A 461,373-nucleotide genomic window follows, 5' to 3' on the forward strand; every position below is an offset into this window, starting at 1 on the left:
GGGGGGGGGGGGGGGGGGGGGGGGGGGGGGGGGGGGGGGGGGGGGGGGGGGGGGGGGGGGGGGGCGTAAATGCTAAAAACCCCTCAGATGTGACCGTCGGAATCTCGATGCCGGAACAACAGCTGGAACGCTGGCGTCTCGACGGCGATAACCTCAAAAAACAGCTTGAAGGCAAGGGCTACAAGGTCCTCCTGCAATTTGCTGACAATAAGACGGATCTGCAGGCTTCCCAGATTCAGAATATGGCTAATCAGGGAGCTAATTTCGTTGTGATTGCTTCCATTGACGGCACGGCTGTAGGGCCAGCCGCGGAGGCAGCCAAATCAAACGGTGCTACGGTGATCGCCTACGATCGACTGATCATGAACACCGATGCTTGTGACTACTACTCGACGTTCAACATCACCGAGGTGGGCAAACTCCAAGGGCAATACATAGTTAAAAAGCTCGGCCTTGATAGTGGCAAAAAAGGGCCCTTCAACATTGAGCTGATGACCGGCTCGCCAACAGACAACAACGCCAAATATTACTTCCAAGGATCTTGGTCGGTCCTCGAACCATATTTTAAAAACGGGTCATTGGTGTCCCCGTCTGGTCGAGTTCCCAAGAATCTCGAGGATTGGCAGAGCATCGGCATACAGAATTGGGATCGTCAAAACGCACAGAGCGAGATGGAAAACCGCATCAATTCCTATTACAACAGCGGAAGACATCTTGATGCCGTTCTCGCCCCCAATGATGCAATTGCCATGGGGACTGTAAACGCTGTAGACGCGGCGGGCTGGAATTACTATCCGATCATCACCGGTCAGGATGCCGAAAAGGCCAATGTGGCCAACATCGTTGCGGGCAAGCAGACAATGACGGTCTACAAGGATACTCGCAAACTGGCTGATTCCACTGCTGCCCTGATCGAGAAACTGGTCAAGGGACAGAAGCCCAAGACCAACGACACATTCAACAATAACAACAAGGATGTGCCTTCGATCCTGCTGAAGCCGGTCTCCGTTGACAAGGACAACGTCAAGAAGGAACTGGTTGACAGCGGGTATATCTCCGCGGCAAACGCCGGACTGTGACGAAACGTCATCGGGCATTCGCCGAGGTTCATTGAGTGCGGATGCCCTTAAATTCAGAAGGCACCAATGACATCATCTCAAAACACGATTTTGGAAATGCGGGACATTGTAAAGTCCTTCGGTCCAGTCACGGCATTGGACCATGTCAATATCAAGGTCCAACAGGGTCAGATCTTCTCCATCTGCGGCGAGAATGGGGCTGGTAAATCCACTCTCATGAACGTTCTGTCGGGAGTCTACCCGTATGGATCATACTCAGGAAGCATCATCTACCAGGGAAAACCCTGCAGGTTCTCTAGCATACGAGATTCGGAGCGCGAGGGAATCGTCATCATCCACCAGGAGCTGGCACTCGAGCCCTACATGACGATTGCTCAGAATATCTTTCTGGGCAATCCCATCACCAAGGGGATCTTCATTCAGGATGATCAGCAACGCCGAAAGGCTAAGGATGTCATGTCCCTGGTTGGTTTGGATGAGGATCCAGACACCCTGGTCTCCAACCTCGGTGTGGGCAAGCAACAACTGGTGGAAATCGCCAAAGCGCTCAGCAAGAACGTTCAATTGCTTATTTTGGACGAACCCACAGCAGCGCTCAACGATGAGGATTCCTTCCACCTGCTGGATTTGATCGACCGGCTTCGCAGGGAACGTGGCATAACGGCCATCATCATCTCCCATAAGCTCAACGAAATAGCGGCGTCTGCGGATGCCGTCCAGGTGATCAGGGACGGAAAGACCATCAGTGATTGTCGGGTCGATAAGGAGCACCCGCTGGATATGGATGCCTTGATCCGCGATATGGTCGGCAGACCGATGACCAATCGTTATCCGGAGCACGAATCGCACATCGGCAAGGAGATGTTCCGTGTAGAGCATTGGAGCGTCCACCATCCACAGGATTCCAACCGTTTGGTGGCCAAGGATGTCAGCTTCAACCTCCGCGCTGGGGAGATAGTGGGTATGGCTGGGCTGATCGGTGCCGGAAGAACCGAAACCGCTATGAGCATCTTCGGTCACCAGTACGGCGTCGGGGCTAGCGGCGACATATATATGGAAGGCAGGAAAATTACCCTGCCCGACGTGCGTTCGGCCATTGACGCGGGTCTGGCTTACGCCACCGAAGATAGGAAAGAGTACGGCCTTAACCTGATTGCTTCCATTCGAGAGAACACCTCAATGGCTAACCTCGGACACCTGTCTCACCACGGTGTCTTGGATCTCGACCGTGAAAAGCAGATTGCTGAGCAGTATCGGCGGGATTTCAGGACGAAGACCCCGAGCATAGAGATGCCGGCGAGCAGCCTGTCCGGAGGCAACCAGCAGAAGGTGGTGCTTTCCAAGTGGGTATCCACTGAGCCCAAAGTGCTCATACTGGACGAGCCGACCCGTGGCATCGATGTGGGTGCCAAATACGAGATATACGAGATCATCGACCGGCTGGCCGATGCCGGTTCGGCCATTCTGGTCATATCCTCCGAGTTGCCTGAGCTCTTGGGCATCTGTGACCGAATCTACACGATGAGTCAAGGAATCATTACGGCATGTCTGGATGCCCATGCCACCGATCAGGAGGAGCTGATGCGGTACATGACGTCTGAAATCCCTTGCAGTGAGGAAGCGGTGTTCGCATGAGCGTCAAGGAAGGAAAAACAACAATGAAGCAGTCGGTCGCTGAAGCGTCCAATGACAGCGGAAATCCGCAGGTGGCCACTCTTAAGTCCACCTTGCTGGGCAATGCTCGACAATATGGAATCTATCTGGCACTGGTAGTGGTCATTGCCATCTTCGAAGTGCTGACCGGAGGGCGTCTGCTCTTCCCCAACAATTTCGTTGCTCTATTTCAGCAGAACGCCTATGTGCTCGTTCTGGCCATCGGCATGCTTATGGTGATCATCGGTACTCATATCGATCTGTCTGTGGGTTCTGTGGTTGCTTTCATTGGCGGCATGGGCGCTTTCATGATGAAGAACTGGGGTTTGAACTGGTTCCTGGCCATTGTGCTCATGCTGGCGCTCGGGCTGATTGTGGGTATCTGGCAGGGCTTCTGGGTAGCCTATGTTGGCGTACCCGCCTTTGTCACGACCCTTGGCGGAATGCTGGTTTTCCGCGGTCTGGCAACTGTGATCGCCGGTGAATCCATTCCCCTTCGCTCCCGTGAGTTCCGTGCCATCTCCAAGGATTTCCTGCCGAACATCTTCGGTTTCTGGTTTGGTCTGGATGGGCTGACCTTGGTCGTTGGGGCAGTGGTCATACTCCTGGTTATCGTCATGCAGGTCCGTCGTCGGTCTCATACTATCCGGGTCGGGCTGCAGGCTGAGCCGAAGAGCTGGATGATCATCAAGTGCGTGCTGGCCACCTTGGTCATTGGGTTCGTAACCTACCTGCTGGCTTCTTCCGGAAACCAGACTCAGGGTGGTATACCCATCGTCTTGGTCATTATCGCTGTGCTAGTGGGCATCTACTGGTTCGTTCTCAACAGGATGGTGCTAGGGCGCGATATCTATGCTGTCGGTGGCAATAGAAAGGCCGCCGTGCTTTCGGGCATTGATACACGCAAGGTCGATTTCAAGATATTCCTCAACATGGGGCTGCTTGCCGCCATCGCTGCAATCATCACTTTGTCCCGACTGGCTTCCGCTACGGCCCAGACCGGTATGGAGTTTGAAATGGACGCCATCGCCGCCTGCTTCATCGGTGGTGCGGCTGTGGCTGGTGGCGTAGGTACCATCCCCGGCGCCATGGTAGGTGCACTGATCATGGGTGTGCTCAACCAAGGGCTGTCGATCATGGGTGCGGATGCCGCCATAGTGAAGATCATCAAGGGTCTGGTTGTGATTATCGCCGTGGCATATGATTTGATCAGCAAACGTCACAAGAAGTAATTGCTGACCTGTCTGCGCCCCGCCCTCTGTTCGTTTCCTGCTTGGAAGAACAGAGGGCGGGGCCTTGTTTAAAGCTCGTCGTTAATTTTCCTTCCTAGCTTCTACCTACGTATCCGAGGGCGGAAGCTCCAGCTGAATTTGCGGATTTTGGCGGGTTCATGTGTGATACTGAAAGGTGGTTTCTGGCATGTAGGGTGGTTTTGCCGCCCGGATTTGGAGGGATGATTTCCGTGACTGCCCTGCGCTCTATCAATCAGGATGATCTGAGGAACCACAACCTCTCGGTCATCATCGACACCATTCTGCGGTCGCCTACCTCGCTCAGCAGGGCGGATCTGGCCAAGGCTACCGGGCTGACCAAGGCTACCATGTCGCTCCTGGCTGGACTCCTACTCAGGAATAGGGTGGTACGCGAGGAGGAACCTGAGACTTCGCAGAGCAGCCATGGCCGACCGAGCACCCCACTGTCCATCGCACACGGACGCTGGGCTGGCCTGGGCCTGCAGATCAACACTGATGGTTACGGATGTCTGGCCATGGATCTGGATGGAACCCTGATCGATTCGGCCTGGGTCAAAGATGATATGCATGAGGCGGAACCCGATCGGGTCTTCGCTGACCTGGAGAAACTGACCAAGCCCATCGAACGCAAGCTGTCCCGGCGGCACTACCGCACAGTGGGTTCGGGCCTGGCTCTGCCTGGCCTGGTCGGCGGCGACACCACCTTGCTCATGGCCCGCAACCTGGGATGGGAACGTCTGGATCTGCAGGAATTTCCCCTGGTCCGTCGCTTAGCTCCCAGAGTGGGCAACGAGGCGCGTCTGGCAGCCCTTGCACAGATTCCCGGCTACGCGGCACAGCGTCCTGCGGGCGGAGATGAGGGGCCACTTTCGCCCACCGACTCCTTTATTTACATTTCCACTGACATCGGTATCGGCGGAGCTGTGGTGCGTCGCGGGGCCGTCGAGACCGGAGACCATGGGTTCGCCGGTGAATTGGGGCATGCCTCGGTGGATCTGAACGGCCCAACCTGCCGTTGCGGTCGCCGTGGGTGCCTGGAGACCTACGCCGGACGCAGGGCTCTGGTTGAGGCGGCTGACATCGCCACTGGAGCTGAGGCGGTCACGCCCCAGGCCATGGAGGAACTCTACCAGCGCTGGCAGCAGGGCGATGCCAAAGCGGTAGATGCCATCGACCGCGGGCTCGATGCCATGATCTCGGTCATCGCCTCAGCTATCAATATTGTCGACGTGGATACGGTCATTCTGGGGGGATTCTGGTCGCACTTCGGGGGGAACCTGGCCCAGCGTCTGCAGGATCGGCTCAATCAGCTGACCCTGGGCCGGGATGCCGTGGACATTCGCGTCCTCATCCCCACCCAGGCCGACTATCCGGCCCTCAAGGGAGCAGCACTGGTAGGCCTGCGCCGCTTCATCGACGATCCGCTGAATTTCTTCGAGGACTGAGCCGCCAAGGGCTGAACCTTCCAAGGGCCCAATGGTCAACTTGAGACTAGTCGGGATTTGCAGGCAGCTCCCTGCCGCCAACCTTGAAGAGGGCGTGGGCGTCTCCGCCCTGGAGGCGCTTCAGGTAGGTCCGGGCTCGGGCCATGCGTTCCACAGTGGTCTGGGCCAGCGGAGAGGGGAGTTGATCGGGGTCGAACCAGCCGACTGACAGGCTCTCCTCGTCACCCACAAAGGGATCGGTGTTGCCGCTGGGGTCAGGCCGGCAGATGAAGAGATGATCCATGTACATGGTCCGGTCCCCGTTGGCATAGGTGATCACCTCTTGGGAGGATGTGACCGCCGCCAGGTCGGTGACGATCACATCCACCCCGGTCTCCTCCTTGACCTCGCGGATCACGGTGTCGGCCGGGTCCTCGCCCGGTTCGTTGATCCCGTAGACCAGGGCCCACTGTCCTGTGTCGGAGCGCCGGCCCAGCAGGAGGCGGTCCTGGTCATCGCTGACGAAGGCCGTCACACCGTTCAGCCAGAGCAGGTCATGGCCTATGGACCGACGCAGTCTGAGCACGAAGTCAGGGGTGGGCATATCAGTCCTGGTCCGGGTCGGCCAGTGCGGCCCGCTGCGCCATCCAGGCCTCTACCTCTTCGACGGTCTTGGGGATGCCTGCAGACAGCCACTGGGGTCCCTGCTCGGTCATGAGCACGTCGTCCTCCACGCGCACGCCGATGCCGCGGAACTCCGGAGGCACCAGCAGGTCGTTTTCCTTGAAGTAGAGTCCGGGCTCGATGGTGAAGATCATCCCGGGGGTGATGGGCGCGCCTTGGTAGGACTCGTACCTGGCCTCCGCGCAGTCGTGTACGTCCAGACCCAGGTGGTGGGCGCATCCACAGGCGTGCCAGCGCCGGTGCTGCTGGCCCTGGGGGGAGAGGGACTCCTCCACGCTGACCTTGAGGATGCCCCACTCGTGCAAAGTTTCAGCCAGCACACGCATGACGGCATGGTGGATGTCCGAGTAGGTGGCGCCGGGCTTGGCGGCTTCGAAGCCGGCCTGCTGGGCCTTGAGCACGGTCTGGTAGATCCGCTTCTGCAGTGGACTGAAGGTGCCGCCTACGGGGAAGGTACGGGTGATGTCGGCCGTGTAGAGGCTGTTGACCTCCACACCGGCGTCGATCAGGAGCAGGTCGCCCTCCTGGACGGTTCCGTCATTGCGCATCCAGTGCAGGATGGGAGCGTGCTTGCCCGAGGCGATGATGGAACCGTAGCCCACGTCGTTGCCCTTCTCGCGGGCGTTGGCATTGAAAACGCCCTCCAGCATCCGCTCGGAACGGGGCTTGCCTACCACCTGGGGCAGGTGGGTCAGAATCCGGTCGAATCCGTCCTTGGTGGCGGCGATGGCCTTGCGCATCTCGCTGATCTCATAGTCGTCCTTGATCATGCGGGCCTCGGAGGTGAACTCTTCGAGCTTGTCGTCGGCCTCCTCATTGCGGTCCGGACCGCCGATCCCGTTGGCCTTGCGGGCGGCCTCCACCTGGTTCAGGACCTCCTGGTCGGCAGTGCGGATTACCCGCATCTTGACTGCACCCTGGTCCGGCCCCAGATCCTTGGCGATGGCATCAGGGAAGGAGGCGATGTCCTTGGTGGGGATGCCGGTCATGATGGCCAGCTCCCGCAGCCCGGCCCGGGGACCCACCCAGTATTCCCCATACTGGGAGGACCGGTAGTAGTCGCGGGTGGACTGATCGGCCCGGGGATGGACGAAGAGCTCGGGGGTATGGGTCAGGCCCTTGGCGGCCTCCGGGCTGTCGGGATCCACCGGGTCCAGGACCAGGATGGCTCCGGGTTCGTAGTCCTCGCCCAGGCCCGTGTAGTAGGCAAAGGTGGTGTCTGGGCGGAAGGCGTAGTCGTTGTCGTTGTTTCGGGTCTTGTAGGATCCGGCAGGGATGACCAGTCGTTCGCCAGGAAAACGCTGACCCAGTTCACGCAGGCGGCGCTCAGTATATTTGCTGGACTCCAGCGGCTCGATCTGCGGCTCCTGGGCCTGCCACCCAGTGGTCATGAACTTCTGGAAGGCGGGGGAGTTGGGGCGCAGGGTGCGGTTGTTCACCCGGTCTTCCATGTTCTGCTCATCCAGGTCCACGTTCTTGGGATCAGTGTCTCCTTGTAGATGCTCCTGTGCGGATGCGGTCACGTCCAGCCTCCTTGAGATTCCGGTTCTGACTATGTTGGTTCCATGGTAGTGCGTTCGGCCGATGTGACAGTCGGCTGTTCCGGCCCTCAATCGGGGTCGGTGGCGCATAGAATGGGCGGGAAGCATCCACAGCCAGCAGGAGGCGCAGGCAGAATATGTCATTCGAACACCCCAACAGCAAGGGTCAGAATATTCGCGATGTCGAGCGGGCCATCATGGCGCGTCCCGCCGAGCATGACAGCCCCAACCTGGACCTGGACAGGATGGGGATGATGCTGGATCTGTTGGGCCATCCGGAGCACAGCTTCCGGGTCATCCACGTCACCGGTACCAACGGCAAGGGGTCCACGGCGCGGATGGCCGAGGCTCTGGTGCGGGCCTACGGTCTGCGCACCGGGCTCTATACCTCGCCCCACCTGGAGCGGATCAACGAGCGGATCGCCATCGACGGCAAGGAGCTCTCGGACGAGGACTTTGTGGACCTCTACCAGCAGATCGAGGATTTCATCGCCATGGTGGACGACCGCTTCGCCCAGCAGGGCAGGGCTCCCATGAGCTTCTTCGAGGTCCTGACCGCCATGGCTGTATGGGCCTTCGCCGATGCCCCGGTGGACGTGGCCATCGTCGAGGTGGGGATGGGCGGCCGTTGGGATGCCACCAACGTCCTCGATGGCGACGCCGCCATCATCGGTCCGGTGGACATGGACCATATGCAGTGGCTGGGGGATACGGTCGAGCAGATAGCAGGGGAGAAGGCCGGGATCATCAAGCCCAAGTCCACGGTCATCGTCGGCGCACAGCCGCATGAGGAGGCTGTCATGCCCATCATCGAGCAGGCTGTGCGCGAGCAGGGCGCCCCCACCTTGCTGAGGGACGGCAACGAGCTGGAGGTCGTTTCCCGTATGCCTGCGGTGGGCGGCCAGGTGGCTACGCTGCGCACGCCTCAGGGACTCTACAAGGATGTGCCCATCGATAAGTTCGGAGAGCATCAGGCCCACAACGCTCTGGCAGCCCTGGCCGCGGCTGAGACGGTCATCCCCGTCAACGGGGCCCTGGACCAGGATCTGGTGGCCGAAGCCTTGAGTCAGGTGCGCATCCCCGGACGGATCGAGCAGGTGCGCACCTCACCCACCATCATCATCGATGGCGGGCACAACCTGAACGCGGCCCAGTCGCTGCGCTCGGCCATCGAGGAGAACTACGACTTCAAGCAGCTGGTGGGTGTGATTTCCATGATGGCCGACAAGCAGGTGGAGGACTATCTGGGCCTGCTGGAACCCGTGCTGGACAGCGTCGTAGTCACCGAGAACTCCTGGAAGGGTCGGGTCATGCCTGCCGAGGATCTGGAACGGGTCGCCGTGAGGGTCTTCGGGCCCGACAGGGTGGTCCGGCGCGACCGGATGCCCGATGCCATCCAGACGGCCGTCGACATGGTCGACAGCGAGGACCAGACCGGCGTGGGCTATGGCCGGGGAGTGCTGATCTGCGGCAGCTTCGTCACCGCCGGCGACGCCCGTACCCTGCTGGCCGAGCGTCCCAATCCCGATCTGGCCAAACCTAAGGCGGAGCGCGCCTGATGTATCTCAAGGAGCTGACCCTCAAGGGCTTCAAGTCCTTCGCCTCGGCCACCACCCTGCGCTTCGAGCCGGGCATCACCGCCGTGGTGGGCCCCAACGGATCAGGCAAATCCAACATCGTCGACGCCCTGGCCTGGGTCATGGGCGAGCAGGGAGCCAAGAGCCTGCGCGGCGGATCCATGGAGGACGTGATCTTTGCCGGCACCTCCTCCAGGCCGCCACTGGGCCGTGCTCAGGTCACCCTGACCATCGACAACACTGATCGGACCTTGGACATCGACTACACCGAGGTGACCATCAGCCGGACCATCTACCGCAACGGCGGGTCCGAATACGCCATCAACGGGTCCGACTGCCGCCTGCTGGACATCCAGGAGCTGCTCAGCGACACCGGGCTGGGCCAGCAGATGCACGTGATCGTCGGCCAGGGTCGGCTGGATGCCATCCTGCGGGCTGATCCGGCCGGCCATCGGGCCTTCATCGAGGAGGCGGCCGGCATCCTCAAGCACCGCAAGCGCAAGGAGCGGGCCCTGCACAAGCTGGCCAACACCGAGGCCAACCTGTCCCGTCTGGATGACCTGATCGGCGAGATTCATCGGCAGCTGGGGCCTCTGGGCCGCCAGGCCAAGGTCTCCCGCCGAGCCGACATGATTCAGGTCAGCCTGCGGGACGCCCAGGCCCGCATCCATGCCGATGACGCCCTGACCTCGCAGAAAAAACTGGAGGACCTGCGCTCGCAGATGGCAGAGACTCGGGGGCAGCTGGCTCGCGGGCAGGAGGATCTGACCAGGGTCAAGCTGCGCATCGAACAGCTGGAGGGGCTGGACCGACAGTCCAGTCCGGCTCTGGAGGCTGTCAACCAGCAGTGGAACGACCTGACCAAGCTGGGTGAGCGGGCCGGTTCCTTGGCAGCATTGGCCAGGGAGCGCAGCCGTTCGTTGGAGGCCGGCATGGTGGCCGACCAGGGGCAGGACCCCGGGGTGCTCAGGCGGCGGGCCGACGAGCTCAAGGGTCAGGCCGACCAGGAGGAGGCCCAGGTTGGAGCTGACCGGATCGCCTTGGACGGCCGCGTTCAAGCCCGTGCGGATCTGGAGCGGCGGCTGGCCGCCCACCGGCAGACCATGACCGAGCTGCGGCAGGCGGCCAGAAAGCGGCAGGCTCGGTTGGGCGATCTGGCCCAGCTGGTGGCCAAGGAGGAATCGGCCCTGGAACTTTCCAGGCAGCGCGAGCGTGACCTGTCCCGCCAGCAGGATCAGGTCAAGGAGAGCCTGGAGCGTGCCAGGAACCGGGTACGGGACCTGGACAGCCAGGAGGAAAGTCCTGACCAGGATAGCAGACAGGCCCTGGATCAGGCAGCTCAGGTCAGGGACCAGGCCCGAAGCAGGCTCAACGACCTCCAGGAGCGCGAACGCCGTATCCAATCCGATGCCATATCGGCCCAGGCCAAGGCCGATGCCCTGGCGGACACGCTGGATCATCGCGGCGCCGGCGAGGCCCTGTCCCAGGCCGGGGATCCGGCCCTGCTGGGTGTACTGACCGACTTCGTCCGAGTGGAGGATGGCTGGGAGGAGCCCCTGGCCCAGGCCTTGCATGACTATGCCTCGGCTCTGGTGGCCAAGGATGGCCAGGCGGTCGACCAGACCCTGGAGCGGGCCCGCCAAGATCGTCTGGGACGCGCCGCGTTGATCTCGGCATCCGGTCCGCTCAAGGGGGCAGACATACGACCCGGCAATGGCCCCTGGCGGTCTGCCGCCGACCTGGTGGATCTGCGGGAGCATCCTGCCGATCCTGACCAGGCCCAGGGAGTGCTGAGGGCTGTACGCAGTCTGCTGGCCTCGACAGCCGCCGTCGATGACGTCGATAAGGCCCGCCGTGCCCTGGAGGACGGGTGGCAGCAGGCGTTGACCCGCCAAGGCGACCTCTACGACCGGGTAGGTGCTGTAGGCGGATCAGCTCCGGCCACCAGTGACTTGGCGTTGACTGCACGCAGGGATAAGGCCCTGGCGCAGGTGGAGGCCCTCCAGGATGAATCCCGGACGCTGCAACCGCAGATGGATGCGGCCCGTACCGCCCTTGAGCAAGCTGAGCAGCAGCTGCAGGAGGCGCGCAACCGGTGCACCGAGGCCCGGGTCAAGGCCGAGCAGGCAGCCCGAGATCTGGCGGCAGCCCGCAAGGAGTCGGATCGTGCCCAGGCTGGGGTCAAGGATCTGGATGACCGGCTGACCCAGGTGCGTGACCAGGTGCGCACCCACGAACTCAAACTGGAAGACCTGAAAGCCGGCCTGGCCCGCGCCCAGGAGGATGGGGATTCTGACCCGGATGACCCGGAGGGTATGGAAGACCGGCAGCATGAATTGGAGACGGCCCTGGACCAGGCCCGCACTGCCGAGATGGAGGCCAAGCTGACCTGGACGGAGAGCGACCGGCGGCATGCCTCCCTGCTGCGGCAGATTGATCTGCTGCGGGATCAGGCCGACCAGGCCGAACGCCATCGTCAGCGGATAGGCGAGGAAAACCGTCGTCGCAAGGCCGGCATGGCATCCCTGGGGCTGATCGCGCTCAGGGCCGACCTGCTGGCCCAGCTGATCAAGGGGAGAATGGAACATGCGGCCCGCCGCCGGGATCAGCCCAGGGCCAAGGCTTCGGCCCACGACAAGGAGCTGACCGATCTGCGGGCCAGCAGGGACGATCTGGAACCCAAGGTGGCCGGTCTGCGTCAGAATGAGCACGGTCTGGATCTGGAACGGGAGCGCCTGGCCGGTGAAGATGGTCGCCTGCGCCAGCGTATCCAGGATGATCTGGGCATGGAGCCTGAGGAGCTGATCCGCGAGTACGGCCCCGATCGTCCGGTGCCCGTCCTGGATGACGAGGGCAATCCGGTGCCCCTAGACCTGGAGGCGACGGAGGATGAAGATGCAGATTCGTCAGCCTTCAAAACGGTGCCCTACCAGCGCGGGGAACAGGAGAAGCGACTGGCCAAGGCCAAGCGGGACCTGGCTGCTCTAGGCAAGGTCAACCCGCTGGCCACCGAGGAATACGAGGCCCTGGAGTCCCGCAACCGCTACCTGCACGAGCAGCGTCAGGATGTGATCGGGTCCCGGGACGATCTGATGGCCCTGGTCAAGGATCTGGATTCGACCATGGTCACGGTCTTCAAGGAGGCCTTCGACGATACCGCCCAGGCCTTCGAACGCATATTCGCCACCCTCTTCCCCGGCGGGCGCGGGCGGCTGCGGCTGGAGGACCCGGATGACCTGCTGACCACAGGGGTTCTGGTCGAGGCCAGCCCGGCCGGCAAGAAGGTCCGTCGGCTTTCCCTGCTCTCTGGAGGGGAGCGGTCGCTGACAGCCCTGGCCCTGCTCCTGGCCATCTTCACGGCCCGGCCCAGCCCCTTCTATGTCATGGACGAGGTCGAGGCCGCCCTGGACGATGTGAACCTGACCAGGCTGCTCAAGGCCTTCGAGCAGTTGCGGGAGCATGCCCAGCTGATCATCATCACCCACCAGCAGCGGACCATGGGCATCGCCGACGCGCTCTACGGGGTCACCATGCGGGGGGACGGGGTGACGGCCGTCATTTCCCAGCGGCTGAAGGATCCGAATCGTTCCGGCCGCGAAGAGCCCGAGCCCGATCAAGGGTGACCTCTGCCAAAACGGCTTGGGAGTCCACGATGGGCAGCTGTGGCATGGGGTAAACCTCGTTGAGTACTGAAAGTTCGGTGCAGCCCAGCAGGACCGAGTCACAGTGGTAGTCATTCAGGAAGGTATCGAGAACGCCCAGGTAGCGGTCCTTGTCCAGTCGCCCTTCCTTGACGTCGTCGTAGATCAGTGCGCTCACGCGGTCCTGCAGGGCCTGGTCCGGGTCCACCAGCTGGTAACCGGCGCTGTCGGCCGGGCCCTGGTAGATGGCGGCATGGCGGGAACCCTCGGTGCCCATGTACCCCATGCGCGGATGGGTTTTCGCCGGATAGTGCCGATCAGCCCAGTCGATGGTGGCCTGGGGCATGTCCAAAATAGGGACAGGGGTCAGGGCCTGGAGCCTGGGCAGAATCTGATGGGCGGTGTTGCAGGCCATGACCATGAAGGAGGCGCCCATGGCTGTAGCCTGGCGCACATCCTCGGCCAGATAGGGGAAGGGATCATCCTTGCTGCGGCCCAGGATGAACTCGGTGCGGTCGGGCACGGTGGCGTGGTTGAAGACCACATAGTCCAGAAAGTCCTGGTCCTTGCGCGCCCCGGTCATCCGGTCCAGCACCCGCACGAAGCTTTCGGTGGCCAGTGTGCCCATGCCGCCCAGGACGACGAAGAAGTTCCTCATGCCAGTGTCCTCTTGTCACGGAAGTAGCGCCGGTAACGACGCCGATAGATGGAAAACATGTGTCGAATCAGCAGCCAGCGCTTGAAGTTGCGGTCCTTACTGTACTCCAGAGTGGTGCCCCAGTCTCCGCGGCGAATCATGGCCATGGCCTGTCGCTTGTCCTCGGATTCGGCGCAGTATTTGCGGAAGATGTCCTTGGGAATCTCCATCCAGAGGCGATGCCCCCGGCCGAAGACGGTGCGTCCGTTGAAGGGGGTGTCCAGAACCAGGTCGTCCACGAAGTAGCGGGCCAGGTTGAAGCCGTTCAGGGTGACCACGTAACTGCTGCGGCCCTGGCGCAGATTGATTTCGAAGAGCTTGTAGATGCCGTCGCGCGGATCGTACTTCATGTCGAAGTTGGCCACACCGCTGTAGTTGATGTCCTCAAGGAAGGCCTTGATCCGGTCGAAGATGTCCTGGTTGTAGTCGGGCATAATGGCTGCGTAGTTGCCCACGGCCTCGGGGGTGGGGTCCTCCAGCAGCGGGTGTCCCAGAAACATCATGCGCACCCGGTGGTGGCGGTCCACATAGGCGTTGAGCACCCTCATGTTGTCATCGCCCCCAGGCACGAAGTCCTGGATGACCATTTTCGAGGTGTACCCGGCCTGGTAGGACCTGCGGATCATGGTGTCCAGCTCTTCAGGGTTGCTGAAGATGAAGGCCTTCTTCCTGCCGGGGAAGTCGATGCCCAGCCACTCGTCGCTGTCGGCAGGCTTCATGGCCACCGGGTAGTCGAAGGGCAGCTTCCGGTGGCGACCCGCCTTCACATCGTCGGCATCCACCGAGACGGTCTGCGGGTGGGGCAGATCGTAGCGGTCGCAGAGTTCGTAGAAGGAGGACTTGAGTGAGAGGGCGCGGTTGAGCTTGGCGTCGATGGCGTTGAAGACGAACCGTTCGCGCAGGGGATCGCCGAACTCGTCCAGCAGGTTGGCGTAGGTGTCCCCGCAGGGCAATAGGAGCAGGGTGGCTCCTGGGTGGTCCCGGTGATAGGCATCCGCCCAGTCGTTCAGGGCCGGCACAAAGACCTTGGGATTGGCGAAATCCGGCACCAGGTGCACGTCGATGATCCTGCTGTACTTGGTGGGGGAGAGCTGCTGGTGGGCGAAGGCGGTGGAGACCAGTCCATAGACCTCATGAAAAGCGCGCGCCATGCCGTAGGCGTTGATATCGCTGCCCAGTATGACCGGTTGGAATTCTTGCATCTGTATGAAACCACCTACCATGTGCTCGTGCGCCCCGCCCTGCCGCGGGGCATTTGGCTTTCCATCTTAGGGTCCTGTCGGGATCGTCATCCCCGGGCTGCGCCGGTGGCTCCCAGGTTGTAGCTTTCCGTGCCCAGCAGGCGCGCCACCACGTGGTCATCGCCCTCATAGGGCACGTGGCCGCCGTCCGTCTTGAACCAGCGTTCCTCACCCTTGCCGATGACCAGCGTGACGCGCAGACGGTCCTCTGGCTGGCCCGGATCCCCCAGAGCCTGCCTGATGGCCTGGACCCTGTCCGGAACGATGCTGGCATCCAGGCTTGGATTGGTCACGAAGCCCAGCATCTGGCGATCCACCTGATCCGCGCTCTCCCCCTCCTCGTCGTCGGCAGTCAGGATCAGCCGGTCGACGCGGTTCTGGGCGGCGCTGACGATGCCCTCCCTGCGGTCGATGGCCTTGCCGCCAGCGGAACCGGAGACCAGGGTGATCAGGGGCTTGCGCTCGCCGTAGCGCTCGTCCACAAAATCCAGTAGGGCGGTGACTGAGGCCTTGTTGTGGGCGTAATCGACGTAGACCACTCGGTTATCGGCCTTGAAGCGTTCCATCCTGCCGGCGATCCTGACGCTTCCCATGGCCCGGAGTGCGTCGGCATCGGGCTCCAGACCCAGACGGGTCAGCATGGCCAGGGCAGCGGCCGCGTTCAGGGCGTTGAAATCCCCATCCATGGACAGGCTGACCGGCCTCATGGCTCCGCCGGCGGGTCCTATCAGGTAGTCGTCGCCCTGGCCGGGAGCCTTGCGAACCAGGAAATCGGCCTGTCGGGTTCCGTCTCCGAATGTGGTCACCGGAATGCCGGCGGCGCGGGCATCCTGACGAATCAGGTCGGCTCCACGCGCATCGGCTCCCAGGACCAGCTGTCGGCTGTTGTAGGTTATGTGGCGCTTGCAGTAGAAGTAATCTTCGAAGCTGGGGTGTTCGATGGGGCTGATGTGGTCGGGGGAGATGTTCAGGAATGCCCCCAAGTCGAATGTCAGCCCGTAGACACGGTCCACCTTGTAGGCCTGGGAGGAGACCTCCATGACCAGGTAGCGCATGCCGGCGTCTGCCGCCTGGCGCATCATCCGAAAGAGGTCCAGCGATTCGGGTGTGGTCAGCTGGGACTCTTCGTAGTGCCGGCCGTCCAGGCAGTTGTCCACTGAGGAAAGCAGGGCGGCGCGATCTCCGGAGATCTTGCCCAGCATGGCCTGCAGGAAGTAAGCGGTGGTGGTCTTGCCCTTGGTTCCGGTGATTCCCACCAGTGTCAGCTGATCCTGGGGATACCCGTAAAAAGCAGCGGCCAGCAGGCTCATGGACTTGCGCACGTCGTTGACGATGATCCCCGGGGCTTTGGTATGGGCGGACAGATCCTGCCGGGCCACGTAGGCCTGAGGACCCTCGGGATCGCAGGCATCCAGATATTCGGGCAGGAAGTGGCCCTTGCAGAAGAGCAGGCTGCCAGGTCCAGCTTGGCGGGTGTCGTAGGTGATGTCGGTGAAGGGCTTGGATGACTGGGTGTCTTCTGGAGTATTCAAGGTCCACTGGTCGCCCTGGATCACCTCGCGCAGTTGATGATGTTTGCGCAGCAGCTCCAGAGTTGAAGCCATCGTCAGCGCCATGCCGGCTTCCCCCTTGTCTGTAGGTTTGTCACATAACTTGTTCCTGCCCGATTGGTGACCCCGATCGAGACCAGATACAAGTCTAAACCGCCTCCAGGCGAGGGCAGGGCGATTCGACGACCCCTTGACTGAATGGGCAAAAAGCAGGAAGTGGATCGGCCTTGGAGCTGAGCTTCAGAGCCAGGAATCGGTGACCGGACGGCGTCCCTGGGAGATCAGGTGCTGGTTGAACTGATCCCGCCACTTGGCCTGCGCCTGCCGCTGCCAGTCCATAAGGGAGTCCATGGTGATTCGGGCCACCTGGGGGAAGAGGGTGGTCATGGGCTTGATCAGGTCCACGGCAGCCACCGTATCCGCTGTGGCATTGTGGAAGTTGCCATGGGGGATGACGCCGTAGTACTCACTGGTCAGCCCCAGGGTGCGGCGGCCCGACCGGTGGGAGATCTCCCTGTCCAGGACTAGAGGATCAACCACCAGCAGATCCCCCTCGCTTAGTGGCTTGACCGACTCCGCGCACCAGTGGGCGATGTCCCCATCCAGCATCTGCACGTCAAAGGGCGCGTTGTAGGCCAGCAGGGGGATGCGCTTGTCCTGGGCGCGGGCAATGAACCCGGCCATCTGCTCGGTGGCCAGCTCAGGCTCCATGCCCTCGGTGGCCAGCTGCTCATCGGTGAACCCGTTGACCCGACTGGCCCCCTTGCTGATATGTCGGTGCGGATTGACTATCCAGGTGGCTACGACATCCCCTGCGTAGCCCTTGGTCGGGTCGCGCAGAACCAGGCTGGCCGAAACAATGCCGTCCTTGCCCGGTCTGGTACCCGTGGTCTCGGTGTCGAACCCCACAAGCCAAGAATCCCCTAGGCGTGTCGACCCCTCCTGTTGCGGGGCTGACGCAAGCGCCTGCTCCATGCTTGTGTACTCGGTGTTTTCCATAAGCGTGATTTCTCCTTCGTCATTATGGTAACCGAGGACCGACCGGCCCGCGAACGGGCCGAAACCGCCACGGGCGAGGGGGGATGGCACAATAGAAGTGTGGCAGATACCAGCGAACTCGAAAGCAGAAAACGTCAATTCGAGGCCCTGGCCATGCCTGCGGTGGATGTGCTGTACCGCCAGGCCATGCGCCTGACCAACAATCCGGAGGACGCCCAGGATCTGGTTCAGGATACCTTCGAGCGCGGATTCAAGGCTTTCGACCGCTTCCAGCCCGGCAGCAACTTTGAGGCCTGGATGACCACCATCGAACGCAACGCCTACTTCAACCAGTACCACAAGGCCAAGCGGCGCCCCCAAAGGGCCAACGACTCGACGGGCGAGTACAACGACTGGGACATCTATTCGGCTTCGGAGCACGGGTCCGAGGGGCTCAAATCCGCCGAGCAGGAGTACATGGAGACCTTCGCCCCCGAGGAGATCATGGCTGCCCTGAACCGGCTCAGCCCGGAACGCCGACGGGTCTTCATCGATGCCGCCATCGACGGCAAGAGCTATCAGCAGGTGGCCGATGAGGAGGGCATCAAGATCGGCACGGTCATGAGCCGGCTGAACCGTGCGCGCTCGCAGTTGCGCCAGGAGCTGGAGCGCTATGCCCAGGAGCGCGGCTACCAGCAGGGGCGCGGTGCTGCAGGCAAGCCCTCAGCGGAACGACATGGTGCTGGTGCTGCCAGGCCTAGTATAAAAAAAGAGATCAGCACCAAGGGGCACTGAGGGCCCCCGAAGATCGGGTACCAGGAAGTGGGCAGGAGCATGGACGGACGCGTGGAGATGAGTCACTACGCCTACGATGACGGCGGCTCTGTCAGGGTGTCCCACACCAGCCTGCGCATCTATCGGGATGCCTCCTGCGTGGATCCCAGCGACTGCTTCGACCCTGAATCCTGCTGCGACGATCGGGAGCGCATGGTCATCGAGGAGTTGCGCAGGTATCTGCGCCCCGAGTGCGCGCCGGACTGTCTGCTGGATCGGCTCAGGCACATGTTCGACCAGATGGACGAACTGGAGCAGGGAACCCCGGATCGCAATACGGACAAGTAGATAAAGTCAAGTAGGTTCAGTACCTGGCTATTCAGGCTATTGCTGGAATCATGGTCATGCGTATGCGACCATGGTTTTTTTTTTTATGCACATATGCAAAACCCCGGCACCATTGGTGCCGGGGCAGACGATTAGGTGTTCGGCCTCTTGCCGTGGTTGGCGGCCTTCTTGCGGCGATCCCTGCGCTTGCGTCCGCGCATGCCCATGATTGGACTCCTTTGCTACTGATGAACCTATAAGCCTTGCAGATTATCGCACACAGGGGTGACCTTTGTCGACCGGATGGTCCGCTCAGAGCTGTTGTGCCCGGTATCCCACCTGGGTGGTGTAGACGGCGGCAGGCTGCAGAATGACCAGGTTCCGGCCGGTTCTGAAGGCGTTGGCGTAGGCGGTCATGGGCTCCACGGCAACGCCGGCCGGGCGCATGCCGGCGTCGAAGCCGGTCCCGGTGCAGACCTGCCAGGAGGTGATGGTCTCATCGCCCCAGAGCTGAATGCGGATGCCGTCCGGCCTGGTGAACCAGGCCGAGCAGGTGCCGTCGTCGTCCCGCTCCACATCGGTCCATGCGTCGTCGAAGGCCACATCCTCGCCCAGCACAAGGCCCTGACGCAGATCGGTCCGTCCTTGGACAGGTTCGGTACCGGTGGGCAGCAGCCTGTCCGGGTCGACCACTACGTGGGTGCGGCAGGGGATGGACAGGGTGCAGGGGGCGTTGTCCTTCTGGATCTGGTCACCGATGCCCTGCTTGCCGTTGGACAGCCAGGGGTGGATGCCGAAGGCCCAAGGTGCGGCCTCGTCGCCCAGATTCAGGGCCCGGGTGGTCATGGTCAGCCCCTGGTCGTCCAGGGTGTAGGTGACGGTGACCACCACGTCGAAGGGGTATCCGGCCATGTCGGGCACCCGCCAGGAGAGGCTGACGGAGTCCTCGGCCAGGACCTGCAAGTGCCAGTAGGCGCGGTATCCGTAGCCGTGGATGGCGGTGCGCCGGTCATGCTCGTCGATGGGCAGGGTGTAGGTGTGGCCCTGGAAGTCGTAGGTGCCGTCCTCGATCCGGTTGGGGAAGGGGACCAGCACGTTCCCGTTGCTGCAGGGTACGGTTCCATCCGGGTCGAATGAAGCCAGCAGGTCCTTTCCCTGGTATTTCAGGACGCGCAGGATGGCTCCCAGCTCGGTCACCACTGCCTCGTAGTCCCCGTGACGGATGCTGTACTGCTGCCCTGTCCGGGGCACGGCCCCGCCCATCATCTCGTTCGTATGCATGCTCCCACTTCCATAGTGCCGTTGATGCTTGGTACGCCACCATCCTAGCGCCTTGGTGGTCTTGGCTTCTTGGTGAAAGAGTGGCGGATGGACTACCGTGGGCCGCTCTGGCTTTCTACCATGGTCTTGCAATGTCCGGGAGTATCCGGATGGACGTTGATAAGGAGCGGCAGTGGCAGGATTTCGGACCACCGTGTGCGAACAGCCGGCCCCGCAGGGGCATGGACGGGTCATCCTGGCTGATCCGCGCGGGTTCTGCGCGGGGGTGGACCGTGCCATCCAGACCGTGCAGACCATCCTGGATGCGGACAACCCTCATCAGGATCTGCCCCCGGTCTATGTGCGTCGGCAAATAGTTCACAACCGGCATGTGGTCGAGGACCTGTCCCGGCGTGGGGCTGTGTTCGTGGACGAGCTGGACCAGATTCCCGACCAGGCCGTCCGTGCCGGGGTTCCCGTGGTCTTCTCGGCCCATGGAATCGCCCCCTCGGTCGTCAAGGAGGCCCAGCGGCGGGGGATGCGTGTGGTCGATGCCTCATGCCCCCTGGTCAGCAAGGTTCACCGGGAGGTCCAGCGCTTCGTTCGCGACGGCTACCGGATTATTTACATAGGCCATCGGGGGCACGACGAGGCTGTGGGAGTCATGGGGGAGGCCCCGGACCGGGTTCATCTGGTGGAGCATGAGGCCGATATCGAGGCCTTGGACTTCGGACCGGACACACCCTTGGTCATGCTGACCCAAACCACCCTGAGCCTGGACGAGACCGCCGACCTGGCTGCGGCCCTGCGTCGACGCTTCCCTTGGATAGAGGAGCCCCCGGGCTCCGACATCTGCTACGCCACCCAAAACAGGCAGCAGGCGGTCAAGCTGGTGTCTGGCCAGGCGGACTGCATGATTGTGGTGGGGTCGGCCAACTCCTCCAATTCGGTGCGCCTGGTAGAGGTGGCCCGTCAGGCCTTGGATATGCGCTTTCCCGGTCAGGGTGAGCAGAGGGCCCACCGGGTCGACGATGCGGGCGAGTTGGATCCGGCCTGGCTGCAGGGCATGGATTCGGTGGGGCTCACCTCGGGTGCTTCGGTTCCCGAAAACCTGGTTCAAGGGGTGCTGGAGACTCTGGCTTCCCGGGGGTTCACCCAGGTGACCCGGGCTCGGGCGGTCGACGAACATATGCACTTCGTCCTGCCGGCTGCTCTGCGCTCCGCACGGGCGTCCAGGAAGGCTCCACAGCCTCAGCACTAATCTCTCAGTCGGTGGCCAGCGGGGCGGTCTTGGCCTTGAGAACACGGATCAGATCCCGCGGGTCCAGACCCAGGCTGATGCCGCGCTTGCCGCCGGAGACCATGATGGTGTCGAATTCCAGGGCGCCTTGATCCAGTACGGTGATGTGTGCAGTGCGCTGTCCGAAAGGCGATATGCCTCCCAGGACGTATCCGCTCTCTCGTTCTGCCTGGGCCTTGTCGGCCATGCGGGCCTTCTTGGCGCCCACGGCAGCCGCCAGATGTTTGAGGTTCAGGTGGCCGGTCACCGGAACAATGCCGATGACCCGTTCCTTGCCCGTGTCGGCCATCAGGGTCTTGTAGACCGTGCGCGGATCCAGGCCCAGCTTTTTGGCGGCCTCGATGCCGTACCCCTGGTCCATGTGGTCGGCATTGTGTTGATACTCGTGGATGGTGAAGGGAACTCCCAGACGCTCCAGCTGGGCCATGGCCGGGGTCGCGGCATCCGAGTCCGCCCGCTTCTTCTTGCTCATGACTCCATGCTAAGGTACTGACCGTTTTGGTAGGCTGAGGGGTGTCTTTGACGCCATTGCGCGGAAAGGGTGGTCCATGACCGCTGTCAATGCCTGGTTGCTCGATGCGGTGACGGGCGGCTGGGGGCTGGCCGTGCTCTTTCTGGCTGCCTTTTTGGATGCGTTGATCATTCCCATACCCACGGAGCTCATGGTCCTGGCTACGGCTTCGGCCTTTCGTGCCTCGGGGCGACCCCTGCCCGTGCTGGTCTTTCTGGTATGCGCCCTGGCCTTCGCAGGCGGCGACGCCTGCACCTATGGGCTGGGGAGGATGATTCCGCTGAATCGTCTGGCCGTCTTTCGTGGTGCCGCAGGCAAGGCTGTGACCTCATGGGCACATCGGGCCCTGCTGCAGGGGGGCGGATTCTTCACGCTGGCCTCTCGGTTCGTGCCTTCGGGCCGGACCGTGGTCAACCTTACTGCCGGGGCGGCGAGGTATCCGCTCAGCCGTTACCTGCCCCTGGCTGCCCTGGCCGGTCTGCTCTGGTCCATCTACATGTGGACCTTGGGGTACCTGGCCGCTTCCTGGCTGGAAAACAACCCTCTGGCCGTAATGGCCATCGGTTTTCTGGCGGGTATGATCGTCGGGCTGGTCTGCGACCTGGCCATGCGGGCGCTCACCCGGAAGCGCTGATGATAAGCAAGGGGCCCGCCCCCGTAGGGAGGCGGACCCCATAATCGCTATGGCCGGATAAACCGGCCGGATGCTCAGTCGCCCAATTCAGCGAAGTAGAGCAGGGTGCGGATCATGTTGCTGGTGAAGCCGTACTCGTTGTCGTAGAAGGCAACGGTGCGGACCAGCTGGTCGTCACCGTAGGTGTTGACATCGGTCTGCGTGGGATCGAAGATGCCACCGTGGGTGTCGCCGATCACGTCGGAGGAGACGATACCCTCGTCGTTGTAACCGAAGTAGTCCTTGCCCTCGAAGGCCTTCTTGGCGGCATCGTTGATCTCGTCGACGGTGACCTTCTTGTCCAGGACGCAGGTCAGCTCGGTGACAGAGCCGGAGGGAACGGCCACACGCTGTGCATGGCCCTGCAGCTTTCCGTCAACGGAGGGAACAACCTTGCCGATGGCCTTGGCGGCGCCGGTGGAGTGCTCGATGGTGTTGATGGCGGCGGCGCGGGTGTTGCGCGGCTTGTTGCCCTTGGGGCCGTCCAGCAGCATCTGGGAGCCGGTGTAGGCGTGGATGGTGGTCATGTAGCCGATGCGGATGCCGAAGTTGTCATCCAGCATCTTGACCATGGCGGCCAGGGAGCCGGTGGTGCAGGAGCCGGCGGAGATGATCTTGTCGGAGGGCTTCAGGGTCTCCTGGTTGACGCCGTAGACCACGGTGGGTGTGGTGTCGTCCTTGGCGGGGGCCGAGATCAGGACCTTCTTGGCTCCGGCGTTCAGGTGGGCCTGGGCCTTCTCGGAGGAGGTGTAGAAGCCGGTGCACTCCAGCACGTAGTCCACGCCGTCGTTCTTGACCCAGGGGATGTTGTTGGCGTCCTTCTCGGCGTAGACCGGAATCTCCTTGCCGTCCACCACGATGGCGGTGTCGGTAGAGGTGACCGAGACATTGGTGCCGTCGTCGTGACGGAAGGTGCCCTGGGTGCTGTCGTACTTGAGCAGATAGGCCAGAATGGCCGGGGTGGTCAGATCGTTGATGGCGGCAACCTCGATGTTGGAGGCGTCACCGCCACGGGCCTGGAGCTCAAAGATGCGCCGGAAGGCCAGACGACCGATACGTCCGAATCCGTTGATGCCAATCTTTACTGTCATTCAATTCTCCCTTGGAGATTGGCCGTATACAGCACAAAAATTACCGGACCGTATATGGCCGATTACTGATAACATCTCATAGTTTATAGAACCCTGTGTACTTATAGCAAGCGATAACGCGGGTTCTGCCAAGGAAAAAACGAACAAAAAAATTGGTAGGTTTTGTTGTTTGTTTGCGCAACAAAACGATCATGAATTGTGAGAATTTTCGTTCGTATCGACCAGCCAATCCTCCCACTGCTGCTGACGGAATCCGACCAGGACACGCCGACCATCCAGCAGGATGGGACGCTTGACCAGCATGCCGTCGGTGGCCAGCAGCTGCAGAGCCTGCTCTGTGTCCATCTGTGGCAGGCGTTTGCTTAAGCCCTGGCTGCGATAGGCCTGACCAGAGGTATTGAAGAATCGTCGAACGGGCAGTCCGCTCAGCTTCAGCCATTCGGTCAGTTCCTCCTGGGTGGGACGGTCCTCCTTGATGTCGCGCTCGGTGAAGTCCACATTGTGGTCACGTAGCCAGGTGCGCGCCTTGGCGCAGGTGGAGCAGCGGCTGTAGCAGATGAAGAGCGGGTGCTGGGCTGTAGGTGATGCTGTCATAGTTTTTCCTTTCCAAAGTGGAGTTTGAAGTCAAAAGCTAGGCTCAAGCCAGACGCCGGGAGGGACGGGTCTCCAGGGAGCCCAGGTCGGCCCTGGGTTCCAGTCTGGTGCCCCAGACCGGCTGGGGCGCCGAGGTGGGGTAGGTGACGAACACCGTTCCCTGTTTCAGGCCTATGTGGGCCGGTGCGCCGGGCAGGAACTCGTTGCTGACGCCGGTCACCTGCTGGTTGGTCATGGTCATGCCATCCGTCTGGTATTTGAGGCCCTGCTCAACCACGCCCAGAGCCTGGTCATCGGCCGCCAGGACGGAGACCATGGACCTGGGCGGGCAATCCCAGGCGGGAAAGTCCAGGCTTCCGGGGCCGAGGGCCGTGACCAGCATTCCCTGGCCCCAGAGTTCAGCCCGGCCCCCGCTGGCGGCGATCAGATGGATCAGGTTCAGATTGGCCAGCGTGTGGTCCATGCGTCCGCCCAGGCCACCATATATAAGGAATCGTCGACAGCCCCGCCGCCAGCCCACCTTGACTGCAGCCAGCAGGTCCGTGTCGTCCTTTTCGGCAGGCAGGACCCGACGGGGGATGTCTGTACGCAGCTTTCGGCTGCCGGCGGGCAGGGAGTCGAAGTCGCCCACGACCAGTTCGGGTTCGTCCCCATGCTCCAGGGCCGGCTCAAGTCCGCCGTCCGCCGCGATGACCAAGGCCTGTCCGCCGCGCGCCATCTCTTGTCCGAAATACTGTCCGGCGCCCCAGATCCGGCAGAGCGGTGCCTGGACAGCCTCGCCCGACTGACCGTCATCCTGCATAAGAGTCTTCTTTCTGCGCTCGTCCCTTGGAGGCGCCTCCATCATCCCAGACCAGCCAGACTGACCAGGAAGGTCAGCCACCCCTGTACCAAGGCCATGTAGGTCAGGGTCCCGCAGGCGATGCTGACCATCATGTTTCGCCAGCGCAGGTGGACCAGGGTCGTGACCAGCAGAGCCAGGGCCTCGTAGATCCCGTGGTCGCCTCCGACCAGGTTGGTGTGCCGGAGCGAATAGACCACTAGCAGTCCCATGACGGCAGCGGGCAGCAGTCGCCCCAGCCTGGTCACCAGGGCCGGCGGCCGACGCCCCTCCGGCCAGATGATGAAGGGCAGGAATCTGGTGGCCATGGTTCCCAGGACCACAATGCCTATGGTGATCAGTTGTTGCGTGGTGGTCATGAGGCCTCCCTCTGGTTGTGAAAGTCCAAGAGGATGAAGATGGCCAGGATGACCACCATGGACGGGATGATGAACCGGTCGGGCCCGAAGACCAGCAGGCAGGCCAGGGAGGCCAGCAGACCAATTATGGCAGGCAGGCGGGCCTCGGCCTGCCGCCACTGCTCCAGAAAGAGGACCAGGAACATGGCGGTCAGGACGAAATCCAGCCCCTTGGTGTCGAAGTTAGCCAGGTTGCCCAGCACAGCCCCCAGAGTGGCGCCGCCCACCCAGTAGATCTGGTTGAGCAGGGTGACGAAGAAGAGGTACCAGCCCTTGTCTGTCCCGGCCGGGTGAGGATCGGCGGATTCCAAGGCGAAGGTCTCATCGCACATGCCGAAGATCAGATAGGGCTTCTTCCGGCCCGTCCCTCGAAAGACCGGCAGCATGGCCAGGCCGTAGAAGAGGTGGCGCGCATTGACCATCAGGGTCAGCATCAGCGCGCCCCAAGGATTGAAAGTGGACATGAGCAGGTCCACGGTCACGAACTCCATGGACCCGGCGTAGATCAGGGCGCTCATGGCCAGCGGGTAGATCACCGGGAAGCCACGGCTGGTCATCAGAAAACCATAGGAGATCCCGAGCACCAGGAAACCAGCCATGATGGGCAGAGTCCGTGGGAAGGCCGCAGCCAGGGAGTCCAGGATGGTTCCGGAGGACTCCGTGTCTTCGTCGGCCTCTTCCTGCGCTCGCAGCATGACCCGCCTCCTGACTTCTTTTAGGGAATGGTCAGCAATGATAATCCCCTCTCGCGCCGCGGGGATAGGCCAGTCGACAATGTGAGAAGGCTGTCAAGACGGGGCAGGAGCGGAATAGGGGCTCTCCCGCTCCTGTTGAACCTAGCGATAGGCACCGGTATGCGAGGAGGAATCATGGACAAGAACAAGATTTCGACCAACAACCCGGCCACGGTCGTCCTGGCGGGGGGATGCTTCTGGGGCATTGAGCGGTTCTTCCAGGAGGTGGACGGGATTATCGACACCCAGGTGGGATACGCCCAGTCCACAGTGCCCAACCCCAGCTATGAGCAGGTTTGCAGCGGTGTCACCGACGCCGTGGAGAGCGTGCGACTGACCTATGATCCTAAGACGGTCAGTCTGCGGACCCTGACCCTGCTTCTGCTGGATCTGATCGACCCCTTCTCGGTGGATCGGCAGGGCAACGACCGGGGCAGGCAGTATCGCAGCGGCCTCTACTGGGATCCCGAGCATCGCGAGCAGGAGGAGCCCGTCTTCCGCCGCGCCCTGGAGGAGCTGGAGGGCAGGACCGGCCGTCATCCCGCTGTGCAGGTGGAGGCTCTGATCAACTTCTATCCGGCTGAGGAGTCCCACCAGGACTACCTGCTCAAGAACCCCGGCGGATACTGCCACATTCCTCTGGAGGCCATCGCCAACGCCGCCTCCCGCCAGCGCTACATCGAGCGCATCTGGTCCCTGGATCCTGAAAGCTACGAGGTCACCCAGCACTCGGCCACCGAACGGCCCTTCACCAACGCCTACGACGGGGAGTTCCGCCCGGGCATCTATGTGGATGTAGTCAGCGGGCAGCCGCTCTTCTCCTCGGCGGACAAGTACGACTCGGGCTGCGGCTGGCCGGCATTCACCAAGCCCATCGATCCCGACCTGCTGGTCAACCGCAAGGACTACAAGCTGCTGGGCCGGCCCCGGATCGAGGTGCGTACGGCACAGACCGGCATCCATCTGGGACATGTTTTCGACGACGGTCCGGCTGACCGTGGCGGGCAGCGCTACTGCATGAACTCCGCCGCCCTGCGGTTCGTGCCGCGGGACCGGATGGAACAGGAGGGTTACGGAGACTACCTGCCCCTGGTAGACCAAGCCGGTCGTTGACCGTTCTGCCTCCAGTGACACGCCGGAGCTTCTCGCCCATGGGGTTCCGGCGTAGTCCACATATAAGTGAGGCCCGTCTGTTTCCTGTTGTCCTTTTGAGCTATTGTGGACTGCTGGTGGATCGATAAGGAGTCATACCAATGTGCGGAATTGCTGGGTTCGTCAACGACACCTCTGCCGAGGAAAAAACGGCCGTGCTCAAGCGGATGACGGACATCATTGCCCACCGAGGCCCCGACAACGAGGGGCATTTCGTTGATGGGCGGGTGGCTCTGGGTTTTCGGCGCCTGAGCATCATCGACCTGCAGGGCGGCGACCAGCCCATCTTCAACGAGGACTCCTCCATGGCCATCACCATGAACGGGGAGATCTACAACTACCGTGAACTGCGCCGTCAGCTGATCGACCTGGGACATACCTTCTCCACCGAGTCCGACACCGAGGTCATCCTGCACGGCTACGAGCAGTGGGGTCACGAAGTGGTCAACCGCCTGCGCGGCATGTTCGCCTTCGTCATCTGGGACCGGGGACGCGGCGAGCTGTTCGGGGCCCGGGACCACTTCGGCATCAAGCCCTTCTATTACGCCCAGATGGGCGGCACCTTCATGTACGCTTCGGAGATCAAGAGCCTCCTGCAGCATCCGGACTTCCACAAGGAGCTCAACACCCAGGCCCTGCGTCCTTACATGACCTTCCAGTACCCGGCGCTTCCCGAGACCTTCTTCAAGGGCGTATTCAAGCTTCCCGAGGGCCATTGGTTCACCTTCCGGGACGGGAAGATGGACATCCACCAGTATTACGACCCGGCCTTTGGCGAGAGCAAGCAGGATCTGAAGGACCTGGTCGACTCCATCGACCAGACCGTCCAGGATTCGGTCAAGGCCCACCAGGTGGCCGATGTGGAGGTGGGCTCCTTCCTCTCCTCCGGGGTGGACTCCAGCTATGTCGCAGCCCTGGCACGCCCCCGGCACACCTATTCAATCGGCTTCGGTAAGGGGACCTACAACGAGTCCGACCAGGCTGGCGAGCTGGCCTCCATACTCAAGCTCAATAACACCACCGAGTCCCTGGACGGCGACCAGGCCTTCAGCTACTTCCCGCAGATTCAGTGGTATATGGACGAACCTGACTCCAACCCCTCCTGCGTGCCGCTCTTCTTCCTTTCCGAGCTGGCCAGCCGGGACCTGCGCGTGGTCCTGAGCGGGGAGGGCGCTGACGAGCTCTTCGCAGGTTACGTAGACTACGGCGTGCATACGCGCTCGCGCATCATCAAGGATGTCACCCGCCTCCTGGGGCGGCTGCCACGCAAGGCCCGGTATGCCATCGGACGCTGGGCCAAGGGCAAGCACTTCCACGGGGCCTGGCACCTGTACGCCAATCTGGCCCCCGCCGAGGAGAGCTTCATCGGCCAGGCCAAGGTCTTCGACGAGGACGAGGCCGGCAGGCTGCTCAAGCCGGCCTACCGCAAGGCCCCCCGTGTCTCTGAGATCACTGGACGAATCTATGCCCGGCTCAAGGGGCGCAGCCTGTCCGAGCTCAAGAAGAAGCAGTACCTGGACATCCATCAGTGGATGCCCGGGGACATCCTGCTCAAGGCCGACAAGATGACCATGGCCCACTCCTTGGAGCTGCGGGTGCCACTCCTGGACCGCAAGCTGATGGATGTGGCCGAGAAAGTGCCCACCAAATATCTGATCACTGATCAGAACACCAAGTTCGCCTTCCGCAAGGCTGCTGACCGCCATATTCCCCGGGAGTGGTCAGCCAGGGAGAAGCTGGGCTTCCCCGTGCCCATCCGGGACTGGCTGCATCAGGAGCGTTACTACCGGCTGGTCCGTAGCATGTTCGAACAGGACTGGGTGTCCGAGTTCTTCGACCAAGAGGCCCTGCTGCGCATGCTGGACGACAACTACGCCAAGCGCAACGACGCCCGTCGCAAGATCTGGACCGTCTACTCCTTCCTGACCTGGTATGACGTCTATTTCATCCACGACGGGACCAAGCCTGAGCTGCTGGATCTCCAAGCATAAGGGGTCTGTCCCGAGGACTGTGTTATACTGCTACACGGCTTGAGAAATCAAGAAAGCGGATGATCCCACCTGGGAGCCTTCCATGGCTTCGGGTTCGACCTGCGCCGATGACGGTTGGCCGTCATTACATAGGGTGCAGGTATTGGCGGTTTCGTTGCGATACAGCGGCGACGGTCATGTTCGAAACCTATGGGTTCTTCGCCTGGCAGTGGATGTTGTGGTATTTGAGAAGGAGTCATCATTAGCGACGAACCAAGGATTAACGACGATATACGAGTGTCTCAGGTACGCCTGATCGGGCCCAACGGCGAACAGGTGGGAATCATTGCGACCTCCGTCGCCCTCAACCTGGCCAAGGAGGCCAACCTTGACCTGGTCGAGGTTGCACCCAAGGCCAAGCCCCCGGTCGCCAAGCTCATTGATTACGGCAAGTTCAAATACAACGAGAAGATCAAGGCTCGTGAGGCGCGCCGCAATCAGAGCATGTCGGAGATCAAGGAGATCCGCTTCAGATTGAAGATCGACGATCACGACTTCGAGGTCAAGGAGGGGCACGTGCGCCGCTTCCTGTCCGCCGGAGACAAGGTCAAGGTCACCATCATGCTGCGTGGGCGCGAGCAGTCCCGGCCCATCGGCGGCGTGGAGCTCCTGCGCAAGCTGGCTGACGACGTCGCGGATCTGGGCTCCATCGAGTTTGCCCCCAAGCAGGAGGGGCGCAACATCATCATGACCCTGTCGCCCAAGGGCAAGAAGGTCCACACCCAGTCCGAGCAGCGTCGGCGGGGCGGTCAGGCCCGTGCCGAGCGCAAGGCCCGTCAGGCGGCCCATCTGGCTGCCAAGGCCGACAACAATACTTCTCCCAAGCAGATGAAATCCAAGGAGGGCAGCAATGCCGAAGATGAAAAGTAACTCCGCCGCATCCAAGCGCGTCCGGGCCACGGGTTCGGGCAAGCTCATGCACGCCGGGACCGGTATGCGCCACAATCTGGAGCACAAGTCGGCCAAGAAGCGTCGTCACCTGTCCACTGACGAGGTGCTCGCTCCGACCCAGTCCAAGAACATGAAGAGGATGCTGGCCCGCTGAGCGGGTGCTGTCGCGTCGAGTGAGATTTTAGAAAGCTGAGGAATATCTATGGCACGAGTCAAGCGGGCAGTCAACGCGCATAAGAAGCGTCGGGTCGTCCTGGAGCGGGCGTCAGGCTACCGTGGCCAGCGCTCTCGTCTCTACCGCAAGGCCAAGGAGCAGCTGCTTCATTCATATACATATAACTTCCGGGACCGCAAGGCCCGCAAGGGTGACTTCCGCAAGCTGTGGATCCAGCGCATCAACGCCGGATGCCGCGCCCAGGGAATCACTTACAACCGCTTCATCCAGGGGCTGCGCCTGGCCGGCATCGAGCTGGACCGTCGCGCCCTGGCCGACCTGGTTGTCAACGACATCGACACCTTCAACGCCATCGTGGCTGAGGCCAAGAAGGCCCTGCCTGCCGATGTGAACGCTCCGGTCGCTGCCTGATCAGCGGACCCGAACACCGCATTTCAAGAACCTCGCCTTGGCGGGGTTCTTTGCATATTTGACCATTCCTCAGCGGGACGGTAAGTTGATTGACGACAATGATGCCGGGAGCCGCCATGAACGATGATCACAGCCTAGACGCATCGGCTGTCTCGGCAGAATCGACAGAAGCGGCAGGTGAAGCCAGTCCATCACCTGGTAGCGGTAAACCCAAGCCAGCCAGAATCAATAAGCCACGGCCCATCCTTCGCTCGCGGATCTTTCTCTATGTGACGGAGTTCTTCTCGGGAATGGCCGTCATGGCCGCTGAGCTGGGTGCCTCCCGGCTGCTGGCACCTTACTTCTCGTCCTCTCAGATCGTATGGACCATCATCATCGGGACCATCATGATCGCCCTGGCCCTAGGCGCCGTCGTCGGCGGCCGTTGGGCCGACCGGAACCCCGACCCGGACAGGCTCTACCTGTGCATTATGGCCGCGGCCGTCTGGATTGCCCTGATCCCCCTGGTCGGCAAGTATCTGATCATCCTGATCTCGGGGCTGCTGATTGTGGCCGTCTCCACCAACTTCCTGGTCCTGGCGGCTTTCATCTCCTGCTTGATCATCTTTGTTCCGCCCCTCTTCCTCCTGGGCACCATCACCCCAGGTCTGGTCAAGAGCGCCACCGACTCCCTGGATGACAACGCTTCGGTGGTCGGCCGGCTCAGCGCCTGCAACACCGTGGGATCCATCCTGGGCACCTTCCTGCCCACCTTTGTGACCATTCCGGCCGTGGGGACCTTCGTCACCTTCCTGATTTTCTCCGGGATACTGCTCCTGGTGGCCTTGGTCTACTTCCTTTCCTCCCATGCCCACCGCCTGGCCTGCCTGATCGCCACGGTGGCCTTTGTGGTCTCGGCCGCCCTGTCGCCGATGACGGGGTTCGCCTTCTGGGAGAAGGGCCTGACCTACGAGGGCGAGTCCATCTACAACTACCTGCAGGTCAAAACCCTGGCGGACAGAACCATCCTGTCCACCAACGTCCTCTTCGGCGTTCAGTCGGTGACCATGAAGCACCCCGGGATGACCGGCATGTACTACGACACGGCCCTGGCGGCACCGCTCATGGCTGATCAGGCCCGCTCGGCTCTGATCCTGGGCATGGGGACCGGGACCTACGCCCGGCAACTGAGGCGGTACTATCCTCGGATGGCCATCCAGGGGGTGGAGATTGACCGGACCATCAGTGACCTGGCCACCAAGTATTTTGATCAGCCCGCCGATATTCCGGTTTCCACCTACGACGGGCGAGCCTGGCTGGCAGCCAGTGGCCAGCGCTTCGACCTGATTATGGTCGACGCCTATCAGGACATCACCATCCCCTTCCAGATGAGTTCCACCGAGTTCTTCACCCTGGTCAGGAATCACCTGAATCCGGGCGGGGTCATGGTGGTCAACATGAACATGATCGACGACGGTCAGGGGTCCATCAATGCAGCCCTGACCAACACCATCACTAGGGTCTTCGGATCCGACGCCATTCTGACGGCCGACGTGCCTCGGACCACCAACCGCGAGCTCTTTGCGCGCCGCCCCGTTTCCGACGATTTCTTGGGATCAGAAGGAGATAACCAAGGCAAGAAGGCGGCCATGAGAGACTATCCGCATTCCGACCTGCTGGCGGAGGCTGCCGTCAGGGTCAGCCCTGATCCGGACCTATCCCGGATGATGGAGCAGGTCAGCTCCAATCTGAGCACGGTTGAGGATGCAAAGGGGAGGATATTGACCGATGACAATGCACCGGTGGAGCTGCTGGGCATGCATGCCATCGACAGGATCATCAGCAGGGAGGCTGGACCCTACCGACGGATTCTTCAGCAAGAGGGGATCCAAGGGCTGATCCGGGAGGTCTCTTGAGCGGTCGCGGCAATACCGAGCGCGTCGGAAGCATGGAAACAGGGGAGCGGGGCATTAGAATATGGCCTACAGACCAGCACTGATGAAGAGAACCGGAGGTTAAGCGGTAGTGGACGGTGATCATCAGGAGGGGCTGACCGCCCTGCTGGATCAGTTCCTGGCCTATACCGGGCTGGAGCGGGGTCTAGCCCCTGCCACGGTCAAGGCCTATAAGTCCGATCTGACCATGTACATCAATTGGCTATCCGGTCGTGGAATCACCAATCTGGAACAGATCCAGACCGCCGATGTGGAGGGTTTCCTGGCCCATCTGGCCGATGAAAGTCCAGCCAGCCGCTCCCGAAGGATGGCCGCCGTCCATGAGTGGCACCGGTTCGCCCTCAAGCAGGGGGTGACCGACCAGGATGTCTCTCGCACCGTCAAGGCTCCCAAGGGCACCTCGGCCCTTCCCGATGTGTTGGACGTGGACCAGGTGGCCCGGCTGCTGGATGTGGCTGCCATGGGCGGATCCAAGGATCCGGTGGTCCTGCGGGACAAGGCCCTGCTGGAGTTCATGTACGCCACCGGCTGCCGGGTCTCGGAGGCCGTCGGCACCGATCTGGAGGACATGGACCTTAACGAGCGGGTGGTCCGACTGACCGGCAAGGGCGACAAGCAACGTCTGGTGCCCATGGGCTCCTACGCCTGCCAGGCCATGCAGGCCTACCTGAATATGGGACGGTCCAGCCTGTGCGATCGGGCCACCAAGGGCAGGGAGCTGCGGGCCGTCTTCCTCAACAAGCGGGGCAAGAGGCTGACCAGGCAGACCGTCTGGCAGGTGGTCAGGGATGCCGGACGCCGGGCGGGCCTGAACAGACCCCTGCACCCCCACACCCTGCGGCACTCCTTCGCCACTCATCTGCTGGAGGGAGGCGCCGATGTGCGTTCGGTTCAGGAGCTGCTGGGCCACGCCTCGGTGACCACAACCCAGATTTACACACACGTCAGCCCCCAGGCCCTGATGGAGACCTACCAGACGGCCCATCCTCGCGCTCGCTGACCCGCCAACCCGCGAATGCGGTCGGAAACTTGATAGGGTAGAAGCATGCCTACGGATTTGTTAGGGCGCGAGTATGAGACATTCGCCGCCCCGGAGCCTTTGAAACAGCACGGCCCGGCCCGTGTTCTCGCCATGTGCAACCAAAAGGGCGGCGTGGGCAAGACCACCTCATCCATCAACATCGCCGGATCCCTGTGCCAGTACGGGCGACGGGTGCTGATCGTGGACTTCGACCCCCAGGGCGCGGCCACCGTGGGTCTGGGCATAAATGCCAACAGCGTGGATAACACCATTTACACCGCCATGTTCGACACCTCCCTGGATGTTCACGAGGTGGTTCGGCACACCCGTTTCGACGGTCTGGACATCATCCCGGCCAACATCGATCTGTCGGCCGCCGAGATTCAGCTGGTCACCGAGGTCGGCCGTGAGCAGGCCCTGGCGGCCACCATCCGGCCCCTGCGGCAGGAGTATGACGCCATCATCATCGACTGCCAGCCCTCGCTCGGCCTGCTGACCGTCAACGCGCTGACTGCTGCGGATGGGGTCATTATTCCCGTGGCGGCCGAGTTCTTCGCCCTGCGCGGCGTGGCCCTGCTCATGCAATCCATAGAGAAGGTCCGCAGCCGCATCAACCCTGACCTGCAGATCTACGGGGTGCTGGTGACCATGTACACCAAGACCCTGCATTCGGACGAGGTGCTTCAGCGCATCTACGAGGCCTTCAAGGGCAAGGTCCTGCACTCTATCATCAGCCGGTCCATCAAGCTGCCCGATGCCACGGTGGCCGGCGAACCCATCACCATGTTCGCCCCCGAGCACAAGACGGCCAAGGAGTATCGGGAGGTCGCCCGGGAGCTGATCGCCCGCGGCATCGTGGCGTGAGCGGATCAGCGGACGGTTTCGCCGTCGACCTGGATGTCTACCAGGGACCCTTCGATTTGCTGCTGGGCATGCTGGCCAACCGCAAGCTCTCACTGACGGAGGTCTCCCTGGCCTCCATCACCGGGGAGTTTCTTGACTATGTGCGCACCCTGGACTTCAGTCAGGGATTGGACCAGGCCAGTGCCTTTCTGGATGTGGCCTCGGTGCTGGTCGAGGCCAAGAGCGCTGCCCTCCTGCCTGTGGAGGACGAATCCATGCGCGACCAGGCTTCCATGGATGCTCTTCGGGAGCGTGATCTGCTCTTCGCCAGGCTGTTGCAGTACCGGGCCTTCAAGCAGGCGGGGCAGGACTTTCGTGCCAGGCTGGCTGCCAACTCGGGCCGCTACCCGCATCCCGGCCATCTGGAGCCCGAGCTGGCCCATCTGCTGCCTGATCTGGTCTGGACCCTGAAGCCGGAGGATCTGGCCCTGCTCTGCGCCAACGCCTTGGTCAACGCTCCGGCCTCCCAGGTTCGTCTGGACCAGCTGCACGTGCCCTTGGTCGATCTGAACAAGGAGGCTGACCAGGTTCGCCAGGCCCTGCTGGTACAGCCTGGGCAACCGGTGGCCTTCGCCGATCTGGTCGCCTCCTCCAAGGGCCGGGCGCAGGTGGTGGCCCGATTCCTGGCCGTGCTGATTTTCTTTAGGCAGGAGCTGATCCAGTACCGTCAGGATGGCCCCTACCAGCCGCTCTACCTGCGCTGGGTTGGGCCTACCCAGGAGCCGGAAACGGCCTTGATCAGTGAGGGGGACTTCGCATGAGCCAAACCTCGGCTCCCGACACCCGTCCCGAATATGTGGACTTCGACGTACAGGACTTTCCGGGCGGACTGGCCGCCTGTCTGGAGGCCATTCTGGTGGCCACGGATCGGCCGCTGACCGCAGAGGACTTCTCCCGGGTGCTGGCTGTGGATCCGGGCCCGGTCAATGCCGCCCTGGAATCGCTGGCCGAGTCCTATAACGACCGAGGATTCGAACTGCGTAGGACCGCCCGGGGATGGCAATTGACCAGCCGGGCTGCCTACCAGCCCGTGGTGGCGGCCTTCGTCAAGGATGGCCAGACGGCTCGGCTCTCCCAGGCGGCCCTGGAGGCCCTGGCCATCGTGGCCTACCGCCAGCCCATGACCCGTGCCCAGGTGGGCCAGATCCGTGGGGTCAACTCGGATGGGGTCATCCGGGCCCTGCTGGTTCGAGGCCTGGTACGCGAGGAGGGCTTGGACGAGCAGACCCATGCCGCGCTGCTGGTCACCACCGACCTCTTCCTTGAGCGGATGGGCCTGCAATCCTTGGATGATCTGCCCTCCCTGGCTCCCTTCCTGCCCGACGAGGACTCGGCTCTGGCCCAGGCCCGTCAGGAGCTGTCTGAACAGCCCCAATCCCTGGATTCGGCCCAAGGTTCACCCCAGGGCGAGGAGGAGTGAACGCCTGTCACACAAGGCGGTTACACTTGTCTCTGTTTGTCCAATTCCTGGACCAAGCCAGCCGGCAGACAAGCCGGTGGAGGCATGGATAGCATTCACGAGAATGAGGTTTTGATGGCGGTACGCGGCGATATACGAAATGTGGCGATTGTGGCACACGTTGACCACGGCAAGACCACCCTGGTCAACGCCATGCTGCAGCAGTCGCACGTCTTCTCCGAGCGGGAGGAGGTGCCCGACCGGGTCATGGACTCCAACGACCTGGAGAAGGAGAAGGGCATCACCATCCTGGCCAAGAACACCGCCGTCAAGTACACAGGTCCGCTGGCAGCCAAGCTGGGCGAGCCCGACGGCATCACCATCAACGTGGTGGACACCCCCGGCCACGCTGATTTCGGCGGCGAGGTGGAGCGTGGCATCTCCATGGTCGACGGTGTGGTCCTGCTGGTGGACGCCTCCGAGGGGCCCCTGCCTCAGACCCGCTTCGTCCTGCGCAAGGCCCTGGAGGCCAAGCTGCCCGTCATCCTGGTCATCAACAAGACCGACCGCCCCGATGCCCGCATCTCCGAAGTGGTCTCCGAGACCACCGATCTGCTTCTGGGCCTGGCCCAGGATGTGAGCGAGGAGGGAGTGGACCTGGATCTGGATTCCCTCCTGGACCTGCCGGTCATCTACTGCGCAGCCAAGGCCGGCAAGGCCTCAGTCAACCAGCCTGCCGACGGCGCCGTGCCCGACAACGACGATCTGGAACCCCTCTTCGAGGCCATCCTGACCAACATCCCTGCCCCGGAGTACGAGGAGGGTGCCCCCCTGCAGGCCCATGTGACCAACATCGACGCCTCCGACTACCTGGGCCGTCTGGGTCTAGTGCGCATCTACAACGGCACCCTGAACAAGGGCCGCCAGTACGGCCTGTCGCGCGTGGACGGGTCCATCGAGAACTTCAAGCTGACCGAGATTCTGCGCACCAAGGGCCTGCAGCGCTCGCCGGTGGACGAGGCTGGCCCCGGTGACATCGTGGCTGTGGCTGGTGTGGAAGACATCATGATCGGCGAGACCATCGTCGACCAGGACGATCCCCGCCCCCTGCCTCTGATTCACGTTGACGATCCGGCCGTCTCCATGACCTTCGGCACCAACGACTCGCCCCTGGCCGGCACCGAAGGCAAGGATCACAAGCTGACCGCCCGCATGCTCAAGGACCGCCTGGACCGCGAGCTGATCGGCAACGTCTCCATCAAGGTGCTGCCCACTGACCGGCCCGATGCCTGGGAGGTCCAGGGTCGTGGCGAGCTGGCTCTGGCCATCCTGGCCGAGCAGATGCGCCGCGAGGGCTATGAGCTGACTGTGGGCCGTCCCCAGGTGGTCACCAAGACCGTGGACGGCAAGATTCAGGAGCCCATGGAGTCCGACACTATTGACGTGCCCGAAGAGTACATGGGCGCGGTCACCCAGCTCATGGCCGATCGCAAGGGCCGCATGGAGACCATGACCAACCACGGCTCCGGCTGGGTCAGGATGCAGTTCACTGTGCCCTCCCGTGGCCTCCTGGGCTTCCGCACCGCCCTGCTGACCGCCACCCGCGGCACCGGCATCTCCTCGTCAATTTCCGCCGGCTACGCCCCCTGGGCGGGCGACATCAAGACCCGGCAGAACGGATCCATGGTCTCCGACCGCTCGGGCAAGGCCAGCCCCTACGCCATGCAGAAGCTCCAGGCCCGTGGCGAGTTCTTCGTAAAGCCCCAGTCGCCGGTCTACGAGGGACAGATCGTGGGCATCAACAACAAGCCCGGCGACCTGGACATCAACATCACCCTGGAGAAGCACATGACCAACATGCGTTCCTCCACCGCCGATGTGCTGGAGACCCTGACCCCGCCCATCGACATGAGCCTGGAGGAGTCCCTGGACTTCGCCAACGATGACGAGTGCGTGGAGGTGACTCCCGAGTCCATCCGCGTGCGCAAGATCATCCTGGACAGGGATGCCTGGTACAAGTGGAACGCCCGCCAGCGCAGGGCCAACAAGAAGTAAACCCGCTCTCACAAGCAGATCAGACCGACCCGGCCGCCCCACGGTGACCGGGTCGGACTAGTCTTGAACCCATGAAGTCTCAGGTTTCCAAATCCAAGGACCAGGCCCCCACCCATTCGACCGGGGAGTCAGGCATGGCGAGCCCCTTCCGTTGCTTGTTGGGCCTGCCCATCGGCCTGGCGGTGGGCGTGCTGGGAACCCTGGTCCAGCGCTCCGGGGCCGCTCAGGGTCTGCCCTGGGGGATGGTCCTGGCCTATCTGCTGGTGGCCCTGGCCGCCTGGTGGGTCCGTTGCGACAGCGGCACCATGGGTCTGGCACTGCACTTGGTGGCCTCGACGGTCATGGTTTGGCTGCTCTCCATGCGGGGGCCGGGCGGCGATGTGCTCATGCCCTACGCCAACTTCCCTACATTCTTTGCCAAGTATGCGGTCTTCCTCTGGATGGGCGGGCTGGTCCTGATCCAGACCCTGGCCATCTGCCTGCCGGCCTCCTGGTTTGCCGACGGCCCCCTGCGCCGTCAGGGGCGGTCAGCATGAGTCAGGATTCGTCAGAAAGGCCGGCGACTGTGCCCGACCGGGTTCCCCTGTACTTCCTGGGTCCCGAGGGAACCTTCACCCATCAGGCCGCCCTTGAGGCCGCCAACCTCATGGCAACAAGGCTGGACTGCAAGGCTGACTTGTGCCCCTGCCCAGATGCGGCTGGCATCGTGGCTGCCGTGGAGGAGGGTCGAGGCTGGGGAGTGCTGGCCTGGGAGAACAACGTGGAGGGCCATGTGGTGCCCAACATGGACGCCCTGATCGACGCCCAGGCGGTAGCGGGTTTTGGCATGGTCCGTCTGCCCATCGTCTTCGACGCCTTCGTCCGGACCGACCATGGCCCCCTGGACCAGGTCGCTGCCCATCCCCATGGGCTGGCCCAGTGCAAGGGCTTCATCAAAGAGACCGGCCTCAATCCGGTGACAGCCAACTCCAACGCCGCTGCCTGTCGTGATCTGGGCCCCAACCAGGTGGCTCTCGGGCCGCGCATCTGCGGAAGCCTCTACGGACTGGAGACCTACCGGCGCGAGGTGCAGGACTATCAGGGGGCCCGCACCGACTTCCTGCTGCTGGCTCCCCGGGAGCAGGCCGCCCGGCTGGCACGGCGTCTGGCGCCGGGCGGGGATTTCGAGTCCATCGTCACCTTTATTCCCCTGAACACCGGACCGGGCGTGCTGGCCAACCTGCTGGACCGCCTGCGCGATGCGGGCCTGAACATGACCTCATTCATGTCCCGGCCCATCAAGGGGCACGACGGGACCTACAGCTTCGTAGCCAGCATCGACGCCGCACCATGGCAGAAGGGTCTGCATCAGGTGCTGGCCGACCTGCTGGACAAGGGGGACTGGCTCAAGACACTGGCGGTCCATCCGCGCACCCCGCATCCAGCGCCCCCCATCCGTGAATGGATGCTGCCCAGGGCGGGGGCCTTCCGGGGTGAGGACCCCGATTCCGAGACGATCAGCAAGGAGTTGTTATGGTAGATGAATCCGCGCCCTTCCCACACATGGATCTGTCCGGTCCCGAGCACATGCACCCCATGGCAGGCATGGCCGCCTCACCGGTGCTGACCTCGGCCCACAAGATCGCCGTGGCAGGGCTGGGCCTGATCGGCGGATCGCTGGCCCGCCGTCTGGCTGCCCGGGGACGGTTCGTGATCGCCTGGAACCATAATGACCGTCCCTATGAGCAGGCCCGCAGCCAGGGGATCCATTGCGTGGACACCCTGGAAGAGCTGGCCAAGGGCAAAGCAGACGTGCTGGTGCTGGCCACCCCCTTGCGGGCCATGCCCGAGGTGCTCAAGGCCTTGGCTCCGGTGCTGACCCGGGGCACCACCCTGACCGACGTGGGCAGTGTCAAGGGTCCGGTCCGCCAGCAGGTCGAACAGGCCGGTCTGGCCGATCGTTATGTAGGTGCCCATCCCATGGCCGGCAGCGAGGGCTCCGGTTACGAAGACTCGGATCCGGCCCTCCTGGAAGATGCCCTCTGGGCCCTCTGCGTCGATGAGCAGACGGACTACAGCCGCTTCCTGACCGTGGCCGACATGGTCACCCAGGGGCTGGGCAACCGGCTGATCGCCCTGGACGATGCCACCCATGACCGGGCTGCGGCACTGATCTCGCACATGCCTCATGTGGTGGCCACCGCCCTGGCCAACATGCTGACCACATCGCCTGACCGCCGTGTGGCCTCGGCCCTGGCGGCCGGATCCTGGCGTGACATGACCCGGGTGGCCCTGACCGATCCTGAGCGGACCCGGGCCATGGTGGAGGAGAACGCCGACCAGGTGGCCGACCTTCTGGATGACTTGGTCGAGAATCTGCAGGGCATGGCCTCCCTCTTGCGGGACCAGGAGCCGGCGGCCGATAAAAAGCGCCAGGACTTCTTCCTCCAGGCGGACCCCTTCCGGCGTTACAAGGCCGCCCTGGGCGACCAGGAGCAGACGCCCACCACCGACCTTGAGCTGGATCCGCAGGGGGGCAACTGGCGTCAGGAGCTGCTGGATTCAGCCCTGCGCGGCGAGCAGGTCTCGGCCTTCCTGACCACCAGCCGGGCCCGGGTGCTGCACCCCCCGGTCATCGACTGAGATCAGGCGGGTCCGGGCGGGGCGAACGGCGTTCCGGGACCGGCTTCAGTGCCACCATGTCTCCTGCTTGCAGGGTCACACGTTCCCCGGGACGCGACCCATTGGCCACCGGGTCCCTGTCCAGGATCAGCCGATGTCCGTCCCAGTCGACCACATGGCCCACGTAGTCGCGGAACTTGGGCCTTCCGTCTTCCGGGTCCGATCCCAGGGCAATCCTGACCACCAGCCGTGCTCCGGCCGGTATGGTTGCTGGCAAACGCATGGCCATCCACCTCCGGGGTCAGTATCGCCTGCGGCTGCGACGAGGGCGAAAGCGCCTAGACTGTATTGCACATGCTGCACAGCCAAGCGAAGGGAGCGCCCGTAGTGGACCAGGATCTGCAGGACTTCACCGACTATCTTTCCCGGGTGGCAGGCAAGAGTCCCAATACCGTCCGCTCCTACCGGGCCGACCTGGCGGGCTTTCTGCACCTGATGCATCTGCATGGCATCGATGATCCCGCGCAGATCGACCTGGCCACCATCAGGTCCTGGCTGGCTCACGAAGCCGCCACCCACGCCCGCTCGACCATGGCCCGAAAGACAGCCGCACTGAGGTCCTTCTTCGGCTGGCTGAGCCGGCACGGCCGCATCAAGACCGACCCGACCCTGGCCCTGAGCAGCCCCAAGCAGTCCGAGCACCTGCCACGAATCCTGACGCACGACCAGGCCCGCAACCTTATGGATACCGTCGACCAGGATCCGGTCGAGCCCAGGGAGGACCAGGAGGTTCAGGCGGCCCTGCAGGTGCGGGATGCGGCCATGCTGGAGCTGCTCTACGCCACGGGCATGCGTGTGGCCGAGCTCTGCGGACTGGACCTGGATGACGTGAACCGGCACAGCCGAACTGTAAAGGTCCTGGGCAAAGGGTCCAAGGAGCGGGTCCTGCCCTATGGCCTGCCCGCCGATCGTGCTCTGGACCGTTGGCTGGGGGAGGGGCGACCGGTCCTGGCAGGCGCAACGGCCAAATCGGCCCGCAAGGCAGGTCAGGCCCTCTTCCTGGGTCAGCTGGGCGGCAGGGTTGGTCAGCGTCAGGTCCGCAAGGTGGTCCACCAGGCGGCCGGTCAGGCCGGGGTGCCCGACATCGCCCCCCATGCCCTGCGGCACTCGGCCGCCACGCATATGCTGGATGGGGGAGCCGACCTGCGCGAGGTTCAGGAGATGCTGGGTCACTCCTCCCTGAGGACCACCCAGCGCTACACCCACGTCTCCATCGAGCAGCTGCGGGCCCGGTACAGGCAGGCTTTTCCAAGGGCCTGAAATCCGGCAAATGAGACAGGACTTGTCTTGGGAAACATCCTGGTATCAGAATATGGGGTATCTTTCGGGATACAGGCGAGACGTTGATAACCAGCTAAAGGGGAGCGGCAGGAATGAAGAGAAGTTCACAGCTCACGGTGGTGTCAGCGTTCATCTGTGCCTTGGCGCTTCTGGCCAGCGGCTGCGGTAGTGGCGGCAGCAGTACCGATACCGAGGGTGCCGAGCAGTCGTCCGGCGACCAGGCCAGCAACAACGCCGTGGTCTCGGTCCATGGGTGTGAGCCGGCCAACCCGCTCATTCCCAGCAGCGCCGCGGAAAGCTGCGGCGGACAGGTCGTGGACGCCATCAACTCCAAGCTGATCCGCTTCGATGACCAGGGCAAGGCCCACAACGATCTGGCCTCGGAGATCAAGGGCAACGACGACATGTCCCAGTACAAGGTCACCCTGGCCGACGGGCGCAAGTTCTCGGATGGCACCCCGATCACCGCCAAGTCCTTCACCAGGGCCTGGTCCTGGAGCGCCAATGTGTCCAACGGCCAGCTCAACGCCAGCTTTTTCTCCAACATCAAGGGCTTTGATGACCTGCAGAAGCAGGGCGTGCCTACGGATGCCCAGTTCTCCGGATTGAAGGTCATCGATGACAAGACCTTCACCGTGGACCTCATCTCGCCCTCGTCCACCTTCCCCATTCAGGTGGGCTATACCTCTTTTGCGCCCCTGCCTGAATCCTTCTACAAGAATCCCAAGGCCTACGGGGAGAACCCGGTCAGCTCGGGTCCCTACAAGTTCGAGTCCTGGCAGCACAACGTCATGATCAAGCTTCGCAGGAACGACGGCTACGACGGGGAGGTCAAGGTCCGCAACGGCGGCATCGACTACAAGGTCTATACGGACCTGGGTTCCGCCTATTCCGATGTGCAGGCGGGCAACCTGGATGTGATCGACAGGATTCCCACCTCCGCTGTCAAGACTTTCATGACCGACAGCATGGTTCAGAGTTATAACAAGCCCGGCTCCACCCTGCAGATGTTCACCATTCCTACCACGATGGAGCATTTCGGCCAGGATCAGGAGGGCCACCTGCGCCGCCTGGCCATCTCCATGGCGATTGACCGGAAGATGCTGATCGACAAGGTCCTGGGCGGTCTGGGTGTGCAGCCCACCGACTTCACCGCGCCGACCATTCCAGGCTATACCAAGGATCTCAAGGGTTCGGACAACCTCAGGTACAACGCCAAGAAGGCCAAGGAGTACTGGGCCAAGGCCGATGCCATCAGCACGTGGCCGGCCGACAAGAGCTTCCAAATGCTTTACAGTTCGGATGGCGGTGCCAAGGACTTCTACGACGGCATGGCCAACTCCATCAAGAACACGCTTGGCATCAAGGCCGAGGCCACTCCCGTGCCCACTTTCAGCGAGTTCCGTGGCAACATCAAAAAGCGCCTCTATAACAATGCGGCTTTCAGGTCTTCATGGTCGCCCGACTATCCATCGCCTGAGAGCTATCTGATGAGCAACTTCGCCAGCTCGGCGGCCGATGGCAACGGATCCAACGACGGCGACTACAAGAACCCCAAGTTCGACGCCCTGTTGAAGCAGGCTGCCAAGGCCAAGGACACCGATGAAGCCAACAGGCTCTTCCAGCAGGCTGAGGAGATCCTTCTACAGGACATGCCGGCGGTTCCGCTCTATTATGGAAACAACATTGGCGCCTCCGCCAAGAAGGTCCATGGGATGCGTCTGGGCTGGGATGGCTATCCGATCTTCCCGGAGCTGTCCAAGGACCAGTAATGATCGTGCCGGAAACGGCATGAACCGCCGTCGATGACTGGCGGTTCGGGAAACCAACCAAAGGAAAGAGCAAGATATATGAAGAAGCAATCGGCCCTGACCATTGCGGGTGCCGGACTGTGCGTCATGGCACTCACGCTGGGTGCCTGCGGCGGATCCGGTGGATCGGACTCCTCTGCCAAGGGGGCCAACGGTGGCAGCTCGAATGCCGTCATCTCGGTCTTCAACCCTGAGCCGGCCAATCCGCTCATCCCCAGCATGACCAACGAGGTGGGGGGTGGCAACCCCATCGACGTCATGTTCTCCAAGCTGGTCCGTTTTGACGACAAGGGCAAGCCAGTCAACGAGATCGCCAAGCAGATCAAGGCCAACGAGGACAACACCCAGTACACCGTGACCATCAACGACGGCTGGAAGTTCTCGGACGGCACCCCGGTGACCGCACAGTCCTTTACCAAGGCCTGGTCCTGGGCGTCCAGCATCGCCAACAAGCAGCTGGGCTCCAGCTTCTTCGCCAACATCAAGGGTTATGACGACCTGCAGAAGGAGGGCACCCCCAGCGATGCCCAGCTGTCCGGCCTGAAGGTCATCGACAACAAGACCTTCACCGTTGATCTGACCTCGCCTTCCTCCACCTTCCCCATCCAGGTGGGCTACACCGCTTTTGCGCCCCTGCCTGAGTCCTTCTACAAGGACACCAAGGCCTTCGGCGAGAAGCCGGTGACCGTGGGACCCTACAAGTTCCAGTCCTGGGAGCACAACAAGTCCATCAAGGTCGTCAAGGACCCCGCTTACAAGGGCGGCGTCAAGGTCAAGAACGGCGGCGTGGAGTTCCGCTCCTACACCGATGCCACCGCAGCCTACCGCGACGTGCAGGCCGGCAACCTGGATGTGCTGGACACCCTGCCCGCCTCGGCTCGTAAGACCTTCCAGACCGACAACACGGTCCAGGCCATCAACGACCCGGGCTCGGTCATCCAGATGTTCACCATCCCCTCCTACATGAAGCACTTCGGCCAGGATCAGGAGGGCAAGCTCCGCCGCCAGGCCATCTCCATGGCCATCGACCGGCCAACCATCATCAAGAAGGTGCTGTCCGGAACCGCCAAGGAGGTCCACGACTTCACCGCTCCCGTCATTCCCGGCTATTCAACCAGCATCAAGGGATCCGACGTGCTCAAGTACAACCCGTCCAAGGCCAAGGAGCTCTGGGCCGAGGCCAACAAGATCTCCCCATGGGGCGAGGGCGACACCTTCAAGATCGCCTACAACGCCGATGGCGCCCACAAGGAGATCTACGACGCCGTGACCAACTCCATCAAGAACGCCCTGGGCATCCAGGCTGCAGGCAACCCTCTGCCCACCTTCAGCGAGTTCCGCTCCAACGTGCAGAACCGCAAGTTCACCGACTCGGCCTTCCGCTCCGGTTGGCAGCCCGACTACCCCTCGCCTGAGAGCTACCTGTCCAGCAACTTCGCCAGCTCGGCAGCCAACGGCAACGGGTCCAACGACGGCGACTACAAGAACCCCGAGTTCGACGGCCTGATGGACAAGGCAGCCTCCGCCAAGAGCATCGACGAGGCCAACAAGATCTACCAGCAGTCCGAAGAGCTGCTCTTCCGCGATCTGCCCGCAGTTCCGCTCTACTACCAGAACTCCAACGGCGTGGCCGCCAAGAACGTCCAAGGATTCTCCTTCAACTGGAAGGGCGTCCCTGCTTACTACAACATCAGCAAGTGAGGTGACGGGAGCCTGAATCCCGCACCTGACAGCTGACACCGCCCGGGCCGGCGCGGAAGGATCCATTCCGCGCCGGCCTTGGTGTCTTTGCACCCCTGTTGAGGTGTGCTGGTAGACTCAAACAAGAATTTTTGCGGCGGCCCCGATCCCCATGCCGATCCCGGTCGCGGATGACAAAGGAGAATAGCCGATGGGAAAATATCTTCTGCGACGTATTCTGCAGATGATCCCCGTCGTTCTCGGCACGACACTGCTGATATACGCGCTGGTCTTCGCGCTTCCCGGCGACCCTGTGGCCGCCATGTTCGGAGACAAGCCGGTCAACCAGGCCGTTGCCGCACAGATACGTTCGGAATACAATCTCGACAAGCCCTTCATCGTGCAGTACGTGCTCTTCCTGAAGAACGCGCTGACCCTGAACTTCGGCAACACCTTCGCCGGCCAGCCCGTGATCAGCGTGATCGGCAGGGCCTTCCCGGTGACCATCAAGCTGGCCCTGATGGCCTTCGTCTTCGAGGGCGTCTTCGGCGTGATCTTCGGCATCATCGGCGGCCTGACCAAGGGCAAGTGGTCGGACAACATCATCCTGGTCCTCTCCCTGCTGCTGATTTCGGTGCCTACCTTCGTCACCGGCTTCATCCTGCAGTACCTGTTCGGCGTCAAATGGCATCTGCTACCGGCCACAGCCGGGGCCAATCCGGGCTTCATTGATCTGCTCATGCCGGCCGTTGTGCTGGGGTCGGTATCCATGGCCTCCATCATCCGTCTGACCAGAACGGAGATCACCTCCAACATCTCCGAGGACTACGTGCGCACGGCCCGGGCCAAGGGCATGAGCAACCGGTCCGTCATCGTGCGGCATGTGCTGCGCAACTCCCTGATCCCCGTGGTCACCTACCTGGGCGCCGACATCGGCGGACTCATGGGCGGGGCCATGATCACCGAGCGCATCTTCAACATCCAAGGCGTGGGCAACACCCTTTACCAGGCCATCCTGAGGGGCGAAGGCACCCTGGTGGTCTCCATCGTGACCATTCTGGTCCTGATCTTCGTCATCACCAGCCTCCTGGTCGACCTGCTCTACGCAGTGCTCGATCCGCGGATCCGGTATGCGTGAGGGAGAGGGACCGACTATGAGTGAAACGGCAATGAACGAGTCAAGCGAACAGAACGAAAGCCAGGCCCGCGTCTACTTCCCCGACCCCCTGCCGGGGCAGGAGCGGTTCGTGGCCCCCATCGACGAGACGCCCCTGCGCGAGGTGGACTCGGTGGATGAGGACGTGCCGCCCACCAGCATGTGGGCCGACGCCTGGAAGACCCTGAGGCGCAACCCGCTCTTCATCATCTCCTCTATCCTGGCGATCGTGGTCATCCTGGTGGCGCTTTTCCCCAATCTCTTCGCCAGGCAGGACCCCATGGCCTGCAGCCTGTCCGACTCCCTGGAGCCCGGCCGGCCCGGGCACCCCTTCGGTTTTGACCTGCAGGGCTGCGATGTCTACAGCCGCGTCATCCACGGGGCCCGGACCTCGGTGGCCATCGGCATCATGACCACCATCCTGGTCACCGTCTTCGGAGGCCTCATCGGCGCCATCGCCGGATTCTTCGGGGGCTGGGTCGACGCAGTGCTCAGCCGCATCACCGACATCTTCTTCGCCATCCCCATGATCCTGGGCGCCATCGTGCTCCTGCAGATGTTCCGCACCTCCACCTCCCTGTGGAAGATCATCCTGACCCTGACCCTCTTCGGCTGGGTCAACATGGCCCGAATCACCCGAAGCGCCGTGCTGGAGGCCAAGAACCTGGAGTTCAACACCGCTTCCACGGCCCTGGGCTCCACGCCCCTGCGCAACCTCTTCCGACACATCATGCCCAACTCCCTGGCCCCGGTCATCGTCATGGCCACCATGTCGCTGGGCACCTACATCGTCTCTGAGGCCACGCTGAGCTTCCTGGGCATCGGCCTGCCCTCCACCGTGGTCTCCTGGGGCGGGGACATCTCGACGGCCCAGAACCTCCTGACCACCAACCCCTCGGTCCTCTTCTATCCCTCTGCAGCCCTGGCCATCACCGTGCTGGCCTTCATCATGATGGGCGACGCGGTCAAGGATGCGTTGGATCCCAAGAGCAGAACGGCCTGAGTGAGGAAGCATGACTGAAGCAGACAAGAACATGACTACCAATCAGGAGCAGCAGCCCCTGCTCGACGTGCGGGACTTGCAGGTGGACTTCACCGCCGATGGGCGCACCGTCCACGCAGTTCGCGACGCCTCCTTCAACGTCTACCCCGGCCAGTGGGTGGCCATCGTGGGGGAGTCCGGCTCGGGCAAGTCCACCTCGGCCATGGCTGTGCTGGGTCTTCTGCCCGGCACCGGCAAGGTGACCGGCGGCAGCATCAAGCTCAATGGCCGCGAGCTGGTGGGCCTGGATCGCAAGGACTACGAGGCGCTGCGTGGCTCCCAGGTGGGTCTGGTCCCGCAGGATCCCATGAGCAATCTGAACCCGGTCTGGCGCATCGGCTCCCAGGTCAAGGAGGCGCTGACCGCCAACCACATGGATGTCTCCCGGGAGAAGCGCTCCCGGTTGGCCAAGGCCCTGGCCAGCGATGAAGAGGTGACGCTCAAGAAGTCCGACGACGAGCTCTTCATCTCCTCCAAGGACCTGCCCGGCCTGCTGGAAGCCGCCCGTCAGGCCCTGAGCGATGCCGGGGTGGCCGACGTGGACAAGACCATGGAGGCTATGAAGGCCGAGTGGGATGTGGGTTCCGAGACCCGCTGGGGCGTGGCCAAGTCCCTGATCGACGCCGGTGTGGATGACGATGCGGCCTGGAAGCTGGCCAAGGAGCATGTGACCGGTTCGGACATGGATGACCGCATCGCCGGTCTGTTGTCTGAGGCCGGGCTGCCCGAGGCCGCCACCAGAGCCCGACAGTATCCGCATGAGTTCTCCGGCGGCATGCGCCAGCGCGCCCTGATCGCCATCGGCCTGGCCTCCCGGCCCGACCTGCTGATTGCGGACGAGCCCACCAGCGCCCTGGATGTGACCGTCCAGAAGCGGATTCTGGACCACCTGCGCAATCTGACCGAATCCCTGGGCACCGCCGTGCTCTTCATCACCCACGACCTGGGTCTGGCAGCCGAGCGCGCCCAACACATCGTGGTCATGTACCGGGGTCAGGTGGTGGAGTCCGGGCCCAGCCTGGAGGTCCTGCAGCACCCCCAGCACCCCTACACCAAGCGGCTGGTCCAGGCCGCGCCCTCGCTGGCCTCCCAGCGCATCATCTCCGCCAAGCAGCGTGGCCAGGATGCCGAAGACCTGCTGGAGCACCACGTCAAGGGCGAGAGCACCCTGGAGCGCAGCGAGCACGTCATCACCGTGGAGCACCTGACCCGCGAATTCAGGCTGCCCCGGCGCAAGGAGATGTTCAAGGCCGTGGACGACGTCTCCTTCTCGGTCAAGCGGGGAACCACCCTGGCCATCGTGGGGGAGTCCGGCTCCGGCAAGTCCACCGTGGCCAACATGGTCCTGCACCTGCTCAAGCCCACCTCGGGCCGGGTGACCTACGAGGGCCAGGACATCGCCGGCTTCGGCAGCCACGAGCTCATGGAGTTCCGCCGGCACGTGCAGCCGGTCTTCCAGAACCCCTACGGCTCCCTGGACCCCATGTACTCCATCTACCGCTCCATCGAGGAGCCCCTGCGCATCCACAAGATCGGCAACGCCAAGTCCCGGCAGAAGCGGGTCAAGGAGCTGCTGGACATGGTGGAGATGCCCGAGTCGGTCATGGGGCGCTACCCCAACGAGCTCTCCGGTGGACAGCGTCAGCGCATCGCCATCGCCCGGGCCATGGCCCTGAATCCGGATGTGATCATCTGCGACGAGGCCGTCTCCGCCCTGGACGTGCTGGTCCAGGACCAGGTGCTGCGGTTGCTCAACGACCTGCAGGCCGAGCAAGGGCTCAGCTACCTGTTCATCACCCACGATCTGGCCGTGGTCAGGCAGATCGCCGACGAGGTGGTGGTCATGCAGCACGGCCGACTGGTGGAGCATGCCACCACCGACGAGGTCTTTGACCACCCGCAACGCCAGTACACCAAGGATCTGCTGGACGCCATCCCCGGCGGCAAGCTGCGCCTGGGTCTTGACTAGGTATCCTTTGCACAGACTCACAAGGAAATGAGGCATCATGGGATTGTTCGGTTTCGGCAAGAAACGCGCCAAGAAGCAGGCTGAGGAGGCCGTCGAGGAGTCCAAGGAGCTCGACGAGTCCAAGGACGCTGAGGAGTCCACGGAGAAATCCGACCAAACCTCTCAGGCTGACCGCGATGAAGCCGAGCAGAGCGGGAAAGGCCCCTGGGACAGCATGGATTCCGAGGCCCCCGACACCGATGAGTACCTGGACATCGGCGCCCTGATGCTGCCCTTCCTCAAGGGTAGCGAGCTAAGGCTCAAGGCCAACTCGCAGACCGGCGACGTGCTGGGAGCCACCATCACCTACGGGTCCTCAAGTCTGGAGCTGGAACCCTTTGCGGCGCCCAAGTCCCTGGGCCTCTGGGACGAGGTCAGGGCCGACCTGCTCAAGGCCAACCCCTCCTGCAAGGAGGTGGACGGCGTCTTCGGCAAGGAGCTGACCCTGCCCGTCAAGGTCAAGGGCAAGAACCTGCTGACCCGGGTGGTGGGCATCGACGGACCCCGTTGGATGCTGCGAGGCATCTTCTCCGGCCCTGCGGCCAAGGGCGGCAAGGAGAAGGATGTGCTCGACGGCTACCTGGCCGACCTGGTGGTGGTCCGTGGCGATGAGCCCCTGGCCCCTCGCGACCTGGTTCCCATGCATGCGCCCATCACCCCCAACCAGCGTCGAGGAGAAGCCGAAGATTCGGAGTCCAAGGACGATGAGAGTGCGCAGATCCCCGGCAGGCCGGAGGGCCCCTTCGATTCGGACCAGCAGACCGAGGTGAAGACCACACTGTCTCGCGGACCCATGTTCTCGGAGGTCCGCTGAGGCTGTGAAGCAGAAGCATTCCGGGCTGGCAGCGCTGGCCGACGACGATTTCTCTGTCATGGAGGCCATCGGCGGATGGCGGGGGATCGTCGAGTCCCTGCTGCCGGGGCTGGTATTCCTGGTTGTCTTCCTGGTGACCAGCCGTCTGGGGCTGACCGTGGCGGTTTCGGCGGCCCTGGCCGTCGTGCAGCTTCTGATTCGTCTGATCCAGCGGCAGTCCTTTCTGGGGGCGCTGGCTGGTCTGCTTTCGGTGGGCATCTGCCTGGTGGCCGCATGGCTGACCCGGGATGCACGCAACTATTATCTGCCAGGATTCCTGACCAACGGATTCTGGATCATCGTTCTTGGGGCCTCGCTGTTGGCACGGATGCCTGGCATAGGGCTGCTGGTGGAGTACCTGCGCCGACCTGTCGTCTCAGGCTGGAGACAGTGGCTGGCCTCCTGGCGGGGCGAGCCAGAGCTGGTCCGGGCCTATAACCAGGTTACCCTGGTCTGGATCGCCGTCTTCGCGCTGCGCCTGCTGGTCCAGGTGCCGCTCTACCTGACTGGTTCCGTCGGGTTACTTGGCGCCGCACGCCTGATCCTGGGCCTGCCCCTGTTTGCTCTGGGCATCTGGGTCAGCTGGCTGCTGATCGGCGGTCCCTATCATCGTCGTCAGGCCGACCAGGAGGTTCATGCCGATCATGACTGAGACCAGGGTTCGTCTGCGCATCGAACGCTATGCAGACCAGGGCCGTTGCGTGAGCCACCTGGAGGACGGCCGGGTGGTCTTCGTCCGCTTTGCCCTGCCCGGGGAGCTGGTGGAGGTCCTCCTGGACGAGCCTCACGGCCGGGCCGGCAGATTCGCCACGGGCGAGGTCACCCAGGTGTTGGAGGCCAGCCCTGATCGCCGTGAACCTGTCTGGCCTCTGGCTGGACCCTTGGCTTGGGGAGGCGGTCTGGGTGGCGCCGATCTGATTCACGTCAGCCTGCCCGGTCAGCTGGCCTGGAAGGCTGATCTGATTGGTCAGCAGATGTCCCGTATGGGCGGGGTGGACGTCCAGGTGCCTGTGGTCCGTGTTCCGGGCGATGAAGATCTGGGCGGCCTGCACTGGAGAACCCGAATCGAGCTGGTGGCCGACGACCAGGGGCGCCCTTCCATGCGCCGTCGGGGTTCGCATGACCGTCTGCCGATTCAGACCATGCCCCTGGCCACCCAGGAGCTGCTGGACCAGGCCGACGAACTGGGCATCTGGGAGGGCGGCCTGCCGGCGGGTGCCCGCATACGCCTGGCCGTGCCCCAACCGCGCGATGGGGGACCGGTCGGCGACAACTACGCCCTGCTGGTGGATGGCCGCCTGAGCCAGGGGAGCCGCCTGTTGACGGAGCGGCTGGAGGCCGGGGCAGGACCTGTCTACCAGGTTCGGGCCGACGGATTCTGGCAGGTCCACCGCCAGGCACCGATCGTGCTGACCAAGGCGGTCCTGGACCAGGCCAGGCAGGCTCTGGATGGGGTCGCCGAACCGGTCATCTGGGATCTTTACTGCGGATCGGGGCTCTTCACCCTGCCCCTGGCTGCTCTGGCCGAAGGACGGGCCCGGCTCCTGACCGTGGAGGGATCCGCCGGAGCCATTGCCAGCGCGAAACACAACGTGAAGCAGGCCGGACTGGACCGGGTGGCCCTGCGTCGAGGGGACGTGGCCAAGGTCCTGGCTGGCGGTGTACCCAAGGGGCTGGGCCATCCCGACCTGATCCTGCTGGATCCGCCCAGGGCCGGCGCCAAGGCTCAGGTCTGCCGACTGCTGGCCGCCAGCGGGGCGCAGACCATCATCTATGTGGCCTGCGACCCGACCAGCCTGGCCAGGGATACGGCCACCCTGATCTCCCTGGGCTACAGTCCCAAGCATCTTGAGGCCTTTGACATCTACCCGATGACCCACCACGTGGAGACCGTGGCGGTCTTCACCCGCACGACGGGAAGGCAGCACTGACATGAGCCGCGCCGGGCGGATCGTGGCAGCGGTCAGGCGGCTTGCGGGTCTGCTGCTGGCGGTCGCTCTGCTGGCAGGTCTGCCCATGCTGACCGGTTGTGCCCCCAAGGACAGGGCCGTGGGTGACTCCTGGCATGAGGGCACCGTGCCCCATGACGGCGTGGATCGGTCCGACACACTCGTGGCCTTGATTGGCTGCCCGCAGAAGGGTGACAAGGAACCCGACACCGGTCTTGACAGCCGCATCCTGGCATCCTTGAAGGCCGAACGCATGAAGGGCTATTTCTCCTCCGCGCAGTCCACCAGCGATCAACAGGATGGGGTGCAGGATGCCGTCAACCGCGGGGTCAGTCTGATTCTGATTCGTCAACCCGGAGCCGGCGACTGGACCCCGGCCCTGAAGGCAGCCCGGAAGGCAGGCATCCCTGTGGTAGAGTTCGCTCAAAGCGCCAAGGCTTGGACCCCTGACCCAGGTAGGCTCTACTATGCGGCTACGGTTCACCCGGTGGATACTGCCGGGAATCCACACGCGCCCTTGCTGGCTGACGCTCTGCAGACCATTGTGGACGACGGACCGCATGCAAGGATTATGGCCGTGCGCCTGAGCGCCGACTGAGAGGGGGGCCAAGGATGAGCACAGGCAGTGAGCAAGAGCCGACTACGGGCACAGCAGTGGGCACAGGCTTTCCGGACACTGACCGGCCGGGGCTGAGCTCCCAGGAGGTGGAGCAGCTGAAGGCCCAGGGCCTGGTCAACGTCTCCCAGGACCAAACCTCCCGAAGCCTGGGCCAGATCATCCGCGACAACGTCTTCACCCTCTTTAATGGAATCATCCTGACCGCCATGGTGGTGGTCCTACTGACCGGCCAGTGGAAGGATGCGGTCTTCGGCCTGGTCATCATCATCAACACCGGCATCGGCGTGGCCACCGAGCTCAAGGCCAAGCACACCTTGGACGGGCTGTCCATCCTGGTGGCCTCCGACTATACGGTGCGCAGGGATGGCCGCAACCTGACCGTGCCCCACGATGCCATCGTCAAGGGGGACCTGCTCTGGATCCGCTCCGGGGACCAGGTGCCGGCCGACGCGCAGATCATCGACACCTACGGCCTGGAGCTGGACGAGTCCATGCTGACCGGCGAATCGCGCACGGTCAAGCACAAGCCGGGGGACCAGGTCTACTCGGGCTCCACGGCCGTCTCGGGCATGGCCCTGGCCCAGGTGACCGCCGTGGGCGCCGACTCCTACGCCGCCACGCTGACGGCCAAGGCCAAGGTCTACAAGAAGGTCCGCTCCGACCTGAACGAGGGCATCAACACCATCCTCAAGGTCATGACCGTGGTGGTCATTCCCCTCTGCCTGCTGCTCATCTTCACGCAGATGCGGACCGTGGGCGGCCTCCAGACTGCCCTGGCCACCGGAGCCTGGCGGCAGGCCGTGGTGTCTGCCGTGGCCGGGGTCGTGGGCATGATCCCCGAGGGTCTGGTCCTCTTGACCTCCCTGAACTTCGCCCTGGCCGCCATCCGCCTGGCACGGCATCAAACGTTGGTCCAGCAGATGGAGTCCGTGGAGACCCTGGCCCGGGTGGATGCCCTGAATCTGGACAAGACCGGCACCATCACCGACGGGGGCATCGTCTACGACGACCTGCATCCGCTGGCCGAGGACCTGCCGGCCCAGCAGCTGCGGCAGGCCCTGGTGGACGTCTGCGCGGAGGAGAGCCCCAACGCCACCGGCCGTGCCATCCTCAAGGGGATGGACGACCTGCGCCCGGGCAGGGCCGTCAGCCGCCTGCCCTTCTCTTCGGCCCGCAAGTGGAGCGCCGTGGCCGACCAGTCCGGCAGAATCTGGTACTTCGGCGCCCCGGAGGTGCTCCTGGCATCCCAGGCGGGCAGCTGGCCCCAGGTGGACCGGCAGGTGGCCGACCTGGCCGACCGCGGCTACCGGGTGCTGATGCTGGCCGCCCCCGACGGGTACCCGCGCACCGACCGGCCAGACTACTTCACCAGCAGCCCCGACCTGCCCGGGAACCTGAAGCCCCTGGCCCTGATCACCTGCTCGGAGCACATCCGCGACGACGCTGCCGAGACCCTGGCCTGGTTCCGCCAGCAGGGCGTGCGCTGCCGGGTCATCTCGGGCGACAACCCGGCCACGGTGGCGGCCATCGCCACCAAGGTGGGCCTGACCGGAGACCGGGCGCCCCGGGCCATGGATGCCCGCCAGCTGCCCGAGGACACCGCAGCCCTGGCCGATGTCCTGGAGGACGTGGACGTGCTGGGCCGGGTCCTGCCCGACCAGAAGAAGGCCATCGTCCAGGCCCTGCACCTGAAGGGTCACACGGTGGCCATGACCGGCGACGGGGTCAACGACTCCCTGGCCCTGAAGGAGGCGGACCTGGGCATCGCCATGGGCAATGCGGCGGCCGCCACCAAGGCCGTGGCCCAGCTGGTCCTGGTGGATTCGCGCTTCTCCCACCTGCCCGACGTGGTGGCCCGTGGCCGGCAGGTCATGGCCAACATGGAGCGTGTGGCCGGCCTCTTCCTGGTCAAGACCGTCTATTCGGCCCTGATCTCCCTGGGCGTGGTCCTGACCGGCATCCCCTTCCCCTACCTGCCCCGGCACATCACCTACATCGGCGCCCTGACCATCGGCACGCCGGCCTTCTTCCTGGCGCTGGCCCCCAACACCAGGCGCTACCGGCCCGGCTTCCTCAAGCGTGTGGTCGCCTTCGCCCTGCCCTCGGGCATCGCCACGGCTTTGATTGTGCTGGCGGCGGCCTGGAGCCTGCCCGGCCTGCTGGGACTGGACCTGGCCCGACCCGGCGACCTGGGGCGCTGGCGGTCGGTCTGCGCCATCGTCCTCTTCTGCATGGGCGTGCTGGTCCTGACCCAGGTGGCCCGGCCCCTGCGCTCCTGGAGGGGCCTGCTGGTCCTCTGCTTCGCCGCAGCCGGGGTGATTGGGGCCCTGATCCCCGTTGTGGCACGGTTCTTCGCCATCAGCCTGCCCACCGGTCCTGCCCTGGCCGCCACCGTGGCCTTCGCCCTGGCGGGTGCCCTGCTCATGGTCCTGGCCGTCCTGGGCTATCCGGCATGCGCACGTTACATCCGTCAGGTAACACATGGGCGCTAAGAATGAACCTCACAAGCACAGATAAGCGTCACTGACGGCCTGGGGTCCTCCCGCCGCCGGTCCACATGGGCGCCAGGGCAGGGCCCGAGCGTCCAAGGAAGGGGTGGTGCATGTCAGAATCCGCACAAGATGCAGGTCGTTCCAAGCTCAAGGTGGGCTCCGAGGAGTTCGAATACTACCGGATCAGCGACCTGCCGGGCATCGACCACCTGCCCTACAGCCTGCGCATCCTGGCCGAGAATCTGCTGCGGCACCAGAACGGGACCACGGTGACCCGGGACCAGCTGGACCAGCTTCTGGACTGGGACCCCAAGGCCCAGCCCGACAGGGAGATCCAGTACAGTCCCGCCCGGGTGCTCATGCAGGACTTCACCGGCGTGCCCTGCATGGTCGACCTGGCCACCATGCGCGATGCCGTCAAGGCCCTGGGCGACGACCCCTCCCTGGTCAACCCGCTCATCCCCGCGCAGATGGTCATCGACCACTCCGTCCAGGTGGACAGCTCGGGCGTGCCCGGCGCCCTGGAACACAACATGGACATGGAATACCGGCGCAACAGTGAGCGCTACCGCTTCCTGCGCTGGAGCCAGCAGGCCTTCCAAAACTTCCGCGTGGTGCCCCCGGGCACCGGCATCATCCACCAGGTCAACCTGGAGTACCTGGCCCAGGTGGTCATGCGCAGGGACAGGACCAAGGGGGAGGGGCCGGCCCTGGTCTACCCGGACTCCTGCGTGGGCACCGACTCCCACACCACCATGGTCAACGGCCTGGGGGTGCTGGGCTGGGGCGTGGGCGGCATCGAGGCCGAGGCGGCCATGCTGGGCCAGCCCATCTCCATGCTGGTGCCCCAGGTCCTGGGCTTCAAGCTGACCGGATCCATCCCCGAGGGGGTCACCGCCACCGACGTGGTGCTGACCGTGACCCAGATGCTGCGCGAGGTGGGCGTAGTCGGCCGGTTCGTGGAGTTCCACGGCAAGGGCCTGGCCCAGGTCCCCCTGGCCAACCGGGCCACCCTGGGCAACATGAGCCCCGAGTTCGGCTCCACCTGCGCCATCTTCCCCATCGACCGAATCACCCTGGACTACCTGCGTCTGACCGGCCGCAGCGACGAGCATGTGCGCCTGGTGGAGGCCTATGCCAAGGCCAACGGGCTGTGGATGGACCCGGAGGATGCCGACTGCCCCGAACCCGAATATTCGCAGGTGCTGGAGCTGGATCTGTCCACGGTGCGGCCGTCCATTGCCGGCCCCCGCCGGCCCCAGGACCGCATCCTGCTGGACCAGGCCCAGCAGACTTTCCATCGGGACCTGAAGGATTACAGCGACCAGGACAGGGACAGCGAGGCTGTGCCCGTCAAGAAGGCCGACGGCAGCGAGTTCAGCCTGTGGGACGGGGATGTGGTCATCGCGGCCATCACCTCATGCACCAACACCTCCAACCCCTCGGTCATGGTGGCCGCCGGTCTGCTGGCCCGCCAGGCGCGCGCCCGGGGCCTCAAGCCCAAGCCCTGGGTCAAGACCTCGCTGGCGCCGGGCTCCCAGGTGGTGACGGACTATCTGAACCGGACCGGCCTGAGCAAGGACCTGGACGCCCTGGGCTTCGAGCTGGTCGGCTACGGCTGCACCACCTGCATCGGCAACTCCGGACCCCTGGACCCGGCCATCCACCAGGCCATCGCCGACCACGACCTGACGGTGACGGCCGTGCTCTCGGGCAACAGGAACTTCGAGGGGCGCATCAGCCCGGATGTGAAGATGAACTACCTGGCCTCGCCGCCCCTGGTGGTGGCATACGCCCTGGCCGGCACCATGGATTTCGACCCCTGGCACGACCCCCTGGGCCAGGACAGCCAGGGCCAGCCGGTCATGCTGGCGGACATCTGGCCCTCCCAGGAGGCCATCGAGTCCGTGGTGGGCACCGCCCTGGACCGGGACATGTACCTGCGCGACTATGCGGACGTCTTCGGCGGGGACGAGCGCTGGCGGAAGCTGGAGGTGCCGGAGGGCGAGATCTTCCACTGGGATCAGGATTCCACCTACATCCGCCGCCAGACCTTCTTCGACGGCATGAAGGCCCAGCCCGACCCCCTGGAGGACATCCACGGGGCCCGGGTGCTGGCCCTGCTGGGGGATTCGGTCACCACCGACCACATCTCGCCCGCAGGGGCCATCAAGGCCGACGCACCGGCCGGCCGCTACCTGCAGGAGCATGGCATAGCCCCTAGGGACTTCAACTCCTACGGCTCCCGGCGTGGCAACCATGAGGTCATGGTCCGGGGCACCTTCGGCAACATCCGCCTGCGCAACCAGCTGCTGGCCTCGGTGGGGCTGGACGTGCGGCCGGGAGGGTTCACCTACGACTTCCTGAACGGCCAGGAGACGACCATCTTCGAGGCGGCGCAGGACTACGCCAGGCAGGGCACGCCCCTGGTGGTGCTGGCCGGCAGCGAATACGGCACGGGCTCCTCCAGGGACTGGGCGGCCAAGGGCACAAGGATGCTTGGTGTGCGGGCCGTCATCGCCAGGTCCTTCGAGCGCATCCACCGCAGCAACCTGATCGGCATGGGCGTGCTGCCGCTGGAGTTCCCTGCGGGTCAGTCGGCCCAGAGCCTGGGGTTGGACGGTCAGGAGACCTATGACCTGATCGGCGTCGATGCCCTGAACAGCTCCCTGCCCGAGCAGGTTCAGGTGCGGGCTCAGCGGCCCGACGGCAGCAGGGTGGAGTTTGCGGCCAAGGTTCGCATCGACACCCCTGGCGAGGCCGAGTACTACCGCAACGGCGGCATCCTGCAGTACGTGCTGCGTGGGCTGCTGTCCAGGGCCGATCAGGAGGCCTGAAGATACAAAAAATCCCCGCTACCAATGCCAGGGGCGGGGATTTTCTTTTTGTCAGTTGCGGTCGCCGACCAGATCCAGGATGTAGAGGAAGAGGTTGACGAAGTCCAGGTAGAGGTTGAGGGCGCAGAGGATGGAGACCCGCTTGATGGCCTCCGGCCCCTGGCTACGGTAGGTGGCGAAGATGGCCCTGGTCTGCTGGGCGTCATACATGGTCAGCCCGGCGAAGAGGATGATGCCGATGGCCGAGACCACGCGCAGGGCCGTGTTGGAGGGGGCCACGAAGAGCATGACCACCTCGACCAGGATCAGCATGAGCAGGCCGGCCATGAAGATGGAACCCATGCCCAGCATGTTGCGCCGTGTGGTCAGCGCCAGCATGCTGAGGACGAAGAAGAAGCCTGCGGTGATCACCAGGGTCAGCATGATGGAGGGCAGGGAGTAGGTCATGAAGATGGTGCTCAGGGTGAAGCCCATCAGGGCCGCATAGAGGTAGAACATGACCCGGGCGGTGGAGGTGCGCATGCGCATAACCCGGAAGCTCAGAATCATGGCGAAGGCCACCTGGACCACGGCCATGCCGATCCAGCCCAGGGTGCCCGTGGCCTGCATGAAGGCCAGGTGCAGTCCGGTCCGGGCGGTCAGATAGGCCGTCAGGGCGGTGACCAGCAGGCCGACGGCCATCTCCGCATAGGCGCGGGACATGGAGACCCGTTCCGCCTTTTCAAAACTGTATGCTGCGCTGGTGTCGATGGGCGCGCCCATGCCGTAGGGCTCACCGCTCTGCATGGTCGGTATCGGCTGTTGTGTGTACTGACCGTATGGGGCCTGCGGCCGCGGATTCCCGTTGAAAGCCATCTGCTCCTCCTTGTCTTCCCGCCTATGGCGGATGGTCGTCTTGTTCAAGTCTACATGGCCGGTTTGGCCCTATAACAGGTGTTTGCTCTGGTTGGAATCAGGCGGGGGTGGCCGCCATGGCGGGGTGGTTGCATGCCCGTATCCCGCCATGGCGGTTGCCCCCTCTCCTGATGCGCCGTCCAGACTTTGCAGGCTGGGCGGAGTGTGGTGGGGGGAGGGAGGGAAGTGTCGGGCTCTCTTGGGGTTTGAGCCTTCAGTGACACTTTTCCTCCCTGCTCCCCCTATGTAGGGCCGGGGGCGGGGGGATTGATACGCCGCCCGGCCCGTCTTACTCGTGCGAAGCGTTTGACAGTCGGTGCTGTTCTTTCCGGTGGCGGCGTGAGGCCAGGACCCCGCCCATGCCGGTCATGCCGGTGGCCAGGGCGAGCAGGATGCCCTCCCCGCCTGCCTTGGGGAGCACGCCTGCGGGCAGGTACGTGTATCGGAGGGTAGTGTCCGGCGTTTGGGCTGCGCCGCCCAGCGTGTAGTCCACGCTGACGGTGACCGTGCCCGGCTGGTGCGCGGGCGTGATCACGCTCACGCTGCCGCCATCGCCGCGCGTCAGGCCTGATACGGGGGTCTGGTCGAATCTGACGCCGGTGATCACCAGCTGCAGGTTGAACACCACCGGCACAGGAACCCTTGATTGGTTGGTGGTGCCGTTGCCGAGCTGGCCAGCGTTGTTGAATCCCCAGGCGTAGGCGTTGCCGTCGCTTCCCAGGGCCAGCGAATGAGAGCCTCCGGCGCTGACCTGCAGGTAGGTGAAATCCGCAGGCAGGTTCGGGTAGGTCTTGCGGTCGGGCGTCTTCACCCTGACTGGCGTATGCCGGTCGGTGGTCGTCCCGTCGCCGAGCCGGCCATTGCCGTTTGATCCCCAGGCGTAGGCGTTGCCGTCGCTGCCCAGGGCCAGGGAATGAAAGTATCCGGCGCTGACCTGCAGGTAGGTGAAATCCGCAGGCAGGTCCGGGTACGCCTTGCGGTCAGGTGTTTTCACCCTGACTGGCGTATGCCGGTCGGTGGTCGTCCCGTCGCCGAGCTGGCCATCTTCGTTGTTGTCTCCCCAGGTGTAGGCGTTGCCGTCGCTGCCCAGGGCCAGGGAATGCCAGTATCCGCCGCTGACCTGCACGAAGGTGAAATCCGCAGGCAGGTTCGGGTACGTCTTCCGGTCGGGCGTCTTCACCCTGACCGGCGTGTACCGGCTGCTGGTTGTCCCGTCGCCGAGCTGGCCATCGAAGTTGTCTCCCCAGGCGTAGGCGTTGCCGTCGCTGCCCAGGGCCAGGCAATGCCATCCTCCGCCGCTGACCTGCAGGTAGGTGAAATCCTTGGGCAGGTCCGGGTACGTGTTGCGGTCGGGCGTCTTCACCCTGACCGGCGTATATCGGTTGGTGCCTGTCCCGTCGCCGAGCCGGCCATTGCCGTTGAATCCCCAGGCGTAGATGTTCCCGTCGCTGCCCAGGGCCAGGGAATGCCAGTATCCGGCGCTGACCTGCAGGTAGGTGAAATCCTTGGGCAGGTCCGGGTACGTCTTGCGGTCGGGCGTCTTCACCCTGACTGGCGCATATCGGTCGGTGCTCGTCCCGTCGCCGAGCTGGCCATTGCCGTTGTATCCCCAGGTGTAGGCGTTGCCGTCGCTGCCCAGGGCCAGGGAATGCCGCCATCCGACGCTGACCTGCACGTAGGTGAAATCCTCTGGCAGGTTCGGGTACGTGTTCCGGTCGGGCGTCCTCACTATGACCGGTGTAGTCCTTTGAGTGGTTGTCCCGTCGCCGAGCTGGCCATAGGTGTTGTCTCCCCATGCGTAGGCGTTCCCATCACTGCCCACAGCCAAGGAAAAACCATGGTCTGGGTCTTTTCCTCCGCTGACCTGGTTGAACCTGATGCCCCGGCTGGCGCTTTCCGGCGGGGTGATGGTGGTGGATTCCCTGCCAAGCTGGCTGCCCTTATCAGGGCTGATGCTCCAGGTGCTGTTCTGGCTTTCCGGCGTCCACTTGGCGGTCAGGGTCAGGTCCTTGTCGACAGGCCTGCTGAAATCGTAAGCGACCTCGCCTATGAACCACCCGTCGAACAGGAAGCCTTCGCGAGACGGGTCGGGTGAAGGCCGCTTCACCCTGCCGTTCGGGGTGGAGACACTCTGGTCTGCTGGTTCGGGTTTCCCCCCGCCCGTGTCGAATCGGACCGTGAGTGTGGATCGTGGTTCGGTGTCTCTGGTCAGTGGCTGGTCGACTGAGTATTCGAGGCTTCTGGTGAAGGGCTGGCTGTCCTGCCTGCCGGTGATGAGGATGGCGGCTGGCCCGGGCTTGCGGGCGGGCATGTCCACCTGCCATGAGTTGTTGTTCCTGCTGAGCGTCAATGCTTGGCCGTCCATGCTGGCTGATTCCAAAGCGGGTGACTGTGTGGTGTCGAGTCTGGCTGGCCTGCCCGGCTGGCCCTGCCCGTCCAGGCTCCACGTGAACATATTGCCTTGCCCGCTGATGGCAGTGACCCTGCTGCCGATGCTCGCAGCCTGCACGTATGGCTGATTCCCGTCGTCTGCTCGGGTGGGCGCTTCGCCGGGCTTCCAGGCCCAAAGCTGTCCGTTCTTGCTGACGATTATGGCCTGGTTCTCGTTGGCGGCGATATGGCTGGCCTTGGTGCCGTCCGGCAAGCCGACTGGGGTTACGCTTGCCTCGCTGTCGGCCAGGTACCAGGGCTGTCCCTTTGAATCCAAGAGCAGGAATCCTTTACTGAAGGCTTGGACTTGGACGGTGCGCATTTCGGTGTCTTGTTTGATGTGTACAGGCTTAGTTTTTCTGGTGTTGCTCGCCTTCCAGGTCCAGGTCTGCCCGTCCGCGTCCACTATGAGAGCCTGGCTGGCGGAGGCGACGGCGTTGACGGCCTGCGCCTTTCCGGGCAGGCTGAGCGTTGCCTGTTCGGCGGGCTTCGGGTTCAGGTCCTGGTTGCCGGGCTGGCTGGTTTGGAAGGCGTGGACCTGTCCCTGCCGGTCCACCGCCAAGAGCCAGTCATCGTTCAGGCCGATGCTGGTGAACCCGGCATCCTGGCCAGTGCCGAGAATCTTGGGTGCGGCCTCTCGGCTGGTCCAGGTGTAGATGTGCTGGTCGGATCCGAGTGCGGCCTGCCATTGTCTGCCGGCTGCAACCTGCAGGTAGTGGAACCCGTCGGCGGCCTGGGCGGGGAAGGGAACCTGCTTGGGTGTGCTGTCTTGTGCCCAGACGTAGATACGGCCGTCGCCGGTCAGGCTGACAACCTGCTCTCCTGCAGTGTGAATGCTGGCGAATTGAGGTTCCTGCCTGTCGGGTGGGCTGATGGTCAGCTGGGCTCCGGTGGCGGGCCCGTGGTCCGGGCTCAGCGTCCAGTCAGTTATCTTGGTCCATTGTGCTTTCAGTGCCGTGTCTCTAAGGATGGGGGTCTGGAAGTTGAAAGGCTGGCCGTCGTATGTCCACCCGTCGAACCGGAAGCCCTCACGCACTGGATTGTGTTGCGGGGGAGTGGCGAGGGTGCCGGTTTGCACAGTCGCTTCTGTGGGTTTGCTGCCGTCGACCGGGTCGAAGCGCACTGTTTGCACGGCCTGATCACTGGTATCGGATGGCTTAGTTGGAGCGGGTTCTGTGTCGTCCGGACTGCTCGTCTTCAGTGACAGGGTGTCTTGTCTGGGGCTTAATGGTGCGGTGGTTTGTATCGGTGATGGTGTGGGTAGTGGTGTGCTGGTTGTGTTGCTGGGGAAAGTGCCGGGGGTTCTGTCAGCTACGCGAGGGGTCTGACGACCCCCCCCCCCCGGTGAGGATGGGAGCGTCCGCCTGGGCGGATGCGACGCCCAGGCCTGCCAGCAGGCTGATCAGGACGGTCATCATCGCCATGATGCGACGCAGACGGTAAACCAGATGCATGAAACCAAAACCCCTTCACCAAACACCAAGCGGAACAAATGCCGCCTGCCTACGTAAGTTCTGCCTGTCGGAAAGCCGTGCTGTCTGTCAATGCCAGCCCTGCATCGGATTGCAGGAGCCATGGCGTAAGCCAGTCGTCTTTTCGACGTCCCCCGCTTTTCACCCTACCACCCGGTCGGCAGACAACACACATAAGCCAGAGCCAGCCGTCCGAAGACAACGAGTTCGGCAGCTGACGTTACGGAATTATGCCAGGACGGGGAGAACAGGCAGAGGCCAGGCTTGTCCGGGTGGTAAGCCCTGTTGCCTGCCCTGCTGTGTTCATCTCCCCTCCTGGGCGGAAACAAGAGAGGTTTGCCCGTATCCCCGCAGGCGGAAGTGTGGTGGGGGCGCGGGAGGGATGTGTCGGCTCTCTTGGGGTTTGAGCCTTGATTGACACGTTTCCTCCCTGCTCCCCCTTGATGGGCCGGGGGCGGGGGGATTGATACGCCGCCCGGCCGCTCTTACTCGTGCGAAGCGTGCAATAGTTGGCGTGTTTCCTGCCGGTGGCGGCGCGAGGCGAGGACCCCGCCCATGCCGGTCATGCCGGTGGCCAGGGCGAGCAGGATGCCCTCCCCTCCGGCCCTTGGGAGCACGCCTGCGGGCAGGTACGTGTACTTCAAGGATGTGTCGGGCGTTTGGGGTGCGCCGCCCAGCGTGTAGTCCACGCTGACGGTGACCGTGCCCGGCTGGTGTGCGGGCGTGAGCACGGTCACGCTGCTGCCATCGCCGCGCGTCAGGTTCGTGCCGGCATTGCTGTCGAATCTGACGCCGGTGATCACCAGCTGCAGGTTGAACACCACCGGCACAGGAATATTCGAGTCCTTGGTGGTGTCGTTGCCGAGCTGGCCATTGCCGTTGGCACCCCAGGTGTAGGCGTTTCCGTCACTGCCCAGGGCCAGCGAATAATATTCTCCGGCGCTGAGCTGTACGGCCTTTAGCCCCTTGCTCGTATCGGTGGGGTTGGCGGGGTTGCGCACGCGTACAGGAACGGACGAATCTCTGGTGGTGGTGTTGCCGAGCTGGCCATAGTTGTTCCATCCCCATGCGTAGGTGTATCCGTCGCTGCCCAGGGCCAGTGAATGATTGAATCCGGCGATAATCTGTGCGGCTTGCAGTCCTTTGCTCGTATCGTTGGTCTTGGCGGGGTCGCGCACGCGCACAGGAACAGACGAATTCGCATAGCTGCCGCTGCTGTTGTTGCCGAGCTGGCCATAGTTGTTGTATCCCCATGCGTAGGCATACCCGTCGCTGCCCATGGCCAGCGAATGATCGCCTCCGCCGTTGACCTGCACGTAGGTAAAATCCGCAGGTGCGTTTGTAGGTTTCCACACTTTGACTGGCGTAGTCCTGTCGGTTTTCGTCCCGTCGCCGAGCTGGCCATAGTTGTTGTATCCCCAGGCGTAGGCGTTCCCGTCGCTGCTTAGGGCCAGCGAATGCTGCCATCCGGCGCCGACCTGTACGTAGGTGAAGTCGGTCGGCTTGCCTGTAGGCTTCCTTACTTTGACTGGCGTCGTCCTTTGAATGGTCGTCCCGTCGCCGAGCTTGCCATAGGTGTTGCTTCCCCATGCGTAGGCGTTCCCGTCGCTGCCCAGAGCCAGCGAATGATCGTCTCCTGCGCTGATCTGTACGTAGGTGAGGCCTGTAGGTTTCCCTACTTTGACCGGCGTAGTCCTTTGAGTGGTTGTCCCGTCGCCGAGCTGGCCATAGGTGTTGCTTCCCCATGCGTAGGCGTTGCCGTCGCTGCCCACGGCCAGCGAACAATCCCATCCGGCGCTGACCTGCACGTAGGTGAAATCCGCAGGTGCGTTTGTAGGTTTCCTCACTTTGACTGGCGTAGTCCTGTCGGTTTTCGTCCCGTCGCCGAGCTGGCCATAGTAGTTGTTTCCCCATGCGTAGGCGTTCCCGTCGCTGCCCACAGCCAAGGAAAAACTTTTGTTGGAACTTTTTCCTCCGCTGATCTGGTTGAACCTGATGCCCCGGCTTGTGTCGGGCGGGGTGATGGTGGTGGATTCCCTGCCCAGCTGGCTGCCCTTGTCGGGGCTGATGCTCCACGTGCTGTTCGGAGTCCACTTGGCCGTCAGGGTCAGGTCCTTGTCGACGGGCTTGCTGAAATCGTAGGCGACATCGCCGATGAACCATCCGTCGAACAGGAAGTCTTCACGCGCCGGGTCGGGGGAGGGGCGCTTCACCCTGCCGTATGGGGTGGAGAATTGCTGGTCTTCTGGTTCTGGTTTTCCGCCTCCCGTGTCGAAGTGGACCGTGAGCGTAGATCGTGGTTCGGCGGCTCGTGTCGGCGGCTGGTCGACCGTGTAGTTGAGGTTTCTGGTGAAGGGCTGGCCGTCCTGCCTGCCGGTGATGGTGATGGCGGCTGGTCCCGGCTTGCGGGCGGGCATCTGCGCCTGCCAGGAGCCGTTGTTCCTGGTGAGTTTGAGCGGCTGGCTGTCCAGACTGGCTGATTCCAGGATGGGCGCCTGTGTGGTGTCGAGCCGGGCTGGCCCGCCGTGCTGGCCCTGCCCGTCCAGGCTCCACCTGTATAGGCTGCCCTGCCTGCTGATGGCGGTGACCCTGCTGCCGGTTGCGGCGGCCTGTATATATTGATGATTTCTGTTGTCCGCACGAACCGGTGTTTCGCCGGGCTTCCACACCCAAAGGAAGCCGTCCGTGCCGGTGATCATAGCCTGGTCCTTGTTGGCTCTGATCTGGCTAGCCTTGGCGCCGTCCGGCAAACTGACCGGGGTCATGCTGGCAGTGTTGCCAGCCAGGTAGCAGGCCTGCCCGTCCGTGTCCAAGAGGATGAACCCCTGGCTGAGAGCCTGGGCTTGAATGACGCGCATGTCCGGGTCCAGCTTGATACGTTCGGGTTCGGCTTTCCTGGTGTTGCTGGTGTCCCAGGTCCAGGCCTGCCCGTCCGCGTCCACAATGAGAGCCTGGCTGCCGGAAGCGACGGCGAGGACGGCCTGCGCCCGCCCCGGCAGGCTGGTTGCGGCCTGCTTTGTGAATTTCAGGTTCAGACCCTGACTTTCGGTATCGCTGGCCTGATAGGTGTGGATTCGTCCCTGCCGGTCCACGGCCAGCAGCCGGTCGTCGTTCATGCTGATGCTGGTGAACTCGGCGTTCTGACCGGTGTCGAGGATGCTGGGCGCAGGCTGTTGGCTGGTCCATGTGTAGATGTGCTGGTCGGATCCCAAGGCGGCCTGCCGGCGGGTGCCGGCTGCGGCCTGCAGGTAGCGGAACCCGTCAGAAGCCTGGGCGGGGGTGGGAACCTGTATTGGCGTGCTGTCCTGCGTCCATGTGTAGATGCGGCCGTCGCCGGTCAGACCGACAAACCGGTCTCCGAAAGTATGGATGCTGATGTAGTAGGGTTCCTGCAGGCTGGGTGGGCTGATGGTCAGGTGGGCGCCGGAGGCGGGCCCGTGGTCCGGGCTCAGTGTCCAGTCCGCGGTCTTGGTCCATTGTGCTTTCAGGGTGGTGTCCTGGAGGATGGGGGTCTGGAAGTCAAAAGGCTGGCCGTCAAGCGTCCATCCGTCGAACCGGAAGTCGGGTCGCTGAGGATTGTGTTGCGGGGGAGTGGCGAGATTGCCGGTTTTCACGGTTGATTGGGTGGGTTTGCTGCCGTCAGCAGGGTCGAAGCGCACTGTGCGCGAAGCCTGATTGTCTGCCTTTTCGGCTGATTGAGTCGGTGTGGTGTCCGTGTTGCCAGGTGTTGTCGTCGTCGATGACGAGGTGTTCGGACTAGGCGTTGCGGAGCTTAGTGGTGTGGTGGCTTGTATTGGTGAGGGTGAGGGTAGTGGCGTGTCTAGTGCGCTGCTGGGGAGAGTGCCGGGGGTTTCTTTAGCTACGCGAGGGGTCTGACGACCCCCCCCCCCCGGTGAGTATGGGAGCATCCGCCTGGGCGGATGCGACGCCCAGGCCTGCCAGCAGGCTGATCAGGACGGTCATCATCGCCATGATGCGACGCAGACGGGAAACCAGATGCATGAAACCAAAACCCCTTCACCAAACACCAAGCGGAGCAAACACCGCTTGCCTATAGCTTTAACGTTCTCCTGTCGGAAAGTTGCCCAATGCTCAAGGTCAGCCCGTGCAACAGACTGCGCGAATCCTGACGGAAGCCAGTCGTCTTTTCGACATCCCCCTTTTGTCACCCTACCACCCAGCCTACAGATAACACACACGAGCCGGGTCAGTCATCGACGACAATGAATTTTTTGGTTGAGCAAAAGTATTTGTTTGTACCAAGTATCCGGAACTGGGAGCACGGACGAAGACCGAGCGGACTTGGGGTTCTGTGCCGCTTGATCGGTTTGCCCAAGTTTCCTTCTTCCCATTGCAGAGGCGAGATGTGCATGCCTGCTCTCAATTCCTGTCAGCATCAGTCGACGGTAGTGTGGTGGTGGGGGCGCAAGAGGAGTGCCGGCTCCCTTGGGGATGAGCCTTGTATGTGGCATTCCTCCGTGCGCCCCCGTTGTAAGCCGGGGGTGGGGGGATTGATCCGCCTCCGGCCTGTCTTACTCGTGTGAAGTATGCAACAGCCTGTGCCGTTCTCTCCTGTGGCGACGCGAGGCCAGGACCCCGCCCATGCCGGTCATGCCGGTGGCCAGGGCGAGCAGGATGCCTTCCCCACCGGCCCTTGGGAGCACGCCTGCAGGCAGATATGTATATCTGAGGGAAGTATCGGGCTGCTGGGCTGTGCCGCCCAGCGTGTAGTCCACGCTGACGGTGACCGTGCCCGGCACGTGTATTGGCGTGAGCACGGTGACACTGTTGTCTTTGCCATGCGTCAAGCCCGATACGGCAGTCTGATCGAATTTGACGCCGGTGATCACCAGCTGCAGGTTGAACGTCACCGGCACAGGAACAGTCGATAGGCTGGTGTTGCCGTTGCCGAGCTGGCCATAGCCGTTGTATCCGCAGGCGTATGTGTATCCGTTTGGGCTCACGGCCAGCGAATGATGGTCTCCGGCAATGAACTGTGTAGCTTTTAGTCCTTTGCTCGAGTCGGTGGGGCTGGCGGGGTCGCGCACGTGTACAGGGACAGACGAATTGCTGTAGCTGGTGCCGTTGCCGAGCTGGCCATACTTGTTGTATCCCCAGGCGTAGGCGTATCCGTCGCTGCCAACGGCCAGTGAATGATAGTATCCGCCGCTCACTTGTACGGCTTGCAGTCCTTTGCTCGAATCGTAGGGGTTGGCGGGGTCGCGCACGTGCACAGGAACAGACGAGTCGTTGTAGGTGTTGTTGTTGCCGAGCTGGCCATTGCTGTTGTATCCCCAGGCGTAGGCATATCCGTCGCTGCCCACCGCAAGTGAATGATAGGTTCCGGTGCTCACCTGTGTGGCTTTCAGTCCTATGCTCGTGTCAGTGGGGTTGGCGGGGTCGCGCACGCGTACCGGAACAGACGAATCTGCATAGTAACCGTTGCTGTTGTTGCCGAGCTGGCCACGGGAGTTGTCTCCCCAGGCGTAGGCGTATCCGTCGTTGCCTATGGCCAGCGAATGCTCGTATCCGGCGCTTACTTGCACGTAGGCCAAATCTGCAGGCACATCTGTAGAAGTTTTGGGATCAGGCTTGCTCACCATGACCGGCGTAGTCCTGCTGGTGGTTGTCCCGTCGCCGAGCTGACCAGAGCTGTTGTATCCCCATGCGTAGGTGTTCCCGTCGGCGCCCACGGCCAGTGAATGATAGGTTCCGCCGCTCACCTGTACGGCTTTCAGTCCTTTGCTTGTGTCTGTGGGGCTGGCGGGGTCGCGCACACGCACCGGAGCATACGAAGAGCTGTGGCTGTTGTTGCCGAGTTGGCCATAGTTGTTCCATCCCCAGGCGTAGACGTATCCATCGCTGCCCAAGGCCAGCGAATGCAGCCATCCGGCGCTGACCTGCACGTAGGTGAAGTCCGTGGGCGCGCCTTCAGGCTTCTTCACCATGACCGGCGTAGTCTGGCTGGTTCTCGTCCCGTCGCCGAGCTGGCCATACGTGTTGTTGCCCCAGGCGTAGGCGTTCCCGTCGCTGCCAATGGCCAAGGAGAAACCATAGGAAGTGCTACCGTCGTATTTTGATCCGCTGAGTTGGCTGAATCTGATGCCTCGGCTGGTGTTCGGCGGGGTGATGGTGGTGGATTCCCTGCCCAGCTGGCTGCCCTTGTCGGGGCTGATGCTCCACTTGTTGTTCTGGCTTTCGGTCCACTTGGCGGTCAGGGTCAGATCCTTGGTGACGGGCATGCTGAAGTCGTAGGCGACTTCCCCGATGAACCATCCGTCGAACTGGTAGCCTTCGCGCGTCGGGTCGGGTGAGGGCCGCTTCGCTCTGCCGTAGGGGTCTGAGATGTTCTGGTCTGCGGGTTTGGGGCTTCCTCCGTCCGCATTGAAAGTGACGGTGTGGGTGGTGCTCTGCTGGTCGGCTCGTGTCAGTGGCTGGTCGACCGTGTAGTTGAGGCTTATGGTGAAGGGCTGGCCGTCCTGCCTGCCGGCGATGGTGATTGTGGCTAGTCCCGGTTTGTGTGCGGGGATTTCCGCCTGCCAGATGCTGCTGGTCTTGCTGAGTTTGAGCGGTTGGCTGTTCAGGCTGGCTGATTCCAGGGTGGGGTCGGTGCTGGTGTCGAGTCTGGCTGGCTTGCCGGGCTGACCCTGCCCGTCTAGGCTCCACCTGTATATGTGGCCCTGCCTGCTGATAGCAGTGACCCTGCTGCCGGCAGCTGTGGCCTTCACGTAGACCTGTCCCTTGTTCTCCGCGCCCTTGGGCGCTTCGCCGGGCTGCCATGCCCAGAGGCGGCCGCCTTTGCCGACGATCATGGCCTGGTCATTGTTGGTGGCGGCCGAGCTGGCTTTCATGCCTTCTGGCAGCTTGACGGCAGTGGAATCGGCTGCGGTGTTGGCCAGGTACCGGGCTTGCCCGTCCGCGTTCAGAAGGAGAAACCCCTGGTTGAGGGCTTGGGCTTGGACGATGCGCATGCCGGGCTGCTGTTTGATGCGTGCGGGTTCGGCTTTTCCGGTGTTGTTCTTGTCCCAGGTCCAGGCTTGCCCGTCTGCGTCCAGGGCGAGGATCCGGCTGGCTGAGGCTGCGGCGAGGACGGCCTGCGCCTGCCCCGGCAGCCTGGTTGTGGTTTGTTCGACGGGCTTCTGGTGCGGATTCTGGCTGCCGGTCTGGCTGTCTTGGAAGGTGTGGACCTGTCCCTGCCGGTCCACGGCCAGGAGCCGGTCGTCGTTCATGCTGATGCTGGTGAACCTGCTGCTCTGGCTGGTGTCGAGGATCACGGGTGTCGCTTGTTGGCTGTTCCAGGTGTAGAGCTGCTGATCGGATCCTAATGCGGCATGCCAGTGGCTGCCGGCTGCGGCCTGCAGGTAGTGGAACCCGGCAGGAGTCTGCGCGGGGGAGGGGATCTGTTTGGGTGTGCCACCTTGCGTCCATGTGTAGATGCGGCCGTCGCCGGTCAGGCCGACAGTCTGGTCTCCTGCGGTTTGGACGCTGACATAGTAGGGTTCCTGCGGGCTGGGCGGGTTGATGGTCAGTCGGGCGCCGGTGGCGGGCCCGTGGTCCGGGCTCAGTGTCCAGTCCGTGGTCTTCGACCATTGGGCTTTCAGGGTCGTGTCCTGGAGGATGGGGGTCTGGAAGTCGAAGGGCTGGCCGTCAAGCGTCCATCCGTCGAACAGGAAGCCTTCGCGCACTGGGTTCTGTTGCGGGGGAGCGGCGAGCGTGCCGGTTTTCACGGTTGATTGAGTAGGCGCGTTCCCGTCAGCAGGGTCGAAGCGTACTATGTGTGAAGTGTGATCATCGGTATCGGATGGCTTGGTTGAAGCGGATCCTGTGTTGTCCGGACTGCTTGTTGACGATTGCGGGGTATTTGGGCTTGGTGTCGTGGAGCTCAGTGGCGAGGAAGGTGTCAGCGGTGATGGCGAGGGCAGTGGAGTGTTTTTTGCGTTGCTGGGGAGAATGCCGGGGGTTTGCTTAGCTACGCGAGGGGTCTGACGACCCCCCCCCCCCGGTGAGTACAGGAGCGTCCGCCGCATTGGCGGACGCGACGCCCAGGCCTGCCAGCAGGCCCAGCAGGACGGTCATCATCGCCAACACGCGACGCAGACGGGAAACCAGATGCATGACTCGTAAACCCCTTCACCAACACCAAGCGGAGCCAGCGGCTCGCTTAAAAGCGTCTTGTTTGCCGGAAAGCCGTCCTGTCTTTCAACGCCAACCCTGCACCGGATTGCAGGAACTGTGGCGGAAGCCAGCCGTCTTCCCGTTACCCCTGTTTTTCACCATACCACCGGTTTGACAAGCAACACACAAGCCGGATCCAAAGGCCCGACGGCTGTGATTGCAGTAATGGGGCATAGTCGGCTGCTTAGGGCAATTATGAAATTGCATGAAAGGGGCTGGCTAGGATCGGGTGGGGGTGGCCGCCATGGTGGGGTGGTTGCATGCCCGTATCCCGCCATGGCGGTTGCCCCTCTCCTGATGTGCCGTCCAGACTTTGCAGGCTGGACGGAGTGTGGTGGGGGCGCGGGAGGGAAGTGTCGGGCTCTCTTGGGGTTGAGCCTTAAGTGGCACGTTTCCTCCCTGCTCCCCCTTGATGGGCCGGGGGCGGGGGGATTGATACGCCGCCCGGCCGCTCTTACTCGTGCGAAGCGTGAACCAGTTGGCGTGTTTCCTGCCGGTGGCGGCGGGATGCCAGGATCCCGCCCATGCCGGTCATGCCGGTGGCCAGGGCGAGCAGGATGCCCTCCCCGCCTGCCTTGGGGAGCACGCCTGCTGGCAGGTACGTGTAGGTCAGCGACTTGTCGGTCAGGGTGCTTCCTGCGCCGCCCAGCGTGTAGTCGACGCTGACGGTGACCGTGCCCGGCTGGTGTGCGGGCGTGAGCACGCTGACGCTGCTGCCGTCGCCGCGCGTCAGCCCTGATGCGGGGGTCTGGTCGAACCTGACGCCGGTGATCACCAGCTGCAGGTTGAACGACACCGGCACAGGAACCGACTTGCTGTTTGTGCTGTTGTCGCCGAGCTGGCCAGCGCTGTTGTATCCCCATGCCCAGGCGTTGCCGTCGCTGCCCACGGCCAGCGAATAATAGTTCCCGCCGCTGACTTGCACGGCTTGCAGTCCTTGGCTCTTGTCGGTGGGGTTGGAGGGGTCGCGCACGCGCACTGGAACAGACGAAGAGCTGCCGCTGCTGTTGTTGCCGAGCTGGCCATAGTTGTTGAATCCCCAGGCCCAGGCGTACCCGTCGCTGCCCACGGCCAGCGAATCATGGACTCCGCCGCTCACCTGTGTCGCTTTCAGTCCTTTGCTCTTGTCGGTGGGGTTGGAGGGGTCGCGCACGCGCACAGGAACAGGATTCGTGTCACTGCGCCCGCTGGCGGTGTTGTTGCCGAGGTTACCATAGTAGTTGCATCCCCAGGCGTAGGCGTATCCGTCGCTGCCCACGGCCAAGGAATGATCGCCTCCGGCGCTGATCTGCAGGTAGGTGAAATCCGCTGGCAGGTCCGGGTACGTCTTGCGGTCAGGCGTCTTCACCCTGACCGGCGTATTCTGGCTGCTGGTCGTCCCGTCGCCGAGCCGGCCACTGCCGTTGTATCCCCAGGCGTAGGCGTTGCCGTCGCTGCCCAGGGCCAGGGAATGATAGTCTCCGCCGCTGATCTGCAGGTAGGTGAAATCCGCTGGCAGGTCCGGGTACGTCTTGCGGTCAGGCGTCTTCACCCTGACCGGCGTATTCTGGCTGCTGGTCGTCCCGTCGCCGAGCCGGCCACTGCCGTTGTATCCCCAGGCGTAGGCGTTGCCGTCGCTGCCCAGGGCCAGGGAATGATAGTCTCCGCCGCTGATCTGCAGGTAGGTGAAATCCGCTGGCAGGTCCGGGTACGTCTTGCGGTCAGGCGTCTTCACCCTGACCGGCGTATTCTGGCTGCTGGTCGTCCCGTCGCCGAGCCGGCCACTGCCGTTGTATCCCCAGGCGTAGGCGTTGCCGTCGCTGCCCAGGGCCAGGGAATGATAGTCTCCGCCGCTGATCTGCAGGTAGGTGAAATCCGCTGGCAGGTCCGGGTACGTCTTGCGGTCAGGCGTCTTCACCCTGACCGGCGTATTCTGGCTGCTGGTCGTCCCGTCGCCGAGCCGGCCACTGCCGTTGTATCCCCAGGCGTAGGCGTTGCCGTCGCTGCCCAGGGCCAGGGAATGATAGTCTCCGCCGCTGATCTGCAGGTAGGTGAAATCCGCTGGCAGGTCCGGGTACGTCTTGCGGTCAGGCGTCTTCACCCTGACCGGCGTATTCTGGCTGCTGGTCGTCCCGTCGCCGAGCCGGCCACTGCCGTTGTATCCCCAGGCGTAGGCGTTGCCGTCGCTGCCCAGGGCCAGGGAATGATAGTCTCCGCCGCTGATCTGCAGGTAGGTGAAATCCGCTGGCAGGTCCGGGTACGTCTTGCGGTCAGGCGTCTTCACCCTGACCGGCGTATTCTGGCTGCTGGTCGTCCCGTCGCCGAGCCGGCCACTGCCGTTGTATCCCCAGGCGTAGGCGTTGCCGTCGCTGCCCAGGGCCAGGGAATGATAGTCTCCGCCGCTGATCTGCAGGTAGGTGAAATCCGCTGGCAGGTCCGGGTACGTCTTGCGGTCAGGCGTCTTCACCCTGACCGGCGTATTCTGGCTGCTGGTCGTCCCGTCGCCGAGCCGGCCACTGCCGTTGTATCCCCAGGCGTAGGCGTTGCCGTCGCTGCCCAGGGCCAGGGAATGATAGTCTCCGCCGCTGATCTGCAGGTAGGTGAAATCCGCTGGCAGGTCCGGGTACGTCTTGCGGTCAGGCGTCTTCACCCTGACCGGCGTATTCTGGCTGCTGGTCGTCCCGTCGCCGAGCCGGCCACTGCCGTTGTATCCCCAGGCGTAGGCGTTGCCGTCGCTGCCCAGGGCCAGGGAATGATAGTCTCCGCCGCTGATCTGCAGGTAGGTGAAATCCGCTGGCAGGTCCGGGTACGTCTTGCGGTCAGGCGTCTTCACCCTGACCGGCGTATTCTGGCTGCTGGTCGTCCCGTCGCCGAGCCGGCCACTGCCGTTGTATCCCCAGGCGTAGGCGTTGCCGTCGCTGCCCAGGGCCAGGGAATGATAGTCTCCGCCGCTGATCTGCAGGTAGGTGAAATCCGCTGGCAGGTCCGGGTACGTCTTGCGGTCAGGCGTCTTCACCCTGACCGGCGTATTCTGGCTGCTGGTCGTCCCGTCGCCGAGTTGGCCCTTGTCGTTCCTTCCCCAGGCGTAGGCGTTGCCGTCGCTGCCCACGGCCAGGGAATGATATTGTCCGGCGCTGACCTGCACGTAGGTGAAGTCCGCCGGCGCGCCTGCAGGCTTCCCCACTTTGACCGGCGTTTTCTGGCTGCTGCCCGTCCCGTCGCCGAGCTGGCCATATTTGTTGTTTCCCCAGGCGTAGGCGTTGCCGTCGCTGCCCACGGCCAGGGAATGATCTTGTCCGGCGCTGACCTGCAGGTAGGTGAAGTCCGCCGGCGCGCCTGCAGGCTTTGGCACCATGACCGGCGTATGCCGCTCGGTGATCGTCCCGTCGCCGAGCTGGCCACTGCTGTTCCTTCCCCAGGCGTAGGCGTTCCCGTCGCTGCCCACAGCCAAGGAAAAACCATAGTCGTAGTTCCTTCCTCCGCTGATCTGGTTGAATCTGATGCCCCGGCTGGCGCTGTCTGGCGGGGTGATGGTGGTGGTCTCGTTGCCCAGCTGGCTGCCCTTGTTGGGGCTGATACTCCACCTGCTGTTCCTGCTTGTGGGCGTCCAGTGGGCGGTCAGGGTCAGGTCCTTGCCGACGGGCCTGCTGAAATCGTAGGCGACCTCGCCAATGAACCAGCCGTCGAACAGGAAGCCTTCCCGCACAGGGTCGGGTGAGGGCCGCTTCACCCTCCCGTACGGGGCGGGGACAGTCTGGTCTGCTGGTATGGGGTTTCCGCCGCCTGTGTCGAAGCGGGCCGTGAACGCGGATCCTGGTTCCGCAGCTCGTGCCAGCGGCTGGCCGATCGTGTACCTGAGGCTCCTGGTGAAGGGCTTGCCGTCCTGCCTGCCCGTGATGAGGATAGCGGCTTGTCCGGGCTGGCGTGCGGGCATGTCCGCCTGCCAGGAGCCGTTGCTCCTGGTGAGCGTCAATGCCTGGCCGTCCAGGCTGGCCGATTCCAGGATGGGCGCCTGCATGGTGTCGAGCCTGGCGGGCTTGCCGGGCTGGCCCTGCCCGTCCAGGCTCCACCCGTATAGGTCGCCCTGCCTGCTGATGGCGGTGATCTTGCCGCCGGCGCTGACGGCCTGCACGTACGGCCGGCTCCCGTCGTCCGCGCGGATGGGTGTCTTGCCGGGCTTCCAGGCCCAAATGTGGCCGTCCGCATCGGTGATGACGGCCTGGTCATTGCTTGTGGTGATCCGGCTGGCTTGCGCGCCGTCCGGCAGGCCGACGGTTGCAGGAATGGCTGTGCTGCCAGCCAGGTACCGGGGCTGCCCGTCCGCGTCCAGGAGGAGGAACCCCTGGCTGAGGGCCTGGGCTTGGACGATGCGAATTTCAGGATTTTGTTTGACGCTTGCGGGCTTGGCGTTGCCGGTCTTGCTCGTGTCCCAGGTCCAGGCTTGCCCGTCCGCGTCCACGATGAGGGCCCGGCTGCTGGAGGCAACGGCGAGAACGGCTTGCGCCTTTCCGGGCAGGCTGATTGTTTCTTGTCCGTAGGGCTTCGGGTTCCGTCTGCCTTTCTGGCTGGTTTGGAAGACGTGGACCTGTCCCTGCCGGTCCACGGCCAAGAGCCGATCGCCATTCAGGTTGATGCTGGTGAACTGGGTGTTCCGGCTAGTGGCGAGGATGGTTGGCGTGGCCTCTAGGCTGTTCCAGGTGTAGATGTGCTGGTCGGATCCCAGTGCGGCCTGCTCTCGGCTGCCGGCTGTGGCCTGCAGGTAATGGAATCCGTCGGATGCTTGGGCAGGGAAAGGAACCTGCATGGGTGTGCTGTCTTTCGTCCAGGTGTAGATGCGCCCGTCGCCGGTCAGGCCCGCAATCTGGTCGCCTGCACTGTGGATGCTCGTGTAATAGGGTTCCTGCCTGTCGGGTGGGCTGATGGTCAGCCTTGCGCCGGAGGCGGGCCCGTGGTCCGGGCTCAGCACCCAGTCCGTGGTCTTCGGCCATTGCGCTGTCAGTGTCGTGTCCTGGAGGATGGGGGTCCGGAGGTCGAAGGGTTGGCCGTTGTATGTCCACCCGTCGAACCGGAAGCCGGGACGCTGAGGATTCTGTTGCGGGGGAGCGGCGAGGGTGCCGGTTTTCACGGTTGACTGAGCGGGTGTGCTGCCGTCGTCGGGGTCGAAGCACACTACGTGTGTGGCTTGATCGTCCGTTTTCTCTATTGATTTAGCTGGAGTGGAGTCTGCGCTGCCGGTTGTTCCCGTCGTCGATGACGGAGTGCCTGGACTAGGTGTTGCTGGGCTTAATGGTGTGGTGGTTTCTATAGGTGAGGGTGTGGGTAGTGGTGTGCTGGTTGCGTTGCTGGGGAGGGTGCCGGGGGTTTGCTCAGCTACGCGAGGGGTCTGACGACCCCCCCCCCCCGGTGTGGATGGGAGCGTCCGCCTGGGCGGATGCGACGCCCAGGCCCGCAAGCATTCCCAGTAGGACGATCGTCATCGCCAAGGTGCGACGCAGACGGGAAACCAGATGCATGAAACTAAAACCCCTTCACCAAACACCAAACGGTATCAATACCGCCTGTTTATCAAAGTTCTACCTGCCAGCGCCAGTCCTGCATCGGATTACAAGAACCATAGCGGAAGCCAGCCGTCTTCTCGGCATCCCCCGCTTTTCACCCTACCACCCAGCCAGCAAACAACACACGAGATGCAAATGCACGGCGGTGGGCCTTAAGCAACAACTCCTCCCATCTTGCCTGACAGATAGAATGAACAGACAATACGTCACGGCCGCTGATCGGCCGATAAGGAGCATGACTATATGACCGGAAACGTTACCGACACCGTCATCACCCTCAACAATGGGGTCAGCATTCCCCAGCTGGGTCTCGGGGTCTTCCAAACACCTGATGGCGAGGCCACCAGCCAGGCTGTCACCTGGGCCCTGCAGGCGGGCTATCGCCACATCGACACCGCCATGATCTATGGCAACGAGCAGTCCGTGGGGGAGGGGCTGCGCCGCTCCGGGGTTGACCGGCGGGATGTCTTCCTGACCACCAAGCTCTGGAATGACGACATCCGTGCAGGGCGGGCCAAGGAGGCCTTCAAGGAGAGCCTGGACCGGCTGGGCGTGGACTACCTGGACCTCTACCTGATCCACTGGCCCGCCGAGGGCTGGCAGCAGGCCTGGGAGGACATGGAGGAGCTCTACACCCAGCGGCGGGTGCGGGCCATCGGGGTCTGCAACTTCCAGAAGCACCACCTGGACGAGCTGCACACCATCAGCGGCACCAAGCCGGCGGTCGACCAGATCGAGTCCTCGCCCCAGTTCGTCAACGACGACCTGATCGACTACTGCCACGGCACCCTGCGCGTGGATGTGGAGGCCTACAGCCCCCTGGGCGGCACCGGCGGCAACCTGCTGGCCGACCCCAGGCTCAAGGCCATGGCCGAGCGTTACGACCGCTCCCCGGCGCAGATTGTGCTGCGCTGGCACCTGCAGCGCGGGGTCATCGTCATCCCCAAGTCCACCCACAAGGAGCGGATCGAGCAGAACGCGCAGGTCTTCGACTTCGAGCTGAGCGATGAGGACATGAAGGCCATCACCGCCATGAACAGGGACGAGCGCACCGGTGCGGATCCCGACAACTTCGACTTCTAAGGGATGGTGGTACAGGAGGAGACCCGACCTTGCAGGCGGGGCCTCCTCCTGGGACCCGGCGGAAGCCCCAACCCTTCCACCTGGCCTGGTCTCTATGGTAAAGGATTTGTGACGATTCAGCTAATCGGCATTGCCGCTGATGGCTTCGTCGTCGGCCTCCTGCTCCTGGGGCGAACCTGAGATGTCGCGGTGGATGGACTGCATCTGCACCTCGATGTTCTGCAGGGAGCGGGCGCAGTCCAGCAGGGTCTGCGAATGCTCGGCCAGGCGGGCGTCGGGCAGGTCGGACTTGTAGCGCAGCTGGTGCTCCAGGGAGGCCCAGTAGTCCATGGCGATGGTGCGGAACTGCACCTCGACCGGCGTGTAGTGGGGGCCCGAGGTCAGGAAGACCGGCACGGCGTAGATGACGTGCAGGCTGCGGTAGCCGTTCATCTTGGGGTTGCGGATGTAGTCCTTGACCCTGAGCACCTGGATGTCCGACTGGTCGGAGAGGTAGCGGGAGACCGAGTAGACATCGTCCCGGTAGTTGCAGATGACGCGCACGCCGGCCACGTCGAAGATGTGATCGCGCACCGAGGGGATGGTGACGGGCAGGTTCTTGCGGTGCAGCTTGCCGATCAAGGAGTCCACGCTCTTGAGCCGGCGCTCCATGTGGTGGATGGGGTTGTGGCTGAACCGGACCTGGAATTCCGTGTCCAGCACGTCCAGCTTGGTCGAAATCTCGTACATGGCCCCCTCGTAGGTCTGCATGAGATTGACGAATTCCGTTATCTCGTCGATGTCCAGCTTGGGACGGTCCTTTTCGTCCAGGTCGGACAGTCGCTGCTTCATTTCGGATGCGCTCATGGCACTGTTACGGTCGAGAATCACATGAACCTCCCATGCCGCCGTTCGTAACCATGACTCATGGTACGCACAGGCCCCGATGGCCGCGGGACCCGACCTGCGCATACAATCGTGGCTTATGGAAGCAGGCGAGGGCATGAGCGTGACCGCTCAGCGTAAGGACAGCAGGGGCGTCTACTATGTGCGGACCCTGGGCTGCCAGATGAACGAGCACGATTCCGAGCGGATCGCCGGGGTGCTCCGGGCCCAGGGCTACCAGCAGGCCACGCCCGAACAGGTCCGCGCGCGCGAGGTGGACGTGATGGTGCTCAACACCTGCGCCGTGCGCGACAACGCCACCCAGCGCATGTACGGGACCATCGGGCGCTGGCACAGGTTCAAGCAGCACAAGCCCGACACGCGCATCGCCGTGGGCGGCTGCATGGCCCAGAAGGACCGGGAGCGGATCGTGAAGGCGGCGCCCTGGGTGGATGCGGTCTTCGGCACCAGGGACATCGGCTCGCTGCCCGGGCTTTTGGACAAGGCCCGCAAGGACGGGCGGCCCCAGGTGGGGGTGTCGCAGGAGCTGCGGGATCTGCCCGGGCGGCTGCCGGCGGTCAGGGCCTCGCGCTCGCAGGCCTGGGTGTCCATATCGGTCGGCTGCAACAACACCTGCACCTTCTGCATCGTGCCCTCGGTGCGCGGGCGGGAGCGGGACCGGTCCATGGACGACATCCTGCAGGAGGTTGAGGACTGCGTGCGCTCCGGGGCCCGCCAGGTGACCCTGCTGGGGCAGAATGTCAACTCCTACGGCTGGTCGACGGGGGACCGCTATGCCTTCGCCCGGCTCCTGCGCGCCTGCGGACGGGTGCCTGGGCTGGAACGGATCCGGTTCACCTCGCCCCACCCGGCGGCCTTCACCGACGATGTGATTGCGGCCATGGCCGAGACGCCCACGGTCATGCACCAGCTGCACATGCCCCTGCAGTCGGGCTCAGACCGGATTCTGCGGGCCATGCGGCGCTCCTACCGGTCCCAGCGCTTTCTGGACATACTTGACAAGGTGCGGGCCGCCATGCCCGATGCCCTGATCACCACCGACATCATCGTGGGCTTCCCCGGGGAGACCGAAGAGGACTTCCAGGCCACCATGGATGTAGTGCGCCGGGCGCGTTTCTCGTCGGCCTTCATCTTTGAGTATTCGCCCAGGCCCGGCACGCCGGCCGCCCGCATGCCCCAGCTGCCTAAGGCCGTGGTCCAGGACCGGTTCGAGCGGCTGCAGGCCCTGCAGGAGTCCATCACCATGGAGCATATGCAGGACTTTCTGGGCAAAGAGGTGGAGGTGCTGATCGGCGACGGGCACGGCAGGCACGACGGCAGCACCCACCGGGTGACCGGGCATGAGCGCACCGGGGTGCTGGTCCACGTCGGGGTGCCCCAGGGAATGCCTGCGCCTAAGCCCGGGGACTTGGTCACCTGCACCGTCACCCAGGCCGGGCCCCACTATTTGATCGCTGACCCGGATCCCCGGGCGGGGCAGGTCTATGACATCCGCTGACCCCCGCATCATCTCCATCGTGGGTCCCACAGCCTCGGGCAAGACCGCCCTGGGCGTGGCCCTGGCGCAGGCTCTCCGGGCGCGCGGGCAGGAGGCTCATATCGTCAATGCCGATGCTTATCAGATGTACCGGGGGATGGACGTGGGCACGGCCAAGCCTTCGGCAGGGGAGCGGCAGGCGGTGGTCCACCACCTGATCGACATCATCGAGCCGGAGGAGGCCATGAGCGTGGCCCGCTTCCAGACCATGGCCCGGTCCCTGATAGCCGACCTGCGGGCGCAGGGAATCCGGCCTATTCTCGTCGGCGGCTCCGGGCTCTATACCCGGGCGGTCATCGACGATCTGTCCTTCCCCGGCACCGACCCGGCGGTCAGGGCCAGGCTGGAGGAGCGGGCCCAGGAGGAGGGACCCGGGCTGCTCTTCCGCCAGCTGCAGGAGCGGGACCCTGAGGCTGCGGCCAGGATGGATCCCCGGAATGTGCGGCGGACCGTGCGGGCTCTGGAGGTCATGGAGATCACCGGACGGCCCTATTCGGCCAGTCTGCCCCGGTACCGCTACCTGCTGCCCGCCCTGCAGATTGGACTGGACCTGCCCCGGGAGGAGCTGGACCGCAGAATCGACCGACGCACCCAGGCCATGCGGGACCAGGGGCTGGTCGATGAGGTGAGCGGGCTGCGCAATCGCCTGGGGACCACGGCCTCACGCGCCCTGGGCTATCAGCAGATTCTGGACTATTTGGACGGCCGCACCGACCTGGATGCCGCCTTCGAGCTGATAGCGCAGAAGACCAAGCGCCTGGCCCGCAAGCAGATGGGCTGGTTCGGCCGGGATCCGCGCATCCACTGGCTGAATGCCCTGGCCCCGGACCTGGCCCGGCAGGCCCTGGACCTGGTGGACCAGGCCGACCAAGGCTGCTTCGACCAGGCGGACGCCCAGGCCGACCAGTCGGACCGGGGGAGGGTGACCAGACACCATCTGGGCGCGCTTTGACTTCAAGTACTTGAAGTTCCTAGGCTGGACGGGTATGACCACCATCACGCAGCCCCAGGCTGAAACCCAGACCGCCCAAACCCAGCCCGACCAGGAATCAGGGCCCTGGTACACCATCCGCCAGGCCTCGCTCATGTCGGGGATGCCGGAGACCACCCTGCGCTATTACGAGACCATCGGCATCATTCCGCCCATCGCCAGGGATCCCTCGAGCGGCCACCGCTGCTACAGCCAGGAGGATCTGGATCTGCTGGAGACCATCTCCTGCCTGAGCGCCACGGGCATGTCCCTGGAGCACATGCGGGAGTATCTGGGCAACCGTGCCGGGGGAGCCGAGGCCGCCGGACGGCAGATCGAACTCCTGGACGAGCAGGGACGGCGGCTGGACCAGCGGATGGCCGACCTGCAGGCGCGGAAGCGCTATGTGCAGCTCAAAATACAATACTGGGGTCACGTCCGCGACCACGACCAGGCCGGGGCGACAGAACTGATCAACCAGAGTGCCCAGATCATCGAGGCCGCCAAGCGCAGCGGCAACGAGCGGCTGGCGGGCTGAGACTGCCGGGCTGAGGGTGTCGGCTCAGTGGGCTGGGCCCTGGTCCCATCCGGCGATCAGAAATATTCTGGTTGGGTTGACCGGGCGGACCATGCCCGCGATCAGGGTCTGCAGGTCGTCGGTTTTGCCCCGGAGCGCCCGCTGGAGGGCCCGGCGGTGGGCGGTCGGATCAGCCCGTCCCCAGTCCAGGTCCCAGCCGGCATCGTGGGACAGGCGTGAGAGGAAGATGCGCAGGGTCATGCCGTCGCAGTCGGCGAAGGGGTGCAGGCAGGAGAGCTCGTCGTAGTAATGGGCCAGGCGCTCCACGAAGACCGGACGATCCAGGCTGGCCAGGTTGTGTTCGGCTGCCAGCTCCTGGCCGATGGCCGCAGCTCCCTGCTCCAGCATGGCCGCCGGATACAGACTGGCATCGTCCCCCGGTTGAGGTCGGCGCAGCGCTCGCTCTTCCGGCAGGCAGGGAAGCAGTCGGCGGTGGATGGCCCGCAGCTCCGCAAGATCGCCCTCGGTCGCCCAGGGTCGCTGACAGACCAGGATGGTCCTCAGAAAGAGGGCATCCGTCAGGGCAGCCGCCTTGGCCTCCAAGCGCCGGGCCTGGTCGGCCAGAGCCTCGGCCTGCCTTCTGCCCGCCACAAAGTCGCTGGCCGCCTGAAGGGCCGAAGGGCCGGGCTGACGGTCATCCAGAAGCAGGTTGCGCAGGGCGAAGGCCACGGCGCTCTGACGTTCGGCTGGTGTCATGCCAACGATGCTAGCCCTGGCGGCCCACCGTCTGAAAGAGTTGTGCACACTGACCCGTCGGGCCCGGCGCGGACCGGGGTTCTAGGTAGGCTGAAAGGGTTATGACACGTAAGCAGCAAGCAGACGCACGCGGTCGCGGCCGAACCGCAGCCAAGGACAGCCAGGACCCGGAACCCTTCTGGCACAAGGCCTTGCTGGCCCTGCCCCGGGGCCTGGGATCCCTGGTGCGCGCCGTGGCCGGCAAGAACGGCGACAACTCCGCCTACCGCAAGGACGGGCTCTGCTTCGTGCTGGTCATCCTGGCCGTGCTCTTCAGTGCCAGCGAATGGTTCCGCGTGAACGGCTTCCTGGGGCGGGGGCTGCATGCCCTGGCTGCGGGCGTTCTGGGGCTCTGCAGCATCATCCTGCCGGTGGTCCTGCTCTTCGCGGCCTTCCGGCTGGTCTGCTACACCGGGCGCGAGGCGGGCAACCTGCCTGTGGTGGGCGGCCTCATGGTGGTGCTCTGGTCGGTCTGCTCCATTCTGGACGTGCTCATGGCTTCGGACCATCGAGGCTTCGACATGAGGGCCATCAGCGGCTCAGGCGGCCTTCTGGGGTTCTTCCTGGGTTCGCCTCTGGCCTGGGGGCTGTCCAAGGTCTTCGCCGTCATCATCTTCGTCCTCGTGGCTATTTTCGGCCTCTTCATCACCTTCAGATTCCATATGAGCGACCTGGTCGCCTTGCTGCGCGGCAAGAGGACCCATGCCTCCGGCTCGGCTCAGGCGCAGACCGCTCCCAACGAGGTCAGGCTGGGCGATGACACCCTGCCTCTGGCGCCCGGCGTGCCCACCCACCAGGAGTCGGACCAGGAGGATGCCAGGGATTCCGGCCGTGGCGGGGTGGCCGGCTGGTTCAGCCGCCTGCTGCATGGCCGCATCGGCAAAGACACGGACACCCATCTCGAGCGTTACGAGGCTGACGAGCCCTTCTCCCAGGCGGCCTCGCTGGAGGGGGCTGACCAGGGTGACCAGGGTGACCAGGGTGATCAGGTGTCCACGCAGAACATGCCCGCGGTGGAGGCCCCGGCCACGGCCGCCCTTCTGGATGCCAGGGAGCAGGGGCACCCCAAGGTGGATCCGGCCGCGCTGTCCGGCGTGGGGGCCTCGGATCCTTGGGCCGCTGCCGCTGCTGCGGCCGACACCGTGCAGATGGATGCCCAGCCCGCTCCGGCCGCAGGGAACCAGACGGCCGGCGCTCAGGCTGCAGAAGCGTCAGGTTCCTCCGACGACCGCCAGGTGGACGAGAGCCGGCCCTACGTGCTGCCCAGCACGGACCTGCTGGTCAAGGGCAAGCCCCATGCGGTCAGGACCTCGGCCAACGACGCGGTCATCAAGGCCCTGCAATCGACCTTCCAGCAGTTCGACGTGGATGCCAAGGTGGTCGGCTTCCTGCGCGGCCCCTCCGTCACCCAGTACGAGGTGGAGCTGGGCCCTGGCGTCAAGGTGGAGAAGGTCACCAACCTCCAGCGCAACATCGCCTACGCGGTGGCCAGCTCGGACGTGCGCATCCTGTCGCCCATCCCCGGCAAGTCGGCCATCGGCATCGAAATTCCCAACGTGGACCGCGAGATCGTCCACCTGGGCGACGTGCTGCGCTCCGACAAGGCCCAGCAGGACGACAACCCCATGATGACGGCCGTGGGCAAGGACGTGGAAGGCCACTATGTGACCGCCGACCTGACCAAGATGCCCCACCTGCTGGTGGCCGGCGCCACGGGTTCGGGCAAGTCCAGCTTCATCAACTCCATGCTGGTTTCGCTGATCATGCGGGCCACGCCGGAACAGGTCCGCCTGATCATGGTGGACCCCAAGCGTGTGGAGCTGAGCGCCTACGCCGGCATCCCCCACCTGCTCACGCCCATCATCACCGAACCCAAGAAGGCCGCCCAGGCTCTGGAGTGGGTGGTCAAGGAGATGGACGCCCGCTACGACGACCTGCAGTTCTTCGGATTCCGGCACATCAAGGACTTCAACAAGGCCGTGCGTGAGGGCAAGGTCCACGCCCCGGCGGGCTCCAACCGCAAGGTGGCTCCTTATCCCTACCTGGTCGTGGTGGTCGACGAGATGGCCGATCTGATGATGGTGGCCAAGAACGACGTGGAGAGCTCCATTCAGCGCATCACCCAGCTGGCGCGTGCCGCCGGTGTCCACCTGGTCCTGGCCACCCAGCGTCCCTCGGTGGATGTGGTGACCGGCCTGATCAAGGCCAACATCCCCTCCAGGCTGGCCTTCGCCACATCCTCCTCTACGGATTCCCGGGTCATTCTGGATGCCACCGGCGCCGAGACCCTGATCGGCCAGGGCGACGCCCTCTTCCTGCCCATGGGCCAGGCCAAACCCACCCGCGTTCAGGGAGCCTGGGTCTCCGAGTCCGAGATCCGCAAGGCGGTGGATTATGTGCGCACCCAGCGCAAGCCCCACTACCGTGAGGACATCGAGCAGATGGCCGACAAGGCCGACCACAAGAACGAGATCCAGGAGGAGATCGGCGACGACATGGACGAGCTGCTCCAGGCGGCCGAGCTGGTGGTGACCACCCAGTTCGGATCCACCTCCATGCTCCAGCGCAAGCTGCGTGTGGGCTTCGCCAGGGCGGGGAGGCTGATGGACCTGTTGGAGTCGAGGGGAATCGTAGGGCCATCCGAGGGTTCCAAGGCCCGCGAGGTGCTCATTCAGCCGCCACAGCTGCAACAGGCTCTGGCCTTCATCCGAGGCGACGCCACCTCCATGGATCCCGCCCCGGATGGGCAAGCGCAGGGCTGAACATTGGTCCAAAAAGCTGAGCCTGGTCTACCGTTATGATGAAACTGCCGCCCGGCATCTCTTGTCGGACGGCCCGAGCGCACGAGTATCGCGTATAAGGAGTGGCAATGCAGGAGCATGCCGAGTCAGAGACCGGTCGTGAGAGGCACAGGCTTCTCGAAGGATGGAATTCACCCCCAAACCTGGTCACTTACACCCGTATCCTCCTGGTCCTAGTCTTCATCGCCCTGGATCTGATGGCCGGTCCCTGGGGCGAGCGCAGGCCTGGCATGCGGTGGACCGCCGCCGTGCTCTTCGTTCTCGCCGCCTCGACCGATAAGCTGGACGGGTGGATGGCCCGCCGGTACAACCAGGTGACCGAGCTGGGCAAGCTCATGGATCCCATCGCCGACAAGCTGCTGATCTGTTCGGCGCTGATCGTGGCCTCCGTCTTCGGCGAGCTCTGGTGGTGGGTCACCGTGCTCTTCCTGGTGCGGGAACTGGGCATCACCCTGCTGCGGGTCCTGGTCATCAACAAGCAGGGCCGGGTCATCGCCGCCTCCCGGGCCGGCAAGTACAAGACCCTGTTTGAATGCATCGGCCTGGGCATGCTCATGGTGCCCCTGTCACCGGTCTGGCCCTGGTACCTGGTGACCACGCGCGTGGTCATCCTGGTGGCCTTGGCCCTCTGCCTTTACTCGGGTGCGGAATACGTGATAGGGATGCGGCAATGATCGGCAAGAGCGTGCAGGGCCGTTGCGACGACCTGGCTGGACGGATCATCGACACCTGCCGTGATTCGGGCCTGTTGCTGGCTGCAGCGGAATCGCTGACCGGGGGACTGCTGGCCGATGCCTTCGTCAGGATCCCCGGGGCGTCAGACGTCTTCCTTGGGTCGGCCGTCACCTACGACATCGCTGCCAAGGCCGCCATTCTCAAGGTGGACCAGGACCTGCTGGCCACCCAGGGTGCGGTCCATCCACGGGTCGCCCAGGAGATGGCCGAGGGTACGGCCAGGCTCTACACCAGACCGGGTCATGAGGATACGGTCATCGGCATGGCCACTACAGGTGTGGCCGGCCCGGGTCCTGACGGGGATGATCCTGCCGGGCTGGTCTATATCGGTCTGGCCTTGCCCGTCCGGGTGATGGGTCGGCGTATCGAGACCGGCCTGCAGTCCCACGCCTACCGGACCTATGCCTACGAGTTGCATCTGGATGGCGACCGCGAACAGGTGCGCCGCGGGACGGTCATGCGGATTCTGGACCAGCTGGATCGAGCCCTGCACTCGCGTAGCTGACGGCCTGATGCGGTAGGTCGCTTCTCCTAACCGATACCGGACCCTGTGCATACGTGACCTTGGTCACAAAGCGGGCCTTTCGGGTTCCTCCCCTGGAATAATCCAGCGGCTGGTCTGTTGGTCACTGTGTAAGAAGTTGAACACGATAATGGCGAAAGGGGCTGCTATGGCCAGCACCGAGACCGTGATGACTCGAACCAACGATACCTATGATGTCAAGCCGGCCGCACCCGGAGTGGAGCGCAACGCGCGGGTTCGTGATCTGACACCCGCCCAGCGTCGTGCCGTCGTCTTCGCCCAGCAGCAGGTGATCCGTGCCAAGGCCGCCAAGAAGGCCAAGGAGGAGCGCCAGGCCAACCTGAACAAGATGTGGATGGAGGAGGACGGCATGGAAGCCAGCCGTCAGCGGGCGGCCTCCAACAACGACGGCCGGGCCGTCACCCATACCGTCTCCCTGCGCGAGGCCCTGGGCCACGTGCTGCGCGAGCTGAGGACCAACGATCACAAGACCCTGCGTGAGGTCAGTGAGAAGGCCGGCGTATCCCTGGGCTATTTGTCCGAGGTGGAGCGCGGCCAGAAGGAGGCCAGCTCCGAATTGCTGAGCTCCATCGCCGACGCGCTGGGCCTGGGTGTGCCGCAGACGCTGCGGATGGTGGCGGACTACCTGGAGTCCACTCAGGAGTAAGCATGTTAGGTCCTGCCGATTGACTCGGCAGACCGTTCTTGAGGGCGTCCGGTTCTGAGGAACCAGGCGCCCTCTTCTGCTGACTGTCGGTTGCTACCGTAGAAGGGGTGTGACAGGGTGGGTCTTGGACGAAAGGTGATGTCGGGTGCGTGAACGGGAATTCTGGCAGCTGCTGGAGGAGGTCTTCGGCCGGGTCTACGGACGCAGTCTGGCCCGTGACCAAAGGCTGACCGCCCTGGATGCCATGACCGTAATAGAGGCGCTGGATGCGGGCGTGGAGCCGCGCGTGGTCTGGAATGTGCTCTGCGATCAGATGGAGATTCCCGACTCCCGGCGCTGGGGGAAGGACCACAATGCGCCGCCCATGCCGGCAGCCTGATCGGCGGGTTTTATCCTCCGCGAACGTATTTTCCATACCAGGCGATTTTCGAACATTTGTTCGCATAGTCGGGTATACTGATACCCATGGTCCGGTGACTATCGGCACGTTCGACCACATCGGGCGCCGGGACCGCATACGGGTTCCGACGGCGGATAGGCTGTCAATCGTGAGGTCGTCAATCAGGATGTCGTCATCGTGAGGTCGGTTATGAAAAAGGAGAGCCATATGGCACGTCAGAGCAACAGTGGCAAGGCGAAGAAAGAAGAGGAGGGCGGGATCGACCCCCGTCGCCAGGCAGCCTTGAACACGGCCCTCGCGCAGGTGGAGAAGAGCTTCGGCAAGGGTTCGGCCATGCGCCTGGGTGACAAGCCTGCCCAGGATGTGGAGGTCATTCCCACCGGATCCCTGGCCTTGGACATGGCCCTGGGCATTGGCGGACTGCCCCGTGGCCGCATCGTCGAGATCTACGGTCCCGAATCCTCGGGCAAGACCACCCTGGCCCTGCATGCGGTGGCCAATGCACAGGCCGGCGGTGGAGTGGCCGCCTTCATCGACGCCGAGCACGCTCTGGATCCCGAGTACGCCAAGAAGCTGGGCGTGGACACGGACTCCCTGATCGTCTCCCAGCCGGACAACGGCGAGCAAGCATTGGAGATCGCCGACATGCTGATCCGGTCGGGTGCCTTGGATGTCATCGTCATCGACTCGGTGGCTGCCCTGGTGCCCAAGGCCGAGATCGAGGGCGACATGGGTGACAGCCACGTGGGTCTGCAGGCCCGTCTGATGAGCCAGGCCCTGCGCAAGATGACCGGCGCCCTGTCCCAGGCCAACACCACAGCCATCTTCATCAACCAGCTCAGGGAGAAGATCGGCGTCTTCTTCGGCAGCCCGGAGACCACCACCGGCGGCAAGGCCCTGAAGTTCTATGCCTCGGTCCGCCTGGACATCCGCCGCATCCAGACCCTGAAGAACGGCGACGAGGCGGTAGGCAACCGCACCAAGGTCAAGGTGGTCAAGAACAAGATGGCCCCGCCCTTCAAGGTGGCCGAATTCGACATTCTCTACGGAGAGGGCATCTCCAAGGAGGGTTCGGTTCTGGACATGGCCCTGCAGACCAACATCGTCAAGAAGTCGGGCTCCTGGTTCACCTACGAGGGTGATCAGCTGGGTCAAGGCAGGGAGAACGTCCGTCAGTTCCTCAAGGACAACCCCGGCCTGACCAAAGAGATCGAAGATAAGGTCAAGGTTGCCTTCGGCCTTATCCCTGCTCCTTCCGAGGACGACAAGGCCGATCAGGCTGATGCTGACCAAGGCAGCAAGGAAGACGATTCTGCTCCTGTCGACGTCAACACCACTGTGCCCACGGCCCAGGCTGCATGACCCGATGATCTCGGCCGAGGACTTCCTCAAGGAAAATCCTGTCCGACTGGCACAGACCGGGGATCCTGCCGACTCCAGCACGGAGTCGCGGGATTCTCGGTCGGACCAGTTGCAGCCAGCCCCTGCGGGCGCGCCTGCTCCAGCAGAGTCGGTGTCAGTCCTTGATCCTGCCCTTGAGCAGAAGGATGACAGCTTCAAGGAGGACAGCCGCCCAGTGCAGTCTCCTGTCCTGGGTCTCGGGCATGGCGCCCGGTTCGGAGGCAGTCTGGAAGATGCAGACAGTTCTGCCAATGCTGATATGGGTGACGAATCCCTGGCAGGTCACCATTCTCGTGGTCGCCGTCCTGCCCGTGGTTCCGATAGAAGAACTCGCCGCCGTGGCCGTCGCCCACGTGCCGGCGGCTTTGGTGGAGGTTCCGCGCCTGTAGCTCCGCGAGCAGATGCCGATGATGCGGATGCTTGCCGGGAGGCTGCTCTGACCCTGCTGGATGCTGCGGCTCGTTCAAGCGGGGCTCTGGCCCGCCGTCTGGTCGACAAGGGGTTTGATACGAACGTGGTCGATCAGGTGATCGACCGGCTGACCAAGTTGGGTCTGGTGGATGACCAGGCCTATGCCCAGGATCTTCTGCGTTCCTGTCTGCATCGCACCATGGGGGAGTGCGGCGTGCTCTCGGAGATGACCCGCAAGGGTTTGGATCGGGGGCTGGCTGCGCAGGTAGTCGCTCAGGCCTCTCGTGAGGGACTCTTCGTCGACTCCGCCTACGAGCTCGGTCGCAAGGTGGCCCGGAAGACAGCGGGGCTTGATCTTAAAGTGCGCAAACGGCGATTCTGGAGTGCTGGATCCCGCAAGGGCCACTCTCCCGGCCTCCTCAACCAGGTGGCAGCAGACCTTTTCGTCTCTGACGACCCTTTCGATTGAGTCGATCGCTGTCAAGGAACCACGTGATAAAGGGGAAGAAGAGACCTCTCATATACCCCGGGTTCTGTCATCGACCGGATAAAATCCGGACGACGGATGGCCATCCATCTCGACCTGACGTTGCCGCCAGGCTCTAGCGGCCTACCCGAAGGCGGGACGAGCAGCCCCTGAATGCCTTCTGCTTGGCCTTGCTCCCGATGAGGCTTGCCATGCGGTCGGCGTTACCGTCGACCCGGTGGTCTCTTACACCGCCGTTTCACCCTTACCCGCCTTTACCAGGCGAGCGGTCTATTCTCTGTTGCGCTATCTCTCAGGTCGCCCTGGGCGGACGTTATCCGCCATCGTGCTCTGTGGAGCCCGGAAGTTCCTCAGCCCTTCCCAGGAGGAGGGGCCGCGGCCATCCGAGAGGTCTCGGGGATTCAGCATAGCGGAACTGAACGACCGGACCAATGGTGACGATCCCGCTCTGGCCTCAAGCTCAATCAGTGAGTCAGCCCTGCTCTTCGGATACAATCGGAAGCACAGTCGATGGTGACCAAGTCCGCCATCGCACCAGCGGTTCGTCCGCTCACAAGTGCAAGGAGATTCCCATGGAGATCGTCATTACCGGTCGACATACCCAAATCAAGCAGCGGTTCCGCGATGTTGTGGACAGCAAGATGAACAGGGTGACGGCCATCGCCCCCGATGCACAGCGCATCCAGGTCGTTCTGACACATGAAGGCAATCCCCGCCAGGCTGACAGCGCCAAGAGGGTGGAGCTCACGGTCCAGGCCGGCAAGACCGTGATTCGCGCCGAGGCTTCCAGCGCCGACGAGTTCAGCGCGCTGGACATGGCCCTGGACAAGCTGACCCAGCGTCTGCGCCGGGTCCGCGACCGCCGCAAGGACCACCGCCGCGGACTGGAGCATCCGCCTCTGCCCGTCGAACTGCCCGTGGACGACCAGGCAGGCGACCAGGGGGATCAGGGCCAGGAGTCCAATCCCGACAACAGCGCACAGAGCGCCGTGGCCTCGGACCTGGCTCCGGGTCAGTCGGTCGAGGTGCAGGTGGGAGACACCCCCATCGTGATCCGCCGCAAGCTGCACATCGCGGAGCCCATGAGCATCGATGAGGCCCTCTACGAGATGGAGCTGATCGGCCATGACTTCTTCCTCTTCGTCAACAAGGAGACCCAGCGGCCGTCGGTGGTCTACCGTCGGCATGGTTGGAGCTATGGCGTCTTCGAGATCGATACGCCTGAGCATGTAGGCCAGAAGAAGTAACGGTAAAACGGATATTGAACTGTGGGGCGATTCCCCGGCGGCAGATTGGCCTGACCTCGGAGAATCGCCCTTCTTCAATGCCCGGTCCGGCTGCCAGGGCCACAGCCGGTCTGCGGAACCATCGGTTTCGAGAAAATCGGTGCATTCGCGTAAGATAATCAAGGTCTGGGCCTACGTCAGCTGAGGGCGTGCGAAGGCCATAAAAGAACGGTAGGGAGCGCAACGTGGTAGCAGTCTTGGACAAGGTCCTCCGTATGGGCGAGGGTCGTCAGATTCGCAAGCTTCAGGGGGTGGCCAAGGCGACCAACGCCTTCGAGGATCAGATCTCGGCTATGTCCGATGAAGAGCTCAAGGCGCAGACGCCCAAGTTCAAGCAGCGACTGGAGAACGGCGAATCCCTCGATTCCCTGATGCCCGAAGCCTTCGCCACGGTTCGCGAGGTTTCCAAGCGCACCCTGGGCCAGCGGCACTTCGATGTCCAGCTGATGGGCGGCGCGGCCCTGCACTGGGGCAACATCGCCGAGATGAAGACCGGCGAGGGCAAGACCCTGGTGGCCACCCTGCCCAGCTATCTGAACGCCTTGGAGGGCAAGGGCGTGCACGTGGTCACGGTCAACGACTACCTGGCCTCCTACCAGAGCGAGCTCATGGGGCGCATCTTCCGCTTCCTGGGTATGAGCGTGGGGTGCATCATCACCGACCAGCGCCCCAACGAGCGTCGCAAGCAGTACCAGGCGGACATCACCTACGGCACCAACAACGAATTCGGCTTCGACTACCTGCGCGACAACATGGCCTGGGACAAGGACGAGCTGGTTCAGCGCGGCCACCACTTCGCCATCGTGGACGAGGTCGACTCCATCCTGATCGATGAGGCGCGTACTCCTCTGATCATCTCCGGACCCGCCGAGGGCGACGTGACCCGATGGTACCGGCAGTTCGCCAAGCTGGTTCCCAAGCTCACCAGGGATGAGGACTACGAGGTCGACGAGAAGAAGAAGGTCGTCGGCATCCTGGATCCGGGCATCACCAAGGTGGAGGACTACCTGGGCATCGACAACCTCTACGAGCCCGCCAACACCGCCCTGATCGGGTACCTGAACAACGCCATCAAGGCCAAGGAGCTCTTCCTGCGCGATCGCGACTACGTGGTCCAGAACGGCGAGGTCCTGATCGTGGACGAGCACACGGGCCGTCTGCTCAAGGGCCGCCGTTACAACGAGGGCCTCCACCAGGCCATCGAGGCCAAGGAGGGCGTGGAGGTCAAGGCCGAGAACCAGACCTTCGCCACCATCACCCTGCAGAACTACTTCCGCATGTACGACAAGCTGGCGGGCATGACCGGAACGGCCGAGACCGAGGCCGCCGAGTTCATGAACACCTACAAGCTGGGCGTACTGCCCATCCCCACCAACAAGCCCATGATCCGCAAGGATCAGGACGATCTGATCTACCGCTCCAAGAAGGAGAAGCTGGCCGCCATCGTCCGGGATGTAGCCAAGCGGCATGCCAAGGGCCAGCCCATCCTGTTGGGCACCGCATCCGTGGAGTCCTCCGAGGTGGTCTCCTCCCTGCTGGACGTAGCCGGCATCGACCACCAGGTGCTCAACGCCAAGCAGCATGCGCGTGAGGCCGCTGTCGTAGCCGTGGCAGGGCGCAAGGGCGCCGTGACCGTGGCCACCAACATGGCCGGGCGCGGCACCGACATCATGCTGGGCGGGAACGTGGAGTTCCTTGCCGATCAGAAGCTCAAGGAGCAGGGCTACTCGCCCGACGACACCCCCGAGGAGTACGAGAAGCGCTGGCCCAAGATGCTGGATTCCGTCAAGGAGCAGGTCAAGGACGAGCATGAGGAGGTTGTCAAGCTGGGCGGCCTCTACGTGCTGGGCACCGAACGGCACGAGTCCCGCCGCATCGATAACCAGCTGCGCGGCCGTTCCGGTCGTCAGGGCGACCCCGGTGAGTCCAGGTTCTACCTGAGCCTGGAGGATGACCTGATGCGCCTGTTCAACACCCAGCTGGTGGCTCGCATGATGTCCTCCAAGAGTCTGCCCGAAGGTCAACCTATCGGCACCAAGAGTGTCTCCAAGGGTGTGCGCAATGCGCAGAAGTCCGTCGAGTCCCGCAACTACGAGATCCGCAAGAACGTGCTCAAGTACGACGACGTGATGAACAAGCAGCGTCAGGTCATCTACGGCGAGCGTCAGGCCGTGCTCAAGGGCGAGGACATCCACCAGGACATCCTCCGCTTCATCCGTGAGACCGTGACTTCATACATCCGTGGGGCGCAGAACGGCTCGGACAAGCCTCAGGATTGGGATGCTGACGGGCTCTGGAAGGCGCTGGCCTCCGTCTATCCGATCAGTCTCGACCAGGATGAGAGCATGGACTCCCTGGAAGGTCTCAAGGGTGACAAGGCCGTCAAGGCCCTGGCGGACAAGATCGTTGAGGATGCCGAGTCCATCTACCAGAAGCGCGAGGATGAACTGGGCGAGAAGGGCTCCAGGCAGCTGGAGCGCCAAGTGGTCCTCTCCGTCCTGGACAGCAAGTGGCGTGAGCACCTCTATGAGATGGACTACCTCAAGGACGGCATCGGCCTGCGCGGCATGGGTCAGCGCGACCCCCTGGTCGAGTATCAGCGCGAGGGCTACCAGATGTACAACTCCATGATCGATGCCATCAAGGAGCAGACCGTGCAGCTGCTCTTCAACGTGGACCTCAAGCAGATCGCGGCCAGCCAGGAGAACGAGCGGCGGGCCCGCGAAGAGCGTGAAGAAAACGAGGGGAGCCGGTCCGAGGAAGTCAACTACCAGGCGCCTGAAGAGCCTGATGTCGAAGACGAGACCACCGACATCGACGAGACGGCCGAGGAGCGCGATGAGGATGCCCCGGCGGGCAGCGTCCAGGAGGACTCCGACGAGGATGCGTCAGAGGATGCCGCTGACGCGCAGTCGGATCTGAGCACGTCCGCCGAGGACTCGGAGGTTCCCGAGGATTCGTCCCCGGCCCCGGTTGGGCCTGCTCCCATCAGCCATGCCGAAGGGAAGGTTCCTGCCAATAAGCGGCCCAAGGCCGTAGAGGATCACTCGCCTTGGTCCGATGGCCGCACCTTCCCGGGCACACCCCGTAACGCCCCTTGCCCCTGTGGCTCTGGACGCAAGTACAAGATGTGCCACGGTCAGAACGAGAAGAAGTGACAGGTAGGCGCACAGATTAGCGGCTTCTGCATCTAGGGTTGCCGATCTGATTGACGGCCATCGCTCGCAAGGGCGGTGGCCGTTTCCATATATTGGATTGGCTGCTTTCATATATTGGTAGTTAAGTGACCAGAATATGGGATGGCCTTGTGTAGGGGAGGGGCAGGGCAGTAAACCTAGAGCAAACAGCGGGGCATCCGGCCCCGCTTCTTCAAAGGAAAAGAGTCATCATGCGGCCACTTAGCTGGAAATCCGTCCTGAACTCCTTGGTGTCCGGTCGACACCTGAGCGCGGATGAGGCCGAGTGGTGCATGAACGACCTGATGGACGGGAATGCCGACCCGGTACAGGTGGGCGCCGCCCTGTCCATGCAGTCCACCCTGGGATTGACCAGCCCGGAGGTCGAAGGGGCTGCCAAGGCCATGGTGGGCCATGCGGTGCCGCTGAAGGTCAGCGGTGATGTGACTGACATCGTCGGCACCGGCGGCGATGGGGCAGCGACCGTCAACCTGTCGACCATGGGCGCCATCGTGGCTGCTGCAGCAGGGGTCAGGATCGTCAAGCACGGCAACCGGGCCGCCTCCAGCAAGAGCGGCACCGCCGACTGCCTGGAGCAGCTGGGCCTGCCCCTGGATCTGCCGCCGCAGGAGGTGGCTGCCATGGCTGATCGCTACGGCATCACCTTCGTCTTTGCCAAGACCTTCCACCCGGCCATGCGGTTTGCCGGCCCTGTTCGCTCCTCGCTGGGCATCCCGACCGTCTTCAACCTGCTGGGACCCCTGACCAACCCGGTCAACCCGCGTTATGTGGCCATTGGATGCGCCCAGCGTCAGCTGAGTCCCATGATGGCCCAGGTCTATGCCTCACGCGGTCAGGAGGGCATGGTCTACACCTCGGTCGAAGGCCTTGACGAGATGGCCCCGACCGGGCCGGTTTCCATCTGGGAAATCCACCAGGGCAAGGTGGAGGAGCGCTCCTTCGACCCGACTCGTGAACTGGGCCTCGACCCGGTGGATTTGGATGACCTGCGTGGCGGCGATCCCGCCTTCAACGCCAGCGTCGTCAGGGACTTCCTGGCTGGAAAGTCGGTTCCCTCCCGTTCCACGGCCCTGCTCAATGCTGCCTCGGCCATCGTGGCTGACGGTACGCAGATTGACGCCGGTTCCGAGGCTGATCTGAGCGTCCGGTTTGCCCAGGCCTATCAACTGGCTACCGAGGTTGTGGATCAGGGTAGGGCCGCCGACCTGCTGGCAGCCTGGATCCACGGAGCCCAGGAGGCGCAGTCCCATTACCGGCAAGAGGATCGGGCATCCCGTCCGGTCTTGGTCTAGGCTCGTTGCTGCTAGACCTGTTTGGGCCCCGCCGGCTGATATTCCAGCCAGCGGGGCCCGATTATTTTGGCGGCTCACCAATGGGGGGCACACGGCATTATCGCCGATAGTGTTGTTCGTCGTCATCGAAGAGACCGCTTGAATCATCGCGGAAATTCTTCCGGTCGATGATCAGTCCTGCGATGCCTATCAGCAGGAGCAGGCCCGCCAGCAGGCCGGTCAAGCCGGACCAGCGGGGAATGAAGATGGTCAGGAAGAAGCAGACCAGGCCCAGCGCCGTCATGATCATGAAGGCCACCCGCCTTCTGCCCAGATCGCTCAGGTCGGGGTTGGGCGGCACAAAGTTCGACGACTGATCCATGACCTCGTCGGTGTCCAGCCAGCTCCTGCCCTGGAAATCGCGCGGTCCTGAGCCGCCGACGAAGGAGTCTCGCTTCAGGTCCTCGGCCCTCAGCGCCGCCTTCTTCTCGGACTTTCGAGCCTTCTTTTCAAATTCCTTGGCCGTCTTGGACGACTCCAGGGAACCCAGCTCGTCAGCGTGCGAGTTCAGGAAGTCCGCCCACTCTTCGTCCCCCTGTGGGGAGCCGGTTCCCGCCTCGCTGTTATACTGTTTCCCGGCGTCGTTATGCTTGTGCTCGGTCATAGAACCATCGTAACCTCGGCCGCACGCATTCGCTACCAAGGAGTCTCTGTGCTGTACTGGTTCTTCGTCAAACTGCTCGGTCCGTTGGCGCGTACCTGGTTCAAACCGACCGTTGAGGGCACGGAGAACATTCCCAAGCAGGGGGCTGCCATCATCGCCTCCAACCATCTGGCCGTCATCGACGACGCCCTCCTGCCCATCACCTGCCCTCGGATGATCCACTTCATGGGCAAGGCCGAGTATTTCAACGGCAAGGGGATCAAGGGCAAGTTCAAGAAGTGGTGGTTCAGCTCGGTCGGTGTCTTCCCCGTGGACAGATCAGGCGGCTCCAAGTCGCTGGGAGCCATGGAAACGGCGCGTTCCATCCTTGAGCACGGGCACATCTTCGGCATCCATCCGGAGGGGACGCGCAGCCCGGACGGCAGACTCTATAGGGGGCATACCGGGGCGGCGCGGCTGGCCTTTGAGACCGGGACGACGGTGGTGCCAGCAGCCATCATTGGCACCAGACAGCTTCAGGAGCCCGGCCATGTGCTTCCGCATAAGGGCAGAACCAAGGTCATCTACGGCAAGCCCATCACGGTGCCCTATGTTCCGGTCAACAGCCTCACCCATGAGGAGATCCGCAACCTGACCGACCGGATCATGCAGGAGATCCAGGAGATGAGCGGGCAACGCTATGTGGACGTGTATGCCCAGGTCATCAAGGCGCATGAAAACCATGAGAACAGTCAGGAGCTGGACTGACTTCCCAAGGGTTCAGACTACGGTCAAGGTCACGACGGCCGGCGAGCCGTCATCGTTGAGCACCTTGACCTGACTGCCGGGATTGGGGTCCTGGATGCGCACCGTATGGGTCAGGTTGCCCAGCGGAGCGGAAATGTTGACCTTGAGCCCGTATCCCTCCAGAATCCGGGTGGCCTCATCTTGGCTCTTGCCTTTTACGTCGGGCATGGTGATGGACTGCGGGCCCTTGGAGATCACCACGTTGACCGTATCGCCCCAATGCAGCTGTTCCTGGGCCTGGTGGGAGGCGGAGATCACCTGGTTGCGTGGCACCTTGTCGGACCAGTCCTCACTGTAGCTGACCTTGAGCCGAAGGGCTTCCAGGGCCGCCTTGGCCTCATCCCTGGCCTTGCCGACGATATCGGGCATGGCCACAGGCATCCTACCCTTGGACAGGACCAGGCTGACCTTGGCATCGTGACGGGTCTTGGTCCCTGGGGCCGGGTCCACTGAAATGGCCGCTCCTTCGGGGATATCCATGGAGTATTGGTCCTTGGACGTGTCGTGGTCGATCCTGTCGAACCCGGCTGCCTTCAGGGCCTGCACCGGATCCTTGCCGTTGGATGTTTCCGGCATGAGGATGTCCTTGGGCACCGTGGCCTGGCGCACTCCCTTGGAGACGGTCAATTTGAGCCTGCCGCCCCTCTTGCTGATATGGGCTCCGACAGTATCGGGATCCGCTGCCATGACGGCTCCCTTGGTCACCTGGTCGCTGAAGTCGTAGGCGGTATCGACCGCGATGCCGGCGACCTTGAGTGTGCGGGCGTACTTGGCGAAGTCAGCGCCGACGACCTTGCACTCCTGGTTCGCGGAGCAGGAGACGTCATCCGGCTTGGGCAGGGCGACATAACTGCCCGGACCCAGGAAGTACCACCAGGCGCCACCGCCGCCTCCGGCCAGGGCCAGCACCAGCAGGACCACAAGCGTGATGATCAAGCCCCGATGCCTGTGCTTGTGCTGGGGTTGAGCCGCTTCAGCGCCTTGCTGTAGGGTCTTTGCATCTGCTGAAGGTGCTGTCGGATTCTGAGGCTGCAGAACGGTCGTGGTCTCGGCTCGGGAGGGGGTGTCCACGTCGTTGAGCCGGTAGCGTCTGGTCGCTGCGTCCGCATCGGTTTCGGGCGGGGCGGGCACAGACGGAACCGTGTCCGAATTCTCCGGGTCTGTTGCTGCAGCTTCGTCGTCGCTGGGTGCCGTAGTCTCCTGCTCAGAGGTTCCGGCGATGGCGGACGCGGGCTGTCCGCTTGCTGCAGGCAGCACGTAGTCCAAGGCTTGCCGGTCCAGTCCCTTGACCACCTTCCTCAGGCTTTCCAGGGCCTTGCCGGCGTCATCCGGGCGATTTTCGGGGGAGCGGTCGGTCATCGCGGAGACCAGGGCGGCCACGGATGGGTCGATGCCGGGGCAGACCCTGGCCAGGGAGGGGACATCCTCGTGGACGTGCTTGAAGACGATGGTCACCGGATTGTCACTGGCGAAGGGAACCGTGCCGGTCAGCATCTCGTAGGCGATGATGCCCACGGCGTAGAGGTCGCTCTGGGGTGAGGCCTCATTGTTTTCGATGGTCTCGGGGGCCAGGTAGGCGGCCGTGCCCATGAGCATGCCCGTCGAGGACAGGGTGGCCTGGGCTGCGGCGCGGGCCAGACCGAAGTCGGTGATCTCCACGTGGCCGCGGTCGTTGATAAGGATGTTTTCCGGCTTGATGTCGCGGTGGATGACGCCGGCTCGGTGGGCGGAGGCCAGGCCGTCCAGGATCTCGCCCAAGATGCGCAGGGTCTCCTTCAGGGGGTAGACGCCCTGCCGGGCCATGTCCCGCCGCAGACTGATGCCATGGACATACTCCATGACCAGGTAATCCAGCCCCTGATCGACACCCGTGTCGTAGACCTGGACGATGTGGGGGTTGGCGATGGCGGCCGCGGACCTGGCCTCCCGGCGGAAACGCTCCTCGAACTGGGCCCTGTGCGGTCCCTGGGCCAGCATGGTGTGCATGATCTTGACCGCCACATGCCTGGACAGCCGTTGGTCCAGGGCCTCATAGACCGTGGCCATGCCACCCTGTGCGATCTCACGCAGAATGCGGTAGCGCCCGTCGATGATCCGGTCGCTGGTCCTCTCGTCCGCTTCACTCATGCTCGTCTTGTCCGGCCCTCTACACCTCGGAGGCCTGACCGGCCTCGGCATCAATGGAAGATACACGTTCATGATACCCGGCGGTGGTGGCAAGCGGCAGGAAGCGTCGGCAGGCCTCGAGGAATATGGTTCGGCCACTTGCCGGCAGATGCAGATCGTCGGCCAGGGCCTGGGCGCGGGCCTGGGCTCGGACGGACAGGTCGGCCATGCGTTGACGGCTGGCCTCTACGGCCCCACAGGACTGCATCAGATCACGGACCATATTCACCTGGCTATCCTTGCGGCGTTCGGCCGGGGAATCGTAGATTCGACGAACCTCTTTGGCCTGATCAGGATCGGCCATGGCCAGGGTGTCGGCCAGGAGGACGGTCCGCTTGCCTTCGCGGATATCGCCACCCACAGGTTTGCCGGTGCGTCGGTCGTCGCCTGTGACGTCCAACAGATCGTCCGCCAGCTGGTAGGCCAGCCCCAGGTCCAGCCCCAGGGCGCACACCGACTCTTTGTGCTCCTCCATGTCTGCTCCGGCGGCCAGCAGGCCCAGAGCCAGCGGGGTCAGGGTGGTGTAGGAGGCGGTCTTCCAGGCCATGGTGTGCAGGGCCTGGCGGCGCAGGCGTTCCGGATCGTCCAGACAGGCCTCCTCCATGCCCATGTCCAGGACCTGGCCGGTGACCACAGCCGTCTGCATGGCTTGGAAGGTTCTTCCGATGGCCGGTCCCTGAGGCAGGTCGGCAGCCGCCTGGAGGGCCATGTCCGTGCTCAGCGATGCCAGCAGGTCGCCAAGCAGGATGCCCAGGCCGGTGCCGCGGGCATCAGGTCTTGCGGGTGTCCGGCCGCTCGAATCGTTTCCGGCAACAGACCGGCTCAGGGCCAGGTGGGCGGCAGGGCGGCCCCGACGACGGGGGGAGCCGTCGATGATGTCGTCATGGGCCAGCGCGCTGGTCTGATAGACCTCCAGGGCGCAGGCAAGGTCCACCACCGCCTGTTCACGGTCGGGATTCTGCTCGGAATCCAAAGCTCGCCAGATGTCGCAGAGCAGCAGGGCGCGCAGGCGTTTGCCGCCGCGGCCGGCCTCGATTGCCTGGAGGATGACCTCATGCAAAGCCTCCTGGGAGGGGTCCTGGTCCCGGGGGTGGTCCGGTCCGGGTTCTGGAGCAATCAGGTGGTCGCAACGGCGCTGGAGCAGTTCCTCCATGCGCTGTTCGACCCGTGCTGCAGTCACGCTTTTCATGCCTTAGAGCCTATCCGCATATCTGCCCAGCGGCCGGCTGCCGGGACCGTGGTGGATGGATGACATCACTTGACCACATGATCGGTTGCGGCCTTCCTCACGGTGCCAACCGGATCAGGATGGTGCCAAGGCTCCCGGTTCCCATACCGGGAGCGGATGGGAGGCGCTGAAGGCATGGACGATGCACATGAAAAAGGTATGAAGGAACTGGTGGAGGACTACCGAGAGGGCCGACGACGATGGGGTGTGGAAGAGGCCGACAGACGATGGCTCCAGCAACCGCTGACAGACTGGATCGCTGGTTTGAAAGGGCTGCAGGCGCGCCAGCAGTTGGACTCCGACTCGGCCGACTGCCTGGCCGTGGCCATTAAGGAGACTCTGGCCATACGCGACGGGCTTATTTTGTCAATGCTGGCGCCTGAGCCTGGTCTGGACAGCGATCGGTTGATGGACCTGTGTGTTCGTCCCAACGATCCGTCGAATGTGACGGCTCTCTGCAGCATCCTGGATGCGGTCTTCAAGGACACTGCGACACGGCCGGACCAGCCCCGCTGCCGTGCCGGGCTTGCCATGCTTGAAGCCATGGCGGATCAGGTTCCGCCGGGGTTTCGGTCCCAGCCACTGGCGGTCGCGGCCTATGTCGACTGGTGGAGTGGGGGATCCCGAGCGTCGGGGTTTGCGCAGAAAGCCCTGGCAGACGACCGTTCCTGCAGCCTGGCCGCCATCGTCCTGGCCTTGATAGGCCGTGGCATCGATCCGGCTTGGAGGCAATTGAGCTGAATCGGGAATAATCGTCCCCCTGGGGTGGTTCACTGTAATGAGTCTACGATTTGACCTTGCCATAGCTGTGCCCTAAAAGCAGTGTCGGCGGGTGGGATGATCCAGGAGGAGAATTTGGCCACGAAGGACACCAAGTCAGCCAAGACAGCCGCAGTGGATACCGCAAAGGGCCGGAGCAGTTCAACTGCCGGCAGGACCAAGACCACCACCAGGTCCAAGACCAGCAGCAAGGCGTCCCGCAAGACCACGTCCCGCAAGAGCGCCGCTACTAGCACCTCGGCGACCAAGAGGAACCGCCGCCCGGCCTCCAAGACTACCAAGAAGGTCGAAGAGAAGCCCATCCTGCAGCAGGAGGAGCAGGAGCCCGACGAGGATCTGCTCGAGGATCAGGAGGAGGACGACCAGCTGGAGGACGAGCCCGACGAGGACGATCAGGAGGAGGATGAGGCCTCCCAGGTCCATGATGAGGCCGAGGAGGACCGCAAGGCCGCCCATGCCCTCGCCGCCAAGGTCAAGGGCGCTTTCGTCGTCGACGATTCCGATGACGATGAGAATGTCACCCCCTCTGGCAATCCCAAGCGTCGCGTGGTCACCGCCGGCGCCACTGCGGATCCTGTCAAGGACTACCTCAAGCAGATCGGCCGCGTCAGCCTGCTGAACGCCGAGCAGGAGGTGGACCTTTCGGAGCGTATCGAGGCCGGCCTCTATGCCCAGCATCTGCTGGATACCGAGGGCGAGGGCATGGACTTCAAGCGCCGCCGCGAGCTCAAGTGGGCCGCCAACGACGGGAAGAAGGCCAAGGACCATCTGCTGGAGGCCAACCTGCGACTGGTGGTCTCCCTGGCCAAGCGCTACACGGGCAGGGGCATGCTCTTCCTGGACCTGATCCAGGAAGGCAATCTGGGTCTGATCCGTGCCGTGGAGAAGTTCGACTACACCAAGGGCTACAAGTTCTCCACCTATGCCACCTGGTGGATTCGTCAGGCCATCACCCGCGCAATGGCCGACCAGGCCCGCACCATCCGCGTGCCCGTCCACATGGTCGAGGTCATCAACAAGCTTTCCCGCGTCCAGCGTCAGATGCTGCAGGATCTGGGCCGCGAGCCCACCCCCGACGAGCTGGCCAGGGAGCTGGACATGCCCGTCGAGAAGGTCCAGGAGGTCCAGAAGTACGGACGTGAGCCCATCTCCCTGCATACTCCTCTGGGTGAGGATGGCGACTCGGAGTTCGGCGACCTGATCGAGGACACCGACGCCATCGCCCCCTCGGATGCTGTGGCCTTCTCCCTGCTGCAGGAACAGTTCCAGCAGGTTCTTGAGACCCTGAGCCCCCGTGAGGCCGGCGTCATCAAGATGCGCTATGGCCTGGAGGATGGGCAGCCCAAGACCCTGGACGACATCGGCCGAGTCTACGGGGTCACCCGTGAACGCATCCGCCAGATCGAGTCCAAGACCATGTCCAAGCTGCGGCATCCCTCGCGCTCGCAGACCCTGCGTGACTTCCTGGATCAGTGACCTCTGCGCCCGACGGGGAGGCCCTGACACTGTCGAGGCCTCCTTGCTAGAAATGGTCATCGGTGCGTAAGCGACCGCCCATGTGGGGACTCCTGTCCTCCTGGGCGCCATGAGGTGAACGGCGAGGTAAATGGTGGCGAAAAAGCCTGATAAGGAAAAGTCCTATGGTGCCGGCAGTCTGACGGTTCTTGATGGCTTGGACGCAGTGCGCAAGCGTCCGGGTATGTACATCGGGACCACGGACAGCCAGGGGCTCATGCACTGCCTTTGGGAGATCATCGACAACGCCGTGGACGAGGCCCTGGCCGGCCAGTGTGACCACATCAAGGTCATCCTGCACAGGGACGGCTCCATTGAGGTGGACGACAACGGCCGAGGCATCCCCGTCGATATAGAACCTCGGACCGGGTTGACCGGCGTGGAGGTGGTCCTGACCAAGCTTCACGCGGGCGCCAAGTTCGGCAACTCTTCATACACCGCTGTGGGCGGCCTGCACGGCGTGGGATCTTCGGTGGTCAACGCCCTGAGCTCCCGACTGGACGTGGAGGTGGACAGGGACGGCAAGACCCACCGGATGCGCTTCCATCAGGGCCATCCCGGTACCTACCAGGACCCAGATCCGGAGCACCCCTCGCCTGACTCACCCTTCAAACGCACCAGGAAGAACCGGCCTACGCCCCTGGAGGTGGTGGGCAGCGTGCCCAAGTCCCGGACGGGTACCAGGGTGCGCTACTGGGCCGATCCAGAAATCTTCAACCCCACGGCCAGGTTCAGCTACGCCCAGCTGATCGACCGGGTACGTCAGACCAGCTTCCTGGTGCCCGGTCTCAAGATCACGGTAATTGATGACCGCATCCCCGCTACAGGAAGTGCCGAGCAGGACCTGCGCCTGGAGGTTGACGGCGAACCTGCTGCAGAGCCGGCCAATCAGGACGCTCAGGAGAACCTTCGTGAATCGCCTGACAGCGACGATCTTTCTGAAGAAGACGACGGGGACGAACGTGCCGAAGACATGCAGGCCGAGGATGACGGCCTTTCGGCCACCGAGCGGGCCGACCGAGCCATGCTGCAGCCGGAGGACGAGTCAGGCCATCAGCGGGTGGAGGAGTTCCTGCACACCGGCGGGGTGACGGACTTCGTGGACTTCCTGTCCAAGGGCGAGCCGGTCAGCGACATCTGGCGGATCAGCGGCCAGGATACCTACCAGGAGGAGACCCAGCGGGTCGGTCCCGATGGCGAGCTGCACGCCGAGCAGGTGGAACGTGTCTGCGGGGTGGATATTGCCCTGCGCTGGGTCAATGACTACGATTCAGTCGTCCGTAGCTTTGTCAATGTGGTGGAGACGCCCGGCGGGGGGATGCACGTGGACGGGTTCATGAACGCCATGACCCGCCAGGTGCGTAAGGCCGTGGAGGCCAACGCCCGCCGCCTCAAGGTCAACCTCAAGGACTCCCACACCAAGGTGGAGCGCGACGACGTCCTGGCCGGGCTGGTGGCCGTGGTCACCGTGCGCATCGCCGAGCCGCAGTTCCAGGGCCAGACCAAGGACGTGCTGGGTACGGCCCAGGTCAAACCCATCGTCACCCGGATGACCGACGACCAGTTCGGCCAGATGATCAGCGGTTCCAAGCGCGGCTTCAAGGAGCAGTCCGGCCAGGTGCTGGAGAAGATCGTGGGCGAGATGCATGCCCGCGTCCAGGCACGCAAGACCAAGGAGGTCACCAGGCGCAAGAACGCCCTGGAGTCGGCCTCCATGCCCTCCAAGCTCTCGGATTCCATGCCCGGCAACGACGACATCGCCGAGCTGTTCATCGTCGAGGGCGACTCCGCTCTGGGCACGGCCAAGGCGGCCCGAAACTCCATGTTCCAGGCCCTGCTGCCCATCCGTGGCAAGATCCTCAACGTGCAGAAGGCCTCCCTGTCCCAGATGCTGACCAACAAGGAGTGCGCCTCCATCATCCAGGTGGTCGGCGCCGGCTCGGGAGCCAGCTTCGACATCGACCAGGCCCGCTACAACAAGGTCATCATGATGACCGATGCCGACGTGGACGGCGCCCACATTCGCATCCTGTTGCTGACCCTCTTCTACCGCTACATGCGGCCCCTGATCGAGAACGGGCGGGTCTACGCAGCCGTGCCGCCCCTGCATCGAATCGCCCTGGCAGGCAAGAACAAGGGGAAGTTCATCTACACCTATTCGGACGATGAACTGGAGGGCAAGCTGGCCGACCTGCAGGCCAAGCACATCGACTACAATCCCGATGTGCAGCGCGACAAGGGTCTGGGCGAGATGGATGCTGACCAGCTGGCCGACACCACCATGGATCCCAGGACCCGCATGCTGCGCCGCATCCGCATGGAGGATGCCGCTCAGGCGGCCGGCATCTTCCCCCTGCTCATGGGGGACGACGTGCCGCCCCGCAAGCAGTTCATCGTGGACAATGCCGACGACTTCGACCGGAGCAAGATCGACACCTGATCTGTCTTCAGCAGGGCCAAAAGGGCGGGGAGAGGAGCGTAACGCAGATGAGCAGCGATCCCTTGGGTAATTTCTCCCCGCAGACGGCCGGCTGGTTTCGTCAGGCCTTCCCCGAGGGTCCCACGCCGACTCAGGTGCAGGCCTGGCCGGCCATTCGCTCAGGCGGCGATGCGCTGATCATTTCGCCCACCGGCTCAGGCAAGACCCTGGCCGCCTTTCTCTGGGCCATCGACGAGCTTATGACCATGCCCCGGCGCTCCCGGAAGCCTGGGGTCGCCGTGCTCTACATCTCGCCCATGAAGGCCCTGGGGACGGATGTGGCCCGCAACCTGCAGGCTCCGCTGGAGGGCATCGCCGAGCGTTTTGTACAGCAGGGACGCAAAGCGCCCAAGGTCCGGACGGGCATCCGTACCGGAGACACCGACGCCCGCGGCCGCAGAGCCCTGGCCGCCCATCCTCCGGATATTCTGGTCACCACTCCCGAATCCCTCTATCTGATGCTGACCTCCAAGACGGCCAGCACGCTGAAGAACGTGCAGACCGTTATTGTGGACGAAATCCACGTTTTGGCGGGCAATAAGCGCGGGGCTCATCTGGCCCTGAGCCTGGAGCGCCTGGATGACCTGGTCGGAGGGCCTGTGCAGCGGATCGGCCTGTCGGCGACGGTCCGTCCACCCGAGCAGGTGGCCCGTTTTCTGGGCGGCAGCCGTCCGGTCAGTCTGATCCAGCCCAGGTCGTCCACAGCCATGGACCTGCGCCTGATCGAGCCCCTGGAGGACATGGGGGATATGGCAGCGCCGCCTGGCGAGTCCAGCCAGGAAGGGCAGGAGGGGGACCAAAGAAGCGGATCCATCTGGCCTGCCGTCGAGCGGGCCATTCTGGATCAGGTCCTGTCCCACCGCACCACCATGGTCTTCGTCAACTCCCGAGGGCTTGCCGAACGCCTGACCGCCCGGCTGAACGACCTGCACCAGTCGGATATGCAGGCATCCGGCCACGACCGGCCAGGTTTATCCGATGAAACAGCTGAGTCCAGGGAGCCGGCCCACTACGATTCGGCCACCGGGTCCACCTCCGAGAGAACCTCCGGCCAGAGCGTCGACCAGCCCATCGCCATGGCCCACCACGGTTCGGTATCCAAGGAACGCCGCCGCCAGGTGGAGGACGACCTCAAGGCCGGCAGACTGCGGTGCGTGGTCGCCACCTCCAGCCTGGAGCTGGGCATCGATATGGGCTCGGTCGATCTGGTCATCCAGGTCAATGCCCCGCTGTCGACCGCCTCGGGGCTGCAGCGGGTGGGCCGGGCCGACCATCAGGTGGGACGGGTATCGCAGGCCAGGCTTTTCCCCCTGACCCGCGAGCAGATCCTGGAGTGTACGGCCAGCATGGAGAGTATGGTCCAGGGTGACATCGAACCCACCATCATGCCCAGCAGTCCCTTGGATGTTCTGGCCCAGCAGACGGTGGCCGCGGCCGCCATGGGCCCGCTCAAGGAGGAGGACTGGCTGGCCACGGTCAGACGGGCCGCGCCCTTCGCCCACCTGGACCAGCAGGTCTACCGGGCGGTGCTGGGCATGCTCAGCGGTGCCTACACCTCCCAGGATTTCACCGCCTTCCGCCCCATCCTGGTCTGGGACCACCAGACCGGCATGCTGACGGCCCGACCCGGCGCGCAACGACTGGCGGTGACCTCCGGAGGCACCATTCCCGACCGTGGCTCCTACAGTGTGGTCATGCCCTCCGAGGCCGCCGGTGGCAAGCCTCGCCGAGTGGGGGAGCTGGACGAGGAGATGGTCTACGAGTCCCGCAAGGGGGACGTGATCACCCTGGGCACCACCTCCTGGAGGATCCAGCAGATCACCCGCGACCGTGTGGTGGTGGTACCAGCCCCGGGACGCTCCGCCAGACTACCCTTCTGGCACGGGGAGGGCACCGGCCGCGACCCTGCCTTTGGCCGTCGCCTGGGCAGACTCGCCAGGGAACTGTCCCAGGGCCTGATACCGGCGGTCCAGACTGCCTCCGGCCGGCCGGGTTTCACTCAATCAGTAAGCACTCGTCTGCTGAAGGACGGCCTGGACCGTCCTGCTATCAACAATCTGGCCGCCTTTCTGGCCGAGCAGCAGGCCTCCACCGGCCGGGTGCCAGACGACCGGCACCTGGTGGTCGAGCGCTGCCCCAACGAGGAGGGCGACCTGAGGCTGATCCTCCATTCGCCATACGGTCGCAGGGTCAACGAGCCCTGGGCCCTGGCCATCGCCGCCCGACTCTCCCGTGAGCGCGGATACGACGGATCCGTCTGGGCGGGGGAGGACGGCATCGTCGTGCAGATTCCGGGCTCCGACGCCTTCCTGGAAGATCAGCGAATATTCGGATTCACCCCTGATCAGGTGGAGCGCGAGGTCCGACGGCATCTGGTGGGCTCCGCGCTCTTCCAGGCCCGCTTCCGCCAGTGCGCAGCCCGTTCGCTCTACATGCCCAGGATGGAGCCCGGTCGCAGGGTTCCGCTCTGGCAGCAGCGTCTGCGGGCCTCTCGGCTGCTGGACGCGGCTCTGAAGGAGGATGATTTCCCCCTGGTTCTGGAGACCATGCGTGAGTGCCTGCAGGATGTCTACGATATGCCTGCCCTGCGCGAACTCATGGCCGACCTGGAGCAGGGGAGCGTTCGTCTGGTCCCTGCTTCCACCAAGGCCCCTTCGCCCATGGCCTCGGGGCTGCTCTTCGGCTACCTAGGGACCTTCATGTACCAGTACGACATGCCCAAGGCCGAGCGCGACGCCGCCATGCTGGCCATCGACTCCGACCTGCTGGAGCAGATGGTCGGCCAGGTGGACATGGCTGACCTTCTGGATCAGGAGACCGTCGACCAGGTGACTGCTGATCTGCAACGGCTCTCGCCCAGGACCCGGGCCAGGGGAGCCGAAGGACTGGCCGACCTGTTGCGCACCCTGGGCCCCATGGATTCGGCTGGGATTCGTCGGCGCATGCGCGGGCAGGAGGACGAACCGGTTACGGAGGCACAGGTCCGGGCCATGCTGGAGGAGCTGCATGCGCAGGACAGGGTGGTCCAGGTCAGACTGGGTACACGCGACTGCTGGGTATGGGCCGGTCAGGCAGGGCGGCTGACGGCGGTTCTGGGCCCTGGCATCATCCAGCCATCCGCTCAGTCAATACAGGAATCGGAATCAGACAGTGAAGCCTTTGACCAGCTGGTCAGGCAATATGCCGAAGTCCACGGGCCATTCACCACCGAGGACCTGGCCGGTCACTTGGGTCTGGGCAGCGCTCTCTTGGAGGACCGACTGCGCTCCCTGGCCTCACGCGAGCTGCTCATGACCGGGGTCTTTCCCAGGCCTGACCTGAGTGCCTATGACGAGCCGGGATTTGAGGGAGGCGAACCACGCCGAGGGTGGCTGGATCCCGAGGTCTTCCGTCGGCTGCGCTCGCGGTCCCTGGCCAAGGCCAGCAAGGCCGCCAGTCCCGTCCCCGGCCATGTCTACAGCGACTTTCTTCTTCACCGTCAGGGTCTGGCACCCCTCGGCCAGGAGCCCTTGATGGGCACCGAAGGATTGCTGGAGGTGGTCGGGCAGCTGGAGGGGCTGGCTCTGCCGCCCGAACTCTGGGAGTCGGCCATCTTCCCGGCCAGGGTGCGTGATTACGGACCGGCCTTGATGGACGATCTGCTGGCTTCGGGCCAGGTGGTCTGGGTGGGGTCCGACCAGGGGGAGGGCCCGCTGGGCGCCATGACCTTTTATCTGGCCGAGGACCTGGATGATGAGCTTCCAGCACAGTCCGTTGGTTCTTCATCGGTCACGGATGTAGCCGGCAAGTCGAGCAATACGGGCGACGCGGGCGATCTGGAAGAGACCATGCTGGATGTTCTGGCCGACGGGGGAGCCTACCGTTTCGATCGACTTCTGCGCGCCTGCGCCGACCGGGGCGGGAATGACATTGAGTCTCTTGGTTTTGAAGCCCCCGACCAGGAGGCCGTGGCACGGTCGCTCTGGGATTTGGTCAGGCGTGGACTGGTCACCAACACCTCCCTGGCTCCGGTTCGGCGCCTGATCCGAGGATCAGGGTCTCAGTCCTCGGGGAGGACCCGACGCTTGCCTCACGGCCTGCGTGGACACGGCAGGCCCAGGGGTCGTGCAGCCATGATGCGGGCGGCCAGCTCAACAGCGCTGTCAGCAGCGGCGGAGGGGTTCTGGACCCTGGTTGCGGATGAGCGCGGGGCAACCGAAGGTGCAACGGGAACTGGCATGGCCGGTTCACGTGATGAACCTAGAGGCAGCCAGGACGATGATCGACAGCGGACCGTTCGCCTGGTCCACGAGGAGCAGGCCATCCTGGACCGCTATGGGCTCCTGGCTCCGGTGCTGCCTGAGGCGCGGTCCCTGCCCGGCGGATTCTCGGCCCTCTATCAGGTCTGCAGACGGATGGAGGAGGCCGGTCAGCTGACGCGTGGGGTCATCGTCGACGGCTTCGGCGGTGCCCAGTTCGCCCCCCGAGAGGTGATCAACCAGCTCAGGGACTTCCAAGAGGATGAGCGCAGGAGCGATGGTGAAGATGGCTCGGGGCAGCGACTTCCCGAGCCCGTGGTCATGGATGTAACCGATCCTGCCAACCTCTATGGCACGGCTCTTGCTTGGCCGACTACATCAGGGGATGCCGGCGGTCGGCCCATTCGGCGGATGGGGAACCTCTTGGTGCAGCATCGAGGCCGCGCCCTGGTCTATGCGGCGCCCAAGGGGCATCATCTGCTGGTCTTCGGTAAGCCCGAGCGTGGATTGCTGGAGGTGGCCTTCGCCCAGCTGGCTTCATGGCTGAGGCGGGGCGGGCAGGGACGCATCCTCTTTAGTGATGCCAATGGCCGGCCCCTGACCATGCGTGAACCGGTGGGCATGGCCCTGGCCTCCGCCGGATTCACGGCCGGACCAGGCGGCATGGCTCTCTACTGAGCCTTGTGTGAACGTGTCCTCAGGCTACGAAGGCGATGGGCGCTGCCAGCTCCTGACCGGAGGCGTCCCGGCGCATGTCCACGTCGGGCAGGTCGACCGGAGAACCGGCAGCGGTGCTGGCGTGCAGGGGCCAGGCGCCCACCCGGGCCAGCAGCAGGGTGTCCTGTCCCTTGAGGAAGCGCTGGGAGCGCACGCCCCTGGTGCCACGGCCCTTGACCGGATACATCTCCAGCGGGGTCAGCTTGGCCGACCCATTCTCGGTGCCGGGCAGGGCCTCGGAGTCGCCGGCCACGGTCAGGACCACGGCCCCGGCCTGGGTGCTCATGCCATCCTCGCCGGTCTCCTGGTAGGTCCAGCCGATCTCTCCGGCCGGTACAACCGCGAAGGTGGCGACCTGGCAGCCCTGGACCAGACGGATGCCCACCATGCCGGCCGCATTGCGGCCCTGGGGGCGAACCTTGTCGCCGGTGAAGGTCAACAGGCTGGCATCCGAGGAGATGAGCACCATGCGGTCCCCGTCCTGGCAGGGGGCTGCGAAGACCACCTGGTCCTCATCCTTCAGGTCGATGACCGTCCAGGAGTCCATGGTGGTCGGGGACTCGCGGTTCCAACGCTTGACCGTGCCAAGCCGGGTGCCCAGGGCCAGGGGCCGGGTATCGGCCATGTCGATGACGGTGACGGCGTGCTCGTCGGCCTGTGGTTCGGTGCTGGCGGTTCCGCCCAGAAGCTCGTCGGCCACGATGCCCCCGCTCAGGTTGGGGTTGGCGGTGGCGGGGATCAGCGGCAGGTCGGCCACAGGAGCGGTGATCAGCCGTCCAGCCGTGGTGACCAGGCCGTAGGTGGCCAGGGTGGTGGTGGCGAATATGGCGATGATCTGGTCGTCATGCCCCCGGTCCTGGTTGCGCGGCCGGGACCGCCAGGCATCCAAGGCTCCGGGGGTGCTGCGTGCCAGCAGGCCGGTGGCGCTCATCATGACCGTGCAGGGCTTGTCCTCCATGTGTAGGTCGCCGCCGTCCCCGCCGCGGCTGGTTCCTCCGCTGGCCAGCAGTGCGGCCTGTGGGCCGGCACCGGCCTTGCCGGAGGTTTGCTGGTCGCCGGCTGCCGCTGACTGCACAGGGGCCAGATCGCCGGAGGGCTCCTGGTCCAGGATGACCGTGCGCCTGGGCGTACCCCACTGGGCTACCGCCTGGTCCATCTCCTGGATGACCACCCGGTCCAGCTCGGCCGAGGAACCCAGAATCCGCTCCAGTTCCTCCAGCTGTTTGTTGAGGTCGTCGCGTTCGCCCTCCAGCTCGATCCTGCTCATCTTGGTCAACCGCCGCAGCCGCAGGTCAAGAATGTACTGGGCCTGGGTCTGATCCAGGTCGAAGACCGCCATCAGCCTGGTCTTGGCCGCATCCGCATCGTCCGAGCTGCGAATGACCTGGATGACCTCGTCGATGTCGACCAGGGCCAGCAGGAGCCCCTCGACCAGATGCAGACGTTCCAGGGCCTTCTTGCGACGGAACTCGCTGCGCCGATGGATGACCGTGCGCCGGTGCTCCACCCAGACCTCCAGCAGCTCCTTGAGCCCCATGGTTCTGGGCCGTCCGTGGACCAGGGCCACGTTGTTGATGGTGAAGGAGTCCTCCAGGGGCGTGTACTTGAAGAGTTTGCCCAGGACCTTGCCCGGGTCGAATCCCGTCTTGATCTCAATGACCAGGCGGGTCCCGTTGTGCCGGTCGGTCAGGTCGATGGCGCTGGAGATGCCCTCCAGCTTGTGGTTGCGCACCCCGTCGGAGATGCGTTCCAGCACCCGTTCGGGTCCCACCATGAAGGGCAACTCGGTGACCACGATGGCCTTCTTGCGGGCGGTCACGTTCTCCAGGTGGGTGACGGACCTGGTTACGAAGGCACCCCGGCCGTGCTCGTAGGCCTTGCGGATGCCGTCCCGACCCACGATGACCCCGCCGCCGGGCAGATCCGGGCCGGGCACGTAGCGCATGAGTTCGTCCAGGCTTGCGTCCGGGTGAGCCATCAGGTACTTGGCAGCGGCCACCACCTCGCCCAGGTTGTGGGTGATCATATTGGTGGCCATGCCCACGGCGATGCCCGAGGCCCCGTTGACCAGCAGGTTGGGGATGGCCGAGGGCAGGACCTGGGGCTCCTTGAGCTTGTTGTCGTAGTTGGGGGAGAAGTCCACTGTGTCCTGGTCGATGTCGGCGTTCATGCCCAGGGCCGCCGGAGCCAGCCTGGCCTCGGTGTAGCGGGAGGCCGCCGGGCCGTCGTCCAGGGATCCGAAGTTGCCGTGGCCGTCGACCAGGGGCAGGCGCATGGCGAAGGGCTGGGCCAGCCTGACCATGGCCTCGTAGATGGATGAGTCGCCATGGGGGTGCAGCTTGCCCATGACCTCGCCCACGGCCCTGGCGGACTTCATGTAGGGGCGGTCGGGGTTGAGGTTCATCTGCCCCATCTGGTAGATGATCCGCCGCTGGACGGGCTTGAGTCCGTCACGGGCGTCGGGCAGGGCCCTGGCGTAGATGACCGAGTAGGCGTATTCCAGGAAGGACTTGCTCATCTCCTCGTTCAGAGGGGTTTCGACGATGTGCTCCTTGACCTGCCTCGGGTCGTACCCCGCCGCCTTGCTCCTGCGATGAGTTGCCATGCTCCAGCTCCTGCTCCTTCACGTTCCGCCTTATGATAACCGGACGGTCCGCCAAAGCCTTCACCGCAGGGATGCGGTGTCGGCCTGGGGCCTGACCGTGCTTGAATGGAAGGCATGGGTCTGGATACACCTGACATGAAGGAACTGCTGCAGCCGAGTCCGCCTATCCAATACGGGGACCGGGCGGGGGCTAACCATGTTGGCGGGGCCAGGCATCTGTCCGCCGTCCTGCCCGCCCTGAGCGCATGCCTGGGAACGCCTGTGGCCACCGACGTCCATCCGTCTGCCAAGGCTCTCCAGGAGGCCTTGGGACTGCCGGAGGCCCGGTCGGTGGTCGTCGTCCTGGTGGATGGGCTGGGATTCTGGAATCTGGTCAGCCGTCAGGGCCATGTGCCCTACCTGCGCTCGCTGCTGTCCGAGCCCATCAACCAGCATCCCCTCTACACCAGTCTGCCCTCGACGACCGTGGCGGCCATGGGGGTCTTCGGCACCGGAACCAGCCCCGGGCTGACCGGTATGACCGGCTACACCCAGCTGAACCCGGACACCGGCCAGCTGGGTCAGATGATCCAATTCAGGGGGGCTCAGGATCCCGAGCACCTGCAACGCCGTCCCACGGTCTTCGAGACCCTCCAGGCGCAAGGGGTCCGTGTGACCTCCTCGGGCCTGCCGCGTTTTCGTGATTCAGCCCTGACCCGCGCGGCTCTGCGTGGCGGGGAGTACCTGGCCCACAACCACTCACGTCAGCGTCTCCTGGCCGCCTGCGAGGCTGCCCGTCAGCCGGGGCTGACCTACCTCTACATCCGCGATGTGGACAAGGTGGGCCACCACAGCGGCTGGGAGGGCGAGGAGTGGGTGGCCGCTCTTGAAGCCACCGATGCACAGCTGGCCGAGCTTCATCGCCGCCTGCCCGCCGGGACACTGACGGTGATCGTAGCCGATCACGGCATGGTTGAGTCCGATCCGAACCAGCGCATTGACATTGCCCAGGAACCGGAGCTGAACCGGGATGTGCGATTGGTGGGTGGCGAGCCCAGGGCGGTCATGCTCTATCTGGACCAGGGGGCGGACCCCCAGGTCGTGGCTACACGCTGGCGTGAGCGTCTGGGGGAGCGGGCCTGGGTGTTGACCCGGGACCAGGCCATCCAAGGAGGAATCTTCGGCCCTGTGGACGCCCGGATCCGACCCATGATCGGCGACCTTCTGGTGCTGGCCGGTGACCGGATCACCCTGGTGAATTCTGCAGATCAGACGGATGCTGCAACCAGGCTGCCCGGCGTGCATGGTTCATGGACCCGTCTGGAGACGCAGATTCCCTGTCTGATCGACCTGGTCTGACTACTTGCCGAAGAGGATCTCATCCCAGCTTGGTACGGCCGACCGCCCGGAGTGCTTTTTGGCCCGCTTGCTGCGGCGGCCCTCCTTGGGCTGATCCTCCTGCTCGTCCTGCCCGGCATCATCGCCTGGATCCTCTTGCCGGGGCTGCTCCTGGTCCGCCTGGCCCTGCCCATGGTTCTGCACGGGCAGGACCATGGTGGATTCGTTGTCTCTGATGGGAGGATGCTCGGCCGTGTCGGGATCCTCGGTCAGTTCTGCACTGGGGTGGCTGGGCTCCCGCTCGGCTGTCCGCTCCTGGCTCTCCTTGGGCTTGCCATAGAGCCAGGCCGTGAGTGCCGCCTGACGTTCGCCGCTCTCCTGGCCCTCCGATCTGGCATCCTCTTCTTCGATTTGGGTAAAGGTATCCTTCTGGCTTGGAGGCCGCCTGTCGGTCTGATCGTCAATCGCTTCAGCAGGCCGATCCTGGCCATGATCGTCTGCGGAATCATCCAGCAGCATCCTTGCCGCCCCGTTCAGACAGGTCACGGTGTTGTCATGCATGTTCCAGGCCCAGCGGGCGTTGAAAATCCGCTTGTCCAAGGTAAACACGCCGTTGATGTTCCAGGGTTCGTACCCTCGTCTGGTGGCCTGCCAGGAGACCTGTGACAGGCTGACCCCCGCACGGGCCAGCACCTTGCCGATCAGTTCCTGGTAGTTTCGCCCGCCCGACCCCTTGGGCGCCGGCATGGTCAGGAACTGCTCGATGGCGTACTTCTTTTCGGTCTCCACCGGGGCCGCGAAACGCCGTACCAGCGCTTCGTTGACAGCGTATTGCTGAGCCACCTGCTCGGGGCGGGCGCCGGCGCGCACAGCCGCCTGAATGGCCGAGACAGGCAGGGGCTTGGACTTGCCGGTCTGGGGGTCAACGTCCTCTTCCTCCTTGACCTGCTTGGCCTCAAGAATGGCGCGATCAAGCGCATCGTCGACCCTTACGGCGAAGTGCCGGTGGTCACAGACGAAGACCAGATCGCCCCTGTCGTCGACATGGTCAAAGCTGGCCACCCGGGTCCCATTCTCAGACATGCACGCCCCTATCCTCTTACGGTTCCTTTACACGGCCTTAGGTATTTCCATTGTGCCCTACGGTTGGTATTTTACGTGCTTTTGAAATCGTGTATCCTATGCGCAGTACATATCGTGTGAAATGACCGGCATACGAGGTGGCCGGCCGAACAAGGAAAGGGTACACGATGGCACAGGATTACGATACCCCGCGCGACAAGGACGAAGACGAGGAATCCCTGCAGGAGCTGGGCAAAAGCGGCCAGGATGCCGGGGCCGACCTGGACGACGACGAGAACGCCATCGCCGAGGACTACGAGCTGCCTGGTGCCGACCTGAGCAATGAGGACTCTTCGGTGACCGTCATCCCCATGCAGGGCGATGAATTCATCTGCTCCAACTGCTTCCTGGTCAAGCACCGGAGCCAACTGGCCTACACCACCCCCGACGGCAAGCCCGTCTGCAAGGAGTGCGCCGCCTGATGGCCTACGACGAGTCCTACAACGAGCCAGAAACGGTCGAGGTCCTGTTCAAATCCTTGGATGGGGCCAAGGTGCCGGAATACGCCATGCCCGGCGATGCAGGGGCCGATCTGCGAGCCAGGGTGGCCGTGGATCTGGCTCCCTTCCAGCGGGCGCTGATTCCCACCGGTGTCGCTCTGGCTCTGCCCAATGGGTACGTCGGACTGGTTCATCCCCGCTCGGGACTGGCAGTCAAAATGGGCGTGACCGTGCTCAATGCGCCCGGGACCATCGATGCCGGATACCGGGGCGAGATCAAGGTGCCCCTGATCAACCTGGATCCTCATGAGTCGGTCCATTTCGAGCCAGGGGAGCGCATCGCCCAGCTGGTTATCCAGCGCTACGTACAGGCTCGTTTCGTGCCCGCGGAACGTCTGCCTGGCTCGGTACGTTCGGATGCCGGATTCGGCTCGACGGGCCGCTGAGGCATCCTTCGGACACGGACGGCCTGAATGGGTCAGGCGCAAGTGTAGGATTGGTGCATTATATCTGGACATGGGAGGCTTGAATGGTCACTCCGGAGGGCAGCGTCTGCAGCAATGATGTCGGCGAGCAGGCCCCTTCCGGCCTGTCCTCCAGAGCCTTGGGCTGCGAGATCAGCGACGATCCGCTCAACCCCCTGATGCCCATCCGGGAGATCTGCGCCGCCCACCATCCCGGCGAGGATCTGTCCATGCTCCAGCGCGCCTATGACCGGGCTGTTGTTCAGCATGCCGACCAAAGGCGCAAGTCCGGCGAGCCCTACATCATTCACCCACTGGCTGTGGCCCAGATTCTGGCCGACCTGGGCATGGGCCCCACGGTGGTTTCGGCCGGTCTGCTGCACGACACGGTGGAGGACACCGACTACACCCTGGAGCAGTGCCGGAATGAGTTCGGCGACACGGTAGCCGGCCTGGTGGATGGGGTCACCAAAATATCCAAGATGGACTACGGCGATTCGGCCCAGGCCGAGACCATCCGCAAGATGATCGTGGCCATGAGCCGGGATGTCCGCGTCCTGGTGGTCAAGCTGGCCGACCGGGTCCACAACGCCCGCACCTGGCGCTACGTCAAGGCTTCATCGGCCCAGCGCAAGGCCCGCGAGACCCTGGATGTCTATGCCCCCCTTGCAAACCGGCTGGGCATGAACGCCATCAAGACCGAGCTGGAGGAGCTCAGCTTCAAGACCCTCTATCCCAAGATCTACAACGAGATCGTGGTCCTGGTCTCCCGCAGGGCGGGCCAGCGGGAGGTCTACCTGAAGCAGATCCTGGACGAGATCCACGAGGATCTGGATGCCCAGGGCATCAAGGCTCAGGTGACCGGACGGCCCAAGGACTACTTCAGCATCTACCAGAAGATGATTGTGCGCGGACACGATTTCGCCAATATCTACGATCTGGTCGGTGTGCGCATCATCGTGGACACCATCCGCGACTGCTATGCGGCCCTGGGCGCCGTCCATGCCCGCTGGAGCCCGGTGCCTGGGCGGTTCAAGGACTACATCGCCATGCCCAAGACCAACCGCTACCAGTCCCTGCACACCACGGTGGTGGGTCCCGGTGGCAAGCCTGTTGAGATCCAGATCCGCACCTGGCAGATGCACCGTCGTGCCGAGTTCGGCATCGCCGCCCACTGGAAGTACAAGGAGAACGGGTCCGCCGGCCGCGAGCTCTCCCAGCCGGACAAGTCCGACGTCAAGCGTGAGCGCCAGGAGGGGGAGCTGAGCCAGGAGGACAACCTGACCTGGATCCAGCAGCTGGCCGACTGGACCAGCGAGACCCCGGACTCCAATGAGTTCCTGGGCTCGCTCAAGGACGATCTGGGCTCGGCCGAGGTCTATGTGTTCACCCCCAAGGGCAAGATCATCTCCCTGCCGGCCGACTCCACACCCGTGGACTTCGCCTACGCCGTCCACACCGAGGTGGGACACAGAACCATGGGCGCCAGGGTCAACGGTCGTCTGGTCCCCCTGGACACCAAGCTGCGCAACGGGGATACGGTGGAGATTCTGACCAGCAAGTCGGACACTGATGGGCCCTCGCGCGACTGGCTCAGTTTCGCCAAGAGCCCCCGCGCCCGCAGCAAGATCCGTCAGTGGTTCAGCAAGGAGCGCCGTTCGGAGACCATCGAGGAGGGCAAGGACGAGCTCATCCGCGCCATGCGCAAGCGGAACCTGCCCGTGGCCACCCTGCTGACCCCCGAAGCTATGGTGGGGGCCGCCGACGAGCTCAACTATCCCAATGAGAAGGCGGTCTACGCCGCCATTGGCGACGGACAGGTCTCCACCCAGAACGTGATCTCGCGGCTGGTCCATGATGCTGGCCGATCGGCCCTTGAGGACGAGGTCGAGCAGGAGGCCATACCTCTGCAAAGGGTCACCAAATCCAGTCGGCCGGAGACTTCCCAGGGGATCTCGGTCAAGGGTGTGGACGATGTCTGGGTCAAGCTGGCCCGTTGCTGCACCCCGGTGCCGGGAGATCCCATCACCGGGTTCATCACCCGCAACCAGGGCGTTTCGGTTCATCGGTCCGACTGTCAGAACCTTCTGGACCTTCGCAAGAAGCAACCCGAACGGATCATCGAGGTCTCCTGGACAGGCAAGCAGGGCACCTTCATGGTACAGATCCAGGTGGAGGCCCTGGACCGGCCCCACCTGCTCTCTGACATCACCCAGGTGTTGTCCGACCACGGCGTCAACATCCTGTCGGGCAGCCAGTCCACTGGCCGTGACCGGGTGGCGGTCAGCCAGTTCGTCTTCGAGATGGGCGACCCCCAGCATCTGAACACCCTCTTGTCGGCCGTCAGGAAGATCGACGGGGTCTTCGATGCCTACCGTCTGACCGGGGCCAAGGGTTCGGCCAGCCCCCATATGCGGGCCATCTGACCTTCCATCTCAACCACCGCTATGCCCGCTTTTCCTCTACACTCTTGCTACGGCATGGTCACTTGCTTTCGGCCTTGAACTGACAGACGGTTATCAACGGTGGTTACGGAAGGACCCCCGGTGGTCGATGACCAGACCGGAGGCCCTGAAGCAGTCAGATGCGATCAGCGCACGGCGTTCATCCACTGCTCCTTGGTGGCCTTTTCGGCCTCAAGCTCCTGCTTCTTTGCCGGATCCTGCTCGGCGGCGATCCGACGGTCCAGGTCCTCAAGCTGGGCGGCCAGCTGCTGCTCGAAGCTGGAGACGCGGGCATCGGCCTCGGGATCCGACTGGTTCCAGGCCGCATCCTCCACGGCCTTGATCTGCCGATCTACGGCATCCATCCTGCCCTCGATCCGGCGCACGTCGTCACGGGGGACAAAGCCGATGCCGTCCCATTCCTCCTGGATCTTGGCCAGCTCCTGCCGGGCCTGCTTGGCGGCCTTGGCATCCTTGACGGGCAGCAGAGCCTCGGCCTTGGCCACTAGGGCTTCTTTCTTGGTCAGGTTCTCGCGCTCGTTGACCGAGGTCTTGTCCCGGTCTGCCTGACGGGCGTTGAAGAAGACATCCGCGGCCTGACGGAACCGGGCCCAGAGGGCATCGTCATCCTGACGTCCTGCCCGTCCGGCCTGCTTCCAACGGTCCATAAGTTCGTTGAACTGGTGGGAGGTGGGTCCCCAGTCGGTGGAGTCCTTGATCTGGTCGGCCTCGGCGATGATCTCCTCTTTGATCCGCTTGGTCTCTGACCGTTGGGCATCACGCTGCTGGGCCCACTTGCGGCGGGCCTGGTTGAAGGTGGTGCGGGCGGAGGAGAAGCGCTTCCAGAGCGCGTCCGCGTCGGCCTTGTCGATGCGGATGGTGGTGCGCTGGTGGTGCTGCCACTGCTCGAAGAGGGAACGGAACTTGTCCGCTGTGGAACGCCAGTTAGTGGAGTCGCCCAAGGAGGCAGCCAGATCTTCGGCCTTCTCCACGATGGCGGTCCGCTCCTTGATGGCCTTGGCCATGGCGTCCTTGCGTGCCTGCGCCAGCTCGGCCTTGCGTGCCTGCCCCTGTTCGGCCAACTTGTCCAACTGCGTGCGGAGGGCTGCGAGGTCGCCGACGGCCTCGGGCTGGCTGGTCTCCTCCTTGAGCGAGGTTATAGACTCGTCAATCTCGTGGGCCTTGATCTTAGGGCTGCGCAGCCTGGAGGCGAAGAGATTCAGCTTCTCCTTGAGATCCAGGTAGCGACGGGCGTAGAGGTTCAGGGCCTCCTTGGCATCAGCGTTGGGGAACTGGCCCACCTGGCGCTCCTGGTCGCCCTCGCGGACGAAGACGTTGCCCTGCTCGTCCACCCGGCCGAAGGATTCGGCCTTGTCGATCTCCTCCTGGCTGTAGGTGGGAGCGGCCGGAGCGGCCTTGACATGAGGGGCCTTGTGGGCCAAAGCCGCAGGGGAGGGGACTGCCTTGGGCTTTGCCGGCTTAGGCTCAGCCGGTACCGGTGCGCTCTGGGTCTGTTCGGCTTCGGGTGTCGTGGCAGCGGCGACCTGGCCCGCCGCATCCGCGGTGTGCTCCTCCTGCGGTGTCGAGGTGTTCTCGGGTGTGATGGCGGTGTTGTCGGCCATGGCCAGCTCCTTAGGCTTGTGTGTTGGAGAGATCGCAAAATATGGCAGTACCATTTTCCTTGACCTCCTATAGTATAGGTTCTTATGGCAAAAGGCACATCTCTATCCGGTTTCCCTGAATGGCTTCCTTCACAACGAGTGGTGGAGCAGCGCATTATCGACACGCTCCGCAAGGTCTTCGAGTTGAACGGCTACATCGGCATTGAGACCCGGGCCGTCGAAGAGGGTTCCAGCCTGCTCAAGAAGGGGGAGACCAGCAAGGAGATCTACCTGCTCTCCCGGCTGCAGGATCTTGGGCAGGAAAAGGATGTGCCGGTGGAGCGTCGGCTGGGCCTGCATTTTGACCTGACCGTGCCGCTGAGCCGTTACGTGGTGGAACACAGCAACGACTTGACCTTCCCCTTCAAGCGCTGGCAGATTCAAAAGGTCTGGCGGGGGGAGCGCCCCCAGGAGGGACGGTTCAGGGAGTTCGTCCAGGCTGATATTGATGTGATCGGCAACGGGGAGCTGCCTGACCACTACGAGGTCGAGGTGCCCCTGGTCATGCTGAGCGCCCTGGAGGAGCTGCGGGCCTTCGGACTGCCCAAGCCCACCGTGCATGCCAACAACCGCAAGCTTTCCGAGGGATTCTACCGGGGTCTGGGCCTGGAGGATGTCGAGGGCGTGCTGCGCGAGATCGACAAGCTGGACAAGATCGGCCCTGACGAGGTGGCCAGCCTGCTGGTCAGTGAGTGCGGTGCCAACCAGGACCAGGCCAGAGCCTGCCTGGATCTGGCCGAGCTGACTGCCGACGATGGCGGGCAGCTGCGCCAGCGGTTCGACGCCCTGGTCGACAAGGTTGGCATCGACAAGCAGTCTTCTTCATACTCCTTGGCCATTGAGGGGCTGGAGACGCTGGCCATGATCATCGACGAGGCTGCACGCATCCGGCCGGGCTCTGTCATCGCCGATCTGAAGATCGCCCGCGGCTTGGACTACTACACTGGCTCTGTTTATGAGACTTTCCTTGAGGGGGCGCAATCCCTGGGATCCATCTGCTCCGGTGGTCGTTACGACAACCTGGCCAGCCAGGGCAATCGCACCTACCCGGGTGTGGGGCTGTCCATCGGGCTTTCGCGCCTGCTCTCCTACCTACTGGCCCAGGGGGTCCAGGCCTCTCGGGTCTCCCCGGCTGCGGTCATGGTCGCTGTCTGGGACGAGGAGGATCGCACCGTCAGCAACCACATCGCCCAGGATCTGCGTGCCAGGGGGATCGCCGCTGACGTGGCACCCACCGCAGCCAAGATCGGCAAGCAGATCCGCTATGCCGACCACTTGGGCATCCCCTATGTCTGGTTCCCCGCCAAGGAGGGCCAGCAGGAGGGTGACCAGGTCAAGAACATCATTACCGGCGAACAGATTCCGGCTGAACTGGTGTCGTGGACGCCGGATAGCCTGTATGCCCGGCAGAGTGTGGAATACCAGGCCTGACGCAGGGGCAGGCCGAGCATTATGGAGGTACAGGAAAGCATGGGCCAGTCGGCTTACAGAACGAGCTACGCCACGGATGTCACTGAAGATATGGTCGGTCGCCAGGTCACGGTGGCCGGGTGGGTGGATCGCCGCCGGGATCACGGAGGCGTGGCCTTTATTGACCTGCGTGACCGCTCCGGTCTGGTGCAGATCGTCATCTATGACGAGGAAGAGGCCCGGCCCCTGCGCAGCGAGTACGTGATCCAGGTCACCGGCAAGGTTCGCGAACGTCCCGAGGGCAATGACAACGAGCACCTGTCCACCGGGCACATCGAGATCGTGGCCGACAAGATCGAGGTTCTGGCCAAGTCGGCCGCCCTGCCCTTCCAGGTGTCCACAGCCCTGGAGAACGAGGCCGAGAACAAGCTGCCCGGCGAGGATGTGCGGCTGCGCTACCGTTATCTGGATCTGCGCCGCCCCTCCATGCAGCGCAACATCCGTCTGAGGGCCGCCATGAACCGTGCCGCCCGTGCCGCCCTGGACAAGATGGACTTCTGCGAGATCGAGACGCCAACCCTGATCAAGTCCACGCCCGAGGGTGCCCGCGACTTCCTGGTGCCGGCCCGCCTGGTTCCCGGATCCTGGTATGCCCTGCCGCAGTCCCCCCAGCTGCTCAAGCAGCTGCTGATGGTGGGCGGCTTCGAGCGTTACTACCAGATCGCCCGCTGCTACCGCGACGAGGACTTCCGCGCCGACAGGCAGCCCGAGTTCACCCAGCTGGACATCGAGATGAGCTTCGCCTCCCAGGAGGACGTCATGGCCATGGCCGAGCAGGTCATTGCCGAGGTCTGGAAGGCTGCAGGATTCGAGGTCACCCTGCCCATCCCCAGGATCAGCTGGCAGGAGGCCATGGACAAGTACGGCTCCGACAAGCCTGACCTGCGCTTCGGCAACCCCATCGTCGAACTGACCGACTACTTTAAGGACACCCCCTTCAGGGTCTTCCAGGCCCCCTACGTGGGCGCCGTGGTCTATCAGGGTGCGGCCAACCTGCCCCGCAGGCAGTTCGATGCCTGGCAGGAATGGGCCCGCCAGCGGGGTGCCAAGGGTCTGGCTTACGTCCAGTTCACCGGCGAGGGCACCCTCAAGGGCCCCGTGGCCAAGAACCTGTCTGATGCCGAGCGTCAGGGCCTCAAGGAGGCTGTTGGGGCCTCGGATGGCGATGCCGTCTTCTTTGCAGCCGGACCACGCGAGGCCTCGCAGACCCTGCTGGGTGCGGCCCGTGTGGAGATCGCCCGCCGCCAGGGGTTGCTCAAACCCGACGAATTCGCTCTGACCTGGGTGGTGGACTTCCCGCTCTTCAAGCCCACCGACGACCCGGATGACGACGATGTGGCCGTGGGCCATTCCAAGTGGACCTCCATGCATCACCCCTTCACCATGCCCTCGGCCGACTGGATCGACCGCTTCGACAAGGATCCCGAGCACGCCATGAGCGACTCCTACGACATCGTCTGCAACGGCGAGGAAATGGGTGGCGGTTCGGTGCGTATCCACCGCGACGACATCCAGGACCGAATCTTCAAGGTGCTGGGTATCGGCCCCGAGGAGGCCCAGGAGAAGTTCGGCTTCCTGCTGGATGCCTTCAAGTACGGCGCTCCGCCCCACGCGGGCATCGCCTTCGGCTGGGACAGGACCGCCCAGATCCTGACGGGAGCCGACTCCATCCGCGATGTCATCGCCTTCCCCAAGTCCGGTGGCGGCCAGGATCCCATGACCGGTGCTCCTGCGCCCATTTCCGACCAGCAACGCGCCGAGACCGGCGTGGACTGGGAGCCGGATCAGGAGGATGCCGACTGAGCGCACTTGGTCACTGATCGACGAGAGACTATAAGGGCTGGAATCCTGCGGGAGACCGGCCCTTATTGTTTCTGCCCTTCTATGCATTGGTGGATCAATCGGTCGCGCTTGGCCAGGGGCTCCGCTGTTCATGAGAACCGTTTCTATGGCCGTTCTGCAACAAAGGATGAGTAAACTGCCCAATATGAGCGAAACAACCAAACAGCCGTTGGAGCGGATTCTGCCGGAGAAACCGGCCTCGGATCGCCCCGTCAAGGACAAGTCCGGGCCGCTGGTCGAGCTGGCCCACGTCGAGAAACATGTTGGCAGCCTGCACGTCCTCAAGGACATCAACCTGCAGGTCGACACCGGCGAGGTGCTGGTGGTGGTCGGCCCCTCAGGTTCCGGCAAGTCCACCATGTGCCGAACCATCAATCGCCTGGAGTCCATCGACTCCGGTGTCATCAGGATCGAGGGGGAGCCCCTACCCCAGGAGGGACGCGACCTGGCTCGGCTCAGGGCCGAGGTGGGCATGGTCTTCCAGTCCTTCAACCTCTTCGCCAACAAGACCATCCTGGAGAACATGACCCTGGCGCCCATCAAGGTGCGCCACATGCCCAAGAAGGATGCCGAGGACCTGGCCATGGACCTCCTGGCCCGTGTGGGCGTGGAATCCCAGGCCTCCAAGATGCCCTCCCAGCTCTCCGGTGGCCAGCAGCAGCGTGTAGCCATCGCCCGTGCCCTGGCCATGCAGCCCAAGATCATGCTCTTCGACGAGCCCACATCAGCGCTGGACCCGGAGATGGTCAACGAGGTGCTGGATGTCATGATCCAACTGGCCCAGGAGGGCATGACCATGATCTGCGTGACCCATGAGATGGGCTTTGCCCGTCAGGCGGCCGACCATATCGTCTTCATGGCCGACGGGCGGATCCTGGAAAAGGACGACCCCGACGACTTCTTCGACCACCCCAAGACTCAGCGGGCCGCCGACTTCCTGTCCAAGATTCTGACCCACTGAAGCAGGAGGGAAGCGTATCCGCATGAATGCAAGCATGCATGGCATGGGCCGGCCGTTGAAACGGCTGGCCAGGAATCTGACCGCAATCCTGTGCGCACTGGGTTGCCTGGTCTCTCTGGCGGCTTGCGGCTCCGACAAGGAGGCAGGCAAGATCCGGGTGGGCATCAAGTTCGACCAGCCTGGTCTGGGCTTCAAGAAGGCCGGGACCTATGTGGGCTTCGACGTGGACGTGGCCACCTACATCGCCGATAAGCTTGGGTACAGCGCCGACGACATCGTCTGGAAGGAGGCCCCCTCCAAGCAGCGGGAGGCCATGCTCCAGAATGGTGACGTGGACATGATCCTGGCCTCCTACTCCATAACGGATGAACGCAAGCGGGCGGTCTCCTTCGCCGGACCATACATCGTGGCCGGCCAGGACCTGCTGGTGCGCAAGGAGGACCATCAGATCCGCGGCCCCGAGGACCTCAACGGCAAGCGTCTGTGCTCGGTGACCGGATCCACCTCGGCCGTTACTGTCAAGAAAAAGTTTGCCAAGGAGGTCCAGCTGATGGAGCAGCCCGGCTATGCCGAATGCGCCACGGCCCTTTTCTCCGGCATCGTCGATGCGGTCACCACTGACGACATCATCCTGGCAGGGCTGGCCTCCGCCTCCCGTGGAAGACTGCGGTTGGTGGGCAAACCCTTCACCCAGGAGTACTACGGCGTAGGCAGCAAGAAGGGTAATACCAAGCTGGCCCACAAGATCAACGCGGCCCTGGCCGACATGGAGGCCAACGGCTCCTGGCAGCGGGCGCTGGAGAACAACACCCGGGGCACCCACTACAAACCCGATCCGCGATTCAACCCGCCTAAGCCAACGGAAGGAGAGTGAGATGTCAACCATCATCGAACTGTTTTCCGACTACGACATCCCGGCGGCCTTCTGGGTCAACATCCAGCTGACCCTCTGGTCGGCCCTCTTCTCGCTGATTCTGGGCATCATCCTGGTGATCATGCGCATCTCGCCCATCTCCTCCCTGAGGGCCGTCGGTCGAGGGTATGTGGAGTTCTTCCAGAACATGCCTCTGACCATCATCATGGTCTTCATGGTCCTGGGGGCCTTCGCCCAGTTGAAGATCAGCTTCTCGCCGGAATTCTCCGTCAACTTCTTCTGGCTGGCGGTGACGGGCCTGTCCCTGTACACGGCGGCCTTCGTCTGCGAGTCCCTGCGCTCGGGCATCAACACGGTGCCCTTGGGTCAGGCCGAGGCGGCCCGTGCCCTGGGGCTGAGCTTCTTCCAGTCGGCCTCGCAGATCATTCTGCCCCAGGCCTTCCGCGGGTCGGTGGCGCCCCTGGGCAACACCTTCATCGCCCTGCTGAAGAATTCCACCGTGGCTGCAGCCGCTTCCGTGGCTTCCGAGAGCTCCTCCCTGATGAGCGAGATGATCGAGTTCCACGCCAACGCTATTGTGGCCATCTTCCTGATTTTCGCCCTGGGATACGTGATTCTGGTTCTGCCCATCGGAGCCTTGACCACGTACCTGTCCAACAAGCTGGCAGTGAGGAGGTGAGCGGCCATGGCACAGGACAATGAGAGCTCGCTGCTCTTCGATCAACCCGGTCCCAAGGGCCGGCGCACCATACGAATAGCCAACTGGATAGCCGCCGTCATCTTCGCCATCGTGGTCATCCTGGTGCTGATGAGGCTGCACAACCCTCCGGACGGTGAGAACCAGCTGAGCTGGGAGCTCTGGCGCCCGGCCCTGGACTACGAAGCCTGGTCGGACTTCTACCTGCCCGGGCTCTGGCTGACCATCAAGGCCTCGGTTGTTGCCGTGATAGGCTCGGTCATCTTTGGGTTCGTCTTCGGCATCGGCCGTCTGCTGCCCAACGGGCTGGTAAGGGCAGTCTCAGGTGTCATAGTGGAGTTCTGCCGGGCCGTCCCGGTGCTGATGATGATGATCTTCTTCTGGCGCTGGTTCGCCTTTGCCGGAATCAGCCAGGCCTCCTACTGGGCCGTCGTGCTGGGCCTGATCCTCTACAACGGCTCCGTGGTGGCTGAACTGATTCGTTCTGGCGTGGGCAACCTGCCCAATGGTCAGCGCGAGGCCTCTCTGGCCCTGGGGTTGACCAGGACCCAGTCCCTGATGCAGATTGAGGTTCCCCAGGCCGTCTATGCCATGTTGCCGGCGGCCGTGACCCAGCTGGTCGTGGTTCTCAAGGATACGGCTCTGGGCTCCATCATCATGTACACGGATCTGCTGCAGGAGTCCCGTCGCCTGGGCTCCATGTACTTCAACATCCTGCAGACCCTGGTGGTGGCCTCGGTGGTCTACTTCTTCGTCTGCTTCCTGCTGTCCCACTTCGCCCGCTGGCTGCCCAAGAAGATGCAGGAGCGCACCGCCGCCCCCGCCGACTTCGTGGAGCCGGCCGCGCCTGTGGCCATCATGGATCCCTCCAACGTCAACCAGATAGCCGTGGCCAAGGAGGTGGACGAGGACCGGTACGGCGGTGCGCCGCTGCAGTACCACGCCCACCACCGTGGGTCCAACGCCTCCATTCAGCACTGGAGGAAGACCCGCTACATCCAGGGCTATGACAGGACCCAGCCCGACACGCTGGTCGATCCGCATAAGGCGAGCCTGGAGATTCCGGACTTCCTCAAGCCTGGACGCGGCGGCCGCTCCGACGGCGATCAGAAGGACGAGGGCAAGAAGCAAGAGGGCAAAGACCAGGACTGACCGGTCCTCAGCTCCCATGATTCCAAGCCAGTCTCCGGCCGGACTTGTGTGCCTGGCCGGATAGACTGGTGGACATGGTCCAAGAACATGCTGATTCCTCAACCGCCTCAACCGGCCAGCCTCCATCCCTAGGTGACCTGGTTCCCGAGGCGGGAGGCCCTCGCAACCTGACCGAGGATCAGATCTACGACCGCTTCTTCTCCTGGGTGGCTTCCCGGGGCATCACCCCCTGGCCGCATCAGGAGGAGGCCGTCCTCTCCTTGGTTTCAGGCGACCATGTGATTCTGTCGACGCCGACCGGCTCGGGCAAGTCCATGGTGGCCCTGGCTATGCATTTCATCGCCCTATGCACCGGACGGCGCTCCTACTACACGGCCCCCATCAAGGCCCTGGTCTCAGAGAAATTCTTCGACCTGGTTTCGGTTCTGGGCCGCGACCGTGTTGGCATGATCACCGGCGACACCCACATCAACACGGATGCCCCGGTCATCTGCTGCACGGCCGAAATCCTGGCCAACCAGGCCTTGAGGGAGGGTCGCCATGCCGACATCGGGTGTGTGGCCATGGATGAGTTCCACTATTACGGGGACCCGGACCGAGGCTGGGCCTGGCAGGTGCCCCTGCTGACCCTTCCCGATGTGCAGTTCCTACTCATGTCGGCCACCCTTGGCGACGTGGATCAGATCGCCCAGGACCTCGAACGCAAAACCGGGGTGGGTGTGGACATCGTCGCCGATGCCCCCCGACCGGTGCCACTGGATTACCGTTACGTGGATACCCCCCTGCCTAGCACCGTGGAGTCCCTGCTGGCCGATGGGGATTCACCGGTCTATATCGTTCATTTCTCCCAGGATGCCGCCCTGGAGACGGCCCAGGCACTGTCCAGCACGGGGGTCTCCGACCGAGGCCAGCGCGACCGGATCAAGGAGGCCATGGCCGGCACCCGCTTCACCACGGCTTTCGGCAAGATTCTGCAGCGGCTGCTGCGCACCGGGGTCGGGGTCCATCATGCAGGTATGCTGCCACGATACCGGCGCCTGGTGGAGCAGCTGGCTCAGGATGGCCTTCTGCCGGTCATCTGTGGCACAGATACCCTGGGGGTCGGCATCAACGTGCCCATTCACACCGTCCTGCTGACCGGACTGACCAAGTTCGACGGCTACAAGATGCGCCGTCTGCGGGCCCGAGAATTCCACCAGATTGCCGGTAGGGCCGGGCGCATGGGCTTCGACACCAGCGGACTGGTCGTGGCTGAGGCACCTGAATACGAGATAGAGAACGCCAGGGCCGTGGCCAAGGCGGGCAACGACCCCAAGAAGCTCAAGCGGATCAAACGCAAGAAGCCCCAGGAGGGGTTCGTCACCTGGGGCAAGGGAACCTTCGACAAGCTGATTGAGGCCCGTCCCGAGACCCTGACGCCGCACCTGAAGATCACCCACGCCATGGTGCTCAACGAGGTCGACCAGGGCGGGGATGCCAGGAGGCGGGTGGAGGACCTGATCGAGGACTCCCGTCAGACCCCGCAGCAGAAGGAGCATCTGCAGGACCGGGCTGACGAGATCTTCCAGACCCTGACCGATACGGGGGTCATCGAAACCGAACGGAACCCGGACGGCGGCCTGGACTACTTCACGACCGTGGACCTGCCCGAGGATTTCGCCCTGGACCAGCCTCTTTCGCCCTTCCTGCTGGCTGCCCTGGAACTGCTGGATCCCGAGGATCCTGACTATGACATGAATCTGCTCTCCATGGTCGAGGCCACACTGGAGGATCCCCGGCAGATACTCAAGGCCCAGCAGCGGCAGGCCCGAGATGCGGCTATCCAGCAGATGAAGGAGGATGGCCTGGAATATGAGGAACGGATGGAGCGCCTGCAGGAGGTGACCTGGCCCAAGCCCCTGGAAGAGCTGCTAGGGGAGGCCTTCGACCGCTACCGCCGGGACGTTCCCTGGGCCAACGACTATGAGATCCATCCCAAATCCGTGCTGCGGGACATGATCGAGACGGCCTCGGACTTCAACGGCTACATCGCCCGCTACGGAATATCCCGGTCGGAGGGGACCCTGCTGCGATACCTGTCCGATGCCTATCGGGCTTTGAGCAGGACGGTTCCCGAAGAGTTCATGGATGAGCGGCTGGAGGACATCCTGGCCTGGCTGGGACTGATCGTGCGCTCGGTGGACTCCAGCCTGGTGGATGAGTGGGAGGCCGCAGGCAGGGCTGAAAATGGCGAAGTCCCGAGTGGGCTAGATGCCGCCCCGCCCAAGGTGGAAAACCAGGTGGTGGCGGACCGGCGGGGGCTGACCCTGCTGGTGCGCAACGCCATGTTCCAACGGGTGGAGCTGGTGGCCGCCGACCGCCCGGAGGCCCTGGCCGACCTGGATGCAGACTGGGGATACGGTCTGCGGGCCTGGAGCGACGCGCTGGACGACCTCTACGAGGACCATGAGCAGATCCTGACCGATGCCCAGGCCCGGTCCTCGGACTTCTTCAGCCTGGATGACCGGGACGAGCGTCAGGGGCACACCTGGCGGGTCCAGCAGATCTTCGACGATGTCGAGGGCGAACGCGACTGGGGCATCGCCGGCATCGTGGACCTGGATGCCACCCAGGAGAGCGGTCAGGTGGTCTTCAAGGAATACCGGGTGGGTCCCATCGAGGAGTTGATGGAGCTCTAGGCCGGGGTCTTTTACAGGACCTTGGAGAGGAAGGACTGCAGCCGAGGGCTCTGCGGGTGGCCGAAGATCTGCTCGGGCGTGCCCTCCTCCTCAATGATCCCGGCATCGGTGAAGATCACCCTGGAGGAGACCTCCCGGGCGAAGGCCATCTCGTGGGTGACCAGAATCATGGTCATGCCCCCCTCGGCCAGGGAGCGGATGACTTGGAGCACGTCGCCCACCATCTCCGGATCCAGGGCCGAGGTGGCCTCATCGAAGAGCATGATGTCGGGATGCATGGCCAGTGCCCGGGCGATGGCGACACGCTGCTGCTGCCCACCCGACAGATCCGTGGGTCGTGCGTCCGCCTTCTCCTGCAGACCTACGGTCTCCAGCAGGTCCAGGGCCTGCTGCCGGGCGTCCTCCTTGGGTGTCTTGTGCAGCATATGGGGGGCCAGCATGATGTTGTCGGCCACGCTCATGTTGGGGAAGAGGTTGAAGTGCTGGAAGACCATGCCCACGTGCTCGCGCAGCTTGTCAATGTTGGTCTTTGGATCGGAAATATCGATTCCATAGACGCTGATAGTGCCCGAGGTCGGCATCTCCAGGGCGTTGATGCAGCGCAACAGGGTGGACTTGCCCGCGCCCGAGGGGCCGATGATGGAGATGACCTCGCCTGGCTTGACCTCCATGTCGATCCCCTTGAGGACCTCAGTGTCGCCGTAGCGCTTGTGCAGGTCGCGGATGGATACGGCCATCTGGGACTTTCCCTGGCTGAGGTGACTTTGGTTCTGACGGATGCGACGTGTCAGTCGTCCGGTGTCCATGTCCGGGTCCTCGAAGTTCATCGATGCAGCCTCCTATCGAGCATATTGGCCATCCAGGTCAGGGCGCTGATGGCGACGAAGTAGATGACGCCCACCATGAAGAGGGTCTCGGTCACGCGGAAGTTGGCCGCGTAGATCTGCTGGGCCTGGTAGAGCAGTTCGCCGAAGCCGATGGCCAGCAGCAGGGAGGAATCCTTGAGCATGATGACCAGCTGGTTGATGATGGAGGGCGTGGCGATTCTTACGGCCTGGGGCAGGATGACCCGGCGTAGGGCCATGCGACGTGTCAGGCCCAGGCTGCGGGCCCCCTCCATCTGCCCAACGTCCACCGAGTCGATGGCCCCGCGCACGATCTCGACCAGATAGGCTCCGGAGTTCAAAGACAGGGTCAGCGCGCCGGCCAGCCAGATGCTGATGCGGTGGCCGATCAGCTGGGGGACGCCCAGGTAGAAGAAGAAGGCCCAGACCAGGACGGGTGTGCCCCTGAAGACCGCCACGTAGATGCGGGCAATCCAGGACAAAATACGGTTGGGGCTGATTCGCCACAGTCCCAGGATGATGCCGATAGCCAGGGCGATGACGAAGGATATGGCCGTGATGGCCAGGGTGTTGCGCAGGCCCAGCATCAGGGAGGGGAAGGCCTGACGGACCAGCTCGAAGAATCCTGGCCGGGAGGCGGAGTCATTCTTGCTGGAATGGCTGCTGCCCACATAGGATTCGACCAGTTTCTTATAGCTGCCGTCGGCCTTCATCTTGGCCAGACCCTCGTTGAAGGCGGCCACAAACACCTTGTTCTCGCCCTTGCGGACGGCCGCCCCGTAGGAGGCGCCGGGCTCCTTCTTGGTCACGGTCTTCAGCCCGTTGCCCTGGGCGATGCCGTCGGCCAGGACCGGGTAGTCGTCAATGACCGCTTGTGCGTTGCCGGACTTGACCATCTCGTACATGGTGGAGGACTGGTCCACCGCCTTGACGTTAAAGCCGTACTGGGCCGCCCGCTGCTTGGCGAAAGCCTCGCCCTCGCTGCCGGTCTTGACGGCCACCACGCTGCCTCGCAGATCCTTGTAGCTGTGGATCTGCTCGTTATCCTTGGCAATGGCCATTTGTACGCCGGAGTCGAAATAGGGGTCGGTGAAGTCGTAGACCTGCTTGCGCTGGTCGGTGATGGTCATGCCGGCTATGACCACATCGGCTTGCTGGGAGTTCAAGGCCTGCAGGGCGGCGTTGAATCCCAGGGATTGGATCTGCACCGAGAAGCCCTCGATGTCGGCGATCTTGCGGATCAGATCCATGTCGATGCCGACCAGCTTGCCGGAGGAGTCGCGGAACTCGAAGGGGGCAAAGGTTGTGTCGGTGGCGACGCGGAAGGTGCGTCCGTGGACCGCCTGTGCGGCGGGTGAGTCCTGGGCCGCCTGCGCCGGGGTGGCCAAGGGGGCGACGATCAGGGCTGAGAGCCCCAGGATCAGGGCAAGCAGGCCCATGGCCCACCTGCCCGGACCGGATGTCCATCCCTGGCGAACATGCTTGGCGATCACTGGCGATTCTCCTTATTGTTCCGACCTGTGCCGGTCCCGGTTTTCATGGGTCTTCCTGAAGATATTCAGGCGGATGACCAGTAAACTGTACACACACCGGGTTTCCGGAGCCCAACTACGCGCTGGGCGATACGGCTATAGGGCTATATGGGTTCCCAGTCTAGCGCGTTCGTCCTGCTGTTTGTGGTAGACGCAGGCCTATGCTGGTGAGGTCGGGGAGCCATAGGGGCTCCGAGGAATGAGGTAGTGCAGATGGTTGATGATCTCTTCCAGGCGGCGGATCCCCCCGAGGAGCACACCCTGCCTCTGGCGGTCAGGATGCGGCCCAGGAGCCTGGACGAGGTGGTCGGCCAGGACAAGGTCACGGCTCCGGGAACCCCCTTGGAACGGCTGGCCCGGTCGGATCCGAACAACCGTCTGACGGCTCCCAGCTCGGTCATTCTTTTCGGCCCTCCTGGGGTGGGCAAGACCACCCTGGCCTACATCGTGGCCCGACAGTCCGGGCGGCATTTCGAGGAGCTTTCGGCCGTCACCTCGGGTGTCAAGGAGGTGCGGCAGGTCCTCGCCCAGGCCCGGGAGCGACTGGTCAGCCAGGGTCAGGAGACGGTCCTTTTCATCGATGAGGTCCACCGCTTTTCCAAGTCCCAGCAGGATGCCCTGTTGCCCAGCGTAGAGAACCGGGATGTGACCTTTATCGCAGCCACCACGGAGAATCCAAGCTTTTCGGTCATTGCGCCTTTGCTGTCGCGTTCGGTGGTGGTCAAGCTGGAGGCCCTGGACGACCAGGACCTGGCCAAGCTGATCCGCCGGGCCGTCAAGGATCAGCGAGGGCTCAAGGATCAGGTACGGCTGGATCCAGCGGCTTTAGACCAGATCGTGCGTTTTGCCGGGGGCGACGCCCGTCGTGCTCTGACCATTCTGGAGGCTGCGGCCGGGGCCGTCACCGAGGATGGGCCTCGTGCCAAGGGGGCGCGTCGGCCGCTGATCAATGCCAAGGTGGTCTCCTCGGTCATGGACGTGGCCGCTGTCCGCTATGACAAGAAGGGCGACGATCACTACGACGTAGCCTCAGCCTTCATCAAGTCCATGCGGGGATCTGACGTGGACGCAGCCCTGCACTACCTGGCTCGGATGATCCGGGCAGGTGAAGACCCGCGCTTCATCGCTCGACGGATCATGATCGCCTCCGCCGAGGAGGTGGGCATGGCCTCTCCGGAGGTGCTGGAGATCACGGTTGCGGCAGCTCAGGCCGTGGCCATGGTGGGCATGCCAGAGGCCCGGCTGATCCTGGCCGAGGCAGTCATCGCCGTGGCCACTGCACCCAAGTCCAACGCCTCCTACCTGGCCATCAACCAAGCCCTGGAGGATGTGGACGCCGGGCATATCGGCCAGGTGCCCCTCCATTTGCGCAACGCTCCCACCAAACTGATGAAGGCCTGGGGCAACCATGAAGGCTACCAGTATGCGCACGATGCGCCGGGTGCAGTGGCCCCGCAGCAGTACATGCCGGACGAACTGGTCGGACGACGCTACTATCACCCCAACGATCGGGGCTATGAGCGTCAGCTGGGTCCTCGCCTGGAGGCCATCAGGGCCATCCTGGACAGGGCCGCCGGGCCGGAGGGAAACGCCGGGTCTGGGCAATGACCGTCCAGACTCCTATACTGGTCACCCAATAGACGTTGAGCAGCCACACAATGACCGAAACGCCGCAGGGTTCAGGCCTTCCATATTGACGGTCGCCATGCTCCCACAAGGAGCCTGTCGCTGTCGGCAGGTCTGGCATGGACGCATGGGGCATGCCTCATGCACGGGCGCGAGGGTGACGATGTCGACAGCGGTCATTGACAATGCAGACATATCCGAACAATCCAAAGGTCTCGGCGTGGCCGAGGACGACCTGGCGGTCCGCGAGATTACCCGGCGAGTAGACAATGCTCGTGAATCGGCTACTTTTTACAAGATCGTGGCCCTGGTGGCCGCGGGAATGCTCATGGACAGCATTGATGTCTATGTGGGCAGCGCTGTAGCCAGTTCAGCCTTGAGCACCGGATGGTCCACGGTCGCCCAGAACTCCCTCTTCCTGTCGGCTGGCTTCCTGGGGCTCCTGGTGGGCTCGTTGCTGGCCGGATTCATCGGAGACCTGCGGGGGCGCAAGACCGCCTATCAGATCAACCTGCTGCTCTTCGGCGGCTTTACCCTGCTGGGCGCTCTGGCCCCGAACATGGCCATCCTCTCGGTCTGCCGGTTGGGGGCTGGCCTGGGGCTGGGCGCCGAAATCGTCACCGGATTCTCCATGGTCAACGAATTCGCTCCCATCAAGCATCGCGGCCGTTGGAGCGCCATTGTCTCACTGGTGGCCAACACCGGAGTGCCCCTGGCCATGCTTCTGTGCGCCTGGATCATTCCGCGCTGGTCCTGGCGGCCGCTCTTCGTGGGCATTGGTCTGGCAGCGGCGTTGATCTGGTACCTGCGGCGTGACATCCCTGAGTCCCCTCGCTGGCTGGCTCTGCATGGGCGGATGGACGAGGCTGTCCAGGTGGTCGAGCTTCTGGAAGCCGGTAATGGCCGGGGAGGGTCAAGATCCGGTTCTGCCAGCGGTTCCGCACTTGATGGAAGGAACGAGGGTGGCGAGCCATCCGCCAAGGCCTCGGGTAGCGTTGTTCGCGGCCTGATTGTGGCCACCGTGGCGGTCTCGGCCACCAATGTCTGCTCCTATGCCTTCACCTCCTGGGTGCCCACCATCCTGCTCAAGCGGGGCATAAATCTGAGCGGGTCCCTGTGGATCAGCACCCTGATGATGCTGGGCGCCCCCTTGGGCTGCCTGATCGGATCCCTGCTTCTGGACCGGATCGGCCGCAAGCGGATCATTGTCACAGCCTTCCTGCTGACGGCGGTCTTCGGGCTGCTCTACGCTGCGCAGACCAGCCAGGTCACGGCCATTCTGGTAGGCATCATGCTCATGGCCAGCCTCTACGTTCTCATGTCTTCGGTGGTGGCCGTCTATGCGCCCGAGCTCTTCCCGACCACGGTCCGCTTCCGTTGTGTGGGCATTGCCAATGCCGTTGCCAAGCTCTGCAATGTGCTCATGCCCGTGCTGATCGGTGCCATGCTCAGCCAATGGGGGAGCACCTCAATCTTCGTCACCATCAGCCTGGTGGCCCTGGCCTCCATGCTGGTCGTGGGCCTGATGGGTTGGGAGACCTCAGGCCGTTCGGTGGGCTGATTCTCAGTATCCGGGATCAGAGCTGATTGGCCAGCAGCCGGTTGTAGACGCAGCGCAGCTCGGTCTGGAAGGTCTCAGGGTCGATATCGGGATTCTGCTTGAACAGATCCGTCCACCAGTTGTTGACCGACCTGATCCGTTTGCGCGCTATGTCTGCGCCCGACCTGGTCAGGGCGATGATATTGACCCGGTGATCGGCGGGGTTCTGTTCACGGCTGACCAGGCCCTGGGCCTTCAAAGCCTTGAGATCCCTGGCCAGCAAGCTGGGGTCTACGCATAGATCCCGGGCGATCTGACGCTGGCTGAGGCCTGGATGATCATAGAGATATACGATCAAATCACCTTGAGTGCCCCGTAAGGTGGAGTCGCCTGTATACCGGCTGGTGTCGTTGCGTGCATGCCGGTAGATTCCGGCTATGCAGCTGCTCAGGTTGTGGTAGTGGCTCTTCTTCAACATCGCTGCTGCCCCCTAGCTGATAAGGAAGATCACAGAGTTCGGCGGACATGATTGTCCGCATGGACCCCTTCGGCGCCGTTCCCCTTCCAGGCCTATTTTCGACAAGTCCCTAGCCTTGGCCCTATATGAACAACGCATTTTTCATCATATCAATACCGTCGACACCATGGGGATGATCCACGATCAGGACAGGGACTGCCCATTCGCGAGGCTGTTCGGGTCAGCATCTGGCGGAACAGGATCCATGGAAGTCGGGGACTATCACCGTCATTGCTCCACGGTATGCTAAGATGTTCGCTTTTTAGTGCTGAGATCTGGAAAGGACTGGCATGCGGGTACTGGACTTCGACGGCACCATCTACGATGGCGAGAGCCTGCTTGACTTCTACCTGTTCACTGCCCGCAAGGATCCGCGGGTGCTGCACTACCTGCCGATTGCCCTCTTCTACGCCGTCCGCTACCGTCTGGGCCGGGTCACCCTGGAGCAGCTGGACTCGGCCATGCGTCGGGTGGGATCGCGCTACCTGCGCCGGCTGACCTCGCGTCCCGGCTTTGACATGGACCGGTTGGTCAACCAATTCTGGGATGCCAACATGCACAAGATCATGGATTGGTACACGCCCCAGGCTGACGACGTGGTGGTGACTGCCTCCTTCGATTTGGTGGCGGGGGAGGCTTGCCGCCGACTGGGCATCACCCGCTGCATCGGCTCCACCCTGGATTTGGAATCCCTGACCGTGGGCTACCTCAACTTTGGGCCTGACAAACCCCTGCACTTTCAGCAGATTCTGGGTCAGAAGACGGCCATCGACGCCTTTTACACCGATTCGGCCTTCGACCTGCCCATGATCGATCTGGCGCGGCGAGCCTACATGGTGGAGCATGGCCGGGTTCGCCGCATCAAGTAGGTCAACCCCGCCAATTGCCGCCTAGCTCCGTCGGCGGGTTCAGCCCCGACCAACCCTGCTATCGTTCTGCATAGAAGCAAGTGAGCATAATGGCATGCTGAGAACGAGGGAGGGCTTCTTGTGAAAGAGCCGGCCACGATACTGATTGTCGACGATGACAAGGATCTGGGCGAGATGTTGTCGATAGTGTTACAGACAAAGTCCTACAGGCCAGTGACCTGCACGGATGGGTCCAGGGCAGTGGAGATATTCCCTACAGTGGAACCTGATCTGGTGCTGCTGGACATCATGTTGCCCGGCATGGATGGGATTGGCATCGCCCGTTGGATCAGATCCAGATCCAATGTCCCCATCATCATGCTGACGGCCAAGTCCGATACCAAGAACATCGTCGAGGGTCTGGAGGCCGGAGCCGATGATTATGTGGTCAAGCCCTTCAGCACTGACGAGCTCCTGGCCAGGATCCATGCCCGCCTCCGCCCGGTCTCGGTCCGCGCTACACAAAACGGGCAGGGGTTGCCGGCCATCATTCACGGCCTGATAGAAATCAATCGGCAGAAACACACTGCGATCAAGCGGGGCATTCAGCTTTCCCTGACCCCGACCGAGTTCGAGCTGCTCTATGTGCTGGCATCACACCCAGGAGAGGTGCTTAGTCGGGCAGAGCTGTTGCGAAAGGTCTGGGACTATCAGGACATGGGCGACACCCGCCTGGTCAACGTCCACGTGCAGCGTCTCAGGCAGAAAATCGAAGACGATCCCGAAAACCCAAGAATCATCGAGACGGTTCGGGGAATCGGTTACAAGTATGCGGCTGAGCAGCCAGGATCATGAGCACCCGCACCAGGCCCAAGGGCGCGTCCACAGTCGGGAAGTCCCTGCGCAGACTCCGCAGAGCGGTCGGGAGCTCTTTGCAGGTACGTATGGTCCTTCTGGCGACGGTTTCGGCGCTTTTGATCGGCATCGTCTTCATGACAGCATCCCTGTATTCGGTCAGGACCTCCCTCTTGAACCAGGTTCTGCGACAGGCACAGGCCGACTTTGCTGCCGAGCTGAACAGGGCTCAGGGGGGACTTGACTCAGCAGACATCTCCGACGACGAGGGGAGCTATCAAAAGCTGGTGGTCAATATGGCAGCCAATGTTCAGAATGAGGGGGCCCCTAACATGGTTGGGGTCTTCATCTGGCCAGATGACTCCACAGCCCGCAGATTCGTCCCCGTATCGACGGCCCCGGGGGACAGCGACCTGATCACTCCGGAAATCAGGAATGCCGTCGTCTCCAATGGCAGCCACTCCTACTCGCAGATGATCAATACGGCCGACAAGGGCCAGTACCCGGTCCCGGGCATCGTCATGGGGTCCATGTTGAGGCCGGCCACCACCGGAGGGATCGAGTTCTACGCCATCTACTCCTTTGCGGACCAGCAGCGCTCCGTTCTCTCCGTGCAGATGGCCCTTCTCGCGGTCAGCGTGGTGACCAGCGTGGTGATGGGGATCATCGTGTTCCTGGCCCTTCACTCGGTCATCCGTCCGGTGACCAAGGTGGCAGGTGCCGCCAAGGGATTGGCCCAAGGGGAGTCGGATGTCCGGGTCACCGAGGACCGAACCGATGAGCTGGGCACCCTGCAGCGTTCCTTCAACGTGATGGCTGATTCCATCAATGAAAAGATCGGTCAGCTGGAGGAGGCCGAAGCCTACCAACGCAGGTTCGTTTCGGACGTCAGCCATGAGCTGCGAACCCCGGTCACCACCATCCGCATGGCCACGGACCTGCTTTTCCAGAGTCGGGACGACCTGGATCCAAACAAGCGCAGGACCGTGGAATTGCTGGACAAACAGGTGTCGCGCTTCGCCAGCATGCTTGAGGATCTTCTCGAAATATCCAGGTACGAGGCCGGTCAGACATCGCTGAATCCGGACCTGTGCGATGCCTGCGATCTGGTTCGCAAGGTGGTGCAGCAGGTCGCCCAGATAGCCGGGACCAAGGGGGTTGCAGTGAATGCGCTCCTTCCCGACCACAAGGTGATGATCACCGTCGATGCCAACCGCTGTACTTCGATTCTGCGCAACCTGGTCAACAATGCCATCGATTTCGCTGAGGACGGGCCGGTGCAGCTGCGGCTGGCCGTCTCGGAGCAAGCCGTGGTATTCAGTGTGCGCGACTGGGGAACCGGCATTGCGCCCGAAGACCTGACTCATATATTCGAACGGTTCTGGCGGGCCGATCCGTCACGGTCTCGGTTGACGGGCGGTACAGGTCTGGGGCTGTCGATAGCTCTGGACAATACCAATCTCATGCATGGGCTGCTCCAGGTGCGCTCGCAGATCGGGCAGGGGACCTGGTTCCTGCTGACCCTGCCCAGGGATGTCTCCGAGCAACTGGATCAGGGCAGTGCGCCGGTTCGATTTCAGCCTGGCCAGGGTCTGGATGTGGAAGGCTCCTTTGAAGAGGCTGCATCATGAGGTTTTTCAGATCCTTCCGTTGGCCAAGAGCCCTTCGCTCTGTGCGGATGCTGGGCCTGTGTGCCGCCATGGTGGTTGCCCTGGTCGCCGGAGGTTGCTCCATTCCATTCGGACTGCCTACTTCCGGGTCGGTTCGTCAGCTCAGTCCCGTCGAGAATCAGCCCCATCGGGTCTTTTCCTCCCCGGAGGGTCCTGTGGACGGAGCCGGACCTGAGAGCATCGTCAAGGGCTTCCTGGCGGCTCTGCCTACCGGCCTTCAAAGCGATGGCTTTGCTGTCGCCAAGTCCTACATGACCAAGCGGGCCTTTGCGGGATGGGACTTCAATGCATCCGTCTCGATCTACAAGGGTTCCCCTGTCTATGACCGCGTGGATGACGAGGGCAGCGGGAAGAGGACCGCCCTGGACCTGACTACCGAGTGCATCGGCTCCTTGGACGCCCATGGCATATTCTCCGTCACCGAGCAGGACTGCGGCTCAGGGTACAGGACCGAACGGTTTGAGCTTGCTAAGGTTCGCGGTCAATGGCGGATCAGCAAGGCCCCGGCGGGGATAGTAATCTCTTCGGATGATTTCATGCAGGTCTACCGTCAGGTCGTCATCTATCAGTTCCCCTTGGCCAAGGGTGTGCCGGTTCCTGACAACCGGTGGTTCGGCTGGCGCAACTGGAGGACCCTGGCCCTGAAGGAACTGCTGAAGGGCCCTCCGGCTTGGCTACGGGATTCCGTGACGAACTTCAATACCGCCAAGGTCTCCCTGGCGGTCGACGCGGTGCAGCAGGTCAAGGGAAGCATGGAAATCAAAGTCAGCAGCTCCTTCGCCTCCCTGAGCAACGAGAACAGGGCCATGCTGGTCCATCAGATGCGGATGCTCTTGGGCGACGGCAATGGCGAGTTTGATCTGCGCGTGATCGATGCGTCAGGGATTGATTACTCCCATGCGGATGATGATCTGACCCTGGCCTCAGGGCAGACTTCCAATCGCATCTACAGTCTGGGCAGCAGCGGGGTGGTAGGTTTCAACTCCTCGAACCTGATCAGGGTCGGACAACCCCCCGTCTTTCATGAGCCCAAGGGGCTGGTCTTTTCCTCCAATGGCGGAGCGCTGCTGTCCGATCATGGCCCGGTGACCTGTCTGAAGCCTGATGCTTCATCCTGCGGGAAACTGTTTGCCGACACGCCCATTGCCGCCATAACCGGCAGTCTGACCGATGAGATCTGGGCGGTCAGGCAGAGCGATTCCGCCATCCTGGTCGATACAGGCAAGCCGGACGCCCTGGAATTCACCCTGCCCTGGCTGCATGGGCGGCGTGTGGTTGCGCTGGCTCTGGCGCCTGAGGGGCAGCGTCTGTGCCTGGTGCTCGATGACGGCTCGCAGGGTATGAACACCCTGGTCATGCTGGGTATTGTCCGAGGCGAGAATCAGCGGCCCAAGGGCTTGAGCGACCAGATCCAGGTCATCGCCCGACATCGGGACATCAGGGCCTTAACCTTCTACAACGACAACACCCTGGTCTACAAGGATGGCGACATGGATGCGGGCGGCCATTCCCAGATCGCCCCCGGCCCGGAGACTGTCCAGCATCTACCGGCAGGAACCACAGGCTTGGCTGCAGGGCAGGTCAATCAGATGCAGAGCCTGATCGCCCTGGACCGTTCGGGCATTGTCCATTGCTTGTCCGGAGCCTTGGAGGGCATGTGGTACATCATTGATTCCCAGGTGGATACGGTTACCAGCGGCAGGTAACGAACATAAGGATGCGCGGTATCGACTGCGGATCGACTGTGGCCTATTGGTCGATGTGATTGAACTGTTATCGATTTGTTATCGCAGCGCCTTGAGCTCGGTGAGCGGAAAAACCATACTGAAAATCGTGGATGTCATCATCGATGATCATAATGCTGTGGCTTCGATGCTGACTACTCAAGGAGGAGAACAATGAATACAGTACTGAAGAAGGCGCTGACCATCGCCACGGCCTCGGCTGCGGTCTTGGCCATGGGAGCTTGCGGGTCTTCCGGATCCAGCTCCAGCAAGGGCGGCGACAAGCAGAAGACCATCGGGTTTGTGGCTGTAGGTCCCGAGGGCGGCTTCCGTACGGCCAACGAGAACGATCTGAAGAAGGCCTTCAAGAACGCCGGATTCAACATGATCTATTCGCCGACCCAAAACAACGATCAGCAGAAGCAGATCCAGGCCTTCAACAAGTTCGTCAATGACGAGGTGGATGCCATCGTCCTGTCCTCCACTGAGGACAGCGGCTGGGACGAGTCCCTGAAGAAGGCCAAGGAGGCCGAGATCCCGGTCTTCCTGGTTGACCGCAACGTGCAGACCAAGGATGAGAGCCTGGTTGCCTCCCACATTGGGCCTTCCAACGAGTGGGCAGGACAGCAGGCTGCGGAGTTCGTCAACAAGAACTTTCCTGATGGAGCCAATGGCCTGATCCTGGAGGGCCCTGCCGGCCTGTCGGTGGTCAAGGACCGCCAGAAGGGTTGGGATTCCAAGGTCGGTGGCAACATCAAGGTTCTGGAGAGCCAGTCGGCCAACTGGTCCACTGATGAGGCCAAGACCGTGACTGCCGGACTGCTGGATAAGTACAAGAGCCAGAATGTCCAGTTCATCTTCGCGCAGAACGACGAGATGGGTCTGGGCGCTGCACAGGCTGTCGATGCCGCAGGTCTCAAGGGCAAGGTCAAGATCATCACCATCGATGGCACCAAGCCTGCTCTGAAGGCCCTGATCGACGGCGACCTGTCGCTGGTGATCGAGTACAACCCGCTCTTCGGCGAAACGACCGCCAAGACCGTCAAGGATTACCTGGACGGCAAGAAGGTCAAGAAGAACATCGTCATTGATTCGAAGGTCTTCACCGCCGACGAGGCCAAGAAGGTCATCGATTCCAGAGCGTACTGATCTCTCGCTGATCGCATAGGAAACAGGACGGCGCACCCGGGAAGGTTGCGGTACGCCGTTTTTCATGGGCGGGAAAGGGTCTTGGGACCTCGGTACCGCCCCTCGATCAGCATTCAGTTTGATGAGGCAAGACAATGACAAAAGAAGAACCCTTGGTCTCCATGAAGGGAATCAGCATTGAATTCCCTGGTGTCAAGGCGCTCGACAATGTCGATCTGCGTCTGTTCCCCGGTGAGGTCCATGCCCTCATGGGGGAGAACGGCGCAGGCAAATCGACCATGATCAAGGCGCTCACCGGGGTATACAAAATCAACGCGGGAACCATCACCGTCAACGGCCAGAACAGGATTTTCAACGGCACAGCCGATGCGCAGAACGCCGGCATCGCCACGGTCTACCAGGAAGTCAACCTGTGCACCAACCTGAGCGTGGGCGAAAACGTTATGCTCGGGCACGAGGTGAGGGGGCACCTGGGCATTAACTGGCGCAAGACCCATGAGGCAGCCAAAACCTATCTGGCCCAGATGGGACTGACGGATCTGGATCCGCACACCCCGCTCAATGAGATATCCATAGCCATGCAGCAACTGGTGGCCATCGCCAGGGCCATGGTCATCGATGCCAAGGTCCTGATCCTGGATGAGCCGACATCCTCGCTGGATGCCAATGAGGTTCAGGATCTGTTCCAGATCATGCGCAAGGTCAGGGACAGGGGCATCGCCATACTTTTCGTTTCCCACTTCCTGGACCAGGTCTACGAGATCGCCGACAGAATGACCATTCTGCGCAACGGCAAATTCGTCGAGGAAACCATGGTCAAGGACATGCCGCGCGATGTCCTTATTACCAAGATGATCGGCAAGAACGCCGACGAGCTCTCGCTGATCGGTACCAAGTCGAGGAAGGAGACACCCCAGGCTGCAACGGACCGGCCCCTGGCCAGCGTCCGCGGCTTCGGCAGAAAGGGCAGCATCTACCCCTTCGACATGGATCTCTTCAAGGGCAAGATCATGGGACTGGCCGGCCTGCTGGGTTCCGGCAGAACCGAAATCGGCCGCCTGCTCTTCGGCGCAGACAAGCCCGACAAGGGCACCTACACCTTTGATGGGAAGAAGATCTCCATCGACAGCCCGGCCACCGCCCTGAAGAACCGAATCGCCTACTCCACGGAGAACAGAAGGGATGAGGGCATCATCGGCGATCTGACGGTCAGGGAGAACATCATCCTGGCCCTCCAGGCCACCCGGGGCATGTTCAGGCCAATCCCCAAGAAGGAAGCCGATCGGATAGTCGACAAGTACATCAAGGAGCTCAACGTTCGCCCGGCCGATCCCGACAGGTTGATCAAGAACCTGTCAGGTGGAAACCAGCAGAAGGTCCTACTGGCCAGGTGGCTGGCTACGGATCCGGAGCTGCTGATCCTGGATGAACCGACCAGGGGAATCGACATCGGCGCCAAGGCGGAGATTCAGCAGACGGTGCTGGATCTGGCCGCCCAGGGTATGAGCGTGGTCTTTATCTCCTCCGAGCTCGATGAGGTCGTCCGCCTGTCCGATCAGATAACCGTCCTCAAGGACCGTCACAAGATCGACCTGATGGACAACGACGATACGGTTTCCCAGCAGACCATCGTGGAAGACATAGCCAACACCTCGGTCTCTGGACAATCTCAAGGAAAGGAGGAAAGATGAGCAAGCCCGCCAAGCAGCAATCGGAGGATGAAGGTCCATCCTTCCTGCGCCGTATATTCGGCAATCAGCTGATTTGGAGCGTGGTCGCCTTCCTCGCGCTGATTCTGGTCTGCACGCTGGTTGATCACTCCTTCCTCAGCCTGTCATACAATCCGCGTACAGGTGGCCTGGCAGGACCCCTGATCACCATGATCCAGGAGTCTGCACGATACCTGATGATCGCCACCGGCATGACCCTGGTCATCTCGACCTCGGGCATCGACCTCTCGGTCGGCTCGGTCATGGCCGTGGCCGGAGCTGCAGCCATGCAGATGCTGATCAACGGGGTGAATGTCTGGATGGCCATTCTGATCTCCCTGGCCGTAGGTCTGGTTCTGGGCTGCATCAACGGCGCCCTGGTCTCCATCCTGGGACTCCAGCCCTTCATCACCACGCTGATCATGATGCTGGCAGGCAGGGGACTGGCCAAGGTCATCACCAATGGCCAGAATGCCGACGCTTCAGGCGTGGCCGGCAGCGGACCATTGCGCTGGATGGCCAACGGTTTCATTCTGGGAATCCCGGCCAATTTCGTCATAGCAGTGATCATCGTCTGCCTGGTTGGTCTTCTGATGAGGAAGACGGCGGCCGGCATGATGATCGAGTCGGTGGGCATCAACCAGGAGGCCAGCCGAATGACCGGCATCAAGCCTCGGCGGATCCTCTTCTTGGTCTACGCCATCTCCGGCCTGCTGGCCGCTGTGGCAGGGCTCTTCGCCACTGCATCAGTGATGAGGGTGGACGTAGTCAAGACCGGTCAGGACCTGGAGATGTACGCCATTCTGGCTGTGGTCATTGGAGGCACCTCCCTGCTGGGCGGCAAGTTCTCGCTGCTGGGAAGCGCTTTCGGCGCCGTGATTATTGCGATGATCCGCAAGACCATCATCACCCTGGGCATTGATTCAGCCGCCACGCCAGCCTTCTTCGCTGTGGTGGTCATCATCATCTGCGTCATGCAGGCGCCCAAGGTGCACAACGCGGTCGCTGAGTTCAAACGCAGGCGTGCCATGAGGCAGTCTGCAAAGGTGGTGGCATGATGAAGAAGAGTGCAAGCAGACAAACAGGTTTCCGGCTGAGCCCTAGGGCCATTCCGACAGTTGCTGCCGTGGTCATCTTCCTGCTCATGCTGATCATGGGCCAGGCGCTCTTCGGCACCTATATCCGGCTAGGATTCATGTCCTCCCTGTTCATGGACCACGCCTACCTGGTGATCCTGGCAGTAGCCATGACCTTCCCTATCCTCACCGGCGGCATCGATCTGAGCGTGGGGGCCATAGTGGCCATCACCGGCGTGGTCGGTGTCAAGCTCATGATTGCCGGTGTGCCGGCGTCACTGGTCATCGTCATCATGATCGCCATCGGTGCGGTCTTTGGACTCCTGGCCGGTGTGCTCATTGAAGAGTTCAACATGCAGCCCTTCATCGCCACATTGTCCACCATGTTCCTGGCCAGGGGCATAGCCTCCATCATCTCGACCGATTCGCTCAATATGCCGCAGAACAACAACTTCAGCTGGATCGGTGGCGAGGGACTGAAGATCATCGACAACCCGAAGATTTCCAACGACCTTTCGCTAAACTTCGGTGTGATCGTCGCTCTGGTTGTCGTGGCGGTCAGCTACGTCATCCTCCACAAGACCAGGACGGGCCGTACCATCTACGCCATCGGTGGTTCACGGTCTTCAGCTGAGCTGATGGGCCTTCCGGTCAAGCGGACGCAGTATGTCATTTACCTGACCTCGGCCGTCCTGGCCTCCATCGCCTCCATCGTCTATGTGGCTGGCATCGGTTCAGCCAAGAACACCATGGGCGTCGGCTGGGAGCTGGACGCTGTGGCTGCGGTCGTCATCGGCGGCACCCTGATCACCGGCGGTTACGGCTACGTGCTGGGTTCCGTCATAGGTGCGCTGGTCCGCTCGATCATCGATCCTCTGACCTCGGACTTCGGCGTTCCTGCCGAGGCCGTCACCATCGTGGTTGGTCTGATGATCCTGGTCTTCGTCATCCTCCAGCGTCTGGTGACCTTCGTCAGAAAGGAATGAAGCGGAGTTTTCCTGGATGATCTGAATGGGGGCTGATGCCGTGGCGATTGCGGCATCAGCCCCCATTTGCGTTGCTGGTTCATGATTCGAAGGGGAAGACCAATCCCCACTGGCGGCGCAGAGAGTCCATGAGCTCCATGATGCGCAGGGTGTCCTTGTGGGGCATCTGGGCGCACTCGGTCTTGCCGTCCAGGATGGCCTGTGCCGCGCTGGACACCTCATACTCATAACCGGTCAGCTGGTCGGGGATGGGGTAGTGCTTCTTCAATTGGTGATCCGCGTCGTACAGGTCGATGGACTCCACATTGTTGATGTTGATGCACTGCAGGTAACCCTGGTCTCCCCAGATGCCGCCGGTCCTATCGCTGACTGAGACCATGGAGCTGGTCGCCGCGCCCATGGATCCATCCTGGTAGAAAATGGTCGTGGAATTCTGGCTGTCCACGCCCTCCGGGCTGCGTACCCAATCCGTGCAGACCCGTTCGATGGGCTTGGGACCCATGACCATGTCGATGAAGTTGAGAGGGTAGACGCCTACGTCGAGCAGGGCGCCACCGGCCAGGGCCGGGTCGGTCATTCTAGCCTTGCCCACGGTCACATATCCCAGGTTGGCAGTGACCGTTTGGACCGTGCCGATTTCCCCTGAGGAGACGATCTTGTCGATGATGGAGCGCGAGGGCATGTACCTGGTCCAGATGGCCTCGGTGCAGAGCAGGCCGGTGCTCTCGGATGTATCAATGACCTGCCTGGCCTGCTCGGCGTTGGCTGTGAAGGACTTCTCGACCAGAACATTTTTTCTGGCCTTCATGCAGGCGATGGCCTGTTCGGCGTGGAGGCTGTGAGGCGTGGCGATGTAGACCAGATCCACTTGGGGATCATCCAGGAGTTCCCGGTAGGACCCATAGGAATGCTCGAATCCATATTTTTTGGCGAAGGCGGCTGCGCGATCCCCGTCCCTGGCGGCCACGGCGTAGGGGGCGATCAGATGGCTGTACTGCGAGTCCTGAGCCATCATGACCACCGTCTTGGCCAGGGCATTGGCTATCCGTCCGGCGCCGAGAATGGCGAAGTTGACCCGCATGCCCTTCTGCTCAGCCTCTTGTCGTTTGCCGTTCAATCTACTCATCCTTGACTCCTTCGTTTGGATGGTCATTTGCTGTGATGGCCTCATACAATTTCTGCAGGGTTTCCTGGGCATGGTGGGCATCCAGCTGGCACTCCCAGACCGTGAAGACCCGCCAGCCCATGGCTTTCAGTTTTTTGCCCTGCTCCTGATCCCGCAGACGGTTCCTTGTCAGCTTGGTGGTCCAATACTCCACGTTGGATTTGGGAAGCGAGAATTTGGCACAGCCCTCATGCATGTGCCAGAAACAGCCATTGACGAATACCATGGCGCGCCACTTGGGCAGAACTACATCAGGATGGCCCGGGTACCTCTTGTCGTTCTTGCGAAACCGCAGACCGCGCGAGAAGAGGTAGGACCGGACCTGGCGTTCTATTGATGTCTCCGTGCCCCTGATGCGGGACATGGTGTAGCTGCGTGTGCCGGGCTGGAATCTGCTGGGTGTCTTTTTTGAAACCATCCCCGGCCCGGCTCAGAGGATTTCGACGCTGTTGATGAAGACCGGTTCAAGGGGCCGGTCGCCCGAGTCGGTGGCCACGGCGTCCAGCTTGTCGACCACCTTCCGGGAATCATCATCGGCCACCTGTCCGAAGATGGTGTGGTGCCCGTTCAGCCAGGGGGTTGGCACGGTGGTGATGAAGAACTGTGATCCGTTGGTGCCGTGGGTCTTCCCGGTGGCAGGATCCCGGCGCAGCCCTGCATTGGCCATGGCCAGCTTGTAGGGTTCGTCAAAGGTCAGAGAGGGGTCGATCTCGTCATCGAACTCGTAGCCGGGGCCGCCTGTGCCAGTGCCCAGCGGGCAGCCGCCCTGGATCATGAAGTCCTTGATGATCCGGTGGAAGGTCAGCCCGTCGTAGAAAGGATCCTGACGCTTCTGGCCCGTCTCGGGGTCGGTCCAGTCCCTGCGGCCGGCGGCCAAATCGAGGAAGTTAGTTACGGTTTCAGGGGCCTGATCGTCAAAGAGGTCCAGGCGAATATCGCCCTCTGAGGTATGCATAATGACTGTGCTCATGGCACCAATCCTTTCATAAGACGGCGACGCGCACCGAGGATCCGAAGGGCATCAGGGCCAGGCGGGCCATCTTGAAGGCCTGCAGGCCGAAGGGTATGCCCACCACGGTCAGCATGGTGACCAGCCCGGCCGCCAGATAGGCCAGAGCCAGCCACCAGCCGCCCAGGATGATCCAGAGCAGGTTGGCCAGCCAGGATCCCAGTCCGCCGCCGTAGATGACCTGTCGGCCAAACGGGGTCAGGGTCAGTCTGGCCATCTTGAAAGCCTGGATGCCCAGAGGGATGCCCACTACGGTCAGGCAGAGCACGATGCCCACCAGGGCCCATGCCAGGGCGATGGCCAGTCCTCCCAGCACTAGCCAGCAGATGTTGCCGATCAGGCGCATGTCGGTCCTTCCGTCAGGGTGGCGGTGACGGCCTTGGCACAGGCGGTCACTTTTTCGATGATGATAGTCAGTCGTTTCTCCCGCTGCTCGGGCGCAAGCTCCTGGTCCAGGGCATCAATCAGTCGCATGCCGGATTGAACGATCCCACGCGTCACCTCCACGCCCATGGCCGGGTCTGTTGGGCGCAGGGCTGTCCACGCCTGGATCAGCGGCTGGTTGACCTGCCCGTGGAAGTCCAGCAGGGCATGGATCTGACGGTCTGTGGACCGATCGTTCCTTGGTGTGGGCTCATGAGGATTCGAGGGGCTGCCGTAGATCAGAGCCTGGCGTAACTGCTCGTCGTGCTGCTCGGCATAGAGGTTCATCAGCCAGCCGTGTCCGTGCAACCCGGCCTGCTCCAGATTGGTGCGGGTCCAGACCTCGATTGTCCGGCGCGGGTCCTCTGTCGTGCCCAGAGCCTGGTCCAGGGCGCGACCCCAGTCCGGCAGGTGCCGTTCCATGACCATGTCGCAGAGCTGGTCGGCATCGCGGGCGTAGCGGTAGAGGGAGTTGCGGGCCAGATTGGTGCGTCGGGCCACCTCGGCCATGGTCAGCTGGCCGCGTCCGCCGGTGCGCAGGATGGCCTCGGCGGCGGCGATGATATGGTCCAGGTTTTTGGCACGGTGCTCCTGGAGCGTGGATTCGCGAATCCTGGGCATGGTCCTCCTCGGTCCGGCCTGCTGGGTGCAGCGATCGTGAATCGGGCTGGGCCGGTCATGGGGCATATGATATGGCCTATTTGCAGTAGAGCCAAGTTGCCAGGACCGGTTCAGCGTGCGGCTTGTCCGCGCTGAGAGAACTTGCCAGACAGATTTTCGCGACGTATAGTCGCAAAAAATCGCAGAACAGGGTGAGGGGAGATCTGATGACCGGATCGGCCAGTATGGACTTGAAGAAGGGCAGCCAGAAGAATCGTCAAGAGTCTCAGGAGGCGGCACCGCCCTGGCGCGCCCTCTGGGTGTTGGCTCTGGGTCTGGCCATGATCGTGCTGGATTCGTCCATCGTCAACGTCTCCATACCTTCCATCATCGCTGCCATCCACATCAACCTGGCTCAAGCCCAGTGGGTGACCGCCCTCTACAGCATCGTGCTGGCGGCCCTGCTCCTGCCTTCCGGCCGACTGGGGGACATGATTGGACGCAAGCGCATCCTGCAGGTGGGTACGGTCATCTTTGTACTGGGTTCCGTCTTCGCCGCATCGGCCTCCTCCGGCACACTGCTGCTTTTGGCCAGGTTTGTTCAGGGAATCGGCGGCTCCCTGGTTATGCCTTCCACCCTGTCTACCGTGTCCGCCACCTTCCGGGGTCGGCACCGGGCCACTGCATTCGGCATCTGGGGGGCCGTCATGTCATCCGCAGCGGCGGTCGGCCCCTTCCTGGGCGGGGTCTTCACCAGCACCATCGGATGGCGGTGGATCTTCCTGGTCAATCTGCCCCTGGGACTGATCGTCTTCCTGGCCAGCGCAGTCTTTGTGCCCGAGACCAAGTCAGCACCCAGGCAGGCCGGCGACCGGTGGGGGATGCTTGCCGACTGGAAGGGCATACTCCTTTCGGCCCTGGGGTCGGCTCTGGTGGTCTTTGCGCTGATCGAGGGGCAGACCTACGGCTGGTGGCGTCCCCGCGCCGCACTTGAGCTGGGCCCACTGCACTGGTCTGCATCGGCGCCCCTGTCGCCGGTTCCAGTCAGTCTGCTCTTGGGGCTGGCCCTGCTGGCCGCCTTTGCGCTGACCGAGCTGGCAAGGGCGCGCAGGGGCAAGGTGGTCATCCTGGATGTATCCATGTTCGCCATTGGCACCTTCGGCTGGGGCAACCTCACGGCCGCCATCGTCAACGCCGGTCAGTTCGCGGTCATGTTCATCCTGCCCCTCTATCTGATCAACGCCAGAGGCCTGAGTCCACTGGGGGCCGGATCCATCCTGGGTGTCATGGCTTTGGGGTCGGTTGTTTCGGGCGGTCTGGCCCGGGTGGTCTCGGCCCGTCTGGGAGCCGGCGGCACGGTGCAGACGGGCCTGCTGATGGAGATCGTCGGCGTGGCCCTGTCCATTCTGCTCATGCGTGGGTCGGTACCTGTCTGGCCCATGACCCTGACCCTGATTATTTACGGTGCCGGCCTGGGCTTTGCCTCGGCACAGCTGACCAGCCTGGTGCTGTCCGGTGTTCCGGTGGCACAATCCGGCCAGGCTTCGGCCACACAGTCCACCATCCGCCAGTGGGGGACCGCCTTGGGTGCCGCTGTCTCTGGTTCCGCCCTCTCCCTGGCTCTGAGCCTGGTGCTGCCGAGGCATCTGACAGCCCTCAAGGGTATCTCGGCGCAAATGGCTGATGGTCTGGTCAGATCGGTTCAGTCCTCTGCCGGAAACGCCATTGTCGGCATGAGGGCTCAGGGCACCCGGGGCCGACTGGGAGCTTTGAGTCCCCAGGTGACCAATGCCTTGACCGAGGGATTCACCCAAGGCGCCCAGTGGGCCATGGGCTTTGCAGTGCTCTTGCTTCTTCTGGGGCTGGTCGCCTCGGTGCTGGTGCGTCGTGCCGCCCGCAAGGCTGGCGCCGATACGATCTGAGGCATTCGCGACCCTGCCTTCTTGGGGTTCGGCACCGCGTGGGGCTGTCTGCCCGTCGGCCGGCCCCGGCACGGTTTAGAATCATGGATATGGGCATACAAGAGGAACAGCCGCGGCGGGATGGCGATCTGCTGGTGGCTCTGTCTCAGATCGACACCTGTGTGGGCGATCTTGACGGCAACGCTGACATTATTATGGACTACTCCCGAAAGGCGGCTGGGCAGGGGGCGACCCTGGTGGTCTTTCCCGAGATGAGCCTGACCGGTTACCCGATCGAGGACCTGGCATTCCGCGCCAGCTTCCGTCGGGCCGCCTGGTCTCGGGCCGACCGTCTGGCCAGGCAGCTGGAGGAGCAGGGTCTGGGCAATCTGTATGTGATTGTGGGGACCGTGGGCACCGATACGGATCAGGACCGGCCCCGCAACCGGCTGGTGGTCCTGCACCAGGGTCGGGTCGAGGCCGGCTACGACAAGCACTTTCTGCCCAACTACGGGGTCTTTGACGAGTACAGGATTTTCACCCCGGGGGATAGGACCGTGGTCTTGGAGGTGCAGGGGCACCGGATAGGGCTGGCCATCTGCGAGGACATCTGGCAGGAGGGCGACCCCATCAGTGACCTGGCTGGCCGGGACATCGATCTCTTGGTGACCATCAATGGCTCCCCCTTCGAGGAGGGCAAGGGGCATGTCCGCTACGAGCTGGCGACTCGCCGGGCCAAACAGGTCGGCGCGCCTTTGCTCTACCTGAACCAGGTGGGCGGGCAGGACGATCTGGTCTTTGACGGCGGCAGTTTCGTGGTGGATCAGGATGGCACCCTGCTGGAGCGCTCGCCCAGATTCGTTCAGGATCTGTCCACCTGGACCCTGCCTGCATCAGGGGAGCGCCCCCTGCCCAGCAAGTCCTGCATGGCCGAAGAGATGCCTGGGGACGAGGAGGTCTATCGGGCCTGTGTGCTGGGTCTAAAGGACTATATGGCCAAGAACCACTTCACGGGTGTCTGCCTGGGTCTGTCGGGCGGGATCGACTCGGCCCTGGTGGCCACCATGGCCGCCGATGCCTGCGGAGGGGAGCATGTGCGTGGCATCTCTATGCCCAGCCGCTACTCCTCGGAAGGTTCCCGGGATGATGCCGCCGATCTGGCCCAGCGTCTGGGTGTGCGTTACGTGGTTCAAGCCATTGGCCCGGAATTCGACGCCTTCCAAGGGCAGTTGCATCTGGAAGGAGTTGCTGAAGAGAACCTCCAGGCCCGGATACGCGGCGTCATCGTCATGGCCTACGCCAATGCCGAGGGGCTTCTGGCCCTAGCCACGGGCAACAAGTCCGAGCTGGCCTGCGGTTACTCAACTATCTATGGCGATGCAGTAGGCGGCTACGCGCCCATCAAGGATCTGCTCAAGACCCGGGTCTGGCAGCTGGCCCGCTGGCGCAACGCCCAGGCTCAAGCAAGAGGCGAACGTGAGCCCATCCCGGTCAATTCCATCGTCAAGCCGCCCTCGGCCGAGCTGCGACAAGGGCAGAAGGACTCTGATTCCCTGCCTGACTACAGCCTGCTTGATAAAGTCCTCGAGGCATACATCGAGCATGCGCATGGCCGGGCTGATCTTCTGGCCGATGGCTTCGATCCTGACACGGTCGACACGGTCATGCGGCTGGTGGATCGAGCTGAGTGGAAGCGGCGCCAGTATCCGCTGGGACCCAAGGTCACCTCCCTGGCCTTCGGTCGTGATCGTCGGCTGCCCGTCACCAACGCCTTCAGGGAGTGATCGCCATGGGTTCCGAACGGGAGAGGACGGCATGGTACTTCAACACCGTCACCGGCATACCCGAGCAGGGCAAGCTGTCTCCCCAGGACAGGCGGATGGGCCCTTACAGCAGCAGGCAGGAGGCCCTCGATGCCTGGAAGATCGCCAAGCGCCGGAACAAGGAATGGGATGAGGAGGACCGTCGTTGGCGGCAGGCCTGGGAGGGAGAACCTGAGCAGGGACAGTCATCAGCTGACAGATGAAGCTCCAGCCGGATCGGCAACCTGCCTTGGCGACCAGTTGGCCGTGCAATCAGCATGGATGGGGACTCAGGCCGTGTGCCGGGCGAGTTTGCTAGATATGGGCGTGGCGGCCATTGCGAGTCCGCCTTCAGTGTGATATAGCTCACGTCGCGATTCGGTTTCCCGTGGTATTGCGCCCCCTATACTTGAAAGTGACAGTGGTGTGAGGAAGCGCCATTGACCATATCAACAAGGAGTTGACTATGACAGCAGTTGAGACCAACACCGTCTCTCCCGCAGAGCTGCAAGCCAAGGCTTGGAAGGGCTTCAAGGGCGAGGACTGGAAGAAAGACATCGACGTTCGCGACTTCATTCAAAAGAACTACACGCCGTACACCGGTGACGAATCCTTCCTGGCACCGGCCACGGAGAAGACCAAGTTCCTGTGGAATTACCTGGACGATAACTTCCTTGCCGTGGAGCGCAAGCAGCGCGTCTACGACGTGGACACCCACACTCCGGCAGGCATTGACGCCTTCCCGGCCGGATACATCGACGGCAAGCCTGCCGGCGAGACTCAAGACGACGTGATTGTCGGCATGCAGACCGACGTTCCCTGCAAGCGTGCGATGATGCCCTACGGTGGCTGGCGCATGGTTGAGCAGGCCCTCAAGGAGGCCGGCAAGGAGCCCGACCCCGAGGTCAAGAAGATCTTCACCCGGTATCGCAAGACCCACAACGATGGCGTCTTCGACGTCTACACCAAGAGGATCAAGCTGGCCCGCCACAACAAGATTCTGACTGGTCTGCCCGATGCATACGGCCGCGGCCGTATCATTGGCGACTACCGTCGTGTGGCCCTCTACGGCATTGACGAGCTGATTGCCCGTAAGAAGGCCGACAAGGATTCGATTCCTTACCGCAACGACTTCACCGAGGAAGAGATCGAGCACTGGATCCGCTTCCGCGAGGAGCACGCCGAGCAGATCAAGGCTCTGAAGCAGCTGCTGACCCTGGGCAAGGAGTACGGCCTGGATCTGAGCCGTCCTGCCATGAATGCCAAGGAAGCTGTCCAGTGGACCTACATGGCCTACCTGGCCTCGGTCAAGAGCCAGGACGGCGCCGCCATGTCCATCGGCCGTCTGTCCGCCTTCTTCGACGTCTACTTCGAGCGTGACCTGGCCGCTGGTCTGATCGATGAGACCGATGCCCAGGAGATCATCGACAACATCGTGATGAAGCTGCGCATCGTGCGCTTCCTGCGGACCAAGGACTACGACAACATCTTCTCCGGTGACCCCTACTGGGCCACCTGGTCCGACGCTGGCTTCGGCGACGATGGCAGGCCCATGGTCACCAAGACCTCCTTCCGTCTGCTGGCCACCCTGACCCTGGAGCACCTTGGACCCGGCCCTGAGCCCAACATCACCATCTTCTGGGATCCGAAGCTGCCCGAGGGCTACAAGCGCTTCTGCGCCCGTATCTCCATCGACACCTCCGCCATCCAGTACGAGTCCGACAAGGACATTCGCGCCCACTGGGGCGATGACGCTGCCATCGCCTGCTGCGTGTCTCCTATGAGGGTCGGCAAGCAGATGCAGTTCTTCGGCGCCCGCGTCAACTCCGCCAAGGCTCTGCTCTACGCCATGAACGGCGGCCGTGACGAGATGACCGGCATGCAGGTCATCGACAAGGACGTCATCAAGCCTGTCACCCCCAAGGAAGACGGTTCTCTGGACTTCCAGGAGGTCAAGGACAATTACGAGAAGGCCCTGGAGTGGCTGAGCGAGACCTACGTCGAGGCCCTGAACATCATCCACTACATGCACGATAAGTACGACTACGAGTCCATCGAGATGGCCCTGCACGACAAGGAGGTCTACCGCACCCTGGGTTGCGGCATGTCCGGCCTGTCCATCGCCGCTGACTCCCTGTCGGCTATCAAGTACGCCAAGGTCTACCCGATCTACAACAAGGATGCCAAGGGCACTCCTGAGTATGTCGAGGGCGCTGACGACGACCTGATCGTCAACTACAAGACCGTTGGCGAGTTCCCGATCTACGGCAACGATGATGATCGCGCCGACGACCTGGCCAAGTGGACTGTGTCCACCGTTATGGGCCAGATCAAGCGCCTGCCCGTCTACCGTGGCGCTGTGCCGACTCAGTCCATCCTGACCATCACCTCCAACGTGGAGTATGGCAAGAACACCGGGTCCTTCCCCTCCGGCCACAAGAAGGGCACCCCGTATGCTCCCGGCGCCAACCCTGAGAACGGCATGGATTCGCACGGCATGCTGCCCTCCATGTTCTCCGTCGGCAAGATCGACTACGACGACGCCCTGGACGGCATCTCGCTGACCAACACGATCACCCCTGACGGCTTGGGCCGCGACGAGGATGAGCGAATCAACAACCTGGTGGGCATCCTGGACGCCGGCAACGGCCACGGGCTCTACCACGCCAACATCAACGTCCTGCGCAAGGAGCAGCTGGAGGATGCCGTCGAGCACCCCGAGAAGTACCCGCACCTGACTGTGCGCGTCTCGGGCTACGCCGTCAACTTCGTCAAGCTGACCCGCGAGCAGCAGCTCGACGTGATCTCCCGCACCTTCCACCAGGGCGCGGTGACCGACTGATCGCACTTGTGCGATAGTCAACCGTTGATGAGACGGTGAATCATGGGGCGGGGCGCACCAAGGCCCCGCCCCCTTTTCGTCTTTTTCAGGAGGATCCGATGACGGAGACCACCACCTTCCGTACCACACAGCCGCACATGCTGAAGGAATCCAAGGTCTACCAGAGCCAGACCCTAATGGGCGGCCTTTCGGGGTTTGAATCGCCTATAGGACTGGATCGCCACGACCGAATGAATGCCTTGCGCACGGGCGACATTGGTTTTGTTCACTCCTGGGACATCAACACTTCAGTGGACGGGCCGGGCACAAGGATGACCGTCTTCATGAGCGGATGCCCCCTGCGTTGCCAGTACTGCCAGAATCCGGACACTTGGAAGATGCGGGATGGCCAGCCCGTATACCTGCAGGCCATGATCGACAAGGTGGCCCGCTACCAGGATCTTTTCAAGAGCACGGGCGGAGGAATCACCTTCAGCGGCGGCGAATCCATGATGCAGGCTGCCTTCGTCTCCAGGGTCTTCCGAGCCGCCAAGGAAATGGGCGTCCACACCTGCCTGGACACCTCGGGCTTCCTCAACCGCAACTACACCGATGCCATGATTGACGACATCGACCTGTGCCTGCTGGATGTCAAATCCGGCGATGAGGCCACCTACAAGAAGGTGACCGGCGGTACGCTGGCCCCTACGATCGAATTCGGCAAGCGTCTGGCTGCACGCGGCAGCAAGATCTGGGTTCGCTTCGTTTTGGTGCCTGGGCTGACCGACTCAGAGGAGAATGTCGAGAACGTTGCGCGGGTATGCGAACAGTTCAAGGATGCGATTGAGCACATTGATGTGCTTCCCTTCCATCAGCTTGGACGGCCCAAGTGGCACGAGTTGCGCATTCCCTACCCGCTCGAGGATGCCAAAGGTCCCTCTGCGGCTCTGAAGGATCGGGCCAAGAAGCAGCTGGAGGCCCACGGCTTCGTGGTCTACTGAGCCTCAGGACCCAGGAAGAACCAGAATAATTGCTTGTGACTCCCCACGGCAGATGTCGTGGGGAGTTTTGTTTGCCTGGGTGAAGGCCCGCCGGCCAATCAGCGAATGTCAGACTCACTGGATGTCAGATTCACTGGATGTCTGGCACGATGAATGGCTGGCACGAAGAATGGCCGGCTTGGGAAATGGCCGACCCTGCAAATCGATAAATTGTCGACGAGGTCTGCTCAGCAAATGATTATCGGTGGGTTGAGGCCATGGACTATGCTTTCAGGCGTGTGTTTTCCGGGCCGATCGGCCCGGTGGCGTGATGGAAGACAAACTACAAAAGAGGTTGAGCGCAGGTGACCACGGAACCTAAGACGCAGCTGCTTTCAGAGCCCGCCCAGGGTGTGCCGTCGGTCATCGACGATATGGACGGATACCACCGAGCCTGTCGGTTCCTGTCTCAGGGGAGCGGTGCACTGGCCGCGGATGCTGAACGGGCCTCAGGCTTCCGCTATGGCCACGACGACTATCTGGTCCAGTTCAAGCGCCAGGGGGCGGGGATATTCCTGCTGGACCCACCAGCTCTGATGCAGGCGGGCTGCGACTGGTCGGAATTCAACAAGGCCGTTGACGGGGCCCAGTGGATCATTCATGACTCCCCTCAGGATCTGCCTGGCTTTTATGCATTGTGCATGAGGCCCTCATCGCTCTTCGACACCGAACTGGCGGCCAGGATGCTCAACCTGGGTCATTACGGCCTGTCTGCAGTGACTGCGCACTATCTGGGGCTGACGCTGGCCAAGGAGCACTCTGCCGCTGACTGGTCCTACCGCCCTCTGCCCCGTGATTGGCGTAATTACGCCGCCTTGGACGTGGAGCTGTTGGATCAGGTGCGAATGCGAGAGCTGGAGGACCTGCGCCGTCACGGCAAGGACGAGTGGGCCAGGCAGGAATTCGCCTGGCTGCTGGAGCAGGGCAAAATCCCCAAGCCGGAGCCTGAACAGCCCTGGCGGCATATCTCGCATATCAACTCCCTGCACAATGACCGCCGAGGACTGGCTGTGGCCCGTTCCCTGTGGACCGCCCGAGACCAGCTGGCCCGACGCAACGACATAGCACCGACGCTCCTCCTGCCTGACAAGGCCATCATCGAGGCAGGCAGGCTCAAGCCACGCAACAACGCCCAGTTCCGAGCCATCCGATCCTTGAATGAACGAGTCAGAATCCACACCGGCGGCGAGCAGGACCGCATGTTCGAGCGCTATGCGCCCATCCAGCGCCGGGTCAGGCCCTCGGTCTGGAAGCAGGCCATTCTGGATGCGTTGCATCTGCCCACCGAGGAACTGCCGGTGCCTCCCAAGCCGCGGGGGGAGGAGACCAACGCCCCCAAGTCCATGCAGGTCTGGCGGCACCGCCACCCGGACCGGTTTGCCAGGCTGGAGGCGGCGCGCAAGGCGGTGACTGAAGTGGGACGCCAGACCAACACCCCCGACGATATTCTGATCAAGCCCCGCTACCTACGCAACCTCTGCTGGACCGATCAACCGGAGAAGCGTGATGTAGCCGACTTCCTGCGTCAGGAGGGTGCCCGTCCCTGGCAGGTTTCGCTCCTGTCAGAGTCCCTGACTCGCGCTATTATGTAACGGTTGCCTTACTGGCAGATCAAACGGTTTGGATGAATTGGAGCGCAGCGTGAAAATCAGCGTCAGAAACCTCGAGCCTACCAAGGTCAGGCTCACCATCACCGTCGATCCCGATGAGCTGAACCCCTACCTGGATCAGGCCCGTAAGGAGATCGGCAAGCAGGTGACCATCCCTGGCTTCCGTAAGGGCCATGTGCCCGGACCCATCATCGATCAGCGCGTGGGCTTTGCCAGCGTGGCGGGCGAGGCCGTCAACGCCGGCGTGCCCGAGCTCTACTCCAAGGCCCTGGAGGAGAAGCAGCTGCACGCCATGGCCCAGCCGCAGATCGATGTTAAGGACATCCCCTCCTCCGCCAAGGACGACACCAAGCTCAAGTTCACCGCCGAGGTGGAGATTCGTCCCAAGTTCGAGCTGCCCGACATCGAGGGCATGGAGATTGAGGTCCCCAAGCCCGCCGTCACCGACGAGGACGTGGACAAGCGCCTGGACAACCTGCGTCAGCGCTTCGGCACCCTGGTCAGTGTGGATCGTCCCGCCTCCAAGGGCGATTACGCCAACATCGACCTGGATGCCGTCATCGACGGCGAGTCCGTGGACTCCCAGCAGGGGGTCAGCTACGAGCTGGGCTCCAACACCATGCTGGACGGCCTGGATGAGGCCCTTGACGGGCTGTCCGCCGGGGAAGAGACCACCTTCGAGGGTACCCTGGAGGCCGGTGAGCACCAGGGCGAGAAGGCCCAGATCAAGGTCAAGGTCAACTCGGTCAAGGCTGAGGAGCTGCCCGACCTGGACGACGAGTTCGCCAAGGAGGCCTCGGAGTTCGAGACCCTGAAGGAGCTGCGCGAGGATGTGCGCAAGCAGTGCCAGGTGGATGCCGAGGGTCGGCAGGCCACTGATGCCCGCGACGCCTTCATCGCCAAGCTTCAGGACGGCCTGGACATCCCGGTGCCCAAGGGCATCAAGCAGTCCATGGTGACCGATCAGCTCAAGAACACCGGCAAGGATCCCGACAAGGCTAGCAAGGATGAGAAGGCCGAGGCCGAGAAGAGTGTCGAGAAGGAGCTGCGCGACCAGATGACTCTGGACGCTCTGGCTGAGAAGCTGGGCATCACGGTCAGCCAGGCCGACGTAACCAACTTCCTGGCCTCCATCGCCCAGCAGTATGGCATGGATCCCAGCGCCTTCATCAACGGCATCGTCCGCAACGGACAGCTGGGTTCTGCTGTGCAGGAAGTCGGCCGTTCCAAGGGCATGCTGGCCGGCATGCGGGCCGTTACCTTCAAGGATCCCGATGGCCAAGAGGTGGATCTGAGCCGCTTCCTGGGCGAGGATGAGCCCGAGGCTCAGGAGGAGCAGGACGAGAGCGTCCAGGCTGCCTCCGCCGCGGCTGAAGTGGCTGACCAGCTCTCCCAGGATCAGGAGTAGCTTTCAAAGCAGCGAACAGGGCCGCACCCAGTGGCGAAACAGCCTGGGTGCGGCCCTGTCGTAGCGGTTGCGCAAAGAGCGGAAAGACCAAGACCGCGTCGATTGCGGGGGCTACTCTCAATACAGATACGTTTATCGAAGGAGACAGGGTGAACAACTCATTGGCAACCAGTCCCGTGATGGAGGAGGGGGAGGCCCCTGCGCCGACCGATCCCATCTTCAACCGACTGCTCAAGGACAGGATCATCTGGCTGGGGGACGAGGTCAAGGACGCCAACGCCAACGTCATCTGCGCACAGATGCTGATGCTGGCGGCCGAGGATCCCAAGAAGGATATCTGGCTCTATATCAACTCGCCTGGCGGCTCCATTACAGCCGGCATGGCCATCTACGACACCATGCAGCTGATCGAGCCCGACGTGGCCACGGTTGCGGTTGGCATGGCGGCCTCCATGGGCCAGTTCCTGCTTTCCAGCGGGGCCAAGGGCAAGCGCTTCGTCACCTCCCACGCGCGGGTGCTTATGCATCAGCCCTCGGGCGGCGTCGGAGGCACGGCCACTGATGTCAGGATCAACGCCGAGCTGATCATGGACATGAAGCGCACGCTCTCCCAGCTGACGGCCGAGCAGACCGGTCACACCCTGGAGGAGATCTACCGGGACAACGAATACGATCACTGGTTCACGGCCCAGCAGGCCCTGGAGTATGGCTTCGTCGACCGGATCGTGACCACCCACGGCACTATGACCGCAGATCAAGGGAAGTGAGCACTCCACATGGCATCTGAAGAAGCGCAATTCGTAGCACGGGCCCGTCGACTGGCCGGCCCTCGTGGCTTGGCCGCCATGCCGACCGACCGCTATGTGCTGCCGCAGTTCGAGGAGCGCACCCCCTACGGCTACAAGCGTCAGGACCCCTACACCAGGCTCTTCGACGACAGGATCATCTTCATGGGCGTCCAGGTGGATGACACCTCCTCGGACGACATCATGGCCCAGCTCCTGGTTCTGGAGAGCCAGGATCCCAACCGCGACGTGATCATCTACATCAACTCGCCGGGGGGATCCATGACGGCCATGACCGCCATCTATGACACCATGCAGTACATCAAGCCCGATGTGCAGACTGTCTGCCTGGGCCAGGCCGCTTCGGCTGCTGCCGTTCTTTTGGCGGCGGGGACCAAGGGCAAGCGTCTGATCCTGCCCAACGCCCGTGTGCTGATTCACCAGCCGGCCATGGAGCAGGACTTCGGCAAGGCCACCGAGATCGAGATCCAGGCCAAGGAGATGCTGCGCATGCGCACCTGGCTGGAGGAGACCCTGGCCAAGCACACCGGCCAGGATGTCGAAAAGATCCGCAAGGACATCGAGGTGGACACCATTCTGACCGCCCAGCAGGCCAAGGAATACGGGATGGTGGACGAGGTCCTGGAGCACCGCAATTAGCTCCGGTGACTGCACGCATGATTGATCGTCCGGATTGCGGCGGGCCCCTGGGACCCACGGCTTCCGGACGTTTTTGGCATCATGGACGATGCCGGTCACATATGATTTCGCCGATCCTTGCAGATGCTCCAGGAAGGGAGAGCCATGGGCCGTGTGGTCAGCTACAATGACGGACTGAATCGTTGCGAGTTCTGCGGCAAGGACGAGCATCAGGTACGCCGCCTGGTCAAGGGGCCTTCCTGCGCCATCTGCGACGAATGCATACGTCTCTGCGCCCAGATCATTCAGGAGGATATGGCCAAGGATGCTGCCGACCAGCGGGTGACCCTGCCTGCACCCTCGAAGATATTCGCCTATCTGAACAGGTATGTCATAGGCCAGGAGGCCGCCAAGCGCACCCTGTCGGTGGCGGTCTATAACCACTACAAGCGCGTCAATATGGACCTGGGCGACCGTGGCCGTGCTGCTGACATCACATTGGCAGGCAAGGATGCGGTCCCGCGCGTCCAGGTGGACAAGTCCAACATCCTGCTCATGGGGCCCACCGGCGTGGGCAAGACCTACCTGGCGCGAACCTTGGCCACCATCATGAATGTCCCCTTCGTCATTGTGGATGCCACCAGCCTGACCGAGGCGGGGTATGTGGGCGAGGATGTGGAGTCCGTCCTGCAGGGGCTGCTCCAGGCTGCCGACGGCAACATGGACCTGGCCCAGCGGGGCATCATCTACATCGACGAGATCGATAAGATCGCCAGGAAGTCTGGCGAGAACACCTCCATTACCCGGGACGTATCCGGCGAGGGGGTCCAGCAGGCTCTGCTCAAGATCATCGAGGGCACCCAGGCCCGAGTGCCGGTTCAGGGTTCCCGGCGGCACGGGGATGTCCGCACGGTCGTCATGGACACAGCCAACATTCTCTTCATCTGCGGTGGCGCCTTTGTCGGCCTTGAGGAGATCGTCCGTAGGCGGCTGGGCCTGCGGGAGAGCGGATTCTCGGCTACTCAGGGGAATGACAGAGTGCCCGACGACCGGGTCATGAGCCAGGTCAGGGCCGAGGATCTGGAACAGTTTGGCCTGCTTCCTGAGTTCGTGGGGCGTCTGCCGGTCATCTCCACTCTGGAGCCGCTGGGCGCCGATGAGCTGCGGCGGGTGCTGACCGAACCGGACAATGCCCTGGTTAACCAGTACCGGCGCATGTTCCTGGATGACGGGGCCGATCTGGTCTTCACCGATGCCGCTCTGGACCGTGTTGCTGCCATCGCCCTGGAGCGCAAGGTGGGTGCCCGCGGGCTGCGCGGAATCATCGAGCATACCCTTGAGGCGACCATGTTCGAGCTGCCCGACAGGACGGATGTCTCCCGTGTCGTGGTGGATGCCGACGCCGTGGACGGGACGGGATCGCCCCGGTATGAGACCGGGCAGGGGATGGCCGCAGCCGCTGGTCGCCGTTTGGCCTGACCCCGCCACGATGAGCGCCGCTGTTGGCCGCGCCCGATAGGATGATCATTGATGCCGGAAGGAGGGCCCATGGGTGCTCGTAGCGCTGTCGTGGTCACGCACAGCCGGGTCCGGGCAAGCGGCCACCTGGTGGACGAGGTCGAGGAGCAGCTGCGCCGGGACGGATTCCGCGTCTCGATTGTCGACAACATTGCCGCCCCGGAATTCGGCAGTCCCAGCCAGCAGGTGGCTGACGACACCGAGATCGTCATCGTCCTAGGCGGCGACGGAACCATTCTGCGGGCTGCAGAGCTGGTCAAGGGCACCGAGGTCCCCATCCTGGGGGTCAATCTGGGTCATGTGGGGTTCCTGGCGGAATTCGAGAGCTTCCAGATAGGGGAGGCCATTCGTCGGGTGGCTGATCATGACTACTCCATCGACGAGCGCATGGTGGCCCATGTGGACTTGTGGATACCCGGGGCCGATCGACCACTGAGCGACTGGGCCCTCAACGACATGACCCTGGAACGATATGATCGGGGCAAGATGATCGAGGTATCGGTCCGAGTGGACGATGTGGAGATGAGCTCCTTCGGCTGCGACGGCATGATTGTAGCCACCCCGACCGGTTCAACGGCCTATGCCTTTTCAGTAGGCGGGCCCATCGTCTGGCCGGATGCGCAGTCGCTGCAGATGGTGCCTATAGCTGCCCATGCCCTCTTTGCCCGATCCCTGATCATTGGTCCAAAGTCGCAGTTCACCCTGGACATTCTGGGTGATTCCCAGTCGGCCGGCTGGATCTGCAATGACGGGCGCCGTCAACGGCCAGTGCCCAAGCGGTCCCGCATCGTGGTGCGGCAGTCTCATGACATCCTGAGGCTTGCCAGGCTGTCCGGGGTGCCCTTTACCAGACGGCTGGTTTCCAAGTTCGACCTGCCGGTGGTCGGCTGGAGGGAGCAGCATCGCCCCTCGGCGGCTGCGAATGGACAGGACCAGGGGGAATCGCAGGAGTCGAACAAGGAGCACTGATGCTGGAAGAGCTGGAAGTACGAGACCTGGGTCCCATCCATCATGCTCTGCTACGGCCTGCCGCTGGCATGACGGCCATCACCGGGGAGACCGGGGCTGGCAAGTCCATGCTGCTCAACGCCATCAGGCTGATCTCGGGGTCCACTGCCCGCCCCCAACTGGTTTCGCCTGGAGCCCATGAGTCCTGGGTGCAGGGGATTTTTGATGCCGGAACAGCGGGAGCTGAGAATCCAGTGACCGCTGCCATCACCGAGGCTGGCCTGCCCTTGGAGGATGAGGGGCAGATCTTTCTGGCGAGGACCATGCCTGTCAAGGGGCGTTCCCGTGCCGCCCTGAACGGCAGGACGGCACCTCGTGGTCTGCTGGAGGAGGTGGCTGGCATGCTGGTCACCGTCCATGGCCAGGCGGATCAGATGCGTATGGCCAGCCCGGCCCGGCAGCGCGAATTTTTGGATGCCTATGCCGGCGACAGTCCGCAGCTGGAGGCCTTTTCCAAGGCCTTCCGGCAGTACCGACAGGCCCAGAACCATCTGGAGGAGCTGCGCAACCAGCAGTCCGGTGCTATGGCTCAAGCTGATTATCTTCGCGAATCCATCGCCCGGATCGACCGGGTCGACCCCCATTCCGGCGAGGATCGTGAACTCAAGGCACAGCGGGACAGAATCGAGCACGCTGCCCAGATCAGTCATGGCGTCATGGCTGCACTGTCTGCCCTGGACTCCGGCCAGATCGACCCTGACGCCGACGCGCCATCGGCCACGGCTCTGGTTGAACGGGCCATTGCTGCCCTGGAGGGCATCGGTGTAGAAGGGGTCTTTCAGGAGTCGGCCCAGCGTCTGCGCGCGCTCAATGCCGACCTGTCTGACCTGGTCTTCACCCTGAGCAGCCAGCTGGACGACGAAGGCCAGGAGGGCGATCTGGACAAGATCAATGCTCGCATTCACGATCTGGATGAGCTGACCCGACGCTGGGGACCGGACATCGACGATGTTCTGGCCTGGCGCAAGAAGGCTGCATTTGAGCTTGAGGACATGGATGCCTCACCCGAGAAGCTGGATGAACTCCAAGGTCAGGTTGAGCAGCTTCGCGGAACCGCCTTGAAGGCTGCCCGGGCTCTGTCCGCATCCCGGGCCAAGGCTGCACGAAGGCTGAGCGATCTTGTCGACGGCGAATTGCGCTCCCTGGCCATGGCGGGCGCTGGGCTGGAGATCCGCGTCAGACCACGTCAGGATCAGGCTATGGACGCGCATGGTCTGGATCAGATCGACTTTCTCTTCAGACCATATCCAGGTTCGGACCTTCTGCCCATGGGCAAGAGCGCCTCGGGCGGCGAACTCAGCCGACTTATGCTGGCCCTGGAGCTGGTGGCCGCTGAAGGCCGGACATCACCGGGACCTGACGGGCCTGGCGATGGGCGTACTGGCCTTGATACCCAGGTCGTCGAGCCGGCGATGACCTTCATCTTCGACGAGGTGGACGCCGGAGTCGGTGGTCGGGCTGCCGTCGAGCTGGGTCGCCGTCTGTCCCGGTTGGCGGTCGCTGCCCAGGTGATCGTGGTCACCCACCTGCCGCAGGTGGCTTCCTGGGCCGATCGCCAGTTCGTCGTAGCCAAGGGCCGGGAGGGCGGCGATGCCGTAGAGACCCTGGTCCACCAGGTAGAAGGCAAAGACCGAGAGCGGGAAATCGCCCGGATGCTGGCCGGCAGCGAGTCCGCAACCTCTCTAAAGCACGCCCGAGAGCTTCTGTCCTCCAGCAGACTCCAGCACCGATAAGTCTGGTTGCCACCTGCACTTTGTCGTGGCAAAGTTCGTCGCTTTGACGGCTGTGACAAGTTTCAGCGACGTTGTTGTCCGCTGTAACCGTTCTGCTGTGTGCTCCATATCCATCATTCCTTTGCTGTTCATCCTGATGCCATAGCTGTAGGCAATCGGCTGCTGATGGCCGTGCGGCAATGATTGTGCTGGATTTTCGTTGATGACACCGTATCCGCCCTCAGTATGGGCAATGCGGCGTTGACATGTTCTAAATGGATTTTGTTCGAAGTTGTGGTCGGCCGGAATCTCTCTACCACAGCGCTGTTCCACCGAATCTGTGAATCATGGCCTCAGCAGATCATTGGAGGGTTTGTCTTCATGGCTAAACTGTTATAGTGTATACATGAACACCGGCACAGCTCAGCCAGGGTCGTGCTGACAATCAATGAAAGGGGCTTGGATGAAGCTGATCATCTCATCCCTGTCCGGACAGCCGATTTATCGGCAGATCGAGGACCAGATACGTTCGGCCATCCTGACCGGAGACCTGAAAGCGGGGGAGGGGCTGCCTTCTCTGCGACATCTCTCGCAGGAGCTCAGGGTGTCCGTGCTGACCGTGACCCGTGCCTATACCGAACTCGCCCAAGAGGGCTTGGTGGAGAACATCCAAGGCAAGGGGACCTTCGTGGCCGACAGCGGCGATCAGGTCATGCGGCAGCATCTGGAGGACCGCGTGCAGTCCCTGCTGGGGGAGGCAGTCGATACGGCTCGTCGGGCCGGCATGGAGCCGGACCGGATTCGCGGCCTGCTCGACGGCCTGCTCGGCAACAGGGGTTCTGCACCCGCGTCCGAAGAAGGAAAGGAATAGGAGTATGCGTGCATCACCGCCGATGACAACTTCCGGTGAAGAGGTCGGCTATGCCCTGCGCGTCAGTGACCTGGGGAAAAGCTACGTCAAGGCTGACGGCACGGGTTTCCGTCTGCAGCAGGTCACCATGGACCTGCCCATGGGTTACATCATGGGATTGATAGGCCCCAACGGCGCAGGCAAATCCACCCTGATCCGGCTCTTGCTGAACATGACCCGCCGAGACAGCGGAGAAATCAGCATTCTGGGCCGTGATCCCTTGAGCCAGGAGGAGGAGGTCAAAGCAGACCTTGGCGTGGTCTTCGATTCCATCTATTTCCTTGAGGCGTGGAAGGTCAAGGCCATCGAGCCAGTGATGGCACCCATGTATCCCTCTTGGAACAGTGACCGCTATCAAGACTACCTGCGTCGGTTCGGTCTGCAGGAAAACCGCAAAATCGGCAAGCTCTCCCGCGGCATGCAGATGAAACTGATGCTGGCTGTCGCCCTCAGCCACGACGCAAGGCTCTTGATTCTGGATGAGCCCACCAGTGGTCTGGATGTTCTGGCCAGGGACGAGCTCATGGATATTCTGCTGGACTACATCGGCGACGGTCGTCATTCCGTGCTGTTCTCCACGCACATCACCACGGATCTTGAACGGGTGGCTGATTTCGTTACCTACATCAATCGAGGGTCTGTCTTCTACACCGGCCCCAAGGACGAGCTGATGGAGGCTTTCCAGATAGTGAGAGGAGGGCCGGACGATCTGGCTAGAGCACAAATGCCGCATCTGATGGGCTTGCAGCGTTCCGCCACAGGTTTCGAGGCCTTGGTCCCTACTGAACGCTTGAAGGATTTTCTGGCATCGGCTTCTCCTGCCGCGGTGGAGCCTTCGGATGGCCGTTACCTGGTGGAGCGGGCCGACTTCGACAACATCATCAGACTGACCGCGGGCTCACCTGCCGCGACCGACAGGAATAAGGAGGTGGAGTCATGAAGGCGATAGCCAAGCAGATCAGGTTGGACATGCAACGTTTCTCAGGAACAGGGAGACCTTGGGTTGGTGTGCTGATTTACATGTCCGTGCCCTGCATCGGAATCCTGCTGAACCTCGTCATGGCCCTGACAGGCAATGATGGGGAAGATGCAAGGACCGCCTTGACGGGAGCAGTGGCCGGCATGGGAATCGGACTGATTGTAGGCCAAGTATTTGGCTTGTTCGCCGATTTCAACAATACGGCAATTCGGTTGAACGGTCTGCTGCCCATAACACGTGATCACCAGGTATTCGGACGCTATGCTGCTGTAATTCTGCTGGTTCTGGTTCAGTCTTGCGGCTATGCAGTATTCTTCTTCTACACTACTGATTCATTTTTGCATGGTCGGGACCATTGGCGTGACACTGTCTTGTTTGCTCTGGGGTTGTTCCTGTTGGAATCTTTGCTCTTTGCAGTAGCTACGCCCTTGTTTTATTGGCTGGAACCAGTTAAGGCAATGATAGTCTTCCTGGCGCTTCTTGGTTTGGTACCCATCATGGTCCTTATCGGCAGTTTGCTGCCCGTGGACTGGGGGACCTTCTGGAATTCAATCATGCAATTTTTGACATCCGACCTGTGGCGGCCAGTGCTCCTCGGTCTGGCCTTTATTCTGGCGGTTGATATGGTTTCGATAGTCTTATCTCGCAAGGTCTATGTCAGGAAGGAGATCTGAGCCGATTCGTTCAGGCTTCAGGACTGCATGACCGCGTGGCAGACGTAGTCGGACATGTCCCCTGGATCAATGCAGTCCTGGAAGCGCACAGGTGTGTTTTCCAGGGTGCGCAGAGCCCTGGGGGGCCTGGTGTTGGTGGCCTCGGCCAGGATGTCCATGCAGTCGAAATCGCTGTCCGGTGTCTCCAGGCCCAGGGATTGGCAGACCACCCTGGGGAACTTGTAGGGGCTGGCCGTGGACAGCAGTACCCGGGGCACGGCAGAATCCCGGTCGGTCTGCCCGGTCATGACCTGGTAACCACAGGCCGTGTGCGGATCGATCAGGTATCCCCGGTTCTCCCAGCAATTGCCGATGGCTGATGCCACCCGGGCCTCGTCGGCCCAGCCGCAGGAGAAGAGCCCGCGGATTCTGGTCATCAGAGCATCAGGCACCTGGTAGCGTCCCTTGGATTCCAAATCGCTCATAAGCGAGGCAATCAGTTTGGTATCGCCGTCGGCCATGTAGTAGAGCATCCGTTCCAGGTTGGAGGAGATCAGGATGTCCATGCTGGGGGAGGTGGTGGTGTAGAAGGGGCGGTTGCGGTCATAGACGCCTGTGGTCAGGAAGTCGTTGAGGACCCGGTTGCGGTCCGAGGCCACAGTCAGGCGGGCCACTGGAAGGCCCATCATCTTGGCATAGTATCCAGCCAGCACATCGCCGAAGTTGCCAGTGGGCACGCAGAACTCGACCGGATCCCCAGGTCTGATCACTCCCCGTTCCATCAGGGAGCCATAGGCCCGGAAGTAGTAGACGACCTGCGGGGCCAGGCGGCCCACGTTGATGGAGTTGGCCGATGAGAGAACGGTTGAGGCCTTCTCGTCCAGCTCGCGAGCCAGGTCAGCGTCGGCAAAGATGGACTTGACTGTGGACTGGGCATCGTCGAAATTGCCCCGAACCGCGCAGACCCGCAGGTTGCCGCCCTGCTGGGTGACCATCTGCAGACGCTGAATCTGGCTCACCTTGCCCTGCGGGTAGAAGACGGTGATGCCCGTGCCCGGCGCATCTGCGAATCCGGCCAGCGCCGCCTTGCCCGTATCACCGGAGGTGGCGGTGAGCACCATGATCCGCTCGCCATCGTCCCCGGCCAATGCCATCAGTCTTGGCAGAAGCTGCAGGGCCACATCCTTGAAGGCCGATGTGGGTCCGCGGAAGAGCTCCAGTACGAAGTCGTTGCCGCCCAGATCCACCAGAGGGGTGATTGCCGGATCGGACCACTGCTGTCCGTAGGCTGCGTCCAGGCAGGAGTCCAGCTCTGGGGAAGAGTAATCACTCAGCAGCCTCGAAAGGACCAGTTTGGCCGTGCTCTTGTAGTCCAGGCCGGCTACCGAGGCAGGGTCGATGGTTTCAGCGTCCAGCTCATCGCTGACATAGAGTCCGCCGTCAGGAGCCAGGCCTCGTCTGATGGCCTGCTTGGACTGCAGTTGCTCCTTGCCGCCTCGGGTGCTGTGGTATGTGCTCATGGTTGTCTGCCCCTCCGCCATGTCGCCGAACAGATCATTACCAGGGCATTCTACCCCGTGCAGGGGTCCAAACCATGGCCTTGCTCGGCTCGCGGAGGAAACCGTCTATGGACGCCACGGCCTGCCAGGGGTTGGCATGGCGTACAGTATTGCCCACCAGCCCTGTATCCGAGGCTGGACCTTATAGACAAAGGAGTGACCTATGGTCGAAGAGAACCCGGTACAGCAATCCTACGATGTCCTGAACTCTTCGATCTCGCAGGTGGATCCGGAGATCGCTGCACTGCTGGATGGGGAGTTGGAGCGTCAACGCGGTGGTCTGGAGATGATCGCCTCAGAGAACTTCGTGCCCAAGGCCGTCTTGCAGGCTCAAGGATCCGTACTGACCAACAAGTATGCCGAGGGCTATCCTGGCAGACGCTACTACGGGGGTTGCGAGTGGGTGGACCAGGTCGAGAACCTGGCCCAGGACCGCGCCAAGGCCCTGTTCGGCGCCGAGTATGCCAACGTCCAGCCACATTCGGGCGCCCAGGCCAACGCCGCCGTTTACCAGGCACTGATCAAGCCCGGCGACACCGTGCTGGGTCTGGCCCTGGATCATGGCGGCCATCTGACCCACGGCATGAAGATCAACTTCTCCGGACGGTTTTATCATGCCGAATCCTACGGGGTTGATCCGGATACCTTCCGCATTGAGCCCGAGATCATCCGCCAGCGGGCTCTGGAGACCCATCCAGCCCTGATCATCGGCGGGTGGAGCGCCTATCCGCGCATCGAGGACTTCGCAGCCATGAAGGAAATCGCCGATGAGGTGGGAGCCAAGTTCTGGGTGGATATGGCCCACTTCGCGGGTATGGTGGCAGCCGGCCTGCACCCCAGCCCGGTGCCCTATGCCGATGTAGTCTCCTCCACGGCCCACAAGACCTTGGGAGGACCCCGATCCGGGTTCATCCTGGCCCGTAAGGAGTATGCCAAGAAGCTCAACTCCTCGGTCTTCCCCGGCAACCAGGGCGGCCCGCTCATGCATGTGATCGCCGCCAAGGCTGTGGCCTTCAAGCTGGCCGGCACACCTGAATTCAAGGAGCGGATGGAGCGCACACTGGAGGGCGCCAAGATCCTGGCTGAGCGCCTGATGGCCAAGGATGTGGCCGACAACGGCATCACCGTGCTCACTGGAGGGACGGACGTCCACCTGGTCATGGTGGATCTGCGCAACAGCGAGATGGACGGCCGCCAGGGGGAGGATCTGCTGGCCAAGATCGGCATCACTGTCAACCGCAATACGGTGCCCTTCGATCCCCGCCCGGCATCCGTGGCTTCCGGTCTGCGCATCGGAACCTCCGCCCTGGCCACGCGTGGATTCGGACCGGCCCAGTACGAGGAGGTGGCCGACGTGATCGGCACTGCGCTGGCCCAGGGTCCCCAGGCTGATCTGGATGCCCTCAAGGCCCGGGTGGACCGGCTGGTCGAGGCCTTCCCGCTCTATCCTGGGCTGGATCAGACCCACTGATCGGCCCTTGGAGGAGGGAAGTGCAGCAATGCTCTCCCTCCTCCTGTCATCATTGCCTCCGCTGAGGGTTACAATCGGTACAGAATATGGGTCTGGCAGACCCGTGAGGGCGAAAGGATCTGACGAACATGAGTGAAAACGACGACTCCGATCGCCAGGATGTGTTTGATCGGGTCTGCGCCATGGCCGATGCTGCGGCGGCTGCGCAGGCAGGTCTGGCAGGTATGACCGGCCAGGCAAGGAATGCCCTCTTGCTGGCCTTGGCCGATGCGCTGATCGATCAGGCTGAGCAGATTGCCGCAGTCAATGAGCAGGACTGCGCTCAGGCTTTCGAAGAAGGAATGAGCGCCGGTCTGATTGACCGTCTGCGCTTGGATAAGGTTCGTATTGCGGACGCCGCCCGTGGCGTGCGCATGGTGGCGGGACTGACCGATCCGCTTGGCGAGGTGGTTCGCGGCCATGATATGCCCAACGGCATGCGGCTCAATCAGGTGCGGGTTCCTCTCGGCGTGGTGGCCATGATCTACGAGGCCCGGCCTAATGTCACCATCGATGTGGTGGCCCTCTGCCTCAAGTCCGGCAATGCGGCTCTCCTGCGAGGGGGGCACGCGGCCCAGCGCACCAATCGCGCGCTGGTGGAGCTGATAGGCGGGGTGCTTCGTGAACAGGGGTTGGATCCGGCTCTGGTGGCTTCCGTGGACCGATACGGTCGCGAGGGGGCCCAGGCTCTGATGAAGGCGCGCGGTCATATTGATCTGCTGGTGCCCAGGGGTGGCCGGGGGCTGATCCGCAGCGTAATTGAGCAGGCCACCGTGCCCACCATCGAGACCGGGGCTGGCAATGTCCATATTTACGTGGACCGCACGGTGGATATGGATCAGGCCATCCCCATCATCGTCAACGCCAAGACCCAGCGGGTGGGCGTCTGCAACGCAGCTGAGAAGCTGATCGTCCACAGGGATGTGGCCGCTGAATTCCTGCCCCGCGTGGCCCAAGCGCTGACGCAGGCCCAGGTCGAGCTGCACTTGGATGCGGTCTCCATGGACATCCTCGCCGGGCATGGTTTGCCTGAAGAACTGCTGGTACGCGCAGAGGAAGCCGACTGGGATCGTGAGTATCTGGATCTGAAGATGGGGGTGCGTGTGGTCGACTCCCTGGATCAGGCCATCGAACACATCAACCGTCACTCCACCGGCCATACCGAGGCCATCCTGGCCCGGGACTATGAGGCTGTGGAGGAGTTCTCCCGTCGGGTGGATTCGGCCGTGATCATGGTCAATGCCTCAACGAGATTCACCGATGGCGGCATGTTCGGCATGGGCGCCGAGCTGGGCATCTCCACCCAGAAGCTGCATGCCCGAGGACCCATGGGTCTGCAGGAGCTGACCACCACCAAGTGGATCGGCTACGGCAGGGGACAGGTGCGGCCGTGAATGAGAAGATCGAAGAGCTCTTCCAGCGCGAGCATGACAATCCCCGCATCTGGCTAAGGGTGGCTTCCGAACGGCTGAGCCTGCTGCGGTACGTCTTTCTGGTGCAAATCGAGGATGGCATCCCGGATGCCGACCAGCGCTCCTGCCTTGAGTACGCCGACGCTGTCCTGATTGGCTGGCCTGACGAGCATGCCGACGATGTATACGACCTGGACCAGGACCAGCTCAATCAGGTCAGGCACAACATCACCGTCATGGAGGAGCGGGTGCCGGTCTTCCGCAAGCAGGAGCAGGAGGGGCGCATCGCTGACCTGTCCGATTCATTGGTGGCTATCACCGGATGCGTGGCTCAGGTTCGTCGGGCATACCAGCCGGGCTTCCCCCTGCCCACCTATTCCGAGATCCGCCGGGTGGTCCAGGAGGAGTGGAATGCCGACATGGAGCGGATCGATCCTGACCGGGTCAACCCCAGCGCCGAGCAGATGCGCCAGGAGGCCAAGTCGGAGAACGAGGAGAACGCCTCGGAAGCCAGACGGGAGGGCGAGCAGGCGTGAACCGGATGATGTCTGAGCTGTCCAAGGAGGGGGAATCCGGGCAGGAGCCATCAGATATTGATCGGACCGCTGGGTCGGCCCACCATAACCATCGACCCCGTGTGGGGATTATGGGCGGCACATTCGACCCCATTCACAATGGCCACTTGGTGGCTGCCTCGGAGGTTGCCTGGGTCTACGACCTGGATGAGGTCATCTTTGTGCCCACCGGCCGCCCGGCTTTCAAGCTGAACAAGACGGTGACCAATGCTGAGGATCGCTATCTGATGACCGTGATCGCCACGGCCTCCAACCCCAAGTTCACGGTCTCCCGGGTGGATATTGAGCGTCCTGGCATCACCTACACGGTGGACACTCTGCGCGACATCAAGCGAATGCGCCCCGACAGCGACCTCTTCTTCATCACCGGGGCGGACGCCGTGGCCGAGATCATGCGCTGGAAGGATGCCAACCGGATGTGGGATCTGGCCAAGTTCGTGGCTGTCTCCCGGCCCGGCTACTCCTCCAGCCTGGACGACCTTCAGGTGCCTGCCCAGCGGGTGGATACCTTGGAGATTCCGGCCCTGTCCATCTCGTCCACGGACGGGCGCCGTCGTTCGGCCCGGGGCATGCCCGTCTGGTACCTGGTTCCGGACGGGGTGGTGCAGTACATCAACAAGCACGGGCTCTACCGCTCGGCTTCCTGAGCTTTGCATTCCGCCTGACTCGTCAACACGGACTGCTCGGCTGTGTCAGCGCGCGCCATTATTATGGAGGCTGTCCGCTTCAGCGAAAACAACGTTTGGAGATATGGTGAGCGCGATACTCAAAGGCAGACCAGGAAAAAATCTCATACTTGTCACAGGCCGGACCCATCCCAGACTCGCGGCGGACGTGGCCGATCAGCTCGGTATCGACGTCCTGGAGACGACAGCCTACGACTTTGCCAATGGCGAGATGTATGTGCGTTATACGGAGTCGGTGCGTGGTGCGGATGTCTTCGTCCTGCAGACCCATTCCGACCCGGTCAACAAGTCCATCATGGAACAGCTGATCATGATCGATGCCCTCAAGAGGGCCTCGGCGCGATCCATCACCGCAGTCTGCCCGCTCCTGGGGTACTCCCGTCAGGATAAGAAGCACCTGGGGCGCGAGCCCATTTCCTGCCGTCTCATGTTCGACCTGCTCAAGGCGGCCGGTGCGGATCGAATCATGTCGGTTGACCTGCACGCTGCCCAGTCACAGGGCTTCTTCGACGGGCCTGTGGACCACCTGATCGCCATGCCTGTGCTGGTGGACTATGTGCGCGACCGGATGGATCTGTCCAAGGTGGCCGTGGTCTCGCCAGATGCCGGCCGTATCCGTGTGGCTGAGCAGTGGGCCCAACGCCTGGGTGGCGTGCCCCTGGCCTTCATCCACAAGACCCGTGACATCACCCAGCCCAACAAGGCTGTGGCCCATCGGGTGGTGGGCGACGTGCGCGGTCTGGACTGCGTGCTGGTGGACGACCTGATCGACACCGGCGGCACCATCGCCGAGGCCTGCAATGTGCTGGATGAGGCTGGAGCCAATTCCATCACCATCGTGGCCACCCATGGCGTCATGTCCGGACCGGCCGTGGAACGTCTCAAGTCCTGCCAGGCCAAGGAGGTCATTCTGACCGACACGGTTCCCATTCCCCAGGAGAAGCGTTGGGATGGATTGACTGTGCTGTCCATCGCCCCCCTGCTGGCCTCGGCCATCAAGGCGGTCTTTGAGGATGGCTCAGTGGCCCGGCTCTTCGATACGTATCCAGCTCATCACGGCCAGGGCTTCCTCTTCGCTTAAAGCCTTGCCTGTCCGGCATGGCGTGGCGTAATCGTCCGGCTGTGGCATAATAAACCTGGCGGGGCCTCAAGGGTTCCGCCCTTCCCCCATGGTGTAAAGGCAGCACACGGGTCTTTGGAACCCTTAGTCTTGGTTCGAATCCAGGTGGGGGAGCTTACGCTCGCCGATTCCGGTCGGAGACGGCCTCCTTGGGGTCGGTGACCAACCGAAAGGAACTGTCTTGGCAGTCAAGAAGATCGAAACCTGGCTCACCGACATGGACGGCGTGCTGGTGCACGAGAACACGGCCCTGCCCGGAGCTGCCGAATTCATCGACACCCTCAAGCGCAACAACCGCCAGTATCTGGTGCTGACCAACAATCCCATCTACACCCCACGCGACCTTTCGGCCCGCCTTGGTCGTTCGGGCATCGACGTGCCCGAGGACCGGATTTGGACTTCAGCCTTGGCCACCGCCGACTTCGTGTCCCGGACCATGCCGCAGGGATCGGCCTATGTGATTGGCGAGGCTGGGCTGACTACGGCCCTGCACGAGGCCGGGTTCATTCTTTCCGACATCAACCCGGACTATGTAATCCTGGGCGAGACCCGGACATACTCCTTTGAGTCCATCACCACAGCAATTCGCCTGATCCTGGGCGGCGCCCGCTTCATCTGCACCAACCCTGACGCCACCGGCCCCAGTGAGAACGGCGTTCTGCCGGCAGCCGGCGCTGTGGCGGCCTTGGTGACCAAGGCCACCAACCGGGAGCCCTACTTCGTGGGCAAGCCCAATCCCATCATGTTCCGCACGGCCCTGAACAGGGTTGGCGGCCACTCCGAGACCACGGCCATGATCGGCGACCGGATGGACACCGACGTGGTGGCCGGAGTCGAGGCTGGCCTGAACACCTTCCTGGTGCTGACTGGCATCACCACACGATCCGAGGTGGAGACCTTCCCCTACCGCCCTGACCAGGTGGTGGATTCCATTCAGGATCTGATTGACATCGCCGAGAGCGGGGTGGTGGAGTTTTGAGCGGCGGGCAGACGCTGACCGCTGGCATCATCCTGGCCGCAGGCGAGGGCACTCGCATGCACTCGGCCCACCCCAAGGTTCTGCACACCTTGGCTGGCAAGACCTTCCTGCAGAGAGTCATGACATCGGTGACCGCCCTGAATCCCGAGCTGACTGCCGTGGTGGTTCATCATCAGGCCGACCTGGTGGCGCAGGCCGCACGGTCCTACGATTCCCAGGTGCGCATCGTCCGTCAAGACAGCAGACCGGGTACAGGGCGTGCGGTCCAGTGCGCCGTAGACCAGCTGGATGGGGAGCTTCGGCATGACGGTCAGGTGCTGATCGTGGCCTCGGACATGCCCCTGCTGGACGCGGACACGCTGCAAAGTCTGCTCGACTATCATGTCAATTCCGGTGACGGGGCCACCGTGCTGACGGTCAATCTTGATGACCCCACCGGATACGGCCGCATCATTCGTGACCAGGATGGACGGGTCCTGCGCATCGTCGAACAACGGGATGCCACCGGCACCGAGCTGGCCGTCAAGGAGGTCAACACTTCCGTTTACGTCTTCGAGGCTGATCTGCTTCGACAGGCGGTCCGTGGCTTGGACGACAGCAACGCCCAGGGGGAGTTCTATCTGACCGATGCCCTGGAGACAGCCCGTCGCTTGGGTCGGGTGGGGGCCTTCGCCGCTCCTGATCCGCTCAAGGTTGAGGGCGTCAACGACAGGATCCAGTTGGCTGATCTGGCCAAGGCCCATAACCTGCGGGTCTGCCAAGAGTTCATGCGCCAGGGGGTGACCATCCTGGATCCGTCCACCACCTGGATCGAGGACGACGTGGTCGTCCAGCAGGATGCCGTCATTCTGCCCGGATGCTTTCTGCAGGGTCATACCGAGATCGCTTCGGACGCGGTCATCGGGCCCTATACCACACTGATCGATGCCATCGTCGAGCCGCAGGCCAGGGTGGAGCGTTCCCGCGTGCAGGAGACCCGGATCGGAGCCAGGGCCAACATCGGTCCATGGACCTATCTGAGGGCCGGCAACGTCCTTGCCGAAGACACCAAGGCCGGTGCCTTCGTGGAGATGAAGAAGGCCACCATCGACCACGGGACCAAGGTGCCCCACCTTTCCTATGTGGGTGATGCCCACATAGGCCACGACAGCAACGTGGGCGGCGGGTCCATCACGGCCAATTACGACGGCGTGCACAAGAACCGCACCGAGATCGGGTCGGAGGTGCACGTGGGCGCAGGAAACCTCTTCGTGGCCCCCGTTCAGGTGGGCGACGGGGTCACGACCGGGGCCGGATCGGTCATCCGCCATCCGGTCGAGGACGGGGCCATGGTCTACTCCACCAATGACCAGCATCAGGTTCCGGACTGGAAGCCCGCCTGGGAGCGGTAACCATGAGAGCATCGGCTTCACAACAAGGAAAGGCGTGACAAGTGCCAGCATTGCAGGAATCCATCGACGCGGTCCGGGTGGCCGCTCGGGCTGCCAACGATGTCAAGGCCATGGACATCGTGGCCTTCGATGTCTCCCGGCCCATCGCCATCACCGATATCTTCATGGTGGCCACCGGCAGCAACGAACGTCAGGTCCTGGCCATCGCCGAGGAGGTGGAGAAGCAGCTCCATCTGCAGAAGAACCTGGATCCCCGCTCGCGGGAGGGCGTCCAGGAGGCCCAGTGGGTTCTGCTGGACTACGGTGATTTCGTCATCCACATCATGCACAAGCAGGCCCGGGCCTACTACGATCTGGAACGGCTTTGGAAGGACTGCCCACAGGTGGACCTGCAGCTGGAGCACCCCTTCACCCTCGCCGATGATGACCCGGATAGCCAGCTGGCCTCCAAGGCGGACGATCTGAATGGGGATGATCTGCGCAGCCGTTTCGCCGATCCGCAGGAAAGCCATGACTGACTCGGTTGCCACCGTCGAGGATGGACGGCATGTGCGCTCCATGACCGTGGTCCGTCATGGGCAGACTTCATATAATGCGAAGCACCGGATGCAGGGCCAGATCGACATTCCCCTCAACAGTGTTGGCCGCTGGCAGGTGGAGAGGGCTGCCGAGGAGCTCCGGGCTGAGTACGTGGATGGCGCTCCTCAAGACCGTCACCTGCTGGTGGTTTCCTCTGACCTGGGTCGGGCTGCCGCCACCGCCCATGCCTTTGCCGACCCCTTGGGCCAGACGGTCCATCTTGATCCCGGGCTGCGCGAGCGCAGCTTTGGCGAGTGGGAAGGGGCCAGCGCCGAGGAAGTTCGTCAACGTTGGCCTGAGGACTATGAATCCTGGTCCCGGGGTGCCGGGGGAGAGCTGCTGCACGGTGCCGAGACCAAGGCCCAGGTAGGTAAGCGCGGTCTGGAAACCCTGAACCGTTGGATCCACCGGGCTGGTCCAGACACGGATCTCATGGTCTTCTCCCATGGGTCCTTCATAGCCCAGGCCCTCCAGGCTCTGCTGGGCATGGCCAGTGAATATCCCGAATACCTGGGTCTGGTCACCATGCGCAATGCCCACTGGGCGCGATTGATGCCACGAGACCTGCCAGACGGCGGTTTGCGCTGGTCCATGATCGATTACAATCGCGGTCCTGCCATCGCCATGCGTGGGGACTGGGACAATCCACGAGGGCTGGTCCAGACCGATTGAGATGCTTGGGCGGTCGGCCGACCATCACAGGATCGCCATGACCACCAGCTACCATAAGAGCGCAGCAACCAGCCGTTGGATCAAAAGGGGTCGGAGTGAAGCAGTTCTTTCATGACATTTCCTGGGCGCAGATCGTCGCCGGCGCTCTTGCAGCCATGACCTCCTTCTGGCTGGCCGCCAAGATCGGCGTGGCGGGATCCATCATCGGCGTAGCCATCGGTTCCATCGTCTCTGCTGTGGCCTCGCAGATCTACAAGAATGTCTTGGAAGCCTCTGGTCAGAAGCTGCAGGAGTCCGTGGTTGGCGGTGCCGACCAGGATGATGACGATTCAGCAGCGGATGGGCAGACCACGGTCATGCCGGCACAGGGGACAGGCACTTCGGACAATTCCAGCGGTGCTGCAGACGGGTCCACCCAGGTGATGGAGCCGGTTGATGGGTCCACCCAGGTTATGCCTCCTGTCGGTGATGAAAAATCGGCAGCCAAGACCGGAAGGACCGTTTCGTCCAGCAACGGCCCCCGGGCCCATGCGGCTCCCGTTGGGGCAAACAGCAAGAAGAAGCTGGATCAGCGACGCCGTAACGTCATCATTGTCTCTGTTGTCAGCGCTCTGGTGGCCGTGCTGTTGTCTGCTCTGGCCATCAACGCTCTGACCAAAGGCGAGGGCACCGACAAGGTGGTTCGTAACGTGGTCAGCCCCCCGACCAGCCAGGTAACCCCCAGCCAGGAGGAGGAGACCCCTTCCAAGCCTGCGCGGCGCACTGAGGAGCCTGAATATCAGTCGACCCCGAGTGCCCCGCAGAATCAACCATCAGGAACGAATCAGAATCAGGGCAACGAACAAGGATCCGGTCAGGGTCAGCAGCAGGGTGGAAACTCTACGAGCTCGCCTTCGCCCTCTGCCGACGCGACAGGCTCCACGCCCAGCCCCTCAAGTACGGCTCCCACACCCCAGTCGTCGCCGACAAGCACGACCAATTCCTCGCCTCGCAACTAACCTGTTGCTCGGCGCGGCATACCCATCCCACCATGTAATGTGACTAGGGTCACTTTCAGACGGGCCAAAAGGCCCGTCTGAAGGACCTGGTCCCGAAGGCGGGATCAGCGATGAGAAAGGTGTATGTATGCGCAAGGTTCTGTGCTCTCCCGGCTCCTATGTTCAGCAGGAGGGCGCCATGGGAAAGCTGGCTGGAGAATACGCGGCTCTGGGCACCAAGGGCGCCCATCTGATCGTCGACCCGGTCATCGACGGGCTCTACCACGACGACATTGTCGCCTCCTTTGAGCACGATGGGATCCCCTACGAACTGATGAAATTCGGCGGCGAGTGCTCCATGGAGGAAATCGACCGCCATCGTGCCCATTTGGGCGACAGCGACGCGGTGATCGGCATTGGCGGCGGCAAGACCTTGGATACCGCCAAGGCTGTGGCCCACTTCGCCCACCTGCCGGTCATGATTGTGCCCACGGCAGCCTCCTCGGATGCGCCCTGCTCAAGGCTGTCCGTGCTCTACACGCCCGAGGGCGTCTTTGACCGTTACCTGCCCCTGCCTGCCAACCCCAATGTGGTCCTGATGGATACCGACGTGATCGCCAAGGCACCGGTGCGCTTCCTGGTATCAGGACTGGGCGATGCCTTCGCCACCTACTATGAGGCAGCCGCCTGCGTGCAGTCGAACGCGGTGACCATGACCGGAGGCCACGCCACCATGGCTGCCTTCGCCCTGGCCCGTCTCTGCCGTGACACGCTGCTGGAGGACGGGGTCAAGGCCGTGGCCGCCGCCAAGGCCGGTGTGCGCACAGCCGCCCTGGAGAAGATCATCGAGGCCAACACCCTGCTGAGCGGCCTGGGCTTCGAGAGCTCCGGACTGGCTGCAGCCCACGCCATCCATGACGGGATGACCGCCCTGGAGGGCACCCACTCCATGCTGCACGGCGAGAAAGTGGCCTTCGGCACCCTGGCCCAGCTGGTCCTTGAGGACCGTCCTCTGGAGGAGACCCGCCGGGTCTACGACTTCTTCCGCAGCGTGGGTCTGCCCACCTCCCTGGAGCAGATCGGCATCGGCCAGGCCAGCGAGGAGGATCTGCTCAAGGTCGGCGAGCACGCCTGCGGCCCTGACGAGACCATGGGCAACATGCCATTCGAGGTGACCCCGACCGATGTGGCTCACGCCCTGCGCGCAGCCGATCAGCTGGGCAAGCAGCTCTGATACGCCATTCTCTGGTCCCTCGTTGAGAGGCCAAGCGGCCGTCGGCATGAAGTTGGCGGCCGCCTTTGTTTCCTCCGGTTTTGCTCCGGTCATCATTGCAGGGAGCTGGCGGCCTTTCGTATGGCTTCTTCACTTGGGCATGTGGCTGGACCCCGCTGGGTAGTGGAAAGTGCTCCTGCACAGTTGGCCAGCACCAGGGCCTCCTCAATGGGCAGACCTTGGAAGATGCCCGCGCAGAGGACACCCGAGTGTGCATCGCCTGCACCGTTGGTGTCTATGGCATGGACCTGCGGGGTGGGAATGTACTGGCTCTGCATTGCATCCTTGGGCTGGCAGTACCAGGCACCGCGGGCGCCGGCTCTGAGAACCACCGGACTGTCCAGTCTCAACGAAAGCGAGCGGCAGAGGGATTCCAACTCAGTAACGTCGCCAGTTTCGGGTTGGCACCCCAGACGTTTCGCCAGGATTGGTCCCTCGCGTTCGTTGAGGGACCAGATAGGATGCAGACCGTTGACCGCATCAAGAACATCCAATGCAATATCGGCCACCATGGGTCCCAGGTCGAAGAGCACCGGAAATCCTTCGCCCTGGTGTTTCTCGGCAAAACCGAGCAGGCTTCGGGTGTTGTCCTTGTGGCAGAAGGAATACCCGCTCAGGTAGATGACATCGCCGGGAACCAGGTTCATGCTTTCGTAGGTGCCCTCCGGCACCCGGGTCTCTGCGCCCCTCGCCGATACGAAGGTGCGTTCGCCCGAGGGTTCGATCATGGCTACCGAGTATCCGGTGTCACAGTCATCCAGCACAGGCCCTTGTGCGGGAACCTGCAGGGCAGCAAGGGCTCCACGGGCCATGTCCGCCATCGGACCTGTGCCGATCGCTCCCATGTAGGCTATGGGTGCCCCCATCCGCCTGGCTGCCTGGATCACGTTGTATCCGCCGCCGACCTTTATGGCGGTTCGCCTGGCGAAAATGTCCCCTCCGCGTTCCGGGAGGTGGTCGATGTTCATGCTCAGGTCAATCACCATCTGACCAAGATGAAGGATGCTGGGTTCAGTCATTACTGCTGCTCCTCACCGCCACGGAGTCCTTGGAGAGGAGGTGCAAAATGGCATAGAGGATTCCTCCCAGCAGGAGGGATACCAGCCATGCCAGGCCGTTCCTGCCCAGGAAGCTGCCGGCCAGCGGTCCTGAGAACCAGACCTCGTTCTTGGAGACCTGGGCTGTCACGAACAGGAAGCCGACGACTATCCCCACCAGCCAGCTGACGATGGCCGGGAGGTTGATGCCGTGCCAGTACCAGTATGGGGAGTCGGCTCGCAAATTCAGAAGGCCGTCCGAATCGTAGCGCTTGCGGAAGATCATATCTGACAGGAAGATGCCTGCCCAGGTGCTCAGCGGCACTGCCAAGAGGGAGATGAAGGTGACGAAGGGGCCGTAGAATCCGTCGGAGCCCAGCGTGAAGTACAGGGCTCCGCAGGTGGTCACCACCACATCGACGACGACCGCATAGACGCGGGGAATTCTGATGCCCAGGGTGATGGTGGTCAGGCCGGCCGAATATACGGACAGGTTGTTTGACATGAGCAACCCAGCGAAGGCGGCAATCAGATAGGGGATCGAAACCCAGGCGGGCAGGGCGCTTCGAACCGCGGCGACCGGATCAGCGGCGGAGGCAATGGTGGAGTTGCCTGCTGTCAGGACCGATCCCAGGCCGATAACCACGACCAGGGGGATGCCGGCGCCGGCTGCTGCAGTCAGGATCAGAGAGCCGGATTTTACCGAGGTCTTTTGGTAGCGGGCCATGTCTGCGCCGGAGTTGACCCAGCCGATGCCCGTCCCTGCGGCTATGGTGCCGACGCCGATAAGGAAGGCGCTGGCTGATCCGGGTGCATTGCCGATGAAGGAAGACCAGTCGACGGTCGTGGCCAGATAGATAGCCACCAGTAGAGTGAGGGCTCCGAATATCCAGGTGGCCCATTTCTGTACAGTGAGAATGAAGGCGTGGCCGGCGGCCGAGACCACCACGGTCAAGGCCACGAAGATGGCAATGCAGACGAAAGTCAGGAAGGGGGAGCGCTTGGCATCGGCTGAGGTGCCGAAGATGATGGCAATCAGGGAGAGCAGCGCAAAGGCGCCGGTCATCGTGTTCACCGTCTCCCAGCCCAGTCTGGACAGCAGAGCCACCAGTGTGGGGCCTGCATTGCCTCTGACGCCGAAAATAGCCCTGGATAGGGTCAGCGTGGGGGCGCCGCCTCTTCTGCCGGCTATGGAAATGATGCCGACCAGTGCGAAGGAGCCGAAGGCTCCGATGATCGTGGCGAGCACGGCCTGCCAGAGGTTGAGGCCCTGGGCAATCAGGGTAGCTCCCAGAGGGATTCCCAGGATCGAGATGTTGGCGGCGAACCAGACCCAGAAGAGCTGACCGGGCGACCCGTTCCTCTGATCCTCGGGCACGGGTTCGATGCCCCTTTGCTCAACTCTGGAGAGGATGGTGCCCTCTTTTGGTGCAGTTGACATGGATTGTCTCCTTTGACTCACGATGTACTGAATGTAATGATGGTTTGTCTGTTCGGGCCCTCGGCGTGCTTCGAATTCTACTTTTTTGTATCTCCGACAGTTCAGCCGTATTAGTTTTGCGCTTTGCTACCTTAGGGTAATCAGGCCACGGGCAGTTTTCTGCAGGTCAAGGTGAGATACCGAAGCCACCTGGGAGCAGAGTGCAGGGTCAAAGGCCTCGGGGCCGGTGCATGCGCCGGTCATTGCGCCGGTCATGGCAGCGATGGTGTCCGTATCGCCTCCCAGGTTGACTGCGACGAATAGAGCCGATTGGGGATCGTCGGCGAATCTCCAGGCCAGGGCAAAAGCGGCTGCCACAGACTCATTGGCCTCCACCGAAGTGCCGCAGTCTTCGATGAGGTGGCGTTCGAAGTCGTCCTCATCGCTGAATTCTTCGGACACTTGTATTGCCTGGCGGGCCCGAGCGGGAACCGATGCCTTGGGTGTCCAGGCTCCGGCGGTTTCCATGGCGGGTACCAGGCGCAAGGACTCATTCAGTGCCTGGCGAACGGTCATTCCTTCAAGTCCCAGACTGACTGTCGTAGCGATCAGCGCTGCGCCTTGAAAGCCTGCGACCGTGTCGTGGGTGACCTGGCAGGACTCGTAGATGCGATTGGCCAGCCGTCTGGTGTCTTCGGGCCTGTTGGCTATCCCTACCGGGGCGACTCGCATGGCCGCCCCATTGGTGGTGCCGGTCCTTCCTGTTGTCATGATGTCCGCGCCATGGCGAACCTGTTCCAGGGCCAGCTTGGTGGATGGCCCGAGCAGGTCGAGTGATCCGCGTGACTTCATGCCGTCCTCCCAGGCCAGAAGGCGCTTAGCGAACTCTTTGGGATCGATGTGTCCTCTGCCCTCGATGATCAGTTCTGCGACAATCAGTGCCTGCTCGGTGTCATCGGTCACAGATCCCGCAGGCATACCTGGAGCGATCGGCTGATCCGCAATAGCATCACGAAGGGTGTCAACCCTGCCGTAGGCCTCATGGATGGCTGCTGGACTCATGCTCTGCGTGGGCATGCCCAGCGCATCTCCCAAGGACAGCCCAGTAAGTGCGCCCAGTGCGCCCTTTTCAGTTCTGGTCATTGTTGTGCAAGCCTCCAGAGTCGTTGCGATGAGCCCATGAATCTGTTTGCAGATAGACTGCGACATTTTTAATCAGAATAATTGTAAGGCCCTTGGAGGTTTGTCGGCACAAAGGTTGTGGCAGGCATGATTCACAATGAAGAATGGGAGTCTGAGCGAGCTCTATCCTGTTAGGTGGGAGATAAAAACAATGCTGGTTAGTCGAGGTTAAAGATTTGATCGAGGTGTGGGTTCTATAGATTGCCGACAGTGATTGGCGAAGATTATCCCTTGATGCCGTAACGGAGTTTGTCGGGGTGTCCTAATCTTGGCTTCGGCATGGGTGGGCTATAGGAACTAAACGCGTTGTTTATGTTGGGGGTTTGGCCTTGTGGCTGTAAGCGTGTTGGGTGGTTGTTAATAGGTCGGGTTGTTAATAGGGGTCTTGCAGGGGTGCCCGTTCCTGTTCGATTGGGGAATGAGAACCAGATCGAAGAGGGCCAGGCATTGCCCCATATGCCATGGGCGGATGCGCAAGCATGGGCGCAACAGATCAGGCACGCAGCGCTGGATGTGTCCGTCCTGCTCGATCACGTCCACCGCGCGCAGGCAGGACCGGGCCCGCGCCGCGCAGTTGAGGGAGTTCCCGGACTGGCTGCTGACGGGCAGGACCCAGGAACAGATGGGGGCCATGGGCGCCAGGGCCTGGCGTAAACGGGTCGGCTGGTGCCGGAACATCAAGCCGGCAATCACACCGGACGGGGTGGTCCATCACACGCTCATGGCCGACGGCACGTATATGGCACACGGCTGGTGCCTCCTGATAGCGATCGACGGGCAGACGGGCCAGGTCATCGACCGGCAGTGGTGCCATCAGGAGAACACGGCGGCCTGCACGGCCCTGTCCTCCCGCATCCCCGGGCCCGACGTGCTCATCACCGACGGCCTTCGCGGCGTGCAGAAAGCCTGCCATGCCTGCTGGCCGGGCACGCGCATCCAACGCTGCCTGGTGCACGTGCAACGCAACACCAAAACCGACCTGACACTCAAACCACGACTTCAGGCCGGCAAGGAACTCAAGCGACTCTCCGACCAGCTCACCCGGGTCCATGCCATCGAGGAAGCGGTGCGTTGGGGTGAGGCCTTGAACGCCTGGCACGAAAGATGGAAAACCCTCATCGACGAACGCACCATGGCCAAGGACGACCCAGCCAACCCCAAAGCCAGCCACCAATCCTGGTGGTGGACCCACCAGGAACTCCGCCGCTGCTACCGCAGGCCCGAACACCTCTTCCAAGACAGGCAGCTCTTCGCCTTCCCGGAACCCGAACTCACCGCCGGCGGGCCAGTGGAACGCACCACCAACCGGCTGGAAGGAGGAGTCAACCCACCCATCAAACGCACCCTCCTGCAACACCACGGCCTACCCGAGAGCCACATGAGACGCGCCTGCGAATGGCACTGCTACATGAAAACCGACAACCCCCGACCCCGCCAGCCTGATCAGGGACGAACACCAGCAGCCACAACCAGCACCCAAACGGGAAACCAGACAGGAACAGGACGAGCCCGAACACTACGGCACCGCCATCAACTGGAACGAGTTCCACACACCAGTCAGATACCCCAACACCACACTCTGACCAACACACAACCAAACCCACACACAGAACCTAAAACAACGCGTTTAGTTCCTATAGGCCCCGATCTGGCGTTTGCAAGCCCAACGAATATAAAAAGATCCCGAGGTGACCTCGGGATCCTATCTGTGGAGCTAGGGGGATTCGAACCCCCGACCTTCTCCATGCCATGGAGACGCGCTACCAGCTGCGCCATAGCCCCGTGCTTGCCTTGCTTGGTGAAGCCTTGCTTATAGTACACCGGGATTGGCGAATGGAGCAACTCAGTGTGTTGCCCCGGAATTGCAGGGATTGTGAGCTATTTGATGGATTTTATCCTCGAATGGTCTTGAGGCATTCCTGAGCTTGCAAGTGCGCTAGCATGATGAACAAGGGGCGACCAAGGGGGTCGGCAGCAACGGAAAGGCGGCGGACCATGACCGGCAAAAACGATGCGGAAGTGCGGGTTGAAAAGCGGAACGAGAACCATCCTGGGGACCAGCTCATCATCAACTGCCTGCCCTTGGACCAGAGTGAACGACAGGAATTCCTCCAGGCGGCTCCAGGCGTTCGTCAGGAGTTCATTGTCGACACGGACATGCGGCAGAGCATGCATTGGCTCATCGATGTCCCTGAATCCCTCCGATCGGAGGCCACGATCATTTTGGGTAATCCGCCGGCCGAGCAGGTGGTTGCCTGCCGTAACCTGGTCTGGCTGCAGACCAGCAGCGCGGGTGTGGATGCCTACATGAAACCGGGGGTTCTGCCTCCGGGCGCCATGTTGACCAGTGCCTCAGGCGCTTACGGGCAGTCGGTCTCCGAGCACATGTTCGCCATGATGTGGGCTCTGATGAAGGACCTGCCGGCCTACCGGGACAATCAGCGTTTGGGCCGTTGGGAACCTCGCGGGGCCGTCCTTTCGCCGCATGGCTGCCAGGTCCTGGTTTTAGGCACAGGGGATATCGGAGCCTCCTTCGCTCGTCTGGCAAAGGCCGTAGGCGCTCGGACCATCGGCATCAGGCGCCATCCCGACCAGCCGGTGGAGGGGTTCGACCGTCTGGCTGGTTTTGATGATCTGGATGCCCTGCTGCCTGAGATGGGCGTAGTGGCTCTGGCCCTGCCTTCAACGCCGCAGACCCGGCACATCATCGATGACCATCGTCTTGCATTGATGAAGTCCACCGCCGTGCTGATCAACGCGGGCAGGGGAGATGCCGTGGACTGCATGGCTCTGGCCCAAGCCCTGGATAAGGACGGCATTTTCGGTGCAGGGCTGGATGTGACTGAACCGGAGCCCCTGCCTGAAGACCACCCGCTCTGGAGGCAACCACGCTGCCTGCTCACCCCGCATGTGGCCGGGGGAGCCTACCTGCCCTCCAACATGGACAAGGTTCGGGAAATCTGCCTGGATAACCTTCATCGGTTCATGGATGGCAGGCCCCTGCGCAACCGGATGAGGTGACCGCCATGCCGACAGAGCGAAACAACAGAGGCCGCAGCCATCGACGGACAACGGTTCTGCGGTGGGCGGCCGTCCTGTTGGCGCTTGCATTGATTGTGGCGGGCTCCTTGGCCCTGGCTGGCAGGCTGGTGGGCGTCGGGCCTGCTCGCCATTCAGACAATCAAAACTCCTCCGCAAACGGCCCCAGGACCGCTTCTCACGGCCCTCCTGGATATTCTCCAGAGCAGACCGCGGCCCATTCGCCTCTGACCTCGCCTGTAGACTACAACCATGACGGCGTGGATGACTACACGGCCATGGTGCGTGGAGCCCATCAGGAGGCCCGCCGCCATCCTCATTATGACAGCGGCTACTACCAGGGCGGCTATCCTCCCGATGACCGCGGCGCCTGCACCGACGAGATCTGGAGGGCCTTCCGGCAGGCCGGCTACGATCTGAAGACCATGGTCGATGCCGATATCGCCTCGTCTCCTGGGGCCTATGCCGGAGTGATCAACAGCCCGGATCCGAACATCGACTTCAGGCGGACCAACGTCCTCGGCGTATTCCTGTCCCGGCATGCCCAGCGTCTGACCAACGACACTGCGACCACCGACCAGTGGCAGCAGGGCGACATCGTCATCTTCGACACCTCCTGGCACATCGGCATGGCCTCCGATAGAAGGGACAGCCGTGGCATTCCCCTGCTTCTGCACAACATGGGCCAGCGCGACAGGGAGAACGACTACCTGGGCTCGCCGGGCCACCGTCCCATCACCGGGCATTTTCGCTTCGACGCCTCCAAGATCCAACCCGCCGTCCTGCGGCCATGGCGGGGATGACCGGGGACTACCCTGCGGAATTGAACACGGCGGTAACTGGTTGTCTGCTACTATCGGTTCGGCCAGAAACGTCGGCCAGGTTCGAGCACGAGAGGCGGTGATGGCGATGATGAGAGTATTCAGCACCATGAACGGGCAGATCGAGCAGATCGGCAAGGCTTCCAAGGGCTCATGGATATGCTTATCGGCGCCCACCGATGTAGAGCTGGCCAACGTCTCCCAGACCACCGGCATCGACCTTGCTGACCTGCGTGCCCCCTTGGACGATGAGGAGCGCTCGCGTGTGGATGTCGAGGATGAGTACACCATGGTCATCGTCGACATACCCCGGGCCGAGGAACGCGACGGGCGGGACTACTACGAGACCATTCCTCTGTCCATCATCGTCACCGAGGATCTGATCGTCACCGTCTGCATGCAGGACACCGTCCTGCTTCATCCCTTCATGGATGGCACCATCCGGGGGTTCAACACCTTCATGAAGTCCCGCTTCATCCTGCAGATCCTCTACCGGAACGCCACCCTCTACCTGCGCTACCTGCGCATCATCGACCGCGAGTCGGACCGGCTGGAGCTCAAGCTGCGCCACTCCATGCAGAACCGCGAAATTCTTATGCTGTTGGAGCTCAACAAGACCTTGGTCTACTTCGCCACCAGCCTCAAGTCCAACGAGATCGTCTTGGAGAAGCTGACCGGGCTGGAGCGGATCAAGCGCTACCCGGACGACGAGGACCTTCTGGGCGACGTGATCACTGAGAACAAGCAGGCTATCGAGATGGCCAACATCTACTCAAGCGTGCTTTCGAACATGACCGACGCCTTCGCCTCCATCGTCTCCAACAACGTCAACAATGTGATGAGGATCTTCACCATCATCTCCATCAGCCTGTCGGTGCCCACGCTGATCTTCTCCATGTATGGCATGAACTTCAACCAGGGCATGTTCGGCATGCCCTTCACCGACAAGCCCTGGGGCTTCGCGGTCGTGGTGATTCTTTCGGGTCTGGTGACCGCCTTGGTGACCTGGTTCCTGACGCGCTCGAGAATGTTCAAGTAAGGGCCGATCATGTTTGCACGCAGGATTGCGGCGGCTCTGCTGGCACTGGTTCTGGCGGTGCCCCTGAGCGGGTGCGGCCGTCAGGAGGATCGCTACCGGGCGGGTTCCATCGGGCCCAAGATCAGCGTGGGCATCTCCTTCGACCAGCCCGGGCTTGGATTCGCCCAGTCCGGCCAGTACCGGGGTCTGGATGTGGATGTGGCCCAGTACGTGGTCCACGAGCTGGGATACGCCGAGTCGCAGATCGTCTTCCGCCAGGTGAAGCCTGCAGACCGCGAGCGCATGCTCGAACAAGGCCAGGTGGACATGGTCGTGGCCGGCTACTCCATCACCCAGGATCGGCAGAAGCTGGTGGATTTCGCCGGACCCTACCTGGCTGCAGGGCAGGACCTGCTGGTTCGTCGAACCCAGAATGACATCGCCGGGGTGGAGGATCTGGCCCAGAAGCGGGTCTGCGTGGCAGCGGGGTCCACCTCCGGGGCCCTGGTGCGCTCGCTGGCACCCCAGGCCCAGATCCAGGAGCGGGAGGAGTTCCCCGAGTGCATCACGGCCCTGCTCAGCGGGGACACGGATGCCGCCAGCGGCGACGATTTTGCCTTGGCCGGCCTGGCTCATGTTCGCGGCGGCGGCCAGCTGCGTCTGGTCGGCAAGCCCTTCTCCAACGAACATTACGGCATCGGCGTCCCCCACGGGGATCCGGAGCTGGTGGGCGTCATCGACCAGGCCCTGAAGAGGATGATGCGGGACGGATCCTTCAAGGCCGCCCTGAGCCGGGCCTCCAGGTCCATCGGCTATTCCATTGATGCCGCCGCCCGCACGCTGCGGCCCGGCGATCGCTGAGCAAGGCTTCCGCCAGGATGACGGATGCTGGACACTGGCTCGGCCGTGTCCATGTGAATGGCGATAATTCACCATATGAATGCGAATGAAGACAGGGATCATCAGCAGACCCAGGAATCCGATCAGCCCAAGTTCCGCTACGATGCCGCCATGGCTCAGACCATCGAGGAGCACTGGCAGCAGCGCTGGGACAAGGAGGGCACCTTCTGGGCCGCCAACACCAAGGGCGACTTGACCGATGCCCAGGGCGATCATGCTGGGGGCCGCAGTCCCTACTTCGTCATCGACATGTTTCCCTATCCTTCGGGCAAGGGCCTGCATGTGGGCCACCCCCTGGGCTACATCGCCACCGACGTGGTCAGCCGCTACCACCGGATGAAGGGCGAGAACGTCCTGCACGCCATGGGCTACGATGCCTTCGGCCTGCCCGCCGAGCAGTATGCGGTCCAGACCGGCCAGCATCCCCGGGTCACCACCGAGCAGAACATCGCCAACATGCGCTGGCAGCTGCACCGGCTGGGGCTCAGCTTCGACGACCGCCGCTCCTTCGCCACCATCGATACCGACTATGTACGCTGGACCCAGTGGATCTTCTCGCGCATCTACGAGTCCTGGTACGACCCCGACTACCGTCGAGCCGACGGGGGGACGGGCTCGGCCAGGCCTATCAGCGAACTGGTCGAAGCCTTCAAGTCCGGCAGCAAGGCCATCCCCGGTCATCCCGACGCCTCCTGGGATGATTTGGACGATGCCGAGCGCTCCGAGGTGCTCAACGACTTCCGCCTGGCCTACATCTCGCGCTCGCCGGTCAACTGGTGCCCCGGACTGGGCACGGTCCTGGCCAACGAGGAGGTGACCGCTGAGGGCCGCTCCGAGCGCGGCAACTACCCGGTCTACCAGCGTGAACTCAAGCAGTGGTCCATGCGCATCACCGCCTACGGTCACCGGCTTCTGGAGGATCTGGACATTCTGGACTGGCCCGAAAAGGTCAAGCTCATGCAGCGCAACTGGATCGGGGAGTCGCACGGGGCCTCGGTGGACTTCACCGTGCCCAGCCCTGACGGCGATCAGACCATGGAGGTCTACACCACCCGTCCCGATACGCTTTTCGGTGCCACCTTTGCCGTGGTCTCTCCCGAGCACGACCTGCTGCAACACCTGCCTCAGGAGTGGCCTGGGGACGTGCCTGAACAGTGGAAGGGCGGTTATGCCAATCCTGAGGAAGGCGTGCAGGCCTATCGACGGGCCGCCGAGGCCAAGACCGCCAAGGATCGTGTGGACGAAGGCGGGGCCAAGACCGGCCTGTTTACCGGTCTGTATGCTCTCAACCCCATCACCGGGGCCAAGTTGCCTATTTTCACCGCCGACTACGTGCTGATGGACTACGGCACGGGCGCCATCATGGCTGTGCCAGGTGGCGATCAGCGTGATTACGATTTCGCTGTCAAGTATGGCCTGCCTGTCGTCTACACGGTCAGCCCGCTGGATGATTCCGGACAGACCCTGGACGACTATCGGGGCAAGGCACCTTTCGTCTCCCACGACGGTATTGTGGTCAACTCTTCGGTCCAGGCCACCCAGGCCGCTGGCGATCCGCTCAGCCTGGACGGTATGCGGGTTGACCAGGCCATCGAGAAAGTGACCGCATGGCTGGAGTCGGCCGGGGTGGGCCATGGAACGGTCTCCTACCGGCTGCGGGACTGGCTCTTCTCCCGTCAGCGCTACTGGGGCGAACCATTCCCCGTGGTCTATGACGACCAGGGCCTGCCCCACCTGCTGCCCGACGACCAGCTGCCGGTGGCCCTGCCTGACGTGCCCGACTACTCGCCCAAGACCTTCGACCCCGAGGATGCCCAATCCAGCCCCGAGGCACCGCTGAGCCGCAACCAGGACTGGGTGAACGTGACCCTGGATCTGGGCGACGGCCCCAAGGTCTACCACAGGGACACCAACACCATGCCCAACTGGGCCGGCTCCTGCTGGTACTACATGCGCTACATCGATCCCAAGGATGACCAGCACATGGTCGATCCGGAGGAATACGACTACTGGCTGGGGCCCAGGCACAACGCCACGGCCGGTGAGTCGGGCGGCGTCGACCTCTATGTGGGCGGCGTGGAGCACGCCGTGCTGCACCTGCCCTATGCCCGCTTCTGGCACAAGGTGCTCTACGATCTGGGTTATGTCTCGTCCAAGGAGCCCTTCCACAAGCTTTTCAACCAAGGGATGATCCAGGCCTACGCCTACACGGACCAACGCGGACAGTACGTGCCCGCCGGCGAGGTGGAGGAGCATGATGAGGGCGGCAAGGTCAGCTACACCTGGCAGGGGCAGCCGGTCAACCGCGAGTTCGGCAAGATGGGCAAGAGCCTTAAGAACATCATCACCCCTGACGACATGTATCGCACCTACGGGGCCGACACCTTCCGCCTCTACGAGATGAGCATGGGCCCCCTGGATGAGTCCAGGCCCTGGAACACGCGCAACGTGGTGGGCGGCATGCGCTTCCTGCAGCGGCTCTGGCGCAACGTGGTGAACGAGCATACCGGCGAGGTGGTCCTGGACGAGGGAGAGCCCGACCAGAAGACCCTGAAGCTGCTCAACACCACCATCCATGACGTGACGGTGGAGATGGAGGCCATGCGGCCCAACACGGCCATCGCCAGGATGATCGTGCTCAACAACCATCTGACCGGGCTGAATCCGACACCCAGGGCAGCCATCGAGCCCCTGGTGCTCATGCTCTCGCCCATCGCCCCCCACATCTGCGAGGAGCTCTGGAGCCGTCTGGGTCACAAGGAGTCCCTGGCGCATGCCCAGTGGCCGACCTGGGATGATCGCTATCTTGGCGAGGACACGGTCACCGCCGTGGTCCAGGTCAAGGGCAAGGTCCGTGGCAAGCTGCAGGTCAGCCCCGACATCGCGCCTGATCAACTCGAGGCCATGGCCCTGGCACTGCCCGCCGTTCAGGAGCGGCTGGGTGGCAAGGAACCGCGTAAGGTCATCGTCAAGGCACCCAAGATCGTTTCGGTCGTGCCGGCCTGATCCTGCACTGCCCGCAGCCAGGCTGTGGACAGGCGATGACCTTCGACCACATAGCCCCTCGCCCTCATATCGAGGGGCTTTTTCATGCCAGGCTGGGTCCATGAGCATCAACATCACCCAGCCGCCGGCGCCGCCCTTGCAAGCTCTGGCTCTGAATCAATCTGCCCGGTCAGAGGGGTCAGCCGAAGGCATGGCCGAATCCCAGACTCGGCGTAATCGGCCCGTCTGGTCGTTTACCCCGCTTCAGGCCTTGATAGCCATTCTTATGCTGGTGGTTGCCCTTGCTGTCAGCCTGACCCTGCTGGTCCAGCAGGAACGGGCGCTGGCTGCAGGAGTAGCAGTCGACGGATCAGGGGGCATGTCATCGACTCCGGCAAACGGCGATGCCAACAGTGCTGCACACCGAAGCAAGCATGTTTCAGGAAACGATCCCAGTCGGAACACCCATGGTGACGAAGGCAGCGGGCATACCGAATCGGCCTCGGATTCCGCTCACCATGGTGAAAGGGCGGGCAATCCCTCTGCTGCTCCGGCCACCAGCACCTCCGCAGGAACAGTAGATCAGACTGGACGAGTGAATCTCAATAGCGCCAGCCAAGAGGATCTGGAGAACGTCAAGGGAATCGGACCGGTCACGGCAGCAAAAATACTGGAGCATCGGCGTGCTCTCGGCGGTCGCTACGCCTCGGTCGATCAGCTTTTGGATGTTCCCGGCATCGGTGCCAAGACCCTGGCCCGATTACGCCCATATCTGGTGGCGCAATGATGGCCGGCCAGGCAGGAGATCGTCCTGCTGCTGATCGAGAAAACGGCAATCGCAATCTTCGTATGCTCCCCGCTGCCTGTCTGGCCTGGGCGATTGCCCTGCTGGTCCCGTGGCTTCTGGACCGCATCATGGGCGGATGCGTGGCCGGGTCAGCCAAAAGCGGCGGCTGGTCCAAGACGGCAGGGGAGTCCAGAGGTGGCATAGCTGGCGGGGGCACGGGCATGTCGGTCTGGTTGATGCCGCTTGTCTTGGCGCTTCCATTACTCATAGCTATGGTCCTGCTTGCCTTCAAACTCGTTTGCTTGGTCGCTGCAGAGAACTCCGATTCCAAGGGTCAGGTATTGCGTCACCCTTCTCGCTCATGCCCACAAAACCGCCTGCCCCAAGGTTGTGAGTCTCCTTGTATCCCCACCGTGCCGACCTTGGCGTCCACTTGGTTTGGTCCTCGGAAACTGCCGACCTTGGCTGTCTTGGCTGCGGTGGCTCTGACTGCAGCATTGGCCGCCGCAGTCGGTCATGAGTCAGCGCGCAGCGGGCCGGCAGCCCGGCAGATCCGTCAGGGAAAAGCGCTGGCCGAGATTCGTGGCCGGGCTGTGGGCCCTATGAGTGCATCCTCTCGGCGAGGCTGGGACTGTCAGGCGGAGATCAGGCTGCAATGGGTGACTGTGGCCGGGGTGCGCATGCCTTCCGATGAACGGATCATGCTCTTCGCTCGAAGCCGATCATGCCTGCTGCAACAGGGCGGGCAGTATCGTGCGCGGGGCCTGTTGGAGCCCCCTGCTTACGGCCGTCCTATTCCCTGGTTGGCTGTTGAAGACGGCACAAAACAGGTCGAGCCGCCAGACCCCTGTAGACGATTGATCGCCCGTATGCAAAGGGCCTTTCTCGAACAGACCGGCAGACTGGACGATCAGGGACGGATCCTGGTGCCGGGTTTGACCATGGGCATCCTGGGCAACCAGGCCCTGCCCGGATCGGATGGTTCCCTGGGTAGGCCGGCAGTGGAGCCCGCCTATGCGACCCGTCTGACCCAGGACTTCCGGGCATCGGGCATCCTGCACCTGATGGCGGTCTCTGGCGGGCACTTCATGATCCTGGCCTCGCTGTTGGTCAGGATCATGCGAGCCCTGCGCTCGCCGCCCTTGTTGATGGCCTTGGTTTTGTCTGCCGCCTATCTGGGTTTGGGCATGCTGATGGTTCCCGGGGATTCAGTCTTGCGAGCTCAGGCCATGGGGCTTCTTTCGGCATTGGCTCTGGCCGCCTGCCGGCCTGCCCAGTCATTGAATACGCTGTCCTGGTGCGTCCTGCTGGTCCTGATCCTGCGACCTTCCATGGCTGCCAGCTTCGGCTTCGCTCTCTCCTGTGGAGCCGTGCTGGGCATCGGGTTGGGTAACCGGCGGTTGTCGGCCCTCCTTGAGGATCATCTGCCGGCATTTCTGGCACGACCATTGGCCACGACCATGTGCGCCCAGGCCGGTACGCTGCCCGTGCAGGTGCTGATGAGTCCTGGGTTGCCTCTGCTGGCTCCACTGGCCAACCTGCTGGTCACCCCTGTGGTCGACGCTGCCACAGTGACCGGCCTGCTGGCATTGCTCACCTCCTGGCTCTGGCCACCAGTGGGTCTGTTGCTGGCCCGACTGACCTCCCTGGGTACCGGAGTCATGGCTTTTGCCGCCACCTGGCTGGGCGAAGCGGCTGCTCCGGCGGCCTGGCCACCGGGGCCGGTCGGCAGCGCCTGCCTGGTCGGTCTGGGTCTCATGGCCCTGATCGATCATCGGTTGATGCGATGCATCCGTGCTCGGGAGCGGGACCATTCATGGCCGGCTGTGACAGGGGCGAATTCGGGGGTTCCCTTCCGGCCGTCGGCCTGGTTGTCAGCCAAGGGCTGGCTGCGGCAGACCTATGGCCTTCTAGCCCAGCTGGTCTTCAAAAACGACCCAGGTTAATGTCCAGCGATGAAGGGAGATTTGAGTCATGACCAAAGCTCAGCAGGAGAACCCTTCCGTCCATCTGGTGGTCGGCGGCGATCCCTTCCTCAACGCTCAGCGTTTCAAAGAGCTGTGCGCGCAGGCATGCGCCGCCCATCCGGACAGCGAATACATAGAGCTGGACGCGGCGGACTGCGACGCGTACGCCTTTCAGGAGGCGGTCGGTCCCTCCCTGCTCAGTCAGACGTCTGTGGTTTGTCTGGATGATCTGCAGGCGGCTGATGAAGCCCTGAGCCAGGCCTTGATTGATTTCTGCCGTGAGAGCGCAGGGGACGAATCCAGCATCGTCATCGCACGTCATGACGGAGGCAACCGGGGCCGCAGGCTCTTGGACCAAATGGCGCGGGTCGGAGCGGTGACGGAGCGGATGCCGGATCTGAAGAAGTTCGACGACAAGGTCGACTTCGTCTACGGGCGTTTCAAAGCCCATCAGCGCCGCATCCAGCCACGGGCGGCCCAGCGCCTGGTTGATGTCCTGGGCGAGCGCACTCCGGAACTGGCTGCCATGTGCTCCCAGCTCTGCTTCGATTTTGACCAGGATCCCATGACTCTGGAGATCGTCAACCGTTATCTGACCGACAACCCGGCTGTATCCGGATTCGCGGTGGCGGACAGGGCCCTTGCTGGCAGGCCGGCTCAAGCCGTCGTCGCTCTGCGTACGGCTCTGGAGCAGGGCAACGAACCAGTCTCCCTGATTGGCGTACTGGCCCTGAAGTTGCGGACGCTAGCCAAGGAGGCGGCCATCGAGTCGGGATCCATTACCACAGCCGAGGCCAAGGCTGCCTACTGGCAGTTGCGGGAGGCCAAGAGACAGCTGCATGGATGGACCTCCTCCGGCCTGGCGGCCTGCATCGAGGCCTTGGCCCAGGCTGATGAGATCAGCAAGACCAGCAGTGGCGATGCCCGCTATGCTCTGGAACGGGCAGTGGAGCTGATCGCCGCCAAGGGAAGGACATTGGCATGAGCCAGCAGGATGGATTGGAACTGGCGGTGCCTACAGGCGAGGACATGCAACGCCTGGGCAGAAACCTGGCCTCGTGTCTGCAAGGCGGGGACGTGATCCTCCTGTCCGGGCCTCTGGGGGCGGGTAAGACCACACTGGCCCAGGGGCTGGGCGACGGACTTGGAGTGGACGGCCCTGTGGTCTCGCCCACGTTTACCATCGCCAGGGAGCTGCATGGCCACCTGTCCGACGGCTCGCCGGTTACCCTGATCCACGTGGATGCCTACCGGCTGGGCGGACAGGACTATCTGCCTGGCGAGGATGCCGTGGATCGGCTCCTGGACGAGCTGGAATCCCTTGGTCTGGATGAGGAATTGGAAGACCCTGGCCAAAGGACCATCGTTCTGATGGAATGGGGCGAGCAGATGGCCTCCGCCCTGGCCGATCAACGTCTGGAAGTGAGCATCGCCCGACCCGTGGATCCCCGGGAAGATCCTGAGGCGCCACCCAGCTCCCAGGGTCAGCGTATGGTACGTCTGCGTGGAGTGGGTCCGTCTTGGGCCAATAGAATGGATCAGCTGAGAAAGGCGATGACGGCATGAGCGGGACCGATACGCCCCTTTTGGTGATCGATACCTCCTATGGCTCGACTGTTGGGCTGCCGGGGCGGGAGCCGTGCATCGAGATCGACTCGCGCTCGCACGTAGAACGCCTCCAGGTCAATATCGCCAAGGTCATGGATCAGGCTGGGCTGTCTGCAGACGATCTGCGGACCATCGTGGTGGGACTGGGGCCTGCACCCTTCACCGGTCTGCGGGCAGGCATCGTCACCGCCAAAGCCCTGGCGTTTGCCACGGGTGCCCGTCTGCTGGGACAGGACATCCTGGAGCCGCAGGCCCGCTATGCCTACAGCCGGTTCAAGCGGCAGGGTCAGGACCATTCACGGCTTCTGGTCCTGGCTGTCAATGATGCACGACGGCGGCAGCTCTACTACCGTCTGTTTGACGACTTCGATGGCGCGGAGGCCCCGTCCCGGCCGCTGACCGACATGAGCATCGACTATCCAACGGTGATCTGTGAGAAGATCGCGGCCATCGTGGAAGAGCGGGAGTCTGTGGACCAGGGGCCAGTCACTCTGGTCATTAGCGGTCATGGAGCCGGCCGCTATGCCGACCAATGGGAGCGTCTGGATAAGCGTTCCGATATACGGGTGGTGCTGGATGAAGGATCCTTCCTGGCGGATCGGACACGGGGGACAGGCCTGATGGCTGCTTGCGCTAGCAGACGTGCCCAGCATGGGCTGATCGACCCGGTGGAGCCCCTTTATCTTCGTCGGCCGGACGTCTCCGTGCCCAATCCGCTTAAGCACGTGGCAATCCAATCATGATTCGTGGGGCGGTCTTTGAAGACCTGGACCGGCTGGTCGATCTGGAGTCACGCATTTTCGGTGACCAGGCCTGGAGCCGGCAGGAGCTGCGGTTCGAGTTGTCTGCGCCTTCACGCACCTATCTGGTCTGGGAAGACCAGGGTGCCATCCTGGGCTACGGAGGTTATTGGTCGGGTGAAAGGGATGCCGAGCTGATGACCCTCGGGGTCTTGCCGGAAGCCCGGCATCGGGGTATTGCAGGATCTCTGCTGGCCAGGATAATTACGGGAGCTGATCGCGAGGGTCTGCAACGCATGAATCTGAAGGTCCGCGTAGATAACCCTGCGGCCATTGACCTCTACAAGAACTTTGGCTTCTCACAGGCTGGTCTATGCAAGGGTTACTATCAGCCTGAAGACGTGGATGCCTGGGCTATGACCAGACCTTTGAGCTCGATTGGACCGGGACCGGTGGGTTTTGTCAGCAACAAGCCTTCGGAAGGACAGGAAAGGATCATTGACCATGAGTGAGCCACTGGTGCTTGGCATCGAATCCACCTGCGACGAGACCGCTGCCGCCCTGGTTCAGGGCAACCGGCTGCTGTCCAACGTGGTGGCATCCTCCATGAACGAGCACGCCCGCTATGGTGGTGTCATCCCCGAGATCGCCTCGCGGGCACATGCTGAGTCCTTTGTACCGGTCGTCTCCAAGGCCCTGAAGGATGCGGATATGGACCTGTCCCAGGTGGATGCCATAGCAGTCTCGGCTGGTCCTGGACTGGCTGGATGCCTGGCTGTAGGCGTTTCCGGTGCCAAGGCGCTGGCTTGGGCGGCGAAGAAGCCCTTGTATGGCATCAACCATGTCATAGGACATATCGCGGTCACCCAGCTCCAATTCGGATCCTTCCCCAAAAATGCCCTGGCCCTGATAGTCTCCGGCGGCCACACCTCATTGCTGCATGTGGATGATCTGGCGCGATCGGTCCAGGTGGTGGGCACCACCTTGGATGACGCGGCGGGGGAGTGCTTCGACAAGATTGCACGCTTGCTTGGCTTCCCCTATCCGGGCGGCCCCCACATCGACCGCCATGCCCGTCTGGGCGATCCTCACGCCATCGCCGTGCCCCAGGGATTGACCAAGGGCCGGGCCGGGGCCGAGCATCCTTATGACTTCAGCTTTTCGGGGGTCAAGACCGCCGTGGCTCGATGGGTCGAACGCAGACAGCAGGCCGGGCTCGACATTCCCGTGGACGATGTCTGTGCCTCCCTGGCTGATTCCGTGGCCACCGTCCTGTCCCGCAAGGCCATGGCCGCATGCCACAGGTTCGACACGGATACTCTGATTGTCGGCGGCGGGTTCTCGGCCAACTCGCAGCTGCGTGGCAAGCTTCAGGAATTCGGCGAGCAGGAGGGCATCAAGGTCCGCATTCCCAAGATCAACCTGTGCACGGACAATGGCGCCATGGTGGCCATGTTGGGCGTCAATCTGGTCCAGGCCGGACTGTCCCCTTCCGCTCCTGACTTCTCCATCGATTCGGCCATGCCCATGGACAGAATTCTCATGTAATCGACACGCCAAGTTGTCGGATACGAGGGTCCTGACTATAGTATGGTAATTGTGTTCAGCGAGAGTTGAACGGGACATTCCCGCATAGCTCAGTTGGCAGAGCGTTCGACTGTTAATCGAAATGTCGCTGGTTCAAGCCCAGCTGCGGGAGCTCTCAACCGCCGGTTCTCCGGCGGTTTTTTTTTTTTACTTTTATTCTGTGATCAATCCAAGGAATGCAAGCCCCATTGCCCTAGGTGCTCTAGGTTGCTGTATGCACAAATGTCAGAATGATCATTTGATCGAATTGCTTTTCAAGATGAATGATTAGGTAGCCTTTCGTTTAACACCAGGCGGTCCATTTCGAGATTGTGCGAAGCTGTAGCCGAGTGCTTTGCAGAATACACAACGTTGTACCATTCAGATGATCCATGGTTCCAATATGGATGAGAAGCATGGACGACAAAGTCAGAACGAGGGAGTCAGACAGTGACGCAAGGGCAGCAAACTCACAGGAGCAGGGCACAGTTCAGGGTGGATGAGGAGCAGGAGTCCACACCCATCGACGATCGACTCTTCGGATCTTTCGTGGAGCACCTGGGCCGGGGCATCTATTCGGGCATCTATGAGCCGGGTCATCCGACAGCAGACGAGCAGGGTTTTCGCGGTGACGTCATGAATTTGGTCAAGGAATTGGGCGTGACCACCATCCGATATCCGGGCGGCAACTTCGTCTCAGGCTATCGTTGGGAAGATGGCGTGGGTCCGCGCGAAAGCCGTCCTCGTCGCCTCGACCTGGCCTGGCACTCTAGTGAAAGCAACGAGTTCGGCCTGCATGAGATGAGCGACTGGCTGGACAGACTGGGTGGCAACGAGCTCATGGAAGCCGTCAACCTAGGCACCAGGGGCATGCAGGAGGCCTTGGATCTGCTCGAATACTGCAATGTGCCATCGGGTACTGAGCTGTCGGAACGGCGGCGTGCCAATGGCCATGATCGCCCCTTCGGCATCAAAATGTGGTGCCTGGGCAACGAAATGGACGGCGACTGGCAGATCGGCCACAAGAGTGCACCGGAATACGCCGATCTGGCCAACCGGACGGCTGTGGCCATGCGGATGATCGATCCGGAACTGGATTTGGTTGTATGTGGATCTTCTTCGCACACCATGCCCACTTTCGGTCTCTGGGAGCGTACCGTCCTGGAGCGCTGCTTCGAAAATGTGAACTTCCTTTCATGCCATGCCTATTACGCGCCCAAGGATGGAGACATGGCCAGCTTTCTGGCTTCCGGCGTGGACATGGACAGTTTCATTACCGATGTGGCGGCCATCATCGCCGCCTCGCGTGCCCGGCTGGGCAGTGATCATCAGGTTTTCATCTCCTTCGATGAGTGGAATGTCTGGTACCAGGATGCTCAGGCCAGCAAATCGCCGGAAGGCATCGGCAATTGGCCGCTTGGCGCGCCGCTTTTGGAGGATGTCTATTCGGTGGCAGATGCCGTGGTGGTGGGTGACCTGCTGATCACATTGCTCAGGCATGCTGACGTCGTTCATGCGGCCAGCCTGGCGCAGCTGGTCAACGTCATTGCCCCCATCATGACCGAGCCCGGCGGCCCGGCCTGGAGGCAGACCATTTTCTATCCCTTCGCCCTGACTGCCCGTTATGCGCGGGGTGCCCGTGTACTCAAGAGCCTGCAAAGCTGCGACACCTATGAGACCTCCCGCTATGGCCAGGTGCCCATGACTGATTCTGTGGCCGTCAGAGGTGCCGACGGTTCCCTAAGCATATTTGCGGTCAACCGTAGTCTTGAGCGTTCCGTTGATTGTAGAATCGCGCTGCCTGAACAGGATCGACATCGGAAGGCGACGGTCAACACCCTGCACGAGGATGACCCATCGGCTCGCAACACCCTTGAACATCAGGAGCGGGTCGTCATGCACGCCAGGCAAGACTTCAGGATGGATGAGGACGCCATAAGCCTTCAACTGCCTCCCATCTCCTGGACGGTCATTCATCTAGCTTAAGGGTCAATGAAGTCATCTTGGATAAAAACACCTTTCCAGGATTCTCAAGTATGGTTTCTCTGCGGTCAATCTGGGTGTGGACGATTACATATTCGACCACATGCCTCTTTCCGGTTCACATGGCTTTGGTATCCAATCCATCATGATGGTGGGCGCCCAATCGGGTACCCAAGATGACGGAATGAAGGTGCGACTATGGCCTGTGCGCGTGACCATAAGAACAAGGGCATTGGGCGAGTTACCAGCCGGATGCCCATCATGCCTTCCGGCTGTCGGCCCCCTTGGTTTCCCAGGACGCTGCTGGTGTTGACGCTGGCATTGGTCCTGTCGACCGCGGGGCCTACGGCAACCGTCGCGTCTCAGCCTGCGCCGACCCTGCCTTCGGCTGCAGCTCCGGCGCAGAACGGTCGAGTTACCTCATCGACCTCAGCCTGTCGCCGGGGCTGGCTGTGGCCCCTTGAACCTTTGCCTGGTGATAAGGCCGTCCCAGAGATTATGCGTCCCTTTGATCCTTCGGATCATCCATGGCTGAGCGGTCATCGCGGGATCGATCTGGCAGTGCAACAAGGCAGGCACATCCGGGCCCCGGCAGATGGTGTCATCACTTTTGTCGGTTCTGTAGCAGGCAAGGACGTGGTCTCCATTCGTCACGGCAAACTGACCTCCACCTATGAGCCAGCGAAGAGCTCATTGCCGGCAGGAACTCGGCTGCAGGCCGGCACAGTCTGGGGAGAAGTAGAGGGGGTCTCTGACCACTGTGATCAAGATTGTCTGCATTGGGGGCTGAAAGATGGTCACAATCACTATCTGGATCCGGGCGCTAAAGTCGGACGGCACCGCATTCGTCTCAAGCCTCTATAGGAGTGCGCGGTCCGCTTGCGAGACTCGCGCGTCTGCAGACCAGGTATATCGCCGGCCCGGGGGAGCGGTTAGAATCGTAAAGCATAACGCCGTTTCAGCAGGGAGTGGTCATGCAGAACATGCAGGAAGAATTTACGCGTCCGCTTGAGAAGCCCATAGATGCCGATGCCGGTGTCTTCTCCCTGCTTGAGGACAGGGTGGAGCGCCTGGGCGACGATCCTTTGATCGAATACCGGAGCGGACGTGAGTGGAGCACGATAACGGCCCGTGAGTTTCGCGACCGTGTGATCGCGCTGGCCAAGGGGCTTATGGCCCGGGGGGTAGGCCGGGGGGATTCGGTGGCTATCGTCTCGCACACCCGATGGGAATGGACTGCCCTGGACATGGCCATCCTGTCCATCGGAGCCGTGACGGTGCCGGTCTACGAGACTGACTCCCCCGATCAGATTCGACGCATCTTCAACGACTCCCATGTCGGTATGGCCTTTCTAGAGGATGACGACATGAGGGCCCGAGTAGATGCGGTTCGCTCCCAGTGTGCCTATCTGAACGACTTGTATGTGATCACCAGGGGAGCACTGACCACCATGACCGCCTACGGACGGGCGGTGGACCAGGCAGATTTCCAGGCCCGTGCCGACTCGGTGCAGGGTTCCGACTTGGCCACCATCGTCTATACCTCAGGCTCTACGGGTAAGCCCAAGGGTATAGAACTCAGCCATAGCAACATCGTCTTCACTGTCCGTTCAGGTACTCAAGCAGTCCCTGACATCTGCCTGGGTGAGGGCAAGCGGCTTCTGCTCTGCCTGCCCCTGGCCCACGCTTTCGCCCGCTGCCTGCAGTTCTTCGCCATTGCCACGGATCTCACCCTGGGGCTTACCGGGTCCATCCGCAATCTGTTGCAGGACATGCAGACCTTCAAGCCCACTTTCATCCTGGCCGTGCCGCGAATCTTCGAGAAGATTTACAACGCTGCCTCCCAGCGGGCCGGAACAGGCGCCAGGGGCAGGATTTTCCTGGATGCTGCAGGAGTGGCCAGGCAGTGGTCCCGTCATCAGCAGACCGGAAGCCGGGTTCCCATGTCGCTGAAGACCAAGCACCTCATGTACACAGGCACCGTTTACGACCCCATCCTGGAGGCCTTGGGCGGCCGGGTCCGGTCTGCCATTTCGGGCGGTGCCCCCTTGGACAGGGATATTGCGGACTTCTTCAACGGCATAGGTCTGCCCCTGCTGGAGGGCTACGGCATGACCGAGACCATGGGCCCGGTGACGGTCAACCCCACCGAAGGCTACAGGCTGGGCACCATCGGCCTGCCCATGCCCGGCATCACCGTGGGCATCGACCAGGAGGGCCAGCTGTGTGTCAAGGGCCCCGATGTCTGCATGGGCTACCACAACCATCCGGAAATCACCACTAGGCAGATTCGCGACGGTTGGCTGCTGACCGGCGATCTGGGCAGTCTGGACGAAGACGGCTTCGTTCGGTTGACCGGTCGGCGCAAGGAGATCATCATCACAGCAGGGGGTAAAAACATTTCGCCGTCGCTGCTGGAAACAGCCGTTGAACGTTCGCCCATTATCAGCCATTGCATGGTCATCGGAGACCGTAGGCCTTTCATTTCGGCCCTGATCACCCTCAATCTCGAGGAGGTCAACAAGTGGCTGTGGGACCAGGGCGCTGAACCCTTGAACGATGCCGCTTCGGCTGGGGAGAACCCTATCATCCGCACGGAGATCGATCGTGCGGTAGACGCGGCCAATGCGCAGGTCTCACGGGCCGAGGGCATCCGCCGCTATCTGGTTCTGGACCAGGACTTCACTCGTGAAAATGGACTGCTCACCGCGTCATACAAGCCCCGTCGTCAGGAGGTTCTCAAGCGGTATGAAGACCAGATCGAGCAGAAGATCTATGCTCAGAGACCTGCGTCGGCCGGCTTGATGTAGCCTGTATCAATCAGAGCCGCCTTGAGGTTGGAGGCCGAAACCGCAACCAAGGGTCTTGACAGGCGGCGCTGTTGCTTGCCGTCCTGGTTGACGGTGTGGATCGTATCCATGGCTGGCACTTTGCCCTGGCTGTTGAGCCCGACACAGGCCTTGGCCATATCAGTCGCAAGACCCAGTCTGTCCTCCAGACCAGTCATCCACTGCCGTCCGTCTACGATTTGAGGGATGTTGTCCACGTAGGCCCCGTATCCACTGATGACGGGCCAGGCAGCGTGGTCGTCCGAGGGCGTGGAATCCTGAGTCCTGCCCGTGGTCTGTGAAGGATCCGCCTGCGACGCCGTCGGATTCTGGGCTGCAGGGCTCTGAGCGGGTTTGGGCACGCGCTGCCGGTGCAGATCCTGATGACCGACCATGGATCCCACAATGCCTGATATTGAGATCTCCGGGTTGACGTCCGCTGAAGAACCCCGATACCCCAGATCCCCGAGCTCAGAGACCACGCCGGAAACAATGAAGTCGTTCATGGCCAGAATGCCGTCCACCTCGGTGTGGGTCTTGGCATCATCGTTCATGGCCAGGCGGGTCGCCAGCTCTTTGCCGGTAGCCGAAGCGTCCTTGCCTGGATCAAAGGCGATCGCCTGCCAGTCCTTCTCGGTGCTGTCTGCCTTCAGGAGCCCAGAGGGGCTGATAGCCCGTCCATCCTTGAAGTAGGGCCCCAGCACCTGCCAGATTCCAGCGAAAGCTTGGGCGGGGAAGGAATTCTGCTCAGCCTGGACGGTTTCAACACCCTTGTCAGCAGGGGATGCATCAGATGATGCGTCAGCTGTCCGGTTCGGCAGCAGGATTTCGATGCGGCAGGGGTTGTCCTTGCTGGCCTTGTCCAGTTCCAGTTTGCTGGCCAGTTTGTCCGCCTGCATCTGACCGATGGCCCGTGCATCAGATAATTGCACGAACAGATCCGGTTGGATACCCGGCACCTGGTTGGCCAGCAGGACCACATGCATGCCCGCGCCCGCAGCCAGACGCAGAGAAGAGACCAGACGTGCGCGCGCCTTGTCTTTGGCATCGGCATCCAATGACTTGCTGATATAGTCGCCATACTGGCGGGTGATGGAATCTGGCGAGGTCATGGGTGCCACCACCAGTGTGGTCGGCTCTGAAGTCTTCCCGGCCTTGCGCTCCGAAAGGCGGTTGACCAGGTAATCCTGCAGCTCCTTGCTCTGATCCTCCAGGTTCCCGCTGGTGTAGGCATCGATGTGTTTATTGGGAAGATGCTCCTTGGCCAGTGCTGCCTTGAGCTCAGGAACCAGCGCGGCCCACTTGTTGATGGGCGTGTGCTGGGAGAGGGTGATGCCGTCGGAGGGAGTGAAAATAGCCACCCGACCGGGGACCTCAGCGGCCGCAGTAGCCCCTTGGCTCTGTGGGGCGCTCGGAGACTGTTGCCCACTGCCCAAGGCCGGACCACCGCAAGCACCAGCCGATGCCACCATGACCAAACTCGCCAGCAGGGCCAGCAAGCCGGACAAATGCCGTGCAAAGCCGGTCTTCTTCACGTTCGCTCCTTCGTTCCGACAGAGCCCGACTCTGGCCGGGTCCCGAGCAACCATTCTATGGGCTCTCGGGCAGGAGCGTATGAAAGGCCGATGTTTCGCGTAGACGGTCCTCGCCGGTGGAACTGACAGTGAAGGCTGATCTGCGGAGAGTAATCGCCTGCAATAACCGTCTGCAATGGCAAAAAGAGGGTGTTGTTGTCTTATCTGCTAGTCTGCCGCTGCAGCACCTGAAGACATACGCTCGGCAAGAGCATGGTCCAAGGCGTCCATGAACCCTTCGGTGTCCAGCCAAGGCTGATCAGGACCCACCAGGCTGGCAAGATCCTTGGTCATGCGACCGGAGCGTACGGTCTCGATGACCACGGATTCCAGTGTTTGCGCGAACTCGGCCACCTTGGGCGTGTCATCCAGCCGCGCCCGCTGCTTGAGCCCGCCGGTCCAGGCGAAAATGGAGGCGATCGGGTTGGTGGAGGTGGTTTCCCCCTTGAGCCAGCGCCGGTAATGCCTGGTCACGGTCCCATGGGCGGCCTCGGCCTCTACCGTCTGCCCATCGGCCGTCATCAACATGGAGGTCATAAGGCCAAGGGAGCCAAACCCTTGAGCTATTGCATCGGACTGGACGTCGCCGTCGTAGTTCTTGCAGGCCCAGACATAGCCGCCCTGCCACTTGAGCGAGGAGGCCACCATATCGTCAATCAGCCGATGCTGGTAGGTCAGCCCCTCTTGCTCGAACCGATCCTGATACTCCTGCGCGTAGATCTGGGCGAAAATGTCCTTGAACCGGCCGTCGTAGGCCTTGAGAATGGTGTTTTTAGTGCTCAAGTAGACCGGATAGTGTCTCTGCAGGGCATAGTTGAAGCAGGATCGGGCAAAGTCGCGGATGGAATTATCAAGGTTGAACTGCACTTGTGCCACACCCGGACCTGGGTAGACGGTCACCTCTCGGGTCACCGGGTCGCTCCCGTCTTCAGGAGTGAAGACGACGCTGAGCTTTCCCGGCCCGGGAACAGTGAAATCAGTCGCCTGGTATTGGTCGCCGAAGGCATGGCGGGCCACCACGATGGGCTTGGACCATCCGGGAACCAGCCGGGGAATGTTGTCGATGACGATGGGCTCGCGGAAGATGGTTCCGCCAAGAATGTTGCGGATGGTACCGTTGGGCGACTTCCACATGCGCTTGAGACCGAATTCCTTTACCCGGGCCTCGTCCGGGGTAATGGTGGCGCACTTGACGCCCACGTGCTCGCGCTGAATGGCCTGCGCCGCCTGCACGGTGACCTTGTCGTCGGTGGCGTCCCTGTTGCGGATGCCCAGGTCGTAATAGTCTAGGTCCACGTCCAGGTAGGGCAGAATCAGCCGTTCCTTGATCATTTTCCAGATGACCCGGGTCATCTCGTCACCGTCGAGCTCGACGATACGTCCTTTCACGGCGATCTTGTCCATGGCGGCCTCCTATCGATCGGCGGGTCGGGGACCGGATGCTCCCGATGCCTCAGTTGCGCTCGCGAACTGTTTTATCCCAAGTTTGTTACTCTCTGTTCCCATGCTCGTAACCCGTTCGTAGCACGTCGGAGCGTCATTGTGAGGCGCTAGGCTGGCAGACATGACACAGGAAATCGAAATCGGTCTCGGCAAGAAGGCCACGGTGGCCTACACGCTCGATGATGTCTCCATACTCCCCTCAAGAAGGACCCGGGATCCCCAGGATGTCTCCACGGCCTGGCAGGTGGATGCCTACGAGTTCGACCTGCCGCTATTGGCGGCGCCCATGGATTCGGTCACCAGCCCGGAGACGGCCATAGCCCTGGGACGGATGGGCGGACTGGGCGTGCTGGACCTGGAGGGACTGTGGACTCGATATGAGGATCCGCGTCCGCAGCTGGACCGGATAGCACATGCCTCGCCGGAGCAGGCGACCGGGGTTATTCAGGAGGCCTACCGGGAGCCGGTCAAGGCGGAGCTGATCACCCGCCGTCTGCAGGAGATTCGCAAGGCCGGGGTCACGGTGGCCGGAGCCCTGTCCCCTCAGCGCACCCAGGAGTTCTATGCCACGGTGGTCGATGCGGGCGTGGACCTCTTCGTGATCCGAGGAACGGCGGTCTCGGCCGAACACGTTTCCACCAGCCATGAGCCCCTGAATTTGAAGAAGTTCATCTATGACCTGGACGTTCCGGTCATCGTCGGCGGGGCCGCCACCTATCAGGCTGCCCTGCATCTGATGCGCACCGGAGCCGCCGGTGTGCTGGTTGGGTTCGGCGGGGGAGCGTCATCCACTGATTCCGCCACCATCGGAATCCAAGCGCCTATGGCCACGGCCATCTCGGATGTGGCCGAGGCGCGTCGCGACTACCTGGACGAGTCGGGCGGACGTTACGTTCAGGTCATCGCTGATGGGGAGACCGGTACCTCGGGTTCCTTTGTCAAGGCCTTGGCCATGGGGGCCGACGCGGTCATGCTGGGCACGCCCTTAGCCAAGGCTACGGAGGCTCCCGGCCAAGGCATGCACTGGGGGGCCGAAGCTCATCATCCTGAACTGCCGAGGGGCCGCAGGGTCCAGGTCGGTCAGGTGGGCAGCCTGGAGCGCATACTCTTCGGTCCCAGCGATCGCACCGACGGCAGTCTGAATCTGATCGGGGCCCTGCGCCGGGCCATGGCTTCCACCGGTTATGTGGATGTCAAGAACTTCCAGAAGTGCCGTGTGGCAGTGACCCCCGCCCCCCGCTGCTGAGTAGCACAGGGGCATTCACGGTCCATTTATCCACAATCTGTCTAAAGGCCGGTCCAGGTTGACCACATTCCTGAACCGGCCTTTACAATCCCTCAGCGCATTCTTACTCTGGACGTATTCGCTGTCGTTGCGTCGGTTGCCCAGTGCACCTCGCCGGCATGGGAGGGGGAACAAGCACATAGTAGTGCGAGGGGAGAAGTATGACGGAGTATATGGATCTGGCACCGGTCTGGGACCAAGATCAAGCAACCGAGGAGTCGACAGGACAGGAGGTCGGCGGCTGGTGGCCGTCAACCTGTACACAGGTGCCCTTGGGATTTGGCGACATCAATCTGACAGTGCGAACGGTCAACTTCATCCGGCCTGGGGATGCCGCCGGGCATGAGGGTCTGTCTGCGGATCTCAAGCGTATTCTTGTCAATCTGTGCGCCTTGGCATCCAGGGTCTTCGATGTCTTGCGGGGCCGTTTACCTATGAAGAGCCTGGATCGTGTGCTCAACCGCGTCTGCATGGAACGATTGGCCCTGCTGGCCCAGTTGCTACGGGATCGGCATCTGGGCATGGTCCGTACAGCGGACCATGCCGGCATGACTTACCTGCCGCTGATTCCTAAACTGGTTGAGATCTACCGCGTAGACCGTGACCGGTACGAAACCACCATCGGATTTCTGGTCGGCGAGCGCACTGTGCTGACCAACCTGATTGTCGCCAGGAGCGGTTCGCGCTGGGTCTGTGTGCGCTTCGACATGGGCTAGGCGGCGGCTTTGGCGGGTTGACCCATATGATGGTGGGTATGTTGCGTGAATATACGGTCGAGCTTCAACACCCGACGACGGACAAGGACACCATCTATTCACTCCTGGCAAAACGCACCGCCCGTGACCCTGAAGAGCTGGTTGCCCAGTGGCAGGATCCCATGACCAGAAACTGGCACGATGTCAAGGCCGGGCAGATGTCCGCACGGGTTCGTGCCGTGGCCAAGGGCATGATGGCTTTGGGCGTGGAAAAAGGCAGCACTGTGGTCATCTACGCCTCCACCAGTTATGACTGGGGGGTCACGGACTTTGCCTGTGCTGCCATCGGGGCGGTCTCTGTGCCCATCTACGAGACCGACTCGCCCAGCCAGGCCCAGAAGATCGTTCAGGATGTGGACTGCATCCTGGCCTTTGCCGGTGACTCAGAGCATGCACAGATCCTGGAGCAGGTCCGGGGATCCTCGCCCAAGCTCAAGTACGTCTTCAATTTCGAAGCCGGGGGCCTGAACGCAGTCAGCGAATTCGGCCAGGGGATCGAAGATGAGCGCCTGGATCAGGCCATTGCCCAAGTCAAGGCCGACGATCTGGCCACCATCGTCTACACTTCGGGCTCAACTGGGGAGCCCAAGGGCGCCATGCTCTCCAACCGGAACTTCGTCCACATCGTCTTTGTGGGCTGGGATGTGCTCTACCACATGCTGGCAGCGCCCTCCCGCCTGATGCTCTTCCTGCCCCTTGCCCACTGCTTCGCCCGCTACATCCAGTATGTGGCCATCGGCGCCCAGGGCGTGGTCGGATACGTCTCCAACGCCAAGCACCTGCTGACCGATCTGCGCACCTTCCGGCCCACATATCTGCTGGGCGTGCCCCGCGTCTTCGAGAAGGTCTACAACGCCGCCTCGCAAAAGGCCGGCACCGGCATGGCCGGCAAGGTCTTCGCCAAGGCCACCAAGCACTTCATCAAGTGGTCCAAGGACGAGCAGGAGGGGAACGGTCATTCGCTGTTTACCCGCCTGGCCCACGCCTTCTACACCAAGACCGTCGGCAACACAATCGAGTCCGCCCTTGGCTCCAACTTGAGCTATCTTGCCTGCGGCGGCGCGCCCATGAATGCCGACCTGGCCCATTTCTTCAATGGGATCGACGGGATCACCTTCATCCAGGGCTACGGGATGACCGAGACGGCAGCACCCTGCATCGTCAACTTCGAGGATGCCAACGAGGTGGGATCGGTCGGCCGCCCTGGCTCGGGCATCACGGTCAGGCTGAGCGACGACGATGAGCTCCTGGTCAAGGGTCCCAGCGTCTTCATGGGCTACTACCATCAGCCTGAGCTTGATTCCACCGTGCTCGATAAGGACGGTTGGCTCCACACCGGTGATCTGGCCCAGATCGACGACCAGGGCTTCGTCTTCATCACCGGCCGCAAAAAGGATGTCATCATCACCGCCGGCGGCAAGAACGTGAGCCCGGCTCCCCTGGAGGATGTCATCAGCACCTGCCCCGTAGTCTCCCAGGCCGTGGTCGTGGGCGACGGCAGGCCCTTCGTAGGTGCCCTGGTCACCCTGGACGCCGGGATGCTGAAGTCCTGGCTGACCTCCCAGGGTCTGGACGCTGACATGAGCATGGAGCAGGCCAGCCACAACGAGGCCATCCATGCCTTCATCCAGCAGTATGTTGACAAGGCCAACTGCAACGTCTCGCGGGCCGAGTCGGTGCGCAAGTTCCTGGTGCTGGACAAGGACTTCAGTCAGGAGGACGGCACCCTGACCCCCAGCCTGAAGGTGGTGCGCCCCGAGGTGCTCCGCCAGTACGCTGAACTCGTGGATAAGGTCCTCTATGCGCCTAGGACTCCAGCCAAGCCTGCTGCCAAGGAGAACGACATCGTCAGCAGGGCACGGACCACCATGAGCGATTCCCTGGCCAGCATGACCGGACGCAAGCGTGATGGCCGCCAGGAGGAGGAAGCGGCCCCGGAGGACGAAAAGGACGGCCACGACGGCCGGGATGACGAGGAGTAAGCAGTGGCGATTCGTACAATCAGAGTGGTTCCCGATCCGGTTTTGCGAACCCCCTGCGATCCAGTGACCACCATCACCCCGGCTGTGCGCAGTCTGGTCCGTGACCTGGTGGACACCGTGGACGACCCGGGCAGGGCAGGCCTGTCGGCCAATCAGATCGGGGTGGGCCTGCGGGTCTTCTCCTACAACATCGGTGGCAAGGTGGGCTACATCATCAATCCGGTCATCGACAAGACCTCCGGCGAGCAGTATGGCGAGGAGGGATGCCTGTCCCTGCCCAACCTCTGGTATCCGACCAGGCGTGCCGACTACGCCCGAGCCCACGGCATCGACCTGGATGGCAAGACGGTGACTCTTGAGGGCCATGGCATCATGGGGCGGATGATCCAGCACGAGTGCGATCACCTGGACGGCCATGTCTATGTGGATCGGCTGGAGAGCGACGTCCGTCGCAAGGCCATGCAGCAGTTGAGATCAGCCAGGTAGGCAGAGGGCGAACATGATACCCGAGGTCATTGGCCTCGGGTATCATGGTAATTCGGCGTGTCACTGCGCAGGTCTGCTGTCACGGGCGGGCAGGCGCGCCAAGAGTATTCCCGAACACACGCCGCAAATTCGCGCCATGTCCGCGACGTCCTGTGTCGGTCGGCTCCTCGGAGTTGCACGCAGGTGCACATGGCCAGGCAATAACCGACAATGAAAGGTATAGACATGGCACAGATCACCATGAGCGAAATGCTGAAGGCCGGCGTCCACTTCGGACACCAGACCCGTCGTTGGAACCCCAAGATGAAGCAGTACATCCTGATGGAGCGCAACGGCATCCACATCATCAACCTCTTCAAGTCGCTCGGTCTGATCGACCAGGCCTATGACTTCATCAAGCAGACCGTGGCCCACAACGGCACCGTGCTCTTCGTGGGGACCAAGAAGCAGGCCCAGGAGGCCATCAAGGCCCAGGCCACCCGGGTGAACATGCCCTACGTCTCCGAGCGCTGGCTGGGCGGCATGCTGACCAACTTCCAGACCGTGACCAAGCGGGTCGGCCGCTTGAAGGAGCTGGAGGAGATGGACTTCGACGACGTGCATGGCTCGGGGCTGACCAAGAAGGAGCTCCTGCTGCTGCGTCGCGAGAAGGACAAGCTGGAGCGCCAGCTGGGCGGCATCCGCAACATGAACCGCACCCCCTCGGCCCTGTTCGTGGTCGACATCAACAAGGAGGCCCTGGCGGTCTCCGAGGCCAACAAGCTGGGTATCCCGGTCGTGGCCCTGGTGGACACCAACACGGATCCCGAACTTGTCACCTACCCCATTCCCGCCAACGATGATGCCATCCGTGGCGTCGAGCTGCTGACCAGGCTGATGGCCGAGGCCGTGGCCGACGGTCTGTTGGAGCGCTCCGGCAAGGCCGCCAAGACCGAGGAGGCCTCCGACCAGCCCATGGCCGAGTGGGAGAAGAACCTGCTGGAGAACAAGGACGGACAGCCGCAGGAGCAGGCCCAGGAGACTGCCCAGGCTCCCCAGGCCGAGCAGTCTGCGCAAGAGCAGCAGGAAACCCCCGCTGCCGATCAGGCCGCCTGAAATCTGACGTCTAGATAGGAGAGTTTCATGGCAAAAATCACCGCTGCACTGATCAAGGAGCTGCGCGATCAGACCGGCGCCGGCATGATGGACGTCAAGAAGGCCCTGACCGAGGCCGAGGGCGACATGGCCCGCGCCAAGGAGATCATCCGCGCCACCGGTATCCAGGCCGCAGGCGCCCGCGAGGGCCGCAAGGCCCAGGAGGGCCTGATCGCCTCCACCGTCGTCGAGGGTGGACAGGGTCAGATCGGCTACGCCGTCGAGCTCAACTCCGAGACCGACTTCGTGGCCAAGACCCCTCAGTTCGTCGAGTTCGGCCAGGAGGTCATCGACGACGTGGCCAAGGCTGATGCCTCCAACGCCGAGCAGGTCGATGCCGCTCCATCCAAGTCCGGCACCGTCAAGGAGACCGTGGAGGAGGCCGGCGCGCTCTTCCATGAGCACGTCAAGGTCGGCCAGGTGGCCCGGGTCGAGGGCCCCCGTGTGGAGATTTACGCCCACCGCAAGTCCGTGGAAATGCCCCCCTCCATCGTGGCCATGATCGCCACTGATGAGGCCGGCGCCCAGGTGGCCCATGAGGTGGCCCTGCAGATCTCCGCCATGAGCCCCAAGTGGCTCAGCCGCGAGGATGTGCCTGCCGACGTGGTGGAGTCCGAGCGTCGCGTGGCCACTGAGAAGTCCCAGGCCGAAGGCAAGCCCGAGAAGATTATCCCCAAGATCGTCGAGGGGCGTCTGAACGCCTTCTTCAAGGAGACCGTCCTTCTGGAGCAGCAGTATGTCAAGGACACTTCCAAGACCATTGGCGACCTCTTCAAGCAGGCTGGCGGCAAGGCTCTGGCCTTCGCCCGTCTCGAGGTCGGCAAGGGCGACGAAGAGGAGTAGCCCAGCAATGTACTGAGTTGCCTGGCCTGATCCTGAGCTGAGGGATAGGCAGATGACCAGCATTGATGGTAATTGACGATAGGGGAGTGGCTTTCGTGGCTGCTCCCCTTCCTTTGTCCCGAGCCTGATCAAGAAGGGGTTGTCGTCCAGCCCCGATACCCTAGTTACCGGCGTATTCCGCCCGTCATCATGTTTGGAGAAAGGGCTTTTATGACCGGATCCGATTCAGCGCAAAACCCAGCATCGCCTCGTCGTGTGCTGCTCAAGCTCTCCGGAGAGGCCTTCGGGGGAGGCGAGGTCGGCATCGACGTGCAGGTGGTCAAGCGGGTGGCCAAGGAGATCGTCCAGGCAGTACAGAGTGGCGTGCAGGTGGCCATCGTGGTGGGCGGCGGCAACTTCTTCCGTGGAGCCGAGCTCAGCCAGGCCGGAATCGAGCGTTCGCGCGGCGACTACATGGGCATGCTGGGCACGGTCATGAACTGCCTGGCCCTGCAGGATTTCCTGGAGCAGGATGGTCAGGCCACCAGGGTGCAGACAGCCATCACCATGGGCCAGGTGGCCGAGCCCTATATCCCGCTCAAGGCCATCCGTCACCTGGAAAAGGGTCGTGTGGTCATCTTCGGTGCCGGATCAGGCATGCCTTACTTCTCCACCGACACCGTCTCCATCCAGCGGGCTCTGGAGATTCATTGCGTCGAGGTCCTCATGGGCAAGAACGGTGTGGACGGCGTGTACACGGCTGATCCGCACAAGCAGGCTTCTGCGCGCATGTTCACCAATCTGAGCTACCAGCGGGCTCTGGTGGACAATCTGGCCGTCATGGATGCGGCAGCCCTGTCCATGGCCCGGGACAACGATATGCCCATCCGTGTCTTCGGACTGGAGGGTGAAGGCAACGTGACCGGAGCGCTCAAGGGCCAGCGTCTGGGTACCCTGGTCCACGGTGGTCCTGATCGTACCCTGTGACCGGTTGCGGGCACACCCCGCGCCGCTTGGCCCCTGTGGCCCCATGGCCGTAGAGTATAAGAATGACGGACCTCGCGCGCACAGGCGGATGGTCCATACAGCAAGGAGCAGATCATGACCACAGTGGTGGACCAGGCCGGAAGGCAGATGGACAAGAGCATCGAGGCGACCAAGGAGAACTTCTCGGGAATCAGGACCGGGCGTGCCAACCCCTCCTTCCTCAACGACATCATGGTGGAGTACTATGGCACTCCCACGCCCATCAAGTCGCTGGCATCCATCGGCGTCCCGGAGCCTCGCACCCTGGCCGTCACACCCTTCGACCCCTCCCAGGCGGGTGCGGTCGAGAAGGCCATCCGTGATTCGGACCTGGGCGTCAATCCCAGCCGTGACGGCAACGTCATCAGGGTCACCATGCCCGAGCTGACCGAGGAGCGTCGCCGGGATTACGTCAAGCTGGCCAAGACCAAGGCCGAGGAGGGCAAGGTGGCCGTCCGCAACATCCGGCGCAAGGTCAAGGAGGAGCTGGAGGCCAAGGTCAAGGATGGCGACCTGGGCGAGGATGAAGGCAACCGGCTGCAGAAGGAGCTGGAGACCGTCACCAAGCAGAAGAACGACATGATTGATCAGCTCCTGGATGCCAAGGAGAAGGAGATCCTCGAGGTCTGATCCGCCTGGGGAGGGTCCACACTTCATGAGTACTAAGGAAAGCTCGGCCGAGAAGGCCGGTCAGGATGCCGTCGCAACACTGAATAAGCGGACCGGGCGCAACATGCCGCAGGCGGTGGCCACTGGCGCGCTTTTGGTGGTCATCATCCTGGCCTGCATCCTGGTGCGCATCGACGCATTCATCTACCTGATCGTGATCTTCATGACCCTGGGGCTCTGGGAGCTCAGGGTGGACTTTGCCACGGCTGGCCTGCATATACCGGTGGTCGAGCTCTGGGTCTGCTCGGCTGCCACCATGCTGGCCTCCTTCTACGCTCCTGATCACGTGGCGGTCATGACCGCCGGAGTTCTGATCACCGCCCTGGTCGGGGCCCTTGCGGCCACCCGCAACCATCGCCTGGGCGGTCGGCTGGTCAAGGCGGTGAACGCCAAGCTCTCGGGCAAGGATGCGCAGACCATGGCCGATGCCTCCTACGGCGCCGCAGATGGGGAGAGCCGATCAAGCAGCCTGGCCAATGTGGGCGTCACCCTTCTGACCGTTGTCTACATCACCCTCCTGGCCTGTCTGATAACCCTGCCCACCACCTTCGGCGGGCATCCCGCCGCACACGCATTCATGGTGATTTTCCTGCCCGCCCTAAGCGACATCGGTGGTCTTCTCTTTGGTTCGCTCTTCGGCAAGCACAAGATCTCGCCCCGCATCTCTCCCGGCAAATCCGTGGAGGGGTTGGCAGGCTCCATGCTCTGCTGCCTGGTCGGCGCCCTGGTCATCTTCGCGGCCACCTATCCCATGGCGATTTGGGGGCGGATCTGGTGGGTCGCTCTGCTCATGGGCATCATGGTCGGAGCCACAGGCACCCTAGGGGATCTGAGCGCATCCTTGATCAAACGCGACCTGGGGATCAAGGACATGGGCCACCTGCTCAAGGGCCATGGCGGAGTGCTGGACAGGGTGGATTCCATCCTCATGTCCGCACCGTTCATCACACTGGTTCTTTTGATTACCGGTCTGTGACCGGTATCGACGGCTGATACAGGATGAGGTAGAGGTATGACAGATGTCGATTTGACCGGTGCCGAGCCTGAAACCGGCATCACCCCAGGAGGCAAAGATGGGGCTTTCCGCGACGTTTTGGCGGCCGACCACGCCCGTCGAGGCAAGCCGCCGCGCCACTTTACGGATATGGACCAGCAGGAGCGTCAGGAGGTCTGCGCGCAACTGGGCCTGCCGAAATTCCGGGTCTCGCAGCTGGCCAACCATTACTTCAACCATCTGTCCACCAATCCGGACGATTTTACGGACTTTCCCGCAGCCAGCCGTCAGGAGGCCGCACACCGCTTCTTCCCTGAACTGATCACCCCGGTCACTGTCCAGAAGGCGGACCAGGGGACGACCATCAAGACCCTCTGGGAGCTCTTCGACGGATCCAGGATCGAGTCCGTGCTTATGCGCTATCCCTCCAGGGCCACCCTCTGCATCTCCAGCCAGGTCGGCTGCGGCATGGGTTGCCCCTTCTGCGCTACAGGTCAGCTTGGATTGACCCGGAACATGTCGACTGGCGAGATTCTGGAACAGGTCAGGGCCGCCTCCCGGATGATGCGGTCCGGACAGGTTGCCGGAGGACCCGGGCGTCTGAGCAACATTGTCTTCATGGGGATGGGCGAGCCCATGGGCAACTATCGGGCTGTGCTTTCCGCGGTCAGGCAGATCAGCGCCCTGCCGCCCAAAGGATTCGGCATCTCGGCCAGGAACATCACCGTCTCCACGGTGGGTGTGGTCCCCGGCATCCGCAAGCTGACCAAAGAGGGCATTCCGGTCCGTCTGGCCGTCTCCCTCCATGCTCCCAGCGACAAGCTGCGCGACGAGCTGGTGCCCATGAACAGGCGCTTCAACACCACCCAGGTTCTGGACGCGGCCCACGACTACTACCTGGCCAGCGGCAGACGGGTCAGCATCGAGTACGCCCTGATGCGCGGCATCAACGACCAGGCCGAGCACGCCCGTCTTCTGGCCAAGCGCCTCAACCACTACGGGGACGACTGGGCGCATGTTAACCCCATACCCTTGAATCCAATCGAGGGGTCTCGTTGGACGGCCTCCAAGCCCGAGGACGAGCAGCGCTTCCTGGACATCCTCCACAAGGCCGGCATCACTGCAACCATGAGGGACACCCGCGGATCGGACATCGACGGTGCCTGCGGGCAGCTGGCAGCCAAGGCCGTCAAGCTTCAGGCCTGAATCAGCTTTTGCAATGCGTTCATGCCATAGTGTGGACATGCCAGGGTCTTCGGACACCAGAGCAGCTAAGGTCTTGACTCAAACAAATCGGTTCAGGCAGGAAGGCAGGTCGCATGGCGGTAGCGGTTCGTGTCATTCCCTGCCTGGATGTAGACCAGGGCCGTGTGGTCAAAGGCGTCCACTTCAAGAATCTGCGCGATGCGGGCGACCCGGTCGAACTGGCTTCCGCTTACTACCAGCAGGGCGCTGACGAACTGACCTTTCTTGATGTGACAGCCTCTGGAAGCGGGCGAGCCACCATGGTGGACCTGGTCAAGAGCACTGCCGACCAGATCTTCATTCCATTGACCGTCGGCGGAGGCGTGCGGACGCCGCAGGATGTCGACACTCTTTTGCGGTCAGGGGCCGACAAGGTCGGCATCAACACGGCAGCCATTGCCAATCCGCAGGTCATCGGGGATATCGCCCAGCGGTTCGGTCGTCAGGTCCTGGTGCTCTCGGTCGATGCCCGCCGATCCAATGCCCAAGGCATTACCTCAGGATATGAAGTGACCACCATGGGTGGCCATCAGTCCACCGGCATCGATGCCATCGACTGGGTCAAACAGGCTCAAAGGCTTGGAGCCGGCGAGATCCTCCTCAACTCCATGGATGCAGACGGCACCCGTCAGGGATTCGATCTGGAGATGATCGCCGACGTGCGCAAGGCCGTATCCCTTCCGCTCATCGCCAGCGGTGGCGCAGGCAAGGCCGCCGATTTTCCTCCTGCGGTCAAGGCCGGGGCCGATGCGGTCCTGGCGGCTTCCGTCTTCCATTTCGGCCAGGTGTCCATTAAGGATGTCAAGCAGGCGCTCCATACGGCCGGGTATCCGGTTCGATGGCAGGCCTGAACCCAATCCGGCAGATAATTTCGACATCACATGCTGCATGGCACTTGCTGGCCATGTTGGCAGTCATCGGGAAACCATACCCATACCATAAACAATCAACCGACAAGGATGTGTCGGACAAATCAGGAGAATGAGGATCAATGTCACAGTCTTCGAAGGACCAGGAAGTACGTTTGGATCCGAGCATAGCGGCCAGGCTGAAGAAGGATTCCAAGGGACTTGTTGCCGCTGTGGTCCAACAGTATGACAGCCGTCAGGTGCTCATGGTCGGGTACATGGATGAGGAGGCCCTGAGACGGACCCTGACCACGGGGCGGGTCACCTTCTGGTCCCGCTCCAGACAGGAATACTGGCGTAAGGGGGACACCTCCGGGCATGTCCAATACGTCAAGGGTGTCAGCATCGACTGCGACGGGGACGCCTTGCTTATCGAAGTTGACCAGGTGGGGGCGGCCTGCCACACCGGACACAGGTCGTGTTTTGAAGCCGGAGGACCCTTGCCCGCGGTGCAGGGCAATCGTACTCAGGCACAGATGCAGAGCGAGGAAGGGTAATGGATAATCCAGTGGAGAAAGACGCTAAGGTTGTGACAGGGAATACACAGGAAACTGGAGGGAAGGGCTCTATGACCGTCTTGGATGAACTGGTGGCCGGCGCCGTGGAGGATGCAAGGAGCCGGGTGCAACAGATTCCCTTGGAAAGTCTCAAGCAACAGGTCAGGAGCATGAAGCGCAAACCTCTGGATGCCGCGCGACTGCTCAGGGAGAGCGTCGGCATTCCGATCATCGCGGAAATCAAGCGAGCCTCGCCCTCCAAGGGGTACCTTGCCGACATCAAAAATCCAGCCGCTTTAGCCCGGCAGTATGCCAACGGGGGTGCCTCGGCCATATCGGTCCTGACCGAGGGCAGACGCTTCCTGGGATCCTTGGAGGATCTGCGGCAGGTCAGACAGGCCGTGGGCATTCCCGTGCTCAACAAGAACTTCATCGTCTCCGACTACCAGGTCTGGGAGTCCAGGGCCAACGGGGCCGACATGATCCTGCTGATTGTGGCAGCCTTGGATGACACACGTCTCAAGCACCTGCTGGACCTGGCTGGGAGCCTGGGCATGACCGCCCTGGTCGAGACGCATGATCGTCAGGAGATCGAGCGGGCCATCGCGGCTGGCGCCAAGGTGATTGGCATCAACGCCCGGAATCTGAAGGACCTGAGCGTCGACGTCGACCAGTATGCCCGCCTGGCTTCCAACCTGCCCAAGGATGTGGTCAAGGTGGCCGAGTCCGGAGTGTTCGGCACGGTCGAGCTGGAGCGGTACGCGCGGGCCGGGGCCGATGCGGTCCTGATAGGAGAAGGTCTGGTCACCTCCCAGGACCAGGAGGGTACCGTTCGTTTGCTGGTGCAGGCTGGTCACCGCTTCAAGGCAGCCGAGGCCAGACCCCTGTCGACCCATGATGGTCCCTATTTCGGCCCCTATGGCGGACGTTTCGTCCCTGAGGCCCTGGTGGGCGCCCTTGATGAGCTGGAGCGTGTCTACAAGGAGGCCAAGGCTGATCCGGCCTTCCGTGAGGAGCTGAACAGACTCAACCGGGTCTATGTCGGGCGTCCCTCGGCCCTGACGCCGGCGCCTCGGTTCGCCAAGCTGATCGGCGATCGGGTCGGCGGCCAGGTCAGGGTCTTCCTGAAAAGGGAGGACCTGAACCACACGGGCGCCCACAAGATCAACAACGCCCTGGGTCAGGGGCTCCTAGTCAAGCGCATGGGCAAGACCCGGGTCATCGCGGAGACCGGTGCCGGTCAGCACGGTGTGGCCACGGCCACGGTCTGTGCCCTCCTGGGCTTCAAGTGCCGAATTTACATGGGGCAGATCGATGCCCGCAGACAGGCTCTGAACGTGGCCAGGATGCGGATGCTGGGAGCCGAAGTCGTCGAGGTGACCACCGGGACTAGGATCCTCAAGGATGCCATCAATGAGGCCCTGCGCGACTGGGTGACCAACGTGGAGTCCACCCACTACCTGCTGGGCACGGTTGCCGGCCCCCATCCCTTCCCAACCATCGTCAGGGACTTCCAGAAGATCATCGGCGAAGAGGCATCCGCACAGCTTTCCGCATACGGCATCGATCATCCTGACGGAGTTGTGGCCTGCGTCGGCGGAGGTTCCAACGCCATCGGCATCATGAACACCTTCCTGGACGATCCACGGGTCTCCCTTTACGCATATGAGGCCGGCGGGGACGGGCCCAAGTCGGGCAAGCACGCCATCCGCCTGTCGCCAGGCACCGGTCAGATCGGCGTCTTCCAAGGAACCAAGTCCTATCTCTTGGAGGACAACCAGGGTCAGACCATGGACACCTACTCCATCTCCGCCGGTCTGGATTACGCCTCGGTTGGACCCGAGCATGCCTGGCTGCACGACATGGGCCGGGTCAAGTATGACTACGCAACCGATAAGGAGGCCATGCAGGCTTTCAGCGACCTCTGCCGGACCGAGGGCATCATCCCTGCCCTGGAGTCCTCGCACGCCTTGGCCGGAGCCAGCAAGGCAGCCACCGACCTTTTGCGCAAGGGAATCAGGAATCCTGTCATTCTGATCAACATCTCGGGCAGGGGCGACAAGGATGTAGCCACGGCGGGCAGATGGTTCGGCTACCTGTCCGAGCAGGAGGCCAGCGCTTTGGAAGCCCAGGCCGGGCACAGCAGAAGCGATCAAGCAGAAGAGGAGGCCCGATGATGGTCAACCAGCAATGGCAGTGGCAGAAAGCGCCCGTCCAGCCTGTCCAACCCCAGCCTGTGCAATCCCAGCCTGTCCAGCCTAAGGGGTTCAGCCGCACGGCCAGCCCGGTGGCGTCCACGCTGCAGGCCCTCCGCCAAGAGGGCAGGCCGGCATTCATCGGCTACTTCCCCTACGGATTCCCTGATGTGCCCACATCCTTGGAGGCCATGCGGGTCATGGTGAAAAGCGGGGTCGACATCGTCGAGATCGGACTGCCCTACAGCGACCCGGTCATGGATGGCCCGGTCATCCAGGCGGCCAGCAAGTGTGCCATCGACAATGGCGTCAAGGTCGAGGGTGTCTTCGACGCGGTCCGCCAGATCCAGGCGGACGGTGCCAGGGCTCTGGTCATGAGCTACTGGAATCTGATCATGCATCACGGAGTAGCGGATTTCGCCGCCCGGATGGCCGAGGCCGGCGGATCCGGGCTGGTCACCCCGGATCTGATCGTCGACGAATCCGGGGAATGGATAGAGCAGTCGGACCGGTATGGTCTTGACCGGGTCTATCTGGTCTCGCCCGACTCAACTGATGCACGTCTGGAGATCACCTCCCGTGCAGCCAGAGGATTCGTCTACGCGACCTCCCGGATGGGCGTGACCGGCGAACGTACCAGCATGTCCAACTCGGCGCAGAACCTGGTGGCGAGAGTCAGGCAGGCTGGGGCCCCTTATGTCTGCGTGGGCATCGGGGTGTCTACCGCCCAGCAGGCCTCCCAGGTCGGCGCCTACGCGGACGGGGTTATCGTCGGCTCGGCCCTGGTCCACTGCCTTCTGGATGACGAAGGCAGGCCGCGGAAGGACCGTAGAAAGGCACTGGAGTCCCTGGCTGAGGTTTGCTCCGACCTGCGTTGGGGCATCTCACAGGCCAGGAAGTGAATGGGCTGTAAGGTCCAGGGGCTAGATTGGGGCTTTATGACGCTTGCCTACATTCCATCGCCAGGAATCTCCAGCTTCCATCTGGGGCCGGTCACCATCAGGTTCTATGCGCTGACCATGCTTCTGGCCATCATCGTGGCTGCCTGGATCACCGCCAGGCGCTGGAAGAAGGAGGGTGGCCGGACCGACCAGATTCTGGACATCGCCATCTGCGCGGTACCGGCCGGCATCGTCGGCGCCAGGCTCTACCACGTCATCACCACCCCTGAGCGGTATTTCGGAGCTGATGGCAATCCAGCCGATATTCTGCGCATCTGGCGTGGCGGTTTGGGCATCTGGGGTGCGGTCCTCCTGGGAGCACTGGCAGCCTGGGCCTGGTGCCGTCACAAGAGCTATCCGACCGCCCTGCTGGCCGACAGTGTTGCTCCTGCCCTTCTGGTGGCCCAGGCCATCGGGCGGCTGGGCAACTGGTTCAACCAGGAACTCTACGGGGCCCCCACCACGCTGCCCTGGGGACTGAAGATCGATGCGGCAGGTTCCGCCATTGGCAGCAGCGAACAGTGCTATGACGGGGCCACCTGTCCGACAGGCACCCTCTTCCAACCCACATTTTTGTATGAGATGATCTGGAACATGATTGGCGCGGCCCTCCTGGTCTGGATCGGCCACAAGGCCGTGAACGTGCTCAAGGCGGGCTCGCTCTTCGCCCTCTATGTCATGTGGTACACCCTGGGGCGCACCTGGATCGAGGCCCTTCGTATCGACTTCGCCCACGAATTCCTGGGTGTCAGGGTCAACGTCTGGGTGTCCATGACGGTCTTCTTCCTGGCGGCTGCAGCCTTCGTCCTCATAGCACGCAAGGGCAAGCCGACCTCCCTGTTGTCCGAAAAGCTGCGGACCATCACCGAGCTTGAGGTGCGTCAGGAATCCGAGGCCCGGAGCAAGTAGGACAGGGGTCAGCTATCCGGGGGTCGGTAGGTGTGCAATTGAGCCACAAACCGGTGCCGCCGGTCTTCCGTACAACATAGAATAATCTCCATGAGCATTCAGATAGCACCCAGCATTCTTTCCGCCGATTTCGCCAACTTGGAGCGGGATCTCAAGGCTATTGCCAATGCCGATATGGTCCACGTGGATGTGATGGATCACCATTTCGTTCCCAACCTGACGCTTGGCGAGCCCGTGGTGGAGCGCATCTGCCAGGTGACCGGCCTACCGGTGGACGTGCATCTGATGATCGAGGACCCCGACCGTTGGGCCCCGGAATTCGCCAAGCTGGGTGTTGCCTCCGTCACCTTCCATACCGGGGCCGTCCATGCCCCGGTCCGTCTGGCCCGCCAGCTGCACGACATGGGGGTCAAGGCCTGCCTGGCCGTGCGCCCTGCCGAACCTGTGGAGCCGATATTCGACATTCTCGATGAGTTTGACATGATTCTGGTCATGACCGTGGAGCCAGGTTTCGGCGGCCAGAAGTTCCTGGACAATCAGATGCCAAAGACCCGCCGCCTTCGTGACCAGATCACCGCACGCGGTCTGAAGACCCACATCCAGGTGGATGGCGGGGTAAGCCCCACCACGGCTCCTATAGTGGCAGAAGCTGGAGCCGACGTTTTGGTCGCAGGCTCCGCGGTCTACGGCGCTGACGACCCGGCCAAGGCCATTGACCAGATCAGGCAGGCCGCGCAGGTAAGCTACAAGGACTGACAGGTTTTGCAGGAAGAATGGAGATAGCCAGATGAAGACCTTCGATGGGTTGTTTGAGGAGCTTACGACCAAGGCCAAGGAACGTCCGGAAGGATCCCTGACCGTGGGCGAGCTGGATAAGGGCACGCATTTCATCGGCAAGAAAATCAATGAAGAGGCTGGAGAGACCTGGATCGCCGCTGAGTATGAGGGCAAGGAGCGCACGGCCGAGGAGATGAGCCAACTACTGTACCACATTCAGGTGATGATGATCGATCGGGGCATCACCCTGGAGGATGTCTACAGGTATCTGTAACCCCTGATCCTATCCCGCTGTAGATTCGCTTCCGCAATTAGGAGGTTGCCGTGTTGAAGGTCGCGGTGCCCAATAAGGGCATGTTGTCCCAGCCCGCATGGAGGCTGTTGTCAGAGTCTGGCTATCGTCTGCGTTCCAACGATCGGCAACTGGTGGTGGATGACGTCGACAACGACATTCAGCTCTTTTACTTAAGGCCCAACGACATAGCGGTCTATGTCGGCTTGGGTACCATCGATCTGGGCATCACCGGGCGTGACCTTCTGCTCAACTCCGGAACCCGGGCCGTCGAGGTCACGCAGTTGGGATTCGGCGCGTCCACCTTCAGATTCGCCGCTCCGGAAGCCAGTGCCATCAACACCTTGCAGGACGTGGACGGCAAGCGCATTGGCACTACCTTCGACCGGCTTCTTGAGGATTACCTGACCAGCAAGGGACTCAAGGCCGAACTGATCCACTTGGACGGCGCAGTGGAGTCCTCAGTTCAGCTGGGGGTAGCAGACCTGATCGCCGATGTGGTCTCCACCGGCACCACCCTGCGTAACGCCGGGCTACGGGTCTTCGGCGATCCGATTCTGAAATCGGAGGGGATTCTCATCAGATCACCCCGTCTGGATCCGGATGATGAGCGGTTGGCGGTCATGTCCCGCAGGCTGGAGGGTGTGCTGACAGCCCGCCGCTATGTACTGATGGATTATGACATCCCGGTTGAGCGCGTGGCCATGGCCGTGGGCATCACACCAGGCTATGAGTCGCCGACAGTCTCCTCCCTGCACGACAAGCAGTGGGCCGCAGTCAGGGCCATGGTTCCTAGGGACCAGGTGAACAACCTCATGGATCGCCTCTATGAGATCGGTGCGCGTGCCATCCTTGTAACTGCCCTTCAAGCTTCTAGAATGTAGTCGGATGGCACTGATTGATCGAATTTCACGCAGCAGGTACAGCCCTGAGCCAAGGTCGGTAATTCTCACCGTACCCAATGTCATCAGCCTGCTTCGTATCCTCTCCATACCTCTTATCGCCTATCTGGTGGCCAACCGTCATCTGATCATTTCCTTGGTGGTCATGCTGATTTCGGCCCTTTCAGACGGTGTGGATGGGATCATTGCCCGCAGGTTCAACCAGGTCAGCAAGCTGGGGCAGATCCTGGATCCGGTTGCCGATCGGCTGCTGATTCTCTGTTCCGTCCTTGCCCTGAGCATCGCCTCTATACTGCCATGGTGGCTTCTGGCCCTGGTAGGTGTCCGGGATGTGCTCATGGGTCTGTTGGTTTTGGCGCTGGCCCAGCACGATTATGGACCCTTGCCAGTGCACTTCGCCGGCAAGACCGGAACGGCCGTGCTCATGCTGGCCATACCGGCCCTGATTTTTGCGGATGTGGGCACCTCAACCTTCTTCCGTCTCTTCCACCTGGTGGCACTTGCGGCCGTCATCTGGGGGGTTGGCCTTTACTGGCTGGCAGGGCTGATCTACGCACGCCAGGGCATCGGATTGCTTCGTCAGGATAGCCATCATGACTGAGCCGCAGATGACCCCCGAATCCTTCCCCGTGCCGCCTGACCGTGCCTTGATTCACCGTCGGGCGGCTTTTTCGCATTCCAGTGCGGGTCTGGAACGCCACTATGTGGACCAGGAGAGCTCGGAGCCTGCGCAGGAGTCCATGCGTCGGCGCATGGCTGATGAGTCTCTGAGACTGATTGATGACCTGACCAACCGTCCCATGGATCCCATGTTCGAGGATGCCCGTCTGCTGCCTGCCGAGCGTAGATCGCCGCTGAGCGTCTGGGTCAATCGGATACTGGTCTTCGTCATTTGTGTACTGGTCGGCCTGGCAGGCACGGGTATAGTGCAGGTGTTGCACCGGGACCCCCGTCAGAAGGTACGTGAGAAGCTCATCTCCCAGGTGGAGGCGGTCAGCAAGCGTGCCAACGATCTCAACAGTCAGATCTCGGATCTTAATGGCAACATCGATACGCTCTCGGCTCAAGAGGGCGGCCAGGGGCAAAGCAGTACGCAGACCGCTGACGATCTGACCAACGGCACCAGCAAGGTGCAGGGGCAGGGCGTCGTCATCACCTTGGCCAACCCCATTGCCTCCAAAGATTCCCGGGAGAATGCTGATCAGATCAAATTGCTCACCGACCAGGACCTGCAGTGGTTCCTGACCAAGCTTTGGTCTGCGGGGGCCGAAGCCATCGCCATCAACGGCAATAGAATAGGAACACAGACATCAGTGCGTACGGCCGGTCAGACCATTTTGGTGGGGACCACCTCGATCGAGTCACCCTATAAGATCGAAGCCATCGGCGATCAAGGTGCCTTGTCCGATCTGATGGTTCGTAGCGATCTGCAGGGCCGTCTGCGGGACCTGAAGAAGGCGAACATCACTGTCAATGTGGTCAAACAGCGACGCCTGAGTCTGAATGCAGTGAGTTTGCCCAATCTGTCCTATGCCGGAAGGAGTCATTGACATGTCGGCAATTCTCGGCCTGATTCTAGGCGTGGTGGCGGGCATCTTCCTCAAGCCCGACATTCCCATTGTCCTGCAGCCTTATTTGCCCATCATGGTGGTGGCCGCCCTGGATGCCCTGATGGGCGCAGTCCGCTCCTACTTCGAACGCAGCTTCTCGGACCGGGTCTTTGTGGTCTCCTTCATCTCCAATGTGATCACGGCTACACTTCTGGTCTTCCTGGGCAACCAGTTGGGCGTGGGTTCTCAGCTGTCTACGGCCGTCATTGTGGTGCTGGGCATCCGCATCTTCTCCAACGTCTCCGCTATTCGGCGGTTCATTTTCAAGGGGTGAGCATATGAGACACACCCTGAGGAAGAAGCGCGATGAGGGAATGCCCAAGAGCATTCCGCCTAGGAGGCCTGGACGGGTCAGGGCTCCGGCCGACGACACGCAGACCGGTGCTTTTCCGGTGGTTCGCCGTCGGCCTCTGCGCACCCTTAATTCCAACGCCACCAGGGTCAGGCTGGTTACCAGCGTCCTGGTGGCCCTGATGTGCGCCCTGCTGGGCTTTGGGTATGCGGTCCAGGTGCATAATAACCAGTCCTCCTACCAGAGTCTGTCCGAGGAGGAGCTGGTACGGGTGCTGGATGAGACCAGCAACCAGGTCGACAAGCTGGAGGAGCGCAAGAGCCAGCTCAACCAGCAGCTGACCTCCATCAAGTCCGCCGCCGACAAGCAAAAGGAAGCCGCCCGCATAGCCCAGCAGAATGAGCAGAGCAGCGGCATCCTGGCCGGACGGCTGCCTGCCCAAGGCAGGGGAGTGGTGGTGACAGTCACCGAAGACAGTGATCGGGTGGATGCTTCTACCATGTTCAATCTGATCGAAGAGCTGCGCAACGCCGGCGCCGAGGTCATATCCTTCAATGATGTCCGGGTGGTTACCAGTACGTATCTGTTGGACACCCGCACCGGCCTGCAATGTGACCACGCCAAGCTGCGCAGCCCCTACATTGTCAAGGCCATTGGGGATCCGGACAGCCTGCAGAACGCCGTCCAGATCGCCGGGGGAGTGGGTTCGCGGATCAAGGTGCAGTTCCATGCGACCGTATCCGTGGAGCAGTCGAATAGTGTCAGAATCGACCAGGTTCGACGCGTGCAGGACTACCAGTATGCAAAGCCTGTAGAATAGGCAATTATGACAGATCCTATTCCCACTGCGGGCGAGACGACCATCATCGGCATGCCGGCCCTGAACATTCCAGTCACCTCCAACGGTGACCGTCCACTGACCAAGGACGACTTGGAGACCATGGCACGATTGCCTGAGGGTACAGCCCTGCTGATCTCTACCAGGGGAGCGGTGTCAGGATCGCGTTATCTGTTGGACGAGGATCAGGTCAGCGTGGGTCGTGATCCGAAGGCGGACATTCTGTTGGACGATTCCACAGTCTCCCGGGCGCATGCCATATTCGTGCGGACTGACCAAGGTTTTCGGGTCGAGGATACTGGCAGCCTCAACGGCACTTATGTCAACCGCGAACGCGTGGACCAGGCCGACCTGCACAATGGCGACGAGATCATGATCGGCAAGTTCAGGTTGGTCTACTTCGATAATCGGGCAGTCATCGCCAAGAACTGACAGGGGGCATGACATGGCCGGTGAGATGCCGACGCTGGTACAGGGTGAACTCTTTTCGCCTGAGCAGGCTGAGGGCACGACCCGGGGCTACCGGGGAACGGTCGCGGCCAAGGTGGCTGGCATTACCTATCGGCAACTGGATTATTGGGCTCGTAAGCGAATCGTCGAGCCGTCAATCAAGGCCTCACATGGGTCAGGCTCCCGCAGGCTCTACTCCTTCAAAGATGTGGTCATCCTGGCTGTCCTCAAGCGTCTCTTGGATGCCGGTGTCAATTTGGTCAATGCCACGAACACGGTGAACTATCTCGAGCGTCGGACAGTCGGTCAACTCGAGCATGTAACGGTGGTCTGCGATGGTGATCAAGTCACCGAATGCTCAGGACCTGATCAGGTCTTTGCGCTGATGCAGTCCGGGCGTGCCGTTTTTGCTATCTCTGTGGGTGCTATCTGGCATCGCATGGATCTTGAGCTGCAGACCTGCGATCATGTGGATTTGACTACTGGACAGCTGACCCCGGGTCTGCCTGAGCGGCCTATCGACGAGCTGACGGCCATGCGTCTGCGCCAGCGCCTGGAGCAGCAGCACGAGCAGCGCCAGCGGGCTGCATGATTGTCGCGGTGGAAGCCCAAACAGGGGAGAAAAACAATAAGTAATTTGACATAACGTACATTATCGGCTTACTAGGTCACGATTCGATTTTGCGTTTTCAGGTGATTTCATGGTTACGAGGTTGCAATAGCATCACTCACAAAATAAGGGTCACCCAGGTGACCTCGGGTGACCCTAAAAAGAGACGATACAGTTCTGGCCGACTCAGTGCTGAGTTGGATCGTTGTCGAAGTAATCCTCGGCAGCCTGGCACAATTGGTCGACTTGGTTGATGACTCGGTAGCAGCCGTGAGATTCCAGTTCTCCGGGCTCAGCATAGCCCCAGCCGCATCCTAGGCAGTCCAGGCCGGTTTCCAGTGCACCATCGGCATCAGTCCAGCGGTCGCCGACCATAAGGGCACGGTCGCCGAGTTTGGCGTCAAAGCCAAGCTGTTGCAGAGCGTGGGTGATGACCTGGGCCTTGGTGATTCGTGTGGAGTCCTTGCTGGCACCATAGACACCATCTACCAGTGGCGTCAGTCCGAAGTGGTCACATACCGGCTGGGCTTGGTACTCGGGTTTGCAGGTGGCCACGGCCAATGTCAGACCTTGTTCGTGCATACGATTCAGCTGTTCGGGGATGCCGTCAAAGACCGTAGCGAGCAGACGTCCAGGGATGTGTTGTCCAGGATGGTCAGGATCATCAAATGCCGCTATCTCGCTGTAATAGCGCCGGTAAATCTGGACGCCCTTATCAATGTCTTCTTCTCTGATGCCGTTGCGACGCAGGGATACTTCTACGGCAGGGCCTATGAATCGGCGAAGCTCGCTTTCATCGGGCACAGGATGACCAAGCTCTTTGAAAGTCTGTATAACAGAGGCGATGATGCCTGGATGTGAGGCGGTCAGGGTGCCGTCCAGGTCCAGCAGAACCAGACGGCGCGGTGATTTACTCATAGTCGGGGAACCATCCTTCACGGTGCATTTTCAGACGCTTGTCAAGCACTGCTTTGAGCTCATCTTCCGACCGGCGCTCCAGCAGCATGTCCCAGTGGGTCCTGGTCGGTTTGCCGGTCTTGCCGGACTCCTGCTCGTCATGTCCTTCAAGGTGAGCAATCTGCCCGCAGCGGCACTCCCACTCCTGCGGCACCTCAGCCCCTTCAGCCAAGGGCAGGATAGTCCGATGGCCCTTGGGGCAGACATAGGCGACCTCGCTGCGTGCAGCAAAATCCACATTCTGATCGGATTCCAGGGACTTCGCCCCAATACTCATGCCGCGAAGACTGCGCTCTGCCATGATTCCTCCATACTCGTGTCCGTCACTGCCTCCAAGCTACAGAACAGTGTTGACCTGATACTTATTCCCGGATTGGGCCCGTGTTCACTCCACGCCTGTATAAGCCACAATGCCGCGGTTAACCTGGTCTGCGGCGATGCTGGCAGTCCTGGCCAGGTGGTGCCCTCCCCTGCCTAGATAGGGCTCCACTTGGACGATCTGCGTGAGCACATCGGACAGACGCTTGGCGTTGCGCACGAAGTCCCCCGCCGTCAGATCGCTGTCACGCAGGATAGTGGTCAGCGAGTCACCGCAGGCCCAGTCGTAGATGGTCGGCCCCAAGCCAAAGTCGAGTTCTGGCGGCAGCTCCAATCCAGCCTGATCGCAGCGTTCCTGTACCTGGGACCACTGACGTTTCATATCCTCCATGGCGTCAACCAGCCTGGGAGCTCGATACCCGGCCCTCTCCCCCGGCTGCTCCCCTACCCCACGGCGGGATTCGTAGACCAGCCCGGATACGGCCGCTGCAAGTTCAGCGGGTTCCAGATCGTTGAGGATGCCACGATCCAGGATCTCGGCAAGACTCAGATCCTGCTCGCTGTAAATTCGTCGAAGCAATTGCCCCTTCCGGGTCAGTCGGCAGTCGTCAGGATCCACAGGCCGTGTGTAGCGCAGGTCGGCCAGAATCTGGCAAATCCTGTCAAACTGGCGTGAGACTGACCCTGTTTTGGACTCGTACTGTTCCCGGGTGCGCTGCAGTTCCTTGTCCATGCGGATCCACCGGTTCCCCCAGCGCAGGTGCTTGGGCAGATCCGGGCACTGGCGGCAGGGATGGTTGCGCTCCTGCTCGCGCAGCTGGTCGATGTGCCGGTCAAGGTCTCGGAAGGCCCGGTCACGGGCTTTCTCACTGGAGAACCTCTGCCGCTTCAGGCGGCGGCGATCGTTCTTCTGGGCTGATGAGAGGGCTGCGCGGATGCGCATGAACTCGATCAGATCGCCACGGCTGCACTGGGCTGCCTTGCGGTAGTCCTCCAGACCGTTGGTCAGAGTCTCAATGCGTTCCTCCAGCTCCGAGGCTGATCGGTTGGCCTCCCACTGTGCAAAGGAGTGGTCCAGGGTATCCCGAGCACGCGTATAGCTGGAGGAGTTGAGCAGGTTGACGGCCATGTTGAAGGTGGGCCGGAAGCTGGAGTGCAGCGGATAGACCCTCCTGCTGGACAGGGCGGCCATGGTCTTGGGACTGAAGTCCCGGTGGTCGACCACTACTACATGGCCGATGTCGTCGATGCCGCGCCTGCCAGCCCGACCGGTCAGCTGGGTGAACTCGCCGGGGGTCAGAGCTACATGGCCGGTGCCGTCGAACTTCTCCAACTTTTCGACCACCACGCAGCGGGCGGGCATGTTGATGCCCAGGGCCAAAGTCTCGGTGGCGAAGACCACCTTAAGCAGTCCCAATTCGAACAGATGTTCGACTATCTGTCGGAAGAGGGTGACCACGCCAGCGTGATGGGCGGCGAAGCCCTGCTCCAGAGCAAAGCGGAACTGCGAGAATCCCAGCGCCTTGAGATCCTCCTTGCTGAGCTGGCCGGCCGCCATGGAGTCCACGATGTGCCGTATGCGGCGTGCCTCCTCATCGGTGGTCAGCTGCAGACCCGCCCGGATGCACTGCTGGACTGCCTGGTCGCAACCGGTGCGGGAGAAGATGAAGTAGATGCCGGGCAGCATGTCCATGAAGTCCAGCTCATCGACCACGTCGGCCCGGCTTGGACGATACCGCTCCCCCATCCGTCGCTCCGGCCTGCCGCCACGGCCATGGCGATGGTGATGCCCCTTGTCGCGGGCCTGGATGCGCTCCTGTCCGGCCTTGTCCAGCTGGGCCAACCGGGAGACCAGACGCGGGTTGATCTTTGGGGTCTGCCGTCCTGAGCCGTCGTGCCGATACAGATCCAGGATCTCTGGCTCGGTGTGTCTGTCAGCCTGGACCAGGACATGCTGCTCCAGCGGCACGGGCCTGCGCTCGGAGACCACCAGATGGGTGCGTCCGCGCACCGAGGAGATCCAGTCGGAGAATTCCTCCACGTTGGACACGGTGGCCGACAGTCCCACAATGCGGGTGGAGGCCGGAAGATGGATGATGACCTCCTCCCAGACGGGCCCCCGGAAGCGGTCGGCCAGATAGTGGACCTCGTCCAGGATTACGTACTTCAGGGCAGTCAGGGTCGAGGACTGCTCATAGAGCATGTTGCGCAGGACCTCGGTGGTCATGACCACGATGTCCGCCTCGGAGTTGATGGAGGTGTCGCCAGTCAGCAGTCCCACCCGGTCCTCGCCGTAACGGTCGACCAGGTCATGGTATTTCTGGTTGCTCAGGGCCTTGATGGGGGTGGTATAGAAAGTCTTGACGTTCTGTTCCTGGGCCAAAAATACCGCGAAGTCGGCCACAATGGTCTTGCCGGCGCCGGTGGGAGCGGCCACCAGGACGTTATCGCCATCCTCCAGGGCGGTGATGGCCTCCAGCTGGAAGTCATCCAAAGGGAAGGGCAACTTGGACTGAAAGCGTGCGGGCGCACCGGTCATTCGTTTGCGATGACGACTGAAACGGGCGTAACGTTCCGCCGGCCCCGGTTCGGATGCTGATGAATCCTGTCCGTGGTGACGATGACCTGACATGTTCCTCCAAGAACTACTTATTGAACTGCTTCCACCGCCGCCAGATGCGGCCATGGTTCCTCCTGCGCTGCTCCTTGCGTTGCAGGACCAGGGCATGGGCCTGGCTGTATCGCTCGGTTGACTGCGACAGGGGCAGGGCGAAGGCCGGGCCCTCAGTCCTATCCGTTGCCTGGGACTGCCCCGCCTCCGGAGGTTGGGGCATATGGCGGTTCAGATCGTCCGAAACCCGCCCGATCGAGCGGCTGGCTGCCATGGCGTGACGGATGGCGTAGACGGCTCCACCGATCAGCATGGCCAGCATGAAGATCACCAGAAGGATCCAGATCCATCCAGGCATGGAACTCCTCTCCGACCGGGACTAGTGCCGGTCCTGCTCCTTGTCGTGAGCGTCGCTGATGGTGATCTCGCGCTGGGCACGGGCCAGGATCATGGTGCGCAGGGTCTTGGGCGCCACTGCGGTGATGTGCTTGGCGTGGGCGATGCAGAAGGCCACGAACCAGGAGTCCGAGGAGACGGTCAGGTGAACCTTCTGACCGGAACCGCAGGGCTCCACCGAGGCACCCGGCAGGGACTTGATGTAGGGCAGGTCCGGCCGGTCGGTGATGAAGACCGCGGCCGTGCCATTGTCGAAGGACCACTTGCGCAGCTCGCTGACCGGCACGTCGGGGAACTCCACCTTGTGGCTGGGCTTGACGATGGTCGCATGTTCGATTCTGGCGATTCGCAGAACCTGCCACTGCCGGTTGCGCCCGGTGCCCTGCTTGAGGTGGCGGCTGGAATCCGAGGGCGCGTCCGCAGCCTCAGTGCCCTCTGCTGCGTCGCCGATATCGGTCCAGGCGGCGACATAGTAGACACCCTCATCCACGAAGATCTTGGCAGGGGCCACCACCTTACGGCGGGTCCGGCCGGCGGCGTCCGTGTACTCCATGTCCAGCAAGGACTCGGTCTTGATGGCTCGGCGAACCACTGAGAAGCTCTTGGGTTCGGTCTCATACCCGGTAAGGGAGAGCCAGGGTGTCTCACCAGGCCCTACGTGCGTGCGCAGGCGCTGGTAGAGCGACTCGGCCTGGGTCCTGGACTGCTCGGGCAACAGGGGCGAGTGGGCCAGATAGTTGAGCGAGGCGGTCAGCATGCTCAGGTACTGGGGCGAAATGCCAGCCAGCCGTTCCAGCCCCAGTGAATTGGTGGCCGAGACGATACCACTGTCGTCCAGCAGGGACCAGTCGATGTCGAAGAACTGGCTGCCGGCCATCTCCCCGTCGTCCGAGACCGTGGTCAGGGTGTTGATGTCCTTGTGGATGGTGTTGACGTACTTGCGCAGCTCTTCCTTGCTGTTGGGGTGGCCGATGAAGCGCTCGGCCAGCTCGGCCAGGGAGAACTCCTCGCCCAGGTGTGCGGACAGGAAGAGCATGAGCCGCAGTCGACGGTCCACCTCGGACCCGGTCTGGAAGGAGGATGCGCTGGCACGACGGGCATGTCGAAGGTCGGTGTCGTCGTCACTGAGGTCGGTGGCGAAGTGCTCGACGCTGGTGCGAGCGATCTCCGGTGAAATCACCGTTGCCGCTCCGGGGCTTATCGATTCGTCGGCCAGCTTGAAACGGGCGGCAGCGTCCAGGCGCCGCCGGAAGGCGTCTGCGGCCTCCTGCGGGCTGACGATGGAGGCATCGGGGTGTTCCAGGACGAACATGGCCAGATCGTCCGAGTCGGCATAGGCCACGTTCAGATTCTCTCCGTCCACGTCCACGGTGGCGGCGAAGCGGCGGGAGTCGATGACCTTGACCAGATTGTCGGGAATGCGCTGGGTACCCAGTCCAGGAGCTATGGAATCCAGGCCCAGACCAGGGATGGGCACCTGCGGCACCCGAGGAGTGGTGCGCGAGGCCGGGCGGACCGGCTCTTCGCATGCCTCCTGGGACATGGCGATGGATCGGGCCAGATAGTTGGCTGCGGCCAACACCGGCATGTCCTCCTGGTTGAAGTGCATACGGATGCGGGGCTCGTCCCCCAGTTGCAGGCGGTAGGAGGCGAAATCCTGCCCCTCGGACTTGGAGGAGTACTCGGGCTGGCGGGATTCGATGGCAATCCCCATGGCTGCCAGCTTGGCTCGGTCACGCTGGAACTGTTTGGCGAAGGCGGCCTTGGCGGCCTGATCGGCCAGCTCGCCATAGGAGTCGGCATAGGCCTTGACCCGCTGCGCTATCTGCCGAGAAGTCAACCATTGAGGGAAAGCGGACGATAAGACGGCCAGGACATCGAGTTCGTGTTTGCCCCACTTATCTGAGAAACGCCGTCTTCCGTTCGTACCTTCTGCCATCAGTCCTCGCGTATCGTTAAAATTTTGACTATTAGTGCGCCTAGCGAACATCTGTCTATCATAGATTCATTTTTAGGAACGTGGGAGCCAAACACTCAAATACGGTCCCTTTTCTTGACAGGCTGAACCCTCTTGCGCCTGGCTTTAGACCCACTCGTCCGGTTCGATACCCTGGGGTCCCACATACTGGCCATTGGGAACGTATGAGGAACGCCCAAGATCGCTCAAATGGGCATCCGCATACAGGGTCACATCCCTGCCGAAGGTCCAGTCTCCCTCGATGGTGACCGAGTTGGCAGCCGCCAGGCTGGGAACCCCGTAGGGGAATCGCTCATCGAAGTCGGCGATGTACTTGTAGTAGCGTTCATCCAACTGGACATTGGGGAAATCGTAGTTCCCATCCTCCATCTCGTAGGAGTCGGTCAGATGGAAACGGTCGGAGCGCATGATGAACAGGTCGTCGGTGGTCTTGACCGGCAGGAAGCGCATGCGGTCCACTTGCACGCAGATGGCTCCCTCAAAGAGTGTGGCGGCAGAGCCCATGGCGGTCTCCAGTTGCACCACGGGTCTGGTGGAAGGGTCGGTGGGATCGACGGTCTTTCGGTTTTCAATAATGGGTAGGGGCAGCACCCCGTCGTATTCGGCCAGCTTGTCGCGCAGAGCATCGACCCTGACCCAGATGCTGTTGGTATTGAAGTAGGGATGCTTGCGGATGGACATGGCCGAGCTGCGGTCGTGCGGATCCACTTGTGACATCTCTCTCAGGATGAGGTGTCCGGTGGCCTTGTCGATGACGATGTGGCCGCCTTTGCGGTCAGCCTCGGTCCGCTCGGCCACCTCGATCATGAAGGGCGCTCCGGACTGCGCGAAATAACCGGCCAGGGTCCTTGAAGGCCTGGCGCCCAAGTTGTCGGAGTTGGAGATGAACAGGTAGTCGATCCCCTGCTCCTTGAGTGTGTCCAGCAGGCCGGTCTCCCAGATGGTCGAGAAGATGTCGCCGTGGCCGGGAGGGCACCATTCCAGATCGGGCTTGGCTGGGAAGTCGACCGGACGGCCGGTGTCGGCATCAATCTTGGGTTCGATGTGCTGAATGATCTCCATGGGTACGTCGTTCTGGACGAAGCGGCGGTCCTGCTTGACCACGCGCATGGTGTCGCGGGAGGTGCGGAAGGAATTCATGAAGATCAGCGGCAGGGGTACTCCTAGGCGCTTGCGGGCAGTCAGCACCTGGCCCATGATGATGTCCAGAAAGCGCATCCGACGGGCCTTGTGGCGACGAATGGGCAGCAGGGACTTGGCCTTTTCCAGGCCCATGGAGGTGCCCAGACCGCCGTTGAGCTTGATGAAGGCGGTGCGGGAGAACGCATCCAAGGCCATGTCCATGTCCATGGAGTCGTGGATGTCTTTGGTGCGGGGCACGTCCTTGAGCGGGGTGATGTCCTTTTCGCGCACGCAGGCTTTGGCATCTCCCCGTTCCCAGGTTTCGTAAAGGTGCCTAAACTGGTTGATGGAGACTTCGCTCATGCCCTTGTCGCGCATCTTTGCGGCCGAAAGGTCGAAAACGTCTGTGCTCATGGAACCCCTTCCGGGCTGGGACGACTTGCGGCCGACGCGGATTGCGCCGACCGTCAAGAATCATGATAGCAAGTTGATCATGGGGCTCGGTCTGTCTGCACTTGTTTGCCAGGACTCGCCGGACCGTTGTCGGCCCGGTGACGCTGTGCTACTATCTCTACTCGGTGCTGATGCACCGTCGGGCCGTAGCGCAGTTTGGTAGCGCACTTGACTGGGGGTCAAGGGGTCGCGGGTTCAAATCCCGCCGGCCCGACCAAATAGCAACGATTCCAAGGTCTTAGGCCTTGGAATTATTTGTATTTCCAGGCCTTTGATATCTATTTGCATATCTTCGGCGCCTCGCTCGTTCTTCACGTTTCCCTTCATTCGCCAACTGTGAGTTCGTGATCGGTCAGAAGATCTTCGGGGTCGGCGTTGAGCTGAGCGTAAGCCGTCATCAGCTTCTTTCTCAGAGTCAACGGCAACGTGGCCGCGCCTTCCCTTGATGCTGATGGTCTCTGCGGATGCATTCCTGCGCTGATACAGGCGCAAGTCCTCTATGCCATCCTCTTCCGTCCAATCACGTAGGTCGTGGTAGTCAACCCGGACCAGTTGACGTTTGTGCTGGCTTCGGCCTGGCGGACGATCAGGGTTGAGGTTGCCGGTATCCTGTTGTTCTGTGCAGAACCACAAAGGAGCGTACCCAGGGCAACTGCGGGAGTCTGATAGAGGGCCAAAATCAAATCCACCGCCCTGGGTCTGGCCCGAGATGTCATCTCGTTGAGTGCCGTGTACGCTCGGCCTTAGCTCTGAGCGGCAATCGAGTCTTGAAGTTTTGCGTTCGGCGCCCTCACGATGTAAAGTAAGTTCTGTTAGAAGCCGCCACTGCCTCTACTGCCTTTCGGGGTGGAACGCATACTATGGCGGTATTTTTTTACCCGGAGGGCACATGGGATTCACAACTGCAACCAAGTTGCCCCCATACCCCAGCCATCCTTACCGCGACTCTGCAGACCTGGCCCAACTGCTTCTGGATAATGGGTTGACAGGCATCAGCGTGCAGGACCTTGCGGATCGTTTGGAGTTGGTAGGCTATTATCGCCTCAAGGGCTACTGGTATCCTTTCCTTACTCCTATGGTGGGTAGCAGCAAACGAAAGTTGCCCTTTCTTCTGAAGACTGCTTGGGATCCCATTTGGGAACGGTACGTGTTCGACCAGGAACTACGTAACATCGTCTTCGATGGCATTGTCAGCATCGAGGTCTTTCTCAAAAGCTATATGGCTGCTGAACTTGCCAAAGCAACGGGTCCGTTCGGTTACCTTGAGCCTGCCGGTCTGCCTGGACTCAGCACCGAAGAGCATAAGAGCGCGATTGCCGGCATAGCCAAGGACTACAAGCGATCTTCGCTGCCACAGCTTAAGCATTTCAAGAGCACCTACTGCGATCCGCTGCCGCCCATTTGGATGCTAGTGGATTGCCTGTCCTACGGCGATTTCAAGAAGATCTTCTACAAGGGTGCTGACCCTGCCATCAAACGCAGGTTGGCCTTGCAACTGGGAATCATGTCGAACAAGCCCGGTGTCGGCAATGAGAAATTGTTGCGCGGTTGGCTCGAGAATATCCGTGTCGCCCGCAATAAGACCGCCCACCATGACCGCTTCTGGAACTGCATAGACCCGAAGATGACACCCATCAAACCCAAGCTGTATCCCGCAAATGCCGACTGGTGGGGTAACGAATGGGAGCCCTTCCGCCGACAGGAGTCGAAAGGTCCTGCAGGATTCCTGACCATGGAACACTTCCTCCTGAAGCAACTGGGCGTCACTCATTGGCGTACAAACTTCATAGACCTGATGAACCGCTATCCTGGCATTCCACTCAAACCAATGGGCTTCCCGGACGACTGGCAGAAGCTGCCCATATGGCAATAGAGTCTTCTATCTTCTCTATTTAAAATGCACGGTTTTGATTTCTCAATATGTATGTCATATTCATACTAATATCCTCAAACAGATGCCGTCGTCAGGCGCTGAAACAGTACTAAGTGGTAACTCTGTCCGTGGCACTTTTTTGAGAGGCAAGCTATCTACAGTTGCGTAGTGGCCGAGAACACTGCGGCATTGACTGTGGCTATTTGGTGCAGCTGTATCAGCGAACATTGAGAAATCCTCATGATTCTTTTTAAAGAGTCCAATCGGTTTATAAAGATAAGTTTGAGGAATAGCCCAAGAAGCCGCTGTTTACTATGAGTCATGAACACAGCGAACATTCTCGAAAGAAACATTAGTGGGCAGTCCTATGTGCCTGACAGGCGCTCTTCTGGCAACAGACAAATCCTACAGGGTAAGGCTGATTCGCCTATCTACTATGGCAGCCCAGCCGCGGTCGATGCCGATATTGTCATTCCCATATATAATGAGGAGGCCCAGCTGGCAGACTCCGTATCCACCTTATGCAGCTTCCTGGATCGTCACGCCAGAGATCTGACACCCTTCAGCTGGAACGTCGTGATTGCGGACAATGCCAGCACAGATGCCAGTTGGCAGATAGCCAAGTCCTTGTGTGACTGGTGCCCCAACCAGGTTCGTGCCTTGCACCTCGCCAGAAAGGGTCGCGGGTACGCTCTGAAACAGGCCTGGCTCAGCTCCAGGGCGGCAGTTGTGGCATATATGGATGTGGATCTATCCACCGATATCGGCTCTACGGGCAGTCTTATTCTTCCCCTGCTCCAGGGCGGGGCTGACATCGCCTTTGGCTCGCGTCTTATGCCGCAATCTCAGGTCACCCGCTCCCCCAAACGTGAATTCATTTCGCGCACCTACAACCTCATGCTCCGCTCATATCTGGCGGTCTCCTTTCATGATGCCCAGTGCGGTTTCAAGGCCATTACTGCCCAGGCTGCACATGTCCTGCTGCCGCAGGTGAAGGATGACGAGTGGTTCTTCGATACGGAGCTGCTTGTGCGCGCCCAGCAGGCCGGGATGACCATGTTGGAGCTTCCTGTTCGTTGGGTGGAGGATGCCGGCTCGACGGTCGACATTCCAGACACGGTGAAGAAGGATCTGGAAGGCATGCACCGGGTCAGGGAGGGTATGGAGGCCCGAGCGGTCGAGCAGCTTCGCGTCGACCTGGACTCCCCTGCCGTCTGGGATCAGATCCGCCAGCATGAGCTACGTGGGTCCCTCTTGCCTGCCAAAGAGGAGGATCCGCATTCACATATGCAGAATCCAGGCAAAGAAACTGCCGCTTGTTGAGCGGCTGACAGCAAACGAAATCTCATACAGAAAGAGCAAACTTCACCTATCATGAACGCTTCATTGGCTTCTCACAGCATCTATGGCTTCTCCCCGCATTCACAAACTTTCAATCCGCCACGATCAACAAGCGCAGATGCAGATGCTGATGAGCACGCTTCCCGCGCGTATATTCTGCCCCGACGGACTCGTGGGGATTGGATGGCGCTGGGTGTCATGCTGCTTGCAGCCTGTGCAATATTCTTCATCAACCTCACGGCCTCCGGGTATGCCAACGAGTTTTATTCAGCTGCGGCCCAGGCAGGCTCGGTCAGCTGGAAGGCGTTTCTCTGGGGGTCCCTGGACTCAGGGAACGCCATCACCGTGGACAAGCCGCCGGCAGCCCTCTGGCTGATGGCGCTTTCCGTGCGCATCTTTGGTCTGAGTTCCTTTGCCATCCTCCTGCCGGAAGCGCTGATGGGGGTGGCGACCACCTACCTGCTCTATGCCACCGTGCGTCGGTACTGGGGCAACTGGGCGGGCATTGTCACCGGATTCATCTTCATGCTCACTCCGGTAGCCGCGCTCATGTTCCGCTTCAACAACCCTGATGCCTTGCTGGTGCTACTGATGACCGGTGCTACTCATGCGCTCCTCAGATCTCTGGAGTATGCCAACCATCCTTCTGGCAATCGAAAGCGCACCTGGTGGATGGTCCTGGCCGGTGCTCTGGTCGGATTCGGCTTCCTTACCAAGCAACTGCAGGTGCTGCTCGTATTGCCTGGTTTTGCCCTGGCTTTTCTTCTGGCATCGCCAACAGGCATGGTTCGTCGTATCCTGGATTCACTGGCTGCCATTGCTTCCATGATCGTCGCCGCTGGCTGGTGGGTGCTGCTGACGGTCATCGTGCCAGCCAGCGACAGACCTTATATAGGTGGCTCCCAGCGCAACTCCTTCCTTGAGCTCACCTTTGGCTACAACGGTTTCGGACGCCTAACTGGCAGTGAAGAAGGATCGGTCATACCTGGCCATGGCCATGAAGGAGGCGGTATGCCGGCTGGTGGCGGTCGTGGTGGCAGCAAGTGGGGCCATACTGGCCTCAATCGTCTGTTCAGCGGAGAGTTTGGAACGCAGATTTCCTGGTTGGCTCCTTTGGCTTTCGCAGGTATTGTCATCAGCTTGCTGGTTATCGGCAGAGCTGTCCGTACAGATGTACGCAGGGCCAGCGTCATTGCTTTCGGAGGTTGGCTGACCGTCACCTGGCTTGTTTTCAGCTTTATGGCCGGCATTTTCCACCAGTACTACACCGTGGCTCTGGCTCCTGCCCTAGCTGCTCTGGTGGCTATCGGGGCATTCAGTCTGTGGATCGCCCGGGACAAGCTCTGGGCCAGGATCGTCACGCCGATTCTTATCGTCTTCACGGCCTTTTGGGATTTCAGCCTGGCAGGTCGGTCCCAGTGGCTTCCGTGGCTGAAGTGGTCCATTCTCATAATCGGTCTCATGGGCGCTCTCGGCTTTGCCCTGGCTGGGCTGTTGCGAATACGACGACTCGCTCTTGTAGCCCTCATTCTCTCAGTCATAGGGCTTATGGCTGGCCCTGCTGCATGGACGCTGTACACCGTATCCCAAGGACACATGGGATCAATCGTCCTGGCCGGACCCAACCTGACTTCAGGGAGCATGGGTGGCGGCCCCGGTGGTATGCCCGGGGGCGCTCCTGGTGGTAGCCATCATGGTGGTGGTCAGGCAGGCGGCATGGCACCTGGCAATATGCAGCAAGGCATACCTGGTGGTGACGGCGGTCCCATGGGCTCATATCAAATGGGTCAAGACCCAATGGATCAGCTGGGACAGCCGAGCAAGCAGGGCCAGATGCCCGGTGGTAGTTCGGATAGTCAACAGCCTCCCAGCATGGGTTCTCAAGGACCAGGTTCCATGGGCCAGGATTCCTCGGGCTCACATGAGGAATCCAGCACTTCGGGTGTGCCCTCCACGCGTTCACAGCGCAGAAGCCAATCTGGATTCCAGGGTGGACCAGGAGGCAGAAGGATGAAAGGAGGAAGTCTGCTTGGTGGAGGCCGGTCCAGTTCCAAGATCGTCGCCAAGCTGGAAAAGTCATCTGACTCCTACCGCTGGGCTGCTGCCACGACTGGATCCCAGCAGGCGGCGGGCTATCAGCTGGCTTCTCAAAAGCCGGTCATGGCCATTGGTGGGTTCAATGGTTCCGACCCCTACCCCAGCTTGGAACAGTTCAAGCAGTACGTGAAGGATAAGCAGATTCATTACTACATAGCCGGTGAGATGGGCGGCCATCAGATGGGAGGCTCAGACACTGCCACGCAAATCTCACAGTGGGTGGCCAAGCACTATACCGCAACCACGGTTGATGGCGCCACTGTGTATGATCTGACCCAGAAGTCCAGCTGAGCGGTGAAAGCAGCTTTTGCCTAAGAGTTACTCCCAGTTTTGCGGTAACAAGATAAAGACGAGACGAGCTACTGACTTCTAATCTGTAGGTTGTGAGTAGTTGCCTCCTTTGTGTGTAGTAAAAGTGCAAAGTAGCGGGCGGACTGACAATACTTCAGCCCGCTCATTTGCATATTGACAAGTTCGCGCAGGAATTTAGATCTGATTATTGCAAGACCATGTGTTGCGGGCCAGATCACATCAGATCAAACTGAATAAGAACTATTGATTTCGTTGCATTCGTTTGCTTTGCATCGTAATAAGAAATTCTTACAAATGGCGGAACTCTATTGCCAATTATGGATTTAGGCGCACAAAATACAGCCGGATGTAGTTCTCTTCCGTCGACGAATGAGCGAGACTGCATTCAGTGCTATTCAGTGGTTTGCCATATCGGCCTGATACCAAAGGACTGCGATGTTGATCCGGTCCCTGACCTTGAGTTTTGCCAGTATGCGGCTGACGGTCTTTTTGACCGAGTCAGGCTGCAGCTGGAGGCGCTTGGCAATCTCCGCATTCGTCAGGCCTTGGCTAACCAGCGAAGCGACCTGAAGTTCGCGTTTGCCCAGTTGCGCGAATTTATGGCGAGCCTCAGATTCATCATTGGCTTTTGGCCTTGGAACTCCTTTTCTGATCACTTCGGCCGTGATGCGTGGTGTGAGAATGGCATCGCCTGCATGTACAGCATGGATGGCTCTGTTCAGATCGGCTGTCTTGACATCCTTGAGTAGGAACCCGGAGGCGCCCGCCCCTAAAGCTGTGAACGCATAGTCGTCCTCGTCGTAGGTGGTCAGAATGAGAATGCTTATTTCAAGATGGAGCTTTTTGATACGGCTGGTGGCATCCAGCCCGTCCATGACAGGCATGCGCACATCCATCAGAATCACATCGGGCAGAGGCTGCTGATTTTCGGCGGATGTGGCCAGTTTATCCAAAGCTTCTTGGCCGTTGGCCGCCTGCGCAACGACATGTAAGGTTGGATCCTTAGCGACCATGAGTGCCAGTCCCATGCGGGTCGGTCGCTGGTCGTCGACGATCATGACGCGGATCATGCGTTCTCCTTCATGCCTATATTGTTAGCTGCCATTGCGGCTAGCGAGGGTATGTGGGCCTGCAAGGTCCAACCATCAGAACCAGGACCCGAATGGAAGCTGCCACCATGAGCTTGCACCTCGGCTCTTAACCTGGCAAGACCTGTACCACTGCTAGTGGTATTGTCGGCTTCGTTATTCAAGATTCGTCCATCATCGCGAACGGTGATATCTATGCCGCCCTGGCTGTTGTGATCCCAGGAGACCACAATACGGTTGACCTCCTGTCCGTGGCGGAGGGCGTTGGTAATCGCCTCCCTGGTGATGGTGAAAGCAAGGTCGGCCTGTTCAGAATCCCGTGGCCGATGACCCGTTTCCGTCAGGGCAGTGCTGATGCCGGCTTGACGGACGTGACCGAGGATGGGTTTGATGTCTTCCCAGCCATGCCTCTCCCCTGTGGCCGGCTGTGGGTCGTTTTTCGGATCTGTCTCTGATTGCAGGGCTTTGACAGCAGTTCGAGTGTCGTCCAATCCCTGCCGTGCCAGGTCATTAATCACAGATATAGCCTCATCAATTTCCGGCTTTCCGCTGGCATGATCCAGTCCCTCGGATAAGGCGATGATGGCGGTCAAGTCGTGACCCACGCTGTCATGCAGTTGGGCGGCAACCCTAGACTGATGCATGGCCTGGTCCCGCTCATGGGCCAGAGTTAGAGCATGTGAGCGCTCCTCCTCCAATGCCTGCTCCGACATGCGTGACTGCCTTACAGAGCGTGAGAGGAAGGCGACTGACAGGCAGAGGGCGAAAGTCAATCCAGTCGGATACAGAAGGTCAGTGAAGTGGACATCATGATGCAAATTGGCAGAGAATACGATACTGAACAGGCCTAGAATGGCGGAACTACCCAGCCCAGCTGTCAATGATGCCACGCTCTTGGCTTCTACCGCGCAGGCGTAGATGCTGACAATCCAGGGAATGACCAGGTAGGTGCATCCCGAGCCATAGATTGCGGCAGTCAGGGCAAGCAGGCCACTGACCACCAGCAGGGTCGCCATAGGATATAGACGGCGCAGGCATAGGGTGACAAGTGCGAGAAAAATAATGACCACAAACAGGGGCAAGCCCCAGCTGGCAGACTTCATGACCTGGTAGAGGGTCTGGTTGGCGCTGCTTGGGGCAAGGATCAGCCTGGTCAGCATCCCTGTCTCGTAGAGGGCGCAGAAAAAGACTGCCACGAAGGTCATATATGGCCGGTTCCACAACTGAATCCAGCCTTGAGTCTTCTTGCCTGCTCTCATCGGTGAGCCTCTTCCTGATAACTGCCGGTATTCCATTATGCTGTCAGACACTGAGATGTGCGGCCTGGCAAGTGCTGCATCCTCACTTACTTGATGTTGTACTTGAGACTAAATGGCTCTGCGAGCCTGGTGCCGAAATATAAGGAGGCTGATCAGCACCCAGAGGATTGCTGTCATAGACGAAGCCGCCATAGAGGTCGTGGATGCGATATTGCCCATGTCACGGGCTGCGGATGCAGTGGTGATCAAGGCCAGCGGATACGGCAGCGCCAAGGCCGGTGTGGCAACCGACAGCACACAGCCTCCCAGGGTGAGCAGAAACATGATGCTCATAGTCGAGGCGAAGGATTCGGCTCTGGCGGCTATGGCCTGGGTCAGAGTCATAATGGCCCACACTGCCAACGTCATCGGTAAGCCACGCATAAGATAGGGACCGAGTTCCACTGGGCTGAATCCTCCTACCAGAACACCCACGAGTATGAATTCGGATTCGAAGATGGCGACGGTAAGGAGGGAGGCCAGCAGTCCATGCAGCATCTTCCCGGCTAGGGCAGTCCCGACCATGCCTGAGGCATTAAGACGCTGCCAGTTTCGTCCCTTGTGCTCGTTGGCTTCAACCTGGGCTGCAAAGGCCGCGACCAGGACTGGCATGAAGACCATGCTTGGCAGAAGGATCGCCTGCCCCCAGACCGCAGCCCAGGTCACCCCCTGAGCCTGGAAGTCCGGTTTGTAGCTCTGATACTGGTCCCAACCGTTGAAGATTCCTATGGCGTCGAAGAGTATGGTGGCCAGCCAGTACCAGAGATTGCCGGCCTTGCGGATCTCCCATTTGCAGGCGGCGACGATTGATGGCCTGTGGCGATGCATCGGGGTGATGGTTATAGCGTTTGCAGGATATTGCCTGTTCATCGGCCTGACTCCTTGACCTTGATGATGAATGCTGATATTCCCGACCAGATAACGCAGACCAGAAGGCTAGTCAGGACTTTTGGCCAGGGATTGGCGACCAAGATCATTCTGGCAAAACCATCAGAGCTGGCTGAAAACAGGAACGGGCTGGCCGCGGAACTGATCCCGGCTGGGAAGAACCAGCCCAGAGCCGGCATATTCATCGGGCCCAGTCCAGTCCCGATCAGACCGGCTATCACACCCAGACCCAGGCCTATGGCCTGTCTTTCGATAGTCAGGGAGAGGGCGAGTTGTATGGCCGTGACAGCCATGGATGAGAAGCAAGCAATCAGTGCCGGAAGGAGTATGTAATCGGCCAGACTGCCATCGAGATGGAACCCTTGTGCTGAAGCTGACAGCGGTATCCACGCCAGAGGAATCACGAAGCATAGCGAAATCACACACCCCGTAACTACGAGCTTGGCAAGAAACCTCCCAGTCGCACTCTGGCCTAGGGATTGCCATTTGAGATCCATGCGCTCGCTGCTCTCCATGACGGCAAGCCGGCTGGTCATCAGAGCTGCAAGGATGGGTGCCAGCAGGCCGACAGTCTGGAAGATCTCACCTTGTGCAAGGGCTACGGTAAGAGTGGCGGGGTTCGCAGATTCAGCTCGTTTCATGAATGCCAAGCCCGACCATGCCGAAACCAGGGCTATCATGCCCAAGGCCATCCACCAAAATGAGGAGCCTTTCAACTTGCGAAGCTCCATCGAAAGTAGAATAAGTGGCCTTCCAGGATGGGATGAGCGTGGCGGTTTTCCCAATCGAAATTCTTCGGGCCGCATGGAGAATGATTCGACAGAGCTCATCGTATGCTCCTCTGTTTATGACCGGACGGCTCCACAGGGCCCTGCGCAACATGGTTCTGTGGGTTTTCCACCAGTTCGAGGAAGGCCTCTTCCAAGCTCTTGCGTTCGGAAGCGACACGGTATACCTGCAGACCATGCGATATCAGCCGAGTCACCAGCGTCCCAATTTGCGGATCGGGTATCTCGGGAATGCGCAGGGTTGCGCTCTTCCGGATATATTCGTGGTGAATGCTTTGAGTTTCAAGTATCTCTGACGCGAGCTCAGGATCGGACACCCGCAGATCGATATGACCCTTATCGCGCAGATTTTCCAATGTCCCCTGGTAGAGCAAATGACCATCGGCAATGATGCCAACCACCGGAGCCATCTTTTCGATCTCGGACAGGATATGACTGCTGATGATGATGGTGATTCCCTGGGATGCGGCCAAGTCCATGATCATCTGTCGCACTTCGACCACCGCCGCGGCATCCAAGCCATTGGTGGGCTCATCCAGGAGCAGGAGCTCCGGCTGCGAAATCAGCGCCATGGCGATACCCAGCCGCTGCTTCATCCCTAGAGAGTAGGCGCCCGCTTTCTTTTTCTCGTATCCCCGCAATCCAACTTTGGTTAGCACTTCTGAGGCAGCTGAAACTGGCAGACCCAGATAATCGGCAACCATGCGGCAGTTATCGAGACCCGATAGGCCTGGATAGAAGCTGGGTCCTTCAATCATGGAGCCCACACGGCCCGGCTGGATCGTAGTCTTCTTTCCGACTTGCTGTCCTAGCAGCCACATGCTTCCGGCAGTCGGTTTTGTCAATCCCAGAAGGAGCTTCATGGTGGTCGATTTTCCGGCTCCGTTTGGTCCCAGCAGTCCATAGACCTCGCCAGCCGGCACCCGTAGATTCAGCCCATCCACGGCTTTAAATCCGCCATAGGCCTTGACCAAACCCTGAGTGGCCACAGCCAGCTGTGGCTGATTGCTTCCGTCCGTATATGCCATTGCGCCTCCCCTTCCGATAGGAATTCAACTGATTCCTATGCAAGTTCGGCGGGCACAATCCTTCAACGCGGGAAAAGAAACTGTCCCCCACAGGGGACAAGTCGCTGCTGACGAGGCTGATTTACATCCACGGGAAAGGTGCCTCGCTGGATTTAGTCGTCTTCATGTTCAGGGAATACTCCGCAAACAAGCAGGGCCAAAAGCGTCCTCCTCAAGAACCTGTTATTGGGATGCTTGAGGCCGGTGTTTGCATGCACTCCCTCACCCTCATCCTCAGGAAAAAATTGATTTGACCTTGACATGATGGCAGGGTTTAGGGTCAAGGCATGACACGAGAGAGCATATCCACTGGCGAGGGCAGCAAGAGCGGCTTGAGCATCGGTCAGATGTCTGAGCTTACGGGGGTCAGTCGGAGAATGTTGCGCCACTGGGAGGAGGAAGGACTGATCTCCCCCTTTCGCGACCAGTCGAATTACCGGCATTATCTGCAGGATGACGTCGTGCAGCTGGAGCGAATTGTGACATACAGGGAGATGGGCTTCAATGTCCGACAAATCAAGGCATTGCTCAATTGCAAGGCACCGCTGGCCTTGGACGAGTTGCAGGGCCAGCGTTCGCGAATTGAGGAGAAAATCCAGCTTCTTAGGAAAGCTACGGATCGTTTGGACCGGCTCATAACCCTTGCTGAGGGGAAGTCGGGTAATGATTCAGCCGCCACGAAGACCGATCAGGAGGACCAGTACTTTTCGGAAGCATACGAACGCTGGGGTACTAGCAGGCAGTGGCTTGAGTATGCGGAGCGAAAGGCCATGTGCTCCGAGCAAGAGCAGAAAAAGGACACGGCCCGGCTCAAAAATGTAGAAAGTGAGCTTGCACAAGCCAAGCGAAAAGGTCTGCCACCGTCCTCAGATAAGGTTCTAGAACTGATTGACGAGCATCGGCTGGCTCTGTCATGGTTCCACGTAACGCCTTCCATGCACGTCATTCTTGGACGCATGTATGTGGCTGATCCACGTTTCAGATCCCACTATGAACAACTGGAACCTGGATTGGCGCAATGGATGCTGGTCGCAATCGAAACTGTAGCGCGTGCAAACGGGATAGATCCGTCAACCGCCAAATGGGAGTGACGCAGTCAATATCTTCCATCTACGTATCACGTTTTCTGTTTGACAACCCAATTGAAGATCCTTCAAATAAGGAACGAGGTAACCATGCACAACCATCACCAGACCAAAGCTACTGCTTATACAGGTGCAGGCATAAGTCCCGTGCCGGAGCCAGGGAAGGATGCGGAGCCGCCGGAACCTTATAGGGGCATTTACCTCATGCCCATGTTCATGTGCCTGTATAGCCATGATCTGGAAGAATCAGAGGTTTTCTGGATGCAGGGATTGGGTTTCATCAATTTATACACCATGCCAGGCGTGATGATTCACTTGCGGCGCTGGGCCTTTCAGGATGTGCTGATCCGCAAGAGTGGCCCCGATGCTGGCAGCCCTGACACAGAGATGAAGCCCATAGGAAGCCTGAGCGTAGCAGTCACGGAAAAGCAGATAGGCAAGATTGTGGATGCATGCGAGCGCCTCCGACCGGGATCCACCTCAGCTCCAATACGTAAGCCGTGGAACTCGCTTGAAGCCAGGATTCACACTCCAGAAGGCCTGGCCCTTACCCTTACGGCTGCCTTGGCTGTCGATAAAAGGCAGACCGAAGTTTATCTGAACTCGCACGGTCAATGAGCAAAGTTCAAGCCCTTCTCCCCTGTCATGATTTGATTTTAAGAGCAACAATTAAATGTCTCTTAGGCCTAGAGTTTCGATGGCCTCTGCTACAGCAGCCGTGCGATCGCTTACCTTCAGCTTGGCGAAGATCCGGCTGAAATATGTTTTCACTGTTGCCTCGCTGATGTATAAGTGCTCTGCAATTTGCCGATTGGTCATGCCTTTGGCGGCCTCGCGCAGTACGCGCGTCTCTTGTTCGGATAGCGCTGGTCTGGTCGCTGGACGCAGTGCTTTGCTGACTGCTTTCGCTGCGGTCGGATTCAGTACAGTGGACCCTGCAACAGTGTCACGGATGGCTTGGGCCAGGACATGAGGTTCGACGTCTTTCAGCAAATAGCCGTTGGCTCCGGCTTCTATGGCCGGCAGAATATCGTCGTCAGAATCGTAAGTGGTCAGGATCAATACCTTGGTTTTGGGATAAGAAGCCAGCACCTTCCGAGTGACTTCAGGCCCGTTCATGTCAGGCATCCGCAGATCGAGGAGCAACAAATCTGGCCGTGTTTTCGCTACAGCCTCTATGGCCTGGGCGCCGTTGCATGCCTCAGCAACCACTTCAAGATCCGCATGGCGTTTAAGCATGCTGCGTATACCCTCCCGAACCATGGGGTGGTCGTCAGCCATGACAAGCCGGATCATTCTTTCTCCTCATCTGGTCGAGCAGCATTACTTGGTCTTTCGATAGGGATATTTACAGTTATAGAGGTGCCTTGCCCGGGAACTGAGGTTACCGTACAGCGCCCACCCACATCTTGAGCTCGTTTGGCCATATCTCGCAGACCATAACCATGCCCGGCCTTTTCCATCTCCTGGAAATCCAAGTTTTGAATATCAAAGCCACAACCATCATCCTTGATCCGAAGCTGCAACAGTTCCTGCCCTTTCAAAAGCAAGCTCACCTGTACATGCTGGGCATTGGCATGCTTGGAAATATTAGTCAGGGACTCCTGGACTATACGTAGCAGGTTGACTTCGGTCTGCTTAGGTAAGGGCGGCAAGGTGCTTTGAACCAGGCACTGCGATTGACAACCTGTCTTTGCTGCAGTGGCATGCACTGTCCGCTCCAGGGCCGTCTTCAGGTCCCTGCCATCCAGATCAGCAGGTGCCGAATCCGCTATCATCCTTCTGGTGTCATCCAAAGAACTTTTCGACGCGCTGGCGATCATTTCCAGATGCTTTCGCGCTGCAGGCAGGTCGTCATACAGTTCTTCATGAGCTACCCTGGCCAAGGCCAGAATGGAAGTCAAAGACTGGGCGATTGTGTCATGCATTTCATTGGCGACACGTTCCCGCTCAATGGATGCTCCTTCAGCTCTGCTGAGCCTGCGAATCGTCTTTTGTTGAGACTCCATTTTGTCCAGCAGCATTTGATTATGCCCGTTGGTCAAAGCCAGGACATTGAAGGACTTTCCAATCATTGCGGAGAATACCACCACGAGAACCATGAGCATAAGATTGCCGGTTAGATCAGTGCTTAAGAATCTCTTTCCAGCCAAGACCATGCCCAGATAGGCCATATTCAGGACTCCTACCAATCCCAGGGCAGGAAGATAGGCAAAAGCGATGAAGAGTTGTGGCACGATAAAAAGCTGAGCCAGAATAGCGGTACCATCCAACCAGGCGCCCATGGGCAAGCAGACCAGTGACAGCAGGGCAAAAATCCAACCATATGCTCCTGTTTTGCTTACTGGCTGATCTGTCGTTTGCCGGTCAGACCCTTGAGGTTTGTCAAATACCCTAGGCAGAACCAAGATCATGAAAAACAGGCAGGGCAATAGGATGAGAAGAATTGAAACAAGCTTATGGGTCATGGAAGCAGTAGAGAAGAAACAATCGGCTCCTATCACGCAGCCTGCTTCCACAATGAAATACCAGTTCCAGGTGTTATGAAGACGCCGACGCTGGGCATCCGTTCTTGCAGTCGCGTCAAGTCGACCGTCAACGCAATCACCATCCAGATTCATCGAGAGCCGGTCTTGCCGTTGGCCTTCTCGATTGATTTCCTCAGTGATCTTCACTCATGTCTCCCATGACTTCCACACTTATTCACCCTACTGCCAAAATGCTTGTAGAGATCGTCCGGTTTTCGTTTTTCCAAGCTCCGAAACCGGGATCTTCATTGGCTATCGACCGTCTTCTCAGTGAAAATCTGCTTGCTTTTTCGGGGATACAAAAGAGCCAAGGGAATGAAAAGTAAGGACATACAGGCCATAGCTAGGAAGACCTTGCTGCTGCCGCTGGCATAGGAAGCCCTGATCAGAGGCATGATCATATTCCGCATGGATTGGGGCATACTGGCGAATTGTGATTGAGCACCTGCCGAAGTTCCGGATCCAATAGTATCTGCGATGGCTTGCGCTCGGGATGCACTTACTCCGTACTTGCCCAAGGCCTTATGAATATCCAGGGCAAAATAACGGGTACACAAGGGTCCAAGCATTGCCATGCCCAAAGCGCCGCCGAAGTTTTTGAAGGTCTGATTGATGGCAGTCACTTCACCATAAGAAGCATTGATGGCCCGATTGACCGCATCAGTGGATGATGGCGAGAACATGAATCCGATCCCTGCGCCTGCAACCACCATGGAAAGCGACAACCAGACGGTATTGGAGGGTAGTCCTTTATCCAGGGAACCGGCTGTAAGCGACATGAGGGAGAAACCCGTTGCAGCTATCAAGCCGGCAATCAGCAATACCGGTTTCATGCCATGTCTGTTGAAGAGCTGGGCGCCCAACAAGGCGGAAACCAGGAAGCCTAAGAAAAAGTAGAGGATGAACAGGCTGGTCATCAATGTTGACCGGTTGAGTGCAAGGAGTCCATAGACGCTGAGGAAGTACATGATGGGTTGGAAGATCACGGCGGCTACCAACATGGCGAGCTGGGAAATGTCAAATGGGCCATTGCGGAAGATTCTGAGTTTAATGATTGGATTCCCAACGTGCGAATCCCAGAAGCCGAACACCAGAAATAGCACAAGGCTGGCACCAAAACTGGCAATAATGCGCCAATCCGACCAGCCGACGGTGCTGCCCTGCTGAATCGGCACGATCAGAGCTATCATGGCCAGTCCTACGGCTAGGCCGCCAGCCCAGTCAATATGCTGACTACCGTGTTCGGTTGTGGGTGAGTCCTTTGGAATCATCGAGACGATCATGACGATGGCCACCAGAGCAAGAGGCAGATTGATGAAGAAGATGTCGCGCCAGGAGTATTGAATCAGCCAAGATCCCAGAATGGGGCCCAAGCATGTCATAGCTCCTGTGATGGCGAAGAACAGGGCCATGTTTCCGGCCCTCTTGTTTTCTGCTGAGTAGGAGAACAGAATACCGATAGCGGCCGGGAACATCATGGCTGAACCGATGCCTTGCAGAGCTCGGGAGAGAATCATCAGCATCAGCGACAGTGAATTTGCAGGAACAAGTCCGCAACATAAGCTGCCCATTCCAAAAAGGAATGTACCTGAAAGCATGATACGTTTGTAGCCCGCTAGATCCGACAGATGCCCGCAGATGGGGAAAGTGGCGGCTGCAGCCAGCATATAGGCGTTAACAATCCACTGTATGCCGCTTGCGGTCAGACCCAGACCTGATTGGACTGCCTGACTCGACAAGGAGACGATTGTCGAATCTATGTTGGTCATAGAGACAGCCACAATAAGTCCAATCATGATCAGGCTGAGTTTTTTGTGACTGATCGGAGGTTGTGAAGCCTTGATCACTGGCAAGGGGTCTTCTTGTCTCCTGACTTCGCGAGTTTGCATACTGTCTCTCTCTCTTTCGTGTTTGCGCAACTGGTATCGCCGTAATCGGCTTTGGAGGCGCTACACCATGAGAGTAAAAAGATCTTCTCGCTTCTTATGTCATCCCAGTGGCTATATCTATGTCCCCCATTCGGGTGACATGTTGACTGCTGTGTCAGAGCTGGGACTAGAAGATCAGCAATGCAACTGTTCGCAGGAATCAGACTGTGTGAGTTATAAGGCTGTCTGGTGCTGAAAAAGTACTGTCTTGCAGTTTATCGGGCGATTCTATAAACCAATTGATGAGCAAATCGATAGTTATAGGAGGCAGATTACCCAGATGACTCTTGAGCAATTGCCCTCTCAACTGGCCCATATTGAACGGGATTCGCGAATCACAGGGAATGAGTAATATCCGCGACAGACAATGTGAGGATGTTCTCTACGCGGTCAACCTGGGTGACCTGTTGTTATTGTTGCCCACCGTTTAGCCACCTTTTGAGCGCTGTAAAAATGGTTTATTTTGGGACGTCGCAGACCGAGAAGGCGAAACTCATCAGAGTTCCTACTGACTTACTCTTATCTGATTTTAATGTTTCAATGCTTTTGAGATGCTCATTGTCTTGTACCTGGTTCAGTGCGTACTGTTCACCATCTGAGGTGGTAAAGCGGAGGATGGGGTCTCGCTGCTTGCTGAGCTTGCATGACACGGTGCCCTCATCAACTTTAAGAGGCCAGGTGTGACCCAGATCTTCTTTCGAAATTGTTTGCGGGTTGCTGGTAGCTGCAACCTTATTGCTTCCATCAGTGGGATACTCTTCAGGGTGCTTCATACCATCAGTGCAGCCGACAACCCCCACTGTCAGCATAATTGTGGCGCATATAAGGAAAAGGGTTCTGAGGCTCTGCTTGATTCGTTTCATAATTATCGACGTTCTTTCATACTTGGAGGCGGTTTCTAGCGCTCGCTGGCCAAAGCCATATATCCGTCCTCAAGGTTGGGCGCAGTTTCTACAGAGCCTGCCGGCGGTGTATCGGTAACTATGCGGTATCTTGTCCCCTGTGGGGTGGGTTCCGCGTTGATGATTGTGGCATTTTCCGGTGGGGCCACAATGGGGGGCGTGACCCAGGTGTGACCGGCAGCTTCATGGATCAGCCCCTCTGTCGGCCCGTCATACTGGTTGCGTCCGCAACGTAATACGCATACCCAGGGGCAGGTTTGTGCAACATCATCGAGTATGTGGGTGGAAAGGATAACGGTTCGATCCTGTCCCAGCTGGGCAAGGAGCGTGCGGAACCGCATGCGCTCTTCGGGATCCAACCCCGCTGTCGGTTCGTCGACTACCAGCAGCTGGGGGTCGCCCATAAGGGCCTGTGCGATGCCAACCCTACGCCTCATACCCCCGGACAACCCTCCGATAGGTTGGTTCATCACGTCTTCCAATCCCACCTGTTCCAGGAGGGTATGTACCTGCTCCTGCCGTGCACGTTTATTGTCGATCATTTTCAAGATGCCGATATAGTCAAGGAATTCAAGCGGGGACAGGTTCTCGTAGGGGGTTATGTGCTGTGGCAGATAACCCAGGCGTCGTTTTAGATTTCGCCTGTTGGCCGAGGAAGAGAGGTCTTGTCCATCAATAAAAATTTTACCTTTAGTCGGTTTGATTATTCCGGTGACAATACGCATGAGGGTTGTTTTACCGGCACCATTTGGACCTATGAGCCCTATCATGCCTTGTGGAAGATCAACGGTCAGATCGTTCAAAGCAGCCGGTCTCCCCCGAAAATCCTTGGTCAGATGGTCAATAGAGATAAACATGTGAGCAATTCCTTTCAAAGTCAGATGAAAGTCAGACCCGAGCTTTTATGCGGTCGGAGGCTATGTTTGCACCAGTGAAAAGGAGCAAGATAATACACACCTGCCAGAGCAGGGATATGACTCCTGATTGGACGGTAAAGGGGCCGTTCGCTGGTGCGTACATAGGATCGGTATGGAACCATCCCTGTGCAATGGGATCGCCAATGACTGCCAGCGGGCCACCATTGAGTGTTGGAAGTGGTAAGAGGGGGGTATAGAAAGCCAGCCAAGCCCATACCAGGACGGCAAGAATTCGGGCTACGATCGTGGGCAACAGGGCTCCTAGCAGGGCGGATATTCCCATAGCGATCAGTATTGATGGCGCGAGTATGACAAATGCTACTGCCAGGGCCACAAGTATTGCCTTACCGTTGCCGTTAAAGGCTTGGTAGATTGCGATCAATACAAGGAAAAGCAGGGAAGATGATATGCAGATGACCCAGGCTCCCAAGACATGAGCTGAGCGGATGACGGCCATCGGCAAGGGGGAGGTGGATTCAAGTTCGCCCATACCTGTTCGCCTGCCGGCAGTCATAAGGTCGCTAAAAGATGCTGCGTATGCCAACGGGGTGAACATAGCAAGAACCTGTCCGGTAAAAACCAGACCATCTATGTTGCTGAATCCAGGTGACATAGGAGAAGCATAGGCCAAAAAGAGGGCGAAGAGCGCCAGCGGTATGCTGGCTATCCACAAGGCTTTGCGCCGATAAAACATCAGTAGCGTGATGCGTACAAGGCTCAGTATCCTCATAGGGCCGCCACCTTTACAACATTGTGCTCCGCATCACCGCACATGTTCCATCCGAAGACTGCGCCTGCCGCTGCAATAAACAATGGAATGAGTCGTTGCCGGACCGGATCGGTGATGTATGGATCCCATATAAAACATAGAAACAGCCAAATAGCTATGGAAGCCAGCGACGATGTTGACATAGACGTGGTGAGTACGGCTATAAGGAAAACCAGACAGTTGACGATGAATATACTGCCAACCGGGGTAATGATGCTCACCCATCCCAGGTCACGTGGCCAAAGTCGCATCATATGCAAGCCGGTAAAAAGAAGGCCTACGGCAGTAAGAAATGCTCCGGTAATGATAAGCAGCCTGGTCACTTGAACCTTTCGCCATCCAGTTGGGGTTGATTCAGCAAGTTCAACGATTGGGTCACCATTGAGCACAAAAGCTGTAGATAGGCCAGCAGCAATTACTGGCACCTGAGTAAGAGCCATCATAACCGGCCGTATGCGGCCCGGTGACCAAATGCCCTCCAGTAAGAAGCCCGCAAGAAGAATGCCTGCAGTCAGTATGAACGGCAGTAATACCGGCCTATAAAGCCTCTTGAGCTGTATACCTACGAAAGCCAACCTCGTCCACCTTCCTCATATCTGGTTTTGGCCTCGGCTGCTGCCAGACATTGTTCGCTACTCGTTCCGTCTGCTTGGTTAGTAGCGAGAGAGGATGAAAAGGTTCATTAATTTTTATCTCCACCGGCGAGTTGAGTATGCCAGGCAAGAGGGGCTGTAAGGATAGCAGCAGATAGGAGTCCCACTGTCAGTAAGATGGTCCCTGCCCAGGCTGCGGTTGTAGTCGGTACCGAATTGACCCATGCCGGTAGGAAAAATGATGACCTCAAGTTCTGCAAAGTTCTCATTAGTGGTGCAAGTATCCCTAGGAGCAGTGCAATCCAAGAGCATTGCCATATGCATAAGAGGGCCACGATATTCGCCAGGAGTGTTATGGGGGCTATGGTTTGGGCGATAACCTGCAGGGGTCTTATTCCAGGGTTGATTGTAGTGACAATCAATAAGGCTACTCCCCCGACGACAATATTGGAGATAAAGGCCAGCAACAGTCTAATAGCTACTACAACTTGAGGTCCCAGGGGCATACTGAGCATTAATTCACGATCATCTTTAATAGAAAAGACCAGGATCATGGTCAGTGCCATGTTGAGCATGAGCATATTTGAAAAAATATGCAGACCGAGACTGCCGTAACGCGCACCTTGCATAAGGTTGCTAATTAAAACGGAGCACGCTGCTATCGCAATTTCTACCAGTAAGATATATCGCGGCATGAGGCGGAATTGGGCCCGAATAAGTGGGCCACAGGAACGTACTTGACGCATGAATGGTATCGGTTGATCCGTTGCCAGCGACGGCTTCTGGTGGATGGCTTTCATTACGCTAGTAAAAGCCGGAACTGCCGGCTGGGCATTCTGCTCTTTCTCTCTAAGAACCTTCTGAACTTCACCCTGGTATTGTTCGGTAACTGGGTTTGTGCTGTCTGGGCTTGTGCTCTTGTATCGGTCTGTCATAATCACCCCTTCAATTATCTCTGGCTCTGCAGTTTATGGGGTTTGACAGGAGCGAGGTCGGTCAACTGCGGGCGCAGGATCTGCCTTGCCCGGGCAATACGAGACTTCACAGTCCCAACCGGAACGTCGAGCAAGGAGGCTATTTCCGGGTAGGGTAACTCGTGGAGCCAGGCCAGCGTCACCGTGTATGCCATTTCTGCTGGGAGTGCATCAATCCTTTGCCGTATTATTTCCATCGTCAGGTCCTTATTGACCAGTTCTACAGGCTCCAACTGATCATCGGTTATCGAGTCAAGTTCCACCTGATCCATTTGGTCAGGTGGTTTCGGTTTGCGACGTTTCATATAGATTTGCCGGCGGGCAATGCTGAGTATCCAGGTAAGCACCTTGCTGTCTGCGCGAAAGGTTTTTGAGGAACGCCAGCAGCCCAGCCATGTGTCAGCAAAAACTTCACTGGCATCCTCGTCGTCGGATATTCGCAGGGAAATAAAGGCTTGGACGGTATGAGCATACTTATTGTAAAGCGCTTCAAAGGCCGATTCATTTCCGTCAGCCACCATCTTGATCAGCCTTATATCATCAGCATCTGGATCAATGCGAGATCGTTTCACTGATGATGTCCTTCTCTGTTTTGTCTACATCCTAGATATCGTCTTGCTTACGGCTATGCAAGCGGTTATCGCGGTTATGCTCCATTGCTATTACGAATATGTTGGGATGCTGCTTTTGGGATCGTCCATCCTGTGAATCCCGTCGCAAGACAATTCCTTAACGTCTGCGTATCAGGCAACCTCTTATCAGGTGTAGGTGTCCTAGCGTTTATTTGCGCCCCTTCAAGTACTTCCGTATCTTCTTCAGGGCCCAGTCGTAATGGCTGGAGGTCGAAGAGATGAAGGCAGAGCCCAAGGTAGAGTTTCCTGTCCATGGGAGGGCGCCCTTGGTAAATAGCTGCTCGTTGGTGAACGATTGCGCCAGGGCCATGACCTTCTTATGGGATTCGATACACAGGTTCAAGGCCTGATCGTAGGCGGTGTCATCATGCTTGTCCCGCAGCTTGACATTCATCTCGCCGTAATTGCGCCAGTTGTAGCCGTCAGGAAGAAAGTCGTGGATCCTGCCCTGCTGGTTGTCCTCCACCCAGTTCAACAGCAGCTGATGCCACTCGTAGAGATGGACGAGCACATCCTTGATGTTCCTGTCGCGTGCCCAATGGGCCCCCTTCTCCTTGCTCAGGTCGAAGGAAAAGCGGCCATTGCGCTCTTCAGGTGTAAGCGGCTCAAGCAGCGCCATGAGTTTGTCGAAGCCATCATCAGCCGCCTTGATGAGTTCTTCCTTGGTGGTCGGTCGTGCCATGACGGTCCTCCATTTGTCTGTTGTTGACAAGATTTGACTGGTTTATCGTCACCTGTCACGGTTTGTCATTGACTGTACCCTATATGGGCCTTGCAAATGCTCGCGTGTAGGAAATCGTCGCGAATTCAAGTGCTCACAGTTGCACCTACCTAACAATTAAATTCATCAAGCCAAGCTCTGCATATACCCGACTTAATTTATTTAACAAGAGGCATGAGGGAATGGCAGAGGTCGGCAGGTTTGCTGTGGCTCAAATATGTAACCGGGCTTAGGCAGCAGGACTTTATTACTCGCCTATGGCATGAGATATGACACTGACAGAGTTCTCGAATCTGGTGGTCAGAGCTTGGATTCCTGTGGCTGCGGCACCAAGCAGGGAAGCGATGAGCACCACTACGATCCAAGCGCCCCATTGCACGCTCATCTGTGCTTTGCCCATGAAGCGCGAGAGCATGAAGGTCAGGGATGAGGTGCAGAGCAAGGTGATGACCAGGGAGAGCAGTGTGCTGGTAATCATAGTGATGATGCCGTCAAGCGCTCCCAATACTCTAAGCTGTCCGATTCCAGCACCTGATACGTAGGTCAGCGCCAGATCAAGTCCTCTGCCTTTGGAAGTGATCAAGGTGCCTGCAATTGCACCTGTTATCGCGATGATTATTGGCGGTCCAGTGAGCGCCAAGAGACTCGCAAACATGTCTGTGGTCGCCGGAACGCTGCCTGGTGTGTGGGGAAAAGCGACTAGCAAGGTGGTGATCATTGTGCTCAACCCTCCGCCGACGGTCATCAGCAATGATAGACCCGCAGTCATCGGGATGATCGTCGCTCCCTGGCGCTGTATGCTGCCGACAGCCTGCTGGCCTGCCAGCCTCCAGGTTCTGGATGGCAACGCCACAATACGCGTCCATATCGCCGTGAAGCCGGGCAGGAGGTATGGCGCGAAAGCTGCCAGCGAGAATATCAGGAGGAACATGCCGCCCATAGCGAAGGCGAGAAATACCGTCATCCGATCTGGAGCGGCATCGCTGCTCATCTGACTGGCACGAGGGTTAGTTGCAAGTGCAAAAGCTGGAATCAGCAACATGCAGCCCGCGCCAATCAGGCATACTATTCCCAGGAGGAAGCGGAAGACGCCTATCCGCTTTGGTGGGTTCTGGGATTGCCTGAGGGCTTCCATTGGTCGTATTTTCGAGAGCGAACGGATAGTCAACAAGGTGCCTATGAAGATGGGCGCAGCGCTGAAAGCGAGGCCTTTGCCTAGCGAATCGAACAGGTGTCTGCCGGCATAGGTCAAATGCAAATCAAATGGATTTGTCACCATGGCGAAGGTCAAGGGCGTAATCACCGGCAGCAAAAGGCAGGTGGCTGCAACAGACAGGATGAATAATCCCATTACTATCAGCAGATTCCAGGCCAGCAGTTGCCAAGGCAGAGCGCCTTGCAAAACCATGAGCGCCAGTTGATGCCGGCGTTGATTCAGTGCTGAATTCATGACCCATAGCAGCACAGCTATGGTGATGATCACGCTGAATGCCAAGGCGGGACCGGTGTATGTGGATCCAAGTTCCTGCTCCGGGCCCTGATAGTCCTGATCAATGATCGTGGCGATCGCGATGAGGGAGCAGATGACAGTCTGGGATACGACCATGGCCAGCAAGACGGCGCTCCAGACCATGGGCGCTGCTTTGAGTTCGGACAGAGCGCCTCTCATGCCATGGGCGCTTTCGCAGAGAATGACTGGCTGATTCGGCCATCGCGCACGGCAAACAACCGATCGCACTGACCTGCCACTTCATTGCTATGCGTCACCAGTATGATGGTTTTCTTCTCGTGGTTGGCGAGTTCCTTCAGCACCGATATGACCTTTTCTCCGGATTCCTGATCCAGGGCGCCAGTCGGCTCGTCCGCGAATACCACGTCTGCGTCGGATAACAGGACGCGGGCCAGGGCAACACGTTGCTGCTCGCCGCCTGACAGCAGGGTGACGCTTTGCTTTTTCTGATCGATCAAGCCAAAGTACTTCAAGAGTGAATCCGCCGTCTTTCTGGGAAAGCGGGATCCGCGAAGGGTGAATGGCAGAGCCAGATTCTGTTCGACTGTCATGCTGGTGATCAGGTTGTAGGACTGGAATACAAAGCCTAGATGCTGGCGTCTGAACTTGGTCATGGCCGACAGCCCCAGACGGGTTATGTCCTTGCCCAGCAGAAGCACATTGCCGCTAGTGGCCTTCTCCAGCCCAGCCAGGCAGTACAGCAGCGTCGATTTGCCACTGCCTGACGGCCCTATGATGCCGGTCATCTCCCCCGGATAGGCAGTGAATGCTATGTCATTGAGAATGGTCAGTGAATCGCCGCGGCGCGGGGAGACCACCATGGACAGCCCCGTAGCTTCAATCGTTGGTGTCGGGCCTCTGCTCACGCTTACGTTGGGGTTATTCATGGTTGCATCTTTCCCTTGGATGATCATCGACGACCTTCCAGACCGAGGCATCTACGCTCAGTAATGCTGATTCGCCTCGCAGATGTCATGTGCCCTCGTTCGTCGCTTGACCCTGTATGACGGTCATCCTTGTCGTCATCAGTCACTTCCATTGATATCAGCGAAAGAAGGGATGAAATACCCTGATTTACCCTGAATTATCCCTGACTCGGCCCTTATTTTTTCGGAATAAGAGGCATGTTCAGGCAGGCATGCTTACGCGGCGCCACCGGTAATGTCAGCAGCGCCGAGAATCAGCTGATTACTGCTGCAGCCTCATTCGCCAACAAGCAGCAGGGCTTTGATGGCGGTGCGCTGGTCCATGGCCTCATAGCCCTCCTGGATGTGATCCAAGGCAAAGCGCTTGGTGAAGACCTTGCCTGGCTGGATGCTGCCCTTGAGCACTTGGTCAAGCAGCAGATGCCTGTCATATGTGGTGACTGCGGCCGTGCCTCCTCGCAGCCCGACATTGCGCCAGAAGAGCTTAGAGGTGTCCATGGTAGCCTGCTGCGGTACGCCGACCCGTCCGACCACTGCGCCGGGCCGGGCCACCCTGACGGCGGTATCGGTGGACAGTTCGGTGCCCACGCATTCCAGAACCGCATCGACTCCTGCTCCGTCGGTGAGGGCCATGACCTGCTCCACAGCAGCATCTCCACGTTCAGCCACGATGTCAGTGGCCCCGAATTCACGCGCCAACCTCTGGCGGTCCTCATGTCGGCTCATGGCGATGATGCGTTCGGCCCCGCGCAGCTTGGCTGCTATGACTCCGCACAGACCCACCGCTCCATCGCCCATGACCACGACTGTGTCGCCTTCTTTGACCTGGGCTGTAGCGGCTGCATGATAACCGGTGGCCATCACGTCGGAGAGGGTCAGCAGGGAGTCGAGCATGTCGTCGCTGTAGTCCTCAGGTTGGCCTGGAATCCTCACCAAGGCCCAGTCCGCGTTGGTGAATCGCAGATACTCGCTCTGATAGCCGCCGCTCCCCCGCCTGTCCGGATCAAGGCAGTCACCGTCGAAGCCGGCCCTGCAGGCCGCGCAGTGCCCGCAGCCATGAGTGAAGGGTGCTACGACGAAGTCACCAGGTTTGACATGAGTGACATCCGAGCCCACCTTCTCGACCAGGCCGATGGCCTCGTGCCCTACGTGACTGCCTGAGGGCATTGAGGAAATACCCCGGTACCACCACAGGTCGGATCCGCACACGCAGGCTCGAATGACCCGAATCACAGCATCTCCCGGCTTTTCAATGGTCGGCATCGGCGCTTCCTCCAGCTCGATGCGGCCCGGCTTCACAAACTTTGCTGCCTTCATGCTCCTGCTCCCCATTCTTCACTACCTGGCGTATTCGCCTGCCAAGTATGCGGATGAAACATAGTCTACGAAGTTCAATCCGCTTGAAGTCAAGTCGATGCCTTATTGTGTGCGATTCACCGAGGTAGGGACAAGATTGTTACGCGGGAACACGGTCATAAGATGCAGCCATAATATAGGTGCTTTATAGGGGTGCCGTATCGGGATACCGTCATATGCCTTGTGACTCGGCCGAGGTACAAGGGTTCAACTCACTTGGAGGAGCTTTCATGACCGCCAAGTTCCTTAAGGAAGGCGGCATAGGCTTGGGGGTTGCGATGGTTTTTGCCTGCTTGGACAATCAACCCGTGGTATTCGCGCAAGTCGTTGAGCGGCCATTGATCAACCTGAATAAAATCCGCCTCGTACTCTTCGCCCTCCTGGTATGAACGCAAGGAGGCCCATCCCAGACCGTCCAGCATCCGGCGTGCATAGGCATCCCAGATAAAGCAGCGCTGGCCGAAGGCATAGAGCCGTATGACATCCGCCGTCTCGCGTCCAACCCCGACAATGGTGAGCAGGTCGTCACGCAGACCTTCATCTGCGCAGTCCTCGACATCGGCCGTGCGGATGCCGTGACCCAGCAGCCACTGAGCCAGGGCCTTGCAGGTGCGTGCCTTGGCCTTCATGAAGCCGCTTGATCTGATCAAGTTCGTCAGCCTTGCCAGATCGACGTCGGCCATGTTGCAGGGGTTGAGCAGATCGGCCTTGCGCAGCTGCTCGATGGACATGGCCGCGTTTCCCCAGGCCGTATGCTGGACCAGCACCGCTCCGGTCATCATCTCGAAGTCGGTCTCTGCCGGCCACCAATTCTGCAATCCCAGACGAGCGAGCAAACGTGAATACAGCCACTTTGAGCAACCGGCATTTATTCTGCCTGAATTGCCCATAACGCCTCCACCAAACACTTGACGCTTTCATGGTAACAGCTGGCTCCAGCCGGTGCGGAGTGGATCAGAGAATGGCAGGCGCCTGGGCGAAGTCAGTGATAGCGCCATCGGCCTCAGAGAGGATGGCATCCCAATCCTTGGCCGAAGACTGGTCGTACATGGCCCAGACCTTCATCCCAGCGCGTTTGGCCGAATCGACGGCGACCAGAAGATCCTCGAACACTGTGCAGTGGTCGGGCGCAACTCCCAGCATCCGTGAAGCCAACAGGTAGATTTCCGGTTCCTCCTTGCCGATGCTTTTGGCATCATCCACGCTGCAGACCTGGTCGAAGCAATCGGTCATCCCAGCGTGCTTCAGAGCAGCCTGTCGCAGGCGCGGAGGGAGGCTGGTTGCCACAGCCAGAGCGGCACCGCTGGCTTTTAGCGCCTGCAGGTAATCGAGTGCATGGGGCTTGGGCTGCACAGCTGTGGCGTAGAGCAGGAGTGCATCCTCGTTCCACTCCTCCACAAGATCTTCTGGGCGCTCGTCAAGGTGGAAGCGGTCGATGGTATATCTGGCAATGGCACCGGTCTGCATGGAGGCCACTGCAGATGCGTAATCGTCCGGCATGGGGATGTTGCGGCGAGCAAAGAAACGTTGGTCGATTTCCTTCCAAACTCCCATGGAATCCAGAAGTGTGCCGTCCAAGTCGAAGATGGCGGCCTTGCCAATGTTGACTTTTGTTCTATCTTCACCCACGCCGTACGTTCTCCTGTCTGTCGAAGTTCTTCATAGTAGCATGACCTAAGAGCATGACCTGCCCAGCGGCTTAGAGCCAAGGCCCTCCCCGATCAGCCTTGGCTGCAGAAAAGTAGGTATGTTCAACAGTTTAATGTTGCTACACAAGCCATTAATCCGAGCGATTGTCAATTATTTTGCGCTCAGCGAGCGAAAAGCACATAAAAGTTGAAGAATATATACAATATTGGTTGAAACAATGTTAGCATGCAAATACTAGAGAAAATCATCGAAAAAGGAGATTTATGGCTATTCAAGAGACAACAGCGGCTCTGGCTGATCCCCTGCGTCGTCGTGTGCTGGATCTTTTGGAGCAGGGCGGCATGGAGGCGGGACGCCTGGCCGAAAAGCTGGGAATGACCCCGTCCAAGCTGTCCTATCATCTGCGGAAGTTGAAAGAAGCAGACCTGATTGTCGGCCACAAGCAGGGCACCAGGGTCATCTACGAACTCAATCTGAGTGTGCTGGACAGCACTATTCAGTGGCTCTACCGCCTGCGGACCAGCGCCAGCGACAAGAGAAGTCTGCCCGAGCCACGGACTGTGAGCAAGGAAACTGGTTCGACGGCGGTTTCCGAGTCCTAAGGAGACTCTCATGGCGGATGGCGGCAAAGCGGGTCGGTTCGTACCGACCCTTGTCGCGGCTCAGTGGTTGCCGGGGATAATCATGCTGGGCGTAAGCCGCATAGTGGTCAATCGTCTGCCGAATGAAAACGTCCCGCTTCATTGGAATGCACAGAACCAGGTGGATCGCTGGGGTTCTCCCCAGGAGCTGGTTTGGATGCCCTGCTTCTGCCTGGTCATTGCGCTGATTTGGACCATCCTCATGCTCGTCCTGCGTGCATATTTGATTAAACGTGGTGATGAAGCGGGGCATACCTTGACCGTTTTTCTGCTTGGTGGTCTATGCATGCAGATTATTTTCACGGTTTTAGATCTGTTCGAATTAGCTGTTGCTGATCCTCATTGGGGATGGTGGCCGACGGATTTCGGTATCGATAAGGTCGCCATGCTTTTGACCGGTCTGACTCTCATAGTCATCGGCAATCTTGCTCCTAAAACCAGACCCAACGGCATCAGCGGTTTTCGAGTGCCAGGTGCCTACGCCAGCCGCGAGGCTTGGCGCCGTTGTCAGCAGTTTGGCGGGGTGCTCTTCATGATTCTGGGCGTGGTCATGATCCTGGCCGCCCTGGCTTATAGCGGAGTCAGGCTCTACTGGATCTGTGGAACCGCTCTGGCAGTCGTCCTTGTACTCATATTTGCCTATGGTTCATACGCTGGCAGAAAGTATGCCGGGCAGGGCGGACCTGTCTACCACCGTTAGAGCTTATATGCAATGAGTGGTTTGAAGGAGACTGCAAATAACAGATCTGCATATACGTAATGGGGGACTATCTGAATCTTTTGGAAGGATTTGGAGGTCCCCTAAATACAACAAATGTCCAGAAACATAGTTCTTTCTACAAGGATTTGCAGACAAGGCCGTCTAGTCGAGAAGGCAAGGTCCCTGGGCCGACTAAAGAACCGGCCCAGGGACCTTCTTTATTTGCGCTTCTTCTTTTCGCGGATATGCACCGAGATCTGGATGGGAGTGCCCTCGAAGCCGAACTCCTCGCGCAGGCAACGTTCCAGATAGCGGCGGTAGCCATGCTCCAGGAAGCCGGTGGCGAAGATCACGAAACGCGGCGGCCTGGTGGAGGCTTGGGTGGCGAAAAGAATCCTCGGTTGCTTGCCGCCCCGCAGCGGATGCGGGTGTGCAGCCTGAACCTTGCCCAGGAATGAGTTGAGCTTGCCGGTCGGTATGCGCTTGTCCCATGATTCCAGAGCAGTGCGCATGGCCTTGGCCAGCCGGTTGGTGTGCCAGCCGGTCTTGGCAGACAGGTTGACCCGCTCGGCCCAGGTGACCCGGTCGAACTCGGTCTGCCAGAGCCGCTCGAGACGCTGACGGCCGAAGTCGTCCAGCAGATCCCACTTGTTGAAGACCAGGACGATGGCCCGGCCGGCATCCACAGCCTGGCTCATAACCTTCAGGTCCTGGTCGGCGATGGGCTGGGAGGCATCGAAGAGAATCAGCGCCAGTTCTGAGCGTTCGATGGCTGCCTGGGTGCGCAGACTGGAGTAGTACTCGGCACCCGAGATCTTGTGCAGGCGACGCTTGATGCCGGCGGTATCGATGAATAGCCAGTCCTCGCCGTCCACCTGTACCACCTCGTCGACCGGGTCACGGGTGGTGCCGGCCACATCGTGAACCACGGCCCGCTCCTCGTGGGCCAGCTGGTTGAGCAGGGAGGACTTGCCCACGTTGGGCCGCCCGACCAGGGCTACCCGGCGCAGGCCCTCCGGGGTGAGGAATCCCGAGGTTTTCTCAGCCTTGCTGAGCTGTTCCAGCGCTGCATCCAGCAGGTCACCTATCCCCCGGCCGTGCATGGCGGAGATGGCATAGGGTTCGCCCAGGCCCAGCTTCCAGAATTCCGAAGCGGTGTAGTCGGCCATCCGGTCATCCAGCTTGTTGACGGCCAGGACGACCGGCTTACCGGCGGCCCGAAGCATGGTGACGATCCGCTCGTCGCTGGCGGTCAGACCCACCTGGCCATCCACGACCAGAATGACGGCATCTGCTAGGGATACGGCGACCTGCGCCTGGGAGGCGATGGCGGATTCGATGCCCTCCACATCGCTTTCCCAGCCGCCGGTGTCCACCAGCTTGAATTGGGTGCCGGCCCATTCAGCCTCGTAGCTGACACGGTCCCGGGTTACGCCAGGGGTGTCTTCGACCACGGCGGCACGGCGGCCGAGAATCCTGTTGACCAGGGTGGACTTGCCCACGTTGGGCCTTCCCACCACGGCCAGCACGCCCACGGCCTTAGGGCCTTGGTCCTGGTCATCCTGGTTCTCGGAGCCGCCCTCCAGCAGGGCACGGTCCTCTTCATTCAGCTCATAGTCGTCCAGGTTCCGGGCGTACTCGTCGTAGGAGTCTTCCTCCATAGCCGAGGAGACCAGATCGATCAGGACCTGCAGGGTTTGCTCGAAGGTCAGATCGGAGTTGTCCACGGTGGTCACCCCGTCGGCTGCGCTCATGAAAGAGGTGACCTTGGAATCCCGGGCATCCCGGGCAGCCAGATCCTCGGCGCCGGCTGACCCGGCCTGGGCCTGGCCGCTTCGACGGGCTTGGCGGACCTCCTCACGGGCTGTCAGCAGTACACGGACCTGGGCATCCGGGGCCACCACGGTGGTGATGTCCCGTCCTTCGGCCACCACGCCCCGCTCCTGGTCGGCCATAATGGCCCGCTGAGCAGCGATCAGAACCCGGCGCACAGCCGGAATCGAAGAGACCACGGAGACATGCTCGGAGACCCTGGTAGAGCGTATCTCTTCATCCACGTCACGACCGTCCAGGCTGACAGTGGGATGTTCGGGGTCGAGTCCCATGACCAGGTGGCCACCGGTGATGGAATCGGCCACGGCCTCGGTGATCGCCTCCTGGTCGGGCTGGTTTGCGTCCAGGTCCAGCCCGCGGTCCATGCACCAGAGGGTGACTGCCCGGTACATGGCGCCCGTATCCAGGTAGGCCAGGCCGAAATGCTTGGCCAGGGCCCGCGAGGTGGAAGACTTGCCCACTCCCGCAGGGCCATCGATGGCGACGGTGATCACAGTCCGACCTCCTTATCCAAGGCCTTGATCTCGGCGGCGGAGAGCACCCGGTAGGAGCCCGGACGGATCTCGCCCAGCCGAATGGGGCCGATCTGGGTGCGCACCAGCCGGGTCACCGGGTAGCCGATGGCGCCGAAGATGCGCCGGACTATCCGGTTCTTGCCCGAATGCAGGACCACCTTGACGATGGTGTGCTCGCGGTTGTGGTCGATGATGGCGCAATGGTCCAACCGAATCAGGCCGTCATCCAGCTCCACACCCTGGGTGACCAACCTCCGGCAGACGTTGCCGCCAATGTGGCCGCTGAGCGTGGCGATATAGGTCTTCTCCACCTCGTAGCGCGGGTGCATGACGTGCTGGGCCAGCTCCCCGTCGTCGGTCATGAGGATCAGGCCCTCGGAGTCATAGTCCAGCCTGCCCATGTGGAAGACCCGCTCGTAGCGGTCCCCGATGATGTCGCGCAGGGTGAACCGGCCCTTGGGGTCGTCCATGGTCGAAAGGACCTTGCGCGGCTTGTTCAGGGCAAGGGTGACATGCTTGTCGTTCAGATGGATGCGGGATCCATCAACGCGGATCTGCTGGTGGGATGGGTCCACCCGGCTGCCCAAGGTGGTGACCAGCTCGCCGTCGACCTCGACCCTGCCCTGGGTGATGATCTGCTCGCATTTGCGACGAGAGCCGAATCCGGCCTGGGCCAGCACCTTCTGGAGGCGGATGCCTCCCTCCCCCTGTTCGCGCGCTCTGATCGCCTGTGTGTATGGATGTGGCATCGTTCTCCCAACGTGGCCTGATAGATATGTAACGGTTAACGTTCCGGGCGACCGCAGCCGCCAAAAGGTCATATCATACTATATCGGAGCCTAGGGAAGTGTTGTTGGCTTGCCCTAAGCTGGAAGCTGTTGTTGTTCATTGTCGTCGAAGGGATTGCAAGGTGGGGAACATGACTATGGAAGCAAGTGCTGAGCCGGTCCTCGAACAGGCCGACGGGCAGGTTGCCGCAAAGCCCGTCCGCAGGCGGATCAGGCCTCGTGATGTTCGTTGGATTCGTGCCGCCGCCGAGCTGGCGGGCACCTTCCTGATCTGCGCGGTCATCTACCTGTCCTACAGCTTCGGCCAGCTGGTCATGGGCCAGCCCAGTGTGGTGCTGCCGGTCCTGGGAACCGCCCTGACCTACCTGGTCGTGACAGCCATGTTTGGCGGCGTCTCCGGCGGACACTTCAACCCCGCCGTGACCGTAGCCGCCATGTTCACCTCGCAGATCAGCATGGTGGACGGGCTGATCTACATCGTCGCCCAGGTGATCGGCGCTATCGGCGCCGGTGCACTCGCTGTCGCCCTTGTGCCGGTCAGCAAGTCCGTGCCGGACAGGACCTGGCTCATGTTCTCGGTCAACGGTTTTTCCGGCGGTTCGCCCGCTGCGGCCACCCTGGGCCAGCAGCACATCGCCTTCGGGGCGCCCATGGCCATCGTGGTTGAGCTGATCGGCTGCATGATCGTGGTGGCTGCGGCCATCACCACCCTGCGCTCTGACGGACGTGCCCGCCGCAATCATGCTCTCTACACCGGGCTGGCCTATGGCGTCGGCGTGCTGGTCACCTACCCCATCACCTGCTCGGGACTGAACCCGGCTCGCTCCACCGGTATCGCCATCTTCGCCCAGTCCAAGCACATGGCCGTCAGCCCGATCTCCCAGCTCTGGCTCTTCTGGATCTGCCCGCTGCTGGCTGCCTCTCTGGTGGCCCTGGTCATCATCATGACCAGCATCATCACCGACAACATGGCCATGCGTGCCATGGGCGCTGCCACTGATGCGCAGCGTGTTGCACAGGTGGATGCAGATGCTCAGGCACAAGCACAAGCTGATGCTTTTGCCCCCGGTGCCCAGGCTCAGGTGGGCCCGGATGCTCAGGCTGAAGCCTTTGCTCCTGCCGGTGCCCAGGCTCAAGATCAATCGGCCCAGGCATCACCCGCTCCGGTTCAAACCCCTGTTGCTGGTACAACTGACACGGTCGCCCCTGCAGACACCAATGCTCAGACCGTCGATGTATCGTCTCTATCCGATTCCGATGCAGAGCAGGATGCTGATGCTGGAAAGGATGCTGTTGCCCCCGCTAATGCAGGAACCATTCCCGATCTGCAGGTCGAGCCCCTTCATACTGCTTCGGAAACAGAAGACAGTGATGATCAATCCGAAGACAAGCCTACTGAAAGCTGAGAGGGGTCACAGCATCAGCTGAATGCTGGTGTAGGTGACCAGCAGGCCAATGCCTAGGGCGATGCTGATGAAGGCATCGAAGGGCACCGACCGCACCTTCCAGGGGCTGCGTTCCTTGAGGATCAGACGCAGGGCGCCGCAAACCAGGGCCGCGACGGACACCAGTCCAGTCGCGGCCCATGTGTATCCGCAGAAGGCCACGAGCGCGGCGACAAGCACCACGAGAAAGATGATGGCCTCGCAGATAGGACGACCCTCCTGAGCCTCCGAGACGAAGGGGTGGCCTCGACCAGAAGTCTTGGGCGGTTGCGGGGGCTTGAGGTTCGGGTTTTCGGTCTTAGCCGCGTCTGCCATGTTCTCCTGCCTTCTGCACATGCTCTGTCGGTTCGAGCCTACCAGTGCTGCTGACGCAAAGCGACCGTGCCGCCATCGCCCTTGGACGATGATGGCACGGTCGCTGTTTCAACAAGGAGCCGGAGCAGTCCGATCAGTTCTTGTGCTGGAAGATCAGATGCTCGTTGGCGAAGGTGTCGAAGCCCAGGCTGTAGAGCTCGCGGCCGTAGCCGGAGTTCTTGATGCCGCCGAAGGGCAGTTCAGGCATGGTCACCCATCCGCCGTTGATGAAGGTCATGCCGGTCTCGATGCGACGGGCCAGGGCATCCGCATGGTCGGTATCCGAGGAGAAGACCACACCGCCCAGGCCATAGCTGGAGTCGTTGGCCAGTTCAATGGCCTCATCCTCGTTGGCCACCTTGTAAATGGAGGCCACAGGGCCGAACATCTCCTGGTTGTAGACAGGGTTGTTACGGTCAATGTCCGTCAGAACCGTCGGGGTGAAGAAGGCCCCCGGCGAATCGTAGGGCTTGTTGCCGTAGGCGACCTTGGCTCCACCGGCCACAGCGCTTTCGACCTGCTTGGCCAGGTTGTCGCGTGCGGAGACCATGCACATGGGGGCCAGCGTGGTTTCGGGGTTGCTGGGATCGCCCAGAACCGCGTGTGAGAAGGCATCGACGATGAGCGAAACGAAGTCATCGTAGCGATTCTCCGTGACGATGAAACGCTTGGAGGAGGTGCAGACCTGGCCGGCGTTCGTCAGCCTGGCGCCCGGGGCCACCTTCTTGAGCAGATCCCAGTCAGCATCATCCAGGACGATGAAGACGTCGTTGCCGCCCAGCTCCATGGAGGACTTCTTCAGGTTGGCTCCAGCCGACTTGGCCACGGAGGCGCCGCCGCGCTCCGACCCGGTCAGGGCCACGCCAGAGACGCGGGGATCGGCGATGGCATGGTCCACCTGTTCATAGTTGACGAAGAGGTTGGTCAGGCTGCCCTCGGGGGCTCCTGCTTCTTTCACGGTCTGCTCGAAGGCCACAGCCGAGCCGGGCACGTTGGAGGCGTGCTTGAGGATCATGGGGTTGCCCAGAATGAAGTTGGGGGCGAACACGCGCATGATCTGGTAGTAGGGGAAGTTCCAAGGCTCAACCATGAACACGATGCCGGTGGCCTGCTTGACGTAGTAGGCCTTGCCGGCGGGGTTGTCCAGGGGGACGGGAGCCAGCAGCTCCTCGGCGTGGTCGGCGAAGTAGTCGGCGATGTCCGCGCACAGCTCCACCTCGGCTCGGGCCTCACCCACCAGCTTGCCCATGTCCAGGGTCAGGTTGGCTGCCAGGGTATCCTCGTTCTGACGGAAGAGCTTGGCGACCTGACGCAGTTGTGCGGGACGGTCACCGGGACCCTCCTGTTTGCGCCAGGTCTTGTAAAGGTCATGGCCACGGGCCAGGGCGTTCTCCAGGTCTTCATCGGTGGCATCTGGATAGGTCTTGATCAGTTGGTTGTTAAAAGGATTGACAGTCTGATAGGTCACAATATCTCCTTCGAATTATGGGTACCTAGTCAGCATCATCGCTGGTCAGTTCATTCAGCATATCACCGCATTGGACCCTGTGGTCAAAGAATTTGCCGCAGGGCGACATTTGACCGCAGGGTCCGGTTTCATCAGTGGAAGAAGTGGCGTGTCCCGGTCAGATACATGGTCAGATCGGCGTCCTGGGCGGCCTTGATCACCTCTGGATCACGGATGGATCCTCCCGGCTGCACCACGGCCCTGATGCCGGCCTGGATCAGATATTCCAGACCATCTGCGAAGGGGAAGAAGGCATCGGATGCGGCCACTGAGCCCTTGGCGCGGTTACGGCCCTCATCCAGCGTGTTGGCCCGCTCGACTGCCAGGTGGCTGGAGTCCACCCTGTTGACCTGGCCCATACCAATGCCCACGGTGGCTCCCTGGTTGGCCAGGAGCACCGCGTTGGACTTGACCGAGCGGATGGCCCGCCAGGCGAAGGTCAGATCATCCATGGTTGCCTGGTCGGCTGGGTTGCCGGAGACCAGACGCCAGGTGGAGGGATCGTCTCCCGGGGCGTCGATCAGGTCGGGCGTCTGTACCAAAGCTCCCCCGTCGATTTGACGGATGATCGGGCGCTGACGTGGACGGCGTTGCACAGACAGGATGCGCAGGTTCTTCTTGGTCCGCAGTAGGTCCAGTGCCTCGGGCTCATAGCTTGGAGCCACAATCACCTCGGTGAAGACCGGCTTGATCTGCTGGGCCATGGTCAGGGTGACCGTGCGGTTGGCGGCGATGACCCCGCCATAGGCGCTCATGGGATCGCAGGCGTGGGCGCGGCGGTGGGCCTGGGCGATGTCCTCCCCCACGGCCAGACCGCAGGGGTTGGAGTGCTTGACCACGGCCACTGCGGGCAGGTCGGGGAAGTCCCAGACCGAGCGCCAGGCGGAATCCGCATCCACGTAGTTGTTGTAGCTCATTTCCTTGGCCCCACCCAGGTGCTCTGCAGCGGCGAAGCCATCACGATCCAACGGGTCCAGGTAGAGGGCGGCCTTCTGGTGGGGGTTCTCCCCGTAGCGCAGCTGGCTGGCCAGACGCCAGGTGCGCGTCAACGCCTGGGCTGGCTTCTGATCCTCGGCCTTGTCCTTCTTGTCGTCGACCCATGTGCGCGCTGTCCACTCGGCGATGGCCGCATCATAGGAGGCAGTCAGGGCGAAGGCTTTGGCAGCCAGACGTCCGCGTTCGGCCAGGCTGAAACCGGTGCCGGAGGCGATGCGGTCGGCTGCCAGGGCATAGTCGTCCGGGTCGGTGATCACAGCCACGCTGGCATGGTTCTTGGCGGCGGCCCGGATCATGGCAGGGCCGCCGATGTCGATGCGCTCCAAGCACTGGTCAGCATCGGCGCCCTCGAGGACGGTCTGCTCGAAGGGGTAGAGGTTGACCACCACCAGGTCGAAGGGGGCAATGCCCAAGTCTTTGAGTTGCTGGACATGGTCGGGATTGGTCATGTCGGCCAGCAGCCCGGCATGGATATGCGGATCCAGGGTTTTGACCCGGCCGTCGAGACTCTCGGGAAAACCGGTGACCTTTTCCACCGGGGTGACCTGGACGCCCAGATCCTGCAGCTTCTTCGCGGTGCTGCCGGTGGAGACGACCTCGGTGCCTGCCTGGCGGAAGGCTGATGCCAGGGCCTCAAGACCCTGCTTGTGGTAGACCGAGACCAGTGCTCGGTTGATGGTTCGATTCGTGGTGACCATGGAAACTCCTACTCCTATGCTTGAATGCCGAGGCGCCCCGCCACCTTCGGACCTACTTGCCTGGTCTGCGGGTGGACGAGACCTGTCGTGGTGTGTCTGCTCGGTCGGTTGCCTTGGACTCCTTTCTCCCCTGACCGCGTGATTGGTTGTGTTTTTCCTTGTTTTCCGCCTTGGCGGAAGTCTTCTTGGTGTCTGCCTGGCGCAGATAGTCAATCAGGATGTCCTTGATGATGATCAAGGCGGCAATAACGAGTGCCAGCAGCCATACTCCCAGCAGACCTACCCCCAGGGAGGTCCCGATCATGCGCAGGGAGGAGGCTATGGGTACGCCCACTCCGGCAAGTCGATGGCGGCCCAGGGCCCCGTTGGAGAGTTGGAAAAGCAGGGCAAGACCGAGCAGGGTGACCAGCCAGGTCAAGGCCATGGCCAAGGTTGCCATCAGGAAGCAGACTGCGGTATCTCGGGACTTCAGTCCCGCTTGGCGCACAGCGGCGTGAATTCTGACACCCCATGGTCCGGTCAGCAGCAGAATGCCGGCGACCACTCCGGCCAGCAGAGGCAGGTTGAGCAGGAGCAGACGAACCTCCTGCCGGTAGACCGGCTCCGGGAACAGCCCGAAGAGGGGCAGCGAGGGCAGACTTGAGGCGTGCCCTGACCAGAGGGTGAAGGTCGCCAGCCCGCCGATGTTGAAACCGCTTCCGAAAAGCCAGGAGGTAGCCCAGATGATCAGATTGGGTAGCCAGGCCAGGGAGGCCAGACTGGTCGTGACAGCCGAGGCGGTGCCCATACGTGTCAGTTTGAACAGACGACCCACGTCTCCGTGATAGAGGGCGATCCATACAATCAGGGCGATCAGGCCGGCGAGCAGCATGGCGGCCAAGAGTATCGATCCGGCTGTGAGCCCAAGCCGAATGGTCCTGCGAACCTGAACAGGCACGGTCTCTTTAATTCGTTTGGTGAAAGCCTGGCGGAATGGTTCAGAGCGGACCCAGGCCCAGCCGTAACCCAATAGGAAGACCAGGCTGGTCCGCAAAAGAATGACCGGGGTGGTGTCCACCTGGACGGTCTGACTGCCCTGCATGAGGATGAGGCTGCACAGCACCCAGACGACCAGGCCGGCAATGCAACCACCGACGGACATGCCCAGTCGACTGACCAGGGAGCGGATCATCCAGATCAGCAGGCCGGTCAGCAGCAAGGGGATGATGGTCAGGGTCAGGGCCCCGGCCGTGAATCCACAGCCCTGGGTGAGCAGGGTGATGGTTTCCGTCAGGGCCACAGTGGCCATGGACAGTGATGGCCCGCCCTCCTCAATGGAAATGATGAGCAGGAGCAGGGCCATGCAGGCGCCGAGAGCGACAGTGTAGATAAGTATGGCTAGGAAGGCCTCTAGGGCCCCCCGGAGCCACACTTTCACCCTGTCGGTCATATGATGGCATGCTCCCGTAGCAGGTCGCGGGTCAGGCGGGCCGTCTCGCCAGGTGTGGTACCCACCTTGATGCCGACGGACTCAAGCACTTCCTTCTTGTCAGCGGCCGTGCCCTTGCCGCCCGAGATGATGGCTCCGGCGTGGCCCATCTGCTTGCCTTCTGGGGCGGTGAAGCCGGCGATATAGGCCACGATGGGCTTGGTCATGTGGGTGGAGGCCCATTGGGCGGCCTCCTGCTCAGCCGAGCCGCCGATTTCGCCGATCATGACGCAGGCCTTGGTTTCAGGATCGCGGTTGAAGGCCTGCAGAGCCTCCAGCATGGTGGTGCCGACGATGGGGTCGCCGCCGATGCCCAGGCAGGCGGTGAATCCGATGGAGGACAACTCCCCCATGAGCTGATAGGTCAGTGTGCCGGACTTGGAGACCAGTCCCAGCGGACCGCGACCGGCGATACCTTGAGGGATGATGCCCAGGTCTACGCCGACGCCGTTGGGTCGGTCGGACATGGTCATCAGTCCTGGGCAGTTGGGGCCAACGATGCGGCAGCCGTGTTCCCTGGCCAGGGCCACGCAGTATGCGGTATCGGCCACGGGAATGCCCTCGGTGATGACCACGATCAGGGTGATGCCGGCCTCGATGGCTTCGACCATGGCATCCTTGGCGAACCTGGGCGGGACGAAGACCACAGAGGTACGGGCTCCGGTCGCCTGGCGGGCGGCTGTGCAGTCGGCGTATACGGGCACATGACGGGTCTGGCCGTCCGGACCGTCGAAGTCGACCGTCATTCCGGCCTTGCGGGCGTTGACTCCGGCCAGGATGTTGGTGCCGGCCGCCATCATGTGGGCCGTGTGGACCATGCCCTGGTGACCGGTCATGCCCTGGACCATGACGGGGGCGCCGTCTTCAATGAAGAGGGTCATCGTCCCGTCTCCTTTCCTGCTTGGGCGGCCAGGGCCACGGCCTGGTCTGCCGCCTCCTCCATGGTGCGGGCCACCTTGAGCCGAGGCTGTTGGGCCTTGGCCAGCAGGTCCAGCCCCTCGGCAGCCTCATTGCCGTCAAAGCGGACCACGATGGGCCGGTCGTCGTTCTGGTCCTGCTCACCCTCAGCATCCACGGCGGCCAGGATGCCCTGGGCCACCTGCTGGCAGGAGGTGATGCCTCCATAGACGTTGACCATGACCGAACGGACCTTGGGGTCGGAGAGGACCACGTCCAGGCTGGTACGCATGACTTCAGGAGAGGCTCCGCCGCCGATGTCGAGGAAGTTCGCGGGTCCGATAGGAAGGCCCTGGCGCTGTCCTGATCCGGCCACCGCATCCAAGGAACTCATGACCAGTCCTGCGCCGTTGCCGATGACACCCACCTGACCGTCCAGATGGACGTAGTGCAAGCCCGCAGCCTTGGCCTTGGCTTCCAGGGGGTCGACCTGAGCTGGGTCCGTGAACCGCTTCCATCCGTCGTGCCGGAAGGCTGCGTTCCCGTCCAGGGAGATCTTGGCATCGAGGGCATCCAGGTGCTTGGTGGCCTCGTCGTCAGGGTCGCCCACCTTGGCCAGGGGGTTGATCTCGACCAGGGTTGCATCGCTGTCCTGGAAGGTGTGCCACATGCCCAGAAGTATCTGTGCAGCCTGCTCCAGATCGGCATGGTAGAAGCCGATGCGCTCGGCCATGGTGCGGGCGGCCTGCCTGTCGAAATCCTCCAGGGGGCCGATGTGCAGGCGCCGAACCGATTCGGGGTGCTCGCGGGCGATGGTCTCCACCTCGGTGCCGCCGCTGGCCGTGGCCAGGACATCATAGTCCCGGGAGGTGCGGTCCACTGAGATGGACAGGTAGTACTCGTGCAGGATGTTGCGGGCCTCTGTGACCAGGATCCCGCTGACCGGATGGCCATCGATGTTCATGGGCAGGATGGCCTCGGCCAAGGCCACAGCCTGCTCGTGATTCTCGGCCCGCTTGACGGCTCCGGCCTGTCCCCGGTGGCCGATCGTGGCCTGGCCCTTGATCATGCAGGGATAGCCGATGACGTCGGCTGCCTGGCCGGCCTCTTCTGCGGTTGAGGCATAGACGGCCCTTGGCTGGGAGATGCCATGTTCAGCGAGCAGCTGCCTGGCTTGGTATTCGTACAAATCCATGGTGATGGTCCCCCAATCGTGCTCAGGCGGGCATGTTCATCAGGCAGGTGACCGGGTAGGCGCCCAGGGCCTTGCGACCGTCCAGACCGTTGAGCTCCATGACGAAGCTGAAACCGGCCACCTGGCCTCCGGCCTGCTCCACCAGGCGTGCAGCTGCCTGGGCGGAACCGCCGGTGGCGATCAGGTCGTCGACAATCAGGACTCGCTGGCCAGGGCGCAGGGAGCCCTGCTCGATTTCGATGCGGGCGTTGCCGTATTCGAGGGCGTATTCCTGGCTGTAGGTAGGATCGGGGAGCTTGCCAGCCTTACGCATGGGCAGGAAGCCCTTACCCAGGTCGCAGGCCAGCTGGGGGCCGATCAAGAAGCCGCGAGCCTCAAGCCCGGCGACCAGATCGAAGTCCTCCGGCTTGATGGGCAGGGTGCGCTTCATGGCGTCGAGGATGATGGCCAATCCCCTGGGGTCCGACATGGCCGGGATGAAGTCCCTGAAAAGGATCCCCTTCTTGGGAAAGTCCGGAATGGTACGGATCAATGAGATCAGATAAGCGGCGTCGTCATCGCCCACCTGCTTAAGTTCTCCAACCTTGATATCGTCCGATTGAGCCATGATCTTCTTTCTGTTTTGCTCCTTGGAAGTGGTTGCCGGGGCCATCATACGCGCGCCGCGTTTCCGTTCGGAGTCAGCCTGACGGAAGGTGTGGCGCGCGTATGATGTTCAGGACTTGGCGGAAGTCGAATCCGAATCCTTGGAATCCTTGGACGCATCCGATTCGTCAGCGTCATCGGACTTTTCCTCATCCTCAGTCTCGGCCTTGTCTGATTCGTCTTCCGGCTCCGGCTCGGAATCCGACTTGGATTCGGCCTTATCCTTGCCCTCGGAAGCGGCAGAGTTCTCTGTGGCAGTATCGTCGGCGGCGGTGTCTTCACCATCGGCATTGTCGTCGGCGGTGGTGTCTTCAGCGTCGGTGACCTCGGCTGGGGCATCCGCATTTTCGGGCAGGGGGTTGCCGTTTTCGTCAACCTCGTCGTCGTGGATGTAGGCGGGGACGATGGGGGGCTTGGTGATGGCCTGGATGCGCCAGCGGGACTGCGAACCCTCGGAGTCGATGACCACCTGCTCCTTCTCCAGGTCCACGGAGACGACCTTGCCAAGAAGACCAGTCGTGGTGGCTACCTCGTCACCGGGCTGCAGGGACTGGCGGAAGTCCTGGACGGCGGCCTGCTGCTGCTTGCTCTTGCGGGAGCTTCCCCACATCATGGCGATCATCAGGGCAATGATGACGATCATGAAAAGCATGGATCCCATGGTTGTTTCCACTCCTTGTTTTGGCGGGCATCAAACGGCGATGTGCATTGCTGCGAAGACCCCAGTCTAGAACAGCTTCATGACATCCTCGGGCGGTTTGCGGCCCAGGTGCTCCCAGGCCTTGGTGGTGGCCACACGGCCCTTTGGGGTGCGCACCAGGAAGCCTTCGCGCACCAGGTAGGGCTCACAGACCGTCTCGACTGTCTCGGCCTCCTCGCCCACCATGGCGGCCAGGTTGTTCAGGCCCACGGGACCGCCGTCGAAACTGTTGACGATGGCCTTGAGGACGGCCAAATCCAGACGGTCCAGCCCCTCAGAGTCAATCTGGTAGAGGGCCAGGGCCTGCTTGACGTCATCGGGGCCGACTTCGGGAAGATCGTGGACTATGGCCCAATCGCGCACACGGCGCAGGAGGCGGTTGGCGATCCTGGGTGTGCCGCGGGAGCGCAGGGCCAGCTGATGGGCGGCATCATCCTGCAGGACGATGCCCAGCACCTTGGCCGATCGCTCGACCAGCTTCTCCAGCTCCTCCTCCGGGTAGAAGTCCAGATGGGCGGTGAAGCCGAAACGGGCCCGCAGGGGCGAGGGCAGCATGCCTTCACGGGTGGTGGCGCCGATGACCGTGAACCTGGGCAGGGTCAGTGGAATGGAGGAGGCTCCGGGGCCCTTGCCCACCATGACATCCACGCGGAAGTCCTCCATGGCGATGTAGAGCAGCTCCTCGGCGGCCCTGGGCAGGCGGTGGATCTCGTCGATGAAGAGCACTTCGCCGGCCTCCAGGGAGCTCAGGATGGAGGCCAGGTCGCCGGCATGCTGAACAGCCGGCCCCGAGGTGACGCGGATGGGCACCTCCAGCTCGTGGGCGACGATCATGGCCAGGGTGGTTTTGCCCAGGCCTGGAGGGCCTGCCAGCAGGATGTGATCCGGGGCCACGTCCCGCTTTTTGGCGGCCTCCAGGAAGAGCCCCAGCTGGGCCTTGAGCCGGGGCTGGCCGATGAACCCGTCCAGGGTTTCCGGACGCAGCTCCTCGTCGCTGACAGGCTCGCCTTCGATGGGCCGGGCCGAGACCATCCGCAGGGATTCCTCCTGGGCATCGCCATTCTGGGAGTCGATGTATCCCGTAGACATCTGCTTGTCAGCCATGGGTCAGCGCCCCCTGTCCAGCCGTGTCAGGGCCTGCTTGAGCACCTTGGGAATGTCGGCCGACTGCAGGGGAAGGGTGTAGCCACCCTCGTTGCAGGTCTGCTCCACGGCCTGCTCGGCATCGCGTTGCAACCAGCCCAGGGAGATCAGTCCCTCAACCACCTGGTGGGCGCCATCGTCGGTCTGGGCGGGTCCCTGCTTGCCTGTGCCGGCATCCAGATCCAGCTTGCCGGAGAGCTCGAGGATGATCTTTTGAGCGCCCTTCTTGCCCAGGCCCGGCGCACGGGACAGAGCCGCAGCATCACCGTCAGCCACGGCCTGGGCCAGCTGGTCCGAGTTCAGAGTGGCGAGGATGGACAGGGCCACGCGCGGTCCGATGCCGCTGACCTTCTGTAGCTGGGCGAAGAGGGATTTGGAGGTGCGGCTGAGGAACCCGTAGAGGGTCAGCGCGTCCTGGGTCAGGGACAGGGCGGTGTAGACGGTGACCGTGGATTCGGCCCGCATGGAGGCCAGATCCGACTGGGGCATGCGCACCTCGAAACCCACCCCCGAAACATCGATGACGGCAGAGCCTGTTTCGATGGCGGCCACCCGCCCGGTCAGCATTGCCAGCACTTGATCACCCCTCGATGGAATCGAACGTCTGTTCGAATCAGCTTACATGTCTCGCTGGACTCCCCGGTGCCTTCCAAACTTGGCAGAGGCCTGGGCCCACTGACGCTGGGCCTGGGTCAAATGTTCCTCGCGCTCCCCGCCTTGGATGGCCCCGGCAGGCCTTAGGGCGTGGCAGATGGCCTGGGCCAGAGCATCGGCGGCATCGGCGGGCTTGGGCAGCTGGTTGAGCCCGAGAATGCGGGCCACCATTCGTTGCACCTGGATCTTGTCAGCCTGGCCATTGCCGGTCACGGCCATCTTGGCCTCGGTGGGTGTATGCAGGGCGACGGGAATGCCTCGCTGAGCCGCCCCAAGCATGGCCAGCCCGGCTGCCTGGGCGGTTCCCAGCACGGTGTTGTGATTGGACTGGGCGAAGACCCGCTCGATGGATACCACGTCGGGGCTGAAACGGTCCAGGGCGGCCGTAAGCCCCTGGTAGATGGCCAGCAGGCGCAGGTCCTGGCTCTGTTCCGGGTCTGAGCGCACGACGTCCACATGAACAAAGGAAAGCCGGCGCGATGCACCGGCTTCAATAACGCCAACGCCGCATCGGGTGAGCCCCGGGTCGACGCCGAGAACGATCATAAGGTCACTCGTCGTCCAACTGGGCCATGACCTCGTCGGGCGCAGTCCAATTGCTGTAGATCTCCTGCACGTCGTCCAGGTCGTCCAGGTTGTCGATCAGCTTGGAGACCTTGCGGGCGGAGTCCAGGTCCAGGGTGACCTCGCTCTTGGGATTGAGGACCAGGTCGGCGGAGTCGTAGTCCATACCGGCGTCCTGCAGGGCCTTGCGGACGTTGACCATGTCACCAGGGGCGGTCAGCACGGTGTAGCTCTCGCCGTTGTCCTGCACGTCCTCAGCACCGGCCTCGGCGGCCTTCTCGAAGACCGTATCGTAGTCCAGTCCCTCCGAGGGGACGATGATCTGGCCCTTGCGCTCGAAGTTGAAGCTGACCGACCCGTTCTGGGCCAGGGAGCCGCCGCCCTTGGTCAGGGTGGAACGGACCTCAGCGGCCGCGCGGTTGCGGTTGTCGGTCAGGCACTCGATGATGATGCCCACGCCGGCAGGAGCGTAGCCCTCGTAGACGATGGTCTCGTAGTTGGCTGCTCCGGCCTCCTCACCCGAGCCGCGCTTGACGGCCCTGGTGATGTTGTCTGCGGGCACGGAGGACTTCTTGGCCTTGACGATGGCGTCGTAGAGAGTGGGATTGCCGTCGGGGTCACCGCCGCCGGTGCGGGCAGCGATCTCGATGTTCTTGATCAGCTTGGCGAAGAGCTTGCCACGCTTAGCGTCGATGGCTGCTTTCTTGTGCTTGGTGGTCGCCCACTTCGAATGCCCTGACATATGTCTCCTGACGGTACGAATGCGTAAACGAATGGAATTCTAGTTCCGCTCTTCGACAATTTTACGAGTTTTCAGGGCCTTCCGTGGGGGCTTCATCGTAAGGAGAACCAGCCTTCCGGCCCACCAGCCTGCCCAGCAGGCCACGGCGATGATCGGGCCGGGCTGCCAGGGCCCGGGCATAGACATCCAGAACCTGGTCGGTGACCCGCTCCCAGTCGTAGTCGCCGGCCCGACGCATTCCGCACGAGGCCAGGTTTAGGCGGGCAGGTCGGTCGTCCAGCAGTTCAAGGACCGCCCTGGCGCAGTCCTGGGGGTTTCCGGTGGCGAACAGACGTGCGCTTCGGCCGTTCTGGGAGACGTCCTCGAAGGCTGGCAGGTCCGAGGCTACCACCGGGCAACCTGCCGCCATGGCCTCGACCAGCACGATGCCAAAGCTCTCTCCCCCGGTCTGTGGCGCCACATACAGGCCCAGGCTGTGGTAGAAGGAGGCCTTGTCCTCGTCACTGATCCGACCCAGGAAGGTGAAGTGTTGGGCCAGACCGGGATCGACGTCCTCAAGTATTTTCCGGGCTTCCGCCTGCCCGTCGCCTGCACACAGGAAGCGGGCTCCGGGCACGCGCTGCAGAATGGAAGGTGCAGCCTGGGCCAGAATCTTGAACCCCTTGCGCTCCTCCTTCATCCGTCCCAGGAATCCGATGGTGGGTTCCCGCTCGCTCCCCTGCCATTCCGGGCGCGGCCGGGCATTGCGCAGGGCTCTGGTCTCGATACCGTTGGGGATGATCTGGCTGGGTATGCCCGGCTCCAGCAGATTCTTGGCGTTTTGCATGGCCGAGGGGCTGACGAAGATGGCCTGGTTGATGTTGGCCAGGTATCGGCGCAGGTAGCGCCTGGTCAGCCTCAAGGCCAGCGGCGTTGTATCGAAGGCCGCATGGAAGGTGGCTACATAGGGGCAGGGAATGAATCCGGGCCTCAGGGGCTTGTGACTCAGGGAGGGCACCTCGGGCTCGTGCAAATGCAGAATATCGAAGTGGCCTTGCCTGACCCACTGCCGGGTCTTGTGGCCGGCCACACCGAAGTAGCTCAGGTTGGCCACGGATCCGTTGTAGGGAATGGAGAAGGAGGAGCCGGTGGTATGCACCCAGAGGGGCATGTCCTGGGTGCGTCGGCCCGGGGCCAGAACCTGCACCTGGTGGCCACGGTCCATAAGATGCCTGGCGAAGTCGCGGATGTGCAGTTGGACGCCGCCCGGGGTCTCGAAGGAGTAGGGTGAGATGATCCCCACCCGCAGGGGCGCCTTGATGGCGGCCCGCTCTGATTCCTGCTCAGACCTTTGCTCGGGTGCCTTCATGCCCGTCACCTCCCTTGTTCTTGGATGCCTGGGCCAGGATGAAGTCCGGCAGGTCATGCATCCGGGAAAGATCCAGATCCTCAAGGAAAATCGGCTGGAGCATGTGCCAGTCCTCGGGATGCTCGCGAATTCCCCGGGCCCACTGGTCCACCCAGGCCTGGGTCAGGTCGTTGATGGCCTGCTCCCGGGGCATGTCCAGGTAGGGCTCGATGGCGATGGGCCCGTCCACCTGGCAGACATAGCCGTAGGGGGTCTTGGCCTGCCGGCGCCGCTCCCCCGTCAGCTTTTCCCTGTGCATGTTCACGGTATAGAGGGGCAGACGGGAATCCAGGGCGATGACGGCAGGACCTGCGGCCACGCGAATCCAGGAGTCGAAGGCCTTGACGAAGACGCCTCGGCGGCTCAGGTCGCGGTCGGCCAACAGGGGCACTACCTGATTGGGCTTCCGTAGCAGGGTTGTCAGACGGCCGGTGATGTCCGGCTCACCGGTCAGCAGGATGTTCATGCCCAGGCGGCGACGGATGTCCGCGAAGGTGTTGAGCATCCCCTGGTCCCTCAGCCGCTCGGCCACCGTGGTGACCTGACCGACCGTGGAACAGGCCCAGAAACCCGCGTAATCCCAGTTGCCCTGGTGGCCCATGCCGATGGGCAGGGAGCGCAGGCCGATGTCGGTCTTGGCCGGAGCCGGGTAGGCGTTGCCGCCACCGTGTATGCGTGCCAGCAGCTGCTCCTTGGTGCGGGCCCCCACGGTCAGGGCCTCGACGAAGTAGACGAAGTAGGAGCGCATGCCCTGGCGCGAGGTGCGCCGCAGGCTGCGATGGTCGGCCTCTGGCATGACATGGGCCAGGTTGCGCTCCAGCTGTCTGACGCCGCCTATCCGGAAGAGCCAGCAGAGGTCGGCTGCCGCCAGGAAGAGACCGCGCAACAGCCGCTCGGACACCAGACGCGCGTGCTGCGCCAGAAAGATGAGCAGTCGGTCCGGCATAGGCTCACTCGTGGTTGGGGTTGGCAGGCTGCGGGTTGCGGCTCATGTCCTTGGCGACGTGGCTGATCCGTTGCCAGACGGTGACGATGCCCAGCAGGGCCAGCAGGACCAGGAAGCAGCTGAGCACAGCCAGGGGCAGCCCGGCCCCGGTCAGGGCCATGCCCACCAGGATGATGACCAGCCGGTCCGACCTGGTGGCGATGCCGTTCTTGGCCTCGAAGCCCTCGGCCTCGGCCCGGGCCCGGGCGTAGGAGGTGACGAATGAGGTCATGATGGCGAAGAGGGCAGCAGCCATGCCCACCTGGGCCCAGATGTCGGGACCCTGGTGGCTGCCATCAGCCACCCAGGCCAGCTCGTGGCGGCGTAGGTAGATGATGACCCCGGTCAGGACGGCCCAGTCGGCTATCCGGTCAAGGGTGGAGTCCAGGAAGCCCCCGAACTGGGTGCCACCGCCGGTCAGCGCGGCCACGGAACCATCCAGGGAGTCGAAGGCCACCAGGATGGCCAGGACGATGGCCCCGGGCAGGAGCCAGCCGGTGAACCCGGTCACGATGGCAACCAGTGTGGTGCCTACGGCTCCGCTGATGGTGACACCGTTGGCGCTCACGCCCAGACGAACCAGGCCGCGGGCGATGGGGGCGATGATGCGCTTCCAGGGGCGCCGTAGATGCTCGAACATTGGTCAGTCCTGACTGCAGGAGGTGTTCGCTCGGAAGTCGTCTGCCGAGTTGATCTGGGCGCGGACCTTGATGGCCTCGTTGATCCAGGCGCGGGCCTGCTCCACAGGCACCCCGTTGAGCTGGCTGCCGTCGCGGAAGCGGAAGGAGACCGCGTTCTTGGAGACGTCCTCCTCGCCGGCGATCAGGATGAAGGGGGCCTTGGACTTGGCCGCGTTGCGGATCTTCTTGCCGAAGCGGTCATCGGAGCGGTCGATCTCGCAGCGGACCATGTCGTCGCGCAGCTCGTCGAGCAGATGCTCCAGGTGGGGGGCGAACTCGTCGGCCACGGGCACGGCCTGCACCTGGACCGGGGCCAGCCAGGCCGGGAAGGCGCCGGCATAATGCTCCAGCAGAATGGCGAAGAAGCGCTCAATGGAGCCGAAGAGGGCCCGGTGGATCATGACCGGCCGCTGGTGGGAGCCGTCGGCTGCGATGTACTCAAGCTGGAAGCGCTCGGGCAGGTTGAAGTCCAGCTGAATGGTGGAGACCTGCCAGGTGCGCCCGATGGCATCTCGGGCCTGCACGGAGATCTTGGGCCCGTAGAAGGCGGCGCCCTCCGGGTCGTCGACCAGCTCCAGCCCGGAATCCTTGGCCACCTCGGCCAGGGTGTTGGTGGCCTCCTCCCAGACCTCGTCGGAGCCGACGAACTTGTTGGGATCCTTGGTGGACAGCTCCAGGTAGAAGTCGTTGAGGCCGAAGTCCTTCAACACCTTGAGCACGAACTGGAGCAGGTTGGTCAGCTCCCCCTTCATCTGGTCCCGGGTGCAGTAGATGTGGGAGTCGTCCTGGGTCAGGCCGCGCACGCGGGTCAGGCCGTGGACCTCGCCGGACTTCTCGTAGCGGTAGACGGTGCCGAACTCGAACAGCCTCAGGGGCAGCTCCTTGTAGGAGCGCTGCCGGGATTTGAAGATCAGGTTGTGCATGGGGCAGTTCATGGGCTTCAGGTAGTAGTCGAAGCCCTGGCGGGTCACCTTGCCGTTGGCATCCTTCTCCTCGTCCAGGTGCATGGGCGGGTACATGCCGTCCTTGTACCACTGCAGGTGGCCCGAGATCTCGTAAAGGTGGCCCTTGGTGATGTGCGGGGTCTGCACGAAGGAGTAGCCGTTGCGCCGGTGCATCTGCCGGGAGTAGTCCTCCATGGCGTTGATGATGGCCGCGCCCTTGGGGTGGAAGACGGGCAGGCCGGGCCCGATCTCGTCCGGGAAAGAGAAGAGGTCCATCTCGGCGCCCAGCTTGCGGTGGTCGCGGCGGGCGGCCTCCTCCAGACGGGCGGTGTAGGCCTTCATGTCGTCCTTGTTGGCCCAGGCGGTGCCGTAGATGCGCTGGAGCATGGGGTTCTTCTCATCCCCGCGCCAGTAGGCGGCAGCCGTGCGCATGAGCTTGAAGCAGCGAATGTAGCGGGTGTTGGGCAGGTGGGGGCCCCGGCAGAGGTCCTTCCAGACCGTGTTGCCCTCGCGGTCCAGGTTGTCATACATGGTCAGCTCGCCGCCGGTGGCCACCTCGGTGGCCTCCTCGCTGTTGATCTCGGCCTCCTTGGCACCGATCAGCTCCAGCTTGTAGGGCTGGTCGGCCTCCTCCTTGCGGGCCTCCTCCTCGGTGACCACGCGCCGGCGGAAGCTCTGGGAGGACTTGATGATCCGCTTCATCCGCTGCTCGATCTGCTTGAGGTCGTCGGGGGTGAAGGGCTTGTCCACGTCGAAGTCGTAGTAGAAGCCGTCCTTGATGACCGGGCCGATGCCCAGCTTGGCGTCCGGGCGGATCTCCTGGACGGCCTGGGCCATGACGTGGGTGGCCGAGTGCCGCATGATGGCCAGTCCCTGGTCGCTCTCCAGCGTGATGGGCTCGACCTTGTCACCCTCGTGCAGGGGTGTGTAGAGGTCGCGTGGCTGCCCGTTGAGGTCGACGGCGATGATGTCCTTGTCGTCAGCAAAAAGCTGGACGCCAGTCTGATCCGCCGCCACCTCCTTCCGTTCGCCCTTGACGATGATGGAGATGCTCGACTGTGTCATGAATGCCGTCCTTGCTATCGGAGCCCGCGTTACAGGGTGCAGGCTGGACATGGTTATCGTGCCACAGCCTAGGTCGTCACTCAGACAAGGAGGGGCCTTTGTTGCCCATGGAGCGCAGATAATCCTCGGCCTCACGGACCAGCTCTTCGGCGGCCGGCTCGTCCACCTGGGCCTGGTCGACATCCATCTCCAGACGGTGGACGTAGTTGGCCAGGTCGTCGTTGCAGCGCAGCAGCATGCCGGCCTGGGCCTTCCACTCGGCGGCCTTGCGGGGCAGTTCCCCCTCGTCAAGGTGAACGCCCAGCATGGCTGAGAGCCTTTGCAGCAACTGCAGGGTGCCCTGGGCGCACTCGTCGCTGCCCAGGTACTGGGGCACGGAGACCCAGATGGACTCGGTGCTGTAGCCGTCCTGGGTGGCCAGGGCGTCCAGAACGGTGGGGATGCCTATGGGGCCGGAGTGGCCGTCGGTGTCGGTCTTGGGCTGGTCGCCGGCCAGGTCGTCGATGGGCAGGGGCCTGGTGTGCGGGCAGTCGGCGAACATGGCGCCCAGGGTGATGATGGCCTCGGCCTCATCGTCTTCGGCCCAGTGGATGCTGCGCCGGCAGAAATCGCTCCAGTGGTAGTTGGGCTCCGGGCCCATCTCCAGCAGCAGGGTGTGGGTGTCATCAATCTGCACCCGGTAGATCTTGGTGGAGGGCCAGATGATCCGCCGCCTACCCTGCACATGGCAGAGCATGGGCCGTGACATCTGGTAGTCGTAGAACCCATCGCCCGGAATGCTGCCGATCTCGTGGGACTCGTAGACGTTCAACAGGTGGCGGATGACGTTGGTCGAGGCTGAGCACGCATCGTTCCAGCCATCGAAGGCGGCCACCATGGTGCAGTGCTGCCTGGCTTCTTCACTCATACCTCTCACCCTACCGGTAGGAAGCCTTGTATTTGGCGGCTTTGCCATCAGCGGAGGGTGGCTCTATGACGCGGCGACACGCGCTTTTTGCCAAGTGCGGGGGTCTACGCTACAGTAGTGCAACGTGCTTCGGCAGTCACCACCACGGTGAAAGTTGAAAGTGCGGGCATAGCTTAGTTGGTAAAGCGCGACCTTGCCAAGGTCGAGACCGCGGGTCCGAGTCCCGTTGCCCGCTCGAGGTTTCGAGCAGTTTAACCAATACGGTGGGTTAGCCAAGCGGTTAGGCAGCGGCCTGCAAAGCCGTATAGACGAGTTCGACTCTCGTACCCACCTCTCTCTCGAAACGAGAATGACCCGGGCGGTTGGCGCAGAGGTAGCGCACTTCCCTGACACGGAAGGGGTCACTGGTTCGAATCCAGTATCGCCCACGAGGATCACTTCGGTGGTCTTTCCCAATCCGGGCGATTGGCGCAGCGGCTAGCGCACTTCGTTCACACCGAAGGGGTCGCAGGTTCGATTCCTGCATCGCCCACCTGGATCCTCTACCTCTCCCCTATCTTCCATATAGAGACACTTATATCCAGAGACAGTTTTCAGTCAGTAATTGATGACTACAAATCTTCTGAATTGCTGTTAATCGTATTCCTAATGATCCACGATTGATGATTCCTCAAGCAGGAATTCAGGTAATAAATTATTGTTACCAATACAAACGAGGTTTGCTCTTCATGCTCACTTACAGTGCTCGTATCGGCTGAATTGCGTACCAGCTGACGCTTGCCATGCCGGTTGTCATGGCGGATAGCGAACAGGGTGTTGAGCATGTCCGGGACCTTGTGATAATTTGCTCTTAGCAACAGGTCGGGGGACCTGCCAGAAACGGGAGTACCTGATGCATCCTTGAAGAGGTGATAGCATGAAGAAAGGCCTAGGCCAATGAGGGCACGTAACTAGCCTGGCTGAATCTGCAATGCACCGCAGCTTGAGGAAACTGTGGTCTCCCTGTTTTACCTATGTAATACTTGCGTGGTCTGTATGTGTGACCACGTTCCGGTTGTCGCCAGTGGCGGCGGCCGTGCTGTAAAGCTCCTCCGGCGGCACAGAAATATACCCCCCTCTCCTGCCGCCGGAGGTTTTACTTTTTCAGGCCCTATTTGAGGGCCTGCAGGTACCGGTAAAGGGTGGGAATCGAAATCTTGAGCTCGGGGGCTACGATGCCCACCGCGCCCTTGATGAGGAAGATGCCCCGATCCTTGATGTTGCGGATGATGTCCAGCCTGTCCTGCTTGGTCAGCTTGTCCATGGGGATGTTGAACTGGCGGACCTCATCCCTGGTGATTCTGCGGATGTTCTCTGCAGGCTCCTCGCTCATGTGGCTGCGGGATGTCTCCGAGGAGATCTGCACATCGTCGGAGTCGATCGAGGACAGGGTCTGCAGCACATGGGCGGCCTGCTGCAACTCGGTAATGTTGATGCTGATGCAGAGCAGGCCAATGACGGTCTGCTCCTGGTTGCGGATCAGGTAGGAGGAGACACGGAACTCGTGCTTGTTCAGGCGGCGCCCACGGTAGTCGGAAACGAAATCGGCCCCGTCCTGGTCGGCCCGTGTGGCCAGCTGGAGCGTCTGGTCCGTAATCCCGTCACCCAGGGAGCGTCCGGAGAGCTGACCGTTGCGGATGAAGACGATGGAATTCTCCGGGCGGGTAATGTCATGCACAACAATCTCGGCCATAGGACCGAAGGAATCGGCTATGAATTCTGCCAGGGGAAATACCTGTTCAAGGTTGTCTACTGTGAAATGCATGGCTGATCCTCAACATCCTAACAGGGCGGCTTGTAGCCACCGGTTGGTGCTGCGGGAAGCGAAAGGTATTGGATGGCGTGATATGGTCCATCACCTCCATACCAGCCAATCGGCCTCCTCTAATCCCGTATATTAGACCTTCTTTTGCGCACTTCAGTCCTTTGCATACGGCCTATTGAGACCGCAGGAGTGCTGAAGTGCCGAAGGGGTTTTCATGGTAACGCATCAAGGCGGCTGAATCTTGCTTTTCGCAAACCCGGCCAGTCGTAACGGACTCGGTGTCGTAACGGAGCCGTTTCTCACCAATCCTGCAGAACAGGAAGAGGCAAGATGATCGGTAATCATAGGGAACTAAGTAATTCAGAAGCGGGGCATCAGTACCTGTATGGTTCCTAGGGCAAGATGCAAGAACAATGTGAGTCTGGTCACGTGTTTTGGTGTCGGGTGGATCTGAAAGCGACTTTGCCAAAGATATTGAACTGGCTTATGTGGGGTACATAATGGAATGAGTAAACAGCGGCCAGGCTGGCTGTGGGGTTCTGCCCATGGCCGGCCTGGCCGTGTTTCCCTCTCTCCCAGGCTGCGGCGGGGGCGTGCATGCCTGCCCTCGGCTTCCGCCTGCAGAAGTGTGGTGGGGGCGCGGGAGGGAGTGTCGGCTCTCTTGGGGTGTGAGCCGTAAGTGACACGTTCCTCCCTGCTCCCCCTATGTGGGCCGGGGGCGGGGGGATTGATACGCCGCCCGGCCGCTCTTACCCGAGCGAAGCATGTGTCAGCCTGTGCTGTTCCCTACGGTGGCGGCGTGATGCGAGAACCCCGCCCATGCCGGTCATGCCGGTGGCCAGGGCGAGCAGGATGCCTTCCCCGCCTGCTCTTGGGAGCACGCCTGCTGGCAGGTACGTGTACCTGAGGGAGGTGTCCGGTGTTTGGGCTGTGCCGCCCAGCGTGTAGTCGACGCTGACCGTGACGGTGCCCGGCTGGTGTGCGGGCGTGAGCACGCTGACGCTGCTGCCGTCGCCGCGCGTCAATCCTGATACGGCAGTCTGGTCGAATCTGACGCCGGTGATCACCAGCTGCAGATTGAACGACACCGGCACAGGAACAAGACTCTGAGCTTTACTGTTATTCTCACCTGTGGGGATGCTGTCGTTGCCGAGCTGGCCATAGGCGTTCCATCCCCAGGCGTAGGCGTTCCCGTCGCTGCCCACGGCCAAAGTATGTTCACTTCCGGCGCTGACCTGTGCGGCTTGCAGTCCTTGGTTCTTGTCGGTGGGGTTGGCGGGGTTGCGCACGCGCGCAGGAACAGACGAATTCGCATAGCTGCCGCTGCTGTTGTTGCCGAGCTGGCCATTGTAGTTGTCTCCCCATGCCCAGGCGTTGCCGTCGCTGCCCACGGCCAGCGAATGCCAGTATCCGGCGCTGACCTGCAGGTAGGTGAAGTCCTTGGGCAGGTCCGGGTAGGTCTTGCTGTCGGGCGTCTTCACCCTGACCGGCGTATACCGGTTGGTGGTCGTCCCGTCGCCGAGCCGGCCCCGGTTGTTGTCTCCCCAGGCGTAGGCGTTGCCGTCGCTGCCCAGGGCCAGGGAATGAGTGCTTCCGGCGCTGACCTGCAGGTAGGTGAAGTCCTTGGGCAGGTCCGGGTAGGTCTTGCTGTCGGGCGTCTTCACCCTGACCGGCGCAGACCGGATGCTGGTTGTCCCGTCGCCGAGCTGCCCATACTGGTTGTAACCCCAGGTGTAAACGTTGCCGTCGCTGCCCAGGGCCAGGGAATGAGTGCTTCCGGCGCTGACCTGCAGGTAGGTGAAGTCCTTGGGCAGGTCCGGGTAGGTCTTGCTGTCGGGCGTCTTCACCCTGACCGGCGTATACCGGTTGGTGGTCGTCCCGTTGCCGAGCTTGCCATTGCCGTTGTCTCCCCAGGCGTAAACGTTGCCGTCGCTGCCCAGGGCCAGCGAATGCAAGGCTCCGGCGCTGACCTGCAGGTAGGTGAAATCCTCCGGCAGGTCCGGGTACGTGCTGCGGTCGGGCGTCTTCACCCTGACCGGCGCATGCCGCTCGGTGGTTGTCCCGTTGCCAAGCTGGCCATGGTCGTTGTTTCCCCAGGCGTAAACGTTGCCGTCGCTGCCCAGTGCCAGCGAATGATCGCCCCCGGCGCTGACCTGCAGGTAGGTGAAATCCTCCGGCAGGTCCGGGTACGTCTTCCGGTCGGGCTTCCTCACCATGACCGGCGCATGCTTGTCGTCTCTCGTCCCGTCGCCGAGCTGGTCGTAGTAGTTGTTTCCCCAGGCGTAGGCGTTCCCGTCGCTGCCCACAGCCAAGGAAAAATGACTGAAAGCATTATCACCGTTTTTTGATCCGCTGACTTGGTTGAATCTGATGCCCCGGCTGGCGTTGTCGGGCGGGGTGATGGTGGTGGATTCCCTGCCCAGCTGGCTGCCCTTGTCGGGGCTGATGCTCCACGTGTTGTTCCGGCTTGCCGGCGTCCACTTGGCGGTCAGGGTCAGATCCTTGTGGACGGGCTTGCTGAAATCGTAGGCGACCTCGCCTATGAACCATCCGTCGAACAGGAAGCCTTGGCGCGCAGGGTCGGGGGATGGCCGCTTCACCCTGCCGTTTGGGGTGGAGACAGTCTGGTCTGCTGGTTCGGGTTTTCCGCCGCCCGTGTTGAATCGGACCGTGGGCGTGGATCTTGGTTTGGCGTCTCGTGTCAGCGGCTGGTCGACCGTGTACGTAAGGCTCTGGGTGAAGGGCTGGCCGTCCTGCCTGCCGGTGATGAGGATGGCGGCTGGTCCCGGCTTGTGGGCGGGTATATCCGCCTGCCAGGAGCCGTTGTTCTTGCTGAGTTTGAGCGGCTGGCCGTCCATGCTGGCTGATTCCAGGCTGGGCGCCTGGGTGGTGCTGAGCCTGGCTGGCCTGCCAGGCTGGGCCTGCCCGCCCAGGTTCCACATGAATATGCTGCCCTGCCTGCTGATGGCGGTGATCCTGCTGTCTGCCTTGATGGCCTGCAAGTACTGCTGGCTCCCGTCGTCCGCACGTGTGGGTGCTTCGCCGGGCTTCCAGGCCCAGACCCGGCCTTTCGAGTCTATAAGAGTTGCTTGCATAGCGTTACTGCTGATGGCCGTGATGGCAGAATGGTCGGGCAAGACCAGTGGTTCTGGTTGGGTTTGCTCGTTTTCCAGATAGCTGGTCTGGCCTGTTGAGTCCAGAAGCATAGAGCCGTGATCCATGGCTGATATCTGAACAATTCGGCTGGCAAGCTTGACGGGTTGGATCTGATCGGTGTCAATGGCTTCCGGCTTCCAGATCCAGACTTGGCCCTTGCTGTCCAAGGCGAGCAGACAGTCAGCATTGCCAGCAGCCGTGACTGCTAATGCCTGCCTCGGCAAACTTATGGCCTTTCCTGTTGGCTCGTCCTTACTGGTCCATGTGTGGATACGACCATCCTGATCCACTGCCATGAGGTGATCGGCGGCCACGGCAATGCTGGTGTAGGTCGTGGAGTCTGTGTCGAGCAGGGCCGGAGTCTCCCCGACTTTGCTCCAGATGTAGATACGGTGGTCACTGCTCAAGGCTGCGTAGCTGTTATCGCCAACGACTCCAGTTGTGAATCGCACCTCGCCAGACGTATCTCGAGGTGATGGCACCTGAACAGGCGTCTTATCGTTCGTTGTCCAGGTGTATAGGCGCCCATCGCCAGTCACGCCGATCAGCTTGCCGTCATGGGCTTCCAGCGTGCTGAACGATGGGGAATCTGCGCTTGGCGGTGTGATGGTGATGCCAGTGCCGCCGGAAGCCGGACCATGGTCGGGGCTGAGCGCCCAATCAGTCAACGGGGTCCACTTGGCCTTCAAGGTGATGTCCCTGGTGACCGGGGTGCGGAAGTCCATCATTGCTTCATGCTCCGACCAGCCGTCAAACCGGTAGCCGTCACACTTCGGATTATCAGCAGGAGGTGACGCCAAGGAGCCATCCTGTACAGTTACACGTTCCCCTTTGCTTCCATTGGCAGGATCGAATACGACCGTGTGAGAATCAGCAGCAGACTGGGTCCCAGCAGCTGAATAAGAGCTGGATGGCGAGATTCCGAGGGGTTGGGAAGAGCCTGTTGGGGTTTGAACAGGTGATGAGGAAACAGATGAAGTGGTCAGCGACGAGGAAGAAGGGAGGTTGGTAGGTTGTAGATCGCTCAGGGAACCGTTATCTGCCTGAGCGGTATAGCGACCCCCCCCCCCTGTTGACATCTGAGCCGGAGGCGAAGACGGTGCCGGTGGCCATGCCGGTCAGCAGCAGGGGTATCAGCACCAATGCTGACATGAGCGACCGCAGGCCAAACCTATGCGTACGAGAATCGGCAGACGTCGACGACGAAACCACAACAAACCTCCCCAAAGGATTCAAAACGCTTGGCTTACCCAGTCCCCCGCAACCATGGGCAGCACATGAGCAAATCCTATCACGGGGCCATGTGAGCGTCGAATCCCCCGGCAGTTCACTCTAGCTCAGCTGGCCGCCACGCCGCCTACTGCGGGCAGGGCGCCGACCATGAGCATGATGGCTACGAAGATGGCCAGGCCGATCCGGTAGATGACGAATCCCCGGTAGGAGAAGCGCGAGACGATCTTCAAAAAGGCGATGATGACGATGTATCCCAGCAGGAAGCTGACCACGGTGGCGCAGATGGTGGCCCCCCAGCCAGGGAAGGCGGCGTCCGCATTGATGTTCTTCACGGACTTGACCGTCTCTAGGATGCCGGCGCCGAAGACGGCGGGGATGGCCATGAGGAAGCTGACACGGGTGGCGGACTCGCGGGTGTAGCCCAGGGCGCGGCCGAAGGTCATGGTGCCGCCCGAGCGGGATACGCCGGGGATCAGGGCCAGCATCTGCCCGATGCCGAAGAGCAGGGCGTCCCGGGCGCTCATCTGGCGGATCTCCTTGTTCTGGCGGCCGTGGCGGTCGAAGTAGTCCAGCAGCAGGCCGAAGACGATCAGCACCACCACGGTGATCCAGAGGTTGCGCAGCTTGGTCTCGATTATCTTCTGGAAGAGCAGTCCCGCCACCACGATGGGCAGGGTTCCCAGAATGATGTACCAGCCCAGGGCTGCGTCATGGTCCTTGGAGCCCATCCGCTCACGCAAGGAGGAGCCGTCCTTGCCGGCCAGGCAGCGGAACCAGTGGGTCAGTATGCGGGCAATGTCATGCCGGAAGTAGAGCAGGACCGCCAGCTCGGTGCCGAATTGGATGATGGCTGTGAAGGCCGCGCCCGGGTCCTGGCCCAGCAGGCCGCCCACGATGCGGATATGGGCGCTGGATGAGACGGGGAAATACTCCGTCAGGGCCTGCACCAGGCCGAACAGAATGGCTTCGAAGAAATTCATGGACCCCTCTTGCTATGTCGGACAACAATGGCAAGCATAGCCACCGCGCAGGGCAGGCAGAGCCAAGGGCCGGGCATGTCTCGCAGAATGCCCACAATGGGTCTTGTCGGAATCGACGACTCGACGATTAGGGGTGTGGATCATCATGGCCAAGACCTACAGAAAATCCAGGGGCGGGGCCCCGGCGGGATTCTTCGAGTGCGAGGGACGCGGGCTTAAATGGCTGGGCCAGGCTCAGGCGCAGGGCGGTCCCCGGGTGGTGGACGTCTACGACTGGGGTCCGGACTACCTGGACATCGAGGAGGTGACCTCCGCCTCCCCCACGCCTGGTGCCGCCTACCGTTTCGGCGCCCAGCTGGCCCACATGCATGATGCCGGGGCCGACCACTTCGGCTCCGCGCCCGAGGGCTACACGGGCACCTGCTACTTCGGACCCCTGCAGGATCCGCTGCCTATGGACGTGGGCGACTGGGACGACCCGGCCACCTACTGGGCCGAGGGACGGCTGAAGCCCATGGTGGGCATGGCCATGGATCGGCGGGCTCTGAACCGCGATGACATGAGGATGACCGAAGAGGTGATCCAGGCCCTGCCGCAGCTGCTGGGCGCGGCTGCCAATGACAAGCCCGCCCGTGTCCACGGGGACCTGTGGAGCGGGAACGTCATGTGGACCAGGAATGACGGGAACACCCAGGCCGTCCTGATCGACCCTGCGGCCCACGGCGGCCACCGCGAGGAGGACCTGGCCATGCTGCAGCTGTTTGGCATCCCCTACCTGGGGCAGATTCTGGACGGTTACCAGAGCGTGCATCCCCTGGCGGCCGGCTACCAGAACCGGACCACGCTCTGGCAGCTCTACGCCATCGCCGGGCACTGCGCTTTCTTCGGCGGCGGCTATGTGAGCGAGTACCGATCCATGTGCCGGTCGCTGCTGGGCTGACTCAGCCGCCTCAGCTGAAGATGTCCTTGAGCTTGCCGAAGATCCCTTTGCGGCCCCCGACTCCGGCAGGCTTGGCGCTCTGCGGGACCTGCTTGGCTTCGGAGTCGTGGCTGTTGGCGAAGTCCTCAATCAGGCGGCGCTGATCGTCGTCCAGCTTGGTGGGAATCTGGACCAGCACGTGGACGATGATGTCGCCGCGCTCCTCCCGGTTGCCCAGCCTGGTGACGCCCAGACCCTTGATGGTGATCTCCTGGTCGGGCTGGCAGCCGGCGGGAATATCCACCTGGCGCTGGCCGTCGAAGGTCTCCAGGTCAACCTGATGGCCCAGCACGGCCCAGGTCATGGGCACGGCAATCCAGCAGTGCAGGTCCTGGCCGCTGCGGGTGTAGTGCTTGTCGGGCTTGATGGTGATATCCACATACAGGTCGCCTGCTGCGCCGCCGCCCTCGCCCACCTCGCCCTGGGAGGCCAGCCGCAGCCGGGAGCCGTCAGCCACGCCTGCTGGCACGTTGACGCCCACCTCGCGACGGGTGCGCACACGGCCGTGGCCGTTGCAGACCGGGCAGGGATGCTCGATGATGGTGCCGTGGCCCTCGCACCGCTCGCAGGGTGCCTGGCTCATCATCTGCCCCAACAGGGTCCGCACAACCTTCTGGGCATAGCCTTTGCCGTTGCAGACCGGGCAGGTCACCGGGGAGGTTCCCTTCTGGGCTCCCGAGCCGCCGCACTCCTGGCAGAGGCCGTAGGTGCTGATGGGGGTGCGGACCACGCCGCCGAAGATGGCGGTCTTCATGTCCACGGAGACCTGGGCCAGGGCGTCCCGGCCGGGCTGGGTGCGCGGAATGGGCCCCTGGGTGGTGCCCCCGAAGCCGCCGCCGAAGAACTGGTTGAAGACGTCGCCCATGTCGAAGGGGCCGCCTCCCTGGGAGGCCTGGGGATCGTTGGGATCCACGCCCGCGTCGTACATGCGCCGCTTCTCGGGATCGGAGAGCACCTCGTAGGCGCTGTTGACCTCCTTGAACTTGTCCTCGTATTCAGGCCCGGCGATGTCCGGGTGGTACTTGCGGCTCATCTTGCGATAGGCACGCTTGATGTCCTGATCGCTCGCGCCGCGCTCGACTCCCAAAACCTCGTAGTAATCTGCCACCGATCATCCTTTTCGTTTGATGCCCTCTCGACCCATAGTTGCATGGGCCCACGATACCTATGACTTATGCGTTTGCCTTGACGGTCACGGCTCCCCGTCACCTGCCAGGAAACCGGTCAGATAGGAGGCCACGGCACGAACCGCGCTCATGGTCGCCGGATAGTCCATATGGGTCGGGCCGATGGAGCCCACGAAGGCCACGGGCTCGTCGGCTTCGGAGCCGTCGTTCTGCCTGGACCGGGCATGGCCGTATCCGCTGGTGACCACTGAGGCGTGGGCCAGCTCAGGGGTCCGGGTCTCGGTGCCGATGGCCACGCTGACCCCGTTGCTCTCGCGTGAAAGCTCGCTCTGGGCCCGCATGAGCCGCATGAGCACCACCTGCTCCTCCAGGGCGTCCAGCAGTGAGCCCAGATCCCCCAGGGAGACGGCCTGGCTGTGGGTCAGCTGGGAGGTGCCGGCCATGTAGAGGCCGCTGGTCTGCTCCCGGGTGGCCATCTCGTCGAAGACCGTGGCCACCAGGCGCAGCATGGACTTGTCGCGCCCCTCGGTAAGGGATTCAGCCAGCATGCGGCAGCGGTCGGCGGCACGGTCCAGGGGCAGGTCCTGGCACTGTCGGTTGATCTGATCGGACAGGTCCGCCAGGGCGTTCGGGTCCTCCTGCAGGGGCCCGTGCAGGGTGCGCTGGACCACCCGGCCGGTGTCGGTGATGACCACCATAAGTATGGTCCCCCGGCTCAGTCCTATAAGCTCGGCCCGTCGAAGGTTGGAGCTGGCCAGGGAGGGTGAGGCCACCACGGCGATCTGCCCGGTGATCTGGGCCAGAAGCTGGGCGGCATGCTGCAGGGTGTCCTCCAGGTTGACCGACCCGGACAGAAAAGCGTTGATCCCCCGGCGCTGGGCGGCGGACAGTGGCACGATGGTGGCCAGCCTGTCGACGAAGTAACGGTAGCCCTTCTGGGTGGGGATGCGGCCGGCCGAGGTGTGGGGCTGGACCAGGTAGCCCTCGCTCTCCAGGGCCGCCATGTCGTTGCGCACGGTGGCGGAGCTGACTCCAAGCTGATGATTTCTGGTGAGCGAACCCGACCCTACCGGTTCGCGAGAACGAATATAGTCCTCGACGACCGCGCGCAGCACCAGCATGCGTCTGGTATTAGGCAATGTCGCTCCTTCCGTCATGGTTTCATTATTAGCACTCGGGCCATGAGAGTGCCAAAACGTCGCGCGAAGAGCCGAATTGTGTCGTCTCAAACCGATACGATGGAAGCGCAATGTGAAGGTAATCGAACATTTTCGACACAAGTCGAACATGAAGACCTCTAGATTGGAAGGAAAGCAGCACCATATGACAGATTTCACATGGTCCGAACTCGATGAGCGGGCTGTCAAGATGGCCAAGGTCCTCTCGGCCGACGCGGTCGAGAAGGCTGGAAGCGGTCACCCCGGCTCCCCTATTTCGCTGGCGCCCATCGCTTACGCGCTCTACCAGCACTTCATCCGTCACGACCCCAACGACCCCGACTGGGTTGGGCGTGATCGGTTCATTCTTTCCGGCGGCCACGCTTCGCTGACCCAGTACGTGCAGCTCTACTTCTCCGGGTATGGACTGACCCTGGACGACCTCAAGCGCTTCCGCACCGCCGGCACCAGGACCCCCGGCCACCCCGAGTACGGCCTGACCCCCGGCATCGAGATGACCACCGGCCCGCTGGGTCAGGGTCTGGCCTCGGCTGTGGGCTTCGCCTATGGTCAGCGCTACGAGCGCGGCCTGCTGGATCCGGATGCACCCGAGGGGCAGTCCCCCTTCGACCATAAGGTCTGGGTCATCTGCGGCGAGGGCGACGTCGAAGAGGGCGTCTCCTCCGAGGCCAGCTCCCTGGCCGGCGACCAGCGCCTGGGCAACCTGACCGTCATCTTCGATGCCAACCACATCCAGATCGAGGGCGATACCCGCATCTCCCTGGGCGAGGACATCCTTAAGCGCTACCAGGCCTACGGCTGGTACACCGATGAGTTCAGCTTCATTCAGCCCGACGGCTCCTACAAGGAGGACGTCGAGGGACTGGCTGCCGTACTGGAGAAGGCCGAGCAGGTCACCGACCGGCCCAAGTTCATCAAGGTGGACACCCTGATGGCCTGGCCCACCCCCGGCAAGACCAACGATCCTTCAGCCCACGGCTCCGCCCTGGGCGCCGAGGCCGTCGCCGGTCTGAAGAAGACCCTGGGCTACGACCCTGAGCAGAGCTTCCAGATTGACGAGGAGGCCCTGGCCCACGCACGCGAGGTTGCCCAGCGTGGTCTGGCCGCCCACAAGGACTGGGACGAGAAGTACCAGGCCTGGCGCAAGGCCAACCCCGACAAGGCCGACCTCTACGACCGCATCCATGCCGGCAAGCTGCCCGAGGGCTTCGACAAGGCCCTGGACGACCTGGAGGCTGGCTTCGAGCCCGGCTCCAAGGTGGCCACCCGCAAGGCCTCCGGCGCGGTCATCAACGCCCTGGCCCCCATCATGCCCGAGCTCTGGGGCGGATCCGCCGATCTGGGTGGCTCCAACAACACCAACATCAACGGTGCCGTCTCCTTCGCCCCCGAGGCCGACGAGACCGTCCAGTGGCCCAAGGCCAGCAAGTACGGCCGCCAGCTGCACTTCGGCGTGCGCGAGTTCGGCATGGGCGCCATCACCAACGGCATCCTGCTGGGTTCGGACACCAGGCCCTACAACGGGACCTTCTTCCAGTTCAGCGACTATGAGCGCCCCTCGGTGCGTCTGGCCGCCCTGATGGACATCCCCAACCTGTATGTGTGGACCCACGACTCCGTGGCCCTGGGCGAGGATGGCCCCACCCACCAGCCCATCGAGCACCTGACCGCCATGCGCGCCATCCCCCAGATGGAGGTTGTGCGCCCGGCCGACCAGTACGAGACCGCTGAGGCCTACCGCGCCTTCTTCGAGAAGGACAACACCCACCCCACGGCCATGATCCTGACCAGGCAGGGCGTGCCCACCCTGGATGAGACCAAGGCCAAGGCCCGTGAAGGCGTTCGCAAGGGCGCCTACGTGCTGGTCGACACCGAGGGCCAGCCGGATGTGCTGATCATGGCCACCGGCTCCGAGGTGCAGCACGCTGTGGCCGCGTCCAAGACCCTGGCTGAGCAGGGCGTCAAGGCCCGCGTCATCTCCGTGCCTTCGCTGGAGTGGTTCGAGGAGCAGGACGACGACTACAAGGAAGCCGTTCTGCCCGCCTCTGTCAAGGCCCGTGTCTCCGTTGAGGCCGGACTGGCCACGCCCTGGTACAAGTACCTGGGCAGCTATGGCAAGCCCGTCTCCATCGAGCAGTTCGGCCTGCAGGGCAGCGGCGACGAAAACATGCGCGACCTGGGCGTCACCGCCGATCATGTGGTCGAAGCAGCACAGGCCTCCCTGGAGGAAGTCCGTCGGGCACGCTGAACCCGGCATCCATGACAAATCGGGGGCCGTCCGCGACGCCGGCCCCCTCCCCTGCAGGCACGCCCGAAACGCGGGCCTGCGGGAATACAGCAACAGACTTCCCGGTAGTGCATAGTGAATGTGATTCCATCGGGAACCCAAATAAGGAGTGACAAGATGGCAGAAAATGCAAACACCCAGCGCACCAGTGATTCAGGTGTCTCGATCTGGTTGGACGATCTGAGCCGCACCCGCATCGAGTCGGGCAATCTGCAGCAGCTCATCGCCGAGCGCAATGTGGTGGGCGTGACCACCAACCCCTCGATTTTCCAGAAGGCCCTGAGCCAGGTGGGCCCCTATGACGAACAGCTCAAGCAGCTGGGCCGCATCCCCGTCGAGGAGGCCGTCCGCGAGCTGACCACCACCGACGTGCGCAACGCCACCGACATCTTCCGTGAGGTTGCCGAGAAGACCGACTATGTGGATGGACGCGTTTCCATCGAGGTCGATCCTCGTCTGGCCCACAACACCGAAGAGACCGAGAAGCAGGCCGAAGAGCTCTGGAACAAGGTCGATCGGCCCAACGCTTTCATCAAGATTCCTGCCACCCTGGAGGGCCTGCCCGCCATCACCGCCACCCTGGCCAAGGGCATCTCGGTCAACGTGACGCTGATCTTCTCCCTGGAGCGCTACCAGCAGGTCATCGACGCCTTCATTGAGGGCATCGCCCAGGCCGACAAGAACGGCAAGGACCTGAAGCACATCGGTTCGGTCGCCTCCTTCTTCGTCTCCCGCGTGGACACTGCGGTTGACAAGCTGCTGGAGGCCAACGGCTCTGACGAAGCCAAGTCCCTGGAGGGCAAGGCTGCTGTGGCCAACGCCCGCCTGGCCTACGAACTCTTCGAGAAGGCCTTCGACAAGGATCCTCGCTGGGCCGATCTGGAAGCCAAGGGCGCCAAGCGTCAGCGTCCGCTCTGGGCCTCCACCGGCACCAAGAACGCCGCCTACTCCGACTGCAAGTACGTGGACGAGCTGGTGGCCCCTGACGTGGTCAACACCATGCCTGAGAAGACCCTTGAGGCCCTGGCCGCTCACGGCAACGGCGCCCCCTCCATCGAGGGCACCTACGAGGAGAGCCACCAGATCATGCAGAAGCTGGCAGACCTGGGCATCAACATCAAGGACGTGACCGACAAGCTGGAGGCCGATGGCGTCGCCGCCTTCATCAACTCCTGGGATTCGGTCCTCTCCGACGTGCAGAAGGGCATCGACCGCGTCAACGGCTGAGCGCCTGACTGGCAGTCGCTGACTGACAGTCGCAGCTATTAAACATTGTGCCCCGTCCGGTTTGAACCGGACGGGGCACAATTGATATCAGTTACTCGTTGGTATCGGTTACTCTGCCTTGGTCTCCTCGACCACCTCTTGCAGGGTGGCGATCAGGGCGGGGCTGTCGTTGGGCATGTTCAGCCTGGTCAGAGTGCCGCCGGCTGATTCGATGGCCTTGGCCAGCTCCTGATCGACGTCGTAGCAGATCTCCAGGTTGTCGGCGATGAAGCCGATGGAGGCGGAGACGATGGTCTTCATGCCGCTCTTGGTGATCAGATCCTTGGCCACGGTGACGAAATCAGGTCCGATCCAGGGCTCCTGGGTGCGACCTGCCGACTGCCAGGCCAGCACGTACTGGTCCTCCTTGAGACCAGCGGCCTGAGCCACGGCATTGGACAGACCGATGACCTCATCCTTGTAGGGGTCTCCTCCCTGGATGATGCGCAGGGGCAGGGAGTGGGCGCTGAAGATCACCTTGGTGTCCGGCCGGTCGGTCAGCTCCTTCTTGGCCACCAACTGATCGCTCCAGAAGTGGATCAGCTCCTGGTGGTTCCACCAGGACCGCACAGGCAGGTATTCCATGCCCGGATGGGCCTCGACGGCCTGGCGGGCGCGGTTGTGGTAGTCCTCGCTTGAATATGAGGAGTACTGCGGGGCCAGGGGCAAGCCAATGATCTTGGTGATGCCATCGGCGGCAATCTGGTCGACCGCATCCTTGATGAAGGGGGCGATGTACTTCAGGCCCTCGTAGACCTTGTAGGCACCGGGATGAGCCTTGTCCAGCGCAGCCTGGAGACCGTCGCGCTGGGCCGTGGTGATCCTGGCTAGGGGCGAGGGCAGGCCGATGGCCTTGTAGCGGCCGACCAGCTGGTCCATGAGCGGCTTTGGCGGCTCCTGCCCATGGCGGATATTGGTGTAGTACCCCTTGATGTCGGACTCCTGGTAGGGGGTGCCGTAAGCCATGAGGAGGACAGCTGTAGGTTCAGTCATTAGCAACTTCTTTCTGTGAAAATGGAATGCAGTATGTCAGGCCGATATTGACCAGGGCTATGACGATGACCACCAGGAACATGTTCCTGTAGGAGGCCAGCCCGGCCTTTCCGCCCACCTTGCCCAGTTCAATGGCCGAGGCGAAGAGCAGGGGGGCGATGGTGGTGCCGATCTTCTTGCAGGCTGACAGCCCGCCGATGGCCTGCATACGGTTCTCGGGCCCGGCCAGCCTTCCGGCTATGACCTGGAGCGGCGAGGACATCATGGAGCCCATGCCCACCCCCATCAGGAAGGACAGGACCATGAAGAGCTGCAGGTTGTGCAGGGTCAGGGTGATCACCAGGGCCATCAGGCCTATCAGCGACGATGAAAAAACGAGCGTGGTCCGATAGCCGAACTTGTCGACCAGGAGCCCGCCCAGCCAGGATCCGACCACGGAGCCCAGCCCAACGCCAACCATGACCATGCCGGCCGAGCGGACCGGAAGCCCGAAGACGGAGTGAACATAGGTTGGAATGTAGACGAAGAGAGAGAAGAACATGCCTCCCAGCGTCCCCAGCAGCAGCGTCAGCCCGTAGGAGGGCAGCTTCAGGAGGCGGATGGGCAGGAAAGGCATGGTGTCCTTGGCGTCGCCCAGGTTGCGCTCATGCACCAGAAAGACCGCGCCGGCCACCACTGCGACCAGGAGGCATCCGATGATCAGGGCCAGGTAGGTGGTTCCGTACTGGAGGAAGGTGATGGCCACCATCAGCAGGGCCAGAGCGATGCTGAAGGAGCCCAGACCCAGGTAGTCGGTCTTCCAAGCGCGGTCGGTCTGGGAGTCGCCCATCATGAACCAGGCCAGGATGAACAAGATGGCCAGGAAGGGCAGCATCATGAAGTAGTAGGCCCGCCATCCGTGGGTGATGCCCAGGAGCATGCCAGACAGGACCGGGCTGACCATGGCGGAAAGACCGGCGATGATGCCCACCGTGGAGACCTTCCTGCCCTGGTTGTTCCTGCGGGCGCGCTGCAGAAGAACGTTCATGGACAGGACCATGATGCCGCTGTCTCCCAGGGACTGGATGAACCGGCCCAGCAGCATGACCGCATAGTTGGGCGAGACCGCCGTCATCAGACATCCAAGGAACCAGAAGGCCAGCTCCCAGAGGAAGACCTTCCTGGTCCCGTGGGCGTCGGAGAGGTTGGAGGTGATGGGGGTGCCCACTACCAAGCCCAGGGTGTAGAGTCCGACCACCCAGGAGGAGCCCATGGTGGTCAGGCCGAAGGTCCGAGTGATGGACGGCAGCATGGTCGGCACCGCTCCCCCATCCAGCTGGGTGATGAAAACGATGACCATGAAGAACCATATGGGCGTGGAAAGGATCGATCTTCTCTCTCTTGTCGACATGGTGTTACTGTCCCATCTGGTCGGTGAGCAGCCTGTCGATGCGCTCAGGATCGGTCTTGGTGCCCACCAGGAAGTAGGGGAATTCGCCGTAGATGGAGCTAGCTTCGATGTAGCGCATCTCGGTGACGATCTTCTTGAATTGGACGGGGTCGTCGGCGAACAGGGTGACGCCCCACTCGTAGTCGTCCAGGCCGATGGAGCCTGTCAGGATGATGGAGACCTTGCCGGCGTAGGAGCGGCCGATCTTGCCGTGGTCATGCATGTAGGCCTTGCGCTGGTCGTAGGGCAGCGTGTACCAGTTGGCTCCGGGGACGCGGGTCTTCGACATGGGATAGAAGCAGATGTAGGGCTTGTCGGGGGTCTTGGGATGCAGGCTGGCGTTGACGTAGGACCAGCCACGGTCCGTGGTCGGCTCGCCCGAGTAGAGGCCCACCTCGGTGACCGACACATAGGAGATGGTCGGCTCCAGGTAATCGGATAGCCGCAGCTTCTCCAGGGAAGTCTCGACCTCCTGCAGCTGGTCCAGGGTCTCCCTGAGGACCATCAGGCCCAGGTCGGCCTTTTGCCCGTTGACCTGGCACCAGTAGTGGCTTCCCTCGCCCTGGGACTGGACCGCGTCCAGCTGTGCGGCCAGGGCCTTGAACTCATCCAGGCATTCCTGGCGTTCGCCCTGCGGCACTCGGCGCCACTTGGCCCAATCGATTTTCCAGAAGAGGTGAAGACAAAACCAGCCCTCCAGGCTCGGTGCAGCTTGCTCAGCCATGAGCACTTCCTTTCGCTTGCTTAGCTTGCACGACATCGTGTGATGCGCCGCTCGTCGGGCACACCATTCTCTACTCTATCCGTCAGGCGGCTGAATCGTTGGATTATCGGTGCATTGTGAATGACATATTCTGGTAATAGTCAAGGACTAGGAGCCCGCACTAAAGTCGTCCAGATATGCAAAAACCCCGGTCAATGCCGGGGTCAAATATTTTAGGTATTGTCTGATGGAATCAGGCCAGCTTGTACTTGGTAATGAGATCCAAGGCAATGATGATGGCCACCCAGATCAGGGCCACGATGATGGTCAGCCGGTTCAGGTTCTTCTCGGCTGCACCTGAGGTGCCAGCGTTGGAGCCGATTCCGCCGCCGAACATATCGGACAGGCCGCCGCCCTTGCCCTTGTGCAGCAGAATCAGCATGGTCAGCAGTATGCTGGCGAGGATCACAACGACTTCGAGCACAATCTTGACAATGGTCACGGCACATACCTCCATGTAAGGAACTTGGAACAAGTATACAGATACCCGGGGAAAAACGCATCAACCCTTGGCAGCCAGTCGCACGATCCGCGCGAACTCCTCCACATCCAGGGAGGCACCGCCCACCAGAAAGCCGTCCACGTCCGGCTGGGTGATCATCTGGGAGGCGTTCTTGGAGGTGACCGAGCCGCCGTAGAGGATGCGCACGGCTTGGCCGGCAGGCTCTCCGAACTTGCCTGAGATGTGGTCGCGGATGGCCCGGGCGGCCTGCTGGGCGGTGTCCGGGGTGGCCACCATGCCGGTGCCGATGGCCCAGACCGGTTCGTAGGCCACAATCAGGTTGTCCATGTCCTCCTTGGCCAGGTCCCGGGTGACGTCGTTGACCTGGCCCACGGCGAAGTCCAGCTGGATGCCCTGGCGGCGCTCCTCGTAGCTCTCCCCCACGCAGAGGATGGGCTTCATGCCCGCAGCCAGGACGGCACGGACCTGGTCGACGATGTTGGCATCGTCCTCGGGATGGTACTTGCGTCGCTCGGAGTGGCCCACGATGACGTAGCTGCAGCCCAGCTGGGCCAGCATGTCGGCGGACACATCCCCGGTGAAGGCTCCCTGGGCGGTGACGGAGACAGCCTGGGCCCCATACTCGATGGGCAGGTTGTCGGCCTCCACCAGCACCTGGACGGAGCGCAGGGCGGTAAAGGCGGGCATCAGCGCCACCTGGCAGCGCCTGCGGTCGAAGTGGGCGTCGCGCAGGAGCCAGGCCAGCTTCTGCACGAAATAGGTGGCTTCCAGGTGGTCGAAGTTCATCTTCCAATTACCGGCCACCAGGGGAATGCGTGCCATACCAGACCTTTCCATCCGCGCGACAACAGCAATGCCGGGCCGCCGGATGCGAAACCCGGTGACCCGGCATTGCCCGTCTGTCTGCCGATTTTACTCCAGCACCTTCAGACCCGGAAGCTCCTTGCCCTCAAGGAACTCCAGCGAGGCGCCGCCGCCGGTGGAGATGTGCGAGAAGCCATCCTCGGGGAAGCCCAGGTTACGCACGGCCGAGGCGGAGTCGCCGCCGCCGACGATGGTGAAGGCTCCGGCCTTGGTGGCGTCGACCAGGCCCTGGGCCACAGCCCGGGTGCCATCGGCGAATGCCGGGAACTCGAAGACGCCCATGGGTCCGTTCCAGACCACGGTCTTGGAGTCCACGATTTTGTCGTGGAAGAGCTTCTGGGAGTCGGGACCGATGTCCAGACCCATCTTGTCTGCGGGGATGCCGTCGGCAGGGACCACCTGATGAGGCGAATCCGCCTTGAACTCGTCAGCCACCACGATGTCGGTGGGCAGAACCAGCTCCACGCCCTTCTCGCGGGCAGTGGCCATGTAGCCCTTGACGGTATCGACCTGATCCTCCTCCAGCAGGGAGGAGCCGACCTCGTAGCCCTCGGCCTTGAGGAAGGTGAAGACCATGCCGCCGCCGATGACCAGACGGTCGGCCTTGCTGAGCAGGTTCTCGATGACACCCAGCTTGTCGGAGACCTTGGAGCCGCCCAGGACCACAGTGAAGGGCCGCTCGGGGTTCTCGGTCGCCTTGGACAGGGCCTTGACCTCCTTCTCGACCAGCAGGCCTGCTGCGGAGGGCAGGAACTTGGCCACGGAGTAGTTGGAGCCCTGGGCACGGTGGACCACGCCGAAGCCATCGGAGACGAAGACATCGCCCAGGTCGGCGATCTTGCGGGCGTAGGCATCGCGCTCGGCTTCGTCCTTGCTGGTCTCCTCGGGGTTGTAGCGCACGTTCTGCAGCAGGACCACGTCGCCGTCGTTCATGGCGGCCACCTTGGCATGGGCATCGGGACCATAGGTGTCCTCGGCCAGTGGAACCTGCACGCCCAGCAGCTCGCCCAGACGAGCGGCCACGGGGGCCAGGCTCAGCTCGGGAACGACCTTGCCCTTGGGGCGACCCAGGTGGGCCATGAGGATGACCTTGGCGCCCTGACCACGAAGCTGCTCGATGGTTGGCAGGGCGGCGCGGATGCGGCCGTCGTCCGTAATGGTGGTGCCGTCCAGCGGCACGTTGAAGTCCGCGCGGACGAGCACGCGCTTGCCCTTGAGATCACCGAGGCTCTTCAGTGTTTTCATGCGTATCCTTTCTGACTGCGGGTCCATGCGCCCGCTCCCCTGCCATGGTACTCAGGCAGACCGACCTGTGTGAGATATCTCACTCTTGTTTTGCCTGTTCCTCGGCCCTCTTCTTTTCGACCTTGGTGGCCAGCTGCAGCAGACGGCGGATGCGTCCGGCGATGGCATCCTTGGTGACCGGCGGATCGGCCAGACGGCCCAGCTCTTCGAGGGAGGCCTCCCTGTGGTCCAGACGAAGCTGGCCGGCTGCACGCAGGTTCTCGGGGATGTCGTCGCCCAGAATCTGGAAGGCCTTGGTGACCTTGGCGCTGGCCTCGACGGCGGCCTTGGCCGAGCGGCGCATATTGGCATCGTCGAAGTTGGCCAGACGGTTGGCCTTGCCGCGGGATTCCCCGTCGCTGCGCTTGCCGGTCCACTCACGGGAGGACTTGGGGGCGCCCATCAGGTTGAGCATGCGTTCGATGACGTCCGGGTCACGCAGGGTGACGCGCTCGGAGCTGCGCACCTGGCGGGCCTTGGCGTTGATGCCCAGACGGCGGGCGGCGCCCACCAGGGCCAGAGCGGCCTCGGATCCGGGGCAGACGATCTCCAGGTAGGAGGCCTTGCCCGGGTCGGACAGCTCGCCATGGGCCAGGAAGGCTCCTCGCCATGCGGCCTTGACCTGGGCGATGTTGCCGGAGACGATGTCGGCGGGAAGACCACGAACCGGATGCTTGCGGCGGTCCAGCAGACCGGTCTGCAGGGCCAGGGCACCGCCTGCCCGCAGCACGCGAACCGAGTAGCGGGTCAGGTTGCCGGTGGGGGCCTGACGCTTGACCTGGATCAGATCGGAATCATGGCCATAGACGTCCCTGATGGTGTTCTGCAACCACTGCGCTGCCGGCAGGGAGTCGAATTGTGCTTCCACCACAATGTGACGCTGAATGATGTGCAGACCGCCGCCGAAGCGGATCATGGCCGCCGATTGTGCTTTCTTGGCAGAGGGGGGTTCGTTGTCAATCGCGGCCAGCTCGCTTTTGACATCATCAAGTAGGGCCAAGAGCCGTCCTCCTACGAAAAAATACTGAAAAATGAATACTTCTTGGCCGCGCGACACACCTGCCGTGCCGACCACCGGATTACTGTGATACCGAATATCTTGGACAAATTGCGCCTTTGGCTATCCGCGGGGACGGTGCGGCAGCTCGCGGGCCGAGACGGTCACCTCCATTCCCCGGGACCGCAGACGGGCGGCCAGAGCGTCGGCCATGGCCACCGAGCGGTGCTGTCCACCGGTGCAGCCAAAGGCGATGGTTACATAGTGCTTGTCCTCGCGTGCATAGCCGCTGAGCGCGGTCAAGATGGCGGTGGTGTAGGCATCCAGGAACTCCTTGGCGCCCTTGCTGGCCATCACATAGTCGCGGACCGGGCCGTCATGGCCGTTCAGATCGCGTAGCTCGGGAACCCAGTAAGGGTTGGGCAGGAAGCGCACGTCGGCTACGAAGTCGGCGTCGATAGGCAGACCGTACTTGAATCCGAAGCTCATGATGTGCACGCCCACGGTGGTCGGGCCGGAGCCCAGGACCATTTCGTAGAGGCGGGTGGACAGCTGATGGATGCTCAGGTTGGAGGTGTCGATGACCATGTCGGCGCGCTCCTTGAGCCCGCTCAGCAGGCGGCGCTCCTCCTGGATGCCGTCGATCAGACGGCCGGAGCCCTGCAGGGGGTGGGGTCGGCGGACGGACTCATAGCGCTTGACCAGCACCTGGTCGGAGGCATCCAAAAAGAGGATGCGGCAGCGTACTCCCAGGTCGTCCAGGTGGCTGAGCACGGCCGACAGGTCGTCGAAGTAGGAGCGGGACCGGACGTCGATGACGGCGGCCAGGCGGTGCAGGGAGCTTCCGGCCGAGGTCATCATGTCGACCAGGGGCACCAGCAGGCGCGGGGGCATGTTGTCGACCACATACCAGCCCATATCCTCCATGGAGTCGGCGGCGCGGGAGCGGCCTGCGCCGGACATGCCTGTGATAAGCAGTACCTCAAAGCCTGCGAAGGGCGGTTTTTCCGTCGTCATCGTCATGCCTCCCTCAAGGCTCGATCCATGGCGGCCACCGGAACAGCGGCCAAGGGTCGACCGGTCATCAGCGCCACCTGGCGCACGGCTTGATAGAGCAGCATTCGTTCGCCACTGATGGCCCGTGCGCCCGGCCGGCGGCGGAAAGCCTTCATGAGCGGAGTGGGCCGGGGGTCATAGACTACATCCAGCAAGACTGGGCCCAAGCGCCCGTCGTCATCAGCTGTACTGAACAGATCGGCCAGGGGGTCAGCTGCACCCGAAGGCAGGGTGGAGACGACAATATCGGCCCTGGTCAGGGCCCTTTCGGCTGCCTCTGCCTGGTCCATGGCGGTGACGGTTGGCTCAGGCAGACCCAGCCGGGAGGCAAGGTCCAGCATGTGGTCACAGTGCTCCGGGTTGCGGGCCAGCAGGTCCACACGCTCGATCCCCAGCACCTTCAAGGCACAGAAGGCGGACTCGGCGGTGTTCCCGTTGCCGATGACCAGGGCTCTCGCTCCCCCATACGGTTGGTCGGGAAGCCGGTCCTGCCGTCCCTGACCGGCTGCCTCCAGCAGGGCCGCCAGATCGTCAGGATCTTCGTCAGCCCGGCAACGGTCGGCAGCCTCCAGCAGGGCCGCCACGATTCCCTCCACGTCGGTGTTGTACAAGGACAAGCCCTTGGCTGGGCCGCCCTGTGCAAAGACCGCTGTGTTGGCCACTCCCAAAGTCTTAGACCAGCAGTCACAAAAATCTCCCAAGGGGCCAACAGCACTCTTCAAGGGCATGGTCAGGCTGAGACCGGCCCAGGAAGGGTCAAGGCCGTGGATAAAGTCCACCAGACCGTCAGCGTCCATGCGCACACGGTCATAGCGCCAGCCGTCCAGACCCAGCGCGGCATAGGCTGACCTATGCAAGAGGGGTGAAAGGGAATGGCTGATGGGGTCGCCCAGGACGGCACAACGACGATCAGATCCATTCATATCTGCAATCACGCACCAATCAAGATCAGGGCATGGCCTTCTGCCAGCCTTCTGAGCCATTTTATCGCTGGCTGTCCCCGGTCTGATCCTGGTCACTGTGGAGGGCCTGATAGATGGCCTCGGCCTTGGCTGAGCCGATGCCCTTGACGGCCTCCAGCTCCTCCTGGGAGGCCTGGCGCATGCGCTTGACCGACCCAAAATGATTGAGCAGTTTCTTCTGATAGGCGGGGCCGATGCCCGGAATCTCGTCCAGGGCCGACCGGAGGGCACCCTTGCGCCGGGTCTGCCGGTGGTAGGTGATGGCGAACCGGTGGGATTCGTCGCGCACCCGCTGCAGCAGGTACATGCCTTCGGACTGGCGCTTGAGGATGATGGGATAGTCGTCGTCAGGCACCCAGACCTCCTCCAGGCGCTTGGCCAACCCGCACAGGGCCACATCGTCCACACCACAGTCGTGCAGGGCCCGGGCAGCAGCGGTCACCTGGGGTTTGCCGCCATCGACCACGACCAGGTTGGGCTTGTAGGCGAAGTGGCGGGCGGCGGTGTTCTGCTGGACGATGGCTCCCTCCTCCTGCTCCACCAATTCGGGTGCCTTGTCGCTGGCCTTTCGCTCGGCCTCCATGCTGTCGCCGCTATCGCCGGCAATGTTGCCGTGGCGGAAGCGCCGGGTCAGGGTCTCGTAGATGGCGCTCATATCGTCCACAGCGCCCTTGCCGTCCTCACCGCGGATGGCGAACCGACGGTACTCGGACTTCTTGGGGACGGCATCCTCGAAGACCACCATGGAGGCCACCTGGAACTGGCCGCCGACGGTGTTGGAGATGTCGTAGCACTCGATGCGCAGCGGGGCGCGATCCAGCCCGAGGGCCTTGGCCACGTCGTTCATGGCCTGGGTGCGGGTGCCCATGTCGCTCATGCGGCTGAGCTTGCTGCGCTGGAGGGCCTGGCGGGCGTTGGCGTTGGCCCGGTCCATCAGGGACTTCTTCTCCCCTCGGCTGGCCACACGGATGGTCACTGCGGACCCGCGCAGCTCCCGCAACCACTCCTGCAGGTCACCGGTCCGATCCGGCTGGATGGGGACAATGACCTCGGGAGGCACCGGCGAGATGGGGGCCAGCAGGTCGGCACGTCCGGTCTGGTCCTGATGGCGGTGCCGGCTCCTGGTGGCCTTGGCCCGGGCCTCGGCATCCAGGGCTGTGACCTTCTGGGTGGAGCCCATGGCATCCCGGTCCTGGCTGATGGCGACAGGGGTATCCGACTCTCCGGGCAGCTTATGCAGCTCGCTGTCGTTCTCATTCATCAGGTCCGAGTAGACCTGCACCAGCAAGTCGCTGATCAGCTCGCTGTCGGAGACGTCCTCGACCCGCTCCACACTCCAGTTGCGTTCGCCGCGGATGGCTCCTGGGCGCACGAAGAAGGCGTGAACCGAGGCCTCCAGTTCGTCCGAGGCCACGCCAAAGACGTCCACATCCACGTTGGAGGCGAAGGCCACGGCATTCTGCTCGATGACCGTGTCCAGCATGGCGATCTGGTCGCGCAGGCGGGCGGCCTTCTCGAAGTCCAGATCCTCGCTGGCCTTCTGCATGCTTCTGGTCAGCCCGGCCCGGTAGCTCTTGCCCAGCCTGCCGGTGATGACCCCGGTCAGCTCCGTACACAGACGACGGTGGTCGCTGGCGCTGATCCGACCCACACAGGGGGCCGAGCACTTGCCGATGGAGGCCAGCAGGCAGGGACGGCCGCTGAGCTTGGCCTTGCGGAAGACGCCGGGGGTGCAGGTACGCACCGGGTAGGTCTTGAGCAGGGCGTCCAGGGTGTGCTTCATGTCCCAGACCTTGGCGTAGGGGCCGAAGTAACGGGTGTCGTGCCGTTTGCGCACGCGGGTCATCCATACCCGGGGGAACTCCTCCCCCACGGATACAGCCAGGTAGGGGTAGGTCTTGTCGTCCCGCAGCTTGACGTTGAAGCGGGGATCGAACTCCTTGATCCAGGTGTATTCCAGGGTCAGGGACTCCAGGTCGGTGCCCACAACGGTCCACTCCAGGCTCCGGGCCGTCAGGACCATGGTCTGGGTGCGCGGGTGCAGGTTTTCCAGGGGCTGGAAGTAGTTGGTCAGACGGTTGCGCAGGTTCTTGGCCTTGCCCACATAGATGACCCGGCCGTCGCCGTCCCGCCACTTGTAGACACCCGGCTGAGTGGGAATGTCCGAGGTCTTGGGACGGAAGAGGTCACGGCTGTCGCCCAGCAGGGGTGCGCCGTTCTTGTTGACGCCGGTCGTGGTGCCGGTGGCGGACTCCTCCTCCAGGGCTTGGGCGGTGCGTCGCCATACCTGCGGCGTATGCCGCTCGAAGCAGCTACGGGTCATGATCGGGTGGCCTTGGCTACCTTGGCGGGATCCAGCATGGGCTTCAAGTACTTGCCGGTCCAGCTGTTCGGATTGGCGGCAACCTGCTCGGGGGTGCCCTGGGCCACCACGGTGCCGCCGCCGTCGCCGCCCTCGGGTCCCAGGTCGATGATCCAGTCGGCGGTCTTGATCACATCCAAGTTGTGTTCGATGACGATGACCGTGTTGCCCTTGTCGACCAGGCCGTGCAGGACCTTGAGCAGCTTGCGGACATCCTCGAAGTGCAGGCCCGTGGTGGGCTCGTCAAGGATGTAGACGGTCTTGCCGTCGGAGCGCCGCTGCAACTCGGTGGCCAGCTTGACCCGCTGGGACTCGCCTCCGGACAGGGTGGGCGCCGGCTGGCCCAGGCGGATGTAGCCCAGGCCCACGTCCACCAGGGTGTCCAGGTAGCGGGCGATGGAGGGATAGGCCTTGAAGAAGTGGGCGGCCTCCTCGATGGGCATGTCCAGCACGTCCGAGACGGTCTTGCCGTTGTAGGTGACCTCAAGGGTCTCCCTGTTGTAGCGCTTGCCATGGCAGGTCTCGCACTGCACGTAGACGTCGGGCAGGAAGTTCATCTCGATCTTGATGGTTCCGTCACCGTGGCAGGTCTCGCAGCGGCCACCCTTGACGTTGAAGGAGAAACGGCCTGGCCCGTAGCCGCGCACCTGGGCCTCGGGGGTCTTGGCGAAAAGCTGGCGGATCTTGTCCCAGACGCCGGTGTAGGTGGCCGGGTTGGAGCGCGGGGTGCGGCCGATGGGGTTCTGGTCCACGTGGATGACCTTGCGCACCTGATCCACGCCCTCAACCCGGGTGTGCTTGCCGGGCACGATGCGGGCGTTGTTGAGCTGGTCGGCCAGCACCGGATAGAGGATGGAGTTGACCAGGGTGGACTTGCCGGAGCCGGAGACGCCGGTGACCAGGGTCATGACCCCCAACGGGAAGGAGACCTTGAGGTTCTTCAGGTTGTTCTCGCGTGCCCCCACCACGGTCAGCTGGCGGGTCCGGTTGGTCTTGCGGCGGCGCTTGGGCACCTCGATGGAACGGCGTCCGGCGATGTAGTCGGCGGTGATGGAGCGGGAGGCCTTGACCAGGTCCTGCGAGCGCCCGGAGAAGATGACCTCCCCGCCATGCTCGCCGGCCCCCGGTCCGATATCGACCAGCCAGTCGGCCTGGCGGATGGTGTCCTCGTCGTGTTCGACCACGATCAGGGTGTTGCCCAGGTCGCGCAGCCGCTGCAGGGTCTTGATCAGCCGGTCGTTGTCCCGCTGGTGCAGGCCGATGGAGGGTTCGTCCAGCACGTACATGACGCCCACCAGGCCCGAGCCGATCTGGGTGGCCAGACGAATGCGCTGGGCCTCGCCGCCGGAGAGGGTGGCTGCCGCCCGGGACAGGGTCAGGTAGTTCAGGCCCACGTCGTTGAGGAAGCGCAGGCGGGCGCGAATCTCCTTGAGAACTTCCCCGGCGATCTTGGCCTGGGCGCCCTCCATGTGCAGGCCCTCTATCCACTTCAGGCTGGCAGACACGGCCATGTCACAGACCTGGGCGATGGACAGGCCGTCCACGGTCACGGCCAGAACCTCGGGCTTCAGGCGCTTGCCCTGGCAGACCTGGCAGGGCACCTCGCGCATGTAGGACTCGTAGTACTGCTTCATGGGCTGCGAGTCGGTCTCGTCGTGGCGACGCATCAGGGTGCGGACCACGCCCTCGAACCCGGTGGTGTACTCGCGCAGGCGGCCCCAGCGGTTCCGGTAGGAGACGTCCACCTTGAAGTCATGCCCGTACATGACGGCGTGACGGACTTCCTCGGGCAGGTCCTTCCAGGGGGTCGAGGTGGAGAAGCCCATCTCCTTGGCCAGGCCGTCCAGCAGGTGGCCATAGAAGCGCTGCTGGCTCTTGGTGCCGCTCCATGGCTCCACGGCCCCGTCCTTGAGGCTCTTATCCGGGTCTGGCACCACCAGCTCGGGATCGATCTCCAGGTTGAATCCCAGGCCGGTGCAGGCCGGGCAGGCTCCGTAGGGGGCGTTGAAGGAGAAGGTCCGGGGCTCGATCTCGTCCAGCTCCAGCTCATGGCCGTTGGGGCAGGACCGCTTCTCGGAGAAAGGCTGACGACGCTCGGGGTCCTTGGCATCCAGATCCACGAAGTCGGCAACTACAGTGCCCTTGGCCAGTCGCAGGGCGGTCTCCACGGAGTCGGTCAGCCGCTGGCGCATGCCCTCGCGAATGACCAGCCGGTCCACCACCACCTCGATGGTGTGCTTCTTCTGCTTGGTCAGCTTGATGGAGTCGGACAGCTGGTGCATGTCCCCGTCGATGATGGCCCGGGAGTAGCCGTCGGAGCGCAGGAGCTCAAGCGTCTCGACGAACTCGCCCTTGCGGCCCTTGACAATGGGAGCCAGTAGCTGGAAGCGGGTCCCCTCGGGCCTGGACATGAGGGTGTCGACGATCTGCTGCGGCGACTGGGCGCGTACCTCGGCCCCGCAGACCGGGCAGTGGGGAATGCCGGTCCTGGCGAAGAGCAGGCGCAGGTAGTCGTAGACCTCGGTGATGGTGCCCACGGTGGACCGGGGGTTGCGGTTGGTGGTCTTCTGGTCGATGGAGACGGCAGGGCTCAGGCCCTCGATGAAGTCCACGTCGGGCTTGTCCATCTGACCCAGGAACTGGCGGGCATAGGCGGAGAGGGACTCCACGTAGCGGCGCTGACCCTCGGCGAAGAGGGTGTCGAAGGCCAGGGAGGACTTGCCGGAGCCTGACAGGCCGGTGAAGACCACCATCCGGTTGCGGGGTATGGACAGGTTGACGTTCTTGAGGTTGTGGGCCCGGGCGCCCTGGATGACGATCTTGCGGTCATTGGGCACCATGGACAGGTCCGCCACCAGGGACCCCTTGGATTCGATCATGCGCGGGTTTTCGATGGCCGCGTCCACTGTCGACTTAGGCTTGTTCTGCTGCTTCACGTGCTTCCCATCCGCTTCCCTGAAGACCCATGGCCAAGGCTGAGGCCAAAGCCTGACCATACTATCGCCGGGGCCGAATAATTCGAACAGGTGTTCGATGACGGCTTAGATGGTCGGGTCGGGCGGATCCAGTGGCGGGCGGCCGCAACCGTTGAGGAAGCAGTCGTGCTGGTGGTCGTTGATCATGCCGGCCGCCTGGAGGAAGGAGTGGACGGTCACCGGTCCAAGGAATCGCAGACCCAGGTCGCGCATGTCCTTGCAGACGATGGCTGACAGGTGGTCGTAGCGCGGTATGGACGGATCGTCCGGGTAGTCGTGGTTAATAGTCAGTCCACCGGTGAAGGACCAGCAGTAGTGGTCGAATGCCTCCCCGGGAAATTGGCGGGCGATCAGGGCCGCGTTGGCCACCGTGGCTTCGATCTTGCGCCGATTGCGGATAATGGCCGGGTCGGCCATGAGACGGTCGATTCGGTCGGCGTCGAAGGCTGCGACGGCCTGAATATCGAAGTTGTCGAAATCCTTGAAGAGGGCCTGGCGGCGGTGCAGGACCAGCTGCCAGCTGAGCCCACACTGGAATATCTCCAGGGAGAGCATGGCGAAGAGCCTCTGGGAGCCGTGCAGGGGGCGGCCCCACTCGTGGTCGTGATAGCTGCGCATGAGCGGATCGTCCACTTGAGCCCAGTCGCATCGATATAAAGGTTCGGCCATTTCACACTCCCCTCTGCAGTATCTGGCTTCAGGATTTGGCTTCAGGCTAGCACCGGCGGTCACCCAGACCGGGTGGTCAATACCACTGAGCCAGGCGGGCCGCTTTAAAGTTGAAGCAGAGGCCGGTCGGCCCATGCCCGGGGTCATCCCCATGGCGGCAGTACGGTTGCGGCCGGCAAGGAGAGGAAGCATGTGCCATGACTGACAAGGACAATCCGCGCAGACTCTGGACCGACAATGAGGACCCGGTCGAGAGGGCCAAGCGCACCTCCCCTGCCATGCAGGGCAACCAATCAACCTCGGACTCGTCATCGGAATCCCGGAGTTCGAGGAATGAGAGTTCAGCATCTTCTGGTGCGTCGAGTTCAAATTCTTCGACTTCAAATTCGTCTAGCTCAGGTTCATCGTCTTCAAGTGCCTCAGCCAAGCAGTCTAGTGATTCGTCGAAGAAGGCCTCGACTGAAAAAACCAGCGCCGATGAGACCGCCAGTAGAGGCGAGAAACGCTCTGATAACAGCAGCACCAAGGCAGCACAGGAATCAAATCAGGCCAAAAAGCAGGATCAGCCCGAGAAGGAGCAGGAATCCTCCAAGGGACGCGGCTGGAAGCTCTTCGAGGACATCCTGCTCTGGGTGGCCTGGGTGGCCATGGTGGGGTTCAACGGCTATGCGGAGGTCTACCACTTCAATGGCACGACCGTGGGCGGTCTGGCTCGCAAGGTGGATCTGTGGATCATGCCCGCCGGCTACGTCTTCGCCATCTGGGGGGTCATCTACATCGCCCTGGCCATCTGGCTCTTCCGCTTCTGTCTGGCCGGACCGAGCCGCAAACGTCTGGGCTTCCTGCCCTTTACGCTGAGCGGACTGCTCTTCGTGGCCACCTGCTGCCTGAACATCGCCTGGCTGGCCCTGTGGCACATGGAGCGCAACTTCTGGGCTCTGGTCATCATCCTGATTCTGACCGTACTGACCTGGATGCTCTACGCCCTGGTACGCAGGGATGCCACCAAGGCCGGGACCCCCACCGCAGCCAAGGCCCTGGACTGGATTCCCCTGTCCATCTACGCCAGCTGGCTGAGCGTGGCCACCCTGGTCAACGCCGGATACATGGTGGTCGCCGGGCACAAGGTCGGCAGTGCCGTCCAGGGATTCGCCACCATTATCGTGGTCGGCGCCCTCCTGGCCGTCGCTTATCTGATGAACAGGCATGGCAAGGATTGGGTCTTCGGACTGGTGGTCATCTGGGCCTGCCTGGGCATCGGCATCAGGATCTTCTCCTTCGCGGCCGCCATGGGCGTGCTGGTCATCGCCCTGACCGCCGTGGGCGCCTTCCTGGTCTACTTCCCCTGGAACAAGTTCAGGGTGGTCCGCCGCTGATCCATCCATGATGCATCCATTGCCCCGTCAGCCGAGACGCACTGGCGGGGCTTGCTTCTTGCTACCATGATTCCTTGCAAGTTTTGAATCCATGAGGAAAGCGGGGTCGGAGGCGGCATGGCTATTGAGGCGCAGGGACTTGAGATCCGGATAGGTGCCCGACTACTGCTGCAAGCCACCGACTTCCACGTGACCAAGGGCGACCGGATCGGCCTGGTGGGCCGCAACGGCGCCGGCAAGACCACGCTGACCCGGGTCATCACCGGCGACATGCTCCCCTCGGCCGGCAAGGTGCGGGTGACCGGACAGCTGGGATATCTGCCCCAGTCCACCCATGCGGGCGACTCCGAGCAGAGCGCCCTGGACCGGGTCATGAGCGCCAGGGACATCGCATCCATCATTCAGCGGATGCGCAAGGCCGAGACCGAGATGACCAGTCCAGATCCCAAGGTCATGGAAAAGGCCATGAAGCGCTACGACAAGGCCCAGCAGGACTTCGAGAATGCCGGCGGCTATGCGGCTCAATCGCAGGCCATCGTCATGGGTGAGAGCCTGGGGCTGAGCCAGGAGACCCTGCAGCAGGCACTGGGCACCCTCTCCGGCGGTCAGCGCCGACGTGTCGAGCTGGCCAGGATACTCTTCTCCGACGCTGACACCCTGATTTTGGATGAGCCCACCAACCATTTGGATGCCGACTCTATCGAATGGCTCAAGGGCTACCTGCGTCGGTTCGAGGGTGGCTTCCTGATCATCTCCCACTCCACCGAGCTGCTGGACGAGACCGTCAACCGCATCTGGCACCTGGATGCCCAGCGTTCCTGCATCGACATGTACACCATGGGATGGAAGGCCTACCTGCGCCAGCGGGTGGTGGACGAGGAACGACGCCGACGCGAGCGGGAGGTGGCCGAGAAGAAGGCCGACCGTCTGATGCGGCAGGGCATCCGCCTGCACGCCAAGGCCACCAAGGCCGTGGCCGCCCAGAATATGATGCGCCGTGCCCAGCGCCTGCTGGCCGACACCCAGGAGGCGGAGAAGGCCGAGAAGGTGGCTGACCTGCGCTTCCCGGATCCTGCCCCCTGCGGCCGTACGCCCATCATGGCCGAAGACCTGTCCAAGGCCTACGGCTCCAATATTGTTTTCGCCGGCATCAACCTGGCCATTGACAAGGGCTCCCGGGGGGTCATTCTGGGGTACAACGGCGCTGGCAAGACCACCACGCTACGGCTGCTGGCCGGCATCGAGCAGCCCGACACGGGCAAGGTGACCCTGGGGCATGGGGCCAAGATCGGCTACTTCGCCCAGGAGCACGACACCCTGGATAACGATGTCACCGTTCTGGAGAACCTGCAGCATGTGGCCCCGGACCTGGACAACACCCAGGCGCGGACCATCCTGGGATCCTTCCTTTTTTCAGGGGACGACGCCATGAAACCTACCAAGGTGCTCTCCGGCGGCGAAAAGACCCGTCTGGCACTGGCCACCCTGGTGACCAGCCGAGCCAACGTCCTGCTGCTGGACGAGCCCACCAACAATCTGGACCCCGCTTCGCGTGACGAGATACTCAAGGCCATCGCCAAGTACGAGGGGGCCATCGTGTTGGTCACCCACGACGAGGGGGCCGTCAAGGCGCTCAATCCCGAACGGGTACTGCTCATGCCCGACGGGGATGAGGACCTCTGGAGCGACGACTACCTGGATCTGGTGGCCGAAGAGTAAAGCGGAAGGAGGTCAGTCGTCCTCCCCCAGGACCTCCACGCCCTTGACCCCTGGAGTCTGGCCAATGGATTCGACCAGCTCGGTCACATCCCCCTTGCCCAGCAGGTTGACGGTGACATCGGCGCCCTTCCAGGCATCTCGGTGCAGCTCATGGATGGTCAGCACCCGGGATTCGAAGCCCATGCGGGTGGCCAGCAGCAGGGATTCGCGCAGACAGCCGTGGCCGTCCTGATATACGATGCGCAGAACCGTGTTCTGACGGTTACGCAGGAACCACTTGAGGATGGGCGCGATAACCAGGACAGCCAGAAAGTAGAAGATGACCGCCAGGATGGCGATGGCGAAGAGCTGGACCCCGCAGGCCATGCCCACTGCGGCGGCCACCCAGATGGCGCTGGCCGTGGTCAGACCCTTGACCGAATCGTGGTTGAAGAAGATGACTCCGGCACCGATGAAGCCGATGCCCGAGGCTACACTGGCCGCAATTCGCGAGGCGTCCCAGGAGTAGTTGCCCACGGCGGCCTGGATGCCATAGAGGGAGACCATGGTGAACAGGCAGCTGCCCAGGCCCACAAGAATATGGGTGCGGATGCCGGCGTCGTGTTTGAGGAACTCGCGCTCGAAGCCGATGAGGCCACAGAGCACCACCGTCAGGACTACCGCCATAATCTGGCCCTGGTTCGGCATTGCGAATCCCTGCATGTATTTCCCTTCCTGCCCTGGTAAATAGGCAGACCTTATAACGCTTGCAGGACAAGGCCATCGGATAGAGTGGAGCCAGCACGTGGCCGGCCGTGCCGCCGCCGCACGTGGACCTTTTGAATGAGGGGTGTGATGCCATGAAGCCGTCACCAGATGAACGCCGCGAAGCCCGCCGGACTCTGGCCACCAGTGCCTATTCCGCCGACATGATCCGATCCCTGGAGCAGCCGTTTTTGGATGACGGGGTGCCCCTGATACGTATCGCCGCCGGATCCCTGGCCTCCGTGGCCGACGTCATGCTGACCCAGGCCGGGCTGGAGCCGGCAGGGGCCAGGATCGTCCTGCTGGCAGGGGCCGGTAACAATGGCGGCGACGGGCTCTATGCCTCGGCTGATTTGGCCGGGCATGGGGCCGACGTGACCGTAGTGGCCACCGGGCGCAGCCTGCACCAGGGCGGGTTGGACGCCCTCCTGCGCGCCGGCGGAGTGGTTACGGCCCTGGATCCCCAGGCAGCCATCCCCGGTTGCGAGGCACCTGCCGGACCGGATCAGGCTTCCGAGGAGCTGGACCAGGCCCTGGAGCTGTGCCGACAGGCGGATCTGATCATCGATGCCATGACGGGTATCGGCCTCAAGGGGGCCCTGCGCGGCATTCCCGCCGCTCTGGCCGCAGACCTCGGCATGGATGGCGGTCTGCCCGACAGGCCAGCCTGGCACGACCCCGCCAGTCAGGATGGGCCCCTGGTGCTGGCCGTGGATACTCCCTCCGGCGTGGACATTGATGAAGGCACCCTGCCCGGGGCCTACATCCCGGCTGATGTGACCGTGACCATGGGGGCCATGAAGCCCTGCCTGATGTTGCCTCCGGCCGCTTACATCTGCGGCAGAATCGTCCTGGTGGACTTCGGCTTCGACACCTCGGCCCTGGTCCCCAGCGTCTCCTGCATGAACGCCGAGGACTGCGCCGGTCTCCTGCGGGCGCCCAGGGTCGATGACACCAAGTACAGCCGGGGCGTGGTCGGCCTGGTCACCGGATCCGCCCTCGACCATGGGGCGGGGCTGCTCTCCAGCAGGGCGGCGGCCAGCGGCAACGTGGGCATGATCCGATACTGCGGTCCCGAACAGGTGGGTGACCTGATCCTGCAGGAGCTGCCCGAAACGGTCCTGGGCCGTGGACGGGTAGAGTCCTGGGTGCTGGGCTCGGGCGTACCCACCCGGCAGGCCCAGGAGGCCGCAGGGCCTGAAGGCCAGGACGGGCAGCGGGATCTGATCGCCGAAATACTCAATCGTCAGTCCGCGGACCTGGACGAGGACGAGGCGGCAGCCGATCCGCCGGTGGTGGCCGATGCCGGAGCCCTGGACCTGCTGCCGGACCGGTTGGGCCCTCGCACGGTGCTGACCCCGCACGCCGGCGAGATGGCCGCCCTGCTCAACTCGCATGGCGAGAACGTGGTTGGTGACCAGGTCATGGCCGAACCCCTGCGCTGGGCTGTCCGCGCCTGCCAGCTGACCGGGGCCACCATTCTGCTCAAGGGGGCCATTACGCTGGTGGTCGGCGAGGACGGCACCGACCGCCCCCGGGTCATGACCACCGGTTTCGGTCCGGCCTGGCTGTCCACGGCCGGCTCAGGGGACGTGCTCTCCGGAGCCATAGGGGCCATGCTGGCCCAGAACGCCGGACCGATCCAGGATGATGCCACGCTGATGGTGGATCTGACGGCTGCGGCGGCCTTCCTGCACGGGCTTGCCGGTTCCCTGGCCAGCGGCGGCAGGCAGACCGGCTGGGAGCAGCCGCTGATCTTCGATCCCCGCAAGCCTCAGGACTTTGCAGATCTGGTAGCCCAGGACAACCAACCGGAAGGCCAGGGGGTCGTTACCGGACGCATGGGGCAGCCGATCCGTGCCGGACAAGTGGCTGATGCCCTGCCCAGGGCCATAGGTCTGGTCATGTCCAGAACCGAGGCGGCTGACCAAATCGACCAATCCATCCAAGATGGGGACGATGTCTCTCAGTTCTTCGAGAACAGCTCACTCTGGTTCTGACCACGTCATCAGGAAAGGAATTTATTCGATGACCTCGCAGCTCATCGTCATGCGTCATGGGGAAAGCGTCTGGACTCAGAAGTCGGTCAACCGTTTCGCCGGTTGGGTGGACGTGCCCCTGACGGAACGCGGACTGGACCAGGCCCGCCATGCCGGACAGCTGCTCAAGGAGTCAGGCCTGCTGCCCGACATGGTCTTCACCTCACTGCTGACCCGCAGCATCGTCACCGCCAACACGGTATTGGATCTGGTTGATCGGGCCTGGATTCCGGTGGAACGCACCTGGAGGCTGAACGAGCGCCACTATGGCGCCTTCCAGGGACAGACGCGACCGGCCATGCTGGAACGCTACGGCCAGCAGCAATTCAATATCTACCGACGTTCCTACGATGTTCGGCCTCCGGCCATCGAAACCGATTCACCCTACTTTCAGGGAGGGGATCCGCGCTATGCCCCGGCCATGCGCGACGGGTTGGACAACCAGAACCCGGCCGAGATCCGTGCCGAGTGCCTCAAGGACCTGCTACTTCGTCTGCATCCTTATTGGCGCAGCCGGATAGCCCCCAACCTGGCCCAGGGCCGGACCGTGCTCATCGTCACCCATGGTTCCGTGGTCCGCAGCCTGATCAAGGTCCTTGAGGACGTTGACGACAAGGACATTCGATCCATCAACGTGCCCACCGGCGTCCCTATGGTCTACAGCTTCGAGACCGATGAAGACGGCAACCCCCAGGTCCAGGGCCCGGGTCGCTATCTTGATCAGGAGGCCGCAAACCAAGGCATGGCGGAAACCGCGGCCCTGGGCCGATAGGGCCTTGGGTATAGATTGGCTTATATGACACTGCTCCAACTGCGCTACATCGTCAAGATTGTCGAATGCGGCTCCATGAACGAGGCCTCGCATGAGCTCTACATCTCTCAGCCGGCCCTGAGCTCATCGGTCAAGGAGTTGGAGAACGAGCTGGGCATCGAAATCTTCACTCGCCATTCGCAGGGGATTGCTCTGACCGTGGACGGCGCGGAATTCCTGACCTACGCCCGGCAGATTCTGGACCAGACCGACCTGCTGGAGGCCCGCTACCGGCAGGTCAGGCCCCGCAAGCAGCTCTGCCGGGTCTCCACCCAGCACTACATGTTCGCCGTGGAAGCGTTCGTGGAGATGATCAATTCCATCGATTCGGACGAGTACGAATTCACCATACGGGAGACGCGCACCAGGGACATCATCGACCAGGTGGCCACCCTCCAGTCCGAGATCGGCATCATCTACGAGTCCGACTTCAACAAACGGGTCCTGTCCAAGATGCTCCGCGAGAAACATCTGGACTTCCACCCCCTCTTCCGGGCGGACCTGCATGTCTTCCTCGCCAGGACCAACCCCCTGGCCGATCGGGCCATGGTGACCATGAAGGATCTGGAACCCTACCCCTTCCTGCAGTACGAGCAGGGCGAAGAGGGTTCCTTCTACTTTGCCGAGGAGGCGGTCTGGCCCGACTACTCCCCCAAGCAGATCACCGTGAGTGACCGGGCCACCATGCTCAACTTCATCGTCGGGCTCAACGCCTACACGGTCTGCACCGGCATCGATAACGAGGATCTGAACAACGAGAAAATCGTCAGCGTCCCCCTGGAGTCGGATGAATCCATGCTGGTGGGCTGGATCGTCAACAGCCGGACCAAACTGTCCCATGCCGCCGACCTCTACCTGGACAAGCTGCGCCAGGTGGTGTCCAAACACGGATATTCGCTGATCGAACAGGAGTCAGACAAGTAAGAGCCAGGCAAGCGACAGTCCAAGAGGTAACAGTTCCTCCTGTAGCGGTGACGAGTGAACTTCGCCGCTGGTCACCAGTCGCGGTTCACTTTACTGCCAATGCTTTTCCTTGCGCTCCGATGGAGGGCATCTTCCCCTGGTGGCCCACATCCTGCGATTTGAGTCCCAGGGCCTTGAGCAGAGCTCGATCCAGATGTTCCAATCCGCCTTGGCTCTTGGCTGCTGCGGTCAGATCCCAGACCCTGCCGTTGATCATGATGGTGGGAGTCGAGAACTCCCCTTTGGCGTCCTTGGCGTCCTTGCGGGTGATGGCATAGGCATTGACCTTGTCCACCCATGGCCGGTAGGTGCCCTGGGCGAAACGGTCTGCCAAAGCCTTGGGCACGCCCACGCCCACGGCCTTGTCGGCCAGACGTGCATCGGAGACCGCCTGATAGGAGCTTTCATTGGGCTGGAAGTCTGCTGCAAAGACGGCGGCAGCAAAGGCCGGCAGATGATCCGGATCCTCCTGGGCCACCATGGCCAAAGCGTTGTCCACGCGGCTGGAGTACTGGTCGCTGGAAGCCGAATCCAGGAAGTTCAAAAAGTTGTAGGTGACGTTGATCTGACCGGCGCTGATCATGCGCTGCAGCTGGGGATCGATGACCCGGCCCACCTTGCCGCACCAGGGGCACATGGGGTCCATGAAGATCTCAAGGGTCGGTGCGTCGGCAACCTTCTTCTTGCTGCCGACCCCCTTGGCTGAAACAGTCAGCCCTCCCTGGTCGTCGGCCACCGAAGGCTTGACGGTGACCTCTTGCAGGGCCTTGTAGGCCTTGGCGTCCCCGCTGGGACCATGGCTGACTTGCGCGGTCGACGCTCCTGATGAGGGCTTTTGGGCTGACTGGTTGCCTGTTGCATGATCAGCCCACAGCATGTAGATGCCTGCCGCAAGCACCAGCACAAGAGCCACCGCCACCAGTATCAACGGAACCCTCCGCGAGCTCTGTGCAGGTGCACTGTCTTCAGAGCCGCTCTCCTGAGGCTGACCTGTCTCTACGGGTTTCTCCTCAGCGGCAATTCGCCCTTCAGCAGGTTTCACTGCATCAGCCGAAGTGGCCGAAACGGCAGGCTTGGTCGCATTCACCGCGTCGGCCGTAGCCTGGTCCGGTTCCTCATGACCGTTCTGTCCCAGAGGTTTTGTCATGATCCATGGCCTTCCTTGCGATGATGATCCGTCGGCCTGCCCGCCGGACCTTTACCAATCTACACGAGGGTCGGCCGACAGCAGGACCGTCCGAAGAATGTGCTGATATGAGCCGGTCCTTGCTCAGGCCCCGTAGCGCTCCAGATAGTCCCTGGCGGCATCGGCCGTGCGCTGATCCAGAATGGGCGACCCGTCCGGGCCCTTCATGGAGGCAGCCGCATCGAAGATCTGACGGACGTTGACGATGCTGATGACCGGGAAGTGGAATTCGTCCATGATGGACTCAACAGCCGAGCCCTGGCCCTGTCCGGTGCGCTCCATCCGGTCCACGGAGAGCACCAGGCCAACGATGGTCACCTTGGCCTGGGACATAATCTTGGGCACCACCTGGCGAACCGCGGTCCCGGCGGTCATGACGTCATCCACCAGCAACACCCTCATGCCGTCCCTGAGCTGGGTGCCGACCATGAGGCCTCCGTCGCCATGGTCCTTGACCTCCTTGCGGTCAAAGGTGTAGCCGACCGGCATCTCGTGCGCCCCGCTCAAAGCGATGGCTGTGGAGACGGCCAAGGGAATCCCCTTATAAGCCGGGCCGAAAACCGTGTCGATGTCGGCGGGCAGGGTCCCCCGCTTCACGGCCTGCACGATGGTCCGGGCGTAGAACTCCCCCAGCAGGGCGATCAACCGCCCGTCATTGAAGGCTCCGGCGTTGATGAAATAGGGCGAGCGTCGCCCCGACTTCAGAGTGAAGTCACCGAACTTGAGGGCCCCGCTCTGCAGCAGGAAGCTGGTGAAGCCCTCCTGGATTCGGCGGGTCTCCTCCTGGTCTTCCCCGTCTTGGTTGGTCGTGTTTTCGGCTGCGGATGCGCTCATCGCCAGCACTCCCCTTTCTTGAGCAAATCGGCCAGCTTGGGCCGCTCGTCCAACAGATCGTCCAGCTCCCGGGCCACCCTCATGGGCGCCACAGGGTCTACCAGGGCCGCAGCCCCGACCTCCACGGCGTTGGCCCCCGCATAGAGGAATTCCAAGGCCGTGCGTCCCGAGTCGATGCCCCCGATGCCGATGATGGGAACCTCGGGCAGTGCCTGGCGCACCCGCCAGACGAAGGACAAGGCTATGGGCAGGATGCAGGGGCCTGAGACACCGCCGGTGCCCTGGGCCAGGATGGGCCTGCCCGTGTTGATGTCGATACGCATGCCCACCAGGGTGTTGATCAGGCTGAGGGCATCCGCTCCCCCATCGACGGCCGCCCGGGCCACCTCCACGATGTCGGTGACGTTGGGGGTCAGCTTGACCACCATGGGCTTGTCGGTCAGGGCCCGAAGGCGGATGATCAGCCGGTTCAGGGCCTTGGCGTCGGTGCCTACGGACATCCCACCGTGGGAGACGTTGGGGCAGGAGACGTTGATCTCCAGCATGTCCGCCGGGGAGTCGGCCAAGCGTTCCACGACTGTGGCATAGTCCTCGTCGCTGTGACCGGCCACATTGGTGACCACATTGGCTCCCAGGGCCTTGAGTCTGGGCAGCTCGTCCACCAGATAATGGTCCACACCCGGGTTCTGCAGACCTACGGAGTTGACCATGCCGGCTGGGCTCTCGGCGGTCCTGGGCGTGGGGTTGCCTTCCCAGGGAACCGGTGAAACACCCTTGGTGGAGATGGCACCCATCTGGGAGACGTCGTAATAGCCCCCGCAGGCATCCAGGTTGAAGGTGCCCGAGGCCGTGCCCACCGGGTTCTTCCAGGGCATGCCGGCCACAACAGTGCCATGCCGCCAGGTGTGCGGCTCCAGAGGATCCATGATTGTCAGCCCGCTCATCGTGCCTCCTTCTTGTCCCCGCCTGCATCCCAGATCAGACGGTCGGCGCCAAAGACCGGGCCGTCCTTGCAGACCTTGAGTCTGCCGTCCACGGTGTCGACCACGCAGGCCACGCAGGTGCCATAGCCACACCCCATTCGGGACTCCATGCAGCACTGGGCAGGCAGGCCGGCCTTACGGGCCCAGGCGGCCACGGCCCGCATCATGGGCAGGGGGCCGCAGGTCAGGATGATAGTTCGCCCGGGATCGATGTCGCCGCGAACACGGTCCAAAAGGGTTATCACATCCCCGGAGGCATTGTCGATGGATTCCAGCCGATCGGTCAGCGAGCCCATGATGGCATCCGCGAACCGGTGGTCCCGGTAGCCCAGCAGGGCGGTGGTACGCACTCCGGACCGACCTTGCAGGCACTGGGCTGCGCGGATCAGCGGGGGGACGCCCAGGCCGCCGCCCACCAGCAGATAGTGAGCCGGCTTCTTCAGGTCGAAGCCATGACCCAGGGGCCCCAGCAGGTCCACAGCCATGCCTGGCTGCAGTCGGGAGAACTCGTAGGTTCCTTGGCCCACTACGGCGAAGATGATCTCAATCTGCTCGCCCTCCAGAACCCGGCTGATGCCGAAGGGTCTGGGCATCATAGTCATCCGGTCGGCCGAGTAGAGGTTGATGAAGGCTCCTGCCGGGGCGTGGGCTGCCAGGTAGGGGTCGCGGATGATCATCCGCCAGACCTGCCGGTCCAAGGGCTCCATGCCGGTGACCTGGGCGGTGCGCCGTCCGGGCAGTCGGCCTGCCTCTTGGGCCTGCTCCTCCACCCGGCTGGTGGATATGAAGAGGTTGGGTTTCATCGGGCCTCCTTGATCGCCTGATTGAGATCGTCCTTCATGGCCTGCGCGGCTTGGCGGGCATCGCGGGTGACCATGCCTAGGGCTGCCTGAACGCTCAGCTGCGGGCTGTAGTCCGGATCCTTCCGCCAGGCTGCGATGATCCCCCGTGAGGAGTTGACCACAGCGCCGCCGCCGGACCGGTCGAACATGGGCGCCACGTCGGCCGCCGAACCACCCTGGGCTCCATAGCCGGGGACCAGGAAGAAGGTGTGGGGCATGGCCCGGCGCAGCAGTGCGCCGTCCTCGGGATGGGTGGCACCGACCACAGCTCCAAGCCTGGAGTAGCCCGATTGGCCGATGGAGGACTGCCCCCAGGATTCGACCAGGTCGCCCAGGCGCTGATAAATGGTGCCCCCGCCCGAGCTCACGTCCAGGCCCAATTCCTGGATCTGGTTGCCTGAGGGATTGGAGGTGCGCACCAGGGCGAAGAGGTCTCCCTGGATGTGCCCGGCCGCCTCCAGGAAGGGTTCAACACCGTCGGAGCCCAGGTAGACATTGATGGTCAGGGCATCCTCGTACCAGGGGAACCTCCCCCCTGTTGGGGCCGGCCCATCCACTGCCTGCCCCGGATTGAAGGGCAGGGGAAGCCCGTCCAGGTGGGCGGCGTAGGCCTCAGCTGTTGAGCCGATGTCGCCGCGCTTGACATCCCCGATGACATAGAGGCCGCGGTCGGCTGCAGCCCGGCAGGTGCCGGTGTAGGCCCTGATGCCCCAGGGCCCCAGGGTCTCGTACATGGCGATCTGGGGCTTGACTGCGGGCACCAGGTCGCCCACGCCTTCCAGGATGGACAGGTTGAAGCGCAGATAGGCCCGTGCCAGGTGGTCAGCCCAGACGGCCTGAGCCTGTTCGCCCTGGGTCTGCTGCGGGTCCTTGGGGTCCAGGCCCATCTGGGCCATGCTCCCGGCGGCGCGCTGCCGGGCCTGTTCGATCAGCTGGCTGGGCAGCAGTTCCGGTCGCGGATCCAGGCCGACCACGGTCGGATTCTGCTTGTCCTGGATGAGCGCGGTCAGTCGGTCCATGCTCAGTTCCTTTCCCTGGTGATGACACGGCTTGCGGGCAGGCGGGAGAAGACCAGACGCCCATCCTTGATGGTGGCCATGACCCGTCCGGTCAGTTCCGCCCCGGCGAAGGGGGTGTTCCTCGCCTTGGAGTGGAAGCGGTTGGGATCAACCTTCCACTTGGCCTCGGGGTCCAAGACGACCAAATCGACGGGTGGCTGGCCGGCCTTATTGACCTTGTTGGCCTTGTGCGAGGGCAGGTCTTCGGGCAGGAACCGGTGCATGCCCATGAGCTCGGCCGGGGCCAGGGACATAAGCTCAATCAGGCGGTCATGGCTGATGAGCCCGCTTTTGACCAGGACCTGGTTGCAGACCGCGTAGGCAGTCTCCAGGCCTATGATGCCGTTGGGGGCATCCTTGAGCCCCAAAGCCTTCTCAGCAAGAGTGTGGGGGGCGTGGTCGGTGGCGATCATGTCCACAGTGCCGTCGGCCACGGCCTCAAGGGCGGCCTGCTGGTCGGCGCGGGAGCGCAGCGGGGGGTTCATCTTGGCCATGCTGCCGCAACGCAGCAGGTCCTCGTCACAGAGGGCAAGATAGTGGGGTGCGGTCTCGCAGGTGATCGGCAGACCCTGGGCCTTGGCCCGGCGGACGGCTTCGAACCCGCCGGCGGTGCTGACATGTTGCAGATGCACCCTGGTGCCGGTGCGTTCCGCCAGGGCGATGTCCCGATTGATGATGGCGGTCTCGGTGGAGGCTGGAATCCCCTCCAGTCCTAACTGACGGCTGACAGCACCAAGGTTGACCTGACCGTGTTCGTGGTGTTCACAGTGGTCCAGGATGGGCAGATCGAATTCCCGGGCATTGGCGGCCACAGCCTCCAGGGCCTGGTCGGTGACGGCCGAGCCGTCGTCGCTGATGGCCACTACAGGGTGTGCCCATCCGTGGCCAGGCAGGTGCCCCGACCAGTCGTCTGGGTTTGAGGCCCGACGGCCTGCCCGGTCCTTGGTAGCAGCCACGCAGAGGGCATAGTCCACCGGCAGGCGCAGCCCGTGGTCACGCTCATAGGATTCCAGGTAGTCGATGACCGTGCGCCCGTCGACCATCCTGGCATGGCCGTCCATGGCGGGCCGGGTGTTGGGCATGAGCAGTATCAGCCCGTAGCCTCCAGCCGCTGCGGCAGCTGCGCCGGTGACCATGTCCTCTTTATCGGTCTGCCCAGGATCACGCAGGTGGACGTGGGGATCGACCAGGGCCGGAGCCAGTACCAGCCCCGAAGCGTCTATCTGATCCGCCCCTGCCGACATGGCACCGGTCTCGTCAATCAGCGCGCTTTCAACTGCCTGGGGAAGCACCAGATCGACCGCCCTGCCGTTGCGCCAATCAGTCAACCCCAGCAGCCGCATGTCAGTCTTCAGCCTTCTCGTCGCAGTAGTCGCAGCGGTAGACCCCGGCATCGTCCAGGTGGAAGCGTTGGTCCACACCGGTCTCCACCGTGGTCACACAACGGGGGTTGACGCAGGTGATGACGTTGACCAGATGGTTGGGGCGGTCAGGCTGATGCTTGCTGACGATCCTGCCCTGGCGGACCACATCGACGGTGGCCTCGGGGGCGATGAACCCCAGGGCGGTCAGGTCCAGATCCCCGGTCTGCTCGATCTTGATGATGTCCTTGGACCCGTACTTGCGGCTGTCCGTATTCATGATCAGGGCCAGCCGGGTCTTCGCCGGGTCCACGCGCAGGTAGTGCAAGACCTTCAGGGCTGTGCCCGCACGAACGTGATCAATGATGATGCCGTCAACAATGCTAGTGACCTTCATGCCGCCACCTCCTTCTGCTTGCGATAACCGGGCAGCTCGTCACCCAGCAGGGCGCTCTCCAGGGCCATCCTGACCAGCATGCCATTGCGGACCTGCTGGAAGTAGGCCGCACGCGGATCATCGTCCACCTCCACGGCGATCTCATTGACCCTGGGCAGTGGGTGGAGGATGGCCATGTCAGGACGCGCGGACCGAAGCTTGTCCGCATTCAGAATGTAGGTGTCGCGCAGGCGCAGGTAGTCGTCCTCGTTGAAGAAGCGCTCCTGCTGGACACGGGTCATGTAGAGCACGTCCAGGTCACCGATGACCCCGTTCAGATCCCCGGTCTCCCGGTAGGTGCAGTCGGCCGAGGAGCGGATCCTCTCCAGGACGTATTCGGGGGTACGCAGCTCGTCGGGGCTGATCAGGACGAAGTCCACATGGCCCAGGCGGCAGAGGGTGGTGATCAGGGAGTGGACGGTGCGGCCGAAGGTCAGGTCCCCGCACAGGCCGATGGTCAGGTGGTTCAGCCGACCCTTGCGGGCGCGGATGGTGGCCAGGTCGGTCAGGGTCTGGGTCGGATGCATGTGTCCACCGTCGCCAGCGTTGATGACCGGGACCGTAGCTGCCTGGGAGGCCACCAGGGCGGCACCCTCCTTGGGATGGCGGATGGCCACGATGTCGGCGTAGTTGGAGACCGTCTTCAGGGTGTCGCTGATGGACTCCCCCTTGGAGACGCTGGCCAGCTGGGCGCCGGCGAACCCGATGACCTGGCCGCCCAGACGGAGCATGGCCGTCTCGAAGCTGAGTCGGGTGCGGGTGCTGGGTTCATAGAAGAGCGTGGCCAGGACCCGGCCGTCGCAGGTGTGGGCCACCTGGCGGCGATGGGTGTCGATGTAGGCCGCCCGATCCAGCAGGTCCAGGATCTGGGTCATGGGAATGTCGTCGAGAGTAACCACACTTCGCCCACGAAGGGGAACGACGACGGAAGAGGTGTTGGATGCGTGATCAACTTGTTGGGACAACGGCTCACCTTCCTCAAGGTGGCCACCTTATGTGACCTGAACAAGCATACGACCCCGGATGGACCCAGGGTCAGCCCCCGTAGAAGAGCCGTTCCATGACCTGCCTGCAGCGGCGCATGGACGCCAGCAGCTCGTTGACAAAGTGCTGGCCCCGGTGGGCCGGGTAGCCCAGGCAGACTGCGATGCCTCCCAGAACCTGCCCATCGTCCGGCAGGATGTCCGCCTGGGAAACACGTCCGGACCAGAGGAAGTTGGCGTTGCGGGCTGCAGTGCAGAGCACCCAGCTGCGGCGTAGGGCCTTGGCATCCTTGGTCTCGATGAGTCCCGCAGCCTCCAGGGCGTCCAGGGCTGTCAGCGTGCCGGTGACCTGCAGCTCAGGCAGATCGTGGGCATGACGCAGCTGGAGGAGCTGGACCGTCCACTCCACATCAGACAGCCCTCCCCGACCCAGCTTCAGGTGCCGGTCCCGGCGCACGCCGCGCGGCAGCCGCTCAGCTTCCATACGGGCCTTGAGCCGGCGAATCTGCCCCAGCTCCTCCTCGTTGGGCGGCTGCTGAGGGTAGCGCAGCGGATTGGCCGTACCCTCCAGAAAGGCCTTGGCCAGGTCCGCATTTCCGGCTGCAAACCTGGCCCGGATCAGAGCCTGATGTTCCCAGGTCTCGGACCATTCTCGGTAGTAACGCTGGTAGGAGTCCAGGGAGCGCACCAGAGGACCCTGGCGTCCTTCGGGGCGCAGGTCAAAGTCCAGGTCGATGCCGGGTTCCAGGCTGGCCCGTCCAGCCAGGACGGCCCGCAGGTCGGCGGTCACCCCACGTGCGAATTCGGCCGCCTGGTCCTGGTCGGCGCCTGACGCAGGACGGTAGATCAGCATGATATCGGCGTCCGAGTTGAAGTTGACCTCCCTGCCTCCGTAGCGACCCATGCCGATGACGGCCAGATCGGCTGGTGCGCTAGCCTGTCGCAGACGGTGGTCCACAGCCCAGTCCAAGGCTGCATTGATGGCTGCATCGTAGACATCGGACATGCCCGCCAGGCAGGCCTGCTGATCGTCCACACCGCTCATCCAGCCCAACCCGATCCGCTCGATCTCCTGTCGGCGCATGGCCCGCACTGCGGTGGCGAACTCCTCCAGCGAGTCCGCATGGCGGGTGCGATAGGCCGCGGCACGCTTGTCAAGGGTGGCTCGATCACGGGGGATCATGTCCTGGTCATGGCCCAGCCAGGTGACCGACTGGACGGACCGGGCCAGGGCGCCGGACAGGTAGCGTGAGTTGGACAGGACGTGGCAGAGGCGGCGGGCGGCCGAGGTGGAGTCCCGCAGGAAGCCCAGGTAGGTGCTCTTGCCGCCGAAGTGTTCCTCCAGAGTTCGCCAGCCCAGCAATCCCATGTCCGGATCCTGTCCCTCACCCAGCCACTGGAGAACAGCGGGCATGAGAATACGGTTGATCCGCGCCGATCGGGTCACCCCTGTAGTCAGCGCTGTAACGTGGCGGATGGCTGCATCGGGGTCGGCAAATCCGATGGAGGCGAACCGTGCGCGGGCCGCCTGGGGGCGCAGGCTGACCTCGTCCTCGTCCACCTGGGCGTTGATAGGCAGCATGGGGCGGAAGTAGATGGCCTGGTGAAGGTTGCGGACCTCGATCCTGGTGGCCTGGTATTGGGCCAACATCTGGTCGGCATGCAGGCCAAAGGCCCGGGCCAGCCGTCGCAGATCGCGGTTGTTCTCCAGTTCCTCCAGGCTGGGCGGCCGCTGGCCGAGAGTACCTGAACGGTTGATTTTCGGAAAGAGATGGGTGCGACGCAGCTGCCAGATCTGCAGACGATGCTCCATGACCCGCTCGAACCGATAGTCGTGATCCAGCAGGTCGCCGTGCCTGGCGGAGATGTAGCCGCCCTGGGCCAGTGCCTGCAGGGCATCCAGGGTGGCCGGACAACGCAGATCGGGGTCGCTGGAGCCATGGACCAGCTGGAGCATCTGGACGGTGAATTCCACGTCCCGCAGTCCCCCCTGACCCAGCTTGATCTCACGCTCCTTGCGGTCCTCGGGTATCAGTCGTTCCACCCGTTGGCGCATCCGCTGGCAGTCGTAGACGAAGTTGGGACGCTGGCAGGCACCCCAAACCAGGGGTTCGACCATGGCCGCATACTCCTGGCCCAGGGCCTTGTCGCCCGCGACCGGACGAGCCTTGAGCAGGGCCTGGAACTCCCAATTTTCAGCCCATTGGGCATAGTAGTCAGCGTAAGAGGCCAGACGCCGCACCAGGGGGCCGTCACGCCCCTCGGGCCGAAGGGCAGTATCAACCTTCCAAAGCGGCGGCTCGGTCGATCCGGGAATGACTGCCTGGCAGACCCGCTGCAGGAGGACGGTCATGGCAGTGCCCACAGCGATGGGATCGGTCTCCTTCGAATCCGTCCCTGATGCCGGCTCCACCAAGTACATGATGTCCACATCGGATACGTAATTGAGTTCCTGGGCACCCAGCTTACCCATGCCAATGACGGTCAGACGACATAAATCCGCATCGGGAACCTGACGGCAGGCGATGCTCAGGGCACCCTGCAAGGCAGCGTCGGCCATGTCGGACAGGGCCCGGCTGATTGCTGGCTCCAGCTCCAGGGGATCCTCAGCTGCCAGATCCCGGGCCATGACGGCAGCCAGTTGCAACCGGTATTCAAACCGCAGTGCATCGGCGTAGGCCGCCAATGAGGGTGCCGAATCCGCATTTGTTTCCACCCTGTCCAAGGCGTCAAGAACCCGCTTCTGCCTGGTTTCCGCCGGGCAGTCAGCCAAGTGGTCGGGGTCCAGGGCGGCTGCCTCTACCAGCTCCGGCCGCGAGCGCATCAGTCGCCCCATGGCCTCCGAGGCCCCCAGCACCCGGATCAGCGACTGGGCGGCCTCTTGGTTTTCCTGCGGAGATCCGGCCAGAAAATCCGGCCTGGCTCCCTGCGGACACTGCTCCAGGATTCGTATCAGCCCAGCAAGAGCTTCGTCCGGATCGCAGGCCTGGTCGAGGCTCTGGACCAGGGTTTGCTCCAGCTCCCGATCGTCCACCAGACGGGCAAGCCGATCCAGCCGAACCCGGGCCTTGTCCAGGTCGTGCAGCCCAAGGTGGATCAGGGTCGAAGTGGTCGGTTGCGCTGGATCTTCCATGACTCATCCCCTGCCTTTGCTTAAGGCTCCACAACGACTCTGATATCTGTAGAACCGGTACAGGCATTATAGGGGTGACGGGTCGTCAGCCCTTGCGACCCTCCCGGAAGGCGCAGACGGCACAGTATACGGTGACGACAGTCAGGCACACGGTGAAGATCAGTGTGGGCCATGTCAGCAGGCTGCCGTCCCGCACGGCCTCAGCCAAGGATTGGACCAGCCAGATGGCGCAGGCAGCAGCAGTGAGGCCATACATCCGAGAACGGGCCTTGCCGGTGATACGCACGATTGTGCTCCTTTTTGCAGATGTTCGAAAGATGAATGATCGGCTTAGGGGACGCGAAGTGCCCGTCCCCTAAGCCGATGGTCAGGTCAGCTCTTGCGGCGCTTGGACATGACATCAATGGCCACAGCCAGCAGGAGCACCAGGCCCTTGATGGTCTTGACGATGGCTGTATCCACACCCATGATGGACAGCCCCTGGTTGATCACGCCCATGACGAAGGCTCCAACGACGGCCCCGGGAATGGTTCCGATGCCGCCGGTGACAGCCGTGCCGCCGATGAAGCAGGAGGCGATGGCATCCATTTCGAACTCCATGCCTGCCTGAGCAGTGGCCGAGGCCAGTCGTGAAAGCATGCAGATGGCTGCCACAGCCGACAGGAAGCCCATATGGACGAAGAGCGTGAAGTCCACCCGCTTAGCGTTGATGCCCGAAAGCACAGCGGCCTTGCGGTTGCCGCCCACCGCATAGACATGCCGGCCGAAGACGGTCCTGGTGAGGATGAAGTTGTAGATCAGGACCAATACGGCCACAATGACCAGCATTATGGGTGTTCCGCCCTGGTTCTCATTGCCGGAGGAGGCCAGCAGGTAGGTCACGAAGAGGATGACGACTGCGGCCACGATGATCTTGCCGGTCATCAAGGCCTTGGGTTCGGGAACCAGACCTACGGCAAGGGTCTTGCGGCGGCGGGCGATCTGCGACCAGGCATAGGCCAGGATGCAGATGATGCCCAGCACCACGGTCAGGCCGTCGAATGGCCCCCACCATCCCAGGATGTTGGGCAGGTAGTCACGGGCGATCCCCCTGAACTGAGCGGAGGTGATGGGCACGGACTCGCCGACGATGACTGTGGCCAGACCACGGAAGATCAGCATGCCGGCCAGGGTGGTGATGAATCCTGGAATGCCGATGACAGCGACCCAGAATCACTGCCAGATGCCGATCAGCAGACCCACGATCAGGGACAGGCCGATGGCCAGGATCCAGTTGACTCCCATATGTTCCATGAGGATGGCGCAGACGCCACCGATGAAGGCCACCAAGGAGCCCACGGACAGATCAATGTGGGTGGCGATGATGACCATGACCATGCCGATGGCCAGGATGATCACGTAGGCGTTCTGCTGGATCAGCGAGACGAAGCTGTTTGGTTTGAGCAGCACCCCCTTGGTCAGTATTTCGAAGACGACCACGATGACCACCAGGGCGCCGACGATGCCGTACTGGCGGGCGTTGCTGGCCAGGGAGGCCAGAATGCCTGGCCCTGCCTGTTCTTGTTCCACCGCCTGGGCGGTGCTCTTGTTGCTGTTGGGCGAGCTCATCAGGCTGCCACTCCCTTCTTTTCCTGGGTCATGCCCTTCATCAGATATTCCTGCGAGAAGTCTTGACGCTCCACGTTGTTGGTGATGACCCCCTGGCTGACCGTATAAATCCGGTCACAGATGCCGATCAGCTCGGGCAACTCCGAGGAGATGACCACCACAGCCTTGCCCTGGTCGACCAGCCGGTCGATAATCTCGTAGATCTCGTACTTGGCCCCCACATCAATGCCTCGGGTGGGCTCGTCCAGGATGAGCACATCAGGATCCGAGATCACCCACTTGGCCAGCACGACCTTTTGCTGATTACCGCCGGAAAGGGTGGAAACGGGCACGTCGATGTTGCTGCACTTGATGTTGAAGTCCTTGCGGTACTCCTCCACCCGTGCCCTCTCCAGGTTCTCGTTCATGACCCCGTGACTGCTCATCTTCTTGAGCGAAGCCATGGAGGCATTTTCCCTGATGTTCTGCAGCAGGTTGAGTCCGAAAACCTTACGGTCCTCAGTGGCGTAGGCCAGGCCCGAATCGATGGCCGACTGGACGTTCGGCAGCTCGACCTGACGGCCATGCATCTCGATTCTGCCGCTGATATGGCTGCCGTAGGACCGCCCGAAGATGCTCATGGCCATTTCGGTGCGACCAGCACCCATGAGTCCCGCCAGTCCGACGATCTCACCCTGGTGAACCACCAGATTGGCATGATCGACCACGGTGCGGGAGGGATCCTGCGGATGGTGGACGGTCCAATCGCTGACCTTGAGCACCTCCTTGCCGATGTGTGGCACGTGCTCGGGATAGAGGTTGGTCAGCTCACGGCCGACCATCTTCTGGATGAGCAGATCCTGATCAAGAGGGTGGTCCGCATCAATTCGCATACCGCCCACCGTGGAGCCATCGCGCAGAATGGTCACACCATCCGCAATCTGACCCACCTCGCCCAGCTTGTGGGTGATGAGGATACTGGTCACTCCCTGCTGGTCACGCAGCTGCCTGACCAGATCCAGCAGATGCTCGGAATCATCGTCGTTCAAGGCGGCTGTGGGCTCATCCAGAATCAGCAGCCTGACGTGCTTGGACAGCGCCTTGGCGATCTCCACCAGTTGCTGCTTGCCCACTCCAAGATCCATGACCCTGGTGTCTGGTTTCTCGTTCAGGCCCACACGCTCCAAGAGACGCGAGGCCTTGGCCCTGGTGGTATCCCAGTCCATTACGCCATTGTGGGCCTGTTCATTGCCCAGGAAGATGTTCTCGGCAATTGACAGGAAGGGGCTCAGCGCCAGCTCCTGATGGATAATGACGATGCCGTCGTCCTCCGAATCATTGATGGTGCGGTAGCGGCAAGGCTTGCCATCGAACAGGATCTCGCCGGTATAACTGCCATGCGGGTAGACCCCGGACAGCACGTTCATCAGGGTGGACTTGCCGGCCCCGTTTTCCCCGCAGATGGCATGGATTTCGCCCTTGCGCACGTCCATATCGACATTGGACAGGGCCTTTACCGGACCGAAGGTCTTGGTGATCCCCTGCATTCGCAACAAGATGTCCTCGTCGGACATGCTTTCACCTCCTGTGCGCCGACCGTCCCTCCCCTTGACTGGAAGCGGGACGGTCCGGCGCGACTGTGATGCCGACCTCACTTGGTCAGCTGATCGAATCGTTCCTGGGTCAGGTAGTTCGCCTTGACCAGATCGGTCAGGTTGTCCTTGGTGATGGCCTTGGGATCCAGCAGCTTCGAGGGCACCTTGATGCTGTTGTTGTCAAAGGTGCCGTTGATGCCGGTAACCTTCTTGCCCTGGGCAATTTCGATGATCATGTCGTAGACGGCCTCGGCCAGCTTGTTGACGTCCTTGAAGACGGTCTGACCCTGCAGTCCCTTGGAGATGTTGGCCACGGAGATCTCCATGGCGTCCTGTCCGGTGATCTTGGGCCAGCTGTCAGTATTGGGCTGGATGTCGGGCCTCTTGGACTGGATGGCGTTGATGACCCCCTGGCTGATGCCGTCGTAGGGGCTCAGCACGGCATCCAAACGCTCGCCGTGGGCGTAGGTGGAATCGAGAATGGACTCCATATCCTTCTGGGCCTGTTCGGTCTTCCAGGACTGGACCGAGATCTTCTGCCAGTCGGAGAGTTTGAAGTCCTTGGTCACGCCGCCGCCATGCTGGGAGGGGCTGACCAGAACGCCCGACTTGAAGTAGGGCTGCAGCAGCTCCCAGGCGCCCTTGAAGAAGTACTTGGCGTTGTTGTCATCGGGAGAACCGGTGAAGAGCTCAATATTGAATGGACCCTTGGCTCCGTTTTTGAGTCCCAGCTGATCGATCAACCAGTTGGCCTCCAGCACGCCGGTGCGCTCAAGCTGGAATGTCGCATAGTAGTCAACAGCCTTGGTGTTCATGATCAGCCGGTCATAGGCGATGACCTTGGCCCCGGCATCCTTGGCCTTCTCGACAGCAGGCCCCACGGCGGTGCCGTCCTTGGAGGCCACCACCACGATCTTGGCGCCCTTGTTGACCATGTTCTCGATGTCGGCGTTCTGCTGGGCGGGCTTGTCATCCGCGAAGGAGAGCACTACCTTGTAGCCGGCCTTCTCCAGTTTGGTCTTCAGATTGTTGCCGTCCTTGTTCCAACGCTCCTCTGACTTGGTGGGCATGGAAACACCGATGGTGGCGCCTTTGCTGATCGCCCCTCCCTCCTGGGAGGAACTGGAGGCACGTGATCCGCCGCAGGCGCCCAGTCCGGTCAGCATGGCGACGCCAATGACTGCCGCCATGGTTCGTTGCATCATCTTCATGAAGACTCCTTCATCCTTGAATTCTCTGGCAGGCATCTCCGTCTGCCTGGGCCCCTTCATTGCAGGCCCAGTGGTCAGCATACCCAATTGCGTTAACTTTATCAACTCAATAAAGCTGATTATCTATTTATCTGTTTCGTACATGAACTTAATAATTCGCTCGAACTTTTAACTTTCACCGGCGCAAGGGGTGCACTGGGCGGGGGCAAGCCACGATCTTGGCTACACTGGAACCTATGGCACATCGATTGTTCGGTTCACAGTCCTCACTGCGCGAGGCCAACCGTGCCCTACTGCTGGATACGATCCGAAGATTCGGCGCCATGACCCAGATCGAATTGGCTGAAAATACCGGGCTCTCAACAGCGACTGTCTCCAACCTGGTACGTCAGATGGGCGATCAGGGACTTCTGGAGACATCCTCCACCACCAGAAACGGCCGTCGCGCCACCCTGGTCATGCTGGCCCGCCGCAAGGGCCTCGGGGTCGGGCTCTACATCGGCCGTCACGAGATGCGGCTGGAAGTGGTCGATGCCAGCCATGCCATCCTGGCAGAGCATGATATGGCCCTGCCACGGCAGCACAAGCCGGACACCACCCTGGAACGGGCCATGATTCTGATCAAGGAGACGCTGACTTCCATTGGTGCCCAACCGGATGAGCTTGTCGGTATAGGCCTGGCCATGGGGGCCCCTGTGGACTGCAGGACTCACCAGCTGGCCATTCCCGGCATCCTGCGAGGCTGGGACAAGGAGGATCTGATAGGCACCTTCCACGAGGCCTTCCAGGTGCCGGTCCAAGTGGACAACGACGCCAACTTCGCGGCCATGGCCGAATTGAGAATGGGCGTGGCGGTCGGCAGACGAAACTTCGTCTACATCCACGCCAACGACGGTGTGGGCTCGGGGATCGTCATCAACGGCGAGGTCTGGCGGGGCACCACCGGGCTCGCCGGCGAGATCGGCCATGTTCAGGTGGATCCCCTGGGCGATATCTGCATCTGCGGCAACCGTGGGTGCCTGAATACCGTGGTGGATGAGAACCGCCTGGTCTCCTTGCTGAGCGTAACCCATGGGAACATGACCTTGGAGGATCTGGTGGCCAATGCCGTCAAGGGGGATCCAGGCTGCCGGCGGATCGTAGGCGATGCCGCCATCCGCATCGGCAATGTAGTGGCTGATCTCTGCAACGCCGTGGATCCCGAGGTAGTGGTCCTGGGAGGCATCCTGAGCACAACAGACGATGTGTTTCTGGAGCCCCTTCGGGAGACTCTCCAGCGCATGCTCTTCCCCGACGCCATGGTCCCCATGGAGGTGCTCCCTGCCCGCTATCCGATTACCGGATCGGCTCTGGGGGCGGCTATGATGGCTGTCGATAGCGTCAACGAACACATTGATGTGTCCACAGAATCCGCGGGTCGATCATCGTAGAGGAGGTGACCTGGATTGCATGAAACCACTGTCTTGATGCAGATGGACGACCTCTGCATCAGGTTCGGGTTCGTTGAGGCCCTCAAACATGTAAGCCTGGATATTCGCCAACACGAGGTGCTTGCCGTCGTGGGCGACAATGGAGCAGGCAAGTCCACCCTGGTCAGGATTTTGTCAGGCCTGATCCGACCCGATCGGGGTACGCTGATCTGGAAGGGCCGACCAACCAACATTCCCTCGATCAGAGTCGCCAATCAGTTGGGCATCGCAGCCGTCTTCCAAGGGCAGGACTTCTGCGACAACCTGGATGTCTCCTCCAACCTCTTCCTGGGCAAGGAACTGCGTGATCGTCACCATCGTCGTGATGACGAAGCCATGCGTCGGCGTACCCGTCAGGTCCTGCAGTCGCTGTCCTCCCCCATCCGAGTAGGCCAACCCATGGCCACCCTCTCCCTGGGACAAAAACAGACCGTCTCAATCGCCAGGACCTTGCTGGACAATCCCGAACTGATCCTCATGGACGAGCCGACGGCCTCCTTATCGGTCATGCAGTCCGCCGAGGTGCTCAATTACATCAAGCGCATGCGTTCCGAGGGCCGCAGCATTCTCATGGTCTGCCACGATCTGCCGGATGTCTTCGCGGTTTCCGACCGCATAGCAGTCATGCGTCAAGGTCGGCTGGTGGGCGTCCTGCCTACGGCCAAGACCACCTATGAGACCGTAATCGCGCTGATTTCAGGCATTGATCCCGAGGATGTCATCCAGGATCAGGAGCAGCTGGATGCCATGGCCAGAGCCAACGCCCGCGTCCACGCCCTGCGCGGCACCAGAAAGATCCTGCCTGAGCAATCATGAATGAAGGAACCCTAGAATGCAGCTGACTGATATCCTCCTGACCATTGCCTGCGCCCTGGTAGGGCTGGCGGTGGGACTGATCTACGGATTTCTGCCAAAGAAAAACGACCGGCTGACCGACTCGCAGCAACGCTGGACACCGATCCTATCCCTGATCGGGGTCGGCCTGGTGGTCGTTCTCATTCTGCTGGGACGTGACCTGGCCTCCTGGGTAACCATCGGAGGGATGATTCTTGGTCTGCTGATTGGCATGATACCGCCGCTGAACAGAGCTGCACTCAAGGTGTGGCCATGGCTGAGGCCCCGCACCGACAATCAAGGCCGAAAGCGTCGCTGAAAGCTGGCGATCATGCTATTGCGGTCATCGATGCGGGGCATTCCCTTTTTTATGCAGTTATTTTTGGCTGCTGACCGGCTCCTCCTTGGCGCCCACCTGCCGGAAGAGGTGACGGACGTTGTGCCAGATGCGCCTGGTAACGCCAGAGTGGTTCATGGAGTACAGGTGGATGCCATCCACCCCGTGGGCCACCAGATCGGCTATCTGCTGTGAGGCGTAGATGATGCCCGCCTCGCGCAGGCTGGCCCGGTCGTCACCCCAGCGCTCCAGGATGGACTCAACCGCCGCCGGGATCCGCGCCTTGCAGACCTCGCTCATGTGCCGAACCTGGCCCTCGTTGGTGATGGGCATGATGCCGGCCTCAATGGGCACCTGGATGCCGGCTGCCCGTGCCCGGTCCAGGAAGTCCAGAAAATCGGCGTTGTCGTAGAAGAGCTGCGAAACCAGATGATCCACGCCGGAATCCACCTTGATTTTCAGATTCTCGATGTCCTCCTCGGGCGAGGCGGCCTCCGGGTGGGTCTCCGGATAACAGGCTCCGTAAATCGACAGGTTGGGCCGACGGGAACGGATGTAGGCGGCCAGGTCGCTGGCATGGTCGAAGACTCCGGCAGGCTCGCGGCCCTCCACGCTGTCGCCGCGCAGAGCCAGCACCGCTGCCACCCCTGCGTCGTCGAACATATCCAGGGCCTGATCGATCACCTCGCGGTCCGCATACTGGGCGGTCAAGTGCGCCACGGCAGGGATGCCGTACTCGGTATGGATGGTCTTGGCTATGCGGGCCGTGGCCGTGCGGTCTGAGCGCCGGCCGGTCCCGTAGGTCACCGAGATGAAGTCGGGCATCAGCCCTTCCAGACCATCCAGGGTGTCATAGATGGTGCCCACCGGGGCATCGCGCTTGGGGGGAAAGACCTCCAGGGAAAAGATAGGCTCATGCATGATCCGACTCCTGACTGGACGATAGCTCCGCACGCACCTGCTGTGCGGCGGCCACCATGTGCTCCAGGCTGGGCCAGGTCTCCTTGTCGCCTCGGGTCTTCAATCCGCAGTCGGGGTTGATCCAGACCTTGGCCGCGTCCAGCTTCTTCAGGATGGCGTGGATCCGGTCCACGATCTCCTCGGTGGAGGGGATGCGCGGCGAGTGGATGTCATAGACTCCGGGGCCTGCCTCGGTCTCGAACTTGGCCTCCTGAATGGCATCCAGGACGGTCAGGTCGGAGCGGGAGGCTTCGAAGGAGATCACATCGGCGTCCATGGCATCAATGTCCTTGATGATGTCGTTGAACTCCGAGTAGCACATGTGGGTGTGAATTTGGGTAGTGGGTTTGACGCCGGAATGGACCAGCCGGAAGGCGGGGATGGCCCAGTCCAGGTATCGGCTGTGCCAGTCGGAGCGCCGCAGCGGCAGCTTCTCGCGCAGGGCGGCCTCATCGATCTGGATGATGCGGATGCCTGCGGCCTCCAGGTCCAGGACCTCGTCACGGATGGCCAGGGCCAGCTGACGGGTCTGCTGCTCGTGATCGATGTCCTCGCGGGGCCAGGACCAGTTGAGAATGGTCACCGGACCGGTCAGCATCCCCTTGACCACATGGTTGGTGCGGGACTGGGCGTATGAGGACCAGCGCACGGTGATGGGCCGGGCACGGGAGATGTCCCCCCAGACGATGGGAGGCTTGACGCAGCGGGTGCCATAGGACTGGACCCAGGCATTCCGGGTGAACAGGTAACCCTTGAGGTTCTGGCCGAAGTACTCGACCATGTCGTTGCGCTCGAACTCGCCATGGACCAGAACATCCAGACCGATCTGTTCCTGGTGGTCGATGACCTGGTCGATCTTGCGGGCGATGAAGTTGTCGTAGTCCTCCTGGCTGATCTCCTTCTTGCGCAGGCGGGCCCGCTCGGCGCGGACCTCGCCGGTCTGGGGGAAGGAGCCGATAGTGGTGGTGGGCAGCAGGGGCAGACCCAGCTCCTGGGCCTGGATCCTCTGGCGCTCGGGCCGGGCCGGGGTGCGTACAAAGTCCTCGTCCTTCAGACCGGCCAGGCGCTGCTGCACCTGCGGGTCGGGCTGAACGCGGCTGCCGTCAAAGAGCTTCTGATTGTCGGCAAGAGCCTTGCTGGAGCGGCGCTGGTCCTCGTCGGCATCGGCCAGCTGGGCCAGGTCGTGCAGCTCGCCCAGCTTCTCCAGGGCAAAGGCGAAGTGTGGCCGCACGGTGTCGGCATCCAGCCCGTCCTCGTCGGCCACGGTGTAGGGCACATGCAGGAGGGAACATGCAGTGGACACCACCACGTTCGAGGTCACCTGGTGCAGGGCATCCAGGAGACCCAGGCTGACCGCATAGTCGTTGCGCCAGATGTTGCGGCCGTTGACCAGGCCGGCGAATATGGTGGTTCCCTCCGGCACGCCATGCTCCTTGAGGGCCGCCAGATTCTCATCCCTGCCCTCGATCAGATCCAGGCCGATGCCGTCGAAGCCCAGGTCAGCCAGCCGGGCATAACAGTCGCCCACATGGCCGAAGTAGGTGTTGAGCAGGATACGGACCTTGCCCTGGTCGCTCTGGCGAGCCTTGAGGATGGGCTGGTAAAGGGTCTCGAAGAGGTCCTGGTCGCCCGGTTCCTTGTCCAGAACCAGATAGGGTTCGTCCAGCTGTACCCAGTCGGCGCCCAGGCCGATGAACCGCTCCAGAATGGTCGCGTAGGCCTTGGCCAGGTCCTGAACCAGTGTCGGATCGAGTTCCAGCAGCTCGCCCTGGGGGCCGCGTGCCAGCTTGAGGAAGGTATAGGGGCCGATCAGCACCGGCTTGGCCGCGATACCCTGCTCGCGCGCCTCCTGGAACTCCTTGAAGGGCTTGTCACCTTCCAGGGCGATCTTGGTGTCCTGATCGATCTCGGGCACCAGGTAGTGGTAATTGGTGGTGAACCACTTCTTCATGGGCAGGGCGGTCACATCACCCTGCTCTCCCTGGTAGCCGCGGCCCATGGCGAAGAGGGTGTCCTCGGGACCCAGGCCCAGCTTCCGATAGCGCTCTGGCACGACGCCCAGGAGGATGGAGGTATCCAGAACCTGGTCGTAGTAGCTGAAATCATTGACGGGAATCAGGTCGACGCCTGCCTGCTGCTGAAGCTGCCAGTGCCTGGCCCGCAGATCAGCGGCCGTGCGCCGAACCTCGTCCAGATTCCGTTCGCCCTTCCAGTAGCCCTCAATAGCCCTCTTGAGTTCACGATGCGCACCGATGCGCGGGAACCCGGACACGGATGTAATCGCTGCCATGAAACCTCCCAGTTTCGTCCTGATGTCTTTGGTCAGCCTATCAGCGGCGGGGGGAGGCGGGTAATTGGTGCAAATAAGGTGTCGCCATAACCTGAATCGATAACGACGAGGCGGCTGGCAGGAGACCGATGCTCATTGAGACTGCCGGCATAAGATTGACTTAGGCTTGTTCCGCCGGTCAGTCCTCCAGGTCCTGGGGGCCCAGAATGCCAAGCAAACGGGCCTGATGGGTTCCCCAGTCGGTCAATGGACGCTCAGACCCCAGCACGACCATAGTGGCCGGCGGCAGTCCAAGATTGAGCAGGTCCAAAAGGTCAGGATCGGAGTTGTCCTCGGCCAGCCACTGTGAGCAGATAGACATGGTGGGCTCATGCCCTAGGATGAGGACCCGGCGGTCACGGTCCTCGGTCTGTGCCAGCTGGTCGAAGACCGCCTGCATGCCGGACTCATAGAGGGATTCCCGGTAGTCGACCCGGGGTCCGTCACCCAGGGGTTTGAGCATGCCGTCCAGGGTCTGACGGGCCCGGGGCGCACCCGAGCAGATGATGCGGTCGGGCACCAGGCCCAAAGCGGTCAATCCACGGCCCATGATCCGGGCCTGTTTCTGGCCACGTTCGGTCAGCTGCCGGCTGCGATCGCCCTGTGACCCCTGGCGTTCCGTCTTGGCATGACGCATGAGCATGAGGGTTCGGCTGCACCTGCGCAGATCCTCGGCCTTCAGACCTTTTCGCAAACCCATGCCATGCTTCCTTTCCCGAAGTTCCTATCAGGCGTCTTTTCCATTATGACAGAGCCAGGTGAAAGTGAGGGCCATGGGCGATCAGCCTTCTTGCTCCTTGCCGTCTTCCAGAGTGCGCACCTGATGGTCCAGATCACGCAACACCTTGCGCAACTTGCGATCGGAGACACGGCGTAACTCCAAATCCTCGAGGTCCTCCAGGTCTTCCTTTTCGCGCTCGCGATTTGAGCCGCTGATCTTGGCAGGCCGCCGGCCCTGATCCACATCGGTCTGGTAGTCCTTGGTAGCCCGGATATGCTTGCGCAGAGCCTGTTGGCCGGGAGCCATGGCCCTGCTGGTCAAGAGGAAGCCGGTGTGCCCGATCATCTCGTGCTCGGGTCGGACCGCCAGACCGTCGGCCTTCCAGGAGCGCTCCAGGCTCTCCATGATCTCGGGTTCGGTCCACCGACCGTCGGCGCGCAGGGCCTCGGCCAGTCGGCTGAGCTGGGTGGTGGTGGTCACGTAGGCGGTCAGCACGCCGCCGGGGGCCATGACCCGATAGGCCTGATCCAGACGGTTCCAGGGGTCCAGCATGTCCAGAACGATACGGTCGAATTCGTCCTCTGACAGGTCGGCCGCAACGGTGTCGAAGTCGCCTGTATGCAGATCCCACTGGGCAGGGCGCTGCCCAAAGAAGACGGTAGCGTTGCCCATGGCTATTCTGGCGAACTCCTCCCGCCGCTCGATGCTGGTCAGTTTCCCTTCGGCGCCGATGGCATCCAGAAGACCCAGGCTCATGGCCCCTGAACCGGCTCCCGACTCCAGAACCCTCATGCCGGGACGGATATCTCCCAGAAGGATGACCCTGGCCACATCCTTGGGATACATGATCTGGGCGCCGCGCGGCATGGAGAGGATGTAGTCCTCAAGCCTTGGACGTATGACGGTAAAAGCCCATCCTCCGATGCCTCGCGAGGACTTCCAAGGCTTGGCCCTGTCATGCTCCCCTGTGTCGGTGTCGGCACCCTGCTTGTGACGCATCTGCCGCCACTTGTCGGCCGAGATAGTCACCACCACCGACCCCTCGGGCAGACCGATCATGGCCTCGTGCGGCAAAAGACCGTGGTCGGTTTGGGTCAGGCCGCCTGGTTCCAGCATGACCGTCAGCTTGCGGCCGCGCCGGTCGGTCAGCTGGACCCGCTCCCCTACGCTCAGCGGACCGCGTCTTAGGCTCATGCCTCCTCAGTCCTCCTCGCCCTTGGTGAACTGGGAGTTGTAGAGGGAGGCATAGGCCCCGCCGCGCTCCAACAGCTGGTCGTGGGTGCCCTGCTCGACCACCGAGCCGTGGTTGACCACCAGGATCAAGTCGGCATCGCGGATGGTGGACAGCCTGTGGGCGATGACGAAGGAGGTCCTGCCCTTGCGCAGGGTGTTCATGGCCTGCTGGACCAGCAGCTCGGTTCTGGTATCCACCGAGGATGTGGCTTCGTCCAGGATCAGGATGTCTGGGTCGGACAGGAAGGCCCGGCAGATGGTCATCAGCTGGCGTTCGCCCTGGCTGAGCTCGCTGCTGTCCTCATTGAGGACGGTGTCGTAGCCCTGGGGCAGCTTGCGGATGAACTCGTCCACGTGGGTGGCCTTGGCGCCATCGATCATGGTCTGGTCAGGGATGGTCTGCCCTTCGTCCAGCCCGTAGAGCAGGTTGTCGCGGACGGTCCCGTCAAAGAGCCAGGTGTCCTGCAGGACCATGCCGAAGTGGCTGCGCAGGTCGTGACGGGTCACCCTAGAGGTGTCCACGCCGTCGATGGTGATGCGTCCGCCCTGGATCTCGTAGAAGCGCATGAGCAGGTTGACCAGGGTGGTCTTGCCCGCCCCGGTGGGCCCGACGATGGCGATGGTCTGCCCCGGCTTGGCCTCGATGGACAGGTCCTTGATCAGCGGCTCGGCCGGATCGTAGGAGAAGCGGACGTGGTCGAAGCGGACATGCCCCTCGACCTTGCCTCCGGTCTCCTGACCCAGATGGTCGGGATGCTCGATGTCCGGCACCTCTTCGGCCTCGTCCAGGAAGTCGAAGACCCTGCGGCAGGAGGCCAGGGAGGACTGGAGCATGGTACCCATGGAGGCCAACTGGCCAATGGGCTGGGAGGCCTGACGGGTGTACTGGGTGAAGGCCTGCAGGCCGCCCAGGCTCATGCTGCCGTTAAGCACGTGTACGCCGCCGATGATGACCACGATCACGAAGCTCAGGTTGCCGAAGAAGGTTGACATGGGCGTGACCAGAGCGGAGAAGAAGGAAGCCTTGAAGCTGGCCTGGTAGAGCTCCTGGTTGCGCTCCTCGAACTCTTCCTCGGCCTTGCGCTGGTGGCCGAAGGCCCGGACCACCATGTGGCCGGAGAACATCTCCTCCACGTGGCTGTTGACCTGGCCGGTGCGGATCCACTGCCTGGTGAACTGCGGCTGGGTCTTCTTGAGGATGATTCCCGCACACAGGGCCATGACCGGAATGATGATGAAGGCGATCAGGGTCAGCAGGGGCGAGATGGTCAGCATCATGATGAAGGCGCCGATGATGGAGAAGACCGAGAAGAGCAGCTCTCCCAGGATCTGCTGTAGGGTGCCCGAGATGTTGTCGATGTCGTTGGTGGTCCGGCTCATGACCTCGCCGCGCGGGGTCCGGTCGAAGTACTGCAGGGGCAGCCGGTCCAGCTTGTCCTCGATCTGCCTGCGCATGGTGTAGACCGCGTCGGAGACCAGCCGGGTCATCAGGAAGTTCTGCACCAGTCTGACCAGGATGGAGATCAGGTAGATGCCGATGACGAACATGAGGATGGTGCCGAAGCGCCCCCAGTCGATGCCCACGCCCACCTGGACGTTCATGGAGTCGATCATCCGGGCGAACTTGTCCTGCCCGCGGGATTGCAGATAGGTGACCACAGCCTGCTTGGGGGTGCCGGGCTTGGCGCCCATCTTGACCAGCATGGACCCCAGTAGCCCCTCGAAGAGGACGTTGGTGGCCTCGCCCATGACCTTGGGGCCGATAACGATCATGGCCACGGCGATCATGCCGGAGAGGACCATGACGATGACCCTCCAGGGGCTGGCCAGCAGGTAATGGACCAGCCGGCCCACGGTATGACGGCGGCTGCCCACGGCCTGTGAGCCTGTGTGTACGCTCAAGTCCTTGGCCATCTACTCGGCCCTCCCCTCGTCAATGCTGAGCTCTTCCACGTCGGGACCCTGCCCGCCCTGGGACTGGACGATCTCCTGGTAGGTGGGGCAGTCCTCCATGAGCTGGTCGTGGGTGCCCCGGCCGACGATGCGGCCCCGGTCAAGGACCAGAATCTGGTCGGCCTGACGGATGGACGCCGCCCTCTGGGCCACGACGATCTGGGTGGCCTGGCGGGTGACCGGCACCAGGGCCTCATGCAGGGCGCGATCTGTGGTCATGTCCAGGGCGGAGAAGGAGTCGTCGAAGGTGTAGATGCAGGGGTTGCGCAGGATGGCCCTGGCCATGCAGAGCCGCTGCTTCTGTCCACCGGAGAAGTTGGTGCCGCCCTCGGCCACGCGGGCATCCAGGCCCTCGGGAATCTCACGGACGAAGTCCTCGGCCTGGGCGATGCGCAGGGCCTGCCAGATGCGGTCGTCGTCAGCCTCGGGGTCCCCGTAGTGCATGTTGTCGCGGATGGTGCCGGTGAAGAGGGTGGCCTTCTGCGGGACCGGCCCGAAGATCAGGGCCAGCTGGTCGGGGTCGTACTCGCGCACGTCGTGGCCGTCCACCAGGACCTGGCCGTCGGTGACGTCGAACATGCGGTTGGCCAGTCGGATGATGGTGGACTTGCCGGATCCCGTGGCCCCGATGATGGCCGTCGTGGTGCCCGGCCGGGCGGTGAAGGAGATGTCAGAAAGAACCGGATCCTGGGCGCCCGGGTAGCTGAAGTCCACGTGCTTGAACTCCAGCAGTCCCTGGGGGTGCTCGTTGCGGTAGGGATGCTCGGGTGCGGCGATCTCGCTGGTGGCCTCCAGGACCTCGTTGATCCTTCGGGCGGCCACAGCGGCCCTGGGCAGCATGACCGACATCATGGCGGCCATCATCAGACCCGACAGGATGATCATCAGGTACTGGATGAAGGCCTGCAGGGCGCCGATCTGCATGGCCCCGGAGTCGATGCGGCGGCCGCCGAACCACATGATGGCCACATTGGACATGTTCAGCAGGAACCACATGAGCGGCACCATCATGCTCATCAGCCGACCGGTGGAGATCAGGACGCCGTAGACGTGGCGGTTGGCCTTGTCGAAGCGGGCGGCCTCGGTCTTCTCGCGGACAAAGGCGCGGATGACCCGCACGCCGGAGATCTGCTCGCGGACCAGGCGGTTGACCGAGTCCAGCATGTTCTGCAGGCGGGTGAACAGGGGTCCCATCCTGCCCATGAGCACCAGGGCCACCAGAAGAATCAAGGGGACGATGACCGCCAGGGACCAGGTCAGGGGGCCGTCCTGGCGCAGGGCCAGAATCAACCCGCCGATCAGCATGACCGGGGCCTGCAGGATGATCATCAGGGTCTGCATGGTGGTCATCTGCATCTGCTGGACGTCGTTGGTGGTGCGGGTGATCAGGGAACCTGCCGAGAAGCGCTCGATCTCGTTGAGGCTGAAGCCTTCCACGGAGGCGAACAGATCCCTGCGCAGCTCGTAGCCCATCCTCATGGCCAGCCGGGTGGCGCAGTAGACGGCGACCACGTTGGCCACGATCTGGATGGCGGTGATGCCCATCATCTGCCAGCCGATCCGGTAAATGGCATCCTGGTCGCCTACGGCCACGCCCTTGTCGATGATGTCCGCCTGCAGGTTGGGCAGGTAGAGGTTCAAGGCCGTCTGCGCCACCTGAAAGAGCACCAGAACGGCCACCTGAAGCCAGTAAGGCCGCAGGTAGCGAGTCCATATCTTGATCACGTCAACATCCTTCACGCATACAAGTCCGCCGCGATCCCCGGGCAGACAAACCACCACAGTCTATACCAGTGCCCTGGTGAACGAATCGCTATTCCTTGAGCTGATACGGGCGTGTCAGAACATGTCTGCAGGCAGTGGCGTTCATGCGGCGAAGGCGCCCCAGCGTCCATCGCGGTGGACCACGGTCAGGTCCAGACCGAAGAGTTCGCTCAAGCGCGGACCGGTCAGTCCACCCTCCAAGGGTCCCTGATAGACGATGGTGCCCGGATCCGGGTCGCCGGTGTCTGCGGTGTCGGCAGGACGCCGGCCCATCATGGCTATCCGGTTGAAGCCCAAAGGGATCTCCTCAAGCCGGTGGGTGACCAGGATGACCGTGCGGTCCTTGTCTTCACGGCCGATGTCGCTCAAGGCCCTGAGCACCAGCTCCCTGCCGCCCAGGTCCAGCCCGGTCGTCGGCTCGTCCAGGATGAGCAGGTCGGGATTGGCCATCAGCGCCCGGCAAATCAGCACCCGGCCGCGCTCCCCCTCGGAGAGCCGGTACATGCGCTTGCCCTTGAGGTAGGCGATGCCGAACCGATCCATCAGAGCCAGGGTGGCCTCTTCCTGTTCGGGCGTAAAGGTCTCCCTCCAGCGGCCGGTGGTGTCGCTGAAGGCGGTCAGCACCACGTCGTAGGGATCCTCCTGAGGGCTGATGGTCTTGGCCAGGCCAGCCGAGGCCAGCCCTATCCGATGCCGGTAGGAGAAGACGTTCACCTTGCCCAGGCGGTTGCCCAGGATTTCCACGCTGCCGGTGCTGGGGAAGCCTCGGGTGCTCATCATGGCCACCAGGGTTGATTTGCCCACGCCGTTGGGCCCGAAGAGCACCCACTTCTGCCCCTGGCCCACCTCAAGGTTGACATCGTCAAGTATGACCCGGCCCTGACGGCGGAATCCCACGTGCTGCATGAGCACGGCCTGCTGTTCTGCCACGCTTTCGCTCATGGTCACAGGGCCGTTCCGTAGGAGTCCAGACGGGGATTGTCCCGGTTGCCGCCGACCAGGAAGAGTCCCAGTACGCCCAGGCAGAAGACCGCCGCGATGGCGATGGTGGCCCAGATGGGAACGTGGGGCAGCCACATGCAGACCAGGAAGGCCAGGCCAGAGCAGATGATCAGGGCCCAGACCAGAATCCGCAACCACTGGCGCACGCCGCTGGGAGTCCTCAGCAGACGGGGGTTGCGGTCGTTGGGATCCACGGAGTCCTTCTGCACCAGGTCATCGGTGTGCCCGGTGGGCTTCCACTCGGCGCTCTGGCCAGCCTCCAGCCGACGGGAGCGCTCCTGCAAGGCCCGTTCGTCCATCACTCCGGCCCTGCCCTTGGCCGTCATCCTCCGGTCGTCGCTGCCGCCACGGCGGCTCCGCTTGGCCTGCGCCCTACGTTCAGCGCGGTTGGTCATATCCCACTGCCTCCATCCCTTCGATCGGCACCATACTTTTTCATATTAGCGTGGGCGCTGGTCGCCCGCAGGCAGGGTCATGGCGCGCTCATCGGCCCGGATGGGAGCAGGCAGTTCGGTGGCGCCGGTCAGATACCGGTCCACGGCCGCTGCGCAGGAACGGCCCTCGGCCAGGGCCCAGACCACCAGGGACTGGCCACGCCCGGCATCGCCGCAGACGAAGATGCCGTCATGATCGGTGGCATAGTCGGCATCCCGGGCCACGTTCCCGCGTCCGTCCAGCCCTACGCCGGTCTGTCCGGTCAGGGTAGCCGTCTCCGGATGGGCAAAGCCAATGCTGATCAGCACCAGGTCGGCAGGCAGGACCCGCTCGGTGTCGGGATGGGGGATGATTCGGTCCTGATCGTCACGGCTGACGTCCACCACGCGAACCCCGCGCACCCCTCCCTCGTGGTCCCGGTCGAAGCCCGTGGGGGCACTGGTCTGGTCCAGGTTGATCCGGTCATCGGAATCGTCGCCCAGATACTCCAGGCTGTCCACCGCGTACTCATAATGGCCGCCCTCCTCCATGGAGGAGGTGGGATTGTAGAGCCGGGCGTAGGTTGGCCAGGGCCGGTTATCGGGCCTGGACGAGGGCTCTTTTGGCCGGATCTGCAGGACGGTGACCGACTTGGCGCCCTCTCGCAAGGCCGTGCCCAGGCAATCCGACCCGGTGTCGCCGCCGCCGATGATGATGACATCCTTGCCGGAGGCATCGATGTTGTTGATGGGCTCGCGTCCCATGAGTTTGCGGGTGGGGTCGGGCAGGAAGTCCATGGCGTAGTGGATGCCCTTGAGCTCCCGTCCGGGCAGGTCCACCACTCGCGGTTCGGTGGAACCGATGGCCACCACCAGGGCGTCATAGCGGGCCCGCAGCTGATCCCAGCCCAGGTCTCGGCCGATTTCGACGCCGGTGCGGAATCGGGTCCCCTCGGCCTCCATCTGCTCCAGCCGGCGGTCCAGCAGGGACTTCTCCAGCTTGAAGGCGGGGATGCCATAGCGCAGGAGCCCGCCAATGGCATCGGCACGCTCGTAGACCACCACCGTGTGTCCGGCCCGGGTCAGCTGCTGGGCGCAGGCCAGCCCTGCGGGACCGGACCCGACCACGGCCACGGTCATGTCGGTCAGTCGCTGCGGCGGCCGGGGCTTGACCAGACCCAGGGACCAGGCCTGGTCGATGATGGTCTGCTCGTCCAGCTTGATGGTGGTGGCCGGCTGATGGATGGAGAGCACACAGGAGGACTCGCAGGGAGCCGGGCAGATCCGTCCGGTGAACTCCGGGAAGTTGTTGGTCAGGCTCAGCCGCTCGTAAGCCTCCTCCCAGCGACCCCGGGACAGCAGGTCGTTGAACTCGGGGATCAGGTTGCCCAAGGGGCAGCCGGTCATGCAGAAGGGGGTGCCGCAGTCCATGCAGCGGGCGGCCTGCTCGGCGGTCCAGGGCCCGGGGCCACTGGTCTGGTGCACGTCGCGCCAGTCCTTCAGGCGTTCAGCGACCGGGCGCTCGGCGAGCTCGTGCCGGGTGCGTACCTTGAGGAATCCCTTGGGGTCGACCATATCAGTGCGCTCCTTCCATGACCTGGGCGTAGGTGGCGTCCCAGACGCCGGGCTCGTTGAAGTCCACCTGCTCGCGCTCGGCCTCTTCCATGGCCTGCTTCATGGCCAGATAACGGCGGGGGACCAGATGGGTGAACCGGGCCAGCGCGCTCGGCCAGTCCTCCAGCAGGTCGGCCGCAGCCTTTGACCCGGTCAGCCGGACATGCTCCGCTATCAGTTCCTTGAGCATGGCCGCCTGGTCCTGGTCAGGCTCCAGGGCCAGCAGGGAGCCGTCATTCCAGGCTTCAGGATTGAGCCGTGATGCATCCATGTCCAGCAGGTAGGCATCCCCTCCCGAGAAGCCGGCGCCGAAGTTGCGTCCTGTGGGGCCCAAAACCACCACCAGGCCGCCGGTCATGTACTCGCAGCCGTGATCGCCCAGGCCCTCGACCACGAAGCGGCCGCCCCCGTTGCGCACGGCAAAGCGCTCCCCGGCCCGGCCCGCCACGAACATGTCGCCCGAGGTGGCACCGAATCCGGCCACGTTGCCGCAGATGACGGTCTGGTGCGGGTCGAATCGAACGCCCTGGGCGGCGTGGAGGACCAGACGACCGCCGGACAGGCCCTTGCCTGCATAGTCGTTGGCCTCGCCGATCACCCGGATGGTCTCGCCCCTGGGGATGAAGGCGCCCAGGGATTGACCGGCAGAACCGGTCAACGTGATGTCCACGGTGTTCGGTGGCAGGCCGGCGGCGCCGTATTGGCGGGTGATCCTGTAGCCCAGCATGGTGCCCACGCTCCGGTTGACGTTGCGCACGGTTGTCTTGATGGCCACCGGCCGACCCTCGTCCAAGGCATCGACGGCCTGGTTGATCAGGTCCACATCCAGGGACTTGTCCAGCTCGTGGTCCTGGGCCTGGGTGTGGTGCAATACCGTGCCCGGGGTGGGGCCAGGCTTGCGCAGGATGGCGTCCAGGTCAATGCCCCGGCTCTTCCAGGTCTGCACGGATGGGTCCCGGCGCAGGCACTCCACGTGGCCGACTGCCTCCTCCAGGCTGGCGAATCCCAGGGAGGCCAGAATCTCCCGCACCTGGCGGGCCATGAACATGAAGAAATTGACCAGATCCTCGGGCCGGCCGGTGAAGCGCGAGCGCAGCTCCGGATCCTGGGTGGCTATGCCCTGGGGGCAGGTGTTTTTGTGGCAGGCCCGCATCATGACGCAGCCCTCCACCTGCAGCGCCGTGGTGGCGAAGCCGAACTCCTCGGCCCCCAGGAGGGCGGCTATGACCACATCGCGGCCGGTCTTGAGCTCCCCGTCGCACTGGACCACGATCCGCGAGCGCAGGTCGTTCATGACCAGGGTCTGCTGGGTCTCGGCCAGGCCCAGCTCCCAGGGGGTTCCCGCGTGCTTGATGGCGTTGAGCGGGGCTGCTCCCGTGCCGCCGTCCTGGCCGGAGATGAGGACCACGTCGGCATGACATTTGGCCACGCCCGCGGCCACGGTTCCCACCCCGTGCTCGGAGACCAGCTTGACGTGGATGCGGGCTCTGGGGTTGGCCATCTTCAGGTCGTGGATCAGCTGTTTCAGATCCTCGATGGAGTAGATGTCGTGGTGGGGCGGAGGCGAGATGAGCTCGACCCCGGGTGTGGAGCGTCTGACCTGGGCGATCCATGGCGGGACCTTGGCGCCGGGAAGGTGGCCGCCCTCCCCCGGCTTGGCTCCCTGGGCCAGCTTGATCTGCAGGTCCGTGGCCGAGACCAGGTAGTCGCTGGTCACCCCGAACCGGGCCGAGGCCACCTGCTTGATGCGGCTGGTCCTTGCAGGATCTGCAATCCGGTCCGGGGACTCGCCGCCCTCGCCCGAGTTGGACCGGGCTCCCAGCCGATTCATGGCCAGGGCCATGGTCTCATGGGCCTCCTGGGAAATGGACCCGTAGCTCATGGCGCCGGTGGAGAAGCGGGTGACGATGGATTCGGCGGGCTCCACCTGGTCCAGCGGTATGGGCGCCCTGTCGGAGTGCAGCTCCATGAGGCCGCGCAGGGTCATGCCCTGCTTGGCCGCCGCGTTCACATGGTCGGTGTAGGCCCTGAAAAGCTCGTAGTCCCCGCGCTTGGTGGACTGCTGGAGCAGGAAGATGGACTCAGGGTCGTTCAGGTGGTCCTCGCCGGTGCGCCGCCAGTGGTAGTTGCCGCCTGTCTCCAGGTCATGCCCGGAGCCGGCGGTCCATTCGATCGGGTAGGCCACACGATGGCGCTGGGCCACCTCGGCGGCGATCTCATCCAGGCCTATGCCACCCACTAGTGAGGTGGTGCCGGTGAACCAACGGTCGATGACCTCACGGCTCAGTCCGACGGCCTCGAAGAGCTGGGAGCCACGGTAGGACATGATGGTGCTCACGCCCATCTTGCTCATGATTTTCAGCACCCCGGTGCTGAGGGCCCGGACCAGGTTGGCGGAGGCCTTTTTCGCATCCACGTGCAGGTCGCCGCTGTTGGCCAGGTTCTCCACGGACTCCAGAGCCAGGTAGGGGTTGACACAGGCGGCGCCATAAGCGATCAGCAGGGCCACATGGTGGACCTCGCGCACGTCGCCGGCCTCCACCGCCAGAGAGACCTGGGTGCGGGTGTGCCGACGGAGCAGGTGGTGTTGGACGGCCCCAGTCAGCAGCAGGGAGGGTATGGGCCCCCAGATGTGGTTGGAATCCCGGTCAGAGAGGACAAGGACATTGCAGCCCTCCTCGATGGCCTGATCCACCTCTCTTTCGATGGCTTCCAGACGCTCCTCAAGGGCCTTGCCACCGCCGGCGACCTGGTAGAGGCCGCGGATCAGACGGGGGCGGAAGCGGCCTTCCAGGACCGGCGCCCGATCCAATCGCTTGATCTGGGCCATTTGGACGGAGTCCACCACAGGCAGGTCGATGTGAATCTTCCAAGCGTGCTCGGGGGTATCCTCCAAAAGGTTGGGCTCGGGGCCGATGGCCGAGGCGATGCTGGTGACCAGCTCCTCGCGCTCCCAGTCCAGGGGCGGGTTGGTGACCTGGGCGAACTTCTGGGTGAAGTAGTCAAAGAGCATACGGGACCGGCGTGAGAGCACAGCGATGGGCGCATCATTGCCCATGGACCCGATGGGCTCCTTGCCGGTTTCGGCCATGGGCCCCAGCAGCATGGTCAGATCCTCCCGGGTGTAGCCGAAGGCCTGCTGTCTGCGGTGGACCGAGATGCGCGAGTAATTGACATGCTCGCGCTCGGGCAGGTCGTCCAGGCGGACGGTGCGTTCGGCAATCCACTTCCTGTAGGGGTGCAGACTGGCCAGCTGGCGCTTGATCTCGCTGTCGGGCACGATCCGGCCCTCTTTGGTGTCGGCCAGGAACATGCGTCCCGGCTCCAGCCTGCCCTTGGCGACGATGGACTCCTGGGGCGTATCCTCCAGGACGCCGGCCTCCGAGGCCAGGACCAGGTGACCGTCATCGGTCAGCTGCCAACGTCCCGGGCGCAGGCCATTGCGGTCCAGCTGAGCGCCCACCAGGGTCCCGTCGGTGAAGACGATGGCCGCCGGTCCGTCCCAGGGCTCGATCAGGGTGTCGTTGTACTGGTAGAAGGCCTTCAGGTCCGGGTCCATGTCCGGATCCTGCTGCCAGGCCGGAGGCATCATCATGGAGACCGCATGGGGCAGTGACCGCCCGGCCAGGTGGAGCAGCTCCAAGGTCTCGTCGAAGGTGCCCGAGTCTGAGGCTCCTGGGGTATTGACCGGCAGTAGCGGGGCCATGTCGCCCAGCAGCTCCGAGCTCAGCTTTCCTTCGCGGGCCGACATCCAGTTGCGGTTGCCCTGGATGGTGTTGATCTCCCCGTTGTGGGCGATCATCCTGAAGGGCTGGGCCAGTGGCCAGGAGGGGAAGGTGTTGGTGGAGAAGCGGGAGTGGACGATGGCCAGGCGGGCCTTCATGGCCGGATCGCTCAGGTCGGGGAAGAAGCCCTGCAGCTGCTTGGTGGTCAGCATGCCCTTGTAGGTGATGGTCCGACAGGACAGGGAGGCGAAGTAGACGCCCAGCTCATGCTCGGCCCGCTTGCGGACCCGGTAGCCCAGCCGCTCCAAGTCCAGATCTCCGCGGCCATCTGGCTCGGCGTCGCACATGATGGGCATGAGGAAGCGGGGCATGGAGGCCAGGGCCTGCAGACCCAGACCGTCCGGGTCGGTGGGCACTGCCCGCCAGGCCAGGACACGCAAACCCTCTTGGCCGGCGATCGAGGCGATGGCCTCCTCCTGGCTGGCAGCCTGCGCTGGATCCCTGTCCAAGAAGGCCATGCCCGCCAGGTAGTGGCCGGTTTCAGGCAGATCCCGGTAGACGCGGGTGCGCATGAACTCGTCGGGCATGGAGAGCATGATGCCGGCACCATCGCCGGTGTTGGGCTCGGCTCCCACGGCCCCTCGGTGGTCCAGGTTAACCAGGACGCGGATGCCCTGCTCGACGATCAGCCTTTCATCCCGTCGGTTGAGGGTGGCCACCATGCCGAAACCGCAGGCATCGTGTTCCGTATCAGGGTCATAGAGTCCTTGCGGGCCGTGGACATGCAGATCGAGAGGGGCCGTGAATGACACTGCAATCACCTCATTCGTGGACGGGGGCGGGGCCGGCATGCTCCACCCTTGAAGAGCCTGGTCATTGGTGAATCAACAGAATAATGCATCCAAAGGTGACATCCATGTAACGTTCCGCAGTGTCTAACGAATGCCTACCGCCTCCAGGACCTGATCGATGACCAGATCGTTGAGCAGGCGGCCCCGGCGGGTCACCTGGATTCTGTCACCCACGGGCAGCAGGAGCCCCTGGTCCACCAGATCCTTAAGGATCTTCGGATCGGCAGGACGACCCGCCTGCCTGGTCAGCCGGTCCAGTCCGAGGCCTTCCGGCAGGCGCAGGGCCAGCATGACCGTCTCCTCAAGGTCCTGCCTCCAGCCCAGAAGCTCAGCATCCTGCCAGGGCACATGTCCGGCATCCATGGCGGCGGCCCAGTCCCTGGGATGGGCGATGTCCCAGGAGCGAATGGCCCGGGCACGCCGCTCCCCCAGGCTGGGCTCCGGCGAAAGCCACCAGCGTGCCTTGGAATCGGCCTCTTGAGCTGTTGTTCCTGTGGCCCTGAACCCGGGAGAGACGGAAGGGATGGGCTCCGACTCCCGGGCCTCTTCCACCGGTGTCATGCCCGGGCCCTGACCCTCCAGAGCACGATAGTGGGAGTGTGCGCCGGGCCCGATGCCGGCCCAGTCCACGTTGTGCCAGTAGCCCAGGTTGTGGCGGCTCTCCTGGCCGGGACGGGCCCAGTTGGAGATCTCGTACCAGTAAAGGCCCGCCTGGGAAAGCATGTCGTCGGCCATCTCGTACTTGGTCGCCTCGTCGTCGTCATCGGGGGCGGGCAACTGGCCCCGGCGCACGGCACGGCCCATCTTGGTGGTGGGCTCCAGGGTCAGCGCATAGGCGGAGACATGGTCCACACCCAGGTCCAGGGCCGCCTGCAGGCTGGTCCGCCAATCTTCAAGCCGCTCCCCCGGCGTTCCGTAGATCAGATCCACGCTGGCCCTGAGTCCCAGGTCCTTGGCAGCGGCCACATCAGTGGTCACATTGGCCGGAGTATGGGTGCGGTCCAGGGTGGCCAGGACGCTGGGCACCGCCGACTGCATGCCGAAGGAGACCCGGTTGATGCCGCCCCGGAGCAGCTGCGCCAGGTAGGCCCGATCCACGGTGTCGGGGTTGGCCTCGGTGGTGATCTCGGCCCCGGGGGACAGACCCCAGAGGTCGGCCACGGCCTCGACCATGCGCACCAGATCCTGTGCGGGCAGAATGGTCGGTGTGCCCCCGCCGAAGAAGATGGTGGACACGGGCGGCTCTATCAGCCCTCGGGAGGTCTGCCAGTCGCGGACCATGCGCATCTCCTGGATGGCCAGGTCGGCGTAGTGCTCCCGGCTGGCTCCCCCGCCCAGATCCCGGGCCGTGTAGGTGTTGAAGTCGCAGTAGCCGCAGCGGCGCATGCAGAAGGGCACATGGATGTAGACCTGGTAGGATCCCACCCGTTCAGCCCTCCTTCTTGGCGGCGGCCCGGATCTTGTCCTTGGTGTCCCGATCCTGGGCCTGGCCGGTGCTCAGGGCGGCGATGAAGGCCTCCTGGGGTACCTCGACATGTCCCAGCATCTTCATGCGCTTCTTGCCGGCCTTCTGCTTCTCCAGCAGCTTGCGTTTGCGGGTGATGTCGCCCCCGTAGCACTTGGCCAGCACGTCCTTGCGCAGGGCGCTGATGGTCTCCCGGGCGATGATCCGAGACCCTATGGCCGCCTGGATGGGGATCTCGAACTGCTGACGGGGAATCAGCTTGCGCAGCTTCTTGGTCATCATCACCCCGTAGGCGTAGGCCTTGTCCTTGTGGACGATGGCCGAGAAGGCGTCGATCTTCTCCCCCTGGATAAGGATGTCCACCTTGACCAGGTCGGCGGACTGGGTGCCGTCGGGCTGGTAGTCCAGGCTGGCGTAGCCCTTGGTCCGGCTCTTCAGTTGGTCGAAGAAGTCGAAGACGATCTCGGCCAGGGGCATCTTGTAGTGCATCTCAACGCGCTCGGGGCTCAGATACTCCATGGTCCCCATCTGCCCGCGATGATCCTGGCAGAGCTCCATGACCGGTCCGATGAACTCCTTGGGGGTGATGATGTCGGCGCTGACCACAGGCTCCAGAATCTGACGAACCTTGCCGTCGGGGAACTCGCTGGGGTTGGTCACCGTGTGCTCACTGCCGTCCTCCATGGTCACCTGGTAGGTGACGTTGGGGGCCGTGGCGATCAGGTCCATGCCGAACTCCCTGCTCAGGCGCTCGGTGACGATCTCCATATGCAGCAGCCCCAGGAAGCCGCAACGGAAGCCAAAGCCCAAGGCCGCCGAGGTCTCCGGCTCATAGACCAGTGCGGCATCGTTGAGCTTGAGCTTGTCCAAGGCGTCGCGCAGTTCGGGGAACTGGGCGTTGTCGATGGGGAAAAGCCCGGAATAGACCATGGGCTGAGGGTCCTGATAGCCGGGCAGGGGCTCCTTGGCCGGGTTGGCCTCGGTGGTGACCGTGTCGCCCACCTTGGACTGGCTGACGTCCTTGACGCCGGTGATCACGTAGCCGACCTCCCCGGCACCCAGAGCCTTGGTGGGGGTCATGTCCGGACTGATCACGCCCAGCTCGATGGGGTCATGCACGGTCGCCCGGCCCATCATGCGAATCTTCTGTCGCGCCTTGAGCTCGCCGTCCACCATCCTGATGTAGGTGACAATCCCCCGGTAGGAGTCGTAGACCGAGTCGAAAATCAGGGCCCGGGCCGGAGCCTTGGGATCCCCCTTAGGGGCCGGCACCTGATCCACGATGCGATCCACCAGCTCGCGAACCCCCTGGCCGGTCTTGCCCGATACCCGGAGCACTTCATCCGTGGAGCAGCCGATCAGGTTGGCGATCTCCTCGGCATGCTTGTCCGGCTCGGCCGAGGGCAGGTCGATCTTGTTGAGGACGGGGATGATGGTCAGGTCATCCTCCAGGGCCATGTACAGGTTGGAGAGGGTCTGCGCCTCGATGCCCTGGGTGGCGTCCACCAGCAGAACCGCACCCTCGCAGGCCTCCAGGGCCCGGGAGACTTCGTAGGTGAAGTCCACATGGCCTGGGGTGTCGATCATGCCCAGGGTGTATTCGACGCCGTCCTTGACCCAGGGCAGGCGAACAGCCTGGGACTTGATGGTGATGCCGCGCTCCTGCTCGATGTCCATCCTGTCCAGGAACCGGTCGTGCATCTCGCGCTTGGGCACGATCCCGCTCAGTTGCAGGATCCTGTCGGCCACCGTGGATTTGCCGTGATCGATGTGGGCGATGATGCAGAAGTTGCGGATCAGCGATTGGTCGGTGAATCCTGGTTGGTTCTTGGCTTCCTGCACCGGTCTGCTCTCCTCACGTACGTCTGGTCTAACGATTCTAGACGATGCCCTGGGCCGAAGCGCCTGCTTCAGGAGGATTCTTCTCCCGGTCGGGTGCTATCATGTTGGTTTGTCTGTACAGATACATTCATCGTTTGGAGCAACATTGGCAAACATCAAGTCGCAGAAGAAGCGGGTCATCACCAACGAAAAGGCGCACCTGCGCAACAAGGAGGTCAAGAGCGCAATCAAGACCTCGGTGCGTTCCGTGCGCAAGGCCGTGGATGCCGGTGACAAGGAGGCCGCTCAGGCTGCCTTCCAGGTGGCCGCCCGCCGTCTGGACAAGGCCGCCGGCAAGGGTGTGATCCACCGCAACCAGGCCGCCAACCGCAAGTCCGGTCTGGCCAACGCCGTCAACGCCCTCTGAACCGGGTGCCCCACAAGGGCCGGTGATCCAAGCGCTTGGGTCACCGGCCCTTTTTCGTATCCGAATTCTCATCGGCATCCTCGTCGGTGTGCTTGATGGTGACGCTGATGTCCGAGCGGCCACGCATCAGATGACGGATGGCCCTGGCCAACTGGGCATCGTTGAGCGACAGCCGGGCTGAACGCCGGTTCATGGCTCCAGGCACCAGGATGTCGAATTTCACCGAGATGATGCGCAGGACGACCACCAGGGCCACGATGGCCAGATCCAGGATCATATCGATCCGGGCCGGATAGAGCCCATGCTGCTGGGCGCGCATAGAGGCCAGGGTCAGCAGGCAACCGACCAAGGAAGGCAGCGCATACCAATGCTGATCCTGAATGACCGCTGGCACCTGGTTGAGGAGAATGTCTCGCAGCAGGCCGCCGACCAGGGCCGTGGCCATGCCCATGAAGATGGCCGTCATGCCGCCGGTTCCGCACATGAGCGCCTTGGCGGTCCCGTTCACCGCGAAGGATCCCAGGGCCATGGCATCGGTGACCAGCATGGACCAGGTCATCCTGCTGATTTCGGGATGGGCGACAGCCACCACCAGGCCGGAGGCCAGGGTCACGATGACCGAGCCCTTGTCGGTGATGCCGCTGGGCGGCACCTGACCCAGAAGAACGTCGCGGACCACCCCGCCTCCCAGGGCAGTGATCCAGGAGACCAGCAGGATGGCGATGATGTCGTACCCCTTGCGTACGGCAGCCAGACCACCTGAAAGCCCGCAGCTGAAGATGCCCAGGTACTCGATGACCATGAAGATCAGGTTCCCCTCCAAGGCCGTCTTCATACCGCACTTCTCCTCCCGGAACCGTCCTGCACTCAAGTCCGTCTATAGATTAGCCAACCCCAGAGCTGAACAGGCCGGTGATGTGCGCAAGGCCACAAAAACGAAAGAAGGCGACCCAAGGCGAAATGTCGCCCTGAAGTCGCCTTTCCTTGCAAGACCTGTCAGGCAGGATGAGGTCAGCGCTCAGCAGACCTTCCACATCCAGTCGTGCGGATCCTCGATCTCGCCCAGCTGGATGCCCAGGAGCTCGTTGCGGAAGTCCATGGTGACCTTGCCTGAGCCACCGTCGGCCACCTGAACGTCGAAGTTCTCGGACTTGAAGCGCCCGATCGGGGTGATGATGGCAGCGGTTCCGCAGGCGAACACCTCAGTGACCTCGCCGGAGCGGATGTCGTCCAGCAGGGTATCCAGGCGGATCATGGTCTCCACCACGTCACGACCGTGGTCCTGGGCCAGGGCGATCAGAGAGTTGCGGGTGACACCGGGCAGAATGGTTCCGGTCAGGCTGGGGGTCTCCAGGTGTCCGTCCTTGTGGACGGTGAACATGTTCATGCCGCCCAGCTCCTCCAGGTAGGTCTTGGTGGCCGCGTCGACAAAGCAGACCTGCTCGCAGCCGTGCTCGGCACCTCGGTTCTCACCCAGCAGGGAGGCCGCATAGTTGCCGCCGCACTTGGCGAAGCCGGTGCCGCCAGGGCCGGTGCGGAACCACTTGTCCTCCACCCAGATGCTGACCGGCTTGACGCCGCCGGCGAAGTAGGGTCCCGAGGGCGAGGCGATGACGCAATAGTCCACCGCATGCGGGGCGCGCACGCCTAGGAAGGGCTCGGAGGCGAACATGTAGGGGCGCATATAGAGCGTGTACTCACGCCGCCTGGGCACCCAGGCAGCGTCACGGCGGACCAGGGCCGCGACCGATCCCAGGAAGTCATTGGGTTCAAGCGGGGGCAGGGCCAGACGCTTGGCTGAGTTGTAGAAGCGCTGGGCATTGGCATCAGGGCGGAAGAGCCAGATGGAGCCATCGTCGTGGTAGTAGGCCTTCAATCCCTCGAAAGCCTCCTGGGCGTAATGGAGAACCGAGGCCCCCGGATCCAGACTGAGTGGTCCGTAGGGCTCAACCCTGCGATCCTTCCAGCCGTCATCCGAAGTCCATCCCATGTGGGCCATGTTGTCAGAGAAGAGCTGGCCGAAGGCGGGCTTGTCAATCAGCCGGGCACGCTCCTCGTCAGAGGCGGGCTGATCGTTGGGAATGACCTTGAAAGCGTCCGCCAACTCATTGAGTGCCTTCGGGTCGTGATGTGATTGCTCTGCCATTGTCTACCACTTCTTCTTGCTACTGTATTTGGTTGCTCGGGTGTAATGCTTATGGCGATGCCCGGTACCCGAACTATCGCATAGGCAGGCCTTGACCTGTTCAAGACATTTCGCATAGTGACCGTCATAGGCAAAAAGGCCACAGGATCCTGATGATCCCATGGCCTTGCACAACAAACCTCTGGACTCACTCGCTCTGGGCGTCGTCCTCCGGAGCAGCCTCCGCATCGGCCTGTTCGGTCTCCTCGGTGGGGGTCTCCAGGCTCTCCTCCTTGGGGATCTCGACGGAGACGATGGATTCCTCCATATCGTCGATGACCAGCTCGGAGCCCTCGGGCAGTTTGACGTCCTTGGCCAGGATCTTGTCGCCCTCGGACAGGCCCTCCACGCTGATATCGATGCGCTCGGGCAGGTTGGACACGTCAGCACGGACCTGCAGGTTCTGGGTGTCGATCAGGGCCACGGCAGCGCCCTTGGTCTCGCCGCTGACGAAGACAGGCACCTCCACGGTGACCTTCTCGCCGGCGCGGACCTCGTAGAAGTCGATGTGCTCCACCTGGCGCTTGACCGGGTTGCGCTGCACGTCCTTGACAACGGCGGTCTTGGTCTGTCCGCCGAAGCTGATGGAGAAAAGGGCGTTGGCGCGGCGCAGGGCCAGAGTGGTCTCGCGCATGGGCAGCTTGATGTAGTCGGGCTGGGCACCGCCGGCGTAGATGGTGGCAGGGATCTGCTGGGCCACGCGCATGCGGCGTGCCGCCCCCTTGCCGAATTGGTCGCGAACTTCGCCCTCGAGCTTAATTGTGTTAGCCATGTTTGGCTTCCTTCCTTGAGTGGTTCCTCAAGACCGACCTGGGCCGGTCCTGGCGCATCGCCGCGTCGGATTCCGGACCGCCCATAAGGAAAGGCCGCCGATGATCCAGCCGAGTCGATAACGGAGGCCATGAGAGCCTCCCTCGCCAAAGCAACGAGCCTACTTTAGCACCGGGCCCACCCTTCTCCAAGTGGGCGACTATTCTGGACATATCCCGCGATTATTGAAGGAGACAACGTGTCGTTACTAGCATCGGTCAAATCTTTTGTGGCACACCAGGTGGGTCATGGGGAGGGACCGACTGGCGAGGAGGCCGCGGATCCATCAGGTGCCGCCCAGGAAGCCCTCGCCCTGCCCAACACGCATTTCTGGTCGGCTGACTACGCCACCACCACGCGCATGGATCCGGCCTCGGGACTGCTCTCGGCCACCACCGCCGGCATGGGACCGGTGCCAGACGACATGACCGTCTATGACATCTACGCCGACCGGGCCCGTCGCACCCCCGACCAGCCGGTCCTGCACTTTGTGGAGAACGGCAGCTGGACCTATCGGACCGGCCGCGAGATTCTGCATGACATCAGAACCACCGCCAAGGGCTTCTTGCACTACGGGCTGAAGAAGGGCGATGCCGTGGCCTTCATGTGCAGGACCAGCTATGAGTGGGACATCGTGGATGCCGCGGTCCTGTCCATCGGCGGGGTCATCGCCACCATCTACGACACCGATTCAGCCGAACAGATCCGATTCATCGTCAACAACTCCGATGCCAAGCTGTTGGTGGTACAGACCGCCGAGATGCGGGCCAAGGCCGAGGGGGCCGACAAGGAATGCCCCACCCTGGAGCGGATCGCCTGCCTGGAATCCGGGGCCCTGCAGGAGCTGCAGGCCTATGGGGAGTCGGTCAGCGACGCCGAGCTTGACGAGCGGATCAACTCCATCCGCAAGACCGATCTCTGCTCCATCGTCTACACCTCCGGCTCCACGGCGGCTCCCAAGGGCGTGGAGATGACCCATGAGCATTATTGCCAGCTGGCCAGGAACCTGAACGCCTTCATCCCCAATCTGACCCATGACCCGGATGGATCCATCCTGCTCTTCCTGCCCCAGGCCCACACCTTCGCCCGGGCCATCAGCTACGGGGTCGTCTACGGGACCATGCACGTGTACATCTCCTCCGGACTGGCCACCCTGCTGCCCGACCTGCAGGAGTCCAAGCCCACAGTCATCATCGGCGTGCCCAGGGTCTTCGAGAAGGTCTACAACGCCGCCTCGCAGAAGGCCGGACATGGCATTAAGGGCAGGATCTTCAACGGGGCGGCCCGAGCGGCACGCACCTACATGGAAGACATCTCCCGTAAGGGCTGGCCGACCAAGCGCAGCGCCCTGCGGCGAGCCCTCTATGATCCGCTGGTTTATTCTTCTTTGCGCCAGGTCCTGGGCGGACGGGCCAAGTGGATCGTCTCCGGAGGCGCTCCCCTGGACCCGGAGCTGCTGGGGTTCTTCCGGGGCGCCAATGTTCCGGTCTATGAGGGCTATGGCCTGACCGAGACCACCGCACCCTGCGCTTTCAACCCCCTGGGCACCCCCTACCACCGGGGTTCAGTGGGCATCCCCTTCCCGGGATTCACCATCCGCATCGCCTCGGACGACGAGGTACAGATCAAGGGTGTCTGCGTATTCCACCGCTACCACAAGAACGAAGAGGCCACTCGAGCATCCTTCACCGAGGACGGCTGGTACGCCACCGGCGACCTGGGACGGCTCTCCCGTGACGGATTCCTCTTCCTGACCGGGCGCAAGAAGGACCTGATCATCACGGCCGGCGGCAAGAACGTCTCCCCCAGGCCCATCGAGGAGGTCATCGAGCGTTCCGAGATCGTTTCCCAGGCCCTGGTTCTGGGCGACAAGCGCCCCTTCATCTCGGCCCTGGTCACCCTGAACGAGTCCGCCTTGCGGCCCTGGCTGGCCTCCAAGGGGCTGGATCGCAACATGTCCCTGCAGGAGGCGGCCCAGAACGCCGTGGTCCGGGCAGAGGTCCAGGAATACGTGGATCGGGCCAACGAGGGCGTCTCCCGGGCCGAGTCAGTGCGTAAATTCATCATCCTGCCCGAGGAGTTCACCCAGGACAACGGACTGATGACACCATCCATGAAGGTGATCCGGCCCAAGGTCATCGAGCGCTACGCCGACCTGCTGAACACCAAGATGTACACGGCCAAGCGCGCCCAGGCACCCCGCCGCTGAGCATGATCAGAACCCCAGGCGCTCCAGCTGCTTGGGGTCGGTCTGCCAGTTGCGGGCCACCTTGACATGCAGATCCAACCGGACCTTGCGACCCATGGTCCGGTTGACGGCGGTGCGTAGCTTCTTTTTCACCCGCACCAGGTGCTCGGCCCCCCGGCCAATGACGATGGGCTTCTGAGAGTCGCGCTCTACATAAATGCCGATGTGAACTATGTCGCGCCCGCCCTCCGGATCCGGCTCGACAGACTCCACGCGGACGGCCAGGGAGTGTGGCAGCTCGTCGTTGAGCTCCTCCAGGTAGGCTCCGCGAACCAGCTCGGCGATCAGGTCCTCGGGACGTTCCTCGGTCAGCTGGTCGTCGGGGTAGAGCTGAGGACCCTCGGGCATGGCATCCATCAACACCTGGGCCACCTCGTCCACGTTGTCAGCCTCCAGGGCGCTGACCGGAACAATCTGGGAGAAGTCGGCAAAGGTACCAATTTCCAAGAGCTTGTCCACCAGTTGACCCTTGCTCAGCTGGTCAATCTTGGTCACTACGGCAATCAAAGGCTTTCGCCAGGTCCACTTGCCGTCCTTGTCCTTGCGGGCGAAATCGGACCGCAGCCGGCTGAGAATGCGGCGATCGCCAGGGCCAATGGCCTGGTCGGCAGGCAGCAGAAATGCAATGGCATCCACATCGGACAGGGAGGCCTCCACCACGTCGTTGAGACGCTGGCCCAAGAGGGTGCGCGGACGGTGGATGCCCGGTGTATCCACCAGAACCACCTGGGCCTCGGGACGGGTCATGATTCCCCGGATGGCCTTGCGGGTGGTCTCCGGCCGGGAGGAGGCGATGGCGATGGGCCTGCCAACCAGGGCGTTCATAAGGGTGGACTTGCCCACATTGGGTCGGCCCACTACTGCCACGAACCCCGATCGGTGGACCGGTGTCTTGGCATCGCTCTGTTCTTCCTTGGTCATGAATTCTCCTGACTGTCCTGCTCGGGTTGATCCCCGTCGGTCTGTTGGTCTTCTTGTTCAGCACCGTCCTCCAGGGCGATGCTGGATCCGTTGGCTGGCTCGACCACGATGGTGGCGATCTTCTTGCGGCGGCCGACCGCTTCGCCGGCGGTCAATCTGATTCCCCGGGTCACCGCCGATGAGCCTGAGACTGGCACTGAACCCAGCAGCTTGGTCAGCAGGCCATAGACCGTGTCCACGTCGTCCTCGTCGATGGTGATCTCGTAGAGCTCCTCCAGGTCGGCAATGGGCGTGCGGACCGGCAGCTGCCAGGTGTGCGGGCCGATCTGCTTGGGCTCGTCATGCTGGACCCGGTCATGCTCGTCCTCCAGCTCACCCACGATCTGCTCGATGGCGTCCTCAATGGTGACCAGGCCGGCAATGCCCCCGTACTCGTCCACGACCACGGCCAGATGGTGGCGGGAGCGCTGCATGTAGTGGAAGAGGTCGTCCACCGGCTTGGACTCAGGCACCAGAACCGGCCGGCGAATGATGGAGGCGACTGATCTATCGCCCTTGTGGTTGAAGGCTAGGGCGCGGACCACGTCCTTCAGGTAGACGATGCCGACCAGGTCATCCACGTCGTCCCCGATGGCGGGTATTCGGGAGAATCCCGACCGGGAGAAGAGCTTCAGGGCCGAATCCAGGCTGGCATCCTTGGAGATGCAGATCATGTCAGTTCGTGGAACCATGATCTCGCGCGTCAGCGTGGTCGACAGGGTCAGCACGTTCTTCAGCATCTCCGAGATTTCCGGATCGAAGGCGCCGGCCTCCACCAGCTGGTCGACCATGGCACGACCCTGCTCGATCTGGATCTTCTCCAGCTCCTCGTCGTCGGAAAGATCGCCGCGATGGTTTTTGCGGGAGCGGGCTTCAGCCTGCCGCCGACGTTTGAAGGGCGTCAGGAGAACGGCCAGTCCGACCAGGCGCACGTGCTTGAGCAGTGCTTCCATAGGCTGGCGGGAGCGGCCATGAGGACCCAGGGTGACGGAGACGGCGGCCACCAAGACGGCCATGACCACTCCGCACAGCAGCTGCTCCCAGAGGGGTAGACCACCAAGGGCAGCCATGCAGGCCACCAGGACACCGACCATGATGTCACAGATAATGCGGAAAAAGGCACAGGCGCTGCCTGTCACCTGCCGCTGGGAGATCAGGCTCTGGGCCCGATGAATGCGGTCGATCCGCTTCATCCTGGAGAACTGGCTGAGCTCCTGGTCGGTCTGCAGGCCCAAAATCAAATTGTTGAGACTGGATCGGGTCACCCGGTTGAGCGCCCCCTGGGCCTCGGCCAGCGCCAGGGAGAGCACAACCAGAGCAATGGCGGCCAGGATCATGACCACCAAGGCGGCAATGGTCCGCTCACTCATGGGATTTGCCTCTCCGGTGGGCATCACGGCCGTACCGCTCATAGATCTCCAGGGCGTTGGTAGCCCCGGCCGGCAGACCAGCCTCCGCAATGGGCCCCTGACGCAGGGCCAAGAAGGTCAACAAGAGTTGTCGCTGCAGACCGAACATCTGCTCCTCCTGCTCCCTACTGGCGTGGTCATACCCCAGCAAATGCAGGGTGCCGTGGATGGCCAGCAGCAGCATCTCCTCCATGGTGGAATGACCGGCAGCCAGAGCCTGCTGTGCCGCCACCCAGGGACAGATGACAATGTCGCCCAGAATGCCCTCCTGGCGATGGTTCTCGTCCCCGGGGCGCAGCTCGTCCATGGGGAAGCTCATGACATCGGTTGGCCCGGCCAGGTTCATCCAGCGCTCGTGCAACACCGCCATGGGCTCGGGATCATTGAAAATGATGGTCATGTCGGACTGGGTGCTCACCCGCATCTGGTCCAGCACCCACACCCCCAGGTCGGAAAAGGTCTTGGCGTCGATCAGCCACTGGGTCTCGTTGGTCACTTCTACGCTCATGCCTGCTCCCGTCCCCGACTACGGGCTTGATCCGCACGGTCGTAGGCCCGGACAATCTGCCCGACCAGCCGATTGCGCACCACGTCAGCCGCCTGCAGGTGCACGAAGGCGATGTCATCGATGCCGTGCAGCACTTGTTCGATGGTGGCCAGGCCAGACGCGGGCCCGCCCAGATCCACCTGGGTGACGTCGCCGGTGATGACCATCTTGGTGTTGAAGCCCAGACGGGTCAGGAACATCTTCATCTGCCTACGGGTGGTGTTCTGCGCCTCATCCAGAATGACGAAAGCATCATTCAGGGTGCGTCCGCGCATGTAGGCCAGCGGAGCCACCTCAATGGTCTCATCGGCCAGAAGGCGGTGGAGCCGCGAGGTGCCCAGCATGTCAGCCAGGGCATCGTAGAGGGGCCGCAGGTATGGATCGACCTTCTCATTGAGGGTGCCAGGCAGGAAGCCGAGGCTCTCCCCCGCCTCCACGGCAGGCCTGGTCAGAATGATGCGCCCGATGCGTCCGGCCCGGAATTCCTGAACGGCCTTGGCCACCGCCAGATAGGTCTTGCCGGTGCCGGCCGGGCCGATGCCGAAGGTGATGGTATGCGTTTCCATGGCGGCCACGTAGGCGGACTGGCCAGCGGTCTTGGGCCTGATGGGACCCTTGGAGGCCTGTGTCAAAGGGCGGCGACGAAGAGCAGCAGGAGCTGCCTGGCGGGGTTGGTCGATGCCTTCCAGGGCGTTATCCCCCTCCGAGTCTGCAACGGCTGTCTCATGATAATTGAGGTCTGCAGAAGCATTATCCACAAAAGTACTGCTTGTCGTATTGCGATCCTGAGATTCGTGGCTTACATAGGTTTGGTCTGCCGTATTGCTACCTGTAATTTCCTGGTCTTCTGAACGGTAATCGGTTGCATCGGCGGTCCCCAGACGGCGGTGATCCAGTATTCGCCCCACCTGATCGGCATCCACAGGGACCTGATCGGCGGTCTGCATGAGTTCGGTCAGTAGGTCCCGGATCTGGGCCGCCTGAACGTCGCCCTGCCGGTCCCTGGCCCGCAGCATGATCTGGTTGCCCCGAACCAGGATGGACACTGCCGGGAAAGCGCGCTCGATCCTGTCGATGACTGCATCCTCCGGCCCCAGCACCTGAACCGGGTCGATCCCCTCCGGAATCTCCAGGGTTCGCGTAGTTACCGCCACGGATTCCCTTCCTGCACGATGACGATGGTGAACACGGGCCTCACTCGGGCAACACCTGTCCGGTCAGGACGTGGGCGTGGACATGGAAGACCGATTGGCCGGCATCCTCTCCCGTGTTGAAGATCAGTCGGTAGGCTCCGTGGAAATCCTGGTCGGCGATCTGCTGAGCCACCTGGACAATGTGGGCCAGGGTGCCAGGGTCGGCCTTGGCCAATTCGGCCACAGACGCGTAGTGGTGACGCGGGACGATCAGGACATGGACGGCTGCCTTGGGGTTGGCATCCTTGAAAGCGTATACGGTCTCATCCTCATAGACCTTTTCGCTGGGAACCTCCCCTGCCACGATTCTGCAGAAAATGCAGTCCTCCTGCCGATCGTCATCGCTCATGACCACTCCTTATTCTTTGCCGACATTGCTGTTTTTGATCTTTTCGCTGTTTTCCATCTTATTGTCGAGGTTGTATATTGTGGGCGACTTCATGCGCTGGGCTCAGGGACTTCCGATTGCCAACGACCCAGCATGTCCGCCAGCAGGGTCAAGGCCACAGGTCCGGCCAGGGCAGCCCGGAGGATGTTGCCCCCCAACCGAACCGCTAAGGCCCCCTCCCTCATCATGGTCTGGACCTCCTGATCGGCAATCCCGCCCTCTGGGCCCACAACCACAGCGATCGACGAGTTCTCCGGCAGCTTGTCTACGCGCTTGCGAACCGCATCCCAGCCAAGGTCGGCATCCTGGTGCAGTACCAGGACCAGGCTTCCCTGGTCGGTCGCCTTTCGGCACCAGGCGGCCAGACCATGGCTATCCACCTTGCTCAGCAGTCGAGGACGGTAGGCCCTCCGGCTCTGCTCAGTGGCTGCATCCAGGGCGGCCTGCCAGTGCCGGTCGTTGCGGCCCGGCCGCCATTTGGCTATGGACCGATTAGCCTGCCAGGGCAGGACCTGATCGACTCCGATCTGGGTGGCCATATCAATAGCCTGCTCATCCCTGCCGCCCTTGGCCATGGCCTGGACCAGAATCAATTCATTCTCGGGAGGTGCCTGCCGCCCTACAGCGGTGACCTCCACCAGGCCAGTCGAAGCATCCCTGACCAGGGCGCTGATGCGCAGTCCCTCTCCGTCTGAAAGGTCCAGCTGGTCCCCGTTCTTCAGCCTCATGGAGCCCAGGGCATGACGACGGATGTGCTCGGGCAGGGTCAGGCGCCAGCCAGTGTGGAGCTCATCGCTGGCCAGGGGGGAATCATCGTGGTCGGGATCCAGCAGGAAGAGGGGTGCAGTCATGGTGTTAGGCTACAGCCCGCCACCGAAAAGCACTCTCCTACGACGACACGCTCCCCCAATCGCCCAGTGCGCGATGCCGCCTGAGATGCTATGATTATCTCCGTTGCGATTACGCACCTGTCCGGGTGGCGGAATGGTAGACGCGCTAGCTTGAGGTGCTAGTGCCTATATATATACAGGCGTACGGGTTCAACTCCCGTTCCGGACACTCGATTCCAGGTCGTTGGGGACTACAGGGATCTCCATCCTGCTCACATATTCATCGAAGTCATTGGACTCATATTCGCCGATGAGGCAGAACTCCAAGGGATCTCCGTCCACACGGTAGCCCATGGTCTTCAGATCTTCCAGCATCTTGCCATGGATTTGTCTGCAGCGGGCGAAACTGCCCACAAAGGTACAAGAGGCATAGGTGCCGGCTGGCAGATCATAATCACCGCTGAACCCCGGATCGGGACAGTAGAGCAGGATGGCCTTGGGCGGGAACCAGCCCTTGACCGGGCGCGAAGCATCCACTTGATAGCAGGTCAGCGTATTGAGGATCTGCAACGTCTCATGGTGCAGTGCCGTGTAGTGGGCGAATGCAAAGGGGATCCGGTCATAGTCGATCATGTGATCAGACACCAAAGCGCAGTGACGCAGGGGACGGTGGACGATGACGGTCCGTGCCGGGGATATGGAGGTCATGGCCTGCGTATACTTCTGCAGGCTGCTCAAGAGGCCTCGCTTGATGGAGGCCAAATATCGCATCTGGCTGTCTACATGTTCCACTTCCTCGTCAATCAAGGACAGTGTGGCATCAAAGGTGCGATTGTCCAAGTATTGTCCGATGCGGTCCAGACTGAAATCCAGCTTCCGAAGGGCCTGGATGATATTGAGCCGACCGAAGTCATCTGGTCCATAGAGACGGTAACCATTGACCGGATTGCGGCGAGGCACCACCAGCCCGATCTGCTCGTAGTAATACAAGGTCTCGGTCGTGATGTCGTATAAGCGTGCCGTCTGACGGATGGTGTAGCCCTCCTCCATCAGGCTTTCTGTGTCGTCAGCCTTGACTTCCATAACTACCTCCTGCAAGGGTCTGGTCCGACCCTAAGGTTTTTCATGCCCCTCTCACCTTGACCTTTTATGGACACAATCCATCATATCAGCCTGGAAACCTTGCCCTGCAAGGGTTTTGCCCTCTACCTACATCTTCAGATTCAAACTTCCACAATGACCGTTCGCTTGATTTGACCCTCGCCTGACACCAGGCCATAGGGTGAAATTCATCCAGGGTCGACGGGGACACAGCCGCCGACCGAGCACTACATCGTGGAAAGGAAAATCATGCCAACCGTCACCACAGAATTTGGCACCTACCATGGCATCACCACCCCCCAGGGGACCGTCGCCTACCTGGGGATCCCCTACGCCAAGCCTCCCGTCGGCTCACGACGCTGGAAGGCCCCGGAACATCTGGATCCTGAGCATCGGGACTACGACTGCACCCACTTCGGGGATTCCGCCCTGCAGAAGTACGACCCGGTCATGTACGCCTCTCGCCGTCAGCAGAGCGAGAACTGCCTGAGCCTGAACGTTTGGGTCGGCCATGAGGGCGCCGAAAAACTGCCCGTCATGGTCTTCATCCACGGCGGCGCTTACGTGGAGGGTGGTTCGTCCGACCCCATGTACGACGGGAGCAACTTCACCAAGCGCAACGATGTCGTCTATGTCACCATCAACTACCGGGTCAACCTCTTCGGGTACATGAACCTGGCCGGGCTGCCCGGAGGTGACGAATACCGTCAGTCGGGCTATCTGGGGCTCATGGACCAGGTGGCTGCCCTGCAGTGGGTCCAGGAGAACATCGCTGCCTTCGGCGGAGATCCTGACCGGGTCACCCTCTTTGGCGAGTCCTGCGGTTCGGGCTCCACCATGTTGTTGACCGTCGCCCCGGCCGCCAAGGGACTCTTCCAAAGGGCCATCGGCGAGTCCGGCCCCATCCAGCTCTACAACACCCCGGAATCCACGGCTCCCTACGCCAAAGAATTCATGGAGATGATGGGCTGCAAGACTGCTCAGGAACTGGCGGCCCTGCCCGTCGGCGACATCATGATGAAGTTCACCGGAGAGTTCTTCACCAAGCACATCCACGAGATCTCCCTGATCTTCGCTCCCACCACTGATGGCGATTACCTTCCGGCCAAGCCCCTCCAGGCATTCAAGGACGGTGCCGCAAAGGACGTGGAGATCATGCTGGGCTGCAACGCCGACGAGTTCGCCTACTGGAAGCTCTACTTCAAGGACTTCGCCAACGAAATGCCCGACTTCTGGCACCATCAGGCCATTTTCCACTTTGATGGCAAGCTGGACTCCGAGCACTACGAGAAGCTTTGGGAGCAGGCTCACCCCGGAGAAGACCCTGCTGAGCGCTACCTGGAGTACACCAACCAGATCGGCTTCAGGGTTGGCACCAACCTCATGTGCGAGTACCAGTCCAAGTACAACACCGTTTACCAGTACCTGTTCACCTATGCCTCCAAGATCCCCGGCATGGGCTCCTGCCATGCCATTGAGCTGCCCTTCGTGCTGCACAACACTCAGCGGCCTGACCTGCCCGAGACCTTGACCGGCGAGGTGCCGCCCATGCATCTGTCCGATGAGATGAACGACGCCTGGTGCTCCTTCGCCACCACCGGCCGTCCTGTCAGTGGTGTCGGCGATGCCTGGGAGTCCTACAGCGTCGACCATCCGGACACCATGGTCATTGACGAGAACGGCTGGAAGCTGCGCCGTGACGTCAACAAGGAGAATATTGACCTGCTTCGGCCGGCATTTGAGGAGTGCCTGCTGGACGGAGACCGTCACTAGACCACCTGTTCCACGTAAATCGTGGAGGGAGAGAACATGAACACTCGAAAATCATCCAATTACCGCTGGGTCATCGCGGCCGTGGTCTGCCTTATCGGCATCCTGTCCAACTACATGCAGTACCAGATATCCGCCCTGGCGGTCTACCTGATGCCCATGCTGCACATCAACCAGGCCGGGTTCTCCACCCTGCTGCTCATGCCCATGCTGACCGCAGTATTCCTCAGCATCCCCATGGGCACCATCGGTGACCGTGTCGGCCCCAAGAAGGTAGTGCTGACCGGTCTGGCCATCGCCGTGGTCGGCGCCTACATCAGGACCTTCGGCCTCAACTTCCCCCTGCAGATGCTCTCCATGTTCCTGCTGGGGGCTGGTATCGCTGCCCTGAACGCCAACCTGGTCAAGATCTTCAGCGTCTGGTTCGGTGACCAGACCCAGATCGCCATGGGCTTCTTCTACGGCTCGGCCGGCATCGGGGTCATCCTGGCCCAGATGGTTGCTCCCCGGTTCTCGGTGCGCAACTCCTATCTGAGCGCAGCCATCATCCTGACCGTGGCGAGCCTGCTCTGGGTCTTCCTGATCCGGGACGCTCCTGAAGGGGTGCAGCTGCCTCCGGCAACCGAGTCGCCGCTCAAGTACTTCAATGTCGCGGCAAAGAGCCGCAATGTCTGGCTGATCGCCCTGTGCTATGGCTTCTCCATGGCTGCATCCACCGCCTTCGCGGGGTTCATTCCCCAGACCTTGATCAACAACAACGGCTTCAATAAGACCTCTGCCGGCCTGGTCGCCTCTGCAGCGGCCTTGGGCTCCATCGCGGGATCCATCATCGGACCCATGATCAGCTCTCGCCTGGGCAAGTGGAAGGGCTACCTCTTCGCTACCATTCTGGTGGGAACAGCGCTCATGGTCTACTTCTGGGCAGTGGTGCTGATGCTGAAGAAGGCTCCGGTCGTGGGTCTGCTATGCTGCATCATGTTCATTTCCGGTGCCTTTGGCGCCATCAACGGCCCCATCGTCCAGGCCATGCCCTTCGCCCTGCCTGAGATTCGCGGCAAGTATGCCGGCAGCGCCGGCGGTCTGATCAGCACCGTCGGCCTTCTCTGCGCCTTCCTGCTGCCCATCGTCATCTCCTCGGTCAGCAAGGGCAACTACGTGCTCAACCTGGGACTGGAAAGCTTGATCTTCCTGCTCTCCGATGTCTTCGTTCTGCTGCTGCCCGAGCTCGGCCCTGAAGGCGAAATCGCCAAGCGCATCGCCGCCGCCGACCGTCAGGCTGCAGAAGAGAAGAAGTGATAGCTAAGCTGAGCTGAAACCTCTGATGCCTTAGGCGGCGCGACCGGATGTTTTCGGTTGCGCCGCCTATGCTGTTGTCAGAACAAGAGGGAGGAGCGGCAGGCGTGCTCAGGGTGAACATCGACTCCATAGATGATGACAGAATCGAGGCCTACACCAGGCTGACCGAGCCTCAGCTGCGCAATCGTCTGGAACCCGCCAAGGGCCTGTTCATCGCCGAGTCCCCCAAGGTCATCGCCCGCGCCCTGGATGCCGGGGTTGAGCCCATCTCCTTCCTGGTGGAAGAGCCCTGGCTGGAGGGAATGCGTTCCATGTTCGACCAGGTGGACGCAGCCTTCGGGCCCGACATTCCCGTCTATGTAGCCAGCCCCGCACAGCTCAAGACCATCACTGGCTACCGGCTTCATCGAGGAGCGCTGGCCGCCATGCGACGCTGGCCTTTGCCCACTGTGGAGCAGATCTGCCGCTCAGCAAGGCGAATAGCCGTCATGGAGAACATTGTTGATCACACCAACATCGGCGCTCTGATGCGTTCGGCGGCGGCCCTGCAGGTGGATGCGGTCCTGGTCACCCCCTCCTGCTCCGATCCCCTGTATCGCAGGGCCGCACGGGTTTCCATGGGCACGGTCTTTCAGGTTCCTTGGACAAGAATCGGCGGTGACGATGTCCACGCCTGGCCCGACCAGGGCATGAAGCAGCTGCACGATCTGGGCTTCACTACAGCCGCCATGGCCCTGAACCGGAACGCCATCAGCCTGGATGAACTGACCGAACGTCTAGGACCCGGGCCCGGCCAGATCGATCGCCTGGCCCTGATATTCGGTACCGAAGGCGACGGATTGAGCCACAGGACCATTGCCCGGGCGGACTTGACCGTGCGCATCCCCATGAGCCACGACGTGGACAGCCTGAACGTGGCCGCTTCCAGCGCCGTGGCCTTCTACGCAACCAGACCCGAGCATGATGGCTGACCCCAGCCAGCTGCACAAGCCAACCAACCGACCGAATCCTCTGCTACGTAGCAAATTGCTGCTGCGCTGAGTCTCTTCACTGCATTGCTTAATGCCGGGTGACCCTAGCGCCGTCAGCTCTTTTGTGAGACGGCCTGCGAATCCTCATGAATGTAGTCGTCGGGATCGATGGTCCCCCGCCAGCGGCCGATGGCCTTGAGACCGTGGTACATGACCAGCGTAGCCACCGAGCCGATGGCGATGCCGTTGAAGCTGACCCCGGCCACCGCGAAGGTGAAGTCCGCGATGCCCACGATCATGACGACGGCGCCCACGGTCATGTTGACGGACTTGCCGAAGTCCACCTTGTTCTCCACCCAGATGCGGATGCCCAGCATGCCGATCATGCCGTAGAGCATGGTGGTGACCCCGCCCAGAACGCCGGTGGGGATGGTGTTGATGATGGCTCCGAACTTGGGGCAGAGGGAGAGCAGGAAGGCGAAGATGGCGGCACACCAGTAGGCAGCCGTGGAATAGACCTTGGTGGCGGCCATGACGCCGATGTTCTCTGCATAGGTGGTGGTGCCCGAGCCGCCGCCCAGTCCGGCCAGTGTGGTGCCCAGACCGTCGGCCATCAGCGCGGTGCCTATCTGATCGTCATAATCGCGGCCGGTCATCAGGGCCACGGACTTGACGTGACCGATGTTCTCAGCCACCAGGACCAGCACCACGGGGATGAACATGGCCAGGACAGACGGGTCGGCCTGAGGAGTGTGGAAGTGAGGCAGACCGAACCAGGCGGCCTTCTCCACAGCCGCAAAGTCGACCTGGCCCTGGGTGACCGCGAAGATGTAGCCGACGATGACTCCCAGAAGGATGTTGAGTCGGCCGATCAAGCCCTTGAAGAGCACCGCTATCAGCATGACGGCCACCAGGGTGACCAGTGCGGTCAGCGGGGCGGATTTGAAGTTCTTCCAGGCCGAGGGGGCCAGGTTAAAGCCGATGATGGCCACGATGGCACCGTTGACCACCGGTGGCATGATCATGTCGATCCATCGCGAGCCGGCAAAGTGGACGATCAGGCCAATCAGGAAGAGCAAAGCACCGGTGACCATGATCCCGAAGGAGGCCACAGCCAGACCCTTGTGGGCTGTGGTCACTGCCAGGACGGGAGCGATGAAACCGAAGGAGCTTCCCAGGTAGGAGGGCAGATGGTTGCGGTTGATCAGCAGGAAGAGGGCCGTGGACATGGCCGTGAAGAAGAGGGTGGTCGAGGGATCGAATCCGGTCAGAATGGGAACCAGGAAAGTGGAGCCGAACATGGCGATGACGTGCTGGGCACCGATGCCAGCCGTACGTGGCCATGTGAGTCGCTCGTCGGGTTCCACAACCTCGCCCGGAGCCAATGTTTTCCCGTCGCCGTGCAGTTTCCAGCCCATGGACAATGCCATTTCACTGTGCTTTCTCTCATGCGCCGTGCCGGTCACGGCGGACCGGAATAATCAGTATATTCGCATGGGAGGACCCGGGTTGGTCTAACGGAGGGATGGTCTCACTGATAGGTGGGCATGTTCTCGAAGTTGAAGCCGATGGCGGCCAGCTGCTCGCGACCCTCAGGGGTGATCATGTCCAGGGTCCAGCGCGGCGACCAGGTCCAGTCGATGCGGAACTCCTCGACCAGACCCGCCAGGACGCTGGCGCACTGGTCTTCAATCAGGTCGGTCAGCGGGCAGGCCGGCGTGGTCAGGGTCATGGTGATGATGGCCCTGCCCAGTTCATCGATTTCAATGCCATAGACCAGCCCCAGATCAACGACATCAATACCCAGCTCGGGATCGATGACCTGGTGCAGGGCCTCCCTGACATCCTCCGCAGTGGCCCGGCCGATGTCGTCGACGGCCTTCAGAGGGATGGCCTCCTCAGCAGCGGCCTCAGCGTCGGCGGCATTTTGTTCCGCAGCCTTCTCACCATCAGCAACTGAGGCACTAGTCGAGGATGCATCATTCGAACCCTGAACAGCCGCTGAACTTTCAGTGGAAGCGTCAGGGGCATCTTGGTCGGCAGGCTGATCGTCGGACTTAGCCGAATCGGACTTCTTGTCAGCCTGGCCATCGACCTGACGCATGGAACCACCCTCGGCCGATTTCAGAACCGTTTCCGCGCCCAGGGGATTGCTGGCCAAGGCCTGTGCTGTGCCAGGATCGCTGATGGCCCTGCCCACCGAGGCCAGGATGGAGTCCTGGGGCTCTGGCACCAAATTCGTATTGCCGCTCATACCTGCTCCTCCTTCTCACCTTTGTCGCCCACTCGCCCAGCTGACAGGGCTTGGGCTACCGAGGCCTTCATGCCTTCCCAGCCCAGCAGAGCGCACTTGATTCGCATGGGGTACTTGGACACACCCTGGAAGACCATGGCATCGCCAAGGGCATCCTGCGCCTGCTCATCTTCGATGCCAGCTCCGCGCGATTCCATAAGCTTGTGGAAGTCGGCAGCCAGATCCATGGCATGGTCAACGGTCTGCCCCTGGACCAGATCCACCATGATGGACAGGCTGGCTTGGCTGATGGAGCAGCCCGAACCTTGCCAAACAATTCGCTGGATGAGATCGGGACCGCCCTGCTCGCCAGGCGCCACCTCCACATGGATGGTGGCCTGATCCCCGCAGGTGGGATTGAACTGATGGGACTCGGCAGCCAGGCAGGCCTCGTGCTCCACCCTGATGGTCACGCCGTCGCCATCAGAGTCTTCTCCCCCATCAGCCTGATCTCCTACACGCCCGTGAGGATCCCGGGCTGCGTCCAGGATCACCTCCTGGTACATCTGCTCCAGTTCCTCGTCATCCATCCCGAAATCCGCCATGTCCTTAAACCTACCAGTATGTCTTTGCCAAAACCGTCAATGTGCTCCAGGTGAAGACCCTCAGCCCACTTTGAAGAAGTTGCGGACTCCGGAAACAGCATCCAGCAAGGCATCCGTGTCGGCCACGGTATTGTATACGCCGGTCGAAGCCCGGTTGGAGGCCATCAAGCCGAAGTGACGATGGACCGGTTGGGCGCAGTGATGACCTACACGGATGGCAATGCCGCGCGAATCCACATACTGACCCACGTCATGGGGATGGACCCCCTGCACATCGAAGGCGACCGTGCCAATACGATCCTCCGGAGTGGTCGGCCCTAGGATGCGCACCCCGTCCAGCTCCCCCAGCCTCAACAGACCTAGGGTGATGGCCTTCTCATGTTCGACCACGTTCTCCATGCCCAGATCCATCAGCCAATCGGCAGCTACGCCAGCGCCGATCATCTGGGCCACCGGCTGGGTGCCGGCCTCGAACCGGGCTGGAGGATCCATGTAACTGGCTGGACGGTCCAGATAGGCCAGCTCCACCATGGATCCGCCAAATGATGCCGGAGGCAGGGCCTCGAGCAGCTCTCGGCGACCATAGAGGAAGCCCACACCGGTGGGGCCGTACATCTTATGCGCACTCCAGGCGGCGAAGTCCACGTCCATGGCATGCAGATCAATAGGCAGGTGAGGCACCGACTGGCATACGTCCAGCACCACCAGAGCACCCACCTGGTGGGCACGTCGGACGATGGGCTTGATGTCAGTGATGGCGCCGGTCACGTTGCTGACGTGGGTGACGGCGACCACCTTGGTCCGCTCGGTGATGACCTGGTCGGCAGTATCGGCCAGAACACGACCCTCCGGATCCAGATCGAAGTACTTGAGCACCGCTCCGGTCCTGTAGCAGAGCTCCTGGAAGGGCAGGAGGACCGAGTGGTGCTCGGCCTTGCTGACCACGACTTCATCGCCAGGCTTCAGTGCGAATCGACCTGCCGCCTTGCCTCCACGACCCAGGCTGGCATTGCCGAAGGCGGTGGCCAGCAGATTCAGAGCAGCCGTAGCCCCGGCGGTGACCACGATCTCCTCGCCGCCCTCCTGGCCCTCTGCGCCGACCAGGGCGGCCACGCGTGAGCGGGCATGTTCGAAGGCCATGGTGCTGCGGGCGGCCAACTCGTGGGCGCCCCGGTGCACACCGGCGTTGTCCTTCAGGTAGAAGTCCCGAACGGCATCGATGACCGCCAGGGGCTTCTGGGCAGTGGCAGCCGAATCCAGATAGACCAGGGGGTGGCCGTGCACCTGCTGGTCCAGAATCGGAAACTGCTGCCGAATGCTGTCATCAATGACCATTGCGGACCTCTTCTCTTATCCTCAGGCCAGTGCCGATTCGGAGTCAGCGCCCTCGGGCAGATACTGGTCGTACCCGGTCTCCTCCAGGGTGTCGGCCAGCTCGGGGCCACCGGTCTTCACAAAGCGGCCGTCGGCGAAGACGTGGACGATGTCGGGCTTGATGTACTTGAGGATCCTGGTGTAGTGAGTGACCATGAGCACGCCCATGCCGGTGTTCTCCTTGGCCCTGTTGACCCCCTCGGAAACAATCCGCAGGGCATCGACATCCAGACCGGAGTCGGTTTCGTCCAGGACGGCGAACTTGGGCTTGAGCAGCTCCAGCTGCAGGACCTCGGCGCGCTTCTTCTCGCCGCCGGAGAAGCCCTCGTTGACCGAGCGGCTGGCGAACTTGGGATCCATACGCAGCCGCTTCATGGCATCGTTCAGATCCTTGGTCCACTGACGGATGGCCGGAGCCTTGCCGTCAACCTCGGTCTTTGCGGTACGCAGGAAGTTGGTCATGGACACACCGGGCACCTCGACCGGGTACTGCATGGCCAGGAAAAGCCCGGCCTTGGCCCGCTCGTCAGGGGTCATCTTGAGCAGATCCTGCCCATCCAGCAGGGCCTGGCCCGAGTCCACCTCGTACTTGGGATGGCCGGCCAGGGTGTAGGCCAGGGTGGACTTGCCCGACCCGTTGGGCCCCATGATGGCGTGGGTCTCGCCGGAGTGGACGGTCAGCGTGGCCCCCTTGAGGATCTGCTTGCGACCCTCCTTGGTCTCCACTGAGACGTGCAGATCCTTGATTTCCAATGTGGACATGTCAGTTCTCCTCCAAAACGTGCTGCATCTCTTGATCCTCGCCGGCCGCCAGCCTGCGGTCGATGACCCCCATCAGGTGCCCGGAGACGCTGGGGACGTCAATCTCCTCCACCAGTTCGCCGAAGAAGCCTCGTACCACCAGCTTGCGGGCCTCCTGCTCGGGAATGCCACGGGACTGCAGGTAGAAGAGCTCCTCGTCGTCGAAGCGGCCGACCGAACTGGCATGGCCGGCACCGATGATGTCGCCGTTTTCGATCTCCAGGTTGGGCTCCGAGTCGGCGATGGCCCCAGGGGTCAGCACCAGGTTCCGGTTGAGCTCGTAGGAGTCGGTTCCAGGCGCGGTGGGCTGAATGAGCGCGTTGCCCACCCAGGTGGTGTGCGCGCCGATGCCGTCCAGGGCCCCCTTGTAGACCACACGGGACTTGCAGTTGGGATGGTTGTGCACCACCATTGTCCGGTGTTCCATGTGCTGGCCGGGATCGACAAAGTAGATGCCTAGCATGTTCAGGTCGCCCTGCTCACCACCAAAGTCCTGATCCATGCGCAGCCGTACGACATCACCGCCCAGACTGACCACCGAGTGACGCAGGGAGGCCTCGGCGCCCAGGTGAATACGCTGGTTGCCTACATGCTTGCTGCCCTTGTCCCACTCCTGGATGAAGGTGGTCGACATCTGCGAATTGTCACCGATATCGATTTCAACGCCCTCGGCCAGACGTGCCTGGCCCTGGTGCTCGACCACCAGGTCGGCCTTGGTGCCCGCCTCGGCCTTGATGACCAGGTGGAAGGCATCCAGCTCAGGGCCGCCGCCGTTGACGCGAACCAGCACAGGCTGATCCAGGGTGCCCTTGAGGTTGACCACAGTCGCCTGCTTGCCGCTCGCCCACTCCACAGCGGCCGCTCGATCGCTGGGCTTGAGGACCGTGCCGCAGGGGGCCTGATCCATGGGAATCCGGCTGAAGCTGACCTGATCTGCGGGCGGTTCGGATCCGTCGATCATGGTGACCGAGACCTTGGTCAGGCCGCTGGGTTGGAAGACAGTGAAGAACTCCTCCATCCGGTCGATGGGGGTGAACCGCCAGTCATCCTGCTTGCGGGTAGGCATGGGGAAGTCATCAGGATTGAAGGAGCGGGGCTCCTTGTCGGCGCTGGACGGCATGGTAGCCGGGAAAGCATAGGGATCCTTGGGATCCGCATGCGGAATGGTTATTTCGCTGTTTTGTGACATCAGCCTACCGAACCCTCCATCTGCAATTCGACCAAGCGGTTGAGCTCCAACGCGTACTCCATGGGCAGCTGCCGGGAGATGGGCTCCACGAACCCGCGCACGATCATGCCCATGGCCTCCTTCTCCTCTAGGCCACGGCTCATCAGATAGAAGAGCTGATCCTCGGAGACCTTGGAGACGGTGGCCTCGTGGGCCATGGAGACGTCGTCCTCACGAACGTCCACGTGCGGGTAGGTATCCGAACGGGAGTAGTCGTCCACCAGCAGGGCGTCACAGACCACCGAGGAGGAGGACTTCTCGGCCCCCTTGATGATCTTGACCAGGCCGCGGTATGCGGCCCTTCCCCCGTTGCGGGAGATGGACTTGGAGACGATGGTGGAGGAGGTGTGGGGTGCCAGATGGATCATCTTGGCGCCCGTGTCCTGGTACTGGCCCTTGCCGGCGAAGCCCAGGGAGAGGGTCTCGGCCTTGGCGTAGGGCTCGGCCAGGATGCAGGCCGGGTACTTCATGGTCGCCTTGGACCCGATGTTGCCGTCCACCCACTCCATGGTGCCGCCCTCGCGCACATAGGCACGCTGGGTGACCAGGTTGTAGACGTTGTTGGACCAGTTCTGGACCGTGGTGTAGCGCACACGGGCGTGGGGCTCGACCACAATTTCCACATTGGCCGCATGCAGCGAGTCGGTAGAGTAGATGGGAGCTGTACAGCCCTCCACGTAATGGACGTAGGAACCCTCGTCGGCGATGATCAGCGTGCGCTCGAACTGGCCCATGTTGGGCGTGTTGATGCGGAAGTATGCCTGCAGGGGAATGTCCACATGGACCCCCTTGGGCACGTAAACGAAGGAACCGCCCGACCAGGCCGCTGTGTTCAGGGCGGCGAACTTGTTGTCGTCCGGAGGGATGACCGTAGCGAAGTACTTGCGGAAGAGGTCCGGGTACTCCTTGAGGGCCGTGTCCGTATCCAGGAAGATGACCCCCTGCTTGCGCAGATCCTCACGGATGGAGTTGTAAATGACCTCGGACTCGTACTGGGCAGCAACGCCGGAGACCAGCCGCTTCTTCTCCGCCTCGGGGATGCCCAGCCGGTCATAGGTGGTGCGGATGTCGTCGGGCAGGTCCTTCCAGTCCTTGGCCTGCTCCTTCAAGGGTTTGACGTAGTACTTGAAGTCGTCGGCATCGAAACCGCTTAAATCCACGCCCCACTTGGGCATGGGCTTCTCCATGAAGGCCCGGTAGCCCTTGAGACGCATCTGCAGCATCCAGTCAGGCTCGCCCTTGTCGGCCGAGATGGCCCTGACCACGTCCTCGTCGATGCCCTTGTGGGCGTTGCGCCCGGCATCGTCGGAGTCGTGCCAACCATAGGTATAGTCGCCGAACTCGGAGATGATCTGGTCGTCTTTTTTGATTTTTTCTTCATTGACGCGGGAGCGGTCGGCCACATACTGGCTCATTTCCACATCCCGCGATGTGTCTGTCCGCTGCGAGGTGCTGTCCACGAGCTGAGACCTCCTAACACACGCACGGCCGCCATATGCGGCCGATCACACCATTACAGAATAACCAGGACGGTAGTAAACCGCCAGACCCGGGCTTACGCTCTCTAAGGAATCCAGCCGGTACTCTTGACAAAGGGAAAGCGGCAGCAAAGAACCTTACCATGCCATAGCCTCGGGAGAGAGAGTTTCCGAGACGCCCTTAACCATGCAGCCCACCACACCCGCTAGTGGGCCGATAGAACTGCGTTCGACAACCAAATTCCTGGATGCAAGCGGCCTAGTGAGCCCGTAAACACTGGTACGGATCTGTGTAAGCAGCTCATCGCAGCTGTCAACCAATAGCCCGGAGACAATGACGCGTCGGGGATTAAGAATATTGCACACGTAGGCTATTGCCTGGCCCACGGAAGAGCCAGCTGCGACAACTAATTCATGGGCAATCGCATCACCGGATCGCAAGCAATCGATAAGATCCTCCACACTCTCAATACGCTGCTGCGGTCCGCGGGAGTTGTATGCTTCGATGATAGCCGGTACTGCTGCGTTGGCCTCCAGACAGCCGGTCATACCACACCGACAGGGGCGTGTATTGTTCGGATCAAAGCAAGTATGCCCTATTTCTCCAGCAGAGCCATCATAGCCGTGTAGGATTCGATCACGAGCACAGATAATGCCAGCACCAATGCCGGTGGCGATCTTTACTGCGACAATAGGTCGTTCGTTTCCGGGCAACACCGCCGCCTCACCCAGTGCTCGGACGTTGACATCGTTGTCTATGCTGACCGAACAGCCCATGATGGTACTCATTTTCTTCTGAGCGTTGTACATGTCCCAAGCCGGCATAATTGGCGGACGGAAAAATCGGCGAATTTTGTTGTCGATGCGGCCAGGGAAGGCGAGCGCGCAATGGCACAGATGGGCACCTGGCCGCAACTCCTGAGCCATTGATTTCATATCCAACCCAACTTGCTCCAGCAACTCGGCGGGTTCATGCTCGCCAACTTTGATGTGCATTCGTCGGTAACCAAGCAAACATAGATTCATATCAGCAATAGCAATGATGGTATGTTCGGCACCGATGTCTCCAATAGCCAGCAGCCCAAGGTCGTCGCTGATTACCAACCTGCTGGCCGGCCTGCCTCGTTTTGCTGCTATGACACCTTCAGAGGCGACAATCCCCTTTCTTTCCAGATATTCGACCCTAGACGACACAGTGGTTCGTGATAAGCCGGTTAGTCTGCCCAAAGATGCCTTGCTATCCGCTTGACCAGAAGCAATCAGTTTGCAGATTACCGAGAGTGTGATGTCTGGATCTTCCAAAGGCAGTGGCTGTGCGGGATATAGGTGAATTGGAGGCAGGTCATTGCCTGTAGAAATAGACTCATCTCTCTTTTTTAACATATTTATACCTTTTTTATACATATATATGTCGTTGTTGACTGTATATCGCCATCCTACTCTGAAAGCACTTGGTACTGACCGGACCAAGTCTCACACGTTCGAATCAGGAGGAAAACAGTGTCGTCGCCTCATTTTGCGGTCTCATTAATGTGTATGGACCTGGCACATGCTGCTGAACAAATTGGCATCCTTAATCAGCATGCCTACTCGTTCCATTGTGACGTAATGGATGGCCACTTCGCCCCCAACCTGGCTTTGAGTCCGGACTGGATCAAAGCAATCGCCCCGTACAGCCAGGTTCGCAAAGAGGCTCATCTTATGGCTGATGACGTAGACCGTTGGCTCAAACCATTGGCCGATGCCGGCGTAGACCTGATCTCACCACATTTGGAAGCTATTCGAAATGAAGGCTTTAGAGTTATGGACCGCATCAGATCTCTAGGGTGTGGCACCGGGCTCGTCCTGAACCCTTTGACCCCTTTTGAAGCGGCCATGCCTATCCTGCCGCGAGTAGACCTCTTAACCTTCATGAGCATCGACACCGGTTTCGCCGGTCAGCCTTTTATAGACGAAGTATTACCCAAGATTGAGGCAGCAGCTGTCTTCCGCGAACGCGAAGGGCTGCACTACGAAATACAGGTTGATGGGCATTGCTATGCCGACACTTTTCGCCGTGTAGTTGACAGCGGTGCAGACACGCTCATCCTTGGCAACGCTGGATTGTTCTCCCTGTCAGATGACCTTGAGCAGGCATGGAAATGCATGGAGCACAACTTCTCCGAAGCGATGGAAGCAGGGCAATGATGATAGATCACAATTCGGTCATCCTTGGTGTCGACTGCGGAGGCACAAACCTTCGTGTCGGCCTGGTCGGATCCGATTACCGAGTGTCGAATACCCAAGTGTATGAGAGTCAACGGATCCTGATCGGTGACTCTCCCATGGATCGGCTGGCTGACCTGCTTGAACGTTACTTATCAGAATGCCTCACGGATGATCAAGAACTCATCGCAATCTCCACCGGATTTCCATCCATGGTCGCTGCTGACCGCAAAACCATCATCCGCACCACCTTTGCTCCCGCCCTCAACCATATTGATGTTACCCAGGCCCTCAGCCGTTTCCATGTTCCGGTATACGCCGAAAAAGACGTCAATCTCTTGCTCCGCTACGATGGCTGGCGACTGAATCTGCGACCACAAGGAGTGTGGCTTGGTGTGTATGTCGGCACGGGACTGGGTTGTTCTTTGGCGGTGGATGGAAAGATCCTAGAAGGCGTACATGGCGTCACCGGTGAACTCGGCCACATTCCGGTAAGAACCGGACTGCGCTGCGGCTGCGGAAATGACGGCTGCGTAGAAACCAAGACTGCCGGCAATGCCCTGGTTCGCGAGCTGAAAGCCAGGTATGGGTCGGACGAACCGATCAGCGATGCTTTCCTGCGCCACGCTCAAGAACCCTTTATCGACGAGTGGCTGGAATATCTGGCTATCGCTATGGCCACGGCCATCAACTTACTCGATCCTACGGCAGTTATCGTCGCTGGCGGCGTTCCACAGATGGCAGGTTTTCCCAAAGAACGACTGCTGGAGAAAATCCACAGAATGGCCCGCAAACCAGTCCCTGACATCGACCTTTCATTGATGTATCCCTCTGTCAACCCGGAAGATGGCATCATCGGAGCCGCAATGTATGCGGCTGAGCGGGCAGGCAATCCGCGTGAACGATCCACGCCGGCTATAGCACTTTCATGAATGATTAATCACTCAAGACAAGCACACAAGGAGGTTGTTTTGTCTAAAATCACATTCAATATGAATTTCGAGAAGCATGTACCGAAATCGGGACTGCCAATATCGGCGCAGCGCAAGGCATGGTTTAAGGAATTCATGAAACCCTACGTCAGCGTGGTCTTGATATACAGCGCCGTCTATCTGATCCGAGATAACTTCAAAGCCGCCCAACCTCTGCTGAAGCAGCAGATGGGCATGACCACCGAGCAACTAGGCCTCATCGGCTTTGCATTCTCCTTGGCTTACGGTCTGGGAAAAATCATCGTCGGTTACCTGGTTACTGGAAAGGATGAAAAGAAGTCGGCCTCTATCATGCTTCTCGGGGCCTCCATCATCGTCTTCGCAGTAGGTGTCGTCCTGTCTGTCAATCGATCCCCAATGGGCTGGATCTTAGCTCTATGGGCCCTCAACGGAATATTCCAGTGCTCCTCGGGCCCCTGCTGCACCGGTACAATTGTTAATTGGACGACTAAGAAAAACTACGGCCGTTATTACAGCATTTGGAGCACCTCTCACAATATCGGCGGAGGTCTTGCCGGTGTATTCTCACTGTGGTGTGCACAGACCTTCTTCGGTGGCCACGTCGCTGGAATGTTCATCGCCCCTGCCCTGGTAGCCGTAGTCATCGCAGTCTTTGGATTCTTCTTTGGCAAGGACCGTCCAGAGGACCTGGGCTGGGAAACCACTGAAAAGATCTTCGGTGAGCCACCGAGGGAGGAAGACACCACCTCCACCAACGACACGACCTGGCAGCTCTTCCGCAAATATCTGCTGGGCAACCCCTGGATATGGATACTGTGCTGCTCCGACGTGTTCGCATACATAGTGCGTGTGGGTATCGATAACTGGTCCTCCCTACGTGTGACCGAGCAGCTACACTTCAGCACGCAAATTGGAGCACAGGCCATCTTCTACTTCGGCATGGGTTCGTTGATAGGCTCTGTCATTTGGGGAATGCTCTCCGATTTGCTTGGCGGGCGTCCCGCTATGATGTCATTAATCTGCTTGGTAATCACCCCTATCCCCCTGGCCTTCTACCAGTTCAGCACCACACCCATGATGATGCTCGTAGCGATCTTCCTACTCGGTATCTTCGTCTTTGGCCCTCAGGTACTCATTTCCATCTCGATCCTGACACAGGTCCCAAGAAAGGCCGCAGCTCTGGCTGGCGGCATGCCCGGCGCTTTCGCATACCTCCTCGGAGACTCCACTGCTAAGGTCCTGCTTGCTCGCATCGCCGACTCCAAGGCTGCGGGCCTACACATCTTCGGCACCGTTCTGCATGGTTGGGGGGACACCTTCAGCGTGCTCTATGTGGCCATTTTTGGGGCAATCGTCCTGCAGGCTCTGGTGACCATTCATGAAGAGAAGAAGATACGGCGAGCCAAGAAACTCGCGGAATTGGAGAAGTGATGAATTATAGTCATACGACCCTCACGGGTGATGAAGGACCGCAACAACAAGTAACCATGTTCCTGACTCGGCACACCAAGACCACTGCTAATGCCATCGACCTGATACAAGGTTGGTCTGATTTCCCGCTGACACAGGAAGGCATTGAGATCGCCCGTCAATTCGGAAGAGGTCTGCAAGGCACTAGATTCGCAGCAGCCTACTGTGGCACATTGACCCGTCACTACGAAACTGCTCGTATAGCGCTGGACAACTCGGGAAACGACAATGTCGAGATCCGCTTCGAACCCGGTCTACGTGAATACAACTTCGGCAGTTTCGAAGGCCGTGATGTGAGCACCACCCATCAGGCAGTGGCAGAATGGCTGGGATACTCAACTGTGGAGGAGGCCAGGGCAGCCAGAGGTCCTAAGTTTGACCTCGATGTCCAGGATGCTCTATACGCGCTTGACGCAGAAAATATGCTGCACACTGATTTGGTACCACAGGATCGGGCCGAATCCGCAGATATGGTCAAGCAGCGGATGTGGCAGGCTATGACCAACATTGGTGACTTAGTAAGCCGGGAAGGTGGCGGCAATGTGCTGGTGATTAGCTCCGGGACTGCCATCCGACAATTCCTGTGGACGATAGACTCCGAAGTCGACCTAACCTATTTAGGCAACACTGCAGTAACCAAGGTGGACTACGACAAAGGTACCTTCAGCATTGAGCAGCCCGTCGGCAGCATGGCATACTACGAACGCGGCGCCCAATAACGACGGTTTGAAGTGACTTTGCTCAATAATGAATGAAAGGAACCCCGCTTGCTACGGGGTTCCTTTCATATTGGGCTCAATGGTCTGAATTGGCACCACCCAATTAAACCGGACTTGTCCAAAACGGATCAGCCGCTCAGGCCGCCTCCTGGCCTCCGTGCTCCAGGCTGGCCTTGACCAGACCGGCGAAGAGGGGATGCGGCTTGGTGGGCCGGGACTTGAACTCCGGGTGGGCCTGGGTGCCCACATAGAAGGGGTGCTGGTCCTGGGAGAGCTCCACGAACTCGGTCAGCTGCCCGTCCGGGCTGGTGCCCGAAATGTGCAGGCCGGCCTTGTCCAGCCGCTCCTTGTAGGCCACATTGACCTCGTAGCGGTGGCGGTGACGCTCCGAAATCTCGGTGGAGCCGTAGAGCTTGGCCACCAGGGAGTTGGGCTTGAGCACTGCAGGGTAGGCACCCAGCCGCATGGTATGGCCCATATCGCCATGGCCGGCCACGATGTCCTTCTGCTCCTCCATGGTGGCGATGACCGGGTTCTCGCAGTCAGGCTCGAACTCCGAGGAGTTGGCATCCTCCAGCCCCAGGACGTGACGGGCGAACTCAATGACCATGGACTGCAGGCCCAAGCAGAGTCCCAGGGCGGGCAGGCCGGTCTCGCGGGCGTAGCGCAGGGCGCCGATCTTACCCTCGATGCCACGGATGCCGAAGCCTCCGGGAACCACGATGCCGTCAACACCCTCCAAGGCCTTGCGTGCACCGTCCATGGTCTCGCAGGTGTCAGCGGCCACCAGCTTGACCTGAACCTGGGACCGGTTGGCAAAGCCGCCGGCCTTCAGCGCCGCGATCACCGACAGGTAGGCGTCAGGCAGGTCGATGTACTTGCCAACGATAGCGATGGCCACCTTGGTGCGGGGGTTGTGGACCCGGTCCAGCAGATCCTCCCACTCGTTCCAGTCGACGTCGTGGAAGGGCAGTCCCAGCTTGCGCACCACGTAGGCATCCAGACCCTCCTTGTAGAGGATCTTGGGCACGTCGTAGATGCTGGGCGCATCCACGCAGTTGACCACGCCCTCGGCATCCACGTCACACATCAGGGAGATCTTGTCCTTGATGGCCTGGTTGAGCGGCCGGTCGGAGCGCAGCACTAGGGCGTCGGGAGCGATGCCCAGCTGGCGCAGGGCCATGACTGAGTGCTGGGTGGGCTTGGTCTTGAGCTCGTGGGCGGCGGCCACGTAGGGCACCAGGGAGACATGGACGAACATGCAGTTGTCCGGGCCGATGTCCCGACGAACCTCACGGGCGGCCTCCATGAAGGGCTGGGACTCGATATCGCCCACAGTCCCGCCGATCTCGGTGATGATCACGTCCACGTCGTCGCTGGCCTGGGCCCGCATACGGCTCTTGATCTCGTTGGTCACGTGGGGAATGACCTGGACGCACTGGCCCAGGTACTCCCCCGCCCGCTCCTTGCGCAGAACGGACTGGTAGATCTGGCCCGTGGTCACGTTGGCCTTCTGGGAGAGGAAGACGTCAGTGAAACGCTCATAGTGGCCGATGTCCAGATCGGTCTCGGCCCCATCCTCGGTCACGTAGACCTCGCCGTGTTGGAAGGGGTTCATGGTCCCCGGATCGACGTTGATGTAGGGATCCAGCTTCTGTTGAAGAACGCGAATTCCGCGGCTTCTCAGCAGTCGGCCCAGAGAGGATGCGGTCAGTCCCTTGCCCAGTGAAGAGACCACGCCGCCGGTGACGAAAATGTGTTTGGTGATATGCCCTTGCGAATTTCCATGTTCTCTGACCATGGAACTTCAGCCTATCAGGCAGGAGCGACCAGAAACCGGCCAACACACGAGGAGGACAGACCGATTCAGGGACGGCTCAGATGCAGATGTTCGGCCAGGTAGCGGCCGGTTACCGAATCAGGGTTGCGTGCCACTGATTCAGGGTCGCCCTGGGCCACGATTCTTCCGCCTCGGTCACCGCCGCCCGGGCCCATATCGACCACATGGTCGGCGTTGGCGATCATGTCCAGATCATGCTCGATGAAGACCACCGTGGCCCCCTTGCTGACCAGGCGCTCCAGCACCCCGATCAGGACGCGCACATCCAAGGGATGCAGGCCGGTGGTGGGTTCGTCCAGGACGAACATGGAGCCATTCTGTCTGCGGCCCAATTCGTTGGACAACTTCAGCCGCTGGGCCTCCCCGCCAGATAGGGATGGGGTGTCCTCCCCCAGGGTCAGGTAGTCCAGGCCCAGGTCCTTCAAGGTCTGCAGGCCTCGGCGGATGGCCGTATACTCGCGGCCCTGCGCGAAGACCTCCAGAGCACGGCCCACCTCCATGGCCAGCAGATCGGGTAGGCTCAGCGGCTCCTGGTGTGCCGGCGTGGATAGACGGTACTGCTCGGCCTCCGGGCGGTATCGACGACCCTGGCAGCTGGGGCAGGTGATGGGGATGTCGGGCAGGAACTGTACGTCCAGGCTGATCTGCCCGGTGCCGTCGCATTGGGGGCAGCGCAGGGATCCGGTGTTGTAGGAGAATGCGGAGATGCCCAGCTTGTCTTTTTCCGCCTGGTCAGTGGCCGCGAAGAGTCGGCGCAGCCGGTCCATCAGCCCCGAGTAGGTGGCCACTGTGGAACGCACGTTGATGCCTATGGGCGAGGAGTCCACCAGGCGAACCCTGTCGATGCCCGCCGGGTCCAGACTGTGCACATGCTTGGGCATGGGGTCGCCTTGAATTTGGGCCTGCAGGGCCGGGACCAGGGACTCCAGGATCATGGTGGTCTTGCCCGAGCCGGATACGCCGGTCACCGCCGTCATGCATCCCCGAGGAATGGCCAGATCCAGCGGGTGGACCGTGTGAATGGGTCCTGACTGCATGCGGATCCATTCATCCTCTGCAGGCATAGGGTGGCGGTCTCGTACCAGAACAGGCTCGCGTCCATCCAGAAAACCTGCGATGCGCGAGTCCGGGTCTGCAGCGATCCGCTCAGGGGCTCCCTGGGCCAGAATCCTGCCGCCACGCTCCCCTGCTCCGGGACCCATTTCGATCAGATAGTCGGCTGATTGCAAAACCTTGACGTCATGGTCGACGAAAACCACGGAATTGCCGTCGGCCAGCAGGTCGCGCATGACCCCTATCAGCCCCTCCAGGTTGGCGGGATGCAGACCGGTCGAAGGCTCGTCCAGCACATAGAGCACGCCTGTGGTCTCATTGCGGACAGCCCTGGCCAACTGGGCCCGCTGCCGCTCTCCTGTGGACAGAGAGGCGCTGGAACGATCTAGGGTCAGGTAGCTCAGTCCCAGTTGGATCAACCGCCTACCCATTTCGTCCAAAGTCTTGCAGAGGGCCGAGGCCATGGGCTGCATGGGTTCAGGCAGCGTGGGTGGCAGCTTTCGGCCCCAGTCCAGCACCTTATCCAGGGGCCAGGAGGTGACCTCGGCCAGATTGTTCCCGTTGATTCGAGGCAGACGGGCTCGTTGGTTGAGCCGGGTACCCTTGCAGTCCGGGCAGGTCCGCTCGGTCAGGAACTTGGCCACCTTGGCCAGACGCTTGTCGTCGTTGGCCCTCTTGAGCTCCTCGGTCACGGTCAGCCGTGCGTTGCGGAAGGTGAAGTCCAGCTCGTGGACACCCTTGATCGAGGTGATGGTGATGTGCTTCTTCTCGGCCGGCCCCTCGAAGACGATCTTCCGCTCCCGATCGGTCAGATCCCGCCAGGGCACGTCAGTGCGGACTCCGAACTCGCGAACGATGTCGGGCTGGACATTGAAGCCGAAGGTCCGCCAAGGCACAACAGCCCCCTGGTCGATGGTCAGGCTGTCATCGGGAACCAGGGTGGCATCGTCCACCTCGCGCACGGTCCCGGTCCCCTGGCAGGTGGGGCAGGCTCCCAGGGAGTTGAAGGCCAGCTCCTCGGCGCTGGGAGGCTCGACGTTAGCACCGCAGATGGGGCAGGTGATGGGCATCTCGGCTGCCACGGCCAGAGTGGGCTCCTGTCGATGACCATTGGGGCAGACATGGCTGGCCAGCCGGGAGAACATCAACCTGAGTACGTTGAGCAGCTCGGTGGCGGTGCCGAAGGTGGATCGCATGCCGCCCACACCCGGCCGCTGACGCAGGGCCAGGGCAGGAGGCAGGAAACGCACCGACTCCACCTGGGGACGCTGGGCCTGGGTCATCCGCCTTCTGGTGTAGGTGGACAGGGATTCCAGGTAACGCCGGGACCCCTCGGCATAGAGGACCCCCAGAGCCAGGGAGGACTTGCCGGAGCCGGAGACCCCGGCGATGCCCACCAAGCGATTGAGAGGAATGTCTACATCCAGGTTGCGCAGGTTGTGGACCCTGGCGCCGCGGACAAGGATGGCCTTGGGCGGTGCGGAGAGGTTTTTGCCGGTCTCCCCGCTGTCGCTCATGCGTTCTCCAGCAGGTGGGCCACTGCTTCCAGGGCCAGCCGGTAGCCGTAGAAGCCCATACCGGTGATGGTGCCTGTAGCCACCGGTGAGATGACGCTACGTCGGCGGAAGGCCTCCCTGGATGCCGGATTGGAAATATGGACCTCCATCAGCGGCAGCCCTGCCTGCGTGACTTGGACGGCGGCATCGGAAAGCCCGTAACTGTAGTGGGTGAAGGCGGCGGGGTTGAGCACCACTGCACTGCCCTGATCCACCGCCTGGTGCATCCAGCGAATGACCTGGCCCTCGTCGTCCGACTGCAGCACCTGAACATCCAGACCCAGCTGCTGACCCCAGTCTTCGCAGTCCCGGGTCAGAGTCGCCAGATCCTGACGACCATAGACATCAGGGTCGCGCACACCCAGCCGACCCAGGTTGGGTCCGTTGACCACCAGAACCGTCTGCATGCCCTTGTCGGCATCCGCCATCTGTCATTCCTCCTTGCGTATGGCCTGGAAGGCCTCCTTGATCGCCGAGACCGGTGGGTCGTCCAGGTGGGTGGGTTTGCCCAAACCATCAAGAATGATAAACCGCAACTTGTTGCCACGGGCCTTTTTGTCCCGATGCATGAGGGCCAGCACCTGGTCGAAGTCGCCCCCGTTCCACCAGGTCCTCAGTCCCAGGGAGGACAGCAGCTTCCTGTGGTAATCGACCGCTTCCTGATCCAAGTGGCCGGTGATCCTGGCCAGCTCGGCTGCAAAGACCATGCCCACGGACACGGCCTGACCATGCCGCCAGGTGAAGTGTTCGATCTTTTCGATGGCGTGGCCCAAGGTGTGGCCATAGTTGAGGAACTCCCGCAAGCCGGACTCCTTGAGGTCCACCGAGACGTGCCGGGCCTTGACCTCGACGGTGCGTTCGATCAGATCCTGGACTACCGTTCCCAGCCACTGGTCGGACTCCTGTCCATCGAAAGAACGAAGGGACTCAGCCCGCTCCTCCAGCTCGCGCAGGATGCCGCCGTCCATGATGAAGCCGGACTTGGCCACCTCGCCCAGGCCCTCCACAAAGATCTCATTGGGCAGGGTCCGCAGGGTCCGCAGATCAGCCAGGACGCCGACAGGGGTATAGAAGCTGCCGACCAGATTCTTGCCCTGCTCCAGATTGATGCCGGTTTTGCCTCCGGTGGAGGCGTCGACCATGGCCAGCAGGGAGGTGGGGCAGTTCACATAACGGATGCCTCTCATCCAGGTGGCGGCGATGAATCCGGCCTGGTCTGTGGCCGCTCCCCCGCCCAGCCCCACAACCGCGTCGGAACGGGTGAAGCCCTCGGTGGCCAGGCGCTCCCAGATACCCTGGCTGACCTTGATGGTCTTGCCAGCCTCCGCGTCGGGAATGGCCAGATCCACTACCTGGTAACCGGCTTGTCGAAGCAGGGCCCGGGCATGGTCGGAATGGCGCTGAACCGGCTGGGTATGAATCAGGGCCACACGCATGGTCTGGTCGCCAAGCAGCTCATGCAGCCGCCCGGTCACGCCTGCACCGATCCTCACATCGTAGGGGTCGGGACCGCTGACATGGACCACCCGCTCAGTCAAAGCATCCGCCAGCCGTCTGGCCAGGGCTCGGGGGGTGGTGTTCCTGGATTTAAGGGTGATGGTGGCCAGCTCCTGGTAGACGCTGCGACGCTCACGGTAGAGAGCCATCCAGCGCTCCGATGCGCCGCCGCGGAGTAAGGGACGATGATCCGACCGAGCTGCTCGGCTGACCCCCTCCTCGGGGTCGACCTGCAGGTAGACCACAGCGCCACCTGCCCGCCGATAGTCCTGCAACGCCTGGAAGACCTCGGTGCTCATGGGAGCGCCTCCTCCAAGGGACAGGATGCCACCGGGAAAGTCCTTCAAGAGGTCCAGGACCGCTCTGGTCTCCATACCGCGGAAGGCCTGCTCACCCTGAGTGTCGAAGATCTCGCTGACCGATTGGCCTGCCTCTTCCTCAATGCACTGGTCCGTATCCCGGAAGGGCGCCTTGATCAGGGCGGCCGTCTCCCTGCCCAGACGGGTCTTGCCCGCACCGGGCATGCCAATGACGACAGCCTTGGGCATGCTGCTGCTTTCAATCATGCAAGTCCGCCCCTCACCGTAGATGCTCGGGCCAGGACTGGAGGTAGGCCTGGGCGTTGCGCCGAACCTCCTCAAGCGAGTCACCGCCGAACTTCTCCAAGGCGAACCGTGCCAGGGTCAGATTCATCATGGCTTCGCCGATCACTGCGGCAGCAGGCACGGCGGTCACGTCGGAACGCTGATGGATGGCCTGGGCAGGCTGGCCGGTGGCCACATCCACCGTGCGCAGGGCCCGCGGCACCGAGGAGATGGGCTTCATGGCGGCCCTCACCCGGATGGGCTGGCCGTTGGATGTGCCACCCTCCAGGCCGCCTGCATGGTTGCTGAGTCTGCGGATGGTGCCGTCCTGACCGGGCTCCATCTCGTCATGGGCCTGCGAACCGGGGCGATCAGCCTCACGGAAACCATCACCGATCTCCACGCCCTTGATGGCCTGAATACCCATGAAGGCACTGGCCAGGGCAGCATCCAGACGTCGGTCGTCCTCCACATAGGTGCCCAGGCCTGCCGGCACACCATAGGCGATGACCTCGAAGACCCCGCCGGCAGTGTCGCCATCCTTCTTGATCTGGTCAATTCTGGCCATCATCCGTTTCTCGGCGTCCTTATCCAGGGTCCTGACCGGCGAGGCGTCCAGTGCAGGTCCGTCTTCGGGGCCGGGCATGACTTCATGGCCCTCCAGGCCGACCCCGGCTATGGAGATGACATGGGAGACAGTCCGTATTCCTAAAGCCTGCTGCAGGAAGTCGGCGGCCACCGATCCCAAGGCCACCCGGGATGCGGTCTCCCTGGCCGAAGAGCGTTCGAGGACTGGACGTGCATCCGTAAACCCGTACTTGCGCATACCGGTCAGATCGGCATGGCCGGGCCTGGGCCTGGTCAGTGGGGCGTTGCGGCCGGTCGCCGGGGGTTCCTGGTCGGCAGGCAGCTCGTCCACGCTCATGACCTGCTGCCACTTGGGCCACTCCGTGTTGCCGATCTCGATAGCCACCGGAGAACCGAGCGTTCGTCCATGCCTGACCCCGGTCAGCAGCCGAACCTTGTCCTGTTCAAAGCCCATCCTGGCCCCACGACCATAACCCAGCCGACGACGGGCCAAGGCCGATTCAATATCCTTGGTGGATACGGCGACCCCTGCGGGCAGACCCTCCATCATGGCCACCAGGGCCTCTCCATGGGATTCCCCTGCCGTCTGCCAGCGCAACATATTCAAGCTCCTCGTTTGTTCCTCGTTTGCCAGGTTAGGGCTACGTATGATTATCTTAGAAGATGGTCTACCTCATCCCAGCGCCGGGACTGCTGACCGCCCTCCTCCTGGCCCTGATCGACATCCGCTCCCGGCGAGTCCCACGTCTTCTAGTGCTCGTGGGGCTGGTGCTGCAGACCGTGACCCTGCTGGTCTTTTCACTGATTCAGGCGCAACCGATGCTGCTGATGCAGTGCCTGCTGCTCACTCTGGCCTCTGCAGGCCTTCAGCTCATGCTAGCCCTGATCCGACCCGGTGCCCTGGGGCTGGGCGACGTGACAGCCACGGGTCTGGTGGCCCTGAGCCTGTCGGTTCTGGGATGGACAACGATCCTGGTCTGGTGGGTGATGATGGGACTGCTGGGGTTGGTTGCCCTGGGCCTGGCCTGGTTGGCCCGTCATCGCAACGGACCCGCCAGACCAAACAACCCCCTCTCGCTGGCCTATGTCCCGGTCATCCTTGCAGCAGCGGCAGTGGCCCTGGTCATTGATGCCATCTAGAGCCGGCAGGCACCTGACCGGGGGTTGGGATCCTCAAATCCAAGGAAAATGTGCTAATTGTTCTGCTCGTTGTGCTTGGATTCCCAGGCCTTGTATTCCTTGACATCTCGGTTGAACTGATCCTGGTTGTCGCTGAACCTGGTCTCCCCCGTGTCCATGTTGACGGTCACGAAATAGAGCCAGTTGCCCGACTCCGGGTGCATGGCCGCCTGGATGGCCTCATCTCCCGGGCTGCCGATGGGGCCTGGAGGCAGGCCCTGGTGGACCCTGGTGTTGTAGGGGTCGTCGGCGTTCTGCAGCATGGCATCGGTCAGCTTCAAGGCCGAGACGTTGTTGGAGTAGGCCACCGTGCTGTCCATGCCCAAGGGCATTCCCTTGGCCAAGCGGTTGTCGATGACCCTTGCCACCTTGCCGTAGTATTCCGATTTGTTGACCTCGGCTTCGGTAATCGAGGCTGTATTCAGGATGGTCTGCCGTTCCTGACCTCCGGGTACGCCCAGCTGATCCAGATGCTCAATACGCTTGGAGACCAGGTTGGTCAGGATGGCCTTGGCCGACCCGGCCTTGCGCACATCGTACTCCCCGGGTTGCAGCCATCCTTCAAAGTCTCCCTGGGCCTCCTGGGGCAGAATCCCCTCCCCCTTGGCTTGAACCAAGGCGTCGAATTCGCTCTGCGGCACCCCAGAGAGCTGAGCGGCCCTGGCAATCACATCACGCACCCGCCCGCCGGCCCGCACCTGCAGGAAGCCCCCGGCCTTGTTCCGGTCAGTCAGAATGGTCACGACATCGGAGGCTTTCATCCGCAGACGCAGATCGAAGGTGCCGGGCACCAGCCTGGACTCGGATTGGGCGCTGGTGATGGCGTGCAAAAAGGCCTCCGTGGACTTGACCACTCCAGCCTTGACTAAGTTGGCACCGACCTGATCAGCCCCCTGGCCGCTCTCGACCGTGAACTCCACCGGCGCTCCACCAGGGCCGGGATAATCAGGGGCGACTTCCTTGGTGGCTACGATCCTGGGAGTTCCATGGCGTAGCCCGCCCACCAGAATCACCACGCAGGAGGCAGCAACCACCACGGCCAAAGCGATGAGGAGAACCATAATCCGCTGATGGCGCTTGCGGCGTTCACGCCGACGACGCATCTCACGACGCGAACGAGGAGGACGTGGCGGCATGGCGGAGACCGGGGCTTGCCCATCGGCCACCCACTGGACCTTATCCTGGAAGAATTCCTGCATGTCGTCGGCCAATTACCACTCCTTGTCGGCACGTTGGTTGTCCAGGGCCGACTGCAGCAGCACAACAGCGGACTGCTGATCGACCACAGGACGATGTCTTCGCCCGCCCACGCGGGCATCGTATAGCTGACGATGGGCACTGACGGTCGTCAGTCGTTCGTCTCGCAATACTACACTGGGCAGCTGCTCAGGGGCAACGCCGGAATCTTGTGCAACCTCCTGCAGGCGACCGGTCAGGGCACGCACCCAACGGGCCGCCTTTTTGGCGCTGCGACCAGCCTGGCCGCTCAGCAGCAGAGGGTATCCGACGACGACCTTGGACACACATTTATCCATAATCAGGTCTTCCACCTGGTCCAGAGCCTGAAAGTAGTCGCCCTGAACCCTGATGTTGCCAGCGGGAAAGGCCAGGGTCAGCTCCGGGTCCGACAGGGCCAGACCCACCCTGGCTTCCCCAAGATCCACCCCCAGCCATACGGCTGTATGTGATCGCACGAGAAGCTCAGCCCTCTCGGACCTGATCACTCAGGGCCTTCAAGGCCCGATCAATGGCCGAGGCATCCTGACCGCCACCCTGGGCGAAGTCAGGCTTGCCTCCACCGCCGCCTCCCAGGACCTTGGAGGCTGTCCTGACCAGGTCGCCGGCCCTGAGACCGCGATCACGGGCCGCCTGGTTGGTGGCTACGAAGATGACAGGCTTCTCATCCTCGCTGACACCGGCCAGGGCGACCACAACCGGGTATTCCTCGCCCATGCGGGCCCGCAGGTCGGTCACCGTCTTGCGGAGGGCATCCACAGAACCGAAACGGCCCATATTCCGGGATGCGATCTTGACATCTTCCGGGGCATGCAAGGCCTGGTTGGCCAGTTCGGGCACAGCCTGGGCCATCTGCTGCTCATAGGTGGCCGCCAGTCGGCGGTCAGACTCCTTGAGCTTGGCCAGCAGGGCCGAGATTCTGGACTCCAGCTCGTCAGGGCGGGCGTTGAGCTTGTCTGAGAGCTGTGAGACCAGCGCATGCTCACGAGCGTTGTACTCGTAGGCCCCCTGGCCTACTACAGCATCAACGCGGCGAACGCCGGTGCCCACCGAGGCCTCGGACATGATGGAGACCGCGCCGATCTTGCCCACGTGATCAACATGGGTTCCCCCGCAGAGCTCCCGGCTCCAGCCGTCCTCGCCTATGGAGACCACACGGACCACGTCGCCGTACTTCTCTCCAAACAGGTGCATGGCACCCAGGGCGATGGCATCGTCATACTTCATCTCTTGGGTGGTGACGGCCAAGTTGTCACGCAACCGGTCGTTGACACGGGCTTCCACCGCATCCATGGCCTGACGGCTGGGGGCTTGCGACCACTGGAAGTCAAAGCGCAGCCTGTTGGGCGCATCCTCGGATCCGCGCTGGGTGGCCTGGGGGCCCAGCTCCTCGCGCAGGGCCTTGTGGACCATGTGCGTGGCCGTGTGCGAACGGGCGATGGCTCCACGCCGGTTTCGGTCGATGGTGGCGGTGACCTTGGCCTGCAGCATCAGCGTCCCCTCGGTCAGCCGGCAACGGTGAACAGTCAGACCCTTGATGGGCTTCTGCACGTCGTCCACCTCTAGCACGGCCCCATCGTCGGTCAGAATCTCACCCTGGTCGGCCAACTGACCACCGGCCTCGGCGTAGAAGGGCGAGCGGTCCAGAATAACCTCAACCTGGGCAGGTGCCTTGACGGCCGGAACCGCTCCCTTGCCCTCCTTGATGATGCCCAGGACTGTCGAGCGGCTGGAGAAGTCGGTGTATCCAAGGAAGACCTGAGGCTCGTCCAGACTCTTGCGCATGTCGTCGTAGACGCTCAGGTCCACGTTGTGCCGCTTCTTCATGGCATCGGCGCGGGCCCTGGACTTCTGCTCGTTCATCAGCTTTCGGAACTCGTCCTGATCCACCTTGACGCCCTGCTCGGCGGCCATCTCCAGGGTCAGTTCGATGGGGAACCCATAAGTGTCATGCAGGGTGAAGGCGTCCTTGCCGGAGACCTCGGGCTCACCCTTCCCGCTCTTGGCCTTGTTGACGGCCGTATCCAGAATGGTGGTCCCCTTGTCCAGGGTCCGGCGGAAGGCCAACTCCTCGCCGTAGGCTGATTCGGCAACATCGGAGAAGGTGTCGTTGAGCTCTGGGTAGCTGGGGGCCATGGCCTCCTTGGAGACCGGGAAGAGCTGGGGTAGAACCTCCTGATCCACGCCCAGCATCTTCATGGAGCGGATGGTCCGGCGCAGCAGACGGCGCAGCACATAGCCGCGGCCGACGTTGCTGGGGCGAACGCCGTCGCTCATGATCATCAGGGCCGAGCGCACATGGTCCGCCACCACACGGAAGCGCACGTCATCCTGGGCATTGTCACCGTAGTGCCGGCCAGACAGACTCTCGGCCGCCTGGATGACGGGGTAGACCTCGTCGGTCTCGTATATGTTCTGCTTGCCCTGGAGCAGGTAGGCCAGACGCTCCAGTCCGGCGCCGGTGTCGATGTTCTTGTGCTCCAGCTCGCCTACGATGTGCAGGTCAGTCTTGGATCGGACGTTGTCCACCTCATAGTTTTCGAAGACCAGATCCCAGATCTCGATGTATCGGTTCTCGTCTGCCGAGGGACCGCCCTCCTTGCCATAAGCTGGGCCGCGGTCCACATAGATTTCGGAGCAGGGGCCGCCGGGGCCGGGGCCGCCAGTGGTCCAGAAGTTGTCCTCCATGCCCAGGATTTCCATGTGCTCGGGGTCGAAGCCCTCGTTCTTCCAGAGGGATCGGGCCTCCTCATCGTCGGTGTAGGTGGTCACCCAGATCGTTTCGGGATCGAAGCCGTAGCCGCCCTGGTCCTGAGGCTTGGTCAGCAGGTCCCAGGCGTAGTGGATGGCCTCCTCCTTGAAGTAGTCCCCGAAGGAGAAGTTGCCCAGCATCTGGAAGAAGGTGCCATGACGGGTGGTCTTGCCAACCTCGTCGATGTCCAGGGTGCGCACGCACTTCTGGTTGCTGGCCATCCGGCTCTTGGGCGGGGTCTGCTCCCCCAGCAGGTAGGGGATGAAGGGAACCATGCCAGCGATGGTGAAGAGCGTGGTGGGATTGGGCGAGATCAGGGAGGCGGAGGGAACCACCAGATGATCCTTGCCCTGGAAATAATCGAGGAAACGCTTGGCGATTTCCGATGTGCGCATGCTGCTTCTGCTCCTTCAGACCCGTTGAATGCCGAGGGGATTACGGGTTGTCCAAATGACTCGGTTGCCCAGGGCGCGAACAAGTCGCCCGCACTCCGGACTCATAGCTGAATATGGTGATTTTACACCGGCCAGGCCCATCTGTCCTGGCCTGTCCGCCCCAGGCTCAGCCCTGGAAACGATCCAGATAGCGGCGGTCCAGCTCGTCCTGCCGCTGGTGCATCGTCTGGGTGAACTGGCGCACCAGGCCGGACAGGGTCCGTGAGGCCACCTGATCCTGGTCCTCGCCCAGCACGAATTCCCTTGCACGCTTGGGGGTATTGGCCCTCACATAGGCCTCGGCCTTGGTCACCAGGACCACGCCTGCCGTGACGCCCAGCCCCATCCAGAAGATCCGTTTGAACATCAGCGGGTCCTCCCCTCGTTCCCTTGGCCCTCATTGGCCTTTTGTGCGGTGGACTTTTGTGCGGTGGAAGGCTTGGATTCGGCGCTGTTGCGGCCTCCTGAAAGGAATGACGAGATCGTCTTGCGCAGGGCGTAGAAGAAGGCCGCCACTTTGATGACCGGCTTGCCCAACATTGATCCATACAGGTCGGTCAGGGCGCCCACGTTGCCTGCCGTGGTCGAAGCCGCTGCGGAGATGCGATTGACGTCAGTCAGAGTCTGGTTGAGCTGGGTGACCGTGCTGGTGGACTCGTCCAGGGTGGGCACCACATGGTCGCCCGCCTGCTTGATGGTCTGCGCCAGCTGATCGAAGAGCTTCCCCAGACGAATCAGGGGATAGATCAGAAACCCCGCCAGGATAGCGAAGGCAATGGCCGCTATCAGGCCGGCAATCTGTCCTACGTCCATCTGCTACCTCTCTTCCATTGGTACGATACTGGGGACAACGCTAGCACGCGCCGTCTATCAGTCCAGGCCATGACTGGCCTATTGAAGCCGGTTCATTGATTGAAGGACCGAACCTGGAGGGCCCGCTCAAAGGGAGCCTCCGTATCGAAGTCGAATATGGTGACACTTCCATTGCTTGGGCGACTGCTGGTGTCGTAACGCCCGCCGCCGAAGCGGTTGACCAGACTGAGCAAGGTGTTGCCGTGCGAGATCAGCAGGACGCGGTCGCCATCCTTTACATGCTGGTCGGCGCCAATCAGGGCGAATCCGCCGGCAATGCGAGTCCAGTACTCGCTGTCGGACTCGGCATCGCCAAAGGGATCGGCCTGCTTGAGGAAGTCCCTGGTGGCGGCCAGACCGAACTGGTCCACGATCTGCTGGTAGGTGCCTGCTCCATGGGGCGCGCCTGCAGCCCACCAGGCCATGGCCATGTCCTGCCCCTCGAAGTAGCCGTAGAACTGCTCGCGGAAGTGACTGTCGCTGACCGGTTCGGGCTTCTTCTCCGACTGGTTCTGGGCCAGGATCCTGCGGACTGTCTCCTGGGCGCGTGTGGTGTCCGAGCAGTAGGCTGCCGCAAAGCTCACCTTGCTCAATTTCTGGCCCGCACGGTCGGCATCCTCCAGCCCCGATGAGGTCAAGGGTGAGTTGGACCAGCCTTGGAGACGGTTGTAACGATTGAAATAGGTCTGCCCATGGCGGACGGCATACAGATGGAGCAACATGTCCCTATTATCCCACCCATACCTCGGAAGGAGTGGCAGATCCTGACACACAAAGGGCCCCGGACGAACCGGGGCCCCAAAGTTCCTGGTGGTCAGCGAGCGTAGAACTCGACCACGTACTGAATGTTGATCTGAACCGGGATCTCCTCCGGCTCAGGCCTGCGGACCAGGCTGGCCTTCAGAGAAGCCAGGTCCACGTCCAGGTAGCCGGGAACTGCGGGCAGCACATCCCGGTGGACGCCTTCGGCGGCAATCTGGAAGGGTACCATGGTCTGGCTCTTGGGCTTGACCTGGATGGTCTGGCCGGGCTTGACCCTGTAGGAGGGACGATCCACGATGTTGCCGTCGACCAGGATGTGGCGGTGAACCACGTACTGGCGGGCCTGGGCGGTGGTGCGGGCGATGCCGGCGCGCAGGACCAGGTTGTCCAGGCGGCACTCCAGCTCGCGGAGCATGGCGGCACCGGTCTGGCCGGACTCGTGGGTGCCCCGCTCATAGGCGGCGCGCAGCTGCTTCTCGGAGACGCCGTACTGGGCGCGCAGCCTCTGCTTCTCCCGCAGACGGACGGCGTAATCGGACTCGGTGCGACGGCGGCTGCGACCGTGCTCGCCGGGGCCATAGGGACGCTTCTCGAACAGGCGCTGGGCCTTGGGCGTCAGGGCGATGCCCAGAGCGCGGGACAGGCGGACCTGGCGACGCGCACGCTGAATGTTAGTCATTGATGCAATCCTTACTTGCTTCTGTCGTTATCTGAACGAAGACGGTCGGAACCGTCGAGTCAGGCCTCTCCAATGCTTCACCGTGCCAAGCACGAACGACCTTGCGGCCGCCGACCCATTGATGGGCTGAGACTCCAGATAGGTTCGCGCACAAATACGCAAACCAAGTGTTTATTAAACCACATGAGCCCGACCTGGGAGTACATGTATGTTGTGATATATTCATACCAACGGTCGGTATGATATTGATTCAAGGCTTGGACTCCCCTACCGATCAATGAATATTCAACCCGATGTCCTGAAAGGAAGACGACCATGGCCCGCAACGCACATCCAGAGCTGACGCAGGAGAGAATCATCGAAGCCGCCACTGAACTCTTCACCAGCCAGGGCTACGACAAAACCAGCATGCAGGACATCATCGATGCAACCGGGGGCTTGAGCAAGGGGGCCGTCTACCACCATTTTCGATCCAAGGAAGACCTCTTCGATGCTGTGGCCGACAGGTTGATGAACACCATGAGCGAGGAGACCAGCAAGACCAATGCCGGGTCGAAGCACGGCACGGCATTGGAACAGCTGCAGTCGCTCTTCTCCCCTGAGCGAGCGCGCAAGAGACTGAAGGCCGCGGACCTGATGTTCCGCAAATTCAACCCAAAGGCCAATCCCAAGATGATCGGCATGGAATTTACCGCCTTGGTGGATGAGCGGAACGACTTTGTCGACCTGGTCAAAGAGGGCAATCAGGATGGCTCAATGCATGTAGACCATATCGAAGAAACCGCAGAGATTTTCCGGTTGCTGGCCAACATGTGGCTGCTGCCCTTCTTTCGCCAGGGAACACAGGCTGAGCTGCGCACCAGAGCCGCTTGCTTTTTCTCAATTATGCAAGGCTTGGGCATCCCCCTGGAGGACCAGGGATTCTCCGACCTGCTCGCATCCTTCGGCACCGACGCCCGAGGCGAAGCCGGGATATGAGCTCGCCCGATCAGGCCCAAACCTCAAGCAAAGGACTGCTGGCACCGCCATTCCTTGCTCTTCTGACGACTGAGATTCTCTCCAATCTCGGGCAGACATGTTTGGTCTTCGCCCTTCCGCTTCATTTGCTGAACATCTCAGGATCGGCATCCCTCTACGGCATGGCCTCCGCTATGGCCGTCCTTCCATCCATACTCCTGACGCCTCTGGGCGGAGCTCTGGCCGACCGGCTGCACAAGCAGTCCACCATGGCAGTCCTGGACATTCTCTCAGCGTTGACTGCCTTCTTATATATCCTGATCAGCCACAAGATTGACCCAATTTTTTTGACTGTGACCTGCATGATGCTGGTCAATGCCTACAGGGCCTGTTACAGCCCAACGGTGCAAGCAGCCCTTCACTGCCTGGTAGACAGCAAAGACCTGACCCGCGCATCGGCCCTGGTTTCCCAGGCGATCTCCCTGGTGGGAATGATCGGACCAGTATTGGCTGGCATGGTCATGGGATTCTTCGGAATCATGCAGGTAGTCGGGGTTTCCGCCCTGGCCTGCCTTCTGTCGGCTGCCTGGATCAGGATCGCCGTCAGAATTCCCGAACCAGCACAAGGCCCCTCCCAAGGCCCAAAAGCACTGGTGAGCCATCTGGTCGCTGACACGAAAGAGGCTACACAATTTCTGGTCAGGCATGGCAACCTCAAAGTGGTCATAGGACTCAGCCTGGCGGCCAACCTCATCTTTGCATCCTATGTCAACGTGGCCCTGCCCTATATGGTCACTCGCACGCTGGGTCTAAGTAATGCCATGCAGGGACTGGCCGAGGGAATACTGGCCTGCGGGAGCCTGCTTGGAGCCATTCTCGTATCCATCCGTCCAGCCTGGTTCTATCTGCGACGGATACCCATGTTGCTCTCGGGCAGCGCCTTGGTTCTCCTTCCCATTGCAGCAGGATTGCTCATGCATTCGCCTACACATGTCCTCTTCGCACTGGTAACCGGATGCATGGCTCTGGCTGCGGGAATGGTGCAGACGGTCAACATCACTTCCCTGTCCTATGAACAGATTCACACCCCCGCAAGACTGATAGGCAAGGTAATTGGACTGACCAACAGTCTATGCATGTGCGCGATTCCGCTGGGACAGGCCGCCTTCGGGCCGCTGATCGACCACTGCCCTATGACCCTGATCATCGCTGGAGTGGTCATGGTGACACTGCTGACATGTCTAATCGCCAGGATGGCCATGAAACCGGACGAATGACTGACATGGCGTATGTCCTTTGAATGCCACACCGACACTTTTCGCCATTGACGACCAAAGGTCCATCACTTAGCGACGAAGACACAAACACATCTCAACAAGGCTGACAGGCCTTATTTCGCCGAGGGTACTGTCTTGCAAATCTTCCGAGTGAAAGCTTCGCGGCGTTCAGGTGTATCAACCTTCGAGTCGATGCGGCCTAGAATGCTGGCCCCAGTGAATTTGATACCGCAGAATTTTAAGATGGAGTATTTCCATCGGGTCACGGTGGAGCCATACATCTTGGAGACGAAGGCCGGCCCATGGCTGCTACTGATGATTTGCGCCGTCTTGCCTTTGAGCAATCCCTCCGATTTAAGGCTGCTCTCATATCGGTAGGCAAATTGGGGTGTGAGTACCCTGTCCAGCCAGCCCTTGAGGATGGCCGGTTCGCTCGCCCACCAAATGGGGAAGACGAAGACCAGATGATCGGCTCGGGCAACCATGTTTTGATAACGCTTAGGCGCTGATTCGTCCTCCATGTGCTTGGCATAGCCGTAGCGAAGCACTGGGTCAAAATCTTCCTGGCTGAGGTCGATCATTGCGACCGTGTGGCCCTTACGCCGGGCAGCTTGTGCATAAGCCTGGGCGTTGGTATGGCTGAAACTACCTCCATAGGGTGATCCTTGAATAACGAGTATGTTCATATCATTTACTTCTTCAGTTGTGCTGCATTTGGTTTGGCTCTATTATCCAAAATTATTTTATATTCGATAGATTACCCTAAGCAAAACCGTTGACAGAAAGATGATATGAATGCGGAAAAACTACCCGATCATACTGGGGTCGGAGCTGACAGGAGCGACCAGGGTGGCCCGAGTGCGTGTCAGGCGTGAGACCATAAGGCCGACACAGGCATAGGCCAGCGCGAAGAGGGCAACCACGGTCAGCGGAAGACCCCAGGAGGCCAAACCTGCTGCGCTCGAATCCATGATTGATTGGACTGCAGTGTTGTACCACCAGCCCGGCGTCAGTTTGCCGATCGTCTGCATGACCGGAGGCAGGGGGCCGCCGGAACTTGACCCGGAGGTAAACATAACCACAAGCCCGAAGGTGACCCCGACCGAGTTTATGAGCGAAGAAGAAGGATTGAACTGAGCAAGCATGAATCCAAAGGATGCCGCCGATACAGCGAATACCAGCATGACGAAAAAGCTCAGCAGCACCCTCCCCCAGCCAAGGGAAGCCAAGGACACCCCCGATGCCGCCATGCTGAAGGCAACGAGTGCCACGTAGTATACCCAGGAGAAGCCAGCCAGGATGAGCGCTGCCGTGAGCTCCTGTCCATTCAGGCTGCTTGACCGCACTGGAGAGGCAAGCAGACGTCGATGTCGGTCGGGAGAACTGAAAGCTCCGAAGAGCGTGGCAACGCAGACCGTCAATGCCGTCATCAGGGGAAAGGCGGCCAGGCCGACTATCGTGACGAAGCCTTTCAACAAAGCTCCATGGTTATCAGTCTTGGGGCTGGCATGGATGCCCACATGTGGCTGGTTGCCGGCATAGTGTGCCACAACATAGGTAGCCGCATCCTTGACCGCTGCATATGAATGCAGCTCCATCGAACCGTTTTGACATAGACCCGTCAGCAAGGCAGTACGAAGAGCATCAAAATAACTGTCCACCTGCAATTGTGCCAGACTGCCACGGCTGGAATTATAGGAGGCAGCCGTCTCAACTTTAGGAAAACTCGGTGTTTTACCGTCGCTGTGAGCTTGGGCAGCAGTGTCTTCAAGCGCATCAAGGAACCGTTGGCCATACCCGGCTGGGATGATAACGGTCAAATCGCTTTTACCGGATACATTGGCGTCCTGCAGGGCTTGAGGCTCATCTTTGACTGTCACCAATTGGGCCGACTTTCCCAGATACTGCTCCAGACCCTGGCCCATTGCGCAACCAGCCTGGTTATCGCAGTCTCGGTCGATAACGACTATTTTCGCCTGCGCAGGTTCAAAGCGACCAACCGAGCTTGAGGTATTGGCACGTACCGCGGCCTGCATGTTCGTGGAACCGATGACAATCATGATCAGGCTCATGCCCACCAAATACAGGAGGAGGTAGAACTTATGCGCCCAGATCACGCGCAGTGCTGTTTTACAAGTATTCATACCGTTGTTTCCTTAGGAGCAGACCACAGATGGCCAGGAAGATGGCAGCCATAGTGACCAGAATGCCGCAGGTGCGGACGAAGGGTGCCAGGCTGTCGTAGTACACGATGTCGTAAAAGAGGTTGGAGACCTGCTTGACCGGGTTGAGCAGATGAAGGATGGGGGCATGCTCCTGGATGGCATTGTTCAGGTCCATAGCCAGGCTGCCGTAGAGGCCGATAAAGGCACTCAGCGTGCAGTCGATGCCTATAACCAGACCAACCTTCGTTTCTGTGGGGAGTTTGGGAATCGCGCCCATCATAGAACCAAAAGCGGTGGCCATAAAGGTGCCCACAGCGATGGCTATGAGGGCTATCGGGTCACGACCGCCGGTTTGCACTCCACAGACTGTGCGGACGAAGATGTAGGCGACCAGGAGGCTGATGGCTGAGAAAAGCCATGAGGCCAGAAAGGCGCCCGCTGCCTGCCGCCACTTGGGACTGGGAGAGCTGGCCCGTCGGGCTCCCAGAGCGGAAAGGTTGGGCTGAGTCTTGGCTATCATCTCGGCTGCGGTGCTGGCACCGATAAGGCAGGCCATAGCGAGCACAGCGAAGAAGTAGGGCGCGGTCATAGAAGGGTGGATGTGCGTCAGGCGGATTTGCTTGGTGTAGGTCTGTCCGCCGTATTGCAGCAGAATTTGGTTGCTTGGTGAGGCAATGGCTGCCCTTGCGGAGTTGGCCTGGTTGAAACTGCCCAGCGAGGCGGACAGAATGGAGACCGCTATGCCTTCTGAGGCGGTTGCATCGGATTGGATACTGGCGGCTTCGCGGTCGGACAGGACCATGTTGACCAGTCCGTCAGGGCCCGCGTACAGGTAACCAATATCCTTCCGGCTATCCAGACGCGTGTTTGCTTCGGCTTTGGTAGCTACTGTCGTCGGGATAAGCAGCTGAGTGTCGTCGGACCCAGCCTTGGGCTTCTTCGATAGTGATGAGACCAGTTCGTCAGCACCTGGGCTGGCTTTCCAGTTGGCATCCGAGACTATGGCGAAGTGCTGCGCCTCGGCAGTGTAACTGTCTTGCAGGTTGCCCATGATGCCCAGCATCAGAGCGGCCAGAATGACCGGGAAGGCCAGAACCCAGAATAGGGAGGAGGTGTTGCGTATCGAGGTCTTGACGTTGATCAGGAATGAGTTCCACATAGATAGGTGCTCCTTACGGCAATTGAACCTAGGGACCGCGCTCAGTCGCGCAGTTCCTTGCCGGTCAGTTCCAGGAACACGTCGTTCAGGGATGGCGGACGGCTGGTCAGGTGGCCGTAGCTGGTCTGGGTGGATTCCAGGACCGTCAATACATCCTGCAGGTTGTGCTCGCCCTGGCGGCAGTGGATGACCAGTTCCTTGCCGTCATAGTCGACGGACTGGGCCAGGGGCAGGGCACGAATCTGGGCCAGAGTGGAGTCCTGAAGATCCAAGGTCTCGACGGTGACCTGCTCGCCGGCCTGGACCATGCCCTTGAGCTCCTCGGCAGTGCCCAGGGCAATTTGACGGCCGTGGTCCATGATCATGATCCGTGTACAGATCTGCTCCACCTCCTCCATGTAATGGCTGGTGTAAACCACCGTGGCCCCCTGGGCATTCAGCCGTTCGATGCCCTCCAGGATGGCGTTGCGGCTCTGGGGATCAACAGCGACGGTGGGCTCGTCAAAGAAAATGAGGTCGGGCTGGTGGGCGATGCCACAGGCGATGTTGAGCCTGCGCAGCAGACCGCCAGACAGTTTGCCGGGTCGGAACTTACGGAAGTCGCCCAGCCCCACGAAGTCGATGGCCTGCTCGACCAGATTCTTGCGGTCGGCCTTCTTGGGCACATAGAGGGAGCAAAAATAGTCGATGTTCTCCTGCACGCTCAGTTCGTTGAAGACGGCCACATTCTGTGGAACCACGCCGATATGACTTTTCAGGTCGTAGGAGGTCGGGGTCATCTCCTGCCCGAATATCCGAACCGTCCCCGATTCAAAGCTGAGCAGGGCCAGTATGCAGTTGATGGCGGTTGACTTGCCTGAACCATTGGGGCCGAGCAGTCCGAATACTTCACCTCGACTGACTTCCATGTCGAAGTGGTCCAAGGCCACCATGTCACCGTAGCGCTTCACCAATCCGCTGACCTGCAAGGCCGGCTCTTGCTCACGTGAACTGTTCATAACTCCATCATCCCAGCCAGGACTGGCCCAACACCATGACAGCCGTCATCAATGTTGTGGATGCTCAAATCAAACCTATGACATTTGTCACGGGTGGTCCTGCCTGCGCCTAGGCTCAGGAACGGGTAGCCCGAGAATTATTATTTGAGGCAATAGGCAACAGGGCAAGGAGGCATTCATGGGCAGGATAGCTGGCTGGCTGATCCTGCTTGGTCTGGGGACCTTGTGCGGATCATGGTACGGTTCAGGGGTTTCAGGAACCCTGATCGCCGGGCTTCTGGCCTCAATAGCCGCAGGAGCCCTGTGTGAATGGCTGCTGCCAGCGCCAGGTTCCATCTGGGGCGGTGCTCTGGTGTCGCTTTTGGCAACGTTCATTCCAGACTGGCTTTTCTTCTTGCCAACCCTGGCCTTCGAGGCGGGGGTCGGACTCGGAGCTATGGTTCCGGCTACCAGATCAGCCGGCATGAAAGATTCCCGAGCCAAGGACTCCGGGCTGGCTCGGCCCAGGCTGCTCTTGGCCTTGCTACCGACATTCTTTTGGCTGATACCGGCCATGGCCGACCTCATATTATTTACAGGCCTCACCCAGCGCTATGCCCTGCTGGCTTTGCTGACATCAGCACTGGCGCAAGGCGGCGGACTGGCATGTGCACACTTGGCCGTGGCTAAGGATCGTGTCTGGCAGATTGAAGACACCGAGCGCTACCGGATTCGCCAACTGCACGGCCGCATCAACGACCTGGACGAAGAGCGGGCCCATGCGACCCAAATGGCGCACTTATCCGAGCGGACCCGGATCGCGCGAGATATCCATGACAATGTAGGCCACCTGCTTACCCGAGCCATCATGCAGATCCAGGCTGGCCGGGTGGTTGCGCAGAGCAAGGGCGATCAGAGTACCGAGCAGATACTGGACGATGTCGGCAAGACTTTGGATGAGGCCATGACCACAATCCGTCGTTCGGTGCATGACTTGGAAGATGCAGGCACCGACTTCGCATCCCAGATGGAGGATGCCAGCTCCGAGGCTTCTATGGGGCGGCTAAAGGTCGATCTGAACAACGGCATCGAGACGGCTCCTGCACCAGTGTGCCGTTGCCTGGCCACCATCGTCCGCGAGGCCCTTACCAACACGGTCCGCCATTCTTCAGCCAGGTCGGCACAGGTCATTCTACGCGACCTCCCAGCCTTCTGGCAGATGGTGGTACAGGACGACGGCGGCATTCAGCAATCACAGCCAGACAGCTCGCACCGAAAGGAGCCAGAGCTCCAGCGCGGCATGGGGCTGGCCGATATGGAAGCCAGGGCCAGAGCCTTGGGCGGCACGGCTAACAGCGGTCCCAACCGACAAGGATGGAAGGTTTTCGTATCCTTGCCTAAGGAACCCTGGTCCGACCGCAGCACAGCTGAGCATGTAGAAGATAAGAAGGTCATGGCATGAAAGTCGCTATCGCTGATGACGATCCGATCGTCTGCTCGTCCCTGTCAACGATTTTGACGGCAACCGGTACTGCAGATGTGCTCTGGACCGCCAATGACGGACAATCAGCCCTCGAGAGTTTTCAGACAGCTGGCGGCAGGCCTGACGTGCTGCTTCTTGATGTGCAGATGCCTGGCATGGATGGCCTGGAGGCGGCGGAGCACATCCTCGCCATGGATTCGACTGCCCGGGTGCTCTTTCTGACCACCTTTGCAGACAAGGAGTATATTTCCCGCGCACTGGCCTTAGGTGCCAAGGGCTATGTGATCAAGCAGGACGTGGCCTCAGTGGTGCCGGCCCTCCAAGCCGTCATGGCCGGTCAGACGGTTCTTGGAGCTGAAGCCGTTGCCAACCTATCGCTTGGCGAAAAGGAGAAGCAGGCGCGAAAGGATACAAAGGATACAGCTGAGTCTGTTCCCCGGCGCTTCCAAACCCTGACTGACCGCGAACGTGAAATCGTCGCTCTGGTGGCCGACGGCCTCGATAACCAGGCCATCGCCAGGCGTCTCTATCTCAGCGAGGGCACCGTCCGCAATCACATCTCCGCCATCCTGGCCAAGACCAACCTGGCCAACCGCACCCAACTCGCTGTGGAATGGCTCTCTTCACAAGAGTCGTGAGCATACAGTTTTTGGAGTCTCGATCCTTTAGAGCTTTTCGATCGGCGCCAAACGCAGCATCAGCCTCTTGGTCCCCTCGGAACCGAAGTCCACGGTCAGGACCGAGTTATGCCCCTTGTCCTGAATATCGACCACCTTGCCCAGGCCATACTGGTCATGGGCCACCCTGTCCCCCAGGGAGAAGTCCTGAATGGACAGTCCATTCGACTTGGGCTGGGCTGAGGCCCTGCCAGCGTGTGAGGTTGACGACGAGCTTGTCGTGCTCCGCCGGGTCGTAACCCTTCCATTTCTGGAGGAGCTACGAGAACCATATCCTGATGATCCGAACGAGCGCTGTGAGGAGGTCCGCGAGCGCCCGTATCCATTGCGTGCCGAACCAAAGCCGGAGCCGAACCCGCCGAATGAACGATGACCGAATGCGCGACCATCGCTTTCATCCTCGAAGCCGCCGAATTCGTCCTCGTCGTCACCCAGGTCCCAGCCTGCGCGCATCCGCTCATTGCCGGCCTGCCGACGCTTCCAGTCGATCAGATCGTCAGGGATGTCGTCAAGGAATTGGCTGGGCAGCATCTCATTGACCTGCCCCCACTGGGAGCGGACGGCCGCCCGGGTCAGATAGAGTCGACGCTTGGCACGGGTCACGCCCACATAGGCCAGTCGGCGCTCCTCCTGCATCTCATCGGTATCCTCAAGGCAGCGAGAGTGCGGGAAGGTTCCCTGTTCCATGCCGGTCAGGAAGACCACCGGATACTCCAGGCCCTTGGCCGTGTGCAGGGTCATCAGCGTCACCTTGCCCGAGTCGTCGCCCAGGCCCGGCAGCTGGTCCGAGTCGGCTACCAGTGCCGTGGTCTCCAGGAAGCCCGCCAGAGTAGCGTCGGGAGTCTTCTGTTCGAACTCGGCGGCCACGGACTGCAGCTGGCCAAGGTTCTCCAGCCTGGAGGCATCCTGCGGATCCACCGACTTGCGAAGTTCGTCCAACATGCCGGACTCCTCCAGAACCTTCTCAACAATCTGGGACGGCTTGGTATCGTGTTCTGCGGCAAAGTCAGTTAGGGAGGTAATCAGATCCCTGAAGGCCTTCATCCGCTTGACCATCAGCGTGGAGGCACCGGGCACCTCCTCGATATGCTGCACCCCCTCCCAGAAGGAGACCTGATGCAGATCCGCATAGGAGGTCGCCGCCGCCTCGGCACGTGCCGCCAGGCCCCGCTTGGGCACGTTGAGTATCCGCCGCATGTTCACATCGTCCTGGGGATTGGCGATGGCGTGCAGGTAGGCCAAGGCGTCCTTGATCTCCTTGCGCTCGTAGAAACGGGTCCCACCCACCAGCTGATAGGGCAGGCCAGCGTTGATGAGCCCCTCCTCCAAGGCGCGGGACTGGGCGTTGGCCCGGTACATGATGGCCATGTCGGAGTAGGGAATGCCCTCCTCGCTGCGCAGCCGGGCGATCTCGGTGGCGATCCAGGCAGCCTCCTGCTGGGCGTTGTCGGCGGCATAGCCCACGATGGGCTCCCCCTTGCCCAAGGCGGTCCAAAGCTTCTTGGGCTTGCGACCCTCGTTCTTGACGATGATGGCATTGGCTGCATCCAGTATGGTCTGGGTGGAACGGTAGTTCTGCTCCAGAAGGATGGTCCGGGCTCCGGGGAAATCCTTTTCGAAGTCCCTGATGTTGCTGATGTCAGCCCCTCGGAAGGCATAGATGGACTGGTCCGAATCCCCCACCACGGTGATCCAGGCCTGGTCCTGCTTGCCAGCATCGGCGCCGGCCAGCTCACGCATGAGCACGTACTGGGCATGGTTGGTGTCCTGGTACTCGTCCACCAGCACGTAACGGAAACGATGGTGGTAATACTGGGCCACCATCGGGGACTGCTGGAGCAGCTGGACCGTGCGCACGATCAGATCGTCGAAGTCGACGGCATTGGCCTGAGCCAGCCGATGCTCATACTCGGCGTAGATCACGGAGTAGAGCTCCTCCTCGTTGCCGAAGCGGGCGGTAATCTGCTGGCCGCGCTGCCCTGGCCGGTAGTCGGGGGCGTACTCCTGCAGCTGTGTGCGCCAATCCTGCAAATTGTTCTTGTAATCGGAGATGTGGCTCAGAATGTTTCTGGGGGTGTAGCGCTTCAGATCGATGTTGAGATCCTTGCCGATCAGTTTGATCAGGCGCTCGGAATCGGCTGTGTCATAGATGGTGAAGCCCGACCGCAGGCCGATTTCCTTGCCGTCCCGCCTCAGAATGCGCACGCAGGCCGAATGGAAGGTGGACACCCACATGCGGTCGGCCACGGGCCCGATCAGCCGGCGCAGACGCTCGCGCATCTCGGAAGCCGCCTTGTTGGTGAAGGTGATGGCCAGGATCTGGCTGGGCCAGGCGCTGAACTGGCTGAGAATCCAGGCAATCCTGCGGGTCAGCACCCTGGTCTTGCCCGAACCTGCGCCTGCGCCGATCAGCAGGGCCGGCCCCTGGTATTGCACTGCCTCGGCCTGCCGATCGTTGAGCCCCTTGAGCAGCTCCTTGGCGCTGCGCTGGATCAAGTCCGGTTCCTCGTTCACAAGCCACCTCTTGCCATCTGGTCTCGGTCACCGTCACAGGCCGGATGGCGCACACCCGGCAACCAACCATTTCTACCACAAAGCGGTGTCATCGACCTTGGCTCATGGGTTAGCCAGCAGACATAGAAGACCCCGTCCGCCTTGAGAATAGGGAAAGCGAACGGGGTTTGGTCGGGGAAGTCGAGATGACCCAGTCAGTTGCGCACTTGATCCTTGGCGTTGTTGACAGCCTCGGTAGCGCCCTGCTCAGCCTTGGCCTTGCCGACCTTGGCATCGGCCTTGGCCTGGTCCATCTTGTCGGAGGCGGCGTCCTTGGCGTCACCCAGCTTGTCCTGGGCAGCGTCCTTGGCGTCACCCATCTTGTCGGCAACGGCGTCCTTGGCATCGGATGCCTTGTCCATAACGGTGTCTTTTACATCGCCTGCGACGTCGGAAATCTTCTCGCCGGCAGACTTCATGGCATCCTTTGCATCATCCAGAATCCCCATATGGTCCTCCTTAGGTCCTTGAACGCACCGCTACGATGCGTGACCATTGCGGTCAATTTTCACTGTAACAGTCAGGGCCTTGAATCCGCGGATTGACGGGCTGACACGCCAGGAAGACACTCCAATCCGCTGGAGGTGAAACCTGGCGAATCAGGGCGGTCTGGCTACAGTCTCAGAACCGGGTTATCTTGGTGTCTATCCGTCGGGACCGTAGGGGCCCCGCTTTCATGACGACAAGGACGATGACATGCAGGAACTTGAGGAGCGAATCCGCCGCCAGGGCACGGTCAAGCCAGGCAACGTACTCAAGGTGGACGCCTTCCTCAACCATCAGTGCGACGTGCGACTCTTTGACCACATGGGCGCTGAATGGGCCCGCCTGTTTGCCGGTCACCGGATCGACAAGATTCTGACCATCGAGGCATCCGGCATCGGCATCGCCTGCCTGGCTGCCCGCCACTTCGGCGACGTGCCGGTGGTCTTCGCCAAGAAGACCCAGTCCATCAACCTTGACGGCGACCAGTACACGGCCCGCATCTACTCCTTCACCAAGCAGCGGGAGTACCCCGTCATCGTGGCTAAGCGCTTCCTCAAGGAAGGCGAGCATGTACTGATTCTTGACGACTTTCTGGCCAAGGGCAACGCCCTGCACGGTCTGATCGACATCTGCCATGATGCCAAGGTCGTCATCGAGGGCATCGGCATCGCCGTGGAGAAGGGCTTCCAGGAGGGGGGCCGAACCCTGCGCAAAGAGGGTTACAACCTCAAGTCCCTGGCCATCGTGGAAAGCATGGACCCGGACCAGGGCACCATCACCTTTGCTCAGAATACCGACTGAGCCGGTCGGAGCCCGGTCCGGGTCGCGGAGATAATAGGGTCAGTCCACCTGATGCTCGCTGGTGCCGCCCTCAAGGATGGTTTTTACATCGTTCAGGGAGATGTTGACCATGGCGGTCACGGCGGCATCGGTGTAGAAGCCGATGTGGGGCGAAACCTCTACGTTGGGCATGGCCTTGAGGGTCTCCAGGGCCTGGTTGTCGACCTTGGTTCCGCTCAGATCCTTTTCGAAGATGCCCGCCTCCCCCTCGATGGTGTCGATGGCGGCGCCGGCGATGGACTTGGTCTGCAGGGCCTCGATCAGGGCCGGGGTGTCCACAATGGGGCCGCGAGCGGCGTTGATCAGGAAGGCTGATGACTTCATGGCTTCCAGGGCCTGCGCGTTGATCAGATGGTGGGTGGTCTCGTCCAGCGGCGTATGGACGGTGACAATGTCGGCCCGCTTCAAAAGGGTGGGCAGATCCACATAGTCCAGGGTATCTGCCAGCTCGGGGCGGTGAACCGGATCGTTGGCGATGACGGTGGAACCCAGAGCCCGGAAGATCCTGGCCACAGCGGATCCGATCTTGCCGGCTCCGATGATCCCCACGGTCAGGTTGTGGATCTCGTGGGCCTGAAGCCCATCCCAGGTGTAGTCGTCATTGGCCTCGCGGGCGCTGGCCTCCCCCAGATGCCGGACCAGGCGCATGACCTGGGCCAGAACCAGTTCGGAGACGGACCGGGGCGAGTAGGCAGGCACGTTGGTGACGACCAGCCCGTTCTCTCGAGCGGCCTGCAGGTTGACGATGTCGTAGCCCGTGATCCGCAGGGTTAGCTGCTTGAGGCCATACTCCTTGAGCCGCTGGTAGAGTTCTGGCTCGGACAGGGCCGCATGTTGCTGGATGACGATGCCGTCGTAGCCCTTGATCATGTCCACGGTCTTCATCCCCAGATCGCGGTCTGTGGTATCCACTTGGATGTCATTGGCTTGCGCCCAAGCCTGAATGGCCTCCTGCTCGTCGGGGCGTACTGAATACATGAGAATACTGGTCATTTTTAGTCCTTGGTAACTGTCTTCGTTGATGGTTGTAATTTGAATCGTCAGAGATATCAGCCGCGATTTTCACGCATGTAGTCGCCAATCCGCTCCACGGCGGTATGCAGATCCTCCATGGAGGCTGCGTAGGAAATGCGGACGTAGCCTTCTCCCCCAGGTCCGAAGCTTGCTCCGGGTATTACCGCCACCTTGGCCTTACGAGCCAGGTCGTAGACGAAGCTCCAGCTGTCGCGCATGCCTTCGGGCAGTCGGGCGAAGATATAGAAGGCGCCCTTGGGGTCAATGACATCCAGACCGACCTCGGGCAGGGCCTTGACCAGATAGTCCCGCCGCTTGCGGTAGGCCTCGCGCATCGGATCCGTGTCATTCATGCCCTTGGTCAGAGCCTCCTGGGCCGCATACTGGGCATTGGTGGTTACCGAAGTGATGGTGAATTCGTTGACCTTGCTGATCTGGTCAATAACGTCGGCGGGGCCAGCGGCGATGCCGACCCGCCATCCGGTCATGGCATGGGATTTGGAAACCCCGCCAAGCACGACCGTCTGCTCGGGCAGGATGGTGCCCATGGAGACATGGGTGCCCTGGTAGGTCAACTCGGCGTAGATCTCATCGCTGAGCACAAAGAAGCCGTGCTTGCGCGCCACCTGGGCCAGAGCCTCCAGATCTTCTCGGGCATAGGTCACGCCGGTGGGGTTGGTCGGATAGTTGAGCACCAGGGCCTTGACCGGACCATCGCTGTTTTCGATGGCGGCCTCCAGCTTGTCCGGCTTGAGAATGAAGCCGTCATCGGAGGTGTCGACGAAAACGGTCTTGGCGCCGCTCAGCTGGGCGATGGGGATGTAGAGAGGGAAGATGGGTGTGGGCAGGATGACCGTGTCGCCCGGGTTGATCATGGCGGTAAGACCCGAGAAGATGCCCCCGGTGGCCCCGGCCGTAATCACCATTTGGGTGTCGGGGTCGTAGTCCAGCCCGTACTTGGCGTGTAGATAATCGGCTGCCGCCTTGCGCAGACTGGGCATACCGCGACTCTCGGTGTAATGACTGTGGTTGTCCTGGATGGCCTGGATGCCCGCCTGCTTGACGTGCTCAGGAGTAAAGAAGTCCGGCTCCCCAAGAGTCAGCTTCACGATGCCGTCTATTCCGGCGATCTCCTTGTTGAACTCGAGAATGTCGCTCGGCGCCAGAGCTTTGACTCTGGCATTCATATGATCCGCCAATGTCATTGGCTTGTCCTTTCCCATGCGGTTATTACAACCATTGTCGCTGGTGCTGCCCTACCGACTATGCGATGACGATGCACGGGAAATGCTGTCGACGACTGCAGGGCCGGTGGGTTCCGATCCGTGCAACCGTTCCTACAAGGCACGCGGCGTCACAGATCGAATCCGTGCCACCAATAGGTAAATCGTGTGCCCTGCATGCTGAAACCTCCTGCGGAATCTACAATCAGCATTGATAGTAAGCGTACAGCGAAGTTTCAACAATCATACGAGCGCGACCATTATTTGACCAAACGCTTGTGCACTAGCAAGCAGTGCAATTCCCTCGATTGCAGAGGTTCGCCTATTCCTCTAACAGACGCATGGCAGCCTGGGAATCCGTAATCAGCACATTGGCATAGCCGCCCAGAAGCGCCGCACGCATGGATGCTATCTTGGAAGGCCCTCCCGCCACCAATATGGAACATGGCTTCTTGCGCAACCGATCAAGCTGTATCCCCACCGTTCTCGCGTTAATGCCATCATCCGCAATGGAGCCGTCGGGAGCTATAAATCGTGAAAGCACATCGCCGACAGCCTTATGCTGCAGCATGGTGATCTCTCTGCGGGAGAGATATCCCAGTTTGAAAAGCATGGCATCGTCACGAACGGTTCCGCAGGTAAACACGGCGATATCGGTCCGTTCCCCCTGACGAACAATCTCGTCGATGAAACGATCCTTGAGCACAATATCCCGAGTCAAGGCATTGTCGAAAATGACCGGCAAGGGCAGCACTGTGGTGGTGGTGCCGAAGGCCATGCCGAATTTCAGGGCGATATCCGCAGCATAGTTGTTGAAATCGGACGCGGAGACACTCCCCTTCAACTGCACCACCGATACATCCTTGTGCTCATTGGGCCGCAGATGATCGGCTACGGCCTTGAGGGTCCTCCCCCAACTGATGCCCAACCGGTCGTGATCACCGACAATCTCGGCCAGGTAATCTGCTGTAACCGTGCCCAGTTTGTCCCTGATGGCGTCTTCGTCACCGGTCGAGTCATAGGTGAGTTTGACCTCGCGCAGGCCGAAAGCCACTTTGAGCCTTCTGGCCAGGGACTCCAAATCAGCCTGAGGATCAGTTATGAGCACGCGGACCAGCCCCTCCTGCCTGGCGAATGCCAGAAGACGCGAAACCGTGGGACGGGAAACATTCAGTCTGCGGGCGATGGCGCTCTGGCCTAAGCCCTCCTCGTAATACCAATGGCAGACTGTGACAGCTTGATTCCTGTGCTGTTCATCGTCGATCATGAAACCTTCCCTTCTCCTGATTGTGCGGAACCAACATGCAAAAGAAATTCATGGCCAGCTGGTGATTGAGCTCTCCTTTTTGAACATATGTTCATCTTAGCATTTTACTTCTGTGCATTCACTGTTACAGTGAGGCCCACAAGGAGGTAACAACCATGCAGATCAATCGCCTCATCGATCACACACTGCTCAAACCGGACGCAACGCTGGCGCAGATCGACCAGGTCATCGACGAAGCCCTGGACAATCATTTCTATTCGGTCATGGTCAATCCCTACTGGGTTTCCCACGTCCATGAGCGGGTGAAGGGGTCGGATGTCCTGACTGCCTGCGTCATCGGCTTCCCCTTGGGCGCCAACACCACGGCAACCAAGGTCGCCGAAACCCAGGATGCCATCGCGAACGGTGCCGATGAACTGGATATGGTGATCAACATCGGCGAAATGGCAGGTGGCCGGGAAGACCTGGTTGCCAAGGACATTCGTGCCGTCGTCGAGGCGGCCCATCAGGCAGGAAAAGTGGTCAAGGTCATCATCGAGACCGCCCTGCTTAGCGATGAGCAGATCGCAAGGGCCAGCGTGCTGGTGGCCGATGCGGGCGCCGATTTCGTCAAAACATCCACCGGATTTGCCAGCCGCGGCGCCAGTGTGCACGACATCGAAATCATTAAAGAAGCAGTCAAGGGAAGAATCCACATCAAGGCCGCCGGCGGCATTCACACCCGGCAGGAGGCCGAGGCCCTGATCAACGCAGGTGCCGAACGCCTGGGCACCAGCTCAAGCATGGCCATCATCGGCAAGGCCTGACTTCGGCATCCGGGGGCCAACCCCCGGGCCGACTCTTATATTCTCGGCGGGCGCAGCGCAGCGGCCGCCGAATGCAAACCCAAGGAGGGGTTATGCAATCGCCAACCTTTCATCTGTTCAAACTGCACGCACAGGAATTGGATGATGGATACCTGGACAGGACGCCAATGCTCCAGTACATCCTCCTCTCCTGCCTATTCCCCCTTTGGGGAGCAGCCGCCAGTCTCAATGATATACTCATAACCCAATTCAAAACCATCTTCACGCTGTCCAATGTTGCCAGCGCCTTTGTGCAGACGGCCTTCTATCTTGGCTATTTTCTGATTGCCATACCGGCTTCGCTCATCATCAAGAAGACCTCATACAAGGTCGCCATCATGATCGGCCTTTCGCTGTACACCATCGGATGCTCAATCTTCTTCCCAGCCTCGCGCATGGCCACCTACGGATTCTTCCTGATTGCCCTGTTCGCCTTGGCCTGCGGCTTGAGCTTCCTGGAGACCTCGGCCAACACCTTCAGCTCACTGATGGGCCCGAAGAAGTATTCCACCCTGCGGCTGAACATCTCTGAAACCTTTTACCCGTTGGGTGCCATAGCCGGCATACTGCTGGGCAAATATCTGATCTTCGGTGCCGGCCAAAGCCTGGAAAGGCAGATGAAGGGACTTCACGGACAGGCCCGCATCGCCTTCGGCGAGCGCGCCCTTCAGCATACGCTGCTGCCTTACAAATACATCATCTTCGTTCTCTTGGTCGCCCTGGTGCTTTTCGCACTGACGCAATTCCCCTCAGGCAAGCCCAAGGTGGATCCGACCAAACAGCAGCCTCAGGCGCGCATCGGTGAGACACTGGTCTATCTCGCGCATAACCGCCGCTTCCTTTGGGGCATTTTCACCGAGTTCATGTATGTGGGCATGCAGACGGCCGTGTGGTCCTTCACCATCAGGTTGGCCATGGAACTCAATTCCTCGATCAACGAACGCTCGGCATCGACCTTCATGGTCTACAGCTACGCCGCCTTCTTCATAGGCAAGGTCATTGCCAACTTCATGATGAAGTCCATGCACCCCGCCCGGGTCCTGCAGTGGTTCTCGGCATTCGGACTGGCCGCTCTGGTCTACATCCTCCTGGTGCGCAACATGAGCGCCGTCTATGCGGCCATTATCGTCTCGGGCCTGTTCGGACCCTGCTGGGCCACCATCTACTCCCAGACCTTGGATACGGTGACCGACAAACGCCACACGGAAACAGCGGGAGCCATCATCGTCATGTCCATTGTGGGCGGGGCCTTCATCCCAGTAGCGCAGGGATTCGTCGCGGACATCTCGAACATGTCCCTGTCCTTCCTGGTCGATGTGATCTGCTTCGCGGTCGTCTGCGTTTATTCCACAGCAAAGATGCGTGCCTTCAAGGCTGAAGGCGCTCGAGAAAACCAATGAAAGGAAAACCAATCATGCAACAACTTCATCTCAATCATGACATGTTCGGCCCTGCCGAATTCACCCTCTATGAGGACGATGATTTCAAAGCCGTCACCTTCACCTACCCATCAGGAGTTGAAGCGGTCCGCATGGAGAACTCGCGCGGCCAGCTCACCGTCCTGCCCTATATGGGCCTGATCATCTGGGATGCGGTCTTCGACTCCATCAGCCTGAAAATGAAGGACATGTTCTCGCAGCCCCTGCCCGGCACCGCCATAGCTGATACCTACGGCTGCTTCCAGTTCACATCGGGACTCCTGGGCGGAGGAACACCAGCCCCGGAGGACGACTATCAGCTTCACGGCGAGGCTCCGACCAGCCGTATGGACAGCGCCTGGCTGGGATTCGAAGAAGGAACCATGTCAATACATGGGCAATTCGAATATGTCAAAGGGTTCGGCGACCACTACCTGAGTCGGCCGTCCGTAACATTGCATGCGGATTCCGGACTCTTCGACATCGGCCTGGAGGTCACCAACCTCTCCAACTACCAGACCATGCCTCTGCAATACATGTGCCATATGAACTACGCCTACGTGCATGACGGGCATATGGAGCAGAACGTGCCTGACGAGGCTTTCCGTCTGCGCCAGACAGTTCCCGCCCACGTCCATCCCACCCCGCAATGGCTGGCCTACAACGAAGAGCTCAAGGCAAGCGGCGAGCTGATCAACGACCTGAACGACGAAAGCCACTACGATCCTGAGATCGTCTTCTTCTCCCAGAACCTGACCCACTTTACGGATATGGCCGAGTTTCGGCTCCATCTGAATGCCGAGCACAACTTCCTGACGCGGTTCAGCACGGAGCAATTCCCCATCGTCACCCGCTGGATCCTGTACAACGCCGACCAGCAGGTGGCGGCCTTCGCTTTGCCCGGCACCAGCACGCCCGAGGGCCGTGCCGCCGCTGAGAAGGCGGGCACCCTGATCCATCTGAAGCCTCAGGAAACACGTTCATTCCTGGTGACCACCGGCCTGGAAAGGTAAAAGCATTATGGCTGACATCACTGTCATCGGTTCCAATATGTACGAGCTGACCACCTTTGTCGATCGCATGCCGGTGGAAGGAGAGACTGTAGAAGCTCCTGAATTCGCGATGGGATTCGGCGGCAAGGGGGCCAACCAGGCCATCGCCGCCGCCCGCTTGGGTTCACAGGTCAACTTCATCACCATGGTTGGCAAGGACGAGTTCGGCAGACAGCAGCTGGAGAATTATCGCAGCAACGGCATCAGATCCGATGGGATCGGCATCGCTGATGGGAGCAGCGGCGTGGCGCCTATCTTTGTGGACACCAGCGGCGACAATCGGATCCTGATCGTCAAAGGCGCCAACAAGCAGCTGACCCCTGCCGCCTTGGACAGTAAAAAAGACCTGATCAAGGGGTCGAAACTGGTCGTTCTCCAACAGGAGATCGCCCTGGAGACCAACTACCATGCGATTGAACTGGCAGAGGATTACGGCGTGCCTGTCCTGCTGAACCCTGCGCCAGCCAATGACGATCTGAACAGCGACTATGTCTCCAGAGTGGCCTTCTTCGCACCGAATGAGACCGAGCTGGCCACGCTCACCGGAATGCCCACAGGGACCTTGGACGAGATCAAGGCCGCAGCACGGAACTTGGTTAAGCGCGGGGTAGGCAACCTGATTGTCACCATGGGCGGCAAGGGCGCCCTCTGGGTCAGCGCCGACCAGGAGCTTCTGGTGCCTGCGGTCACGGTTGAAGCTGTGGATACCACTGGCGCCGGCGATGCCTTCATCGGCTCGTTCGCCCACTACTACACGCAGGGCGAGGATGTGCCAACAGCTCTGGGCCACGCCAACAGATACGCTGCAATCAGCGTCACACGCCGCGGTACCCAGAAGGCTTATCCAACAGCCGCCGAGCTGAACGACCTCCTGCAGGAAAGGGTGCAGGTATAAGGTTTTCGCCATGGTCGCATTGCCAGATGTGGACGGGTAGACCGCCCTCATCTGGCTTTTTATGTCCTCACTGCGAAAAGCTGTCATATACTGTGCCTCAAAGAGAGGCAGGAGTCACGATTCACAGACACCAGCCAGAAGGGGTGATGAACATGCCCAATCGAGTGGCGCTGGTCACCGGAGCAACAAGCGGCATAGGATTTGAAACAGCTCGAATGCTCGCCGATCATGGATACAAGGTATATGCTGCAGGACGACGAGTCGAACGACTGAAGCCACTGGCCGACAAGGGCGTGACAGCCGTGCAGATGGACCTGACCGATTCTGCATCCATTGAGAGGGCCGTCACACGAATTCTACAGAATGAAAAGCGGGTCGATCTGCTGGTCAACAACGCCGGCTACGGCTCCTATGGCCCGGTCGAGCAGGTCTCCATTGATGAGATCCGTCGACAATTCGAAGTCAACCTCTTCGGCCTCGCCCGATTGACCCAGCTGGTGCTGCCTGCCATGCGCCGAGCCAGAAACGGCCGGATCGTGAACACCTCATCCATGGCAGGCCGAATGGTCACCTATATGGGTGCCTGGTACCATGCCACCAAGTATGCTCTTGAAGCCTTCAGCGACGCTCTGCGTATGGAAACCCGCCCCTTCGGCATTGATGTGGTCCTGATCGAGCCCGGAGCCATCGCCACCAACTGGGGCGCAATAGCCGCCGACCATCTCCAGAAGGTAACCCGCAAGAGCGCCTATCAAAAGTCAGGGTTCCGCGCTGCTGCCGGGTTGCGCAAGCTATACTCCAGCAGGCATTTGACCCCACCATCAACCATTGCCAAGGCCATCGTCCATGCCTCGACGGTACGCCATCCCCATCCACGCTACCTTCTGGGCTTCGGCGCCAAACCCCTGGTCGCCCTTCATGCCCTGCTCCCCACTCGTGCCTGGGACTACCTAATGGTGCATGCGAAGGACCTTTAGATGAAAAAGATATCAGAGCAATATTCCTTAGCAGCGAATGCTTGCAAGGAGGTTTGGACTCGAAGAAATTAAGACTCGCCGACCCCTGCAGAGCCAAACGGGCAGCCAGCAAGGGATGCTGTCGAACAGGAACAACATAGTTACAACAAGATCCCTTGCTAATTGTCTGGATGCTGAATTCTCAAGCCTCCAAAGCTCGCGCTCCCAGTAGTGCCTGCTCGGCCGCCATGGGAACTCGTCCCAATCCATCCAGACCGACGTTGAGCAGGTAGTTGATGCCGTACTTGTTCAGATGGGCCTTGTAATCGTGAATGGTTTGCGGGCTCTTCCAATTTTGGTCATGATACGAGAATCCCCAGGAATCGTTGATGGTCCCGGCAGTCTCGTAGAGACCAAGCTTTGAGGGCTTGAATCCTTCGATCGAGTTGTAATCGACATTTCCATCCGAAGCGGCCTTGTCGCTGGCATCCGAATCTTCAGGAATCTCGTTGTCCCCCAAAGAGACATAGTCGTAGCGGCCGTTGCCCAGCCTGGAATTGATCAGGCAGTCGGGCTGCAGACGCTTGACCGTATCGTAAATGGTCTGGCTCTGCTCATCGCTGAGGGTCATAGGAACATCAAACCAGGCAACCGAGATCTCTCCATAGTTGCTCATGATCTCTTCGATCTGCGGCAGGATCTTATGCTCGAACGCCCGGTCGTAGTTCTTCTCCCCTGTGAAGTCCCAGCTGTTGTCCCAGGTGGTGCCCGCTGTCTCGATATCGTTCGAGAGGTATCCGCCGCCATCCGGTTCATGCCAGTCCAGGTCCTGCGAATAGTAGAGTCCAAATCGTAGACCAGCCTTGCGGCAGGCCAATGACAGCTCGCCGATCACATCCCTGTGGAAGGGCGTCGCGTCATAAACATTGTAAGGATCCACCAGCGACCGGTACATGGCGAAGCCATCATGGTGTTTTGTGGTGACGACCAGGTACTGCATGCCGCAGCGCTTGGCCAGGTCAACTATGGCATCCGCGTCGAAATAAATCGGATTGAAGGCCTGGGTCAGACGTTCATACTCCTTGTTGGGAATCTGGAGCTTGGATTGGATCCATTCCGCATAGTTGCTTGACGACTTTCCCTGGTACTCCCCTCCCAGGAGTGAATAGAGACCCCAGTGAATCATCATTCCGTACTTGGCCTGCTTGAACCATTCCACGGTATCGCTCATTATTTACCTCTGTTTCTGCTGATTGATACGAGTCGCAATGACCACTCTCAGATGGTCAGCTTGTCCTTCTTGACGACGAAGGCATCGTAAAGGGCCAGAATCACATAGCAGATTCCTGCACACATGATCATGAAACCCGGGTCTTTATTGCCAAGCACCCCGCCTAGGACCTGGAAGAAATAGGGAGCCACCAGGGAGCCGACGTTGATGCCGATTAGGATGATCGAAGTGGTCAGGTTCATGGAGCCCTTGGGCGAATAGGCCACCATGCGAGCTGTCAGGGCTGGATTGATGATGCCATTGCAGAACCCTGCCACCAGGACCAGAACCAGCAAGATCGGAATGGAGTTGGTGAAGGGCATGGCAATCATGACCACTGCCGTCAGCACCTCGAAGATGAAGACAGTGTATCGTCCGCACCACTTGGCGAGCTGTTCGAAAGCGATGCCTGAGATAATCGAGCAAAGTACCAGGAAACCGAAGATCCTGGTGGCATCGGCTGCAGAGCCTATGTGTGAATCGACCATATGGCTGGCCAGTTTCAGGGAGATAGCCGAGTAAAAGAGGCAGACGAAGAGGAAGAGGATAGCCAGCTGGATGACACCACCGTTGGTGGACGGCTTGATGGAGGTGTCCTCCTCAACCTCCTTGCCGTCCTCCACGATGACTCGGTCAAGCCGCTTGGGGACGAAAAGGGAGACGAGGACGATTGGCACGATCAGGAAAAGGAAGACTAGATAAGTGGCATGCCAGGAGATGTTGATCAGGAATCCTGCAATGAAGAGCATGATTGAATCGCCGATGGCACCGACGGAGTTCCTCCAACCCAGGAGCCTGTTTCTGATTTTCTCAGGGAAGACATCAGTGATGTAGGAGACGCTCAGCGGGGTGAAGATGCCCATGCCCACGCCGAACATGGCCCTCGACAGGAAAATGGCCGGGTAGTTGTAGAAGAAGGCAGGGATGACTCCGAAGACCAAGGAGACGATGAGCCCCAAAAGGACCGTGTACTTCTTGCCCAGCTTGTTGGATATGAGGCCGCTGACCACGGTCCCCAGCAGAACGCCTCCCGTAGGGATGACGACCAACAGCTCGACGTTGGCCTCTGAGATGTTGGAAAAGTACTGCTTCATCAACGGGATTGTCCCTGAGACGGCATTGGAAACCGACATCAGGAACGATATGGACAAGATGCCCAACATCAAAATCGGTGAACTGGTGTTCACCTGTTTCTCTTTTGACTCCATGAAAGTCCCTTCCTCGGAACTGTCATCGCATTCGCATTTACGATGGCGAGTGATTGATTCACTCATGTACTGCAAACAACTTGATTCAATGGACCATCTTGGTCCCGAACTATTTCAATAGATAATAGTTTGTTAATAGTATATATCAAATTGGAAACTATACATGCCGAAGGTGTTGCGTCAGGCCGAATCGGCTGGATCTGCCATCCAGTGATCACCAAACTAATTGTTGGAACTCGGCCTTTTAAATCAGCCTTAAGGCATGTATGCAAAATCTCATACTTATCAGAAGATTGGAGCGCTGACAAGACATTCCGAAACAAAAGTATCTTTATTAATTATCATTGACAGAAGAGATAAGGCAGAGGACATCGTTGCTGTCTGCATGCGGGCGAGGTAAGCCCGCTACTGACGGCTGTCCCCTCAGGAGCATGGTCCATCAGCTCGATCATTCATCGACCGGCTGAGGTCTCGCCTGCTCTTCTGCTTTACAACAGTTTCTGTGCTCCACCCAAGAGCAGTCAACGACCGCACCGACAGAAAGAACCAAGGAAATGAGTGATTCATCCCCACAGATAGTCATCCACGATCAGTCCACCTGGGCCTCTATTGCTACATGGCGGATGGCCTATGAAGGGATGGTCAAGTCAAGTTCCGGTCTTGAGGAGGGTGGCCAGGCAAGCGATGCTGTCGAGGCGCTGATCCGAGAGGTTGAGGCCAACCCCGATTACACCTCCGTCGGTTATGGAGCTTTGCCCAACCGGGAAGGTGAGATGGAGATGGACGCCGCCTTCATGGACGGGAACAGCATGGCAATGGGCGCTGTGGCCGGCATCCAGCATGTACTCCATCCCATATCAGTGGCCAGGCAGCTGAGTCGACGCCATACCAGCAGCTTTCTGGTCGGGCAAGGGGCGACTCGTTACGCCCAGGTCAGCGGGTTCGAAATGCGCAATATGCTGACGGACAGAGCCAGAAAGCGTTGGGAGTTGGAAGCCGCCAAGACCACGACACCGGAGTCTGCCGGCCCCTATCGAGGGCACGATACGGTCGGGGCCATCTCCTTGGATGCACACGGTTCGATGGCTGCCGGTACATCAACATCGGGGCTCTTCATGAAGGAACCTGGCAGAGTAGGCGATTCTCCCCTACCCGGCTCGGGCTTTTATGTGGATAGCGCCATCGGAGGGGCGGCCGCCACCGGGCTGGGAGAAGACATCATGAAAGGGTGCCTCTCCTATCGGATCGTCGCCCTGATGGGAAGCGGCTTGAGCCCGCAGGAAGCCTGCGATTCCGCGGTCTACGGATTTGACGATCTCCTGAGGAACCGCTACGGCAAGGTAGGCGAGATCTCTATGATCGCTCTCAACACAAGAGGGGAATGGGGGGTCGCCACCAACGTGGAATTCACCTTCTGCACAGCCCAGAAGGGCGAGCAGATACGCGTACTCATGGCCAATCCGGACGGCAAGGGCGGAACACGAATCGAACCAGTGGCCAAGGAATAGTTGCAGGAATATGAACGCTTGCTGAAGGCGTTCGTCAAATCACCGCTTATCATTCTTGACTGATTAGTCAACTAATGCTATCTTGACGGGCATGGGTCGCAAGAGAAGTTTCGATGATGATGAGGTACTTGCCCGTGCCCGCGAGGTTTTCCTGGAGCATGGCTATGAGGGCACATCGATTGATGCTCTCGTCGAGGCCACGGGTCTGCTCCGGGGCAGTCTCTACGGTGCTTTCGGCAGCAAGCGTGGCATGTTCGTGGCTGCGCTACGTGATGCAACGGATTCGGAGTCGCGCGATTCGGGAGTGCTCAATCTGGTATTGGTGGCACTCATGGAGCTGTCAGATCATGATCTTGAGGTTCGTGGGCTGGTCAGGGATTACCTTGCGAAGCTGTCCAGCTCGGGATCGGGAGATACTAATGCTGTGGCCCTTGACATCGCCACGCTCCTTGGCGAGACGCTGCTACAGCGTGCACACATTCGGCTGCAGTCTGATGATGAAAGAAGCGAGTCATGAACAACAAGGTGGCAATTGTCGGGCGGACGCTGGAAGTTGAACCGCAGGGCTTGGATAAGATGTGGTCGTTCAAGGGGAAACTGGCCGTGCCGCTTGAGCATGTTCTGGGTGCGAGCGAGGATCCGGGCATTCTTGATGATGCCAAAGGCCTGCGTGCGCCCGGCCTTCATGTTCCCGGTAAATGGGCCGGCACATACATTGAGCACGGGGAAAAGACATTCTGGAATGTCACCAGACCGGAAAGTCCCATTGTCATCCAACTCAAGGGTGAGCGCTATGACCGACTGGTGCTCGGGGTGGAACATCCCCGCGAGCTGGTCAACCGAATCAATGCGGCCATTACAAAGCAGTAAACAATGAATTGCAGCACCTGAGTTCTTCCATCGACTATCGACATTCAATAGCCCGAGAACCGAATAACTGGGCCGACAAGTCATATGTGACTATACTGTCTTGGACGTATTGCCGTATGGCTTGTCGGCCTAGATGCTCACTCCCACTCGATGGTTGCCGGAGGCTTTGAGGTGCAGTCCAGGACAACACGGTTGATGCCCGAGCACTCGTTGGTAATGCGTGTGGAAATAGTGGCTAGCACGTCATAGGGCAGGCGCGTCCAGTCAGCGGTCATGGCGTCCTCTGAGGAAACTGGACGCAACACAATCGGCGAGCCATAGGTGCGCTCGTCTCCCTGCACACCTACCGAATGCACATTGGCCAGCAGCACCACCGGGCACTGCCAGATCTGCCGATCCAGCCCAGCCTTGGACAGCTCTTCGCGGGCAATGGCGTCCGCCTCGCGCAGGGTCTTCAAACGCTCCCGGGTGATCTCGCCGATGATACGGATGCCCAGACCGGGGCCCGGGAAGGGCTGACGCCAGACAATCTGGTCAGGCAGGCCCAATTCGGTGCCGATGGCCCGAACCTCATCCTTGAAGAGGGTGCGCAGAGGCTCGATCAGCTGGAACTTGACGTCCTTGGGCAGACCGCCCACATTGTGATGGGACTTGATATTGGCCGCTCCGTCTCCGCCGCCCGACTCGACCACATCAGGGTAGAGCGTGCCCTGCACCAGGAACTTGACCTCCTTGCCGGTCTTGCCGGCCTCCTCGATCACCTGTCGCTGAGCCTTTTCAAAGGTACGGATGAACTTCTCCCCGATGATCTTGCGCTTGCGCTCGGGCTCGGAAACACCCTTGAGCGCGGTCAGGAAGTCTTCTGAGGCATCCACCGCAATCAGCTTGATGCCAGTGGCGGCCACGAAATCATGCTTGACCTGCTCGGCCTCCCCCTTACGCAGCAGACCGTGATCCACAAAGACGCAGGTCAACTGGTCGCCGACGGCCCTGTGGACCAGGGCAGCTGCCACTGCTGAATCGACGCCGCCCGACAGGCCGCAGATGACCTGGTCATCACCCACCGTGCGACGAATCTTCTCCACCTGTTGCTCGATGATGCCCGAGGCGTTCCAGTCCGACAGCAGTCCAGCGCACTGATGCAGGAAGCGGTCGATCAGGTCCTGCCCCAGAGGGGTATTGGTCACTTCGGGATGCCACTGGACCCCATACAGCCCCCGGGAAGGATCCTGCATGGCCGCCACCGGAGCACCTTCGGTATGCGCCAGAACCTCAAAGCCCTCAGGCGCACGATTGACGGCAACGCCATGGCTCATCCATACATCCTGCCGGGCGGGCGAATCCTGCAGTATTCCCTTAGCATTGTCGATAAAGGCCTCGGTCTTGCCGTACTCCCCAAGGGCCGCCTTGTCCACCTCACCGCCCAGCTCATGAGCCATGACCTGGAAGCCGTAGCAGATGCCCAGCACGGGCACCCCCGCCTCGAAAATCCTCTTGTCTATGGTAGGTGCCCCGTCCACGTAGACGGATGCAGGTCCGCCGGAAAGGATGACCGCCTTGGGATCCTTGGCCAGCATCTGGTCCAGGCTCATCGAATGAGGCACCAGCTCGGAGTAGACCCCCGCCTCCCTGACTCGACGAGCGATCAGCTGGGCGTATTGCGCACCGAAATCGACCACCAGGACGGGACCCTGTGCCATAAGACTCCTTATATATATGTATGCTGTATCTGTCGTGGATGCCCGGGAGCGACGATTCGAGGCCCTCGAACAAGTCCAGTATGGTTGCAGTTTTCGACAATGCTACCGTCGTTGAGCCCAGATCGGCAGCCTCAACGGAAGTTCGTATCTGCAAGCAGACAATTCCCTCGCATTTTCTCACAAGAGCGAACACACACTGCAAGAAAACGTTCAGAAAAGTCTGCTCGTTCACGTACCATGTAGGCATTGGGTACGGACCCGACAGATGCCTGGAATGACACTGTACAAGCCCGTAACCGAGGTAAATAAACAATCGCACTAAAGTGCAGGAGTACACATGACGAATCCTGTTATCGGCACCCCTTGGGCGAAGCTGGAGACCCCAATCGCCGAGGAGACCCTCGAGGCCGTCGACAAGTATTGGCGGGCGGCCAACTATCTTTCCATCGGACAGATTTATCTTCGCAGCAACCCCCTGATGAAGGAGCCCTTCACTCGGGAGGATGTCAAGCATCGTCTGGTCGGCCACTGGGGCACCACCCCCGGCCTGAACTTCCTGCTGGGCCATATCAACCGTCTGATCGCCGACCATCAGCAGAACACCGTAATCATCATGGGCCCCGGCCACGGCGGCCCCGCCGGCACCTCGCAGTCCTACCTGGATGGCACCTACAGCGAGTACTACCCCAAGATCACCAACGATGAGGCTGGCCTGCAGAAGTTCTTCCGCCAGTTCTCTTACCCGGGTGGCATCCCCTCCCACTTCGCGCCTGAGACCCCCGGATCCATCCACGAGGGCGGCGAGCTGGGCTATGCCCTCTCCCACGCTTATGGCGCCATCATGAACAACCCCAGCCTCTTCGTGCCCTGCATCGTGGGCGACGGCGAGGCCGAGACCGGCCCTCTGGCCACCGGCTGGCAGTCCAACAAGCTGGTCAACCCCCGCACCGACGGCATCGTCCTGCCCATCCTGCACCTGAACGGCTATAAGATCGCCAACCCGACCATTCTCTCGCGCATCTCCGACGAAGAGCTGCATGAGTACTTCCATGGTATGGGTTATGAGCCCTTCGAGTTCGTTGCCGGATTCGACGATGAGGATCATCTGTCCATCCACCGTCGCTTCGCCGACATGCTGGAGACCGTCTTCGACAAGATCTGCGACATCAAGGCCCGGGCAGAAACCGACGACATGACCCGTCCCTTCTACCCCATGATCATCTTCCGCACCCCCAAGGGCTGGACCTGCCCCAAGTTCATCGACGGCAAGAAGACCGAGGGCTCCTGGCGCGCCCACCAGGTGCCGCTGACCTCCGCACGCGACACCGAGGCCCACTTCCAGGTCCTCAAGAACTGGCTGGCCTCCTACAAGCCTCAGGAGCTTTTCGACGAGAAGGGCGCCCTGCGTCCCGAGGTCACCAGCTTCATGCCCAAGGGCGACCTGCGCATCGGCGAGAACCCCAACGCCAACGGCGGACGTCTGCTCAAGCCGCTGGAGCTGCCTGACATCCACGACTACGAGATCGACGTCAAGAAGCACGGCCATGGCTGGGGCGCCACCGAGGCCACCCGCGTTCTGGGTTACTACACCCGCGACGTGCTGGCCAAGAACCCCACCGATTTCCGCATCTTCGGGCCTGACGAGACGGCCTCCAACCGTCTGGCTGCCGCCTACGAAGTGACCAACAAGCAGTGGGATGCCGACTACCTGTCGGAGCTGACCGACGAGCATATGGCCCATACCGGCCAGGTCATCGAGCAGCTCTCCGAGCACCAGATGGAAGGCTTCCTGGAGGGCTACCTGCTGACCGGACGCCACGGCATCTGGAGCTCCTACGAGTCCTTCGTGCACGTCATCGACTCCATGATCAACCAGCACGCCAAGTGGCTGGAGGCCACCGTCCGCGAGATCCCGTGGCGCAAGCCCATCGCCGGACTGAACCTCCTGGTCACCTCGCACGTCTGGCGTCAGGACCACAACGGGTTCTCCCACCAGGATCCCGGCTTCGTCGACATCCTGCTGAACAAGAACTTCAACAACGATCACGTGGTCAACATCTACTTCCCCGCCGACGCCAACATGCTGCTGAACGTGGGCGAGCGTTGCTACAAGTCGACCAACTGCATCAACGCCATCTTCGCCGGCAAGCAGCCCGCCGCCACCTACCAGAGCGTGGACGAGGCCGCCGCCGAGCTGGAGAAGGGTGCCGCCCGCTGGGATTGGGCATCCAATGCCAAGGATGCCGAGGATGCTGATGTGGTCATCGCCACTGCAGGTGACATCCCCACCCAGGAGGCCCTGGCCGCCGACGACATGCTGCAGAAGCTGGGCCTCAAGGTCCAGTTCGTCAACGTGGTCGATCTGCTGAAGATCCAGGACACCGAGGAGAACGATCAGGCCCTGTCCGACGAGGAGTTCACCGAGCTCTTCAGCAAGGACAAGCCGGTCCTATTCGCCTTCCACGCCTACCCCGGCTCCATCTACCGCCTGATTCACGGACGCCCCAACCACGACAACTTCTCCGTGCACGGCTACGAGGAGCAGGGCTCCACCACCACGCCGTTCGACATGGTGCGCGTCAACAACATGGACCGCTGGTGCCTGGCCGCCTCCGCCCTGAAGCTGGTGGACGCCGGCAAGTACGCCGACCAGATCGACAAGTGGACCAAGTTCCGCGACGAGGCCTTCCAGTTCGCCGTGGACAAGGGCTACGACCACCCCGATTACACCGATTGGGTCTGGCCTGATGCCAACCGCGCCGGCCAGGAGACCATCTCCGCCACCGCCGCGACCGCCGGAGACAACGAGTGATACGCTGATCCGACTCTGGAACCGCCCGTCATGCGCAGCCCGCATGGCGGGCGGTTTCTGTATACTGGACAAGGTTGTGAACAAAGCAGTCATCAAGGCAACCACGTCCGGACAGGAGAAGACACAGTGAGTCTTGCAAGCATCACCATCATCAGCCCAGAAGCCGCCAACGGCCGCAATGTCGTGGCCTACGGCCTGACCAAGGCCCTGAGCGCCAAAGCCAAAACGGCCGTATTCAGGCCAATCGCCTGCAGGAAGCACCCATTGACCCCGGAACTGGTTGCAGCCAGCTCGTTCCCCGACACTGATCCAGAGATCTGCCGTGGCAAGTGCCCCGGGCACGCCACTGAGGATCCCATGCAGACCCGGGCCGATGTCCTCAATGCCTATGACGGGCTGGTGGAGGCCACCCATCCCGAGCGCGTCCTGATCGTGGGCAGCGATGCCTCAAAGCTCTTCGACCCCGGCCTGTTTGCCCTGAACGCGCAGATCGCCGCCGACCTGAGGTCCCCGGTCATGCTGGCCGTCTGCACCATCGGCAGGGAACCCGGTCAGGTCATGAAGACTGTGGCCGCCTGCCGGCGAACCATCGAGGCGCAGGGAGCCGTACTCGCCGGTGTCTTCATCACCGGATGCCAGCCCGAACAGAAGGCGCCGCTTACCGAGGCCTTCCAGGAATACGATCTGCCGACTTGGACCGTCTCCAAGATGGACTTCGACACGGATCCGTCCGCCGATCAGGCCCGCCAGGCCACCAGCCAGACATTCCAACAGGAGGTGGATGTCGACCAGGTGCTGAAGGCCGCCGACGCCGCCAGCCCCAAGGCCACCACTCCTGTGGCCTTCCAGAACGACCTGCTGGCCAAGGCCAAGGCCAACAAGAAGACCATCGTCCTGCCCGAGGGCGGCGAGGACCGCATCATCAAGGCGGCCGACTACCTGCTGGCGCGTAACATCGTCGACCTGATCATCGTGGGCGACAAGGATTCCATTCTGGCTCGTGGCAAGGAGCTCGGCCTCAACAACCTGGACAAGGCATCCTTCCAGTCCATGGACGACGAGCAGGTGCTGGCCCCCATGGTGGAGCGCCCCTGCCAGCTGCGCGCCAAGAAGGGCATGACCCCGGAGCAGGCACGCAAGCAGCTGGCGGATCCTTCATACTTCGGCACCATGCTGGTGGTGCTGGGCAAGGCCGACGGCCTGGTGTCCGGCTCCATCAACTCCACTGCCAACACGGTCCGTCCCGCCCTGCAGGTGATCAAGACCAAGCCGGGCGCCTCACTGGTATCCGGAGCCTTCCTCATGTGCTTCCCCGACCATGTGGCGGTCTTCGCCGACTGCGCCATCAACCTCAACCCGTCGTCCGAACAACTGGCCGACATCGCCATCCAGTCGGCCCAAACCGCTCGCTCCTTCGGCGTGGAACCGCGCGTGGGCATGCTCTCCTACTCCACCCTGGGCTCGGGCAAGGGCCCGGATGTCGACCTGGTTGAAGAGGCCACCCGCCTAGCCAAGGACAAGGCGCCGGACCTGCCCATCGTGGGCCCCATCCAGTTCGACGCGGCCTGGTCGCCCACCGTGGCAGCCACCAAGGCCAAGGGTGATCCGGTTGCCGGAAAGGTCAATGTCTTCGTCTTCCCCAGCCTGAGCGCCGGCAACATCGGCTACAAGGCCGTACAACGCACCTCGGGTGCCCTGGCCATCGGACCGGTCCTGCAAGGGCTGAACAAGCCGGTCAACGACCTCTCGCGCGGTGCCCTGGTAGCCGACATCATCAACACCGTGGCTCTGACCGCCGTCGAGGCCCAGGACTGATCGCCGTCCCTATAAGGTCTATATGAACATCTGGGGCTACTGCTGGATCCTGTCTCCAAGAAGGTTCCGGTAGCAGCCCCAAAACCATGTCGGCCTGGCTATATACCGCGGCTTGTAAGGGCCGACGAGTAATCTTGAAGACTGATTGAGGAGCGCAGGCTCTATACAAGCACATCAGGAGGATGCCCCAATGGCGAAAACCGTCCTAGTCATCAATTCGGGTTCAAGCTCGATCAAGTACCAGCTGGTCGATCTGGAGACCAGCCAGAGCCTGGCCTCGGGTCTGGTCGAGAAGATCGGTGAGCCCACCGACGGCCACTACAAGCACGAGGTCAATGGCGAGAAGCATGAGCTTGAGGAGCCCATCCACGATCATGAGACCGGGCTCAAGCGCGTCCTGGGCTTCTTCAAGGAGTACGGCCCTGATCTGGACAAGGCCGGCATCATCGCCGTTGGTCACCGTGTCGTCCAGGGTGGAGCCATCTTCCCCAAGCCTGCCCTCCTGACCAAGAAGACCCTGAGCCAGGTCAAGGATCTGGCCGTGCTGGCCCCCCTGCACAACGGACCTGAGGCTGAAGGCGCCGAGGTCATGAGCCGACTGATGCCGCAGACCCCGCAGGTCTTCGTCTTCGATTCCTCCTTCTTCTTCGAACTGCCCAAGAAGGCCTCCACCTACGCCCTCAACAAGGACATCGCCAAGCAGTACCACATCCGTCGCTACGGCGCCCACGGCACCAGCCACCAGTATGTGGGCCAGCTGGTTCCCGGCCTGCTGGGCAAGCCTGCAGAGGGCCTGCGGCAGATCGTCCTGCACATCGGCAACGGGGCTTCCGCTTCGGCTCAGGTCTCCGGGCATCCCGTCGAGACCTCCATGGGCCTGACCCCCTTGGAGGGCCTGGTCATGGGCGGCCGCACTGGCGATATCGACCCTGCCGTTGTCTTCCACCTGATCCGCAACGCCCACATGAGCGTGGATGAGCTGGACACTCTATTCAACAAGCGCTCCGGCATGACCGGCCTGACCGGCCACGGCGATATGCGCGAGGTCCACAAGCTGATCGCCGAGGGCGATGAGGATGCCAAGCTGGCGCTGGACATCTATGTCCACCGCATCGTCGGCTACATCGGCAACTACACGGCCCAGATGGGCGGTCTGGACGCCATCACCTTCACAGCTGGCGTGGGCGAAAACGATGAGATCGTGCGTCGCCAGGTCATCGAGCAGCTGAAGCCCTTCGGCGTGAAGCTGGACCAGGAGAAGAACGACCAGCGCTCCAAGGAGGCACGGATCATCTCCACCCCCGACAGCACGGTCGCCGTCTGCGTCATCCCCACCAACGAGGAGCTCTCCATCGCCCGTCAGGCCGAGGTCGTCGCCAGCCAGGGCGATGCCTACGGCAACAAGTTCCAGGCCTGACCGTTGACCGGACCTGCCCCCTCAACCCGACTGATGGTCGAATGAGGGATGATTGAGATCAGGGTTCGATCCTAAGAACTTGGTCCTACGAACCAAGAAGGCTGGTGATCACATGCATTGCTGTGGTCACCAGCCTTCTTCTATAAGTCATATGTTTCAATCGCCCAAGGCCGCCAGGGCTTCCTTGTGCAGAAGACCGTTGCTGGCAAGACCATTGCCACCCCATGGACCCGGGTTGCCCGCCAGGTCAGTAAAGCTGCCACCGGCTTCGGTCACGATGGGAACCAAGGCACCCATGTCATAGAGATCAAGTTCCGGTTCGGCCGCCAGGTCGATGGCACCCTGGGCCAGGAGCATGTACTGCCAGAAGTCGCCGAATCCCCGCAGCCGCCAGACCCGGTCGGTCAAGTCGAGAAGCCTCTCCCGGCGGCCTATGGCCTTCCACCCAGTCAGCGATGACAAGGACATGGAGGCATCTTCCATCCGGTCCACTCCTGATACGTGGATAGCCTGGGGAGCTTCACCCTGGCGTGCCATGTAGGCTCCCTGACCCAGAGCAGCGTACCAGCGGGTGCCCAACATGGGGGCCGATACCGCGCCGACCACCATCTGATGGTCTACCTCCAAACCAATAAGGGTCGCCCAGACGGGTACTCCGCGCACATAGTTCTTGGTCCCGTCAATCGGATCAATGATCCACCGCCTGCCGTTGGACTCCTGCTTTCCCAGCTCCTCGGCATAGATGGTATCGTTCGGCCTTGCCTGGGCCAGAACGCGACGAATCACTGCCTCCGCCTCTTTGTCGGCCTGGGTGACCGGAGTATTGTCCGCCTTGCGTTCCACCTTAAGATCCGGCGACTTGAAGTAGCCCACAGTGACCTGATCCGCCTGGTCAGCCATGGCGATGGCCAGATCCAGATCCTCCTGCCAGGTCTGTCTATCAACCTCGATGCTCATAACACGGCTCCTTTTTGCTTGAATCGCTATGGTTCAGCCTTGGCCCTCGCCTGCCAGCATTCGCTTCCACATACCCGGGAAGTCGGGCATGGTCTTGGCCGTGGTGCCGATGTTGCGCACTCGGATGCCAGGTACCTTGAGCCCGATCATGGCGGCAAAGGTGGCCATGCGATGATCGGCATAGGTCTCCATGACGGCCCCGTGCATACTGTGCATAGGCACGGGCTCAATGGCCAGGCCATCGTCCAGCTCACGGGCCTGGCCGCCTATTCTGCTGATTTCGGTGGCCAGCGCCTTCAGCCGGTTGGTCTCATGACCGCGCAGGTGGCCAATGCCGTGCAGGCGGCTGGGTCCATCGGCAAAGACCAGGATGGCCGCAATCGAGGGAACGATCTCCCCTGCTGGGGACAGGTCGAAGTCGCCGAGTCCATGAATGACTTTCCCCCCGGTCACCCGACAGGTGGCGCTACCCTGACCGTCGGGAACCATGTCTACCTTCGCGCCCATAGTTTTCAGATACCCGGGCAGCAAGCCACCTGGCTGTGTGGTCCGTTCTGGCCAGTTGGGCACACTGACTTGCCCGCCTCCTATCAGGGCCGCTCCCAGGAAGGGGGCTGCATTCGACAGGTCGGGCTCCACCTGGACCCGATCGGGCAACTGCGTCCCAGCAGATCCCCTGCCTTCAACGCTCCACCTGCAGAGGTCGGGATTGGCCTGAACCTGGACCACGGCCTGACGCAGATCCTCAACAGTCATGGCGATGTGCGGAAGACTGGGCAGATGCTGGCCGGAGTGAACGATGGTCATAGTGCCCTCAGCCCTGGCAGCCAACAGCAGGAGGCCAGAAATGAACTGCGAGGATGCCGAGGAGTCTATAGTCACCTCCCTGCCTACCAGGCGATCCGGGGGTGCGAGCACAAAGGGCAGGAAGCCCTCCTGGCCCAGGTACTCGATTCTGGCTCCCAGCTGGGTCAGGCCGTCCAAGAGAGGCCTCATGGGACGCCGATAGGCCTGCTGGTCTCCATCGAAGTGCGTGGGGCCATTAGCCAGCATGGCCAGGCCCGGCACGAAGCGCATGACGGTTCCAGCCAGTCCGCAGTCTACCCGGGCGCCGCCACGGAAACGTCCGCCTGCCGGTGGAATGACCGTTACATTCGTAGGGTCGTCCGGCTCAACCCGACAGTCCACGCCGAGGGCCTCCAGGGCCCCAATCATCAGGTCCGTATCACGCGATCTGAGCAAACCTGTCAGCCTGACCGGACGACTTCCCAGGGCCGCCAGAATCAGATACCTGTTCGAGAGGGACTTACTCCCCGGTATGGTCACCGTTGCATCCAAAGGACCATCCGCCAACGGCGCCGCCCATGTCTCTTCCACTGTCATGATCACCATGGTAACCGCAGGCGCAGAGCTGTTCGCGCTCCCTGCTCACCCTCGCAGTACCAGCCGGGACCCGACCCTGTGCTATATTGATTCATTGTGCCCATGCAGTGACAGCGATGGGCGCCGGGCTATAGCGCAGCTTGGTAGCGCGCCTGCTTTGGGTGCAGGATGTCGCCGGTTCAAATCCGGCTAGCCCGACTTTTGCTTTCGTCCCATTTCGGGAGTCGGATCCTTGGCATTCATGCCCAGCAATCCCGCAGAGAAAATCGCCAGGGCCAGAAGGCCCGTCAGGCCCGCATACATGGACATGGTGATGGGGATGCCGACCAGATTACCCAGCGTCAGAAAAACCATCTGCCCCAGAGGCGCTCCGATCATCATGACAGTCTGCACCACTCCCATAGTTGCGGCCAAGTGGTCCTCGGCCACCGTGCTGATGAGCATGGTCATGAACCGAGGGTTGATCTTGCCCAGAAGATAGTTCATGACCAGGAGAGGAAAGAACAGTAGGGCAGGAATGCGCAGCCAGACCAGATTGACCCCTACTACGGCAGCTGCGGCCATGACTCCGGTCAGCAGATGGGCCATAGGTAACCGCCTGAGAGGATCCGCAGCAACGAGTGCGCCGAGAATGAGTCCCAGGGAGGAGATGCCGTTGACGGCGGCTATGGTCGTGCCGTAGCTTCCCCACCAGACCTCGGGCATGGAGATAAGCCCCAGATTGAGCAGGGGCTGCAGGGCGGTCCCCAGAAGGTTGACCATGCATCCGAAACCCACCATCAGAACCAGAAAGGCAGAGTGGCGGAACTCCCCCAAGGTCACATGGAGGCTGGATGCTAGTCCCACATGCTTGCCCACAGGTGAGCCATTGACTGAGACCTCCGCCCTGGCGAATTCCCGATAGCCAACAGCCACGAGAATCCCCGCCAGAAGGAAGGTGAGGGCGTTGATCAGCGCAAATACAGCGAATCTGTTGCCCATGAAGGCAATCAACACTGCGCCTCCGCCTGCACTGATGACAGCCGCGACGCTGGAGGAGGCCGAGGTGATTGAAGTCGCCTGGTGAAGCTGGCTCGGCTGAACCAGATGTTTGAGGACCGGCATCCACAGACTGCCTGCATATCCCTCCAGCATGGAAGATGCCATGTCCATGGCTACAAGCACTAGAAAGACGGGCAGGCTCTTGGACCTGCCGATCATTATGGCAATAACCAGATAGATACACACCTGAATCAGCTTGATCACCACTTGCATCCGCGTCTTGTGCACGGTCCTGTCGGCCAGGTATCCGGTCAGAATGGCCGTCAGGGCTGGAGCCACCCAGGCCATTGAGGCTATGGAGACGGCCAGTCCGGCAAAGGGCATGGTCTGGGCATAGACGATGAAGACGATGTTGAAGAGCTCGCCTCCGACCGTATTCAACAGACTGGCCAAAACCATGGTCACGAAAGGCTTGTTCTTCAGAAGCTCCTGCATGGTCAGCCGTCGATCAGGGCAGTTCGATCTTCATGAGGGTCCGATGAAGCAGCCACCAGGCCGGCATGGAGGCCAGAAAGATGATCAGAAGCAGCAGAGCAGACAGTAGCGGGGAGAGGGAGAGCAGGTTGCCCACTACAGCGTCCAGCAGGAGCAGGACCGCGAACATGATGGGCAGCGAGCGCTTCCAGAAGCCTATAGAAAGGGCGATGCCAACCAACCCCACCAGTCCGGCAAGGCTGGTAACCAGCATGAGGAGAACCTGTCCAAGCAGACTGCCTGGCGAGCCCGTTCCAAGCGAACCCACAAGACGGTCGATCAGCAAGATGACAGTCAAGGTGATGGCCGTCCCAACCAAGTAGGAGAGCGCCGTAAAGAGGCCGATGAAAACCAGCTTGGCCAGCAGGATTCGGCCTCGCGATATGGGGCATGAGAGGGTGAGCGCCAGGTTCCTCCCCGTGTAGGGCTCAATGAAGACCAGGTTGCAGAGCGCAGCAGCCACCAGGGAGAAGCCCACCAGAAGGATGACCATGGCCATCTGCAGCACGAAGGCCAGGCTGGACAGCCGAGGGTCAGACCGGCCGCTCGTGTGGCCAATGGCCAGGAACATGTCTCCGATGGCCAAGGCTGCGGCTACTACTGCCAGCCCTCCGAAGATGCAGGGCCATAACCTGGTCTTTTTCAGCTCTAATTTCAGCAGCGTCTTCATATCAGCCCTCCATGGCCTTGACCAGGGTTCGCTCGGCGACCTCCTGGCCTTGATTGAGCAGTTCCGGCACGCTGGCCCGCAGGCTGACTCTGCCGTTTGCCATGACCATGACATGGTCGGCCGTGCGCAACACCTCGGAGAGAATGTGGCTTGAAAAGAGGATTGCACTCCCCTGGGCTGCCAAGCTGCGCAGGCTGTCTCGCAGCCGTTCGATGGCCACAGGGTCCAGTCCGTTGAGCGGCTCGTCCAGTAGGTAAAGGTCAGGATGATGGCCCATGCACCTGGCCAGGGCCAACCTCTGCCTCATACCCATGGAATACCTGCCGACAGGTGTGGCTGAATCGGCGGCCAATCCGACCTTCTCCAAAAGTTGGCTGAGTCCAGTGGGCTCGGCATCCCTATACTCCCGGTCTGCCAATGCCAGGTAGGTCAGATCAATCTCCAGATTCTCCTTAGCGCTGAGGGACTCATAAAAGACCGGCTCGTTGATGGACACTCCCATCCTGGCCAGATTGCCCGGGTAGTCTTCGCTGAGACGCCTCCCCAGAAAGCGGATCCGACCGCCGACAGGCCTCTGCATTCCGGTCAGAATCTTCAACAGCGTGGACTTGCCAGCCCCGTTGGCACCCAGCAAGCCCAGAATTTCGCCCTGCTCCAGGGCCAAATCCAGTCCGGACAGCACCTCCCTGCCTTCAAATACTTGGACAATTCCGTCCGCCTTCAGCACCTGCATAAAACTCCCTTCAAAAAATACCGATGGTATGTTTGGTGGAAACAAAAACCATTACTCGTTGAGTTCCCGAATCTTGCTAGTAGCCAGAGCCCTTTTGGCCCTAAGAGATCTATCGGCTCTAAGAGACCCCTTGATCCTGATTCTTCTCAGATTCCTCTTGCGTGGGCTCCCCGCTGGTGGCAGTCAAAGGATTGCTCTTCAGATGTGCGTGCAAATGCACGGCCGCGCGAATAACCCGATCATCGACGACCGGCGCCCCTATTCCCTTGAGCATATCCGCCAACAGGGTGAACTTGGAGACCACCTGGTCCCGGGTCATGGTCGAGAATCGAATCCCTATCCACATGTTGAGCAGGATGTAGAGCACCTGGGCCAGATCCTCGGGATTGCATGGTGCGATGGAGCCGTCTTCCACTCCTTCACGGACATAAGGGGTGATCACGTCCACAATCCTGTCCATGGATTTCAGGTACATCTGGCCTACCATGCGGGGGCTCTTCAGCAGGGTTCTGGCGGAGAAGGTGACATCGAGACGCGAGTATGCCGACAGGGAAGCAATCAGCTCGTTGCGCAGCTTCTCCAACCCGGTCTCGCCAGGCCAGTCCCCCAGCCAGTCACCTTGGGATGAAGACGAGGCCATACGCTCGGTGACCGCTTGGAAAATAGCCGTCTTGGATGGGAAATGGTAGTAGACTGCTCCCTTGGTCATGCCACCCAAACCATCGACGATGTCCTGGATGCTGGTCCCGTCGTACCCCTTTTCCAGGAAGAGCCGTTGGGCTACATCGAGGATCTGATTGCGATGTCCTTCGGGATCCTTCGGTGTGCCCATGCAGTGCTCCTCTCCCTGTCAGCGCAACAATGCCTGATCATTCTGACATGACCATCTTTTCTGACAAGAACCTATCATACCACTGGTATGTTCTGTACGACCAATTACGAGTCTTGATGCCTGGAACCTCAATCCTTCTGCAGGCGACGGATGGCTTCATGCTGAATGGCCACCACCGCCTTGGCATCGGCGACTCCAGCTGCGCAGAGCTCCTGCCAGGAGACCCAGGCCGACTGGATATGCTCGCCCGCGTCGAAGTCGGTGGATCCCTGATGCCATCGACGCAGATGCAGGACCACGATGTGGCCGAGCTCGTCGCTCATACCCAGGGAGGAGTAGACATCGGGAGCAGCATCAATCCAACCGTCCTCCGGATCCAGATGGCTTTCTGAGCCCGACGAACCCTCAGGCCCGGGCACCAGACCGGTCTCCTCACGCAGCTCGCGCAGGACGGCCTTGACGGGGCTCTCCCCCGGGTCGATGAAGCCGGCCGGCAGGCCAAAGACATAGGCCTGGGCACCCACCCGGTACTCGCGGGTCAGCAGATAGGCATCGGCAGCGCAGTCGTGTACCAGCATGACCACGCAAGGGTCGTGGCGGATGAGCTGCCGGTCGATGGTTTCCTTGGAACCGTCACGCCGGAACATAGCCACCTGTTGCTGGTCGATAACGAATATCGGGCCGCGGAAGACCTCCCTGTCATCCATCAGCTCGGGAGCGCGGGTCATATCGATGCCCTTGGGTCCCTGACCATCGCGGCCATCAAGTCTGGCGGCCAATCGTGCCTGCAGATCCTGTGCTTCATCGCTCATGAAATCACTCCTCCTCAACCATCAATCCTCAGCCGTCAACGCACCACCATGGTCCAGGGATCGGTGACGATGGACGAAACCTCCACCTGCGGACGAACACCGGTAGCCGTCTCCAAGGCCCTGGCAATGTCTCCCTTGGCGTAGCGGAACCAGAGGCCCTCAATTGCCGAGTGTGGGGTGTTGAGCAGCATGGGTCTGGGCTGATTGGGCCGACCGGCCATCCGGGCCTCATAGAGGGCCTGTTGGTAGGCATCCGTGGCAGGGTGATGGCGTAAATCGCTGGTGATGTAGACATCGGCCCCCGTGGACCGGACCAGGTCGAACTCGGAGTCCCCCGATCCGGGCAGCAGGGCGACTGTAGAGACCATTGCCTGGGAAGGACCGACCGCCTGAACACCCAGAGCCGTCTTGGGCAAGAGGCCCGCCACGGTATGGACCAAATCCTCAAATGGCATGGGCTTGGGAAGCCGTCCCCAACGACCCAGACCTACCTGGATCCCCTGATCGGCGTGCAGATCGCGGTTTGAGACCGGCTGAGGAGCCAGCGGTTGCGCCTCCTGCAGGTCCAGGGCATCGGCAGCCGCCTGGGCCACACCACGGTAAGCAGCATCAGCGTTGGTATGACCCACCCAGAGCCCGCAGTGGCCCTCGATCAGCCTGGTTATCATATCCCCGCGGAAGTCCTGGCCAGAAACCTGGTGAACCGATCTGAAGAAGAGCGGATGGTGGGTGATCAGCAGGTCGGCCTTGCGATCCAGAGCCTCCTGAACCACATCAGGCCGAGGGTCCACAGCGCACCAGATCCGTCTGACTGGCCAGGACGGATCCCCTGCCACCAAACCCGGATGATCCCAGTCCTCCGCATAGTCCAGAGGGTAGAGCCCCTCCAGCAGATCCACCACCTGGCCCAGGGGCACCGAAGGCCTCTGAACCTCATCCTGTTCATCAGGCATGACGATCCCTCCTCGGATCCTACTGGGCTAGTCCCAGGCCACCCACGTCAGGTCAGTGAGCAGCCAGCTCCCAGTCCTGGCCGATGCCGGTGGATACATCCAGGGGCACGGCCAACTCAACGGCATGTTCCATGGAATCCTTGACCAGCTTGGTGGCCTTATCGGTCTCGCCGGGAGCAATCTCCACCAGCAATTCATCGTGGATCTGCAGGGAGATGCGACTCTTCAGCCCCTGATCGGACAAGGCACGGCTGGCCTTGATCATGGCGATCTTCATGATGTCGGCAGCCGACCCCTGGATGGGCGCATTCAGGGCGGCCCTCTCGGAGGCCTCGCGGGTGGGACGACGCTTGGAGCGCAACCCAGGGAAGTAGCGCCGCCGCCCAAACATAGTCTCGGTGTAACCCTTCTCCCGGGCATCAGCCACTAGGGACTCCAGGTACTCATGAACCTTGCCGAAGGTGGCGAAGTACTTAGCGCGGAGCACGTCAGCCGCAGCCGGGCTGATCTTAAGCTGCTGGGCCAGGCCATAGGTGCTCAGTCCATAGGCCAGCCCGTAGCTCATGGCCTTCACGTGTGAGCGCTGGTCTCCGGTGACCTCCTCCATGGGGATGTCATAGACCAGGCTGGCCACGTACCGGTGGAAGTCCGCGCCAGACTTGAAGGCGTCAATCAGGGCCTGATCCCCGGAAAGGTGGGCCATGATCCGCAGCTCCACCTGGGAGTAGTCCGAAGAGAGCAAGACCTCGTATCCGTTGCCTGGCACGAAGGCCGAACGGATCTCGCGGCCCCGGGCATCCCGGTTGGGGATGTTCTGCAGGTTCGGATCCACCGAGCTCAGCCGTCCGGTGGCGGCCACAGTCTGCTCGTAGGTGGTGTGCAGCCGTCCATCCCGTGGATTGACAGCCTCGCGCAGGGTCTGCACGATCTGCTTGAGCTTGTTGGTCTCCCTGTGCTTGAGCAGGGCCCCCAGAAAGTCGTTGGCACGCTCGTTGTTGACCGACTTGATGTAGAGGTCCTGCAGGACCGAGACGTTGGTCGAATAGGAGCCGGTCTTGGTCCTGTGGGTGGGCACCAGGCCCATGTCGTCGAAGAGCACCTTGCTCAGCTGCTTGGGGCTCTGCAGGTTGACACGGCTGCCGGCCCTATCCCAGGCGATTTCCTGGGCCTGGCGGGCCTCAGCGGCGAACCGGTCGTGCATCTCCTTCAGGCGGGCATCGTCCACCTTGGCGCCCTCGGTCTCCATCTGCGCTAGGACTGCGGAGGTGGGCAACTCTATGGTGCGCAACAGACCATATTGGTGACGCTCGTCCATCAGCTCCTGCAGACGCTCCGAGACCATCATGACGTACTGCGCCTGGCGCAGAATCCGGGTCCCCCGCCGACGTTCGTCCTCATCCTCTCGTCCGTCCAAGGCCAGGGCCCCCTGGGTGGCCTCAGGCTCCTCCTCCACGGGAATGGCCAGGAAATGGGCGACGGCCTGTTCCAGGTTGTCTGCGTGAAAATCAGGTTCAGCCAGGTAGCCTGCCAGCTTGGTGTCGAACAGGGGCAGAGGCATATGCAACCCCTGGCTCTCCAAGAGGTGCAGGTGCTCCTTGTAACCATGGACCACGCAGGTGCCGATCCGCTGGTCGATCAGCTCCTGGATGGCCCCACGCATATCTTCGTCTATGTCTTCTGCCATCAGGACCAGGCCGTGCCCGTCCATGGAGAGAATGGCCAGCTCCTCCAGGCCATAGTCGCCGTGCTTGGCCCAGCCGATGGCGTGCAGAACCCAGTGCTCCTTCATGGCCTCGCTGCAGCGCATGGCATTCTGGTCGGAGTCGCCGATGTCCTTGATTTTGTCCAAGGACTCGGCCATGGCCTTGACATGATCCGCCGAACGCTGGCAAAGGGCCTTGTCCGGCAGATGCTTCTCGCACCAGTCCCGCAGCTGGTCGCCGGACTCCGCCTTGTCACGCTCGGGCTGGACGAACTCCTCCTGCTTGTTGCTGACATCGACCAGTGCCGAGGCTGGAGAATAATCGTAATCGGCAACCGTGTTGAATCCACGCAGAATCTTTTTGCGGGTCTGGGGGCCGAACTGCAATTGCTCGAAGATGGGCAGAACCTGATCCGTGTGGATGGTGCCGAAACGCAGATCCTCCACCTTCACACCCAGGTCCAGATTGCGCACCAGGGCGTTGACCTTCCGGTTGAGCCGCACCTGGTCGGCGTTCTCCGCCAGAGCCTGACCCTTCTTGCCGCCGATCTCGTCGGCGTGCTCCAGAATGGAATCCAGCGATCCGTACTTGTTGATCCACTTGGCGGCATAACCGTCGCCCACACCCGGCACGCCGGGGATGTTGTCGGCGCCCTCGCCGCGCATGGCGGCCAGATCGGGATACTGCTCCGGAGTCACCTTATAGCGATCCATAATGGCCTGGGGCGTCATGTGCTTGAGGTTCTTGAAATGGTGGCCGGGGTAGAGCACGGTGATGTCGTCGTCCACCAGCTGGAAAGCGTCCCTGTCCCCTGACAGGACCAGGGTCTTGAATCCGGCCTGCTCCCCCATGGTGGCCAGTGTGCCGATGATGTCATCGCCTTCGTAGCCGGGTTTTTCGATATAGGTGATGCCCAGGCCCTTGAGCAGGTCCTGGATCAGGGGCAGCTGGCTCAGCAGCTCCTTGGGGGCAGCCTCACGGGTGCCCTTGTACTGGGGCAGCATGGCATTGCGGAAGGTGCCGCCCTTGACGTCAAAGGCCACACCCATGTGGGTGGGCTTCTCCTTGGCCATGACATCCGCCAGCATGGTGGCAAACCCCCACACCGCGTTGGTGGGCTGTCCGGTCGAGGTGGTGAAACTCTCGACGGGAAGGGCATAGAAGGCCCGGAAGGCCAGCGAATGTCCATCGACGACCAGCAGGGTGCGGCCGTCCTTGTCCTGCTTCTTCGTCTGGTCTTCCATAGGAGGGCTAACGGTCGTTCTGGTTGGCCACGTTGTTGATGACCACGTCGGCCACCTCCTGCATAGTCAGCCTGCGGTCCATGGAGGTCTTCTGAATCCAGCGGAAGGCCTCGGACTCGGTCATGCCCATGCTCTCCATGAGCAGACCCTTGGCCCGATCCACCCGCTTGCGAGCTTCGAAACGGGCCTTCATGTCGGTGACCTCGTCCTTCAGGGCGTTGATCTGGTCAAAGCGTGAGATAGCCACCTCAAGGGCCGGCAGCAGCTTTTCCGGAGCGAAGGGCTTGACCACGTAGGCCATGGCTCCAGCATCAGCCGCCTTCTCGACCAGGCTCTGCTGGGAGAAAGCCGTCAGCATAACCACAGGGGCCAGGTTCTCCTTGCCGATCTCAGTGGCGGCGGTAATGCCGTCCGTGCCGGGCATCTTCACGTCCATCACGACTACATCGGGCCTCAGCTCGCGGGTCAGATCAATGGCCTCCTGGCCGCTGGCCGCCTGACCGACCACGTCATAGCCGGCATCCTCGAGAGCTTCGACGGTATCGAGCCTGATCAAAGCCTCGTCCTCCGCCACAACCACGGTCCGCCCTTCGGGGGAATCGCTGCGGTTCTTACTCTCTGAAGCCACTTTCAACCTCGTTTCCTGAAAGTCCATCCGCGCTTCAGCGAAAACCGATGAGAGACGGATGGGGTTCGCTTTATCGTGCCCCCGGTGAGACTCGAACTCACACTGCACGGATTTTGAGGCCGTTTCCTCTACCAATTGGGATACGGGGGCTTTTCGTCACCACAGAGAATCTACCATACTTTGGCGACGACGCAAGGTTATTCGTGTTGATTCTGCCTTAGAATGAAGACAGTTATGTATTCAGGCACATCAGCAGTCGAAGGAGAGCATGATGACCACTCAGATCTATCGACGGTTCGATCCTTGGCGCACCTCCCCCGTCCAGGAGAAGGCCCGCAAGCAGATTATGGACAGCCACTACTTCAGCGTCGACAGGGTCACCTTTGAATCCAGCGACAATCAGACCTTCGATCGCAGCATCGTCAGCGAGAAGCATGGAGACACCATCGCCGTCCTGGCCATCACCGACGACGGACGGATACCCCTGGTCGAGCAGTACCGTCTGCCCACCCACCGTTGGACCCTTGAGCTGCCGGCCGGGCATCCGCTCAATGACAAGGAAGCCCCCATCGATGTGGCCACCAGGCGGTTGCGCGAGGAGGCCGGATACAAGGCTGCCTCCTTTAACCAATTCGCGAGGTTCATCAACACCCCCAGCTTCTCCACCCAGCACACCACGCTCTTCTATGCTGAAGGCCTGACCCCGGTCCAGCCGGCCAGCCTGGCACCAGAGACCCCCCACCAGAATGTGCGACTCTTCACCGTGGATGAGGCCTATGACATGGTGATTGCAGGAACCATACTGGACGCCAAAACCACCATCGCCATCCTGCGGGCCAAAATCGGACTGTCTGACCTGCACTGACGCAGAAACCCCTCACACAAAGAACCGGTGGCCTCTTCCCCTGCATTGATAAAGGGGAAAGACCACCGGTTCACTGCTTCATCAGCATCTTGGAAATCTGAGGATCCACCTGACTGACTCAATCGACAGTCAGGTGGCAGATCAGAGCATCACTCGTTGGAGCCCACGGTGTGGACGTAGATGCAGTCGGTGTTACCTGGCTCATGCTCGCCCTGGGCGCAGCTGAGCACCACCAGGCAGTCGCCGTCGGAGACCTTGCCCTGCTTCTTCAGGGTGGAGTCCACGAAGTTCATCAGGTCTGCGCGAGTGAAGTCATGGTAGTCCTGCCCGCAGAGGAACGCCTCAGTACCCCAGCTCAAGGCCAGCCAATGATAGGTATGCTCATTGGTGGTCAGTGCATAGATGGGGGCAGCCGGACGCTCGCGAGAGATCCGGTGCACGGTGTTGCCCGTCTGAGTGAAGGCCACGATGGCCTTGGCATTGATCTTGTCGGCCAGATCCACAGCGGCGGAAGAGACGGCACCCGAGTTGGACATGTCCAGGTTGTGCATGGCCGGGATGCGGTCGAAGCCGTGGGTAGTGGCGTAGTCGGAGATCCGGGCCATGGTGGAGACCGTGGTGTCGGGGTATTCGCCGACGGCGGTCTCATTGGAGGTCATGGTGGCATCGGCACCGTCAAGAATGGCGTTAGCGCAGTCGGAGGCCTCGGCGCGGCTGGGGATGGGCGAATGGACCATGGAGCCCAGGACCTCAGTGGCGACGATGACCGGCTTGGCGTACTGACGGGCCAGCTCGATGCAGCGCTTGGTCACCAGTGGGACCTGCTCGAAGGGCATCTCCACAGCCATATCACCGCGGGCCACCATGATGCCGTCGAAGGCCTTGACGATCTCCTCCAGGTTCTCAACAGCCTGGGGCTTCTCGATCTTGGCGACGATGGGGATGCGGCGACCCTCCTCGTCCATGATCTCGTGGGCGCGGTCGATGTCGGTGGCGAAACGGACGAAGGACATAGCGATAATGTCGGCGCCGGTGCGGATGCCCCAACGCAGGTCCTCCTCGTCCTTCGGGGTCAGCGCCGGCAGACTCACGGCCACGCCAGGCAGGTTGATGCCCTTGTGGGAGGAGACAGGACCAGCCACGACCACCTTGGTGTAGACTTGGTTGCCCTCGACCTTGGTGACCTCCAGGCGGACCTTGCCGTCGTCGATCAGGATGGGATCGCCGGGGTGGCAGTCCCCGGGCAGACCCTTGAAGGTGGTGGAGGTCATGTGCTCGTCACCCTCGACATCGTCGGTGGTGATGATGAACTCCTGACCCTCCTTGAGGTTGACCTTGTCTTCGCCCTGCTCGTTCTTCTTGAACCAGCCACAACGAATCTTGGGACCCTGCAGATCGACCAGGGCCGCCACATTTCGTCCAGTCTCCTTGCTGGCCTGACGGACGTTGTTGTAAACCTTGAGGTGATCTTCGGGGGTGCCGTGTGACCGGTTGAGTCTGGCTACATCCATACCGGCCTTGACCAGCTTGGTGATGTTCTCCAGAGACTCCGAAGCCGGCCCGATGGTGTCGACGATCTTGGCTTTGCGCATATGCTACCTGCCTGTTCTTTTTCCTGTTTACCGTTCTATTGTACAGACTCAGCCTGATGGGAACCACTATTTCCCGTTAGCGCTAACATCCCTTGTGGTTCAAGGGATCGCTTATCACTTTTCTCTCTGAGAGGCTGTTTCAAGGGACTGACGACGGCTCTTGAGCACTGAAGCCAGAGCGGCGATGCCTACGGCCAGGACAATGACCAGCAGGGACGCCCAGGTCGGTATATCCGGCACGGCTTCCAGGGGCTGCCCGCCATTGATGAAGGGCAGCGTGTTGCCGTGCAGAGCCTCCATGATCAGCTTGACCCCGATGAAGGCCAGGACCACAGCCAGCCCTAGGGGCAGATACTCCAGCTTATCCAGCAGGGATCCCAGCAGGAAGTAGAGCTGCTGAAGGCCCAGCAGGGCGAAGACATTGGAGGTGAAGACGATGAAGGGATCCTTGGTCAGTCCGAAGATGGCCGGAATGGAGTCAAAGGCGAACATGACATCAGTGGTGCCGATGGCCAGGAAGACCACCAGCATGGGCGTGAAGTAGCGCTTGCCCTCGAAGGTGGTCCGCAGGTGCTCACCGTCGTAGTGGCTGGTGATGGGAATGACCCGGCGCAGAACCCTGATCAGCCCGTTCTCATGGTACTCCTCCTGCTTGCCTCGGCTGGAGACCATGTTCCAGGCGGTGTAGAGCAGGAAGAAGCCGAAGATGAAGAAGACCCAGGTGAAGCGGGTGATCAGCGCCGTCCCGGCCAGGATGAAGACGCCGCGCAGCAGCAGAGCGATGGTGATGCCGACGCTGAGCACATAGCGCTGAAGCCGCAGGGGCACGGCGAAATTGCCCATGATGATGACGAAGACGAAGAGGTTGTCGATACTGAGCGAGTACTCGGTCAACCAGCCTGAGTAGAACTCGATGGCCGGCTTGGAACCGGCCACCTTCCAGATCAACGCACCAAAAATCAGGGCCATGACCACGAAGAAGCCGATGTGCCTCACGCATTCGCCGGTCGAGGGGACGTGCGGCCGCCGTCCGATCACCAGAAGATCGACCACGAAGAAGACGGCCAGCACAACCAGGCTCACAACCATGAACGGCAGAGGTGTCTCGGACATATCACCTGACTTTAGCGGCAAGATATGACGTGCTCATCACCCCGTCTGCCCATCAGAGCATCCTCGCAGGCAACGGTCTGCAGGTCGGGCCTGAGATGCTCTTGCCTCCGCATCACAGGCCAAACCCACTTTTGACCTACTTACTTTTTGGCCTCGGTCATCTGCCGCAGCTCCTTCTTCAGATCCTTGATTTCGTCGCGCAGACGGGCTGCAAGCTCGAACTGCAGCTGTTGCGCAGCCGTGTGCATCTGGTCGCTCAGCTGACGGATCAGATCGGCAAGGTCCTGAGCCGGCAGACCGGCCTGGAGGATCTCCTGATGCCGCTTGTCAGCCTCTTCCTTGTCATAAAGGGGCACGCCCAGGTGGGAGTTGCCAGCCTTGTTGGCGTTGCGGTAGCCGCCCGCCAGCAGGGTCTGGGTGTCCACATCCTCCTTGGCCAGCATGTCGTTGACGTCGCTGATCTTCTTGATCAGCGGCTTGGGGTCCACGCCGTGCTTCTTGTTGTAGGCGATCTGCTTGGCACGGCGGCGGTTGGTTTCGCTGATGGCCTTGTCCATGGAGTCAGTGACCTCATCGGCATACATGATGACCTTGCCTGATACGTTCCTGGCCGCGCGGCCGATGGTCTGAATCAGGGACCGGTAGGAACGCAGGAAGCCCTCCTTGTCCGCATCCAGAATGGCCACCAGGGAGACCTCGGGCAGATCCAGTCCCTCGCGCAGGAGGTTGATACCCACGATGACATCGATCTTGCCCTCACGCAGCTCCCGCAGGAGCTCCACGCGCCGTAGGGTGTCCACATCCGAGTGCAGGTACTCGACTTTGATGTCGCGCTCGAGCAGGTAGTCGGTCAGGTCCTCGGCCATCTTCTTGGTCAGCGTGGTCACCAGAACCCGCTCGTGGCGATCCACCCGTGTCTTGATCTCATCCAGGAGGTCGTCCACTTGGCCCTTGACGGGCCTTACCTCCACCTCGGGATCCAGTAGGCCAGTGGGCCGGATGACCTGCTCCACCACCCCGTCGGACAGGCCCATCTCATAGTCGCCCGGTGTTGCCGACAGGTAGACGGTCTGGCCCACCTTGTCCAGGAACTCCGGCCACTTGAGCGGACGGTTGTCCATGGCCGAAGGCAGGCGGAAGCCGTGCTCGACCAGGGTCCGCTTGCGGCTGGCATCCCCCTCGTACATGGCTCCGATCTGAGGAACGGTCACGTGGGATTCGTCAATGACAAGCAGGAAGTCGTCGGGGAAAAAGTCCAGCAGGGTGTGGGGCGGGGAGCCGGGTTCGCGGCCGTCGAAGTGCCGGGAGTAGTTCTCCACTCCCGAGCAGGTGCCGATCTGGGTGAGCATCTCCAGGTCGTAGGTAGTACGCATGGTCAGCCTCTGGGCCTCCAGCTCCTTGCCCTGCTTGCGCAACTGGCCCACACGCCAGTCCAGCTCCTCCTTGATGGTCTTCAGGGCGCGCTCCATCCGTTCGGGACCGGCCACATAGTGGGAGGCGGGGAAGATGTGCACGGAGGTCTCATGGGCGATCTCGTCCCCGGTCAGCGGATGCAGGGTGGAGATGCGGTCAATCTCATCGCCGAAGAATTCGATGCGAACGGCCAACTCCTCATAGACGGGGATGATCTCGACCGTGTCGCCACGCACGCGGAAGGTGCCTCGGGTGAAGGCGATGTCGTTGCGCTTGTACTGCATGTCCACGAACTTGCGCAACAGGTCGTCCCGGTTGATCCGGTCCCCCTCATGCAGGAAGAGCATACGCCCGGCGTACTCCTCGGGCGTGCCCAGGCCGTAGATGCAGGAGACGGTGGCCACCACCACGCAGTCGCGCCTGGTCAACAAGTTAGCCGTGGCAGCGTGCCGGAGCCGCTCCACGTCGTCGTTGATGTTGGAGTCCTTCTCGATGTAGGTATCTGTTTGAGGAATGTAGGCCTCAGGCTGGTAGTAGTCGTAGTAGGAGACGAAGTAGGAGACCGCATTGTCGGGCATGAGCTCGCGGAACTCGGCGCAGAGCTGGGCGGCCAGGGTCTTGTTGGGTTCCAGAATCAGGGTGGGCCGCTGCAGGCGCTCGATCAGCCAGGCCGTGGTCGCGGTCTTGCCGGTGCCGGTGGCGCCCATGAGCACCACATCATTCTCACCATTCTCGATCCGGGTGGCCAGTTCCTCGATGGCCTCTGGCTGGTCGCCGGAGGGCTTATAGGGAGACTTGACCACGAAGGGCTTGTCGGTCCGCTCAATGTTGAACCCCATGAAACTCCCTTCCAGGATGCGTCATTCGCCTAAGGCTCCTCAGTCGCTGTGCGAGGATCCCTGGGCCAAGGTCTTTAGCTCTTCGTATATTCTATCAACAGACTCGAACATTTGTTCGATAGGCTGGGACCCGTCCACCAGCAGATCGGCCTGGGCGCGTCGCGAACTGCTGCTGGTCTGGGAACCGATGCGTTCAACAGCCTGGCTTTTGGTCATATGCCGCTGATTCACCATACGCGCAATCCTCACCTGGCTTGGGGTCTCCACCAACAGAACCCTGTCGAAATGAAAAGGAATGGCTGAGCCTACCTCGGTCAGCAGGGGCACCTCATGAACCACCACCTCGGAACCCTCCAGCCAGGGCTGCTCGGCCTTGGCGGCCAGGTCATAGACCAGCGGATGGATGATGTCATCCAGGTCCCTACGATCACGATCGGCCGTCGGCCCGCCGAAGACCCGTGCCGCCAGGGCTGACCTGTCCACTCCCCCACGGCCGTCCCTGCAGTCTGAGCCGAAACGCTCCAAAACCGGCCCCACGCCGGGCCCGCCCGGAGCGATGACCTCGTGGGAGAGCTGGTCGTAATCGATGACCTTGGCCCCGTCCTGAGCCAGCCGAGCCGCCACCGTGCTCTTGCCGGCCGCTATTCCGCCGGTCAATCCCACACGTATCATCCCGACCTCCCGCATATACCCTATGGATCTTATGGCAGCAGATACAAATGGAGGGGCCCGACCGAGGCCGGACCCCTCCATTCACCGCTTAATGCTCACTTCTTTTCCTTGAGCAGCTGCTCGCGCAGGGCGGCCAGCTGGTCGTCGGAGGCCAAGGTGCCCTCGGAGCTGGACTCCGAGCTGTAGTTGGTGGTCTCCTCGGAGTTCTGACGGCGAGAGCGCGAACCGGAGGCGGGCGCCTGGGAGGAACGGCTGTCCTCGGCGGCCGAAGCCTCGGCGTTCTCCAGCTCCTTGGCCACGAAGGCCTTGTGCTGCTCCCAGAGGTCGTGGGCGGCCGCATACTGGGACTCCCACTCCTCCCGCTGCTTCTCGTAGCCGGCGATCCACTCGTTGCTCTCGGGGTCGAAGCCCTCGGGGTACTTGTAGTTGCCGTCCTCGTCGTACTCGGCGGGCATGCCGTAGATGGCCGGATCGAAGTCCTCGGAGGTCGGATCGACGGAGTCGTCGGCCTGCTTGAGCGACAGGGAGATGCGGCGGCGATCCAGGTCGACGTCGATGACCTTGACGAAGATCTCCTCGCCCTGCTTGACCACGGTCTCGGGGTTCTCCACGTGGCGGTTGGCCAGCTCGGAGATGTGGACCAGGCCCTCGATGCCGTCCTCGACGGAGACGAAGACACCGAACTGCACGATCTTGGTGACCTTGCCCTTGACGATCTGTCCGGGCACGTGGGTCCGGGCGAAGCGCTGCCAAGGATCTTCCTGGGTGGCCTTGAGGGACAGCGAGATGCGCTCGCGGTCCATATCGACATCCAGCACCTCGACGGTGACCTTGTCGCCCACCTTGACGACCTCGCTGGGGTGATCGATGTGCTTCCAGGAAAGCTCGGAAACATGGATCAGGCCGTCCACACCACCCAGGTCGACGAAGGCGCCGAAGTTGACGATGGAGCTGACCGTACCCTCGCGGATCTGGCCCTTCTTGAGCTGGGCCATGAAGGTCTCGCGCACCTCGGACTGGGTCTCCTCCAGGTACTGGCGGCGGGAGAGGACCACGTTGTTGCGGTTCTTGTCCAGCTCCAGAATCTTGGCCTTGATCTTCTGCCCGATGTAGGGAGACAGGTCGCGCACGCGGCGCATCTCGACCAGGGATGCGGGCAGGAAGCCACGCAGGCCGATGTCGACGATGAGTCCGCCCTTGACGGCCTCGATGACGGTGCCCTCAACGACGCCGTCAGCATCCTTGATCTTCTCGATGTCGCCCCAGGCGCGCTCGTACTGGGCACGCTTCTTGGACAGGATCAGGCGGCCTTCCTTGTCCTCCTTGGTGACGACCAGAGCCTCGATGGTGTCACCGACCTGGACCACATCGTCGGGATCGACATCCTTCTTGATGGAAAGCTCGCGGGAGGGAATCACGCCCTCGGTCTTGTAGCCGATGTCCAGCAGAACCTCGTCATGGTCGATCTTAACGACCGTCCCCTCGACCAGATCCCCATCGTCGAAGTTCTTGATGGTGGAATCGACTGCCTTGATGAAGTCTTCCTCGGACCCGATGTCATTGACCGCGACCTGGGGGACTTCCTTCTTGTTCTCTGCCATTAATTAAATTGTTTCTTGTATAGTTGGTGGATATTTTTCCGTATTGAGTTATGCGTTCCCGCCGGCAGGCGCGAACATTCTCCATGATAGGAGACACCGCGGTCATTGTCGCCGGGAGACCTCGGGCGTGTCGCAGACGGGGATTCCGGCGGCCCGCTCGGCGGATTCAACCACATTGACCAGGAGCATGGCCCGGGTCATGGGACCCACGCCACCGGGGTTGGGCGTATAAGCGGCTGCAGACTGCCTGGCGGCCGGGTCGATGTCGCCCTTGATCCGCCAGCGCCCCTCCTGCTGATCCCAGATCCGGGAGACACCTACATCCACCAGAACGGCACCCTGGCGGACCTGGTCAGGGCCAACCAGTCCAGCTCGGCCCACGGCCGAAATGATCACGTCAGCCCTGCGCAGATGGGCGTCAACGTCCCTGGTGCGGGTATGGCAGAGGGTCACGGTGGCATCCACCCCGCGGTTGGTCAGGAGCAGCCCGATGGTGCGGCCCACGGTCAATCCCCGGCCCAGCACACAGACATCCTTGCCGGTCAGGTCAATCCCGTAATGGTCCAGCAAGTACAGAATCCCGCGCGGTGTGCAGGGCAGGGGGGTCCGCACCTGGCCGTCGGTATGCAGGACCAGCTGGCCCAGGTTGTAGGGATGCATGCCGTCGGCGTCCTTGGCCGGATCGATGCGATCGATGATCTCAGTAGGATCCACGCCATCAGGCAGGGGCAGCTGGACGATGTAGCCGGTGCAGTCAGGATCCTGGTTGAGCTGATCCACGGCAGCAAGAATCCGCTCCTCGCCGGCATCGGCGGGCAGATCAACCCTGATCGACCTGATGCCCACCTGGCTGCAGTCCCGGTGCTTGCCCTCTACATATTTAACCGAACCCGGATCCTCCCCCACCAGGATGGTCCCCAGGCCGGGCGTGCGCCCCATGGCCGTCAGCCTAGCCACCCGAGCGCGCAGGTCCTCCTTGAGTTCCGCAGCCGCCGCCTTCCCGTCCAGTTTTACTGCAGTCAACACGTCTCCATCATCCAAGAGGGCACAAACCCTTGTCGAATTCGTCTGGGCCAGATTAGCGCAGATTCCTCCCCGAACGGAACCAGCGTCCAATGGCCGGTCTGGGAGGACTCGACTGCTGAAGTTGCGTGCTGTCCTCTCCCCAGCGATAATGAGAATCATGCTCAATAAGAGCAGGTTCACCATTTTAAGCCCGTGCAGGAAAGGAAGTCATGGATACGGACACGGATAGAACATCCACGCAGGCCTGCATCGTCTTCGACCATGCCGCCATCCGCCGTTCCGGGCGGCTGATCTGGTCAGAGGGGACCTTCACCATTCCCTCGGGAACCGTGACCGCCATCGTGGGCACCAACGGCACGGGCAAAACCAGCATGATGCAGGCCGAGCTGGGCCTGCTCCCCCTGGACGCCGGCAGCCTGCGGGTCCTGGGGCAGCCGGCCGGCCAGGCCAACGACCGCATAGGATACGTACCACAGAGCTACACCTCGGATATCGACTCCAACCTTACGGCTGAACAATCCGTCCTGCTGGGGCTGACCGGCACCCGGTTCGGCATTCACCCCGTCACCCGGCAGGACCGCGAGCGCGCCAGAGCGGCCATGCGCTTCGTCGGTGTGGAAGACAGGGCCCACCTGCGCCTGTCCCAGCTCTCCGGCGGCCTGCGACAGCGGGTGGCCATCGCCCAGGCCCTGGTCTGCGATCCTGATCTGCTCATGCTGGACGAGCCCCTGGCCAATCTGGATCTGGCCGGGCAGCGCGCCACCGTCCACCTGCTGGCACAACTCAACAG

379 protein-coding genes, 11 tRNA genes, 1 other RNA gene and 2 pseudogenes (1 of these 393 only partly in view) are annotated in these 461,373 nt (G+C 61.7%); 198 read left to right on the forward strand and 195 right to left on the reverse strand.

Features of this window, described 5'->3' with window-relative positions; genetic code table 11:
* The 4 genes from CI601_RS04630 to CI601_RS04645 form a co-directional block, all read left to right on the forward strand.
* Positions 1-1,079, forward strand: a 1,079-nt coding sequence (locus CI601_RS04630) for a sugar-binding protein (RefSeq protein ID WP_183129761.1), incomplete at its 5' end; no start/stop codon positions are given.
* A gap of 66 nt (positions 1,080-1,145) precedes the next feature.
* A complete protein-coding gene (locus CI601_RS04635) occupies positions 1,146-2,714 on the forward strand; it encodes a sugar ABC transporter ATP-binding protein (protein WP_121914498.1) in 1,569 nt (522 codons plus the stop codon).
* A gap of 23 nt (positions 2,715-2,737) precedes the next feature.
* Positions 2,738-3,964 (forward strand): multiple monosaccharide ABC transporter permease, encoded by a 1,227-nt coding sequence (gene mmsB / locus CI601_RS04640; protein WP_024627188.1) that lies wholly within the window; start codon positions 2,738-2,740, stop codon positions 3,962-3,964.
* Positions 3,965-4,194: 230 nt separating this feature from the next.
* A complete protein-coding gene (locus CI601_RS04645) occupies positions 4,195-5,430 on the forward strand; it encodes an ROK family protein (RefSeq protein WP_121914797.1) in 1,236 nt (411 codons plus the stop codon).
* 46 nt (positions 5,431-5,476) lie between these two features.
* Here CI601_RS04645 and CI601_RS04650 read toward each other — a convergent pair whose 3' ends face one another.
* Together CI601_RS04650 and CI601_RS04655 are read right to left on the reverse strand one after the other, a co-directional pair.
* On the reverse strand, positions 5,477-6,013 hold the full coding sequence (locus CI601_RS04650; RefSeq protein WP_121914499.1) for an NUDIX domain-containing protein: 537 nt from the start codon (positions 6,011-6,013) through the stop codon (positions 5,477-5,479).
* 1 nt (position 6,014) lies between these two features.
* Entirely contained in the window at positions 6,015-7,616 is a 1,602-nt protein-coding gene (locus CI601_RS04655) for an aminopeptidase P family protein (RefSeq protein ID WP_121914500.1), read from the reverse strand.
* A gap of 155 nt (positions 7,617-7,771) precedes the next feature.
* On the opposite strand from CI601_RS04655, the gene CI601_RS04660 reads away from it, so the two are divergent.
* Together CI601_RS04660 and smc are read left to right on the forward strand one after the other, a co-directional pair.
* Positions 7,772-9,193 (forward strand): folylpolyglutamate synthase/dihydrofolate synthase family protein, encoded by a 1,422-nt coding sequence (locus CI601_RS04660; RefSeq protein ID WP_121914501.1) that lies wholly within the window; start codon positions 7,772-7,774, stop codon positions 9,191-9,193.
* Positions 9,193-12,834 (forward strand): chromosome segregation protein SMC, encoded by a 3,642-nt coding sequence (gene smc / locus CI601_RS04665; RefSeq protein ID WP_121914502.1) that lies wholly within the window; start codon positions 9,193-9,195, stop codon positions 12,832-12,834. The genes CI601_RS04660 and smc overlap by 1 nt, the downstream gene beginning before the upstream one ends.
* Here the strand turns inward: smc and CI601_RS04670 are convergent.
* The 4 genes from CI601_RS04670 to CI601_RS04685 form a co-directional block, all read right to left on the reverse strand.
* Positions 12,767-13,510 carry an aspartate/glutamate racemase family protein gene (locus tag CI601_RS04670; RefSeq protein ID WP_121914503.1) on the reverse strand — a complete coding sequence of 248 codons (744 nt, stop codon included), beginning with the start codon at positions 13,508-13,510 and terminating at the stop codon, positions 12,767-12,769. The two genes, smc and CI601_RS04670, sit on opposite strands and share 68 nt — an antisense overlap.
* On the reverse strand, positions 13,507-14,751 hold the full coding sequence (locus CI601_RS04675; RefSeq protein ID WP_121914798.1) for a carboxylate--amine ligase: 1,245 nt from the start codon (positions 14,749-14,751) through the stop codon (positions 13,507-13,509). The genes CI601_RS04670 and CI601_RS04675 overlap by 4 nt, the downstream gene beginning before the upstream one ends.
* 86 nt (positions 14,752-14,837) lie before the next feature.
* Positions 14,838-16,406 (reverse strand): Mur ligase family protein, encoded by a 1,569-nt coding sequence (locus CI601_RS04680; RefSeq protein WP_121914504.1) that lies wholly within the window; start codon positions 16,404-16,406, stop codon positions 14,838-14,840.
* A 174-nt stretch (positions 16,407-16,580) separates the two neighbouring features.
* Entirely contained in the window at positions 16,581-17,339 is a 759-nt protein-coding gene (locus CI601_RS04685; RefSeq protein WP_121914505.1) for an exonuclease domain-containing protein, read from the reverse strand.
* A 153-nt stretch (positions 17,340-17,492) separates the two neighbouring features.
* Here CI601_RS04685 and CI601_RS04690 point away from each other — a divergent pair, with 153 nt between their 5' ends.
* Positions 17,493-18,113 (forward strand): sigma-70 family RNA polymerase sigma factor, encoded by a 621-nt coding sequence (locus CI601_RS04690; RefSeq protein ID WP_121914799.1) that lies wholly within the window; start codon positions 17,493-17,495, stop codon positions 18,111-18,113.
* A gap of 39 nt (positions 18,114-18,152) precedes the next feature.
* Positions 18,153-18,440, forward strand: a complete 288-nt coding sequence (locus CI601_RS04695; protein WP_183129762.1) for a hypothetical protein — start codon at positions 18,153-18,155, stop codon at positions 18,438-18,440.
* Positions 18,441-18,571: 131 nt separating this feature from the next.
* On the opposite strand, the gene CI601_RS08610 is transcribed toward CI601_RS04695, so the two are convergent.
* A complete protein-coding gene (locus CI601_RS08610) occupies positions 18,572-18,646 on the reverse strand; it encodes a 50S ribosomal protein bL37 (protein ID WP_099327425.1) in 75 nt (24 codons plus the stop codon).
* An 85-nt stretch (positions 18,647-18,731) separates the two neighbouring features.
* Positions 18,732-19,700 carry an aldose 1-epimerase family protein gene (locus tag CI601_RS04700; protein WP_121914506.1) on the reverse strand — a complete coding sequence of 323 codons (969 nt, stop codon included), beginning with the start codon at positions 19,698-19,700 and terminating at the stop codon, positions 18,732-18,734.
* 172 nt (positions 19,701-19,872) lie between these two features.
* On the opposite strand from CI601_RS04700, the gene CI601_RS04705 reads away from it, so the two are divergent.
* Positions 19,873-20,940, forward strand: a complete 1,068-nt coding sequence (locus tag CI601_RS04705; RefSeq protein ID WP_121914507.1) for a 4-hydroxy-3-methylbut-2-enyl diphosphate reductase — start codon at positions 19,873-19,875, stop codon at positions 20,938-20,940.
* Positions 20,941-20,944: 4 nt separating this feature from the next.
* Here the strand turns inward: CI601_RS04705 and ybaK are convergent, their stop codons facing one another.
* Positions 20,945-21,451 carry a Cys-tRNA(Pro) deacylase gene (gene ybaK / locus CI601_RS04710; RefSeq protein ID WP_121914508.1) on the reverse strand — a complete coding sequence of 169 codons (507 nt, stop codon included), beginning with the start codon at positions 21,449-21,451 and terminating at the stop codon, positions 20,945-20,947.
* Between the two features lie 76 nt (positions 21,452-21,527).
* On the opposite strand from ybaK, the gene CI601_RS04715 reads away from it, so the two are divergent.
* A complete protein-coding gene (locus tag CI601_RS04715) occupies positions 21,528-22,124 on the forward strand; it encodes a DedA family protein (protein ID WP_121914509.1) in 597 nt (198 codons plus the stop codon).
* Between the two features lie 74 nt (positions 22,125-22,198).
* Here CI601_RS04715 and gap read toward each other — a convergent pair whose 3' ends face one another.
* From gap to CI601_RS04740, 5 genes are all read right to left on the reverse strand, one after another.
* Positions 22,199-23,254 (reverse strand): type I glyceraldehyde-3-phosphate dehydrogenase, encoded by a 1,056-nt coding sequence (gene gap, locus CI601_RS04720; RefSeq protein ID WP_121914510.1) that lies wholly within the window; start codon positions 23,252-23,254, stop codon positions 22,199-22,201.
* A gap of 189 nt (positions 23,255-23,443) precedes the next feature.
* The gene (locus CI601_RS04725; RefSeq protein WP_121914511.1) at positions 23,444-23,848 is read right to left on the reverse strand and encodes an arsenate reductase family protein; all 405 of its coding nucleotides are present in this window, start codon (positions 23,846-23,848) and stop codon (positions 23,444-23,446) included.
* Positions 23,849-23,891: 43 nt separating this feature from the next.
* Complete coding sequence (locus tag CI601_RS04730; RefSeq protein WP_183129763.1) at positions 23,892-24,650, reverse strand: thiamine diphosphokinase; 759 nt, start codon at positions 24,648-24,650, stop codon at positions 23,892-23,894.
* A gap of 41 nt (positions 24,651-24,691) precedes the next feature.
* The gene (locus CI601_RS04735) at positions 24,692-25,048 is read right to left on the reverse strand and encodes a branched-chain amino acid transporter permease (RefSeq protein ID WP_121914513.1); all 357 of its coding nucleotides are present in this window, start codon (positions 25,046-25,048) and stop codon (positions 24,692-24,694) included.
* Positions 25,045-25,782 (reverse strand): AzlC family ABC transporter permease, encoded by a 738-nt coding sequence (locus CI601_RS04740; RefSeq protein ID WP_183129764.1) that lies wholly within the window; start codon positions 25,780-25,782, stop codon positions 25,045-25,047. The genes CI601_RS04735 and CI601_RS04740 overlap by 4 nt, the downstream gene beginning before the upstream one ends.
* A gap of 174 nt (positions 25,783-25,956) precedes the next feature.
* Between CI601_RS04740 and msrB the strand changes: the two genes are divergently transcribed.
* The 14 genes from msrB to CI601_RS04810 all read left to right on the forward strand — a co-directional run bounded on the left by msrB (position 25,957) and on the right by CI601_RS04810 (position 40,414).
* Entirely contained in the window at positions 25,957-26,934 is a 978-nt protein-coding gene (msrB, locus tag CI601_RS04745) for a peptide-methionine (R)-S-oxide reductase MsrB (protein WP_121914514.1), read from the forward strand.
* Between the two features lie 140 nt (positions 26,935-27,074).
* Entirely contained in the window at positions 27,075-28,964 is a 1,890-nt protein-coding gene (gene asnB / locus CI601_RS04750; protein ID WP_121914515.1) for an asparagine synthase (glutamine-hydrolyzing), read from the forward strand.
* Between the two features lie 237 nt (positions 28,965-29,201).
* Complete coding sequence (gene infC, locus CI601_RS04755) at positions 29,202-29,873, forward strand: translation initiation factor IF-3 (RefSeq protein ID WP_029676114.1); 672 nt, start codon at positions 29,202-29,204, stop codon at positions 29,871-29,873.
* Complete coding sequence (gene rpmI / locus CI601_RS04760; RefSeq protein WP_024627165.1) at positions 29,854-30,048, forward strand: 50S ribosomal protein L35; 195 nt, start codon at positions 29,854-29,856, stop codon at positions 30,046-30,048. The genes infC and rpmI overlap by 20 nt, the downstream gene beginning before the upstream one ends.
* 48 nt (positions 30,049-30,096) lie before the next feature.
* Complete coding sequence (gene rplT / locus CI601_RS04765) at positions 30,097-30,480, forward strand: 50S ribosomal protein L20 (protein ID WP_015021618.1); 384 nt, start codon at positions 30,097-30,099, stop codon at positions 30,478-30,480.
* Positions 30,481-30,596: 116 nt separating this feature from the next.
* Positions 30,597-32,375 (forward strand): spermidine synthase, encoded by a 1,779-nt coding sequence (locus CI601_RS04770; protein ID WP_259465321.1) that lies wholly within the window; start codon positions 30,597-30,599, stop codon positions 32,373-32,375.
* Between the two features lie 109 nt (positions 32,376-32,484).
* A complete protein-coding gene (gene xerD / locus CI601_RS04775; RefSeq protein ID WP_121914516.1) occupies positions 32,485-33,414 on the forward strand; it encodes a site-specific tyrosine recombinase XerD in 930 nt (309 codons plus the stop codon).
* Between the two features lie 45 nt (positions 33,415-33,459).
* Complete coding sequence (locus tag CI601_RS04780) at positions 33,460-34,299, forward strand: ParA family protein (RefSeq protein ID WP_024627161.1); 840 nt, start codon at positions 33,460-33,462, stop codon at positions 34,297-34,299.
* Positions 34,296-35,099 carry a ScpA family protein gene (locus tag CI601_RS04785; protein ID WP_121914517.1) on the forward strand — a complete coding sequence of 268 codons (804 nt, stop codon included), beginning with the start codon at positions 34,296-34,298 and terminating at the stop codon, positions 35,097-35,099. Before CI601_RS04780 ends, CI601_RS04785 begins: the two co-directional genes overlap by 4 nt.
* A complete protein-coding gene (scpB, locus tag CI601_RS04790) occupies positions 35,096-35,758 on the forward strand; it encodes an SMC-Scp complex subunit ScpB (RefSeq protein WP_121914518.1) in 663 nt (220 codons plus the stop codon). Before CI601_RS04785 ends, scpB begins: the two co-directional genes overlap by 4 nt.
* A 114-nt stretch (positions 35,759-35,872) precedes the next feature.
* Positions 35,873-37,792 (forward strand): translational GTPase TypA, encoded by a 1,920-nt coding sequence (gene typA / locus CI601_RS04795; protein ID WP_121914519.1) that lies wholly within the window; start codon positions 35,873-35,875, stop codon positions 37,790-37,792.
* A 71-nt stretch (positions 37,793-37,863) separates the two neighbouring features.
* The gene (locus tag CI601_RS04800; protein WP_121914520.1) at positions 37,864-38,328 is read left to right on the forward strand and encodes an alcohol dehydrogenase; all 465 of its coding nucleotides are present in this window, start codon (positions 37,864-37,866) and stop codon (positions 38,326-38,328) included.
* Positions 38,325-39,311: a prephenate dehydratase domain-containing protein gene (locus CI601_RS04805; protein ID WP_121914521.1), complete on the forward strand. Its 987-nt coding sequence runs from the start codon at positions 38,325-38,327 to the stop codon at positions 39,309-39,311. The genes CI601_RS04800 and CI601_RS04805 overlap by 4 nt, the downstream gene beginning before the upstream one ends.
* 65 nt (positions 39,312-39,376) lie before the next feature.
* Complete coding sequence (locus CI601_RS04810) at positions 39,377-40,414, forward strand: prephenate dehydrogenase/arogenate dehydrogenase family protein (protein WP_183129787.1); 1,038 nt, start codon at positions 39,377-39,379, stop codon at positions 40,412-40,414.
* Here CI601_RS04810 and CI601_RS04815 read toward each other — a convergent pair.
* Complete coding sequence (locus CI601_RS04815; protein WP_121914802.1) at positions 40,404-40,676, reverse strand: DUF6725 family protein; 273 nt, start codon at positions 40,674-40,676, stop codon at positions 40,404-40,406. The genes CI601_RS04810 and CI601_RS04815 overlap by 11 nt on opposite strands.
* 71 nt (positions 40,677-40,747) lie before the next feature.
* Between CI601_RS04815 and CI601_RS04820 the strand changes: the two genes are divergently transcribed.
* The 12 genes from CI601_RS04820 to acnA all read left to right on the forward strand — a co-directional run bounded on the left by CI601_RS04820 (position 40,748) and on the right by acnA (position 58,181).
* Positions 40,748-41,713, forward strand: coding sequence for a tyrosine recombinase XerC (locus CI601_RS04820; RefSeq protein WP_395948001.1), 966 nt, complete (start codon positions 40,748-40,750; stop codon positions 41,711-41,713).
* A 113-nt stretch (positions 41,714-41,826) separates the two neighbouring features.
* Entirely contained in the window at positions 41,827-43,506 is a 1,680-nt protein-coding gene (locus CI601_RS04825) for an ABC transporter substrate-binding protein (RefSeq protein WP_121914524.1), read from the forward strand.
* A 78-nt stretch (positions 43,507-43,584) separates the two neighbouring features.
* Entirely contained in the window at positions 43,585-45,246 is a 1,662-nt protein-coding gene (locus CI601_RS04830; protein ID WP_121914525.1) for an ABC transporter substrate-binding protein, read from the forward strand.
* 190 nt (positions 45,247-45,436) lie between these two features.
* On the forward strand, positions 45,437-46,363 hold the full coding sequence (locus CI601_RS04835; protein WP_121914526.1) for an ABC transporter permease: 927 nt from the start codon (positions 45,437-45,439) through the stop codon (positions 46,361-46,363).
* Positions 46,364-46,394: 31 nt separating this feature from the next.
* Positions 46,395-47,384, forward strand: coding sequence for an ABC transporter permease (locus CI601_RS04840; protein WP_121914527.1), 990 nt, complete (start codon positions 46,395-46,397; stop codon positions 47,382-47,384).
* Positions 47,385-47,394: 10 nt separating this feature from the next.
* Positions 47,395-49,392, forward strand: coding sequence for an ABC transporter ATP-binding protein (locus CI601_RS04845; RefSeq protein ID WP_121914528.1), 1,998 nt, complete (start codon positions 47,395-47,397; stop codon positions 49,390-49,392).
* Between the two features lie 37 nt (positions 49,393-49,429).
* The gene (locus CI601_RS04850; protein WP_121914529.1) at positions 49,430-50,245 is read left to right on the forward strand and encodes a DUF3710 domain-containing protein; all 816 of its coding nucleotides are present in this window, start codon (positions 49,430-49,432) and stop codon (positions 50,243-50,245) included.
* 4 nt (positions 50,246-50,249) lie between these two features.
* Entirely contained in the window at positions 50,250-50,936 is a 687-nt protein-coding gene (locus tag CI601_RS04855) for a DUF3159 domain-containing protein (protein ID WP_121914530.1), read from the forward strand.
* Positions 50,929-52,215: a class I SAM-dependent RNA methyltransferase gene (locus tag CI601_RS04860; RefSeq protein WP_121914803.1), complete on the forward strand. Its 1,287-nt coding sequence runs from the start codon at positions 50,929-50,931 to the stop codon at positions 52,213-52,215. The genes CI601_RS04855 and CI601_RS04860 overlap by 8 nt, the downstream gene beginning before the upstream one ends.
* A gap of 1 nt (position 52,216) precedes the next feature.
* A complete protein-coding gene (locus CI601_RS04865; protein ID WP_121914531.1) occupies positions 52,217-52,831 on the forward strand; it encodes a substrate-binding domain-containing protein in 615 nt (204 codons plus the stop codon).
* Positions 52,832-52,845: 14 nt separating this feature from the next.
* A complete protein-coding gene (locus tag CI601_RS04870; RefSeq protein WP_121914532.1) occupies positions 52,846-55,344 on the forward strand; it encodes an HAD-IC family P-type ATPase in 2,499 nt (832 codons plus the stop codon).
* Positions 55,345-55,454: 110 nt separating this feature from the next.
* Entirely contained in the window at positions 55,455-58,181 is a 2,727-nt protein-coding gene (gene acnA / locus CI601_RS04875) for an aconitate hydratase AcnA (RefSeq protein WP_121914533.1), read from the forward strand.
* Positions 58,182-58,232: 51 nt separating this feature from the next.
* On the opposite strand, the gene CI601_RS04880 is transcribed toward acnA, so the two are convergent.
* From CI601_RS04880 to CI601_RS08450, 9 genes are all read right to left on the reverse strand, one after another.
* On the reverse strand, positions 58,233-59,036 hold the full coding sequence (locus tag CI601_RS04880; protein ID WP_121914534.1) for a Bax inhibitor-1/YccA family protein: 804 nt from the start codon (positions 59,034-59,036) through the stop codon (positions 58,233-58,235).
* Between the two features lie 328 nt (positions 59,037-59,364).
* Positions 59,365-62,637, reverse strand: coding sequence for an InlB B-repeat-containing protein (locus CI601_RS04885; RefSeq protein WP_259465322.1), 3,273 nt, complete (start codon positions 62,635-62,637; stop codon positions 59,365-59,367).
* Positions 62,638-62,812: 175 nt separating this feature from the next.
* Entirely contained in the window at positions 62,813-62,959 is a 147-nt protein-coding gene (locus CI601_RS08545; protein ID WP_259465323.1) for a hypothetical protein, read from the reverse strand.
* 503 nt (positions 62,960-63,462) lie between these two features.
* Entirely contained in the window at positions 63,463-66,591 is a 3,129-nt protein-coding gene (locus tag CI601_RS04890; protein WP_259465324.1) for an InlB B-repeat-containing protein, read from the reverse strand.
* A 241-nt stretch (positions 66,592-66,832) separates the two neighbouring features.
* Complete coding sequence (locus tag CI601_RS08445; protein ID WP_183129728.1) at positions 66,833-66,979, reverse strand: hypothetical protein; 147 nt, start codon at positions 66,977-66,979, stop codon at positions 66,833-66,835.
* Positions 66,980-67,509: 530 nt separating this feature from the next.
* Positions 67,510-70,704, reverse strand: coding sequence for an InlB B-repeat-containing protein (locus CI601_RS04895; RefSeq protein ID WP_259465325.1), 3,195 nt, complete (start codon positions 70,702-70,704; stop codon positions 67,510-67,512).
* 238 nt (positions 70,705-70,942) lie between these two features.
* A complete protein-coding gene (locus tag CI601_RS08550) occupies positions 70,943-71,092 on the reverse strand; it encodes a hypothetical protein (protein ID WP_259465326.1) in 150 nt (49 codons plus the stop codon).
* Between the two features lie 514 nt (positions 71,093-71,606).
* Positions 71,607-76,256, reverse strand: coding sequence for an InlB B-repeat-containing protein (locus tag CI601_RS04900; RefSeq protein ID WP_183129765.1), 4,650 nt, complete (start codon positions 76,254-76,256; stop codon positions 71,607-71,609).
* A gap of 241 nt (positions 76,257-76,497) precedes the next feature.
* Positions 76,498-76,644 (reverse strand): hypothetical protein, encoded by a 147-nt coding sequence (locus CI601_RS08450; protein ID WP_183129766.1) that lies wholly within the window; start codon positions 76,642-76,644, stop codon positions 76,498-76,500.
* A 288-nt stretch (positions 76,645-76,932) separates the two neighbouring features.
* On the opposite strand from CI601_RS08450, the gene CI601_RS04905 reads away from it, so the two are divergent.
* Positions 76,933-77,772, forward strand: a complete 840-nt coding sequence (locus CI601_RS04905; protein ID WP_121914537.1) for an aldo/keto reductase — start codon at positions 76,933-76,935, stop codon at positions 77,770-77,772.
* A 120-nt stretch (positions 77,773-77,892) separates the two neighbouring features.
* On the opposite strand, the gene CI601_RS04910 is transcribed toward CI601_RS04905, so the two are convergent.
* On the reverse strand, positions 77,893-78,603 hold the full coding sequence (locus CI601_RS04910) for a GTP pyrophosphokinase family protein (protein WP_045924161.1): 711 nt from the start codon (positions 78,601-78,603) through the stop codon (positions 77,893-77,895).
* A gap of 151 nt (positions 78,604-78,754) precedes the next feature.
* On the opposite strand from CI601_RS04910, the gene miaB reads away from it, so the two are divergent.
* From miaB to CI601_RS04925, 3 genes are read left to right on the forward strand one after another with little or no spacing between them, the layout of a single operon-like run.
* Positions 78,755-80,155, forward strand: a complete 1,401-nt coding sequence (miaB, locus tag CI601_RS04915) for a tRNA (N6-isopentenyl adenosine(37)-C2)-methylthiotransferase MiaB (protein WP_259465327.1) — start codon at positions 78,755-78,757, stop codon at positions 80,153-80,155.
* Positions 80,142-81,146, forward strand: coding sequence for a tRNA (adenosine(37)-N6)-dimethylallyltransferase MiaA (gene miaA / locus CI601_RS04920; RefSeq protein ID WP_121914539.1), 1,005 nt, complete (start codon positions 80,142-80,144; stop codon positions 81,144-81,146). The genes miaB and miaA overlap by 14 nt, the downstream gene beginning before the upstream one ends.
* Before the next feature lie 34 nt (positions 81,147-81,180).
* Positions 81,181-81,702: a MerR family transcriptional regulator gene (locus tag CI601_RS04925; protein WP_121914540.1), complete on the forward strand. Its 522-nt coding sequence runs from the start codon at positions 81,181-81,183 to the stop codon at positions 81,700-81,702.
* 24 nt (positions 81,703-81,726) lie between these two features.
* On the opposite strand, the gene CI601_RS04930 is transcribed toward CI601_RS04925, so the two are convergent.
* Positions 81,727-82,437, reverse strand: coding sequence for a Fic family protein (locus tag CI601_RS04930; protein WP_121914541.1), 711 nt, complete (start codon positions 82,435-82,437; stop codon positions 81,727-81,729).
* A gap of 101 nt (positions 82,438-82,538) precedes the next feature.
* Between CI601_RS04930 and CI601_RS04935 the strand changes: the two genes are divergently transcribed.
* From CI601_RS04935 to CI601_RS04965, 7 genes are all read left to right on the forward strand, one after another.
* Positions 82,539-85,238: a DNA translocase FtsK gene (locus CI601_RS04935; RefSeq protein WP_121914542.1), complete on the forward strand. Its 2,700-nt coding sequence runs from the start codon at positions 82,539-82,541 to the stop codon at positions 85,236-85,238.
* Between the two features lie 107 nt (positions 85,239-85,345).
* Positions 85,346-85,951 (forward strand): CDP-diacylglycerol--glycerol-3-phosphate 3-phosphatidyltransferase, encoded by a 606-nt coding sequence (gene pgsA, locus CI601_RS04940; protein WP_121914543.1) that lies wholly within the window; start codon positions 85,346-85,348, stop codon positions 85,949-85,951.
* A complete protein-coding gene (locus CI601_RS04945) occupies positions 85,948-86,517 on the forward strand; it encodes a CinA family protein (protein ID WP_121914544.1) in 570 nt (189 codons plus the stop codon). The genes pgsA (CI601_RS04940) and CI601_RS04945 overlap by 4 nt, the downstream gene beginning before the upstream one ends.
* Before the next feature lie 166 nt (positions 86,518-86,683).
* Positions 86,684-87,202, forward strand: coding sequence for a helix-turn-helix domain-containing protein (locus CI601_RS04950; RefSeq protein ID WP_372338668.1), 519 nt, complete (start codon positions 86,684-86,686; stop codon positions 87,200-87,202).
* A gap of 145 nt (positions 87,203-87,347) precedes the next feature.
* Positions 87,348-87,581, forward strand: coding sequence for a DUF3046 domain-containing protein (locus CI601_RS04955; protein ID WP_015021655.1), 234 nt, complete (start codon positions 87,348-87,350; stop codon positions 87,579-87,581).
* Between the two features lie 228 nt (positions 87,582-87,809).
* A complete protein-coding gene (recA, locus tag CI601_RS04960; RefSeq protein WP_024627844.1) occupies positions 87,810-88,964 on the forward strand; it encodes a recombinase RecA in 1,155 nt (384 codons plus the stop codon).
* A 4-nt stretch (positions 88,965-88,968) separates the two neighbouring features.
* Positions 88,969-89,883: a regulatory protein RecX gene (locus tag CI601_RS04965; RefSeq protein WP_183129767.1), complete on the forward strand. Its 915-nt coding sequence runs from the start codon at positions 88,969-88,971 to the stop codon at positions 89,881-89,883.
* Between the two features lie 36 nt (positions 89,884-89,919).
* Here the strand turns inward: CI601_RS04965 and rnpB are convergent.
* An RNA gene (rnpB, locus tag CI601_RS04970) (RNase P RNA component class A) lies at positions 89,920-90,296 on the reverse strand.
* 177 nt (positions 90,297-90,473) lie between these two features.
* On the opposite strand from rnpB, the gene hpf reads away from it, so the two are divergent.
* From hpf to trpD, 3 genes are all read left to right on the forward strand, one after another.
* The gene (gene hpf, locus CI601_RS04975; protein WP_121914546.1) at positions 90,474-91,148 is read left to right on the forward strand and encodes a ribosome hibernation-promoting factor, HPF/YfiA family; all 675 of its coding nucleotides are present in this window, start codon (positions 90,474-90,476) and stop codon (positions 91,146-91,148) included.
* Positions 91,149-91,372: 224 nt separating this feature from the next.
* A complete protein-coding gene (gene secA, locus CI601_RS04980) occupies positions 91,373-94,345 on the forward strand; it encodes a preprotein translocase subunit SecA (protein ID WP_121914547.1) in 2,973 nt (990 codons plus the stop codon).
* 230 nt (positions 94,346-94,575) lie between these two features.
* Positions 94,576-95,676: an anthranilate phosphoribosyltransferase gene (trpD, locus tag CI601_RS04985; RefSeq protein WP_121914548.1), complete on the forward strand. Its 1,101-nt coding sequence runs from the start codon at positions 94,576-94,578 to the stop codon at positions 95,674-95,676.
* A 97-nt stretch (positions 95,677-95,773) separates the two neighbouring features.
* Here the strand turns inward: trpD and CI601_RS04990 are convergent, their stop codons facing one another.
* Positions 95,774-96,319, reverse strand: coding sequence for a hypothetical protein (locus CI601_RS04990; protein ID WP_121914549.1), 546 nt, complete (start codon positions 96,317-96,319; stop codon positions 95,774-95,776).
* A gap of 48 nt (positions 96,320-96,367) precedes the next feature.
* Between CI601_RS04990 and CI601_RS04995 the strand changes: the two genes are divergently transcribed.
* Positions 96,368-97,066 (forward strand): 1-acyl-sn-glycerol-3-phosphate acyltransferase, encoded by a 699-nt coding sequence (locus tag CI601_RS04995; protein ID WP_121914550.1) that lies wholly within the window; start codon positions 96,368-96,370, stop codon positions 97,064-97,066.
* Positions 97,067-97,078: 12 nt separating this feature from the next.
* Here the strand turns inward: CI601_RS04995 and CI601_RS05000 are convergent, their stop codons facing one another.
* Together CI601_RS05000 and CI601_RS05005 are read right to left on the reverse strand one after the other, a co-directional pair.
* Positions 97,079-99,232: a Stk1 family PASTA domain-containing Ser/Thr kinase gene (locus CI601_RS05000; RefSeq protein ID WP_121914551.1), complete on the reverse strand. Its 2,154-nt coding sequence runs from the start codon at positions 99,230-99,232 to the stop codon at positions 97,079-97,081.
* 19 nt (positions 99,233-99,251) lie between these two features.
* The gene (locus CI601_RS05005) at positions 99,252-100,451 is read right to left on the reverse strand and encodes a polyprenyl synthetase family protein (RefSeq protein ID WP_183129768.1); all 1,200 of its coding nucleotides are present in this window, start codon (positions 100,449-100,451) and stop codon (positions 99,252-99,254) included.
* 183 nt (positions 100,452-100,634) lie between these two features.
* Here CI601_RS05005 and CI601_RS05010 point away from each other — a divergent pair, with 183 nt between their 5' ends.
* The 4 genes from CI601_RS05010 to CI601_RS05025 all read left to right on the forward strand — a co-directional run bounded on the left by CI601_RS05010 (position 100,635) and on the right by CI601_RS05025 (position 110,189).
* Positions 100,635-101,240 carry a DUF4192 family protein gene (locus CI601_RS05010; protein ID WP_183129769.1) on the forward strand — a complete coding sequence of 202 codons (606 nt, stop codon included), beginning with the start codon at positions 100,635-100,637 and terminating at the stop codon, positions 101,238-101,240.
* Positions 101,241-101,354: 114 nt separating this feature from the next.
* Positions 101,355-102,755, forward strand: a complete 1,401-nt coding sequence (locus CI601_RS05015; protein ID WP_395948002.1) for an RNA polymerase sigma factor — start codon at positions 101,355-101,357, stop codon at positions 102,753-102,755.
* Positions 102,756-102,885: 130 nt separating this feature from the next.
* The gene (locus CI601_RS05020; RefSeq protein ID WP_121914555.1) at positions 102,886-105,234 is read left to right on the forward strand and encodes a type IIA DNA topoisomerase subunit B; all 2,349 of its coding nucleotides are present in this window, start codon (positions 102,886-102,888) and stop codon (positions 105,232-105,234) included.
* A gap of 47 nt (positions 105,235-105,281) precedes the next feature.
* A complete protein-coding gene (locus tag CI601_RS05025; RefSeq protein WP_121914556.1) occupies positions 105,282-110,189 on the forward strand; it encodes an ATP-dependent helicase in 4,908 nt (1,635 codons plus the stop codon).
* 19 nt (positions 110,190-110,208) lie between these two features.
* Here the strand turns inward: CI601_RS05025 and CI601_RS05030 are convergent, their stop codons facing one another.
* Positions 110,209-112,833, reverse strand: coding sequence for a DNA topoisomerase (ATP-hydrolyzing) subunit A (locus CI601_RS05030; protein ID WP_121914557.1), 2,625 nt, complete (start codon positions 112,831-112,833; stop codon positions 110,209-110,211).
* Positions 112,834-112,947: 114 nt separating this feature from the next.
* Here CI601_RS05030 and CI601_RS05035 point away from each other — a divergent pair, with 114 nt between their 5' ends.
* Positions 112,948-114,171, forward strand: a complete 1,224-nt coding sequence (locus tag CI601_RS05035; RefSeq protein ID WP_121914558.1) for an alkaline phosphatase family protein — start codon at positions 112,948-112,950, stop codon at positions 114,169-114,171.
* Here CI601_RS05035 and sepH read toward each other — a convergent pair whose 3' ends face one another.
* A complete protein-coding gene (gene sepH, locus CI601_RS05040; protein ID WP_121914559.1) occupies positions 114,172-115,233 on the reverse strand; it encodes a septation protein SepH in 1,062 nt (353 codons plus the stop codon).
* A gap of 167 nt (positions 115,234-115,400) precedes the next feature.
* Here sepH and CI601_RS05045 point away from each other — a divergent pair, with 167 nt between their 5' ends.
* The 3 genes from CI601_RS05045 (at position 115,401) to CI601_RS05055 (ending at position 118,602) form a co-directional block, all read left to right on the forward strand.
* Entirely contained in the window at positions 115,401-115,694 is a 294-nt protein-coding gene (locus CI601_RS05045; protein WP_024627827.1) for a DUF4193 domain-containing protein, read from the forward strand.
* Positions 115,694-116,158, forward strand: a complete 465-nt coding sequence (gene dut, locus CI601_RS05050; protein ID WP_121914560.1) for a dUTP diphosphatase — start codon at positions 115,694-115,696, stop codon at positions 116,156-116,158. Before CI601_RS05045 ends, dut begins: the two co-directional genes overlap by 1 nt.
* Before the next feature lie 83 nt (positions 116,159-116,241).
* Positions 116,242-118,602: a bifunctional (p)ppGpp synthetase/guanosine-3',5'-bis(diphosphate) 3'-pyrophosphohydrolase gene (locus CI601_RS05055; protein ID WP_024627825.1), complete on the forward strand. Its 2,361-nt coding sequence runs from the start codon at positions 116,242-116,244 to the stop codon at positions 118,600-118,602.
* A gap of 164 nt (positions 118,603-118,766) precedes the next feature.
* On the opposite strand, the gene CI601_RS05060 is transcribed toward CI601_RS05055, so the two are convergent.
* The gene (locus CI601_RS05060) at positions 118,767-120,242 is read right to left on the reverse strand and encodes a DUF349 domain-containing protein (protein ID WP_121914561.1); all 1,476 of its coding nucleotides are present in this window, start codon (positions 120,240-120,242) and stop codon (positions 118,767-118,769) included.
* An 84-nt stretch (positions 120,243-120,326) separates the two neighbouring features.
* Here CI601_RS05060 and hisS point away from each other — a divergent pair, with 84 nt between their 5' ends.
* The 7 genes from hisS to CI601_RS05095 all read left to right on the forward strand — a co-directional run bounded on the left by hisS (position 120,327) and on the right by CI601_RS05095 (position 129,955).
* Complete coding sequence (gene hisS, locus CI601_RS05065; protein ID WP_121914562.1) at positions 120,327-121,712, forward strand: histidine--tRNA ligase; 1,386 nt, start codon at positions 120,327-120,329, stop codon at positions 121,710-121,712.
* 39 nt (positions 121,713-121,751) lie between these two features.
* Positions 121,752-123,554, forward strand: coding sequence for an aspartate--tRNA ligase (gene aspS / locus CI601_RS05070; protein ID WP_024627822.1), 1,803 nt, complete (start codon positions 121,752-121,754; stop codon positions 123,552-123,554).
* A 184-nt stretch (positions 123,555-123,738) separates the two neighbouring features.
* On the forward strand, positions 123,739-124,554 hold the full coding sequence (locus CI601_RS05075; protein ID WP_310886179.1) for an amino acid ABC transporter ATP-binding protein: 816 nt from the start codon (positions 123,739-123,741) through the stop codon (positions 124,552-124,554).
* Between the two features lie 43 nt (positions 124,555-124,597).
* The gene (locus CI601_RS05080; protein ID WP_183129789.1) at positions 124,598-125,428 is read left to right on the forward strand and encodes a glutamate ABC transporter substrate-binding protein; all 831 of its coding nucleotides are present in this window, start codon (positions 124,598-124,600) and stop codon (positions 125,426-125,428) included.
* A gap of 1 nt (position 125,429) precedes the next feature.
* Positions 125,430-126,107, forward strand: coding sequence for an amino acid ABC transporter permease (locus CI601_RS05085; RefSeq protein WP_024627819.1), 678 nt, complete (start codon positions 125,430-125,432; stop codon positions 126,105-126,107).
* Between the two features lie 6 nt (positions 126,108-126,113).
* Positions 126,114-127,277 carry an amino acid ABC transporter permease gene (locus CI601_RS05090; protein WP_121914563.1) on the forward strand — a complete coding sequence of 388 codons (1,164 nt, stop codon included), beginning with the start codon at positions 126,114-126,116 and terminating at the stop codon, positions 127,275-127,277.
* Between the two features lie 74 nt (positions 127,278-127,351).
* Positions 127,352-129,955 carry an RNA helicase gene (locus CI601_RS05095; RefSeq protein WP_121914806.1) on the forward strand — a complete coding sequence of 868 codons (2,604 nt, stop codon included), beginning with the start codon at positions 127,352-127,354 and terminating at the stop codon, positions 129,953-129,955.
* An 11-nt stretch (positions 129,956-129,966) separates the two neighbouring features.
* On the opposite strand, the gene CI601_RS05100 is transcribed toward CI601_RS05095, so the two are convergent.
* On the reverse strand, positions 129,967-130,692 hold the full coding sequence (locus CI601_RS05100) for an amino acid ABC transporter ATP-binding protein (protein ID WP_147437942.1): 726 nt from the start codon (positions 130,690-130,692) through the stop codon (positions 129,967-129,969).
* 86 nt (positions 130,693-130,778) lie between these two features.
* A complete protein-coding gene (locus CI601_RS05105; RefSeq protein WP_259465328.1) occupies positions 130,779-132,293 on the reverse strand; it encodes an ABC transporter substrate-binding protein/permease in 1,515 nt (504 codons plus the stop codon).
* Between the two features lie 252 nt (positions 132,294-132,545).
* On the opposite strand from CI601_RS05105, the gene CI601_RS05110 reads away from it, so the two are divergent.
* On the forward strand, positions 132,546-133,940 hold the full coding sequence (locus CI601_RS05110; RefSeq protein WP_121914565.1) for a replication-associated recombination protein A: 1,395 nt from the start codon (positions 132,546-132,548) through the stop codon (positions 133,938-133,940).
* A gap of 181 nt (positions 133,941-134,121) precedes the next feature.
* Complete coding sequence (locus CI601_RS05115) at positions 134,122-135,519, forward strand: MFS transporter (RefSeq protein ID WP_121914566.1); 1,398 nt, start codon at positions 134,122-134,124, stop codon at positions 135,517-135,519.
* 16 nt (positions 135,520-135,535) lie between these two features.
* On the opposite strand, the gene CI601_RS05120 is transcribed toward CI601_RS05115, so the two are convergent.
* Positions 135,536-135,976, reverse strand: coding sequence for a MarR family winged helix-turn-helix transcriptional regulator (locus tag CI601_RS05120; protein ID WP_101432224.1), 441 nt, complete (start codon positions 135,974-135,976; stop codon positions 135,536-135,538).
* A 329-nt stretch (positions 135,977-136,305) separates the two neighbouring features.
* Between CI601_RS05120 and CI601_RS05125 the strand changes: the two genes are divergently transcribed.
* From CI601_RS05125 to CI601_RS05160, 8 genes are all read left to right on the forward strand, one after another.
* Complete coding sequence (locus tag CI601_RS05125) at positions 136,306-136,884, forward strand: haloacid dehalogenase-like hydrolase (protein ID WP_121914567.1); 579 nt, start codon at positions 136,306-136,308, stop codon at positions 136,882-136,884.
* Positions 136,885-137,058: 174 nt separating this feature from the next.
* A complete protein-coding gene (locus CI601_RS05130) occupies positions 137,059-137,718 on the forward strand; it encodes a response regulator transcription factor (RefSeq protein WP_121914808.1) in 660 nt (219 codons plus the stop codon).
* Positions 137,715-139,349, forward strand: a complete 1,635-nt coding sequence (gene mtrB, locus CI601_RS05135) for an MtrAB system histidine kinase MtrB (RefSeq protein ID WP_051354177.1) — start codon at positions 137,715-137,717, stop codon at positions 139,347-139,349. Before CI601_RS05130 ends, mtrB begins: the two co-directional genes overlap by 4 nt.
* The gene (locus CI601_RS05140; protein ID WP_121914568.1) at positions 139,346-141,094 is read left to right on the forward strand and encodes an LpqB family beta-propeller domain-containing protein; all 1,749 of its coding nucleotides are present in this window, start codon (positions 139,346-139,348) and stop codon (positions 141,092-141,094) included. Before mtrB ends, CI601_RS05140 begins: the two co-directional genes overlap by 4 nt.
* A 192-nt stretch (positions 141,095-141,286) precedes the next feature.
* A complete protein-coding gene (locus tag CI601_RS05145; protein ID WP_024627921.1) occupies positions 141,287-142,261 on the forward strand; it encodes an ABC transporter substrate-binding protein in 975 nt (324 codons plus the stop codon).
* A gap of 134 nt (positions 142,262-142,395) precedes the next feature.
* A complete protein-coding gene (locus CI601_RS05150) occupies positions 142,396-143,952 on the forward strand; it encodes a sugar ABC transporter ATP-binding protein (RefSeq protein ID WP_121914569.1) in 1,557 nt (518 codons plus the stop codon).
* Positions 143,949-145,028, forward strand: a complete 1,080-nt coding sequence (locus tag CI601_RS05155; RefSeq protein WP_024627923.1) for an ABC transporter permease — start codon at positions 143,949-143,951, stop codon at positions 145,026-145,028. Before CI601_RS05150 ends, CI601_RS05155 begins: the two co-directional genes overlap by 4 nt.
* The gene (locus CI601_RS05160; RefSeq protein WP_121914570.1) at positions 145,025-146,032 is read left to right on the forward strand and encodes an ABC transporter permease; all 1,008 of its coding nucleotides are present in this window, start codon (positions 145,025-145,027) and stop codon (positions 146,030-146,032) included. The genes CI601_RS05155 and CI601_RS05160 overlap by 4 nt, the downstream gene beginning before the upstream one ends.
* Before the next feature lie 79 nt (positions 146,033-146,111).
* Here CI601_RS05160 and CI601_RS05165 read toward each other — a convergent pair whose 3' ends face one another.
* Genes CI601_RS05165 through CI601_RS05185 form a run of 5 tightly spaced genes read right to left on the reverse strand, consistent with a single transcriptional unit; the run spans position 146,112 to position 149,250 of the window.
* A complete protein-coding gene (locus CI601_RS05165) occupies positions 146,112-147,158 on the reverse strand; it encodes a Gfo/Idh/MocA family protein (RefSeq protein WP_121914571.1) in 1,047 nt (348 codons plus the stop codon).
* Positions 147,151-147,615 (reverse strand): very short patch repair endonuclease, encoded by a 465-nt coding sequence (locus CI601_RS05170; protein ID WP_121914572.1) that lies wholly within the window; start codon positions 147,613-147,615, stop codon positions 147,151-147,153. Before CI601_RS05170 ends, CI601_RS05165 begins: the two co-directional genes overlap by 8 nt.
* 12 nt (positions 147,616-147,627) lie before the next feature.
* Entirely contained in the window at positions 147,628-148,167 is a 540-nt protein-coding gene (locus CI601_RS05175; RefSeq protein WP_024627927.1) for a peptidylprolyl isomerase, read from the reverse strand.
* Between the two features lie 13 nt (positions 148,168-148,180).
* Complete coding sequence (locus tag CI601_RS05180) at positions 148,181-148,552, reverse strand: YccF domain-containing protein (protein ID WP_024627928.1); 372 nt, start codon at positions 148,550-148,552, stop codon at positions 148,181-148,183.
* Complete coding sequence (locus CI601_RS05185; RefSeq protein WP_183129770.1) at positions 148,543-149,250, reverse strand: TetR/AcrR family transcriptional regulator; 708 nt, start codon at positions 149,248-149,250, stop codon at positions 148,543-148,545. The genes CI601_RS05180 and CI601_RS05185 overlap by 10 nt, the downstream gene beginning before the upstream one ends.
* Before the next feature lie 206 nt (positions 149,251-149,456).
* On the opposite strand from CI601_RS05185, the gene CI601_RS05190 reads away from it, so the two are divergent.
* The 15 genes from CI601_RS05190 to CI601_RS05260 all read left to right on the forward strand — a co-directional run bounded on the left by CI601_RS05190 (position 149,457) and on the right by CI601_RS05260 (position 168,036).
* A complete protein-coding gene (locus tag CI601_RS05190) occupies positions 149,457-151,151 on the forward strand; it encodes an MFS transporter (RefSeq protein WP_121914574.1) in 1,695 nt (564 codons plus the stop codon).
* Between the two features lie 83 nt (positions 151,152-151,234).
* Positions 151,235-152,914: an NAD+ synthase gene (locus CI601_RS05195; protein WP_395948003.1), complete on the forward strand. Its 1,680-nt coding sequence runs from the start codon at positions 151,235-151,237 to the stop codon at positions 152,912-152,914.
* Between the two features lie 5 nt (positions 152,915-152,919).
* A complete protein-coding gene (locus tag CI601_RS05200) occupies positions 152,920-153,156 on the forward strand; it encodes a hypothetical protein (protein ID WP_121914809.1) in 237 nt (78 codons plus the stop codon).
* Positions 153,157-153,398: 242 nt separating this feature from the next.
* Complete coding sequence (gene pflB, locus CI601_RS05205) at positions 153,399-155,774, forward strand: formate C-acetyltransferase (protein WP_024627933.1); 2,376 nt, start codon at positions 153,399-153,401, stop codon at positions 155,772-155,774.
* A gap of 98 nt (positions 155,775-155,872) precedes the next feature.
* The gene (gene pflA / locus CI601_RS05210) at positions 155,873-156,754 is read left to right on the forward strand and encodes a pyruvate formate-lyase-activating protein (RefSeq protein WP_121914576.1); all 882 of its coding nucleotides are present in this window, start codon (positions 155,873-155,875) and stop codon (positions 156,752-156,754) included.
* Positions 156,755-157,098: 344 nt separating this feature from the next.
* Positions 157,099-158,385: an HRDC domain-containing protein gene (locus tag CI601_RS05215; RefSeq protein WP_121914577.1), complete on the forward strand. Its 1,287-nt coding sequence runs from the start codon at positions 157,099-157,101 to the stop codon at positions 158,383-158,385.
* Positions 158,386-158,434: 49 nt separating this feature from the next.
* Positions 158,435-159,811: a trigger factor gene (gene tig / locus CI601_RS05220; RefSeq protein ID WP_024627936.1), complete on the forward strand. Its 1,377-nt coding sequence runs from the start codon at positions 158,435-158,437 to the stop codon at positions 159,809-159,811.
* A gap of 179 nt (positions 159,812-159,990) precedes the next feature.
* Positions 159,991-160,578 carry an ATP-dependent Clp protease proteolytic subunit gene (locus tag CI601_RS05225; protein ID WP_029676324.1) on the forward strand — a complete coding sequence of 196 codons (588 nt, stop codon included), beginning with the start codon at positions 159,991-159,993 and terminating at the stop codon, positions 160,576-160,578.
* Positions 160,579-160,587: 9 nt separating this feature from the next.
* Positions 160,588-161,256, forward strand: coding sequence for an ATP-dependent Clp protease proteolytic subunit (locus CI601_RS05230; RefSeq protein WP_121914578.1), 669 nt, complete (start codon positions 160,588-160,590; stop codon positions 161,254-161,256).
* A 144-nt stretch (positions 161,257-161,400) separates the two neighbouring features.
* Positions 161,401-162,714 (forward strand): ATP-dependent Clp protease ATP-binding subunit ClpX, encoded by a 1,314-nt coding sequence (clpX, locus tag CI601_RS05235; RefSeq protein WP_121914579.1) that lies wholly within the window; start codon positions 161,401-161,403, stop codon positions 162,712-162,714.
* Between the two features lie 69 nt (positions 162,715-162,783).
* Complete coding sequence (locus tag CI601_RS05240) at positions 162,784-163,722, forward strand: NAD kinase (RefSeq protein WP_121914580.1); 939 nt, start codon at positions 162,784-162,786, stop codon at positions 163,720-163,722.
* Positions 163,722-165,494, forward strand: coding sequence for a DNA repair protein RecN (locus CI601_RS05245; RefSeq protein WP_121914581.1), 1,773 nt, complete (start codon positions 163,722-163,724; stop codon positions 165,492-165,494). The genes CI601_RS05240 and CI601_RS05245 overlap by 1 nt, the downstream gene beginning before the upstream one ends.
* A 442-nt stretch (positions 165,495-165,936) precedes the next feature.
* The gene (locus CI601_RS05250) at positions 165,937-166,344 is read left to right on the forward strand and encodes a GntR family transcriptional regulator (RefSeq protein ID WP_121914582.1); all 408 of its coding nucleotides are present in this window, start codon (positions 165,937-165,939) and stop codon (positions 166,342-166,344) included.
* 22 nt (positions 166,345-166,366) lie between these two features.
* Entirely contained in the window at positions 166,367-167,323 is a 957-nt protein-coding gene (locus CI601_RS05255; protein ID WP_395948007.1) for an ABC transporter ATP-binding protein, read from the forward strand.
* Positions 167,320-168,036 carry an ABC-2 transporter permease gene (locus CI601_RS05260; RefSeq protein ID WP_121914584.1) on the forward strand — a complete coding sequence of 239 codons (717 nt, stop codon included), beginning with the start codon at positions 167,320-167,322 and terminating at the stop codon, positions 168,034-168,036. Before CI601_RS05255 ends, CI601_RS05260 begins: the two co-directional genes overlap by 4 nt.
* Positions 168,037-168,053: 17 nt before the next feature.
* Here CI601_RS05260 and thrC read toward each other — a convergent pair whose 3' ends face one another.
* A complete protein-coding gene (gene thrC / locus CI601_RS05265) occupies positions 168,054-169,535 on the reverse strand; it encodes a threonine synthase (RefSeq protein ID WP_121914810.1) in 1,482 nt (493 codons plus the stop codon).
* Between the two features lie 202 nt (positions 169,536-169,737).
* On the opposite strand from thrC, the gene glyA reads away from it, so the two are divergent.
* The 12 genes from glyA (at position 169,738) to CI601_RS05325 (ending at position 180,709) form a co-directional block, all read left to right on the forward strand.
* Positions 169,738-171,045 carry a serine hydroxymethyltransferase gene (gene glyA / locus CI601_RS05270; RefSeq protein ID WP_121914585.1) on the forward strand — a complete coding sequence of 436 codons (1,308 nt, stop codon included), beginning with the start codon at positions 169,738-169,740 and terminating at the stop codon, positions 171,043-171,045.
* A 119-nt stretch (positions 171,046-171,164) separates the two neighbouring features.
* Complete coding sequence (locus CI601_RS05275) at positions 171,165-172,478, forward strand: glutamate-5-semialdehyde dehydrogenase (RefSeq protein WP_395948008.1); 1,314 nt, start codon at positions 171,165-171,167, stop codon at positions 172,476-172,478.
* Positions 172,475-173,032, forward strand: a complete 558-nt coding sequence (locus CI601_RS05280; protein ID WP_121914587.1) for a phosphoribosylglycinamide synthetase — start codon at positions 172,475-172,477, stop codon at positions 173,030-173,032. The genes CI601_RS05275 and CI601_RS05280 overlap by 4 nt, the downstream gene beginning before the upstream one ends.
* Positions 173,033-173,037: 5 nt before the next feature.
* On the forward strand, positions 173,038-173,718 hold the full coding sequence (gene nadD, locus CI601_RS05285) for a nicotinate-nucleotide adenylyltransferase (protein ID WP_121914588.1): 681 nt from the start codon (positions 173,038-173,040) through the stop codon (positions 173,716-173,718).
* 103 nt (positions 173,719-173,821) lie between these two features.
* Positions 173,822-174,838, forward strand: coding sequence for a ribose-phosphate diphosphokinase (locus tag CI601_RS05290; protein ID WP_029676331.1), 1,017 nt, complete (start codon positions 173,822-173,824; stop codon positions 174,836-174,838).
* Between the two features lie 82 nt (positions 174,839-174,920).
* A tRNA-Gln gene (locus CI601_RS05295) sits at positions 174,921-174,991 on the forward strand.
* Positions 174,992-175,058: 67 nt separating this feature from the next.
* Positions 175,059-175,856, forward strand: coding sequence for an HAD-IIA family hydrolase (locus CI601_RS05300; protein WP_024627950.1), 798 nt, complete (start codon positions 175,059-175,061; stop codon positions 175,854-175,856).
* Positions 175,857-175,870: 14 nt separating this feature from the next.
* Positions 175,871-177,247 (forward strand): bifunctional UDP-N-acetylglucosamine diphosphorylase/glucosamine-1-phosphate N-acetyltransferase GlmU, encoded by a 1,377-nt coding sequence (gene glmU, locus CI601_RS05305; RefSeq protein WP_259465343.1) that lies wholly within the window; start codon positions 175,871-175,873, stop codon positions 177,245-177,247.
* Positions 177,248-177,288: 41 nt separating this feature from the next.
* A complete protein-coding gene (gene rsfS / locus CI601_RS05310) occupies positions 177,289-177,765 on the forward strand; it encodes a ribosome silencing factor (RefSeq protein WP_024627952.1) in 477 nt (158 codons plus the stop codon).
* Positions 177,758-178,498 carry a histidine phosphatase family protein gene (locus CI601_RS05315; RefSeq protein WP_183129771.1) on the forward strand — a complete coding sequence of 247 codons (741 nt, stop codon included), beginning with the start codon at positions 177,758-177,760 and terminating at the stop codon, positions 178,496-178,498. Before rsfS ends, CI601_RS05315 begins: the two co-directional genes overlap by 8 nt.
* Before the next feature lie 95 nt (positions 178,499-178,593).
* Complete coding sequence (locus tag CI601_RS05320; protein ID WP_121914590.1) at positions 178,594-179,496, forward strand: hypothetical protein; 903 nt, start codon at positions 178,594-178,596, stop codon at positions 179,494-179,496.
* Between the two features lie 127 nt (positions 179,497-179,623).
* Complete coding sequence (locus CI601_RS05325; protein ID WP_045924214.1) at positions 179,624-180,709, forward strand: glycerol dehydrogenase; 1,086 nt, start codon at positions 179,624-179,626, stop codon at positions 180,707-180,709.
* Positions 180,710-180,801: 92 nt separating this feature from the next.
* Here the strand turns inward: CI601_RS05325 and CI601_RS05330 are convergent, their stop codons facing one another.
* The 3 genes from CI601_RS05330 to CI601_RS05340 form a co-directional block, all read right to left on the reverse strand.
* Positions 180,802-181,767 (reverse strand): PfkB family carbohydrate kinase, encoded by a 966-nt coding sequence (locus CI601_RS05330; RefSeq protein ID WP_121914591.1) that lies wholly within the window; start codon positions 181,765-181,767, stop codon positions 180,802-180,804.
* Positions 181,760-183,226, reverse strand: coding sequence for a cytosine permease (locus tag CI601_RS05335; RefSeq protein WP_121914592.1), 1,467 nt, complete (start codon positions 183,224-183,226; stop codon positions 181,760-181,762). The genes CI601_RS05330 and CI601_RS05335 overlap by 8 nt, the downstream gene beginning before the upstream one ends.
* Before the next feature lie 126 nt (positions 183,227-183,352).
* Positions 183,353-184,348: an ADP-ribosylglycohydrolase family protein gene (locus CI601_RS05340; RefSeq protein ID WP_121914593.1), complete on the reverse strand. Its 996-nt coding sequence runs from the start codon at positions 184,346-184,348 to the stop codon at positions 183,353-183,355.
* A 457-nt stretch (positions 184,349-184,805) separates the two neighbouring features.
* Between CI601_RS05340 and CI601_RS05345 the strand changes: the two are divergent.
* Positions 184,806-185,970, forward strand: a pseudogene (locus CI601_RS05345) (IS1249 family transposase).
* Positions 185,971-186,096: 126 nt separating this feature from the next.
* Here the strand turns inward: CI601_RS05345 and CI601_RS05350 are convergent.
* Positions 186,097-186,169 (reverse strand) — tRNA-Ala (locus CI601_RS05350).
* Positions 186,170-186,382: 213 nt separating this feature from the next.
* On the opposite strand from CI601_RS05350, the gene CI601_RS05355 reads away from it, so the two are divergent.
* The 16 genes from CI601_RS05355 (at position 186,383) to CI601_RS05430 (ending at position 204,611) form a co-directional block, all read left to right on the forward strand.
* Positions 186,383-187,408, forward strand: coding sequence for a D-2-hydroxyacid dehydrogenase (locus CI601_RS05355; RefSeq protein WP_232340666.1), 1,026 nt, complete (start codon positions 186,383-186,385; stop codon positions 187,406-187,408).
* A 5-nt stretch (positions 187,409-187,413) separates the two neighbouring features.
* Positions 187,414-188,229, forward strand: a complete 816-nt coding sequence (locus tag CI601_RS05360; protein WP_121914813.1) for a DUF1287 domain-containing protein — start codon at positions 187,414-187,416, stop codon at positions 188,227-188,229.
* Positions 188,230-188,335: 106 nt separating this feature from the next.
* On the forward strand, positions 188,336-189,286 hold the full coding sequence (locus CI601_RS05365; protein WP_121914594.1) for a magnesium transporter CorA family protein: 951 nt from the start codon (positions 188,336-188,338) through the stop codon (positions 189,284-189,286).
* 9 nt (positions 189,287-189,295) lie between these two features.
* Entirely contained in the window at positions 189,296-190,126 is an 831-nt protein-coding gene (locus tag CI601_RS05370) for a glutamate ABC transporter substrate-binding protein (protein WP_121914595.1), read from the forward strand.
* Between the two features lie 75 nt (positions 190,127-190,201).
* Positions 190,202-193,171, forward strand: coding sequence for a leucine--tRNA ligase (leuS, locus tag CI601_RS05375; RefSeq protein ID WP_121914596.1), 2,970 nt, complete (start codon positions 190,202-190,204; stop codon positions 193,169-193,171).
* A gap of 100 nt (positions 193,172-193,271) precedes the next feature.
* Positions 193,272-193,937: a helix-hairpin-helix domain-containing protein gene (locus tag CI601_RS05380; protein WP_121914597.1), complete on the forward strand. Its 666-nt coding sequence runs from the start codon at positions 193,272-193,274 to the stop codon at positions 193,935-193,937.
* A gap of 461 nt (positions 193,938-194,398) precedes the next feature.
* The gene (locus tag CI601_RS05385) at positions 194,399-195,883 is read left to right on the forward strand and encodes a ComEC/Rec2 family competence protein (RefSeq protein ID WP_183129772.1); all 1,485 of its coding nucleotides are present in this window, start codon (positions 194,399-194,401) and stop codon (positions 195,881-195,883) included.
* 28 nt (positions 195,884-195,911) lie between these two features.
* Entirely contained in the window at positions 195,912-196,889 is a 978-nt protein-coding gene (gene holA, locus CI601_RS05390) for a DNA polymerase III subunit delta (RefSeq protein WP_121914599.1), read from the forward strand.
* Positions 196,886-197,470, forward strand: coding sequence for a tRNA (adenosine(37)-N6)-threonylcarbamoyltransferase complex ATPase subunit type 1 TsaE (gene tsaE / locus CI601_RS05395; protein WP_121914600.1), 585 nt, complete (start codon positions 196,886-196,888; stop codon positions 197,468-197,470). The genes holA and tsaE overlap by 4 nt, the downstream gene beginning before the upstream one ends.
* Positions 197,467-198,255, forward strand: coding sequence for a tRNA (adenosine(37)-N6)-threonylcarbamoyltransferase complex dimerization subunit type 1 TsaB (gene tsaB, locus CI601_RS05400; RefSeq protein WP_121914601.1), 789 nt, complete (start codon positions 197,467-197,469; stop codon positions 198,253-198,255). Before tsaE ends, tsaB begins: the two co-directional genes overlap by 4 nt.
* Complete coding sequence (gene rimI, locus CI601_RS05405; RefSeq protein WP_121914602.1) at positions 198,252-198,764, forward strand: ribosomal protein S18-alanine N-acetyltransferase; 513 nt, start codon at positions 198,252-198,254, stop codon at positions 198,762-198,764. The genes tsaB and rimI overlap by 4 nt, the downstream gene beginning before the upstream one ends.
* Positions 198,757-199,800, forward strand: a complete 1,044-nt coding sequence (gene tsaD, locus CI601_RS05410) for a tRNA (adenosine(37)-N6)-threonylcarbamoyltransferase complex transferase subunit TsaD (protein ID WP_121914603.1) — start codon at positions 198,757-198,759, stop codon at positions 199,798-199,800. The genes rimI and tsaD overlap by 8 nt, the downstream gene beginning before the upstream one ends.
* A 78-nt stretch (positions 199,801-199,878) precedes the next feature.
* Positions 199,879-199,951: transfer RNA gene (locus tag CI601_RS05415), tRNA-Asn, on the forward strand.
* A gap of 317 nt (positions 199,952-200,268) precedes the next feature.
* Positions 200,269-201,804: an alpha-N-arabinofuranosidase gene (locus CI601_RS05420; RefSeq protein WP_121914604.1), complete on the forward strand. Its 1,536-nt coding sequence runs from the start codon at positions 200,269-200,271 to the stop codon at positions 201,802-201,804.
* Positions 201,805-202,299: 495 nt separating this feature from the next.
* Positions 202,300-202,665: a M23 family metallopeptidase gene (locus CI601_RS08555; protein ID WP_259465330.1), complete on the forward strand. Its 366-nt coding sequence runs from the start codon at positions 202,300-202,302 to the stop codon at positions 202,663-202,665.
* Positions 202,666-202,784: 119 nt separating this feature from the next.
* Positions 202,785-204,611, forward strand: coding sequence for a long-chain fatty acid--CoA ligase (locus tag CI601_RS05430; protein ID WP_183129793.1), 1,827 nt, complete (start codon positions 202,785-202,787; stop codon positions 204,609-204,611).
* Here CI601_RS05430 and CI601_RS05435 read toward each other — a convergent pair.
* Together CI601_RS05435 and CI601_RS05440 are read right to left on the reverse strand one after the other, a co-directional pair.
* On the reverse strand, positions 204,581-206,164 hold the full coding sequence (locus CI601_RS05435) for a hypothetical protein (protein ID WP_259465331.1): 1,584 nt from the start codon (positions 206,162-206,164) through the stop codon (positions 204,581-204,583). The two genes, CI601_RS05430 and CI601_RS05435, sit on opposite strands and share 31 nt — an antisense overlap.
* A 207-nt stretch (positions 206,165-206,371) precedes the next feature.
* Positions 206,372-207,607 carry an NADP-dependent isocitrate dehydrogenase gene (locus CI601_RS05440; RefSeq protein WP_121914606.1) on the reverse strand — a complete coding sequence of 412 codons (1,236 nt, stop codon included), beginning with the start codon at positions 207,605-207,607 and terminating at the stop codon, positions 206,372-206,374.
* A gap of 160 nt (positions 207,608-207,767) precedes the next feature.
* Here CI601_RS05440 and CI601_RS05445 point away from each other — a divergent pair, with 160 nt between their 5' ends.
* The 24 genes from CI601_RS05445 to CI601_RS05560 all read left to right on the forward strand — a co-directional run bounded on the left by CI601_RS05445 (position 207,768) and on the right by CI601_RS05560 (position 229,247).
* A complete protein-coding gene (locus tag CI601_RS05445) occupies positions 207,768-208,892 on the forward strand; it encodes a GuaB3 family IMP dehydrogenase-related protein (protein ID WP_121914607.1) in 1,125 nt (374 codons plus the stop codon).
* A gap of 200 nt (positions 208,893-209,092) precedes the next feature.
* Entirely contained in the window at positions 209,093-209,647 is a 555-nt protein-coding gene (locus CI601_RS05450) for a hypothetical protein (RefSeq protein WP_034524942.1), read from the forward strand.
* A 38-nt stretch (positions 209,648-209,685) separates the two neighbouring features.
* Entirely contained in the window at positions 209,686-211,668 is a 1,983-nt protein-coding gene (locus CI601_RS05455) for a long-chain fatty acid--CoA ligase (protein ID WP_121914608.1), read from the forward strand.
* Positions 211,669-211,671: 3 nt separating this feature from the next.
* On the forward strand, positions 211,672-212,154 hold the full coding sequence (locus tag CI601_RS05460; protein ID WP_024627679.1) for a peptide deformylase: 483 nt from the start codon (positions 211,672-211,674) through the stop codon (positions 212,152-212,154).
* Positions 212,155-212,379: 225 nt separating this feature from the next.
* Positions 212,380-213,249 carry a 30S ribosomal protein S2 gene (gene rpsB, locus CI601_RS05465; protein ID WP_121914609.1) on the forward strand — a complete coding sequence of 290 codons (870 nt, stop codon included), beginning with the start codon at positions 212,380-212,382 and terminating at the stop codon, positions 213,247-213,249.
* A gap of 27 nt (positions 213,250-213,276) precedes the next feature.
* On the forward strand, positions 213,277-214,131 hold the full coding sequence (tsf, locus tag CI601_RS05470; RefSeq protein WP_024627681.1) for a translation elongation factor Ts: 855 nt from the start codon (positions 213,277-213,279) through the stop codon (positions 214,129-214,131).
* Positions 214,132-214,341: 210 nt separating this feature from the next.
* Complete coding sequence (gene pyrH, locus CI601_RS05475) at positions 214,342-215,097, forward strand: UMP kinase (RefSeq protein WP_015021750.1); 756 nt, start codon at positions 214,342-214,344, stop codon at positions 215,095-215,097.
* 114 nt (positions 215,098-215,211) lie between these two features.
* Complete coding sequence (gene frr / locus CI601_RS05480) at positions 215,212-215,766, forward strand: ribosome recycling factor (RefSeq protein WP_024627683.1); 555 nt, start codon at positions 215,212-215,214, stop codon at positions 215,764-215,766.
* 25 nt (positions 215,767-215,791) lie between these two features.
* Positions 215,792-216,781 (forward strand): phosphatidate cytidylyltransferase, encoded by a 990-nt coding sequence (locus CI601_RS05485; RefSeq protein WP_121914610.1) that lies wholly within the window; start codon positions 215,792-215,794, stop codon positions 216,779-216,781.
* Positions 216,782-216,817: 36 nt separating this feature from the next.
* Positions 216,818-218,005 carry a 23S rRNA (adenine(2503)-C(2))-methyltransferase RlmN gene (rlmN, locus tag CI601_RS05490; protein ID WP_121914611.1) on the forward strand — a complete coding sequence of 396 codons (1,188 nt, stop codon included), beginning with the start codon at positions 216,818-216,820 and terminating at the stop codon, positions 218,003-218,005.
* A 113-nt stretch (positions 218,006-218,118) separates the two neighbouring features.
* Positions 218,119-218,895: an imidazole glycerol phosphate synthase subunit HisF gene (gene hisF / locus CI601_RS05495; RefSeq protein WP_121914612.1), complete on the forward strand. Its 777-nt coding sequence runs from the start codon at positions 218,119-218,121 to the stop codon at positions 218,893-218,895.
* A gap of 140 nt (positions 218,896-219,035) precedes the next feature.
* Complete coding sequence (gene hisI, locus CI601_RS05500) at positions 219,036-219,449, forward strand: phosphoribosyl-AMP cyclohydrolase (RefSeq protein WP_121914613.1); 414 nt, start codon at positions 219,036-219,038, stop codon at positions 219,447-219,449.
* A gap of 71 nt (positions 219,450-219,520) precedes the next feature.
* A complete protein-coding gene (gene trpB, locus CI601_RS05505; RefSeq protein WP_121914614.1) occupies positions 219,521-221,626 on the forward strand; it encodes a tryptophan synthase subunit beta in 2,106 nt (701 codons plus the stop codon).
* Positions 221,626-222,546: a tryptophan synthase subunit alpha gene (gene trpA / locus CI601_RS05510; protein WP_121914816.1), complete on the forward strand. Its 921-nt coding sequence runs from the start codon at positions 221,626-221,628 to the stop codon at positions 222,544-222,546. The genes trpB and trpA overlap by 1 nt, the downstream gene beginning before the upstream one ends.
* A 36-nt stretch (positions 222,547-222,582) precedes the next feature.
* Positions 222,583-223,494 (forward strand): prolipoprotein diacylglyceryl transferase, encoded by a 912-nt coding sequence (lgt, locus tag CI601_RS05515; RefSeq protein ID WP_121914817.1) that lies wholly within the window; start codon positions 222,583-222,585, stop codon positions 223,492-223,494.
* Positions 223,495-223,584: 90 nt separating this feature from the next.
* Entirely contained in the window at positions 223,585-224,250 is a 666-nt protein-coding gene (gene rpe / locus CI601_RS05520; RefSeq protein WP_121914615.1) for a ribulose-phosphate 3-epimerase, read from the forward strand.
* Between the two features lie 31 nt (positions 224,251-224,281).
* Positions 224,282-224,545, forward strand: coding sequence for a phosphoribosyl-ATP diphosphatase (locus tag CI601_RS05525; protein ID WP_024627692.1), 264 nt, complete (start codon positions 224,282-224,284; stop codon positions 224,543-224,545).
* 50 nt (positions 224,546-224,595) lie between these two features.
* Positions 224,596-225,447 (forward strand): ATP phosphoribosyltransferase, encoded by an 852-nt coding sequence (gene hisG / locus CI601_RS05530; protein WP_121914616.1) that lies wholly within the window; start codon positions 224,596-224,598, stop codon positions 225,445-225,447.
* 4 nt (positions 225,448-225,451) lie between these two features.
* Positions 225,452-226,066, forward strand: coding sequence for a CDP-alcohol phosphatidyltransferase family protein (locus tag CI601_RS05535; RefSeq protein WP_029676262.1), 615 nt, complete (start codon positions 225,452-225,454; stop codon positions 226,064-226,066).
* Entirely contained in the window at positions 226,059-227,015 is a 957-nt protein-coding gene (locus tag CI601_RS05540) for a DUF881 domain-containing protein (protein WP_121914617.1), read from the forward strand. The genes CI601_RS05535 and CI601_RS05540 overlap by 8 nt, the downstream gene beginning before the upstream one ends.
* 1 nt (position 227,016) lies before the next feature.
* On the forward strand, positions 227,017-227,349 hold the full coding sequence (locus CI601_RS05545; RefSeq protein ID WP_015021764.1) for a small basic family protein: 333 nt from the start codon (positions 227,017-227,019) through the stop codon (positions 227,347-227,349).
* A 4-nt stretch (positions 227,350-227,353) separates the two neighbouring features.
* Positions 227,354-228,187, forward strand: a complete 834-nt coding sequence (locus CI601_RS05550) for a DUF881 domain-containing protein (protein WP_101432310.1) — start codon at positions 227,354-227,356, stop codon at positions 228,185-228,187.
* A 6-nt stretch (positions 228,188-228,193) separates the two neighbouring features.
* Positions 228,194-228,637, forward strand: a complete 444-nt coding sequence (locus CI601_RS05555) for an FHA domain-containing protein (protein WP_121914618.1) — start codon at positions 228,194-228,196, stop codon at positions 228,635-228,637.
* Positions 228,638-228,650: 13 nt separating this feature from the next.
* Entirely contained in the window at positions 228,651-229,247 is a 597-nt protein-coding gene (locus CI601_RS05560; protein ID WP_024627698.1) for a MerR family transcriptional regulator, read from the forward strand.
* A 204-nt stretch (positions 229,248-229,451) separates the two neighbouring features.
* Here CI601_RS05560 and CI601_RS05565 read toward each other — a convergent pair whose 3' ends face one another.
* The 6 genes from CI601_RS05565 to CI601_RS05590 form a co-directional block, all read right to left on the reverse strand.
* The gene (locus tag CI601_RS05565) at positions 229,452-230,183 is read right to left on the reverse strand and encodes an HAD hydrolase-like protein (protein ID WP_121914619.1); all 732 of its coding nucleotides are present in this window, start codon (positions 230,181-230,183) and stop codon (positions 229,452-229,454) included.
* On the reverse strand, positions 230,176-230,523 hold the full coding sequence (locus CI601_RS05570; protein WP_024627700.1) for an RNA polymerase-binding protein RbpA: 348 nt from the start codon (positions 230,521-230,523) through the stop codon (positions 230,176-230,178). The genes CI601_RS05565 and CI601_RS05570 overlap by 8 nt, the downstream gene beginning before the upstream one ends.
* Before the next feature lie 84 nt (positions 230,524-230,607).
* The gene (locus tag CI601_RS05575) at positions 230,608-233,172 is read right to left on the reverse strand and encodes an RNA helicase (RefSeq protein ID WP_121914620.1); all 2,565 of its coding nucleotides are present in this window, start codon (positions 233,170-233,172) and stop codon (positions 230,608-230,610) included.
* A gap of 13 nt (positions 233,173-233,185) precedes the next feature.
* Complete coding sequence (locus CI601_RS05580; protein ID WP_121914621.1) at positions 233,186-233,509, reverse strand: hypothetical protein; 324 nt, start codon at positions 233,507-233,509, stop codon at positions 233,186-233,188.
* A 21-nt stretch (positions 233,510-233,530) separates the two neighbouring features.
* Positions 233,531-235,486, reverse strand: a complete 1,956-nt coding sequence (locus CI601_RS05585; protein WP_024627703.1) for a YafY family protein — start codon at positions 235,484-235,486, stop codon at positions 233,531-233,533.
* Positions 235,487-235,630: 144 nt separating this feature from the next.
* Positions 235,631-237,061, reverse strand: a complete 1,431-nt coding sequence (locus tag CI601_RS05590; RefSeq protein ID WP_121914622.1) for a UTP--glucose-1-phosphate uridylyltransferase — start codon at positions 237,059-237,061, stop codon at positions 235,631-235,633.
* A 179-nt stretch (positions 237,062-237,240) separates the two neighbouring features.
* Here CI601_RS05590 and CI601_RS05595 point away from each other — a divergent pair.
* From CI601_RS05595 to CI601_RS05610, 4 genes are all read left to right on the forward strand, one after another.
* Positions 237,241-237,317 (forward strand) — tRNA-Pro (locus CI601_RS05595).
* Between the two features lie 672 nt (positions 237,318-237,989).
* Positions 237,990-238,973, forward strand: a complete 984-nt coding sequence (locus CI601_RS05600) for an Abi family protein (protein WP_121914623.1) — start codon at positions 237,990-237,992, stop codon at positions 238,971-238,973.
* 321 nt (positions 238,974-239,294) lie between these two features.
* Complete coding sequence (locus CI601_RS05605) at positions 239,295-240,296, forward strand: dolichyl-phosphate beta-glucosyltransferase (protein WP_121914624.1); 1,002 nt, start codon at positions 239,295-239,297, stop codon at positions 240,294-240,296.
* Between the two features lie 201 nt (positions 240,297-240,497).
* Positions 240,498-242,702, forward strand: a complete 2,205-nt coding sequence (locus tag CI601_RS05610; protein ID WP_259465334.1) for a glycosyltransferase family 39 protein — start codon at positions 240,498-240,500, stop codon at positions 242,700-242,702.
* A gap of 416 nt (positions 242,703-243,118) precedes the next feature.
* Here the strand turns inward: CI601_RS05610 and CI601_RS05615 are convergent, their stop codons facing one another.
* The 5 genes from CI601_RS05615 to CI601_RS05635 form a co-directional block, all read right to left on the reverse strand.
* The gene (locus CI601_RS05615) at positions 243,119-243,793 is read right to left on the reverse strand and encodes a response regulator transcription factor (RefSeq protein WP_121914626.1); all 675 of its coding nucleotides are present in this window, start codon (positions 243,791-243,793) and stop codon (positions 243,119-243,121) included.
* Entirely contained in the window at positions 243,790-245,016 is a 1,227-nt protein-coding gene (locus CI601_RS05620) for a sensor histidine kinase (RefSeq protein WP_183129773.1), read from the reverse strand. The genes CI601_RS05615 and CI601_RS05620 overlap by 4 nt, the downstream gene beginning before the upstream one ends.
* A 162-nt stretch (positions 245,017-245,178) precedes the next feature.
* On the reverse strand, positions 245,179-245,979 hold the full coding sequence (locus CI601_RS05625) for an ABC transporter permease (protein WP_121914628.1): 801 nt from the start codon (positions 245,977-245,979) through the stop codon (positions 245,179-245,181).
* Complete coding sequence (locus CI601_RS05630; RefSeq protein ID WP_121914629.1) at positions 245,976-246,827, reverse strand: ABC transporter permease; 852 nt, start codon at positions 246,825-246,827, stop codon at positions 245,976-245,978. The genes CI601_RS05625 and CI601_RS05630 overlap by 4 nt, the downstream gene beginning before the upstream one ends.
* Complete coding sequence (locus CI601_RS05635) at positions 246,824-247,774, reverse strand: ABC transporter ATP-binding protein (protein WP_259465335.1); 951 nt, start codon at positions 247,772-247,774, stop codon at positions 246,824-246,826. Before CI601_RS05635 ends, CI601_RS05630 begins: the two co-directional genes overlap by 4 nt.
* A 365-nt stretch (positions 247,775-248,139) precedes the next feature.
* Here CI601_RS05635 and CI601_RS05640 point away from each other — a divergent pair, with 365 nt between their 5' ends.
* On the forward strand, positions 248,140-248,943 hold the full coding sequence (locus CI601_RS05640) for a TipAS antibiotic-recognition domain-containing protein (protein WP_121914631.1): 804 nt from the start codon (positions 248,140-248,142) through the stop codon (positions 248,941-248,943).
* 84 nt (positions 248,944-249,027) lie between these two features.
* Positions 249,028-249,555 carry a VOC family protein gene (locus CI601_RS05645; RefSeq protein WP_121914632.1) on the forward strand — a complete coding sequence of 176 codons (528 nt, stop codon included), beginning with the start codon at positions 249,028-249,030 and terminating at the stop codon, positions 249,553-249,555.
* A 51-nt stretch (positions 249,556-249,606) separates the two neighbouring features.
* Here CI601_RS05645 and CI601_RS05650 read toward each other — a convergent pair whose 3' ends face one another.
* From CI601_RS05650 to CI601_RS05720, 15 genes are all read right to left on the reverse strand, one after another.
* Positions 249,607-250,218, reverse strand: coding sequence for a response regulator transcription factor (locus CI601_RS05650; protein WP_259465336.1), 612 nt, complete (start codon positions 250,216-250,218; stop codon positions 249,607-249,609).
* Positions 250,219-250,229: 11 nt separating this feature from the next.
* Positions 250,230-251,612, reverse strand: coding sequence for a sensor histidine kinase (locus tag CI601_RS05655; protein ID WP_121914634.1), 1,383 nt, complete (start codon positions 251,610-251,612; stop codon positions 250,230-250,232).
* A 98-nt stretch (positions 251,613-251,710) separates the two neighbouring features.
* Positions 251,711-253,384 (reverse strand): MFS transporter, encoded by a 1,674-nt coding sequence (locus tag CI601_RS05660; RefSeq protein WP_395948004.1) that lies wholly within the window; start codon positions 253,382-253,384, stop codon positions 251,711-251,713.
* A 467-nt stretch (positions 253,385-253,851) separates the two neighbouring features.
* A complete protein-coding gene (locus CI601_RS05665; RefSeq protein ID WP_121914636.1) occupies positions 253,852-254,256 on the reverse strand; it encodes a DUF2511 domain-containing protein in 405 nt (134 codons plus the stop codon).
* A 35-nt stretch (positions 254,257-254,291) separates the two neighbouring features.
* Positions 254,292-255,152, reverse strand: a complete 861-nt coding sequence (locus tag CI601_RS05670; protein WP_121914637.1) for an ABC transporter ATP-binding protein — start codon at positions 255,150-255,152, stop codon at positions 254,292-254,294.
* Positions 255,153-255,183: 31 nt separating this feature from the next.
* Complete coding sequence (locus CI601_RS05675; RefSeq protein WP_121914638.1) at positions 255,184-255,942, reverse strand: murein hydrolase transporter LrgB; 759 nt, start codon at positions 255,940-255,942, stop codon at positions 255,184-255,186.
* Positions 255,939-256,556 (reverse strand): hypothetical protein, encoded by a 618-nt coding sequence (locus CI601_RS05680; protein WP_121914639.1) that lies wholly within the window; start codon positions 256,554-256,556, stop codon positions 255,939-255,941. The genes CI601_RS05675 and CI601_RS05680 overlap by 4 nt, the downstream gene beginning before the upstream one ends.
* A 107-nt stretch (positions 256,557-256,663) precedes the next feature.
* Positions 256,664-257,509, reverse strand: a complete 846-nt coding sequence (locus CI601_RS05685) for a hypothetical protein (RefSeq protein WP_121914640.1) — start codon at positions 257,507-257,509, stop codon at positions 256,664-256,666.
* 14 nt (positions 257,510-257,523) lie between these two features.
* Positions 257,524-258,120, reverse strand: coding sequence for an RNA polymerase sigma factor (locus CI601_RS05690; protein ID WP_259465337.1), 597 nt, complete (start codon positions 258,118-258,120; stop codon positions 257,524-257,526).
* Between the two features lie 208 nt (positions 258,121-258,328).
* On the reverse strand, positions 258,329-258,862 hold the full coding sequence (locus tag CI601_RS05695; RefSeq protein WP_121914642.1) for a ClbS/DfsB family four-helix bundle protein: 534 nt from the start codon (positions 258,860-258,862) through the stop codon (positions 258,329-258,331).
* Positions 258,863-259,148: 286 nt separating this feature from the next.
* Positions 259,149-260,534 (reverse strand): hypothetical protein, encoded by a 1,386-nt coding sequence (locus tag CI601_RS05700; RefSeq protein ID WP_121914643.1) that lies wholly within the window; start codon positions 260,532-260,534, stop codon positions 259,149-259,151.
* 32 nt (positions 260,535-260,566) lie between these two features.
* On the reverse strand, positions 260,567-261,298 hold the full coding sequence (locus CI601_RS05705; protein ID WP_259465338.1) for an ABC transporter ATP-binding protein: 732 nt from the start codon (positions 261,296-261,298) through the stop codon (positions 260,567-260,569).
* Between the two features lie 315 nt (positions 261,299-261,613).
* Positions 261,614-262,654, reverse strand: a complete 1,041-nt coding sequence (locus CI601_RS05710; protein ID WP_121914645.1) for a zinc-dependent alcohol dehydrogenase family protein — start codon at positions 262,652-262,654, stop codon at positions 261,614-261,616.
* A gap of 251 nt (positions 262,655-262,905) precedes the next feature.
* A complete protein-coding gene (locus CI601_RS05715; protein ID WP_183129774.1) occupies positions 262,906-263,529 on the reverse strand; it encodes an endonuclease III domain-containing protein in 624 nt (207 codons plus the stop codon).
* A gap of 118 nt (positions 263,530-263,647) precedes the next feature.
* Positions 263,648-264,295, reverse strand: a complete 648-nt coding sequence (locus CI601_RS05720; RefSeq protein WP_183129794.1) for an HAD family phosphatase — start codon at positions 264,293-264,295, stop codon at positions 263,648-263,650.
* A gap of 311 nt (positions 264,296-264,606) precedes the next feature.
* On the opposite strand from CI601_RS05720, the gene CI601_RS05725 reads away from it, so the two are divergent.
* Together CI601_RS05725 and CI601_RS05730 are read left to right on the forward strand one after the other, a co-directional pair.
* Positions 264,607-264,945: a metalloregulator ArsR/SmtB family transcription factor gene (locus CI601_RS05725; RefSeq protein WP_101432353.1), complete on the forward strand. Its 339-nt coding sequence runs from the start codon at positions 264,607-264,609 to the stop codon at positions 264,943-264,945.
* A gap of 10 nt (positions 264,946-264,955) precedes the next feature.
* Positions 264,956-265,684: an SdpI family protein gene (locus CI601_RS05730; RefSeq protein ID WP_121914648.1), complete on the forward strand. Its 729-nt coding sequence runs from the start codon at positions 264,956-264,958 to the stop codon at positions 265,682-265,684.
* A gap of 218 nt (positions 265,685-265,902) precedes the next feature.
* On the opposite strand, the gene der is transcribed toward CI601_RS05730, so the two are convergent.
* Positions 265,903-268,011, reverse strand: a complete 2,109-nt coding sequence (gene der / locus CI601_RS05735; protein WP_121914649.1) for a bifunctional cytidylate kinase/GTPase Der — start codon at positions 268,009-268,011, stop codon at positions 265,903-265,905.
* Complete coding sequence (locus tag CI601_RS05740; protein WP_121914650.1) at positions 268,008-268,781, reverse strand: pseudouridine synthase; 774 nt, start codon at positions 268,779-268,781, stop codon at positions 268,008-268,010. Before CI601_RS05740 ends, der begins: the two co-directional genes overlap by 4 nt.
* Positions 268,782-268,951: 170 nt before the next feature.
* Between CI601_RS05740 and CI601_RS05745 the strand changes: the two genes are divergently transcribed.
* The gene (locus tag CI601_RS05745) at positions 268,952-270,226 is read left to right on the forward strand and encodes an MIP/aquaporin family protein (RefSeq protein WP_121914651.1); all 1,275 of its coding nucleotides are present in this window, start codon (positions 268,952-268,954) and stop codon (positions 270,224-270,226) included.
* 6 nt (positions 270,227-270,232) lie between these two features.
* Here the strand turns inward: CI601_RS05745 and CI601_RS05750 are convergent, their stop codons facing one another.
* The 17 genes from CI601_RS05750 to CI601_RS05830 form a co-directional block, all read right to left on the reverse strand.
* The gene (locus tag CI601_RS05750) at positions 270,233-270,580 is read right to left on the reverse strand and encodes a hypothetical protein (protein WP_024627736.1); all 348 of its coding nucleotides are present in this window, start codon (positions 270,578-270,580) and stop codon (positions 270,233-270,235) included.
* Positions 270,581-270,713: 133 nt separating this feature from the next.
* Positions 270,714-272,087 carry an NAD-dependent succinate-semialdehyde dehydrogenase gene (locus tag CI601_RS05755; RefSeq protein WP_121914652.1) on the reverse strand — a complete coding sequence of 458 codons (1,374 nt, stop codon included), beginning with the start codon at positions 272,085-272,087 and terminating at the stop codon, positions 270,714-270,716.
* Positions 272,088-272,218: 131 nt separating this feature from the next.
* Positions 272,219-273,820, reverse strand: a complete 1,602-nt coding sequence (gene purH, locus CI601_RS05760; RefSeq protein ID WP_121914653.1) for a bifunctional phosphoribosylaminoimidazolecarboxamide formyltransferase/IMP cyclohydrolase — start codon at positions 273,818-273,820, stop codon at positions 272,219-272,221.
* 52 nt (positions 273,821-273,872) lie between these two features.
* Complete coding sequence (locus CI601_RS05765; protein ID WP_121914654.1) at positions 273,873-275,249, reverse strand: DUF6350 family protein; 1,377 nt, start codon at positions 275,247-275,249, stop codon at positions 273,873-273,875.
* Positions 275,246-276,169: a succinate--CoA ligase subunit alpha gene (gene sucD / locus CI601_RS05770; RefSeq protein WP_121914655.1), complete on the reverse strand. Its 924-nt coding sequence runs from the start codon at positions 276,167-276,169 to the stop codon at positions 275,246-275,248. The genes CI601_RS05765 and sucD overlap by 4 nt, the downstream gene beginning before the upstream one ends.
* Complete coding sequence (gene sucC / locus CI601_RS05775; protein WP_121914656.1) at positions 276,166-277,380, reverse strand: ADP-forming succinate--CoA ligase subunit beta; 1,215 nt, start codon at positions 277,378-277,380, stop codon at positions 276,166-276,168. The genes sucD and sucC overlap by 4 nt, the downstream gene beginning before the upstream one ends.
* Positions 277,381-277,402: 22 nt before the next feature.
* Positions 277,403-277,987, reverse strand: a complete 585-nt coding sequence (locus CI601_RS05780; RefSeq protein WP_121914818.1) for an adenine phosphoribosyltransferase — start codon at positions 277,985-277,987, stop codon at positions 277,403-277,405.
* A 108-nt stretch (positions 277,988-278,095) separates the two neighbouring features.
* On the reverse strand, positions 278,096-278,686 hold the full coding sequence (locus tag CI601_RS05785; protein WP_121914657.1) for a preprotein translocase subunit YajC: 591 nt from the start codon (positions 278,684-278,686) through the stop codon (positions 278,096-278,098).
* 66 nt (positions 278,687-278,752) lie between these two features.
* Complete coding sequence (gene ruvB / locus CI601_RS05790; RefSeq protein WP_229133233.1) at positions 278,753-279,829, reverse strand: Holliday junction branch migration DNA helicase RuvB; 1,077 nt, start codon at positions 279,827-279,829, stop codon at positions 278,753-278,755.
* Positions 279,830-279,832: 3 nt separating this feature from the next.
* Positions 279,833-280,444: a Holliday junction branch migration protein RuvA gene (gene ruvA / locus CI601_RS05795; protein WP_121914658.1), complete on the reverse strand. Its 612-nt coding sequence runs from the start codon at positions 280,442-280,444 to the stop codon at positions 279,833-279,835.
* A 42-nt stretch (positions 280,445-280,486) separates the two neighbouring features.
* Positions 280,487-281,068, reverse strand: a complete 582-nt coding sequence (gene ruvC, locus CI601_RS05800) for a crossover junction endodeoxyribonuclease RuvC (protein WP_024627746.1) — start codon at positions 281,066-281,068, stop codon at positions 280,487-280,489.
* 4 nt (positions 281,069-281,072) lie between these two features.
* Positions 281,073-281,828 (reverse strand): YebC/PmpR family DNA-binding transcriptional regulator, encoded by a 756-nt coding sequence (locus CI601_RS05805; protein ID WP_024627747.1) that lies wholly within the window; start codon positions 281,826-281,828, stop codon positions 281,073-281,075.
* A gap of 61 nt (positions 281,829-281,889) precedes the next feature.
* Complete coding sequence (locus CI601_RS05810; protein WP_121914659.1) at positions 281,890-283,176, reverse strand: glycosyltransferase family 4 protein; 1,287 nt, start codon at positions 283,174-283,176, stop codon at positions 281,890-281,892.
* Positions 283,151-284,161, reverse strand: coding sequence for a phosphatidylinositol mannoside acyltransferase (locus CI601_RS05815; protein WP_121914660.1), 1,011 nt, complete (start codon positions 284,159-284,161; stop codon positions 283,151-283,153). Before CI601_RS05815 ends, CI601_RS05810 begins: the two co-directional genes overlap by 26 nt.
* Positions 284,162-284,165: 4 nt before the next feature.
* Positions 284,166-284,840, reverse strand: coding sequence for a phosphatidylinositol phosphate synthase (gene pgsA, locus CI601_RS05820; RefSeq protein ID WP_121914661.1), 675 nt, complete (start codon positions 284,838-284,840; stop codon positions 284,166-284,168).
* 3 nt (positions 284,841-284,843) lie between these two features.
* On the reverse strand, positions 284,844-286,889 hold the full coding sequence (gene thrS / locus CI601_RS05825) for a threonine--tRNA ligase (protein ID WP_121914662.1): 2,046 nt from the start codon (positions 286,887-286,889) through the stop codon (positions 284,844-284,846).
* Between the two features lie 76 nt (positions 286,890-286,965).
* Complete coding sequence (locus tag CI601_RS05830; RefSeq protein ID WP_024628113.1) at positions 286,966-287,796, reverse strand: PAC2 family protein; 831 nt, start codon at positions 287,794-287,796, stop codon at positions 286,966-286,968.
* 162 nt (positions 287,797-287,958) lie between these two features.
* Here CI601_RS05830 and CI601_RS05835 point away from each other — a divergent pair.
* The 4 genes from CI601_RS05835 to CI601_RS05850 all read left to right on the forward strand — a co-directional run bounded on the left by CI601_RS05835 (position 287,959) and on the right by CI601_RS05850 (position 288,328).
* Positions 287,959-288,031, forward strand: a tRNA-Gly gene (locus tag CI601_RS05835).
* Between the two features lie 27 nt (positions 288,032-288,058).
* Positions 288,059-288,129, forward strand: a tRNA-Cys gene (locus CI601_RS05840).
* Between the two features lie 23 nt (positions 288,130-288,152).
* Positions 288,153-288,224 (forward strand) — tRNA-Val (locus CI601_RS05845).
* A 31-nt stretch (positions 288,225-288,255) separates the two neighbouring features.
* Positions 288,256-288,328 (forward strand) — tRNA-Val (locus tag CI601_RS05850).
* A 618-nt stretch (positions 288,329-288,946) separates the two neighbouring features.
* On the opposite strand, the gene CI601_RS05855 is transcribed toward CI601_RS05850, so the two are convergent.
* The 3 genes from CI601_RS05855 to CI601_RS05865 form a co-directional block, all read right to left on the reverse strand.
* The gene (locus tag CI601_RS05855; RefSeq protein WP_121914663.1) at positions 288,947-289,600 is read right to left on the reverse strand and encodes a transcriptional regulator; all 654 of its coding nucleotides are present in this window, start codon (positions 289,598-289,600) and stop codon (positions 288,947-288,949) included.
* 749 nt (positions 289,601-290,349) lie between these two features.
* A complete protein-coding gene (locus CI601_RS05860; protein WP_259465344.1) occupies positions 290,350-293,676 on the reverse strand; it encodes an InlB B-repeat-containing protein in 3,327 nt (1,108 codons plus the stop codon).
* A gap of 417 nt (positions 293,677-294,093) precedes the next feature.
* Complete coding sequence (locus CI601_RS05865; protein ID WP_121914664.1) at positions 294,094-294,969, reverse strand: undecaprenyl-diphosphate phosphatase; 876 nt, start codon at positions 294,967-294,969, stop codon at positions 294,094-294,096.
* Between the two features lie 145 nt (positions 294,970-295,114).
* Between CI601_RS05865 and CI601_RS05870 the strand changes: the two genes are divergently transcribed.
* Positions 295,115-295,909 (forward strand): fructosamine kinase family protein, encoded by a 795-nt coding sequence (locus CI601_RS05870; protein ID WP_121914820.1) that lies wholly within the window; start codon positions 295,115-295,117, stop codon positions 295,907-295,909.
* A 10-nt stretch (positions 295,910-295,919) separates the two neighbouring features.
* Here CI601_RS05870 and dnaJ read toward each other — a convergent pair whose 3' ends face one another.
* Together dnaJ and hrcA are read right to left on the reverse strand one after the other, a co-directional pair.
* Complete coding sequence (gene dnaJ / locus CI601_RS05875) at positions 295,920-297,056, reverse strand: molecular chaperone DnaJ (RefSeq protein ID WP_024628052.1); 1,137 nt, start codon at positions 297,054-297,056, stop codon at positions 295,920-295,922.
* 84 nt (positions 297,057-297,140) lie between these two features.
* On the reverse strand, positions 297,141-298,214 hold the full coding sequence (gene hrcA / locus CI601_RS05880) for a heat-inducible transcriptional repressor HrcA (protein WP_121914665.1): 1,074 nt from the start codon (positions 298,212-298,214) through the stop codon (positions 297,141-297,143).
* A gap of 184 nt (positions 298,215-298,398) precedes the next feature.
* On the opposite strand from hrcA, the gene tkt reads away from it, so the two are divergent.
* Positions 298,399-300,501, forward strand: a complete 2,103-nt coding sequence (gene tkt, locus CI601_RS05885) for a transketolase (RefSeq protein ID WP_121914666.1) — start codon at positions 298,399-298,401, stop codon at positions 300,499-300,501.
* 156 nt (positions 300,502-300,657) lie between these two features.
* Positions 300,658-301,767, forward strand: a complete 1,110-nt coding sequence (tal, locus tag CI601_RS05890; RefSeq protein ID WP_024628055.1) for a transaldolase — start codon at positions 300,658-300,660, stop codon at positions 301,765-301,767.
* A 108-nt stretch (positions 301,768-301,875) separates the two neighbouring features.
* Here tal and hemH read toward each other — a convergent pair whose 3' ends face one another.
* The 12 genes from hemH to CI601_RS05950 form a co-directional block, all read right to left on the reverse strand.
* The gene (gene hemH / locus CI601_RS05895; protein ID WP_121914667.1) at positions 301,876-302,799 is read right to left on the reverse strand and encodes a ferrochelatase; all 924 of its coding nucleotides are present in this window, start codon (positions 302,797-302,799) and stop codon (positions 301,876-301,878) included.
* Positions 302,792-304,138, reverse strand: coding sequence for an MFS transporter (locus CI601_RS05900; protein ID WP_259465339.1), 1,347 nt, complete (start codon positions 304,136-304,138; stop codon positions 302,792-302,794). Before CI601_RS05900 ends, hemH begins: the two co-directional genes overlap by 8 nt.
* Positions 304,139-304,193: 55 nt before the next feature.
* Positions 304,194-304,952 carry a hydrogen peroxide-dependent heme synthase gene (hemQ, locus tag CI601_RS05905; protein WP_024628058.1) on the reverse strand — a complete coding sequence of 253 codons (759 nt, stop codon included), beginning with the start codon at positions 304,950-304,952 and terminating at the stop codon, positions 304,194-304,196.
* Positions 304,953-305,184: 232 nt separating this feature from the next.
* Positions 305,185-305,433, reverse strand: coding sequence for a preprotein translocase subunit SecG (gene secG / locus CI601_RS05910; protein WP_101432389.1), 249 nt, complete (start codon positions 305,431-305,433; stop codon positions 305,185-305,187).
* A 60-nt stretch (positions 305,434-305,493) separates the two neighbouring features.
* Positions 305,494-306,276: a triose-phosphate isomerase gene (gene tpiA / locus CI601_RS05915; protein ID WP_121914669.1), complete on the reverse strand. Its 783-nt coding sequence runs from the start codon at positions 306,274-306,276 to the stop codon at positions 305,494-305,496.
* Between the two features lie 90 nt (positions 306,277-306,366).
* A complete protein-coding gene (locus CI601_RS05920; protein WP_024628061.1) occupies positions 306,367-307,563 on the reverse strand; it encodes a phosphoglycerate kinase in 1,197 nt (398 codons plus the stop codon).
* A 79-nt stretch (positions 307,564-307,642) separates the two neighbouring features.
* Positions 307,643-308,602, reverse strand: coding sequence for a DNA-binding protein WhiA (gene whiA / locus CI601_RS05925; protein WP_024628062.1), 960 nt, complete (start codon positions 308,600-308,602; stop codon positions 307,643-307,645).
* 120 nt (positions 308,603-308,722) lie between these two features.
* Positions 308,723-309,616, reverse strand: coding sequence for an RNase adapter RapZ (rapZ, locus tag CI601_RS05930; RefSeq protein WP_121914670.1), 894 nt, complete (start codon positions 309,614-309,616; stop codon positions 308,723-308,725).
* A 2-nt stretch (positions 309,617-309,618) separates the two neighbouring features.
* A complete protein-coding gene (locus CI601_RS05935; RefSeq protein ID WP_121914821.1) occupies positions 309,619-310,578 on the reverse strand; it encodes a shikimate dehydrogenase in 960 nt (319 codons plus the stop codon).
* Positions 310,579-310,639: 61 nt separating this feature from the next.
* Positions 310,640-312,940, reverse strand: a complete 2,301-nt coding sequence (gene uvrC / locus CI601_RS05940; protein ID WP_121914671.1) for an excinuclease ABC subunit UvrC — start codon at positions 312,938-312,940, stop codon at positions 310,640-310,642.
* Complete coding sequence (gene uvrA / locus CI601_RS05945; protein WP_121914822.1) at positions 312,937-315,858, reverse strand: excinuclease ABC subunit UvrA; 2,922 nt, start codon at positions 315,856-315,858, stop codon at positions 312,937-312,939. The genes uvrC and uvrA overlap by 4 nt, the downstream gene beginning before the upstream one ends.
* Positions 315,859-316,020: 162 nt before the next feature.
* Positions 316,021-316,623: a DNA-3-methyladenine glycosylase I gene (locus tag CI601_RS05950; protein WP_121914672.1), complete on the reverse strand. Its 603-nt coding sequence runs from the start codon at positions 316,621-316,623 to the stop codon at positions 316,021-316,023.
* Between the two features lie 197 nt (positions 316,624-316,820).
* Between CI601_RS05950 and CI601_RS05955 the strand changes: the two genes are divergently transcribed.
* Positions 316,821-317,999, forward strand: a complete 1,179-nt coding sequence (locus tag CI601_RS05955) for a TspO/MBR family protein (RefSeq protein ID WP_121914673.1) — start codon at positions 316,821-316,823, stop codon at positions 317,997-317,999.
* A gap of 117 nt (positions 318,000-318,116) precedes the next feature.
* A complete protein-coding gene (locus CI601_RS05960) occupies positions 318,117-319,718 on the forward strand; it encodes an ABC-F family ATP-binding cassette domain-containing protein (protein ID WP_121914674.1) in 1,602 nt (533 codons plus the stop codon).
* A gap of 12 nt (positions 319,719-319,730) precedes the next feature.
* Here the strand turns inward: CI601_RS05960 and CI601_RS05965 are convergent, their stop codons facing one another.
* On the reverse strand, positions 319,731-320,420 hold the full coding sequence (locus CI601_RS05965) for an MgtC/SapB family protein (protein WP_121914675.1): 690 nt from the start codon (positions 320,418-320,420) through the stop codon (positions 319,731-319,733).
* A 137-nt stretch (positions 320,421-320,557) separates the two neighbouring features.
* On the opposite strand from CI601_RS05965, the gene CI601_RS05970 reads away from it, so the two are divergent.
* The 3 genes from CI601_RS05970 to CI601_RS05980 are packed head-to-tail and all read left to right on the forward strand — an operon-like array spanning position 320,558 to position 324,236.
* Entirely contained in the window at positions 320,558-322,462 is a 1,905-nt protein-coding gene (locus CI601_RS05970; protein WP_121914676.1) for a bifunctional ADP-dependent NAD(P)H-hydrate dehydratase/NAD(P)H-hydrate epimerase, read from the forward strand.
* A gap of 28 nt (positions 322,463-322,490) precedes the next feature.
* The gene (locus tag CI601_RS05975; protein WP_121914677.1) at positions 322,491-323,273 is read left to right on the forward strand and encodes a 2,3-diphosphoglycerate-dependent phosphoglycerate mutase; all 783 of its coding nucleotides are present in this window, start codon (positions 322,491-322,493) and stop codon (positions 323,271-323,273) included.
* A 24-nt stretch (positions 323,274-323,297) separates the two neighbouring features.
* The gene (locus CI601_RS05980; protein ID WP_121914678.1) at positions 323,298-324,236 is read left to right on the forward strand and encodes a LysR family transcriptional regulator; all 939 of its coding nucleotides are present in this window, start codon (positions 323,298-323,300) and stop codon (positions 324,234-324,236) included.
* An 85-nt stretch (positions 324,237-324,321) separates the two neighbouring features.
* Here CI601_RS05980 and CI601_RS05985 read toward each other — a convergent pair whose 3' ends face one another.
* From CI601_RS05985 to CI601_RS06045, 13 genes and pseudogenes are all read right to left on the reverse strand, one after another.
* Complete coding sequence (locus CI601_RS05985) at positions 324,322-325,422, reverse strand: thioredoxin domain-containing protein (RefSeq protein WP_121914679.1); 1,101 nt, start codon at positions 325,420-325,422, stop codon at positions 324,322-324,324.
* A gap of 123 nt (positions 325,423-325,545) precedes the next feature.
* Positions 325,546-326,295, reverse strand: a complete 750-nt coding sequence (pyrE, locus tag CI601_RS05990) for an orotate phosphoribosyltransferase (RefSeq protein ID WP_259465340.1) — start codon at positions 326,293-326,295, stop codon at positions 325,546-325,548.
* On the reverse strand, positions 326,292-327,239 hold the full coding sequence (locus CI601_RS05995; RefSeq protein WP_121914680.1) for a dihydroorotate dehydrogenase: 948 nt from the start codon (positions 327,237-327,239) through the stop codon (positions 326,292-326,294). The genes pyrE and CI601_RS05995 overlap by 4 nt, the downstream gene beginning before the upstream one ends.
* Positions 327,236-328,081, reverse strand: a complete 846-nt coding sequence (locus CI601_RS06000; RefSeq protein WP_121914681.1) for a dihydroorotate dehydrogenase electron transfer subunit — start codon at positions 328,079-328,081, stop codon at positions 327,236-327,238. The genes CI601_RS05995 and CI601_RS06000 overlap by 4 nt, the downstream gene beginning before the upstream one ends.
* Positions 328,078-329,139, reverse strand: coding sequence for an orotidine-5'-phosphate decarboxylase (pyrF, locus tag CI601_RS06005; RefSeq protein ID WP_121914682.1), 1,062 nt, complete (start codon positions 329,137-329,139; stop codon positions 328,078-328,080). The genes CI601_RS06000 and pyrF overlap by 4 nt, the downstream gene beginning before the upstream one ends.
* Before the next feature lie 2 nt (positions 329,140-329,141).
* Positions 329,142-330,521, reverse strand: coding sequence for a dihydroorotase (locus CI601_RS06010; protein WP_121914683.1), 1,380 nt, complete (start codon positions 330,519-330,521; stop codon positions 329,142-329,144).
* Between the two features lies 1 nt (position 330,522).
* On the reverse strand, positions 330,523-330,936 hold the full coding sequence (locus tag CI601_RS06015; protein ID WP_045924450.1) for an aspartate carbamoyltransferase regulatory subunit: 414 nt from the start codon (positions 330,934-330,936) through the stop codon (positions 330,523-330,525).
* Positions 330,933-331,940, reverse strand: a complete 1,008-nt coding sequence (gene pyrB / locus CI601_RS06020) for an aspartate carbamoyltransferase (protein WP_121914684.1) — start codon at positions 331,938-331,940, stop codon at positions 330,933-330,935. The genes CI601_RS06015 and pyrB overlap by 4 nt, the downstream gene beginning before the upstream one ends.
* 70 nt (positions 331,941-332,010) lie before the next feature.
* Positions 332,011-335,091: a bifunctional [glutamine synthetase] adenylyltransferase/[glutamine synthetase]-adenylyl-L-tyrosine phosphorylase gene (locus CI601_RS06025; protein ID WP_121914685.1), complete on the reverse strand. Its 3,081-nt coding sequence runs from the start codon at positions 335,089-335,091 to the stop codon at positions 332,011-332,013.
* 85 nt (positions 335,092-335,176) lie between these two features.
* Entirely contained in the window at positions 335,177-335,377 is a 201-nt protein-coding gene (locus CI601_RS06030; protein ID WP_121914686.1) for a carbon starvation protein, read from the reverse strand.
* Positions 335,378-335,463: 86 nt separating this feature from the next.
* A pseudogene (gene mmsB, locus CI601_RS06035) lies at positions 335,464-336,699 on the reverse strand (multiple monosaccharide ABC transporter permease).
* Entirely contained in the window at positions 336,699-338,252 is a 1,554-nt protein-coding gene (locus CI601_RS06040) for a sugar ABC transporter ATP-binding protein (RefSeq protein WP_121914687.1), read from the reverse strand. The pseudogene mmsB (CI601_RS06035) and the gene CI601_RS06040 overlap by 1 nt, the downstream one beginning before the upstream one ends.
* A 77-nt stretch (positions 338,253-338,329) precedes the next feature.
* On the reverse strand, positions 338,330-339,484 hold the full coding sequence (locus tag CI601_RS06045; RefSeq protein WP_121914824.1) for a sugar-binding protein: 1,155 nt from the start codon (positions 339,482-339,484) through the stop codon (positions 338,330-338,332).
* Between the two features lie 236 nt (positions 339,485-339,720).
* Here CI601_RS06045 and CI601_RS06050 point away from each other — a divergent pair, with 236 nt between their 5' ends.
* Genes CI601_RS06050 through CI601_RS06060 form a run of 3 tightly spaced genes read left to right on the forward strand, consistent with a single transcriptional unit; the run spans position 339,721 to position 342,106 of the window.
* A complete protein-coding gene (locus CI601_RS06050; RefSeq protein ID WP_121914688.1) occupies positions 339,721-340,914 on the forward strand; it encodes an ROK family transcriptional regulator in 1,194 nt (397 codons plus the stop codon).
* A gap of 15 nt (positions 340,915-340,929) precedes the next feature.
* The gene (locus CI601_RS06055) at positions 340,930-341,769 is read left to right on the forward strand and encodes an ATP-binding cassette domain-containing protein (RefSeq protein ID WP_024627983.1); all 840 of its coding nucleotides are present in this window, start codon (positions 340,930-340,932) and stop codon (positions 341,767-341,769) included.
* Between the two features lie 16 nt (positions 341,770-341,785).
* Complete coding sequence (locus CI601_RS06060) at positions 341,786-342,106, forward strand: hypothetical protein (RefSeq protein WP_024627982.1); 321 nt, start codon at positions 341,786-341,788, stop codon at positions 342,104-342,106.
* 57 nt (positions 342,107-342,163) lie between these two features.
* On the opposite strand, the gene metF is transcribed toward CI601_RS06060, so the two are convergent.
* From metF to lepA, 12 genes are all read right to left on the reverse strand, one after another.
* Entirely contained in the window at positions 342,164-343,045 is an 882-nt protein-coding gene (metF, locus tag CI601_RS06065) for a methylenetetrahydrofolate reductase [NAD(P)H] (RefSeq protein WP_121914689.1), read from the reverse strand.
* Positions 343,038-345,374 carry a 5-methyltetrahydropteroyltriglutamate--homocysteine S-methyltransferase gene (gene metE / locus CI601_RS06070; RefSeq protein WP_121914690.1) on the reverse strand — a complete coding sequence of 779 codons (2,337 nt, stop codon included), beginning with the start codon at positions 345,372-345,374 and terminating at the stop codon, positions 343,038-343,040. Before metE ends, metF begins: the two co-directional genes overlap by 8 nt.
* A 178-nt stretch (positions 345,375-345,552) precedes the next feature.
* Entirely contained in the window at positions 345,553-346,113 is a 561-nt protein-coding gene (locus tag CI601_RS06075) for a histidine phosphatase family protein (protein ID WP_121914691.1), read from the reverse strand.
* A gap of 81 nt (positions 346,114-346,194) precedes the next feature.
* The gene (locus CI601_RS06080) at positions 346,195-347,328 is read right to left on the reverse strand and encodes a tRNA (adenine-N1)-methyltransferase (RefSeq protein ID WP_121914692.1); all 1,134 of its coding nucleotides are present in this window, start codon (positions 347,326-347,328) and stop codon (positions 346,195-346,197) included.
* A gap of 6 nt (positions 347,329-347,334) precedes the next feature.
* Positions 347,335-349,281: an ABC transporter ATP-binding protein gene (locus tag CI601_RS06085; RefSeq protein WP_121914693.1), complete on the reverse strand. Its 1,947-nt coding sequence runs from the start codon at positions 349,279-349,281 to the stop codon at positions 347,335-347,337.
* A complete protein-coding gene (locus CI601_RS06090) occupies positions 349,282-351,045 on the reverse strand; it encodes an ABC transporter ATP-binding protein (protein ID WP_121914694.1) in 1,764 nt (587 codons plus the stop codon). It abuts the gene before it with no gap.
* 141 nt (positions 351,046-351,186) lie between these two features.
* On the reverse strand, positions 351,187-352,026 hold the full coding sequence (locus tag CI601_RS06095) for an ABC transporter ATP-binding protein (protein WP_121914825.1): 840 nt from the start codon (positions 352,024-352,026) through the stop codon (positions 351,187-351,189).
* Positions 352,027-352,028: 2 nt separating this feature from the next.
* A complete protein-coding gene (locus tag CI601_RS06100; protein ID WP_121914695.1) occupies positions 352,029-352,481 on the reverse strand; it encodes a DUF2975 domain-containing protein in 453 nt (150 codons plus the stop codon).
* A gap of 45 nt (positions 352,482-352,526) precedes the next feature.
* Entirely contained in the window at positions 352,527-354,074 is a 1,548-nt protein-coding gene (locus CI601_RS06105; protein ID WP_121914696.1) for a glutamate synthase subunit beta, read from the reverse strand.
* Position 354,075: 1 nt separating this feature from the next.
* Positions 354,076-358,650 (reverse strand): glutamate synthase large subunit, encoded by a 4,575-nt coding sequence (gene gltB / locus CI601_RS06110; RefSeq protein WP_183129776.1) that lies wholly within the window; start codon positions 358,648-358,650, stop codon positions 354,076-354,078.
* Between the two features lie 123 nt (positions 358,651-358,773).
* Positions 358,774-360,114 (reverse strand): radical SAM family heme chaperone HemW, encoded by a 1,341-nt coding sequence (gene hemW, locus CI601_RS06115; protein WP_121914698.1) that lies wholly within the window; start codon positions 360,112-360,114, stop codon positions 358,774-358,776.
* 4 nt (positions 360,115-360,118) lie between these two features.
* Complete coding sequence (gene lepA, locus CI601_RS06120; RefSeq protein WP_121914699.1) at positions 360,119-361,996, reverse strand: translation elongation factor 4; 1,878 nt, start codon at positions 361,994-361,996, stop codon at positions 360,119-360,121.
* Between the two features lie 145 nt (positions 361,997-362,141).
* Here lepA and rpsT point away from each other — a divergent pair, with 145 nt between their 5' ends.
* Entirely contained in the window at positions 362,142-362,402 is a 261-nt protein-coding gene (gene rpsT, locus CI601_RS06125; RefSeq protein ID WP_024627969.1) for a 30S ribosomal protein S20, read from the forward strand.
* 40 nt (positions 362,403-362,442) lie between these two features.
* Here rpsT and CI601_RS06130 read toward each other — a convergent pair whose 3' ends face one another.
* From CI601_RS06130 to CI601_RS06140, 3 genes are all read right to left on the reverse strand, one after another.
* Positions 362,443-363,237 carry a trimeric intracellular cation channel family protein gene (locus CI601_RS06130; protein ID WP_121914700.1) on the reverse strand — a complete coding sequence of 265 codons (795 nt, stop codon included), beginning with the start codon at positions 363,235-363,237 and terminating at the stop codon, positions 362,443-362,445.
* A 183-nt stretch (positions 363,238-363,420) separates the two neighbouring features.
* The gene (locus CI601_RS06135) at positions 363,421-364,548 is read right to left on the reverse strand and encodes a branched-chain amino acid aminotransferase (RefSeq protein WP_121914701.1); all 1,128 of its coding nucleotides are present in this window, start codon (positions 364,546-364,548) and stop codon (positions 363,421-363,423) included.
* A gap of 187 nt (positions 364,549-364,735) precedes the next feature.
* Entirely contained in the window at positions 364,736-365,359 is a 624-nt protein-coding gene (locus tag CI601_RS06140; RefSeq protein ID WP_024627966.1) for a 50S ribosomal protein L25/general stress protein Ctc, read from the reverse strand.
* 237 nt (positions 365,360-365,596) lie between these two features.
* Between CI601_RS06140 and CI601_RS06145 the strand changes: the two genes are divergently transcribed.
* The gene (locus tag CI601_RS06145) at positions 365,597-367,606 is read left to right on the forward strand and encodes a long-chain fatty acid--CoA ligase (protein ID WP_121914702.1); all 2,010 of its coding nucleotides are present in this window, start codon (positions 365,597-365,599) and stop codon (positions 367,604-367,606) included.
* 6 nt (positions 367,607-367,612) lie between these two features.
* On the opposite strand, the gene era is transcribed toward CI601_RS06145, so the two are convergent.
* The 6 genes from era to CI601_RS06175 form a co-directional block, all read right to left on the reverse strand.
* Positions 367,613-368,566, reverse strand: coding sequence for a GTPase Era (gene era, locus CI601_RS06150; protein ID WP_121914703.1), 954 nt, complete (start codon positions 368,564-368,566; stop codon positions 367,613-367,615).
* Positions 368,563-369,975 carry a hemolysin family protein gene (locus CI601_RS06155; protein WP_121914704.1) on the reverse strand — a complete coding sequence of 471 codons (1,413 nt, stop codon included), beginning with the start codon at positions 369,973-369,975 and terminating at the stop codon, positions 368,563-368,565. The genes era and CI601_RS06155 overlap by 4 nt, the downstream gene beginning before the upstream one ends.
* Positions 369,968-370,522, reverse strand: a complete 555-nt coding sequence (ybeY, locus tag CI601_RS06160; RefSeq protein WP_024627962.1) for an rRNA maturation RNase YbeY — start codon at positions 370,520-370,522, stop codon at positions 369,968-369,970. Before ybeY ends, CI601_RS06155 begins: the two co-directional genes overlap by 8 nt.
* Positions 370,519-371,715 carry a PhoH family protein gene (locus CI601_RS06165; RefSeq protein ID WP_121914705.1) on the reverse strand — a complete coding sequence of 399 codons (1,197 nt, stop codon included), beginning with the start codon at positions 371,713-371,715 and terminating at the stop codon, positions 370,519-370,521. Before CI601_RS06165 ends, ybeY begins: the two co-directional genes overlap by 4 nt.
* Before the next feature lie 40 nt (positions 371,716-371,755).
* Complete coding sequence (locus CI601_RS06170) at positions 371,756-372,103, reverse strand: histidine triad nucleotide-binding protein (protein ID WP_121914706.1); 348 nt, start codon at positions 372,101-372,103, stop codon at positions 371,756-371,758.
* Positions 372,104-372,192: 89 nt separating this feature from the next.
* Positions 372,193-372,993 carry a 16S rRNA (uracil(1498)-N(3))-methyltransferase gene (locus CI601_RS06175; RefSeq protein ID WP_121914707.1) on the reverse strand — a complete coding sequence of 267 codons (801 nt, stop codon included), beginning with the start codon at positions 372,991-372,993 and terminating at the stop codon, positions 372,193-372,195.
* A gap of 119 nt (positions 372,994-373,112) precedes the next feature.
* Between CI601_RS06175 and CI601_RS06180 the strand changes: the two genes are divergently transcribed.
* Positions 373,113-373,201, forward strand: a tRNA-Leu gene (locus CI601_RS06180).
* On the opposite strand, the gene CI601_RS06185 is transcribed toward CI601_RS06180, so the two are convergent.
* Complete coding sequence (locus CI601_RS06185; RefSeq protein WP_121914708.1) at positions 373,183-374,055, reverse strand: MerR family transcriptional regulator; 873 nt, start codon at positions 374,053-374,055, stop codon at positions 373,183-373,185. The two genes, CI601_RS06180 and CI601_RS06185, sit on opposite strands and share 19 nt — an antisense overlap.
* Before the next feature lie 267 nt (positions 374,056-374,322).
* Here CI601_RS06185 and CI601_RS06190 point away from each other — a divergent pair, with 267 nt between their 5' ends.
* The 3 genes from CI601_RS06190 (at position 374,323) to CI601_RS06200 (ending at position 378,110) form a co-directional block, all read left to right on the forward strand.
* Positions 374,323-375,846, forward strand: coding sequence for a carboxylesterase/lipase family protein (locus CI601_RS06190; protein WP_121914709.1), 1,524 nt, complete (start codon positions 374,323-374,325; stop codon positions 375,844-375,846).
* Between the two features lie 36 nt (positions 375,847-375,882).
* A complete protein-coding gene (locus tag CI601_RS06195; RefSeq protein WP_121914710.1) occupies positions 375,883-377,139 on the forward strand; it encodes a nitrate/nitrite transporter in 1,257 nt (418 codons plus the stop codon).
* Between the two features lie 104 nt (positions 377,140-377,243).
* Complete coding sequence (locus tag CI601_RS06200) at positions 377,244-378,110, forward strand: RNA methyltransferase (protein WP_121914711.1); 867 nt, start codon at positions 377,244-377,246, stop codon at positions 378,108-378,110.
* Positions 378,111-378,223: 113 nt separating this feature from the next.
* On the opposite strand, the gene CI601_RS06205 is transcribed toward CI601_RS06200, so the two are convergent.
* The 8 genes from CI601_RS06205 to CI601_RS06240 all read right to left on the reverse strand — a co-directional run bounded on the left by CI601_RS06205 (position 378,224) and on the right by CI601_RS06240 (position 387,233).
* Positions 378,224-379,540, reverse strand: coding sequence for a uracil-xanthine permease family protein (locus CI601_RS06205; protein WP_121914712.1), 1,317 nt, complete (start codon positions 379,538-379,540; stop codon positions 378,224-378,226).
* A gap of 101 nt (positions 379,541-379,641) precedes the next feature.
* The gene (locus CI601_RS08585; RefSeq protein ID WP_121914713.1) at positions 379,642-380,364 is read right to left on the reverse strand and encodes a metal-sulfur cluster assembly factor; all 723 of its coding nucleotides are present in this window, start codon (positions 380,362-380,364) and stop codon (positions 379,642-379,644) included.
* Positions 380,361-380,948, reverse strand: coding sequence for a Fe-S cluster assembly sulfur transfer protein SufU (sufU, locus tag CI601_RS06215; protein WP_121914714.1), 588 nt, complete (start codon positions 380,946-380,948; stop codon positions 380,361-380,363). The genes CI601_RS08585 and sufU overlap by 4 nt, the downstream gene beginning before the upstream one ends.
* 60 nt (positions 380,949-381,008) lie before the next feature.
* Positions 381,009-382,283: a SufS family cysteine desulfurase gene (locus CI601_RS06220; RefSeq protein WP_121914715.1), complete on the reverse strand. Its 1,275-nt coding sequence runs from the start codon at positions 382,281-382,283 to the stop codon at positions 381,009-381,011.
* 21 nt (positions 382,284-382,304) lie between these two features.
* Positions 382,305-383,084 carry a Fe-S cluster assembly ATPase SufC gene (sufC, locus tag CI601_RS06225; RefSeq protein ID WP_024627408.1) on the reverse strand — a complete coding sequence of 260 codons (780 nt, stop codon included), beginning with the start codon at positions 383,082-383,084 and terminating at the stop codon, positions 382,305-382,307.
* 1 nt (position 383,085) lies between these two features.
* Positions 383,086-384,312 carry a Fe-S cluster assembly protein SufD gene (gene sufD, locus CI601_RS06230; protein ID WP_121914716.1) on the reverse strand — a complete coding sequence of 409 codons (1,227 nt, stop codon included), beginning with the start codon at positions 384,310-384,312 and terminating at the stop codon, positions 383,086-383,088.
* Positions 384,312-385,766: a Fe-S cluster assembly protein SufB gene (gene sufB / locus CI601_RS06235; protein ID WP_154313578.1), complete on the reverse strand. Its 1,455-nt coding sequence runs from the start codon at positions 385,764-385,766 to the stop codon at positions 384,312-384,314. Before sufB ends, sufD begins: the two co-directional genes overlap by 1 nt.
* 201 nt (positions 385,767-385,967) lie before the next feature.
* Positions 385,968-387,233, reverse strand: a complete 1,266-nt coding sequence (locus tag CI601_RS06240) for an ROK family transcriptional regulator (protein WP_121914717.1) — start codon at positions 387,231-387,233, stop codon at positions 385,968-385,970.
* Between the two features lie 96 nt (positions 387,234-387,329).
* Between CI601_RS06240 and alsE the strand changes: the two genes are divergently transcribed.
* From alsE to CI601_RS06260, 4 genes are read left to right on the forward strand one after another with little or no spacing between them, the layout of a single operon-like run.
* On the forward strand, positions 387,330-388,016 hold the full coding sequence (alsE, locus tag CI601_RS06245; RefSeq protein WP_121914718.1) for a D-allulose 6-phosphate 3-epimerase: 687 nt from the start codon (positions 387,330-387,332) through the stop codon (positions 388,014-388,016).
* Positions 388,013-388,966, forward strand: a complete 954-nt coding sequence (gene alsK / locus CI601_RS06250) for an allose kinase (protein ID WP_183129777.1) — start codon at positions 388,013-388,015, stop codon at positions 388,964-388,966. Before alsE ends, alsK begins: the two co-directional genes overlap by 4 nt.
* A gap of 60 nt (positions 388,967-389,026) precedes the next feature.
* Entirely contained in the window at positions 389,027-390,418 is a 1,392-nt protein-coding gene (gene uhpT / locus CI601_RS06255; protein ID WP_121914720.1) for a hexose-6-phosphate:phosphate antiporter, read from the forward strand.
* Positions 390,418-391,176: a histidine phosphatase family protein gene (locus CI601_RS06260; RefSeq protein WP_121914721.1), complete on the forward strand. Its 759-nt coding sequence runs from the start codon at positions 390,418-390,420 to the stop codon at positions 391,174-391,176. The genes uhpT and CI601_RS06260 overlap by 1 nt, the downstream gene beginning before the upstream one ends.
* A 136-nt stretch (positions 391,177-391,312) precedes the next feature.
* On the opposite strand, the gene CI601_RS06265 is transcribed toward CI601_RS06260, so the two are convergent.
* From CI601_RS06265 to aroC, 5 genes are all read right to left on the reverse strand, one after another.
* On the reverse strand, positions 391,313-392,977 hold the full coding sequence (locus tag CI601_RS06265; RefSeq protein ID WP_121914722.1) for a CTP synthase: 1,665 nt from the start codon (positions 392,975-392,977) through the stop codon (positions 391,313-391,315).
* A 65-nt stretch (positions 392,978-393,042) separates the two neighbouring features.
* A complete protein-coding gene (locus CI601_RS06270; RefSeq protein ID WP_121914723.1) occupies positions 393,043-395,586 on the reverse strand; it encodes an excinuclease ABC subunit UvrA in 2,544 nt (847 codons plus the stop codon).
* Complete coding sequence (gene aroQ / locus CI601_RS06275) at positions 395,583-396,032, reverse strand: type II 3-dehydroquinate dehydratase (protein WP_121914826.1); 450 nt, start codon at positions 396,030-396,032, stop codon at positions 395,583-395,585. Before aroQ ends, CI601_RS06270 begins: the two co-directional genes overlap by 4 nt.
* Before the next feature lie 24 nt (positions 396,033-396,056).
* Entirely contained in the window at positions 396,057-397,688 is a 1,632-nt protein-coding gene (locus tag CI601_RS06280) for a bifunctional shikimate kinase/3-dehydroquinate synthase (RefSeq protein ID WP_121914724.1), read from the reverse strand.
* A 13-nt stretch (positions 397,689-397,701) separates the two neighbouring features.
* Positions 397,702-398,895 carry a chorismate synthase gene (gene aroC, locus CI601_RS06285; RefSeq protein WP_121914725.1) on the reverse strand — a complete coding sequence of 398 codons (1,194 nt, stop codon included), beginning with the start codon at positions 398,893-398,895 and terminating at the stop codon, positions 397,702-397,704.
* A 62-nt stretch (positions 398,896-398,957) separates the two neighbouring features.
* On the opposite strand from aroC, the gene CI601_RS06290 reads away from it, so the two are divergent.
* Positions 398,958-399,434: a prepilin peptidase gene (locus CI601_RS06290; protein ID WP_121914726.1), complete on the forward strand. Its 477-nt coding sequence runs from the start codon at positions 398,958-398,960 to the stop codon at positions 399,432-399,434.
* A gap of 53 nt (positions 399,435-399,487) precedes the next feature.
* Here the strand turns inward: CI601_RS06290 and mltG are convergent, their stop codons facing one another.
* The 7 genes from mltG to rpsD all read right to left on the reverse strand — a co-directional run bounded on the left by mltG (position 399,488) and on the right by rpsD (position 406,188).
* Entirely contained in the window at positions 399,488-400,684 is a 1,197-nt protein-coding gene (mltG, locus tag CI601_RS06295) for an endolytic transglycosylase MltG (protein ID WP_121914727.1), read from the reverse strand.
* Positions 400,685-401,167 carry a Holliday junction resolvase RuvX gene (gene ruvX, locus CI601_RS06300; RefSeq protein WP_121914827.1) on the reverse strand — a complete coding sequence of 161 codons (483 nt, stop codon included), beginning with the start codon at positions 401,165-401,167 and terminating at the stop codon, positions 400,685-400,687.
* Positions 401,168-401,174: 7 nt separating this feature from the next.
* Entirely contained in the window at positions 401,175-403,856 is a 2,682-nt protein-coding gene (gene alaS, locus CI601_RS06305) for an alanine--tRNA ligase (protein ID WP_121914728.1), read from the reverse strand.
* Positions 403,857-404,022: 166 nt separating this feature from the next.
* On the reverse strand, positions 404,023-404,262 hold the full coding sequence (locus tag CI601_RS06310) for a hypothetical protein (protein WP_024627396.1): 240 nt from the start codon (positions 404,260-404,262) through the stop codon (positions 404,023-404,025).
* Positions 404,262-404,708 carry a DUF948 domain-containing protein gene (locus tag CI601_RS06315; RefSeq protein WP_024627395.1) on the reverse strand — a complete coding sequence of 149 codons (447 nt, stop codon included), beginning with the start codon at positions 404,706-404,708 and terminating at the stop codon, positions 404,262-404,264. Before CI601_RS06315 ends, CI601_RS06310 begins: the two co-directional genes overlap by 1 nt.
* 92 nt (positions 404,709-404,800) lie before the next feature.
* Positions 404,801-405,469 (reverse strand): histidine phosphatase family protein, encoded by a 669-nt coding sequence (locus CI601_RS06320; RefSeq protein ID WP_121914729.1) that lies wholly within the window; start codon positions 405,467-405,469, stop codon positions 404,801-404,803.
* A gap of 92 nt (positions 405,470-405,561) precedes the next feature.
* Positions 405,562-406,188 carry a 30S ribosomal protein S4 gene (gene rpsD / locus CI601_RS06325; protein ID WP_121914730.1) on the reverse strand — a complete coding sequence of 209 codons (627 nt, stop codon included), beginning with the start codon at positions 406,186-406,188 and terminating at the stop codon, positions 405,562-405,564.
* 315 nt (positions 406,189-406,503) lie between these two features.
* Here rpsD and CI601_RS06330 point away from each other — a divergent pair, with 315 nt between their 5' ends.
* Positions 406,504-407,166, forward strand: coding sequence for a TetR/AcrR family transcriptional regulator (locus CI601_RS06330; protein WP_121914731.1), 663 nt, complete (start codon positions 406,504-406,506; stop codon positions 407,164-407,166).
* Positions 407,163-408,422 carry an MFS transporter gene (locus CI601_RS06335; RefSeq protein WP_121914732.1) on the forward strand — a complete coding sequence of 420 codons (1,260 nt, stop codon included), beginning with the start codon at positions 407,163-407,165 and terminating at the stop codon, positions 408,420-408,422. The genes CI601_RS06330 and CI601_RS06335 overlap by 4 nt, the downstream gene beginning before the upstream one ends.
* A 113-nt stretch (positions 408,423-408,535) precedes the next feature.
* Here CI601_RS06335 and CI601_RS06340 read toward each other — a convergent pair whose 3' ends face one another.
* The 4 genes from CI601_RS06340 to CI601_RS06355 form a co-directional block, all read right to left on the reverse strand.
* Positions 408,536-409,108, reverse strand: coding sequence for an NAD(P)H-dependent oxidoreductase (locus CI601_RS06340; protein WP_121914733.1), 573 nt, complete (start codon positions 409,106-409,108; stop codon positions 408,536-408,538).
* A 120-nt stretch (positions 409,109-409,228) separates the two neighbouring features.
* Positions 409,229-410,566 carry an ABC transporter permease gene (locus tag CI601_RS06345; protein WP_121914734.1) on the reverse strand — a complete coding sequence of 446 codons (1,338 nt, stop codon included), beginning with the start codon at positions 410,564-410,566 and terminating at the stop codon, positions 409,229-409,231.
* Positions 410,553-411,746, reverse strand: coding sequence for an ABC transporter permease (locus tag CI601_RS06350; protein WP_121914735.1), 1,194 nt, complete (start codon positions 411,744-411,746; stop codon positions 410,553-410,555). Before CI601_RS06350 ends, CI601_RS06345 begins: the two co-directional genes overlap by 14 nt.
* A 41-nt stretch (positions 411,747-411,787) precedes the next feature.
* A complete protein-coding gene (locus tag CI601_RS06355; RefSeq protein ID WP_121914736.1) occupies positions 411,788-412,744 on the reverse strand; it encodes an ABC transporter ATP-binding protein in 957 nt (318 codons plus the stop codon).
* Between the two features lie 178 nt (positions 412,745-412,922).
* Here CI601_RS06355 and CI601_RS06360 point away from each other — a divergent pair, with 178 nt between their 5' ends.
* Positions 412,923-414,185: a sensor histidine kinase gene (locus CI601_RS06360; protein WP_121914737.1), complete on the forward strand. Its 1,263-nt coding sequence runs from the start codon at positions 412,923-412,925 to the stop codon at positions 414,183-414,185.
* Entirely contained in the window at positions 414,182-414,844 is a 663-nt protein-coding gene (locus CI601_RS06365; protein ID WP_121914738.1) for a response regulator transcription factor, read from the forward strand. Before CI601_RS06360 ends, CI601_RS06365 begins: the two co-directional genes overlap by 4 nt.
* 27 nt (positions 414,845-414,871) lie before the next feature.
* Here CI601_RS06365 and CI601_RS06370 read toward each other — a convergent pair whose 3' ends face one another.
* Both CI601_RS06370 and CI601_RS06375 read right to left on the reverse strand, forming a co-directional pair.
* Positions 414,872-417,397 (reverse strand): UvrD-helicase domain-containing protein, encoded by a 2,526-nt coding sequence (locus tag CI601_RS06370; RefSeq protein WP_121914739.1) that lies wholly within the window; start codon positions 417,395-417,397, stop codon positions 414,872-414,874.
* Between the two features lie 194 nt (positions 417,398-417,591).
* Positions 417,592-417,885 (reverse strand): hypothetical protein, encoded by a 294-nt coding sequence (locus CI601_RS06375; protein WP_046322990.1) that lies wholly within the window; start codon positions 417,883-417,885, stop codon positions 417,592-417,594.
* Positions 417,886-418,132: 247 nt separating this feature from the next.
* On the opposite strand from CI601_RS06375, the gene CI601_RS06380 reads away from it, so the two are divergent.
* Entirely contained in the window at positions 418,133-418,723 is a 591-nt protein-coding gene (locus CI601_RS06380; protein ID WP_024627384.1) for a xanthine phosphoribosyltransferase, read from the forward strand.
* Between the two features lie 39 nt (positions 418,724-418,762).
* On the opposite strand, the gene CI601_RS06385 is transcribed toward CI601_RS06380, so the two are convergent.
* From CI601_RS06385 to CI601_RS06395, 3 genes are all read right to left on the reverse strand, one after another.
* Positions 418,763-419,755: a D-2-hydroxyacid dehydrogenase gene (locus tag CI601_RS06385; RefSeq protein ID WP_121914740.1), complete on the reverse strand. Its 993-nt coding sequence runs from the start codon at positions 419,753-419,755 to the stop codon at positions 418,763-418,765.
* Between the two features lie 56 nt (positions 419,756-419,811).
* A complete protein-coding gene (locus CI601_RS06390) occupies positions 419,812-420,981 on the reverse strand; it encodes an aminotransferase class I/II-fold pyridoxal phosphate-dependent enzyme (RefSeq protein WP_121914741.1) in 1,170 nt (389 codons plus the stop codon).
* A 340-nt stretch (positions 420,982-421,321) separates the two neighbouring features.
* A complete protein-coding gene (locus CI601_RS06395) occupies positions 421,322-422,266 on the reverse strand; it encodes a sugar-binding transcriptional regulator (RefSeq protein ID WP_121914742.1) in 945 nt (314 codons plus the stop codon).
* Between the two features lie 155 nt (positions 422,267-422,421).
* Between CI601_RS06395 and deoC the strand changes: the two genes are divergently transcribed.
* From deoC to CI601_RS06420, 5 genes are all read left to right on the forward strand, one after another.
* Positions 422,422-423,072: a deoxyribose-phosphate aldolase gene (gene deoC / locus CI601_RS06400; protein ID WP_121914743.1), complete on the forward strand. Its 651-nt coding sequence runs from the start codon at positions 422,422-422,424 to the stop codon at positions 423,070-423,072.
* A 92-nt stretch (positions 423,073-423,164) separates the two neighbouring features.
* Positions 423,165-424,511, forward strand: a complete 1,347-nt coding sequence (gene fucP / locus CI601_RS06405; protein WP_121914744.1) for an L-fucose:H+ symporter permease — start codon at positions 423,165-423,167, stop codon at positions 424,509-424,511.
* Between the two features lie 14 nt (positions 424,512-424,525).
* Positions 424,526-425,542 (forward strand): aldose 1-epimerase family protein, encoded by a 1,017-nt coding sequence (locus CI601_RS06410; RefSeq protein WP_121914745.1) that lies wholly within the window; start codon positions 424,526-424,528, stop codon positions 425,540-425,542.
* Positions 425,543-425,549: 7 nt separating this feature from the next.
* Positions 425,550-426,476 carry a ribokinase gene (rbsK, locus tag CI601_RS06415; protein WP_121914746.1) on the forward strand — a complete coding sequence of 309 codons (927 nt, stop codon included), beginning with the start codon at positions 425,550-425,552 and terminating at the stop codon, positions 426,474-426,476.
* A gap of 152 nt (positions 426,477-426,628) precedes the next feature.
* Positions 426,629-427,453, forward strand: coding sequence for an oxidoreductase (locus CI601_RS06420; protein WP_121914828.1), 825 nt, complete (start codon positions 426,629-426,631; stop codon positions 427,451-427,453).
* A gap of 181 nt (positions 427,454-427,634) precedes the next feature.
* Here CI601_RS06420 and CI601_RS06425 read toward each other — a convergent pair whose 3' ends face one another.
* Positions 427,635-428,663 carry an alpha-L-fucosidase gene (locus CI601_RS06425; RefSeq protein WP_121914747.1) on the reverse strand — a complete coding sequence of 343 codons (1,029 nt, stop codon included), beginning with the start codon at positions 428,661-428,663 and terminating at the stop codon, positions 427,635-427,637.
* A 47-nt stretch (positions 428,664-428,710) separates the two neighbouring features.
* On the reverse strand, positions 428,711-429,976 hold the full coding sequence (locus CI601_RS06430; RefSeq protein WP_310886180.1) for an MFS transporter: 1,266 nt from the start codon (positions 429,974-429,976) through the stop codon (positions 428,711-428,713).
* Between the two features lie 488 nt (positions 429,977-430,464).
* On the opposite strand from CI601_RS06430, the gene CI601_RS06435 reads away from it, so the two are divergent.
* The 3 genes from CI601_RS06435 (at position 430,465) to CI601_RS06445 (ending at position 432,288) form a co-directional block, all read left to right on the forward strand.
* Positions 430,465-431,418, forward strand: a complete 954-nt coding sequence (locus CI601_RS06435) for a N(4)-(beta-N-acetylglucosaminyl)-L-asparaginase (protein ID WP_121914749.1) — start codon at positions 430,465-430,467, stop codon at positions 431,416-431,418.
* 91 nt (positions 431,419-431,509) lie between these two features.
* Positions 431,510-431,935, forward strand: a complete 426-nt coding sequence (locus CI601_RS06440) for a helix-turn-helix domain-containing protein (RefSeq protein WP_121914750.1) — start codon at positions 431,510-431,512, stop codon at positions 431,933-431,935.
* Positions 431,932-432,288 (forward strand): hypothetical protein, encoded by a 357-nt coding sequence (locus CI601_RS06445; protein WP_121914751.1) that lies wholly within the window; start codon positions 431,932-431,934, stop codon positions 432,286-432,288. The genes CI601_RS06440 and CI601_RS06445 overlap by 4 nt, the downstream gene beginning before the upstream one ends.
* 137 nt (positions 432,289-432,425) lie before the next feature.
* Here the strand turns inward: CI601_RS06445 and guaA are convergent, their stop codons facing one another.
* Positions 432,426-433,988 carry a glutamine-hydrolyzing GMP synthase gene (gene guaA / locus CI601_RS06450; protein WP_121914752.1) on the reverse strand — a complete coding sequence of 521 codons (1,563 nt, stop codon included), beginning with the start codon at positions 433,986-433,988 and terminating at the stop codon, positions 432,426-432,428.
* A 337-nt stretch (positions 433,989-434,325) separates the two neighbouring features.
* On the opposite strand from guaA, the gene CI601_RS06455 reads away from it, so the two are divergent.
* The 3 genes from CI601_RS06455 (at position 434,326) to CI601_RS06465 (ending at position 440,032) form a co-directional block, all read left to right on the forward strand.
* Positions 434,326-436,800, forward strand: a complete 2,475-nt coding sequence (locus tag CI601_RS06455) for a phosphoketolase (RefSeq protein WP_121914753.1) — start codon at positions 434,326-434,328, stop codon at positions 436,798-436,800.
* Positions 436,801-436,926: 126 nt separating this feature from the next.
* Positions 436,927-438,615 carry a phosphate acetyltransferase gene (gene pta / locus CI601_RS06460; RefSeq protein WP_121914754.1) on the forward strand — a complete coding sequence of 563 codons (1,689 nt, stop codon included), beginning with the start codon at positions 436,927-436,929 and terminating at the stop codon, positions 438,613-438,615.
* A gap of 190 nt (positions 438,616-438,805) precedes the next feature.
* Positions 438,806-440,032: an acetate/propionate family kinase gene (locus tag CI601_RS06465; protein WP_024627366.1), complete on the forward strand. Its 1,227-nt coding sequence runs from the start codon at positions 438,806-438,808 to the stop codon at positions 440,030-440,032.
* Between the two features lie 156 nt (positions 440,033-440,188).
* Here CI601_RS06465 and hisN read toward each other — a convergent pair whose 3' ends face one another.
* Both hisN and aroA read right to left on the reverse strand, forming a co-directional pair.
* Entirely contained in the window at positions 440,189-440,989 is an 801-nt protein-coding gene (gene hisN / locus CI601_RS06470) for a histidinol-phosphatase (protein ID WP_121914755.1), read from the reverse strand.
* Between the two features lie 33 nt (positions 440,990-441,022).
* The gene (gene aroA, locus CI601_RS06475; protein WP_121914756.1) at positions 441,023-442,381 is read right to left on the reverse strand and encodes a 3-phosphoshikimate 1-carboxyvinyltransferase; all 1,359 of its coding nucleotides are present in this window, start codon (positions 442,379-442,381) and stop codon (positions 441,023-441,025) included.
* Positions 442,382-442,496: 115 nt separating this feature from the next.
* On the opposite strand from aroA, the gene CI601_RS06480 reads away from it, so the two are divergent.
* Positions 442,497-442,570: transfer RNA gene (locus CI601_RS06480), tRNA-Pro, on the forward strand.
* Here CI601_RS06480 and CI601_RS06485 read toward each other — a convergent pair.
* The 9 genes from CI601_RS06485 to CI601_RS06525 form a co-directional block, all read right to left on the reverse strand.
* Complete coding sequence (locus CI601_RS06485; RefSeq protein ID WP_121914757.1) at positions 442,562-443,848, reverse strand: MFS transporter; 1,287 nt, start codon at positions 443,846-443,848, stop codon at positions 442,562-442,564. The genes CI601_RS06480 and CI601_RS06485 overlap by 9 nt on opposite strands.
* A gap of 13 nt (positions 443,849-443,861) precedes the next feature.
* Positions 443,862-444,557: an ABC transporter permease gene (locus tag CI601_RS06490; protein ID WP_183129780.1), complete on the reverse strand. Its 696-nt coding sequence runs from the start codon at positions 444,555-444,557 to the stop codon at positions 443,862-443,864.
* A gap of 1 nt (position 444,558) precedes the next feature.
* The gene (locus tag CI601_RS06495) at positions 444,559-445,290 is read right to left on the reverse strand and encodes an ABC transporter ATP-binding protein (protein WP_121914759.1); all 732 of its coding nucleotides are present in this window, start codon (positions 445,288-445,290) and stop codon (positions 444,559-444,561) included.
* 118 nt (positions 445,291-445,408) lie between these two features.
* On the reverse strand, positions 445,409-446,122 hold the full coding sequence (locus CI601_RS06500; RefSeq protein WP_121914760.1) for a TetR/AcrR family transcriptional regulator: 714 nt from the start codon (positions 446,120-446,122) through the stop codon (positions 445,409-445,411).
* 128 nt (positions 446,123-446,250) lie between these two features.
* Positions 446,251-446,934: an NUDIX hydrolase gene (locus CI601_RS06505; RefSeq protein WP_121914761.1), complete on the reverse strand. Its 684-nt coding sequence runs from the start codon at positions 446,932-446,934 to the stop codon at positions 446,251-446,253.
* 35 nt (positions 446,935-446,969) lie between these two features.
* Entirely contained in the window at positions 446,970-447,887 is a 918-nt protein-coding gene (locus CI601_RS06510; protein WP_121914762.1) for a Nif3-like dinuclear metal center hexameric protein, read from the reverse strand.
* 52 nt (positions 447,888-447,939) lie between these two features.
* Complete coding sequence (gene polA, locus CI601_RS06515; RefSeq protein WP_121914763.1) at positions 447,940-450,834, reverse strand: DNA polymerase I; 2,895 nt, start codon at positions 450,832-450,834, stop codon at positions 447,940-447,942.
* Between the two features lie 7 nt (positions 450,835-450,841).
* Positions 450,842-451,489 carry an ANTAR domain-containing response regulator gene (locus CI601_RS06520; RefSeq protein ID WP_015021953.1) on the reverse strand — a complete coding sequence of 216 codons (648 nt, stop codon included), beginning with the start codon at positions 451,487-451,489 and terminating at the stop codon, positions 450,842-450,844.
* A gap of 49 nt (positions 451,490-451,538) precedes the next feature.
* A tRNA-Leu gene (locus tag CI601_RS06525) sits at positions 451,539-451,612 on the reverse strand.
* A gap of 121 nt (positions 451,613-451,733) precedes the next feature.
* Here CI601_RS06525 and CI601_RS06530 point away from each other — a divergent pair.
* Positions 451,734-452,327 (forward strand): NUDIX hydrolase, encoded by a 594-nt coding sequence (locus CI601_RS06530; protein WP_024627356.1) that lies wholly within the window; start codon positions 451,734-451,736, stop codon positions 452,325-452,327.
* A 149-nt stretch (positions 452,328-452,476) separates the two neighbouring features.
* On the opposite strand, the gene pyk is transcribed toward CI601_RS06530, so the two are convergent.
* The 6 genes from pyk to CI601_RS06560 form a co-directional block, all read right to left on the reverse strand.
* A complete protein-coding gene (pyk, locus tag CI601_RS06535) occupies positions 452,477-453,919 on the reverse strand; it encodes a pyruvate kinase (protein WP_121914764.1) in 1,443 nt (480 codons plus the stop codon).
* 114 nt (positions 453,920-454,033) lie between these two features.
* Entirely contained in the window at positions 454,034-455,032 is a 999-nt protein-coding gene (locus tag CI601_RS06540) for a TerC family protein (RefSeq protein WP_121914765.1), read from the reverse strand.
* A gap of 140 nt (positions 455,033-455,172) precedes the next feature.
* A complete protein-coding gene (uvrB, locus tag CI601_RS06545; RefSeq protein WP_121914766.1) occupies positions 455,173-457,284 on the reverse strand; it encodes an excinuclease ABC subunit UvrB in 2,112 nt (703 codons plus the stop codon).
* 39 nt (positions 457,285-457,323) lie between these two features.
* Positions 457,324-457,956 (reverse strand): dephospho-CoA kinase, encoded by a 633-nt coding sequence (gene coaE, locus CI601_RS06550; RefSeq protein ID WP_121914829.1) that lies wholly within the window; start codon positions 457,954-457,956, stop codon positions 457,324-457,326.
* 95 nt (positions 457,957-458,051) lie between these two features.
* Positions 458,052-459,557 (reverse strand): 30S ribosomal protein S1, encoded by a 1,506-nt coding sequence (rpsA, locus tag CI601_RS06555; RefSeq protein WP_024627351.1) that lies wholly within the window; start codon positions 459,555-459,557, stop codon positions 458,052-458,054.
* 102 nt (positions 459,558-459,659) lie between these two features.
* Positions 459,660-460,580: a bifunctional methylenetetrahydrofolate dehydrogenase/methenyltetrahydrofolate cyclohydrolase gene (locus CI601_RS06560; RefSeq protein WP_121914767.1), complete on the reverse strand. Its 921-nt coding sequence runs from the start codon at positions 460,578-460,580 to the stop codon at positions 459,660-459,662.
* Positions 460,581-460,792: 212 nt separating this feature from the next.
* On the opposite strand from CI601_RS06560, the gene CI601_RS06565 reads away from it, so the two are divergent.
* Positions 460,793-461,373: the 5' portion of an ABC transporter ATP-binding protein gene (locus tag CI601_RS06565; RefSeq protein ID WP_121914768.1), read on the forward strand. The gene runs 295 nt beyond the window's last position; only the first 581 of its 876 coding nucleotides appear in the window; the start codon lies at positions 460,793-460,795; its stop codon lies beyond the right edge, outside the window.

Origin of the sequence: Bifidobacterium sp. wkB344 (genome assembly GCF_003688305.1) — a bacterium.
GTDB lineage: Bacteria > Actinomycetota > Actinomycetes > Actinomycetales > Bifidobacteriaceae > Bombiscardovia > Bombiscardovia mizhiensis.

What these genes read in the sequence shown, in the direction of transcription:
- CI601_RS08555 (WP_259465330.1), top strand. Translation starts at nt 202,300, where the DNA reads ATGCGTCCCTTTGATCCTTCGGATCATCCATGGCTGAGCGGTCATCGC.
- CI601_RS04870 (WP_121914532.1), top strand. Translation starts at nt 52,846, where the DNA reads ATGAGCACAGGCAGTGAGCAAGAGCCGACTACGGGCACAGCAGTGGGC.
- polA (WP_121914763.1), bottom strand. Translation starts at nt 450,834, where the DNA reads ATGGAAGACCAGACGAAGAAGCAGGACAAGGACGGCCGCACCCTGCTG.
- pflA (WP_121914576.1), top strand. Translation starts at nt 155,873, where the DNA reads ATGACGGAGACCACCACCTTCCGTACCACACAGCCGCACATGCTGAAG.
- CI601_RS06435 (WP_121914749.1), top strand. Translation starts at nt 430,465, where the DNA reads ATGAGTGATTCATCCCCACAGATAGTCATCCACGATCAGTCCACCTGG.
- CI601_RS05765 (WP_121914654.1), bottom strand. Translation starts at nt 275,249, where the DNA reads ATGACCGACAGGGTGAAAGTGTGGCTCCGGGGGGCCCTAGAGGCCTTC.
- pyrF (WP_121914682.1), bottom strand. Translation starts at nt 329,139, where the DNA reads ATGGACCGACTGACCGCGCTCATCCAGGACAAGCAGAATCCGACCGTG.
- mmsB (WP_024627188.1), top strand. Translation starts at nt 2,738, where the DNA reads ATGAAGCAGTCGGTCGCTGAAGCGTCCAATGACAGCGGAAATCCGCAG.
- CI601_RS06050 (WP_121914688.1), top strand. Translation starts at nt 339,721, where the DNA reads ATGGCACATCGATTGTTCGGTTCACAGTCCTCACTGCGCGAGGCCAAC.
- CI601_RS05855 (WP_121914663.1), bottom strand. Translation starts at nt 289,600, where the DNA reads ATGCATTTCACAGTAGACAACCTTGAACAGGTATTTCCCCTGGCAGAA.
- mtrB (WP_051354177.1), top strand. Translation starts at nt 137,715, where the DNA reads ATGAGCACCCGCACCAGGCCCAAGGGCGCGTCCACAGTCGGGAAGTCC.
- CI601_RS05630 (WP_121914629.1), bottom strand. Translation starts at nt 246,827, where the DNA reads ATGAGCTCTGTCGAATCATTCTCCATGCGGCCCGAAGAATTTCGATTG.
- CI601_RS05120 (WP_101432224.1), bottom strand. Translation starts at nt 135,976, where the DNA reads ATGTTGAAGAAGAGCCACTACCACAACCTGAGCAGCTGCATAGCCGGA.
- CI601_RS05025 (WP_121914556.1), top strand. Translation starts at nt 105,282, where the DNA reads ATGAGCAGCGATCCCTTGGGTAATTTCTCCCCGCAGACGGCCGGCTGG.
- CI601_RS04860 (WP_121914803.1), top strand. Translation starts at nt 50,929, where the DNA reads ATGACTGAGACCAGGGTTCGTCTGCGCATCGAACGCTATGCAGACCAG.
- tpiA (WP_121914669.1), bottom strand. Translation starts at nt 306,276, where the DNA reads ATGGCACGCATTCCCCTGGTGGCCGGTAATTGGAAGATGAACTTCGAC.
- CI601_RS06495 (WP_121914759.1), bottom strand. Translation starts at nt 445,290, where the DNA reads ATGCAGGTGCTGAAGGCGGACGGAATTGTCCAAGTATTTGAAGGCAGG.
- hisF (WP_121914612.1), top strand. Translation starts at nt 218,119, where the DNA reads ATGGCGGTAGCGGTTCGTGTCATTCCCTGCCTGGATGTAGACCAGGGC.
- CI601_RS06265 (WP_121914722.1), bottom strand. Translation starts at nt 392,977, where the DNA reads ATGGTCAGAGAACATGGAAATTCGCAAGGGCATATCACCAAACACATT.
- CI601_RS05550 (WP_101432310.1), top strand. Translation starts at nt 227,354, where the DNA reads ATGAGACACACCCTGAGGAAGAAGCGCGATGAGGGAATGCCCAAGAGC.
- tal (WP_024628055.1), top strand. Translation starts at nt 300,658, where the DNA reads ATGGCAGAAAATGCAAACACCCAGCGCACCAGTGATTCAGGTGTCTCG.
- CI601_RS04800 (WP_121914520.1), top strand. Translation starts at nt 37,864, where the DNA reads ATGAAGTCTCAGGTTTCCAAATCCAAGGACCAGGCCCCCACCCATTCG.
- leuS (WP_121914596.1), top strand. Translation starts at nt 190,202, where the DNA reads ATGAATGCGAATGAAGACAGGGATCATCAGCAGACCCAGGAATCCGAT.
- CI601_RS06350 (WP_121914735.1), bottom strand. Translation starts at nt 411,746, where the DNA reads ATGTGGAACTCATTCCTGATCAACGTCAAGACCTCGATACGCAACACC.
- rpsA (WP_024627351.1), bottom strand. Translation starts at nt 459,557, where the DNA reads ATGGCAGAGAACAAGAAGGAAGTCCCCCAGGTCGCGGTCAATGACATC.
- rpmI (WP_024627165.1), top strand. Translation starts at nt 29,854, where the DNA reads ATGCCGAAGATGAAAAGTAACTCCGCCGCATCCAAGCGCGTCCGGGCC.
- hemQ (WP_024628058.1), bottom strand. Translation starts at nt 304,952, where the DNA reads ATGGCTGAGCAAGCTGCACCGAGCCTGGAGGGCTGGTTTTGTCTTCAC.
- CI601_RS05200 (WP_121914809.1), top strand. Translation starts at nt 152,920, where the DNA reads ATGGGTTCCGAACGGGAGAGGACGGCATGGTACTTCAACACCGTCACC.
- CI601_RS05725 (WP_101432353.1), top strand. Translation starts at nt 264,607, where the DNA reads ATGGCTATTCAAGAGACAACAGCGGCTCTGGCTGATCCCCTGCGTCGT.
- ruvB (WP_229133233.1), bottom strand. Translation starts at nt 279,829, where the DNA reads ATGGCTGACAAGCAGATGTCTACGGGATACATCGACTCCCAGAATGGC.
- CI601_RS06530 (WP_024627356.1), top strand. Translation starts at nt 451,734, where the DNA reads ATGACCACTCAGATCTATCGACGGTTCGATCCTTGGCGCACCTCCCCC.
- CI601_RS05570 (WP_024627700.1), bottom strand. Translation starts at nt 230,523, where the DNA reads ATGGCAGAGCGCAGTCTTCGCGGCATGAGTATTGGGGCGAAGTCCCTG.
- CI601_RS04930 (WP_121914541.1), bottom strand. Translation starts at nt 82,437, where the DNA reads ATGACACCAGCCGAACGTCAGAGCGCCGTGGCCTTCGCCCTGCGCAAC.
- CI601_RS05640 (WP_121914631.1), top strand. Translation starts at nt 248,140, where the DNA reads ATGACACGAGAGAGCATATCCACTGGCGAGGGCAGCAAGAGCGGCTTG.
- rplT (WP_015021618.1), top strand. Translation starts at nt 30,097, where the DNA reads ATGGCACGAGTCAAGCGGGCAGTCAACGCGCATAAGAAGCGTCGGGTC.
- CI601_RS05095 (WP_121914806.1), top strand. Translation starts at nt 127,352, where the DNA reads ATGGTCCAAGAACATGCTGATTCCTCAACCGCCTCAACCGGCCAGCCT.
- thrC (WP_121914810.1), bottom strand. Translation starts at nt 169,535, where the DNA reads ATGAGCACATACCACAGCACCCGAGGCGGCAAGGAGCAACTGCAGTCC.
- CI601_RS05780 (WP_121914818.1), bottom strand. Translation starts at nt 277,987, where the DNA reads ATGGCTCAATCGGACGATATCAAGGTTGGAGAACTTAAGCAGGTGGGC.
- uhpT (WP_121914720.1), top strand. Translation starts at nt 389,027, where the DNA reads ATGAATTTCGAGAAGCATGTACCGAAATCGGGACTGCCAATATCGGCG.
- CI601_RS06140 (WP_024627966.1), bottom strand. Translation starts at nt 365,359, where the DNA reads ATGGCTAACACAATTAAGCTCGAGGGCGAAGTTCGCGACCAATTCGGC.
- CI601_RS06345 (WP_121914734.1), bottom strand. Translation starts at nt 410,566, where the DNA reads ATGAATACTTGTAAAACAGCACTGCGCGTGATCTGGGCGCATAAGTTC.
- CI601_RS06080 (WP_121914692.1), bottom strand. Translation starts at nt 347,328, where the DNA reads ATGAGCCTAAGACGCGGTCCGCTGAGCGTAGGGGAGCGGGTCCAGCTG.
- tsaB (WP_121914601.1), top strand. Translation starts at nt 197,467, where the DNA reads ATGAGCGGGACCGATACGCCCCTTTTGGTGATCGATACCTCCTATGGC.
- CI601_RS08445 (WP_183129728.1), bottom strand. Translation starts at nt 66,979, where the DNA reads ATGCATCTGGTTTCCCGTCTGCGTCGCATCATGGCGATGATGACCGTC.
- CI601_RS06085 (WP_121914693.1), bottom strand. Translation starts at nt 349,281, where the DNA reads ATGGCCAAGGACTTGAGCGTACACACAGGCTCACAGGCCGTGGGCAGC.
- CI601_RS05745 (WP_121914651.1), top strand. Translation starts at nt 268,952, where the DNA reads ATGACTATGGAAGCAAGTGCTGAGCCGGTCCTCGAACAGGCCGACGGG.
- gap (WP_121914510.1), bottom strand. Translation starts at nt 23,254, where the DNA reads ATGACAGTAAAGATTGGCATCAACGGATTCGGACGTATCGGTCGTCTG.
- CI601_RS06075 (WP_121914691.1), bottom strand. Translation starts at nt 346,113, where the DNA reads ATGGGTTTGCGAAAAGGTCTGAAGGCCGAGGATCTGCGCAGGTGCAGC.
- hisS (WP_121914562.1), top strand. Translation starts at nt 120,327, where the DNA reads ATGGCAAAAGGCACATCTCTATCCGGTTTCCCTGAATGGCTTCCTTCA.
- CI601_RS06380 (WP_024627384.1), top strand. Translation starts at nt 418,133, where the DNA reads ATGCAGGAACTTGAGGAGCGAATCCGCCGCCAGGGCACGGTCAAGCCA.
- sufD (WP_121914716.1), bottom strand. Translation starts at nt 384,312, where the DNA reads ATGTCACAAAACAGCGAAATAACCATTCCGCATGCGGATCCCAAGGAT.
- CI601_RS06010 (WP_121914683.1), bottom strand. Translation starts at nt 330,521, where the DNA reads ATGCGGCTGCTGGGGTTGACTGATTGGCGCAACGGCAGGGCGGTCGAT.
- CI601_RS05650 (WP_259465336.1), bottom strand. Translation starts at nt 250,218, where the DNA reads ATGGCTGACGACCACCCCATGGTTCGGGAGGGTATACGCAGCATGCTT.
- CI601_RS04830 (WP_121914525.1), top strand. Translation starts at nt 43,585, where the DNA reads ATGAAGAAGCAATCGGCCCTGACCATTGCGGGTGCCGGACTGTGCGTC.
- CI601_RS06175 (WP_121914707.1), bottom strand. Translation starts at nt 372,993, where the DNA reads ATGACTGCACCCCTCTTCCTGCTGGATCCCGACCACGATGATTCCCCC.
- CI601_RS06195 (WP_121914710.1), top strand. Translation starts at nt 375,883, where the DNA reads ATGAACACTCGAAAATCATCCAATTACCGCTGGGTCATCGCGGCCGTG.
- CI601_RS05225 (WP_029676324.1), top strand. Translation starts at nt 159,991, where the DNA reads ATGGAGGAGGGGGAGGCCCCTGCGCCGACCGATCCCATCTTCAACCGA.
- CI601_RS04810 (WP_183129787.1), top strand. Translation starts at nt 39,377, where the DNA reads ATGGCCGCCTCACCGGTGCTGACCTCGGCCCACAAGATCGCCGTGGCA.
- aspS (WP_024627822.1), top strand. Translation starts at nt 121,752, where the DNA reads ATGGGCCAGTCGGCTTACAGAACGAGCTACGCCACGGATGTCACTGAA.
- CI601_RS05450 (WP_034524942.1), top strand. Translation starts at nt 209,093, where the DNA reads ATGACGGAGTATATGGATCTGGCACCGGTCTGGGACCAAGATCAAGCA.
- CI601_RS05110 (WP_121914565.1), top strand. Translation starts at nt 132,546, where the DNA reads ATGGTTGATGATCTCTTCCAGGCGGCGGATCCCCCCGAGGAGCACACC.
- CI601_RS05245 (WP_121914581.1), top strand. Translation starts at nt 163,722, where the DNA reads ATGCTGGAAGAGCTGGAAGTACGAGACCTGGGTCCCATCCATCATGCT.
- CI601_RS05440 (WP_121914606.1), bottom strand. Translation starts at nt 207,607, where the DNA reads ATGGACAAGATCGCCGTGAAAGGACGTATCGTCGAGCTCGACGGTGAC.
- CI601_RS05130 (WP_121914808.1), top strand. Translation starts at nt 137,059, where the DNA reads ATGTTGTCGATAGTGTTACAGACAAAGTCCTACAGGCCAGTGACCTGC.
- hpf (WP_121914546.1), top strand. Translation starts at nt 90,474, where the DNA reads ATGGAGATCGTCATTACCGGTCGACATACCCAAATCAAGCAGCGGTTC.
- metE (WP_121914690.1), bottom strand. Translation starts at nt 345,374, where the DNA reads ATGGCAGCGATTACATCCGTGTCCGGGTTCCCGCGCATCGGTGCGCAT.
- CI601_RS05695 (WP_121914642.1), bottom strand. Translation starts at nt 258,862, where the DNA reads ATGGCACGACCGACCACCAAGGAAGAACTCATCAAGGCGGCTGATGAT.
- fucP (WP_121914744.1), top strand. Translation starts at nt 423,165, where the DNA reads ATGCAATCGCCAACCTTTCATCTGTTCAAACTGCACGCACAGGAATTG.
- CI601_RS08450 (WP_183129766.1), bottom strand. Translation starts at nt 76,644, where the DNA reads ATGCATCTGGTTTCCCGTCTGCGTCGCACCTTGGCGATGACGATCGTC.
- ybeY (WP_024627962.1), bottom strand. Translation starts at nt 370,522, where the DNA reads ATGAGCGTAGAAGTGACCAACGAGACCCAGTGGCTGATCGACGCCAAG.
- CI601_RS05485 (WP_121914610.1), top strand. Translation starts at nt 215,792, where the DNA reads ATGAGTACTAAGGAAAGCTCGGCCGAGAAGGCCGGTCAGGATGCCGTC.
- CI601_RS06500 (WP_121914760.1), bottom strand. Translation starts at nt 446,122, where the DNA reads ATGGGCACACCGAAGGATCCCGAAGGACATCGCAATCAGATCCTCGAT.
- rpsB (WP_121914609.1), top strand. Translation starts at nt 212,380, where the DNA reads ATGGCACAGATCACCATGAGCGAAATGCTGAAGGCCGGCGTCCACTTC.
- CI601_RS04825 (WP_121914524.1), top strand. Translation starts at nt 41,827, where the DNA reads ATGAAGAGAAGTTCACAGCTCACGGTGGTGTCAGCGTTCATCTGTGCC.
- CI601_RS04910 (WP_045924161.1), bottom strand. Translation starts at nt 78,603, where the DNA reads ATGAAGCAGCGACTGTCCGACCTGGACGAAAAGGACCGTCCCAAGCTG.
- CI601_RS04675 (WP_121914798.1), bottom strand. Translation starts at nt 14,751, where the DNA reads ATGCAAGAATTCCAACCGGTCATACTGGGCAGCGATATCAACGCCTAC.
- CI601_RS06190 (WP_121914709.1), top strand. Translation starts at nt 374,323, where the DNA reads ATGCCAACCGTCACCACAGAATTTGGCACCTACCATGGCATCACCACC.
- CI601_RS05445 (WP_121914607.1), top strand. Translation starts at nt 207,768, where the DNA reads ATGACACAGGAAATCGAAATCGGTCTCGGCAAGAAGGCCACGGTGGCC.
- rapZ (WP_121914670.1), bottom strand. Translation starts at nt 309,616, where the DNA reads ATGACGACGGAAAAACCGCCCTTCGCAGGCTTTGAGGTACTGCTTATC.
- CI601_RS06095 (WP_121914825.1), bottom strand. Translation starts at nt 352,026, where the DNA reads ATGAGCGAAAGCGTGGCAGAACAGCAGGCCGTGCTCATGCAGCACGTG.
- CI601_RS06395 (WP_121914742.1), bottom strand. Translation starts at nt 422,266, where the DNA reads ATGATCGACGATGAACAGCACAGGAATCAAGCTGTCACAGTCTGCCAT.
- CI601_RS06045 (WP_121914824.1), bottom strand. Translation starts at nt 339,484, where the DNA reads ATGAAGATGATGCAACGAACCATGGCGGCAGTCATTGGCGTCGCCATG.
- CI601_RS05555 (WP_121914618.1), top strand. Translation starts at nt 228,194, where the DNA reads ATGACAGATCCTATTCCCACTGCGGGCGAGACGACCATCATCGGCATG.
- hisI (WP_121914613.1), top strand. Translation starts at nt 219,036, where the DNA reads ATGTCACAGTCTTCGAAGGACCAGGAAGTACGTTTGGATCCGAGCATA.
- CI601_RS06365 (WP_121914738.1), top strand. Translation starts at nt 414,182, where the DNA reads ATGAAAGTCGCTATCGCTGATGACGATCCGATCGTCTGCTCGTCCCTG.
- CI601_RS05995 (WP_121914680.1), bottom strand. Translation starts at nt 327,239, where the DNA reads ATGAGCGGGCTGACAATCATGGATCCTCTGGAGCCGCACACCTGGCGG.
- CI601_RS05620 (WP_183129773.1), bottom strand. Translation starts at nt 245,016, where the DNA reads ATGACCTTCGTGGCAGTCTTTTTCTGCGCCCTCTACGAGACAGGGATG.
- CI601_RS05535 (WP_029676262.1), top strand. Translation starts at nt 225,452, where the DNA reads ATGGCACTGATTGATCGAATTTCACGCAGCAGGTACAGCCCTGAGCCA.
- CI601_RS06015 (WP_045924450.1), bottom strand. Translation starts at nt 330,936, where the DNA reads ATGAAGGTCACTAGCATTGTTGACGGCATCATCATTGATCACGTTCGT.
- CI601_RS05430 (WP_183129793.1), top strand. Translation starts at nt 202,785, where the DNA reads ATGCAGGAAGAATTTACGCGTCCGCTTGAGAAGCCCATAGATGCCGAT.
- CI601_RS06105 (WP_121914696.1), bottom strand. Translation starts at nt 354,074, where the DNA reads ATGGTCGACCCCAAGGGATTCCTCAAGGTACGCACCCGGCACGAGCTC.
- CI601_RS06320 (WP_121914729.1), bottom strand. Translation starts at nt 405,469, where the DNA reads ATGTTGCTCCATCTGTATGCCGTCCGCCATGGGCAGACCTATTTCAAT.
- CI601_RS05190 (WP_121914574.1), top strand. Translation starts at nt 149,457, where the DNA reads ATGACCGGATCGGCCAGTATGGACTTGAAGAAGGGCAGCCAGAAGAAT.
- aroQ (WP_121914826.1), bottom strand. Translation starts at nt 396,032, where the DNA reads ATGCAGACGGTTCTGGTGGTCAACGGACCCAACCTGGGTCGGCTGGGT.
- CI601_RS04780 (WP_024627161.1), top strand. Translation starts at nt 33,460, where the DNA reads ATGCCTACGGATTTGTTAGGGCGCGAGTATGAGACATTCGCCGCCCCG.
- CI601_RS04835 (WP_121914526.1), top strand. Translation starts at nt 45,437, where the DNA reads ATGGGAAAATATCTTCTGCGACGTATTCTGCAGATGATCCCCGTCGTT.
- CI601_RS08585 (WP_121914713.1), bottom strand. Translation starts at nt 380,364, where the DNA reads ATGAGCGGCAATACGAATTTGGTGCCAGAGCCCCAGGACTCCATCCTG.
- CI601_RS05545 (WP_015021764.1), top strand. Translation starts at nt 227,017, where the DNA reads ATGTCGGCAATTCTCGGCCTGATTCTAGGCGTGGTGGCGGGCATCTTC.
- CI601_RS05740 (WP_121914650.1), bottom strand. Translation starts at nt 268,781, where the DNA reads ATGCCACATCCATACACACAGGCGATCAGAGCGCGCGAACAGGGGGAG.
- CI601_RS06510 (WP_121914762.1), bottom strand. Translation starts at nt 447,887, where the DNA reads ATGCCTGATGAACAGGATGAGGTTCAGAGGCCTTCGGTGCCCCTGGGC.
- CI601_RS04680 (WP_121914504.1), bottom strand. Translation starts at nt 16,406, where the DNA reads ATGGCGCTGACGATGGCTTCAACTCTGGAGCTGCTGCGCAAACATCAT.
- rpsD (WP_121914730.1), bottom strand. Translation starts at nt 406,188, where the DNA reads ATGACTAACATTCAGCGTGCGCGTCGCCAGGTCCGCCTGTCCCGCGCT.
- CI601_RS06130 (WP_121914700.1), bottom strand. Translation starts at nt 363,237, where the DNA reads ATGAAGACGGCCTTGGAGGGGAACCTGATCTTCATGGTCATCGAGTAC.
- CI601_RS05935 (WP_121914821.1), bottom strand. Translation starts at nt 310,578, where the DNA reads ATGAATGGATCTGATCGTCGTTGTGCCGTCCTGGGCGACCCCATCAGC.
- CI601_RS05865 (WP_121914664.1), bottom strand. Translation starts at nt 294,969, where the DNA reads ATGAATTTCTTCGAAGCCATTCTGTTCGGCCTGGTGCAGGCCCTGACG.
- CI601_RS05115 (WP_121914566.1), top strand. Translation starts at nt 134,122, where the DNA reads ATGTCGACAGCGGTCATTGACAATGCAGACATATCCGAACAATCCAAA.
- CI601_RS05700 (WP_121914643.1), bottom strand. Translation starts at nt 260,534, where the DNA reads ATGGTCTGGAGCGCCGTCTTGCTGGCCATGGTCGTATCCCAGACTGTC.
- rpe (WP_121914615.1), top strand. Translation starts at nt 223,585, where the DNA reads ATGAGCATTCAGATAGCACCCAGCATTCTTTCCGCCGATTTCGCCAAC.
- CI601_RS04650 (WP_121914499.1), bottom strand. Translation starts at nt 6,013, where the DNA reads ATGCCCACCCCTGACTTCGTGCTCAGACTGCGTCGGTCCATAGGCCAT.
- trpA (WP_121914816.1), top strand. Translation starts at nt 221,626, where the DNA reads ATGGTCAACCAGCAATGGCAGTGGCAGAAAGCGCCCGTCCAGCCTGTC.
- CI601_RS06205 (WP_121914712.1), bottom strand. Translation starts at nt 379,540, where the DNA reads ATGGCATTGTCCATGGGCTGGAAACTGCACGGCGACGGGAAAACATTG.
- CI601_RS06440 (WP_121914750.1), top strand. Translation starts at nt 431,510, where the DNA reads ATGGGTCGCAAGAGAAGTTTCGATGATGATGAGGTACTTGCCCGTGCC.
- rbsK (WP_121914746.1), top strand. Translation starts at nt 425,550, where the DNA reads ATGGCTGACATCACTGTCATCGGTTCCAATATGTACGAGCTGACCACC.
- CI601_RS05975 (WP_121914677.1), top strand. Translation starts at nt 322,491, where the DNA reads ATGACCTCGCAGCTCATCGTCATGCGTCATGGGGAAAGCGTCTGGACT.
- tsf (WP_024627681.1), top strand. Translation starts at nt 213,277, where the DNA reads ATGGCAAAAATCACCGCTGCACTGATCAAGGAGCTGCGCGATCAGACC.
- tsaE (WP_121914600.1), top strand. Translation starts at nt 196,886, where the DNA reads ATGAGCCAGCAGGATGGATTGGAACTGGCGGTGCCTACAGGCGAGGAC.
- CI601_RS05165 (WP_121914571.1), bottom strand. Translation starts at nt 147,158, where the DNA reads ATGAGTAGATTGAACGGCAAACGACAAGAGGCTGAGCAGAAGGGCATG.
- aroC (WP_121914725.1), bottom strand. Translation starts at nt 398,895, where the DNA reads ATGTTGCGCTGGCAGACGGCAGGGGAATCCCATGGAGAGGCCCTGGTG.
- CI601_RS05170 (WP_121914572.1), bottom strand. Translation starts at nt 147,615, where the DNA reads ATGGTTTCAAAAAAGACACCCAGCAGATTCCAGCCCGGCACACGCAGC.
- purH (WP_121914653.1), bottom strand. Translation starts at nt 273,820, where the DNA reads ATGGTCACCACGAATCGAACCATCAACCGAGCACTGGTCTCGGTCTAC.
- CI601_RS05675 (WP_121914638.1), bottom strand. Translation starts at nt 255,942, where the DNA reads ATGAGGATACTGAGCCTTGTACGCATCACGCTACTGATGTTTTATCGG.
- rimI (WP_121914602.1), top strand. Translation starts at nt 198,252, where the DNA reads ATGATTCGTGGGGCGGTCTTTGAAGACCTGGACCGGCTGGTCGATCTG.
- trpD (WP_121914548.1), top strand. Translation starts at nt 94,576, where the DNA reads ATGCGGCCACTTAGCTGGAAATCCGTCCTGAACTCCTTGGTGTCCGGT.
- CI601_RS06310 (WP_024627396.1), bottom strand. Translation starts at nt 404,262, where the DNA reads ATGTTCAAACGGATCTTCTGGATGGGGCTGGGCGTCACGGCAGGCGTG.
- sufC (WP_024627408.1), bottom strand. Translation starts at nt 383,084, where the DNA reads ATGTCCACATTGGAAATCAAGGATCTGCACGTCTCAGTGGAGACCAAG.
- CI601_RS04965 (WP_183129767.1), top strand. Translation starts at nt 88,969, where the DNA reads ATGATCTCGGCCGAGGACTTCCTCAAGGAAAATCCTGTCCGACTGGCA.
- CI601_RS04925 (WP_121914540.1), top strand. Translation starts at nt 81,181, where the DNA reads ATGACCACCATCACGCAGCCCCAGGCTGAAACCCAGACCGCCCAAACC.
- CI601_RS06280 (WP_121914724.1), bottom strand. Translation starts at nt 397,688, where the DNA reads ATGATTGAAAGCAGCAGCATGCCCAAGGCTGTCGTCATTGGCATGCCC.
- CI601_RS05155 (WP_024627923.1), top strand. Translation starts at nt 143,949, where the DNA reads ATGAGCAAGCCCGCCAAGCAGCAATCGGAGGATGAAGGTCCATCCTTC.
- CI601_RS06335 (WP_121914732.1), top strand. Translation starts at nt 407,163, where the DNA reads ATGAGCTCGCCCGATCAGGCCCAAACCTCAAGCAAAGGACTGCTGGCA.
- CI601_RS06455 (WP_121914753.1), top strand. Translation starts at nt 434,326, where the DNA reads ATGACGAATCCTGTTATCGGCACCCCTTGGGCGAAGCTGGAGACCCCA.
- CI601_RS05955 (WP_121914673.1), top strand. Translation starts at nt 316,821, where the DNA reads ATGACTGACAAGGACAATCCGCGCAGACTCTGGACCGACAATGAGGAC.
- alaS (WP_121914728.1), bottom strand. Translation starts at nt 403,856, where the DNA reads ATGCGCACATCGGAAATCGCCAAGCGTTTCCTCGATTATTTCCAGGGC.
- sufB (WP_154313578.1), bottom strand. Translation starts at nt 385,766, where the DNA reads ATGAGCCAGTATGTGGCCGACCGCTCCCGCGTCAATGAAGAAAAAATC.
- CI601_RS04740 (WP_183129764.1), bottom strand. Translation starts at nt 25,782, where the DNA reads ATGCTGCGAGCGCAGGAAGAGGCCGACGAAGACACGGAGTCCTCCGGA.
- CI601_RS06445 (WP_121914751.1), top strand. Translation starts at nt 431,932, where the DNA reads ATGAACAACAAGGTGGCAATTGTCGGGCGGACGCTGGAAGTTGAACCG.
- CI601_RS06410 (WP_121914745.1), top strand. Translation starts at nt 424,526, where the DNA reads ATGCAACAACTTCATCTCAATCATGACATGTTCGGCCCTGCCGAATTC.
- pyrH (WP_015021750.1), top strand. Translation starts at nt 214,342, where the DNA reads ATGACCGGATCCGATTCAGCGCAAAACCCAGCATCGCCTCGTCGTGTG.
- CI601_RS05330 (WP_121914591.1), bottom strand. Translation starts at nt 181,767, where the DNA reads ATGACTGAACCCAGCATCCTTCATCTTGGTCAGATGGTGATTGACCTG.
- asnB (WP_121914515.1), top strand. Translation starts at nt 27,075, where the DNA reads ATGTGCGGAATTGCTGGGTTCGTCAACGACACCTCTGCCGAGGAAAAA.
- clpX (WP_121914579.1), top strand. Translation starts at nt 161,401, where the DNA reads ATGGGCCGTGTGGTCAGCTACAATGACGGACTGAATCGTTGCGAGTTC.
- CI601_RS05590 (WP_121914622.1), bottom strand. Translation starts at nt 237,061, where the DNA reads ATGAGCACAGACGTTTTCGACCTTTCGGCCGCAAAGATGCGCGACAAG.
- CI601_RS05960 (WP_121914674.1), top strand. Translation starts at nt 318,117, where the DNA reads ATGGCTATTGAGGCGCAGGGACTTGAGATCCGGATAGGTGCCCGACTA.
- CI601_RS06430 (WP_310886180.1), bottom strand. Translation starts at nt 429,976, where the DNA reads ATGAGTGAATCAATCACTCGCCATCGTAAATGCGAATGCGATGACAGT.
- CI601_RS05705 (WP_259465338.1), bottom strand. Translation starts at nt 261,298, where the DNA reads ATGAATAACCCCAACGTAAGCGTGAGCAGAGGCCCGACACCAACGATT.
- CI601_RS05125 (WP_121914567.1), top strand. Translation starts at nt 136,306, where the DNA reads ATGCGGGTACTGGACTTCGACGGCACCATCTACGATGGCGAGAGCCTG.
- CI601_RS05145 (WP_024627921.1), top strand. Translation starts at nt 141,287, where the DNA reads ATGAATACAGTACTGAAGAAGGCGCTGACCATCGCCACGGCCTCGGCT.
- guaA (WP_121914752.1), bottom strand. Translation starts at nt 433,988, where the DNA reads ATGGCACAGGGTCCCGTCCTGGTGGTCGATTTCGGTGCGCAATACGCC.
- CI601_RS06360 (WP_121914737.1), top strand. Translation starts at nt 412,923, where the DNA reads ATGGGCAGGATAGCTGGCTGGCTGATCCTGCTTGGTCTGGGGACCTTG.
- CI601_RS04815 (WP_121914802.1), bottom strand. Translation starts at nt 40,676, where the DNA reads ATGCGTTTGCCAGCAACCATACCGGCCGGAGCACGGCTGGTGGTCAGG.
- CI601_RS08550 (WP_259465326.1), bottom strand. Translation starts at nt 71,092, where the DNA reads ATGCATCTGGTTTCCCGTCTGCGTCGCGTGTTGGCGATGATGACCGTC.
- CI601_RS05185 (WP_183129770.1), bottom strand. Translation starts at nt 149,250, where the DNA reads ATGCCCAGGATTCGCGAATCCACGCTCCAGGAGCACCGTGCCAAAAAC.
- CI601_RS05240 (WP_121914580.1), top strand. Translation starts at nt 162,784, where the DNA reads ATGGGTGCTCGTAGCGCTGTCGTGGTCACGCACAGCCGGGTCCGGGCA.
- CI601_RS04725 (WP_121914511.1), bottom strand. Translation starts at nt 23,848, where the DNA reads ATGACAGCATCACCTACAGCCCAGCACCCGCTCTTCATCTGCTACAGC.
- CI601_RS05100 (WP_147437942.1), bottom strand. Translation starts at nt 130,692, where the DNA reads ATGGCCGTATCCATCCGCGACCTGCACAAGCGCTACGGCGACACTGAG.
- CI601_RS06490 (WP_183129780.1), bottom strand. Translation starts at nt 444,557, where the DNA reads ATGAAGACGCTGCTGAAATTAGAGCTGAAAAAGACCAGGTTATGGCCC.
- sepH (WP_121914559.1), bottom strand. Translation starts at nt 115,233, where the DNA reads ATGTCTGAGAATGGGACCCGGGTGGCCAGCTTTGACCATGTCGACGAC.
- CI601_RS06060 (WP_024627982.1), top strand. Translation starts at nt 341,786, where the DNA reads ATGCAGCTGACTGATATCCTCCTGACCATTGCCTGCGCCCTGGTAGGG.
- CI601_RS06155 (WP_121914704.1), bottom strand. Translation starts at nt 369,975, where the DNA reads ATGAGTGAGCGGACCATTGCCGCCTTGGTGGTCATGATCCTGGCCGCC.
- CI601_RS06170 (WP_121914706.1), bottom strand. Translation starts at nt 372,103, where the DNA reads ATGAGCGATGACGATCGGCAGGAGGACTGCATTTTCTGCAGAATCGTG.
- CI601_RS05055 (WP_024627825.1), top strand. Translation starts at nt 116,242, where the DNA reads ATGGTCACTCCGGAGGGCAGCGTCTGCAGCAATGATGTCGGCGAGCAG.
- frr (WP_024627683.1), top strand. Translation starts at nt 215,212, where the DNA reads ATGACCACAGTGGTGGACCAGGCCGGAAGGCAGATGGACAAGAGCATC.
- trpB (WP_121914614.1), top strand. Translation starts at nt 219,521, where the DNA reads ATGACCGTCTTGGATGAACTGGTGGCCGGCGCCGTGGAGGATGCAAGG.
- CI601_RS06520 (WP_015021953.1), bottom strand. Translation starts at nt 451,489, where the DNA reads ATGGACTTTCAGGAAACGAGGTTGAAAGTGGCTTCAGAGAGTAAGAAC.
- CI601_RS05150 (WP_121914569.1), top strand. Translation starts at nt 142,396, where the DNA reads ATGACAAAAGAAGAACCCTTGGTCTCCATGAAGGGAATCAGCATTGAA.
- coaE (WP_121914829.1), bottom strand. Translation starts at nt 457,956, where the DNA reads ATGATACGTGTGGGATTGACCGGCGGAATAGCGGCCGGCAAGAGCACG.
- CI601_RS05920 (WP_024628061.1), bottom strand. Translation starts at nt 307,563, where the DNA reads ATGAAAACACTGAAGAGCCTCGGTGATCTCAAGGGCAAGCGCGTGCTC.
- rlmN (WP_121914611.1), top strand. Translation starts at nt 216,818, where the DNA reads ATGACAGATGTCGATTTGACCGGTGCCGAGCCTGAAACCGGCATCACC.
- lgt (WP_121914817.1), top strand. Translation starts at nt 222,583, where the DNA reads ATGACGCTTGCCTACATTCCATCGCCAGGAATCTCCAGCTTCCATCTG.
- CI601_RS06315 (WP_024627395.1), bottom strand. Translation starts at nt 404,708, where the DNA reads ATGGACGTAGGACAGATTGCCGGCCTGATAGCGGCCATTGCCTTCGCT.
- CI601_RS06040 (WP_121914687.1), bottom strand. Translation starts at nt 338,252, where the DNA reads ATGTCCGACGAGGACATCTTGTTGCGAATGCAGGGGATCACCAAGACC.
- CI601_RS04880 (WP_121914534.1), bottom strand. Translation starts at nt 59,036, where the DNA reads ATGGCTTTCAACGGGAATCCGCGGCCGCAGGCCCCATACGGTCAGTAC.
- miaA (WP_121914539.1), top strand. Translation starts at nt 80,142, where the DNA reads ATGACATCCGCTGACCCCCGCATCATCTCCATCGTGGGTCCCACAGCC.
- CI601_RS04685 (WP_121914505.1), bottom strand. Translation starts at nt 17,339, where the DNA reads ATGGAAAACACCGAGTACACAAGCATGGAGCAGGCGCTTGCGTCAGCC.
- CI601_RS06330 (WP_121914731.1), top strand. Translation starts at nt 406,504, where the DNA reads ATGGCCCGCAACGCACATCCAGAGCTGACGCAGGAGAGAATCATCGAA.
- CI601_RS05230 (WP_121914578.1), top strand. Translation starts at nt 160,588, where the DNA reads ATGGCATCTGAAGAAGCGCAATTCGTAGCACGGGCCCGTCGACTGGCC.
- CI601_RS05090 (WP_121914563.1), top strand. Translation starts at nt 126,114, where the DNA reads ATGGCACAGGACAATGAGAGCTCGCTGCTCTTCGATCAACCCGGTCCC.
- CI601_RS06000 (WP_121914681.1), bottom strand. Translation starts at nt 328,081, where the DNA reads ATGAAACCCAACCTCTTCATATCCACCAGCCGGGTGGAGGAGCAGGCC.
- CI601_RS05290 (WP_029676331.1), top strand. Translation starts at nt 173,822, where the DNA reads ATGGTGAGCGCGATACTCAAAGGCAGACCAGGAAAAAATCTCATACTT.
- CI601_RS05970 (WP_121914676.1), top strand. Translation starts at nt 320,558, where the DNA reads ATGAAGCCGTCACCAGATGAACGCCGCGAAGCCCGCCGGACTCTGGCC.
- CI601_RS06355 (WP_121914736.1), bottom strand. Translation starts at nt 412,744, where the DNA reads ATGAACAGTTCACGTGAGCAAGAGCCGGCCTTGCAGGTCAGCGGATTG.
- CI601_RS05365 (WP_121914594.1), top strand. Translation starts at nt 188,336, where the DNA reads ATGATGAGAGTATTCAGCACCATGAACGGGCAGATCGAGCAGATCGGC.
- CI601_RS05340 (WP_121914593.1), bottom strand. Translation starts at nt 184,348, where the DNA reads ATGACCAGAACTGAAAAGGGCGCACTGGGCGCACTTACTGGGCTGTCC.
- miaB (WP_259465327.1), top strand. Translation starts at nt 78,755, where the DNA reads ATGAGCGTGACCGCTCAGCGTAAGGACAGCAGGGGCGTCTACTATGTG.
- msrB (WP_121914514.1), top strand. Translation starts at nt 25,957, where the DNA reads ATGGACAAGAACAAGATTTCGACCAACAACCCGGCCACGGTCGTCCTG.
- pyrE (WP_259465340.1), bottom strand. Translation starts at nt 326,295, where the DNA reads ATGAGCGCATCCGCAGCCGAAAACACGACCAACCAAGACGGGGAAGAC.
- CI601_RS04850 (WP_121914529.1), top strand. Translation starts at nt 49,430, where the DNA reads ATGGGATTGTTCGGTTTCGGCAAGAAACGCGCCAAGAAGCAGGCTGAG.
- tsaD (WP_121914603.1), top strand. Translation starts at nt 198,757, where the DNA reads ATGAGTGAGCCACTGGTGCTTGGCATCGAATCCACCTGCGACGAGACC.
- CI601_RS06220 (WP_121914715.1), bottom strand. Translation starts at nt 382,283, where the DNA reads ATGGTCATTGATGACAGCATTCGGCAGCAGTTTCCGATTCTGGACCAG.
- uvrC (WP_121914671.1), bottom strand. Translation starts at nt 312,940, where the DNA reads ATGACCCGTAGCTGCTTCGAGCGGCATACGCCGCAGGTATGGCGACGC.
- CI601_RS05455 (WP_121914608.1), top strand. Translation starts at nt 209,686, where the DNA reads ATGTTGCGTGAATATACGGTCGAGCTTCAACACCCGACGACGGACAAG.
- thrS (WP_121914662.1), bottom strand. Translation starts at nt 286,889, where the DNA reads ATGACACAGTCGAGCATCTCCATCATCGTCAAGGGCGAACGGAAGGAG.
- CI601_RS05560 (WP_024627698.1), top strand. Translation starts at nt 228,651, where the DNA reads ATGGCCGGTGAGATGCCGACGCTGGTACAGGGTGAACTCTTTTCGCCT.
- CI601_RS06385 (WP_121914740.1), bottom strand. Translation starts at nt 419,755, where the DNA reads ATGACCAGTATTCTCATGTATTCAGTACGCCCCGACGAGCAGGAGGCC.
- nadD (WP_121914588.1), top strand. Translation starts at nt 173,038, where the DNA reads ATGATGTCTGAGCTGTCCAAGGAGGGGGAATCCGGGCAGGAGCCATCA.
- CI601_RS05805 (WP_024627747.1), bottom strand. Translation starts at nt 281,828, where the DNA reads ATGTCAGGGCATTCGAAGTGGGCGACCACCAAGCACAAGAAAGCAGCC.
- CI601_RS05260 (WP_121914584.1), top strand. Translation starts at nt 167,320, where the DNA reads ATGAAGGCGATAGCCAAGCAGATCAGGTTGGACATGCAACGTTTCTCA.
- CI601_RS05175 (WP_024627927.1), bottom strand. Translation starts at nt 148,167, where the DNA reads ATGAGCACAGTCATTATGCATACCTCAGAGGGCGATATTCGCCTGGAC.
- CI601_RS04715 (WP_121914509.1), top strand. Translation starts at nt 21,528, where the DNA reads ATGACCGCTGTCAATGCCTGGTTGCTCGATGCGGTGACGGGCGGCTGG.
- CI601_RS05315 (WP_183129771.1), top strand. Translation starts at nt 177,758, where the DNA reads ATGACTGACTCGGTTGCCACCGTCGAGGATGGACGGCATGTGCGCTCC.
- recA (WP_024627844.1), top strand. Translation starts at nt 87,810, where the DNA reads ATGGCACGTCAGAGCAACAGTGGCAAGGCGAAGAAAGAAGAGGAGGGC.
- CI601_RS06100 (WP_121914695.1), bottom strand. Translation starts at nt 352,481, where the DNA reads ATGACCAACCGCGCTGAACGTAGGGCGCAGGCCAAGCGGAGCCGCCGT.
- hemH (WP_121914667.1), bottom strand. Translation starts at nt 302,799, where the DNA reads ATGACTGAACCTACAGCTGTCCTCCTCATGGCTTACGGCACCCCCTAC.
- CI601_RS05610 (WP_259465334.1), top strand. Translation starts at nt 240,498, where the DNA reads ATGGCGCTGGGTGTCATGCTGCTTGCAGCCTGTGCAATATTCTTCATC.
- smc (WP_121914502.1), top strand. Translation starts at nt 9,193, where the DNA reads ATGTATCTCAAGGAGCTGACCCTCAAGGGCTTCAAGTCCTTCGCCTCG.
- CI601_RS05985 (WP_121914679.1), bottom strand. Translation starts at nt 325,422, where the DNA reads ATGACAAAACCTCTGGGACAGAACGGTCATGAGGAACCGGACCAGGCT.
- CI601_RS06340 (WP_121914733.1), bottom strand. Translation starts at nt 409,108, where the DNA reads ATGAACATACTCGTTATTCAAGGATCACCCTATGGAGGTAGTTTCAGC.
- sucC (WP_121914656.1), bottom strand. Translation starts at nt 277,380, where the DNA reads ATGGATTTGTACGAATACCAAGCCAGGCAGCTGCTCGCTGAACATGGC.
- CI601_RS05815 (WP_121914660.1), bottom strand. Translation starts at nt 284,161, where the DNA reads ATGCCGGACCGACTGCTCATCTTTCTGGCGCAGCACGCGCGTCTGGTG.
- alsK (WP_183129777.1), top strand. Translation starts at nt 388,013, where the DNA reads ATGATGATAGATCACAATTCGGTCATCCTTGGTGTCGACTGCGGAGGC.
- holA (WP_121914599.1), top strand. Translation starts at nt 195,912, where the DNA reads ATGACCAAAGCTCAGCAGGAGAACCCTTCCGTCCATCTGGTGGTCGGC.
- CI601_RS04990 (WP_121914549.1), bottom strand. Translation starts at nt 96,319, where the DNA reads ATGACCGAGCACAAGCATAACGACGCCGGGAAACAGTATAACAGCGAG.
- pgsA (WP_121914661.1), bottom strand. Translation starts at nt 284,840, where the DNA reads ATGTTCGAGCATCTACGGCGCCCCTGGAAGCGCATCATCGCCCCCATC.
- CI601_RS05810 (WP_121914659.1), bottom strand. Translation starts at nt 283,176, where the DNA reads ATGAAGGCACCCGAGCAAAGGTCTGAGCAGGAATCAGAGCGGGCCGCC.
- CI601_RS04950 (WP_372338668.1), top strand. Translation starts at nt 86,684, where the DNA reads ATGGCCAGCACCGAGACCGTGATGACTCGAACCAACGATACCTATGAT.
- CI601_RS05075 (WP_310886179.1), top strand. Translation starts at nt 123,739, where the DNA reads ATGAGCGAAACAACCAAACAGCCGTTGGAGCGGATTCTGCCGGAGAAA.
- CI601_RS05525 (WP_024627692.1), top strand. Translation starts at nt 224,282, where the DNA reads ATGAAGACCTTCGATGGGTTGTTTGAGGAGCTTACGACCAAGGCCAAG.
- CI601_RS05625 (WP_121914628.1), bottom strand. Translation starts at nt 245,979, where the DNA reads ATGAACAGGCAATATCCTGCAAACGCTATAACCATCACCCCGATGCAT.
- CI601_RS05380 (WP_121914597.1), top strand. Translation starts at nt 193,272, where the DNA reads ATGAGCATCAACATCACCCAGCCGCCGGCGCCGCCCTTGCAAGCTCTG.
- CI601_RS05830 (WP_024628113.1), bottom strand. Translation starts at nt 287,796, where the DNA reads ATGAGTGAAGAAGCCAGGCAGCACTGCACCATGGTGGCCGCCTTCGAT.
- CI601_RS06505 (WP_121914761.1), bottom strand. Translation starts at nt 446,934, where the DNA reads ATGAGCGATGAAGCACAGGATCTGCAGGCACGATTGGCCGCCAGACTT.
- CI601_RS05950 (WP_121914672.1), bottom strand. Translation starts at nt 316,623, where the DNA reads ATGGCCGAACCTTTATATCGATGCGACTGGGCTCAAGTGGACGATCCG.
- CI601_RS08545 (WP_259465323.1), bottom strand. Translation starts at nt 62,959, where the DNA reads ATGCATCTGGTTTACCGTCTGCGTCGCATCATGGCGATGATGACCGTC.
- CI601_RS04840 (WP_121914527.1), top strand. Translation starts at nt 46,395, where the DNA reads ATGAACGAGTCAAGCGAACAGAACGAAAGCCAGGCCCGCGTCTACTTC.
- CI601_RS04690 (WP_121914799.1), top strand. Translation starts at nt 17,493, where the DNA reads ATGCCTGCGGTGGATGTGCTGTACCGCCAGGCCATGCGCCTGACCAAC.
- CI601_RS05600 (WP_121914623.1), top strand. Translation starts at nt 237,990, where the DNA reads ATGGGATTCACAACTGCAACCAAGTTGCCCCCATACCCCAGCCATCCT.
- CI601_RS04935 (WP_121914542.1), top strand. Translation starts at nt 82,539, where the DNA reads ATGACACGTAAGCAGCAAGCAGACGCACGCGGTCGCGGCCGAACCGCA.
- CI601_RS05370 (WP_121914595.1), top strand. Translation starts at nt 189,296, where the DNA reads ATGTTTGCACGCAGGATTGCGGCGGCTCTGCTGGCACTGGTTCTGGCG.
- pflB (WP_024627933.1), top strand. Translation starts at nt 153,399, where the DNA reads ATGACAGCAGTTGAGACCAACACCGTCTCTCCCGCAGAGCTGCAAGCC.
- CI601_RS06270 (WP_121914723.1), bottom strand. Translation starts at nt 395,586, where the DNA reads ATGAGCGACAGCGGGGAGACCGGCAAAAACCTCTCCGCACCGCCCAAG.
- CI601_RS06540 (WP_121914765.1), bottom strand. Translation starts at nt 455,032, where the DNA reads ATGTCCGAGACACCTCTGCCGTTCATGGTTGTGAGCCTGGTTGTGCTG.
- CI601_RS05085 (WP_024627819.1), top strand. Translation starts at nt 125,430, where the DNA reads ATGTCAACCATCATCGAACTGTTTTCCGACTACGACATCCCGGCGGCC.
- CI601_RS05750 (WP_024627736.1), bottom strand. Translation starts at nt 270,580, where the DNA reads ATGGCAGACGCGGCTAAGACCGAAAACCCGAACCTCAAGCCCCCGCAA.
- CI601_RS04945 (WP_121914544.1), top strand. Translation starts at nt 85,948, where the DNA reads ATGATCGGCAAGAGCGTGCAGGGCCGTTGCGACGACCTGGCTGGACGG.
- tkt (WP_121914666.1), top strand. Translation starts at nt 298,399, where the DNA reads ATGACAGATTTCACATGGTCCGAACTCGATGAGCGGGCTGTCAAGATG.
- sufU (WP_121914714.1), bottom strand. Translation starts at nt 380,948, where the DNA reads ATGGCGGATTTCGGGATGGATGACGAGGAACTGGAGCAGATGTACCAG.
- CI601_RS05250 (WP_121914582.1), top strand. Translation starts at nt 165,937, where the DNA reads ATGAAGCTGATCATCTCATCCCTGTCCGGACAGCCGATTTATCGGCAG.
- CI601_RS05035 (WP_121914558.1), top strand. Translation starts at nt 112,948, where the DNA reads ATGGGTCTGGATACACCTGACATGAAGGAACTGCTGCAGCCGAGTCCG.
- CI601_RS06135 (WP_121914701.1), bottom strand. Translation starts at nt 364,548, where the DNA reads ATGGCAGAGCAATCACATCACGACCCGAAGGCACTCAATGAGTTGGCG.
- CI601_RS06240 (WP_121914717.1), bottom strand. Translation starts at nt 387,233, where the DNA reads ATGTATAAAAAAGGTATAAATATGTTAAAAAAGAGAGATGAGTCTATT.
- CI601_RS05710 (WP_121914645.1), bottom strand. Translation starts at nt 262,654, where the DNA reads ATGAAGGCAGCAAAGTTTGTGAAGCCGGGCCGCATCGAGCTGGAGGAA.
- CI601_RS04660 (WP_121914501.1), top strand. Translation starts at nt 7,772, where the DNA reads ATGTCATTCGAACACCCCAACAGCAAGGGTCAGAATATTCGCGATGTC.
- CI601_RS04735 (WP_121914513.1), bottom strand. Translation starts at nt 25,048, where the DNA reads ATGACCACCACGCAACAACTGATCACCATAGGCATTGTGGTCCTGGGA.
- CI601_RS06185 (WP_121914708.1), bottom strand. Translation starts at nt 374,055, where the DNA reads ATGGAAGTCAAGGCTGACGACACAGAAAGCCTGATGGAGGAGGGCTAC.
- sucD (WP_121914655.1), bottom strand. Translation starts at nt 276,169, where the DNA reads ATGACCCTCTTCATTGAAGACGGCGCCCCCGTCATGGTCCAGGGCATG.
- era (WP_121914703.1), bottom strand. Translation starts at nt 368,566, where the DNA reads ATGACCAAGGAAGAACAGAGCGATGCCAAGACACCGGTCCACCGATCG.
- CI601_RS05540 (WP_121914617.1), top strand. Translation starts at nt 226,059, where the DNA reads ATGACTGAGCCGCAGATGACCCCCGAATCCTTCCCCGTGCCGCCTGAC.
- CI601_RS05670 (WP_121914637.1), bottom strand. Translation starts at nt 255,152, where the DNA reads ATGTTTATCTCTATTGACCATCTGACCAAGGATTTTCGGGGGAGACCG.
- CI601_RS05020 (WP_121914555.1), top strand. Translation starts at nt 102,886, where the DNA reads ATGGTGGCGAAAAAGCCTGATAAGGAAAAGTCCTATGGTGCCGGCAGT.
- CI601_RS06390 (WP_121914741.1), bottom strand. Translation starts at nt 420,981, where the DNA reads ATGACATTGGCGGATCATATGAATGCCAGAGTCAAAGCTCTGGCGCCG.
- CI601_RS04905 (WP_121914537.1), top strand. Translation starts at nt 76,933, where the DNA reads ATGACCGGAAACGTTACCGACACCGTCATCACCCTCAACAATGGGGTC.
- deoC (WP_121914743.1), top strand. Translation starts at nt 422,422, where the DNA reads ATGCAGATCAATCGCCTCATCGATCACACACTGCTCAAACCGGACGCA.
- CI601_RS04770 (WP_259465321.1), top strand. Translation starts at nt 30,597, where the DNA reads ATGAACGATGATCACAGCCTAGACGCATCGGCTGTCTCGGCAGAATCG.
- CI601_RS04670 (WP_121914503.1), bottom strand. Translation starts at nt 13,510, where the DNA reads ATGAGGAACTTCTTCGTCGTCCTGGGCGGCATGGGCACACTGGCCACC.
- CI601_RS05580 (WP_121914621.1), bottom strand. Translation starts at nt 233,509, where the DNA reads ATGCCTGGATGGATCTGGATCCTTCTGGTGATCTTCATGCTGGCCATG.
- CI601_RS04820 (WP_395948001.1), top strand. Translation starts at nt 40,748, where the DNA reads ATGCTGCACAGCCAAGCGAAGGGAGCGCCCGTAGTGGACCAGGATCTG.
- CI601_RS04635 (WP_121914498.1), top strand. Translation starts at nt 1,146, where the DNA reads ATGACATCATCTCAAAACACGATTTTGGAAATGCGGGACATTGTAAAG.
- CI601_RS04845 (WP_121914528.1), top strand. Translation starts at nt 47,395, where the DNA reads ATGACTGAAGCAGACAAGAACATGACTACCAATCAGGAGCAGCAGCCC.
- CI601_RS05140 (WP_121914568.1), top strand. Translation starts at nt 139,346, where the DNA reads ATGAGGTTTTTCAGATCCTTCCGTTGGCCAAGAGCCCTTCGCTCTGTG.
- CI601_RS05980 (WP_121914678.1), top strand. Translation starts at nt 323,298, where the DNA reads ATGACACTGCTCCAACTGCGCTACATCGTCAAGATTGTCGAATGCGGC.
- CI601_RS05685 (WP_121914640.1), bottom strand. Translation starts at nt 257,509, where the DNA reads ATGACAGACCGATACAAGAGCACAAGCCCAGACAGCACAAACCCAGTT.
- scpB (WP_121914518.1), top strand. Translation starts at nt 35,096, where the DNA reads ATGAGCCAAACCTCGGCTCCCGACACCCGTCCCGAATATGTGGACTTC.
- CI601_RS05335 (WP_121914592.1), bottom strand. Translation starts at nt 183,226, where the DNA reads ATGTCAACTGCACCAAAAGAGGGCACCATCCTCTCCAGAGTTGAGCAA.
- CI601_RS05355 (WP_232340666.1), top strand. Translation starts at nt 186,383, where the DNA reads ATGACCGGCAAAAACGATGCGGAAGTGCGGGTTGAAAAGCGGAACGAG.
- CI601_RS06485 (WP_121914757.1), bottom strand. Translation starts at nt 443,848, where the DNA reads ATGCAGGAGCTTCTGAAGAACAAGCCTTTCGTGACCATGGTTTTGGCC.
- CI601_RS05080 (WP_183129789.1), top strand. Translation starts at nt 124,598, where the DNA reads ATGGGCCGGCCGTTGAAACGGCTGGCCAGGAATCTGACCGCAATCCTG.
- acnA (WP_121914533.1), top strand. Translation starts at nt 55,455, where the DNA reads ATGTCAGAATCCGCACAAGATGCAGGTCGTTCCAAGCTCAAGGTGGGC.
- glyA (WP_121914585.1), top strand. Translation starts at nt 169,738, where the DNA reads ATGGTCGAAGAGAACCCGGTACAGCAATCCTACGATGTCCTGAACTCT.
- CI601_RS05900 (WP_259465339.1), bottom strand. Translation starts at nt 304,138, where the DNA reads ATGGTCATCGTTTTCATCACCCAGCTGGATGGGGGAGCGGTGCCGACC.
- pgsA (WP_121914543.1), top strand. Translation starts at nt 85,346, where the DNA reads ATGCAGGAGCATGCCGAGTCAGAGACCGGTCGTGAGAGGCACAGGCTT.
- pyk (WP_121914764.1), bottom strand. Translation starts at nt 453,919, where the DNA reads ATGCGCAAAGCCAAGATCGTCGACACCATCGGGCCGGCTTCGGAGTCT.
- CI601_RS05030 (WP_121914557.1), bottom strand. Translation starts at nt 112,833, where the DNA reads ATGGCAACTCATCGCAGGAGCAAGGCGGCGGGGTACGACCCGAGGCAG.
- ruvC (WP_024627746.1), bottom strand. Translation starts at nt 281,068, where the DNA reads ATGATCGTTCTCGGCGTCGACCCGGGGCTCACCCGATGCGGCGTTGGC.
- CI601_RS05255 (WP_395948007.1), top strand. Translation starts at nt 166,367, where the DNA reads ATGACAACTTCCGGTGAAGAGGTCGGCTATGCCCTGCGCGTCAGTGAC.
- CI601_RS06465 (WP_024627366.1), top strand. Translation starts at nt 438,806, where the DNA reads ATGGCGAAAACCGTCCTAGTCATCAATTCGGGTTCAAGCTCGATCAAG.
- CI601_RS05195 (WP_395948003.1), top strand. Translation starts at nt 151,235, where the DNA reads ATGGATATGGGCATACAAGAGGAACAGCCGCGGCGGGATGGCGATCTG.
- CI601_RS04805 (WP_121914521.1), top strand. Translation starts at nt 38,325, where the DNA reads ATGAGTCAGGATTCGTCAGAAAGGCCGGCGACTGTGCCCGACCGGGTT.
- CI601_RS04700 (WP_121914506.1), bottom strand. Translation starts at nt 19,700, where the DNA reads ATGCATACGAACGAGATGATGGGCGGGGCCGTGCCCCGGACAGGGCAG.
- CI601_RS06420 (WP_121914828.1), top strand. Translation starts at nt 426,629, where the DNA reads ATGCCCAATCGAGTGGCGCTGGTCACCGGAGCAACAAGCGGCATAGGA.
- CI601_RS05360 (WP_121914813.1), top strand. Translation starts at nt 187,414, where the DNA reads ATGCCGACAGAGCGAAACAACAGAGGCCGCAGCCATCGACGGACAACG.
- CI601_RS06425 (WP_121914747.1), bottom strand. Translation starts at nt 428,663, where the DNA reads ATGAGCGATACCGTGGAATGGTTCAAGCAGGCCAAGTACGGAATGATG.
- aroA (WP_121914756.1), bottom strand. Translation starts at nt 442,381, where the DNA reads ATGGTGATCATGACAGTGGAAGAGACATGGGCGGCGCCGTTGGCGGAT.
- CI601_RS06260 (WP_121914721.1), top strand. Translation starts at nt 390,418, where the DNA reads ATGAATTATAGTCATACGACCCTCACGGGTGATGAAGGACCGCAACAA.
- uvrA (WP_121914822.1), bottom strand. Translation starts at nt 315,858, where the DNA reads ATGATCGAATCCAAGGGGTCCCTGGTGGCGGACCTGTCCATGGTGCCC.
- CI601_RS05785 (WP_121914657.1), bottom strand. Translation starts at nt 278,686, where the DNA reads ATGGGATCCATGCTTTTCATGATCGTCATCATTGCCCTGATGATCGCC.
- CI601_RS05180 (WP_024627928.1), bottom strand. Translation starts at nt 148,552, where the DNA reads ATGCGCCTGATCGGCAACATCTGCTGGCTAGTGCTGGGAGGACTGGCC.
- CI601_RS04695 (WP_183129762.1), top strand. Translation starts at nt 18,153, where the DNA reads ATGGACGGACGCGTGGAGATGAGTCACTACGCCTACGATGACGGCGGC.
- CI601_RS05565 (WP_121914619.1), bottom strand. Translation starts at nt 230,183, where the DNA reads ATGAGTAAATCACCGCGCCGTCTGGTTCTGCTGGACCTGGACGGCACC.
- CI601_RS05730 (WP_121914648.1), top strand. Translation starts at nt 264,956, where the DNA reads ATGGCGGATGGCGGCAAAGCGGGTCGGTTCGTACCGACCCTTGTCGCG.
- CI601_RS04730 (WP_183129763.1), bottom strand. Translation starts at nt 24,650, where the DNA reads ATGCAGGATGACGGTCAGTCGGGCGAGGCTGTCCAGGCACCGCTCTGC.
- CI601_RS05965 (WP_121914675.1), bottom strand. Translation starts at nt 320,420, where the DNA reads ATGCAGGGATTCGCAATGCCGAACCAGGGCCAGATTATGGCGGTAGTC.
- CI601_RS05870 (WP_121914820.1), top strand. Translation starts at nt 295,115, where the DNA reads ATGGCCAAGACCTACAGAAAATCCAGGGGCGGGGCCCCGGCGGGATTC.
- typA (WP_121914519.1), top strand. Translation starts at nt 35,873, where the DNA reads ATGGCGGTACGCGGCGATATACGAAATGTGGCGATTGTGGCACACGTT.
- CI601_RS05160 (WP_121914570.1), top strand. Translation starts at nt 145,025, where the DNA reads ATGATGAAGAAGAGTGCAAGCAGACAAACAGGTTTCCGGCTGAGCCCT.
- CI601_RS04865 (WP_121914531.1), top strand. Translation starts at nt 52,217, where the DNA reads ATGAGCCGCGCCGGGCGGATCGTGGCAGCGGTCAGGCGGCTTGCGGGT.
- CI601_RS05010 (WP_183129769.1), top strand. Translation starts at nt 100,635, where the DNA reads ATGGACGATGCACATGAAAAAGGTATGAAGGAACTGGTGGAGGACTAC.
- CI601_RS05665 (WP_121914636.1), bottom strand. Translation starts at nt 254,256, where the DNA reads ATGAAACGAATCAAGCAGAGCCTCAGAACCCTTTTCCTTATATGCGCC.
- CI601_RS05060 (WP_121914561.1), bottom strand. Translation starts at nt 120,242, where the DNA reads ATGGCCGACAACACCGCCATCACACCCGAGAACACCTCGACACCGCAG.
- CI601_RS05645 (WP_121914632.1), top strand. Translation starts at nt 249,028, where the DNA reads ATGCACAACCATCACCAGACCAAAGCTACTGCTTATACAGGTGCAGGC.
- CI601_RS05605 (WP_121914624.1), top strand. Translation starts at nt 239,295, where the DNA reads ATGAACACAGCGAACATTCTCGAAAGAAACATTAGTGGGCAGTCCTAT.
- CI601_RS06290 (WP_121914726.1), top strand. Translation starts at nt 398,958, where the DNA reads ATGGTCTACCTCATCCCAGCGCCGGGACTGCTGACCGCCCTCCTCCTG.
- uvrB (WP_121914766.1), bottom strand. Translation starts at nt 457,284, where the DNA reads ATGGGGTTCAACATTGAGCGGACCGACAAGCCCTTCGTGGTCAAGTCT.
- CI601_RS05045 (WP_024627827.1), top strand. Translation starts at nt 115,401, where the DNA reads ATGGCACAGGATTACGATACCCCGCGCGACAAGGACGAAGACGAGGAA.
- hisN (WP_121914755.1), bottom strand. Translation starts at nt 440,989, where the DNA reads ATGAGCATCGAGGTTGATAGACAGACCTGGCAGGAGGATCTGGATCTG.
- CI601_RS05325 (WP_045924214.1), top strand. Translation starts at nt 179,624, where the DNA reads ATGCGCAAGGTTCTGTGCTCTCCCGGCTCCTATGTTCAGCAGGAGGGC.
- CI601_RS06375 (WP_046322990.1), bottom strand. Translation starts at nt 417,885, where the DNA reads ATGGGGATTCTGGATGATGCAAAGGATGCCATGAAGTCTGCCGGCGAG.
- dut (WP_121914560.1), top strand. Translation starts at nt 115,694, where the DNA reads ATGGCCTACGACGAGTCCTACAACGAGCCAGAAACGGTCGAGGTCCTG.
- CI601_RS05615 (WP_121914626.1), bottom strand. Translation starts at nt 243,793, where the DNA reads ATGATCCGCGTCATGATCGTCGACGACCAGCGACCGACCCGCATGGGA.
- ybaK (WP_121914508.1), bottom strand. Translation starts at nt 21,451, where the DNA reads ATGAGCAAGAAGAAGCGGGCGGACTCGGATGCCGCGACCCCGGCCATG.
- CI601_RS05000 (WP_121914551.1), bottom strand. Translation starts at nt 99,232, where the DNA reads ATGAGTGAAGCGGACGAGAGGACCAGCGACCGGATCATCGACGGGCGC.
- metF (WP_121914689.1), bottom strand. Translation starts at nt 343,045, where the DNA reads ATGCATGAGCCTATCTTTTCCCTGGAGGTCTTTCCCCCCAAGCGCGAT.
- CI601_RS05575 (WP_121914620.1), bottom strand. Translation starts at nt 233,172, where the DNA reads ATGTCAGGTCATCGTCACCACGGACAGGATTCATCAGCATCCGAACCG.
- CI601_RS06025 (WP_121914685.1), bottom strand. Translation starts at nt 335,091, where the DNA reads ATGGAAGATCCAGCGCAACCGACCACTTCGACCCTGATCCACCTTGGG.
- CI601_RS05585 (WP_024627703.1), bottom strand. Translation starts at nt 235,486, where the DNA reads ATGGCAGAAGGTACGAACGGAAGACGGCGTTTCTCAGATAAGTGGGGC.